Source organism: Spirosoma litoris, assembly GCF_054776755.1.
The window spans coordinates 1-424433 of record NZ_BAAHBI010000075.1; the positions used below are offsets into that span (position 1 = coordinate 1).

Below are 424433 nucleotides of genomic sequence, written 5' to 3' on the forward strand. Positions count from 1 at the left end.
AAGTTCGCACCTCAAAATTCACACAGCTTTGGGGATTTTCCGTAAAGTTTAAACAGCCTCAAGATTAAAAAGATTTACAGGAGTTGGTTTTCGAGAGAAATCTTGATAATCTTTTCAATCTTATTAAAATCCTGGTTCAGACAATCCTGGTTACAGTTTAATTCCCACAGCCCATACGCTGGTATCGGGACCTTGGCCTGAGCGGAAAGGGCTATTGGGTTCGTAGCGGAAGAACAGCTTGGCATCACCCCGGAAACCGAGTTCGGTTGTCAGGCCCCAGCGAATCGGGTTCAGGTTGTAGGAATTGTGGTTCCGAACGGCTGCTTCACCTTCAGGTTTCACTTTCGTGTAGCTGTCTAATCGCATACCTGCATAAGCACCCAAGCTCCAGCTAAAACCCGACCGAAGTGACAGGTTAAGCATAACGGGCAGATTAAGCTGGGTTGTCACCAGTTTTGATCGGTGAAGATCCACGGAAGCCGTTTCGACGCCAACCTGCCCATTCTGCGCCACAAACATGTTTCGATCTACAAACATAAAGTTGTTCCAGGCTACTTCGGGACCTGTAATCAGCCGGAGTTTGGTCGACCCATTCACGGCAATCGGAATACGTTTCTGCCAGGAGAGTGCCACAAAGCGTGAGCCGATTGGGCTAAGTTCATAATTCGCAGGGAGCGAACTGCCGAAGTTATTCAAGCCAATGTAGATACCTAAGTCAGACGTAACACGAGAGTAGTGCCGGCTTCTTGTCCGTGTGATCTGAGTCGACGAGGTCGATGATGTCGAATCGGTCGTGATGGTAACGGTAGTTGATTGTGCGAATGAAGCCGTTGTGGCAGCAATCATAGCGGTGGTGAGGAGGTGTTTGAACGTGTTCATAGCTGTTGTTATTTTAAGGTTGAGGGTTTAGGCTATTGCCAGTTTCATGAAGTATTTGTTGTGTTATTTGACAGGAAGATGTCAGAACCCACAGGGCAGGTTGCACGAGGTTGAAAAAAATTTTAGATTTTTTTGATGGGTAGCTGGCGCGGGTAAATACCCGCGCCAGATCTGATTCTAGCTAATTCATACGCGGGCTGATTGACTTGAAGAAATTAATCGTCGAAAAGCCTAGCTATCAGCCCACCGATTTAGCAGTGGGTTAATAGGGGTTACATAGTCAATTTGACGCTTATTTCATTCAACTCAATTAGCCCGTGGGTACATTGGGTACCTTACGCAATAGGGAAGTAAATGGTGAAGGTAGCGCCCTGGCCGGGCTTGCTGTAAGCCGTAATAGCTCCGCCGTGATTGGCAACTACTTTCTCACAAATGGCCAGACCAATGCCTGTACCGGCATACTCATTCCGGGTGTGCAGCCGTTGAAAAACCTGGAAAATACGGTCTACATATTTTTCGTCGAAGCCGATTCCGTTATCCGAAACGTTGATCTGATGGTAAGCCATTGCCTGCCGGGAAGGCTGCACCAGAGCCGGTATGCTGCTGGCTAAAATTTGTTCAACCTGTACGCGAATAACCGGGGCAATACCGGGTTGCTGAAACTTCAGGGCATTGCTCAGTAAATTCTGAAACAACTGCCGTAGTTGCGACTCATCGCCCGATACAACGGGTAATAAATCGATTTGTAGTTGCGCATCTACCTGCAGAATCGAGACTTCCAGATCATCAATCACCTCTTCGATAACCTGATTCAGCGACACCGACGTGGTAGATTCCTGACGCGTGGATATACGCGAAAACGTTAGTAAGTCTTTAATAAGCAACGACATCCGACTGGCCGCACTTTGCATCCGTTCCAGATAATCGAGCCCTTCTCCTAACTCAACTGCATATTGATTTTTTAGCAGATCGCCGAATGACTGAACTTTTCGCAAGGGCTCCTGTAAGTCGTGACTGGCGATATAAGCAAATTTTTCCAGGTTTTCATTCGACCGGCGAAGGTCCTGGTTCGACGCAACTAACTGCTCTGTTCGAACCTGGACCTGCTGCTCCAACTGGGTAGCCCACAACTTCTGTTCATGAATATCGGTAGCTGTACCTACCCAAAGTACAATCTCACCCGACTCATCCCGAATGGGTAGTGCCCGGTTCAAATGCCATCGATACATACCGTCAGTTCCACGCCGATACCGGTTTTCGACAACAAAGGTGGTTCCGTCAGCAAGCGCCTTTTTATACATCTCGAGCGTGTGCGGCAAGTCGGCCGGATGAAGCAGCGACTGCCATCCCCAGGCTTTGATTTGGTCGAAATCCAGGCCCGCATAATCGTACCATCGTTGATTGTAGAAGTTGACTTCGCCTTCTGGGGTGTTGGTCCAGGTCATTTGGGCAATGGCTTCCAGCAATGTTCGGAAACGTTGTTCACTCTCTTGCAGAGCCACTTTCGCTTTCATTTGCGTGGTAACCTCAGTAGCGATCACCATCACACTACTGATCTTCCCTTTATCATCGCGCACAGGTGCATAAACGAAGTTAAAGTAAGCATCTTCTAAATCTCCCCTACGATACAGGCGGGCGAGCGTTTCGACACCATAGTGCGAAATACCTGAATCATATACGCCCTCTAGTAATTCAATAAACCCTTGTCCTTCCAACTCAGGCAGGGCCTGAATGAGTGGCTTGCCAATAATCGAAGCATCTTTTCCCCATATTTCCAGCATCGATGTATTGGCCGTTTCAATAATCAGCCTGCGACTATTCAGGACACTAATCGCCACCGGAGCCTGAATAATCATGTTGCGAAACCGCTCTTCACTCGCTCGTATTTTACTATTGGCTTCAACTTGCTCGCTAATATCCTGAGCAATGATAATCATGCTATGCTCCTCATCCTGCGCATCAGTCACGCTGGTCACATTCAATTGCACCCAACGGACTGACTTATCTTTGTGTATGTAGCGCTTAATCAGATTGAAGAAAGGCCGATTACCCGCTACGACTTCTTCAAACAACTGACGGTTATAGGCCCGATCGTCCGGGTGGGTGATGTCGAAGTTGTTCAGTGTATATAATTCTGAAACCGAATAGCCCAATAATTGCGTATAGGCATCATTGACTAACGTAAAATTGGCTTTCTGGTCTGTAAAACCCATCGCCATCGATGTATTGTTGAAGGCAATGGAAAAACGTTCTTCAGCCTCTCGCAAGGCACCCTCCCGCTCTTTCTGTTCGGTAACATCCAGGGCTATACCCGTAACCGAAACCGGTTTTCCACTGACATCGAATAAGTATTGGCCAACTACTTTGATCCAATGAATCGTTTTATCAACCCAAACAAAACGCGCTTCATAGTTAATGTTTCCCGTCAGAACGGCCAGGCTATGTGCCTGGTTTCTGATTTTCAGATCGTCAGGATGTAAATGCTCGACAAACACCTCCCAGTTAAGATTGGGCGACTCCTGGCCGGTTAAAATCCGGGAAAATGAAGGCGAATAAAGGATATTACTATCTCCGTCAGTGTCGCTCCCGATTTTAATAAAAAAAGACCCAGAGCCCGATCCTTCCAATGCTATTCGAGCCTGTTGCTCCGATAAAGCAGCTTTTTCTTTCGCGAGTACTTCTTCGGTAATATCTTCTGCAACGCCCGAAAAACGGTAAGCTTCGCCTGTTTCGGAGAAGTGCGTCTTGCCGATGAACCGCACCCATCGCAAACGCCGATCAGTTACACCAATGGTTCGGAAGCTTGTTTCATAATGACCTCCCGACAGAGGGTTGAGCGCCCATTGGACGGCCTCTTCAACCCGACTTCGATCATCAGGATGGATGTAATCTACGGTTTGTGCGTACGATTGGCTGTCGGCATTTGTCAGCCCACACAACTCTTGGCAGCGACTGTCCCAGTTAACAACACCGCGCACCGGGTCTAGCTCCCAGGTACCTAGCTGAGCCGATTGCAATGCAAACCGTAACCGCTCTTCGCTCTCCTCGTGGGCTTTTTGCAAGGCAACGCGGTCGGTAATATCCTGTATAGCGCCCACCATTCGCAGTGGTTTGCCTTCCCGATACAAAATATAGCCCCGATCTAAAACCGTTGCATAACGCCCATCGGCCCGCTGAAATTGATACTCGTCCGACCAGTTCGTGCCACCCGAATCAAGAACCTGATGGATACTGAATAAAACGCGATCTTTATCTTGGGGGTGAATATGGCCGACCCAGGATTCCAGAGCATCTTCGGAAACCTCCTGCGTATTGTAGCCAAACAGGGTTGTATACCCTTCATTCCACCAAATCGTATTGGTTTCCAGATCCCAATTCCAGACAGCATCTCTTGTAGCCTTGGTTAGCAGCTCAAATAGCTCGCCCGTTGTTACTACATCTGTATTCAATGGTATTTCGATTCCAAAGGTGATACGTATCCACAACTCAAAACTAACACAAGGTTAGTCCAAAGCGCAACCTGATAACAAGGGCTGCTTTTCCAATCTGCACAGTACGTTGATCGTATGCCTGACCTCCCCAATCCGTTAAAACCAAAGGTAATTGATCGGCCTTTTAGGCTACAAATCTAACTCGTTATACCCGGATACACGCAACAGTATTGGTAGTAATACAAAGGTATTTTTTCATGGTCACCGGGTTAAAACCCGGCGCAAAAACACAGAATAGATGAGCTGCACCGGGTTTTAACCCGGTGACCATGAAAAGAAAGGAGTAATTAATAAGACGAATTCCCTTGTTGAGCGTAGTCCAAAACACTACTAATCAATAAATTGAAGCAATTCAATTCGATTATCGAATGGGTCACGGAAGAAGCACCGTTCCCGTCCATCAATCTCAGATGAGTATTCGATAGCAAGACCTTTGCTGATCAGACTCTTCTTTGCGTCAGTAAGATTAGCGACTTCAAAGGCCGGATGCCGTTTGGAATAATTTCCGCCAGCTTCCTCCCGAAGGTGAATCTGAATATCAGCAATTTTGAACCAGATGGCACCACTTGGATGATCCCCAGGGATTTCTTCGAGTCCCAGTACATCGCGGTAAAATTCGCGGGCCTGGGCCGTTGTTCCCTCTGGAATGCAAATCAACACATGGTCGAGTCGTATGAACTGTATCATCCTGATCGCTTAATAAAATTTCGGTGGGGGATTCAACGTCAGATTTTGGCGTTGGTGCCAATAGGGATAAATAGTCGGCACATCGCTAGCTGCATCTAGCCTCTTCACCTGTTCTGTTGTGAGGTTCCAGCCAACGGCGTCAAGATTCTGTTTCAGTTGTTCTTCATTCCGAGCCCCAATGACGATTGTTGATACCGTTGGTCGCTGTAAGAGCCAGTTGAGCGCCACCTGGGCTACTGATTTACCCGTTTCGGCAGCCAACTCATCCAGTACATCGATGATGGTATAAAACAACTCATCGGAAATGGCAAATGCCGGAACGGGACTACCTCCCTGCGCAACCCGGCTATCGGGCGGAGCTGGTTGATTCCGGCGATATTTGCCCCCTAGCCGACCAGCGGCCAACGGACTCCAAATGATCCCTCCTACTCGCTGATCAATACCCAATGGCATCAGTTCCCATTCATACTCCCGATTCACCAGGGAGTAATAAACCTGATGCGCTACATACCGATTCCAGCCATACTTTTCTGAAATCGCCAGCGATTTCATCAGGTGCCAGCCCGAAAAATTGGAACAGGCAATATAGCGCACTTTGCCACTCTGAACCAGATCGTCTAGCGTACGAAGGGTTTCCTCAATGGGCGTTACTCCATCGAAACCATGCATGTGGTAGATGTCGATATAATCTGTTTTCAGACGTTTTAGACTACTTTCGCATTGTTTCAACAAGTGAAAGCGCGACGAGCCCTGGTTATTAGGTCCTTCGCCAAACGTGAACGTCGCTTTGGTCGAGATGAGCACTTTGTCGCGAATACCCGTCAGCGTTTTTCCTAAAATAGTCTCCGATAAACCATCTGAATACACGTCGGCTGTATCGAACAGATTAACACCAGCCTCTAAACAGAGATTGACCAATCGAGTAGCCTCATCGACCTGCGTGCTCCCCCACGCTTTAAAGAATTCGTTGCCTCCGCCAAAGGTGGCCGTACCAAAACTCAATACAGGAACATGTAGTCCCGATGCACCTAATTGTCTGTATTCCATAGTGACTAACTGTTTCTATTGCCTTTTCAGCGAATAGGATTATTGTACGATTCAGGCGTTTAGCCGCTGACACACAATGTGACGCTTTCTTTTGAACACAGTCGATGGGGGGAGAAGTTTGGTGAAATCGGAATTTGATTCCTCTTCCCTCCACTTGACGCAGCTTACCAGTCCGAACAAATTTATACTATTCGTTCAATTCATGTAATCATTTCCAGCCGTTTACTGCCTTCGTAAATCTTTATAGCCTATACAATCATATTACTTCCTAAAGAATAGCTTGTACAATTCTGATTTTCGCTGAAAGATAGAAAGCACTTATGGTACTTTATCAATATCCCTAAACCAATCAACACCTCTATTTAGTTAATTAGTTGAAAAGTTATCCGCTCCAAATTCATCTATTTAAGATTGATTATAAATAACTTACACCAAACGAAACGTTATCTTAACCATCAAAAATAGGAAGTAGGGAGGAAAGCTTATGGATAACTAATTGTACTTTTTTACGTTTATTTAAATCTAGTAATTGAAGCTTAAACGCTTTTGTATTTTGAAGACCAAAAACTTTAGAGGCATCTGGACATCCGGAAATTACTAAATGAGAATCGATTACTGGAGAGAGAGCTCCTCCATTTTTCTGTTTTAACAAAACTAAATTTAACCAACTACCTGATCGTCACCATCTACTAACCGGTAATTGAATGCCAGAAAAACAGCGCATTTACTTACTCATCTATTGCCCAAACGCACGATTGGCTTAAAAAGCCTTTCCATGCACTTGACGATCAATTCAGTACCTGCGGCTCCCGCCGTGGCATAGTACACCGGCCTCGTTGCGTAATTCGCTACTAGCCGACATCAGGCACCGAACCTGTGGTTCAACAGCCGCCGTTACAATCAAACTTCACAACACATGAGCCGTTTTTCAGTCATTTATCTGCTTCATAAGCAGTATCACCATATTTACAGTGACACACACGAAGAAGCCAATGCAATTTTAGCAAAGTTGCTTACGCAGGAAGATTACAAACCGATTGGTATTTACGACGCCAAGACCGAACTCTTCTTCTGGGAACCAACCCGACAGCATCGGTACGATAAGGCAAGCATTGGTAAACAAGGCAAACTGGGCGATCAGATCACGAACATCGCTCAGAACCTTCGCCATCACGATGAGATCAACCAGACTCGCCCGAATTCAATAGCACAACTTCTGCAACCGGATCAGACCGAATTCGTTTAATCAGGATTCAATCTGGTGCTGTAATAGGCTAAACTGCTATAGACAGAACTTAAGCAATTAGGCAGATTGAGATTGAATTGCCTATAGCCAGTGTGACCGATGGGGTCAGATATTTATAGTAGATGTGTCTTTCTATAAACATTTGACCCCATCGGGGTCACACAAAAATATAACTCAGATCTATTCTGCTCTATTAACTTAGACGACATGGACTATAGGCAGCTAACAGTCTGCCAGTTCGAGAGCGTCCATACAAACACTCGTTACAACTCATTCATCATGAAAAACAATAATCAAGATATTTTAATGATGCTGGCTTACCCGGCATTTCTGGCTGGCTATCGAACGGTAGAGGAAGCCTTGAATGACCACTTATTCAGCAACTACCTCAATGTGTTTATCGAACAGGATGTTATGCCCTTTGCAGAAGCACAGGATGCCATCGATCTAAACGATAATAGGCAGCAATGGCTCAGCCAATTTTGCCAACCAACCAGCGATCCGTTGGCCAACTTATGTGTCGACGGTGCGTCGAAGTTACCGGCCTTAATCTTGCCAACTCTGCGTGATCTGTTAGCTCAGAATCGGGATGTTCAGCGCATGGCATTCCTACTAGCAGCATACGGCCATTACCTCTGTGCGGGCACCGATGATAAGGGGGTTTCTTATGAATTAAACGACGCTCACTTTCATCAACACGATTGGGCAAAAGTCAACAGCGATGATGTAGCAGCCTTGCTGGAAATCTCCACCATAGCCACAGCTCGCTTGCATACCTACTCTCATTTTGTGGCCATGTACAAATCATACCGGACTCAAATTGCGAAATACGGTGTCGTTTTTCTGCTCAAGCAAATGGCTTATAATCGCTTAGCTATGCAGCAAGCTTAAAAAAGAAAATGGGTATCGAGATGGCTCGATACCCATTTTTACTACAACCGAATAGACCACTAATTTCAGCAGCAGTCCATTTCGGTATTAATCCACGTTTATCATAGGTTACTGTATTCGCTCTTTCGGGTAGATTTAAACGCACCAAATCAACTGACGTTCACTCATCTAAGTTAGAGCAGGGAGTCGGTCGGGTACTATAACCGCCCCCTGCCATAAGCCATATTACCAACCTAAATCAGTTGTCAGAATGTCCATTTTCGTGCTGTCTATTGATGAAAATGGACGTGTATAGAACTAAGTTACGATAAGTACGCAAAGTGATCAGAATTACCGGAACAGGTTATACAACTGCCGCCCGGCGAACTTTTTTCATGATAAGCAACTCTGAAATAATGGGTGTGGCACCAGGCTGGGTAGCCACGTAGGCTCCTGTAGCGCAGGCAAATTCCAGTGTTTTCTTAGGTGTCTCTCCCTGCAATGTTTTATAGAGGAAAGCTGCCAGAAAGGAGTCGCTACTTCCGACTGTATCCGCTACGTTCACCGGAAAGCCGGGATGCTCTTCGAAACCATCGTTACCGAGCATGATGGCCCCATTTTCAGCCCGCGTTACACAGATTGTCTTTAGTTTGAATCGGTTGCGCAGATACTGCATCGCATCTCGTTCGGTAAGTGGCGATGTATACCAGCCAACAATTTCAGCCAGTTCGCTCTGGTTGACCTTCAGAATATCTGCTTTTTGCAACAAATACGTAACCTCCAGGGGTGTGTAGTGCGGAGCACGCAGGTTAACATCAAATACTTTTAGAGCCGCCTGATCCAGAAGTTGGTGCAACGTATTTCGAGACTCCTGACTACGAGCCGCCAAACTTCCATACACGAGAATCGACTTTTGATAAAGCGGAGCCAGCGTTGCGTCGTACTGAATGTAATCCCAGGCTACCGGTTGCAGAATTTTATAAATAACTTCATTGCGTTCCGTCACGTTAGCTTTGGCAATACCGGTCAGATGAGTAGCTCCCAATTGCACATAGGCCGTTGGCAGGTGTTTCTCGCGCAAAAATTTCAGTAGTTCGCGCCCCAGTTCATCGTTACCTACCCGGCTTATTAACTGAGCATTTAGTCCAAAATTCCGCAAGTGAACGGCTACATTCATTGGTGCCCCACCTGGTTGTTTGCTATCTGGTAAGATGTCCCAGAGAATTTCGCCAAAGCAGATAATAGTTTTCGATGTCATTGCTGAAGCCGATTAATGAACCAGGAATGTTTTTTCGATTTGCTCCAAACTGGTGCCTTTCGTTTCGGGCATCAGGCGAACAACAAACAGGAGTTGTAACACCATCATGACGGTAAAAAACAGGAAGGTATTTCCACCCCCAACGTGTTCGGCGAAGTAGGGAAAAGTAAACGTGATAATAGCCGCCATTAGCCAGTGGGTAAAACTGCCCAACGACTGGCCACTAGCACGCACCTCGTTGGGGAATATTTCGGAAATGAACACCCAGATGACCGCTCCCTGCGAGAACCCAAAAAAGGCGATATAGCCAAAGAGCAACAAGGGCACACTCATGCCGCTAAAATCCTGTAGGTAGAATGCCCGAGCCACTAAGCCCAGGGTGATGATTAAGCCAACCGACCCAATTTTCATGAGTGTCCGGCGACCAAACCGATCAATAAGGTTCATCGAAATCATCGTAAAGATCAGATTGACCAATCCAACGCCTGCCGATGACAGCAAAGCCGAACTCTTACCCAGACCCGTCATTTCAAAAATCCGGGGCGCATAGTAAATGATGGCATTGATTCCCGAAACCTGATTGAATACCGCAAACAATACGGCCAGCATAATGGGCGTTTTATGGCTTGCTGAAAACAGTCGGGTAGAGCCTTCGATATGGTGGTTGCTTTGCTGAATGGCCACCAGCGTTTCTTTGGCGGTGATTGGGTCGATCATATTCAGTACCTGAAGGGCCTCGGCTACCTGCCCTTTCTTGAGCAGTAGCCAACGAGGACTTTCGGGAATAGTAAGAACGGCAATCAGAAAAATCAGAGAGGGTATTGCCTGGACGCCCAGCATCCAGCGCCACGATTCAGCCCCAACACCTTCCAGTAAGTAGTTGGACAGATAAGCAATCAGAATGCCCAATACAACATTGAACTGGAAGAGGGCTACCAGTCGCCCACGGGAGTTGGCGGGCGAAATTTCGGTGATGTACATAGGGGCCGCCACCGAAGAAGCGCCTACACCTAACCCGCCCAGAAAACGAAAAATCAAAAAGATGTTCCAATCGGTAGCCAGTGCCGTTCCGATAGAAGCTGCTAAGTACAAAACGGCAATCCAGAGTAGTGTTTTTTTACGGCCAAAGGTTTCGGCAGGAATACCACCCAGCATGGAACCGATGACCGTACCGATGAGCGCAATGGAAACAGTCAGGCCATGTTCCCAGACATTAAGGCTCCATAGAGATTGTAAGGATTGCTCAACTCCAGAGATAACGGCGGTATCGAAACCGAAGAGAAAACCACCCAGAGCGGCTGTGATTGACCAAGCAAAAATGCGCTGTTTCTGACTCATACATTGATTCAGCAATCAGGCTATCACCCGATTGCTGAATCAAACTTACAGCTCGTCCTGGTTAAGAGACTTTCAGATATTGTTCAACTAACTACAAATTAAGATCAGAGCTCAATGTGCTATTATTCAATATATTACCAGATAAATATTGAGTATTTTTTCGATTTTGTTACGTTGATTTTCAATTTTGTTACGAAGCCTTTTTTTCCAGATTCAACACCTCTACGCGGTAGCCTACGCCATGCACCGCAACAATCCGAATAGTCGGATCATCCTGAAGCATTTTTCGTAAACGCGAGACAAATACGTCGACGCTGCGCCCTACAATTATACCTTCATCTTCCCAAACCGACTTGAGAATGAAGTCTCGCTCGACTACCTGATTGAGATGGCCCATAAAAAACGTGAGCAACTTCGCTTCGCGATAGGTTAAATTGTATTGACTACTACCCGAATGCAGAAGCTGCCTGGCTGGCTCGAAGCTCGAGTGGCCAAACGGGATTCGGTCGGTTGTTGTCGGTATAGGATCAGCCGTGGGTGTTTCAGTTTGATCAAAAGTTGGTCGTCGTTTCCAGACTACGTACCCAAGCCCTACCAGCAGACTACCCAATACTACAACCCACCAGCCCATAAATGGAGGAGAAGCGGGTGAGGGAGTCGCAAAAGTCACTTGCAGTGTGTAGCATCCGTGTAGTTGCTGGCGGCCTACACAAGGCACTTCATTATTTTTCGTTAAGTCTCGAAAATTATACCCCAGTTGCAATTCTCCTTGCGCACAGTCGAGTACTACAACGTCGTAATTTACCTGAATGTCGTGCACATTAAACGACTCTTGTAACAAAGGTGGCAACCGACTGTAGTCGAATGCATGATTGATCCGTATCTGAAACGTTTGTTCCGTTGGTTGCTGAACAGGCTGAATTCGGGAGGTAGAATCGCCAGATTTCAGTAGTAAATGATGCACAGTGCGTCGGAGAGCCAGATTTACTTTCTGAGAAAATCGCTGTTTATCTGTCGCCGTCTGAGCAGGTGTCAGCCACGCAAACTGCGTACAGAGCAACCCAGCCAATATGAGGCTTGCCATCCCGATTATCCTTACCCATTTATGCATAATCTACTAAACACTTAAAACCGATCAGGGCTTTAGTACCTGACCGGTTTGTCATTGAAACAATTTAAATTTCTTTCAGGAAGACTATTTTTTGTCATTCCTCCTGGCGTCGGACCGGGTGGCCGGAGCCAGGAGGAATGACAAAAAACAAGTTACTAATTCCTAGCATCCGGGGCGCCCGTTTACCGAAAAATAAAGCCAGTTAACCGGCAAGCATGTATTGGACGCTTTCACTTTGATAACACGTCTGGCTACCGAGTCCGTTTTTCTGGCCGGTTCAATAATCAGATCGTCTCCTGGGTGGGCGAATGCCAACACATCAGCCACCTCAATACGGTAATATACAGACTGAGCACTCTCTAGCACACTTTGTTCAGCCACTGTGCCCAACCGTCGAATATAGACCCGAAACGGAACCTTTGTGGCGTCTTTCGATTCGGGGTCGCCTTCCACCAGGGCTAGTTCTCCCCGACTGGCCTTGGTGAATGTACTATAATCCAGCGGTTTATCATTCAGCACAATTGGATTACCATAAAAGTTAACTTTTTTAGCGGGTTCACTTCCCCGGACTTCGTTATGCCCAGACATTATTCGTGCCTTTTTAACCTTTGCGTTTATCAGCAATGGTATCAACGCCAATGAGACTAGTACAAAAAGTTGCTTGATCATCAGAAGAGAGCGATTAAAGGTGAGCGCTTAATTACACGATTATTGAACCAGAATTTCATTATGCGGTAATGCATACGACTTATCTAATGTCAGTAGAACAATATGATCGCCTTTGTGACATTTTGCCAATACCTTCTGAACAGGCACCTGTTTAAATGCTTCTTTTGAATAAAGCACCAGCGTTTGAGTTGCTTTGTCGCGTATCGCAATTTTAAACGAAATCGGATCAACAGCTTTGCTTTCTGTCGATGATAGTTCTACTGTATTTACGGTTAGTTTACCCGTCGCCGTAGCGGGGAGTTTGCAGGTTCCCTTCGGGGAGTATTCATTCACGACCATTTTGTTTCCGACAAAAGCAGCCGCACAGTCTTTGAAAGTCTGCTGGCCAAAGGAAAGATTGGCCAGGGTACACCCACCAACGATGAGCGCAAGTCTCATTACATTTCGCATGATTTTCCGTGTTTAATTCGTGATCAAACAAATGTATGAGGCCCCTATAAATCAGTCGGTAAAAGGCTGTAAAACCTTGTAAAGGAATTGTAAAACCTTCCTATTTGCCTTTTTGACAGGATTTAATATGACTCTTTTTGCCGGGATGACAAAAAGAAATTAGGTTTTAAATGAAGCTGTCTGAACTTTCCAATTGTAAAAAAAACGGGGTATTTTTTGTCATCCCGACGCAGGAGGGATCTTCGGTAGCGTCCATAAAATAATCCTCCACCGAAGATCCCTCCTGCGTCGGGATGACAAAAAAACTCAATTATGGTCCGACTATAGTAAGGTAAAACAGGTTCAATAAAAACACCGAGCCCCGATTTACTGTGACGAGTAAATCGGGGCTCGGTGTTTTCAAAAAACGTATAAAACTACACTTGATGAGGGATTCCGGCTTTGTGCTCTGGTTTTGGAGCAATGAATAAGGTTAACCATGTCCGGCGGGCCATCCGAAAGAAATAGGGAGTCAGCAGAACCAGAGTTGGAATGAGGCCAATCAGGTAATAATTCACATCAACATTCAGCCATTGAACAAAGATGAAAAACGTAGTCAGGGTATAAATGGTGTAAAACGCATAGCTCACAAACATAGAGGCCCAGTAAAAACCAGGTTCAGGCATGAAGTTCTCGCCACAATGCGGGCAATGCTCATGCATTTTGTCGAAATTTTTGCTGAAGGCACTCTTGGCTACAAAGAAATCGCCTTCATGACAACGGGGACATTTATTGAAAACAACGCTATATAATCGGCTATCGGTTAACATGGCTTGGGAGCTATGGGCAGACGACTTTGTCTGAAAATCAACTGTTGCTCAGGCAGTTTTTACTTGACAAAGGTAACGGACTGCAAATCTCCCTGAAAAGACAAACCAAGCCATGTATGGTACAAATCACCGATGGGCTCCCAATAATTGCCTGAATTCGGCGGGAGTCTGCCCCACTGTTTTCTTGAAAAACCGCACAAAGTAAGATGGGTCCTCGAAGCCCAGTTGAAATCCTATTTCCTTTACCGACTGAGTCGTGTGTGTTAGTAGTCGTTGCGCTTCAATCGCAATGCGTTCATACAGAAGCTGACTGGCGGTTTTACCCAGCACTTTTTTGCAGATATGATTCAGGTAATTTGGCGTCAGGTTCATCTGGTCGGCATAAGCGCTCACCTCTCTAACTGTCAGGAATTGGCTTTCGATCAACTCTTCATAATCGCGAATCCGATCATAGAAATGGGTATCCGTTCCCACCCACTGTTGATTATAAATCCGGTTAGCGGTCTCTAACAGAATATGCACAAACGATAGAAATACATCGGCCCGATTAGGTTGTTGATTTTCATATTCCTTGTACGCATACCGAAACAAGTCGCTAAACAAGGGTTGCTGGTCGGTAACTTCCAACAAGGGTTGGTGCTGGTGCGAATGAAAAAACGGATACTGATACAGCCGATTCCCAAAGCGCGCCCGAAAGAAATTAGCGTCGAAAAACAGATTATATCCCTGAACATCAGCAGACAGCTCCCAGCTGTGTACCTGACCGGGCGTAAGAAAGTAAAGTTGAGAAGGCCCGATTGGATACGTTCTAAAATCGATGGTATGTGTACCGCTCCCCTGCACAATCCACATCAGCAAATAGAACGTATGCGAATGCGGATTGTCGATCCCTTTAAACTCTTGCACCAGTTTCTCCAGGCGAGTCATGTAAAAGAGCGCATCGGGTTCATGACGCGGAAACGACTGAAGCTTATAAACAGGGACAGCCAGGGACATATTGAACTTTTTGAGGCAAAATACACGAAAAACGGGTAGGTATTCAGCAGTAGTGTCAGTTTCTCAAAACTGACACTACTGCTAACAGTAATGCCTCATGCAATCAACCAGCTTGTTAGCCAGTAACGTACTCTAGCCATTCATAGCTGCCAGAGCACTAGCGGGTGAAGAAAGCGACAAGGCATAAATCTGAGCGGTGTCGCCCACATGAATTTCGTACTCGTCGTTTTCCAACGCGTCGAGTAAATCGTCGGCAACTACCGAGGGAGCAATTCCATTCGCTCCGCCAATTGCCTGCGAGAAATCGGTATTGACCAGCGGAGGCATCAACTCAAACACCTTCGTCGTTGAGCTTCTTTCCAGCGTGATGCGCAACGATTGGGTGTAAGAGTGCAGAGCAGCTTTGCTGGCAGCATAAGTTGGTAAGGTGTGATTAGGAGCAAAGGCAACAATCGATGATACATTCACGATGGCCGAACTTTCCTGTTTATTTAGTAAAGGAATCAGTTTTTCGGTGAGCCGGATAATTGAGAGATAATTAGTGAGCATTTCTTCACGCGCCTTATCAAATGCATTCGCTTCTGCTTCCAGCTTATAATAGAATGCATTCCCGGCGTTGTTGATCAGCATATTCAGATTAGGGAAGTCTGCATATAATCTGTCCACCAACCCATTTATCTCGTCTTCATTCGTTACGTCGCAGACAATAGCCGTTACGTTTTTCAGTTGGGCAGCCGCTTTTTTCAAGCGTTCTTCACTTCTGCCAGTAATAATTACATGATTCCCTTTTTGGTCGAATTGCTTGGCAATTTCAAATCCGATGCCTGCGCTTCCGCCGGTAATTAAGATGGTATTCTGAGTCGTTTTCATTTCTACGAACAATCTAAGCGAATGAGTTGATACTAGGCCGACGTTTCCAATGTAGTGAATAGTAACTGTCGACTAGTGGCAATAAAATACCAATCGGTATATTTTAGTTCAAAAATTTTCAATCTTTTTTTGGCCGCGATACCCCATTAACTATTTTCCCTCTTCTCTCAAAGAGTTTAGGTAAGGTCAATTATGATTATAAAGGGGCCATACTGATGGAACGAAGTCTTTCTATCAAACTGTTATCCGCATACTGAGCGAATCAGTCTCGTTGTTTTGAGAAAAACAGTACGCAAATAAAATATACCTTTCGGTACAATATTCAATATCTTTGCCTGCTTTTTACTCAGATCGATGAACTGTTCATTGGTTTACCAACTAGCTCAGTTCTTATTTTAGCATCAACGAAAATGTTACACCGAGTTGTTATTACAGGTATTGGCGCATTAACTCCTGTGGGCAATGACATTCCAACTTTCTGGGAAAATGTTGTTGCCGGGCGCAGTGGAGCCGCTACAATTACTCACTTCGATGCGTCTTTATTCCGGACGCATTTCGCGGCTGAACTCAAAAACTATGCGGCTTCGCAGTTTTTAAGCCACGCCGACATCAAACGAACCGACCCCTTTACGCAGTACGCGCTCATTGCCTCCGATCAGGCCATCAAGGATTCCGGTTTTGATTTTGCCCAAATGGACCCATTCGATGTGGGCGTAATCTGGGGTTCAGGCCAGGGTGGTATGGAAACGTTTGAGCAACAAGTAACCGAGTATGTTCAGGGAACTGGTCAACCTCGATTCAGTCCGTTCTTTGTTCCAAAGCTCATCGTCAATATGGCATCGGGCATGATTTCGATTCGTAATGGCTATATGGGCATTAATTATACAACGGTTTCGGCTTGTGCCACGTCGAACACCGCGATTATGGATGCGTTCAACTACATCCGGCTTGGGAAGGCTAAAATAATCATTACTGGCGGCTCTGAAGCCCCAATTACGCCAGCCTCGTTCGGTGGTTTTAGCGCCCTAAAAGCCATGTCAACCCGCAATGATGATCCCGTTGCAGCCTCGCGGCCATTCGATGTTCATCGGGATGGGTTCGTGATGGCCGAAGGCGCTGGTGCCCTGGTTTTGGAGGAGTATGAACATGCGGTGAAACGGGGCGCAACGATTTACGGCGAAATTACGGGAGCCGCCATGACGGCCGATGCGTACCACATGACCGCCACTCATCCAGAAGGTTTAGGCGCAGCCAAAGCCATGCAACTTGCTTTAGATGAGGCAGGATTGACAATTGCCGACGTAGATTACCTGAACACCCACGCTACCTCAACCCCTCTCGGCGATATATCAGAAATAAAAGCGGTAGCTAAGCTCACTGGTCCCGATAAAACCAAACTTAAAATCAGCGCCACCAAGTCGATAACCGGTCATTTGCTGGGAGCTGCTGGGGCCATCGAAGCCATTATCTGCCTGCTTTCGATGCGCGACAACGTCATTCCCCCTACGATCAACACCAGTGAATTAGACCCCGAAATCCCCAAAAATCTATCGATTGTTTTGCAGGAAACCATTCCTTCCGATGTCCGAACGACGATGAGCAACACCTTTGGATTTGGTGGTCATAATGGTACGGTTATTTTTCAGAAAGTGTCTTAATGCCCCCCTCTCCCGTTTTGGGAGAGGGGCCGGGGGTGAGGGTAAAGTAGTCTACTAATGTGATTCACCTAACGGCAGCAATTCACCTCACCCCAACCCCTCTCCTTGAAATAAGGAGAGGGGCTAAGCCTGTCCACTAGGGATTTTTACAAGTATCCTCGGTCTGTAAGAGAACAGACTGTTGTGATGTCAGTTTCTCAAAACTGACAAGCGAGGTTTCTCAAAACCTAATTAAGCTGACAGTCTATCCGACAGGTTTCTTAAAAGCTATCGCGTCAGTTTCTCAAAACTGACATCACAATCATCGAACGATAATAGATTCTTTTCAAGTTTCATTGAATTTTAGCTTAGTGGCAAGTAGAAAGAGCAAGTAGGTCAGATCGAAAAAAGGATTTTACCAAAAAGAAACCTCACCTATGCATAGGCCGAAATCTGTTCGACAAGTAGCCCTTATTAACTGCCTATTAGCCATTGCGATACTTGCCGGACCGATGGCTCAGGCCCGTATTATTCGAATCGAGATCACCAGCCGGCAGGCGCCAACGTTTGAGGGTAAGGTATTTGGGCAAGTAGGTGCTTATGAAAAACTTCGGGGAAAAGCTTATGGTGAACTTGACCCAGCCAGTCCCCAAAACGCGCTTATTACCGACATCCAACTAGCCCCTCGCAATGCAAAAGGGATGGTTGAGTATGCAATGGATATTTACATTCTCAAACCCATTGATCTGACTAAAGGCAATCACAAGCTTTTTCTGGAAGTAAATAATCGGGGAGGTAAACTCTTTGGCGGGTTCAATAAAAGCAGTGGCGGCAATGACCCTTCAACAGCAGCACAGGCAGGTGACGCCTTTCTGATGAATCGAGGGTACAGCATTGTCTGGAACGGATGGGACCCATCGGCAAACCCCACAAATAACAACCTGACTATCAACGTCCCCATCGCTAAAAACGCGGATGACTCACCCATTACAGGCCCCTCCTACGAATATATAGTTTATGACAATGCAACGTCGACGAATTACACGCTAGCCTACCCTGCCGCGACAGTAAACAAAAGTCAGGCAACGCTTACCGTACGCAATCATTTACAGGATACCCCCACCGTTATTCCGGCCGATGGCTGGGAATACGTCAATGAGCGCACGATTCGACTACTACCGGCTGGAACTCCGTTTCGACAAAGTGCTATTTACGAGTTTGCATATACCGCCAGTAATCCGATAGTGGCGGGTATTGGACTGGCAGCAACACGAGATTTCGTTTCGTTCCTACGGTATGCAACCAGCGATAATTTCGGCACCCCAAACCCATTGGCCAACGATATCAAGTTTACCTTTTCTTTTGCCGTTTCTCAACCGGCTCGTTACCTCAATGATTTTCAAACATTGGGTTTTAATGCCGATGAGACAGGGAAACGAGTTCTTGATGGAATTGAAAACTGGCTGGGTGGCGGAAGTGGTATCGGCCTGAATGTTCGGTTTGCCCAACCGTCCCGCACCGAGCGAAATCGCCAGAATCACCTTTATCCTGAAGCTATTTTCCCGTTTGCGTATCCCATTATGACCGATCCGTTTACGGGGAAAACAGCAGGTCGTATGGCAGCCTGTTTGTCGAGTAACACCTGCCCCAAGGTGTTTGAGGTTAATTCAGCAAACGAGTATTGGGTCAAAGCCGCTTCGCTCCTGCATACCGATCCCAAAGGAAACGATCTGCCCGACCCCGAGAATGTCCGCTTCTTCCTCGTGGCTGGTGCTCAGCATGGTACTGGCAATGCAACTTCACGCGGAATGTGTCAACAATTTCAGAACCCTACTAACGCTGACCCAGTTTTGCGGGCGCTATTTATGGCACTGGACGATTGGGTAACGAAAGGCATTGAGCCGCCTAAGAGCGCTGTACCCCGGAAGTCAGCTGGGAACGCTATAGTAGCAATCCCACAACCGGGCTTGCAAACAGGAGTTGTGCCTCAAGAAAAACTTGGCTGGCCGACTATTCCAGGTGTAACGTATACGGGACTTATCACAACGCGTTATCAGCTTGATTTTGGCCCCACTTTTAACCAGGGGGCTCTAACCAATTATCCACCCGCTATAGCCAATCGACCGACGTATGTGAATTTTGTGTCTAAAGTTGACCATGATGGCAACGAGATAGCAGGCATTCGTTTACCCATTGTTGCCGTTCCGACAGCCACCACCACAGGCTGGGCTTTACGAAGTACCGATTTTGGCCAAAATGAAGGTTGCGAAGGCGCTGGCCAATTCATACCGTTCAAAAAAACTAAAGCCGAACGGATAGCAAGTAACGATCCGCGCTTATCGGTAGAGGAACGTTATCGTACCCATGACAATTATGTAAAAGCGATTACAAAGTCTGTCAATGAATTAGTTACACAACGCATGCTACTTCCCGACGATGCGAAAGATTATATTAAAAACGCCGAAGCTAGTGATGTGTTGAAATAATTTTATTACCTGACACTTAAGCCCCCTGTGGCGATTTCCGGTATTCGGATGGCGTCTTTTTTGTATGTTGCTTAAAGAATGTAGTGAAATAAGCCGCCGAATTAAAGCCTGTTTCATCGGCAATTTCAGCCATAGGCTTATTGGTCTCTTTCAGAAGATACTTGGCGCGTTTTAACCGGATTTCGGTCAGGTAATCCATCACATTCATATTGAGCAGCGCCTGCACTTTACGATATAACTGCACCCGCGAAAGCCCCATTTCGCGACTCAGCTTTTCAACCCCAAAGGCCGGATCGGTCAGGTTCTGCTCGATCAATACCGTAAGCTCATTCAGGAATTTTTTCTCCTCCCGATTACCGGATTGTGGAGCAAAATCAGACGCAAATCGCTGTTGCCATTTCTGTCGATTGGCCAACGTTGTGCGAAGCGTTTCCAGTAGATGTGTCGTGTTAAAGGGTTTTGTCAGGTAGATATCAGCTCCGGCGCGGGTACCCTCAATGCGATTTTCCACCTGCCCATTGGCCGTTAGCAACACTACCGGAATATGCGAGGTTCGCAAATCGGTTTTTATTCGCTGCGTCAATTCTAAGCCGTCCATAGCATCGGCAACCTGCCCCGACAGCATAACATCGCTGATGATCAGGTCAGGAATAATTTCCAATGCTCGCTCCCATCCTTTTTCTCCAGTACTTTCAGCAACAATGTCGAATTCTGTACCCAGGCGAGTTGTCAGGAATGTCCGGAGATCGTCGTTATCTTCGATGATCAACAGTGTACCAGCCTGTTTGGTCGGGAACGAAACAGGTATTGGCTCCACGTCATCGGTAAACTCTGTTAGCTGGTGTTGTTGAAATAGCGGATTGCGACTCGTCGATCTAACCATTTCGTCCGCCGTCAGGTGCTGATTACCGAGTGGTAACAACATTGTAAACGTGGTACCTTTATCCTTAATAGATTGCACACAAATAGTACCCCGGTGCAGTTGAATGAACTCCATCGATAGTGCCAGCCCTATTCCTTTAGACAGATTAAATGACTTGGCTCCGCTATAAAATAAATCGAACGCGTGAGCCTGTTCATCTGGGGTCATGCCCTGGCCATTGTCCTGAACCTGAATTTGAATTTGTGTATCCAGCCGATCCAGCCGAACATGGATCAAGCCACCTTTGGGTGTATATTTAAACGCATTCGATAGCAGATTGAACAACACCTTGTCGAGTTTCTCAGCGTCGAACCAGACAAGTTCGTTCGAGAGGTTTGTGATCAACTGTAAATCAATCCGCTGTTTTTCAGCCTTGCGCCGAAAGTCCAGAACGATGTCACGCACAAACGCAACAATATCCTGTTCCGCCGTACGCAATTGCAGTTTCCCGGCATCGGTTTTACGTAAGTCCAACATTTGATCGACTAGCCGTAGGAGTCGATACGCATTTTTCTGCACCATCGACAGGTTACTTCGGAGATCGTAGGAACTAACGTTTTTCTTTCCCAGCAAATCTTCCGTGGGTGTCAGAATCAGACTTAGGGGTGTATTGAATTCGTGCGATATGTAGGAATAGAACCTGAGCTTTTCTTCGGTGGCCAAACGAGCCTGCTGCGATACCCGTTCAATTTCATCCTTTTGTTCCCGGATCGCTCGATTCTGTTTTTCCAGTAATTGGTAAGCTCCCTGTTTCGTCCGAAATAAATACAAAGCCCATCCGCCCAATGCAATAGCAATAATCAGACTACCGAGAATGAAATAAAGCGTGTTTTTCTGGGATGTATACGTCCGATTTAAGGCATCGATGCGGTCACTTTGCTTTTCAATATCAGCCTGTTGCTCGGCTATTTTAGCATTCTGAAGTTTCATTATCCGCACATTCGACGAATCGACCAGCGTGATGGGCAACCGGTTCTCACGCTTAAATGCTTGTTTTTGCAGGATCGCCAACGCCGTCCGAATCGCTTCCTTTCCGCCGGTAGGATAAAGCACTGTCGCCTTCAGAATACCTCGTTCTACGAGATCAATGCCTTCATTTTTGCCGGGCAAACCATCCACGCCAATAATTTTCACTCGCTGGTCGAGCCCCAATTGCCTACATATTGCATGAGCTTTTAGGGCCGTACGGTCGTTCTGCGCGAAAATAAGTTGAACGGTTGGCTCAGCTTTCAGCAATTGAGTCAGTTCATCGGCAAACGAATGTTTATCCCAGTCGCCTTCCAGCTTTTTCACCAACCGGATTCCGGGATGATGACTGATCGCTTCAACAAAACCACGGTGCCGATCAATATCAGCCGACGACCCCGGCGACTCCCCGATCTCGATTACCTCCCCTACTCCGTCCAGGAGTGTATTGGCATAAGCTCCGGCAGTACGCCCAACTTCCACATTGTCGGCACCGACATAAGCAATGTACTGATCGGATACGGTTCGTCGATCCAATATGATTACCGGAATTCCCTGTTGGTAAGCTTTTTCAACAATAGGGGTAATAGGCCGGGCGGCATTCGGCGACACAATGAGCAGGTCGACATGTTGATTGATAAGTTCCTGAATTTGTTCAACCTGCTTATCGCTTTGCCCACCTGCGTCTTTCACCAAAAAATCGATATCGGGATAAAACGACAATTCTCGGTTCATATCCTCCAGCATGGTTTTACGCCAGCTGTCGGTCTCCGTTCGCTGCGAAAAGCCAATCCTGTAAGTCTTCGTTTGGGAAGACGTCTGACAACTGGAAAGGCATAATCCGATTAGGCCAAGTAAGAGCCAGCCTGTCCTAAAAATATACTTTCTGCCTACTGGTGGTTGTACAGTTAGTAGCCAACAAAAAAAAATAGTCATGAGCGAAGTTGGCCCAAATTTTCAACATTGTTTAATCACAATATATGAGGATTTAAACAAAAAGTCTAAAACCAATAATTTCGCTATGTTAACGCAAGGTTGCCAATAGGATAATCAGTGCCATTAGTGCAGCATAATATCTAAGTTACACATCAAAATCCCTAAAAAAAGTATACTATTTTCGGTTTCTTTTAATACCTTACTGACCCGTTTAGGATCAATTTGTACATGGAGTCTAAGCGAGTCAGTCATATATTATACCAATAGGTATACAAATAAAATCCACCTGTCAATCTTCGTGAAGCGCTTATTATCTTTTCTCATTTTTAGCTTTTTTCTGAATTCAGCCCAATCTCAAATCCTATTAAAGGGTGCATTCTATAATCTAAGTTTAGGGTCATTAGGCTCCGCCATTAATTCACCTACTAATCGAGACCTAGCCGAAGTACTTAAGTCCAGTTGCATTTCTCCTACCCCTACCGTATCTGCGACGCCTTCATCCAGCATTTGTGCAGGCCAAAGTCTAACGATTACTGCAACAGAGTGTTTAGGAACAATTAACTGGAATACAGGAGCTTCAACAAGCAGCATTATCGTTTCGCCAACTAACTCCACTACCTATGCGGCTACCTGCACCCAATTTGGGTGTATGACGAGTTTGCCAGCCAAGCTTAGCCTAACGGTTCATAATCAGCCAGTTGCCCCAACAATAAACGCGTTTCTCTGCAGCAATGATGGCATCCAGAAAGTATGGGATAAACGATTGGGCGGAACAGATAACGATTATAATCTCACTAGCCAGGTAGCCACATCAGACGGCGGCTATTTGCTGGGAGGTACTTCTAGATCAGGACAAAGTGGCGACAAGTCACAATCTTCTCAAGGGTACGACGACTATTGGATTATAAAGATCGATGCTAATGGCAACAAACTCTGGGATAAGCGATTTGGCGGGAACGATGCTGATGTCCTTAATGGTATAGTCAAAACTTCTGACGGCGGCTATCTGCTTGCTGGCTATTCCTATTCTGGTCAATCTGGCGATAAATCGCAACCTTCTCAAGGTAACAACGACTATTGGGTCGTGAAAATCGATGCTAATGGGAATAAACTCTGGGACAAACGTTTTGGTGGAACAGACGATGATTATCTCTTCAGTACAATTGCGACTTCGGATGGCGGCTATCTGCTGGGAGGCACTTCTTCATCTGGTCAGAATGGCGATAAATCGCAATCGTCACAAGGCAATATTGATTATTGGGTGATAAAAATTGATGCCAATGGCAACAAAGTCTGGGATAAACGTTTTGGTGGCACAGACTACGATTATCTCTTCAGCTTAACAGCCGGTTTGGATGGTGGTTATTTATTGGGAGGCCGTTCTTCATCCGGTCAGAACGGGGATAAATCACAACCTTCTCAAGGTAGCTATGACTATTGGGTCGTAAAAATTGATGCCAATGGCAACAAAGTCTGGGACAAACGTTTTGGTGGAACAGACTACGATTATCTCTTTAGTACAATCACAACCTCGGATGGAGGCTATTTGCTGGGAGGAACTTCTGCTTCCAACCAAAATGGAGATAAATCACAACCTTCTCAAGGGTACGATGATTACTGGGTCGTAAAAGTCGATGCTAATGGTAACAAACTCTGGGATAAACGTTTTGGTGGAAATGGTTATGAAAATCTTTCCAGTCTAATAGCCACACCAGATGGTGGTTATTTGCTAGCAGGCTCTTCTTCATCATATCAAAATGGAGATAAATCACAACCTTCTCAAGGTACCTATGATTATTGGGTGATAAAAATTGATGCCAATGGCAACAAAGTCTGGGATAAACGTTTTGGTGGAAATGATAATGATGCCCTGAATAGTTTGATCGGTACGTCAGATGGTGGGTATCTATTGGGAGGCACTTCTCAATCGGGTCAGAATGGCGATAAGTCACAGCCTTCTCAAGGCAGTAATGATTATTGGATAGTGAAGGTAACCGAGTGTACAGTCCTCAACGACGCAATCTGTCTAGGAACTTCTGTGACATTGCAGGCTGCTGGCTGCTCAGGCGCTGTAGCATGGTCGAGTGGAGCGACAGGCAGTTACCTCAATATAACTCCCACTCAAAGTACAACCTATACAGCTTCCTGCACGGTCAATGGCTGTATAAGTCCAATTAGCAATTTGCTTAGTATTACGGTCAATCTGCCAACGGCTATTACACAACAACCGCCCATGTCTAGTACTTTAACAGCAGGGAAGGCTGTTATAGTAAATGTTGCGGCTACTGGCAGTAACCTGACTTACCAATGGTACCTTAACAGCCCTACTACCAACCAACCCTTACCAAGCCAAACAAGCGCTACCCTTTCGCTGGGCAATGTCCAGGTGGATCAAAGCCAATCTTATTATTGCTTGATAACAGGTAGTTGCGGTAGTGTCTGGTCTACTGCTTTTTCCTTAACTGTACGGCCGTTAGTGACAACTAATATGTACACGCTCAAAGTTGGAACTTGGGATGATCCTTCTATCTGGTCAGAGAATAGAGTTCCAGTTCACACCGATGTACTACAAATTAAACACGCAGTAAGTATACCTACAGGATACGTAGCGAATGCACAAAAAATCAACTATGATCCTGGTCAAACCCTAAGCATTGGGATGTCTAGCCAATTAGTATTAGACCTCTAATCTCGGGCTAACACACTTTTCTATCGATACCTAGTTTGATGAAAAATCATGTATCGATAGAAAGTGATAGCAGTAATGAGTTATTACCCCAACTTATAAAACTCACTATATGCTTTCCTACAAAGCCGGTAAACTTTCAAAAAATTTAATAGAGATCGGTTGTATCACTTGTGCTCTAATAGGGCATGGCTCCAGCCTTATGCCTATTATTAACCGGCCTCTGGCCGATTAAGCCACACAGGTTTTTATAATTCCACTGTATTCTGATTGATAGTTGGTACAAGGCCAGATCCATTCTCTATCAGCGCCAAAAATCATATTACTTCCTAAAGAATCACTTGTATAATTAGCCTTTTCGATGAAAAATCAAAGGCACTTTTTGTACTATACCAACAAAACCAAACTATTCTAGCACTCATTCCTGTTATATAGCTGAGAGGAATAAGTTTTCGACAGGGCTCTACCTCTATTGATTATTAACAAATTACTATAGTTATGAAATTCTCACACGCGCTAAAACACGAAAACAAAGCAAGGGCGACGTGGATCAGTATTTGTACTTTTTCCCGTTTATTCATCCTAGGCTTTATTGACCGAAACGCCCAAGGATTCGAAAGTCTGTCCCGACTTTCAATGCCCTTTGGTGGCAATATTCGCCCCCGAATTTAATTGGCTTTCCATCTTCCTGCTTTAGGGAAACTTCCCTGAAGAGGCTAAACATACTAAAATACCATCATTATGAATTCCTTAGAAAAACGTCTTATTTCATTACAACAAAAGCTGGAACATCTGAATGCTGAGATGGCTACCTTAATTGCCTTGGCAGCTTCCGAAAAAACTATTGATTCGGTTACTGATGTTCAGGCAAACCCATCGATTGGCGCAATAACCTCAACTGGTAAACGGTCTTCGGTCGGTCTCAATCGATACCATCAGTTGCGTGCCCATGAAGGCGCACTATAGTCATAAACTTTGACAAAAAGCCGTTGCGATGGCAACGGCTTTTTGTCAACATCATGGTCCAGTAAGCACTGATATCGTAATCTTAAATCTTGTGGTAACCATGCCTGGTGGGCATGACGGTAGCCAGCTAAAACTTACTGAGAATTAGTGATAGATGATCCCGTACAGTCCCTACAACAGTCGATAAACTTTCAGGAAATTTATCAAGTCGGTCGTGTCGCTCATGCCCATTTTCCGAATCATTTTCTGCCGGTGAGTATTAACCGTGTTGGGACTAATGAACAATCTTTCGGCAATTTGATCGCTGGTCAGGCTCAAATTCAACAACTTCAATATTTCTAACTCACGCTTAGTTAAAAGGTCGACCGGTTTACATTGATTCGAATCATCGACTTCAAAAAGTAAATGTTCTTTTCCGTCAGTTAAATGAAGGTGCTGTTTTTGAATGCGTTTAACGTAGGATATGTCGGACACCAGGGCAAGCAGGAAAAGAATATTACCCTTCGAGTCGGTTTTAAGAACGATACTTTCCTGACATATCCGGGCAACACGGCCATCTTTACGCATCAGGCGATAATCAAAAATAGCCCGAAACGACTTTAGTTTTTCCGGAGGCAATGCAGCAACATAGGCATTAATCACTTTTGTCATTTCTTCAACCCCGGGCCGGTCGGCGAGAGGAATTCGGGCAATGAGGGCCTCTACGCCTTCTTTAAAAAACAGTTCCTTAGACCAACCACATACATTTTCGACATCGCCTAAAATCAATGGATAGTGCATTCTGGTAATGTCTTTTACCGCCAATGCCGATCCTTGTAATAATAGGGTCTGGTTTAACAGAGGGTTATGCGCAAGCATTTCGCTGATCTCACTGATATCGGCAGCTTCAACACCCTTATTCCATGCTTTTTGAAATGATCCGAAACTAAACCGATTCTGATTAACAGTGCTCATATGGGTTACAGTAGCTAGTGGATAAAAGAAGCGCACAACTCGCAGCTGGAGTCAATTGGCAATAAATAATGGATAATGTAAAATGGATAGTGAGTATCACACAGCCTGCTAACAATTAGGCCATTATCCATTGATTAAATGAGCCGATATATTTTCAGAAAATTCAGAAGATCGGTTGTATTACTCAAGCCCATTTTTCGAATCATTTTCTGACGATGCGTATTAACAGTATGCGTACTAATAAATAATTGTTCGGCAATTTGTTCACTGGTCAGGTTCTGACTCAGCAATTGAGCAATTTGGACTTCCCGTCGACTAAGTACATCGATCTGGCGGTATTGATCGGTTGTATTATCAATGGCATATAATTGTCGTTCAGACCCATTTAGAAAACAGAGGTGTTGCGTACTTTCTTTGTTCAAATGTGAAATGTCGGATGCTAAAGCCAGCGAGTAAAGCGTCCGTCCTTCAGAATCGGCTTTTAAAATGACACTTTCCTGCCCTATTCGTACTGGCTGTCCATCTTTTCGCATGATGCTATAATCATATATTGTGCGCAATTTTGAAAGTTCAGCAGGGCTAAGCTTTCCGACGTAATCATTGATGAGTTGTGATATGATTGTAAAACCTGCCTGATCGGCGGGTAAGAATTTAGAGATGTAAAATGCGGCTCCACCCTCAAAAAGCTCTTCTTTACTCCAGCCCACCAGGTTTTCCAAATCTCCCCAGATACCCACGTATTGAAAGGTACTGATGTCGAGTATCGCCAACACTGTCCCCTGGAGCAATAACGTTTCGTGCAACAGTGGATTCACCTGGATCAATTCCTCAATTTCTGCAATGTTCGGTTCAAGTAAATCGGAACGCCATATCTTTCTAATCAGCGAAAAGCTATAATCATGGGTGGGCATCTCAATTGGCTTTCGGTGTGAATAATCACCAAAAATACTGAATGATCAGTATTGAACGCATGGCCACTTAATGCGTTTCTTTGTGAATGTAAAGGAATTATATATAGTACCTATTAAGCAATTAGGGTGCAGAGATGGCGATTGTAGCTTGCTTTTTTTACAGATTCAGGTAACAAGATTTGTCAGGCGAATCCTACTCAATGAACAGAATACCTATTTTATTAATGTATAATTTCTATCCACACCTCTCTTAATTTACTGATAGCGAAACGTACTGGTCAGTAATAAAATACGCTTGTACGCCGTTCGCTAACGACTAACTGCCGTTCACTCAAAGGTTTTTCCTTTTGGTTGAGCGGCAGTTTAGTTTACGGCCTCAAACCAACAACTACGCTAGTTTATGGGCCGCTTCTTCTTTTTAATAACGTTGATTACCCTTCTTGGAACTGCTTTTCGTCCAATATTTTCACCTGCCTTCGATACAGTCACCGGCACTTGGAAACGTACATCTATGCTGCTGGTAGACGGTGACGGAAAAACTACCGATATGAATAAGATGATGGAAAAGAATATGCCTTGTACAAAGGATATAACCTACACCTTCAGTGCCGACGGGACACTGAAAACCAACGTTCCGGATGCTTGCGGAGCCTTAAAGAAAACCATCGAATCTATGAATGCATCGGGCCGATGGACAATGAGTGGGAATAAGGTACTTGTCACAACCACGATGAAAGACATTCCACAAGCTACTTATGAGGTGAATCTTCAGGGTAATACCATGACCTGGATTTTCAACTACGCAGAAAACCCTAAAATGCCCAACCCGACCAAAGCGAAACGTATGACGATCATTTATCAACGGATCTGATTCCCTGGAATTATAGCTATCTTGAAGGCCTAATTTTATATTCTAAATCCCTGAAAGTAAGCACGATTACGCTAACTGATCTACCACCATGAAAACGCCCGCTCGCACAATTGTCAAGGCCGGATTGGTAGCTGGTATTTTGGATGCGATTGCCGCCATGGGCATGACAATAATCAGAGGAGGTAAAGACCCCTCGGTCGTTTGGCGGTACGTAGCCAGTGGCGTTTTCGGACCAGAAGCGTTAACAGGTGGTGTGTCGATGGTTCTTTGGGGGTTGGCTTTTCACTTTCTCATCGCGTTACTATTCGCAGCGTTTTACTTTCTGATTTACCCACAACTACAACGGTTTATCACGAGTCCGGTTGCTATCGGCCTACTCTATGGTGTATTGATTTGGTTGGTAATGAACCGAGTAGTATTGCCATTGAGTAGGGTCCCCTCTGCACCATTCGATCTTTCTAAAGCTGCCATTGGTATGGCAATTATCATGATCATGGTCGGACTGCCTATCTCACTTATTGTGAACAGGCATTACTCTAGTTGAGGGCCAATGTCTCTGTTGACTTATATATTTTCGTATAAGCCATTGCTTTCAGTAGCCTCTACTTGGGCTCGGCTTACTCCTCGGAGCCAATGATTCTCTAGCGCCACATGGCTCCTGCCCGACGGGAATCGAGTTTGAGGAAGATAAACAGTAGTATGGAAAACGACCAGAGCGAGGAACCGCCAGAGCTAAAAAACGGTAAGGGAATCCCGATTACAGGCATTAAGCCAATAGTCATACCAATATTGACCATGACGTGGAAGAAGATAATCCCAGCCACGCAGTAGCCGTATACGCGGGCAAATTTAGTGCGTTGTTTTTCGGCCAGAATAACAATGCGAGTGAGTAGCCCGACAAACATGGCTATAACAATGAGACTACCAATAAAGCCATGCTCTTCGCCAATTGTACAGAAGATAAAGTCGGTACTTTGTTCGGGTACAAAGTCAAATTTAGTTTGTGTTCCCTCCAGAAAACCCTTTCCCTGAAGCCGCCCAGACCCAATCGCAATTTTTGCCTGTGTTACATTCCAGCCCACACCGAGTGGGTCGATCGTTGGATCGACTAAGACTTTAATTCGGTTACGCTGGTGTTTTTGCAGAACACTGTTCACAAAGAAATCAACCCCTGCCACATAGCCCATCATCATCAATCCAACCAAGCCAATCCCCAGCAGATTAGGCATCGTTCGATTATAGCGTGGCATTAATAGAATGACTAGTAGTAACAACACAACGATACCCAGAAAAATATATAATTTGGGGAATACCAGTGCTAAAATAAACAAAGCTGCTGCCCCCAGCCCAACCGCCGGAATCCAACCCGGCAATCCCTCCCGGTAAAGCATTATCACAAATGATGCAAATACAAGTGTAGAGCCAGTTTCGTTAGAGGCCAGAATCAGAATACAAGGCAACACGATGATGCCGGCAATAAAGAGCAGATCTTTCTGTTTAGACAGATTTATTCCTGGCACATCCAGATATTTAGCCAATGCCAAGGCTGTTGCCACTTTGGTAAACTCAGCTGGTTGAATGGTAAATGAGCCAAACTTGAACCACGACCTTGACCCATTTATGTTGGTTCCGAGAAAAAGTACCAGAATCAACATTAGAATCATAAAGCCATAGAACACAAAGGCAAACGTATCGAAAAACGTGTGATTGATAACCAGAATACAAATAATCAGAATCACAGTTGTACCAATCCACATTAACTGTTTGCCAGCATTGTTCGACAAGTCGAACAGGCTGGTGTGATCTTCGGGGCTGTATACAGCAGCATAGACATTGAGCCAGCCCATCGTAACGCAAGCGAAATACAACAGGAGCGTGAGCCAGTCAATGTTTTGTGAGAAGGGGTCGTTTTGGCGAGCCAAGGTGCATTATGATTTACGATGTGCGAGTTACGAATTACGATGTAAGATTTCAGTAAATCACCGATTTGATATAAATCGTACATCGTAATTCGCAACTCGTAATTCAGTTAGTTTCCGCTAACAGCCATTGTTGAAATTGATTGGGGCTTGGTAACCGTCATCAATGGTTTGGCAATAGGCGTTTTCTGAGTTGTGTCTTTTTTAGGAGCAACAGGCTTCTTCGCTCCAGGAAGGAACTGGGCGGGTGGCAGGTAATTCGATGCTTTTACCTGTTCATCCAATTTCAGGGCTTCGGTTTTGCGTTTCAAATACCGCTCGGCAACCAGAGCCGCTACTGAAGCGGCTGCTTTACCTCCCCAACCTGCGTTTTCAACAAACACCGCAACCGCAATTTTAGGGTTGTTCATGGGGGCAAAACCAATGAAAATAGAGTGGTCAAATTTGTGGCCAAACTTAGCGTTCTGGGAGGTACCACTCTTGCCACATAGTTCAATGTTGGTTGTATTTACTAAAGGCGTCACTGTTCCGGCAAGAACAGCCCGACGCATTCCGTCAATCACGGGGAGGTAATATTGATAGTCGATGCCTGTTTGGTGCTTTTCGAGATATTCTGCCGGTACCCCTGCGCCTGCTTTTCCAAATCCTTTGATATAGTGCGGGGTAATGTACCAGCCCCGGTTGGCAATGGTTGCGGCCAGATTAGCCAGTTTCAGCGGGCTGATGAGTAATTCGCCCTCCCCAATACTTAATGAATAGACGTTGGAAAACTTCCACCGCAATTGACCACGATAGGCTTTATCGTAATATTCCGGTGTAGGCAGGTTGCCTTTTAGTTCACTCGGTAAATCAATACCGAGCCGAGCGCCCATCCCAAACTTCTCGGCCATGTCGTGCCATTGCTTCAACCCAATTGCCGATGCCTTAAATGTATTGTGCTCTCCGTTGAAATAGAGAAACTTACGAAATACATAGTAAAAATAAGGGTTACAGGAATTTTGAATCGCCCCACGCAGGTTGTTCCCTCCACGACAGTGGCATCGCATCGGCGATCCGCTGTGTCCATAAACGGTATTGGGAAACAGAGAACCTTGTTGCTGAGCAATTAAAGCCTGAATCAATTTGAACGTAGAACCGGGCCGATAACTGGCCATAATGGGCCGATTAATGAGCGGTTTATAGGGATTCTTAATCAATGCGCGGTAATTCTTCGAAAAGAAACGGCTCGATAGCAGATTCGGGTCATAAGTCGGGGCCGACACGGAGACTAGTATTTCGCCTGATGAGGGTTCGATTGCCAATACAGAGCCTACTTTATTCTGCATTAAACTATCAGCGTATTTCTGCACCTCTACGTCAATCCCCGTAATCAAATTCTGTCCGGCTACAGCCAGTGTATCGAACTCTCCATTTTTCCAGGAGCCTTTATTTACCCCCCGGACGTTCTGCATCATAAACTTAACGCCCCGCTTACCTCTCAGTTGCTCTTCGTATTGTTCCTCCAGACCGTTATGTCCAATATAATCGCCTTGCCGATAGTATACGATGTCCTGATTTTCGAGTTGTTTCTTGCTGATTTCACTCACATACCCAAGCGCATTCGCCATCGTATGAGCCGGATACGTGCGCATAGAACTAATCACCGGTTCAAAGCCCCGATAATCGACCAACGCATCCTGAATTCGGGCAAAATCTTCTTTGGAGAGTTGCCGCAAGAAAAGCGACGGTTTTACGGTCGAATAGTTCTTGGCCAACCCCATGATACTATCGAAATCGGCAGGGGTGATGGCCATCATCCGGCAGAACGCAGCCGTATCAGGAATCCGCACCTGCTTTGGCGTGACATACAGATCGTAAACGGGTGTATTATAGACGATTAATTGATTATTCCGGTCATAAATCTGACCTCTATACGGTATTTCGACAACCCGCTTAATGGAGTTTTTCGATGCACCCAGCGAGTAGGTATCATCTAAAACCTGTAAATAAAACAACCGAGCCAGATACGTTAATCCGACTATGCAAAAAAGGCCGATAATGACCCACTTCCGATTCTCTAACATGAGAATAAATTCCGTTCAATCAAGCGATGTACTCTCTACAAAGTTAGGATATTAATGATGAATTATGAATGATAAATGATGAGTAAAGCAGTCGGAAATTTTTCTACCTCAACATTCATCATTCATAATTCATCATTAACTATCACCACCCCTTAGCAAACGTTCGAATCCGGCAGAGATACATGTCGGCGGTAATATAAAGTGTAGATCCGTCGTCACCCCAGGCGCAGTTGGCCGTAGCACCGCCAATTTTGAGGTGTCCCAGAAAATCATAGGGGCCACCTCCCTGCGTTGGAGCCAGAACCAGAACACCGCCCCCACCTGTCACCCAGAGGTTACCGTCACGATCTACTTTCATACCATCGAAACCACCTTCAAGATTTTGCTTTTTCATCTGCTCCGGCCCAAATACGATGCGTCCTTTACCTACCGAACCATCAGGTTGGATCGGATAGGCCATTACAACTGGCCGCAATGGGTCTGACTGAGCTACAAAAAGTATTTTCTCATCGGGCGAGAGCGCAATTCCGTTAGGTCGGGTCAGATCACCGACAACAATAGAAACCGTCCCCGGTACACCAGCCCGTTCGGGAGCAATGCGATAAACGCCCCAACCGTCTGTCTCGCGACCCGGATCTTTTTCTTTCTTCGGCATACCGTACGGTGGATCGGTGAAGTAATAGCTGCCGTTCGAGTGAGCCACCACATCATTAGGGCTGTTGAACCGCTTGCCGTTATAATTATCGGCTAAGGTCCGTTTGCCCCCAGCACCGGTCATCGACATAGCCGTAACCCGCCGATCGCCATGTTCGCAGGCAATTAGCCGTCCTTGTTTGTCAATGGTCAACCCATTGGAACCGGGTTCATCGCTGTAGGGACCAAGACCTGTATAGCCGGAGGGTTTCAGAAATGGAGTCACTCCTTCTTTGTCGGTCCACTTGAAAATGGTATTCTTAGGCACATCGGAAAAGAGAAGAAAGGCTTCATTTTTCACCCAAATCGGCCCTTCGGTCCAATCGAAGCCACTCGCCAGTACCTCAATTTTGGCATCTGCGGATACAAGTTTGTCTAATCGGGGGTCAGCCTTCACAATCTGACCGATGGTAGGAAATGGCGTTGTTTGGGCACTGGCTGAACTAAGAACAAGGCCCAGCCAGCCTATTAGCAGTAACGGTTTTGATTTCATGGTTAATATCAGGAATTTATATCAATGGTACGATGAATTTGGGGTACAGCCACTAGAAAAGAGCAGGAAAGGTTACTTTCTAATGATCCTTTTTACTGGGACGATGGAGTTGCCCAATAAGACACAGAAATAGCTTCTTTTTCGACACAGATAGTATCTTTTTCTCTATTTTGCGTAGTTAAATAATGCGTAAACCAGATTGCGTATAAAATCAGTTAGTCCGGTTCTATTCCTGAAAACATACCGTATTTTTAAAGGCATTTTCTAAATTCTCAACAGTATCTCATGATAAAGAATAACAAAGGGGCCTCTTCCTCAGCTAATGAAGAAAACAACTCTCGACGGACGTTTCTGAAAACCCTTGGTATTGCCGGTACAGCTGCTGCCGCTGCACCCGCTGCACTTGCCGAAACCCCAATTGCCGCTCCCCAGTATTTAAATCTGGTTCGTAGTCACTCCAGCACCTCAGCCAATGACAAAGTGCGGATTGCGCTCATTGGTACGGGAGGCATGGGCATTGGCGATATGCAAACGGCACTCATGGTCGATGGTGTTGAGATGGTTGCTGCCTGCGATTTGTATGATGGTCGACTACGTCGGGCAAAGGAGCTTTGGGGCGACCAACTGCCTGTAACGAAGGACTACCGCCAGATTCTGGAACGCAAAGACGTTGATGCCGTAATTAATGCGACAACGGACCACTGGCACGAAAAAATTTCCTCGGATGCGATGCGCAAAGGCAAGCACGTGTATTGCGAAAAACCGATGGTCCAGAAAGTTGAGGATGGCCACACGTTGATAAAAGTATCCAAAGAAACCGGTAAGGTTTTTCAGGTGGGTAGCCAGTTTGCCAGTTCGTTGCTGATTGCCAAAGCTCGTGAACTGATGAAAGCCGGAGACATTGGGGAACTCGTATTTGCCGAAGCCATCTACGATCGCCACAGTGCGATGGGTGCCTGGCAATACTCGGTTCCACCTGATGCATCGCCCCAAACCGTTGACTGGGATACGTATCTGGGCAGTGCCCCCAAGCGCCCCTGGGACCCGCTCCGTTTTTTCCGGTGGCGGAATTATCAGGACTATGGTACTGGCATTGCGGGTGACCTGTACGTTCACTTATTAACCTCATTACACTGCATTACAGGCTCAAAAGGTCCAAACCGGGTGTATTCAACGGGAGGAACACGCTATTGGAAAGATGGTCGTGATGTACCCGATATTCAGTTAAGTATTTATGATTACGGCAAAACAGCCGAACATCCCGAGTTTAACTTAACTACTCGCTCCAATTTCGTTGATGGTGGTGGTGGTAATTATCTGGTTCGGATTGTGGGTACCGAAGGGGATCTATCACTCGGTTTCGACTCGTTGACCGTTCACCGGAACAAGTTCCCGAAGGCACCCGGCATGTCGATCGACAATTTCCCGAAAGACCAAAAAGAACTTTATATCGCTGAATACAACAAGTTATACCCACAAGTGCCAGAATTGGTTGGTCCGAAGGAGTTTAAATACAGCTTCCCGAAAGAATATAAAGGCGACCGTTACGAACACTTTGCCAATTTCTTCAACTCGATCCGTACAGGTGCACCAAACATCGAAGATGCTACGTTTGGTCTGCGGGCTTGTGGGCCAACTCAGTGCGGCAACATCAGTTACTTCCAGAAAAAAGTAATGAACTGGGACCCAATTAATATGAAGATCCTAAACGCCTAAGCGACTTTATCGACGTTTATTAGTTGAGTTGTTTATGTGGGGGCAGGTTTAAGAACCTGCCCCTTTTTTAATCGACTTTGACAACCGTTTTCCCAACGCCCGGCATTCCACCGACCGTTACCCCCTCTGCTTGCAATCGAATGGTCGTTTTAGCATCCGACGTAAAGAAAGACACCGTTGCTTTTCCTTCTGCATCGGTCTGAATCATGGGGTTCCAGAATAAAGTAGTGCGATAGTCGGGCCTTACGTGTTCTGGTTTCTTAACGTCATAGCGGGGTGCGTAAAACTCCCGAAGCGGGGCATATCCAGGCAGTTTAGCTACCAATGTGCCTGGAGCGGCCTCTTTCATCAGATCATAATTGGGGCCACCTCGTTTTGTCAGAATTGAAATGACACCCCCTGCTGACCGTGAGCCATAAATAGCGGCCGATGCTCCTTTTAGTACATCGACCCTTTCGACGTCCTGTACCGAAATACCCAGTATTGCCTGTAAATCCATTGGCATACCATCCAGAACAAACAATGGCTCGATCGGGCCACTAAAATTAGCGGCTCCCCGAATCTGCACCCGTGCGTTAAATCCAGAACCCGTTACATTCACTCCCGCAACCTGTCCCTGAATAACATCCAGAATCGTCATTCGCCCAGCGGTATTCTGCGATGTAAATTTAACGCTGGCGTCTGGCGTCCCATAAATCACCCTGGAATCGGCTTCCTGATATTTCTTTGCTTTTACCGTAACCGTCTGCAACAATACCTCACCATTTCGTCGAATCTGTCGTTCTATTTCCTGATATTCTTTCGTTCGTCGGATAAATTCTGCTAACTCGTCGCGTCGGAATTCCAATGGGTTATACGGAATCTTTGTGATGGTTACCGTTGGCATTAGCAGTTGATCGAGCGAAATCGCCAATGTCCGATTCGCTTTACCTTTAACACCTTGAATCAGTACGGTAGTGGTATCCGTAAAATCGAGGTCATACGCCCCGAAATTTCCAGATTCATCCGTTTCGCCAAATAAAAACTCGCGTGTACTGTCTCGCTTGGCCAGTAAAAAAGTGAGCTTCACCTTACTATCAATATCTTTTTGATTAGGTCGAACAACCCGGCCCGTTAGCGACAAGCCACGCTCAACGAAATGCTTGATTGGCGGAATGGTCCCGGCTAATACATCGGTCCAAACGAACCGTCGCCAGCCTTGGGTCATCAGCAAGAGATCCAGCTTCATCCAGCGTTCTAAATGAAGGGGATTAAAATAGGAATCAGGTTTTTCAATCGTCCCCGTCAGATCGGACGAGAGCAATAAATGGGATACAATCGTAGCGCTGCCGGAGTCGGCTTCGGATGATAGATGTGCATCGACTGCTGCCAGCGACACGTTAGCCGAAACGGGCTTGCCCTGTGCATTCGTCGTGCTAATGGTCAGGTCTACTTTCTCTCGATTTTTGTACGTCTTTTTATCAGGAGCAAGCGTAATCGAAAGCTGCTCGTTCTTATTGATAAAAACTAGTCGTTCACTCACCGGCTTCTGCGTCTCATCGAATACAGTAAGTTGAGAAATACCTTCGGGAAAGTTATTTCTTGGAAGTTGAATCAATGATGTTTTTTTGGCAATGGGTATGTTCACTACATGAATAACCTGCCCACGGGTTTGTGCTAAAAGGGTCAGTTTGGCGGTGGCATCCGTACTGGTTTTATTATGGCGAACATAAACTTTTATGTTATCCTTATGGCTCAAATTATCGACCAGCATCACGACTCCCTGTGTTTGCACAACAGGCAACGGATACGATACGACCGTACCATCGCTGAGCCTCAAAGAGGCCGTATAGGTCTGACCAGCTTCGGGGTTAATTGTAAAATAGCCCATGCCCAGATGAGTACTGGTAAATCCGATAATAGTATCCTTTTTCGCACTCAGGACAAAACCTTCTACAGGTATGCCCAGGCCGAGCGCATCGATCGCTTTAAACGCCACTCGACTTTCAATACCTTCTACTAGTTGGCCACCTTCGGGCAAGAATTGAACATCCGGCCGACTCGGCACACTTTTTTGTTGCCCGGTGTTAGCTCCAGCCCCTTTGTTCTGTTCGGAGTTAACCCCGTCTGCGCCAAGAATCGTTATGGTTTTAGAGAAGAAATAGGCATCGGGATAATTACGCATGAAGTTCGTATAGCCCCGGAGCTGGTAAGTCCCGGCAGCTACCGAATCGGGCAAAAAGAGTTGCCCAGGTGCGTAACCAGCAGTTGCCCGGAGCTGCATTCGTAAACGAACACGCTGGGCAACAGGGTCTACCAGATCAATATATAACACCCGGCTGACACTATCGGCTTCGTGCGTTGCCCCATTCATCAGGTAGCCTTTCAACCAAATGGTTTCACCAACAAGGTATGCATCACGATCCGTATGGACATACACCTTCTCTGTGGGGCGATGCTGGTTATATGTCTGAAAGCGCTCAACCAGCAGTTTACCAAAATCACCATCATCGATAAAGCAAACCGCCGACAGTGACACAACAACAAGCGAAATACCAAGTTTGACTCGATTTAAAAAAGTAACACGCATAGAATAGATTTTGGAGTGAATAGACTTCGTTAACAAATCAAGCAACTAAATTAGCGGAAATACCCTCTTTTAACCATGACTAACCCTACTCATAAGACAGCATTAGTGATTGGCGCTACGGGACTCATTGGTGATCTGCTCACTCATCGACTTGTCGACTCCCCATTTTATCACAACGTAAAAGTACTGGTTCGCAAATCATTAGGCTGGCAGCATCCGCGCTTACAGGAAGTGCTGTTCGATTTCGATCACCCAAATGGTCTTCTTACGCAAGCGGATGATGTTTATTGCTGTTTGGGAACAACGATTAAAAAAGCGGGTTCAAAAGAGGCTTTCCGAAAAGTAGACTACCAGTATCCAATGGATATTGCCCGATTAAGTCTGGCTAATGGCGCCAAACAATTTGCTGTCGTTACCGCTATGGGAGCAAATTCTGGCTCTTCTTTTTTCTACAACCGGGTCAAAGGCGACGTAGAACGCGATCTGGCAGCGCTGAACTATCCGACTTTACTTATTTTTCGGCCCTCGCTCCTACTTGGCAACCGCTCCGAATCGCGCTTTGGTGAGCGACTTGCTGCCGGGGCTATGCGCCTGTTCAGTCCATTCATTCCAGCCAAATACAAAGGGGTTGATGCGGGTAAAGTAGTCAATGCCATGCTGGCAACAGCCCAACAGGGTCTGATTGGCCAGCATGTTTTTGAGTCCGATGTGTTGCAGGATTTTTAATAGCAATACCCTGTTTTTTAGTTTCTTATCCGCTGGCTAAGGTTCATTTTATCGACGATAAGTTGGTATGCAGTAGTCGCTGTGCGAGTTGATTCAATAACTGTTCCGAGCCTTGAAGGTGAAACGTTGTGTGTCGATGCTGGCGTTTCGAGCCGGGAGCCAGATTAGCCGCTGGCGATGAGGATTCTAGCTCGTAAAAATGCCCCATCTGTGGTTGCCCTGGCTTCATAGGGCCATCGTTATAGGCGTTAAGTACATCGCCAGAATAGGGATCTTTTTGGTGTTCCCAGGCAGAGTTGACATACTGTCGATCGGTCGGGTCAAAATCGTAGGTGACCAGTGTCAATGTTTTCGTGGCGGAGTCATAGCTACCAATCCAATTCGTAGCCCGCACAGGCGAAACACCAATTTTACTACGGTATTTTGCATCGGCTTTAAACAGCGCAGCCGTTTTCCCCATCTGTAATCGATCAGCAGGTACTTTCCCGAAATAAGCATCATTAACGGGTTGCCCATCTCCTTCCCGATAGGGCACGATAATCATGGACTCGGGCGACGCATTCATCATCCCCAAAATCCAGATTGACGGCATTCCAGTTTGAGCTTCCCAAGCCTTTTTCCCTTTGTTTGTAATAACATTGTCCGACTGAATCCCAACCGCCTTTAACGAATCGGTAGCAATGGCCAATTGCCGTTCAATTTCCGACTTGTCTAAGAGCTTGATCGTTCGTTCAATACCGATATTGAATTGCGTTCCCGAATAATTAACCAGCGATACATTTTTGGAAAATGTGGCTGTTGTTTTGGTAGTGCTAGCGATTTCGAACGGTTCGGAGTCAATGGCTGCTGGTGTTTGCCAGTGGTCGCCATCAAATGGATCACCTTTTTTGAAGTAAAGCGCAAATTGTCCACCTTCAGGCCCCAACCAGAAACGGTCTTCGCCCCCGAACGCATTCATGTGCGGCAGAAGCTTACCAGATTTAATCAAATCATAATTGATCCATCCATAACTGGCTTGCCCATCGGCCGTCGTCGTCATTACCCGCCCCTGGTAGGCTGGGCAAATTAGGGCGCGGGCTTCTCCTAACGCTAATTCAACTAAATCGGAATGGTGCTCTTGTAAAAACTGTCGGTCGTTAGCGTACATATTCGTTGTAGGAACTTGGGAAATTGAATCGGCAGAGGTGACTTGTTCGCTGGTCGATGCGGTTTTGCGAGTAGAACAGGCAACCAGCAAACCGCTAAAAATGAGTGCGATGATTTTGTTCATAAGAAATTCAATGTACAATCTGAAAAATGCTGAACTTGAACAGCCATTTTCGTAGCCACATGCATCTCTATAAATTACAGTGACGCCCCAATCTACTTTCACAAATTTGATACAAATCAGAGCCGCTGCCTCAACCGATGAGCCAATCGTTTATAGTTTTATATGCGATTTAGAAGAAACGGTACTGGAGCAGGCAACTTTCGGAATGGTTTACCAACAAAATCTGGCGAATCCATCTATACATTACCTAGTAGCAGAACAGCAAGGCGATGTGTTTGGCTTCATTAGTTGTCATGTCCAGTATTTACTTCATCATTGTGGAAAAGTGGGCGAAATTCAGGAATTATACGTTCGGCCCGATGTTCGGAATCAGCGTATCGGCCATCAGCTTGTCGCGGCATTAGATGCGTTAGCAATTCGCGAGAACCTCGTTAACCTGGAAGTAACCACTAATCAAAAACGGCTGGATACCGTTCGATTTTATGAACGTGAATCTTTTCAAAAAACGCACTTTAAATTGGTTAAACCCATTCAACGCTAATGCGCTTTATCGTTCTCTATCTATTATTTGCTCTACATACGCTTATTGCCAACTGCCAGCCATCAGCACGAAACGATGTCGCTCTGGAACGAAAACTTATGGCTGCTCTCACCAATTTTCGGGGCGATGTAGGCGTATATGTGCGGAATCTTCGCACAGGGAAAACTGTCGCTATTAATGCTGATACGCTATTTCCCACGGCCAGCATGATCAAAGTTCCGATCCAATGCGGCCTATTCGACAAAATTCACAAAGGTGAGTTAGCGTACGATCAGGAATTAATCTACAAAGACTCGCTACACTACGACGACGGCATTGTGGGTTCCCTAAAAGACGGTACTAAAATTAGCCTGAGCAAAGTGGTCATGCTGATGGAAACCGTTAGCGATAATACCGGAAGTTTGTGGTGCCAGGCACTAGCTGGTGGAGGAACGGCAATCAATAACTGGCTCGAAACGAGTGGTTTTCATCAAACTCGTGTTAACTCTCGAACGCCAGGCCGGGAAGGTAACCGCACGCAGTATGGCTGGGGGCAAACCACTCCACGAGAAATGGCCGAATTACTCACTTACATTCGTCAGGGGAAAGCCATAAGTCAGGATGCCAGTGAAGAAATGTATCGGAATTTAGGACGTCAATTTTGGGATAACGATGGGCTGTCGCAGATTCCACCCGACATAAAAACAGCCTGTAAAAACGGGGCTGTTAATCAATCTCGGTCAGAGGTGGTGTTCGTTCACGCTCCGCATGGGGAATATGTGTATTGCGTTATAACGAAGAATCAAAAAGACGAAAGCTGGGGACGCACCAACGAAGGGTATACCTTATTGCGTACGATATCGTCAATACTCTGGCATTATTTTGAACCTAAATCGAGCTGGAAACCAGCCGAAGGATATGAAAAATGGTGGTAAACAAAAGCGCCGATTCTTCTAAAGAGTCGGCGCTTTTACGTAGGCAATGAATTTATCCTTTAGTTCAGGAACTGCAACCGTAGTTCGTTCAACTGACTGCGAATAGACCCATCAATCTGTTGGTCGCCAACGCGTAAAACGTAGCCACCAATTAGTCGAGGATCGATTTTCTCTTCTAGTTCTACCGATTTACTACCCGTTGTTTTCGTTACCATTGCCTTGAACTTAGTCCGTAGTTCTTCGGTAAGGGGAACAGTGGTAATAACGGTTGCCCGATCAACACCTTTTAGCCGATCGTATTGGTTGATGAACTCATCAGCTATCGCGTCCATGATAGGCTCACGATTTTTCTTCGCGATGATTTCAAAAAACGACATGGTCACCGGATCAACACGGCTGGCGAAAACGGCTTTCAAAACAGCGTTTTTCTTTTCAGCCCGAACAATCGGGTTCTTCAACATGAGCAACAATGGCCGACTACCCGCCACTGTGTTCTTAAAGAACAGCATGTCTTTATACATGGTCTCAATCAAGCCCTTTTCCCGCGCCAAATCCAACAACGATTTGGCATAACGAGCGGCTACGGTAGCAACTGCCATAATCGAATTAGTTTAAGCGTGAATTGGCAACCAGATCGTTCACCAGTTTTTCCTGTGCCGATTTATCACTAAGTTCTTTCCGAAGAACTTTCTCAGCAATATCGAGCGACAGCGTAACAACTTCTTTTTTCATTTGCATCACCAACGCCTGACGTTCGTTCTGCATCGATTCACGAGCTTGCTCCAGAATCCGTTTTCCTTCCGACTCAGCTTTATCACGAGAATCGGCCAGCATTTTATCGGCAGTTTCTTTAGCACCACGCAGAATTGCTTCCCGCTCCGAGCGAGCCTGTGCTAACAACTTCTCGTTGTCGGCTTTCAGTGCTGTCATTTCCAGACGAGTTTTTTCGGCCAGATCAAGCGCACTTTGAATGTTGTTTTCGCGCTCGTTCAGGCTTTCCGTAATGGGTTTCCAGGCAAATGCACGAAGAATCAAAAACAGGCCGAGGAACACTACCACCTGCCAGAATAAAAGACCGAGATCGGGAGTAAGCAAATCCATAGATTTACGTTTTACGATGTGTGATTTACGATATTTTTACGGTCACGACTACCCTTACTCTCTACCTATCTCGTAAATTGTAAATTGTAAATCGTAACTAAATTCAATCTTTTGTTAGAAAATGCTCGCCCGTCGGCAAGCCCAAACGGGCGAACATTCTCTGAGAATTTGGTGAGTAGTGGAGCCAGTGCCTAATGCAACCAGCCTACTCAAACTTAGCGTCTGTGGCGCTCAGCCCAATTAAGCTGTAGCAACCAGAAGACAAATAACGGCTGCGAACAGAGCAACGGCCTCGATCAGAGCTGCGATGATCAGCATGGCAGTTTGAATACGACCAGCAGCTTCTGGCTGACGAGCGATACCTTCCATTGCGCTACCACCAATTTTACCGATACCCAAACCAGCACCGATAGCGGCCAGACCAGCGCCAATAGCAGCACCCATAACTGAAACACTACCCGTAGCTTCTAACAGCATTGAAAACAACATTGCGAACATAACCTTCAAACAGATTTATTAGTGAAACAAAAGATTGCGTATTGATTTACGATTTACGAGGGATGAATTACGATTTACCAACACATCGTAATTCATCCCTCGTAAATCAGTGCGCTTCTGCGCCTTCGTAACCGATACCGTGGTCAGCTTCATGATGTTCTTCTACCGCACTACCGATGTACATAGCCGTCAGCAGTGTGAAGATGAACGCTTGTAGAAACGCCACCAATAATTCGATTAAATTCAAAAACAGGGTAAAAAACAGGACAACTGGGCTGATAGCAATGCTGGTTCCCATACCACCCATGTGGTTAGCCATGAAAATCAGCCCTAACAAACTCAGGATGATGATGTGACCAGCTGTGATGTTGGCGAACAACCGGATCATGAGCGACAATGGCTTCATGAATACACCCACAATCTCAACCGGAATCATGATGGGCAGCAAGGCAACCGGTACACCCGTTGGCTTCAGAATGTGCAACCAGTAGTGTTTGTTACCGCTAAATGTAACGATCAGGAACGTGATGACGGCCAGTACCAGCGTAACAGCAATGTTACCGGTCAGGTTAGCCGCACCAGGCAGCAGACCCAGCAGGTTATTGATCAGAATAAAGAAGAACAACGTCAGCAGATAAGGCAGAAACTTGGTATACTTAGGCCCAATGCTTGGTTTAGCGATTTCGTCCCGAACGAACAAAATAATAGGTTCCAGAAACGACTGAATGCCTTTTGGCGCCTTGCCTTTATTCTTTTTGTAGCCACTGCTAACTGCCGAAAATACCAGTATCATGATAACGGCACTCAGCATTAAAGAAGCTACATTTTTGGTGATCGAGAAGTTGTAGAATTTCGCTTCGTGATCAACCTTGCCCTCTGCATCTACGCGGTGAATTTTACCATGCTCATTCTTGTAACCTTCGTATACTTCGCCATGAGCCAGACGTGATGATGAGAAAATTTCCAGACCCCGATCTTTCGAATACAGAATTACGGGTAAATGCAGGGTAACACCGTGAGCGAACTCCCAACCATGATCGTCTTTAATGTGGTGCATAATCATTTCACCTACATTAAATTTCTCTTTATGTTCGGCGGCTGCGCCTTCGTGCTGGGCATGTGCTTCGCCCTCCTGACTATGCTCCTGCGCCTGAGCGCCTACTAACGAACTCAAAATGAGAGCCGTTGCTAACAATAACTTCTTAATTGACGAACGCATCATATGATGTGACAGATCCTTTTTACGAATCGCGTCGCAAGTTACGAGTAAGCGTCCAAATCTCAAAGCCCGTGTAACATATATATAGTACAAGAAAGTCCAAAACGAAGGCTCGGCGTTGCTCAATATGGCGGAATAGAAAAAAACCAACAAAGGCTAGTCCTAGTATTAAACGGGCAACCGTTGCAGCAAGATAAAGTGGGATAAGTCGCTCCCGATTGTCTTGTAAACCAGTCTCTACCAGCCGTTGAGTTAGAATTGAGACGCTTAGAAAAAAGCCAAGTATAATTTTCCAATCAGGGTGCAACCAAAGAGAAACCGAATATCGTTCGGCTATGAAAAATACAATTGCTAATATGATGGTAAATAAGAATGTACGAAGCATGAAAAAGTGTCGATAGTCACAAGTTGATAGTCATCAATCGGTAGTGGGTGAGAGAAACCTCCTAGACTATCGACTAAACGCTATCAACTGATTGACTATCTTTTTGTCAACTGGCGGATAAATAAATAAAGTGAAGCGCCAATAGCCGTTAGAGATAATGCAATGGTCCAGATAGGCCGACGGTTTTGCTGCCAGGCATCTAGTTTCATACCTGCCCATACGCCGAGGCCAATCGTTCCTAACATTTGAAAGGCGATGCCACTGAACTGAACAAACGACGTAGTTTTTTCGGTCGCTTTCTTCAGCGGATCACTACTTCCAGCAGGCTTAAGGTTGGGTTGTTCAGGTTCGTTTTCCATAGAATTCACGCTGAAATACAATATGCCGTACAAAATTCGTTAATTTGGCCTAACGTTCCATATTGCCTAACCACTATGAAACGTTTTAATACGAGTGACCACGTGTTATTTTCGAATGTCCCGCTATTTTCGTCATCACCTCTTCCTGTTTTATACGGTCCTTACTGCACTGACCGTTGGGCTGAATTCATGTTCGCAATATAGCACCAAGCCCGTCAGTAAAGGGTATCATAACCTGACAGCTCATTTTAATGCCTATGTAATTGCCCGCGATGAAATTGCCCAGGCAGAACAGGAACTCTTTAAAAAGAGACAGGAAAACTACAGCCAGTTATTACCTATTCTGTTACCGATCGATTCTATGCAGACGCTATCGGTAAAACCACAGTTAGACGATGCGATAAAAAAGGCTTCGCTTATTCCCGAACGTCATCAAAATAGCAAATGGCTTGATAACGCGTATATACTCATTGGCCGGGCGCGGTTATTGAAACAAGACTTGCCGAACGCGATAGAGGTATTCAAATATGTAAATACCAAAGGAACCAATGAGGATGATAAGCACACGGCCCTAGTTGGTTTAATGCGAGCCTATACCGAAGCGAGCGACTATACGAATGCGTTGAACGTAGCCGAGTATTTGCGAAATCAGCCCCTCAATAAAATCAACACCCGCGACTTTTATCTAACAAAAGCCTACTTACACGAACGACAAGGAGAATATGCAACCGCAGTTGGTATTCTGGATGCTACCTTTCCAGTCTTGAAAAAAGGGGAAGTTACCGCCCGATTACATTTGATTGCAGGGCAATTGTATGATCTGATTGGCCAGCCTGCTAAAGCCGTTGACCACTATAGACAGGTGCTCAAATCAAGACCAACCTACGATCAGTCGTTTTATGCAAACCTTTATGCCATTCAAAGTAATGGCCTGACAGGCGACCAAAAACGAATGGCTCAGTCAAACGAGACATTTGAGGAATTGCTTAAGGATCATAAAAATGCAGATCTGAAAGATAAAATTTATTTCACAATGGGTTTGCTCGAAGCCCGCAGCGGCCGAACCGATAAAGCGATCAAACTCTATAGTCAGTCTATTCAGGCAGCCGGTTCAAATACCCAGCAGGTACCTTACACGTATCTGGAAATTGGCAAACTATATTTTGAAAAGAAAGCCGACTATACTCACGCAAAAATGTACTACGATAGTGCATTGGCCCTGTTACCCAAACAATCGCCAGATTATGCTACACTCCTGAATCGTAAAAAGACATTGGATGAGTTTGTTCTCTATCAAACAACTATCCGAACCGACGACAGTCTGCTCCACTTAGCCCAACTCGATCCTGCAGCACTTGATAAACAGCTGAATGACGTAATTGCAAAGCAAGAAAAAGCAGACAAAGCACAGGCTGATCTGGCCAAGCAAATTATCGATAAGGCTACCAACGGCAATATTAATTCTGTACCCGGCGCTACAAACTCTAATTTACAGCCTGGCGAACGCTGGATTTTATATAATCCGGTTAACTTAAGTCAGGGAAGGCAGGAATTTACATCTCGTTGGGGCAATCGTCCCTTAGAAGACAACTGGCGACGTAGTAATAAAGAGTCATCCGAAGCTGTAGCGGGCGTTAATAGTCCAGTTTCGGGCGCTTCACCGGCTAACTCCATAAATCCGAATGCTACCTTATCGACTGCGGATGTATCAGGTCCTGTTGCTGATTTAACCAGTCCAGCCGCTGGCCGGAAGGCGAAGAAGGATGCCATGATGGCCAAAATTCCGTTTACTAAAGAAGCACAGACGGCGGCTAATCAACGAATTGAAAATGCACTTTACAAATTAGGAAAGCTTTACAAATTTCAATTAAACCAGCCTGCCGATGCTATTCCGACATTTGAGCAGCTGTTAACTCGTTATCCAAACACCTTACAAAAACCTGAGGTCTATTATCTACTTTATCTTTCAAATGAGCAGCTAGGGAAAACTTCCTCCTGGAAAGATAAATTGCTGGCCGAGTATCCGAATACCTCTTATGCGCGTCTAACGGGTAAAGCGGCTGCTCACACAACCGATTCAGAAGCACAGGCCCTTAAGACCTATACAGCTATTTATGAATTGTATAAGACGAATCCAACGGAAGCTTTAGCACGTGCCGAAACAGCCATGAGCGGCATGGCCGGTACGCAGTTAGAAGACAAATTGGCTTTGTTACGAGTTATGCTAATTGGCAAGGTTCAGACTGTAGACGCTTACCGTCAGGCCTTAAATGAATTCGTGCGTGATTACCCAGGCAGTCCGTTGCTCCCCCGCGTAAAAGAAATGCAAACTGCTGCTAATCAGGCAACAGCGAAACGAAAATAAAGTAGGTTTTCGGTTTATAGTTTTTGGCATACAATTATCACAACCACACTAGCGAAAACTGTAAACCGAAAATCATAAATCTAGGAATCTAACAATGATTGAATTTGCCCCCGGAACCTACCGAACTATAATTCGAAACCTTTGGCGATACTCATTGCTCAGCATCGTTCTGCTGATTTTATATGTTTTAGCGGTTAGTTATAACTTTCTATGGCTCTTTGGTGGTATGCCAAGCTTGAAAGCGCTTGAAAACCCAAAAAGCGAAGAGGCCTCTGAAGTTTACACAGCCGATCATCAATTGCTGGGTAAATACTATGTTGAGAACCGGACGCTTATTGAAATTTCTCAAGTATCCCCAAACGTTACATCGGCGCTGCTAGCCACAGAAGATGCCCGCTTTATCAAGCATTCAGGCATTGACCCTCGTTCGCTTTTTCGGGCAATAGGTGGATTTCTTACGTTCAAAGACGCATCTAGTTCAGGTGGTGGCAGTACACTCACGCAACAGACAGCGAAAAACCTTTTCGATACCCGACAGGAAGAACTTCGTGGGGTATTGGGGAATGTGCCAATTATTGGTCTTATCATTGCGAAAACCAAGGAATGGATTCTGGCAGTTCGGTTGGAACGCAATTACACCAAACAAGAGGTCATGATGATGTACCTCAATACGGTGTCGTTTGGGAATAACACCTATGGAATCAAGACGGCGGCTAAAACCTATTTCAGTAAAGAGCCCTGGAATCTTAACGTCGAAGAAGCGGCAATGCTGGTTGGTATGCTTAAAAACCCAACATTTTATAACCCGCGTCTGTCTGAAGAGCGCACGAGAGATCGTCGAAATGTTGTGTTAAGCCAGATGAAAAAATACAAGTTTCTAAGCGATGAGCAGTATTTTACTTACAAAAATAAACCGCTGAAACTCGATTTTAGTGTTGAGAATCAGAACACGGGTATGGCGGCTTATTTCCGGTCGGTCATTAAGGACGACATTAAACGATGGATTCGCCAGTATAATGAAGAGAATCCCGGCGCAGAACTTGACCTTTATACAAGCGGCTTAAAAATTTTCACAACTATCGATTCGCGTATGCAGGCTTACGCTGAAGAAGCCGTGATGACCAACATGCGTGACCAGCAGAAGAAGTTTTATGAACACTGGCGCGGTCGAAACCCTTGGGTAAAAAAAGACGATCGTACAAAAAAATACATTGAGATACCGGGTTTCATTGAAGATCGGGCTAAACGAACAACACGCTATAAACAGCTTAAAGCGCTTTATGGAACAGATGAGCAGGCTATTTGGCGAGATATGCGGAAGCCCATCAAGATGAAAGTGTTTGTGTATGGAGGTAAACGGAATGAGAAAGATACGACCATGAGTCCGCTCGATTCCATTCGCTATTACAAACGGCTACTCAATACAGGATTCATGTCGATGGACCCTCGTAATGGCTATGTGAAGGCGTGGGTAGGTGGAGTGAGTTTCAAACATATGAAGTTCGATCACGTTCGCCAGAGTCGTCGTCAGCCTGGCTCTACGTTCAAGCCGTTTATTTACCTAACCGCTATGGATCAGGGTTTTGTTACACCCTGTAGCCATTTAGTTGACCAGCCAACTACATTCGCTCATGGCGAAGACAACAACAATGGCCCAGCCTGGACGCCTAAAAACTCCAACGGTCGATACAGTTACCAGAGTTTATCGCTACGGGAAGCACTAGGTCAGTCGATTAATACCGTTAGCGCTCAGCTAATTAAGAAAACCAGGTCGGAAGAGGTCATAAAATATGCGCACGAAATGGGCATTGAAAGTAAAGATTTACGAGCCGACCCAACGCTTTGTCTGGGTACCAGCGACGTATCTGTTTACGAGATGGTGTCAGCTTACTGCGCCTTCGCCAATGGAGGTATGCGTGTTCGACCAATGATGCTGATACAGATTCAAGACAAGAATGGCAATGTGTTAAAAGACTTTACGCCTGATGCCAAACAAGTTATTAGTGCAAATAGAGCTTACGAAATGCTGCACCTGATGCGGGGAGCCGTTGAAGAGCCTAATGGCACGGCTAAACGCTTAGAAACTCAGTATAAGTTATTGGAAGGTGGCAACGAAATTGCCGCAAAAACGGGAACGACCTCCAATTATTCAGATGGCTGGTTTATGGGTATGACACAACATCTGGTATCTGGATTATGGGTAGGTGGCGATGATCGGTCTATTCACTTTCGCAATATTGAGCTAGGCCAGGGTGGTCGGGTAGCTATGCCAGCCTGGGCAGTATACATGCAGAAAATTTATAAAGACCCCACGCTGACCAACTATCGACCAGAGCCATTTCGCAAACCTAATAACTTCAAAATTGATTGCGGTGGGTATCAAATAGACTCTGCTCAACGGTATATTCCACCCAAGGTTGTGCCGGAAGATGAAGATGAAATTCTACAGTGATACCAATTAGGCCAGCCCATTGCTGGCCTTTTTAGTAGATAAATTTGAAGCAACCTTTCACTGATTTTGATTGTTTTGTAATACCGGCCATCTCGGTCGAAGATGCCATAAGATTAACACTTGACCCGCCTGGTCTACCTGCAATATGCCCGATTTTGACTATAAGAAAGAATTGACAAAAGTGCCTCACGAACCTGGGGTTTATCGCTATTTTGATGCGACGGGCGAGGTGATTTATGTAGGCAAAGCTAAAGACCTGAAAAATCGTGTAAGTAGCTATTTCACGAACTCAAAAGGGCATGATCGTAAAACCTTGCGATTGGTTAGCCAAATCCGTAAGATCGAATTCACAATAGTCCATACTGAATTTGACGCGCTCTTACTCGAAAATCAGCTCATTAAACGATATCAGCCGAAGTTCAACATCTTACTCCGAGACGATAAAACGTATCCTTTTGTTTGTGTCACGAACGAGCATTTCCCACGGGTTATGACCACTCGGCGTATTGACCGCAAATTAGGGACCTTTTATGGGCCATTTGCCAACCTGAAGCCGATGTATACGGTGCTGGACATGTTCAGCCAGTTATTTACGATTCGTACCTGCAATTTCAATCTTGCCCAGGAAAACATCGAAGCAGGTAAATACAAAGTCTGCCTGGAATATCATATTGGCAACTGCAAAGGGCCTTGTGAGGGCAAACAAAGTGAAGCCGATTATAATAGTGATATTGAGCAGGTTCATCATATTTTAAAAGGAAATCTGAAACCGGCTCAGGAGTATTTCAAAGGCCGCATGGTTGAAGCGGCCAACGAGTTAGCGTTTGAGCAAGCTCAGAAATACAAGGAGAAAATGGACGTTCTGCAACGATTCCAGAGCAAATCAACTGTTGTAAACCCCAAGATTGCTGACGCCGATGTGTTTTCAATTGCTTCTGATGAAGTGTCGGCTTATATCAATTTCATGAAGGTGGTCAACGGTACTATTGTCCAGACTCATACGGTTGAAGTCAAAAAGAAACTCGACGAAACTGACCCTGATCTATTGGCCATGATGATCATCGAGTTTCGAGAGCAGTATGGCAGTCAGGCAAAAGAGATTATCTCAAACATTCCGCTCGATGTAGATTTGAAAGCAGAAGTGACTGTCCCTCAAATTGGCGATAAGAAGAAGTTGCTGGACATGTCCCTAAAAAACGTGCTATACTTCCGGCGTGAACGTCAGGAACGGGCTGCAGCTGAAGCAACAGCAAGCGCTAGTAAGAAAGATCGTGTACTGATTCGTTTGAAGCAAGATTTGCAGTTAAAAACGTTGCCTAATCGCATCGAGTGTTTCGATAACTCCAATATTCAAGGAACCAATCCGGTTTCGGCTATGGTGTGTTTCATAGGTGGCAAACCAGCTAACCGGGAATACAGGCATTTTTCTATTCAAACTGTTGTCGGCCCTAATGACTTTGCCAGTATGTATGAAGTTGTTACCCGTCGATATACTCGTGTACTGACCGAAGGCACTGACATGCCGGACCTTATCGTAATTGATGGTGGTAAAGGACAATTGAGTGCAGCTTGTGATGCGTTGAAAGCCCTAGATTTGTATGGAAAGGTGCCCATTATTGGTATCGCGAAACGGTTAGAGGAAATCTACTTTCCCGAAGATAACCTACCGCTTTACATTGATAAGAAATCGGAGTCACTCAAGCTCATACAGCGCATTCGTGATGAAGCCCACCGTTTTGCCATTACGTATCACCGGGATAAACGCAGCCGAAATAGTTTAATTAGTGAACTGGAAAATGTAGAAGGAGTTGGCAAAAAAACAGCGGCTAAACTCCTGAAACACTTTAAAGGCGTGACTAAAATTCGAGAAGCATCCTTTGACGAAGTGGCCGAAGTGGTTGGAAAAGACAGGGCGACAAAGCTCAAAGAATACTTTGATACCATTCAGAATGGCTAGCAATTGCGCGAACGAACTAATAAGGCATAAAAAAAGCGGCTTAAAAGCCGCTTTTTTTATGCCTTATTAGTATTCCCAGAGACTATGCTCAGTTTCCATCAATTCGTATTCGGTTTGATACGATTTCAGCAAACCTTCCCGATCACCATACATACCGACTAAATCAGTATCACCTGGGTTAGCCACTTTCGTAATCCGACCATAGAATAACCGGAGATCAAATGCATCGGCAAGATTTTTATGCTGTGCCTGATTTTGTGGGTTATACCAGATAAACTTCTTAGGGTCACTACGGAACAACTTGTCTAAATCCTTGTACTTGAACGAAGCAATAGGCTTCTCGTAACCAGCCGTATTCTTATCAGCAGGAAGCAAAAGCGTTACAGTCTGAATATCGTAATACAGGCGAGAACGTTTCCGGTCAAAAATCCAGTCTTCTTTAATTTCCAGGATGTTCAATTCTTTTGGGAAATATTCATCCCCAGAAAGAACGGGTGCTTGGGCAACTGCTACCGTATCTTTCTTCGGTTCTACAACAGGAGCTGGAACAGTAGTTTTACCTTTCTTTCCTTTTCCTTTAGCTATCGCTGATTTTTTCTTAGGAGCACCCCAGCCGTCATCGGCTGGCTCAGCAGTGGCAGCGGCTTTTTTAGGAGTGCCCCAACCGTCGTCAGCTTTTTTCTTATCGTCTTTCTTTGGAGTATCCCAGCCGTCGTTCTTAGCCCCATTTTTACCATCTTCGGTAAAACCTGCTGCTATTTCTTCCTTCGATAGACCACCACCTGTATTAGGAATCAAAAGATTTTCATGAAATTTCTCAGGCGATATTTTCGTCGTACACGAGTCAGACGTGTAGGCGTCGATAAGACCAGCTTTCACGGCTTCCATCAAATATTTCGAGATTTCGTTATTCTTCGAGAACATCGACTGATTCTGTTTCTCCTTTAGGTCAATCCGACGCCAAAGGGTCTTCTTCATCATAATGTCGTTCTCGTTAATTCCACGAACCGAATTTGCATTTACAGCACTGTTCGCCTTTTCCTGAGCCAAGGCATTCTCCCCTGCCAACGCCAGCGCTGCTACCGCCAGCACACCAGCAAATCGTATCGTTTTAATTTGTGTCATGGCTTTATTTATTGTCCAACTTATAAATGTAACGACCAGTAAACCACTTTAGTACGTTAATAAAGAGAAACCTGTGACAACAGACTTCCCATTGGGACATCACTGATTTCACCCCGGAAATTTCGACGCTGAACACCATCAATTTCAATAATCAGGCGGTCACCAGGCTGAGCTTCAGCAGCTAGATCACTGATTGATCCACCACCTGCTCCTGTTTTGGTAAACTTAACCCGTTTTGTACCACGCACCAGTGATATTGTTGCTCCTGTAGTACGGAAGTTAGCATCGTCTGGTGAGAAAGCGGCAAAACTCGGATCGGAAACAGCTTGAATTTTTACGCTGCGGGCCGACGATACAGGAACGCCACGTGGGTCCGTTGCAGGAGTACCACCAACAGATACTTGTATGCTCGGACGTGGTACTTTCGTAACCTTGAAATGTTCAGTTCCTAGCAGACTACCGCTATTGCTAATATTTAACGCAACGTTTGCCGAGCTTGGCACTACAGTTACCTTGCCTTTTTCACCGGATGCAATAACAGACGCACCATCTGCACTTATATTGGGGTTCCATAGAGCGCCTAATTGAGGGCTTTGGATACTCAATTTATTGGCGCAACCAAGATATAAAGGAGGCAATGTACCGGTTTCGATTTGGTAGGAAGGTTTCGCTACAAAATATTCCGCCGACAAAGGAACCGTTTTCAATCCAGCTGGAGTCTGGTAAGCAATTGAGCCCGTTAAAACACGACGTGCCAGACCGTTCTTATCATAAGAACCACCCTGCGCGGTAAATTCAACGATACCCTGACCGTCCTGCATACGAACAGAACCACCATTAAGGCTCATACGAGGTTGAATACCCGATGACGAAGCTGCTAAAAACATTTGGCCTTTAAACTTCGTACCCGCTACAACTACTTTCGAATCCATGCTAAGCATAGCAATGATTTTGTCGAATTTAACATCCTGCGCACCAACTTTACTGGCCAGTGCATCAAGTACTTCACCTTCAATTCGACGCACATCAGCTTGTTTTTGACTTAAGACGGCCAACGCTGCCGGTACCGGTGTTTGAGCAAAGTTCAATTCCGCAAAATCTTTCCGTTTTTGATCGGGTGAGTTAGCAGCAATAGGGTCATCTTTTCCATCAAGCGCCATTGGGCTATACTTTGTACCAGAATATTTAGAGAGATTTTCAACGTAGCCATTCAACTGATCTTTCAGTTTGAAAGCTGCTCCATTCCGGTTCGTACCGATCATGAGCTGGGCTACTTTTTCCTCTTCACTCAGGTTTTTAATATTACCCGATTCGTCACGGCCACCGCCAGCTTCGACTAATTGTTCTTTGATCTTGTCAATTTCAGAAATTACGTCTGCTGTTAACTTCCGCACTTCGTCAGCTTGTTTAACAATAACAAGATCAGTCGCGCGATTACCTGATTTTTCAACAGTAGCACGAATATTATCAAATGTACCCTGGTTAATTTTACCAACGGCACCTGTAGACTGCTCTAAGCTGTTATTAATTAAAACGAATTTTTCCAGAATGGCCGACGTGACTTGGAGAGCCAATAAAGCGGTCAAAACCAGATACATCATCCCGATCATCTTCTGACGGGGTGTCTCTTTTGTGCCTGCCATAAACTATGGTAGTGAGAATAAAAAAATGTGGAACAGTCCGCTTTAGCGGTTATCGTGTAAGAAGAGAAAAGTCTACATTACTATTATTTACAAGCCACAACTGGCTTGTAAATAATAGCGTAAACCAATTTATTTGCCATTGCCACGCATAGCTGTCAACATGCTACCGTACACATTGTTAAGAGATGCTAAGTTACCGGTCAGCTTAGCCAGTTCGTTTTTAAACTGCTGTGTGTCACGGCTGGCATCACTCATATTTTCCATGGCTGCGGTTAGGCTACCATAGAAGGCGTTCATTGCTTTCAAGTGCTTGTTTGTATCCTGCAACTCCAGTTCATAAACTGCATTCAAGGCACCCATATTTTTGGTTACCTTCTGGAATTGATCACGATAATCTTTCGCATCGGTAGTGGCATCAGCCATTGAGTTCATAGCAGTGATGGCTGTACCGTATGACTTGTTCATTTCAGAAATCGAAGTCGATGCTGATTTAACGCTCTTAGCGTAATCGTTTGTAGCAACAGTTGCATCGGTAAGGTCCTTGATCTTCGATACTGTTTCGTTAAGGCTCCGGAAGCCTGTACCTAAACGTTCGAATACGTCAGGCGTTACTTTGGCTTGAGCCAACATCTGATCCATGTTACCGGTTAAGCCATTTGCTTGTGGAGCAGGTTTGCGGGCTTCACCTTTATAATCATCTGCCAGTTCAGGATAAACCTTTTCCCAGGCATATCCATCGCCCGAGGTAGCTGGCATTGTAAAACTCTGTACTGCGTATAAGGCAAAAATAACTACTTCGGTTAGCAGACCGAGCGTAAGCATAAAGCCGAACTGCTCGTTGTGCGTAATTTTAGCCCAGGCTCCGAAAATAACGACGGCTGCCCCAGCACTATAAATAGTTGGTACTAAACGATCCCAAAAGAAACTCGTGGATTTTTCTGCTGCCATGATAAGCGATTATTGGATGGAATAGGTAATTGACTTAGTTATACTTTTTTAGCTGACTTTTTGCTGCTTTTACTCTTGCTGCTTCCTCCTACTTTACCGCCACGAGCCGATGCAGTACGTCCTTCCAAGTTATCCATTACACAACGGAAACCAATGTAAGAACGCTTCTGGTCTTCATATTCATAATAACGAGTACCTGTTTCCAGATAGTAGGCAATATCTTTCCAGGAACCACCACGAACTACTTTACGAGGCTCATCGGCATTCTGGTTGTCTGGGTTCATATCCCATACGATAGCGTTTGTATTTTCGGCATAGGCATCACGACACCATTCCGCAACGTTACCAGCCATATTATACAGACCGTAATCATTTGGACTATAGGCATTTGCTGGAGCGGTGTAAGGATAGCCATCGGCATCAAAGTTACCACGCTGTGGTTTAAAGTTAGCCAGGTAACAACCTTTGCCATTAGCTACGTATGGGTTACCCCAAGGATACTTAGCGCCATTTTTACCGCCACGAGCTGCCCACTCCCACTCCGCTTCTGATGGAAGACGGAATCCAAATGAACGGTACCCACCTTCTTTATTACGGAAGTCGTCGAGGGTGTTGGTACGCCATTTACAGAAATGCTTAGCGGCAATCCAGCTCACACCCACAACTGGGTAGGTATCAAAAGCTGGGTGAGCATAGTAGTGCTCCAGCATAGGATCACCATTGTGGTAAGTAAAGTCGTTTTTCCAAACAGTTGTATCTGGATAATACTTAGCCATAATTTCTTCTTCGCCTAAAGTCGATACAGAATCGGCTAACAATGCATTGACATACTGACGATATTCATGGTTTGATATTTCAGCATCATCCATGTAGAAAGAACTGATCGTTACCTGACGGTTCATGTTAATTTGGGTAGCTGCCACGTCCTCGTCGGCTTGACCCATTATAAACGAACCTGATGGAATGAGAACCATACCATAGGGAGTAGGTTGTTTCCAGCCTTTACGTCCTGTGGCTGTAATTTCCCCATTTGTAACGCCTACCTCTCCTCCTTTGCCGCCGTTGCCGCCAAATTTTGACTTCAGAAAGCCACAACCTTGCATTAGCAGTACCACTGCTGCGACCATCACTACCCGGGTTGCGTTGACTGTTAACCAGTTATACTTCATCATCGTAGACCTTTTCTTCTTCTTCTTGTGCGAGACCAGACTAAAAACGAAAATCTGTTTGGTTATTGTATGTTAAACCGGGTTCAGAATTATTTTCTATCAGTATTCTTACTCAATTCCGGTTCTATTTGGAAAAACTCGTTTGACCTCAAATCAACCTATTCCCCAAAAATAAGCGACCAGTTGCAAACAGCCTAACAAGAATATTGCCAAAATGGTCTTAATGGCAAAAATTAAGCTAGCGATTGGTCTAAAATTAATAGCGAAAACGCGGAGTTCTCACAATAGGTTTTTTGCGGGCATCAGGTGCTGGCAGGGCATAACCCAATATAATTTCATGCGACGTTGGACTTTTTATCTGAGCACCACTGGTTATAATATCCAGCGAATAACCAACACGTAGCGCGTTATTACGCATTAAATTAATACCAACGGTAGCCATCAAAGCATCTCTCAGTCGATAACCCACGCCAGCCCAAATACGATTGTCATATGTGCCAACTAAATTCAGGGTAGCTACCGATCCACGGACTCCTTGAAGTGTACTGTATTGGACTAACACGGATGGCTGTATATCAATGTTATACCCTAATCCAAGTCGATAACCCGCCGATAGGTAAGCTTTAGGTTCAGACGCATCAATCGAGCGGTCAGTCACATAGCTATAGGTAGCTTTATTCAGGTGAGAAACGCTGACACCTAACCAATAGTCAGTTGTGTTGTAATAAACGCCCGCGCTAATATCAGGTTTAAACTGGTTAATTCGTCCAGTTGGAATTAATGGATCATTGGGGTCTGTAGCTCGAAATTGACCAAAGTCAAACCCCCGGTTAAACATGCCCGCTTGTACTCCTAATGCCAATGTACCGTTTTTCAGGGCTAAGCGATACGCATAGGATACTTGCACAGCCTGGTTGATTGATGGCCCGTATTTATCGTTCAGCGCATAAATACCGATACCGCTCTTAATGCTTGCCAGCGGCATATTAAACGATAGTAACTGAGTACTTTGTGCGGCACTACCATCACCATTACCGATCGTCTGATAACCCAGGTATTGCGTTCGCTGTGTGATTTGCAATCGTGACACGCCCTCCGATCCTGCCGCTGCCGGATTGTAATACAGCGGATTATACATGTATAAACTAAACTGGGGGTCTTGTTGCGCCCGGGCAGTTTGAGCAGCAATGGCCAGTAGTAATAAGGCGTAAACGTAAAATGTGCGAATCATACAGCCTAAGCGAAATTCAGAACGGCAATTGATCAACAATCACAGCGTTCTGTTAAACAATATCACAGTTTACAACTAAACGCGTGTAAAGACAAATTATTGGCCCGTAAATAACGGCTAAATGCCGGAAATGAGGTTATTTCTCGGTTCCGGCATTTAGTTTTATATAACAACAATCGTTTATCAATTGTTAGCCTTTTTCAGATACAAATCTAAGGCACCTGTCATAGAGGGTGCGTTCGGCAATGGAGCCTCAATATCGAGGGTCAATCCGGCGTCTGTAATCGCTTTGGCAGTGGTTGGGCCAAAAGCCGCCAACCGTGTTCCATTTTGATTAAAATCGGGAAAATTGCTTAATAACGAGCTAACTCCCGATGGACTAAAGAAGGCAATGATATCGTAACTCTTGATATCCAGATCCGATAAATCAGTTGGAACTGTCTCATACATAACAGCTTCTGTGAAATGTAGGCTACTGGTATCCATGAATTCGGGAATATCATTCCGCCGAATGTTTGAGCACGGGAACAGGAACTTCTCGTTCTTGTGCTTTTTAATCAGATCGAACAGTTCGGTAGCCGTTTTAGTCCCGTTAAAGATTTTACGCTTTCGAATGACAATGTATTTCTGCAAATAATTGGCCGTCTGTTCCGAAATACAGAAGTATTTCATATCGGCGGGAACTTCAATCCGACCTTCCTGGCAAATCCGAAAGAAGTGGTCGATGGCGTTACGGCTCGTGAAAATAATTGCCGTATGGGCAAGAATATTAATTTTCTGACGCCGAAAATCCTTAAACGACACGCCCTCAATTTGAATAAAGGGTCTGAAGTCAATTTGAAGATTATACTTGCTAACTAAATCAAAATACGGAGATTTTTCGTCGGCGGGTCTGGATTGGGTTACTAACATCCGGTTTACTTTCGTAAGCCGGGCCTCTGTGGATTGCATACTAGTCTCGTTCATTGAATCTCTACTCGGGTCAATAGTCAGTGCAGTCAACAGTTTCTGTCAACAGTTATAAAACTCACTTAGTAACTGTCAATAGCTTCTTGATGACTGAAAACTCATCCATCACAGTGCAAAACGCAAACCGATGATGAGTGGAATCAATTCAACGATACAAAGGTACGAAAATAAATAAAGATTCTTGATAGGATCAACACTACGTATGACGAAGTATAAGAGGGCTAAACGGGCAGCATAGAAGACAATCAATGGCAACAAGATAGCATTTTGTGCCCAAGTCGTTGCCGATGTGTTATATGCAATGATAGCCAGCAAAAGAGTCAACGTGGTGAAAAATAGCAGAGATGACTGTAGAATTTTGAAATAATGAACATTCACCACCTCCTGTAATTTGTAAAGCCCCCCCATTATCTCTAAAGCCACGTATTTACCAATCAGGCTTAAAAAAGCGACGCCACTCAGCAAAAAAAACTCGCCCACCAACCAACCCAATTGCTGTTCTCCTGGTAATAGAGCCCGGGATGCAAAAACATCCAGGTTACGGCTTTGTACAAAAACAATCAGGTAAGCAATGACAAAGCTTAAATTAAGGGCAAATAATGTATTCGTACTGCTCAATGGTCGATTAATGAGGAATGAATCATCTTGTGACCGCATTGAGACTAGATCGCGCAAACTATAAAACCGGTAAAAGGCCCGACTATTGAAACTAAACAAAAACGCATGGGTAGCCAATAAGAACAGCAGACCCAAGCTAAGGAAATTGTCATAGATCGTACGAACACGGGGCCGTACGCTCAGATTAGTATCGTTTAATACGACTGGCTTCTGCGTTGCTGACTTAGGGTAACCAATAAACAACTGCTTATTATCGAGCCCAGGCGCACCGTAAATCGTCAGGAAAATTTCTGGTTGACGATAGACCCGGTATAGACTATCAATACTCAAGACCTGCCACTGATCGGCCTGGAGTTTTCGTTTGAGAGCCGCGTTGATAAACAGAAAGCCATCTTGTCGGGTAGACATCACCAAACTATAATGCCGGTTGCTTTCCAGGTCTACGTAAACACTCAATGCCGTTTGATCGGCGTGTAATTCGTTGATATACGGCACGTAGGCTTTCGCACGCTCGTCGTATATCTGAAAATCATTATGAAAATCGTGAACGGGATAATACTTACCACCCGGACCAATACCGCTGGTACGAGGCTGTGCCGCAGCAGCTAAAAAAAAGAGCGAAAGAGCCAAAGAGTGAATGAGCGTTATTACAGCTATAGCTGCCTGACTCATTACATATCTTTCGCTCTTTCGCTCTTTCACTCTCTAACTCTTTTATTTGCCCAACGCTTTCAGCATCGTGTCGCCAATGAGGGCTGGAGACTCAACTACATGGATGCCACATTCCTGCATAATCGCCATTTTAGCAGCAGCTGTGTCATCTGCACCACCAACAATAGCACCAGCGTGACCCATACGACGGCCTTTAGGTGCAGTTTGTCCAGCAATAAACCCAACAACGGGTTTCCGGTTGCCATCGGCCTTAATCCAGCGAGCAGCTTCGGCTTCCATACCACCACCAATCTCACCAATCATAACAATCGCATCGGTGTCAGGATCATTCATGAGCAGTTCAACAGCCTGTTTCGTAGTTGTACCAATGATTGGATCTCCCCCGATACCAATAGCTGTTGATTGTCCGAGGCCAGCTTTGGTCAACTGATCGACGGCTTCATACGTCAGCGTACCAGACTTAGAAACGATCCCAATCCGACCTTTCTTAAAGATGAAGCCGGGCATGATACCTACTTTACATTCTTCGGCAGTCATAACACCGGGGCAGTTTGGCCCAATGAGTCGTACATCTTTATCGGCCAGGTAGTTTTTTACGGCTACCATATCTTCCGTCGGGATACCTTCAGTAATGCAAATGATTACCTTGATACCAGCTTCGGCAGCTTCCATAATAGCATCGGCAGCAAAAGCGGGCGGTACGAAAATAATGGAAACGTTGGCCCCTGCCTGCTCAACAGCCTGTTGAACGGTGTTGAATACAGGGCGGTCGAGGTGAGTCTGGCCACCTTTGCCGGGTGTTACGCCCCCAACAACGTTAGTACCATATTCGATCATCTGCTGGGCATGAAAACTGCCTTCCGAGCCAGTAAAGCCCTGGACGATAACTTTAGAATCTTTGTTGACTAAAACAGACATAACAGGTTTTAGAAATCGTTGGCGATACGGTTATGAAGAGGAAAGAGAAATAGACAAAAGAAAAAGGATTCTGTGGCCGACCACTTCTTATTCTTAGGTTTACTCGTCTTACGTCTTTAAAAGTTGGGCAAAAGTAGCCGAAACTTCGTAAATTACGTGATGATTTTTTCGCACATCCTTTCCGGTTGTATTCTGGCCGGAGCGGGCGTCGTGGTGTTTTTGCACTTTTTCGGACGCATTTCTCTCTTCAATCGCCTGTTATGGGGGGTATTTTTGTTAACAACATCGCTGGCTGCCCTAATTGGGGTACTTTATTATACAGGCAATGAATCCATCCGGCCACTCCATCAGTCTATGATTTTACTGGCTGATACACTGGGAGTTGCCTGCCTTATAACTGCCGTTTATGCCTTATTGAACCGCCAAACTCTTTCCTTAATTACATTCGTAGCCACTGTTTTTTTTGGGTTGCTACTGTTCATCGGGTTACTATTTCCTAATGCGCGTGTTTTTACACCGATCGTGCCCTCAATGGGCATTTTAGTATTGATGTTGCTAGCGGTTTTTTCATTAATGCAGCGAAATAAACGGGGTCTCTGGGTGGTATTGGCAGCTATGATGATGGGATTGGCCACGAAAGCCGAAGCCTTTGACTCGCTAGTTCACCCAACCGATTTTTACCATTATACCACAGCCATTGCGTTATGGCTTTTCGGAAAATCCGCAGACTGGCGCGTTGGCATGGTCTGAAAATTATTTATCAGGAAAAAAGCAAGCCGCTTAACCAATCCCTATCACGACGAGTTACCTTCTCAATTCTTTCCATATCGGAAAGGATAAACTAGATCAAACGACTCAACGAACGTGAATTTATTGGAGTTAGCGCATAGTCCAGCTCTGGTCGCTAAGGCCGCCCGGCTGGTGTATATGAATGATACCATGCCGGGCATTCATCGCCAGCGAACTGGCAGTCAGTTTTCGTATGTTGATCCTACTGGCAAAAAACTGGAGGATGAAGAAACCCTGGCCCGAATTCGTAGCATGACTCTGCCCCCTGCCTGGGAGGATGTCTGGATAAGTCCCAAAGCGAATGGCCATTTACAGGCAACTGGTATCGATACTAAAAATCGAAAGCAGTACCGCTATCATACAAAATGGAATGCGATTCGAAGCGAAACAAAATTTTTTCGGATGGTTGCTTTTGGGCAAGCACTGCCTTTGCTGCGGGCACGTTTAGCCAAGGATTTAAAAATGAAGACACTTTCCCGCGAAAAAGTAATTGCGATTGCGCTCAGTGTCATGGAACAAACCCTAATTAGGGTAGGTAATGCAGCTTATGAAAAAGAGTACGGTTCTTATGGTCTGACAACGCTAAAAAACCGGCATGTTAAGCTTGAAGGCAACGAAGTACACTTTAGTTTTAAAGGCAAAAAAGGCATTTATCACGACATTACGCTACACGACAAGCGGCTATCGCGCTTAGTCAAAGCTTGCCGCGATATTCCTGGAAAAGAATTATTTCAATATTTCGATCAGGATGGCAATCGCCATTCCATTGACTCAGGCATGGTGAATGAGTATCTGCACGAAACAATGGGCGACGATTTTTCGGCAAAAGATTTTCGCACCTGGGCAGGCACCGCCAATGCCCTACGACTTTTAGTTGAACTGGAGCCTTGCGATACGGAAAAAGAATTGAAGAAAAATGTAAATACGGTCCTTGATGAAGTGGCACACCAATTAGGTAATACCCGTACTGTTTGCCGAAAGCACTATGTCCATCCGCAAATTCTGGAGGCTTATGAATGCCAGGATCTAAATATATATATCAAACAAAAAGCCCGATTTCGCCAAACCAGTCCTTTTGGCCTCGATGGTATTGAGAAGCTACTGCTGAAATTTCTCAAAGATCAGGTAAAGTTGGTGAAGTGAATGCCGTAATGGGCCTTATTCTTTTCACCAACTTTACCTGATCTTTATCTAGGTATTTGCTTTCCGAATTTTAATCCCTCTGTTCGAAGCCCACTCTTCTGCTTTGGCGGTTGCAATAGCAATAGCGCGCTGTTCTTCAGTCCCCTCAGCTAGCAAGGCATTAGCGATATCAATGGCTTTGTTCCGTACTGGAGCCATGAAATTCTTCAACGAATTTGGATATTCTTTCTTTGTCCAGGGCATATCCGTAAATCAGTTTTGTTAGTCTAATAGGAAATTAACCTCTTAGCTAACTAACTGTTTACTGCTGACGGCCAAGCTCTTGAGTAATCGTACTACTTAAGCGAAGAAGTTCGATCTCGGCAGTTTTGGCATTATATTCAGCATCGATTAACCGAAGTTGCGCATCCAGCAAGTTGCGTTGTACATCCCGAAAACCAACAGCCGTCAACGTTCCCAATCGGTAGCGGTCATAGGCAATGTCTACGTTCTGGGTCGTAATTTTATAATTCTGCACTTCGAGTGATAGCAATTGCAAGTTGGTTCTGTACTGCTGGAATGTCTGGTTAAGGGCTAGCTCTAGCTGTACACGCTGGTTATTCGTTTGGTACTCAGCATTAAGTGCGTTAGCAGTAGCTACCTGTTTTTGGCGACGCAGGTTAAATCCATTAAAAATAGGTAGCGATGCCTGAATCCCGTAGGTAAGCCCGTTGTTTCGGGCTGTTGCTAAAATTGAGGTTCCACCCGCCTGGTTATTAATAGCCGTGTACGAATAGCCTGATAATAAGTTTACTGTTGGATACTGTTGAGCCTCAGCCAGTTTTATATTTAAATCTGCCACTTTACGATTTAAGACAGCAGCAGCCAGCAAGGGGTTATTAGAAAGCAACGACTCACGTAACTGCTCAAGCACTAAATTAGAGCGAACTATAATTGTATCCTGTACAGCAAATTCAGTAGTAGGGTCGCGCACAAGAAGCGTATTCAGTAAAATTTTAGCGTTCGACAGGGCCAATTGCTGACCTATCAGCGAGGCACTATCGACATTGTAATCTACCTGAGCCGTCAGATAATCTACCTTCGAAAAACTACCCACTTCGAAGTTAGTTTTGGCCAGATCAAGTCGATATTGTGAAATATCAAGTGCCTGTCTTACAGCAAGTAAACGCTGTAATTGTCGCACAACATTATAATACCCCGTTGCAACGCTGGCTAACGTTCCTTCAATATTGGCTCTGGTATTTACTTCGCTAATTCGGACTAGCTCTTTTAGCTGATCAAGCACGTAAAACGTAGCAAAACCATTAAAGATGTTCCAGTTTAAGTTAACACTAGCAGTTGTATTTTTACTGATAACACCTGGCAGATCGGTAGGCTGGGTGGTTTGTATTAAATAAGACTGTCGTATATGCTGGTTCGAGTTGTTATTGGTTAGGTTACCACTCAAAACAGGTAAGAAACCAGCGTTACCCAGGGTATTATTATAGGCAGCTATTTGTTGCTGCGTCTGGGTTATTTTAATCTGATAGTTTTGGGCAAGTGCCGTTTGAATGGCATTAGCCAAGGTAACTACTTCACCTTGCTGGACAATTGTAGCATTGCGCAGAGCACGTTGAATAGGGGTTTGAGCGGGTTGAGCGGGTTGCTGCGCAAGAGCCAGTGTAGGAATACAGGTAAAAAAAAGCCAACTGCTGAGTTTCATTGATTCGAGGTTGATAAGAACAAGTAAGACAAAAATAAGAGAATCTTCAATTAGCCCGTTAGCTTATTCACCTTTCGCCTATCTTGCATCTTTCCTTTTAATCCTCATGAAACGTCATCTACTGCTATTTTCTACTCTTGCAGCTCTGGTTACGGGTTGTTCTTTCAAAAAAAAGGCTGATTTACTGGTCAAAAATGCACAGATCTATACCGCAGATTCCAGTTTTTCGATGGCGGATGCGTTTGTCGTTCAGGATGGAAAATTTCTGGCGATAGGCACAGAACAAGCCCTAGCCGATCAATATGAAGCCACCACTACGCTAGATCTGAAAGGCCAGCCCGTTTATCCTGGTTTCTATGATCCTCATGCCCATTTCTTAGGATTAGGCCAGGTATTGGATCAGGCCGATCTGGTTGGCGCAGAATCGTACGATGAAGTCATTGAACGGCTGAAAACATTTTACAAAGCCCACCCGAATGTTTTATGGCTTAGCGGTCGAGGATGGGACCAAAATGACTGGCCTGAAAAAGTTTTCCCAACAAAGGAGAAACTGGATGCTGCCTTTCCAAATGTACCCGTCGCCTTGATGCGTGTGGATGGCCATGCCTTGCTTATTAACTCAAAAGCGCTTCGGCTGGCCAATATAACGGCTGGCTCGAAACTCCCCGGTGGCGAAGTTGTTCTCGAAAACGGTCAGCCCACAGGTGTATTGGTAGACAATGCCATGCAGTTCATCAGACGGGTGATTCCGCGCCCCAGCAACGCCGATAAAACCCGAATGTTATTGAATGCCCAAACGGCCTGTTTTGCCTTAGGCCTCACTACGGTATCTGATGCAGGCATCAGCCCCGATGAGATTAATCTGATCGATAGTTTGCAGCAAGCTGGCAAACTCAAGATACGCGATTATGCCATGATTAGCCTAGGCGAACCCAATCTGGATTATTTTCTCAAACGTGGCCCATTTCAGACCGATCGGCTAACCGTTCGTTCCTTCAAGCTTTATGCCGATGGAGCCTTAGGTTCACGGGGCGCCTGTTTACGCCAACCCTACAGCGATCGTCCCGAAACAAGTGGGTTTCTTTTACTGGCTCCAGCAGAGCTAGAGCGGGTCACCAAACTTCTCTACGCATCTAAATTCCAGGCAAATACCCACTGCATTGGCGATTCGGCGAATCACTTGATGCTCGATTTATATGGCAAGTTATTAAAAGAGAAAAATGACCGTCGCTGGCGGATCGAACATGCACAGGTAGTATCACCAGAAGATTTTGTGAAGTTTGGCCAATATTCGATTATTCCATCCGTACAACCTACCCATGCAACCTCAGACATGTACTGGGCTGGCGATCGATTGGGGGCAATTCGGGTTAAAGGAGCCTATGCCTTTAATGATCTGATGAAACAGAATAGTTTAATTTCTTTTGGCAGCGATTTTCCGGTTGAAGCTCCTAATCCGCTATTTGGCTTTCATGCCGCAGTTGCTCGCCAAGACGCTAAAAACTTCCCGGCAGGTGGCTATCAGATGGAGAACGCTGTCGACCGCAAATCGGCCCTATTAGCTATGACTCGCTGGGCCGCCTACGCCAATTTTGAAGACCAATTACGAGGATGCATTGCTCCTGGCAAACAAGCCGACTTTGTGGTTCTTGATCAGGATATTATGACCGCTCCGAACCCGAAACTACGGCAGACCAAAGTACGTCAGACCTGGGTCGGTGGCGAGCGGGTTTATTAAAGTCACCTATGGTCAGGAGTTATCAAGAGTGGTGAAGTAATAGTCAGGTGTAGCTATCAGTCCTGTACTCAACTATTTACTAACCATTCTTGACAACTTCGGACAATTTTAATATACTTCCAGAATCTGATAAGTCATTTTATTGAACACGACCGAATCGCCCGCCTTTCGTCCTGACAAAGCAATTCCAATTGGCGATGCTGCTGAAACGGCGAAGTAATCCGTTCCGTCGAGTGTTAGTTTACCGGCGCCAATACTGATAAAAAACTTCCCCCGACTTGTCATGATCAGGCTTCCGGGTTGGCCGATAGTATAACTTTTGTCGATGTTAATCTGCTTCAGGTCCCGCTCCACCTTCTGAGCTTCGGCTAAAAGCTGGGCATTTCGATCACGCTCAAGTTGGGCCATAGCTCTCCCTGTTTCGTATTTATCGCCCGCGCTACTTTTCGATTCCGAATTAGCTGCTTCCTGCGCGGCTTCCATTGCCTGCTTTGCGGTACTAACCCGTAGTTGCACGTAGACTTCGCACTGTGCAAAAAGGGCCGCCTTAATTTGTTGTTGATTCGACACGTTACTGATTTCTAGGACGCGAAGTTAGCTCATCTAAAAATCTAATCTATACAAGCTCATTTTCCATATAAGAGGCATCGTATCGTTCCAGCCCTTCATGCCAATGGTGGAGAGGTAATGAATTCATAGCAATTCTGTCAGGTCAATCTTATCTTTATAACCTTTCTGAAAATGCTTTTTCATTGATGGAAACCACAGCCCCTCCTACCCTTCCTGTGCCTTTGCATCCGGGCTTGCCCATGCTAGGCAACACACTGGCTTTTCTGCGCAATCCGCTGGGCACTTTACATACCCTGCAACGGCAACACGATCGTCTGGTGCACTTACGCATTGGTGGAAGGCATCAGTATTTGGTGCTTCGGCCTGAAGACGTCAAGTATGTGATACAGGAAAATCACCGCAATTACGGGCGTTCGCCAGCCTTTGAAATCCTGAAGATTTTTCTGGGAAATGGGTTATTGACTAGCGATGGTGATTTCTGGCGACGTCAACGGCGATTGGCTCAACCCGCCTTCCACCGGCAACGGTTAGCTGCCTTAACAACGACCATGATTGCCGAAACGGCCAGTTGGATTGATGAACTGGAACAGCAGCGAAACAAACAGCCCATTAACATGTCGCAGTCATTTATGGACGTAACGATGCGCATCGTTTGCAAAACACTGTTTAGCTCTGATACAACGGGGAAACTGGATGGCCTGTCGAGTGCACTCGATACACTTAATTATCTGGCCAATAAGAAGATGCTCAATCCGCTTCGGTTTCCCTATAGCTGGCCAACTCCCGATAATATACGATCCAAACGAGCCCGAGCACAGGTCGATTCATTTATTTACGGTGTTATCGACCAACGGCGGCACCATCATGACGATAAAGATGATTTATTGGGCATGTTGCTGAGTGCCGAAGATGAAGACACGGGCGAAAAAATGTCGGACCAACAACTGCGCGATGAATGTGTAACTCTTTTTTCGGCAGGTCACGAAACGACGGCTGTTTCTATGGCCTGGACAATCTATCTGTTAAGCCAACACCCCGACGTGCTAGCTCGACTCCAGACCGAAAGCAGAGAGGTTTTAGGCAATGAACCTATGCCTTCGCCTGACAAGTTTCGGTCATTAACGTACACATTGCAAGTCGTGCAGGAATCACTACGCTTGTACCCTCCTGCCTGGATTATGAGTCGACGGGCGCATAACCCTGACCATATTGGCCCCTATACGATTCCAGCAGGTGACACTGCCCTGATCTCACCTTATCTGCTCCATAGAGACCCAGCCAACTGGCCCGATCCTGACCGATTTGATCCTGATCGGTTTGCAGTGGGCGGCCTTAAAGATCAACTCCATTCGTATGCGTATCTGCCCTTTGGTGGAGGGCCTCGCTTGTGTATTGGGAATCAGTTTGCCTTGATGGAGATGCAAATCTTATTAGGCATGTTGGTGCGTTCATTTGATTTCAAATCCGTCGCCGATCAGCGTATTATTCCTAAGCCATTAATCACATTACGACCCAATCAAGCGGTTTACATTAATTTATTGTAAATTTTCATTTATACTTTTTAAAGAATTTCACTAATAAGCCGTTCCACGTTTTGCTTAAAAAGCCGTTCTTTCAAGTGGTTAGACGATAATAAAACAAAAGTCCGTGAAACGCACTTGTATCTTTCGTAGGTAGTATTGACTTTGTGGTTCACATAGTCAAACTTAGATAGTCCATTGATGTTCTAATTTCAGTTCACTTTAAATGCGACACAATGAGACTACAAATGCACGCCGTTAGATTCACGGCAGATCAGAGCCTGTTAGATTTTATCCAGGCTAAGCTTGATAAGCTAGACACTTTTCATGATCGTATCATCAGCGGAGAAGTGTTCTTAAGACTAGAGGGGGCTGACTCCAACAAAGTCAAAGAGAAAATTATCGAAGTTCGACTAATGATTCCCGGAAAGGAAATCTTCGTTAAAGAACACGATAAAAGCTTCGAAAGCGCCACCGATCGGGTTATGGATGTCCTGAAAGACAAACTCGTCCGATTTAAGCAAAAGCGGAGTGATATCTCCAGCCCAGCTATTGCTAAGGCCACATCCGATGTAGAAGATGAAGACGAGGTTTTCGAACCTGACGAGTTATAAAAGTAAATTAACAAACAGAAAAGCCACCCCAAACGGAGTGGCTTTTTGATTTTATTGATTTTGTCATTCCGACGCCAGGAGGAATCTCAAAGTCCCTTATAAGTCAAGTTTGAGATTCCTCCTGGCGTCGGAATGACAAAAAATTACAAACTGAATGCAGTTTTGACTTTATCAACAAAATCAAGCTTTTCCCAGGTAAACAGCTCAACTTCAACTTCTTTCGTATTTCCGTTCGAACCAAAGGTTTTCTTAACGATTTCGTTCTTACGACCCATGTGACCATAGGCCGCAGTCTCGGAGTAAATTGGATTGCGAAGTTTAAGCCGTTGTTCGATAGCATATGGGCGCATATCGAAAATCTCGCTCACTTTTTCAGCGATAACTCCATCATGCAAATCTACTTTAGCCGTGCCATATGTATTCACATACAAACCACAAGGCTTAGCTACCCCAATAGCATAAGAAACTTGTACTAGCACCTGATCGCAAAGACCAGCTGCTACCAGGTTTTTAGCAATGTGACGCGTAGCATACGCTGCCGAACGGTCTACTTTAGAGGGATCTTTACCCGAGAAAGCTCCACCACCATGTGCGCCTTTACCGCCATAGGTATCAACGATAATTTTACGGCCTGTCAGACCTGTATCACCGTGAGGGCCACCAATTACAAATTTTCCCGTTGGGTTGATGTAATAGGTAATGTTGTCAGTAAACAAACCGTGTAATTCGGCTTTTTGAGCCGCTTTCACACGTGGAATTACAATATTGATGATATCCTCTTTGATTTTGGCCAACATTGTCTCATCATCGGCAAAATCGTCGTGCTGAGTTGAAACTACAATCGTATCAATCCGGATGGGCTGATGATCGTCTGAGTATTCAATCGTCACCTGCGACTTAGCATCAGGGCGCAGATAAGGCATAAGCTCGAGTTCATTGTTCCGAATCACCGACATTTCACGCAGGATAGCATGAGCCAGATCTAGCGGCAATGGCATGTAGTTGTCAGTTTCGTTGGTGGCATAACCGAACATCATCCCCTGATCACCAGCTCCCTGCGCGTTTGCTTTTGACTCAAAATCGTTGTTATCAACCAAACGATCAACACCTTGGTTAATATCGGCTGATTGGTCGTGCAAAGCCGAGAAAATGCCACACGAATTAGCCTCAAACATATATTCGCTCTTCGTGTAACCGATTTTACGGATTACCTCGCGCGTGATTTTTTGAACGTCTAAGTAGGTATCGGTCTTAATTTCGCCAGCTAGAACAACCTGACCAGTTGTAACGAGTGTTTCGCAGGCTACTTTGCTGGACGGATCAAACGCCAGAAAATTATCAATCAGTGCGTCAGAAATTTGATCGGCGACTTTATCGGGATGTCCCTCAGAAACAGACTCGGAAGTGAAAAGATAAGGCATTGAATTATCCGTAGACTTGGTTTAAGCTACAAATCTACGAGTTTCTGAGTAGGGGGCAAGACATCAGTAGACCCCTACCTTACTATCCGGCTATTTTTCGACGCAATACACTAAAGAAGGCCGACAAAAATGGCCAGAATGGCATGGTAGCAAATAACTGAATTTCCTCAAAAAAATGAGTTTCTTCGTCTAAAAACTTAAAAACACGGCGAGGGTTTTCGGTGTATACACGGGTAAAAATATCATCGGCAGGGTGCCGGTTTTGCTCTAGAACGTTTAGAAAAATACTATCGTAAAGTTTAAATCGTCGCTTAAACCAAGGTATAGTTCGATTTGGCTTACCCGTTGTGGCCAAATTGTGAACAATTTCCTGCAGGTAACGCTGCGTTCGGTGAAATGTATAACCTGTTGAGGCTTTGGTAAAACCTCCCGCCGTGCCTATTCTAACGATGTGTTCAGAAGGATTCTCCTGTGTTGGCTCATCAGACATTGGGATAACTCCGTACTCGGTTTCGCAGATTTTATAACCTCCTGTTGGTAAAAAACGGTCTATATATTGCTGTAATTCAACGTCGTACTCTTCGTTAGCTAACAAGGTAGAATTGAAAATCGTAAACTCAACCAGAGCTGTTTTTTCATTGAACGGCAATACATATATGAATCGGCAGTCCCCCCCTTGCCCGATTCGAAAATCCATGATCTCTGCACATTCAGAGTCAAAGCAAGGCGTTGAGGTTGTAATTACCCAGCCTTTAAAATGCTGCAAAAGGTTATGATTCTCTGGCTGATCTAATTTTAGGGCAAACGTGCTGTCAAATACATAATCAGCAATATAGGGTTCGTCGTCAGCAATAACGAAGCCACCTTGCGGAGTATCTTTGATACGTTGAATCGTTGCTTGTTTTCGCTCAACATTAGGCCGTTTAGCCAGTTCTGTGTCTATAAACCCATAGAAGTCAATGCCTCGTAACATTTTATACTGGTAACCCCACATATCCAACTTACCGGCATAGGTAGTTCCATGAAAGGAGATTGCGTTCCAGGTACGAAATAAAATCGACTCAAATGGATGCAATAATGCGCTGGAGTCAGCAGACCCCGTTTTGTGCGGCTCTCGTTCCCAAAAGCACCACGTTCGATCATTACGATTTTTCTGTTCATGATCCAGAATCAGAATACGTCGATCACGCAATGGAGACTGGAGTAAGTAATAAGCCAGGCTTAAGCCCGCCATGCCTCCTCCAGCAATGATGAAGTCGTATTTTTTCATGCAGCAAAGAAAAAGTCCGGGCCGTTGGTCCGGACTCTTTCTTATAAAATGACGAAGGTGCCTAAAATGTTTAGCCTTCGGTAACTTCTTTTACACATTTACATGCTTCTCGGCATGATAACTGGACCGAACTAATGGTCCTGACTCAACGTACTTCAGCCCACGTTTCAGCCCTTCTTCACGATACATAGCGAATGTATCAGGATGAATCCATTCAATTACTTCGTGGTGCATTTTGGTCGGCTGTAGGTATTGGCCTAAGGTCAAGATATCTAACCCATTAACAGCCAGATCATCCATTGCCTTAAATACTTCATCGTGGGTTTCGCCTAAACCAAGCATAATACCCGATTTTGTTCGCTGTCCATATTCTTTAGTACGGCGAATTTGTTCGAGACTACGCTCATACCGAGCCTGTGGCCGCACCCGCCGATAAAGTCGTTCTACGGTTTCCATGTTATGCGAAACCACTTCCTGACCGGCCGAAATCATTCGCTCGAGTGCTTCCCAATTCCCTTTTGTATCAGGAATAAGGGTCTCTATAGTTGTAGAGGGCGATGCTTCTTTAATGAGTTTCACCGTTTGGTACCAGATTTCGGCACCCCGATCCTTCAGTTCGTCGCGATTTACTGACGTCAGTACAGCGTGCTTAACTTTCATCAGCACAATGGCTTCAGCTACACGCCGGGGCTCATCGGTATCATATTCGTTAGGGCGCCCGGTTGCCACTGCGCAGAATGTACAGCTTCGTGTGCAAACATTGCCCAGAATCATAAATGTAGCCGTACCTGCGCCCCAACACTCGCCCATATTGGGACAATTGCCACTTTCGCAGATGGTGTGAAGCTTGTGCTCGTCTACTAACTTACGAACTTTAGCATATTCAGGGCCAATAGGCAGTTTTACGCGCAGCCAATCGGGGCGTTTCGGAGCGCCCGCCCGGTTGCGTTGTTGTTCAGAGGGTATTACGGGTAGTTCGATCATGTCACCTCAATCCTTTCCAGCAAAATTCGTTTTCACAGCGGAAAGTTCACTCTATAAGCAAGGAGCAGGGAGCATGGCGCACGGTTTTACCAGCCCAACTCCGCGCTCCCTGCTCCTTGCTATCTATTTCTTACCCCCAAAAAATAAAGTAAGATAGGCCGACGTGAAGAAGTTACGATTGCCATCTTCCCGATTACCCGTTGCGCTTTGGTTGGGAATAATGACAATTTTATTGGGGAACACTTCGGCTAAGAAACCAATTTCAATACCTGTTGTATTGGCCCTGAAAGAACTCAGTTCAAAACTCAAAGCTGCTTTTACGTTCAATCCGACGGTGAGCTTCGACTGATCGAGGCCTTGAAAAAAGCCGCCAGCACCTACTACCGTTTCGCCAGTGGGCGTCATATAGCCATTTACTTGTGAAGCAGGTACAGTTCGGGACGAGTTGCCATAGGATACTTCCAGATAATAAGGCTTAATAATACCGAGCGAAGGCCCCCCGGCCAATATGCCACTTACGGCAATTCCTTCATCGCTATTGCGCTGAAACAGTTTCACTTCCCGGCCGTAAGAAGGGCGCAGGACGAACAGATAGTTTTCTTTTCCGCTGATATAGCGAGAGCTAATCGAATTGACAGAGGATTGGATCTCTTTCGGATGTTTTACATTGACAAGCTCAACACTAAGATAACTATACTGCGGCATGCCGTACAGTTTATTCGACAATAAACGAGATTGCCGGAAGGCAAAGCCACCGATAATACCCGAATTCGTGTTGGTAGTCAACCCAAATGTTGTTATGGTATGGTAGCTATCCTCTTCGCTGTCGACATTTTGCGCATTAGAAACCTGGCCCGACAAGAGGAGACAGCTTAACGCAAGTCCAAATACTGTGTATAGTGTTCGCATTTCGGTAAAATCCTGAATTAAAGCTACTCATTTTACTGATTATTCACAAAATCAGAGACCACAATTAGCGTAACTACATCGTTCTTTTTATGTTTAGGCTTAAACAGAGTCCGAAGCCATCGCAGATAGGCGATTTAGGTAACGGAGGCTGCTTACCATTAGCTGTTACCAATGTAAGCAGCGAGATTTGTGATTTACTCTAAACGATATACGTTTTTTATATGGCAACGATTCACATTGATTACCTGGGTGGCCTGCGTACCGATTGTGTCCATCTTCAATCGGGTACGCATATTAACACCGATGCTCCTACCGATAACCAGGGCATGGGTGAAGCGTTCTCACCAACTGATCTGGTGGCTAACGCACTGGGCTCCTGCATTATTACAACGATGGCCATTTTTGCCCGTCGCGATGGCATCGATTTAACCGGGAGCGAACTCGATGTAACGAAAGTGATGACCACGCAACCTCCCCGTCGTATTGCCCGCATCGAAGTTAACTTAACGCTCCGCGCGAATCGGGAAGGTGACGCTTTTTTACCCGACGATGAAACTCGTGCCCGGCTTGAAAAAATTGCCCATACCTGCCCCGTTGCTATTAGCTTACACCCTGATCTTGAGCAAGCCGTGAGTATTCGGTGGGAAACAGGAGTAGAAGTTTAATGTATGATATAGGATGTATGATGTATTTAACGCATAGGGATATATCATACATCCTATATCATCTTATTTCTTTTTCCGTTTTTGTCGCCAATACTTAATATCCGCAGTCAGATTTTCGAGGAAGAACGACGGCCCCACGGATATATATAAACCGGTATAATTGATTTGGCTATCTGGAATATCTTTTTTTAAGATAAATCGGTAGCCAGCCAAAAAGTTAATACCAAACCAGTGTAAGGGCCTCAACCAACGTACAGTTGGGAAATGATAAGCAGCATCTACTCCTACACCAAGCGGCAGAAAAACCCCTCTTGCCACCTCATGCCGATTTGCCTGATCATCATCAAGTTCATAGCGTGAGTGCCCATAGCCAAATTCAATCGGCATACTTATTTCGAAAGCTTTCCGGCGATACAGGTAACGCTCATAATACACCGTAGCGATACGCAAATGGCGCGTAACTGATTCGGATGTATTCGGCAATAATCCAGGTTCATCAAGCCTTTGGTTTATGAAATAAAAGCCAGCCCCAGCCTTGAAACTAGCCAATCGACCTCCTCGTAAAGCTGGCCGATCATGCTGAGCGGGAAATAAAAAGCCCGCCCTGACTCCATACATGCTAACCGGCATCCGTCGACCATTATCATTACGTGTATCATTAAAGAAAAAAAAACGCTGGTCGGTCGAAGCTGTAAATGTCAACGATTTAGGACGAGCACTGTGTAATGTATCTGGTTTAGTAACGCTCTGTAAGTGAGTAGGCTTGTCGATAACAGCGGTTGGCTGGGCCCAAACTGCCGTACCGATATAAAGCCAAAGTAGACAAGGTAAAGTTAGAATCCATCCTAATCGCATAGTTTTCACACAGTTGGTTAGCTAATAACTGTGCCCGGTCACAATGGTTCTGATAAGACCCGCCCCTATCTACAACTTACACTCACTACAGTCTGGATTTCTGTCGAAAAACTGCTGGCAGCCCCTCTTTAAATCGATCATAAGAGTTGCCAAAGTAGACACAAAAACAAGTCTATTCTTTTTGTGGGATATTATAAGTGACAGATAAAAGTAAATAGAAGCCAATTAACACACTAGCCATTTCTTAGCTAAGTACAAAAATCAGCAAATTATCCCCGATTACGGGCTCGTTCAAAAAATCGTTAATCTGGTCTTAATCTCTCCCTAAGCGACAAAAAAATCTTGCTGTTTTCCTATCCGGGAACGTTCCCGGTAACGCTTGCGTAAAAAAAGTGCGATAAATTATTCTTTATGTCCGATTTTTTTCAGAATATCATACTAGAATTTTTTCAAAGAATAATAGTACATAACAAAGCCATATCGAAGAATAATCCATAATTAATCCCATTGTATCTGGCGATTACTCCGCCCTTAGGTGATGTTTTTAATAAGTAGAAACCCTTATATCTGACGCTTTGGCCTACACGAAACAGCTATATACCGTGTCCCATAAGCCCTACTCTGCTTATACCATTGAGGAGCTCGCCCTTGATGACCTGTTCGTGCGTTGGGTGCAACATCCCGACGACGATGAGGTAGCAGCGTATTGGCAAAACTGGCTTTCGCAGAATCCAGACTGTACTGAAACCGTTGAATCAGCTCGTAACCTGATTCAGGAAGCCAGTCAGCCTCGATTGCCAGCTTTATCAACCGATGAGATTTCGTCGGTATGGGGGCGAATCCGGGAATCGCTTCAAACGATGGAAGATCTCCGTCCGCTTCAGCCTGATGTACGGGCAGTTGTTGGGTGGTGGTATTTTATGCGAACGGTAGCGGCCCTAATGGGTGTCATGCTTTTAATTGGCTGGGCACTATGGATGCAGTATGGTCCTAATCAATGCGTATCAACGATTAGTACACCTGCCAACCAAACCCGCCTAATCCGATTACCCGATAACTCAACCATGACCCTGCAACCGAATAGTTCAGTACGGTATGCACGTCAATGGAACGAAGAAACCCCCAGGGCAGTCTGGCTGAAAGGTGAAGCCGATTTTTCGGTTACGCACCGGAATGATACATCATCAGCCCGATTGTTCCGAGTTCATTTGCCCGACTTTACAATAGAAGCAGTTGGCACCATTTTTCGCGTAAGACAACGCTCTACTGGAACCTGTGTAGCCCTGACTTCCGGGAACATGAACTTACTTCTGAAAGAACAGCAATCCATTCAGCTTCAACCCGGCGATTCGATCCAGATAATCGCGGGTTTAGCCAAGTCTTTACCTTAACAATTAACTCTTACTTGAACCTACAATGCAGACAACAATTACCCAACCGCCACGGCGAGCGTGGCTTCCTTTGCTCGGCCTAACAGCGCTCGCGCTGGTTAGCCAACCGGCGTTCAGCGCGCCACCCTCCTCCCGGTTTCTGATCGAAAACCCAGCGCAGGAGCGCACAGTGACGGGTAAAGTCGTATCGTCCGACGATAATAGTCCGCTACCAGGTGTTAACGTAGCCGTAAAAGGTAGTTCACGGGGTACCACTACCGATGCCAGCGGTACGTATAAAATTGCAATTCCAACTGGTGCAGTAACGCTCGTATTTTCGTCGGTTGGTTTCCGGGCCGAGGAAGTGGTTGTCGGTAACAAATCAACGGTTGATATTCGACTAAACTCCGATGATAAGACGTTGAACGAAGTTGTCGTAGTTGGTTATGGTACGCAGAAGAAGAGTCAGCTAACTGGTGCTATTTCTTCGGTAAGCTCCAAGCAAATTACTGAGATGCCGATCACTAACATTGGTCAGGCATTGCAAGGCCGGGTAGCTGGGGTCGACGTAGCGCAATCGGGTAGTAAACCAGGCACCACTCCGAAAATTCTGATCCGGGGTCGTCGTTCATTTAATGCTAGTAATAACCCGCTTTATGTAGTAGACGGTATCCCACTGACTGGCGATCGAAACGAGTTATCATCGAGCCGTCCATTCGATTTTGTATCAGGTGGTTACGAAGATTTCAACCCGAACGATGTGGCTTCTACCGAAATTCTGAAAGATGCTACCTCAACTGCTATTTATGGGGCGAGGGGTGCTAACGGCGTGGTCCTGATCACGACCAAACGGGGTGCTCCCAAGGGTAAAACAGTCGTTAGCTACGACAATTATGTCGGCTTTACCAATGCTCTCGACAAAGTTCACCTGTATGATGGAGCTGGATATGCTGAGTTGAAGCGCGAATCGCGCCGGACAGTTGGTACTTACAAAGATGCCAATGGCAATGTTGTACCAACAGGAACAACTGATGCCTATGCCGACTCGAAATTATTCGAGCCAATCGAACTGGATGGGATTGCTAACAATCGCACAACCGATTATCAGGATATGATGATTCGGCAAGGCTTCCAGCAAAACCACTCGCTGGGCGTTCAGGGGGGTAATGAAAAGACGCAGTTTTATGTGTCCGGTAGTTTTTTCAAGGATAAAGGGATCATTCCAGGCCTGGATTATACCCGAACATCGCTTCGGGTCAATATTGATCACCAGATCAATAAAGTTCTTAAAATTGGTATTTCTTCGAATTTAGTCTATAGCCTCCGAAATGGTGCCAACCGAAACCCATATGGTTATACACTAAGTCAGAACCCACTTGCCAAAGCGTACGATGACAACGGGAACCTGATCTTTGCCCAAACAAGCGACGCTTTGCTGACCAATCCAATGGCCGAATTGGTGCCAGGTGCTCAGGTTGACGAAACCAAAAAATACCGAATTTTTAACGCGATCTATGCGGAAGCCAACATCCTGGATGGCTTGAAATACCGGATCAATTTCGGACCGGACTTTAGTGTACAACGGGCTGGTCGTTTCACGGGTGCTCAAACGAATGATATCAAAGGAGGAAACCCAACGGCATCGGTCAACAACCAATACGGCTTTAACTACGTAATCGAGAACATCTTAACGTACAACAAGGAGTTCGGAAAACACTCGTTGGGTGTAACAGCTTTGCAATCTATCCAGCGCGACAATTTTGAATTCAACAACAGCTCGGTTCAAGGTGTGCCTGTAGAAACGCAGCAATTTTTCAACGAAAAAAGCGCAAGTCTTGTAACAGGCGTTGGTAGTGGACTTACGCAGTGGACGATTAACTCGTACATGGCTAGGGTTAACTATGCTTACAACGATAAATATCTGTTGACAGCCACCATTCGTCGCGATGGTTCAAGCCGCTTTGGTGAAAATACCAAGTATGGTAACTTCCCTGGTCTGGCTCTTGCCTGGAATATGAGCAACGAAGACTTCCTGAAAAATGTAAGCTGGCTCGACCAACTTAAGCTCCGCGTTAGTTATGGTGCAACAGGTAACCAAGGGGTTTCTCCTTACCAAACCCAGGGATTATTAGGTCGTACGGTTTACGCATGGAATGCCGTTGGCGCTTTTGGATATCGTCCTAACAGCATTGGTAACCCTGATTTGAAATGGGAAACATCGACCACCAAAAACTTCGGGGTTGACTTTTCGCTCTGGCGTGGACGGGTAGCGGGTTCGGCTGAGATTTATCAAACAAATACAACCGATCTGCTGCTCTCCGATTATCTGCCATCTTCTACAGGCTTTAATGCCGTTACGCGTAACGTAGGCGAAACCCGCAACCGGGGTATCGAATTAACCGTGTCAACGGTGAACGTAAATACCAAAAGTGGTTTCAAATGGTCAACAGACTTAACCTACTATAAAAACACCGAAGCCATTTTGTCTTTGTACAATGGTAAAATAGATGATACCGGTAACCGATGGTTCATTGGTCAGCCACTCAACTCTTACTTCGATTATAAGAAAATTGGTATCTGGCAAACCTCCGAAGCCGATCAGGCCAAATCATTCGGGTTTACACCTGGACAAGTTAAATTACAGGATACCGACGGCGATGGAAAAATTACGGCAAACGACCGGGTACTTGTTGGAAACGATATTCCAAAATGGCAGGGTGGTATCACGAACCGGTTCAGTTATAAAGGTTTCGACTTGTCGTTCTTTATTTTTGCCCGGATCGGTCAAACTATTGTTAGTAAGTTCCACCAGAACAATCTGACATTACAGGGTCGTTATAACCAGATCGTTGTCGATTACTGGACTCCAAACAACCCAACGAACGCGTTCCCACGACCTAACTTCAACCAGGAGTTCCCAATTTACAACACCTCGTTCATCTACTTCGATGGCTCGTTTGTGAAAGTTCGGAACATCAATTTCGGATACACATTCCCATCGCACATTGCACAGAAACTGGGCATGCAATCGCTCCGCATTTATAGCAGCATACAGCAGCCATTCATTTTCTCAAGCTACCGCTCGAAATATAACGGTATCGACCCTGAGTCGGCAGATGGTAACGTAAACAGTGATGTTACACCAGCTACCCGCGTAACGACTTTCGGCCTGAACATCAAATTTTAATAATGGGCTTTTGCGCCAGTTAAAATCTAAAAAAATGAACTATAAATTGTCAATAAAATCACTGCGAGTACTAGGGGTTGCTGCCCTAATGCTCGTTGGTCAGTCAGGGTGTAAAGACACCTTAAAAGAGGTAGTTGTTTCGAACATTGGGACTGACTATATCAGCACCACAGCCGGTTTTCAGGCCGCTGTTAATGCCGCCTACTCCTCAATCCGAACTTTCTATGGTCAGGAACGGGGACTCACAATGACCGAGTATGGCACGGATCTTTATCAAACAGGCGCTGATGGAAGTTATAAAGGATTTCACCTTTATGATTCTCAGCTCATTGGTACGGTAGATATTATCCAGCAGGTTTGGGAAGAACTCTATAAAGGAATTAATACCTGTAATGCTGTTATTGGCCGGGCTGCAACTGTACCCGGCCTGACCGATGCCGTTAAAAAACAACGGGTAGCCGAAGCCAAATACTTGCGCGGTCTTTATTATTTTATTTTGGTTCAGCAGTTTGGCCCCTTGGATCTGCGCCTGACCGAAACGCTGGTCCCAACGAAAGCAGCTGTGCGTTCTTCTGAAGCCGATGTATATAAATCCATCATCGCCGACGTAGAAGCTTCTTTGCCCGATTTGGAAAATAAAGCGCAATCATCTGATTATGGCCGGGCGACCAAAGCTGCCGCCGAAAACTTACTGGCTAAAGTATACCTGACTAAGGCAACCTCATCGGCCAAAGCGGCTGACGATTATGCTAAATCAGCTACCTATGCACAGAATGTGATCAATAACTATGGTTTCAAACTCTTGCCCGATTTTTCCAGCGTATTTGCCCAGGGAGCCGGTGAAATCAGCAGCGAAGTGATCTGGTCGGTCCAGTATACCTCCGATCCGTTAACGAACGTAAACTCAGACAATACCGTAAACGGTAATGGCAACAACCTCCATTTACTGTTTGGGATGCAGTATGACGTTCAGGCTGGTATGCAACGCGACATTGCCTATGATCGCCCCTTTAAACGGCTGCGTCCAACAACTTATTTATTGGAAACCGTATTCAAGGATCGGGTAAACGATTCGCGCTATAAGAAAACGTTCCGGGATACCTGGTTATGCAATACATCTGGTGGCACCTTTACCAACGTGTTCGACACATCTAAAAAATCCGTCACCTTCAAGGCTGGCGATACCACGATTTACATTCCAGGTGTAGAATGGACATTGGCTCAACGGGCTGCCAAGCCTTATCAGGTACTGGTTCCAAGTTTGTACAGCAACTCGTTGTTCCCGACGCTAGTCAAATTCATGGACCCACTTCGCCCTGATAAAACCTATGAGCCTGGCAGCCGCGATTATCTCGTGTTTCGACTAGCTGATACTTACTTGATGCTGGCCGAAGCCCTGATTCAGCAAGGGAAAGCGGCCGATGCCGCTACCGCTATCAACATGGTTCGTCGTCGGGCTGCTGTAACAGGTAAAGAATCGGCGATGGAAATTACTGCTGCTCAAGCCACAATGGACTTCCTGATGGAAGAACGCGCTCGTGAATTATTAGGCGAACAGACTCGTTGGCTCGACCTGAAACGCTGGGGCAATTTGGTGGCACGGGTAAAACTGTACAATCCAGATGCGGCTCCAGCCATTAAGGAGACTCATAATTTACGGCCTGTTCCACAAACGCAAATTGACCGTAGCGATAAAGCCGCTGATGGTAGCCCAGGTTTCCCACAGAACCCAGGATACTAAAAATTGACTAACCAAAGGGTGATTAGGGAATAAATGGCGAAAGCAACTGTTTCTTGATCACCCTTTTTAGTAGTAGAATAGAATTGGGCAACGCTTATTTCTACGAATCTTCGATTTACCGTTTAAACAGTCAATAGTAATTACAACAACCTGAATAGATTAATAGCCCCTTATTATGCACGAGTTAGAAAACAGACGACAGTTTCTCTCAAAAGCTGGGTTATCAGCGTTAGCCATGTTCGCTGGCGTTGACAGCCTATTGGCTCGACCAACCCTTTCTGGTGAACAGGCACTGGCTAAAGTACCTGGCCTCAAAATCGCTTACTCCGCCATCACCTGGGGCGGCAATGATGCACAAGCGATTTCCGATCTGGCTTCTTTGGGTTATCATGGAATCCAGCTTCGGGCTAATGCCTTTGGCCCTTATAAAGCCAAACCGTCTGAATTAAAAGCATTGCTCGAGCAAAACCACCTGGCACTAGCTATGTTCTCAAGTGGGAATGTAGAGATAGACCCGGCTAAAGAACAAAGTACGATTGACATGCACGTAGCCCATGCGAGTTTTGTAAAAGCACTTGGTGGCTCGGCCATTCAGTTAACGAACTCAGCTCGCCCAAAAGACCGACTTCCAACGACCGAAGAATTGAAGCGGCTGGCAACTGTCATGAATGAGATTGGCAAACAAACAGCCGATTTAGGTATTCAGGCAACTTATCATAATCACATGCACCAACTGGGCGAAACGCCAGAAGAGGTGGAGGTGATTGTACAGGCAATGAATCCGAAATACGTGAAATTAGAGCTCGACATTGCCCACTACAAACAAGGTGGTGGCCAACCTGAAAAGGCGGTCAAGCAATATAAAGATATTATTTATGCCTTGCATTTAAAAGACACAATGTCTCCCCTACCCGACAAACCGGGCGATTCTAAAGCCTACAAATTCGTTGAACTGGGTCGAGGCAATGTAAATGTTCCGGCGGTGTTTAAAGCCCTGGACGAAATCAAGTTTAAAGGCTGGGGTATTGTTGAACTAGATGGTGTACCCGAAAAAGACAAAACACCTATCCAGTGCGCTCAAATCAATAAAGACTACATTACCAAAACCTTAAATCAGCCGTTGTGAATGGCCGAATGAATGACAAAGTGAATAGTTTTGCGAAATGCCTACTGGCTACTGTAGTACACGTTATTCATGATACAACCAATCACCTTTAAAAAATGAAATACTTTATTTTAACAGGATTACTCCTTGTAACAGGTTTACTCGCCAAAGCTCAACAGGCACCTAATACGCTCACAGCACAGGAGAAAAAAGATGGCTGGAAGTTGCTGTTCGATGGCAAAACCACCAATGGCTGGCGGGGCGCTTACAAAGATAAATTCCCCGCAAAAGGTTGGGATGTTACCGATGGTATGCTGACCATCCAACAATCGAATGGGTCAGAATCTGAAAGCTTCGGTGATATTGTTACAGATGGCGAATACAGTGATTTCGACCTTGTCTTTGACTTTAAATTAACGGAAGGCGCTAATAGTGGCGTTAAATATTTTGTGGCTGAACAAAGCCCAAAACCAAAAGGATCAGCTTTTGGTCTGGAGTTTCAGGTATTGGACGATGATAAACATCCTGATGCCAAACTCGGTCGGAACGGGAACCGCACGGTAGGCTCGTTGTACGATCTGATTCCGGCAAGTGGTAAAAAAGCCAATCCAATTGGCGAGTGGAACACAGGCCGCGTCATTTCGAAAGGCAAACACGTTGAACACTGGCTCAATGGCAAAAAAGTCGTTGAATACGAACGCGGTAGCGAACAGTTCCGCGAATTGGTTGCCATGAGCAAGTATAAAGCTCCCGAATACAATGCCAATGGCCGTTTTGGCGAAGCGCCTAAAGGGCATATCCTGCTTCAGGATCACGGCAATCGGGTATACTTCCGAAATATGAAGATTAAAACGCTCTAAGTAGCTTCAGGACGAATAGCCTTTTTATCATTGTCTATAGTATCTTTTAAAAACACGTTAACTTCTATGGAAAATCGCCGTGAGTTTATAAAAAAATCGGCTTTGGCTGGTCTGGGGATGAGTTTCTCGGCTAGTAGCTACGCCCGAATCATTGGCTCAAACGACCGCGTTCGTGTAGGTATCATTGGTTTCTCGGATCGCTTCCGGCAATCGCTGGCCCCTGCTTTTGCCGAACACGCTAAAGCCCAGAATTTTGCTTTCGTAGGCGTTTCCGATCTATGGAATCGCCGTCGCGACGAAGCCGAAGCCTTTCTGAAAGGGAAAGCTCATACAGACGGTAACTTTTTCAAGGCTCGTAATAACGATGAACTCCTTGATCGTAAGGATGTCGATGCCGTTATTATTAGCACCGCCGATTTCCAACATGCGTTACATTGTACCGCAGCGGTAGAATCGGGTCGGGATGTGTATTGCGAAAAGCCATTTGCCGAATCACTCGATGATGCCCGCCGAGCGGTCAAAGCAGTAGAAGCATCAAAAAAAATTGTACAGGTTGGTTCGCAGCGTCGGTCGGCCCCAAACTACCACTCGGCCAATGAATTCATCAAGTCTGGTAAGTTTGGCGATATTACCATGGTAGAAATGACCTGGAACGTTAATCAGCCTGGTCGCTGGCGTCGGCCTAAGTTAGTGTCTGAAATTCGGAAAGAAGATACTGACTGGGATCGCTACCAACTCAATCGCCCCAAAACAGCCTGGGATCCACGTAAATATTTGGAGTTCCGGTTGTTCTATCCGTACTCGTCAGGTATTCCTGGTCAGTGGATGTCGCACCAGATTGATACCGTACACTGGTTCAGTGGTTTAGACCATCCTCGTTCGGTAGTGGCCAATGGCGGCATTTATAGCTGGAAAGATGGTCGTGTGAATGCAGATACGTTTACGGCGGTCTTCGATTACGGCCCAGACAATGATAAAACCAAGGGCTTCCAGGTGTTGTACTCCTCTCGGATGAACAACGAAGCTGGTGGTGTAAAAGAATACTACTTCTCGAACGGTGGTATGATTAACCTCGACACGAACAAAATTTCGCCCGAGGGTGGTCTGGAAGCGAAATATGCCAAAGACATGAACATGCAGGCGAATCTTCTGCCAACCATGTCACTTGGCGAAGCGGCCAAAATGGAAACATCGGCTAACACCGGGGGCGATCCAATGACCTCGCTACACATGCTGAACTGGATGGAATGTATTCGTAGCCGGAAAGAGACAAATGCACCAGCTCGGGTGGGCTTCAATCACTCAGTTGCCAACATCATGGCTACAACGGCTCTGCATACCGGCAAGCGCGTAACCTGGGATTCAACCAAGCATGACATGGTGATAAGCTAGTTTTTTATGTATGATGTAGGCTATATGATGTATACAGTAAAAACACATCATATAGCCTACATCATTTCAACAGTGCTGCGCCGATCTGGCAACTCAGGCACTTTTTTAGTGCACAAAACTCATTATAGAGTTCAATGGCCGCCTGTGAATCGAAAGCCGTGCGAATACCTAGTCCAAGGGTGTCCCAGTTTTCGGTCAGGTGGTTTTTTTCTGCCGAAAGCTTTTCCAGCAATTCAATCGCCCGATCAATATACGCTGGCTGATCCCGATGATGAGCATACGCAGCCAACAAGGGTACTGCTGTATTAATTACAATATTCTCGGCTGAGGTTAATCCTAAGGCAGGAGCCCCTTTGTCTGTTTCTTTCCCAAAACGATAGTGCGTCAGCCAATAATCAGAAGGTATTATCTGTAGGGCTTTAAGCAATCGTTCAACATCGGGTGTACCTACAAAGAGCGAAAATAAACTAGCATGGTGCGTTACCAAACGAGCGAACTGGGCCAATCGTAGTGTAGGAAAATTAGCTGGTCGCAGCCTCCCCCACTTCCATATATGAGCTGGCATCTCTTTATCAGCTAGCGCATATTTGGCGGCCATAAACCGGTATTCGCGCTGAAGCATTTTCGTGTATTCCTCCGGTTCATCAACCTCCAATAATCCAGCCACCCCAAATAATATTGCCTCAACTTGTGCCAGTACGTCCCGATGTTTCAGTATTGCCTTTAAAGGGATAGTACGGCTGAGTTGCGCCATCGGGTCAGCATTGATTTTGAAACCCATGTTTATGGCCAGCAATCGATAGGCTGTTTCCTCCCAATCGCCACCTGTCTGCTCAACTATCTTCTGAACGTCTGAGGCTTTACGCTCCAAGCGTTGCATCATAGCCTTATCTAGCATAGATGTGATGCGTAAAGGCGTTATGTTGCGAAATTGCCCAGCACATGGAATAGCCTCTACCGAATTACTTAATAACTTATATCGATCCAGCAAGGTAGGATCGATGAGGGATTGGAGTTCAAGGGTGGGTAGCGGAGTACCATTAGCACGATCAACCTGAGCGCCATTGGTTGCCCGGTCATCTTGCCAGACGACATGTAGGATAACATTATCGTAGGCACGATCGTATTGATGCCGATGCACAAGCCAATCCGATGTTCGGGTATGCATTTCAACGGTACCCACCCACTCTACGTCATTGATTAATAACCGGGCATTGGTAAAATCTGGTCCCGCGTTATTATTCCGAAACCCAGGATGGAGAACCTGAATAAATTCGCCATCAGTAGTTATCAGTTTATTTTTAGTGAAATACTGGAACTGCCAAATAAAATAAAGGAAAATTTCAGGCACGGGTCAGCAGTTAATTAGTAATAGATAGGTCTCCATTGAAACGCCAAGTACAGCCCAATGTAAACATAATTATCCAACTAATATACCTGCTAATATCCTACAGCTTAATTCTTAATGACATCAGCCAAATACTTGGCCATTTCTTTCTGTAAACTACTGGCTTCAGCTCGTGCCTTATCGGCAAAATCTACTCCATTAGAAGCATATAAGATACTTCTCGACGCATTCACTAACAGCCCACCGGCAGCGGTTAAACCTCGCCGGGATACATCTTCCAGGCTCCCTCCCTGGGCACCTACACCAGGTACAAGCAGGAAATTATCAGGAGCGAGTTCTCGAATACGGCTTAATTCATTTGCTTGAGTAGCTCCAACAACAAACATTAACTTATCTGCTCCAGCCCAGTTATGGGCAGCTTCCATAACCAATTCAAATAGCTCCTGATCACCCACTTGTTGGCGCTGAAAATCGGCGCTTCCGGGATTGGATGTAAGCGCCAGAAGAATGACCCACTTGTTTTCATAGGCTAGAAAGGGCAAGACCGAATCATGACCCATATAAGGGGCTACTGTTACAGAATCAAAAGACAGCCCAGCCGCTTCGGGATCAAAGAAAGTACGGGCATACAAATCTGATGTGTTACCGATATCTCCCCGTTTGGCATCAGCAATTGTAAAGCAATCGGCCGGAATATAATCCAGTGTTTTCTGAAGACTCTCCCAGCCTCGTGGTCCCTGTGCTTCGTAAAAAGCAATGTTGGGTTTATAGGCTACAGCAAAATCGGCAGTAGCATCAATAATTGCTTTGTTGAAGGCAAAAACCGGATCAGGTTCGGTTAGCAGATGATGCGGGAGCTTACGAGGATCGGTATCTAAACCAACACACAAATAAGACTGCTTTTGAAAAATCAGATTACTTAACTCCGAATAAGTCATGCTGAAGTGGGAATCACGAACGAAAAGATTATGCTCAAAATTACAACTTACAGTGTCGGTTTCATAAATTTGTCCCTTATAGACCTTCGAAATTAGAAATTCCACTTACTATGCAAGTTCGGCAAACTGCCATTGAGGGCCTGATTGAATTGATTCCACGCGTATTTGAAGATGAACGCGGCCATTTTTTCGAGTCTTACAATAAACCTCTTTTCGTATCACTGGGCCTGCCTATGGAGTTTGTGCAGGACAATCAGTCATTCTCTGTAAAAGGCGTTCTACGTGGGTTACATATGCAAAATGCACCCTTCGCTCAGGGAAAATTAGTTCGGGTAATTACAGGTCAGGTCTTGGATGTAGCCGTTGACTTACGGCCGGACTCGCCAACATTTGGCCAATACGAAACATTCTTGCTAGATGCTAAGCTGGCTAATATGGCCTATATTCCAGAAGGCTTTGCCCATGGCTTTGTAGCACTAGAAGACAGCATATTCAGTTATAAATGCACGAACGTTTATAACAAAGCCTCCGAATCAGGTATTATTTGGAATGATCCAGACTTGAATATCAATTGGGGAGTAGAAAATCCTATTGTTTCGGAAAAAGATCAGGAGTTAAAAACCCTACGTGAGGTTTTACCGGAAGCATAGTCTGATTCAGTCTATGATATAGGATGTATGGTATAGTTAGACGGAAGAATACATTATACATTCTATATCATAGACCTTACATCATCACTCACTTCTCATACATTTCTTCCAATACCTTCCGGCCAACTTTCCGAGCCGACAACGGGTTTTGCCCCGTTACCAATCGTTCGTCGACTTCAATGTAAGGTAGAAAGGGAATAAGGCCCTTGCTGTATAGCGCTTTTCGCTGTTTTAAAGCATCTTCAAGAGAAAATGGGACTTCTTCGTCAAGTCGCACAAGCTTTTCTTCCATATTCGAAAAACCCGTTACTTGCCGATTATCTATTAGAAGCGAGCCATCCGACAAAGTAACATTCAGCAGTGCACTTACACCGTGGCAAACAGCAGCTACCATACCACCACCCTCATAAATCTGCTGGGTTATTCGTTGAAGCGCCTGATTATTCGGAAAATCCCACATGGTACCATGACCTCCCGTGAAATAAACGATCTGGTAATTAGCCGGATCAACATCATCTAGTTTTAGGGAGTTTTCTAGTTTCGAACGAAATGTTGGATCATGCGACCATTTTTCGTTGATCGTATCACGTCGCTCAATACTCTTCTCATCAATTGGTATAGTGCCACCTACAGGACTCGCAATATCATAAGGTAGGTTCCGTCCGGCTAACTCATCATAAAAGTGGGTTGCCTCACTTAACCACAAGCCCGTTTTATGAGGTTTTGTCGGATAATCCGTATGATTTGTGCAGACAATTAGCGCGCGGTAAATAGGGTCCATGAGCAGATAAGCAATGGCAGATTATGGTAACTAACCGACACTTCGGGACGAAGATAAACGGTTTATAGTAAAACCATCTATGGTGAGTGACTTACTCTGAATTGATTAGCCAATCTTTTTACTTTTTATAGACTTCCTTTATTGTTATCCTGAGACGTATATTTCGTATAAGCCTGGATTAGCCAATAAAAATTTGCCTGAGTAAAGTTTTGACCTATTAAATAAATTATCATTTTATTATATTTGTTGATAAACCGTATTGTACTGATCCTCATGCCAAACTTAACTTACGAATCTCTTCAAGCTGAGTATGCCTGGATGCTTGTATCCGATCAACTTCAGCAACGTAATAATGTCTTAGCTAAAAGTATATCGCACATGGAACGCAATCCTAAGGAGTTGCCCATGGCCAGTCGGTTGATTATCCTTCGCTATCATCTTAAAATGAGCTTACGCCAATTAACGCAGTCAGCTCGTCAGCATAAGTCTGAGTCTGTAAACGTTAATCAGTTGGCAGAGCAGTGGCAACATGTTCATCAATTATTCTTCCTGCTCCGTCAGATTGATAACGAGCTTGGCCGTGCTACAACAGAAAGTCAGACTCTACGCTCGTGGATGAAATCGCTCGATGGGCGCGTTTATCGCTCATCGTTAGTTCATTTGAACTAAACAGGCATCTTATACAACAGAAAAAGGGTTAATTAACAGGGAGGCCTCCCTGTTAATTAACCCTTTTTCTGTTGTATAACGAATAGCTTTCTATTTGCCAGAATTCGCTTATCGTTTCCGATTTGAAGGGATATATTGGATTTTCTTTACGCCAACCAACGCACAGCCTGGTACACAGGGTGCAGGTGGATCAGTTGCTTCTACGGTAGGGCCATCGATGGTTGAAGCAACCCAGGCAAACTCAGCCCAGGCATTCGGTTGTGCTTTATCCGAAACTGGTTCAAAAGCAATTTGCCCAATATTGGCATTGAGCCAATCATCATTTGAACTCAAATCAATTGTATAGATATGATATTTCCCATCGTTAATGACCGGGAACTCCATTATTCGATCGCCTGTGCCATAGAGTGTTACATCATCGCTTCGGCGCCATTTGAGCCGGAATTTATCGCTTTGGGTGTTAAACGCGGCCTTCAAATAAATTTTCGGATTGTTGCGCCCTTTCCAGAAAACGAATGGAGACAAAACGCGCGCATTTGTTGCATCATCAAGCAGCATATGCAATTTTCCCGCAATCGGCCAGCCTGTATCTGTTACATGATAATAAGTCCAACCTTTTCTTGATGTATCAAAAAGAAAATTAGGGCCTGCAGGTGAGTGGGTCTTGTTATAAACGTAGGAACGAATATCATTTAAATGTCCTAAGATCAATTCGTAATCCCATTCATGTACTAGATTATAATCAAATATGACCTTATTCGTAGCGGCAATATAGGAAGCTACGGTACTCGTTTCATCGCCCCCTAAATCAGATCCGAAATACCCTCTTTTAAATTCATAATTACCTGGTGAATATAGGCCAACTCCATAGCCATTATCATTGGTAGATGCCATCCAGGGCTCGGTAGGAAAAACATCCCCAAAAAGCATGGTACTTGGAGGCTGTATCCGCTCTAATGAAAGTGAGCCGTTAGTATAGGGGCTTGCACCCTTATAGAGCCACATATTATGATAGTCTCCCGTCAAATACACACAGGGAAATTCTTGCTGACGAGCCTCGTATTGTGTTTTATCAGATCGAGATAATTCGACTTTTACGTGCACCTTTACCACATTCCCATCTAAACGAACCCAGTGTTCTATAGTAGCTTCGCCAGGCTCATTGTTAAAGGCAAACTGCTTAGGGACGGTTTTAGTATGTAGTAGATTATCTTGCTTTTCAACCAGCAATACCTGCGAGGGATTAAAATTTACATCACCCGCCTGAATTGGATTCCAGCCAAGACCAGTCCAGGCGGGGTTCCCATTTTGTGAGTAATCATAGGGCCCTCCGTAGAGCCCTACCTGTATTTGCCGACCAAGATCAGTGCGCCCACCAATGACAGGGTTGCTAACCATGTTCTGCGTCTTAACAAGCCCACCATGATCATTTACGAAGGTAAGGTATGTAATGGCACCACCAGCATTTGTATTAATACCTACTTTAATCTGCGAATTCTCAATCGTTAGTAATCCATCGGCAAAGGCTCCTATGCGCGTTGATGACGATGTACGTAGGCTAGAAGATGAGCTACGAAGTTGAGCCTTTAGTAGTATTGGTGACCCCAGAAAGATTACCAAGAATAAAAAACGCCAATGCAAGAACTTACTAAGTGACATGTGGGTCATATAAACCAGCACGATTTGGTATACTAATTTGGTGTTTACAAATAATATGCCAAATGATTTTCGCACAAATAAATTAACATTTTTCGTTATTGGTTAACTATTTATTTAATCGACTCAAATCAGCATCTACAAGTTTGCCAGATTGAATTAACAGCCGATGACGGAACGTAACGCTCTGACCTGCTGGCAATGAGTAATTCAGAGCTGGCGCCTTACCGCTGCTCATCACTGAAACTCCTAATGGGTTAGCGGCAAACAAACCATATCCCCGAGCATGCCAATACGTTGGGTAGCCTACATTTTTGGCATGGTCAAATAAAACAACAGAAAGGTCTTCTCCATTTATGGTACCCGTTAATTTCACCCATTGCGCCCGTGTTCCCCAGACGGCGTCGCCCTCTATACCTTCGCTGCTATGATATAAACCTGTTACGCCTTTATTATTCAATATAGGCACTTTGGTCTCCACACCTTGCGCATCAGTAAAAACCTCCGGCTTAGTAGAGGGCTGCTCAAGTTGGCGGGCAACGCGCAAAGCAATCATTCCTTCTTTATTGTCTTTAAAAACAACCTCTTTGTCGGTCGCTTTCAGGGTTGTAATTCGTTCAATTGTACGATTAGCTGCGGTAGCCAGGAATTCATAGGTAGTTGTTTCCTGAAGCATTGCTTTGCCATCTTTATCGAGCCAATCGGCAGTGACTACTAAAGTAGCTTTCCCTTTCCCACTTTTCATGGATTTTACGCCAGTATGAACAATGGTGCCAAATGGACCTTTATGATCGGCGCCAACCTGAATGGAGTTATTCCAGAAATCGTGGCCATTCACATCACCATAGTTAAACCACATACCCACATGGTGAGGGTGATCGACTCGCTCATCAGGTCGGGGATCGAGTGGCCAGCCTCGCGTAATAAAGTTTCCTCCTGCCGACAGAATGGGATACAGAACCGGCTTTTTCAACACTGTCGGTCCTGGATAAATGTAGGCGGTAAATGGCTTTCCATCGACTATTACAGAAATACGTTTCTGGGCTTCGTCGTGAGTCAGTTGAATCTGATTCGATTGGGCTCGGCTGGCAAGGATCGTACTGAAAAGGAAGAACGCAATGAAATAGTAACGCATCAGCTAATTAGTTAGTCAAAAGTAGGAATCGAAAGGATAAAGGAAACGCAAACAAATCGCCCCAAACTAAGAAGCTGGGGCGATTTGTTTGCTACTGAATACAAAGATATAAAGCCGCTTAATTACCTAATAAAATTTTATTTGTTACATCCTGATCAATCGTGATATACCCTGGATAATTCACCTGCTTACCCAGCAAATCCAACGTTGGTTTAATCTTAATCGTCAGTTTAGAAGGCTGGGTTCCACTTGCACCCGATAGGTTTTGTACCAATTGCGTAAAAGCATCACGCGTCTTACTGTCTGTAAGCAACTGATACGCGTTGGTGTTCAACTGAACCGGAACGCGCGTACGGCCACCACCGGGTTGCACTTCGATACGCTGATTCAAAAAACCGTTGAACAACTCTTGTCCAGCTAACAGAATCCGGTATTCCAGTTGATTGATTCCAGCCAGTTTGTTGGTTGGGTTGGTAATATCAATATTCAGCCGGGCATTCAGAGGAACATTCCTTGTAAGTAAGCCTGCTGCCAAACGAGGATACTGAGCGGGGTTAATATCCTCTACCTTCCGTAGTTGCCGAACATCAATGCCTGCCAGATAAATGCTATCGGCAGAAGCAATCGTATAACGGCAAGCGCCAAGCGTTTTGGCCTGAGAAATCTGGTTATTGACACTACATTGGCTGAACAATAGGGGCAATGCTGCCAGTAGTATAACAAGTGCTTTTTTCATAGTTGACTTAGTCCTTTTTGTATAAACATTCGACAGTACGAAAAGGGTTTGGTTTAATTGTTTTTAACGAATACCATTTGTGTCCGGTCTGCTTTAGCTACCTTCTTCCGGAAATCAACCCATTCGGCATAAGCGGTGGCCGGAAATTTTCCACCATGCATAGTTATATGACGGACATACGTGATCTGGTCACCGTTAATTGTTAACTCTGCAGTATATCGCCCAAATTTGGATTCTATCGCTACCGGAGCTAATTTGAATTCAGGCGTATAGCCTTTAGGAAGCTGATAGGAAATAGTATCACTATCATCAAAATCGTAGTTCGTTCCTAAATCAACGGGTGTTTTGCGCGCCTGCGTTAGTGGCGTTGCGGGCGAGAGAGCCGACATCAGGTTAAGCGGTAGAAACAGCCGACTACCGCTGATCGTTGCCCATTGACGAACATCTAGTGCAAGGCTCTCGGTGACTGCCGGAATGATTCCAGGCTCTTCTTTATAGCCAAATGTGTTTAACTCAAAAGCGGGTATACGAATGCGTTTGAGTAGCCAGCTACGCTGATCATCACGATTAAGGTGATGAAGCGCGTCGACATAAGCATCTTGCTGGAGGCCCGTATATCGGGTTTGAACATCGGCAGTGGCATCGCCCTGTTCAGTAACCTTGACCGTAATATGCCGTTGCTGCCGGTTATCGGTCGATTTATAGGAAGGCGTTTTTACTAACCGACTGCCATCGGGCATAATAAGCAATGCGTGTCGGTTACCCGTAAAATCACTAACATAACCTGCTGGACTGTTTCCGCTTGTGCACTCCAGAAAAAGCGTATCACGCCCGTCAGGTACGCACAGGATAACGTGATTAAACTGGAAGCTTGGAAAATCGGCTAACGCATCCGGTTCATCACCCCCGGCCCGAACCAGCGCTGGATAGGCGGTCACGCCAACAGCTTTTAACAATGCCTTAGTATAATTGGTCAGCGCTTTGCAATCACCGTATTTACTGGCAGCTACCTTATCGGCTTCAATGGTTTGCCAGCCTCCAATACCTAGCTGAACACTAACGTAACGGGTATGATCCTGTAAAAACTTATACAGTTTCTGTACTTTTTCACGTGTAGTTGATTCCGTTTTCGTCAACTCCAGTACCCGTTGCCGTAAATCATCAGGAATTTGATCTCGGCCTTCATTCAGGGTATGGTAAAATTTCCCTAAATCATTCCAGGTCGTTATTTTTCCTTTGTAACTCTGCACCTCAAAATCCGTAGGAGCCGTATAAACAATTGGCACCTGTTCTCGCGCAGGAGGAGACAAAGGTTCAAACTCAAGAGCTGGTTGGTTTGCCAACGTCCAGGTATAGGTTTTCCCGCCATCGGGAGACGACGAAACGACTCCAGGTGCTGGCAGATTCATTTCTTTATAGCGCAACGCCATCGTTGGCGGCAATGTTACTGTATACGTTGCCTGTTCAACAGACAAGTGCTGCCCAGATTGTGGTACCCAGGTTGGGTAAAACATCAGGTTCCGCTCAGTTGTCTCGACCAGAAATTCTACGGTGTAGGGATAACTGGGTTGCTTCGGGAAAGCCGCGGCTTTCATCCGCTGATCATCGAAAAGATTATAATCGGAATAGGTGCTGTAATCGCTAATGTCGGCTTTCTTCAGCTTCTTAATCAGCTTCCCGTCGGCGTCATAAAGCGCCCCTTCCATATTGGTTATTTTCGAAAGCTTATCATAGCCTACCACTTTCGTTGCCTGCCCATCGCCTTCTTTATCCAGTACAGTAACCACCGTATATTCCCGTTGAGCAGCTTCTCCTGGTGATTTTACGGCAAATACCGTTTCGTGCCGACGAACCACCGCGTGCGCATTTTCTTTCAATGTGGCGGGAATAGACGCTGCTTTATAATCGATTTGTGCCCAAGCCACCTGACTTGTTAGCAGCAAAGCCAGAAAAAAGTTCTTCATACCTATTTTTTATCCGCAATTACTCCCCGTTTCAAGACAACCTGCTCAGCATGCTTCGCTACAATTCGGCTGAACAGTTCCCGTAACGGTCCATATTCGCCAGCATAGAACATCGGTTTGCGGAGTAGAATCCGACTGATAACCTGAAGTTTGTTCGCGTCGTTAACCGAAACCTGATAAATAAATCGACCGCCATTTTCGGGCAAAACCATAGAAACAGGCTTGGGCATTTCTTCGACTGTAAACCCCTGGGGCAGTGTATAGGTGGCGATAAAAGTCTCTTCGTTCTGCACGCCAAAATCGACCGGATAAACTCGCTCCGACTCTTTAAACGGATTGATAGTGTGCGCCTGCGTAATCATAGGCCGGAAATAAAGGCGATCCCCAGCCCGTCCGCAAGCTTCCGGAATAGTTAATGTGTAATCTTCGTTGAAGGCGCTGCTTTTAACGTCGGTTCCCGAAAATTCGGCCTTTTCAATTTGCCACGCAGGCTGTTTTTTACGAATACCGTCCAAGTACTTCGTTTTCCCGTCAGTTGTAAACGATTTTCGAGCGCTTAGTGCATCGTACCCACCATGCGAATGCCGGAGAGTCCCGGATAGCTCCCCTTCCTCATCCAGGGTAAATGTTCCCGTATAGGCTTCAATATCACGCTCTACCGGAACGAGCGATACAAAACGAGCTTTTTTTACATGCACAAGCCGACCAGTCTGGTTCAGGCTATGCAGGGGTAACATACCCGGCACCAGGAAATCGTCGGTTGCATCCAAGAGCATATCTTTGCCGCCAACCCAAACCTGCGCCACCACATAGTTGAATTTCTTAATCAACGCATAAGCCTCATTAATACGGCCGTGATCTCGGGTACTCAAAATCACCGGATTGGCGTCAATATCCATCTCCCTAAGGAGGGCAACGAGCATCAGATTGATATCGGCCGCATCGCCTTTTTTGTTATCGAATACTCTCTTCAAATCCTGTGAGGCTACCAATCCGGCCTCATTATTCCACTTGATATTTTTCTGAATGAACTCATACGCGGCCGTGATTCGCCCGAGTGTATCGGCATGCTGACTGAGCAATGTTTTAGCCGTTTCTCGAAGAAAACCAGCTCGTTTAATCTGACCACCAAAATTGGAATGCTCCAGTAATGTCCGGTCCAGATCAGGCCAGTTCACCGAAAAATCCTGCGTTTGCTGCCCTGGTCGTTGGTATCGGGCTAATTCAAATTCGATTTTTGCCAGGTAATCTTCATCATTGATTACGTAAGCTTCATCGCGGAAAGCGGGAATATCCTTCATGGCAAACCGATAAACAGAGGCTGAAGCCCCATTCTCGCCCGGAAACAGATCTACATACGCTGTGTTGCGTTCATTTACCAACAAGGGTATATAGCCGCTCTGAAGCATTTTGTAATAAAAATAATCGGGTATGGTAATCCGATACTCGCTCCATTTAACAGGTACATTTTGCTGAAATCGCCACGTTTGTGGATTGTAATTTATACTGAAGGGCGTATGTCGTGTGTATCGATATTCGATAATGGAACCTTCATGAACATTTGGAAGCGTATATTTTTCCATCCAAAAGTCATTAGACGCTTTTTCGGTGAAATGACCTGATTTGGCTAGCTGGTCAATCGAAATATCGCCGTTGTTATTGTTGTAGGTATAGCCATCAAAATCAGAGATAAATTCGTGTTGGCCCGAGTTGCCCCGTCGTGTAGACAGTTGAATGGTAGCTCGGCCATAAGCTGATTTCTTAGCGATTTTTGTTCGCACATGGCAAGTGACCTTCAACCATATATGGCCTGACTCCGTCTCAAAAGATGCTTCGCCATAATCATACAGGACTACGGCCTCTGCGGTTGAATCAGCGACGGCATTTACAAACTGATCAGGAGTCACAACTCCGAATTTGACGCGTGGAGCCGGATCAGGGGCTTTCTGGGCAAACGTTAGTGGTGCGACGGCAAGCAAAAAGACAATAGTTAGCCCCGAAAAACGGCGGCATAATTGGAGTGAAAACATGAGTGGTGGATATATAGTAAATCACTGAAAATGCGATTGCTAAACGATTACTTTTTATCAGCAATCGTTCCTCGTTTCAAGACAACCTGTTCGGCATGTTTAGCGACAATTTGGCTAAATAGCTCTCGTAAAGTTTCATACTCTTCAGCAAGATATACCGAACGACGCAGTTGAATACGACTGATAACCTGAAGCTGATTTTCAGCATTCGTAGACACCTGATATAAAAATCGCCCCCCATCGTTAGGTAGTGCCATAGAAATAGGTTTAGGCATTTCTTCAACCTGAAAGCCAGTAGGTAAGGTGTAAGTGGCTGTGAAGGTCTCTTCAATTGGCACAGCAAAATCGACAGGATAAAGTCGCTTGAGTTCCTTAAACGGATTCGCCATATGCGCTTCTGTCAGCATAGGCCGGAAATAAAGTCGATCCTCAGTTTTGGTACATGCTTCAGGGACAGCAATTGTATAAACTACGTTGAAAGCGCTCGTTTTTACGTCCGTTTTTGCAAAATCGGCTTGTTCTATTAGCCAGCTAGGGCGATTTTTTTGAATACTTTCCAAGTATTTCGCTTTTCCTTCACTGGCAAACTTTCTACGAGCACTCCATCCACTATAGCCGCCTTGTGAACGATTAAGTTTTCCTGTCACTTCACCATTAGCATTGAGCGTAAATGCACCTGTATAGACTTCAATATCACGTTCTGATGGATAGAGTGATATAAAGCGAGCTTTAGTTGGATGAATTAGTCGGCCCTTTCCATTCAGGCAATGAATGGGCAACATACCCGGTACCAAAAGATCGTCGGTTGCATCTAAAAGCACATCTTTTCCACCTAGCCAGACATGAGCTACCACATAGTTGAATTTCTTAATCAATGGATAATTATCGTCCATTCGGCCATGTGATCGTGTACTTAAAATCACAGGATTTGCATCAATATTCATTTCCCGAAGGAGGGCAATCAATAGTAGATTGATATCAGCCGCATCGCCTTTTTTGTCATCCAATACTTTTTTAATGTTTCGAGACCAAATTGCTGATTCATTATTCCATTTTACAGTATGACGAATAAAATCATAAGCCGCTCGTATGCGTCCTAGTGTGTCAGCATGTTCAGTAAGCAGCAATTTTGCCTTATCTCTCAGGAAGCTCGCATGTTTAATTTGCCCACCAAAACTGGCATCATCGAGCAATGTTTTATCAAACGCGGGCCAGCCAACCAAAAAATTATGTAACATTCCACCAGGTAATTGATAACTGGCTAGTTCAAAATCTACCTTAGCCAAATAGTCTTCAGCAGTTGTAGAATAAACCTCATTTTTAAAAGCAGGAACATCTTTTGCAGCAAATCGATAGGTTACTAATGAAGACGATTTATATTCATTAGCCATCACGTCAAAATAGCCACTTTGCACTATCTGATAGTAAAAAAAATCAGGAATAGCGACACGATACTCGCTCCAATTCACGGGTATATCTTGCTGAAATCGCCAGGTCTGAGGATTGTGGCTTACATTGAAAGGTGTACGAGTTGTGTATTGATAATCAATAATAGACCCTTCTCGAATGTTAGGGAAAGTATATTTTTCCACAAAAACCTGTTCTGATACTTTTTCAGTAAAATGTCCTGCCTTATTCAGCCTATCAGTCGTTACGTTTCCATCTGTGAGATTAAATGTATAGCCATCAAAGGCCGAGATATGTTCGTGCTGACCAGCTAAACCACGACGCACGGGTAATTGAATAATTGCCCGATCATAAGCTGATTTTTTACGAATCTGTAACCTGACGTGATATTGGCATACTATCCATAAATCGCTCACATTAACGTCAAAATACGATTCACCATATTGATATAGCACTACAGCCTCAGCTGTCGAATCAGCGGATTTACTGGCAAATTGATCTGGGGTTATTTTCCCAAATTTGATATCAGGAGGTGTATCAACGGGTTTCTGAGCAATACCTAAACCACTCCAAAGCAGAAAACAGGCCGTAGCAAACACGGCCAAACGGTGGCGGGACAGGAAAGTGAACATCAATGGTGGGTAAATTAAAAATCAATTAACGCGGCAAGATAATCGTTTCGTCAGATACCGCCAACGCTCAAAATGAAGTTGGGTAGGTTATCTGCTATACGATACTATTCCCACGAAAATTTCAGCAGCGAGACACCCTGGCGAGGCAATTCCATTTTCAGATTTACGACACCATCTTTCACTGTAATCCACTCGGGTGATGTAAGCAATTGCAATTGGCCTGCCTTTTCTAATTCAGTTATCTGCTCAGGCGTCGGGCTTTTGGGCGAGCCCATCTTTTTCCAGGCCTCGTAGGAGTTACTAAACTGCTTATCGATTCGGTAATGCTGCAGCAGGACTTTGGATACCGGAACGCCTTTTACCTGAACGGATACAGGGGCATCAGGAGCGGGTAAATTATCATCATGGTAATTCCAGACCATAACCGAGGCTGTTTTCGCATCTTTCGTTGCAAAAGCATTGATATCGTCTTCAGCTCGGACACTCTGATCCCGAATTCGGGCATAATCGTACGCGAGGCCGCCTTTTACCGCTACCCGATTGCCCTGCATCATACCAAACATTCGAAATACATTCAGCACGGGCTTATCGACGCCATTGGTCGCCAGATCCCGAAACCCCCGAAACCAGGCTTGATCTTCAAATTCGAAAGCCCAGGTAACAGCCCCTTCCAGATTGACACCACGAGCCTGCGCCAGATCATATTTTCGGGCAAAGGACGCTGCGGTGTAGCTTGAATACATAGTTCCATTCCGATAGGCATTCTGCGGATGCAAATCCTCCGAACAGGCCGCACAGCCTTCGGGATCAGATTCGCCAATGATAATCGGCAAGTGTTTCAGAGTCGGATAAGAGGCCACAATTTCAAAGCCTTTGTCGATGTCGCGAAGTTGCGTGCCCATATTCATCTGAACGGCTCCATTCACCAGCTTTGGTGCACCTTTGGCGTGAAACGTGATGAAATCAATGGGGGTGCCCGTTTTACCTGTTACGTAGTTTTTACCACTTACGACATGATCCATGAAGGCTCTAAAAAACTTGGCTGATACATCCCAATTGGGGCCAGTCACTTCAGGGCCACCTACTTTAGCCGTTGGCAAGGCGCGTTTTACGGCATCGGCTGTGTAATCATAGAGTTTGATGTATTCTTCGCTAGTGCCTTTCCAGTAACTAATATTGGGTTCATTCCATAGCTCCCAATACCAGCTTTCTACTTCTTTCTGGCCGTACCGGCTAACGGAATGCTTTACCCATTGATACACCAGTTCTCCCCATTTGGCGTAATCCTTCGGTGGATACGCCCAGCCTGTATAAATATCGTTGTAGTTATCGCCAGGTTTCCAGTAGTGCCGATAAGGCTGTGGATGCGTTGAGAGTGCTTCTGGCATGAAACCAATCTGGGCAATGGGCTTCATACCGCGTTCTATATACGTATCAAAGATTTTATCGACAATCGTCCAATCGTAAACTGGGTTTCCTTTTTTGTCCTCAGTATAGGCATTGGTCGATCCCCATTTTAGGGCTGCCTTTCCATCACCCGTAACCAGCAGACTATGCGCCCGAACATTGACCGGCACCTTGCTCAACTGTGAAATTTCGGTAAGCAATTTCTTACCATCTTTCATGTAGGTGTAGTTCGGTTCGTCGTAGCCAAACCACGCCCAGATAGGTTTAATCGGCCCTTTATCGACAGACAAATCGACCTCGATGGCAACGGGTTTTTGCGGGGCAACTTGCGCCCAACTGGCGTTGAGTACGCATGCACTTAGGAATGTAAATACTAATCGGGCAGTCCGTTTCCGTTGCATCATGTAGTAGATAAGCTCTTGTTAAGGGTATAGAACGCAGATTTTTATGATTGGTAAGATCAAGCCTGATAGCTATAATCATCTACTGCTCATTTTTAAAATCATAATAAACCAGACGGATCGTAAGAATCAGCGGGTTATTGTTTCTGATAAACCCGTACATAATCAATCTCGTACCGGCTGGGAAATGGAGTTGTCGATGGATCGCCCCCATTATCGCCACCAATGGCCAGGTTGACTAGTAGATAATGAGGCTGGCGAAACGGATTTATACTCGTCCCATCTTTATTGATGGTTTCCGAAAGCATAACCTCAGTTAACAAGGTATCATCGACATAGAGTCGAATGGCGGTCTCGTCCCAATCCATACGCCATACATGAAATTTCGTCGACCAGTCAGGATCGTTAAAAAAAGACATTGGCCTTTTAGTACTGCGCCATTCAGCGGTGTAGCGTTTACCGGTTGCCCAGGCAACATTGGCCAGAAGCATATTCCGATAATACTCCATAATGTCGATTTCGCCGTTGGAAGGCCATTCCCCTTTCACGCCTAATGTCCAGAAAGCGGGCCATAGACCCGACTTGGTTTCAATTCGTCCTCGTATCTCAAACCGACCATATTGCCAACTGTGCAATCCATTGGTATGCAAGCTGGAAGACGTATAGTCAATAGTTGGCCTGTTGGTTTGCCAGTTGGAGCTATTGGCCTGATACGTTGGATTGGGCTTTTGCTCGCGACGTCCTTCAATGATCAAAAAACCATTTTCGCAGTGGGCATTGTCTGGCTGATACCACTGAATTTCATGATTCCGTACAAAACCCGTTTCGAATTTCCAGTTCTCCGGATTGGGCGGTCCAGCCGTTTCAAATTCATCAGCCCAAACTAATTTCCAGTCTTTATCTGAGTGAGTAGATGATTGAGCAGATTGGCCGAAGCCGTTAAGTGTAGCTATTGTAAGAACAGTCAAAAGAAGAGTTAATCGGGTCATAAGCAATCACGCAGAATTAGATTGGATAGCATTTGGTATGACCCCGATGGGACGGTCGGCCGCTGCCGTCAAATGTTTATAGAAAGACTCTATTTGCTATAAACATTTGACGGCAGCGGCCGACCGTCCCATCGGGGTCACACAGGCAGTATAAAAATGATTGAGTCTAAATTTGCTTGATTGCTTATGTTCTAAACACAGAGGTACAGAGAACACAGAGTTTTTTACATTAGTAATGATAAGATTCTGTGCTCTCTGTATTTTAATACTCTTTTACGCATTCACGCGTTTTCCGTCGACCAGGCGCCAGATGTTCAGCGGATTGGCCGCTTTCAACTCGTCGGGGAGCAGCGCATCAGGGAAGTTCTGGTAGCAGACTGGCCGGGCGAAGCGTAAGATAGCATTTGTACCGACTGACGTAGAGCGGGAATCCGTGGTTGCCGGATATGGGCCGCCATGTTGCATAGCATGACTGACTTCAACACCCGTTGGGAAACCGTTAATCAACAACCGCCCTACTTTCTGTTCCAGAATTTCGAGGAGGTCGGCATACTCCAGCAATTCGGCATCAGTGCCCCACACCGTAGCCGTCAAGTGGCCTTCCAGCCCCCGCGCTACAGCCAGTAGTTGCTCACGGCCAGTTGCTTCGACCAGAACGCTGCTTGGTCCAAACACCTCTTCGGCAAGAACCGGGTTGGCCAGCAAGGCTTCGGCAGAGGTTTTCAGCAGTGTTGGCGTACCATTGGCAAAGCTCTCGGTAGACGTAGCCTGTCCAACGATTTCCACCCCTTCGGCAGCCGTTAATTTATCAATACCTGTTGTAAACGCTTTTTGAATACCTTGCGTGAGCATCGTTGCGGGTTGACTATTAGTTATACCCTGAGCCGTTGCTTGTATAAACGAATCGGCCTCTGGCGATTGCTCAACCACAGCCAGACCCGGATTCGTACAGAATTGTCCAACACCCAGGGTAATCGACCCCACAAAGCTCTGTGCCAGCGCTCCGCCTTTTTCTTTAAGTAATTGAGGCAGAAAGAAAACGGGATTCGTACTGCCCATTTCGGCATAGACAGGAATCGGTTCGGGACGGCGGGATGCCGCATCGAACAAGGCTTTCCCCCCCCGGAATGAACCCGTAAATCCAATAGCCTTAATAGCCGGATGCTCGACAATGGCCATCCCTACAGCTATCGTTCGTCCCTGCACCAGTGAAAATGTGCCAGCGGGCAATCCACAGGCAACAACCGCCCGACTAATAGCATCGCCAACCAGTTGCGATGTACCCGGATGAGCTGGATGACCTTTTACAACAACTGGGCAACCAGCTGCCAGCGCCGACGCGGTATCGCCACCCGCGACTGAAAACGCCAATGGAAAATTACTGGCTCCAAATACGCCAACAGGTCCCAACGGACGCAGCATCTGCCGCAAATCTGGCCGAGGCAAAGGCTGGCGGTCGGGCAAAGCGGTATCAATACGGGCCTCCACCCAAGAACCTTCGCGTAGATATTCAGCAAACAGGCGAAGCTGGCCAGTTGTACGGCCACGCTCACCAGTCAGGCGAGCCAATGGCAGCCCCGATTCTGCTTGTGCTCTCGTTAATAATTCATCGCCCAGCGCTTCGATTTCGGAAGCAATTTTTTCCAGAAAAGCGGCTTTCTCTGCGCCCGATTTCTTACGGTACTCTGTAAACGCTTCGGCAGCTCGCTCACAGGCCTGTGCCACTTCGTTCGTGGTTGCTTCGTTAAATTGGCCTGGCAATGACTCGCCAGTAGCTGGATTAATGCCTTGAAATAATTCGGTAACGGGAGTTGTAAGGGAGTTTGTCATAACGACAGGCAGGTGAATGTTATAAATAATCGGGACAAAAATAGCCCGTTTTTCAGGAACACTTTATCAAGCGAAACGTTCCGGTTTAAAAGCGGTAATATCCATGCTTCTAACCGAATCGGTCAACAGTTCGCTTACTAATTTGCCGGTAGCTGGCCCTAAACTCAATCCCATCATGCCATGTCCTGTGGCTAGCACAACATTGTCATAGCGCTCTGTCCGGCCAATGTACGGCAACCCATCGGGTGAGCAGGGACGTAAGCCACGCCAAACCGTATCGACTGCTGGCATACCAACTGCTATATCTGGGTAATAATTGTTAATCGACTGAACGATACCACGTACCCGATTCATATTTACCGTCATATCGGTGCCAGCCACTTCGAGGGTTCCCGCGAAACGAAGATCGGCTCCCATAGGCGTCGCTGTAGCACGGGCTTCGAGCATGATAGCCGGTACCCGAACATTATTCATTACGTTCCGAATCATAAAGCTGTATCCTTTTCCGCCCTGTAAGGATAGGTTTATATCTAGCTGACGAGCGATTGTGGGAGACCACGCTCCACCTGCCACAACAACCGCATCGACAGCATAATCACCCTGCGATGTGTGCACAGCTGTTACCTGTGAACCTGTTTTTACGAAGCCGGTAACAGTATGATTTTCCAGAATGGCAACGCCAGCCTGACGTAGATAAGCTACTAATGACCGAATCAATTCGTTCGGATTCAGATGTGCATCGCCGGGATATAAAATACCTCCCCGTACATCGACCCGCGTATTGGGCTCCAGATCCTGTACCTGCTGGCCGTTGAGTACGCGTGCTTCGATACCCGCATGATTGGCTACTTCAGCTTCTTCGGCCATTTCATGCTCGGCCGACGCGGTTTTGTAAAGCATGAGCAAACCCCGCTCCTGCCACTCAAAAGCTAAATCGCCATTGGCGGCCAAATCCTGATAAAGTGTTTTGCTCAACAAGCTGAGATCGCGTAAGACAGGAATTGAACGCTCTACGTGTTCGGGTGTCGAATGGCGATAGAAGAGCCAGCCCCAACGCAGTAAATCGGCGTTCAGGCGTGGTTTGACATAAAATGGGCTGGTCGATTTCAACATCCAGCGCATTCCTTTGGCAATCATACCCGGCTGGGCCAGTGGAATAATGTGACTAGGTACAATCATGCCCGCATTACCAAACGAGCAACCATCGGCAATAGGCCCCTGATCGAACAGCGTTACTCGATGCCCCGCTTTGTGCAGGTAATAAGCAGAGCACAGCCCAACAATTCCTCCCCCTACAATACCAATATGTGACATTTTTAAAGAGTGAAAGAGCGAAAGAGTGAATGAGTGCTGTCCAGAGCAATCGCTCTTTCACTCTTTCGCTCTTTCACTCATTTTTAAATAACCTGAAAACCAAACACGTACGGATCGTCTTCGTCGAGGATAATGTGATTGTAACCGTGAATCCGGGCCCAGCCTTCAATGCTTGGCACAATGGCGGGCCGATTGGCCAATTCAGTTTCCTGCTCGATACGTCCGTTGAAAATTGACCCGATGATACTTTCGTGTACAAACGTATCGCCCGGTTTCAGTCGCCCCTGCGCATACCACTGTGCCATTCGGGCCGATGTACCGGTTCCACAAGGCGAACGATCGATGGCTTTGTCACCATAGAAAACGGCATTTCGGGCGGTAGACGTTTCTTTCAGTGGTTTACCCGTCCAGAGGATATGACTCAGCCCGTTGATGGTTGGATTTTCGGGGTGAACAAATGTGTATTGCTCATTCATTCGCTCACGCATCGTACGCGCCCAGCCGATAAGCTGCTCCGCTTTGTAATGCTCCAGACCGGGGAAATTGGGCTGTGGGTCGACAATCGCATAGAAGTTTCCTCCGTACGCCACATCGACAGTGAGCGGACCCAGATCAGGGCATTCGACCGTCAGTTTTTCAGCCGCCAGATACGATTTGATGTTCGTGATCTTCACCGAAGTGACCTTCCGCCCCTCCTGCTTGTATTCTGCCCGAACCAATCCGGCGGGTACTTCGAGATTAAGGACTCCGGGTGTTTTGGGCGTAATCAGGTTTTGCTCGATGGCCACCGTTACGGTACCGATAGTCCCATGTCCACACATCGGCAAACACCCCGAAGTCTCAATAAACAACACACCCGCGTCATTGGCAGGATCAGTAGGCGGATACAGAATACTCCCCGACATCATATCGTGGCCACGGGGTTCAAACATGAGTCCCTTCCGAATCCAGTCGTAGTCGCGCAGAAAATGCTGACGTTTTTCGCTCATGTTTCCGCCCTGCAAAAACGGAATACTCCCCCCCGTAACAACCCGCACCGGATTGCCACAGGTATGGGCGTCAATACAGAAAAAATGAAATTCAGCCATGTTTTCAGTGAAGAATGAAGAATGAAAAGTGAAGAATAATTGATATCGCCTTTATTCTTCACTTTTCATTCTTCACTCTACATTAATAATTGGTCGCTTCGCCAAAGCCGTTTGAATCACCTCAAGTACTTGCTCACGCTCGGCACCGATGAGTGGCAGGCGTGGTGCACGTACATATTCTGAACCCAGGCCAGTTGCTGTAGCAGCCAGCTTGATATATTGGACTAGTTTTGGATGAATGTCCAGTTCGAGCAAGGGCATAAACCAGCGGTAGATTTCCAAGGCTTCGGCTACCTGACCCGCTTTGGCTAATTCATAAATAGCAACGGTTTCTACAGGAAACGCATCGACCAGACCACCAACCCAGCCATCGCAGCCGAGCAGCAGTGCTTCCAGCGCCAGCGTATCAACACCGCCCAGCAGTTTGTAGCGATCACCAAAGGCATTCCGCATCCGCGTTACATTAGTCAGATCGCGCGTCGATTCTTTTACGGCCTGAATGTTAGGCAGTTCAGCCAATTCGTGAAACATGGCTACGGTTGTCATGATCTTATAATCGTAGGGATTATTGTAGATCATGATCGGTAACGACGTTTCCTGCGCTACTGATTTAAAATACGTAACCGTCTCACGGGAATCAGCAGGGTAACGCATCGGGGGCAGGAGCATAAGTCCGTCTGCTCCATTGGCTTCCGCTTCGTGGGCTCGGGCAATGGCTTGTTTCGTAGCCTGTTCCGCGATATTCACCAAGACTGGCACTTTTCCATCACTAACCGCCAAGCCCGATTTCAGTAATTCGATTCGCTCCTCGTTCAGCAGCGTACTGGCTTCTCCCAAAGAGCCGCCAATGATAAACCCATGTACACCTGCATCGAGCTGAGCCTGCAGATTTTTTTCAAAAAGAGGCAGATCGAGTTGATCATCGGCCGTAAATGGAGTCAATAAAGCGGGATACACACCTTCCCATTGCACAGAGACGTTCATGCGGTATAGTCGGTTGATTAAATTCAGTCGATCAAAGTTCTGTATTTCAGGTAAAATGCAAATACCGAGAATTAGTATATTGTGGTACTATTTTCACCTTTTCTATATTTGTATACGACACATTTACAGTTTTCATGAATAAGCTAACCGCTGATGACCTGATTTACGGGTACATAAACGGGATTTTCCCAATGGCCGACGCCGACGGTACGCTTTATTGGTATGCCCCTGATCCTCGGGCTATTATTCCTATCCATAGTTATAAACCGGCTAAATCACTTCGCCCAGTTCTGAACCGAAATCAGTTCGAAATCCGTATCAATACAGCCTTTTCTGACGTCATGCGCGCCTGCTCGAAGCCTCGTTCGGAAGATGATAGCGTCTGGATTTCCGACGAAATTATTGACGCCTACACCGAACTACACCACATGGGGTTGGCTCATAGCGTTGAGACGTATATAGACAATCGGCTAGTAGGTGGTTTATACGGCGTGGCGCTAGGCTCGGCTTTTTTCGGTGAATCGATGTTTAGTGCCGTTAGTAATTCCTCTAAAGTAGCCTTCCATAATTTAATCCTGATCCTACGCCAACAAAAGTTTACGTTGCTTGACACGCAGTTCATTAACGACAATGTTCGGCGATACGGCGCTATTGAAATTCCCAAAGCCGACTACCTCCGGCAATTGAAGACGGCCCTCAAACAAAAAGTCCGTTTTGCCGCTCTGATCTCTGAAAAGGTTTAGGTAAATCACGGTTTTTGGTTGCTGTAAGTTGGACTTACCCAGCCCACCGAAAACCAAAAACCGTATACCCAAAACGGTAAATCCCTATCTTTGCCCGCATGTCAAAACCAGTTCTTGTCCTGAAGTTTGGGACTGCTTCGATTACAAAACCTACCGGCGAGCCCAATGAACCCGTTATGGTCGATATTGCCCGACAGGTGGCTGCGTTGCATCCTCACTATCGTATTGTGCTTGTTTCGTCGGGAGCAGTGGGTGCCGGAAAGTCTTTAATCCGGGATTATAAAGGCGATATTACCCAGCGTAAAGCCGCTGCGGCAGTTGGTAATCTTTTATTACTCAATCAATACTCTCGTTTCTTTTCCATATATGGCATTTCCATTGCGCAAAGCCTTTGCGAGCGTCATCACTTTGCCAGTCGCGACCAGTTTCTGCAATTAAAGCAGACGTATGAAGAGCTGTGGGCCAATGACCTGATTCCGATTGCCAACGAGAACGATGTAGTTAGTAATCGTGAATTGAAGTTTTCCGATAATGATGAATTAGCAACACTGATCGCTGTGGGCTTCGGAGCTGAAGCGCTAATGCTTTGCACATCGGTAGGTGGTTTATTGGATGCCGATGGAAAAATTATCCGTCAGGTTGTTGAGTTCGACGAAAGTGTCTTTGGCGTTGTCCGGACCGATAAGTCATCATTAGGTTTGGGCGGAATGGCCTCTAAGTTAACGTTCGCCAAACTCGCTACCCGAATGGGCGTTCGTGTCGTTATTTTCGGACTAAACGAACCAGATGGCATCGGTCGGGCCTTACGAGGAGAGATAGGTACCGAGTTTACACCCCATCCAATAGCCCCCTCTGCGCGAAATCGATGGTTAGCCAGCGGTAGTTTAGCCGTTGGGCGTGTCCAGATTGATACCGGTGCTGTACGCGCGTTGAAACAACGTAAGAGTTTATTGGCAGTGGGTGTACGAACAGTGCTCGATGAATTTACAGCTGGCGAAATGGTGGATATTCTAGATGAAGACCAGGAAACGATAGCTGTAGCCCGAGCGCGAATTTCATCGGAAGAATTATCGCAACAGCTTAATCAGCAAAATGTTGAGGTTGCCAATGCGAATGATATTGTACTTTTGTAATTATGACTCCAATTACGCCACTTCTCCAGGCTACTCAGCAAGCTGCAGCAGCCGTTCGGCGGCTTAGCCCCGCTGAAAAAACTGATTTACTCAATCGGCTTGCCGATATTTTAGCAGAACATACTGCCGAAATCGTCGCTGAAAATCAGAAAGACCTCGATCGAATGCCGGCAACCGATCCTAAATACGACCGGCTTAAACTGACAGAAGCCCGCGTAGCTGATCTTTCGAAAAGCTTACGCGAAGTAGCCGTATTGCCCGATCCGGCAGGAGAAGTTATTCTGGAGCGTACCATTGAACAGGGCTTGCAGCTTAAGAAAATTGCTGTACCACTAGGCGTAGTAGGTGTTATTTACGAAGCTCGACCAAACGTAACCGTCGATGTGGCCTCCTTGTGCCTACGTTCAGGTAATGCCTGCGTGCTAAAAGGTGGCAAGGAAGCCGACTTCTCGAACCGATATCTTATTAGCCTGATTCAAAGCGTACTCGTTGAGTTTGGGGTACCCAAAGCCGCCGTGACCTTGCTCCCACCCGACCGGGCGGTTGTTAATGAGTTACTCACTGCAACACGTTATGTAGACATCATTATCCCACGTGGTTCGGAATCACTGATTCAGTTTGTGCGTAAAAACTCACTGGTACCCACTATCGAAACGGGTGCTGGCGTTTGCCACGCTTATGTTGAACAAACTGCGGATTTAGATAAAGCAGCCGCTATTGTTGTGAATGCCCGTGTTTCGCGCCCATCGGTTTGCAACTCCCTCGACTGTGTGCTGGTTGATGAGGCCATTGCTGAACGTTTTCTGCCTATGCTAACCGCTGATTTCAATAAATGGAACGTAGAAGTTTTTGCTGATGAGCCGTCTTATGCCATTTTTGAGAAAGCGGGCTATACAAACCTGCAACACGCACAGCCAGAAGATTTCGGTCGCGAGTTTCTGGACTATAAATGTGCCGTAAAAGTTGTGGCTGGTCTGGACGAAGCCTTGTCGCATATACAGGCCTATTCGTCTCGCCACTCCGAAGCGATTGTCTCTCAGGATCAATCGCTTATTGAGCAATTCCTACGCGAAGTCGATGCAGCCGCCGTCTATGCGAACGCGTCGACCCGCTTCACCGATGGTGGTGTATTTGGCTTAGGTGCTGAAATCGGCATTTCAACGCAAAAGCTCCACGCTCGTGGCCCATTCGCGCTAGAGAAATTAGTTACTGAGAAGTGGATTGTTGTGGGTGACGGGCAGGTGCGTTGGTAAGCGGAGACGCCGTATTAAACTACGCGATATTTTGTGTGACCCCGATGGGGTCAGATGTTTATAGAAAGGTTCTAACTACTATATACATTTGACCCCATCTGGGTCACACAGAAAGTAAGCACTTGGAAATGTTCTTGCTTGATAGCTACATAAAAACAATACAGCCAATAGTCATTCAGCGATACTTCTCGTTTGACGCCAACGTACAAAAGGAACGGCATTGATATTTTCAATACCCATACCAGTCTCCCCACCACTTCTGTAAACTCCGACGGATTTCGGCTTCGCGAGCGTTGTGGCCGGGTTCGTAGAGCTTATGGCCTTTAAGGTCGTCGGGGAGGAAGTTTTGTTGAGCAAAGTTGCCTTCGTGGGCATGTGAATACTGATAGTCTTTCCCGTAGCCAATCTGCTTCATCAGCTTAGTAGGCGCATTACGCAGATGCAAAGGCACTGGCAAATGAGCCGTTTGCTCTGCCAGAGCGATGGCCTCATCGATAGCAACATAACTCGCGTTGCTCTTAGGCGATGTTGCCAGATAGACCGCTACCTGCGACAAAATAATCCGTCCTTCGGGCATACCGATCGCACGAATTGCCTGTACCGCTTCTGAGGCCATAATCATCGCCGTTGGGTTGGCATTGCCTATATCTTCCGAGGCCATAATCAGCATACGTCGGGCAATGAAAATCGGGTCTTCACCGGCTACAATCATCCGGGCCATCCAGTACAAAGCCGCGTTTGGATCGGAACCACGCAACGATTTGATAAAAGCTGAAATAATGTCGTAATGCTGCTCACCTGACTTATCATAGCGGGCAATATTTTGCTGCGCTACGGTCGTCACGCCTTCGTCGGTAATCACTAACGGATCGGCCGATACGTGAGCCGATGCAACCAGTTCCAGAAGGTTTAGTAGCTTTCTCCCATCGCCACCTGATAGCCGAAGCAACGCGTCGTACGAGTCAACTGTAATTTTTTTTGATTGCAAAAAGGCATCCTGAGCAATCGCCCGGTCAATTACCTGAATCAGTTCTTCTCGATCAAGCCCTTCCAGAATATAGACCTGACAGCGCGATAGTAACGCACTGTTTACCTCAAACGATGGATTTTCGGTAGTAGCCCCAATGAGCGTAATCTGTCCTTTCTCAACAGCTCCAAGCAGAGCGTCTTGCTGACTTTTATTGAATCGGTGAATTTCGTCGATGAAAACCACGGGAGGGAACATTCCACTTGGGCGACTCAGCACATCGCGAATTTCTTTCACGCCCGAATTGATTGCGCTCAGAGCAATAAAAGGCCGTTTAACCGCTTCGGCTAATAATAGTGCCAGGGTAGTTTTGCCAACTCCTGGAGGTCCCCATAAAATCATGGAGGGTAACCGACCAGAATCTACCGCCCGCCGAAGCGCTCCATTAGGTCCAATAAGTTTACGCTGACCAATAACGTCATTTAGTGTTCGAGGACGTACCCGCTCGGGTAAAGGCGTTGAGTCTGTATTCATTCAACGAAGTTACGAAAGTAACGTGGATGGAAATCCGCGTAGTCGAAGGCTAACATGTAGCTATCAATTTTACCAGACAAATTAGCCTTCGGCTACGCGAACTGGAAGTCCACGCTACTGACCAAAGAAAAACCCGATAGTTCATAAAGAGCTACCGGGTTGGAGAATAGGTTAAGAATAGTCAGCGTCAGAGCGACACATTTTCGAGCGTAACATAACGCTTTAGGTTGCTCATGGCTCCGAAAATCAAATTGTAAACAGACTGAATGTTAATGTGCATGAGGGCCGAAATTTCTTCGTTACTCATATTTTGAAAATACCGCAGGTGAACGGCTTCACGCTGACGGCGGGGGAGTTTTTCGAGGGCCTGATGCAGGCAATCGTTCATAAACGAATCTTCCTCGTGGGCAATAAGTAAATTTTCGTGGGATGGATCAGCGCCGGGAAGCGTGTCGCCAACGCGTCGACCATTTACCATATCATCCTGACTCACTAATTTCTGTTCAGCCGTTAGGTGGCGAACCAGCTTACGTTTAATCGAAGCCATCAGGTAAAACCGTACGGAAGTCGTTGGTCCGATGGTGGCACGGTGCTTCCAGAGCTCAACAAATAGGTCGTGGATGCAGTCTTTAATCAGAGCCCGGTCAGTAGCAAAGTGGGCGCAATAATGGTAAAGGGTTTGAACATAATTTTGGTACAGTCGGGCAAACGCATTTTCATCACCGCTACGAAACAAATTCCAGAGAGTTTCGTCGTCGGGTCCGATTTGAGTACGGGAGCGAGCCATGATAGAGAGGGTAAAGGTTAGGAATAGCCTTGGAGTGTGTAAACTTACCCATAAAAAATAGAATTTAAAAAAGTACTTAAAAAAAAATTTTATGGTTACTGATTTCCCACTTGAATAGATACAAAAGTGAACCTTTTCCCATCAAACAGTCCCTTATCGCTTAATTTGAGGACTGGGATAACCAACAGAGCCATAAAGGATAAAGTCATAAATGGAGCCGCCAGTGTACTTCCTAATTCTTCCTTCGCAAATTGGTCCAGCAATGTATATTGACCTGCTACATCATACCCATCTACATCCGTCATCAGACCAGCTACCGGTAACGGAAGCAAGTACGACTCCGGTGTAGTCGTTAAATGCAAAAACTCACGGCGGCTCATCACTTCATCATCATGTTCGTGCGGTTTCGTACCAGCAACGGCCGATAGGCCACCCCGAGATTCGATCACCAGATTTACCGCCTTGCAAATACTTTCATCATCACAACCCACCACTGTAATGTTGTGCGAATCGTGACCAACCGACGAGGCAATAGCGCCGTGTTGTAAGCCAAAGTTTTTGATAAAGGCAATAGCAGGTGGCGCATCCTGATACCGATTGACAACCGCCATTTTCAGAATATCCCGTTCTAAATCTGGTACGATTTGATCGTTCTCTAGTTTAGGTTCAAGATGAAGTTCATTGGTGATCAGCTGGCCGTCGAGAGCTTCAATGACACGGATTGCACCTGAAGACACTGCGTTCACCACAAAATCCTCTGGCTTCTTCGGCGAACAACTAAACTGATTAACATGATCACTCCGCAAATCTGGAATGTTCGACTTACCATTTTCGGCTACGATATCCCCATTAATAACCGTTTGTTGAACCGTGAATGATTGTAAACTATCAACCACAATATAATCGGCAGGGTCACCTTCACGCAAAAGACCAACTGGTAATCGATAATGCAGGACGGGATTCAAACAAGCAGCCCGAAGTACATTCCAAAGCGAATGGCCTTTTGCCAAAGCCCGTATAACGAGCTGATTGATATGCCCTTCCGCCAATGTGTCTGGATGCTTATCGTCGGAGCAGAACATAATTTGCTGCGGAAACTCAGCCAGTAAGGGAATCAGAGCCTCGAAATTACGAGCGGCACTACCTTCTCGAATAAGAATGTTCATACCCCGTTGCGCCTTATCAAGACCCTCTTCGTAGGTAAAGCATTCATGGTCGGTAGTGATACCCGCATCAATGTATTGCTGGGCATCCTCGCCTATTAATCCGGGGGCGTGTCCATCAACGGGCTTATTAAATGCATTGGCCAAGGCGATTTTAGCCATTACATCAGGGTCCTGGTTCAGTACGCCGGGGAAATTCATCATTTCAGCTAAATAGCCTATTTCCTTTAATGCCAGCAGTTTTCGAACATCCTTAACACTAATGGTAGCACCCGCTGTTTCGAACGTGGTAGCCGGAACACAGGAAGGTGCCCCAAACATAAATTTGAAGGGAACGCGACTAGCCTCCTCAATCATATAATGCACCCCGGCAACGCCAAGCACGTTCCCAATCTCGTGTGGGTCCGAGACGGTAGCAACTGTTCCGTGAACAACGGCTAATCGGGCAAACTGCGGGGGAGTTAATAGCGAGCTTTCTATATGAACATGGGCATCTATAAAACCGGGCAATACATAAGGTTCGCCTGAGCGTTCAGGCCCAAGGCGCTGAATCTCGTTAATCCGCCCATTTTCGACGATGATCGAACCATAAAAAATCGTTTGGTCAAAGAGATTCAGGATATTAGCCGTGATCATAAATTAGATTCGGATAAATAGGTTACGGCGGTACATCCACCAGAGAATAAGATAAAAAATAGCCAGTGTAGCGAAGCCAATTAGCAATGGCTCATAAGTGGCCCCAAACACCAGAAAAGGTCCATGCCCCAGGTGCGTATAGAAGGATTTGATAATAAACTTGTCAATGAGGTGCACCAGGCAGTAAATCGCGATGGAGTTCATACCCACCACAACCAGCGGAAACGCCCATCCCCGACGACCGGCCACATCGATAACACCATAAAAGAAAGCAAGCAGCCAAAAGCACCAGCCACCACTAAATAATACCCACGCTGGTGTCCAGATTCGTTTCACAATGGGGCAAATTCCGGTCACATGCAGCAAAACACCACTAGCCAGCCCTATGGCACCGGCAATTAGGAAGTATTTCAGAATGTCGCGCTGTGTCATTCCAGACCGCAGCCATAAACCCGCTTGTAAACCTAGCAACATTGTTCCGAGGGTAGGAATGAAGCTAAGTGTAGCATAACCGCCACCATTGAACAAAAATGGATTTTCGCGAGGGAACAGGTTCAAAAACCAGGTATCAAAAGCCCAGGCCAGGTTACTATTCTTATTAAAATGGGCCATTAATCCAGTATAATGCTCGGGCCAGTCTGCCGGAACACCCACGGCGCTATAATCAAAAGCTATGCCATTCGGGACAGGATAAAGCAAAAATGCTAGCCAATAACCCACTAAAATTACACCTAATGCAATCCAGGCGGTTCGAGCTTTAGAAGCACTTCCAATTAAGAATAGAAATGTATAGCCCATACCGATTTGGGTTAGCGTATCTTCAAACGTAAATCTCGTTTGATCGGCATGGGTAGATCGCAGAAAAATGCCGAGCAAGATCAAAATCAATGATCGCCGAAACGCATGCCACAACTGCACAGAAAACGATTGCCCTTGTTTAACCCGGCTCGCAATTGAATACGGGAGGGCCACACCAACCAGGAATGAAAAAGAAGGTTGAATCAGATCGTGCAAGGAGCAACCAGCCCAGGCAACGTGACTCTGATGGTGAGCCAGAAATGCCCAGAAAGCACTATCTGGAAACGCTTCATGGAGATGATCAAATTGCAGAATTTCGGCGGCCATCAAGGTCATAACAAAACCCCGATAGGCGTCCATAGACATTAGTCGACCAGCCAGAAAGCCGGTTTTGTTTACATCAGAAAGTGGAGGCATCGGTAACGGGTAGGAATTAAGTCTTAAAACTTGGCAATGGCATCCACATTCGCAACAACATGAATAAAGTTTTTGTAGAGAGGTGGTATATTTCGGCTTATTGCGTCTCTTTAATGAATTAGTTAGGTAATGGTCAGGTGTGGTCAAGAATTGTCAGGAGTAGTCAAAGGTTGGTAACAGTCTGATAATTCCTGACCCTACCTGACCACTGCTGACCACCACCTGACCAGCTATTTTAAACCAGTTTTTCTGATGAATGCCCGTGTATTGAAAGTTCATCCCGGCGATAACGTCATTGTGGCACTTCGCAATCTCTCGGCGGGAGAGCACATTGAATTTGAGAACGATACCTACGTTTTGCCTTATGCCGTTGGCGCTAAGCATAAATTCGTGACCGAAGACCGTCAGCCCGGCGATCCGATCACTATGTATGGTGTGCTGGTTGGTAAAGCAACTCAGCCCATTCGGCGGGGAGAACCGATTACTACCTTCAATTTAAAACACGATGCTGATCGGTACGGCCTCGACAAAAAACAACCTTTTTCCTGGGAGCCACTCGATGTCTCGAACTGGCAGGAACGGACGTTCATGGGTTATCATCGCGCGGATGGTAGCGTCGGCACACGCAACTACTGGCTCGTTGTGCCGCTGGTTTTCTGCGAGAACCGGAATGTGCTGATTCTGAAAGATGCGTTCGAACGTGAACTGGGCTATGCTCAACCCGAAATCTATCGCGAAAACGTTCATGAGTTGTTGAGCCTTTACAAAGCGGGCGAAATGGATGTCATTAAAAAGATGCAGCCATTTATTGAGCCTAATCAGGTGAGCAATCAGGCTAAAAAACGTCCTTTTCAGCACGTCGATGGGATTAAATTCCTGACCCACGAAATGGGCTGCGGAGGCACTCGGCAGGATTCTGGGTATTTGTGTTCGCTATTGGCAGGGTTTATTAACAACCCTAATGTAGCGGGAGCAACTGTGCTTAGCCTGGGTTGTCAGCATTTGCAAACTGATATGATTTCCGCTGAAATTAAACGGCAGAATCCGAAGTTCGATAAGCCTCTTCTTTTATTTGAGCAACAGGCTGGTACCGAATACGCGCTCATGTCGGAGGCTATCAAGGAAACGTTTCTAGGCCTGATCGAAATCAATAAAATCGAACGAAAACCGGCCCCATTGAGTGCTTTGACTGTTGGTCTGAAATGTGGTGGCTCCGATGGTTTTTCGGGCATTTCAGCGAATCCAGTACTCGGTCATCTGTCGGATACCATCGTGTCGCTGGGCGGTAAAACCGTGCTGGCTGAGTTTCCTGAACTAAACGGCGTAGAACAGGAACTCATCAATCGTACTGAAGACACAGCTAAAGCCCAGAAATTTATCACCTTGATGAGCGAGTACTCGGCTCAGGCAGAAGCCGTTGGGTCAGGATTCGACATGAATCCGTCACCAGGAAATATCAAGGATGGCCTCATCACCGATGCAATTAAGTCGGCAGGTGCAGCCAAAAAAGGCGGAACGGCCCCGGTAGCCGATGTACTGGATTATGCAGAACCAGCCACAACGCCCGGCCTTAGCCTCCTATGTACACCCGGAAACGATGTTGAAGCAACCACAGGCATGGCGGGTTCAGGTACAAACGTCATTCTGTTTACCACTGGTCTCGGTACCCCGACAGGCAATCCCGTTTGCCCAGTTGTTAAGGTTTCAACAAATACGGTCCTTAAAAACCGGATGCCCGATGTGATTGATTTCGATAGCGGCCCCATCATCGACGGCGAACAAAGCATTGCTCAAAATGCCGATTCTCTGCTGGAATACATTATCCAACTGGCGTCGGGCGAGACAATCACCCAAGCCGAACGATTAGGCCAAGACGACTTTATCCCCTGGAAACGGGGTGTTTCACTTTAACAATTGCGAAAGAGTGAATGAGTGAAAGAGCGAACCCCATCCGGCGGACTATTTCGCGCCAGCTATTCACTCTTGCGCTCATTCACTCTTTCACTCATTCAACTATGTTCTCACTTAAAAACAAAACCGCCCTCGTTACGGGGGGAGCTAGTGGTATTGGGCTGGCTATTTCAAAGACGTTTGCCCAGGCAGGTGCTTCTGTTCATATCCTTGATCTTAATAAAGATCAGGCAGAGCAGGCCGTTGACGAGATAAAACAGGCAGGTGGTCAGGCCGTTAGCCATGCGATTGATGTCTCGAATCAGCAACAGGCAGTGGAGCTTGTCAATCAGATAGCCGAACTGGGACCAATTCATATTCTGGTCAATAATGCAGGTGTCTCACACATAGGCACCGTAGAAACGACGACCGAAGCCGATTTCGACCGGATTTACCGCATTAACATTAAAGGTGTGTACAATTGCCTTCATGCGACCATTCCGCATCTGAAAGCCAATGGTGGCGGTGTAGTTCTGAATATGGCGTCGATAGCTGCTACAGTCGGTATTCCTGACCGTTTCGCTTATGCCATGAGTAAGGGTGCCGTCTTGACTATGACCTTATCCATTGCCAAGGATTACCTGAAAGATAATATTCGCTGCAACTGTATCTCGCCTGCGCGGGTGCACACGCCCTTTGTAGATGGGTTCATTGCCAGAACATATCCGGGTCGGGAAGCGGAGATGTTCGAAAAACTCTCGAAAACGCAACCCATCGGCCGAATGGCTGAGCCCGAAGAAATTGGTGCCCTGGCTTTATACCTCTGTTCCGACGAGGCCGGTTTCATAACCGGATGCGATTATCCAATTGATGGTGGCTTTACTAGATTGAATAATTAGTAGGTTCTAGATTTTTTGAAATCCTGACTGCCATCGCTGAGTTGTTTTAAACTGCTCACGCTACAGAAAAATGTGATCACTTTTTGTCATCCCGACTTCAGGAGGGATCTCAAGCTGCATAATAGTCAAGTTTGAGATCCCTCCTGAAGTCGGGATGATAAAAATAAGAACCTAATACTTTCCATCAAGCCTCCCTTCCATAATCAAATAATACAGAATTCACCGGCCAACCAATAACGTTTATAGGCTGAAATAGGTTACTAATAGAATCGGGATTCATCGGGTCTCTGATGATCGAACAGGGTATGAATTTGCAGGTGATTATAACAAGACTGTCCTTGCAATCCACCCCAAATCTTCGTAAATTAGCCAGATTCTAAACGCAACTAATGAACTTCAAATTAACTTCTGAATTTCAACCCACCGGCGACCAACCGAAAGCGATTGAGAAGCTGGTCAAGGGTATAAATGAAGGCGAACCAGCGCAGGTATTACTTGGGGTCACTGGATCGGGCAAGACCTTTACCGTAGCCAATCTCATTGCGCAAACCAACCGCCCAACACTCGTACTGAGCCACAACAAAACACTGGCGGCTCAGCTTTACGGCGAATTCAAGCAGTTTTTCCCCGAAAATGCGGTTGAGTACTTCATCTCTTACTACGACTATTATCAGCCGGAAGCGTTCATTGCTACCACAAATACCTACATCGAGAAAGACCTTGCCATCAATGAAGAAATCGACAAACTGCGACTCGCGGCAACGTCGGCACTGATGAGCGGCCGACGCGATGTAATTGTGGTAGCATCGGTTTCGTGTATCTACGGCATGGGAAATCCTGAAGAATTTAAGCGGAACGTAGTAAGGATTGGGGTGGGCGAGCAAATGAGCCGCAATCAGTTTCTGCATCAGTTGGTTAGTATCCTGTATAGTCGCACGGAAGGCGATTTTCAACGAGGTAACTTCCGCGTTAAAGGCGATACGGTCGATCTCTATGTTGCCTACGCCGACTTTGCTTACCGGGTCATTTTCTTCGGCGACGAGATCGAAACGATCCAGCAGATTGACCCCAGCACTGGCCGCAAGATCTCGAACGAGACTATGGTTACGATCTTCCCCGCCAATCTGTTCGTCACGGGTCGGGATACGCTAAACAATGCCATCCACGAAATTCAGGACGACATGGTGGCGCAGGTACGGTACTTCGAATCGGAGATGCGGGAACAGGAAGCTACGCGTATTCAGGAACGTACTGAGTTCGATCTTGAAATGATGCGGGAGTTGGGCTACTGTTCAGGTATTGAAAACTATTCCCGCTATTTCGACCGACGCCAACCCGGTCAACGCCCCTTCTGTTTGCTGGATTATTTCCCGGATGATTACCTGATGGTAATTGACGAAAGCCACGTGACAATTCCGCAAATCAGAGCGATGTGGGGTGGCGACCGCTCTCGTAAAACCGCGCTTGTCGACTACGGTTTCCGGCTCCCATCGGCAATGGACAACCGACCGCTAACGTTCCAGGAGTTTGAAGATCTATCGGGGCAATCGATTTATGTGTCAGCAACTCCTTCCGACTACGAACTTCGTAAAAGCGATGGCGTTATCGTAGAGCAGCTTATACGACCAACTGGCTTGCTAGATCCTGAAATTGAGGTTCGCCCAAGCCTTAACCAGATTGATGATCTGCTCGAATCCATCGATAGCCGTATAAAAAATGGAGAGCGTGTTTTAGTGACGACCCTCACCAAACGGATGGCCGAAGAGTTGACCAAATACCTCGACCGGGTTGGCATTAAAACCCGTTACATTCACTCGGAAGTAAAAACCCTGGATCGGGTTGAAATTCTGCGCGACTTGCGATTGGGTAACTTCGATGTATTAGTCGGTGTCAACCTATTGCGCGAAGGGCTTGATTTGCCCGAAGTATCGCTGGTAGCCATCATGGATGCCGATAAAGAAGGCTTTCTGCGCGACATTCGGTCACTCATTCAGACCATTGGTCGGGCAGCCCGAAACTCGAACGGAAAAGTAATTATGTATGCCGACCGGATTACGGGTTCAATGGAGAAAGCGATTGATGAAACCAACCGTCGGCGGGCCATCCAGATGGAGTATAACGCTGATAATGGTATCACCCCAATGACCGTGTTGAAATCCAAAGAAGCCATCATAGGCCAAACCAAAGTGGCCGATTCGAAAGCGAAACATTTCTACGTCGAACCCGAAGAAATCCGCATTGCTGCCGATCCTGTGGTTCGTTACATGGGCAAAGGCGATCTGGAAAAAATGATTAACGAAACCCAATCGAAAATGGAACGAGCCGCCAAAGACCTCGACTTCCTGGAGGCCGCTCGTTTACGCGATGAGTTGTTTCAGTTGCGGGATAAGTTGAAGAAGGAAACGGTGTGAGTTATCTGGATTACTTAAGGGCGTAGCTGACCCGTAGCCCCCGTGCTCCGTTGGGCAGGAGGTCAGGGCTAAGTGATAACCGGTTATTTCGACGAGTGAGTTTATGAAGTTCCGGAATCCCAATACCGCATGTAGCTCCAATAATAAAGCCAGTGATCACATCGGTTCGGAAATGTTTACCCGCTTCCATTCGATTGACGCCAACCAGAATAGGCGGAATTGCGGCCCCGGTAAAGATGGCTAACCGCTTCCAGCCTTTGATGTGGTAATAATCGGTCAGCACTTTAGCTGCAAAGAAAGTAGCCGTGGTACTAAACGAAACGTGGCCACTATAAAATGAATTACTTTTAGCTTCACCCGTCTTAAGCTCTAGTGGCAGTGCTGGGTTATAGGTCAGCGGTCGGGCTCGCCGAATTGGAAATGCTGAGGCAAAATAAATAATGTTGTTTACTGCATGTGCCGTTGTATACAAGCCTAACAAATCTAACGCATCTTTTCGCATCCTGGAACTTAACATGAGCAGAACCGGACTGGCGATGGATAGATTCAGAAACAGGTCGGATCGCGTCTGGGCTGCCTCAAAGCGGGCGGGGTCGAAGTAGGCGACAGGTCGATCAAATGCATTAATCTGGCTGGGGTCAAGTTTTGCTATATCATCACTGGTTAGGGTCGCCGTCCGGTCTAACGCTCGAAATCCCAGAATCGAGGCACCCAGAAAAGCAACTGAACCCGGTAGTTCATAGGCCGTGTAAACCCGATACGGAGAATTTTTGCTCGTGTCCGATTGACCATGTCCCCTAAGCGTATACGTTAAAAAAAATGCTAGTGTCAGGCAAAACTTTATTATCGGGTATGTCATAACTTTATGCTATAAAAAATGAGATCTACAAAGTTAGTCAATTGGCTATTGTGGCCGGATTGCCTGTCCTGGATTCGGACCGGGTAGCATGTGCCCAGTTTGGTCGATGAAGTGGGCGATTGACTTTTGTCAGCCACACATGGAAGCCTGCAACTTACAAATTATCCTTACCTTGCAGGCCGTCAGGTCAAACCACGAAACCTCTATGAAACGTCTACTAATTATCCTCGGCATTATTGCTGCCGTTGTACTTATTGGGTTCTTCTCACTGCGCAGCTGGACCAAATCCAGTAGCCCCGAAGCTGTTGCTCAGGTCGACCAGAATGGTCTGAAAATAAAAGTAGATTATTGCCAGCCTTACAAGAAAGGACGCAAGATTTTCGGCGGTCTGGTTCCTTACGGAAAAGTCTGGCGGACAGGAGCCAACGAGGCTACGGTCATTGAATTCGATCAAAATGTGGTTATAGCCGGACAACCTTTAGACAAAGGCGAGTACACACTTTGGACGATTCCATCCGCTGATGGCTGGATTGCTATTTTTAATAGCGAAACTGGCCAATGGGGTACCAGTTATGATCAAACAAAAGACGTGCTTCGTGTGCCCGTAGCATCACGGAAACATAGCCCAATGGCTGAACAGTTTTACATCAGCTTTTCGCCGTCGGCAACAGGTACCGATATGATTCTGGCATGGGACGAAACCGAAGCCATTATACCCGTTCAGAAACGAACAAATAATGATTAAACATACTTCAAGTAAATAAAAAAGCCGCGTAGTGGATAAACTACGCGGCTTTTCATTGTCAACCTATAAGGTTTCTAAAACCTTAGGTTTGGAAATTTAATGGTGAAAGCTTTCCCCTATAAACTTTAACGCATCAGGCAATCCACTACGCCAATACGACCAGGTATGTGCGCCATCACGGGCACGATACTCGTGCGGAATTTTTCGTTCCAACAAGGCAATATGGAGCATCGCATTGCCAACTGTCAGTGCATCATCATCCCCACAGTCGATGTACCAGCGCACTTTCGTCAGATCGCTTTCAGGAGCTGATTTTGCCAACGTAATAGGACTATTCCGTTTCCAGGCAAGTGTCAGTCGCTCCTGACCTTTAACGGGACCGCTAAATATGGGCGCATAAACAGTATTATAACGCTCATCAGGTACACTAGCGAATGTTTCGTCGGTTCGGACGGCGGCACTGAGAGCCGCACAGGCACTAAATAATTCGGGATGGTGCATGGCTAATGTCAATGAACCGAACCCTCCCATCGATAACCCTGAAATAGCCCGATACGTACGTTCGGTACGGGTCCGGAACATGGAATCGATGTGGGGAATCAATTCCTGTACAAACATGTCTTCATACCGAACTTTGTTCTGATAATCATTTACATAAAAGGTAGCCCAGGCATTGGGCATGACAATAATCATTGGCGGCAATTGGCCTGATTTAATACCTTCGTCGACAATTCGATCGGCTTCACCAAACTGCACCCAGCCGGTTTCGTTGTCGCCTAAGCCGTGTAACAGGTAAACGACTGGATACCGCCGATTCGACACATAGTAATCAGGGGGCAGATAAATCGAGAATTTAACAGCCTGGTTCATCAGCGAACTATTCATAACCAGGCTTTCTAACAGCCGAACTTGCGGGGCAGCTACTACCGGAACAGGGCCATTACTTTGTGGGGTTGTTAGCTGAGCACGTCGGCGAGATTGGGCCGAAGCGGTTAATGTCAGCACGACCAGGTACGAACAAATTAGTAAACTACGTATCGACATGGGCTTATAGACAGTGAAAGGCGGTTAATTTATGCGAAATTTACGCCGTATAAGCCATTGATCGCGAATTAGTGAATTCTTTATCCGACGCTCGCTGGCCCAAACAGCTCGCTTGTGTTATTCCTTAAACGAACCCATAATGCACAAACGCTTACTCCTCCCTATCTTTTTAACAATTTTACGGCTCACCAGCAGCCAAGCCCAAACCCTACCCGACTGGGAAGATCCCCAAGTAATTAGTCAACATACCGAGAAGCCTCATGCAAACTTAATTCCGTTTGCCACCGAGCAACAAGCGCTGAATGCCTCCGACTGGCGCACCTCTCCTCATGTTAAACTTCTCAATGGCAGCTGGAAATTTCGCTGGGTCAAACATCCCAAACTAATTCCGGTCGATTTCTACCAACCCACAACCAACGATCAAAACTGGGATAACCTGCCTGTACCCTCGAATTGGCAAGTAGTAGGCGCTCGGGAAGGACGACCTTATGATCGCCCGATTTTTACGAACATTAAGCACCCATTTCCGGTCACTCCTCCACGCATTACAGCTGACACGAACGCGGTTGGTTTATACCGGATGCGGTTTACGATTCCAGCATCCTTTCAGGACCGCGAGATATTTTTACACTTCGCCGGGGTGCAATCAACCTGCCGGGTTTATCTGAACGGGCAACCGGTTGGTTATCACGAAGACAGCATGACACCTGCTGAATTTCTAATTACAGACAAGCTCAAAGCAGGCGAGAACTTACTAGCCGTTGAAGTCATCAACTGGTCGGATGGAAGCTATCTGGAAGATCAGGACTTCTGGCGTCTTTCGGGCATTTTTCGTGATGTTTTTCTAGTCGCTACTCCTAAAACCTATCTTCGGGATTTAACTGTTGTTACCGACCTGGACGATCAATACCGCGATGCCAGCTTAAGACTCACAGCTAATGTTCGCCATCTGACTACGGGCACACAAGCCCCATATAGGATTCGGTTTACCTTATATGATCCTAAACGAACCGTTATTTTTTCGGAGACAATCAGTTCCGAAAATGCCACCGATGCGGGCCAGGAAGCCCTTTTTCGACTAAAAAAAGACATTAAAGCACCGTTGCTCTGGAGTGCCGAAACGCCCGCTCTTTATACGCTTATAACTCAGTTGATTGGGGCAGATGGGCAAGCGTCGGAAGCAGTTAGTCAACGAATAGGTTTTCGCGAGATGACATTAACTGACGGTCAGCTTTTAGTTAATGGAAAGGCCGTTACGTATAAGGGTGTCAATCGCCACGAATTTGACCCTAACACGGGCCGGGTCATTAGTCGGGAATCAATGATTCAAGACATAAAGCTGATGAAGCAATACAACATCAACGCCGTCCGCACATCGCATTATCCGAACGTAACAGACTGGTATGATCTCTGCGACGAATATGGCCTGTATGTCATTGATGAAGCTAATATCGAGAGTCATGATTTGTGGGGCAAAGGCCAGACACCAGCCGCCAAACCCGAATGGCGCGATGCCTTTGTAGCACGTGGTCGGGCGATGGTCGAGCGCGACAAAAATCACCCCTCTATTGTCATCTGGTCGCTGGGTAATGAAACGGGCATGGGTCAGAATTTTAAAGACATGGCCGACATTATGCGGCTCATTGACCCTACACGTCCCATTCATTACGAAGGTCGGCAACCCTATAACAATACCTCGCTGACCAACTTTGATATTATCTCAACCATGTATCCATCTGTCGATGACATGGTGAAACTCATGGAAAAAGATCCTCATCGGCCCGTTATCGTTTGCGAATATGCGCACGCGATGGGAAATAGCGTCGGTAATTTGAAAGACTATTGGGCGGCTATCGACAAATATCCACGCATGCAGGGCGCCTTCATTTGGGACTGGGTCGATCAGGGTTTGCGGTTGAAAAATAAAGCGGGTAAAGAGTTCACCGACCATATTAATTACATCGATGGAGCGAATGCCTGCGATGGCCTGGTTAACCCAGATCGGACACCCCAACCTGAAATTAACGAAGTAAAACTAGTTTATCAATACGTAAAATTAAATACGACAGCTCCCTTAGTGCCTGGCCAACCCGTTAAGCTTAACGTCCGGAATACCTATGATTTCCAATCACTCGAGCCCTTCCGATTAGAATGGGAGTTGATTCGAAATGGGGAAGTGATTCAACGGGGTGGCGAAAGTAATCTGGTGGCCAAACCAGGACAAACGCAGGTATTGACACTTCCCGTTAAGCTTAACGCCACCATTGATACCCGGCAGATTGATGGGAATGCACGCCCTTCTGCGGCTGCACTAGCGGAGCGAAGCGCGCAATCGGGTGAGTATTTTCTTAACGTAAGTGTTCGGCTAAAGCAGGCAACCAGTTGGGCACCTGCTGGTCATGAAGTCGCTTCCGGGCAATTCCCAATTAAAACCGATTCGCCAACGCCCATCGTTATGGGTATGAACCGAATTCCAGCGGTTAAGATGACAGCCACACCAGCGGTAGTCACGATCCGCGGAAAAGAATTCGCCGTTGTTTTTGATAAAGGTACAGGAACACTGAGCCAATGGATCTATAAAGGCAAAAACCTGCTGGCACAAGCCTCCACGGCAGAGCGGAGTGCAGAGCCTGGTCTTCAGCCAAGTTTCTGGCGGGTACCTACCGACAATGATGAAGGCGGTGGACAGGCTTCTTATGCAACTCGTTGGCGGAAGGCTGGAGTAGACACCATCAAAGCGCGCCCTGTTGAATTTAAACTAGACCCTCGGCCGCAAATGGTGCGGATTAGCTGCACAAACGACCTGGTGGCTGCTGGTGGCAACCTACGTCAGCAAACGGACTACATTGTATATGGCACCGGCGATATACAGGTTACAACAACCTACACGCCTTCAGGCACCTTGCCGCCACTAGCCCGAGTTGGGATGCAGGTTCAGTTACCAACAAATTTTACCAATTTCACCTGGTACGGGCGCGGCCCATTTGAGAGTTACGCCGATCGGAAAGACGCGGCCAAAGTTGGACTCTACGAATCGAAAGTAGCGAACCAGTTTTTCCCCTATACAATGGCGCAGGAAAATGGCAATAAAACCGATGTACGCTGGGCTAAACTTACCGACGAACAGGGATTTGGAATTCTATTTATGAGCGATATGAGTAACAATTCGCTACTCAATATCAACGCACGCGATTATACCGATACGGCTTTACTCAAAGCCAAGCAACCCAATACGCAAGACCTTGAACGCGGAAACGTAACTGTTTTAAACATCGACATGGCGCAGATGGGTCTTGGGGGCGACGATAGCTGGTCACCGCGCGTTCATCCCGACTATTTGCTTCCAGCCAACAAGCCTTACACATACTCGTTCCGAATGCGGCCGGTAGATGTTCGCACAAAGATTACAGAAGAGGTTAACTTATCTTTACCGCGTTAGCCACTCGGATCAAGTATCAAAATCAGCAATTAGGTTAATTTATAGCACCTGATTCTCACCGCACTAGGCTCTATTGAATAAATAGAAATTGTACGGTATTCTGGGGTAAATGACCTTATTTCATTAAAAAAGACAGGGTTTTTATCAAATTTAGTCACCAAAATAACGGATGCCGATAGAAAATACCCTATTTTCGGGCTGTGCATAATCTATATGTTTAAATTTATCCCTTTTGTATGGCCAAACTGATTATCGTGGACGACGAACAGAAAATTCGTGCGGCTCTACGCGATATTTTAGAATATGAAGGCTACGATGTTGACGAAGCGAAAGATGGTGAAGAAGGGCTGGATATGATTCTGCGCGGAAGTTACGACGTAGCTTTGTGCGATATTAAAATGCCCAAAATGAACGGCCTTGAGGTACTGGCAAAGGTTAGCGAAGCCGAGAAAAGTACCCAGGTTGTCATGATCTCAGCCTTTGGCAACGTTGAAAATGCCGTTGAAGCGACCAAACGCGGAGCCTTTGATTTCATTACCAAACCACCCGATCTTAACCGCCTTTTAATTACCGTCCGCAACGCCATTGAGCGGGCCAAGCTGGTTCAGGAAACCAAAACCCTGAAGAAGCGTATCTATAAACTGAATGAAATTGTTGGCGAGTCGGAGCCTATCAAGAAAGTTAAAGATACGATCAATCGAGTTGCTGCTACTGAAGCGCGTGTGCTGGTAACAGGAGCTAATGGCTCCGGTAAAGAGATGGTGGCCAAGCAGATTCATGAGAAAGGTAGCCGCGCTAACCAGCCTTTAGTGGAAGTAAACTGCGCTGCCATACCAAGCGAACTCATTGAAAGTGAGCTATTTGGCCACGAAAAAGGGTCATTTACGGGGGCTGCTGCCCGCCGGGTCGGTAAGTTTGAGCAAGCCGATGGTGGCACGTTGTTCCTTGATGAGATTGGCGATATGAGTTTGTCGGCACAGGCAAAAGTGCTACGGGCTTTGCAGGAAAACAAGATTACACGCGTTGGTGGCGATAAGGAAATTAAAGTCAACGTGCGGGTAATTGCCGCTACGAACAAAGACCTTCGGCAGGAAATTATTAACGGCAACTTCCGGGAAGACTTATTCCACCGCCTGAGTGTTATCATGATTCATGTCCCCCCCTTAGCTGAACGGCGGGTCGATATCCCTCTCCTGGCCGATAAGTTTTTACACGATATCGCTACAGAATACGGCGCTCCCCCTAAAGATCTTACACCCGACGCCATGAATTTCCTGCAATCGCTTCCCTGGACAGGAAATGTTCGGGAGTTGCGGAACGTCATCGAACGCCTAGTCATCATGTGTGGTGATGATATTACGCTGGAAGATGTGAAGCTTTATGCGTGATAATGATTGAATGAGTGAGTGATAGAATGATTGAATAGTTTATCATAGCTATTCAATCATTCTATCACTCACTCATTCAATCATTAAGTTGCAGCCCCTTACGTCAGAATTATCGAAGCGGCCAATCACCCGAAAATCGCCTTCCTCCCCTACGTATTGTCCCAAGTCCTGGGTTTCGATAAATGAACAGGAATCCAGATTGGCTAAATCGACAACGTTTATTCCTCCCGTTTGGCGCGAGCCGACGTCTGTCTGTTTGTCTGGATGAAGTGCAAATGGATCGTTGATGTCCCGCAAGAAAATTCGGAGCGTTGCGCTAGGGCGAAATACACCATTCCCCATTGAATAAGCCTGCGATAGCAATTCGGTCATGCCATATTCGGAATGAACGGCTTGTATCCCTAATTGCTCCATCAGAATCTCATGCACTTCTTCGCGTAGTAGCTCCTTCCGGCGGCCTTTCATTCCACCCGTTTCCATGACAATAAGCTTAGGAAGCTTTCCCAGGAATGACAAATCCGATTCTGATTCAGCCCAATCCAGCAAGCCAAATGTAACCCCAATGAGCAAAATCTTTTTCTGATCAGGCTGTTGGGCGAGTTGTCGTAAGCGCTGCGTCAGTTCAGCATAGTTGTTGAGAAAAAACCCGGACGTAGGGTTATGAGCTTGCACACCTCCACTCTGCGCCATAAATTGCTGAACCATATACACGAGCGAGGAGTTATTTCGTTCAAGGTAAGACGGCAGCAACGCCAGAATATGGAAGTCGCGGAGTAGGCCATACGTCTGCTCAAAAATTTGCGTACTGACAGCGTCGTAAAGAGCTAAATCAGGTACAAAATGGCGGCTGGTCTGTTCGCCCGTAGTACCGCTACTGGCAAAGGTGAGCGTATCTGTTTTATCTGGATTGCAACTTGAGTCAATGCCTGTTAAAACCGAATGAGTTTTAAAAAAGCCAATCGGCATAAACGGCACCTGATGCAACCTGGTTATCTCGTTAGGCTGGCAGTTCAGGTGGTGCAAATAAGCACGATATAAAGGATTGTGAGCTGCCTGATACCGAAAAACGGCCAGAGCCAGCGTTTCGAAGGCCGCTCGATCCGGAAAGTTCGACACAAGTTCCAGAACTTGCTGTCGGAGTGATTGCCGAAGCGGGGCCGCAGCGGCTGAAAGTGTTAATGAAAAAGACAAAATAACAAAAGCGTTTATTGCACAACGAGTACAACAGTATGCGACGGCAACAAATTCAAACCTACTTATTCGTTTTCGGCATTGTCCTAACCGTATCGGCCTGCTTTACCGAACCAAATTACTCAAATACTCCAGCCATCGACTTTAAGGGCCTATTTAAATACTCAATTGCAGCAAGTAGCGGAGTAGGCCAAGCCAAGCGGGATTCAATTGTAATTACCATCGGCTTCAAAGATGGTGATGGCAACCTCGGTGTCGACAATCCGTCCGCAGCAACAATTACCAGTTATACCAGCAACGGCGGTTGGGGAAATTATGAAATCAGAACATTTCGACTCATCAACAAGCAATATGTCGAGTACAGGCAAACAGATCTCACATCCTTGTTTTTCCCGGATCTGACAAAGAACAAACCCAAAGGCCCTATTGAGGGAACACTGGATTTCAATCAAACTTTTACGTACGGTACATCAAATGTATTCTACCCAACCAAGTTTCAAATTCGCATTCGAGATCGGGACCTGAATGTCAGTAATGTCATCGAGACGGATACGATAACATTGCCTTACTTGCCCCAGTAATAATATTCTGAATACGGATCAGAGCAACTTAATCCGCATTCAGAATAATCCGGAACGTTGTTCCTTTCCCGACTTCCGAGCTTTTGACAAAAAGTCGACCACTGTGGTATTCCTCTACAATGCGTTTGGCTAGTGTCAGCCCTAGTCCCCAACCTCGTTTTTTGGTACTAAAACCTGGCGAAAATACTTTTTGCATATTGGCTTTAGAAATCCCCTTGCCGGTATCCGTAATGTCGATCGCGACCTGCTGCTGTGACAAAGGCACAATATTGAGCCGCAATTCGCCAACTCCTTTCATGGCATCGACTGCGTTTTTGCATATATTTTCGATGACCCACTCAAAGAGTAGCTTATTGATTTTGACCATCTGATCGGACGGCAGTTGGCTAGCCAGGCTCATTTTCACTTTCGTCGAAATACGTCTCGCCAGATAATCCGTAAATTGCTTAACTACCTCATTTAGATTTTCTTCTTTCAAAGTAGGCACAGAGCCAATACTCGAAAAACGAGCAGTAATAGTCTCCAGTCGCTGAACGTCTTTTTCAATTTCATCGGTTATCGATCCGTCATACTGGTCAGGATCGGAGCGCATATACTCGACCCAGGCCATCAACGACGACATAGGCGTTCCTAACTGGTGGGCCGTTTCTTTGGCTAACCCAACCCATACACGGTTCTGCTCCGCCCGTCGCGACGAACTAAACGAGAGGTAAGCCAATACCCCAAGGGCTGTCAGAATTGCCAGTAGCGCATACGGCAGGTACGTAATTTGTCGCAATACATCTGAGTTAGAATAGTAAACCTTACCATGTTTACCATCATTCATCACCACAGGTATAGGCGGGTGATTTTTACTCATTTCAATCATTTTATTGCGAAGCAAAGCTTGCTCCTCCGCCTGCGTAAGCCCTTTCGTTAAGCCATCTATATTCAGCTTGGCCAATACTTGATTATTATGATCGACATAAATAACTGGTATGGTCTTGTTAGCCTGCAAAATTTCACTTGTAACAAACGTTAAATCACCACTATCGGCATCAGGGCGACTTGAGCTATACAAATACTCTACGGCCTTTACATAGAGCTGTACATATTGTTCCTCACGGGCTTCGAGTTTTAAAATAAGGCGATTGGTATAAAGCAACGATCCTGTTCCAACTAACAATAGGTTCAGCGCCAGAATAATTTTCAGAATATTATTCTGATTATAAATATCGAATGACTTTAACATGTGATCTTATAAGCTGCCATCACTGAAATAGGTTTGACTTAAAAGCAGCTTTTTGAGAATAAAATGTGGAGGTATTACAAAACTAAACAGATTGTTGACCTATTACGTCGCCCAGTAGATACGTTCTGTACGTTAAACGATAAAAAGCAGGCAAACTATCTAAATCGGAACGACTGAGCTACGCTTACTGTTACAAACTCGAATAGGATTGAACAAAGAACCCATCTCTTTGTTTGGATGTATTCTAAATAACACACCACTTAGATGGTGCCTATTTATATCCGATAAATATGCCGTAATTTTGTAAAGGCCTAAGGCCAATAAAGGTGATTTGTTACCATGTTAGATACCTTCAAAGCAATTAGTTTATCTTACAAGATGGCCCCGTTGCAGGTGCGGGAACTAATTGCACTAAACGAAGAAGAAGCCAAGCGGCTGATGATTCGGTTGCGTGACTTTTTTGGGTTAACCGATTTGCTTGTTATCTCAACCTGCAATCGTACAGAAGTATATTACGCCTTCGAACAGGACCTCAATAGTGATATTGCCCGTTTATTACTGATCGAAAAAGGGCTGACAGATACCGCTAATTATTTGCCTTATTTCCAGTTTTTCGAGGCAAATGATCAGGCTGTTCGGCACTTGTTCGAAGTATGCGTTGGCTTACACTCGCAGGTAGTGGGCGATATGCAGATTCCGAATCAGGTGAAACAATCGTATCAATGGTCGGCAGATCTGGAAATGGCGGGGCCGTTTCTGCACCGACTCATGCACACGATTTTCTTTACCAACAAGCGGGTTGCTCAGGAAACACCTTTTCGTGACGGAGCGGCTTCGGTCTCTTATGCTGCCGTTGAGCTGATTGATGAGCTGGTTGGCGAACATAAGAACCCCAATGTCCTGGTTATTGGCCTCGGAGAGATTGGAACCGACGTTTGTAAAAATCTCGAAGACCGCAAGTTGACCAACATTACCCTTTGTAACCGTACGCAAACGAAAGCCGAAGCCCTGGCTGAGCAATATGGTTTCCGGGTTGCTGACTTTGACAATCTTACGGACGAAATTCGCCGGGCCGACGTAATCATCTCGTCGATCATGCGCGACGATCCGCTCATTACTCCTGAACTACTTCAGGAAATCAATGTGCTAACGTTCAAATATTTCATTGATTTATCGGTTCCTCGTAGCGTAGATACTGCTGTTGAGCAGATTCCGGGAGTACTGGTATACAACATTGACCATATCCGTAATCGTACCGATGAAGCCTTAAATCAGCGATTGGCTGCTATTCCTCAGGTCGAAGCCATTATCACACAAGCGGTGGCTGAGTTTGGCGACTGGTCGAAGGAAATGGTTGTATCGCCAACAATCAATAAACTTAAAAATGCCCTGGAGCAGATTCGTCGTGACGAAATTGCCCGGCATTTGAAACATCTGACTCCTGATGAGTCGGAAAAAGTGGACAAAATTACGCGCGGCATTATGCAGAAGATCATTAAGCTGCCTGTGTTGCAACTGAAAGCTGCCTGCAAACGTGGAGAAGCCGAAACCCTGATCGATGTCTTAAATGATCTGTTCGACCTGGAAAAACAAGCGGCAGGTGATCCAAAACATTCTTATTAATACAGAACTTCCAACAAAAAAGCTCCTCAATCAGACTGATTGAGGAGCTTTTTTGTTGGAGTAGCTTTTTGTCATTCCTCCTGACGTCGGAATGACAAAAACAGGCCATTATTTTCTATAAAAGGGAATGCCAACAATAGGGCGACTTATCTAGATTACTCCAGTTTTCATGTCTGCCGATTACTTCTTTTTAGGCGCAGCCTTCTTAACGGGTGCTTTGGCAGTAGACGCAGCGGGTGTTGTTGTAGCTGGTTTCTCATCATTCTGCCCCGGCGTAATTCCCAATCGCTTAAGAACTAGCTCTGTGATGTTGTTTTCTTCAGGTGCGTACAGGATATCGGTCGAATTACCAGTATTCAGAATGTGTGTATAGCCATTTTCTTTAGCTACCGAATCAATCGCCTGCTGAATTTTTGTAAGCGTAGGGCTAACTAACTGCTTGTACTTACTCTGAATCGATTCATCGGCATCACGGCTAAACACCTGAATACGGTTTTGTAAAGTCTGCAACTCGGTCTCTCTATCTTTCCGAATCACATCCGTCATTTGAGCCCCCTCTTTTTGATAAGCGGTGTACTTCGTCTGAAACTCTGACTGCAATCGTTTAAGTTCTTCCTGCGCCTTATTTTGCTGAACCATCAACAAGTCAGTGATTACCTTATTTTCAGGGGTTTGAGACAAGATATAATCTATCCGTGTGTGGCCTACTTTTACCGTCTGGGCTTGCAGTCCCAAAGCAGTCAGGGATAAAGCCACCACAAGCACGTAATTAAAAATCTTCTTCATTTTAACGGTTAGTTTAATCTAAATTAGGTAGGTACACCTCTTGTTTGAGTTCTATATACACAAACAAGGAGGAGTTAACATGTAAAATTATGGACGATAAGCATTAGTCAACCTTACAACTCGAAAGACAACGGTCAGCCTGCCATCGATTCAGCTATAACTCTCAAATTTAGCAATAAGGGCTCGGCTTTAATAAGTTAAATATTGTTAAGTTCAGCTAAGTTTGATGAAATGATCTTATCGATCTCATCGAATCTGTGTTTGTAGACGAATAAGTGACTCTCCACTACAAATGACCCGACTGATTAACGCCCTGTTTCGTTTGTTTCTTATTGCGGTGCTGGTTGCCGGTCTTATTGCCATTTGGGAGCAGATTCGTGGGAATAGCCTGCTCAGCCGTTTCCGACGAGGTGATAACACGGCCCAACACATTGTCCTGAAAGAAATTACGACCCTGGGAAAGCTGGAACTCGTAAAATACACTTTCAAAGACATTGTTGAACACGAGCAGGTAAATACGTTTTTGCCCAATGCAAACGCCATATTAATTGTAGAAGGCGAAGCCACTGGCTGCATTGACCTGACCAGGATTTCGGCAACTGATATTATAACCGAAGGCGATTCAATAACCGTCCAACTACCGAAACCGGAACTCTGTAGTTGGAAAATCAATCACGACCGGTCGAGGGTGTACGATACTCACTTTTCGTTTCTGGACCAATCCCAGCTAGTGAGCGACGCCTATCGGAAAGCCGAACGGCAGGTTCGCCAATCGGCGCTTGACGGCGGCATCCTCAATCAAACCCGCCAAAATGCTAACCAGATTCTCCGCCCCATGCTCGAACGGATTTCGGGCAAAAAAATAGGGTTGGTCTTTCGGGAATAGTAAATTATGTTTCAGGTTCCATGTTCGTGAAGAGCAAAGCATGGAACTTGGAACATTGAACAATTTTAATCTAGTTTATACCACTTCACATCTTTCAATGGAGCACGGCGAAAAGCGGCCTTAGTATCTCCCGTTGATGGTCCGTAGTATTTTTCGAGGTAATCTAAAACAATCTTTTCCGATTCGCCCAAGTCCCAAAGTTTGTGGTATTTCTGCATCCATCGAATGCGCTCCGTCCAGCCTGCCCGCGTAAAGCGATGCTGCAAGATAAGTTTCGAGGAATGACAAGCCGTACATTGTGCTTTTACCATCATCAGGCTCGGCGAATCAATTAATCCGCTTTCGGCATCAATTTTCAGCGTATCGGCCATCCTTCCGCTAACTTCTGCCGTCGATCGCGGAGATATAGTAACTGTTTGGAAGCTAGCCAATCCAATCACCGTAGCCCCAATAAGAAATAAACCTATTACTGTTTTCATGTTCTTCTAGACCTAAAAACTAATACTAGTACTCTTCCAATTTAGATTCTAGCGCTTCTTTTGATTCTACTTGATGGGTTAGCTATTGATTATCAGCAGAATATCATCAATAGAATCCGATAGAATCACCAGAATCTATTTTGGTAAAGCACTAGGTTGCTTTTACGGCGATTCGATGACAGGCATTATTAAGATAGCCACCCGGATTCCACTGTGGAATGACCATTGGCTGCGTAACGCCACTACTATCGGTAGCACGCACCCATATTTCATAATAACCTACTTCTGGAAATGTTATTTCCGACGACCATTGCTGCCACGCTAGTCGATTTTTGGCTGGCTCTAGTTTACTTTTTTGCCAGGTTGCCCCGTAATCGATGGATGTATGTACCTCTGCAACAGCGCGGTCTCCGGCCCAGGCATGTCCTCGTAAAGCCAGCGACTTCTTCTTATCGAACATGGCTCCCGTTTTTGGGTACGTAATTATTGACTTTACGGGCATCGACTCGATAATACGGAAATTCTCGGGCGTCTCAGCAATTTTTTCACCTGGTTGTACTGGGCGAATTGGCATTCGATAACTATGCCCTTCCATCTTGGCACCATCATGCTCTTTATTGCGAACAGCAATCGTATGCAGCCATTTCCCGGATACCGAAGCGGGCCAGCCACCAATAACCAGCCGCAATGGATACCCATGCACTAACGGAATGTCCTCACCATTAACAGCCCAGGCAAGTAATACCTCATTTTCAAGGGCTTTTTTAATAGGCACCCCACGCGAAATAGACACTTTGGTAGGGTCTTGACTCAGGTGTGGGTCTTTACCGTAATAGCCAATGTACACAGCATCGTCTTTCAATCCGACATCCGCCAGAATATCCTTTAACCGAACACCCGTCCAGGCAGCGCAGCTTACCGCTCCCTGATCCCAGGGGTTACCCGTTGTTTGGGGTTCATATCCCGATCGACCATTGCCTCCGCATTCCAGCACGAGTTGGTAGGTATGCGTTGTGAACCGTTTCTTGAGTTCGTCCAGCGTATAGGTTTTCGTTGTTTTTACCGATTCTCCTTTAATTGTGAGTGTCCAGGTCTTTGGGTCGATGGGTTCCGAAGGAATCAGGCCATTATTCCGAATAAACATTTTATCGACGGGTGTAACGGCGTCATCTAACAGATGAATAGGCGGTTCAACATTCCAGGGTTTATCGCCTAACACCTTCATCTCAGCACTTTTACCCTTAAGAGGATCATAGTCAAACGCCAATGGCGTATAACCTGCCGGAATTTTATCGGCGAAAACGACATCCGTCCCTATCAAAGCGGTTAGCGTTGCCAACGCACTTTTTTGAAGAAACCCACGCCGGTCATGAAGCTGATTCTGCATAGCTTTAACGTTCTTATAGCAGGCAAATTAGCGCCTTTATTTACCGATTACTTGTTCAATTTTGTTTCTATGGTTTCTTTGGATTCTATTGTACTGATAACCAGCGATAATAAAATCTATCGCAAAGGCGTCCCCGAGAATCCTCCAGAATTCATTTTCGTCAATGCCCTAGATTATACTCAAAGCATATTTTCGGGCAAAAGTAATGTTCCCTATGCCGAAATTATGCAATTTGCCTCTACCCAAACTTTACCCTCCTAATTGGCCCGTACAAACATTATACTGTTGCAGAGTAGTGTATTTAACAGTTTTTAATGAATATAGCATCTGAAAAAGCGTTTTGGCTATACTATGAATTAATTGCCTGATGTGCTATGAATACGATCCCGCCAACCGTTACAAATGGTGACCTTCTGATTGCCGAACCATTCATGGGCGACACTAATTTTGAGCGTAGTGTAGTTTTAGTTTGCGAACATAGCCATGCCGGCACCTTTGGGCTGGTATTGAATCAGCTTACCGATATTCACCTGAGCGATGTAATCGAAGAAATTCACCCTGATTTACCCTTATTTGTAGGTGGGCCAGTCCAACAAAATACATTGCATTTTATCCATCGTCGCCCCGATCTGATTGACGGGTCGATACGGGTTGTTGACGGTTTGTACTGGAGTGGCGATTTTGAGCAGATCAAACGAGCGGTCAATTTGGGAACACTTACCGAACGCGACATTCGCTTTTTTATTGGCTATTCCGGTTGGAGCGAAGGGCAGTTAGATGACGAACTTAGCCAGAAAGCCTGGATCATTAGCCGTATCACTGCCGATTTCCTATTTGATACCCCAACGAAAGAATTTTGGCGGGGAGTTCTCAAGCGAATGGGGGGCGAATACAAATCAATAGCCCATTATCCGGTCGACCCACGACTTAATTAACAATTTTAAACATTTCCCGCACCGGACGAACGGCGGCTTCTTAACTTTTTTTCGCCAATTTTGTGGCGGTCGGAAGGCCGCATCCCCGACGTTTCGGAGAAAAAACGTTATCGAAGGGTTAACTTCCTTTTTGCAGTTCTGTATGTACATGTACCGATTACTACTTCTTATTACTATAGTAACCTCGCCTTTCATCTCGAAGGCACAAAGCGATAAACCAATTGGCGGCCATTTTGGACTAAAAGTCGGAGCATCGTTCACCCAAATAGCCATATCCGGATCTACAGTCAATATCCCTCACCGGGCATTGCAGCCTCATCTGGGGGCAATTTATCGGTATCGGTATAATCGTTGGGTAGTTCAGCCAGAAGCCATCCTATCGATCCGGGGAGGCACCTTTCAGCAGGAGCAATCTAATGGTAGCCGAACTACAACAGGGGTTTCTTACTATTATGCCAGCCTTCCTTTTATGTTGGGCTATATTCCAACCGAGGGGTTGACTGTTCAGGCTGGCCCAGAGTTCAGCTATGCTCTTAATGCCGGCCAAACAGGTGGTCCTAGTGCCAATAACGATCTGGGACTTGCCGTAGGGGTTCACTACGACTTCTTAGACATGCTGAACAAGTTCAGTCTAAACGTCCGCTACATTTACGGCTTTACCAACGTATCGCCCGAAGCAACAGCTGCCTATTATAACCGAAATCTTCAGGTATCGATGGTGTACAACCTGTTCCCGAAGAAGAAGAAAAAATAAATTCTTACTAGGAGTGAGGAGTGCGTAGTAGAATACTGTTCAAAACATCCTACTACGCACTCCTCACTCCTGGTACTGTTCAAATTATGCTCTCCGACTTCGGCATTCTCCTGCTCTTTATTGTAGGTGCGTTTGCGTTTATCGCAATCGTACTTTTTATAGCGCGCTTACTACGCCCGAACAAACCGAATGTCGAGAAAAATAGCACTTATGAATCGGGAGAAGAGCCCGTTGGCAACGCGAATATTCAGTTTAACATCCGCTTTTACGTTGTAGCACTTGTATTTGTTCTGTTCGATGTTGAATTAGTTTTTTTGTTTCCGTGGGCAACTGTATTTGGCCAGGCACAACTTATTAAAGAAACTGGAGGCCTTTGGGGTTGGTTTGCATTAGGAGAAGTAACCCTGTTTGTCATTATATTGTCGTTAGGGCTTGCCTATGTTTGGGTGAAAGGTTACCTTGATTGGGTAAAACCCCAACCGAAAGTACCAACAGTGGAAACGAAGGTTCCTGCGGAGTTGTACAGGAAAGTAAATGAGAAATATCAGCGGTGACAGGACTTTATTAAAGCTCATTCTTCTCCTTACCTTATTATCCTCTCCTATCAGAGGACTAGCTCAACGCTACGAAATAGGAACCTACAAAATCCGTGTTCTTCTGGATTCGGGCGAACGAATCAACGGAGTTTTATCGGGTGTGAGCGAATCCACCTTGTATTTTGAAGATAAACGACGGGACATCATTAAAATACCGTTAACTTCGATTCGAAAGGTGAAGCTCATTGATGTCAATAATGTACGCTCCCGAATTATTACGGGTGCGATTTTGGGGGCGTTGGCAGGCGGATATGCTTCTTATCAGGGAAATAACCACAGCCCCGGTAATAGTAGAAGTCCTATTTTATTAGGTGTTACGATTGCCTTTGGTGCGGCAGGAGGAGCAGGTTTCGGCGCCCTTATAGGAAAATTTAGTGCGAGTATAGGGCGCGCCCGCTTCACCTTTCGCTCTGTAGGCGATCCAGAATCCGTAACTCGTTTATACCATCTTTTAGAACCTTTCAGCGAAACGTTTCAAAAAGACGTTATTAAGCAATATCCTTAACGTATATGACTCCTCAACCAACAACTGATAAATCAGGCGAAGCCAGCGTTATGCTGATGCACTCTGAAGATCTGTTAAACTGGTCGCGAGAGAAATCGCTGTGGCCGCTTACATTTGGCCTAGCCTGTTGCGCCATTGAAATGATGGGAGCTATGACTGCCAGTTATGATCTCGAGCGATTCGGGATTTTTCCGCGCCCCTCCCCTCGCCAATCCGATATTATGATTGTATCAGGTACGGTTACCTATAAAATGGCCGATCGTATCCGGCGACTTTATGAGCAAATGGCCGAACCCCGCTATGTCATTTCGATGGGGTCGTGCTCCAACTGCGGGGGGCCGTACTGGCAACACGGTTATCATGTGGTGAAAGGAGTTGATCGCATTATCCCAGTTGATGTGTACGTACCTGGCTGCCCACCGCGTCCCGAAGCGCTAATCGACGGTTTCCTGAAATTGCAGGAAAAAATACGAACCGAGCATCCGTTGTCCAGAGGTTAAATGTTTAATGTTTCAGGCTTCAGGTTGTGAGCCGGAGGCTAAACTTGGAACATTAAACCTGGAACGTTGAACATTTCACCTATCTAACGCAGCAACTATGAGCCCCCTCTCCGTTTCCCTTCGCCAAACATTTGGGTCAATCCGGCTTCTGTGGCTGATCTATAGCATCAATCTGGTACTAGGCTTAGTGGCTGCTCTCCCCTTCTACAACACCCTTAAGCTAGAAGATCAGAATTCGCTTGCCTTTATGAATCTGCTCGATGGATTCGACTATACCATTTACTCCGACTTTATGCATCGCAGCGAGCGAGTAATTGCCCCGCTTTTAAGTGTCGGACGCTGGTTGGGCTTAGTGTATATTTTTCTGAGTGTTTTTTTCTCGGGAGGAATTTTACTTCGCTTCGCTCAACCCAACGCTCGCTTCAGTGCTGGTTTATTTTGGCAAGGCTGTAGTCATTATGTAGCCCGGTTTCTACGACTTTTTGCCGTTGTGCTCCTGTTTGTTGTGGTGGGTGCCGGCTTCTGGCTCGTTGCAGGTTCGTTAGTAGGTGTGGCGCTAAATAATACATTAACTGAACGAGGTGAATTCTGGATTGGCGCGGTGTTTTTTGTACTCTTCGCCTTTACCGCTACACTCCTGTTCTGCATTGGCGATTACGCCAAAGTTTTGATGTTTCGGGAAGATGAACAGAATGCCTTTCGCGCATTTGGGCAGGCCGGTCGATTAGTCCTTCGCAATCCCATGCGAACCTATGGTTTATACGGAATGATGATTGTGATTGGAACCGGTTTATTCGGAATTTATTTCCTTCTGGACGAAGCCATTTTAATGAGTAACTGGCTCACTATTTTGCTGATGGTTGTTATTCAGCAAATGCTGATTTTCGCTCGTGTTGGTCTGAAAGTATGGTCATTAGGAACCGCTTACAACCAGTATGAAAAGTTACCTAAACCCATCTTCATTCCACAGCCTGTTCAGATAAGCCAGCCTGCCAGCGAACCTGATTCTACAGATGAAACGCCTTTAAACGTAGTAGAGTCGTAGGTCAACAGAGAATCTACTTCTAGTCGATCCTGTTTATTCTTGCATAGTCCACGAAAAAACCTCCTGGTCTTCTCTGTTACCCAAATAAGCCGTAGCGAATAATACAGTAAATCGCCCGGAAGCCATCCTGCCAGTTAACTTTCTTCCCTTCTCCATAGGTTCGGCCATAATAGGATATGCCAACTTCGTAAATACGAATACCTGAAATTTTCGAAATCTTCGCCGTCACTTCTGGCTCAAAGCCAAACCTTTTTTCTTTTAACTCAATTCCTTTTATGATATCGGCCCGAAACAATTTGTAGCATGTTTCCATGTCCGTTAGATTCAGGTTCGTGAACATATTGCTCAGGAAGGTCAGAAACTTATTTCCGATCGTATGCCAGAAAAATAGAATACGGTGAGCATTTCCGCCTATAAACCTCGACCCATAGACAACGTCGGCAAAACCGTCGAGAATGGGTTTCAAGAGGATATTAAATTCATCAGGGTCATATTCAAGATCAGCATCCTGAACAATTACATAGTCGCCCGTTGCACTTCGGATTCCCGTGTGTAAAGCGGCTCCTTTTCCCTGGTTAACAGCATGGGCAACATATTGCATTTCGGCCGCAGGATGTAGCCTAATAAAGTTCCGCACAACGGCTTCGGTATTATCCTTCGAGCAATCGTTGACAATAATTATTTCTTTATGAACAGAGTCGGGAAGTTTTATATCGACGAGCTTAGTCAGTATTTTCTCAATGGTCTTACCCTCGTTGTAAGCGGGTACTATAATGGATAGTTTCATGGTTTTTGGTAACTTAATCAGAGCGATCCATACAACTGGTACGCAATGGAAAAGAGGACAAAAAAGCTGCACATCACTAAAATGAGCGGTTGCTGCTGCTTTTCATTCTTTTGGAGACTACACCAGGCCAGGCATGGCGCAATAATGGCAAAGACAGAAATCCGTTCGTAGAGATAAGGGAGCGTTACTAATAGCACAGCAGAGCCAAGTAGACCAAAAAATAATGCGTAATGATCCCGGTGAAGTCGTAGCCAGCCCAAGCCAATAATTACATAACCAACAACCCACCCGATCTGGTAATAGTGACCGAACACGCGATGGCTAGCCTCACGGGCAATAGCAACAATGTCGGCAATAAAATAAAGGACAAGAGCGCCTACAACCAGGCTACCAATAACGGCTAATGAATATGTCTTGTGCGTCTTAATATCACCAATCGTCCTGTTTCCAACCAACCACAGTACGCTACCAGCCAACATTAATACCGTAAATAAATAACCAAATGACGGCTTCCCGTTAACATGAAACTCCTGGAAGAACACATGGTTGACAAATTTTGGCGGGTACATACCGCCCCAGGTAAGCCAGGTAATCAAAACACCCGAAACGGCTAATAATCCAAGGCCAACTACCCGAGCCACTTCTTTTAGCTGAAGCGGGAATTTTGGCATGAACAAGCCAATAGCCCCGCCTATAAAAACCTGAAACGTGACAGTCAAGGGTAAAAACAACAAGCCAATTTTCTTATTCTGGCGGGTTAAGCTCCAGAAAATATAGAAGAGCAAAAGTCCCGGCAGAAACGGGTGCGCCCTTACACAATAGATTAAGACATAAGGGTTGAAAAGAACGGCTAAAGCTTTATAGAAACCAGATCGCAGCGTTACAACCACTAAACTGAGCCAGCACACCAAGGAAAGAACACGGCCAATTAGCAAGAACTGAGCACCGGCAAAATCACCGATCAACGCTTGCAGAGCTGCAATAAGCCACAAATAAAATGATGAGATAGACCAGTAAGGCGATAAATCTAGTGCAGGGAATACTGAATAAGCCTGCTCAAAAGAAGGCAGGTAAGCACCTCCTTCATCTCCTCTTGCTTGTTGGGTTACGACAAAATAGACTAATACAAATAGAGTAATACTTACTAATCCATAGCGAACTAATGGTAGTTTTTCTTCTGCCATACAAAAACACAGCAACTATAAGCTACTTAACATAGCGTTTTAAATCTAAGCCACTGCGAAAGTAAGACTATTTTTAACTATTACTACCTACAGCCACATCCCACATTTACATATAGTATCCAATAAAAATATTTTAGTTACATCAAATAAAAAGTATCAGCTTTTACATCCTAACTAGCCCCACTTGAGCAGAATCAAAACCGAGAAGATTGTATAGGCAATTAAGAGCAGGTAGTTTTTACTCTTAAAAAAATCAGGCGTTAACTGTACTAATATATAGCCTAGGAAAGGCCAGGGATGAATAAGGTATCGCTCAAAAAATGGATGGTTACCCCCAATAAAGACCTGAGAAACAATAAAGAAAATGACAAAAGTGAGCGAAAACAGAAACCCTTTATCCGTAAAACCGTGCACCTTAACATAGGAAACAAGTTCCCCTATAAATACGTACAGGCTAACCAGGCTAATGCTGTATAGAGCAAATAAGCCCAGAGGAAGCCCCCAACGTCCTCTCGACTCTACCCAGCCTACGCCATGCTCAACAGGGCCACTGAATACATCACTAACTGACAACGAATCGTGGAAGAGATTGATACGAAACACACCCAACATTAATGCTAGGGGTAACGCAATGGCGAGTATACGGGCTAACGGTTTAACTCCACGTAATAAATTAGCCAGAACAAACGGAGCAATATAAAGACCTGTTATTAAGAGTGCTGAAATAGGTCGTAGTTGATTGAAACTAACCCCCGAACGAAGCTTTGACCATTGATGAAATAAAGGGGGGGTAAATCCTCCCCAAAGTAAGACCAGCCCTGCCAATGGCAGTAAACCGATACCTATCGATAGGTATAATAACCCTCGATTAACGACGCCTTCTTTAAGGCCGTACTGTTTAAAGTATTCCCAATCAGAAGTTACCAACAGGATAAACAACGCAGGCAATAGAGGCAGGTAATAAAATCGGGCAATGGTCGTAAATCCGAGCAGAAGGCAACCTAGAAAGAACGGGAAGAAATGCTTTAGTCCCGAGGTAGAAAGTAGTAGCAGACCCGAAAACAAAAATATCAGCGCTGGTCCCTCGGTTTGTATCGTCGAAACAGTCACAAAAAAATAAGGGCAAACCAGCATAAACCAGCTAGCGCCTAATACCTTATGCTGTGAAATGACCGAACGATTATGAAGATGTCTATAAGCAAAACCTGCTACTACTAATAGTCCTGCACAGGTAATTAATCGAAGGCCTATATAATCGATACCAGGAAATAACTTCATCCATAGCGCAAACCAAATATGACTGGCTACGCCGGTTGGTGGCAGGTGGTTATATAGGGTTGTCAGGTTTATTCCACCTTTAGCAAAGGCCTCGCTGGCCGCCAGATGAAAATCTTCGTCCATAACACCATATCGGGCTTGCAGCGCCAGTACGCCAGCAGCGAGTGTATATAAGACGCATATTCCCAGAAAATAGGTTCGGTAAGCTGTAGGGGTAGTAGGTTCTTCAGAAATATCGGATAAAGACGTGTTCACTGTAGGCAATTTCATGAAGCTATTGGGGATTAATGAGGAGCGGCAACATACATTCGTAAAATTATGGGCATTGCACTTTGCTGCTATTGCCAACTCGGCTTCCTGTTCAGTTTGGAAGTTTTCTTCTGGGCGGCCTCCAGAATAATGCAAAATTAAGAATATCTTGGTCACTTAGTCTCCGTTGAAGGATATGCAATCCGCTACATGAGCCAATTCAGCCATAATGTTCCTTAATGGTCCGACTATAGGTTTCCAGTCATTCCCAAAAATCACCTTTAAATGCTGACTGTTTAGCCGAGTATATAGGTACTCGAAACGCAGAAGCAAGGTTATTAAAATGTAAAGTTTGATAAGTAGTAACCCTATTTACAAGCTTTTATCCCCAATAACTGGCCAGACAAATGCATACAGTTCCCAAGCTCTTCTTCGTAAGCCTTATTCTTTCTCTTATGCTTGCTTTTAAGCAGGACGTGCCGCCCCGATTGCAATTATTTTTGCTCATTGGCCAATCGAATATGGCTGGCCGAGGTATTCCCGAAGCCGAAGATCAGCAGACTCATCCACGCATCTGGATGCTGACGAAACAGCTAAGCTGGATACCTGCTCGCGATCCGATGCACTTCGATAAACCCGATGTTATAGGTGTTGGCCCTGGATTTTCGTTTGCGAAACGACTGGCCGAAGCTTACCCAGAAATGAATATCGGATTAATTCCCTGCGCCGTTGGCGGTTCGGGTATCGATGTCTGGAAACCAGGCGCTTATTATGAACCTACCAAATCACATCCTTACGATGATGCTTTACGACGGGCAAAAAAAGCACTTGACAATGGGCAGTTAGCCGGTTTTATCTGGCATCAGGGCGAATCAGATTCGGAGCCAGAGAAAGCCATCGTTTATGAAGAAAAACTTACCGAACTAGTCCAGCGATTCCGAAAAGATCTGAATGCGCCCAATGTACCATTTGTAGTAGGAACACTGGGCGATTTTGTCGTAAGTCGAGACCCAGAGGCTAAAATCGTCAATGAAGCACTTCAACAGGCGGTCCAACACATCCCAAATTCTTACTGCGTTCTGTCAGAAGGATTAACCGACAAAGGAGATTCAACTCATTTCGACACCCACTCAGCCCGAATTCTAGGACAGCGGTATGCTGATGTATTTATTCATAAGAAGTTAATAACAAGCAAGCCGTAAGTCGGTGCTAGTTAAAAAATCTGCGCAAAATCAACATATCAGCAGTATCAGCCATCGGGTAGGCCTAATCTTCTTTGGCCATTTCGTATTATTGCAAAACTATTTCCCTTTCATAACTATTGATTGTGCCGCATGGCTAATCCTACTGTTTCTTCTAAACCGTCCGACGAGGCTAAGTCGACTCAGGCGGGACTATTTGGCTTGCCAGTCATTGTAGCCGCACTGGGCTACTTCGTTGACATTTACGACCTTCTTCTGTTTGGCATAGTTCGCGTACCCAGCTTAAAAGATCTCGGTCTTGCTCCCGATCAAATCTCCAGCGTTGGAGCCAGCATTATCAACTGGCAAATGGGTGGTTTACTGCTCGGCGGTATTCTCTGGGGTGTTATTGGCGACAAACGTGGGCGTTTATCCGTTTTGTTTGGCAGCATCATTACCTATTCCATTGCCAACATTGCCTGCGGTCTTGTAAAGGACATCACGTTTATGGACCCAACGATGTATTACGCTCTCATGCGTTTTATAGCGGGCATTGGGTTAGCGGGTGAACTTGGAGCCGGTATTACTCTTGTTAGTGAGGTCTTGCCTAAAGAAAAAAGGGCTATTGGCACATCTCTCGTAGCAGGCATTGGCCTCTTTGGCGCCGTAGTGGCTTATTTTACTGTTAAGCTATTCGACTGGCAAATGGCCTTTTTTGTTGGTGGAGGCTTAGGATTCGGCCTGTTGTTGCTACGGGTTGGTGTAGTTGAATCAGGTATGTTCAAAGATGTATCTGACCAGAAACACATCAGTCGGGGTAATTTTCTGTCCTTCTTTACAAACGCAGACCGATTGTCGCGCTATCTCAAGTGCATTGGCATCGGACTGCCAACCTGGTTCGTCATTGGCATTCTGGCTACATTTAGTAACGAGTTTGGTAAAGCATTAGGCATTGCTGAAGAAATCCAGCCAGGCCTGGCCATTATGTGGTGCTATGTTGGGCTGGCCGTAGGCGATCTGGCCAGCGGATTCATCAGCCAATCCTTATCCTCTCGTAAAAAAGCAGTGGCATTACTCATGGCTGTTGCCCTCGTGTTTGGCTTAGTTTATTTATACCTCGGGGTTAAAAGCGCAACTGTTTTGTACAGCTTATGTCTGGCAATGGGCTTCGGAATTGGTTACTGGGCCATGTTTGTCACCATCGGGGCTGAACAATTCGGAACGAATATTCGCGCTACGGCGGCTACTACAATTCCCAATATGGTACGCGGCCTAGTCATCCCAATGACTATTGGCTATCAGGCATTGAAGCCCTCGTTGGATATCATTAATGCCGGGGCAGTTATAGGGCTGATTAGTTTTCTGCTTGGTTTCTACTCCATCCTGAGCATTCCCGAAACACACGGCAAGGATTTAAATTATCTGGAAGAGTAAGTCTGAACAGGGATTTTCATGATTTAAATGATTTCCCAGATTGATAACGATGTGTGAAATTGAAAATCATGGAAACCAGTAAAATCAAAGAAATCCAGCGGGGCCGCCCGGCGGTTCAGACCATCTCCTTCCGTCCCTTATTTGCCCTGCCCGTCATTGTGTCGGCGTTGGGCTTTTTCGTGGATGTGTATGATATGCTCATTTTCAGCATTGTACGCGTTCCAAGTTTGCAGTCGCTGGGATTATCGGAAGAAGAAGTATCAAAAGCAGGGACGTTTATTATCAATTTCCAGCAAGCGGGCCTGGTTGTTGGCGGTTTCCTGTGGGGGGCGTTGGGCGATAAACGCGGGCGGATGTCGGTGCTGTTCGGGAGCATTATTACGTATTCGCTTACAAACATTGCCTGTGGCTTTGTACAGGATGTGAATACGTACGCCTTTCTGCGTTTTCTGGCTGGCGTTGGTCTCTCTGGCGAAATTGGGGCGGCTATTGTGTTAGTGTCCGAAACCCTGCCCAAAGCAATTCGAAGCTATGGTTCTGCTGTCGTAGCGGGCATTGGCTATCTGGGAGCTGGTGCGGCTTATTTCACCGTTGAATACTTCAACTGGCGAACCGCCTTTTGGGTGGGTGGTGGCATGGGAATTGCCCTGCTGTTGCTTCGCGTCAGCGTATTCGAATCAGGCTTGTTCAGCCGAATGAAGACAGAGCATAAAGAGGTTAGTCGGGGGAATGTCCTGCATTTTTTTCGAAGTTGGCCAGAAGCCATCAAATACTTACGCTGTGTAACGGTGGGTATGCCAACCTGGTTTGTGGTCGGTATTCTGGCTACGTTTGCCAATGAACTTGGGCAGGCATTGGGTATCGACGAGGTGGTAAAACCGGGTCGATGTGTTATGATGATTTATGTGGGTATGGCCGTAGGCGATCTGCTGAGTGGGCCACTTAGTCATTGGTTGAAGTCACGCCTAAAAACAATTACAGGTTTGTTGATTCTAGGCACTTTGATGAGTGGTATTTATCTCTTTGGTGGCATTCATACCGCGAGTGGTATCTATACCGTATGTTTAATTTTAGGGTTCTGTACAGGCTACATCGCTATGTTCCTGACGATGGTTGCTGAACTCTACGGAACAAACCTCCGAAACACAGCCACAACGTCGGTGCCGAGTGTAGTTCGGGGTACACTGATCCCAATGACCTTATTTTTTCAGGCGTTGAAGCCCTCAATGGGCGCGTTAATGACCGCAGGACTTCTGGGTGTAATCGTTTACGGCCTCAGTTTCTGGTCACTTAGCCGAATGGAAGAGACCTTTGGCAAAGACCTGGATTTTGTAGAGTAAGCACCTAATACTTGATGAAAAATGTACAATGAATAATGGTTTCTGTTAATCAGAGGCTTACCCTAATTTATTGTACATTGGCTATTAAGAATTGTACTTAACCACAACCATTCATCATTTATTTAAACCGTTTCTCCAGATTGCCAGCGTTCAGCGGGCAGATCAGCATCATTGAGTTGACAGCTAAAGGTTCAAAACTTAAAACATTCAACTCAATGAAAACGACCATCAAATTACTCGCTAGCGCTTTTGCATTTGCTTTAACTATCTCAACATCAATCTCTTCATTCGCTACCGATGGCAGCCCAAAGCAAAAAGCATTTGCAGCCGTTGTGTTCCCCTCTGCCAATGCATCCAAAATTTGGGTGTGTCTGGAGAAATATCAATCCGAAAATAAAATCACCCTTCAGTTAGTCAATCAAAAGGGTGATGTATTATTCGATGAAGTAATTTGCACCAAAAACAGCAAAGACCGTGCAGTTCGTCAGCAGTTTGATGTGAACGAGCTTGGCGATGGCAATTACACATTCCGGATCACGGCTGGCGATCAGAAAGAAGAGATTTCTGTTAAACTGGCCACGCCATCGGTAGAAGCTCCAACCCGGCTTATTGCTATCAAATAAAGTAACTGCATAGTAAAGCTTTTTAATAGTACCCATCAGCTTCCCGAAAGTTTAGAACTTTCGGGAAGTTTTGTTTTATACCTCTTCCCGTTGCTTATTGAATAGAAAATCAGTAGATCTGGCTTATAAGGCAGGTTCCTAGCACCGATTCATAAATTTACGATCAATGGCCAAGGTATTTTTTCTGCTTGTTACGTTCGTCATTTCTCTGTCCAGTACATTGGCAATAGCCCAAACTAAAATCGACAGTCTGTTGCCCATTCGTGGGTTTTGTATTGCAGCACCACAGCCCAAACAGCTCGACACATTTATCAAATTCATCAATGAGGAACTGGCAACTCGTCAAGTAAATACGCTAATTCTGCGCGTCGATTTCAACTACGAATTCAGCAGTCATCCTGAGTTGCGCGATAGTATCGCTTTATCGAAGCGGGAGGTAAAGAAACTGGTTAAAGCCTGTCAGAAACATAACATCCGCCTGATTCCTCAGATCAATTTGCTGGGTCATCAGTCCTGGGCGAGCAAAACCACTAATTTACTCCGCGTTTATCCCGATTTCGATGAAACACCCCAGGTTAAAATGCCGGAGAAATACGTCTGGCCTAATCCTGATGGCTTATATTGTAAAAGCTATTGTCCACTCCATCCAGGTGTCCATGCGGTGGTGTTTTCGTTGGTCGATGAAATTTGTGATGCGTTTGAAACCGACGCCTTTCACGCGGGCATGGATGAGGTATTCTACATCGGCCATGAGAAATGTCCACGTTGTTCGGGCCTTGACAAAGCCGAATTATTTGCGGGCGAGGTAAACCTCATACGTAACCATCTGGCCGAGAAAAATCGTAAACTCTGGATTTGGGGCGACCGACTTATCGACGGAAAAACGACGGGTATTGGCCTTTGGGAAGGTAGTTTCAACAATACCTATCGCGCTATTGACCTGATTGCCAAAGACGTGATGATTTGCGACTGGCACTACGAACGGCCCGACCAGACCGCCGTCTATTTTGCCACAAAGGGTCTCAGCGTGATCACCTGCCCGTGGCGGAAACCGGGTTTTGCCGTTATTCAAACACAGGATATGGTTAAGTTCCGAAAATCGGTCACGCCTGTTATGAAAGACCGATTTCAGGGCATGATGCAAACCGTATGGTCGGGTGCCGGTCCCTTTCTGGACGAATTTTATGGCGTAAAAGTAAATCCAGAGTCGGGTGAAGATACAGCCAGTAACTGCTTTAAAGCCCTGTTTGGCGAAATCAAACGACTCAGCGAGACCAATTAACCTGTCATACCATGGTATCAACTCCAGCGAAACCCACTAACGCCGTTTTACCCGCCAAGCGCGTCTTTTCCATTGATGTTTTCCGGGCACTGACGATGCTCACCATGATTTTCGTGAATGATTTCGGGACATTATCCGGCATTCCGGGCTGGCTCGAACACTCGAAAGCCGATCAGGATTTTCTGGGCTTTTCCGACGTTGTTTTTCCCTGCTTTCTGGTCATTGTGGGCATGTCGATTCCTTTCGCCATTCGCCAGCGACTCGATAAAGGCGATTCGTACGGTCAGATCATCTGGCATATCGTTCTTCGTTCAGTTGCCCTGATCGTCATGGGCGTCTTTACAGTCAACATTCCCGATTTGAATGCGAAAGCGACTGGATTGAGTTCAGACTGGTTTCAAATTATCATGGTTGTGGCCTTTTTCCTCATCTGGAATCAATACCCCAAACGCGACGGAACCACGAAAGCTATTTTTACCGGGTTGCAACTGCTTGGTGTAGGGATTTTGGCTTATCTGGCATTTATTTTCAGAGGTGGTAGCGATGGTCATCTGGTTGGCATGACATCGCAATGGTGGGGAATTTTAGGGCTCATTGGCTGGACGTACCTCACCTGTGCTATTCTCTACTTATTTCTACGTAAACAACCAGAATTGTTAATCGTCTCCTGGGTGGCTTTTACAATCATGAACATCGCAGGGCATTCCGGTTGGCTACATGCGTTATGGCCTACCGGACCACATGCCTGGATTCCCGACAATGGGGCATTTCATGCACTGACGTTTGCAGGTATCCTGGCCACTCTGCTCATGACCCGTCTGCAACGAGCCGACAAAGCACATCAATTACCAATTCTGTTTATCGGCATTGGTATCCTGTTTCTTCTGGCAGGTTTGTTGTCCCGAAATTTCTTCATTATCTCAAAAATTCACGCAACACCTACCTGGATTTCGCTCTGTTGCGGCATTGCCTTTATCCTCTACGCAGGTATTTACTGGCTGGTTGATCTGAACGGCAAAGCCAACTGGTTCGACCTCATAAAAACTGCGGGAACCAGTACGTTAACCTGTTATCTGATTCCCTATATCTATTACAGTGTTGCCAATTTATCCGGCATTTCGCTTCCTCAATCATTAACAACAGGTGGTGTAGGCTTGCTAAAATCACTCTTATTTGCCCTGCTGATTATTGGAATTACGGCAGTGCTGGGGCGGTTGAGAATTAAGTTAAAGTTGTAGACTAACAGAATCTGCCTGCATAAGCTTCATCAAAAGCAGCGGCTGAGCTAGATTTTTATCCGTCTCTAACCACGCAGGTTTACCAGGGCGTTTCGCCTTCTTCTTCGCCGAAGAACCGTCCTGTAGGCCCATCGGCATCCAGAATGGCAAAGCTGGCAACAAACCGGCCCGCCTGATCGACAGGTTTTACACCTCGATTGTGATTGAAATCGGTGGCGGTATAGCCCGGATTGACACTATTGACTTTGAAGGGCGTGCCGTTCAATTCCTTCGCCAGCATGAGCGTGTAGGCATTTAAGGCCGACTTCGAGGGCGTATAAGCCGCTGGACTTAACCCATAATACTGCCAGTTTGGATTCTGATGAAACGTTAACGACCCCAGATCACTACTTACATTCACAATACGGGGAGCGTCAGATTTTCGCAGCAAGGGTAAGAACGCTTGTGTCACCTGAATTACCCCAAAGACGTTTGTTTCAAAAACAGACCGGATAACGTCGATGGGTGTTGAGGAAGGAGCCTGAGGAACCTCTCCCAGAATACCGGCATTATTAATCAACACATCCAGCGACGGACTTTTTCTGGCCAGTTCTTCAGCCGCTTTTTTAATCGACTCAGGCTTCGTTACGTCAATCTCAAGGAGAGCCGTATTCGTTAAGCCCCGTTCGTTAAGGCCTTGTTGCGCTTGCTGACCCAGCGTCATATTTCGGCAACCGAGGTAAACAAAATAGCCTAATCGGACTAATTCAGCAGCAGTTTCCAGGCCGATGCCTTTATTGGCACCGGTAATCAATACAGTTTTCATAAAATAAGTTATTTGTTAATCTTGTGTGAGTTGTCGCAGCACGGAGTGCGTGTCGCGAATGCCCCAGTGTTCAACGTATTTCCCATCGCGCAGGCGCACAATGTCGATCACTGGAAATACAATGGTTTTACCCGTTGCAGGAATGCCCATAAACGCACCTGTATGCGTGGCATGAAAGGCTTTGCGCGTCACCACTTTATCGTCCTCGGCGATCTGATCGTAAATCTCCACCCGTAAATCTGAAAAAGCGGAGCGCAGTACGTCGATAATGAAGCGTACCATACCCTCTTTGCCCGGTGGCATACCGGCGGGGGCGGTGTGGTTGATAAACGACGAATCGAGCAGTTCGTCGAAAACAGTTAGGTTTCCCTGCTCGATAGCCTCCTTGTTGAACCGGGTAACAGCGGCCTTATTTCTCGCTACTTCTGAGGTCATATAATCTGTTGCTTTTTGTTGGCACAAAACTACAGGCTGGCTCAGGCGTACCGATTGACCGTATGTCGGTTTCAATGGTACATTTCGCGGATTGTGGTTCGGAACGTGGTTGGCGTCTCCCCCGTTAGGCGCTTGAAAAACCGGTGGAAATAAGCGCCATCCTCAAATCCCAGTTGCCAGGCAATCTCTTTGGCCGAAAAATCGGTATGTAGCAATCGACGTTTGGCTTCCAGTATCAATCGCTCGTGGATATGTTCGATGGCCGTTTTTCCACTCTGTTGCTTAATACGATCATTCAGGTGACCGGGGGTCAGATTCAGCAAATCGGCATAGTCGGCAACTTGGTGTAGCGTGTTGTAATGCCTATCGATATAGGATCGGAATCGGTTTAATAACCCCCGATCAGGTGAGCCATGATCTGCCAGGAACTGCTCGGAGTACAAACGGCTCAGATAAATGAGCAATATGTTGACATAGGATTGGAGCATCCCGTTTCGCCAGCTACGCTCAGTATTGAACTCGACCAGCATTTTGCCCAGCACATCTTCCAGAAATTGCAGGTTGTCGGGCGTCAGACTCAATTCATGTCCATTATCTGGATTCAGAATAATGGGTAATTCCCGTAGCGAGCGATTTTCTTCAAGTTGTAGATACTCTTCAGTAAACGAAAGCATAATTCCATCCATCGGTTCGGTCTGCTCTTTGACCTGTATCTGATGGGGAGACGAAAAGTAAAATCGGTTCGACTGGAGGGTATACGGCACAAAATCAACCCAATGTCGGCTACTGCCTTTCCGAACCAGACACAGGAAATAGAAGTCTTTGCGGTGTGGAACCAGAAAGTTGGATCTATACCGACGTAGCTCCCCTTTGGTTTCAACAATATCGAACACCGGGCTACCCGTGCTACTGCTTTGCGCTAATGAGTAGGTAGGGATTATCTCTTTTTCCTGTTCAACAATCATGACATTAGGTTGATCAATGCGTATTAGTTGTCGGTTATAGGGACTTTTTTACCCAACACCTCTCTTATTTGCTAACCGACTAGCCTTTCAATTAGTTAAAATTACGTACTTGTCTGCCAGAATATATAGAACGCGGATTTTTAGCTAACCTTCTTTATTCATGCAACCTCTGATTCAAGCGCTTGTTGGCACCTGGTTTATCTGTAGTACGAGTTTCCCCATGTGGCTGAAGGGAGACAAAACCAGCCCCACTTTCACTTATTCCGTTACGGATAAAAAAGGCGCAACCAACGTATTGCTGGATTCGGTGAAGTACCAGCAAAAGGGCGAATTGCAAACCCTCATCGGTTTCGATTATCAGAATCCTACTGATTCGTCAGCCTTTGTCTGGCGCGGGAAAGGGCTATTGAGTCTGGTACGAAGCCATTGGAAAGTTGTCTTACAAGATCCTGATGGCCAATGGGCAGTGATCTGGTTTTCCAAAACGCTGTTTACACCTGAGGGCGTTGATATTATCAGCCGCACTCCGCAACTTCCCGAGAAGACCCTCAACCATATCAAGTCGTTAATGGCCGACAATCCGCAGCTCGCCAAACACCTAGCCAACGTGCGCGACTTGCCAATTCGTTAGCAAGGGTCGGTTGATCTGGCGCGAGTATTCACTCGTGCTTTTTAATATAGCGAGCATACGCTCGCATTCATGTTTAGGCACGAGTGAATACTCGCGCCAGAAAGCACCTGTACCATGAACTACACCCGAATGCCGATTGAAATCGAATCGCCGGAAGAGATTGGCTATTCGACTATCCAGTACAACCTGGCCGAAAGTTCGGTGCGTGATATTTATGTAAAAGACCTGAATATCAAGCTGGACGATCTGTTACTCTATTACGGCCATCACCGGGGACATCCTGATTTACTAGCCTGCATTGCCAGCGAGAGTTCGGCTTTAAAGCCGGAAGACGTGCTGGTTTGTGGGGGTGCCGCTACTGCTTTGTTTATCGTCGCCACTACGCTGCTCAGTGAGGACGATCATCTGGTTGTGGTGCGACCCAATTATGGAACCAACCTCGAAACACCACGCGCCATCAACTGCGAAATGAGCATTATCGATTTAACATTCGATGAACGCTTTACGCTAAACGTTGATGAAGTTCAGAAAGCTATTCGGCCTACTACACGGCTCATCAGCATTACCAATCCGCATAACCCCACCGGAACCATTATTGCGGAGGATGTTCTCAATGAATTAATCGAGCTAGCTGAAGTGAATAACTGCTACTTACTTGTCGATGAAACCTACCGCTATCTGAATTTCCAGACACCGCTTCTTCCCTATTTGGCGGAGAAAAGTAAGCGTGTTATTTCCGTCAGCTCGCTCTCGAAAGCGTTTGGTGTACCAGGTATCCGTATCGGCTGGATCATCAGTCAGGACGCAGGGCTGATGCACAAGTTTCTGGCTGCCAAGGAGCAAATCATGATTACAAACTCGGTGGTGGATGAACACATTGCCCTACATATTTTACAAAACCAAGCGCGTCTTTTAGAGGAAGCCCATCGGCACATACGAACCAATTTTGCCATTATCAAGCAGTTTTTCGCACAAACGGCCTACCTCGACTGGGTGGAGCCAACTGCGGGTGTTGTCTGCTTCCCACGTCTAAAAGTGGGATACTCTCTCAATGCCGAAGCCTTTTATCAATCCCTATACTCAAGCTACCACACCCTCGTCGGGCCGGGCCACTGGTTCGAGCAGGACAAAATCTATATGCGGATTGGCTTTGGCTATCCCACTACAGAAGAGTTGACAACCGGTCTGCAAAATCTGGAGCGCTGTTTGGGGGAACATTTGCGAAATGAGAATGAATAATGGACAATGTATAATGGATATACGTACAACCCATTATACATTGTTCATTATCAATTATTCATTTCCCCTGAGTTTCATACTGATAAATCCACTCAGAAACCGTAGCCATGACGCCCGACGTCAGCTTATCGTCTTTGATATCTTTCGACAACAGAACCAGCACATACTGACGACCATCGGGTAAAATAACAATGCCCGAATCGTGCCGGACACCCACAATTGATCCCGTTTTATGCGCCACTTTTACATCTTTCGGGAGCTTGGCGGGAATAGCATCGTTAAATTTCTGCTCCAGCAAGGTAGCAATCATGGCTTTCGAAGCTTCGGGACTCACGGCCTGACCAGTCGCAATCTTGTCAAAAATCAGCATCAGGTCGTAAGCGGTAGTTGAGTTGTTCAATCCTTTAGCGAAAGCTTTTGAATCCTCTACCCCCCGCCGAACCTGAATGTCTTTAGCACCCAGGTCGCGCATGGTTTGCAATACATTGGGGGCACCCACGCGTTCGATAATCAGGTTCGTTGCCAGATTACTACTGACGGTGATCATGTCGTAAACCAGAGACGCCAGCGTTCGTTTCGTACCAATCTGTTTATAGGTAACGGAATCACTGTCCGATGAAACCGGCAGCGTATACGGACTACCATCGACAATACTTTTGAACTCGGTTTTGATCAGAATCGAATCCGAGAGCGACAGTTTACCCTGCGCCTGCTGTTTATACACCTCAATCATAACCGGCGTTTTCATGGTACTGGCCGCATGAAACACCTCCCGTTCCCGAATCAGCAACTCGTTCCCGGTTGCGATATCCTTGAACGCAACGGCAAATACGCCGGGGTATTTACCAAGTTCCTGCTCAATCTTCTGACGCAGTTCCGGGATTGTCAGACGAGATTGTGCCTTAAGGGGCATCCAGCTTATTGATAAGCAGGCAACTAGTATTCGTAAGTAGTTGGCTTTGTAATTCTGACGCTTCATTTGTTTCAGGTTGTATAAAGGATACTGGTAAAGGCCAAAATTTAGTCAATTAGCCGCATTTCATCATAGCTCCCGCATGTCCCTTTCCGCCTTTTTTGTGTATTATTAGGAGTTCAATACGGAAACCACGGAAGTGAACACGGAGAACACAGAAAAAAAAACTCCGCTTTCTCCGTGTTAATCTCCGTGTTCTCCGTGTTTAGCGAAAACTACAACCTGAAAATCAATACATTACAATGGATTTCTCGAAGTACAAGAAAAGTACCTCATCTGTATGGGCAGGTGAAACCGAACCAACCGCCGATGGTGCCGTAACAACCCCAATTATCCGAAGTGTTGCATTTGCCTATGATGATCTGGACGAGTGGCACAACGTCGCAACGGGTAAAGCCGAGGGATACATTTACAGCCGCAATACAAACCCAACGGTACATGTACTCGAAGAAAAGATCCGCATTCTGGAAGGTGCCGAAGCCGCTACATCCTTTGCAACAGGTATGGGTGCCATCAGCAATACCTTATTTGCATTGCTGGGGCCAGGAAAACGGGTTGTTTCGCTCAATGATACCTACGGTGGCTCCAGTCGAATCTTCCTCGACTTTTTACCCCGCTATCAGGTAAACGTCACGCTCTGCGACACAACCGATTTTGATCTACTCGAAACTGAAATCGCGAAAGGCTGCGACGTTCTCTATCTCGAAACGCCCACCAACCCAACGCTGAAAATTGTCGATATAGCCCGGCTGGCAGCGGCTGCTAAAAAAGTGGGCGCTATTACGGTTGTCGATAACACATTTGCGACCCCTATTAATCAAAACCCGCTCGCCTTAGGTGCCGACCTGGTCGTTCATAGTGCCACTAAGTTCCTCGGTGGCCACTCCGATGCAATGGGCGGTGTGTTGTGCGGGAAGAAAGAATTGGTCGAGAAAGTGTTCCAATTCCGGGAAATCAACGGAGCCAGCCTGCAAGCCGATCCGGCGTATATGATTGCCCGTGGCATGAAAACGCTCGAACTTCGAATTGAGCGACAAAATGCATCCGCACTGACTATCGCGAAGTATCTGAAGGCCCACCCTAAGGTCAGCGAGGTATTTTATCCCGGTCTCGAAACCCATCCCGGCCACGACATTGCTAAGGCACAAATGTCAGGGTTTGGCGGTATTCTAAGTTTTTCATTGAATGGCGGATACGACCACGTAAAGAAATGCCTGCCGAAACTTCAGTTTGTGCATCTGGCTGCTAGTCTTGGTTCTGTAAGCACCTTAGCAGGCCCACCCCGAACAACGAGCCATGTTGAACTGACCGAGGCCCAACGGAAACAACTAGGCATTCCCGAAAGCCTGATCCGCTACTCGGTCGGGATTGAAAACGTAGAAGATTTGCTAGCCGATTTGGAAAATGCACTGGCTACCTTATAGCCCGCTGCGCTACGCATGGAACATTTCTACAAATCACTGATTGGCTGTTTACTGGCAGGTCTTTCACTACCGTTTGCCAGCCTTGGGCAAACTAAGCTGGCCCAGCAGGCAAGCACGTCAAACGCAACGGCATTACTGGCACGGATGGATAAAGCAGCTGATGGCCTGACGGGAAAGGTCGTCGACTGGCGCCGAGATATTCACCAGAACCCTGAATTGGGAAATCGGGAGATTCGGACAGCAGCTAAAATAGCAGCTCATTTGCAAGCGCTGGGCATTGAGGTAAAAACGGGTGTCGGTAAAACTGGCGTTGTTGGCTTGCTGAAAGGAGGGAAACCTGGCGGACCAGTCGTTGCTTTGCGGGCCGATATGGATGCGCTGCCGATTACCGAGCGCAATGACTTATCATTTAAATCTACGGTCTCAACCGAATATAATGGGAAACCGACGGGCGTTATGCATGCCTGCGGGCACGATTCGCACGTAGCGATGCTGATGGGTGCTGCCGAAATACTGGCCTCGGTTCGGAGTGAGTTACGGGGCACTGTCAAGTTCATTTTTCAGCCTTGCGAAGAAGGGCCACCTACTGGCGAAGAAGGAGGAGCCAAATTGATGGTGAAAGAAGGTGTGCTCGATAACCCGAAAGTAGATGTCATTTTTGGCCAGCACATTGCTTCTGGAACGAACGTGGGCACCTTCACCTATCGCCCCGGAAGCGTTAGCGCCGAGAACGACATCTTCAAAATAACAGTGCGGGGCAAACAAACGCATGGAGCTGCTCCCTGGTCGGGCGTTGACCCTATTGCTACGGGTGCCCAGATCATTCTGGGATTACAAACCATTGTGAGCCGAAACATGCCTCTTACCGAGCAGGCAGCCGTCTTAACAATTGGGGCATTTCATAGTGGTATTCGGGAAAACATCATCCCCGAAGAAGCTACGATGATCGGTACCATCCGTACCCTCGACACCACCATGCGGAATACGATGTACCGGCGTATAAAAGAAGTCGTTACAAACATTGCCGAAAGCGCGGGAGCTAGCGCCGAAGTTGATATCAGCATGGAAGATGCGATGCTGGTCAACAACAAAGAGTTAACGGCAAAAATGGTCCCTACCCTACAGGCATTGGCCGGTGTATCGAATGTACTATTGGTTCCATCGGGCATGGGTTCCGAAGATTTTGCCTATTTCGCCCAGAACGTACCCGGCTTCTTTTTCAGTACAGGTGCCCGACCGAAAGACAAAAAACCGGGTCAGGTTCCGCACCACAGCCCCGACTTCCAGATCGATGAAAGTGGCTTTACTTACGGTGTAAAAGCCCTTTGCCACCTGACCGTGAATTATATGAATCAGTATACAAAGTAGCGCGGACTGGAAGTCCATGCGACACAAAACCTCTATAACCAATGAAAATACTTTCCTCACTTTTACTCAGTCTATTACTCATCACTGGTCTGCAGAGTAATGCACAAACTAACTCGAAAAAAACCGTCGATCTGGCGGCCCAACGCCTGGAGCAGGAATTGGACAACATCGCAAAACTGGCCAAGGGCAAAGTGGGAATTTGTGCACTCCACCTCGAATCGGGCAAGCAGGTTAGCCTGAACTTACAGGAACGGTTTCCGATGGCCAGTACGGTTAAAGTCGCTATTGCGGTGCAACTTTTTACACTGATCGAACAAGGTAAACTTTCCTTGATGACAATGACCGATCTGCAACCGTCTGACCTTCATCCAGGTAGTGGCACACTGGACGTCCTTTTTGCCAAACCCGGCGTTCAATTATCTGTCCAGAACTTGCTCGAACTGATGATGGTCATTAGTGATAACTCGGCAACGGATATTCTCCTTCGTTTAGTAGGTGGCACCGAAGCGGTTCAGAATCGGGTGAAAGCGCTAGGCATTACTGGCATGTCGGTAGACCGCACCATTATTCAGTTGTTGGCTGATCTTGACGGCATTACCCTCCCGCCCAGCAGTCAGTGGACGCTTGGTTTTTATGCCAAACTAGACAGCGCCACGACGCCAGCCATGAAACGGGAAGCGACCGCTAAACTTAACGCTGACCCGCGCGACACTTCTACCCCCGAAGCAATGGTCAACTTACTGGCCCAAATCTATCGGGGAACGGCCCTCAAACCCGAAAGCCGGGCGTTGCTGCTGGGCGTTATGGAACGTTGCCGGGGCGGTGCCGCCCGACTCAAAGGGTATTTGCCACCCAATACGGTCATTGCGCATAAAACAGGTTCGCTGGATGGCGCTGCTACCGACGATGTGGGCATTATCACCTTACCTGGCGATGCGGGCCATATCGCGATTGCTGTCTTTGTGGGTAATTCACCTATGCCATTGGCTGAACGGGAGCAGGTAATTGCCCACAGCGCCCGCTCGATTTACGATTACTTTTTGTACCAGCCACCTGCCTCAACTACAGCAACTCGTTGATCCACAGAATAAAACATACGCCATATCTACAAGATATGGCGTATGTTCTCTAGCCTATCTATCAACCCTCACCAAATTCGGCTGGCGATTAGATTGATAATACTGTTGACTACGAAGGCAATACCAAACGACAGGGCAATTGAAAACGAAGGCAGCAGAAAGGCTTGAAGAAATAGAAAGGTCGTGAACCCCAAAAGACCAATCACCAGCCCTCGCAGCGTTGTAATGGCCGCATTACTCCCCATGAGGGTATGGGAAAAAATAGCCAGCACCGACGTCATGATTGGAAATGGGGTTAAAATACCACTCCAGCTCGGTCCCAGAATATTGGCTAATCCCGTAATAACCAGCACAAACAGAGTAGCAACGCCCATTCGAATCGGAATGTCGAACGGCAAGCGACGAACCTGAACGACGTGATCAGTTGGCTTTGGGAAAAAATAGAGCGCCAATAGAACCGAAGTAATCACCAGCCCGTAACTCAGGACTACATTCAACTGTAAATAATTGAACAGCAGAGCAATAGCCGTAAACGTCATATACGAAAGCACTAGCGTTGGCAACCAGGCTAATTTTCGGGAAAACGACGAGTAGCTCAGGCAAAAGCCGATTAGTGCCAGAATACCCGTCATTGCTCCCTGAATCGACTGAATCCCGAAGGTTTTGCCCTGCTCAAGAATGAAGAATAGCAGAATCGGACCGGCCGTCCAGGGCATACTCCCGATCAATCCCCCAATTTTGTTGCCCCATTTCCGAATGGCCAACGTGACCAAGGCTATGACCGTTGGAATTAGGGTTACTTTAAGCAGGAGAAGGTTCATAGGCCGCGTCTGATTGTAAACGTAGTTTCTGGTAATTGGGCAGGTTTCTATTACTTTGCTACTAGGTTAAATCCTGAACCGGTTAATACTGAAGCTGTTTAAACTTTTGTTTATCAGTGTTTTTGTCATCCCGACGCAGGAGGGATCTTCGGATGAGCCGATACAACATCCATCTACCGAAGATCCCTCCTGCGTCGGGATGACAAAAACACACTGATCCATACTTGATTTTAGAAAGTTAAAACAGCTTCATTAAATAGTTTTTTTGTCATTTCGACGCAGGAGAAATCCGCTCCAGTGGCCTAGTCAAGCTTGACTAATGCGAAACTTTAAGATTTCTCCTGCGTCGAAATGACAAAAAACTAATTAGCCGCAATGGCAAGTCGTTTGCCAAATTTATATTGGCTATCGTAGGCCAATCCAAGACCAACGCTGGACAGTTTGTTTTCATCCGCAATGGACGCGTTTGGGAAGAGTCGCTTAAATTCGGCTTGAACAGAATGGACTTCGGTAGAACCGCCCGTCAGAATGACCAGCTCAATCGCTTCGGCTTTCACCCCCGCTTCCTGAAGGCACTGCCGGGCCGAAGCTGATATTTTCTCGACTTCATCCTCAATAGAGGCTTCAAACAAGCTGCGTTTGATTGGTACAGAAAAATCAGCCTCAATAAAATCAAGCAGGGTTTTGTACTCATCCTGATCGCTCAGGGCAATTTTGGCCCCCTCGGCAGCGGCCAGGAGTGTATGACCCGTTTCGTCTTCAAGAACTTTCAGGAGCCGTTTGTAGCGCGTCTTATCATGCGACTGGTGGAGCAGTTGCCGTACCTGCATAATCGTTTTGGGCGTGTACAGAAAGTTAACTTTACTCCATTCGGCCAGATCATAAAACGGCTTTAGCGGGACTTCCAGGCTCTTCTCGCCGTAGGTACTGCGATAACCGATTTCAGGCATGATAGCCGCTAAACTCAGTTCTTTATCAAAGTCATTCCCGCCAACCCGAACGCCCGTATTAGCCAGAATATCCGACGCCCGATCGGGTTTATTGATGTATTTATTTGATAATCTAATGACCGTGAAATCGGAGGTACCACCGCCCAAATCGGCAACAATGGCCAGTTTTTCACCACTTAACCGGGCTTCGTGCGCGAAAGCGGCTGCGATAGGTTCGAACTGAAAGTCGATGTATTTGAAGCCAATACGCTGCGCAATCAGCTGCAACTCTGCCTGCGCCCGAACATCGGCATCGGGGTCATTATCAACAAAGTGAACGGGACGCCCCATCACCACATGCTCGATTTCCTGGCCAGCAACTGAGTCGGCCTTATCTTTCACATGCTTCAGAAAAGCGGTAATGATCGACGAAAAATTCATGGATGCCCCATTCACCAGCGTACCCTGTTTCATCAGCGATGTTCCCAAAACTCGCTTTAAACTCCGCATGAACCGCCCTTCCTGCCGATCGAAGAACAAATTAACCGCCGTTCGCCCATAGAACGCCTTGTTGTTGCTGCGTTGAAAGAAGATAGCACTCGGGATCGTTACCGATGCGTTTTCAACAGGTACCAGATTGATTTCACCGTCATTGGCAATAGCTACGCTTGTATTTGATGTACCGAAGTCGATTCCGCAAGAAAGTGTTGTCATCCTTAAACGCCCGTTTTAGTAGAAAAAGGGCGCAAATTTACGATTAAAAACGGTTTATAGACCGCTGATTTTTATGATTATTCTGATTAATCTTGATTGTTTGACTAATCCTCCTTTCTGGTATGCAGTGATGTCAGCTACTCATAGCTGACATCACAACAATCAAATCTTAACGATCATAAAAATCAGCGTTCTATTGTTATCATAAAATCCATAACTTAAGGCAAACAACCTGCTATTCATGAAAAAGTCTTTAGGTCGCTGTTTATGCTCCGTTGGGGCACTGTTGGGTCTGTTTACCTCAGCGTTGGCGCAGACTCCGGCGTATGATCTTCCTAAAAGTAAATACGGCCTTCCGGTAGTTAATGATGTAAACATCTACAAGAAGATTGTAGCGACTGACCCTGATAATGAGCTGGTCGATATGCGTACTATTTTACCACAGGCGCAGTTTGACGTTACCTATGCCGACACGACCAATTTTCTGAAGCGTAAGTTGTACCCAACGGCCGATGTCTTCATGCGAAAACCGGCAGCCCTGGCGCTTCGGCAGGCCAGCGAAAATTTAAAAAAGCAGGGATTTGGGCTGCTTCTCTTCGATGGCTACCGACCGTATGCCATTACGGTACTTTTCTATGAAGAACATGGCGACACCACCTTCGTTGCCGATCCACGGAAAGGATCAAAACACAACCGGGGCATGGCCATTGATTTATCACTTTTCGATCTTAAAACGGGCAAACGCCTGTCTATGCCGTCGGGTTATGATGAATCGACGCCCCGCGCTTATCATAACTACATGGATTCTGACAGTGCCTCACTAGCGCACCGCGCCATTTTGCGCTCAGCAATGGAAAAGGTAGGCTTTTCTATTTTTCCGTGGGAATGGTGGCACTACGATTTTAAAGGTTGGGAAAGCTGTTTCACTTATGATTTATCACACGAAACGATTCGAAAGGCCAATAAAATGCTGCCTAAGGTTAAGACCAAATGAGTTTTAGTTTTTGTCATGCTGACGAAGGAAGCATCTTAAAATGTCCTTACTCATCTATTGGGATACATTAAGATGCTTCCTTCGTCAGCATGACAAAAATGACGTTCAAACAAAAGTTTAAACAGGTTCATAATAAAAAAGCAGCCCGACGGCTTGCCGGGCTGCTGCGAATAACAGAACGCTCCTCAATTACTCTTTCAGGCTTTTCAAATACGCGATGCTTTTGGGCATTTGTTCGTATTCTTTGTTGCTCTCGTCTTCGATGTAATAGTGCTTAACACCGGCTTTTTTCGCTAAGCGTAAAATTTCAGGAATGTTTACCTGACCATCGCCAAGGACAACGTCATTTTCGGGAGGAGTGCCGCCAGTCAAATCACCCTTAACACCTTTCTTTAGGTCTTTCAGGTGCATCAATTTGTAACGGCTGCCATATTTTTTCAACAAGGCAACTGGATCAGCACCACCATGTTGTGCCCACAAAATGTCCATTTCGAACGAAACATATTGTGGGTTGGTATTTTTAACGATGTAGTCGTACAGCGTACCATCTTCGTACGGATGGAATTCGTAGCCGTGATTGTGGTAGCAGAACGTTATTCCGTTCTCCTTCATCGTTTTGCCGATCCGGTTAAAATCCTCGACGGCTTTCTTGGCATTCTCCAGGTTAAAATTCGCCTTTTGATGAGGAATCCAGGCGCACATAATAAACGAAGCGCCTAGTGCTTTGGCTTTATTAATGGCAGGCATAGGGTCTTTCGCCAGTTCTTCGTATCCGCCACCTGTCGCCGAAATTTTAATACCCCGCTCGTCGCATAATTTTTTGAATTCGGCTTCGGTATATCCTTTAGGCGCTCCACCCTCCATATCGGTGATGCCTAGCGCTTTGATTGTATCCAGCGTGGCAATGACATTTTTAGGGAAGCTGGCCCGGTAAGTGTACGACTCGACCCCGATGGGGAAGGTATACAGCTTGCCTTTTTGAGCGAAGCTGTCTGTTAAATTGAGTAAGGAAACGGTTGCCAAACACAACGAGAAAAAGGTTTTTTTCATGGTTATCGGTTTTCTTTTTAAATGCATTTATAGCCTAATGAGTAACCCGGATCATACATGAAACTAACGTGGCGAATACTCATCCAGCAATAAGTTGGCCTTACTAGCTTTCGCGTATTTCACGACTTTAGTTGAAACGCAAGCCTGGTCTATAAGACAAGATTGGCCTTGTTTTTACTTATATTGGTGTCAAGAGCTGATTCAGCTGCAAGTAGATTTTGATTTTATGCCTCTCTCTGTTGCATGCAACGAAGGACGTTTATTCAGAACACGGGTTTACTCACGGCAGCCCTGAGCACAGCCGGAACGGAGCTTCTGGCCGTTTCGCCATCACAGAACGTAGTCAAAAACAAGCTGCCGAAATGGAAAGGCTTTAACATGCTGGATTTCTTCTCACCCGATCCTGCCAACAGCCGACCCGCTTCGCAGGAAAACTACTTCAAATGGATGCAGGATTGGGGATTTGATTTCGTCCGGATTCCGATGGCCTATCCAGCTTATCTCAAATTCGACCGAAGTCGCAATATCACCCCAGACGAAGTCTATCAAATTGATCAGCAAGCTGTTGATCGGATCGATGCGCTGGTTGCCATGGCGCATAAGTATAACCTACACGTAAGTCTGAATTTGCATCGGGCACCAGGCTATTGCGTCAATGCGGGCTTTCATGAGCCTTACAATCTGTGGGCCGATCAGGCGGCACTCGATGCATTCTGCTTTCACTGGAACATGTGGGCAAAACGGTACAAGAACGTATCGTCGAAGAAAATCAGCTTCGATCTGTTGAATGAACCCAGCCTGCGAGCCGATATGAACGATCAGCATGCTAAACACAGTACCGTACCGGGCGAAGTTTATCGGAAAGTGGCTCTGGCTGCCTCAGAAGCTATCTGGAAAGAAAATAAAAACCACCTCATTATTGCTGATGGGAACGATACAGGTTCATCGGTCATACCGGCCATTGCCGATCTGAACATTGCGCAAAGTTGCCGGGGTTATAATCCGGGCATTATTTCGCATTACAAAGCCCCTTGGGCGAATAAGGACCCAGATCATTTACCCGAACCGAAATGGCCGGGCCAAGTGGGCGATAAATACCTGAGTCGCGCTATGCTCGAAACCTTCTACCAGCCCTGGATTGAGCTGGTCAATAAGGGCGTTGGTGTCCATTGTGGTGAGTGCGGTTGCTGGAACAAAACCCCACATGATGTGTTTCTGGCGTGGTTTAAAGATGTGCTCGATATTCTGTCGAGCAATGGAATTGGCTTTGCGCTCTGGGAATTTGTAGGCTCATTCGGCATTCTTGATTCCGGCCGTACCGATGTTGCCTACGAAGATTGGTACGGTCACAAGCTGGATAGGAAGTTGTTGAATTTGATGCTGAAAGCGTAAAGTACTTTAAAGGTAACTCTTCGTCAATGTAGATACGTATGACCCCTTCAGGGTCACATGTTTATAGAGATGCCGGTTTCCCTATAAACATGTGACCCTGAAGGGGTCATACGCTTACGGCATAAGTTTACATCAAACCAAATAGTAAATCGTCGTTACTTTATTAATGGGTTTCTGTCAGGATGGAAATGCCTCATAAGGGGACATACAAAAAATGTGAATTTGAATCCATCACTCATTTAGGCATGCCTGGTACGTTTTCCCAAATCTATATCCATGTTGTTTTTGCAGTGAAAGGTAGAAATAGCTTGATCGCTCCAACATGGGAAGAAAACCTTTACAAATACATAACTGGTATTGTACAGCAGAAAGGACAAAAAATGCTGGCGATCAGCGGAATGCCAGATCACGTGCATTTTCTGATTGGCATGAAGCCGTCCTGTTGCCTGTCTGATTTGATTCGAGAAATCAAGAAATCATCGAACGCCTTCATTCAGGAAAGCCAATATTGCAAATTCAAGTTTGAGTGGCAGGAAGGTTATGGGGCTTTTTCTTATAGCCATTCTGCCCTAGACTCCGTCATTGCTTATATCACCAACCAAAAGGATCATCATCGAAACAGGACATTCCAAGAGGAATACACCACATTCTTACGAAAATTTCAAATCGAATTTAAACAAGAATATCTGTTTGAGTGGATTGACGGATGAATCCGAAGGATTCCCATGTTTATAGTAAAGCAAGTCCACATGACGTTCGACCCCGACGGGGTCGTATAACTCTATTGTAGCTTCGTGTGCTATAAACATGGTATCCCTTCGGGATAGGTTACCACTCAGACCAACTCAGCCGCAGGTTGCCCTTTGCGAGTCGTTTGCCGATGTAGGCGACGATTATATAAATCCGAACTGAGATTTGACTGGTCGAGAGAAACAGCGGTCGCTCGGTCGCCGATTGTTGCTACCTGGACTTCGAAGGCCATTTCCTGCCGCAGATAGTCGGTGGTTTGGTTGTGTTTCGCGGCTTCTTCTACTAACTGAATAGTGAGATGCCGCGTATATTCTTCATCGCCCGACGCTTCCAACAGCTTATTGAATTGAGCTAAAAATTCACCGTGTAAATAAGGCCGGGTTCCTTTATCTACCGACAACTGAACCTGACGGTATGACTGCGATACGAAATACTGAAGTTGGTTTGAATTACTCATAACTATAAATATCTGTGGTTTTGTTGACGTCAATTTGGGAATAATGTTACGATAAATAACAAAAAATAGTTTTAACTAATTTTATAGTAGCTAAAATTAAGCCCGGATGATATATGGCGTAAAAAATTCATTTAATAGAATTTCCCATTTAAAATTTTTCAATTTTCTTATTTATCACTACTAAATGAAAGTGATGTTCTCTAGCTCTCAAATTATGATTTGTTGCGACATTCATTATTTTTTTCGTTTAGACTTACTCATTAACACCTTCTGGGGAAGCCCATTTTCTCAATAACAGCTATAAGTCAGACAAGTAGATAAATCAGGCATTCCTGTTTGCCCACTAGATTCGTTTTGTTCGATCATGCCCTTAACCATTACGCTTCTTGGCATCCTGGTCCTGATTGCCCTCATTTCGGTTGCCCGATTGCACACATTTCTGGCATTTCTCGCTGTCTCTATTGGCGTCGGCCTGGCACTTGGCTTGAAACCGCTGGCCATTGTCGAAGCCATCCAGAAAGGGATTGGCGGCACATTAGGCTCAATTACGGCCATCATTGCATTGGGTGCCATGCTCGGTAAACTGGTTGCTCAAAGTGGTGCCGCTCAGCGAATTGCCGTCAACATGATGGAGCTGGTAGGAACCCGACACGCCCGCTGGGCTTTTCTGGTAACGGGCTTCATTGTCGGCTTGCCCCTCTTCTATTCGGTGGGATTTATGTTGCTGGCGCCTTTGGTGATTACGGTAGCTTATCGGTATAAGCTCCCTGCGCTGTACATTGGTTTGCCCATGCTGGCTTCCTTGTCTGTCACGCAGGGTTATCTGCCACCTCACCCGGCTCCGTTGGCCATCCTGAAACAGTTTAATGCCAACATGGGTCTGACCTTATTTTATGGCATTATTGTATCGATTCCGGCCATTTTGATTTCGGGTGCACTATTTGGGTCAACGCTGAAACGCTACACAACCTTACCCAATCCTGCGTTCATTGCTCCCGATTTGCAGGAAGACCAGATGCCTTCGACCAGCGTGAGCTTTCTCACGGTCTTGCTCCCGATTCTGCTCATTGGCGTAAGTACAGTAGTCAGTCCGTTCCTACCCGCGAACTCAGTAAGTCAACAAATTCTTTTGTTTGTGGGTGAGCCCATTGTAAGTATGTTCATTGCGGTTCTGGTTGCGCTATTTACGCTTGGCATCTGGCGGGGAAAAACCATGCCCGAGGTGACTACTCTCCTGGGCGATGCCATTAAGGACGTAGCCATGCTTTTTCTGGTTTTTGGCGGAGCAGGTGCCCTAAAACAAGTATTGACCGATGGGGGCGTCAACCAATCCATTGCCGACATGATGCAGAACTCGTCGGTTCATCCTTATGTACTGGCCTGGGGAATGGCCGCGCTCATTCGGGTCTGCGTGGGTTCATCAACAGTATCGGGTATTACAACGGCCGGATTTGTATCACCCTTGTTAGCATCCACCGGCGTAGAGCCTAACTTAATGGTGCTGAGTATCGGAGCCGGGAGCATGATGTTTTCGCACGTCAACGATACAGGTTTCTGGCTGTTCAGGGAATATTTTCAGCTCTCGATGGTCGATACACTCAAAACCTGGTCCATCATGGAAACGCTGGTTTCGGTATCGGGTCTGGCTGGCGTAATGGTGTTGAGTTGGTTGATTAGCTGATGCCCAATCAGCCAATGTGTGATATCAGATGCTTACATCTGACATAATAAGGTTTCTCAAAACCTACTGTCATTCGTTAGGTTTTAAGAATCGCAACGGCGAACCGTCCTAGCTGTGTCGGTTATTAGTAACCGACACCATGATGCCATTACACCCTATAGACAGCATTAGGACTTCACCAAATCCTCCATCCGCACAGGTAATCTTCGAATTCGTTTACCGGTAGCGGCAGCAAGGGCATTCGCTACGGCTGGGGCAATCGGGGCAACGCCCGGTTCACCAGCTCCCCCCATTTTCTCGGTGCTAGGTACAATGTAGACCTCTATCTCAGGGGTTTCGTTGATCCGCAGCATCCGATAGTCGTGAAAATTACTTTGTTTGACTTGTCCTTTTTCTAGCGTAATCTCGCCATATAAAGCTGCCGTAAGTCCGTAAACAATACCGCTTTCCATTTGAGCGCGAACACCATCAGGATTCACCGACAGTCCACAATCAATGGCACATACGACACGATGCATCCGAACCTGCCGATCAACAATAGATAGCTCAACAATCTGGCAAACATAACTACCCATCGCTTCGCAAACAGCTACTCCCCTGAACTGGCCTGTGGGCAACGGCTTTCCCCATTCTGCTTTTTCGGCAGCCAGATTAAGCGCGGCCAGATGCCGAGGGTGATTTTTAAAAAACGAACGTCGATAGTCAACGGGATCTTTTTGGGCTAGCGTCGCCAGTTCATCAATCAAGGCTTCCACAACGAAAACCGTATGCGTACTCCCTACCGATCGCCAGGGCAGAACGGGCACTCCCACGGATGTTGTGTGCAGCTCAAAGGAATAATCAGGTACAGAATCCGAATAAGGAGCACCTCCCGTAACAGAACTATAATCAATTCCTTTCTGAACAATCATATCGGCTAAGGGAGTGCCCGTGAACAGCGATTGCCCAACAATCCGGTGTTGCCATGCCAGTGGAAGTCCATCCGTGCCGACGCCGATCTGAACACCATGCACATAAACGGGTCGGTAATACCCACCTTTAATATCATCTTCCCGAGACCAGACCAGCTTGATAAACTTGCCGCTTACTTTAGCAATGTGTACCGCTTCCATGACCCAATCGGAGCTAAAGGAGCCGCGCCGACCAAAACTGCCACCCAGAAAAGGCGTATAAAATTGAACCTGTTCAGGCTTAAAACCCAAAAACGCAGCCACTTCGGCCTGATGCAATAAGTGCGATTGTGTCCCCGTCCAGACTTCACACGTGTCCGGGAGAATCTTCACCGTGCAGTTCAGAGGTTCCATTGGGGCATGGGCGAGGTAGGGAAAACTGAAGGTAGCGTCGATGGTCTTTACAGCCTTAGTCAGAGCAGCAGTCACATCTCCTTTTTTTCGGATCGTTAACCCTCCCGTTTTGGTAATTTGCTTGTATTCTTCCAGTTGCGTCGTACTGTCAAGATTGGCAGTTGGCCCCAAATCCCAGTCTATTTTCAGCGCATCGCGGCCCACTTTAGCCGCCCAGAAGTTATCAGCCAGCACCGCAACGCCCGTCGGGATTTGCACGATCTGTCGAACCCCTTTTATAGCTTTTGCCTTAGTTGCATCGACGGATTTTACCGTTCCACCAAAAACGGGCGCGTGGGCCACAACGGCTGTCAATAAACCGGGGAAGTCAATATCCAGGCCGTAAATCGCCTTACCATTAATCTTTTCAGGTGCATCCAGCCGCTTTTGCGATTTCCCAATGTACTTCCAGTCTTTAGGTTCGCGAAGTTTTACTGACGGAATGGGGAGTGATGAGGCTTCGGTAGCCACTTCACCATAGCTAATCCGTTTATCGCCAGCAATGATATAGCCGTTTTCCGTTCGGCACGCTTCTGGTTTTACGCCCAGACGGCGGGCTGCAACAGCAACCAGCATTTCTCGGGCTGTAGCACCCGCTATTCGACAGCGATCAAACTCCTGCACGGTCGACTCTGATCCTCCCGTAGATCGATAAACAGGATTCTCCAGAAAATCACTGGCCTTTCCCGGTGGACTGGCTTCTACTTTTATCTTCTTCCAATCGCAATCCAGTTCTTCGGCAATCAACATCGGCAAGGTAGTCCAGATCCCCTGCCCCATTTCCACCTTCGAGAGAATAATATGAATACTGTTGTCTTCGCCAATGCGCAGGTATGTATTGAGCGTAGCCCCTGTGTTCGAGGTGGTTGACAATAGCGCCTGTCTGGCTTCGGCAGGGGTGGCAAAAGCCATTAAAAGTCCGCCACTGGCAAGTGTGCCAATTTTCAGAAAATCCCGGCGATTTATCTTGTCTGCTTTGTTCATTTTACGGCGTCTTCTTTAATGGTATTGCCTACATTAGTGACTAATAGACTACAAGAAACAATCAGGCCAAACAGCTAAAAAATAGGATTGATAACCGGGGTGATCTAATTGACCAACGACTTAGAATCAGACAAAAGTTGATAGAAGCAAGTAGACTTAGCCTGTCGTACAGGCAAAAATGTATTTCATCAATCGAGCGATGTCGTTTGTCGATCAACGATGAGAACCCGGTTGTATTTTTGTACTTTCGAGCAAACAACTGCCTTTTGTTCAGCGTGTTTAGAAAAACTAGCGAGCCTCTCACGAAATGAACGTTCTGCCAACTCTTCCGTCAAACCAGAACTGGTTCTTCAAATACAAAATCTATCACCTGCCCTTCTGGTTCGTGTATCATTACCTTTGGTGGGTTGTCACGCTGGGAAATCCCATCAAAGTTTTCCAGTCGTTAGTTGTTCTGCCCTATGCGCTTAAGTACAGCTTCTACGTCATTTTTCAGGCGCTGGCGGTTTATTTCAATCTCTACTTTCTAATTCCGAAGTATCTGGAGAAAAGTAAGTTTGCCCCTTACATTGCCTATTTATTGCTGACAATCGTATGCGCAACCTTATGTATTGTAGGCGGATATTACTTTAGCGCTTATGTCAGTGGCAGAACCACCGCCGATTTGTATGGCGAATCGTCCTGCTTCAATACATTTCTGAGCAATGCCTTGCCATCAACCGTTGCCAGTATGACCCTGGCCATGAGTATTAAACTGACCAAAAACTGGATTCAAACCCGGCAACGCCAGCAGTTACTCGAAAAAGAAAAACTGGAAACCGAACTGAAGTTTCTAAAAAATCAGTTCAACCCGCATTTCCTGTTTAATACCATCAATTCTATCTTTTTTCTGATTCATAAAAACCCCAATATGGCCTCCGATTCGCTGGCCAAATTTTCGGAATTGTTGCGGTATCAGCTCTACGACTGCAATGACCAGCAGATTCCACTGGGAAAAGAAATTACGTATCTGGAAAACTTCATTGGCCTGGAAAAGCTCCGCCAAAACAGCAACATAAACGTCACCTTTGACCGAAAGCCACTCTTTGCAGCGCATCTGGAAATAGCTCCGTTTATTCTGATGACGTTCGTGGAAAATGCGTTCAAGCACGTTTCCCGACATAGCGGCCAGTCAAACTGGATTACGATCCGGCTAGACCTGTACGAACACCAGTTGGATTTCTTTGTGGCCAACAGCACCTCACCCAATGCTGCTGGAGAGGCCATTAAATCGGGGGGAATTGGCTTACAAAATGTGCAACGACGGCTCGATTTATTGTATCCGGGGCAACATGATCTGGCGATACAACATAACTCAAATCAGTTTGAGGTAAAGCTGCGACTCATGCTGACAGAATCGGTGGTTTCAACCTCGTTACAACTCGCCTGATACAACGATGAGCCTTACCTGTGTAATCATTGATGATGAACCGTTAGCCAGAGAAGGGCTAGCCGACTATGTACACGAAGTTGATTTCCTGCACCTGACCGGAACGTGTGATAATCCGCTTGAACTCATGAGCTTGCTGGATCGGCAACCCGTCGATCTGATCTTTCTGGACATCCAGATGCCAAAAATGACTGGCATCGATTTCCTGAAGATTGTGCAAAATCCGCCAATGGTGATTATCACGACGGCCTATTCTAATTTCGCGCTCGAAGGCTTTCAGCTGAACGTACTGGATTATTTGCTCAAGCCCATCACCTTTGATCGTTTTGTTAAATCGGCCAACAAGGCCAGAGATTACCATAGGCTCCTGACGAACGTAATGCCCGCAAGCCCGCAAAACGTAGAAACCGAACAGGATTATATCTTCATCAAATGCGGCAACAAGTATGAAAAACTTTATTTCGATGATATTTTATTCATCGAGGGCATGCAGAATTACGTGACTTTTTTCACTACCAAAGGAAAATACGTAACCCTCCTGAATCTGAAAACCTTAGAGCAAAATTTAGCGGATCTGGCATTTATTCGGGTGCATAAATCCTATCTGGTATCGATTAACAAAATCAACAGTATTGAAGGAAACGAGATTTTCATTCAGGCTCACCGAATCCCGATCAGTCGAAATTATCGCGAACAGGTCATTGATCAGGTAGTCAACTCGAAGCTCTGGATAAAGTGAAGGTTTCGTAGTTTACGAAGCGCTATCAGAGGCCAATACTGCCACCATCTCTCTACTTTTTATACACTCTTCTAACCGAAGGAAGCAGCGCACAAAAGATAAGAACAACGGCCAGCAACAGGTAAAAACTATGCAGCCAGTGCGCGGCCTGAAGAAACATCTGTTGAATTTGTATCCAGAAGATGAGCGTAAACGCACAGTACACGGCATAAGTCCACGACCAATGCATATCACGGAAACAATTCATTCGCTCGGCCAACAAACTGGGCGTTTTTTTCAATAACGCGTAGGCAACCAGACAAGGCCACACACCAAGCAGCAAAAACAGAATAATTCCGGGAATCAGAAAACTGCCGAATGGTGAGTGCGCCAGCATCGACAACGGCATATGCATCAGCTCACCACTCGGAGAAACAACAAGCGCACCTCCTCCACCAAGAGCCCCAATTCCAAGAAAAACCAGTAATGAGGGAAGGATTTTTCGGGCTGATTTTGTCTCCATTAATTTAAGCAGTTAGCAAGCGATATATCAGTATGCTTAAAGCGATAACGAACAAGGTCGTGTATATCAATTTGGTGTATTTCGCTAACCAGTTGGGCAGGTAAATATCAAAATTATCACTTGTCGATGCCGAGTATTTACGCGCCATCAACGTCAGCGGGCAAACAAATCGGAAGCAAACCAGAACAAGCCCTTCCAGGCTTACGAAACCTACACAAATCCAGGCTCGTTCATCAACCGTGTTGCTGATACCAGCGTAGAACAGGTAGAAAATGACCAGATTGAAAAATACCCAAATAGCCGTATGAATAAGTTTAATGAGGGTAAGCTTTGTCATATCGGAAGCGATTAACCATGGACCAAAAGTACGGTCGGTTCGATAACCCATTCATGACCAGGAACAGGCATAACGCATGACTTGCCTGATTAAAAACAGGTTGCATGTTGATTTTGGGTAAATCTGCCAGTCAGTTTCTTTATAGGCTGTCAACTCATTGCATCAAAATTCTCGAAGTCATTCTTACCCCTATGAATCGGACCCATGTCGGTTATTATTTCTGCCTGTTTTACCTGCTTTCATCTACCCTATTCGGTCAGGTATCGGATAAAGGCGATCGGATTACAGGGCCAAACTTTGCGACCCGCAGTCCCATTCTGGCAAAGCACGGCATGGTGGCCACTAGTCATCCGCTGGCTACACAAATTGGGCTGGATATTCTAAAGCAAGGTGGTACTGCTGTCGATGCGGCTATTGCGGCCAATGCCGCTCTGGGCGTTATTGAACCGAATAACGGCGGTATTGGTGGCGATTTGTTTGCCATCGTCTGGTCGGCGAAAGACCGCAAATTGTATGGCCTGAACGCCAGCGGACGCTCGCCCAAAGGATTAACGTATGACGTGCTGAAGACGGCTTTGGGTCAACAGAAGCAGATTCCGCTTTACGGTCCCTTGTCGGTTTCGGTGCCGGGTGCCGTAGATGGCTGGTTTCAGTTGCATAAGCGCTTTGGCAAAATCCCTATGCGTAGTCTGCTGTTACCGAGCATACGATATGCCCGCGAAGGCGTTCCGGTTCCACAGGTCATTACTTATTCCTGGCAGGTAGCCGCGAATCGGCTGGCAGCAAACGAGTCCATCATTCACGAGTTCAACAATTTCCAAAAAACGTTTCTGATCAATGGTAAAGCACCCGTTCAGGGGCAGGTCTTTCGAAATTCAGATTTAGCGACTACCTATGAGAAAATCGCCACAGGCGGCCGGGATGCTTTTTACAAAGGGGCTATAGCCGATGCCATTGATCAGTACGCGCGTAAAGCGGGTTTGCATTTGCGCAAGGCAGACCTGGTAGCCCATCAGAGCACATGGGTAGAGCCAGTATCGGTCAACTATCGAGGGTACGATGTGTATGAATTACCCCCAAATGGCCAGGGTATTTCGGTACTACAAATGCTGAATATTGTTGAAGGATTCGATCTGAAAAGCATGGGCCATAACAGCGCCGATTACTTGCACATATTAGTCGAAGCTAAGAAATTAGCCTTCGAAGATCGTGCCCGGTACTATGCCGATCCCGATTTTGCCAAAGCGTCAATACGCTGGCTTCTTAACAAAGACTACGCGGCTACACGTCGCAAATTAATCGACCCCAAAAAAGCATCTGACCATCTCGATGCCGGTGATCCAGCGCTCCAGTCGGGCGATACGGTTTACCTAACCGTAGCGGATGATCAGGGGAATATAGTGTCGCTTATTCAAAGCAATATGCTGGAGTTTGGTAGTGGCATGGTTCCTGATGGCCTCGGGTTCGTTTTTCACAACCGGGGTACCAGTTTTAACATGCAACCCGATCACGCTAATGTATATGCACCGGGTAAACGGCCATTCAACACGATCATCCCCGGTTTCGTCACGAAAAATGGAGAGCCGTTTTTAAGCTTTGGTGTCATGGGAGGAGCCATGCAGCCCCAGGGCCATTTGCAAGTGTTGTGTAACATAATCGACTTCGGTATGAATGTGCAGGAAGCAGGCGATGCGGCTCGGTTTAGCCATTCAGGAAGTAGTGAACCTATCGGTACAATCATGGCCGATGGCGGTCGATTAGCCCTCGAAAGCGGTATTTCACCTGAGGTTCGAGCGGCTCTGGAAGCTCGCGGGCATCACCTGTCTCCAACTGACTTTTTTGGCGGCTATCAGGCTATTCAGTGGGATGCCATCAATAAGATTTACTGGGGTGCTACCGAGATGCGTAAAGATGGGCAAGCCGCGGGTTATTAAGCCACCAATTAGGCAGCCCGAATTTGCAACACTCCTGCGCTAAAACGCGTTAAAGAGAGTATACTCTACAAAACTTGTGGAGAAACATAACCATACTATCGTTCCTAAACCCATAATATACTCGTAGTCAGCATTTGGCACAGATTTGGCAACCCGTATTAGGTGTATTAGACATGAATAGTTTATTTAAATGCTCAACATATCATGGCAGCTTTGGCAGATCGAATTGCAAGTTTTTTTAGTGGCAATGATTCCACAACCGACGAAGGGTTAAGAGACCTGTTTATCAGCGAATTGAAAAGTGTGTATTACACGGAAAATCAGGCCGTCGATGCACTAGGTAAACAGGCCAAAGCCAGCACAACCGACGAAGTACGAAATGTCTTTCTGCAGCATCAGGAGGAGAGTCGTATACATGTAGAACGGCTGGAAGAAATATTTAAAATTATTGGCGTACGAACCGAAGAACGAGTTTCGGAAAGCATTAATGGCCTTATTGACGATGTGGAGCGGATTATTGCATCAACCGAATCGGGTTCATTAACGCGCGATGCCGGGCTGATTATCGGCGCTCAGGCAATTGAACATTACGAAATTGCCATTTATGGGTCGTTGCTAACGTTGGCCCATGTGCTGGACTTTACACAGTCGGCAGAATTATTAGAAAAAACGCTGGCTGAAGAAAAGACGACAGATCATACGCTGACTGCCCTAGCCGAATCATTTGTGAATAAACGTTCAAAAGAAGAAGAAGATCATCATCCCGGTAGCCACCACGCGAGTCGTCATCCGATCGTGAATCAGGACGTTACCGCAGGTGGCCCTTTAGGAATCTGATCTGACTAGTCCTCTTCCAATTTAGATTCTCGAGATTCTTTTGATTCTAATTGATAGCGGATTCTATTGATTATCACTATAATATCATCAATAGAATCCGCTAAAACCAACACCTACTACATCATTACTAGTAGGCTTCTTCATAAAATCGACTGATACGTCTGTAAAAGAACCGTGTCAGTCGATTTTTCATTTTAAGGAATACTGCTTCAGTCAATCCTTACACAACCAAATAGGAAGCATGTATTTCCCAGGTTGAACGCATCTAAAAATACTATTTCAGCTTTTTGACGCATGTAAAAATACAATTAATGCCTTTGGGTGGCTTTAAGTAATCTATCACTCTACTCATTAGCTAAGAATTAGCTTGACGTCAGCAAAAAAATGGCCGTTAAAGTACTAGAAAGAGGCTCTAACTAGCCAGACATTGTACTTTACTAAGCTAAATCGTTGTACTCTTTTATGCGTTCAACCTGTGTATTTCCCCATTTTGCCAAATAAATGATAACTTTACTCGATATTCAGCGCTTTTTTGAGACACAAACAGCCTCAACACTGAATAATCTAATTTGATATTTTTTTCAGCACGTTTTCTGGCTTCATCATCTTCCATGCGTCAAATTTCTTCGCTAGCTGCGGCAGTACTCGTAACTATTTTAGGCACAGCCCAACATCTCCAGGCCCAGCAAATTACTCCCGATAAACAGTATGTGGATCAAGTGAAAACACTAGCCGATCAGCCTGCTGTAAAAAAAGCATTTCAGATCTTCATTGACCTGGAGCCTCAAACGAAACAGGATCACCTTACGCTGACCGAGATTCCATCGCCACCGTTCAAGGAAAGCGTTCGGGCAAAAAAATACGCAGCTATGCTCAAAGAAGCCGGTGCCGACTCGGTCTGGATCGATGAGGTGAGCAACGTAATTGCTAAGCGGAAAGGTCGTTCGGGTAAGAAGACGGTAGTAGTTGAGTCGCACCTGGATACCGTTTTCCCGGAAGGAACCGATGTCAAGGTAAAACCACATGGTGATACCCTTTACGCACCCGGTATTGGCGATGATACGCGCGGTCTGACCGCCATACTGGCTGTTCTGAAAGGTATGGAAAAAGCCTCTATTGAAACAGATGCAGATGTACTGTTTGTAGGGGCCGTGGGGGAAGAAGGACTAGGTGACCTCCGTGGCGTAAAGCATTTACTTCGACCAGGCAGCCCCAAAGTTGATTCATACATTGCCGTTGATGGCGATGGGATTAGCAGTATCGTGCATCGGGGTCTGGGTTCGCACCGGTATCGGGTTACGTTCAAAGGACCAGGCGGCCACTCTTACGGTTCGTTTGGGATTGTCAACCCACACAGTGCCACCGGAAAAGCTATTTATTACTTCACAACAGCAGCCGATAAAGTCACCCGGCAAGGCGTTAAAACGACCTATAGCGTGAGTGTTATGGGTGGAGGTACATCGGTAAATGCCATTCCTTACGAGTCGTGGATGGAAATTGACATGCGCTCCGAAAGCCCCGAAAAACTAAACGAAGTCGATCAATTGCTTCAGACGGCCATCCAGCGGGCACTAAAAGAGGAAAACAGCATCAAACGTCAAGGCCCCGATTTGACCGTAGACGTCAAAAAGATCGGCGATCGCCCGTCGGGTAAAACAGAGGCTACTGCTCCGATCGTGCAGCGAGCCATGGCCGCAACGAAATACTTCAACGCTGAACCACAATTAGACGTAGCCTCCACAAATGCCAACACGCCCATTGCCTTAGGTATACCGGCCATTACTATTGGCAGTGGTGGTATTGGCGGGGGCGAACATGCCCTGAACGAGTGGTGGCTAAACGATAAAGGCTATCTGGGCATGCAACGGATTTTGCTTGTTTTGTTAGCAGAAGCCGGTTTAAATAAAGGCGGCAAGAAATAAGTTTAACCTCACCCCAACCCCTCTCCTGTTGCAGGAGAGGGGCTTTTTGTATCCGTGGTGTCAGGTTTGAGAACCTGACACCACCGTAACTGGTATCACTAGACTATTTACCGTTCTTCCAAGTCGTGACTCTGACTTATGGCTTTTTTAGTAGCTTGCGACGACTCAACTAATTACCTTTTAGTCGACAAACGCTCCATCTACCATGAGATTACTTGTTTTAGTTTGCCTACTCGCCTTCGGGACTGCCCAGGCGCAGAGTTTATACATGCCTCGTAATGTAAAAAAAGCCTATCAGAAAGGAACACGTTCAATGGATGGGAAGCCGGGGGCAAAGTATTGGCAGAATTTCGCACGCTATAACATCACCGTTAACGCCACGCCCCCTAATCGTACCATCCGGGGTACTGAAGAGATTACCTACATCAACAACAGCCCGGATACGCTAACGACGCTGATCTACAAACTGATTCTCAACAGCCACAAAGCAGGTGCTATCCGACAAGCACCAGCCTCAGAAGAATACCTCACCTCGGGGATTCACATCGACAAATACAGCGAGAATGGCACCCCGAAAACCTGGCGCGATGCTGGTGTTGCCACCTCAAAACAGGTTTTGTTGAACAAGCCCCTGATGCCCAAAGATTCCGTCAAACTTGCGTTCGATTGGCATTACGATGTTTCGATCGAGAGCGGGCGAGAAGGGTCGCTTGATTCTACTACGTTCTTCCTGGCCTATTTTTACCCACGTGTAGCTGTTTATGATGACTATTACGGTTGGGACCGAACTACGTTTACTGAGGCTCAGGAGTTTTATAATGACTTCAACGATTACACTCTCACGGTAAATGTTCCCAAAGATTATGTAGTCTGGGCAACTGGCGATTTACAGAATGCCAACGACGTACTGCAACCAACCTATGCCAAACGGTTGAGCGAATCCCTACAAACCGATGAATTAATTCACGTAGCTACCCTCGCTGAGTTGACCGCCAAACAGGTGACAGCTCAACAACCCGTCAATTCCTGGAAATGGAAGGCGAATAACGTTTCTGACATGGCATTGTGCATCAGTAATCACTACGTATGGGATGCGTCGAGCGTTGTCGTCGACAAGAAAACGAACCGTCGGGCCAGTGTTCAGGCTGCTTTTCTAGACAATGCTGCTGATTTCCATCAGATGGTTAGCTTCGGGCGTCATTCACTGGATTGGTTTTCGAATAACTTACCCGGCATTCCATACCCCTATTCTAAAACGACTATCGTTCAGGGGTTTGCCGATATGGAATACCCCATGATGGTGAACGATGGCACAACGACAGATCTGAATTTTTCACGCTTCGTGGCCGAGCATGAAATTGCGCATACGTGGTTCCCGTTTTACATGGGCATCAATGAAACCCGCTATGGCTTTATGGACGAAGGCTGGACAACGGCTTTTGAGTACCTAATTAGTCAGGCCGATTTGGGAAACGAAAAGGCCACCAAAAACTTCCAGCAATTCCGGGTTACCAGTTGGAGTAAAGACCCATCGGCCGAGCAGGATTTACCGATCATTACCCCCGCCAATGTGTTGAGTGGGGCCGCAATGGGTAATAATGAATATGGGAAGGCCGCCATTGGGTATCTGGCGCTTAAAGAGTTATTGGGCGAAGCTGGGTTTAAGAAATGCCTGCACGAATTCATCAACCGTTGGCACGGCAAACATCCCAACCCATGGGATATGTTTTACAGCTTCAACAGTGCGTCGGGCAAAGACCTGAACTGGTTCTGGAACAACTGGTTCTTCAGTAATAACTACATTGATTTCGCCATCCAAAAGGTAGAGCCCTCGCCTACCCAATGCACTATTACGATCCAGAATATCGGTGGGTATGTAGCACCAATGGATATTGTCGTAAAGTTGGCAGATGGTACTACTGAAACCTTCCACCAGACACCCGCCATCTGGCAAGCGAATCAGAAACAGGCCATTGTAAAACTACCTGTCAAAAAGAAAATTCAGTCAATAACGCTGGAAGGCGGCATTTTCATGGACGCCGACGAAAGCAATAATAGCTGGAAGGCGAAGTGAAGCCCCAGCTTTCACTCAATTCAGAAAACAAGTAAAAAAGGCTTACTGCGGCTAAATTATATCCATTGTAAGCCTTTTTTATTAGCTATCAGGCCTAAAAATACTTACTACCATATGTATCCTAATTTGCAATACATTTGCAAAATGGAGACAAGTGTATACATTCCCATCATTTCTGATTACGGTTTTAAGGCGACATTTGGCAACGAGTCTGACGATTTATTTTTGCGTACTGCTTTGCAGGCACTTATCAAATCAGAAGTACCCATTCGTCAAATTAAATTCGACAAGAATGCCTTTGAAGCACTGACAATCGATAGTCGAAGTGGAATTTTCGATTTATCATGCACCGACGAAAATGGAACGCAATTTATTGTTGAGATGCAATTGGCGCATGCTTCTTACTTTGTGCAACGCATGAAGTTCTATGCTCTGCACAAATTCAATACGCTGGTCGAACGGGGCGAGTTTGATTATGCATATCTCCCTAAGCTTTACGCTATTGCCTTTCTGGCCAAAAGTATCTTACCAACGACTCATTTCCACACCATTGCCAATTTACGAAGTGAGCAAGGTGAAATCATTGATCACCAAATGACGTTTATTACTGTAGAATTGGCTAAATTTGATAAGCAAGTAGCTGATATTGAGACCGACCTGGAAAAGTTGGTTTATACTATGAAGACGCTCCATACAACCGAACCTACTCAGTATCCTGACTTCTGGAACGAAGAATGGCTTAAGCGAGCGATTGAAGAACTGGACACCCGAAAAATGACGCCTGAAGAGCGGGCTTATTTTGCTCGCGTAACAGCAGCTAATGCCGAAGCCGTCAAAGCTGAAAAACAGAAAATTAAGGAAGCAGAAATAGTTATTAAAAAAGAAACTGTAAAGAATGCTCTTCAGATGGGTTTGACTCCAGAACAAGCAGCTATACTAGTATCTGTATCGCTTGAATTTGTGGAAAGTATCCAGCATAATTTTCCCACTGATCAGCAATTGCTTATGTAAAGAAGTTATACGGCCCAAAGATCTAAACGAAAAGGTCTTCGAAAGAAAACTACTCCCCAACCTGGTGGCACAGTAGCACTCTTCGTTACTCAAAAATCAGTATCGGTCAGCTCGAAATTCTGTTTGACCCGAATACTGCCATTCTCCTCACTACCCGGCGCATAAATAATTCGTTCGGGCTGGATACCCTTCTGAACATTGCCAATATCGCGCTTTCGGTTGCCGTTGGCATCGATAATTAATCGAACGCGGTAAAGACCGGGTTTAAGTCGACCAAAGCTGTAAGCCGCCGTTCCGTAGGAGGTTCGGATTACTTTGTACTTATCGTCCAGCAATTCCACAATGAAATTCTTACCTGCCGAGCCAATCGTTGCGGGACTTACTCGCCCGGCAATTAACCCGTAACTATCCTCCTCCGCTATCCTATATCGGGCAGAATATTTGGCCATTGTATCGCCCTGCACACTAACAAACGAGCCTTTTTGTAATCGAAAGAGCAGCGTATCCTTCAGATTGGTAGCTTGCTTGATGACTAGGCGAGAGTTATTGTTACTCCACGTCAGGTTGGCGGGTGTAAGCGGCAGCGGTTTCGTACTATCCGGGCCAATAATGATCAACTTCGTGTCGTACCGAAACACCGGCTTGTTGAACACCAGCGTAAATTCCAGATTTTTGTCAATTGGCTCACCCGATGGCGGATTGATCTGTACCGTCAGTGGCGACCGATTTTTAGCTTTTGTTTTCAGGGGAGAAAAGTAAATTCGCTCCCGCATCTCTGTAACGTTACCCACCGAATCTTCGGCAACAATCGTTAAATGTAGAGTGTCATCAGCAGCCCGATTAGCGGGCCGGAAAAGCCGAATCATTTTAGGATTTTCCAGAAACGACACCAGCGTATCACCCGTATAAGGGGCTTCTGCAACAGTTGTCGATACGGCCGATGTAGAAATGCCAGTCGTCGATGTAGCAGTTGAGGATGCGGCCGACGTGGACACGGGCCTTCCGTAACGCAGTTTATAGCTGGCAATACCGCTGCTGAGTTCTAATCCCAGCGTCTCGTCGGTGCGTTCACGTCGACTGATACGCGGCTTACCATAGCCACGAAAAGCCACCATATTGATATCCGTGTAATTCCGGTTAAGATTTAGCACACTATCCCGAAAGGCCACTCGTTCACCCGGCGTGTTGTTTACCAGATTCAAATCCTTATCATCGAACCCATACACTTTATACAGGCCAGCCTTCACGTTTTCGATCCGAAAATTCCCACTACTGTCTGTCCGGGCAAAATATTGAGGGCGTTTTCGATTAATAGGTAATGTATCGGTCGAAGCAAAAAGGCCCACTACAAAGCCTAGTAAGGGTGTACGACTTTCGTCGTCAACCACGTTTCCGGTCAGAAAAAGCGAGTCAATAGTCGGCCCGGTACTGAATACCACTTTGGTGTTTTTGGCAATGTTTCGTTCTGTGACGTCTTTGATCCCGTCTGCAAAATCAATGGTATAGGTCGTGTTGGGTAAAAACTGCTTATTGAAGTTCAACCGGATACCAAACGGAAGCGACTTCACCACGAATGTATTGCTATCCTGAGGTGTAATCGTGATTTTTTGCTGGAGGTTTTCGCTGTTTACATACTCGTCGAATTCCAGTTCAACGGTCTTGCCTTTATAATTCAGCTGCCGGTTGGCAGGCAGGCTACTCACTAGTTTTGGCGCAAGGGTATCCTTCTTGCCACCGGGCGGTTGGGCCACCTGCGCGCAGTTTTGGAGCAAGAACGGCAGTGTCAGAAAGAAGGCAAAAAAGAAATAGCGAAACCATTTACTCACCGAATGAATCACCTCTAAACAACTTACTTTAGGACCCTGCAACGGATAATCGCTCTTTCGCTCTTTCACGCTTTCACTCATTAAATTTAGCTACAAAGGTAAACGTCCGTTCATCGTTAATCTGTACCGATTGACATAAAATGGCCCGCTGGTTCGTTACGTTCTATAGAAATTTAAGAAAATTTAAAGTTCTACTTCGTAAAACAAAGGTAGCGCCTACAGGATTAAATACATTTGCCAACAATCCCCGACTTTCTAATCACTCATAATTCATTCATGACCCACCCTCGCTTTTATGTATTGATGCTGCTTCTTGTCTCGGCAGGATGGTTATCGGGCTGCTCCAGCTCGGCCGATCATCTCGACGAACAAATTAGTGATGCCCTGGACGACAACACCATCGACGTAACCGAAGCCGACGCCCTCCGGGTGTTTGTGGCGCAGGAAAGTAAAGAGCTTAGTAAAGACAAAAAGACGACAGCTTTGCTCACGCCCGATGGAAAAATCGACGAATCGGCGCTGCTGGCTTACATTAAGCGCAACCGAGTGTACCGGAAACTCGCCAAAGAGGGCAAAACGCCCACCGTCAATTTGTCGGGGGGAGCCGTATCGGGAAAACCATTACGGCTGAAACTGTATCTGGAAGCCAGCGGTAGCATGTTTCCGTATGATGCGCCCGGCGGTAACGGCGCCTTCAAGCGTACCCTCAACGATGTACTGACCGAATTCGATGCGGTCAATCCCGGTCAGGGCAAGTTATTCGTCGTTAATACCGAAGTCAATGATCTGGGTTTATCGTTGCCGCAATTCTTCAAAGAGAAAAACATATTCACGGTCGCCAAAACAAAGGGCAAGACAACCAGCACCGATTTTGAAAAGATCTTCACCGATATTCTCAGCAATACCTCCGGCGACGATCTTAGTATTCTAGTCTCTGATCTGATTTATTCGGATGCAAATCTGGCCGGTATGAGTGCCCAGAAAACGCTCGATGCAGCCAGTTCCCTACTGACAACCGTATTCAATCCATACGCCAGCACGCATTCGATGCTAGTTCTGAAATTCAACGCTGACTTCGACGGAACCTACTATAGCTGGAATAACGCCAAGAAAAAATATGCTGGCGAACGGCCTTATTACCTCTGTCTGATTGGCCGTAACGAAACGATTCAGCGGCTTTATCAGGATCAAACATATCAGACTATTCGCCGATTCGACCAACTGCCAGGCTTCGCCGATTCGTGGTTCTTTGGTCGCGATGAAAAGGTAACGACACCATTTTACAGCATACTAGTAACTGATCCGGCTCGTAAAGGTCGTTTTAAACGGTCGGACGAAGAAGTTCGGAGCCATGCCAAAGCCGTTCATGCACTGACCGATGTGCAACCCGACGTGACCGATAAAAGTCTGACCATTCCAGTAGCCGTCGATTTATCAGCTTTGCGTGTACCCGCATCGCTATTAACCGACGCCAGCCAATATGTAGTGGATGGAAAAGACCATTTCAAGGTTTCGACTGTGCAGACCTATTCGGGAGCCAACGGAACCACCCACAAACTCCTGCTCACCACCGACAAACCGGCTCGTGGTGAACGCACGGCGACAATTCGGCTACGTCGGCAGTTTCCCCCCCGGTGGATTGCCAATTCCAATACAACCAACGATGTCGAACCCGATGCCAATACAACCTTCGGTATTCAAAACCTCTTACAAGGCGTCGAACGCGCCTACAACCCCAATAACCAAACCGAATATTTCACGTTAACTATCAATTTAGAATGAGTGAATGATAGAATGAATGAATACCTCCGGCTAATTTATTTGCGATAGCTATTCACTCATTCTATCATTCACTCAATCACTCATTGCACTATGGAAGAATCACTCTATAACTTTTACAACCTGTTCGTCAACGGTGCGTTGCTCGAAGATTTATATCAGGAAGAATTGCTTTCGCCCATCACCTGGACAGCCATCGGCATTGCCCTCGTGGTAGCGTTTGCGTTCTATATATGGCCATTTAACAAAGTGAGTTTCAGTGGGATGGGCAGTTGGCTACTCATGACAGGTGTCAGTTCTCTATTTCTGTTCATCATTACACTCGTCACCTGCTACCAAAAAGCCAATCAGGATATTCCTCGTGATGAAGCAGATCCCAATCAGGGAACACTATTCGATCAGGGAATCAGCGTATTCCTGAGTTATGCCTTCGAAATGGCGCTACTCACTGCACTCATCTTCTTCATCATTTCAATGGTGATGAAAAATTTCAGTAAAAACGCGAAACATCGGCCCATGCTGTGGCCATCGAAATAATTTTCTGTTTCAGGTTCCATGTTTCAGGTTCAAAGTTCCTTCGGCATCAATCAACCGTTTTGATAGCCTATATGGAACATGAAACCTGAAACTTTAAACAAGAATTCATGGCTAAACTATTTGTCTTCGCCATTGGCGGAACGGGTTCGCGGGTGCTGAAAGCCCTGACGTTTTTGCTGGCCTCTGGCGTTAAACTCAACAATACCGACGAGGTGATCCCCATAGTGCTGGACCCTCACGCAACCAACGACGATCTGCTGCGAACAAAAGATTTGCTGCGCGAATACGGCAACATCCGGGCGGGTATGCAGACTAAACCAACCTCCGGTTTTTTTAGTACCGAAATCAAAACCCTGAACCGCTCCATAGGTGGCAATGCAACCATTGCCGACACCTACGTTTTTGAATTACAGGGTGTTCAGCAGGAGAAGTTTCGGGATTATATCAATTACGAAGGACTGGATGGGCCAAGTAAAGCCTTTGCGGGCCTTCTATTTTCAGATGAAAATCTGGAAACCAAAATGGACATTGGTTTCGTTGGCAATCCGAATATTGGCAGTACAGTTCTGAATCAATTCCGGTACTCCGATGTGTTTCAGGCGTTTGCCGAGAACTTTGGTGCCAACGATCGGATCTTTATCGTTAGTTCGATTTTTGGGGGAACGGGCGCGGCTGGTTTCCCGATCCTGCTCAAAAATATTCGGGGCGCGCAGGCCATCGGGCAGATTCCGAATCCAGCCTTCCTGACCAATGCCAAAATTGGGGCGGTGTCGGTAATGCCCTATTTCAGTTTGACCACAAACGACAACAAGCTGATTGACCCGGCTTCGTTTATTGCCAAAACCAAAGCGGCTCTGAATTACTACCAGAAGGGTGTGAATCCGTCCGTAAATGCGCTTTATTACATCGGCGACGATCAGACGAAAGCCTACACTTACGATCCCGGCGCAGGTGGTCAGAAAAACGAAGCACACTTTGTAGAAATGGCGTCAGCATTAGCCATTGTCGATTTCATGAACATGGACGACAGTAGTCTGGCCGTTACAAACGGACGCCCGGCGAATCCAGTTTATAAGGAATTTGGCATCGAACAAGATGGCATCAGCATCCAGTTGGGGAATCTTGCCGCTGCCACGAAGCAACTCATTAGCTTACCGCTGTCGAAAATGGCGCTGTTCAGTACCTACTTAAGCCAGCGACTTCGGCAGGCGGCTGGTACTGTACAATGGTCAAAAGCCAACCCAACCATTTCGACTTCGTTTCTGAATTCGGGCTTTTTCAACAGCGTCAAAAATTTCGATGCGGCTTTCCGGCAGTGGCTTTCCGAAATGCGGGAGAACAAGCGGTCGTTTGAACCGTTCCTGCTCGATGCGGGAAATCTGGGCCACACCGTGCGCGGATTCGAGCCGAAGAAGAAAGGGATTTTCGGCGGTGAGTCGGATGTGAAGCTAGACATCGTGGACGACTTCGACCAGACGCTCAACAAAACGGCTGAAGGCAAAGCCTACGGCAGCGAAGCCGATAAATTCATACAACTGTTCTCAGAAGGCACCGACCGATTCGTCCGCGAACGGCTGCCGAAAGTTTTAGACTATTAATTGTTCAACGTTTCAGGTTCAATGTTTCAGGTTGACTGCGCGCTAGAGAAAACACTCATCTTCGGCAAACCTGAAACATTGAACCTGGAACCTGAAACAGAAAATACATGCCTACAACATTCAGTCTACATAACCCTACTCCCGGCCTGCACTGGTATGTCAGCAAACCGCTTGGCACCGACCAGATTGCAGCCATTCGTGACCCACAGGGGGGGCAAACCGTAAAACAGCCAACGTCTATTCCAAGCCCGTTTGCCCGGATGGATTTAGTGCGTTCGGCCTTCCTCAATCTGGCGCTTCGTCCTGACCTCAGCGGCACGATGAACGACCAGCGTATCGTGTCCGACGCGCTGGACGTAGGCGAGCTGTTTTTCAACTACGACAAGCTCAAAACCTACATCACCATCACGCCATTCGATGTTCATACCGATCTTAACCGGCTTCGGCAGTCGACCAATCAGGGACATAAACGATTGGGCGACGCGCTGAAACTGTTTCTGGATCAGGATGCACCGGAATACAATTTTGCCGATATCAATCGGCTGTTTGTGCTCAGTTATCGCGGACGAGTCGTAGGTGGAACTTCACCTAAAACGCTGTTTTTCAGTTCGGGGAATGATCTGAGCTGGGTCGACGTGTCGATGGGAAACGATCGGCTATTCGATGCATCGGTCTGCCCGCTGCACCAGCGCGACATTGAGTACCAGAAATTCTGGTACGCCATCAAGCAATTCATGCCCAACTTCCGCGACCGTTTCCGCGAAGTGGACGACTACCTGAACCGAAGCCGGAGTCTGTTGCAACAGCAAAACCCGGCTATGTTCTACGAACATATCGAGTCGCACAACGGGCAGCCACTGTTAACGCGTGAAAAATTCGATCAGGATTTCGATGAGCTAACAACAGGACCGGGTGATATTGTGGAAGTGCTGGGCTTCCCACTTCGCAAGAAAAAATCCGATGCCCGCGCCATTGATAAGGTTAGCGATTTCATCATCAAATCAGATAAGTACGCCCGGTTGAATCCGAATCAGCCCCGCCCAATGGCATTGCAGAATCGCTTTTTCCGGCAGTTTATGTACGTGCCACAGGCGCAGTGGAATTCGAATACACCCGTGCCCTACTACGCCCGCGAATCGTGGCGCGATAACCAGCGACCGTTACCGGGTCAGCCGGGCAATTACCCCTGGCTCACGGTCAGCGACTTGCTGGAGCCTTATCTGATCCGGCTTCCGTTCCCAACCGACCGGGGCCGATTCTTCGATGGGAACCTGCAAACACCTGCCACGGATAAAGGATTTTTGCTCCCGCTCAAAAAGGATTTCTTTGATTTCTTCGATGTCGACGACTTGCTCATGGGCCGTGTTCGGCTCAAGATGACTCCACAGGCGGGGGGCATTAATGTTACGCTCGACATTCCCGTTACAGCACCCAACCAGCCCGGTAATCAGTTCGTCACCTTCGAGCGATTATACAGCCAAACAGCTGGCAGTTCGGGGACGCCGAATGAGATTGCTAACGAAGGGATTATTATCGAGAACTCGTTCACGGTCAACATCTACCCGTTTGTGCGGTCGGGAGCCGTTACCGTTCCTGCAGACTACCGGGTTCAGCTCATTGAATCGGGTTTCGATAGTCAGAATCAGTATGAGCTGACGTATTTCGGCCAGAAGGAAAACACCGAAGTGCAAGTTGAATCGAAGCATAACCGAACGGTTCGTCAGCAAAATACCGACGGATCGAGCGTGTACTATGTGCTGCGCCAAGAGTTCGATTATTTACAGACAAATATTCGTGGTGACGGTCGCGAGATGAACGGGATTCTGATTCCACGCTGGCAATTGTACAACGGCGGTAGCAAGCAGTTTGAGTTCTCGGTGGATTTTGGGACGACCAACACACACGTTGAATACAAAGTGGATGGTGGATCACCTCGCCCGTTCGATGTGGCCGAACTGACTCCGCAAGTAGCAACCTTAGTGGCTCCGGCTCAGTACAACCCAGCCCTATTCGAGCTGTTTTTGCTGTACGATCTAGAGTTTGTACCGCCCACCATCGGCCCCAGCCGACCCGACAACTTCCCGACGCGCACAGCTATTGCCGAGCCAATGAACCTGAGTTTCAATCAGCAAACGCAGGCACTGGCCGACTTTAATATTCCGTTCTATGTTGAGCGTCAACCGGCTGGTTCTAACCGAATCACCACCAACCTGAAATGGGCTAAAACCAGTGATCAGACCGAACGCCGGGTTGAGGCTTTTCTGGAAGAGTTGCTGATGCTGATCAAAAACAAGGTGCTGACCGAAGGTGGGAATCTCTTACAAACGACCGTCTACTGGTTCTTCCCGGCCAGTATGACGCCCGGTCGCGTAAGCCAGCTCCGCGCCGATTGGCAGTTGCTGTACGACCGCTACATTGGTGGTGCACAAGGTCGGTTGCGCGAGGTGTCAGAATCGGTAGCACCATTCTATTATTACAAGCAAAATCCAACGCTGAGTGCGTCGGCCCGGCCTGTTATCAACGTGGACATTGGTGGTGGCACCTCCGATGTCGTGGTCTATGAACGCAACGAACCCAAGCTGCTGACCTCCTTCCGATTTGCGGGAAATGCTATTTATGGGGATGCTTTCAGTGAATACGGTGCCGCCAGCCATAACGGTTTTGTGCGCAAATATGCCGACCGGATTCAGACGCTACTAGACAGTCAGAGCCTCGGAAATCTGAGCGATAACAACCGCCGGATTCTGGACACGAACCGCTCGGAAGACATCATGGCGTTCTGGTTTTCGATCGAGAAAAGCAACGATGTGAAGGCCAAAAGCATGCTGTCGTTCAATGGCATACTGGCCAAAGACGAAGATTTGAAAATCGTGTTTGTCCTGTTCTATTCGGCGCTGCTTTACCACGTTGCGCGGTTGATGAAACATAAAAATATTAGTTTGCCCGGAGCCATCACTTTCAGTGGAACGGGTTCTAAATTACTCACGATCATCAGCTCCGACGACCAGATGCTAGGCAAGCTGGCAAAGGCTATCTTCGAGAAAGTGTATGAGCAAACGTACGACACGAGTGGACTAACGCTGTTTTATGAGCGTAAAGGGCCAAAAGAAGTGACCTGTAAAGGTGCCCTCATGCAACCCGCTAACAGCCGTCCGGTCGATACTGAAGCGATCAACTATGTATATCCGGCAACTTTCAACGATGAGTTCCCCGCACTTACTTATGCTGACTTACGTAAGCCCGAAGTAATTGATTCGCTGCTGAAAGAAACCAATGCGTTTATTGATTTCTTCTTCGCCATCAATCAGCAGTTTAGTTTCGTTCGGAATTTGAACGTATCGGCGCGGTCGTTGGTGATTGCCCAGCAGGAATTACGAACGCATCTGGATACATCGCTCATGGATGGCATTCAACGAAAAGAGGGCGATGTAGCGGCCGAATATAGTGGAATGACCGATGCACTTGGTGCTCCCATCGAGGAAACCTTGTTTTTCTACCCACTCATTGGCGCTATTAACAAACTAGCCAACGCACTGGTGTAGGTTAGTTTGTTGATTGCTTTGTGCTTTCTGTGATGTCAGATTTAAGAATCTGACACCTGAGGTTTCTCAAAACCTAACGCGTGAAAATAGGTTTTGAGAAACCTTACTTGTCGGTTATTAGTAACCGACATCACGGGATAGCACTCAATGTATTAGTGACTTTGGTGACCAGCTACTTAACCTTCTTTTATGCTAAGACTATCTTGTATAAGCCTCTTCGCTTTACTCACATCAACCTCCTTCGCCCAGAACATCAACCAGTCGGCGGTTGATACGATGACGAAAGATGTAGCGATTGCTGTATTTGCCAAGATCAATCAGCCGAAGGCTCAGGAAATTTATACTCAACTGCGCAACTGTGGCGATGGGTGTGACCCACAAACGATTATTCGTACGGTGGGCAGCTGGGATCAGGTTGGCGCTAAAATGCAGGAGTTGAGTGAGTTGAAAAATACCGCTGCTTTTGCCGCCATGTCGCCCGAGGATGCCAATGCAGCCATTCGGAAACAACTGGCCACGTTCTATACTCGTTACAAAACAGATAACAATTATGGCAAGCCGCTCAGCTCAGCCATTCAGGCTCAGATTCTAGTTAAAATTGATCGGATGCTGCCGCCAGCCATAGCAACTGAACCCGCACCAACGGTTTCGGATAGTTCGGCTGATGCGCAGACCACACCAGTAGAGGAGACAGATATAGACCCCGCAGCGTTTCACCAAAGTCAATTGGAAAGTCGGGCTAAAGAAGCTGAAGCAAAACAACTCTGGATGATGATCGTAGGGGGTATTATTGGATTGCTGGTTGGCGCGGGAGCCATTTATTTATTGCTCTATCGGGCAGTACAGGCAGAAATCAAAGCGTTACTGGATGAAAACAATCAGCTAACAAATTCGCTAGAATCAGCTCGTCGAGCGGCTAAACCCGGAAATGAAGCCAATTCTGTACGAGTCGATTATCGGCAAAAGGCGGATGCCTACGATAAGATTGTTACCGAACTGGATACTGATAATCCATTGCTGGCCATCCGGCAGTTAAAACAGCAACTGACTAAACCAACGCCGAAATCGGCGCCAATTTCTCGATCTGGCGAGCCACAAATTGAGCCTACTATAACACCTGAACCTATACAGATTCAGCAGCAAATACCTGCTATTCAGGCGCCCGAACCAGCACCAATGCCAGCTCGTTCGGAGGTATTTTACTTTCCCCCACCCGATCCAAACGGGCAGTTCGATTTATCGCAGAAATCAGACATGCTCTCGCCCGAGTCTGCTTACCGATTCAGCGTCAGCGCCAATAATCCATCAGTCGCTTCGTTCCGGTTCGAGGCCGAGCCGGGTCGGGTGGCTCGGTTTCTGACGTATCGTAACTACATGATTGAAACAGCCTGCGAGAGCGAGAATAGCTATACAACCACCCACACGCGAATTGCAATGCGTAGGGACGGTCAGGCTGTGCTCGAAAATGGCGTCTGGCGCGTGAAAACGAAGGCATTAATTCGGTACGAGTAGATTGACGTTCAAATCGAAAACAACCGACTGCAACAGTATTTTTTTGACAGGATTAACAGGATAAAACAGGATTAGAGAGCCAACATCCTGTTTTATCCTGTTAATCCTGTCAAAAAAATATAACACAAGGCGTCGTGTCCAGCCCTGTCATTCGTTAGATAGTCATGAAAATCACACATGCTCGCACAATCGCCGTTCGGCTCGCTATATCCTTATGCCTTTTCGCCATCGTACTTTATCTCTCAGGGTGCTCGGGCTGCTCCCGATCGGGTAGTCACCAACCGCGAAAGAAAAAAGGTACGAAGACAGAACAGCCGACGAGCCAAACGGCTCAAGCCGAAACACCAGTCCCTAAACCAACGTTAACCCAGATAGGAAGCGGGCCAACGGAAGTGGCGATGGAAAAAGAAAAGGGCGTTTACAAGGTACCGGTAATTATCAACGGGCATCCCATGAAATTCATTCTGGACACAGGTGCCAGCCTGATTTCGATTTCGTCTACAGAAGCCGAATTCATGATGAAGCAGGGCACCATTACCGAAGCCGATATTGTAGGGCAATCGCGTTTTGAAGACGCCAACGGCGACCTATCTCCCGGTGATATCATTCGGCTAAAGTCCGTGCAAATTGGCGATCGGGTTCTTGAAAACGTGAATGCTAACGTCGTGCGGAGTAACAAAGCCCCTTTGTTGCTTGGTCAGTCGGCCTTGTCGAAATTTGGTAAAATCTCTGTGGATTATCGACGAAATGTAGTAACATTCGACTGAAACCAGGCCGTTTGACAGCTATGAGCAAAAAACTAGTCGATTATGTAAAGTCGGTGTTTTCATCGTTCGGGTTGTTTGTTGCCCGGCGGTATCCCAATGCCATAACTGGTCATGAACTACCGTATGATTTGAAAGTCATTGTTCGGAACGAAAATCCGGTCTGTTTCGATATTGGCGCCAATCGTGGGCAAACGATTCAACTATTTCAGGGCTGTTTTCGTGATCCGATTATTCACTCATTTGAGCCGTCATCTGCTACCTTTGCAACACTGGCGAGTCAATCGTTCGGGCCAAGGGTACAACTTCATCAGCTCGCCCTGGGCGAACAGGTTGGGGTTGCCGAGTTTCGCAATTACGCCCAATCGGAACTGAGTTCATTTCTGCCCGTAAACCCCGACCGATCGGAAAATATATTTGCGGAAGAAAAGCTGATGCTGACCGAATCAGTTCAGGTAAGCACGCTGGATAATTTCTGTTCGGCGCGGGGTTTCGAACAGATTGACTTACTAAAAATTGATACGCAGGGCTTCGAGCTTCCCGTACTCCGTGGAGGAGCTAATTTGTTTCGAAACAAACAAATCGGGGCCGTTATGCTGGAACTGAACTTTGCATCTTTATATGAAGGACAGTCTGATCCATTGGAGATTTTGGCGCTCATGCGCGACCACAACATGCGGTTAGTTGATTATTATGAAAAAGAACGGGCGCATGGCCTAGAACTTTCCTGGACAACTGCCCTGTTTATGCGTTATCCTTAAAACATTGACTTCACTCGTAAACCCTGACGCGCTACCTAATGACTGAAACCGAACTGACCGACCGACTTCGTGAAGCCATTGTTCTCGACGGGCCCGACGTTTGGCGAACCAACGGCTATCTTCAGGATGCACAACAGGCAGGCCTTTCCTTGACTGACGCACTCAAACGAGCGACCGAAATAAGCCAGGAAGTTGCCAATAACAGCTTACTGTTTCAAAATATACAGGCCCGGATTGCCCGGTTAGCGCAGCCTTCACGCGCCCACCTGATCGAGCAGGATTTAAGTCAGATTATTAATGCTGCCACCTCGCTAAAACTCTCTCCCGACTTCGTCCGAAATCGGTGGGTACCGCTTGTATTACAACGAATTACTTCCAGTGCTACCCCAAAAGCACCCGAAGTACCCGTTGTTGTGCCACCTCAACCAGTAGCCCCTTCGGTTGAAATCCCTGACAAGTTTGAGGAATTAATCGAAAGCGAACCCGAACCACCTCAACCAGAGCCTCAAAAAATTACAGTCCGGGAGCCAGAGCCAGTTTTACCTCCACCAGTAGTTGTTGAGCAGCCTATTGCGGAACCCGTTTCTACACTATATGAGCCCCCACCGCTTGTGCGGTCTTTTACAGCTACCCCAGCGCGCATATACAAGGGGCAATCAGTAACGCTAGCCTGGGATGTTGAGAATTTGCTAGCCGTTACGATCGATGATTTGGGCGAAGGGTTATCACCAAACAATCGGGGCTGGGTAAAACCATCCAAAAGCACCGATTATACCCTGTTCGACGCCAATAACAATCCCCTCAGCACCGTACGCGTGGAGGTCATGTCGCGCGACCGAAGTGGTGTGTATGGGGTACTGTTTGCGATGGCGTTACTCGCGCTTATTTACTGGTTTATTAAAAGCAGTAACGCAAAGACTAACGAACCAAAACCAAGGCAAAAAACGGAGCAGACAACGGGCTCACTTCAGACTGATCAGCCGGTAGAGGTCTCAACGGTAAGCCATCAGAAACCGGATAAAGAACCCGAAACGACGGAAGCAACAGATACGCCAGCCAAAGCGCCCAACGATGCCCCAGTTGCTTCAGTTACGGTTCCGAAAAGCGACGAAAAAACAAGTAGTAAGACTAAGGATGATACCCCTCCTGCATCTGAACCCGAACCAAAGCCGACTACTCCAGCCGATGCCCGCCAAGGAAAATATGAGGAGGCTTTTGGCAATAAACCTTACGACAAAGTGGAGCTGGGTATGGACGAACACGGCTGGCGACGCGCTCGAAGTCGTGGTCGCTGGGGCTACGTCAATGAGTTTGACGAATGGGTAATTCCACCCGAATACGAAGCCGTTACGCCATTTCGCGGTAATACGGCCTCTGTATTTCGGAATGGCCAACTCATGACCATCAACCGAAGTGGCGAGCAGGTGAGGAATTAATTTTGAGTGATTGAGTGATAGAAATGATTGAGTGATTGAATGAGTGGATGATAGAATGGCTTTCAGACTGTATTTATTCAATCACTCAATCACTCAATCATTCAAAATTCAAAATCACGGCCCCAGCGTGACGCTTAGCTTCTGGAAAGAGGTCCAATAGCCGGATGCCAACAGGCCAATGCCATTACCGGGAAACACTTTGAGGCTATACGGACTCGTGCGAATTTCCTGGGCATTGATATAAAATCGAAGTATTTCTCCGTTTCGTTTGATCATAAGCCGATTACGGTTTTTCTCAACGGCTACGCCCGGTACGATATAACGCCCCGCTAGGTAATCGCTGGTTGTTTGCCCATTAATCACCCGGCTCACCGATACTTCGCCTTTTGCGTTCAACGTAAAAGCACAATAATTGAGCGAATCCTTCACGCCAAACAGTAGTCCGCCCGTTGGAACCTGGCCTGAATCGGCCAGCACATCGACCTTTATCGTGAATATATCCGCCCTGTTCAGGTTAATATCCGTAGGCAATTCAACAGCACTAAACGCGACTTGCGAGGTATTTACATTCAATTTACGAATGCTGTAGCGCCCTAGGCTTATCTGGTAATTGTAATCCCCTTTGTTACCAGACCGCCAACCGTTTCGGCTTGTGGCAAAATCGCCGATAAATGCCGGACGAAAGTCAGGACTGGCCGGAGCAGACGAGTTGGCAACGGTCGGTTCCAGGCGATCGACCGGCTGAGCTATAGGCGGCACAGTTGCCGTCGACGGGCTAACGACAGATGAATTCGTAGTCAACCGGGACGTTGGCCTAAGGGTTACTCGCTGCCACTCACTGGAAGCCGAATAAACGGCGGATTTCACCCGTCGTTCTGTCGACTGTGCAAAGCTTATGACCGATGTCAGGGCTACTAAGCAAATTGTCAGAAATAAACGCATAATTAATGAGCGAAAGAGTGAGAGAGTGAATGAGTGAACATCTGCTTCAGAATTTTCACCGCATGGGCGGCCCTATCTTTCGCTCATTCACTCATTCACTCATTAAAACGAGTACCGTACCATTGCTGTCATTTGTCCTGCCTGGAAGCCAGGCCGAAGCGTAACTGATTGAAACCGTTTGGCTTCTTTTTGAATTTGACTATTCCGCAATCCTTTGATAAATGTCAGAATTACATCCGCAGCCGCCACAACAACAGCCCCCCGTGTAGCCATGAAATAACGATGATGATGGTCGTTGGCAGTTTGGTAATAAGGCTCGCCAGCAGTACTATTTTTCTGCTCTTCATAAACAGCATAGACATCCTGCGCTTTTGTTCGCTCCGATAAGCCATAGGCAATCAGTCCGTAGCACCCTATAGTCAATAACGGCCGGAAACCCACTTTAGGCTTAGGCATCTGTACAAAAATATTCCCGATTCCTGGCGCCACAGCCGACAGTAACGCCCAGGCTGGCCCAGCATACCGTGTTTTTGGCCGACGAACCGAATCAGTTACAACAGCCAGCGGAGCCTCACTGACTGACTGAACGGCTGGTACAGTTTGCGAGACTGGTGGTTGAGGACTTGGTGTTGAAACCGCCACCGAAGCTGGTGGTTGCGTAGATGTTGGTGATGTAGTCGTAACAGGCGGTGTCGTAGCAACTGGGGCGATTTTAGCAGGCTCTTTGTTTACGCTATCTGAAGCAAAAATAGAGGGTTTCGGATGTGTTACCTGAGTTGAGCGCTCTACTTTTGCAGGACGTGAAGCAACTAACGGAACGCTCGCCCGTACGAGAACTTTTGCCTGAATCTCTTCATTGAGCGAGTACCCGTTAGCCAATGCATCCCAGATAATCCGTCGATCCGAACCCGCCGTAATGCGTATGCCAATATCACCTCGCACAAATTCGGGTAGAATATGCAAGGTACCTCGTAACCGACTCTGCACCTCAAAATAAAGGGAATCGCCAGGGCGGGCAACAATCAGATCATAGCGAATTTCGAGTTGCGAGGAATCGACAACATGAATCCGAACATTACGGACGCGCTCCTGTGCCTGGCCTGGCAAAACCAGAAAGAGACAAAAAATGGAAAGGAGAACTAGACGCATCATGAGTTAATTGCTGACAGTAATTTGGCGGGTCGTCGTGAATTTATCATCGCACGAATTGGCAATCGTGAGCGTGATGGTGTAGGTGCCGGGTTGATCGTACGTATACGTTACGCGGGTTCCAACGCGGGTCTTGCCTTTATTATCGCCAGGGTCCCAGCCAACAACGCCGATGTCGCCCTGCGGATTATCCAAGAAAAAGGTAACATCTAAATGCCCAATCGCGTACCCAACCGAGGCCGACGGTTTGGCACAGACGGGAAAGTTTTTTTTCGTTAAATCAAAGGGTTCACAAGCCATTGTGGCCAGCAATACCAACAAATAAATAAAATACCTTCCCATAGTTATTCACTGACACACACCAATGTAAGCAATACTTCCGCAACGACATACAGTCTAATGTGCAAATCCGTTTCCTAAACCAATAGACCACTGATTTTATGATCATTGAGATAAATTATGATTTTTGAACTGACAGGTATTAATCATAGTCAAATCATAACCTGATCTTAATACATCATAAAAATCAGCGGGCCATCTTCAATTATCTATACAGTCGTTAACGGAACCCAACATTTTCGTAAATTTATACAATACATTGCCTAACGCTATGCGCTGGTCTGCCAAAACAAAAGATGAACTAGTGGCCGAAATTCAACGACTCCACCATGAACGCGACGGACAATCACCGTCTGACGCGCAACCTATATTCGACGTTCGCCAAACAGTTGATCAACTCAACTTAGTGGGTCTGACAATTGAACGCGACGGAACATTGAGTTATGCCAATCCGTATACGTACCGGGTAACAGCCTGGCAACCGAGCGAGATTATTGGCAAAAATTTCTTCGAAATTTTTATTCCTCCAACTGATCGGGCCAAGCTTGAAATTGAATTCGAAGAGGCTTTAGTAAGAGGTGGCTTTCCTGAGCAAAAAGAAATTACGTTACTTGCCCGTTCGGGTGCCTTCCGCAATGTGCAGCTCAACTCGGTCATTGTCAATAGTATTGATGATCATGTTGCTTCATTTACCGTCATTGGCGAAGACGTCACCAATAAACGTCGCGTTGCTTCAGCCCTGTCGAACACCAATGCTCAACTACAGGATTTGGTCGATAACACGTCCGATCTGATTCAGTTGCTCACGCTCGATGGCAAATTTATCTTCGTGAACCGCGCCTGGCGTGAAGCCCTCGGCTACAACTCCGAAGAGATTTCGGCGCTCAACCTAAGCGATGTCCTCCATCCCGACTATGCCGCCAGCACGCTCGGTATGCTCAAACGCATTCAGGAAGGCGATAAGCTTCCCTATGTCGAGACTGTTTTCCGGAGCAAAACAGGGAAAACCCTGTTTTTGTCGGGCAGCGTCAACTGCCGGTTCGATAACGGTCGCCCTACTGCCTTCCGTTGTATCCTGCACGATACGACTGGCAAAATTCGGGCCGAAAAATCGCAGAAGCTCTACTACAGTATCGCCAACTGGACAATCAATACGCCTAACCTGGGCGAGCTGTATCATAAGATTCACGAAGAGTTAGGACACATTATCGACGCCCGTAACTTCTTCATTGCGCTCTATGATTCTACTAAAACGTTTCTGTCATTCCCGTACTATGTCGATGAATATTTCGGGAGTACCATGCGGTTTACCAAACGGAAATTAGGGAATGGCATTATCGAATACACCATTCTGGCCAACAAGCCTTTATTTCTGTACGAGCGGGATATTCGCCAGTTAGAAGAACACCATGATATTGATCTGTATGGCCAGCGGCAGCCACAGGTCATGCTAACGGCTCCGCTCCGTATTGGCGATGAAATTACCGGAATCATCGGCGTTAAGTCATACGACGATGCGCAAACGTATGGTCCGCGTGATCTGGAGCTGTTGGAATTCATCTCAGGTCAGGTAGCGCTGGCCATTGCCCGAAAACAATCGGAGGCTCGTCTGGACAAACAAAATGCTCGTCTGAACGCCATTTTCGATAGTAGTACCTATTTGATCTGGTCGGTCAATAAAGCACTTCAACTAACCTCTTTCAATAAAAACTACGCTCGACTTATTGAGTATCAGACTCATGAAACGCCTTCTGTTCAGGCCCATGCGCCCGAACTCGGCTGGCGTATGATTGGCGATGAAAATCGAGACCGGCTCGAAGAACGTTACCGACAGGCTTTTCGGGGATTGCCGCAAAATTTTGAGCTGCATTTCATGACCACAGCTGGGGAAACGTATTATGAGTTTCACCTCAACCCGATTTTGCTGGCCAGTGGCGCCATTGATGAAGTGTCGGGAATTGCTCGGAATATTACCAACCGCCGACGTGCAGAGATTGCTACCCGCCAGAGTGAAGAAAAATTCCGGGGTATTTTCGAAAACCTACAGGACATCTACGCCCGTGTTGATCGGAAAGGCCGAATTACGATGATTAGTCCATCTATTTTTAAACGGATGGGCTATACGCCGGAAGAAGTATTGGGTCAAGAGATTACCAAATTCTTCATTGACGAAAATGCGATTCGCCATGCCATGTTTAAGCTGGCTCGTAATCGCAGTCTGCGCAATTTCGAAGCCAGCATGCGCCGAAAAGACGGTAGTGAACGGCAGTACATGTTTAACATGCTGATGCTGAACGACGAACCGGGCAATAGCTCAGTGGTGGCAGTACTAGCTCGCGACATTACTGAATTGAAAAAGCAATCGGCAGAATTAGTTAAAGCCAAAGATGAAGCCGAACGATCATTGAAAGTAAAAGAGCAGTTTCTGGCTAATATGAGCCACGAAATTCGAACGCCGATGAACGGGGTTATCGGCATGATCGATCTGTTGAACGATACGCAACTGGACGAGGAACAACGTAGTTACGTCAAAACCGTTAAACGCTCATCGGAAACGCTGTTGAACATTCTGAACGACATCCTGGACCTCTCGAAAATTGAGGCAGGAAAGATGGTTCTGCACGAGTCGCCAGTTGCCTTCAAGGAGATTTTCGAAAAACTAATCGCCCTTTTCGGACAACAAGCTAATTCTAAAGACAATACCCTGACGTATCATCTCGGGCCAGACTTACCTACGTTTGTTATTGCCGATCAGACACGGCTGCTCCAAATTCTGTCGAACCTAACCAGCAATGCCATTAAATTCACGGAACATGGTAGCATTCGGGTCGAAGCGTCGCTCATTAGTAAGCGTGGCAAATTCAACCGAATTCGGGTGGCCGTTACCGATTCCGGCATCGGTATTTCTCCACAAAATATTAACCTGTTATTCAACTCGTTTAGCCAGGTAGATACCTCTTCTCGAAAATCGTTTGGAGGTACGGGCTTAGGCTTAGCCATCTCGAAAGAACTGGCGCATTTAATGAAAGGCGAAGTTGGCGTAGAATCGACTGTCGGATCGGGCAGTACCTTCTGGTTCACGATCGAACTGAAAGAAACCGCCATCAGTCCAACGCAGCAAACAACCGAAGTTGCTGAAATTGCCCTGGCCAACTTCTTCAGCACCTACCATCCAAATGTGCTTCTGGTTGACGACAATGCCGTAAACCGGAAAGTGGCGAGTGAAATCCTTCGGAAATCGGGCTGCGTTGTCACTACCGCCGACAGCGGTCCAGCTGCTATTCGGGAAGTAGAATCCAGCGCCACTGGTGAAGCAGAGGGTTTCGATGTCATTTTTATGGACATTCAGATGCCGGATATGGACGGCGTTGAAACCACTCGGCGACTGCGCGAACAGTTTGGCAAATCTTTACCAACCATTGTTGCGATGACGGCCTATTCGATGAAGGAAGACCGGGAGCGTTTCATTAGTCAGGGATTGGATGACTACATTGCCAAACCCATTCGAGCGCAGAGTCTGGTGGCTAAGGTCAAAGAACTGACGGATGCCAATCGGGCCAAACGCGCTGCCACTGAGTCAAGTGCGGCCCCTGCTCCCAAACCTATTGCTAAGGTGGCGGAACCAGCTCTGCCCATTATTGATCCTGAGATTGTTGGGCAACTCCGTGATATTGGCGGTCAGGATCTGGTAGACAGTATTATGGAAGAGTTTGTAACCGAGGCCACAGACCTGGTCGGTAGCTCTCTGTCAGCGTATTCGCTGGGTGATATTCCAACGGTAAAAAGCCACTTGCATACGCTCAAAGGCAGCGCCGGAACCATCGGCGTGTCTCGCGTAGCCGAGATTGCCCGCGTAGCCGAAGGGAAACTAAAAGTCAACGATACCAGCGGATTAGCCGAAGCGCTACAAGCGCTGGAGCAGGCATTTGAGGAGTTTTTGGTGGAATTGAAGAAGTAGTTTTTCCTGTCATTCCTCCTAAGGTCGGAATGACAGGAAAGTCCATAAAAAAATGGAGCTATAATAGCTCCATTTTTTTATGAGGATGTGCATATACCTATTACAAATTAGCGTCTTCGCGACTGTTGAAGGTATCGCCCTGATTCAGATCACCGGTTCTGAGTCCTTTTTTGAACCAGTATACTCGTTGCGCTGAGGTACCATGTGTAAACGCATCGGGAACCACTCGGCCCTGTGTTTCTTCCTGAATTTTGTCGTCGCCAATCGCATTGGCTGCTGTCAAGGCCGATTCAACGTCATTCTCATCGATCGAAATGCTTTGTCCTTGTGCATGGTGTGCCCAAACACCGGCAAAGAAATCGGCCTGTAGTTCCAGCCGAACCGATACCCGATTGTATTCTCGCTCACTCATTCGTTGCCGTAGGGCATCTGTTTTATCCATAATTCCCAATAGCTTCTGAACATGGTGGCCTATCTCATGAGCAACCACGTACGACATCGCAAATTCGCCGGGAGCCTGAAACCGTTGAGCCAGCTCGTCGTAAAACGACAGATCGATATAGACTTTCTGATCTACAGGGCAATAGAATGGACCCATAGCATCCTGTGCAGTACCACAACCCGATGAGGTTACTCCCCGAAACATCACCAGAACCGGTTTACGGTACTGGCTTCCCTGTTCAGCAAATAGTTTCGTCCAGACATCTTCGGTACTGGCCAGCACTTTTCTCGTGAAATGGGCCGCTTCATCGTCGGCCTGTGGGTCTGATGGCGCTTGCGAGGTGGCCTGGTTAGCTGAGCGCTGGTTTAGTACTTCCGAAGGGTCGCCCCCCAGGAGCATGACAATAACAGCTATCACAACGGTGCCAATTCCACCGCCCACAACAAGCCCTCCTCCACCGCTTCCCCGGCGGTCGTCGACATTATCGCTTTCTCGTCCTCCTAACCAACGCATAAAATTTTCTCAGTTAATAAATGGTGATTACTCAAGTAGTTCATTACTCTTAGTTGGCAAGATTACTGTTTCTGCCGGTAAAATGTTTAGTTCTAGCGCAATTATTCATCGGGGTCGAGCCCGTTCATACTGAATTGGCCAACTGATGGCATTTTCCATCGCATGAGCCGCATGCAACGGGAAATAGGGATCGCGCAGAAATTCACGCGCGAGTAGTACTAAATCAGCCTGACCAGCAGCCAGAATGGCATCGGCCTGTTTAGCCGACGTGATCAACCCTACGGCCGCCGTCATGATGCCCGTTTCTCGTTTGATACGCTCCGCAAAAGGCACCTGATAACCGGGTTTCAGCGGAATTTTCGCACTTGCCACGTTTCCTCCTGTTGAACAGTCAACCACATCGACTCCTTTTGTTTTCAGAATAGCGCTTAACGCCACCGAATCCTCGATTGTCCAGCCTCCGTCGGTCCAGTCCGTTGCCGAAATCCGTACAAAAATGGGTAACTCGGCTGGCCATACAGTTTGGACGCGCTCGATTACTTCCAGTAACAATCGAATGCGATTTTCAAATACTCCTCCGTAGTCATCAGTTCGCTGATTGCTCAATGGCGACAGAAACTGGTGCAACAAATAGCCATGTGCCGCATGAATTTCGACAACTTGAAAACCGGCTGCAAGCGCACGCTGAGCAGCCGCCTGAAAGTCAGCCAGCACCTGGTTAATACCATCAACGGTTAAGGCCAGCGGTGCCGGTTCTGACTCCTGAAACGGAATAGCACTGGGAGCCAGGGTTTGCCAGCCCCGTTCGGCGGTGGGTAAAATGAGTGTGCCGCCTTCCCAGGGTCGGCGGTGGCTCGCTTTCCGACCAGCATGAGCCAGTTGAATACCCGCCACCGTGCCATTCTGCCGAAGAAATTGGGTAATTCGTTTTAGGCCAGGAATCTGGTCATCTTTCCAAATACCCAGATCATCGGGTGAAATTCGTCCCTCGGGCGAAATGGCCGTTGCTTCGGTAAAAATCAGCCCGGCTCCTCCTACGGCCCGACTCCCCAGGTGCACCAGATGCCAGTCATTGGCAAAACCATCCTCGCTCGAATACTGGCACATGGGCGAGACAACAATGCGATTTTTAAGCTGAATGCTACGGATAGATAGCGGAGAAAAAAGAATTGACATACGCTTTTAGTGAGGTCATGGCCCATAAATAAACATTCGATTCTCGTTTATCGTTGAGCAAGAAATTATTTGAGTAGGCCGTTCTGCGAAAGTCCTACTCAAATAATCGAAACGGCTTTTAAATCTAATCAAACAACTCAACGATCATGGCAAACGACCCAAAAATTGATCGACGCGACGATGTTACGCCAACGGAAGGCGAACACAAATATGGTGATGTTGAATTCGCCGATCGGACGAACAAAAAATACCCCATCGATACACCCGAGCACGTTCGGGCTGCATGGAGTTATATCAATCACAAGGACAATGCGGCCAAGTATGACACGGATGAAGTAAGTACCATTAAAGAGCGCATCAAAAAGGCAGCCAAGAAGCACGATGTAGCTATTCAGGATGCATAATCTACGGCATCTTTTCTTACTTAAACACAAAACCGCCCGACTCAAAAATCGGGCGGTTTTGTGTTTAAGCTAGAGAGCCAGCTTATAACTTCTCTTTCACTACTTTAACATCTTTCTTGGCCTGGTCTTTCACCAATTCACCTTCCTGTTTCATTCGCTGTTTACGATGCGCTTTCAGGGATTCCTGATCACCCGTTGCTTTATCGATTTTACGAGCCTCTTTATTCGCTTTTAAAGCTGCTTTGTCGCCTGCTACTTCGGCTTTTGCTTCAACAACTTCAGCTTTTTTCTTCATTTTGTTATCCTGGGCCTGCGCCATGCTCAAGGTGAGAGCAAGGGCGGCAACAACTGCAATTACTTTTTTCATAACGTTTTTGGGATAATCCCGTTAGTGCGTGTTTAGTCTCATAAAGATCGACTCACCAGAAAGTGAATCTACTTATGGACACTTAACAAGCAGTGCCTACGCTTGTTTGTCATTGAGCCGGTCATTAAAAAACTTTAATGTTCGACACCCGCACAGTTTATAGTAATTAATCTGATTGCCTTATAGTTAACATGAATCATAACCGATTTACGGATAGCATTATACTAGTTTTTTTGTCATCCCGACGTCAGGAGGGATCTTCGGCAACTGGTTATTTACCGAAGATCCCTCCTGACGTCGGGATGACAAAAAATAACATTATAAATAACTGACAATCAATTGACAAACCCAGGCTTTACCCATAGTTAGTTAGGAACATCGTTACAAACAAGTCGGGCTAACACGTACTACCCGGCTTTAACGATTACCTCACCTCGCGGGGCAGATTCAAGGTATTCATAAACGAGATCAATTCCTGTATATCAAGGACATAATCAATGGGTGCACTCAGAATGGCCTGTTGGGGCATAAAAGCAACCTGGGCCGTTTCGGGCTGTTGAACGATGCTTACGCCACCAGCTCGTTTGATAGCCACCAGACCATTGGTCCCATCGGAGTTAGCCCCCGAGAGTAAAACACCCACCAAAGACGATCCGTATACATCGGCCGCTGATTCAAACGTGACATCGATTGAAGGGCGGCTGTAGTTTACTTTTTCGGAATCATCCAGCGAAAAGGTACCATCCTTCTCGATCAATAGATGGTAATCGGCGGGGGCCAGGTAGATGGTGCCGGGTACTATTACGTCTTTATCATCGACTTCTTTAAGCGGCAGACTCGTTTTAAGCGAGAACAAATTCGCCAATGTCGAATCGGCGGTGTTCTTTCGGTGCAACACAATGATCAGCGTAAACAATAGCGGTGATCGTAACGCTGGCAATAGTTTTAATAAAACATCAATACTGCCGGTTGATCCACCAATGACGACCACCTGACAGGAGTTGATTACCCTATTTTCCGCCATATTTTTTCATTGTTCTCTAACTGTTTGAACTTAGGTTGTAGGGTAGAAAACTTCAAGGTTTCTTTTGCACCCAGCGCTAGATAACTGAGCGGCCCCAGGCTCTCGTTGAAAAGCGTTAGTACGCGTTCCTGCAAGGCCTTATCAAAATAAATCAGCACGTTCCGACACAGGATGAGATCGAACTCGTTGAACGACCGATCCGACACGAGGTTATGTGTCGAGAAAACCATTTTCCCGGCCAATTCTTCATTGAATTTCACGTGGCCATACTGCGCGGTGTAGTAGCTCGAAAAATCTTTTTTCCCACCCGACAATATGTAATTCTCCGAGTACTGTTTCATGGGAGCCAACGCAAAAATGCCTTTGCGAGCCACTTCCAGCACTTCCGAATTAAGGTCGGTGGCATATAACAACGATTTGTGCAGCAAATTGGCCTCTTTCAGCAAGATAGCCATCGAGAATACTTCCTCGCCCGTTGAGCAACCTGCGTGCCAGATCCGAATAAAGGGCTTGGCCGCCAGGGTGCTGATTACTTCGGTTCGGAGTGTTTTGTAGAATAGTGGATCACGGAACATTTCGGTCACGTTCACGGTCAACTCTTCCACAAATCGCTTCAGGTAATTTGGGTCTGTGCGGACCCGATAACGCATTTCGGCAAAGCTAGGAAACTTATCTAAGGACCATAACCGGTTAATCCGTCGCTTCAACGACGCTCTTGCATAGTGGGTGAAATCGTACCCATATACCTCAAGCAGGTCATTTAGTAAAAGATCAACTTCTCTTTCCTCAATCATTTTTAACAGGCACTAGTAACTCAAATTTAACAACAGTCTATACTCGACTCAATAGCTTTCCAACGAATTATCGCCTGAGTAACTTTAGATTCTGGTGATTCTCTGGATTCTATTGTATCAAGTGGTTGACAATCCGGTTGTTATTTATCAGCACGATAGAATCACTAGAATCTAAAGTTGCTTAACTCTTCGATAATAGCTGTAACAATCGGTCAACATCAATTGGTTTGGCAATATAATCGGTTGCCCCTGCACGCAGACATTTTTCCCGATCACCGACCATGGCCTGCGCTGTAACCGAAAAAATGGGCGTATTCTCCCGATTAGGTAAATTTTTGATACGCGGAATCGCTTCGTAGCCGTCCATATCCGGCATCATCATGTCAATCAGAATAAAGTCGATCACAGCATCTGTTTTGAGGATTTCCAATGCCTCCCGAGCACTTAAGCAAGACAAACAGTCAAACGATTTGGCTTTGAGTGTAGCCGTCAGCGCAAAAATATTTCTCGGATCATCATCGATAATAAGGACTCGTTTTTTAGGCATGGGGTTCAGGTTTTTAATTTAAGGTTTACGGTTTGAGATTTACGGGAGAACTAGCCACTTGCTATATTCCCTAACTGTAAACCAAAACCAGTAAACCTATCTATGATCTATCGTACAGCCAAACGCGAAGTAAGGACACCAGTTGGTCAATATCTACAGGTTTGGTGATATAATCGGATGCGCCCGCCTGAATACATTTTTCCCGATCGCCGGTCATGGCTTTGGCTGTAACCGCAATAACGGGCAGGTTCTTCCACTGGTAATGTTCCCGAATCTTCTGCGCGGTTTCGTACCCATCCATCTGCGGCATCATCATATCCAGAAGAACAATATCGATGGCCGGATTTTCGGTTAACTTTTGAAGGGCTTCTTTCCCATCCAGCGCGGCTATCACCGTCATATTATACTGCTCCAGTGCTTTTGATAACGAGAAGATATTCCGTACATCGTCATCGGCCACCAGAACGGTCTTTTTGTCGAGTACCTGACTCAGCCCCAGCATCTTTTTCGAGCTTCCGCTAGCATCGCTCTGTTTATTTTCCTCAACCAGATGCAAAAAGAGCGACACCTCATCGAGCATGCGCTGGTACGAATGGGCGGTTTTGACAATAATTGAGTCGGCGTATTTTTTAATTTTCAACTCTTCCGACATCGACAGGCTCTTACCGGTAAAGATGATGATCGGCAGGTTTTCGAGGCCCGGATTTTTCTTCGCTTCCTCCAGCGTTTCGTAAGCTTTATGATCGGGAATTCCCATATCCAGAATGACACAATCGACTTCTTTCAACGCAGTAATCCCCTCCGCAATGTTACTTTTCAGTTCCGATTTAATATTGAAGGTCTCCAGGAAGTAAGCCAGCGCTTTGGCGTGTTTGGGGTTATCTTCAATAATCAGCACTTTCTTATGATTGCGATCCAGCACGTATTCGATCTTTTTGAAGATGTCCTGCATCTGCTCAAAGGCCATCGGCTTGTCGACAAAATCGATAGCTCCTTTCAATAAGCTCTCGTTTTTGAGCTTATGCGACGACATAATATGCACCGGAATTGGTCGGGTTTGCGGATTGGCTTTCAGCGCGTCCATCACTTCCCAACCGCTCATAACGGGTAACTGAATATCGAGCAGGATACCAATTGGATTATAAATAGCGGCTAATCGTAGCCCTTCGTCGCCCCGCACCGATACCACTCCTTTGTAGCCTTTTTTGCGGGCATACTCTAGTAGTGATTTCGCGAAATTGGTGTCGTCCTCAACAATCAGGATGGTTTTATCCTCTTTCGTAATAGTGTTTCGGTCATCGGGAATAGCCTCTGGAATAGTGGCGCTGATGTATTTGTTAGGAACGGCCGTTGCACTTGGCAGGACTTGTTCAGGTAGCGGTGGCGTGACTAATGGTTCGGTAGTGCCAGTTACATCGACGCCTGACACTGGCAAATGAACCGTGAACTCACTGCCTTCATTTACCTCACTTTTCAGTTTAATTTCACCCCCAAGCAGTTTAGCCAGCTCACGGCTAATGGACAAGCCTAAGCCAGTTCCGCCGTATTTCCGTTTCGTAGAGCCATCGGCCTGCTGGAACGCTTCAAAAACCAGTGGCTGCTTCTGGATCGGAATACCAATACCCGTATCCCTCACCACAAAGCAGAGCGTTGGGGCTGCGGCCCCCTGGCCCGCGCGACCAGACTTGGCTTTATTTAACTTGATCGTTAACGTGACGCTACCTGTAGAGGTAAATTTGATGGCGTTCGATAATAAATTCTTGAGGATTTGTCCCAACCGCATTTTATCGGTTTCGATAATCGCGGGTACGTCTGGCTCAACCGTGATGCCGAAGTCGAGTCCTTTTTCTTTGGCCAATAGAGCAAAGAGCGATTGCAGTTCGTCGGTTATATCCTGAATGGCCACGTCCTGATAATCCAGGTTCATCTGACCGGCTTCAATTTTGGACAGATCGAGAATTTCATCGATCAACCCCAGCAGGCCATTACCCGACGACTGAATGACTTTGGCATATTCAATCTGATCGCCATTCAGGTTTTCGTCGGTGTTCTCGGCCAGTAATCGGCTCAACAGCAAAATCGAGTTGAGTGGCGTCCGGAGTTCATGCGACATATTGGCCAGAAACTCCGATTTATAGCGGGTTGCCAGTTCCAGTTCATCAGCCTTTTTCTGAATCTCACTGGTTTTCTCTTCCAGCAACAGGCCCCGTTCTTCGAGTTCGGTATTCGTTTGCTGAAGTTCTTCCTGCTGAACGCGCAGCTCTTCTTCCGATGCCTGGAGCTTCTGCGCCTGCATTTCCAACTCGGCATTCAGATTTTCCATCTCCGTATGCTGCGCCTGAAGCTCTTCTGATTGAGCCTGCGTTTCTTCCAGGAAGTTTTGCAGCTTGATGTAATCCAGAGCCGCGTTGACCCCAATGGCCGTGGCTTCCAGATTTCGCTCGATAAAATCGATAATTAATGGACTAGGTTTATGCAGAAAACCAAGTTCCAGCGCCCCAACGCAGGTGTTGCCATAAAGCAAGGGCGCAATGACTAAAGCGGTAGGGTGTGTGTCGCCCAGAGAAGAGGTTATCCGGCTATAATCGTAAGGAACATTCTCAACAATAATCATTTTCTTCTGCTCAATTACCTGCCCAATCAGCCCTTCCCCAGGATTGACCGTGGCAGGCACCTGATGAGCCGCATAACTACCCGACAGTTTAAAACTGGCCTCGGTATCGATCAGATAAACGGTTCCCAACGGAGCGTTTACGTAACTGGCCATGGTATCGATCAGGTGGGTGGCGAGTTTCTTCAAATCTTTCTGCCCCCGAATTGCATCGCTTAAAGCCACCGAACCCGCCTGTAGCCAATTTCGATCGTTTAAATCGGTAAACGTCTGTTCCAGTGAAGAGGCCATCTGATTCAAGGCCTTCGAGATACGACCAAGTTCATCGTCTCGTTCGTCCATACTTCGCACCGAATAATCGCCCCCGGCAATATCCTGCGTAATGTCTTCCATGACGGCAATGCGCCCGGCGGTTTCAATATACTTCGCTTCTTCCTGTTTCTGTCGGGCAATCCGGTCGTCCAGATCCTGCTTGATGCGCACATACGTTAAAACCGTAATCAGGATCGATACAATGGCCGCAATAACCAGCAGAAAAGGAGTATAAGTGATGTAAATCTGCTGCTGTTCGACTCGTTCTTTCAGCAGATTTTCTTCCTCGACTTTCATCCGGGTAATTACGATTCGTAATCTATCCATCACCTCCTTCCCTTTCATCATCTCGCGGTGCCGCTCGATGGTATCGCGGAGAAAAGCCCTATTCTGTTTAACAAGATTAACAACCCGCTGCATTTGCGCGAACTTGGCATCGTACAGATTTTTGACCTCAGCCAAATTCTTTTGCTGGTCTGGGTTATCGTTTGTCAGTTCCTGTAGATGCGTATAGCTGGTCTCGACTTTTTCAAAACTGCCATTATAAGGCTGCAAAAAGCGCTGATCCAGCGTGACCAGATACCCGCGCTGGCCGGTTTCGGCGTCCTTAATAAAGGAGATAATGTTCTCCGCTTCGATAAGTACCTGGTTGGTATGGTTAACGAGTTTCGAGTTACTAATCAGTTGCTGAATGCTGTAGAACGACGCCAGAAGACTGATGAGCAGTAAGAAGGTAGAAATACTAAAAACAATCTGTAGTTGTCGGATTACGGAATTCGACGTTGAATATTTAGGCATAAGTTAAGTAGTGAGTAGCTAGGCTAATGCTGTTCAATTTAGGTTCTGGGGATTCTATTATATTGATAAACAAGGGAAAAAGCATCCAAGAATCCATAGAATCTATTTAGCCGACGCAAGCTTATACAGTTTCGTTAACCATGAGTTGACTGGCTTGCTGTACGGGTAAAACGAGGATAAATCGAGTGCCTTCATCAACGCGGCTCTGCGCCCAAATCAGGCCGTGGTGCTTATCGATATTCTTTTTCGCGATAGCCAGACCGATACCAGTGCCTTCATACGTAGTCCGGTTATGCAATCGCTGAAAAATGACGAAGATGCGGTCCAGGAATTTTTCGTCAAATCCAATGCCGTTGTCCTGCACCACAATCCGACAATAAGCTCCATCCGTCGCAGGCGCGGCCTCAATATCTTTCGATTCAATTAAATCAGCACCGATGCGGATGATAGGTGGTACGTTTTGCTTTGAGAATTTCAGCGCATTACTGATCAGATTCTGAAAGATTTGCCGCATCCGGCTCGGCATTGTTTCAATAATGGGCAGTTTATCGATAACAATCGTAGCTCTGGTCCGGCTGATAGCCTCGTCGAAGTCCAACAGTAATTCATCCAGCATGCCGTTCAGGTCCGTTTGTTCAAACGACTCAGGATTGGATAACCGGGAATAAGCCAGTAAATCATTGATCAACGACGACATACGCGCCGACGACCGAATCGATCGATCGAGGTAGGAAACGGCCTCATCATTGCCTTTAAGGTATTTCTCTTTAATGGTATCGTTGAGCAGTTGAATCTTCCGAAGCGGTTCTTTCAGGTCGTGCGAAACCACCCAGGTAAATTGCTGTAGTTCGTGATTCGTCCGCTCGAGTTCTATATTTTTAAGCTGTAGCTCGTTGGTTCGTACTTTTACCTGTTGTTCAAGCAGTTCGGCGGCCTGTTTTTGCGGATGAATATCGGTAAACGTGCCAATCCAGCGAATCAATACATCCTGTTGCCGAATGGGCAGGATACGCAGCAAGTGATACCGATACTCGCCGGTTACCAGGTCTTTCAGGCGTACTTCGCGGGTAAAATCATCTTCCTGCGTAAAGATGGTCGTCCAGCCGTCGTAAAGTCGATCCTGCTCGTGCGTTTCGGGAAACGATTTTGCACTGGTGGCATACCGAAACCAGTGCTGGTTTACATACTCGATCTGCCCGTCGGGTGCTACAGCAAACGCCATCTGCGGTAAGCTCGACAACACGGTCTGTAACTCCTGAAATCGGACAGCTAACTCTTCCTGGGCCCGTTTACGAATATCTACTTCTTTCCGCAACGAATCCTGCGTAGCTCGTAGCTCCTGTTGCTGGTCGTAAAGCCGATGTAATATTTTAACTTTTAAAACCAGGATATCGGGATCAACGGGTTTGGTGAGATAATCGATTCCACCAGAGGTATAGCCCTGCGTAATGAATTTTTTTTCGGTATTAACTGCCGACAGAAAAATAATGGAGGTATCGCGGGATTTACTAAATCCGGAAATGGCATTGGCCACTTCGAAGCCATCCATTCCGGGCATTTGTACATCAAGAATGATGACTGCATAATCCGTTTTCAGGATTTTTTTCAGGGCTTCTTCCCCTGATTCGGCAGTATCCACTGAAAATCGATGCAGTTCAAGAATCTTCTTTAACGGGAGAATATTTTCCTGTCTGTCATCAACAATAAGAATCATGTCAGGCTATTAATTAGAACGTTGAATAAAAGGCTGGGTGGTTTCCTGAAAACCGGGACAACGATACCCTCTATTAATAACGCGCATTCCGCTAGTCTTTGTTTCGATAGTGTACCGCCCAAAACCCATTTTATACGATACGGCAAAGCCATCTTACTGAAACAAGTGCCTAAGGGCAAAACCTTGTAACAACCAGATGGCAACTAAAGCGTATAAAAACCTAAAATTAATGAGTTACACGGAAATTCAATTAAAAGGTTAGTTAGAAGGCTAATGAATTAACTTTAAGGAGAATATAGTCACTTGTTTCGAAGTAAGTATAACCTTATTAGCCTTTTATAATTTCAGAAAATCACGGTACTGCTTACTGGCAAGCGTAATAGCCTGTTGCTGTTCGTCGGAAAGCGCGAAAAACAAATGAGTGTCAATCGTAACAGTATCTTTTTTTATTGTTCGTTTCCAGGTACCCACTACGCGCCCATCGACGACAATGACCGGGCTAAAGATGCCGTTACCAGCACTCACGATCTGGCTAAAGTCCAACGGCCCCAGGGCTGCACTCCGATCTTTATAGGCCACCAGATACTCATCGAACGAGGGTACTAAATGAACTGTTGGTGGTATGATGCTCGGTGTAGAAATTACCGAAGCCATCCAGTAGATCTGGCCATTTAGTTCCTCGGCCATCAACGCCGATTTAGCCAGCTCAAGGCCCTCTCTGGCTTCGGTAATTGTCAGACCAGACCACCACACAAAATCGGGTAGCGTAGCCGGACCGTGACTTGTAAAATAACGGATCGTGAGAGTAGCCAACGCTTCATCCCGTTCCAGCCGCTTCACTCCCGGCGACCACTCGTCTAGTAACGTAAATGTAAATTCTTTCCCTCTCCGATTCCCACAGCAAATGAGTCCATCGTAAGCGGCATTGTTCAACAGAAAATTCAAGCGTAAGTCGTGGATAAGGATACCCGCCTGCGAAAGCGCCAGCTTCAATTCGGGGCGGGTTAATTGCTGGCCACCTTCCAGTACCCGAATCATGGCTGCGTGGCTTTTGGCGAATATGGACTCGTTTAACTCCAGTTTCCGGTAATAGGAACGGCTAATCGACTCGAGCCGATGCCTGACCAGCGCCAGCATCCAGCGCAGATCGTCGGCCGCAATCAGGTGCAGCGTTCCCCGAAAAGCCCAGGTGCGAATAATGAATTTATCGGCAATAGCTTGCTCAATGAAAGCATCGGTCGTGTTAGGCAACCGAAGCCCCAGTGCCCATTTGGATGCGGCATAATCTTGTGCCTGCACCGCACCAAACCAGGCCACCAAATCGGACGGTTTGGTAAACATCGGCTGCACTAGTTGCTGATTAACAAGACGATGCTGAACAAGAATTGAATCTGGCATTGGACAATGATTTTATGAACTTAAACTAGAACACTGATTTTTAGGATAGTTAAGATGCGATATGGTTTTCGTTCGTTTCGCCTGAAATCATAGTCCATCTTACACTCTCCTAAAAATCAGCGCCTATACCTATTACCCGATAAGGCGATAGAAATTATAATCGGTCATGGGCGCGTCGGTTAGGCCAACATTTCGCCCGATGGTTACCACCTGTCCACGATGATACGTACTATGATTCATACAATGATGAATAAACGAAATTCGGGTTTCAGCGCCACTAAACCACGGCGTTGTCAAATAAATTTCCTCCTCCAGATCAGCTTCCGTTAGCGACTGTACATACGTTGCCACCCGCTCCGATTGCTCCACAATTCCCGTAAACACTTCTTCCAGCGTCCCGAAAAATCCTACCTGTCGAAACGAGACCGGTAGAGGTACCTGCTGCACAATCGCCAGCCAGAAGCGTTGCGTATCCCAGATATGCACCAGTGTTTCTTTCAAACTCGGGAAACTCGATGGCACGTCCTGCTCCATCAGAGCGGCTGGTTTTGTTTGTAACCACTCAACTAATCGGCGGTTGGCCCATGCATTATACACGGCATAATCACTGATAAGAGATACTACGGTCAGAGCTGGTTTTACTTCGATTGTCGGGGTCATAATTCGTTTAGTTTTGTTAGTATAAAGGTACTCGGCCCCTATGACAGCCCTATGTCAGCAGTGATTTCCAGCTTTTGATAGTTTCTCAATTCAGCTCGTTTTCAGGGTTTTTCACAGACTTACCAGTAGCCTTGTAAACAACCCGGCTTATGATTTTAAAGCCTTTATCTGTCATGCTAGTACGCATTCTATCCTTCGCTATTTTTGGTTTGCTGATGCAACAAACAATTGCTCAGTCTCTTGAGTCTAAAACCTATGTTTGGGCCGAAGCACCCGTAACTAAAAAAGCTAATTCGGAGCAGAGAGCCATTCTGGAAGGCACCACTACTGATTTCCGCCATCTCGAAGTTCATGCCACTACGTTGCTACCGCATCAGGCTCCGCACCCGGCCCATAAGCACGACGACGAAGAGCTGATTATCATCAAAGAAGGCAAACTGACCGTAACCATTAAAGGAAAGACGAAAACGCTGGGTGCTGGTAGCGTGGCGCTTATGATGCCAGGCGATGAGCATGGTTTTGAAAACAAGGAAGATGCACCCGCTACCTACTACGTGATGCGGTACGCATCAAAAGAGCCGAAAGATCTGGAGCGAGGCCGAAAAGCGGGTGGCTCTTTCTGGATCGACTGGAACGACGTTCCTTTTCAACCACACGACAAAGGTGGAATCCGCCGTATGTTCGACCGGGCTACAGCCATGACGAAACGCTTTGAAATGCACGTAACTACGCTGAATCAGGGATTATGGAGCCATCCGCCACACACCCATCGGGCCGCTGAATTCCTCCTCATGGTCGACAAGTCGTCTCAGGAAAGTATCAATGGCAAACTCTACCCAGCAACAGTGGGCGACTTGATTTTTCTGGAATCCAACGTGCCGCACGCGTTGCAAAACACAAGCCAGGGCAGTTGTATGTACTTCGCGTTTCAATTTGAGTAGGCGAATGCAACAGCCACTCTTCTGATATAGAGCGACAATTAATTCAACGACAAGACCAGAACAGTTGGTTTCTGAGCGACAAAACCAGGCATGGGTTTATCGGCATTATCGAAGGCATCCCACTGACTATTGGCGATGTAATAAAACTGATTTCCTACTACAACACCCGATGACCCAGTATCTTTATACAACAAGATGAGGTGAATTTAGGTCTTTACAAACCCAAATTCACCTCACATTAAAATAACTTTTTACTGAAACCTACGCATTTTTATCCAGCCACGCCAGAATATAATCGGCGTCTTCTTTCCAGGTTGGTTGACCGACAACGAAGTGATTACGCCCAGCAAACTCCTTGTAGTCCAGCACAGAACCGTTTGGTTTATAAGCTTCGTAATTCCGATTATTAAGATGAGCCGGTATAATATTGTCGATGCTTCCTGAGGTGAGTAATAACGGAGCGTGTGGTTTCTCAAAATCAACATGAGCGGCACTGGTCAGACCACCTCGGGCTACTTTTTTCGATTCAGGGATAGTATTGGCTTCGTAAGCTGCTTTTTGTTCAGCCAATGGCATCTCATTCACAAACGCATACTGCCAGTCTTCAAACGACATCAGATAGGTTTCTTCCAGATCGGTAAATATCCCGAGTGCTTTCCAGCCCGCTTTTAGAAACGAGAATTCGTAAGGAAAAACGCCTTGTGGCGGCACCGAGTGAATAGCTACCCCGGCGGCTGCCAGGTCGCGGTTCACAATGATTTGGGTAATAAGCCCACCTAATGAGTGGCCAATAACGATTGGTTTTTCAGCGTACGACGATACAATGTTTGCGTAGTGGTCTACTAGTTCAGCTAAAGTCAAATTAGCTAGATCAGTGTCATTCGGCTGGCGGGCCCGAAGTTCGGCGGCTGTGCCATCTTTAAATGGCCATGCCGGCGCTACGGTATTATATCCTTTACTTTCAAAATAGGCTTTCCATTCGTCCCATCCGCTGTTACTAACAAAGGCTCCGGTCACAAATACGACATCTTTCGTTTTACTGGCTTTCATGATTACGTTGTTTTTAAGTGTATAGTAAGGAAAGTAAACTGCTCAGGAACAGGCGAATTACCTATAGCCTATTCATCGTGTGCGTTGAACAGAACAAAGGTCAGCAGATGGTTGGACAAGAATATTAACCCAGGTTAAAATCAACTAGCGATTAGCCATTCTTTTTCGGATACGGCTCAATGAAGGTCCCTGAATGCCCAGGTACGACGAGATATGATAGAGCGGAATGGTATTGTAAATGTCAGGGTGTTCCTTCATCAAGTCCAGATAACGCTGTTCGGGCGTTTGAATCAGAAAGCTCTCCGCCCGACTCATGGCCACCGTGAAAGCCCACTCGGCCATTAATCGACCAAATCGCTCCCATTGGTGCGACTGTTGATAAAGCTCCGTAAGATGATCATAATAAATGTACAAAATGGTCGAATCAACCATCGACTCCGTGAAGTAATTACAGGGCGATTGCTCAATGAAGCTCTTGTAGGAAACAACGACCTGATGTTTCGAGAAAAAGAACACATTCTTTTCTTCACCTGTATCTTCTTTGACGTGATACGCCCTAAAAACGCCGTCCAGAATGAATCCGAAGTGTCGGCAAACGCTCTTGTACTCGTTGTAGAATTCCCCTTTCTGGTAGTGTTTCTTTTGCCAATACGGTTTCGAAAGTGCGAACGAAAGTTCATCGATTCCCTCAAAAGCCTGCAAGGCATGTCCCAGTAAGTCAATGCAGTCATAAGTTCAGCGAGCTTGCTGTGGGGTCTACCGTAAAGATAGAAATCCGATATAAAGCAAAAACATGTTTGACGCTTTAAACCGGATCAGACTATTTTTGGCGAAATAGCCCTACTAACTGATTGTAACTTAAGCCATCACATAGAACCCTTTATCATTTACACGGATACGACCCCTTCAGGGCCGCATGTTTATAGAGGCCCCATTGTGCTATAAACATGCGACCCTGAAGGGGTCGTACCACATATTGTTAAATTATGCGACCATAAACTCAAGCCCTCCTAGCTCAACGCATTTCGGCAGAAAGCCACGCATTTTTTCACTTCGGCAACTGCATTTGAGCCTTCAGGTATTTTGTATTCCAGCTCTACGGTGGCGGGGAAGTTATATTTCTGATCTCGCATCAGCTTCAGAACGGGCAATAAAGGCGTATCGCCCTGGCCCCAGGGGAGGTTTCCTTTACCGTGATCGGCGGTTTGGCGATCCTTGATGTGCATACTGGCAATGCGATCATGCTTCTGTTTCAGGAAAATCAGCGGATCGGGGTTACCAGCGGCAACATAATGACCTAAATCGAAATTGATGGCGTTACCCGGCGATTGCGCCAGAGCGGTATCCCAGAAGGTTGGCGTCTGTTGTTCATGACCGTGATAACCAACGCGTAAACCGTGTTTGTGCGCCAGCGTACCCAATCTGAGTGTCTGGGCGTCATTAGACGGGTGCTCTACCGTAACCTGATTAGCTCCCAGCAGTTTGGCCGCTTTCAGCCCGTATTCAATCTCAGCATCTGAACTTTGAATGCCAAACGTGTCGGGCTTAAATCCGTAGATTTTCACACCGGCCTGATTGTACATTTTCCGCACCTGCTCGAACTTAGCAATAGGCGCCGATAGTCGCCATTTGGTCATTTCGGCGCGGTAGGCTTTCATCTGTTCGTCGAATTCAGCCAGTTGCTTTTTCTCGTCTTCGGTTAGTTCCTGCTTCTCGAATCGCTTCCGCATCAAGGGGAAAACCGACTTCATATCAACTGTATTTTTAGGTGCACCGACAAATGATTCGGCAGGGCCACCCATCAATTCAATGGCGCTGATCCCAGAATCCAGAACGTATTGCAGGGTTGCTTCAGCACTCTGGTCAGGCATATCCCGAAACGAGTAGGTAATGACCCCAATCTGTACACCATCGATCAAGGAATTGGGTTTGTCGCCCAGACTACGAATAATGGCGGGTGCTCCGAAGAGCTTACCGCTACCCAAAATAGCCCCCGAAACAAGAGCGGCTGTGGTGCCTAAAAACTGACGGCGTGTTGGCTGGTTTTCCATGATTTACATGCGGTTGGTTTAATTCGATTATTGGAATAGTTCTGGCTGAGTTTATTGGGCAAACAGTTTCAATTGTCCCATCGACCAGGGAATCTCGTCGGGGTCGTTGGTGAGGCTTTCGCTTAGTTGCATCCTCAAAAATTTGGCTTTAACACCATTCAGAGAGATAACATTGTCTCCCTGAACACCTTTTGTTTCGGTCGGAATTTCCTTCCAGTTTTTCCCATCGTCCGATACTGAAAACGTAAAGGCACGGGGATGCTGGTGAATAAACGGAATGACCATCGTTGCAAATGATTGGCCCGGCTTAGGTTTCCAGCCTTTTTTGATGGACTGTGGTGATGTAAAGCGAATTTCGGCTAAGCTAGCTTCTTTCGGCAATTCAATTTGATACCACATACCTTTTTCCTGCACCGCACCCGTCGACCAGCCTTCATAGGTAAAGGCGCTTGCAGGCGACACATTGCCCCCAATCCGGGTCGATGCCGTATGGCTGGCCGTCACGTGTAAGGTCTGCGGTTGTAGTTCATACGGAATCGACTTCGAAAGTTGCGCGTACTGGTAAGGCCCTTTCTGATCTGCCGTTTTCTGACGAGCCCTGGCCACCTGTTGAGGAGAAATAAACGACGCATCGTTCGATAACCCATTCCGAACGTACGACAGCACATCGGCGATCCAGTCGTCAGATTGTTCTTTCATGCTGGCCATCATACCACCGGCATATGTTTTGCCTTCGATAGCCCCCTCCATGCCATGCAACACGACCCGGATGGCATAATCGGGGTGGGCTTGCATATGTTGCGAACCGGCCAGCGCAGGAGCCAGCAAACGCCCGTTCCCGGCAGGGGTTCCCATTCCATTGTTACCGTGGCACTGCGAACATAATTCATTGTAGATCAAAGCACCTCGCTCTACCTGCGCTTTCTGATTGGCACTCAACTCGGGCGCACCAAAGGGGCCCATGTTTCGCTGTTTGGGTGGCGTTAGAATCTGCTCACCAATTAGCTTCACGCCAGCGGCTTTACTGCTGGCCATCGCCGTTTTGATGTTATTATCCAGGTCGGGCAGTTTCACAAACTTAGCCGTTAGCATAGCCTGAATCCGAACATCGGTATTGGCATCGGTCAACGCCCGTTTATAATCCGCTTCCAGTGTTTTGTCGCCCGCTTTGTATAGGCTTTCGCTAGCCCGAAGCGCCTGGATACGTATGCGAGGATTAGCATCTTTCAGCAGTTTCTGTGCGACAGGCGCTTTTAGCGCGTCCAGTCCTTCTAACGTCCAGATAGCATGAATGCGAGCCACGATGTTTTTGCTGGTGAGCGCCATTGTGGTTAACTGCGGCACAACAGAGCGATCTTTACGCTGCACTAATTGCTGCTGGGCGGCATCTCGCCACCATCCGTTGGGATGCTCCAGATGTTTGACCAGATCGGCCGTCTTTTCGGCGTATAGGTTGGGGCGGGTTTTATCCCGCTCTTTCCCATCATAGGTAATCCGCCAGATTCGGCCTAAACCTACTACTTTATCTAACTGATATTGCTCGATTTTGGCCCGGAGATAAGTCCCTTTCTGCGTCCATTGCCCTTCCTGAATAATGCCGTGGTACATGTCCGTAATGTACAGCGTACCATCAGGCGCGGTAGTCATATCGACAGGCCTGAACAACGGGTCCGTCGTGCGAAGAAACTCTGATTTCTGGTCCTGATAAACATTGTGCAAAGTCGTCAGTCCTTCAGTTACAACAGGGTTGATCTGCCGAACAATTCGGGCGACGGGTTCCCCGTAAAAATATTGGCCTTTCAATTCGGCAGGTAGTCGGTCACCACGATACACGTCATTACCAGCCGAGCCGGTTACGTGATTCAGCGAGCCATCGGGTTGGCGAACTTCGTCCATTCCGCCCTGCATATCGGCCAGCTTTACAGGCGCTCCCCAGGGCACATCGAAACCCTGAGCCAACTCATTGGGTACATCGAAATTGCCGTACTGGATAGGAAACTGAAAATGCGAAGGAACCCCTGTAGCCCCACCCTGAAACCATAATTTGCCGTCGTCGTCGTGCGTAATCCCCCATTGGGCCCGATTGGCGCCCGTTTTTTCGCGGATAATCCCATTGGGTGTTTCCCGAATACGGAACGCGTTGACAGTGCTATACAGCCAGTTATCCATGCCCCAATACATGAAAGCCTGCTGATGTTCTACATTGCCCGAACGGCCATATTTATTGGTGAATAACTCTTTCTTATCGGCCTTACCGTCGCCGTTGGTATCGGTGTATTTATAGACATTATCGGCATCGGACTCCATCGTCAGGATGCAATCTTTTCCGTAAGGCAGCACGAAACGGGGAAAAATCAGATTATCGACAAAAGCCGTTCCGGTTTCATAGATGCCATCGTTGTTTTTGTCTTCCCATCTGGAAATCCGGCTGGTCGGTTTTAGCTCGTCTTTCGAATCGGCGGTGAGCATGTACGTTCGTAGCTCCAATACATACATTCGCCCGTTACCATCGAACGAAATGGCTGCGGGTTGCTGAATCGCGGGCTCGGTCAGAACGGGCTGGATTTTATAGCCCGGTGGCAGCAAAAAGAGCTTCGCTTCCTCCGCTGGCGTCAACGGTTGAACGGGCTCTTTGGGCGACAGGTCAATGCCTTTCCAATCTGGATCGTTGGGATCAGCGCCTTCGGGCAGTGACACTTTGGGCAGGGTATCGCCCACAACAAACGTCGATTGCAGGCGAATCTGCTGGATTGGATCAAATCCAATAAATGACGACAAAGCCACTGCAGCCACAGCGGTTGTCAGACCGAAAGTAAAGAACTGTTTCATCGTTTTATCATAAATCCCAACCTATCGGCATCGACCAGGCTGCAATCTGGCTTAGGTAGGCTGTTTTGGGAAAACTCCATGTTGACTAAAAGCACATAGTCGTCGTCTTGTACTATCCCCAAAGCACTATTTTTTCGAGTAAATGTACAAGCGTAATAGACTGGAAGGGAGAAGACATCGGCAGATAGCCGATATTGACCGATAAAAGAGTACACAACCCATCGTTCATACATTGCTATCGGGGCGATAATTTGGCCTATTCTCTATGTTATTTATGGCAGAAGTTCTGGTTGTGCAGCGAAAGAGGCCTTTTTTTGCGGTTAATTTCATCAGGCAGACCTACTGCAAACCCAACGAATGATTCCATTACTTACTCAACCAGTAACTAAAAAGCGCGTTTTACTTCGACTTAGCACTCTCATTATCACATTCCTGGCCTTACTCGTCGCCCTTTACGCAGTGACTTATTTACTAGGATTTCCTTTCCAACTAAATTCTATACTAAACACGCGTCCTCTTGATTTTTTAGCTGTAAAAGGGACACTAGCCCACCAGCTACTTTGGAAAACAGCCTTCACTATTCATCTCGTAGGTGGCTCGCTGGGACTTGTTCTGGGTGCCTTTTTATTTTTCTCCGGCCTCTACCAAGCTAGTAGCCACCGCTTGTTAGGGATTATCTACACGGTGGCCATATTAGGCAGTAGCATGGCGGGTTTATACCTCAGTTATTATGCCTCAGTTAGTCTAATGGGCATTACTGGCTTTTTCCTGACCGATATTGGCTGGTTTGTCTGTACGTGGCTAGGATTACGGGCAATTAGCAGAAAAGAGTTTCTTAATCATAAGCGATGGTTTCTGCGCAGTTATGCGTTCACGCTCATTGTTGTCTCGTTCCGGATTCTATTCCAACTGTTTTTCAATGGGTTCCACTGGAATTTCGATATAGCCTATGTAACGAGTATCTGGCTCAGTTTAGGGCTGAATAGTAGCGTAGGTGAGCTAATCATTTGGAAAACGTACCGCTATGAAGATTCGGCCCCGACAAACTTCAGCAGATCGCGATAGATGACGTTGTTCTTCCAGAATAATTGCGTGACCATCGGGATATGTTTCTTGCCCGGCAACACGGTAAACTCATGCTTTATTCCTAATTCCTGAAGTCGCTTATCATACTTGCGCGTACTACTGGCAATACCCGGATAGGTATTTTCGCCCGCATACATCAATACCGGTGGGCTATCGGCCCGGAGGTAATACAAGGCCGATACAGTGCGCCAAACATCGGGTTTCTTTCCAAATGCCCCCAAATACGATTCATCGCCAGGGTACTGCATTTTGGTTAAGTAATCGAACATGTCCAGTCCTCCGGGGTCGTCAAGAATGGCTCCTTTCACCGGATTTTTAGCCATTCCAAACTTGGTAAACAACTGGTCATCATTGGCGACCAGAGCGGCCAATCCACCACCCGCCGAGTGGCCCATCACGAAAATCCGGTTTGGATCGCCACCGTAGTCGGCAATGTGCTGGGCTGTCCAGATCACAGCGCGAGCGCAGTCGTCGGCCATAGCGGGCACTTCGACCGCAGGTGCGAGCCGGTAATTGATCACAACAGCCACCACACCCTGCTTAGCCAACCGCCGACCAATAATGAAGTACAAATTTTTGCTGCCACTATTCCAGGCACCGCCATGCATAAACACCACAACAGGCCGACCTTTGGCTGATGTTGAACGAGGAGTGTAGATATCCAGCAAGTGGCGCTCTGGACTAAAATCGGGTGATGTTGACGAGACGTAAGCCACATCTTTCGTTCGGCGACTATTGAACGAAATCGCGTAGCCGCTTATCGAAAATAGGAATATTGATAGGATGAGTAGAGCAACCGGAATTTGCCAGAGCAATCGAAGAAAATGCAGGTTGGTAAAATTCATTAGGAGAATCGCGGATAAACTGGAATCGCTCAATATATACCCCAAAAGTAAGTTTCTGGATTGAGCGAACAGGAAACACTATTCAGGTTTTCCATCTACAGTAAGGCAATAGCTTAATTAAAATGGCTGCGCTTCCCATTTGTAGCAGGCGTCTTTTTAAAGCGTTTCACAAATTGATTATCGCGTAGACCAGGCCCTCTCTCTACGCCTTCACAGTAAGCATTAACAGCAATGTAAAATTTCTGGTTGTCTTTTAGTAGAGAATCTGGTATCGTTATTTGGCTTTGACCTATTTTGTCAATTGTAATATCAGTATGATCAAAGTATTCACGACCAGAAGAGTCTGCAAAAATAAAGACATCCCATTTGAATCGAGTCATTGAATCTAATTTGCTCAGTCCCACCGCTCGTACAGTCACTCCTTCACTTGGCTTATAACAAGTCGCATCTACTATAAGGCTATCTGGAGCTGGACAAAGGGGGGGCATGTCTTGACGTGGGCAACCAAAAAAAAGTAGGGGCCCTTGTATTAAGATAAATACCTGAATGAGTTTCATAACGTAATTAGGTAATGGACAAACATTTTCAAATAAGTATCGGCCGAAAGACAGTAGATATGTAAATGAATTGATAGAGCTAAAAATCGCATTCTTGGCTTGTATATACATACAAACCAAGAATGCGATTTACGAATACGCGTCCTCGGTCTGTGTCTTCACCTAGAGTATATACACATCTCGGACATAGTCTAATCAGCCCTGTAAGGGCGTCCGGTCAATAGGTATTGTCGCTTAGTAGAAGTCTTAAGCGCCGTAGGTGCGACCTAATTCCATCCATATGGGTCGCACCTACGGCGCTTGGGGTTATGTCCAATCCCTCTTTTTCTATTAACAGGTCACTCCTAACGGAGTTTAAGACATGCCAAAAAGATGTGTAAATACCGTAGGTGTCCTCACAGAACGCTTTGGAGCAGGCAGTCCACGAGCGTTCTGTGAGGACACAGACCGAGGATACGAATGACGGACAAGTTAGCCTAAAGGGTAATATGTATTTAGGCGCTTAGTTGATACAAATCCATAAGCTCCTAGGTACACTCAAGAATCCAAACGCCAAAAGGCTCGATCAAGAGTCGCTGTGAATCCTCTAATTCCAATGGCGTTTTTGTCGAAGGCAGGGAAGTGATCCGGTATCCCTCCCGAACCGGCTCGGGCAATTGAACAGGCAACGGCTGATCGGTGTGGTTAGCCACGAGCCACCGCCGTCGATCACCATCTACCAGCAGTAACGTGCTGCACGACAATGGGTTGCTGGTATGCGTACGAATCACCTGCCCGCCCTGAAATTCCAGTACCTGAGCGAAGACCACCGCTATCGGATACAAGTGAGCCTCTTCCGAGAGGATTCCCTGATAGCCAGCTGTCTGGTAATAGGTTGCTGCCTTAGCGCCCGTTTCGGCCAGTTGTTTAATACTGCCCACTGTCCAGCCAGCAGCCCAGCGCGTAGGGTGACGCGGGTCGGTTTTCTGAGCGTTACTCAACAAACGGTCGGCCGGGTTACGAGCATCGGGGTTAAGGCGATGGCAAATTGTAATGGGCGATACATACACCGAAGCTTTTCCGGAGAAGGTCTTCGCCGTTCGCACCGTATCGGCCAGCCCGCCCAGATTTTCAACGATGGTTCGGTTGTCGAACGCGTGTACCTGCGGCTGAGCCGTATAGCTTATAAAGTCGAGACCCACTGTCGAAATGCGATTTCGGTTCAAGTCGACAAAATAATAGTTGGTTCCCGCTCCTACCCGTGTCTGGGGCAACTCCGTCCGTATTGTTTCGAGTGCTACAGCAAGCATGTCGGCATCGGTAGCAGGCCCTTCAGTCGACAGCAGTAAAAGTTCGGCCAGTGTGACTTGCTGTTGACTCACCACATCCAGAAAGGCACGTAATTCGACAATATGATTGGTCGATAAATGAAGCGCTACCAGCAACGGCCAGCCTAACCGCTGACCAGTAGCAACTTCCTGTAAAAAATCAGGCATCCAGCCAGGTTGTCCAGGGGTCACATCAACCCGGTAATGATCGAATGCGTACTCCTGCAACGCACGGACAACGGATACACCGAGTACCGGAATTTCAGTCGACGCACCCAGCCCCAACGCGGGTAAATCTGTTCGTTGGTCTTCCTCAACCCGGATAAATATAGCCTCTGGTCCACTCTCCGCTAAGGGCAGCAAGGGTTGTTCAGGTCGGAAATGAATACGCTGATAAACGGACTCACCTGCGTGAAGCGTAACCGGGAATGGGCGGTCCTGCGGAGTACAAAAGGTTTTAAACGATGCATCGCTCCAGTTGCGCTGATCTTCGGTTTCAAAAATATCGCCCGTCATTTCCAGCTTAAACCACTGGCCACCCGCCTGTAGCCAGCGCATTCCGGCTAGCTGTTTAAACGGGTTGGCTGGACTAATAGCCTCTGGAAACCGAGCTAACTCCACAGATCCATCGGCATGGATTAACTCGCAAGGTTGGCCAGCCGTCCCCTGAATTGGGTGGAGAATACAAAAGCCCGCGCGATTTTTCAGAAATGTCTGGTGAGCAATTCCATCGATCGTTATCGAGAATTCGCCCGTAGCATTGCCTTCGGCCACTACCTTCCAGACAAATGGAGTTGTTCCATCTGATTCATAATGGCAAGTATAACTAAGCCGGAATCCATTCGGCTCAATTATCCACTGTTCATCAGAGATAATCGGCGTCCAGGTTGCCCAGTTTTGATCCCGAATCGCGAAATAAATCATCCGCAAAATCTCATGCCCCCCCCATCGGAAATAACGAAACGATCCGTTTTCATAACAGACGGTCATTGGTCCCATCTGTAATTCGGTGAGTGGAGGCAGGGGGGTGTCGGCGCCGTATGGCTGTTGAGTCGTGGTCATAAGGAATACACTAGAATCTGTCTTACAAAGGCAGTTCTCAAACAGATTCTAACTTACCCCACTATTGATACTTTCAGTTTAAGCCGTTGTTTAACCTTTTATAGTTCACTTTTTTCTGTCATTCCGACGTCAGGAGGAATCTCAAGCCTGACTAATAGGGGTGCCTGACTAATAGGGGTGTTGAGATTCCTCCTGACGTCGGAATGACAGAAAAAAACACTCAAATCAACTTTCTCAATTTCATAGTCAACGAATCTTGTTTGTAGCGGCCCTGCATTGTCAGGGTGCTGTCGTTCAGGAGCGTGTAATTGACCCGGAGCGAATCGCCAGGTTCGCCATTTTCTTTTGGGAAGTTGACGCTAAGCACCTTGGCTTTTTCGTCTAGCTTATACTTCCCATGCAAATCCTGCTTCTGGAATTTATCGGGATTGTACTTGAACAAACAGCCATAGCGCCACTCGAAATAAAGCTTCGACCAGGCCGAATCCTGGGGTGTCGCGACTGAAACCGCTTTATTATTACGAGTCATGGTTTCCACCTGCCAAACCCCGTTGAGTTTCGTCTTGGGTTCGAACGAATCTCGTAAGGAAGCGATTCGCCAGAACGCGAATCCGATCACCACAATCCGGACAACGTTCAACAAAACAGTCTTCCCGTTCAGATTAACTTTTTCCTGATAGGCCATAAAAAGTGCCTTCAGCTTATCGTATTCCAGTGCCAGCAGAAAAAACAGCAGGAACGTGTAATGCAGCGCGTTGTAATAGGCCAGTGGCGATATCGCGTAAAAATGATCGATTAGGTCGATGTTGATCATCACGGGCAACAAGACAAAAACGCCAAGCAGACGCGTGCGCCGGAAGAGGAGCAAAATACAGCCGCCTATCTGGGTCCAGCCCAGGATATAGGCCATCGTTTGCGAATAGCCATAATAGGTCCAGGTGAGCCAGAACCCACTCAGATCTTTAATCGGCGTTTCGAGCACGTAGTTGGGCGGCTGGAACTGCGTTTTCAGAATCTTGGCCGCGCCATAACCTGTGATTGCATAAGCGACATAAAAGGCAATGATAGTTTGAAACAGCCCATGAAGTTGTTCGCCTTTTCCGCTACGTTCCCAGACATAGGCAATTCCGAAACTAATTAGCAGTATACCGGCCAGCATCAGCAACGATTTCGCCCAATCATCGACGACTTCAAACTGCCAGCGCGACAGCGATTCAACGATTTGCATTAACCCAATCAGCACAACGATCAGGCACAGCACTTCAAAAAACTTAAGCCAAAAGCTACGGGTCGTTAGCATAGAGAAGAAGGTTGTTTGATGAGTACAATCAGATTGAACGATTACCTATATGACCCCTTCAGGGTCAAATGTTTATAGGAGAAAAATCGTCTATAAACATTTGACCCTGAAGGGGTCATACTAACACTAGCGACCTACTTAATTCCCTCCACTCGATTTCGTCGACGTGGTCGCTTTCGCTTCGGCGGTGGTAGCCGGAGCGGGGGTATCGAGATGATTCCAGTTGATCAGTACATTCCAGAGTAGGGGCGCGTCGTGGTGATTCAGGTATCGGTGTAAGGGATCGAAGGTGAAGGCAATGACACGCCCCGCACCAACCGGCACGTTGAAAATACCGCCATGTCCGATAATCGTTTGCTCATTACGTACCATGCCTGATAGCACATAGGGCTCTTCTTTTTTCGGCGTAGCTGCTTTGGGTGATTCTTTCGCAGGCTTTTTATCCGGCATACCCATGATCAAGCCTTTGTATTCCTCTTCGTCCTTAAGCGGTTTGGTGCCATATTGCATCAGCATCATATCGTGGTTATGGCGCTTCGTTTGCAAGAGCGGAGCGATACCCCGGAAAATCGGGAAGGTTTCGGGGAAACCGTACATAACCGGACTATCAGGACGCCGGTTTTTTACGGTCACAATCGAACCGGGGTGGAACAAGGTTGGTGCGCTGACGGCATCCAGATCGCGGGTGATGCCCGTTTCGGCAATGATCTGCGACGAATTATCCAGCGTAACCAGCACACCGCCTGCTTCCACAAACTGCTTTAGATTCTCAACACCTTCAAAGCCAGGACCACCCGTAATGTCATTGGTGGCATCGGGGAAACCATGCGACGGAAATTCAGGCGTTTTGGTATACGGCAGCGGGCCAAATCGCTTGTCGATTTCGTGGATGAAATTCGTTGCCGAACCACGCATCCGGGGAATCAGAATGACATCGAATTTCTTCCGCAATTCACCCGTTTTTAGATGATCTTTATTGATCGATGTGTACAGAATACCGCGCTGCTCGAACGTAAAGCGAGCCCAGCCTTCGTCCTGCGTGTTGTACCAGCTATGGTAAATGGCCACGCGGGGTAAACTCACATCGTGCTGTCTTAAAGACGCTCCAAGGGCTACGGGTTCGGCTTTGGCAGCCTGTAAATCAAGTCCGAACTGGGTGGCCAGTTTTTTCGATTGATCGGCGGTTAAGCCTTTGAAGACCACTGCTCCAGCCGCCAGGGTATCTTTGATTCCGGCGATGGTTGTCTTCGTATCCAGTACCACCGCTTTGGCCGTTTTACTTCCCTGCGATTTCATCCAGAGAAGGGCAGGCAGCAAGTTATTCTGGCCTTTGTAATTCAGAACATAGTTCGTTCCATCACCATTGATTGCGCCCGCATACTGCACATCGTCGCTGATCATTTTCAGATCACCAGCCGCGTATTTGACACTATCTTCGGCTTTCACATCTACACCATACAGGTAGCCCAGAGTCCAGGCGATGTCGTCGTACGGTGGAAACTTAGCTTCTTTCGGATAGTTCTGCTTGGTTAATAGCGACACCGCCAGATTGCGATAGGGCTGATTGAGCAACACCACATAATCGCCCTGGTTCTTACCCGACTCGGCCTTGTGGACTTCAATAGCCTGCGCCCGTAACTGGTTCACCAGATAAGCCGCCATAGCGGGATCGCGCTGATCTTTCGGGATAACGAATGCCTTGGGCTTTTCTTCGTTGCCTTTGCGGATGTTGTTCAGCCCTTTCTGGTAAAAATTCTTCAGCATCATCCGGCTGTTCGTAGCGCCGTAGGAAAGCGAAGCCAGCACACCAGCCTGCATGTAGTTGATGCCATTCCGGTACGACCAGTAGACTTTTTCGGTAGCTGGATCGGGGCGATACCACTCTTTCGAGGTCACTTCATCGCCCGCATATTTCTGGTTGGCCAGATCGCGTAGGTAGGTATTCGCGCCCGCATTGCCAAAGGTTTCGTAAAAACGGCCGACAGCATTGTGGTTGTTCGAAATCCAGAGCGCATAACCGGGATACCAACCATCGTAAAAGGCCCAGGTAAATACGCCGGGAATGCCCTGCGCAGCCAGCGATGTAATGTCGTGGTTGGCCATGATCTGCCATTCGCCAATGGTAATTGGGTCGATGGTTTCGTTGTAAGGGCCGGTTCCGGTTGAGATGTAGAGCAGGGGCACCGACTCGTGTAAATCCAGGCTTGCCGTTGGGTGCCACTCGTAAAAGATTTTGTAGAGTGCTTTGGTCAGCGCCTGCGAAATCTGTAAGCCATCGCGGTTGTTGTCGTGGTAGGTATACTTGCCCCAATACGGTGGTGATTTCGGGAAACCGTCCTCGTACTCCTTCCGAACTTTGGTGTATCGATTATACCAATCAACCTGTTTATCCCAGCCATCGGGTTCCGAGACGGGGTTGATAATCACAATGATATTCTCCCGAATGGTTTTAATCTCAGGTGCCTGACTGGTAATCAGCCGGTACGCCAGTTCCATCAGCATCTCCGGCGACCCCATTTCCGGCGAATGCAACCCGCCGTTCAGGTAGTACACCAGCTTGGTATCGCCCAGCACTTTCTCGATGTCCTGATTACCCATTTTACGGGGGTCGGCCAGAAGTGCGAGCTGCTTTTTGTAGTGATCGAGCCGTTTCATAGCATCCTCACTACCAATTACCACCAGCTGAATCGGGCGCCCTTCCTCTGTCTTGCTCACCTCCTGCACGGTGATGTTGGGCGAGGTTTGCGCTAGTTTCTGGTAATAGCCATAAATCTCAGGCGTCCGGTGAATAATCCCTGGCGTCCCGATAATCTGCCCAAAATGTTTGCGGGGCGATGGTACTTTCGGATCGTCGGGCAGGTCCAGAACTGTAGCGGGCAGGAACCGCTTATCGGTCGTGTACTCCTTAATTTTCTCGTTATAGGTTGCGTCGATCTGTTGCGCCCGAAGCGACACGCTACCTAGTGTCAATCCGATCATAAACAGCGACTTAATTCGTCTGTTGGTAAAGAGTTGCATGAAGTTAGTTGATTGGTTAAGAAAGTGGTTGAGAGGAGGGCGTGGTGTCGGGTTCTTAAAACTGACACCACGCAAAGGGAACAGAACAAGGATACAGTACATGAAACTTTAACACTACAAACGTTACTGCTTAGGCTTCATCAATTTCCGCTTAAAATACTCGGCGGTGGCGTTCCCCATTTTGAGGGCGTTGGTATGCTTCATCCAATGGTGAGTATCGTCTACAATGACGAGCGTTTCCATCGGAACTCCCCGTTTTTCAAGACGCCGAACGAGATCGGTGCTTTGGTTGAACCGAACGTTGCGGTCGTCGTCGCCGTGGATGATAAGGACGGGCGATGTCCAACTGCTGATCGATGAAATTGGCGAGGATTGATACACGATTTTGGTGGCCGCTTCCTGATCGGGAATTTTCTCAAATCGTCCGGTCGAGGCTTCGATTCCATACCGTTGCTGACTCCAGTCGTGTACGCCGTGAATGTCCACGCCAGCCGCAAACAGTTTAGAATCGCGGGCGAGTGCCAACGCCGTCAGATAACCTCCGTACGACCCACCGTAAATGCCAATTTTAGCCGGATCGACCTGCGATTGTTCGGACAACCAAATCGCAGCGGCTTTGACATCCTGGTATTCCGAAGCGCCCAATGCTCCACCGTCGGCAGGCTGATGGAAATTATAGCCATAGCCAATACCCAACCGATAGTTAACCGACAAAACCACGAACCCCTGACTAGCCAGATATTGGTTTAGCGCGTATGAATTGGCGTAATAATCCGAGTAGTTCCAGCCCAGCAACATCTGCCGTGGAGGACCACCGTGTACATAAATCAACGCGGGCTTTTTACCCGACGCTCCACCAGCAGGTTCAAAAAGCTGACCATGTACGGTCATGCCATCAGGAGCTTTAAAGACAACCTGTTTGGGCGTAACCAATTGATTTTGCGGGAAATTAGCGGGTATCAGATTCTGAGCCAGCACTTTAGGCGTACCTTTCGTAAAGGCCATAACAGTTGGCAGCGGTGGCCGCTGAGCCGTAGCGCTGATCATAGCAATGGTGGTACCATCACCCGTTACAACAGGCATCCATTCGAGGCCGCTACCGGGCGTAACAACCTCCATCGTGGCTTTATCGACAGGAACCCGCACAACGTGCCGACGGTCGAGGTCTAGCTTATCGGGACCCGTATTCCCGCTGAACAACAACCATTTACGGTCATGACTCAATGTAATGTGTTCGGCCATGAATGGGGCATTCGTCAGCAACAGCGGTGTGCCACCCGATGCCGCAATGGAATACAGATGTGGCCAGCCGTCTTCGTAGGATAGATACACAATTCGGTCTCCAGCGGCCCAATGCAGGTTAAAACCGCCATGCGTAGTTGGAACAGAACCGGCCAACGTTTTAGGGGCCTGCCAGATTTGCGAGGCCGTTCCGGAAGCGACATCCGCCGTCCAGATCGACCAGGGGCGATGTCTGCGCACCAAAATAGAGTCGGGTGCCCCTCCGCTTCCAGGGGTACGAACGAATACAATACGCTTCCCATCCGGCGACCAGCTTGGCGCGTCATCTTTCGAGAACGAAGGAGCTAACCAGGTAATCGGCGTTGTTTCATTGGTAAATACTCCGACAAACGAATGGTCTTTCCGGTCGCAGACAAAGGCCAGCTGCGATCCGTCCGGCGACCATTGAATAGAGCTGTTGGTACCCCGCGCATTGAACAGCGCTTTAGCTGGCGACGACCCATCGGTTGGTGAAATCCAAACCTGACCGCCTTTAATAAAGGCAATTCGATCACTTTTCGGCGAAATAACTGGCATGTCGCCTTCAGCAATAGCCTTCGGTTCACCACCTGCAAACGGCACACTCCAGATCTGTACTTTGGGCGAAACTGGCGATGAGGTCGTGTTGACCGGCAGTTCATCGTCCCAGTTGGAACCATGATCGCCACCGCGCACGTACACAACCCACTTACCATCGTCGGATACCGACAGGCTAGTGATTTCCTGTCCGTCATCATTGGTGTAGTTGGTCAGTTTTCGAGGGCTAAAATCTGGTCCTTCGGCTACGTATACATTTCGTTTGCCTTGTTCAGCGAATGCCCAGGCAATGCGCGATCCCGTTGCCGCACTGGTCAATTCGTTTGGGAACGGGTAACTTTTAATGGCTTCCAGCGAGAAGGTCTGCGCCTGTAACCGAGGTGTTTGAGTGAGTAAAATGCCTAGTGTCAGGCAGAGGAAAGTAAGCGTTTTCATGGACTGCTGAATGAAGAATTCGATGCTTGAGTGAGCCTGTTAACGGAAAGACTCAAACTACGCATATTATTTCCTATTCTGCTCAATCGGAGAAATAAAATTCTAGATTTCAGCCCAATTGTACTATAATCCAGTCAAGAAAGCACTCAATGTTGTGGTGGTGTCAGTTTTGAGAAACTGACACCACGGAATATCATAGACTACCTCGTATGATTCTCGGCATACAGCGCCAACAACTTTTCAAAATGCCCGACGTAGGCATGCACATTCACCAGCATATCGCTGGATTTCTGGGTTCGTTTCTGCAACTCCTTATAGCTCATTTCTTCATCAGACTGTATACCCGCATGAATTCCATAAGCCAGCAGTTTTCGAAGCAGTAGAAAAATCCGGTTCCATTCCAGAAACTCCAGTTGCGCGTCCTGCAATTGCGTTCGGGTTTCTCCAGCCTCAATCTGGTTAAAATAACGTCGCATGTCGTCTATCTCCGGCTGACTGAACTGTATGGTCATGGCTATTCCGTTTTAGTAGGCCGAAGATGCGCGTTCACCATCGTAGTTTATACAGGCTCTTCGCTCTTTATCCTGAAAATTGCTCCTTCCAACGTATCATCGACGCGAATCTGACAGGCCAGCCGACTGTCGGAGTCTGCATCGGGTAAGGTATCGAGCATATCCAGCTCGGCATCCTGGGGTGTGGGCAAGGTGTCTAACCCATTCAGTACCTGAACATGACAGGTGGCGCAAAGTGCCATTCCCCCACAGGTTGCCAGAATGTTGTAATCTGAGGCTTTCAGGACTTCCATCAAACTCAGGTTGATGCCTTCGGGAATTTCGATTGGCTGCCGCTCGCCGTTGCGGTCTTCTATCGTGAATTGGATCATGGGAAAAGTGTCGATAGCTGGTAATTTGATGGACGGATTAGCTTGTATCACGGGCTTATTGATTTGTATTAAATAAGATTCTCGCCGGGTTAAAACCCGGCGCAAAAACACAGAATAGATCAGATGCGCCGGGTTTTAACCCGGCGAGAATCAAAAAATATCGGCGGTTAATTTCTTCAAGTCAATCAGCCCGTATACATGTTAGATTAAAATACGGGCTTCAGCCCGTGGTACATGGCTTAAAACGTAGGCACTCCGTTAACGGTCGTGTATTTGAAGCTCAATTTCTGATCGGGATGAACGTACCGGAAGGCGCTTTGGCACATGAGCGCAGCTTCGTGGAAACCGCACAGAATCAGCTTCAACTTGCCGGGGTAGGTGTTGATATCGCCAATGGCGTAAATACGTTCGACGTTGGTGGAATAATCCACCGTATTGACATGGATTGCCGATTTATCGATGGTAAGCCCCCAGTCGGTGATGGGTCCAAGTTTTGGGGTCAAGCCAAAGAGGGGAATCAGGTGATCGGCAGCCAGTGTCGTTACGGTTTTGTCTTTGGCCGTAACGCTGACCTCCTGTAAATGGCCGTTGCCGTTAATACTCGTAATAGTCGACTGGAGTACCAGATTTATTCGACCCTGACTAGCCAGATTGAATACTTTTTCGGCGGAATCAGGTGCCCCACGAAAGGTATCACTCCGGTGAACCAGCGTTACTTCACTAGCCACCTCGGCTAGAAAAACCGTCCAGTCAAGCGCCGAATCGCCCCCACCGGCTAACACCACCCGGCGGTCGCGCAGTTGTTCGGGGTTCTTTACCATGTAGGCCACGCCCTTACCTTCAAAGCGCTCCAGGTTGATAATTTCGGGCTTACGAGGTTCAAAGCAGCCAAGACCGCCCGCAATAACGACCACCTGACAATGGACAGTGGTTCCTTCATTGGTAGTAACAATGTACGATCCATCCGTTTGCCGATCTAATCCTTCAACCCGCTCGCCCAAGGTAAAGCCGGGATTAAATGACGAAATCTGCTCCATCAGGTTATCGACCAAATCCTGCGCGTTGATGGATGGATAACCGGGAATATCGTAAATCGGCTTCTGCGGATAAATTTCCGAAAGCTGCCCGCCCACTTGCGGCAGGGCATCAATTAGATGACACCGCATTTTCAGTAAACCCGCTTCAAAAACGGCAAACAGACCCACCGGACCCGCGCCTATAATGCAAATATCTGTCGTTATCATATCACTGGAAGCCAATCCCTTACGCGATCAATATCGACCAGACTGGCTCGTTAAAGTACGTCGTAAAGGTAGACGCATACGGCCCCTCGGAGGCTATCATAAATCGGAATGACGGATAAGCAAATGGAATAGACCGAAAAATTGACGAGCTTACCTATCAAACAACCTGAAACGATAAACTATGCTACCTCTCACAAACGTCATCGACAAAATACTAGGTCGATCATCAGTTCTCCATTGGCTAATTCTGCCAATTTCATTGATCAATACCTGCGTAACCTTTGGGCAAAATCCGCCCGACGCCGATATTTTTCTGGTTGAGTTGACGGGCACAAAAGAGGCTAGACAAGTCAGTAAACCGATCAATATTACCCAGCGCAAGGGCTATGATAATCAGCCATCATTCACACCAGACGGGCAGAAGATTTTGTTCACAGCGATGCATGAAGATGGCCAAACTGACATCTATCGTTACGATCTTCTGACAAAGACAACTACACAGCTCACCAAAACGCCCGAAGGTGAGTATTCGCCCACGGTCATGCCCGACCGGGCTTATTTCTCGGTGATCCGAATGGAGATGGATAAAACGCAGCGCCTGTGGAAATTCCCAATCGCTGGTAACGGCGAACCAACGCTTATTTTCCAAAACATCAAGCCTGTTGGCTACCATTGCTGGCTTACTCCCGATTTGCTGGCACTCTTCATTTTGGGCAAACCCAATTCGCTGCAACTAGCTCGTGTCAGTACGGGCGATACAACCCGAATTGAAGGCAGCATTGGTCGGTCGCTTCATAAAATTCCGGGTAAAAACGCACTGAGTTTTGTTCATAAACGCACCGAAACCGAGTGGGAGATAAAACAGCTCGACCTGAAAACAAACCAGATGACAACTATTGCCCCAACCCTACCCGGCAGCGAAGATTTCGTCTGGACACCCGATGGAACTGTATTAATGGGTAAAGGCTCTATTTTGTATCAACTCAATCCGAAAAATGGCCAAACCTGGACACCACTAACCGATTTAAGTTCGGCAGGCATCAAGCAATTAACCCGACTAGCCATTGACGCCAAAGGCACGAAATTAGCGCTGGTAGGGCAGTGAGTATTTTTTTGACAGGATTAACAAGATTTACAGGATTTCTAGGAGTCTATAAAATCCTGTAAATCTTGTTAATCCTGTCAAAAAAGCGCTATTTGAATTGCATAACTTTGCTTCATGAAGCAAGCGGAAAGTGCCAGCGATTTTCACCATCGACTCGTTCAGGACAATTCGGAGCCGGGGCAGTTTACAATATACAGAACGGAAGATCGTCGGGGTGCAACTTCATTGCCCCACACCCGGCGGGATTTCTATAAAATATCGCTCGTCACCAGAGCCGAGGGCATTCTATCGTATGCTGATAAGTCATTCCATATTCGGGATAATGTGATCGCTTTTTTCAACCCGATGATCCCCTATTCCTGGGAACCTATCTCGCAGGATGATTCGGGTTATTCCTGTCTGTTTACGGAAGATTTTATTGGGAATCACCTTCGTTCGGACAGCCTGTCAACATCTCCCCTATTCAAAGTCAGTGGTAACCGTGTGCTGGTTCTCGAACAGAAATCGATGGTATTTCTGAGAAGGATCTTCGAGCAGATGATCGCTGAAATGCAGTCTACTTACACCCACAAGTATGATTTACTGCGTAGTTACGTACAAATCATACTTCATGAAGCACTTAAGCTAGAGCCTCTCGAAAAGGAACAACAACCGGGTAGTTCGTCGGCCCGGATCAGTGCTTTGTTTTTAGATTTACTGGAGAGGCAATTCCCGGTTATTTCGCCACAGCATACCGTCCGACTGAAAAATGCCAACGAATTTGCCAGCCAGCTACCCGTCCATACGAACCATTTGAACCGGGCACTCAAGGAAACGACTGGCAAAACAACAACGGAACATATAAGTGCCCGATTGCTGAAAGAAGCTAAGGCTCTGCTCCTACACAGCAATTGGGATATTGCCGAAATTGGCTATTGTCTGGGTTTTGAACACGCATCTAATTTCAATATCTTTTTCAAGAAGCAAACCGGACAAACGCCCAATCATTTCCGAAAAGAAGCCGTTTCAATTTCATAAGTATACGTTTGATTCGCATAATTTCTCCTCGCAAGTCTCGCCTAATTTTGTCCAGGAAATAATAAGTTATTTGACAGGATTAACAGGACAAAACAGGATTTTATACACGACGAGAAATCCTGTCTTATCCTGTTAATCCTGTCAGAGAAGAATTCAATGAAACACAATGGACAACATCAAAGACAAAGTCATCGTCATTACCGGTGCCAGTAGTGGTATGGGTGCCGCTACAGCCCGAAAACTAGCATCACTTGGGGCCAAGGTAGTCTTAGCGGCCCGCCGTGAAGATCAATTGAAAGTCTTAGTCAATGAACTGGGTGAAAACGCGATGTATGTATTAACCGATGTGAGCAAACGGGCCGACCTGGATAATCTCGTTCAACAGGCAATCGAACGGTTTGGACAGGTTGACGTTTTCTGGAATAATGCGGGTATTATGCCGATTTCGTTTTTTGACGAAGGGCTGGTAGAAGAATGGGACAGGATGATCGACATTAATATCAAAGGCGTGCTGTATGGTATTAATGCCGTTTTGCCACATATGCTGAAACGCGGCCAGGGGCATATTCTGGCCACATCGTCAGTAGGTGGCTTGAAAACATCGCCTGGGATTGGCGTTTATTCCGGGACCAAATTTGCCGTGCGGGCGATTATGGATACACTCCGCGAAGAGGTTGCCCAGACGATAAAAGTGACGACCATTTTTCCGGGCGCTACCCAGTCGGAATTAGGGCATGATATTACCAGCCCAAAAATTAAAGCCATTTACGGAAACCTAACAAACATGCCCAAAATGGATGAAGAGGCCATCGCCGACGCGGTGATCTACGCCATAAGCCAACCCGGCAACGTTGTTATAAACGATCTGGTACTCAGACCCCTTGGGCAAACGCGGTAATTAAGTTTGAGATTAGCTTTGGCCCGTAGGGCCTTTACAGCCGAAGGCGTTGGTAGACTATGGTTAATGAAATACCCTGTACCGTCAGGTACAGAATATGTTACGTACCTGACGGCACGAATACGTACAAAATGAACTTTATCTACCAACGCTACGCTATAGAGACCCTACGGGCCAATAGCTAAAAAACTCGTTGCATCCTGCCTAAAATAAGTCGTTGTTGCGACAGAAGAAATACCAACACAATGATTTTATCACTAAGGCTGTTTAAACTTTTGTTTTAATAGCGTTTTGTCATCCCGACGCAGGAGGGATCTTCGGTAAAGGATAATGTTAGGGGATCACCCGAAGATCCCTCCTGCCGCACCGGCGGACCGGTCGGGATGACAGAAACACACCGATTAGTACTTGATTTTAGAAAGTTTAAACAGCTTCACTATTTACTTCCTTCCAGAAAAGGCCGTGGATCAAAAAGAACTTTAAGCGAATGGACTTTACCATCCACAACTTGATACCAGCCACAACCAACTATCGTTTTTCCAGACATGGTAAGGTCGTAAAGCAGACAAACGTCATCGCCCTCAACGAATGCCTTTTGAATGGCGTATTTTAATTTCATTTTCTCCATATCCTGAATGTAGGCATCACCGCCATCCCGCGATCCAAGTACCCCCTTGAACGTCATGTCATCGCTCGCCAAAGATCGGGCGGTCTTAAAATCTTCCTCATTGATTGCCTGCACAAAAGCAAGTACAACTTCTTTCGCGTCGGTTTCTGTGTTCGTTGACATCTTCCGTCGAATTTGTTGTTAGATAAAGTACTGGTAATGAAACTCCGTGCCGTATTGAAAGTTTTGAGATTGGTAAAAGCCAGCAGTCCCACTTTGGCGATTAACCCGTAGCATGTCATATTTGCGCTATCTGGTTTATAAAAAACGACAGGGCAATGACAGGTAAAGGAATTAAATGGAACAGATGGGCTATTCGGTTTACCTGCTTTGTCAGCATTCTAGCTGGTTTTACAGCTTGTCGAGCCATAAAGCAAAGCCAGGAGGAGACAACGGCTCAAAGCAACTATTGCCACCCAACCATCGACTACAGCTACGATTCAACCTATTCGCCCCAAGCCAATATCGATGCAGTACTGAAAGTCGATACCGCGCTGACCAGGCACTATTCCCGTCATGATTTGCTGATGGCCAACGCAATAGGTGTTATTCCTTTACTCCAAGAGTTAATTGCGCTAGAAAAAAGTACCAAAGCGGATGCCCGTTTGGAAAGCGTTATAAAACACCAGCAGATTCTTAACCGGCTTCTGGTGGCTTCTACGCAGATTTCCAGTGTGGCTGCCGAACTTGACTGCGAAGGCGAACGAGCTGAGCGACTCGCCACTTACCTCGATCAATACGATACCCAGCGCATCCGACGATTAACGCTCCTATCTATTGTTATTGGGGCAGCCACCACTGTAGCTACCACTTTGATACAGTCTAATGATGCCAGCAAAGCGGTGGGCATTGGCGGTGGAGTTATTGGTGCGGGGTTCGGTGGATTAGCGGCTTTTTCCACCAATCGAACAATTCACCTGACTCACCAGCGTAACTTACTGACAGACGTCTGGCAGCAAAATCAGCAATCTAAAATTTATCCACCGTTCGTATGGTATGTGCTTAATGAGAAGGTATTTAGCAACAGCAACCAATATTCGGTTATTCATAATATCCGTCAGCGCTGGATGAATTTCGTTCTGAACGACAGTTCGCCCGAGGAACAGGCGCTGTATTTTGGGCAGGGTGGAAATTATAAAGCGGATGATTTTCACGCCCGAGCCAATATGCTCAATCAACTTCAATCATCCGTCCGTTCTATCAACCAGGACCTGCATAGTCTGGCGCTGGCGCTGGCCCGTTGAAGTTGAGCAATCCACAGGATAAGATAGTTACTGAAAAGATAGAATTGGTAGTTTATCATGTACCCACGGGCTAAAGCCCGCGGGTACATGATAAACACTATGGACGAGTTTGTTGTACGAAAAACAATCAGCCTCAAAGCGGAGCCTTCAGAGGTCTGGAATGCGCTGACCAATCCCGAAAAAACGAAGCAATACTTCTTCAACTGCGAAGTCTTTTCGGATTGGGAAGTTGGAAGCACGATACTTTTTACCGGCAGACTATTTCTGATCAAAAAGATCGAACTAAAAGGGCAGATCGTGCAATTCGAGCCGAATAAGCTACTCAAATACACGCTGCAAAATGAAGATGACCCGGATAATTTCTCTACCGTGACGGATGAATTGATCTATGAAGACGGCGAAACCATTCTGTCGATCACCGATGATGTGGGTCAGGGAAAAGGTGCTGAAGACCGTTATAAACGGTCTGAGAAGGGTTGGGACAGTATTTTGAAAGGCTTGAAAGAGGTAGTCGAAGGTGTTTAATTAAACACAGAGCCACAGAGAACACAGAGATTTTTTTACGCTATGTTCTCTGTGGCTCTGTGTTCAAACCCCTATCTACTTCCCAATCGTAATTTCTTTCTCTTTATACCCACCGCGTGTGGAAAGCAGTTTCACTTTCGCTTTCACGGAGCCAGCCTGATTCAGTTTTACGTGGAATATGGCTTCTTTTTTCTCACCAACACTTGTGTAACCTGCGTAGATTGTCTTGTCGAACAGGGCCGGTTGTGTGATCACGACTTTGGCGTCTGCATCACCTTTCAACAGCGCCTTGTCGAAGTCCAACATCACCCGATCTTCCTGAACCATCTTCACGCGTTTCGCCTGCTCTAATGCAACGGGCAACTGCCCCGAGTTTGTCCAGGTTGCTTTTATCTCGTACTCATTAGTTGCCAGCGCTTTCACCGTTACGTCGGTTAGCTCAATCTGCGGCAACTCTTTAGCCATCGCCAGGTTAAACTTCGACTGCTTCGAAATCCAGTTATCTAACTGCCAGGCCGGACCATTTTGTGAGAAAAACTTAGGGTTGAAACCACCAATTTCCACTTCGCCCAACTGCGGGTGCGTCATCTTGGTCCAGACTTTGAAGCCTCGTTTACCATTGGCCTCATCGTCCCACATTAGCGCATCGTAGTCGTCGTAATCACCATCTTTGTCATAATCCTTCATGGCTCCGTTGTTCCAGAGTTCATCGCCATACCACACCGCACCATACTGGAAATAACCAAAATCTGGACCGTGACCGAACAACGGCGTTGGCTTGGTTGGATCGCCGGTTAATCGATTGGTCTTGTTGCGCGTGTTGTAGGTTTCATACACATCGCCCGCCCAAGGGTAGCCCGTAAACGAAAGCCCAAGGCTATCCATGTGTTTGTAGATAGCTAAGTCAGATGGGAACATGCTTTCAATGCTACTCGATGTGGAGGGCGGACGCAGGTGCATGGGTACGCTCGTATCCATCGAGTTTACAACGGTAATATTTGGATGGCCCATGAGCCAGACATAGGTAGCGCGGGTTTCGGGCTCACTCAATGGGTATTGGCTGGCTCCTCCCTGTGTGTAACCCCGGCCGGTGAAATCGCCATCCTGATCGGGACGCCAGTTTTCAGGATAGTTCCGGTGGTTATCCAACCCGCCAATGCCATCTTCATTATATTTTCCATCGCCGTCATTATCAATACCTTCTGTATAAACAAGGTGCGTTCCTTTTCCGGCATGAACCCGCTTCATCAACCGGCCCGATTTATCTTTCGGATCGATGACATAGTCGGCTTTTTCCAGCTCTTCTTTCGTAACGGCCTTTTTCCGAAGCTGATAAATTACGCCATCGCCATCGAGATCATCTTCGGCATCTTCATCGAACAAACCATCGCGGTCGTTATCGTAAGGGCGCATAGAACTCCGGTTCCGTTGAGCCGTGTACAAATACATGGTTGCGCCATCGGGGTTGTTTTCGGGGCGCAGGTAAATCGCCTTGGTATCAAGCAGTTTCGTAATGGACGGATCTTTTCCGTAATTATCCAGCAAGTGCTTCGTCAACCACAGAACGGCTTCGCTACTGGTTACCTCACCGCTATGACGACCACCTTCGAAATAAGCAGCGGGTTTATCGGTGTGTTTGCCCGTTTTCTTGTTGGTCAGCGTCATTTGCAGAATCGGGCGACCTTCGTAACTCTTCGCTACTTCGTACAGCTCTACCAGATTCGGGTATTGTTCGGCCCATTTCCGGCACCAGCTATACATGACATCGGGCGTATGATAGGTATCAAACGTGAGCGTTGGTCCTGCAACGTACTGAACATCTTTGAACTTATGTTTTTTAAAGTAGCTGACGCCGTGCCGCTCCCCTTTCACGGTGTAGAACTTACGGGCAGTGTCCTGTTCCGGCCATTTTTCTTCGACACCGTAATAGGATTTCTGGGCATAGCTGGCTGATGAAATGGCAAGACAAACTAGTAATGTACTGAAGTGTTTCATAGATAATTGGTTGCAAGGAAGACTAGAGTCAGCTGAGCTTCGCCCAGCGACTAATTTTAAACAGCCAATTTATCAATGATTTCGCGTATAGAGAAGAATAACAAAGAGTCTATTTCAAAATAAGACAATTGCCAATTTTGATTAGGATATTCTAGGACTTTATTAGTATTTATTATAAATACATTCCCTAGCCGTGTGTTATCAGGTTCTTAAACCTGACAAGTAATGTTTCTTTAAACCTTGTCTTAGTACTATAAATTAGGTTTCTCAAAACCTAATTGTGTCGAGTTAAAGAACTCGACACCACAAAAAAGAGGACAGCGCCCCTAAATAGGAGCAGTCAAACTGTACGATATAACTCCCACCAATCCACACGAATGATGCAGAAGGCAAACCGACAAGTTTTTATTGAGATTTTATGGCTGACTCTTTCCCTGGGATTGACAATACTGATAGCACGATTTCTTTTTGGGCAGTACTTTCTAACCAGTTTAGATATCCAGTTGTACGACACTTATTTTGTCGTTGAACCCTGGTACATTCTGGTGCCTATGTTCCTTCTGGTGACGTTTATGCTTTACTTCGTCAAAGAGTTTCGGAACTCCTTCAGGCGCACCTATCCAAATTGGATACTCATCATAACGGGTTTGGCGCTAGTTGTTTCATTAACATCATTTGCTAACATCTTTTCTCAATTTAGCGGTGGTGGCTGGGCTATGTATCCGCCTTTATCAGCCTCAGGATCAGACAAAGTACCCGGACTAACCCAAAACCCGATGGCAAAAATTATAACGAACTTTTTCATTACTATACAACTACTGATTGTCAGCATGTTGCTATTTATATCGTATCGCTGGGGGGTACAAAAACAAAATAGTTCGTATTAAAGACATACTCCTTCCTAACAACAGCCCCGCACCAGCAGACTCGCTGATTAGCAGGGCAATTAAGAGGAGCATGATTTTTATTGTCATTAATTCAATCCAGTGTGCTTATTTAGTTGTCATTTCCTACCCTAACATCCCTTATCTATGAAACCTTACCTTCTAGCCCTCACCGCCTGTCTGTTTACTCACTTGGCTTGGGCGCAGGCCGATGTCCAGAAACGGTATCAGACCAAACTCATCATGGCCGACAACGGCAGCACCGTTGACCTCGATGCCGGAACCTTCACCTTCACAGGAACACTCTCACTGGAAGACAAAAAACGCATCGTTATTCGGGGCAAAGGCATCGATAAAACGGTCCTGAGTTTCAAAGGACAAACCGACGGGGCTGAAGGGTTAAGGGTGTCCAATGCCGAAGAAATTGTCATCGAAAATCTGACTGTTCAGGATTCGAAAGGCGACGGCATCAAAACCATGAACGTGAAAGGCATCACCTTCCGAAACGTGAAGGTTGAATGGACAGGCCCGCCAAAGGCCGAAAACGGAGGCTATGGTCTCTATCCCGTCCAGTGCGACAACGTCGTAATTGATGGCTGTACGGCAATTGGCGCTTCTGATGCCGGAATTTACGTCGGGCAGTCGCGGGGTATTGTTGTTAAAAACAGCAAAGCCTACCATAATGTGGCTGGTATCGAGATTGAAAATTCGCGCAATGCTGATGTGTTTGATAACGAAGCCTACGACAATACGGGCGGCATCCTGATTTTCGATCTGCCCGATCTGGTGCAGAAACAAGGTGGCAATGTGCGCGTATTTAACAACTATGTTCACGACAACAACCTGCCCAATTTTGCCCCAGCAGGCAACATCGTGGCGAGTGTATCCGACGGAACAGGATTAATGATTCTGGCGGCCAACGGCGTGGAAGTTTTCAAAAATCGGTTCATCCGAAACCAAACATTGGGAACAGGCATCATCAGCTACCTGCTCACCGAACGCCCGATTACCGATAAAACTTATTACCCATTTTCGACGGCGGTTTCCATTCACGATAACATCTACGAACGCAATCCCGGCCCGGCCAGCTCGCGCGGTCGCTACAACCAGATTTTCGACAAAATTTTGAAGTCAGGTCAGTCTATTCCCCATATCATCTACGACGGCATCGCTGATCCGGCGACCTTCGATAAAGACGGGAAACCACTTACTAGCAAGCGCATCTGCATCCGAAACAACAAAAACCAGAGCCTTGTAAACCTCGATGCCGGACGGCAATTTCAAAACGTTTCATTTAGCCCAGCTCCGTTCGATTGCCAGCTGGAGCCGCTGAAAACCACAACGAGTGTCCGCTAATCATGATGCGTTCTTATCTGTTTTGGGCTTTGCTTTTAACCACTTTCTGGCTTACTCTCGGTAGCTGGCAAACGGTGACTATACCCGAAAAATTATCCGATTATGGCTTCTTCAAGGGAAAGCCCGCCAATCAGGAGCCAGCAGCTGGCGTTGTCCCCTACGCGCTCAATACGCCTTTGTTTTCGGATTATGCCGAGAAACTTCGATTCATAAAACTACCTTCGGGTCAGTCGGTTGCTTACAACGATTCAGCTGTACTTAACTTTCCGATCGGCACTACGCTGATCAAAACGTTTTATTATCCAAACGATTTTCGTGATCCAGCCAAAGGCCGTCGATTAATGGAAACCCGTTTACTGGTTCATCAGCCCGAAGGTTGGAAAGCGTTCGATTATGTGTGGAATGATGAGCAGACAGATGCTTTTCTGGAGGTTGCAGGCGATACGAAAGCAGTCAACTACATTGACAGTAAGGGAGTTACTCACCAGCAGAACTACACCATCCCAAATCTGAACCAATGCAAAGGGTGCCACAATCGAAGTGAAACCATGACGCCGATTGGTCCGTCGGTGCGTCAACTCAACGGTGATTTGGCCTATGGTGCAACGAACGAAAACCAATTGCTGTACTGGAAAAAGGCAGGGATGCTGACGGGCTTACCGGCCTTGGCCAACTGCCCAAAAACTCCCATTTGGAATAAACCAGAAACCGGCTCGCTCAACGACCGGGCCCGCGCCTGGCTCGACATCAATTGTGCACATTGCCATAACCCTAAAGGTCCCGCCATGACATCAGGCTTAAATCTGAGCATTTCCGAAACGGACCCAACAGCCCTTGGAATCCTGAAAACGCCCGTTGCCGCCGGACGTGGATCGGGCGGTCATCCATTCGATATTGTACCGGGCAAACCCGATGAATCCATCCTAATCTATCGCCTGAACTCAACCGATCCCGGAGAAATGATGCCTGAATTAGGTCGAAAGGTCGTTCACATTGAAAGTGTCGAATTGATGCGAGAATGGATAAAAACAATGAAGTAGTTATTTTTCGGCAGGATTTACAGGATGAACAGGCCTTTCTTTGATAGAATCAATCCTGTTCATCCTGTAAATCCTGTCAGAAAACCCTTACCCAAAACTCTATGACAAAAAACGCGTCCACACCCCTATCCATCTCTCGTCGGCAATTTACAGCCGGAGTAATTGCAGCCGGATTACTCCAAACGACCCTGGCAGAAGCTGCCGATAAACTCCTGAATCCTGCTGTTTCCAAATCCGACAAACTCATTATTTACCAGATTTTCACCCGATTATTTGGCAACCAGAAAACGACCAACAAACCCTGGGGAACCCGCAACGAAAATGGCGTGGGTAAATTCAACGACATCACCGACAAGGCATTACAGGAATTAAAAAAATTCGGCATTTCGCACGTTTGGTACACGGGTGTTCTTGAACATGCGCTCATGACCGATTATTCGTCGAAGGGCATTCCAAAAGATAATCCACAGGTTGTGAAAGGGCGTGCGGGATCGCCTTATGCCATCAAGGATTATTACGATGTTAATCCGGATCTGGCCGTTGATGTACGCAATCGGATGCAGGAATTTGAGAGCCTGATCAAGCGATCGCACACCAATGGTTTGAAAGTCATTATTGATTTTGTACCGAATCACCTCGCTCGTCAATACCATTCCAATGCAAAACCGGCGGGTGTTGAGGACATGGGCCAAGCCGACGACAAAACGAAAGCATTTGATCCCCAAAACAACTTTTATTACCTGCCTAAAGAACTGTTTCATGTGCCCGACGGCGTTCATACGCCAGAAGACATATCGGCAGGGCCATACATTGAACTCCCGGCGAAAGCCACTGGAAACGATGTTTTTAATTCTAGGCCCAGCCTCGATGATTGGTACGAAACTGTCAAACTAAACTACGGCGTCGACTACCAAAACAACCGGCAGACCCACTTCAATCCAGTCCCCTCAACCTGGTTTAAGATGCGGGATATTCTGTTATTCTGGGCCCAAAAAGGTGTCGATGGATTCCGTTGCGACATGGCCGAAATGGTGCCTGTCGAATTCTGGGGCTGGGCCATTCCACAGGTAAAAGCATTCCGGTCTAGCCTCGTGTTTATTGCCGAGATTTATAATCCTCAGCAATACAAAAACTACATCCAGGCGGGCAAATTTGATTATCTCTACGACAAAATTGGGCTTTACGATTCGCTCCGACGATTGATCGAGGATAAAGACAAAGCCACCGTAGAAGACATCACCAAAGTCTGGCAAACGGAATCGGGCGATATTTCGGAGCACATGGTTCGGTTTCTGGAAAACCACGACGAACAGCGTATTGCCTCCAAATTCTTCGCGGGCGATCCATGGGCAGCCGTTCCGGCCATGACATTGTCGGCAACGCTTCACACGGGCCCGGTGATGCTTTATTTTGGTCAGGAGGTAGGCGTCAATCCCACCCAGGCCGAAGGATTTCAGGGCGACGATGGCCGCACGACCATTTTCGATTATTGGGGCATTCCCGAATACCAGGCCTGGACCAACGGTAAAAAATTCGATGGGGGTAAACTAACCGCCGATCAGAAAAAGCTGCGGCAGTTTTATCAGCAACTCAACCAGTTGGTCAACACCAGCGACGCTATCCGAACGGGCAGTTTCTACGATTTGCAGGCCAGCAACGGCCAAAACGCCGACTATAATCAGAAGCGACTCTATAGCTTTCTACGATACTCCAACAAACAAAAACTGCTGATTATCTGCAATTTCGACAAAACGAAATCGGCTTCTACCTTAGTTAGTATTCCAGACGATGCCTGGCAGAAGATGAATCTAAAAGGGGCTGACATCCACTCGTTCCGGGATATTTTCCGAACAAAAACAAACCTGCAAGCCCCCAACAATGTGCCTATTGATTTACCACCGTTGGGGGTGTTGGTGCTGGAAATAGCCTAATTTTTTTTGACAGGATTAACAGGATAAAACAGGATTCATAAGCCTAAAATCCTGTTTTATCCTGTTAATCCTGTCAAAAAAAACAATTTGCCTGATAGAAGCCAACGAGTGTTATAAGTCCAGATGTGATTATTTGGTAAGTTAGCCGACTTGAAAACAACCTGAACATGAAACGACTTCTCCCGGCACTCCTCTTCCTGGCTTCCTCTGCCTTGGCGCAGACAGGCACTACGCGAACAGTACCACACGTAACAACGTACCAGCCCCCCGTTTTTACCGATGCAGATCGGCTGAAACGGTTGGAAGCGGCCTTTCCCATTGTCGAAAAAATATATAAGGATGCGGCCGAGAAACGGCATCTTCCGGGTATCGCGTTCGGGGTTGTTCTGGATGGCAAGCTTGTATATTCGGGAGGGGTTGGCTATACCGATGTGGCGAAGAAAATACCTGCAAATGCCAAATCGCTGTTTCGGATTGCGTCGATGACCAAGAGCCTGACCTCGATGGCGATTCTGAAACTACGGGATGAAGGCAAACTGCAACTCGATGATCCGGCTGAAAAATACATTCCCGAACTAAAATCGCACAAATACCTGACTGCCGACGCGCCCAAAATTACGGTTCGCAACCTGATGACCCACTCGGCAGGCTTTCCTGAAGACAACCCCTGGGGCGACCGGCAACTGGATGATTCTGACGCCGATCTGCTGAAACTAATCAAAGACGGCATCTCGAATTCGAACGTACCGGGCTTTACTTACGAATACAGCAATCTGGGTTTCGCGATGCTGGGGCACATCATCAATGTGGTGTCGGGTAAGCCTTATCAGCAGTATATCACCGAGACCATTCTGAAGCCGCTGGGCATGAACGATACGCAGTGGGAATACACCAAAATCCCCGCCGAAAAATTAGCCCTTGGTTATCGCTGGCAGGACGACAAATGGCTCGAAGAACCACTTCTGCACGATGGTTCGTACGGTGCAATGGGTGGCCTGATTACCTCCATCGATGATTTCAGTAAGTACGTGGCGCTCCATCAAAGTGCCTGGCCACCCAGCAATGCGCCTGATAATGGACCAATAAAACGGAGTTCGCTACGCGAAATGCAAAAACCCTGGACATTATCGGGATTGAATTCGCAAGCCAAAACCTCGTCGGGCCAACTATGCCCTGAGGTGACAGGTTACGGCTACGGACTCCGATGGGGGCAGAACTGCAAAGGACAGGTCGGCATTGGGCACACGGGCGGCTTACCCGGCTTCGGTAGTCAGTGGCGCATCCTGACCGATTACGGTGTTGGCATCATTTCGTACGCTAACCTGACCTACGCGGGTATGGGAGCCGTAAACGCCATTGTACTCGACACACTGGTAGGTATCGGGAAATTATCACCTCGCCAATTGCCCGTTTCGCCTATCCTCGCCCAACGCAAAGCCGAACTCGTAAAACTACTCCCCGACTGGACAAAGGCCGAACAAAGTGGCATTTTTGCTGAGAATTTCTTTCCCGATAAATCGGTTGCTATTCGTCGGAAAGTGGTGCAGGACTTGTACGCCAAGGTCGGGAAAATTGAGCGCGTTGGCGAACTCATCCCCGAAAATCAGTTGCGGGGCCATTTCTTGCTAGAAGGCTCAACAGCTAACATCGACGTATTCTTCACCCTAACCCCCGAAAACCCGGCCCTTATTCAGCAGCTGGATTTTCGGGAAGTCAGTAAATAGTTTGAATTCTGGCGCGGGTATTTACCCGTGCCGTTAATTTAGCCAGTATTTACTGGCGTTCGAATGGAATAATTAGCGCCCCAGCGAATGCTGGCCAAATTAACGGCACGAGTAAATACTCGCGCCAGAAACTAATGACTAAAATCTCAATTTCCCCTGCCACCGAGCAGGATATTCCCGCTTTAGATAAACTTGTCAATAGTGCCTATCGGGGCGAAAGCTCGAAGAAAGGCTGGACAACCGAGGCTGATTTAATTGATGGACAGCGTACCAATGAGTACGGGCTACGCGAGATGCTACAGACGCCCCATGCGACCATTCTGAAATATGAAGAGTCGGGAAAACTTCTTGGGTGCGTTTACCTGGAAAAGAAAGGCACAGAATTGTACCTGGGTATGCTAACCGTTTCGCCCGACGCACAAACGGGTGGCATTGGCAAACAGCTGATGGCAGCTGCCGAAAAGCATGCTATAGAATTGCATTGCACAGCCATTACTATGACAGTTATTACGGTTCGTCATGAACTAATTGCCTGGTACAAACGGCGGGGATACCAACCTACAGGCGAACGGATACCTTTTCCGAATAACCCAAATCTGGGTATTCTTAAACAACCGCTTGAATTCATGGTCATGAAAAAGGGGCTGGCCTAGTCTAGCTTATTCTGTAATAACTCTTGAACGAATGAGGCTCCAAAAGTCGAATCCAATAGCTTGATGTAGGGATCGATATCGATTAATGGCCAATCTGTTCCGAAAAGAATATGATGCGTACCAATTTGTTTAATTCGTTTATGTAAGGCGAGAACCTTGTCCCAACTTTCGTTGCTTTTTGCCCGTTGATGCCCTTCGTTTTTAGCAGATATCACTGCACTCAGATCGAAATATAGATTCTTAGCTCGAAGGGGAAACTGATGCATATAAGTGACCAGCACCTGAAGCGCATCATCCGTAGGCTTATCGTAATTGCCCCAACCGCCCAAATGGGCCAGTACGATTTTGGTCGCTTTGGCAAACGGAAGCACCTGCTTTACCAGAATTTCGGCATTCGCTTTTCCATTCCAGTTTTTCTCACTTCTGAAATGCAGGAGTATGAGTAACTGATTTTTGTTGGCCAATGCGAAAACTTTCTGAAGCTGTGCCACCTGAGCTTTATCAGAAAGGTTGATCTTGCTGTTGGCAAAATGAAGTTTAAGCCCGGCAAAGTGCTTGCTATCTACACAACGTTGAATTTCTGTCAATGCATAGGATTTTAACGGATTAACGCTCATCAAAGCAGTTAACCTTCCGGGGTAGCGTGCTGCCTGTTCGGCAATCCAGTCATTTTGTTTTTTTACAGCTTCATATTCATGTTCGATCGGCGTAAAAGGAGACCCAAACCAATAGGCATTTGATATGATCCAGGCCTTTTTGAATTTCGCTCGATCTAATCGATTGATAACCGTATCGGCATCAAGTACAAGCGAATCAATGCTGGTTGGAGTTTCGCCAAAGGCTTTCAGCATACGATACCCTAGCTGCACAGTAGCCGAATCCTGAACATGGACATGGTAATCGATGTAATCACCGTTGACCACCTGCGCTTTCAAACTAGTAGTCAACAGTGCCAAAAGCAGAGCCAACACAATCGGTGTCCGATACAAAATCATAATTTATAAGCGTACGCCTTATCTGACGCCTGTTTTTAGTAATTTAACGAAGTCGTAGCCAACTACATGACTGCACCAATAGATCAGAAAAAAGAGGTATGGACTCGCTCGGGTATAAAAGCCTTTTGCGTTTGCCGATTTAACTCTATAATTTCACCACGTTAAACCGAACCAACGATACCACAAGACTTATGTCAGCTTCCAAACGCGTCCTGATTGCCGAAGATAGCTCTGTTATCCAGAATCTGGCCCGCAAAATACTTGAGTTCCAGAACTACGATATCACAGCCGTTAAAAATGGTGAGCAAGTATTGCAGATTCTGGAGAAAGAAGATTTCAGCATTCTCCTGTTAGATATCAACATGCCGTTGATGGATGGTATGGAGTGTGTTCGGCGGGTACGGGCTTTACCTGAAAAAGAAAAAGCCAGTGTACCCATTGTTGCCATCACCGGTAACGCCAAAAACTACACCGAAGAAGAGTTTAAAACAGCCGGTTTCAACGACGTTCTCGTGAAACCCCTCAACTTCGACCGCCTGGTTGAAGTTGTTAATCAACTGACAGATAAATAATGAGTGAAAGGGCGAAAGAGTGAAAGAGTGGTTAACGCGCTGGTTTTCACTCTTTCGCCCTTTCACTCTTTCACTCATTATGCTCATCACTCTGCTGGGAACAGGAACATCGTCGGGCGTGCCGCTGATCGGGTGCCAGTGCGATGTATGTCGCTCAGTCGATTTTCGGGATAAACGGCTCCGTACATCGGTTCATATTTCGGTGGACGGGCGCAGCTTTGTGATCGATACCGGTCCCGATTTCCGCCAGCAGGTACTTAGGCTGAATTTGCTGCAACTCGACGCGGTCTTGTTCACCCATGAGCATAAAGACCATACGGCAGGCCTGGATGAGGTTCGAGCGTATAATTTTCGGTCGGGACAGGATATGCCTGTGTATGGACGTCCAACAGTACTGGCGCAATTACAGCGCGAATTCGCCTACATTTTTGCCGAACATAAGTACCCCGGTACTCCTCACGTTCTGTTGAACGAAATCGGAAACGAGCCCTTCGAGGTTAGTGGAATTCCGATTACCCCCATTGAGGTAATGCACCACAAACTCCCCGTTTTCGGCTATCGCATTGGTGATTTCAGCTACCTCACCGACCTTAATTACATTTCCGACGACGAGCTGGAAAAGGTAAAAGGCTCCAGAGTGTTAGTGGTCGATGCGCTTCAGCGTCAGGCTCATATCTCGCACTTCACGCTTGATCAAGCTATCGACCTCGCCCAACGCGTCAATGCCAACCAAACATACTTCGTTCATATCAGCCATAAGCTCGGCCTGCATAACGAAGTCGAGAAAGAGTTGCCCGCGGGGATTCGGTTAGGTTACGATGGCTTGCAGATTCAGCTGTAACCAATGCGAACTGGCTGCTGGAAACGAAGTAAGGTCTCCAGCAATGCCAGAGACCTTAGCCAAACCAACCTATGATAAATTCATGTAGCTTATCCGAGCGCCAGTGACCTTATCTATACTGTAAGAGTCAACTCAGTACACTTTGGCCTCTTTTTAGTCATTATTTTTTAGCGATCTGATCCTGTATTCGCTTTTTCCACTACGTTACCAGCCTCACAAAATCGATTTCAGCCTTGACTTCTCCTGACGTTTTTACGACCTATCGCCCGACCTTATTGTCAATTGCCTATCGCATGACGGGTGAGGTAATGGTTAGTGAAGACATTGTACAGGAAACGTTTCTGAAGTGGATGAACCGATCTGATGAAGTGATTCAGGACGATAAAGCTTACCTCGCCAAGAGCGTTATAAACGCATCACTCAATCATTTGGCAAAAGTGAAACGCGAGCGGGAAGCGTACAAAGGGCCCTGGTTACCAGAGCCAATTTTGGCCGATAGCTATGCTATCGATGCTAAACTGGACATATCTTATGGGTTCATGCTTCTGCTGGAAAAGCTGGCCCCGCTCGAACGGGCCGTCTTCGTGTTAAAAGAAAGCTTCGATTTTGAGTATGCTGAATTAGCTCAGCTTTTCGACACCACCGAAGCTAATGGCCGACAGCTTTACCACCGGGCAAAGGAAAAAATTTCGGGCGTCCGTCGACGCTTTACAATCGATCCATCCCAACAACAACTGCTTCTGGAGGCCTTTGCCCAAGCCAGCGAGACAGGAAACATCGATTTGTTAATTCAACGATTCAAAACCGATATTGAGCTGTATTCCGATGGTGGAGGAAAAGTTATTGCCGCGCTCAAACCATTGTTCGGGTCGGCTATTGCTGCGCAGTTTATGCGCTCAGTCGTTAGCCAGCAACGAGGTTTGTTAGATGCCAGGCCTGCTCTGGTAAATGGTGAACTGGCGGTATTATTTACCCAGAAAGATAATCAGATGCTGAATACGGTCATGATTATTGAACTCGATGAAACTGGTATCAGTCGGATTTATTTCGTCCGAAATCCGGATAAACTAGCGCATATACAATAATTTTTTGCAAGTCTGTCACAATCGGCGGCTCTGATTTGTCTTGTGTGAGATTTTTCAAAATTTCATACACATGCAAATCATACAAGTTCGCTGGGTGCAGGCTATCCTGCTCTATTTAGGCTTAACAAATGCTTTTCCGGGAACCTGGGCGTTGTTTATTCCCCGTAGTTTTTATACTTCATTTCCTGGTTTTGGCCGGGTTTGGGTGGCAGTCGATGGGCCGTATAATGAACACTTGATTCGGGATGTTGGCGGCTTCTTTCTGGCCCTTGCCACCCTTTGTTTTCTTACCTTGCTGGTTCCTCGTCTGGTGTCGGTTCGAGCAACGGCAATCTGTTTATTGATCTTCAATGTCCCTCACCTCCTGTACCATTTGCAACATCTGCACATGCTTCCAGCTATCGATCAAGCCGGGAATGCTATAGCCTTAGGGGCTGCGGTTTTGCTTCCCCTCCTACTGCTATTTCACAAGCCTATTCACCAGAAATCAAACCAGTGCATTTAACCTAATTAACTCGTAATCATGAACAAAGCCTTAATTATCGGCGGATCGGGCGTATTAGGTTCGACCGTTGTAAATGAACTACAAAAAAATCAGGTGAGCTTCCAGGTCGGAAGTCGATATCAAATCAAAACAGATGCGTACAGTCGTGTTAATCAAGGCTCCAATTTGCCGTGGACAAAAGTTGATCTATTAACGGGCCAAGGTCTCAAAGAAGCACTCGCTGGTGTTGATACGGTTTTTCACCTCGCCAGTGGTCAAGGGAAAATCGGGAGCGAATCTGTTGAGGTAGTGATTACCCGGAATCTATTGGAAGTTGTCAAACGGTCGGAGGTAAAGCATTTGATTTACAGCTCTATTGTGGGTGTCGATCAAATTCCGTACAGTTATTATCAGGCCAAGTTCGCTGCCGAAAAAATGATTCAGGAAAGCAAAGTGCCTTTCACCATTTTGCGAGCTACCCAGTTCCATAACTTCGTCGATTACGTACTAAGCAAGTTGTTAAGTCTACCCGTTGGCTTCGTTCCTAAAAAGTTACGAATCCAACCCATTCAGGTTGAGGCTGTCGCGCAGGAATTGTATCGGCTTGCGCAGGCAGGTGGTCAGCAGACGATAGTCAATTTAGGTGGTCCACAGGTCTATGACGCAGGGACGTTGACTAAGCTCTGGATGAAGTCTCAGAATATTTCCAAACCTATCCTACCAATTCCCATTATTGGTTCAATATTCACGGGTATTTCACAGGGGAATGCAACCTGCCGGGAAGTCGCGACTGACTCTCAGACCTGGGAAGACTATCTGGTTGAACGGTATGGCTGAAATACCGAAAAAAAAACAGTAAAGCGGGTGATAAACGACGAAGGCGGGTATTAACAAGAAACAAACCATTTATCTCTTATGAAATCTCGCACGAAGTACGTTCTTATTATCGCTGCTCTTTTGATGACCACCTGCTGTCTGTATATGCTCTTTGGCCGGGCCTAGCTAAACACGAAACGCTATGAATATCTGGAACATTCAGGAATACGAGGGCGACGGCGTTAGTTGCCCAATTACGCCCATTAACCTGCCTTGGTACAAAAAAGTAGGGTTGTTCTTCTTTCGGTTTGGCATCTGCCCAATTTGTGTAACAACGAGTGTAGGCTATAGCATTTTTCGACTAATTCGACCAATTTCGAAAGTGGTTTAAATACAGAGTCACAGAGAAAAAGAGTTTAAATGCTGCATTCTCTGTGACTCTATGTTTAAATTTAATTTTCATCATCCCCATGCTAACTGACTCTCCGGATATACAACTGCTCAATCTGTTACGGGCGGGCGATAATCAAGGTTTCGGCAAACTCTATCGACAGTGTTATCCGTCGATAGAGCATTTTGTCGTTCAAAATAGCGGGAATCAGGATGAGGCAAAAGACTTGTTTCAGGAGACGTTGCTGGTTCTGCTAACTAATCTGCAAAGTCCTGACTTCCAGATGACGTCCTCCTTAAAAACGTATGTGTTTTCCATTAGCAAAAATCTATGGCTCAAACAGTTAAAAAAATCAGCTCGCTGGACAAGTCTTGACGCTGCCGATAACGTAAGCTGTTTCGTACCGCCAGTTGAGCTAGAAACACCACCCACGATCTACGAGAGCGTAATGGCGATTCTCAAGAAACTCACCATTCGTTGTCAAACGTTACTCTCGGCCATTTTTTTCAATAGCAAACAGCTCCCCGACATTGTAAAGGACCACAGTTATTCAAATCTGCACTCGGCCCGGAACCAGAAATACAAGTGCCTTCAGCAAGCCCGGAAAGCGAGCAAAAAGTGACGTCCGGTTTCCCGTGATGGCGCGAACGAGGAAGTTCGCGCCATCACGGCAACATCATACTCCAAACGGAGTCAGGTGGTGATCCAGGTGCTTGTAAAACAGATTATTCCATTCAGTTATGCTCAATGGACCGAACGAGAGCGATGGCTTATTGTTGAAATGTTCCTTACCGAGTTGCTGCGTTTTTAGAATGTAATCAATTAACCGCCGTTTTTCAGCGTCAAAATCTCTCGTGTCTTTAATAACAAAAGCAGGGGTTGTCTGGGTATTTCGTAAGGTGTTTCGCCTGTAACAGCCTTTTTTACGAACGCTTTCAGAATCAACTTCATAAAAAAATTAGGCTCGGGATATTTATTATCGTACGGAGCTATATCTACGCTAACTTTACGGAGTTGACAGTCCTATAAGTTACAGCATTCACTTCCTCTTCACGCTCTATGGCATTCTTCACTTCTCCAGCTTACCGTACCCATCTGCTTTTATTCGTCGCGTTTTTACTGTTTCAGCATGGGAGCTGGGCACAGGTTGCGCAAGTTTCTACGGATAGTGTCGATGCTATTATCAAAACGCACATGACCAGCAAGCATATCCAGGGCGTCTCGATTGCTGTGGTCCGGCAGGGAAAGGTGACGTTGGCCAAAGGTTATGGACTGGCAAATGTCGAACTCAATGTGCCAGCAACACCGCAAAGTGTCTTTGCCATTGCTTCGGTCAGTAAACAGTTTATTGCGACGGGTATTCTGATGCTTGCGCAGGAAGGCAAACTTGGCCTCGACGATGATATTCATAAATTCTACCCCGACGCTCCCCAAACCTGGCAAGGCATAACGTTACGCCATTTGCTGTCGCATACGTCCGGGATTGTTCGGGAAGCGCCCGCATTTGATCCGGCCAAAATCCAGCCCGATTCGGTGGTAGTTAAGTCGGCCTTTCCGCTTCCCTTGCAGTTCCCAATTGGTACGAAATGGCAATATTGCAACGTAGGGTATTTTGCACTGGCCGATATTATCCGTAAGGTGTCGGGTCAACCTTGGGCTACTTTTTTGAAACAACGGGTCTTTACACCGCTGGCCATGACGGCTACCCGTACTACAACCCTGAGCGAAATTGTGCCCAACCGGGTCGATGGCTATGAATGGGATAAAGATCATCTCCACCGCGCAATCCCTTATCGGGCCCTACGCCCCAGCGGTGCCTTTCTGTCGACGGTACTGGATCTGGCCAAATGGGACGGGGCATTATACACCACCAACTATCTGACCGAAGCCAGCCAGAAACAGATGTTAACGCCCTTCGTCCTGAAAGATGGGACACCATATCCGTACGGCTTGGGCTGGCGAATTGATTCATTTCAGGGTACACAATGGGTTCATCACGGTGGTTCGCTACCCGGTTTCCGAACAGAATATGCCCGCTTCCCGCAGGCGGGTTTGTCGGTTATTGTCCTGACCAATGGCGAAGAGGCCAATCCCGAAACTATCGCCAAAGAAATTGCTTCGCTTTATCTTCGTGCTGGGACAGGGAAGCCAGTTAGCGGGAAATAACATAATTTCACAACCATAGCCGTCGGTCAATCTTCGTGGTGTCGGATGCTTACATCTGACATCACAAAATCGAGAGCTCAGCTACACATCCTCCAGACTAAACGGCAACGTACGGATACGCTTGCCGGTGAGGTCGAAAATCGCATTACACAAAGCGGGCGCAAAGGGAGGTAATCCAGGCTCGCCAACGCCCCCGGCAGGTTCGTCGTTTTCCATGATATGTACCTCAATATCTGGCGTGTCGGTTATGCGGGGCATTTCGTAGGTATTGAAGTTTTGCTGCACGGCTTTTCCGTCTTTAAACGTAGTGGCATGCTTGATGGCGGCCCCCAGGCCCATAATGATGCTGCCTTCTACCTGAGCCCGTATAATATCGGGGTTCACGTACCAGCCGCAATCGATCAGGGCAATTACTTTATTGATTTTCAGTTTGCCATCGGCTTTGCGCGACACCTGAACAATGTGTCCACAGATACCGCCAAAGCATTCCGTAATAGCCACACCCCAACCGGCATTTTTACCTCTTGATTTCCAATGGCTAACGGCTTCCAATTGATCGACAAACGCTTCATAGCGTTTATTGGGCAGGTGGTTTCGGCGGAAGGTCAGTGGGTCGGCTCCGGCTACATGAGCGAGTTCATCGATGAAGCTTTCGGCCGCAAAGCCGTTGGTAGAGGCATATACAGAGCGCCACCATAAAACCGGTATGGGAGCGCGGGTTCCCACACCACCAAAGCTGTAATGCGGAATCGCTTTCAGATAAGGAGGCAGCATTCCGTCTGTATGGCCGTTATTGTAGGAAGGCGATTCTGGATCAGGATAGGGGTTAGGGCTCCATTCCTGCCCAATCCATTGAGCCGCCGTTATCATCTGAAAAGCAAGAATCTGGCCGTTGCTGTCGATTCCACCCTTGCAGGCATACGAAGCTCCGGTTCGAAATGGACCAGTACGCATATCATCTTCTCTCGTCCAGACCACCTGAACAGGCGCTTTTATGGTTTTCGAGATCAGGGCTGCTTCATGCGGATAGTCGGTAAATCCTTTGCGGCCAAAACCTCCACCCAGAAAGGTCATATTGACCGTGATATTTTCCTTAGGAATGCCCATCCGTTCACTCAAATCGGCTTGTATCCAGTTCGCTTCCTGAATTGGTCCCCAAATGTCAATGCGATTTTCCTGCACATGAGCAATGCAGTTGAGGGGCTCCATGCAGCTATGCGATTGATAAGGTGTTTCGTAAATCGCGTCAATTTTTTTAGCGGAGCTTTGCCAGGCAGTTTCAAATTTCTCGGAAGGGCCGGGTTTCCCAAGATTTTCTCGCATCTGTGCAGAAAGTTGCTCGGAATCCAGGTGATCGAAGCCCGAATCGTCCCACTCTACAGTGAGTAGTTTGCGCCCCTGCATGGCCGCCCAGAGCGAATTGGCGACTACGGCAACACCTTCCGTCAGATTACCGAAAACAGCGCGTTGCACCGTAAAAACACTTTTCACGCCCGGAAGAGCTTTCGTTTTTGAGGCATCGAATCGGATTACTTTTCCGCGAAACCGAGGACTTCGCTCAACCACCGCATACAACATACCCGGTACTTTTTTGTCCAACCCGAACTGCGCAGTGCCGTTGGTTTTCAGTGGGGTATCCTGACGGCGCATCGGTTTCCCGATGATTTTATAATCCTTCCGGGGCTTTAGTTGTACGTTCTGCGGAGGTGTCAATTTCGAAGCCTCTTCAACAAGTAAGCCATAACCCAATTTTTTACCAGAAGGCCGATGAATTACTTGGCCGTTCTCTGCATAACAATCCGATCCTTCTGCATTCCATTGTTTAGCGGCTGTGGTAATGAGCATTTCCCGAGCCGAAGCGCCAATTTGTAACAGTTGTTTGTACCAGCCACGCACCGAAAAACTGCCTTCCTGCGGTTGAGGGCCAAACTTTTTCGGGTTGGCAGCCGCGAACACAACCGTAACCTGATCAAGATTGACTTCCAGTTCTTCGGCAATCATCTGGGGAATCGCCTGAAACGTACCCTGTCCCATTTCGGAGCGATGATTGCGTAGTGTCACCTTACCAGACGTATCTATAGAAATCCAGGAAAGCAGTTCGATACCTATCTTGTCAGTCGTTTGGACGTTAATGATTTCTGGTACACCCGAAGCAACGCCATAAGCCCCGATAGTTAACGCAACCCCCGAAAGGCCAGTCTGTTGGATAAACTTCCGACGAGACATTTCACTCTTGTTTTTCATTGGCCAGTGATTTACTACGTTCTAAAATCTGAGCACGCTGTTATGTCAGTTGCTACTTTTTTGTCATTCCGACCTTAGGAGGAATCTCAAGCTTACCTATTGACGGAATTTAAGATTCCTCCTAAGGTCAGAATGACAAAAAATAAATGCATTATTGGGCGTTAAGACTTAGCACCAGCAGCCAGTTTAATGGCTTTTCGGATTCGGGGATAGGTACCACACCGGCAAATGTTCCCCTGCATGGCAGCATCAATGTCGGCGTCGGTGGGGTGCGGGTTAGCCTTCAGCAGCGCAACGGCCGACATAATCTGGCCGCTTTGGCAATAGCCGCATTGTGGTACCTGCTCGGCAATCCATGCTTTTTGTACAGGGTGGTTGTTATCTTTCGAAATTCCCTCAATAGTCGTAACTGGTTGATTTAGCACGGCCGATACGGGAAAAGAGCAGGAACGGATAGGAGAACCGTTAAGGTGCACGGTACAGGCTCCACACTGCGCCATCCCGCATCCATATTTTGTTCCGGTAAGGCCAACTAATTCACGAATAACCCACAGTAAAGGCATCTGGGCATCGGCATTGACGGTGTATTTCTTTCCATTGATGGCTAACGTGTACGAAGGCATAAAGGCTATTTTACTAGAATGGAGTACGAATCCGACTCTAGTAAAAATAGCCCTTGCTTATGCTCACAGGAAATTAGTTTGATAACCTGTATAGCAAAGGGTATCAAATGCAATCGTTGATTGATTAGTGGTAAGTGGATCAACGGCAATTAGATCAGCGATTTTACCAACCTCAATACTCCCCAGATCGTTGCCAACCCTAGCCGCCAAAATACTCTGTTGCGTATGCATCTCCCAAAGACCGGGCATAACGGTGAGTTTCGACGCATCGACCAGTTTGCCTTTACGGCCAGCCTCGTGTGGTTCGATAGCCTGAATGCGGTTGCCAGCCAGAATAATACCTACGTTTTACCTGACCTGAGTCCTAGCACCATTCTTCCATCGCCAAGTAAGGCGATATATAGCTTTTTTATTCTTTACTGGTTTAGCCTGGAGGCTTAATTAGTTATAACAAACTAGCTCTATAACGCTTAGGTAGTTCACTGAAAATACATTAGGTTATTTTTTGTCATCCCGAGGCACGAGGGATCTTCGGAGGCAGGAAAAGAGGTCATCTCCGAAGATCCCTCGTGCCTCGGAATGACAAAAACGACCCTCTCGCATACTATAAACCATTTATGCTTGAGTACTTATATTAACTGGCTTAATAGTTTAAAAATACTATACGAGCAGAAAATACAATGCGCTTATTATCAAGCACTTATTCACCTGAACTAACTTGAATGCATTTGAACAGAAATGAATGGGTTTATACATACCAATGCTTCTAGATTTGCTTTGTCATTCAATAAACCTGACGACAAATAGTATGTACAAACTCCTTTCACTCCTAATCTTATTTAGCGTAGTTCGGTCTGCTTACGCGCAAAAAGCCACCCTTCCCAATATCCGGGAAATACATATCCCCATGACAGAACAATATTGGACATATGAACCAGGACAGGTTGAATTTGTGACCGATAAAATCGGACCTGTTATGAAAATCCTCAAAGGCGCCGGTAACGTGCTATTGAAAGAAGTTAATTTTAGTAATGGTACTATTGAATTTGATATTGAATTAAAGGGAACAGGCTTTCCAGGTATCAATTTCAGAATGTCGTCGGATCATAAAAACGGAGAAAATTTTTATCTCCGTTCGTTCGGTAAGGTAACACCAGATGTAAGAACCACTTTACAATATGCCCCCATAATAAATGGCATGAGTATGTGGGATTTAACGGATGAATACCAGGCTGGAGCTACCATCTTTCAAAATGGCTGGAATCACGTAAAACTGGTTATTTCGGGTAAACAAATGAAGGCGTACGTAAATGATATGAGTAAACCTGCCTTGATTGTTCCCGAATTGGAAAGCACCGAAACATCTGGAAAGTTATCGTTAAGTGGTTTGGTAAACTACGCTAATTTACTGATCAAACCTGATGCAACAGAAGGCATAAGTCCCGAAGCAGGTTATGCATCTATTTATAATGATACCCGCTATCTGAGAAACTGGATGGTCAGTGCGCCAATCGTTTTCCCCTTTGGTAAAGAATTAATACTGGGTCTCTCCAGCACGTATGGGAAAGGTGTTGCTTCGGAATTGCCCGATAGCACCACACAATGGCAGCCCCTTAAAGCCGGAAGTCGAGGAGTTGTTAATTTGAGCAGACTCTATTCGCATAAAGACAAGGAGCCTCGCCTGTTAGCATGGCTTAAGACAACCATCCAATCCGACAAAGCTCAGGAACGAGTTCTAAACTTAGGCTTCAGTGATGAAGTATGGGTATTCATCAATGGGCAAGCTTTATACGTCGACAAAAACTATTTTGGTACTGCTCAGCAGAAAACGCCAAGAGGCCGATGTACAATCGAGAATGCAGCCATCAAACTGCCTCTGAAAGAAGGTAAGAACGAACTAATGATTGGTCTTGCTAATTACTTTTACGGATGGGGTATCATTGCCCGTCTGGATGACACGGAGGGTATTCAGGTAGCAAAATAAATATCGCTCAGGTGGCGCGAGTGAAGACGCTTGCACCACCTTAATTTCACTGCTCCGATTCGTCTTTATCTTCTTTATTTTTTCCTAGCTTGACTTTCGGATTGGTTTGCGTACCGGTAATGGTCATTGGGATGCCCAGAATGCCCAGGGGCGGCAGGCCCAGTCGGAAGTTCAGGTTTAGTTTCCCATCTAAGCCAACTTTGCCTTCCAATCGGGGCCGGAAACCAGCCACACGCAGTTTGGTGCGGGCAAGCGTCATGGTATTTTTAGCAATCGTGGTCTTAATAGCCACTTCCGATATATCAGGATTGCTGATATCGTGTCCGGTTTTCTTGCTCACAGCCCCAAACAAACGGAATCCGTTCATTTTAACTTTACGAACCGATAACACACCACCACCCATCAACGACGGCAAAATCGGGTCCATATTGGCGTCCAGTTTACCGCCCAGTTGATAGTCCAGCGAAACAAGTCCTTCAGCTTTGGCCGCTGATGTCGCTAACGTTCTAAATAGCGTAATCTCACGATAGGCCCGTTTGATGTCAAAATCAATGGCATTAATGTGGTAATCAAAAGCAGCTCGTTTGGGGGATAAACTCTGGTAAGTGGCATCCATCGTAACAGGCGTACCAATCACCGTAAAACCAGTTTGCTGCAATTTAATTCGACCGCTATCGATGGTCATTTGGCCATGTGCATCCTGCAAGGCCAGACCGTTATAAATCACGCGTTTAGCCGTTGCTTTCACCTCAACCGCCAGATTGGGCGGCACAACAACCACTCCCGATGACTGCGAGGAGGCTTTACCCGATGACGTCGGTTTACTGGCAAAGGCCATGAATTCGTCAACGTTGATCGAGTTGCTGTTCAGGGTGAAGTTACCACGAAGGGGTGACAATGGCTTGGTCAGGTAGTCGATAACATTTGTTAGGTAGCCGTTCATGTCTACCGTAGACGAGCCATAGTTAGCCCTAAACTTGTCGAACCAAACCTTGTCCTGATCGAACCGAAACAGGCCCGTTTTGATCAGAAAAGGCAGTGGGAACATATCCGACGACAGTAGTAGATCGTTCACCTGTACGGTTCCTTTATTAAAAAGCTGATCATATCGGCCGGCCGTGGCATCGCTCTGATTCCCACGAAGCGAGAAATCCGTTTTTATCTTACCCTTTACATCGTAACCCTGTTGTGCCACAACCTGGTAGAGTTTACCCACATCGACCATGCCTTGTGAGGTAATGGCGTAGGTCAGGTTATCGAAATTTTTCAGATCGGCCTGAACCTTAAATGGTTGCCCCTCAAATGAGAACGATATAGGACTAAAGCCAACCTTGAGCGTGTTCAGCGAAGGCGATGTACTGAGAATGTTGGCGTTAATATGGATGCGTTCAATAGGACGCGGGTAGTACTTCGTCTGAACAGTGCCGTCGGTCAGTTGAATGATGGCTTTGGTGATCGGAAACTGACGTTTTTCGGGTACATATTTCCCTTCTGTCTCAGCCTCAACGGTAAGTTTACCCGCCAGTTGCAGGCTATCATTGAGCGGATAAAATGATTTCAGTTCGTCCAGACGTAGAATAGCATCTAATCGTCCGGTCACGGCTAGTTGCTTGGGATTACTCACCTGAACAAATCCGCGAACCACATTTTGCAGGGCTTTGACCTGGAGATTTCGTAACGTGACTTGCGTGTGCTGATAATCCTGATCGGGGCAGGATGCGTCGAGATTAAACCGGACATCCCTGATCGGCTGTGGCAGTGAATCGTATTTAAAGTAGCCATTTTCTAACGAGGACGTTAGCGTAAATCGTGGAATACTCGAAATAGTCTGCTCCACTTTGTGCGCGCTGATACGTTTCTGGGTAACAACATAATCACCATCGGCCTGAAGATTCAGACGATACCGGCCTTTTATATCAATCAACGGAATACCAAAGGCTTTGTCCCATTTTTCCAGATCAAGGTCTGTACTGACCAACGCGTGAACGTTCGGTTTGCTGAACCCTTTTACCCGCAGCCGTGAGCTAAAAAAGTCTTTATTGATCGTGAAATAGAGCGAATCCATGGCCAGGTCCAGTTCTTCAGGATTCAGATTAGGAAGTTTGACCGCCAAATCAAGACGCAGGTTTCGAACAGGATCGGGTGCTTTTTCATAGGCAATTGACCCATCACGCAAGGCAACATTGAGTTGCAGCTCCGGCTTGGTTTTATTGACCGCGCTGTATTCACCCGCCAGCGATACGCCAAATGCCCCGAAGCCATTAATATCCGTTTTAGCAGCCCAGCGTACCAGATCGGGCGGCAGGGCCGTAATGATATTGTGCAAATCCGTTTCAACAGAGTACGCTTTGAAATCCATGGTGTACCCATCGCGCAAAAAGGCAAACCGCCCCTTAAATTGAACAGGCAGCTTATTGATTTTCAGATCGTTTTTGGTAAACACAAACGCCAGCGAAGTCGTATTTACCTGGGTAATTAAATCGGCATTGACCTGTTTTCCAAGCGCATAGGGCTGATTATCGTAATAAAGATCAACCGAGTCGATGTGTGTGTGTGTATAGAGGTCAAAGATGTCTTTACTCAAATCGCCTTTGCCTTCATAGAACACGCCCTTTGCACGAACCAAAATCGGGATCGACAAGTCGTTATAGAGAATATTAGTCCGCTCGACCTGTATTTTTTCGATGGTCAGTGCGGTGCTGCTAGTGTCTTTTGGAGCCGCCACCGAATCGGTAGAGGCTGCATAAACATTGTAGTTGGCACGTCCCTCTTTGTCTACCTGAACATTGATTCGCCCATCGGCCAGAAACACCTTGTCGATTTGAATTCGCTTTTCGAGCAGACTGGATAGATCGACCCCCAAACTGATTTCTCGGGCCGCTATGAGCGTATCCCGTTCAAACGGAGCCGAGCCGTTGAGCGTAACGTCGTGCAGGGTGAGTGTCAGGTTGGGGAAGCGTGCGAAAAATGAGAGTGTCGCGTCGGAGAACACCAGTTTACCTTTCAGGTGACTGGCTGTCCACTCGTTCAGCTTTTCCGTAATAAAGCCGGGAAACAAGTAAGGCAAACCGCCAATGGTCAGGCCAACCAGCAGAATAACAGCGCCTATACCAAGGCTCAATCGTTTAAGCCCTGTTGCAACAGATTTTAACGTACGTTTCATGTCGGTGGGTGGTGGCGCACGAGAGGAATCGTGCTTACCAAACAAATCGCTTGATGCCAGCCAACCACAAAGTTAGTACAGCGCACTGATAACTATTATACCGGATGGTTAATAGTGTAGCACCATAAACTGACAATTCGGTGACTGCTAGTCTACTAACTGATCAGGCAAGAATCCTGCCATGGATGGTTGTTTTCGGGAAATAGGCGCTGAATAGCATGCGGATTATAAAAGTAAAAAGGAATCAGGATTAACCCGATTCCTTTTCAGACAACGAGTAGGTGCATTTCCGAAGAACCTCCCCTCTCACGCCCAAAGCGTCTTTGTCCGGTGACAAGACAATTATAGCCTGCAAAAAAGTTCCTTTTCTTGCCTGGCTAGCAGTTGAATCAACTCCCCAAAGACCGTTAGGCAGGAAATTGCCTATCCATCGAATTATCTAGCCCTTTTTAGCGCTATTTTGTACCAAAAATGACTTCCAACATTCTGTGAAAACACTAGTCGCTCTTATTCTGCTGCTGCCCGCGCTCGCTGTCGCCCAGTCGACTCCACCCGCCAACCCTTACCCATATACTCCCGTACAAGACACGGCTTATGTGCGCGAGAATTACCAGAAATCTGAATTTATGGTGCCCATGCGCGACGGCACCAAACTGTTCACGCAGGTATATGCACCCAAAGACCAATCGGTGAAGCATCCGATCATCATGCAACGAACGCCTTACAGTTGCCAGCCTTATGGCGTTGGCCTGTTTCGTCGACGTTTAGGGCCTAATCCATTTATGTTACGCGAGAATTACATCGTTGTTTATCAGGATGTTCGTGGACGATGGGCTTCTGAAGGCAAGTTTGTCGAAATGACACCCCATGTTGATAACAAGAAAGGGAATGCCGATCACGACGAAGCTTCCGATACTTACGATACCATCGAGTGGCTCTTGAAAAATATTCCCAACCACAACGGCAACGTGGGCCAATGGGGCATCAGTTATCCCGGTTTCTTCACCTCGGCAGGATCAGTGTCTGGCCACCCTGCTCTGAAAGCATCATCACCTCAGGCACCGATGGCCGACCTCTGGCGTGATGATGCGTTTCATAACGGGGCCTTTCAAATTGCTGCGAACTTTGGCTTTTACACAGGTTTTCAGGAACAAACTGGCCCAACGAAAGAACGCCCCAAACGCTTATTTTCGATCGACGATCCCGATGGCTATCATTTTTACCTGAACATGGGGCCAACGGCAAATTCGGAAAGTCAATACTATAAAGGTCGGAATGTGTACTACCACGAAAATTTCGAACATCCTGACTACGATGAGCACTGGAAAAAGCGGAACATTCTGCCACACCTTAAGGGCATCAAACACGCCGTTATGGTTGTCGGTGGCTGGTACGATGAGCAGGATTTGTATGGCACCTTCAACACCTACAAAGCCATTGAAAAGCAGAATCCAGGTATTCAGAGCATTTTTGTGGTAGGTCCCTGGGTACACGGGGGCTGGGCGGGTCCATCAGGCCAAACACTTGCCGATGTCGATTTTGGCTCGAAAACATCGCCTTATTATCAGGAGAATATCGAAGCTAAATTTTTCAAGCACTACCTATTTAACGAAACAACTCCGTTGACATTACCCGAAGCCACCCTCTTCGAAACGGGCACCAATCGCTGGCGGAGCTTCGATACGTATCCACCAAAGGGAACCGTGGAGAAACAATTGCATTTAGGGGGTAGTGGAAAACTCAGTTTTTCGCCCATAACCACGGGTGCAGCATTCTCCGAATTTCCTTCCGACCCGGCGCATCCGGTGCCGTTTGCCAGCAAAATCAACGATGGTTTTTCGGCGGAGTACATGGTCGACGATCAGCGGTTTGCCTCCGCTCGACCCGATGTATTGACGTTTCAAACCGACGCTCTTACGGAAGATGTAACGCTGGCTGGGCCTATTCTGGCGCAACTCACCGTATCGACCACCGGTACCGATGCCGACTGGATGGTGAAAGTCATTGATGTCTATCCGCCAGATGCACCGGAAAATCCTCAGCATAAAGACGTTGTGTATGGTAATTACCAGCAACTGATTCGGAGCGAGATTATTCGGGGACGTTACCGGAACAACGTCAGCAAACCTGAAGCCTTCAAACCCAATCAGCCAACGCAGGTGGCTGTCGAGTTACAGGATGTTCTGCATACCTTCAAAAAAGGACACCGACTCATGGTGCAGGTGCAAAGTTCGTGCTTCCCCCTCGCCGACCGGAATCCACAAACATTCGTACCCGTTTTCTCGGCTAAAGAATCGGATTATCAGAAAGCCACGCACCGAGTGTATCATGGCAAATCGGGCGCAAGTTTTCTGAAAGTTGGGGTTTTAACGAATCCATAATGCTACAGTAAGAGCTTCTCAGGACAGATAGAGCTTTACAGCTTACAACGTTTGGGGAAGCTCGAATAGCCTAAGTGGCTAATGCAATAATGAATTACAGGATTTTTTTGTCATCCCGACGCAGGAGGGATCTTAAAGCATCCTTGTTTGAGAGTCAAGAAACCTTAAGATCCCTCCTGCGTCGGGATGACAAAAACAAGTAGCCATACCCCACGTGCACAGGAAACTATTACTACCGATCTTATTAATTGTCAGTCTATCGACCTATGCCCAGCCAACGGCGCCCATTCCGGTTAAGGTAGTGGTCGTGACTATGTTCGAAATTGGGGCCGATACCGGCGATCGACCCGGCGAATTTCAGTATTGGGTCGAACGGCTTCCGCTTTCGCAAACCATTCCGTTTCCGCAAGGCTATCGCAACCTTCGGTATAATCCAGACAAACAGATTCTGGGCATTTGTACCGGTATGGGAACGGCTCGGTCTGCGGCCTCTATTATGGCACTGGGTATGGACCCTCGCTTTGATCTATCTCATGCCTACTGGATGGTGGCGGGCATTGCCGGAATTGACCCCGAAGATGGTAGCGCAGGCTCAGCCGTCTGGGCCGAATGGTTGGTAGATGGCGATCTGGCTCACGAGATTGATCCGCGCGAAATTCCAAAAGAATGGCCAACGGGCTATCTGCCGTTACGTCGGGCAAAACCCTATGAAGAACCCGCTCAGGATAACGATTTCACGGTTTCGATCCACCTGAATCCTGAACTGGCCAAGTGGGCGTATGGGCTAACGAAAGACACGAAGCTAGCGGATAATGAAACCCTTCAGAAAATGCGATCCCGTTATAAGGGTTTCCCCGAAGCCCAAAAACCACCGCGTGTTATGATGGGCGACCATATTGCCGCCATGACCTTCTGGCACGGCAAATACCTGAATGACTGGGCTAACAAATGGGTCAGTTACTGGACGGGAGGCAAAGGAAATTTTGTAACTTCAGCTATGGAGGATACCGGAACCGGGCAGTCTCTACAATGGCTGACGAATGCGGGAAAAGCGGATATCAATCGGTATATGGTTTTACGAACGGCCAGTAACTACACCATGCAACCCGCTGGCGTAACAGCCGCCGAAAATTTGACCAATGGTGGTAAAGAAGTTGGTGAACGTTACACGGCCTACGTGCCAGCACTGGAAGCTGCTTACCAAACGGGCGTTGTAGTCATTGATAAACTGATTGGGAACTGGGCTGTTTATAAAGACAAGACGCCGGGTAAATGATGATAGTGTCTGGCGCGGGTATTCACCCGTGCCTTTTCAGTCAGCATTCGCTGACGCCTTAATCCAGAACGCCAGTGAATACTGGCTAAATGTATAGGCACGGGTGAATACCCGCGCCAGAATTAGCCCAACTCATGCGTATCTTACTTCTGCTTTTCTTCTTTATTCCTTTCCAGCATCTTACCCTGGCTCAATCTGCGCAAAAGCCAAAATTGACCGTTACCCCCTTGAACGATCAGGTGTATGCCCATATCACCTATGGCTTATACCGTGGCACACCTGTAGGCTCTAACGGACTGATTGTAAACACAAAAGATGGAGTTGTATTGGTTGATACAGGTTGGGATACCGACACCAATACCGATAATACCCGAGATATAATACAATGGGTTGCCGATAATCTGCACCAACCGATTCGGCTCTGCATTGTTACCCATGCGCATGAAGATCGTGTAGGTGGTATTCATGAACTCCGTAAAGCGGGCATCCGGGTTGTAAGTACGCCCTTAACCGCACAGAAATCGGTGAAACTCGGCTATGAATCGCCCGATGGTATTTTACCGAACGATACTACATTCACAATTGGGCAAGAGCCGATCCGATGCTACTTTGCGGGCGAAGGACACACCAGCGATAACATTGTGGTCTGGCTACCCAACCAGAAGATTTTGCATGGTGGGTGTCTGGTAAAAAGCGTGGCCGCCTTCGGAATGGGGAACCTTGCCGATGCGAACCTAAATGCCTGGGCAGGTACCATTCAGAATGTGATGAAGCAATTTGGCGATGCTCGAATTGTGGTTCCCGGTCATGAGGAATGGGGTGATACAAAATCACTGGAACACACCTTAACGCTCCTCAAAAAGCACGCAGCCGCTAAAAAATGAGTGGTTTGCGGGCATGGCTAACCCTGATTTTTAATCAACACAGCACAGCTTTTTTCCCAAAACATTATCTCTGAACCCGCTTTTTATTGATAAAATAGAGCGGCCGATTTCCACAGATGTCAAGGAAGTTATTGCTGAATGTGGCTAAGCTCTCGTAGCCAACCAGACTGGCAATCTCCGAAACATTATCGTTTCCCTGCTCCATCAACTCCAGCGCTTTCATCATTCTAGCCAGTTTACAATAGCTGGAAAAAGACACCCCAAGTTGTTGCCTACACAAGCGACTCAATGTTCGAACCGAAAACCCAAACTGGCGAGCCAACGTCTCGATACTAATTTTTTCGGCTAAGTGCTTTTTCAGGTAGTCCAGCAGTTGAGCGAGTTTTTCATGACTGGTCGAAGGAAGACAGACATGTATGGATTTTGTCATTTCCTCCGGTAATAGATCCTGAATAGCTTGTAGAAACGTAACTTCCCGAAAATCTGCCGGTTCTACTTCATTCCATTTTTCGGTGTACCGAATCATTTCCTTCAGTAAAGGGGAAACGGGGAAGACCGTAAGTTCAGACTTAAGCCTATTCGTTGATGAATCGGCCGGAAAACAGATCGCCCGCATGTGCAGCGATGGACTGTCTGACCAAATTTCATGCAGTGTACTAGGTGGAATCCAGGCCCCATACCAACTGGGCAACAACACTTTTTTACCCGCTACGTGCAGATGAACGAACCCATTTTCGGCGTAGACAAACTCCCCCCACGGATGCTGGTGCCAATCGGTGTAAAAGCGCCCTAACTCCTGATGATAGACAAACGTGGGTTTCTCGGCTGCAACCGACGCACAGCTTACTGGTTTTCGGGCGGTGGCCGATGCGAACAAATCATTGTCTTTTTCTAACATATGGGCCAAGTTAGAAAAATCTACTTTTGCCAGCACATTATTTGTGGGCTTTGCATGACCCCGAATTGATTTTCATAAAATGAGCAATCATCCCGTAGTTATAAAACAGCTTGGCCATTTTATAAAAATCAATCCGGGGTCACACAACCTCTAACAAAGTTTCAATCTACACAATGAATCAGCGAGCCTACGCTCCTATAAAACAATCACTTATGAATCCTCCAACGCTAAAACCATTCCCGGCAGCTTACGAATTTATTGAAAAAGCAACACAGGAAGCGGGCTTTTCCATGGCCTCCGATCCGCTCACCTGTGCTTTACTCAGTACGCTGGCAGCCAGTAAACCGGGAGGCCATTTTCTGGAACTAGGAACTGGCACGGGGCTGGCAACGGCCTGGATACTAGCCGGAATGGACACGGCTTCAACCTTGATTTCGCTGGACAACGATCCCGCTTGTCTGGCCATTGCCCAACAGTATTTGAGCGCCGATAGTAGACTAAAACTTATAGAAGCCGACGGCGGTGAATGGCTTCAAACAGCCGGGGGGCTGAAATTCGACTATATTTTCGCAGACACCTGGCCGGGGAAATACTTCTTCCTGGATGAAACGTTGGCTTTATTAAAACCGGGTGGTTTTTACCTGATTGACGACATGCTTCCCCAACCCAATTGGCCAGCCGGGCACGATCAAAAAGCTACGGATTTGCTGGCCCACCTGCAAATCCGCCCCGATCTACGCATCAGTCAGTTAGACTGGGCCACTGGCATTGTGGTAGCCGTCAAGCAATAAACCAACCTATTTGTAGTCCATTGCTTATGCAAACAGCTCACCCAAATATCACCCTTGTTCATCGGTTTTTCCAGGCCTATGCCGAGCAGGATCTGTTAGCAATCCATCAACTTCTTGCCCCCAATATTCGCTGGGTTATTCCCGGAAAGCATCCGTTGAGTGGCGTTAAATCTGGTCCCGATGAAGTGCTTGCCTATTTGAATCAATTGGGCAAGGCCGCTTTCCAGGCCCAACCAATTGTGGCGGGCGTTACTGATGACTACGTAATTGATTGTCATCATAATTGGAGTAATCTTCCCGAAGGTGCCCCGTTTATGGGCATGTCCTGTCTGCTCTGGAAATTTGCGGATGGTCAAATTAGCGAAGTCTACAACTTCCCGCAGGATCAACATCAGGTTGATTCATTTTTCCAGAATCTCTACGGGTAGAACGCTTGCTTCTCCCGAAAGGAGGGCGTATACTGCCACGGAATTCAGTGGTCTGGCTGATCAGCAACCATTGCCGATCAGTCAGGCTATCCTAAATGACTACGCCCAATGCCCAAACTTATCTTAATGGATCACGACGGCGCAATTGATGATTTGTTGTCGCAATTGCTCGTACTCACCATGCCCGATACCGACCTGATCGGAGTGACGGTTACCCCTGCCGATTGTTACATCGAACCCGCCCTCGAATCGACATACAAGCTGCTCCAGTTGATGGGAAAGGAACAGGTTGCCCTGGGCCGGGGAGATTATTATGGCATCAACGCATTTCCGAACGAGTGGCGCGCCCGGCCGGAGATCATCAATGCGTTGCCCATGTTGATCAACCTGCCCAAATCGCCCGATCCATATCTGTACCCAAGCGCCCCCGACCTGATCATCGATAAGTTATCCTCAGCCACGCAAAAGGTAACGATTCTGATGACGGGGCCGTGCTCCAATCTCGTGCTGGCTCTGGAGAAAGCGCCTGAACTAAAAGCGAAAATCGATGAGATTGTCTGGATGGCGGGAGCATTCAGAACGAACGGAAATGTGCAGACCTTCCAGCACGACGGTAGCGCCGAATGGAATGTATTCTGGGACCCCATTAGTTCGCAGAAACTGGTTTCCTATGAACTTCCATTGACGCTGATTCCGCTGGACGTGACGAACCATGTGCCTGTTACGAAGAAGTTTCTGTCAACCCTGGCCACGCAAATTGATTATAAACTATCGAACCTGACGGGGCAACTTTGGGCGCTTACACTCGATACGATTCCGAGTTACCACTACACCTATTTCATGTGGGATCTCTTGGCAACGAGTTATTTAGCCATGCCAGAGCAGTTTACTACGGAAATCGTAAGAGCAAACGTAAGTACTCGCCCACCCAACGCCGGCCAAACCTATCTGGACTCGAACGGCTACGAACTCAAGATCGCGACCGACGTGAATGTTGATTATTTCTACGAGTATATCTTAAAACAGTACAAGCAGTAGCTGTTCAGGTCTTTCTCAGGAAATCGTGCCATAACCTGCATTAGGCAGTGGCACGATTTTTTAGTTACCCTCCTGCTCTGGTACTCAGCAGTAAATTCTTTCAGAAAACTACTTGATAATCTATCTCAAACAGTAAGTAACTAATCAAATCAGAAAAACACAAAAAGCTTAGTATCAAGATTTTCAGGGCAATACCGAAGTAGATATTTACTAATATTACCAACAAAACAAGAAAATATCATAAATAGCCGTATCCCTTTTATTACTGGATAACTATATGGCTTAAATTAGTGCCTGATTATCCTCCCTCTTCCATGCTAATTTTAGCTAAACGCTTCGTTTATCTTATAACTTGGTTAGCCCCCTGCATTGTATTGGCTCAGCAGGAACAGCCAACTATCGAATCCAGTGCTCCCGATTCCGTTAAGATAAAACAGCTTTGGAAGCTAAGTGACTCTTTGTTGAACACTAGCCAGTTTGCACCCGTCAAGAAACTATTGGAGCAGGCATTGACCATTGCACAGACTGGTGAAGATACCCATCGAATAGCTATTGGTTACCGGAAGCTTGCTGGTTTTTACCAATCAACCGGCGACTTTGCTACAGCCATATCCTTCTATTTAAAAGCACAGGTGGCTTTTAAAGCCAGTGATGATCAACGGAATTACATCCGAATGTTTAATTATGTCGGCTTCTGTTACAATCGACTTGACAAGACCAAAGAAGCCCGTCAGCATGTAGAGCGGGGTATGGCCTTGGCGCAACAATTTGGCTATGACCAGCTCCTGCCTGAGTTTTATAGTGAGCTAATCAATATAGACAGCAACAGTAAGCAGTACGCATCGGCGATTGCGTATACCAATAAGGTGTTGGCGTATTACAAGCAGAAAAAAGATTGGGATACCTACTATGGTACCCTGTTTAACGCCGGGTTGCTTTACAAAAATATGGGTCAGTACGTTCGGTCAGAGCAGGCGTTTCGGCAGTCGATGGCATATGCAATCAAAACGAACGACGAATTCTTGCAAGGCTATATCAACACAAGCATTCCTTACGCACTGATTCCGCAGAATAAATTAGACGAAGCGGAAGAAGCTTGCCACAAGGCCCTTATCTGGGCTGAAAAAAAGGGACTGGAGAAACATTCCATCTTAGCCGATGTAAACGAACATTTGAGTCGAATTTATGAGAAACGAGGAGACTTCCATCAGGCATTACTCTTTTATAAACGCCATATAGCCAGTCGTGATAGCGTATTTAACGCCACAAAAAACCGACAGGTAGCCGAATTGGAAGCTCGTTATCAAACGCGGGAAAAAGAAGAAAACATCCGGGAGTTAGCAGCTACCAATGCACACCAAACCCGCCAGATTTGGGCGGGTGTAGGCGGCTTAATTGTACTGACCATTCTGCTCGGAACACTGTACTGGCTGTATGCACGTGTACAACAAAGCCGCAGAAAAATTACCCAACAATCAAATCAGTTAACCCTGATGATGAGGGAATTACATCATCGCGTAAAAAATAATCTGGCCATTGTATCCAGTCTGCTTAAGCTACAATCGAATCGTCTGGATGATGAAAAAGCGATACAGGCGGTTCGCGTAGGGCAGCAACGTGTTGAAGCCATGTCGCTTATTCACCAACGGCTTTATCAAACAGACGAAGTAACGACCGTGAACATGCGTGCTTATCTGGCCGATTTGTCGGAGAGCCTAATGCGGGCTTACGATTATTCGGCTGACGAATTTGACCTACAACTCAATATCGAGCTCGAGGAATTGGACGTCGACATGGCTATGCCCCTGGGATTGATCGTTAACGAACTGATTACCAATTCGTTTAAATACGCCTATAACAAGGCCGATAGGAAACGCCCCTTGCTCCGAATCGACTTACGGCAACAAACCGATCAAGCACAAGCTGGTATTACGTTAGAAGTTCAGGATAACGGGCCTGGTATCGACATATCAGACTGGCAACAAAAGGGCAATAAATCTTCGTTCGGGAAACGATTAATAGCCTCACTTAGCGAGCAACTGGACGGGCATTTTGAACTACTCAAACAGAATGGGACTTTATTCCGACTCCACATGCCCAACATCCGGACTCAAGCATAAGCCTAAGCACCGTCAATTCCCGAATTTTATTAACTGCAATGTATGAATCCCGATGAACGAGTAAAAATTCTGATTGTCGAAGATGAGCCTATTCTGGCAATGGAATTGAGCGATAGCCTGGAAGATGAAGGATATGATATAGTTGGTATAGCCAATAATGGGCGTAAAGCGTTGGATATCTTCAAACGGCAGCCCGTTGATCTATTGTTGTGCGATATTACGATTAAAGGCGATTGGGATGGTATTGAAACAGTGCAACATATTACGAACGAGCGGCCCGTACCAATTATTTACCTAACTGCTCTGACCGACCGCGAAACGCTGGAACGAGCGAAACAAACTTACCCGGCAGCCTACGTCAACAAGCCCTATCAATTACACAGTCTTCGAACAGCCATTGAGTTAGCGATTCATAACTTTATTGCCCGAACCAATTCAGCACCAGCCAATCAACCCGAAACTACCTTATCGGATCGGGACATACTTGGCCGGGAAACAATTCTGCAAATCAACGATCACTTGTTCATCAAACAGAATTATCAGTTCGTAAAAGTGAGTTTAAGCGACCTGCTTTATCTGGAAGCCGATAATATTTATACTACGCTGTTTACCTCAGGCCGTAAATATGTACTCCGGCTTACCCTGAGTGGTATTCTGGAACGCATCAATTTACCGGAGCTCGTTCGCATTCATCGCTCCTATGCGGTTAATATCAACAAAGTAGATTCGTTTAATGAGGCTGAAATAAGTATTGGCTCCTATTTAATACCGATCAGTCGAAGCTACAAAGACGATTTCTTACGGCACTTTTTACATCGATAAAATTCAAGATCGGGCCGATACATATATAGGGAATAGATTGAAGGAGAAAATTCTTTTTGCGCAGTCGATAATTGTTGTAGCGAAAAGCCGTTTGAATTTTCCACTAACAAGAGAAGTTTGAGCGACTTTTTTGTCATTCCGACGCAAGGAGGAATCTCAAGTTTCCCAATAGTCAAGCTTGAGATTCCTCCTTGCGTCGGAATGACAAAAAAGAAAAATTCATTCTCCGTGCTTCTGTGTAAAAAATACATTTAAACAAGCATTTCTTTGTTGTATTTATTCCTGTAGTCAACAGGTGCTAAGCCAGTAATTTTTTTAAATATAGTCCGAAATGCTTTTGTATCCGAATAGCCAACATCATACATAATTTCATTCACTGTTTTCCGGCCTGTTTCGAGGCTTTTTTTAGCGGCTTCCATTTTTACGCGCTGCATATATTCAGCAACCGTATTAGACGTAGCTTTTTTGAACCGGCGTTCCAGATTTCGTCTTCCTAACGCAAATTTTGATGCTAAATCATCGACCGATATTTTATCCTGAAAATTTCTCTCTATAAATTCCTGTGCTTTTTTAATAGGCTCATCTTCATGATCTTTTTGACCCTGAAAAATCGTAAATGAAGACTGATTTTCCCGCTCTATTTCTATCGCAAACACTTTGGCTGCCAGAATCGCAATATCACGACCAGCATATTTCTCAATTAGATACAGAATAAGATTCAAATACGAAAATGCTCCCCCACTCGAATAGATGCCGTGTTCGTCAGTGATAATTTTTTCGGTTACCAGATCAACATCCGGGAAGAGTTGTTTGAATTGATTCGCAGCGAGCCAATGTGTCGCACATTTCCGACCTTTCAATAATCCAGTTGAGGCTAATAAAAAAGCACCTAAACAGAGGCTGGCAACTTCAGCTCCGTTTTCATATTGTTTAATAATCCAGGGAATAAAATCCCGGTTATTTTCTATCGAAGTTTTCAGGTCGCCATCAAGAGCCGGAATGATAATTAAATCTGCTTTTTCTAGCTCGTCGATTAACAAATCGGCATGAACAGTAAATAAGCCTCCGCTTATCGGTGTTTCTTTCGAAAGGCCAACTAGCTGCACCTTAAATAAAGGCCCTTCGCCCCTTGCTTTAAAAAAATTGTTTACTTCTGAAAATAATTGGCGGGTGCCTTCCAGACTACCTAAAATAGCACCTTTTGGGATTAGGATTGATATCTGCTTCATAGTTCAAAAATAGCGAAAATCACTGTCGGAATCAACCCTTACTTTGCCGTATTTACCCCCTATTGGCGTTACTAAATCGCGCTACATTTGTCTATAGCAAAATCGGAAATAGAACAACTAATACGTACCATGAGAAAGGTAATTTTATTCATGCATATGTCGCTCGATGGCTTCGTATGCGGCCCCAATGGCGAACAGGACTGGATGACCATGAGCGATGATGAAATGGGCAAATACCTCGCAGCAGATTTCCAGTCAACGGTTGATACGATCCTGACTGGGCGTGTCTTGTACCAGGGTTTCGCTAGTTTCTGGCCTTCCGTTCCCTCCAGTCCGGGTATCCCGGCAGAACTAATCGATTTTGCGAATTGGATGAATAATACCCGCAAGATTGTTTTCTCCAAGACCCTACAAGCTGTCGACTGGACCAACTCAGTCTTAGCCGAACAGAACATTGTCGACGAAATCAATCATTTAAAACAGCAGCCGGGTGGCGACATGGTGGTCTTCGGTGGGGCAGCCTTCGTTGCAGCTCTGGCCGAACAGAACCTGATTGATGAATACCGGATCAAACTGGAGCCAATCATTCTGGGCGACGGCAAAGCTTTATTCAAGGATGTTCATGACCGGACCAAACTAACGCTTGCCAAAGCCAAAGCGTTTGACTCAGGTGTGGTTGGACTTTATTATCAGGTCAACAGAAATACCCCATAGAACGCAGACTTTCAAGATCATATAAGATTAACAATGATTCTTTGAGACAAGAACGTAAAGAATGAGAAAGCTGATTTTTTTCATGCACACATCCCTGGATGGTTTTGTGGCAGGCCCTAATGGAGAAATGGATTGGATTAATCTGGACGACTCCCTGTTCGACTTCGTTGGCTCCATGACTGAGCAGGCCGACGCAGCCCTCTATGGCCGAGTAACTTATGAAATGATGCAGGCCTACTGGCCGACCGCAGCTGAGCAACCCGATGCCTCTAAACACGATATTGAGCATGGCAACTGGTACAACAGCGTCGCAAAAATTGTCTTATCCAAAACGATCAGTGGCGCTGGCTTAACGAACACAACCGTCATTGGCGATCAGCTTTCGGAGCATATCAATCGGTTAAAACAGCAGGAAGGCCAAAACATATTGATTTTCGGAAGTCCCGGCGCTTCGCAATCGTTATTAAATCTGGGGCTTATCGATGAGTTCTGGCTATTCGTCAATCCAATAATTTTAGGGCAAGGGCTATCCTTATTTGATCATGTAACAGGAACAACCAAACTAAAACTCCTGGAGACGAAATCGTTTGACTGTGGGGTAATCGCCATTCATTATGGGAAGCAGTAGTACTAGTATTATCAACAATTGAGTACACATAAACTTAGGATTTTCGTAGAGAATCGTGCCATCGTAGCAGCAGACCGTGGGTCAATTGACTTACCTGGATACCCTTGTCATAGCTCCCTGCGAAAGTCCTAATATGCTTGAAATTCTCCCAGAAACCACCAGTCACCTGCTACGCGAAAATTCTTCGGCCGTTTGTATGAAAAGGCTTGGCACTATCCAGCCTTTTTTAGAACTTGATAGCATACCATTCATTACCCTTGTAGTAAAGAATTTTAAATGAATCTATCCGGCTATTTCGCTCAACTATCATGCAACAATCACGCTCTAACAATTACAAAAGACATAACAATCAGCCAGTCCAACCCCCAAAGAATTACCATAGTCAGAAACGAGCACCGAACTCTCCGCCTATTAAAACCAAGAGCGGACAGGCCGGAGCATTCGCTCCTGTTAGTTTTAAGCCTAAAGTTGGTATTAGCAATCGGCCAGGGTTTGGTTACGATAGTAAGGCTCTAAGCGACAACGAAGGTGCCCCTATTCTGACATTTTCCTTACCACCTAAACACTTCGCGTTGGACAGGGAGGCCACCGAAATCCAAAAACAACAGGAGGTAAAAAGCGTACAGAAAGACCGTATTGTAGAGAATGTCAATGAGCATCTAGCTGGCGTCCACGGCTTGTATATCCCAGGCGGTCAGGATAACCTAGATCGAGAAAAAAACGGTCATATTGAGAAAGAGAACCGTGAAAACTATGAACAGGCTTTAATCAAAAGGGCGCGAAATTTAGGCATGCCCATATTGGCAGTATGCGGTGGGTCCAGAAGTCTGGCGCGTGGATTTGGAGGAATGGAACAAACGTTAACCGGTGAACAAATTAATATCCATAATCAAAGAGGTACTAGTACCATAGCTCACCCATTGCATTTTAGTAATGTTCCTACCGATAGAGATTCTTTTTCATCGAATCAGTTTTTTGGGCTTTTAGGTGGAGCGGCTCAGCCCAAAGGCCAAGTCAAAGAAATCGTGGCAAAAATCAATGCGATGAATTCCACCCACCAAAAAGTAGTAGCCTTCGGTAAGGATGGAGAAATGACTATCCGGGAAGACGTCGGATCAGATATTCTAAGAGTGAAAGGCAAGAATGTATCTGAAAAACGAATGCTAATTAATGGCAAGCCAGAAGTGGAGTTTACAGTCTGGGATGGAACTGGTGAAACTAAGACCCCAGAGGGTTTTGAAACACGATATGGAGCTCCCGTTATGGGAATTACCTCACACCCAGAGGCTATATCAGGAACCTCGGGAGCGAGAAAGGCATTTGACGGTCATCAAGACGCTATCAGGTGGTCAGATAATATCTTCAAAGGCTTTGCGCAGTCAATGCAAACTTACGCAGCCAAGCAGCAAGTACTTTCCGACCTGAAGTCTGGTAAGCCAATTAAATTAAAGCGTGTTACTCCAGTAGTAAAATCGGCCGCAGCCGTAGTACAGATTGAAGCCAAAAATCGATTACCGGGCAGACTGAAATGGGAATATAACACGGAATTGGTACCATTTGAGCCCGTATCTACAAAACTAGTAGCTCCCAAGACGGTAAATAGGCCCAGATTAACCGATATACAACTAGGAGAAATGCACAAGCAAACACCCAACTACAATCCATGGCATAGAATCAAATGGATAGAACAATATAAAAAAGATCATCCAGAAAATGACTATGTGTAGTTGTGCTAGGTCTATCAGCTACGCAATCGTGATTAATTGAACAAGGCTCATTTGTAAGTATAAGCTTACAAATGAGCCTTGTTCAATTAAATGAATATACTAAAGTTATTGGACAACAGCGTAGTCAGACAGCCTTCGGAAACAGACGGATGTAGAATGTATAAACATAACAACCCGCACAGAAACCAAAAACAGATTCGAGCGTGGCGAAAATTACCAATACCACTGTCGGGATAAGCGTGGAAATAGCCGCTAGTTGAAGGGCCGAGATAAGCAATACAAAGGCCAGCCCGATACGAGCCGCAAACCGCTTGGGAGCCTGATCGGTTCCTTTGTAAGGCAAACGAAACGCTTTGACCAACCACTCGGCCAAGTTACCAAGCGGGCTGTATTTCCCAAAGTCAAAACTCCGCAAGCTAAAATCGATCACCAGAAACAACGGTAGGGCTAACCAGTTCGTGGCCAGATAGACCAGTCCGGTAATCAATACCAAACCAGCCACCAGTCGAACCTTCGTTTCGTTAATCTGAACCCCATCAACAGGGCAGTCAAGGTTTGTATTCATATTCATAAGGCGGTTGACTATTCTCAAACCACTAGTGCTTTAACAAAATAGATTCTAGATGTTTCTATAGCTTCTCGGGGCCGCCCGCGCGGTCGGCCCCGAGAAGCTATAGAATCTAAATTGGAACAGCACTAACCTAATGCTTCAAGGACTTCAGCTTGTTGCGTAAAACCTTCAAAATTCTCGTCCAGAAAATGGTACTGAATCTGCCGGGAACGATCGACAACATACACAGCAGGAACAAACACATCTTCCGAAATACCCGACACCCGATCCCAGATTGGGTCTGTTTCCGAGTAAACGCCAAACTGACGAGCTACCGATTTGTCAGCGTCGTAGGCCAGCAACATAGACGATAAATCGATGTGTTTGGATAAATACTTAGGGTTTTCGTTGGTAAAGACAACCATCTGGCCTCCTTTCTCCCGCACTTCAGCGGCCATTTTTGTCAGTGCAGTTAAGAACGGGCGGGCATAACCTCCCCAGCAAGGGCAATAGAAACTAATCACAATTGGCCCGCGGGTTAGTAGCTCAGGCAGGCTCACCGTCTGATGCGATACGCCAGCTGTAATAAGAGACGCCTGCCAATAATCGGCGGTGTCGACCAACGAGAAGAAAGGAACTGATTCACCCGTTAACAAGGGACGAACTCGTTCAATCGGCTGCCGGTCTTTAACAACTACACTCCGTATCTCTCCCAATTCATTAACCATTTCCAGTGTCATAATCTGTATTGCTTAATTTAAGACTCTTAATCTATATATTAACTAGATTTTTCTTGAAAAGAAAGAAGCCAGTTCCAAACTGACTTGAATTTCCCGGACTAAGCGCTGCGCTCAACCAGAATCGATAGCAAAGGTGATAAGTATTTTTTAATTCTACAAGAAAAATCAACAAAATGATTATCAATTAGTTACCCAATAGTCTATCTACTTTACGGATTTATTCTATTATCTCTACTACTTATAAAGACAAATCATAAATAATCGAATAGAATTCGACTTATTTAATGGGCAAGTGTGACCCCTTCAGGGTCAAATATTTATAGTTGTTATAGTTTCCTATAGACATTTGACCCTGAAGGGGTCACACTAAAGCCATCGCCTAATTAACCTAATTCCAACAATTTTCTCAAGTCGATTTCTATATTTTACCCCTGCTTACTCAAAGAAGTCAAGCTAGACTAAGACTATTCGCAAAACTAGAATACGAACTACAACTAAAGTCAGTAACCATTCAGTAACGTAAGGCCAAAAATGTCTTTAAGACACATAATCGCTTCACACAACGCTGGTCAATAGTTGGTAGCTGGAGATAAGATGTGTTAACTAAAGCTTAGAATGAAAAAAGGGAACATGAGTTTAGTGAAAAACAAGAAAGTTATCTGGCTCTGCGCGCTGGCTCCGATGCTTTTTTTAGTGGGCTACCAGAAGGAGAAAGACCCGATCGATCGCCGGATTAAGCGCATGGCTCCCGAAAAAGCAGCCCAGCTAGCCAAAACCATCGAAGCTACCGTAACGCCCGAATTAGCCGAGGGGCTTACCCTTCGTTTGTGGGGTGTCGATTCACTGGTTGCCGATCCCATTGCCATTGATATTGATGATAACGGCAAGCTGTATTACACACGAACTAATCGGCAGAAAAACTCGGAATTTGATATCCGAAGCCATCAGGATTGGGAGATTGAATCGAACCGCCTGCAAAGTATTGAAGATAAACGAGCCTTCCTGCACCGGGTTCTGTCGCCCGAAAACAGCAAGAAAAACGAATGGCTCAAAGACCTGAACGGCGATGGCTCGCACGATTGGCGGGACATGACGGTCGAGAAGGAAAACGTGTACCGAATTGAAGATACCAACGGCGATGGTGTTGCTGATTTATCGCAACTGGTGGTCGATGATTTCCATGACGAAGTTACCGACGTGGCCGGGGGTGTTATGACCAATGGCGATGATTTGTACGTAGCCGTTGCCCCCGATCTGTGGCGCATGCAGGATAAAGACGGCGATGGTATTGCCGAAACAAAAACGTCTATTTCGCATGGCTACGGTATTCACGTAGGCTTTGGCGGTCACGGCATGTCGGGGATTGAAATGGGGCCCGATGGCAAAATTTATTGGCAGATTGGCGACATTGGTTTCAACGGAAAAGGCCCCGATGGCAAAAAATGGGAGCATCCGAACAGTGGCGTCGTGGTGCGCTCCAACCCCGACGGCAGCGATTTCGAAGTCTTTGCCTACGGAGTTCGGAACACCCACGAGTTTGTGTTTGACGAATACGGCAACCTGATCAGCGAAGACAACGACGGCGACCATCCGGGCGAGAAAGAGCGTCTGGTGTACATCGTCAACGGGTCAGATACGGGCTGGCGCAGCAACTGGCAGTACGGCAAATACCGCGACCCAAACAATAACACGTATAAAGTCTGGATGGACGAACAGATGTTCAAACCGCGTTTCGAAGGGCAGGCTGCGTACATCACACCCACGATTGCCAACTTCGTGAGTGGTCCGGCTGGCATGCGTTATAATCCAGGCACGGCGTTAAGTCCGGCTTACAAAAACATGTTTTTCCTCGCCGAATTCGTTGGAAACCCCGCCCGTTCGGGTATTCATGCCTTTAAGCTAAAACCAAAGGGAGCCACCTTTGAACTCGGCGAACAGAAGAAAGTCCTGGGCAATGTGCTTGCTACTGGCATTGATTTCGGGCCAGATGGCGCCTTGTATGTGGCCGACTGGATCAACGGTTGGGACACCAAAGACTATGGTCGCATCTGGAAACTGGATGATAAAGCGGGGGCAAATTCGGCAGACCGCCAGCGCACGAAAGCCTTACTGGCCGAAAAATTTGCGGCCCGTTCTGAAGCCGATTTAGGCGAATTGCTTAAGAATCCAGACATGCGGGTTCGGCAGAAAGCCCAGTTCGAACTGGTTAAACGGGGTGCTAAAGGCGCGACGGTTTTAGCGGCATCCACCAAGCAAACCGATAACCAACTGGCGCGGGTACACGGCATCTGGGGCATTAGCCAACTAACGCGTCAGGATAAGCAATATGGTCAGTTGTTGATGCCCTTGCTCCAGGACAGCGACCCAGAAATTCGGGCGCAGGCGGCCAAATGGCTGGGCGATGTTCGGTACAAAGAAGCGGGCGCAGCCTTGATTCCGTTGTTGAAAGATTCATACAGCCGCGCCCGATTCTTCGCGGCCGAAGCGTTGGGACGCATAGAGTACGAGCCTGCCATTCAGCCTATTATCCAACTTCTCGAAGCCAACAACGACGAAGACACCTACATTCGTCATGCGGGTAGCTTGGCGCTGGCTCGTATTGGTAAATCGGCTCCCGTTGTGGCTTTAGCCAGCCATCCATCAAAGGCCGTTCGGATTGCCGCTGTGGTTGCCCTTCGTCGTATGAGCAATCCGGGTATTGCCGCTTTCCTGGCTGATAAAGACGAGTTTGTGGTTACCGAAGCCGCTCGTGGCATCAACGATGACCTGTCGATTCCCGATGCTTTACCCGCCCTAGGAAAGGTATTGCCCAGCACACGGTTTACCAACGAAGCCTTAATTCGGCGGGCCATCAACGCCAATTTGCGCGTAGGCACACCGGAAGCCATGCAGGCACTGATTGATTACGCACAGAAAGAAGGGAATCCGATAGCCATGCGCGGTGAAGCGCTGGAAGCACTCAGTACCTGGGCGAAACCATCGGTACTGGACCGGGTCGATGGGCGTTACCGGGGTGTGATCGAACGTGACCCAGCAGTGCTAAAAACGAAAACGGCTGATCTGTACATCAAGCTATTAACCCATTCGGATTTAGCTTTGCGATTGAGTGCCATCAAAGCTATAGCAAAACTCAACCTAACCGAAGCGTCTGAACCTTTGTTCAGCCGGTTGGCGAGCGATAAAGAAGCAACCGTACGCATTGCCGCCTTGCGGGCATTGGCTTCCATGAACGATAAAGAAGTCAGTAAGGCCATTGAAACCGCTCTGGCCGACAACGAAAAAAGCGTTCGGGTAGCCGGGCTGGATTTACTGGCGAAATCGAGCATGCCGAAAGATCGGATGGTAAGCCTGTTATCGGATGTAATCAACACCCGCACGACGGAGGAAAAACAAGCCGCGCTGCTCACGCTGGGCAAACTTCCGATTGCTAATTCGCAGAAGACCTTCGATCAATTACTGGCCAAAATGACCGCTGGCACCATGCCTACCGAACTTCAGCTGGAACTGGAAGAAGCCATCGAAAGCAGCCATTCTCCTCAACTGTCAGCTAAATACAAAGCGATCACCTCAAAACTATCGCCCGATGCACTGGCGGTTACCTACAAGGGAAGCTTATTAGGTGGAGAGCCCGATCTGGGTCGACGGATTTTCTTCCGTCACCAAACGGCTCAGTGCATCCGCTGCCATGCCTACGACGATCTTGGAGGCAATGCCGGTCCTCGTTTGAATGGCGTCGCTAGCCGACTCACCCGTGAACAGTTGTTGGAAGCGTTAATTAACCCAAGCGCCCGTTTAGCGCCGGGCTTTGGCACAGTTAACCTGAAGCTGAAAAATGGCAAAACCGTTAGCGGTATTTTGCAGGGCGAAACCAGTACCGAAATCAAGGTAAAAGTGGGCGATCAGCCCGATGTAGCAATCCGAAAAGATCAGGTTGCCAAGCGAACAACTGCTCCATCGAGCATGCCCGAAATGAAGTATTTGTTGACCAAACGAGAAATTCGGGATGTAGTTAGCTTCCTGTCGACGTTGAAGGATGACAAGTAAAGTATCTGATATTGTGTAATGTGTTTTTTGTCATCCCGACAAAGGAGGGATCTTCGGTAAGTAATTAGTTGCCGAAGATCCCTCCTTTGTCGGGATGACAAAAAAGATCAACATCGAATTCGTCAACGTACCTCCCACTCATGCGCACCTGCGCCAACGCCAGTAATCTTCCAGAAGCTACCTTCGGCAACGGCTTTTACAACCGCCCCGTTTTGCCATACCTGGCTTTTCGCTTTCTTACGGGGCAAATAAATCACGCCGGTACTATTGGCTGGTAAGGTAGCACGCAATTGAAACCGCTCGGGCGTGTTGTCGAATGCGACCGAAATTGGTCCGCGCAAGGTAGCCAGTTGTAACGATGCCTGCCGTAAGGTATCGGGCTGGGGTTTGATCTGAACCGTTTCAAAAGCGGGTGTCAAGGCCTCGACGCCCATTAATTTCCGCACAATGATGTTGGCCGGAGCCGCTCCCCAGGCATGATTCCAGTCCTGATTGGGTTTGTATTTCGTGTCCCAGGCTTCGGTGGTCATTGTCGAGCCAGTGCGGATCATGTTGTACCAGCTACGCTCATCGGTCGAGGTCATCAGCTTCAGGGCATAGGCACTTTCGTTGGCGTTATAGAGCGCATCCAGCAAAAACTGCGACCCGTATACGCTACAAGCCATTCCACGAGATCGGATATGCGCCAGCACGTTTGCCTGGTGCTTTTCGGGAACCAGTCCAAACGCCAGTGCCATCATGTTGGCGTGAAGCGACGCGTGGTCTGTGCTATCACCATCCCGAACCAGCCCCGTTTTGGGGTTAATAAAGGTGGTCTGAAACGCTTTCTTAACCTGATTGGAACGGCTGGTGTAAAAAGCGGCATCGTCCGCCTTTCCTAAACGATTCGCCAATTGTGCCATAAACAGCAGTCCCTGGTAGTGAAAGGCATTCACGACCGAATTGTAATTCCGAAAAACGAAACCGTCCGTTTCCCCAACTTCTTTTTTGCCCAATCCTAAAACGCCCTGTTGCGGCCAATCGACAATATCCTGAATCGTAGGTCGGCCATCGAACGTGTCGTAGTGAATCGACTTTTTGAATTCGGCCGTTTGAAGTCCCGTTCGGGTGCTGATCAGTCCATCCGGGCGAGCCAGCGGGAGCAGAAGTTTGGCTTTCAGCTCGGGATAAAGGGCCTCTACTGTGCGCGGATCGCCGGAGTTCAGATAATCATACCAGGCAATCAGCACGTTTTGCAAGGACCATTCGGTAGGCCAGGTCGCGTGAAAAACCAGGTAATTCAACGACCGTTTGGCAATGGTATACTCCGAATCGGTAGCGTAGTGAGACAGTTGATTAATCAAAGCATCGGCCTCGTACGGAATCCGCTCCCGATCTCCATCCACATAATAGCCGCTGAAGGTCGTGGCTTTAATCGTGTGTTTGCAGATTTCCCAAACGCGGTTCAGCGTCGTATCGGAACTGGTAAATGTCGTAGCCGCGTCATCAAACGGATAGGTAACCATCTGACGAACAAGCTGCTCAACGCGGGCGCTATTAGCAGGCAATTCAACTTCTACATAGCGAAAGGGCAACACTTCGCCAATGTAATCCGGCATCAGGATGGCTTTTGGTCCCGTGTTCCGTTTGTCGGGTTTGAACTGAATGGTGTATCGATGCGAGCCTCGTTGCAACACAACTGGTATCCGACGGTACCGAAGTACACCCATTGGTTTGGTATTCACGTGCCCATCGGGCGTAACGGCTTCGCCGACGTGCAGCACAAGCGTATCCTGTTCGGCGGGGCTGGTTACGGTCAGATAAATCTGTCCGAAAGCATCTTTCCCGAAGTAATAAACCGTGCGTTTTGCGGCAAGCGTCTTTTGTGAAACGGGCGCTTCTTCGGTTTTCACAACAGGGTAATAAGGCGTTTCATAGTCCGCTAATTGGGGAGCCGTACGGAACGCTTTTGCCTGCGAAAAATCACTCTCGCTGTTCTGTTCATTCCAGACTTTTACCTTCCAGAAATAAATTCGATTGGCCTCCAGTCGATGATCAGCAGGTAGTAGATTACCCACACTTTGGGTGCTCATACGTTTACCCGAATCCCATACATCGCCCACATTGCTCTGGCTATTTTTGCGGGAGGAGCTTATAATCAGGCGATAGGCCGTCTGGCGGCTGTTCGCATCGGTTGTGGGCAACACCCAGCTAAACGAAGGTCGGGCACTACGAATCAGCGCTAGTTGACCAGCAAACCGGGACGAGTCGGCGGCATCGAGGGTTAGATTCGTTAAAAAGCCATTGCTCCACACCTGATCAGTATGGAGCAATAAATCGGTGCGTAGTGAGGTGGGGACTTGCGCGGAAGCAGTTAGGCTAACCGAAAGAAGTAGCCAAAAGAAACAATGTCGCATGAAGAGTCTTGTTAGAAAATGGAGCCGTATTTCATTCTGGATTCTTTCAAAGCCATGATCACAGTAGTTTTTTTGTCATCTCGACGTAAGGAGAGATCTCAAAATTGCCGCCTTGAGATCTCTCCTTACGTCGAGATGACAAAAAAATAGTTTAAGTAACAATCAACAGCTTCATCTAACATACCACGCCATTATTGGTTATCGTAAATCCACACTATGATCGTGCGGAAAATCTTCGCCACTCCATATTTTCTGCGCGCTCCATTTTTCGGGTGCACCGGCCCAGAACGGATCAGAATCGGGCAAACCGAGCGGCAGGAAAATATTGGTGGCAATGTACAGGCTACCCTGATTGTTGTAAAAGTCGGCCAGATCGGGTTGCGAACCATACAGGCCGATGGTCAGCCAGCCATTCTGATAGGTAGAAGGACTTTCGAGCGTTTTTTTAATCACAGCCGTCAGCGCGCAACGCACCTGAGCGGGTTTCAACTGCTCGGGTAACGCTTTCCGCCACGCCATATCGGCCAGATGCTGAAACACCGCGCCCCGGTACACAATCGAGCGGCCCGTAGCTGGGTAAGTACCATCGGTATTAATCAGTCGTTCCTGAATGATGGCATACCGTTCGTTGCGCTTCTTGATTTTGGCAATCATGCCGTTGTACGCGTTCGTTTTTTTGCCAATAATTTCTGTGATAGCGGCCAGATACGGATGCATCACGTAACTGTTGTAGTAATCATAGGCATAGGAAACCCCATCCGAGTACATGCCATCGCCAACATACCATTGCTCCAATTGTTGAAGGGCATAATCGACCCGCATCGGGTCCCATTCGTAGCCGTATTTACAGAAAAAGGCTTCGGTCATGGCCGAGAATAGCAGCCAGTTCGAAAATACGGGTTTAAACTGGCGGGTAGTTTTCAAGGCTTTAACCAGTCGTTGCTGATCAGTTTTGTTCAGGTTTTCCCACAGCCAGGGGGCTCGTACAAACGCATACGCGATGTACGACGCATCGACCAGTTGCTGGCCACCAATGTTGAAATACATGTAATCTTTGGCCGTTGAATCGAGCGCGTTCGACAGCCCTTTCAGCACCCATTTCCGGTACTGATTCCGCAAAGTCACTTCCTCTGCACTTCCACCTTCGCCCTGCAACCAGGGAGCAATGCCACTCAGCACACGACCCAGTACTTCAACGTACTGTACCTGTATGCGGTGGTCTTTGTTATCAATTCGTTTGGAGACCACCTTCGGCATTACAATACGCAGACTGTCCTGAGCCAAACTATAGATAACGGGTCTGACCATCTTATCCATCTCGGCCAACCAAAACTGACGATCGCTAACCGTCGGGGCATTTTTTACCGATTTGGCCGTTGGTTTTTTCTGGGCATATAAAGCGCTGTAGGTCGCAAGGGCGATCAGACAGGCAATAAAAAAGCGAGTGTTGAACTTCTTCATTCTTGAATGTTCTTTACTATAACACAGAGTTATGTAATCACGCAGAGTTAAATCTAAATCTGTTTTGTATGACCCCTTCGGGGTCAGATGTTTATAGCATCAATAATCTTTCTATAAACATTTGACCCCAACGGGGTCACACATCTTGCATCCTCGGTCTGTATCCTTACAATACGAGGATGCAGGTCGAGATTGGCTTGGCCCCTTAGGGCCTTCACAGCGTATCGTTGGTAGTATAATTTAGTTCCCAAAGAGGTCAATGTGCCGTTAGGTACATAACCGTTGTGTACCTAACGGCACACGTAACTATGCAAGAGGCTTTTTCTACCGACGCTACGCTGTGAAGGCCCTAACGGGCCAAAACTTGATTAGCTACATTTAATCCCCTTGGTCCTGAGTATATAGGCCAAGATAGCAATTCAATAAAATCCTGTTTTATCGGCAGTTCGGCTGTAAATCCTGTCAAAATGAATCTCTATTTTTTGCTTAAAAACCGATGCATCTCGCAACCGGCTAGTAGAAAAGCGCCGACACCGAAGTTGGTGGTTGAGTTGGCATCGACTACCTGACCGGGAATGGCTTTTTCGCCAATGGGTTGCACATAGCCAATCTTGCCGTCGGGTTGCAGGGCTACCGTCGAGAGGTAGTTCCAGCCTTTTAGGGCGGTTGGCAGGTACGTTTTTTCGTTGAGATAGCCGTTGTTGATGCCCCACAGGAAGCCGTACGTAAAGAAGGCCGTTCCGCTGGTTTCGGGACCGGGTGCGTGGTCTTTGTCCAGAATGCTCCGGGTCCAGTAGCCTTCGGGTTGTTGCGCTTTGCGGATAGCTTCGGCTAACCCTTTGTATTTCGCGATGTATTCATTTCGGTGCGGATCGTTCTTTGGCAGGTCTTTCAGAACTTTGGCTAATGCTGCAAACACCCAGCCATCGCCCCTCGCCCAGAAATCCTTCTTGCCGTTTACGCTCTTATGCTTCGGATACACATACTTCGCATCGCGGTAGTACAGCTTTTCGTCGGCGTCGTACATGATGCTGTTGGCATACGTGAAATACTCGTACAGCTTCTTCAGATAGTGTTTATCGCCCGTCACTTTGTAAAGCTTCGTCATCACGGGCATCACCATGTACAGACCATCGGCCCACCACCAATAGTCGTTATTGGGTGTACTCATTTCGTAGGTCATTACCTCCTTGGCGCGGGCAATTTTCTGTGATTCGGGCTTGAGATTATACAAGTCGATGTACGTCTGGAAGCAGATTTGCCAATCACCGAACAGCACGTAGTCGTCGGTTTCGCCATAGGAATATTTCCATGTCGATTTATCGTCCGACTTCGCTCCCATCCACTTATTCTGCTCCGACCAGGCTTCCGAATACTGTCGGTACGCTTCATTTTTGGTCATGAAATAAGCTTCCATATTGCCGGTATGGTAGGCCGCATTGTCCCAGAACGCCCGTCCGTGGGTTGGGTGTGTCGATTGCCAGTGGTCGTTTGCCAGTTGAATAGCCTTCAGAACGTCGGGGGCCAATGGCTTTTGCTGGGCCCTGATGCTAACGCTAATCAACAGTAGCAACGCCAGTATATACGTATGTTTCGTCATGCAAATCAGTTTGCTTTTGCCGATTTCCAAATGGACAAATCCCATTCGTTTGTCCATTCGATTACGGGCTGGCTATTCTCAAATTTGATGGGCAGCCACAGGTACCGACTGTCTTTCAAATCGTTCGGATTCCATCTGTCAGCCATAAAAATGAACGCGTCTTTCTTGCCCTGAACTGGCTGAATGTAGGTCGATTGCCCATCGAATGTCTTGTCGGCCAGGGGACCTTTCATCGGATCGCCAACGAGTTTCCAGGGACCAAACAAGTCCGTAGCGGTATGCAAGCTGGCCTGATTCGGGGCCCAGCCCGTGCAGCCGCTCGTGATCAGATAATACTGGTTATCTTTCTTGAAAATGGCCGGTGCTTCCCGGTGATTACTGAATAACAGCGTGTCCTGCGTGGTCGCCGAGAGGTAGTCATCGCTCAGTTTCACAATCCGCAAATCGTAATTTTCGCGGGCCGAATAGATGTGGTAGGCCGAGCCATCTTCATCGACAAATAGGGTCATATCGCGCGACATATGCCCATTCGGCCGGAAGCTTTTCACGTACTGGTACGGCCCTGTCACGTTATCGCTGATAGCAACCCCAGCCCTAGCGGCTTTATAGCCCTGCCCCGGCAATTCGAGGTGAAACCACATCACGTATTTCTTCGTCGTCGGGTTATAAACGACTTTGGGTCGCTCGATCAGTCCACCTACGGCAATCTCACTCTGCGGATCGGTTGATTTGGGCAGGACTAACCCCTCGTTTTTCCAGTTGTAAAGATCTTTCGACGAGTAAGCCGTAACGCCTTCGGAGGCCGATTGGCCCCGCTTTTCGCCGAACCAATAGTACGTTTTGTTGGTGTATAGCAACCCGCCACCATGCGCGTTGATCAGTTCGCCTTTGTCATCGTACCAGCGTTCGCCGGGTTTAAAGTCGGTTTGTTTTTGTGGAAGTGTAGGTTGAGCTTGACAAAGAAAAGTGGAAGCCGTTAAACTGAGCAGGAGAAAAGCGGAGGCAAGGATTCGCATTGAGTAAGAAGTTAAAGTAGTGCGGACATCCTGTCCGCTTAGCTAATAGTCGCAGTGATAAACTAACAACTGATGGCTAAGCGGACAGGATGTCCGCGCTACTCAATTAATAACCAGGATTTTGCGCCAGAACAGCGTCTTTGTTCAACTGAATTTCTGTCAGCGGAATTGGCAGTAGCAAATGCGTGGTAGTCAAGCCGCGCAACGGGTTAACAGCGCTATTCGAGTTAAGCCGCGTGGCCCGATCGACCAGCGTTTTGGTCCGCATCAGGGTCATTCGGCGGTTTTCTTCGCCAATCAGTTCACGAACGCGCTCGTCCAGAATGAAGTCCAGATTGATGTCGGCCGAGGTCACTTTACCTACGTTCGGATAACCAGCGAAAGACCGCTCACGTAGAACGTTGATACTGGTTGCCGCAGCATCCAGCTTACCCTGTTTGAACTGAGCTTCGGCCAGCAACAGGTAGGTTTCGCCCAGACGCATCAGGATAAAATCCTTAATCATAGCGTATCCGAAGGTATCGTTCGGATCGAACTGGTACCATTTGGTGGTATGCGGAGCAATGTTATACAACGTATCGGTACCGGTATAGGGAACCAGTTTGCCGTAGGTAGCAGGCTTGGTCGCGTCGTTGTACACGTACCGGCGACGGATATTATACTGCGAATTGCGGATGTCGCCCGTTTGATATAAGCTATACAGCACCCAGTTGCTGAGCCGTAAGCGCCCCAACGCCCGGCCACCCGTTGAATCTGACAGAGCCATGCCGGCTACGTTGTGGTAAGCCGCGCCCCACACGCGACGTTGTTGCGGGTTATCGGTAATACCGCCCACAACGGTCGTTGGGTTTTCCTGTTCCAGTACCCAGATGGCTTCGGTATTGCCCTGTACCCGACGTTGGTTACCGTAAATAAACATGTCGTGGTAATAGTCGCCAGCCTCAGTTGCCTTAAGTCCATAGCGTTTTTTGATCAGGCTGAACCGGCCACTACTGATAATTGCCTGGAGTTGTGCTTCGGCTAGATCGGGTTTATCCATCCGCAGATAGGCTTCGGCGAGCAGCTGCATAGCCATAAATTTATTGGCCCGTCCGTAAAGCTTCCCTTTCGAGTTAGATTTAACGCTTTCGATATCCGGTAAATTGGTTACGGCAAACGTCAGATCGTCCACAATCAGTTTGTTCACCTCATCGAGCGTAGCTCGAACGAAGTCCGTTTTAGGGCCTGTGAGTGCCTGCGTCAGAATGGGTACCCCCCCGAAACAGGTAGCCAGGTTATTGTAGGCATACGCCCGGAAAAACTTAGCTTCGGCACTAATTTTTGCCTTACCTCCGGTGCTGATAGCGGTCAATGTAGGCGCTTCGGCTCCGTTGATAATGGTGTTCGCCAGGTTGATCATTATGAAATTCCGGTTCCAGGTACGCGCGGCAGCATTGTCCGTAGACGTCAACTGTGCGTAGTTGTAATACGGAATCTCAACGCCCTGCTGGTTAGCGGTCGCATTGGCTACGTCGGTTCCAACCTGCCATACGCTTGGCCAGCCCTGCTGATCGGACCAGGAGAAAATGGTGCTGGTATGGTTGTAAAGGCCCACCAGCGACGCTTCGAAACCCAGCGAGTCGTTCAGCGTAACGGGGGTGTAAGACGAGTACGGTTTTTCTGTCAGGAAATCATCCTTACAGGCCGACGCCAGTACCAGCATCGACAGGGCAACTATCTTGATATATGGTTTCATGAGACTATAAAAGCGAAAGAGTGAAAGGCCAGGCGAAAGAGCGAAAAACGCCTTTCGCCAATGCTCGATTAACGCAGGCTGATGTTCAGGCCAAGCACAAACGAGCGGGTCAATGGGTAGTTGTTCGTCCAGCTCGTGTTTGGATCGCTGGAGTTGCCCTGCGTTCCGCGCGACTGTTGTACCGCTTCGGGGTCCCAGCCGATCCAGTTGGTAAAGGTGTACAGGTTCCGACCGCTCACATAGGCTGTCAGATTACCCAGGTGCAGTTTATCAAGGGCTTTTTGCGGGAATACATAGCTCAGCGTTACGTCTTTGATACGAGTGAAGCTGGCATCCGATGCGTAGCCATAACCTCGTGGGTTTTTAAACGCCAGCGATGGGCGGGTCTGACTCATGTTGTCGGCAGTCCAGTAGCCCACGTCAATTGGCGTGTTCCGTTTGCCTGTTTCATCCGCGTAGGTCAGGTCGGCATTATTACGCGTAACACCCTGTACCGTCTGGACAAATACGTTCAGGTTGAAGTTTTTGTAGTGGAATGTGTTCGTTAAACCACCCGTCCATTTCGGAGCCGTTTGACCCAGAATCATGCGGTCGCCATCAGCCGTAATCTTTTTATCCCCGTTCAGATCGGCAAATTTTAGATCACCAGCGACAGCACCGGGGTCCTGCGATGAAGCATCTTCGCCCTTCTGCCAAACACCAATCATTTTGTAGTCATACACGACGCTAATGGGTTGCCCAATAAACCAGCGGTTACCCAAATCGTCTTTCTTGTCGCCGTAGAGGTCAACAATGCGGTTGCGGTTCGAGGCAAATACGACGGTAGTTTCCCACTTGAGAGCACCCTGCGTTACGTTGCGGGTATTCAGGGTCAGTTCTATACCTGTGTTAGAGGTCTTACCCAGGTTGTCATACACGCTCGAATAGCCCGTGATAATAGGCAAGCTACGCAGCAGCAACAGTCCGTCGGTGGTGTTTTTATAAACATCAATGCTACCGTTGATGCGGTTATTGAGAAAACCGAAGTCTAAACCCAGGTTACGGCTAACGGTGCTTTCCCATTGCAGGTTGGCGTTTCCTAAGTTACCCGGCTGTGCGCCGATGGTGCTCACGCCATTGAAGGGCGACCGAACGGTATTGTCGGTCGTGATGGTCCGGTAAACGCTGATCGCTTCGTTACCCGATTTACCATACGAGAAGCGCAGTTTCAAATTGCTCACGGCCCGAATATCTTTCATAAACGATTCGTTGCTGATGTTCCAGCCAATAGCGCCTGAAGGGAACAAACCGTACTTGGTCGTGTTCGCTCCGAATACCGACGAACCATCACGACGGGCTGTCAGGGTGAATAAGTAGCGACTGTCGTAGGTATAGTTGATCCGGCCCATCTGTGAGTTCAGACCATACCGATCAGCATACGAGCTACTGGACTGCGTGGCCCCAGCGCCTAAGTTATTGTAAGACAGCTCATCGTTAACAAAACCAACTGCCGTAGCCGTGGTGGTATTGTACTTCCTTTGTTGTGCGCTGTACAGACCCGTGAAATCAAGATGGCTTTTACCGAAGTCTCTGGTGTAGGTCAGGATGTTTTCGATGGTATAGCTACTGGTTTCGGTGTTGTATTTCTGCGCCGTTCCCAGCAGATCATTCGCAGCCCGACCAACGTACGAGGCTGTGTTGGATGGCAAATACGAATAGCCTACGTTCAACCGATATTTTAGCCCCGTTAATACGCCCGGCAGTTTCAATTCTGCATACCCATTGCCGTTGAAGTTTGAATTACGGTCGAGTCGCTGGGTTTTCAGGCCGATCATCGGGTTAGTATAGAGCTGCTCCGGGAACATGGAATAGATCATATAACTGCCATCAGCATTGTACTCCTGACCATATGGACTCATCGCCGTAGCGTTCAGCAGGTTAGCCCGACCACCATCGCGATTGTTGTTGGTCAGGAATAGCGACGTTCCCACTGTCAGGTAATCGGTCAGGTTAATGTCCAGGTTCGACCGGAAGCTAACCCGTTTGTACTGGTAGCCTTTGATCGCTCCTTTCTGATCCAGAAATTCGCCCGAAATGAAGTAGCGCACATTGGAGGTTCCACCCGAAATACTTAGGTTATGATCCTGCAACACACCCGTTTGGGTCGCTTCTTTAAGCCAGTCGGTGGTAATACCCGCGTTATAATTCGTTAACTCCGTATAGTTCGGAACAGGGCTGGTTAGGGTTTGCCCCGTTTGAGCCATGTAATCAGCATACTTCTGAAGATACTCGGCGCCGTTACGCGGCTTCAGCACGTGCGCAAAATTTTCAATACCGGCATAGGTGCTGTACCGGATGGTCGGCTTACCCGTGGTTCCCCGCTTGGTGGTTACCAGAATAACGCCATTGGCCCCGTTGGTTCCGTAGATGGCCACAGCCGACGCGTCTTTCAGGATTTCGATGGATTCGATGTCATTTGGGTTGATGTCGCTGAGCGAACCACCTGCCTTGCTCAACGGAATACCATCAACGACAACATAAGGACCCGAGTTGGCATTGATCGAGTTCTGACCCCGGATCGTTGTTGACGGAGCGGCACCCGGAACCGACGACGACTGCGAAATATTCACCCCCGCTACCGATCCCTGAATGGCCTGCAACACGTTGGTAACGGGCAGTTGCGACAAGCGCGATTTGGGAACCGAAGCAACAGCGCCCGTAATATCTGAACGTTTCTGCGTACCGTAACCTACCACCACCACTTCATTGAGCGACTTTGCATCGCCAACGAGTTGTACGTTCACTACAGTCTGGTTACCGACGGGCACTTCCTGCGGTGTATAGCCAATAAATGAGAAGACAAGTACGGGATTGGCGGTACCATCGGGAATACGTACGGTGTAGTTTCCCTGCGCGTCGGTATTAGCCCCAATCGAACCACCTTTCAGGGAGACGGTAGCGCCCGGTAAAGCATCTCCTTTTTCGTCGGTCACTTTCCCCGTAACCGTAATAACTGCTACCTCTGACGAATGCACACTGGCATCCATCAATCGGGCCGAGGCAAAAATGGGGCTGCTATTACTGACAATCTGCTGGGCGAATACACCCCTCACAGGAAGCATCGCACCACAAACAAGTAGCCATTTAATATTCATAAAGCGGATTTTTAGGTTTCTTCAGTTATTGGAGATTTACTTGACGATGCACAGACAACAGGCAAATAAACTATTTGAATAGTGCAAAATTAGAGCCGCTCACGCGAACAGAAAGGGGGGTATTTCGCCAAAAAGAGGGGGATATTTCAGCAATCGAAACTTAATTATCAGTACGTTACAGATTGTATCAGTCAGACTAACGTAGGAGTCTACAAAGAGAGAAGTGCAATTTCTCTGGAATGCAAAAATGACTCTCTCCAAGGCAGGATACTGGATTTATTTAAGCCTTGCCAATAAGAGGCAGTATACGTGATTGGCGTAACAAAGCAGTGTGTCGACAGATCGTGTATCGGTTGAAATAGCTGTGTATATACAGCAGGTATCTTCACAAATCGAGGACGCGGTGAAAGTTGCCGAAGACAGGAAAATAGCTTTAACGAAGATCAGATAGCAACAAAACAATCTAACAATATTATTTCAGATGAGTTAATAAGTAGTCAGGTTTGAAACTTTTCAGTTTATAAAGTATAGCCTAGTAATGATAATTGCAGCGGGAAGTGGCTCAATAGAGTAGATAAAAGAGCCGATTTCTTGCCGAACTTAATCGGAAAACGCTATGAAAACGAACATGAAAATTTTGGCATTAGCGGGCTTATTAGCAACCGCGTTCTGTACAATCGATTCAGATAGTGCCACTGCACAATCACCCCGAAGAGTCATTGTCATTCCTAATACCCCACCTATGCATCAAGCACCAATAGAGCAGGTATGGGTTCCGGGTCATTATGTTCAACGAGGACGGGATCGTATCTGGATCGATGGCCACTATCAAACAGCAGCCCCTCAGTACGCCACCTACTCAAAACCAGCCCGGTATAAAACCTGGAACCCTGGTTATTGGCGGCCAACCCCGCGTGGGCGGGTCTGGGTAGAAGGATACTGGAGTTATTAGATATGCGTAAAAGGCCCTGAGTTAGCGCTCAGGGCCTTTTTTTAATAGCTATTTGCAATATATTCTGGCGTTCTCATACAGCTCCGATATAGACGGCACTGTGAATGCCAGAGCAGAATGCCTGTTGAATGGATTTATTGATTACAGGTTATTCACAGCAACTTTAGTCTCTTTGGTGAATGTTAGCGATCGTTTGGTCACTTGTTCCTGAACAATAGGTGTTTGCACGGTAAACGTTTTTTCAACGGTTTCGGTACCGGTAGTCACGCGAATGGTGTATGTACCATCGGCAACTTCGTTTAAATCGAAGAGTTGATTGACTCGTTGCTCCTTCTTAGAAAGAGTACTCATGTATAAAGCCTGATTGTCTTGATTAACCAATTCAATACGGGCAGCATTAGTGGTTGCTAGCTTTACCAGAACAAACCACAGTTTTAAGGGAGCTTTGGCAGGATAAACAGCCATTTCAAGTGTTCCGGGAACTACCTGTGCGCTTGATGAAAACAGACTATTTACTGAAAAGAAAAGAACGAGAAGACTTTTTTGAAGTATGTTGAAAGACATCGTAATCGATTATTTGTTGACGAGGCAAAAGTAGCGGGAGCCTTCTTTACGCTCATTATCAATCAAATAATCATTATGTAAAGCCTATAACAACATTGATAGAAATAATTTCAATAACAATGAGACTACCTAACCAAATAAAATTTGGCTCATCAAAATTGTATTTTGTTTTTTGACGTGACAGGCGAATTGTTGGCTCGTGTACGCGATTTTCGTCTTCCATGAATTCTACCAAATTGGATAGAACACTATATTATGGAATTGTAAAGCAAGACATTTGCATACTAGCTCTGTGTATGTTTTTTTGTCATCTCGACGTCAGGAGAGATCCGCTCCGGTAGCCCGGTCAAGCTTGACTAATTAGAACATTGAGATCTCTCCTGACGTCGAGATGACAAAAAATAGGCTTCAGGGACTTAAGTAGACCTCATTAAAAATAACAAACTCAGCTATTTTCGAGCTACAATTTAACCTTCAGCGTGCGGACAGGATGTCCGCGTTACTTATTCCCGAGTCTGCAACTGCTTCAAAATGGCAGCTAATTGTTTGGGTCTGTTCATATAAGGCGACAGATCGAACAAGGCAACTTTGCGAAATTCAACAGGGTGACTTTCACTTTGCAGGGAGATGTAGCCTTTATTGAGCAGTTGACCGTCTTTCTTAACAGCTGGATCATAGTGAATAACGTTGCCCCCTCCTATCTGTGGCTTTGAATACGTCAGCACGGTATCGCCTTCAACGATGTGTTTTATCAGAGAATCACCCAGAACCAGCGCTTCGGCATGCACCCACTGATCGCCGGGGTACGTTTTTGAGTTCGAATCAATGCAGTGGGGTGTAAACAGCTTACCATCCAGCACAACGTTGGTACCGGGCGTACACAGATTGGCGGTGTGCCGTTCGTGCTGGCCATCGCCCCCGAGCAGTTGCATTTCCATCGAAATCGGGAAATCCTGTTTCAGGCCCATCGTTTCGGGCGCTTGTCCGTGCAACATAGCCCCACTGTTACGAATTGCCCAGCCGGGACCACCTTTCACCTGATCGCCTACGAATCGATACTCCATTACCAGCAGATAAGCCGAAAAAGGTTTATTGTAAAAGATGTGGCCGTATTGCTCATCAAATTCCTTGTACTGATCGTATCGGACAACCATCTTACCATCCTCGACTCGGAAAGTATTTCCGTAGTTATCGTTGAGCGGGTGTCCTGTTATCTTCACCGACCAATCCTTTAGGTCTTTGCCGTTGAAGAGTTGAATCCAGTTATCGGATTTTGATTTGGCTTTTTTCGATTTGGACTGACCCGGTCTGGACTGACCAATGCAGAGGCCGGTGATTAGCAGAAAGCTAAGGAGTAAGGAGATATTTCGCATAATGAGCGTGAAGTTAAAGCGCATTTTTGGAAGCCAAATGGTGATTTAAAGAAAAGAGACGAGACAAAGTCTCGTCCTTTCTAAACCAATCCTAATCTAAAATAAAGGTCTTTAATTAACGTGAATTATGGAGAATTTACGAATAGAATTACGCTAGTTTTTTGTCATCCCGACATCAGGAGGGATCTTCGGCAACTAGTTATTTACCGAAGATCCCTCCTGGCGTCGGGATGACAAAAAATAATATTATAAATAATTGACAATCAGTTTATTACTTCAAAACCTATCCATTATTCATGTTAATTACTTTTTCGTAGTGTCAGGTGCTTTCACCTGACACTACGAAGTCAACTAATTTTACAAGCCTATTTTCATTTCCCGGTCGTTGCGGAACCAAACAACACCCAATCCAGACTGAAAAGATCTTTGTTTGGCGTTTCGGGCTTAACAAACACGAAATACAGATCATGCTGACCGCCAGGATCTTTAATGGGCGTACTTACGGTCATGTATTTGTCCCAATTGCCCGTTGCGGTGTAGGCCAATGTACTGATTACCTGTCCCGTCGGCGAATCGGTATGCACCTCAACTGTCGCGTTTTTGTCTTTGGATGAGTACAGATACGTAAGCTGGCTAATCCCTTTCAGATCGATATTTTTCAGCACGAAGTACGATTGGTTGTGAATGCTGCCCAGCCGTTTGCCTTGCCGGCTAACCACGTGCAGTTCGTCGGCTTCGCTCCCTAAAATTTTTGTTGGCCGTAGCACAAGCACGTCGGTTTTGGTTAACGCTAACTGCGTTTTAGGTTTTCCGGGCGGAGGTGCCAGTGAGCCTTTGTCTGTATACGAAGCAGTCAGCACATAACGGCCTAGTTGTTCTTTGCCAACGTGCTGATTCAGCGTCAGGCTACCCTGTTGTGGCAGTCGATTTTCCGAGGGTTCGTTGCCCAGCGACAGAATGTATTTCACCATTTCGGTGGCTTCCTCACGGGCCAGTTGTGGGTGCGCACTCATGGCATGCTCTCCCCAGACGCCCCCACCGCCAATGATAATCTTGTTCGCCAGTTTGGCCGTAGCCGTTTTATCGTCGCGGTATCGTTTGGCAACTTCCGTAAACGCGGGCCCTACCGACTTAGCCGCCAATTGGTGACAGGCTTTACAATCGGACCCAGCAATCAGGTTTTTCCCTAAACTAAACGAAGCCGTTAACTGCTGGTGGCCCATTTGTGGCTCAGGGTTTACTTTCGGAATATAATTAAGCACCACTTTCACCCGCTTTGGGTCGATCAGTTTATCCTCTTTATCGCTCACCTTCACTGCATAGGCCAATGGCGTTTGTGTTGCGGGAAAGAACGTGCGGTTCTGAGCTGTCTGAATTTCTACCTGTGGCGTTGTGTTACCCACTTTAATCGTCAGGGTATCCGTACTGGATTTACCCTGCTGATCGCTAACGGTTAATACGGCTTTGTAAATGCCATTTTTACGGAAGGTGTAGGTTGGATTTGCTTCGGTCGATGCCACCGTTTTACCCTCAAACCGCCAGGCATACGTCAATTGGTCGCCTTTGTCGAAATCATGACTTTTATCGCCCGTGAAAGCAACCGTTAGTGGAGCCAGACCAATGGTATCTTTGGCGACGATCTGCGCTACGGGCGCGCGGTTGCCACCATTGAAATCGACTTTCACCAGACGGGCATCTTCATTGTCAATGCCATAGACCGAACCGTATTCCAGCATATAGACACTACCATCGGGCCCGATTTCCATATCGACCGGCCGACGAAAATCCCCCGTCTTGGGCATAAAGGGTTCCATTGATACGAAATTCTGCTGGTCATCCAACCGAACGGCGTACACCCAGTTCCGCATCCAGTCGTACATAAACAGGGCTTTGTCGTAGTAAGCGGGCAGTTTTGTGCTCGATTTCAGGGATGGGTCATAATGATACACCGGGCCACCCATGGCACAACGTCCGCCCACGCCTAGTTCAGGAAACTCATCGGACTTGTTGTACGGATACCAAACCATCGCTTTCTGAGCGGGTGGCAGATTTTTTATCCCCGTATTGTTGGGCGAATTATTGACGGGAGCCTTTGTATCGAAAAGAGGACCAACAGCTTTCGTCGCAAAATCATACTGATAATACGGCTTATTATCGCCCACGAAGTAAGGCCAGCCGTAGTTACCCGCTTTTTTGGCCTGATTAAACTCGTCGTAACCCCGCGGTCCCTGCTGGCTATCGGTTCCCGCATCAGGACCAATTTCGCCCCAATACACAATGGACGTCGCCGGATCGACCGAAATGCGGTACGGGTTCCGACAACCCATCACGTAGATTTCAGGACGGGTTCCTTCCATACCTTTCGGGAATAAATTTCCTTCGGGAATGGTATAGGAACCATCTTTTTCAACATGAATCCGCAGGATTTTACCCCGCAAGTCATTCGGATTTCCCGCCGAGCGCTGGGCGTCAAACGTTAAGCGGCCAGCGCGTTCATCAATCGGTGCGTGTCCGTTCGATTCAAAGGGCACGGTATTATCGCCCGTCGATATAAACAGATTGCCGTGTGTATCCCAAGCCATCGAGCCGCCCGTATGCGCACTAACTTCGAGGTCTATGGGGAATTCGATGATTGGTTTTTCACTGGCAACATCCAGCGTATTATTGTCATTCATGATAAAGCGGGCAATACGCTGTTTGGTCTGCTCCTTATCCTGAACGGTGTAGAAAAAATAGAGGTAATGATTCTGGCTGAAATGCGGATCAATGGTCATTCCCAATAAGCCGTTGAGGTACTTATCGACCGCTTTCGCCGGAAAATCGTACAGCAAGCGTGTTTTTTTCGAAACGGGATCGTAGAGGTAAAACTTACCCGCCCGCTCCACAAAGAATACCCGGCCATCGGGCGCAACGGCCAATTCCATCGGCTCGTTCAGGTCGTTCGACAGAACCGTTTTCGTAAATCGATTTTCCTCCGGGCGACTTAAGGTATCGGCCTGTACGTGAACTTTCGTGGCAGGCAGTTGTGGAGTGTTCATCCACGTATTGGGCAAGGCAGTTAGCCCAAGTAGCATTCCAAGCGATAAGCTGTAGTTAATAAACGGTAAAAACATGGACTATAAACGATACGATCGATACGAATTTGCGCACATAGGTTGCCACCTTTCCAGCAAAACTGGCGTTAACTAATAATGGATGCTGGGTTCTATGATTTTGTTGATTCTAGCAGTTTTATTGATTTTCCAGAATCCATTGCACACAAAACCCTGATTCACATCTTACTAAAATCAACAGAGTGAAGCTGTTTAGGATTTTAGTTGGAGAGCATTTTTGTCATCCCGACAAAGGACCGGGCCGCCGGAGCGGGGATCTTCTGTAGCCGGGAGTTTTTCGGCCGCACCCGAAGATCCCTCCTGGCGTCGGGATGACAAAAATCACTCAACTCTTATCCCTTTTTCAAAATCCTAAACAGGTTCGTTATCAGATTATAAATCGTACAAAAGTAACCCGCCGAAAACTGCCAATGGGGTTAGTTTTCGTCAAAAGTAGGGGGTAAATTAGTCCTTAATGAAGAAGTGGTTTTTAATCTGTAGTTATTGCTTTTTAAGCGCTGTTCTGGTGCCCTTGGCTGGTATTGCTCAGCGTGAATCAGATCAGTTTCGATTTGAACATATTACCGTTAATGAGGGTCTTTCGCACAGCGATGCCATGTGCGTTACGCAGGACAAAGCGGGGTTTATCTGGGTAGGTACGAATAAAGGCATTGACCGCTACGACGGGTACGGCTTAAAGCAATACGATTTGCCCCTCAACGATGAAGATGGTATAGCGAGTAATCGAATCCGAGCATTACACATTGACCAGAATGGCCGACTCTGGGTTGGCGTCGAACGGGCGGGGTTGTTCTGGTACGACGCCAGCAGGGATCGATTCGTCAGTGTTCGGGAATTGCCGGGGACCACCGACTTTGCCCTGTTTATTCAACAACTGTCACACACGAATGTCCACGCTGTTACCACCGATGGACAAAATCGACTCTGGGTGGCTACGCAGCACTTTGGCGCATTTATGATACAACTAGATGCCAAAGGAAAACTCGTTGGAATCAAACAGGTAGGACTAACAAACCACCCAACTCAGGAACCGAACATTAATAAACTGGCTGTTGATCATCAGGGCACAATCTGGATTGGCACGCTGGGGAACGGACTTTGGTGTTTTGACAGCAACAAAAATCTAGCACAGGCAACCACGTTACAGGCCACCAAAGTAACGTCGCCCGATGCCATCAACATCCGATCGCTGCATCTGGACCGACGGGGTGATTTATGGATTGGCACCGATGACCAGATTTTCTGGATAAGTAAGCAGAAATTAAATCAGGTACCGAATCTGGCTGCCCAACCGTTACAACGAGCCTTTGCCGATATCGAAAGTCTCTATTTGGATTCATCGGATCGACTCTGGATCAGCACGAATTATGGATTGTTGCTCATGAATGCCGGTCCCGTAACAGGCTCAACACCTCCGGTCAATGAACAAAGTGTCCACACTTTTCTGCCGCTAGATACCGATCCATTCAGTATAAATTCCGTACGAGTGCACGATATTCTGGAAGATCGATTTCACAATCTCTGGCTGGCTACCTCAGCCGGAGGACTAAATCAACTGAAACTCCGCGCAAAGCCATTTGGCCTGATTCGACGGCAGATGGTTGGGCAAACGACCCCGGCAAACAACTACATCAACACCATTTGCAAAGACGAAGCAGGCAATCGGCTCTGGATGGGCACACGAAACGGCTTTGCCAGCTATGATCTGCGCACGAAAACCTATCAGAATTACCTGAACCGCTCTCTATCTGGCGATCTGAACGGCATTGATGTGTCCACAATTTTTCAGGCGACGAACGGTACACTCTGGATCGGCACCCGCTATTACGGACTTTATACGTTAAATGGGCAAACCGGCTCTACCTTAAAGCAATTACCCCATAACCCGGATGAGGTTGATTGGGGCGGTATTAGTATAGAAAGTATTACCGAAGATCAGTTTGGGTCGATTTGGGTGGCTACGTTCAACGGGGGTATTCATCAGTTTAATCGGCAGGGTCAACACCTGAAAACGTACAAACAACCGATCTTACCAACCCATCAGTTCACGGCGCTCTTTTACGATAAACCTCAGCAGATTTTATGGGCGAGCACACGGGATGCAGGAGTCCTGAAGTTACAGGTATCGCCCGATGGTCTGCGCCTGCTCAAGCAATTCAAACATGAACCCAATAACCCTAACAGTCTGAATACCAATTACGCCTGGCCACTACTGAAAGATCGGCAAGACAACTTATGGATTGGTACCATTGGCGGTGGTTTGCACCGATTGTCTACCCAAAACGGTCAGGAAACGATTGAACGATACAGCAAATGGGTGCCCGAAACCGACATAGAAAGTCTGCTGACCGATGAATTGGGTAATCTCTGGATTGGCGGGGCGGGTTTGTATCAATTCAACCCATCGACCAAACGGTTGTTTCATTATGATGTATCGGACGGTTTGCAAAGCAACTCCTTTAAAGTGGGGGCTGCTTACCGGGCGTCGGACGGAACGCTCTATTTTGGTGGCACAAACGGCATTACCTATTTCCAGCCCCGTACGCTGTTGCCCAACCCCTACCCGCCCCTGGTGCAGATTACCGAATTGCGCATTCTAAATCAGCCTGTGGGAATCGGCGATACACTCAACGGCAGGGTTTTATTGAATAAACCCTTTTACGAGCCTCAATCTATACGCCTGAAAGCGTCGGAAAATGATTTCTCGATTGAATTTGTCGGGCTGAATTACGCGAATCCTCAAAAACAACAGTATGCCTATCAATTGGAGGGATATCAATCAGGCTGGATGCAAGCGGCTCCTGGCCAGCGGATAGTTAGTTTTGCCAATCTCTCGGCTGGCGATTATACATTTCTGGTCAAAGCCAGCAACGATGATGGCGTTTGGTCGAAGGAGCCAGCCGTCCTGCATTTCACCATCCTGCCGCCCTGGTGGAAAACCTGGTGGGCCTACCTGATCTACGCGGCCATTTTGGGCGGAGCTTTGATACTCTATCGGCGCATTGAACTGGCACAGCAGACCTTGAAAAATAAGCTGGCGCTCGAACAGTTTAAAGTCGAAAAGGAAAAGGAAGTAACCGACACCAAACTTCGGTTTTTCACTAATGTCTCGCATGAGCTTCGTACACCCCTCACGTTGATTCTGGGGCCGATGGAAGAACTGGCTTCGGCAGGCACTGGGCTCCACAATGTGAAAGACAAAATTATGCTGATGCACCAGCAGACGCGCAAATTGCTGGATTTGGTGAATCAGTTAATGGATTTCCGAAAGGTCGAATCAGGTCATATAGCGCTACGAGCCAGCCAGGGGAATATTATAGCTTTTTTGACTGAAATTTTCCTGATTTTCAAACTGAAGGCAGAAGAGTTGCGGCTGGACTACGCGATGGAAGCACCTACGGAAGCCATTCCACTGTATTTTGATCGGAGTAAACTGGAAATCATCTTAACCAATCTGTTATCTAACTCCTTCAAATTTACGCCGGAGGGCGGCAAAATCAGATTACTGGTTTCGGTCGTTGGTTCACCCGACTCGCCCGCTGTTTTTCAGCAAGATACACTCCAGAACAACTACCTTCAATTGATTGTACGGGACTGGGGTGTTGGCATGAATCCCGACGTATTGGAAAAAATCTTTGACCCCTATTATCAGGCATCGCATACCGAAACTATGCGGATGACAGGCACCGGCATTGGGCTTTCGCTGGTGAAGCAGTTTATGGAAGTTCATTCGGGAGAGGTGTCGGTACAGAGTGCGCAGGGTGTTGGAACAACGTTCACACTACGATTACCATTTGGGAAAGAGCATCTTTCGCCCGAATCCATTCGAGAGGAGCCCGCTCAAACGGAAGTTTTACCAAACCTACTATCCGAACCGATTGAGGCCGAAATAGCTGACGAACGGGATGTATCGACCTCGCCTGTTCGATCGACGCGCATTCTGTTGGTAGAAGACAATGACGAACTTCGGCAGTATTTACAACAACTCTTTGCCCCAACGTTCGATGTATTTATGGCGTCGGATGGCATAGAAGGCTGGGAGAAAACCCTTGAATTATTGCCCGATCTGGTGGTTAGCGATGTGATGATGCCACGCAGTAATGGTCTGGAACTCTGTAGGAAAATCAAGCAGCATCCAAAAACGATGCAAATTCCGGTGGTGTTGCTGACCGCCCGAGCGGCTGCGGTGCACGAACTGGAAGGCCTGGAAACGGGTGCCGACGAGTACATGGCCAAACCATTCAATCCCAAGATTTTATACACCAAAATAGCGGTGATACTCCAAAGTCGATTCCGACTGAAGGAGTATTATCAGCGCCAGATTTTGTTAGAGCCAACCGACATTGTTATTCCCGATGAAGAAAAACGACTTCTGGAAAAGGCGATGATCATTGTCGAAGCCCACCTGTCCGACCCCGACTTTACCGTTCCCGTTTTAGTACGCGAAATGGGCATGAGCCAATCCGCTTTTTACCGACAAATCAAAGCCATTACGGGGCAATCGGTGGTTGAATTTATTCGAGATGTCCGGATGAAACGAGCGGCTCAGCTGCTTACAACGACCTCGCTTCGCGTTTCCGAAATTGCCAATCAGGTTGGCTTTGAAGACTTGAAACATTTCCGAAAAACATTCCAGAGTTTGTACACCCTATCGCCATCCGATTACGCGAAGCAGTATCGGGATGCAGTTAAAGTGGAGGGGTAACCGGGGCGCATCTGGCGCGGGTATTTACCCGTGCCCACAATTTCGCCAGTATTCACTGGCGTGTTAAATTGATTATGCACCAGTGAATACTGGCGAAATTGAAAGGCACGAGCAAATGCTCGCGTCAGAACACTATCACATCTACTTTCTAATCTTATTCTCAAACAGAAACACGCCATTCTTATTGGCAATCACGATGTCTGGTTTCCTGTCTCCGTTCATGTCGTGCGTCACGATGTTGAGGCCCGCCCCCGAATCATTGTCGATCACGTGCTCTTTATAATAAGGCGCTTTGCCGGGCGTGAACTCAAACCAGAGCAAAATACCCGGATCGCTATCGCCGGGGTCACGACCGTGGTGAGCCAGAAACCGCTTTCCGGTAATGTAATCCTTCCGACCATCGCCATTTAAGTCGGTCATGATCGAGGAATGAGTTTGCGCCGTGGTGTTGCTCATCAAGTGGGTTTTGAAATTGATTTTACCCTGTTCATCCATCACCTGCTCGTGCCACCAAATGCCCAACGCGTGTGCCGACGCACTGACTACATCATTTTTTCCGTCGCCATTCACATCCATTATCTGCATGTGTGAACAGGGTTCGCCGATATCAGCCGGATGAAACACCCAGTTCGCGGATTTTTTATCGGCCGTACCTTCAAACCACCCTTCCCGAACGACAACATCGTTGAAGCCATCCTTATTGATATCGCCATAGCCGATTCCGTGGGAGAACGTCTCGGTACCCGGCACATTTTCCTTACTTAAGGCAAACCGTTGCCATTCGGCGTCGCCGGGTTTTACTGGGGCTTTTAACCAGACAATCTGTTTCTTAGCCTTATCGCCACAAAGAATATCCAACCGCCCATCACCATCGATGTCAATAAATCCTGGCGATTCATTCGCAATGCCCATCGAATCGGACAGGATATGTTTTTTCCAGGGTCCGTCAGCACTGGTTTTAGGATTCTCAAACCAGAAACCGGGCTTTCCGGGAAAGTCAATAATCACGACATCATCCCAACCATCCTGATTGACGTCCATTCCCAGATTGAGGAACGATTCACTGTATTCCTTCCGTGGGTCAAACACGCGCGAGGGGGCCATCTCGTGGCGTGTCCAGTTGGGGGCTTCGAACCAGTAATAACCAGCCACGATATCCATCTTGCCGTCTTTATTCAGATCGGCTACGGCTACACCTTCCGAGATAAAGTCTCGTGTAATCGTTGTCTTTTTAAAGTCTCCATCCGGGACAACCGGTTTTGTTGGCTTGGCCACGTTCGCAGCGGCATTCGTTGCCTGTTGCTGACGTACATTGAATAGTGATTTTTCCTGCCCGTACACAATGGTCATGGAGAAGCAGAAAATCAGTAGCAAGCCCAACGTATGCGTGCTATCTGGTTGACACGTTGTATTCATGTAGTCTATTCAGTTTAATGGTTTAAAAATCTCCCAATGATGACCAAATGGATCTACGAGGTGGCCTAATCTGTAGCCGTAATCCTGATCAGCTACTGGATAGATAACCCGAGCACCTGCTAGTACGGCTCGTTCAAAAACAAAATCTGGATCACTAACTTGTAATCCAATCCGCACAGGCGTCCCTCCTAGTTCATCCGGACTAAGATTACCATGTTCTGGTGATTCATCGGCGACAACAAACCTCGCATTTTGCATGACCATTTCTGCAACGACAGAGCCATCCGAATCGGTATTAGCCATGAGGACAGTAGCCCCAAAAGCCATTTTGTAAAATTCGATCGCCAATGCTCCATTTTTGACCGTTAATGTTGGGACAATGGCGATGTGATGGTTTTCCATAAATACAGTTAATAATTGCTTATTCTTCCAGCGTCTTGGCAATCAACATCTGAAGTTCGTGCGTTTCGTGCGAATGTTCCAGTTTACCGACGCGGTCATTCAACTCTTTGAGCAGTTTTTTCGAATCTTCCGTACCGAGGGCACCTATGCGTTGAATCGTATAAGGCAGCATTTTAGGCAGTTTCGCTTTCTCGGCCATCTGGAGGGCGCGTTTCGCATCGACTGCCGACAACGGTTCGGCGGCATACCATACTAGCAGGGGCAGGTTATGATCCTCTTTATCTTCCGATTTCTGAACAAGCGCATCCAGCACATCCCAACGCTGATTGGGGTCCAGACGGAGCATGGCCGAAGTTAGATAAAGCCGCACAAGGGCAGAATTATCTGTTTTGGCCAAATCTGCAAAGCGTTTCAGTGTTTCGGGAGAAACGCTTTTGTTCTCTGCCAATAACTGAATCGCCCAGCTTCGGACGTAGTCACTTTCATTCGACAGTAAGTCCACCAGTTCTTTTTCGGTCAATCCTTTTGTGACATGAAGCGTCCAAAGTGCCCGAAGTTTACGGGTTGCATCGGGGTTTTTCGCCAGAATCTCCTTCAATGCTTTATGGACCTTTTTATTGGGGCCATGCTCCTGCAATAGTAGCCGGGCCTGCCGAACATACCATTCGTTCGGATGCAGTTGATAATTCACCAGCTCCATATCCGACGCCTTCGCCAGATCGACCTGCACCCATTTATCGTTATCGTGCGTGATCTTGAAAATCCGGCCCATCGTTTTGTTATGCACATCGGGGTTCGGGCTGTGGCATTGGTTCTTATCGTACCAGTCGATGGCAAATACCGATCCGCTTGGGTCGTATTTCATGTTCAGCCACTGCGACCAGGAGTCGTTCATGACCAAAAAATCAGGCTGGTGCGTCACCAGATAGCCCGATCCTTCGCGAACGGGATGGTCATGATTTAACCGGGCCCCGTTGATGTTGTTCATGAAAATATCGTTGCGGTATTCTTTCGGCCAGGAATCACCACCCAGGTAAATCATAGCTCCTGAGTGAGCATGTCCCCCACCTGCCGAAGCTGACCGGAAATTACCCGCATGTGGCCCCCGTTCGCCCAGCCAGTGCACGTGATCGGCGTGTGTTTTGATGTCGTCGTAGGTGTAGGGATTGAAATGTTTACCCGCCTGCCGGAAATAGCGTCCACCCTGAATCATCTGATACATATGCGGAATCACACAAGCCGTCACGAAGGCATGACCATAATCGTTGAAATCCAGTCCCCAGGGATTGCTGGTTCCTTCGGCAAACAGTTCGAATTTCTGCGTAGTTGGGTGAAACCGCCAGACGCCCGCGTTCAGCTTCGTCCGTTCCGAATCGGGGGCACCCGGCTTGCCCACATTCGAGTGGGTAAACACGCCATGTGTACCGTATAGCCAGCCATCGGGCCCCCAACGAAAGCTATTCAGCACTTCGTGCGTGTCCTGTGTTCCCCAGCCATCGAGCAGTTTTTGGGGTGCCCCAGTAGGCGTATCGGTTTTAAAATCCGTCGGAATGAATAACAGATACGGAGCCGCGCCGAGCCACACACCACCCATACCGACCTCAATACCACTGACCAGATTCAAGCCTTCGGCAAAGACTTTCTTCTTATCCAGGGTTCCGTCGCCATTGGTGTCTTCAAAAATCAGGATGCGGTCTCTCCCCTGCCCTTCCGGTGCCGGAACAGGGTACGTATGCCCCTCAACCACCCAAAGACGGCCGCGCCAGTCGATGGTAAAACAAATGGGTTTCACAATGTCGGGTTCAGCAGCCGCCAGCGAAATCTTAAAACCGTTTGGCAGTGTCATAACCTTAGCCGCTTCGGTACCCGAAAGGCCCGCATGAAGAACAGGATCAAGTGGTGGCAGGATGATAATATCCTTCTGTTTTAGCTCATTCGGAAAGTTCGGGCGTGTAGGGTAAAATAGAAATTCATCGAAGTTGATGTGCGCCCATTTATCATTGGCGATGTATGGAATCTGCGAAATCCCTGTCTCGTTATCGACAATCCGAATAAAGATCTCCTGATTCAAATACGGTTGTAGATCGACAACAACGGGTTGAAGTGTGGCACGGCCTTGTCCGGTGCTATGAAAAATGACTTTATCTGTACTTGCCTGAACGATTTCTACCCGCGTGTCCTGCAAGGCTCCTCCCGAAACCCGAAAAGCAGCAAACGGCTGCGTGACTGTGAACGGCACAGACGTTAATGTTCCGGTCAGTTTATAGTTGGCCGTACCGCCACTGCTCAGGAAGTACTTTCCGGCAAAGCCAATGGTCATGTCTTTTTCGTGAACGGGCGAAGGGTCCTGATCAACAAGCGGATTGGCAAACGCATCACCAGTGGCCGTCCAGTCTTTCAGCGTCCCCGTCTCGAAATTCAGGTTCAGTGGCTGTCCGTTTTTTGCGGGAATCTGACCAGCAATAGCAACGTCATTAACATTGCCTTCCACTACCTCGAAGTTGCCAACCATACCGGCAGCCCGGTGGCCGGGAACCGTACAATAATAGGTGTCGTTTTTATCGGCGGTGAATGTAATGCTGGTACTGGCTCCCTTATCATTGATCGACTTACTTTTCAGGCCGAGTTTTTCCAGCGCGATATCGTGCGTCATCTGCTCGGCATCGGTAATGGTAATCCGCACCCGGTCGCCTTTATTGGCTTTTAGGGTTGGGTTGCGAGCCCCATCTTTCGAAAAGTACCCCAGCATAGATGCCTCCAGCGCATACTCCCGGTCGACCTTTTCGGTGGCCGGAACTGCTGCGGCTGGTTTAGCTTTGGGTGCCTGAGCCTTGCTGTAAGGGTTGGGTAACGCAAGACCAACAAAAATGACAGACATGAGCAAACGGAATTTGTTCATAGGAATAAGGGATTTTTAACTTCTTCGGTATTGGGCGATCTCTATTGAGTTACGCTTTTGTACGACCCCGATGGGGTCGAATGTTTATAGAAAATCACGCTAACTATAAACATCTGACCCCATCGGGGTCATACCAGAAAACATAATATCCAGCTAGCAACCAAATACTTACCATCACATCGTTATCAAATTCATATTTACTCATAACTCAGAAATAGTCAAGTCTCTGAATTCAACCTGAGCCACTCCTCCGCTGTGAATCTGAACGGCAATTACGCCTTTCGACGGAATTTTGCTATCCTGCTCTATATAGTCGCAGGTTTTAACGCCGTTGATATACAACTCATGGTGGTTACCCTTGCAGCGAATGATGTAGCTATTCCAGCCATCTTCTTTCAGGATTCGTTTGAGGATGCTCAAATCACCGCTCACCAGTTTTTCGCGTCGGTGTTCGTCATATAAATCACCCCAATAACCATTGCCAATGTCGGCCTGATAGCCAACTATTTTTCCGCCTTCCAGAATTGACCGATACTGTATCCCGCTGTTGATCATACCTGTTTTGGGATCGCCAGATAAGCGAAACAGGCAACGAAACTCAAAATCGCCGTATTCTTTAATCGTATGTAAGTAAGTATTTTCGGGTATCTTTTTAACGCCGTCTCCGCTTCGAATCACGCTATCTTTTACAAACCAAAGCGATGCGTGTGCCGGATCGACTGTCTTCCAGCCCGTCAGCGTTTTTCCGTCAAACAGCGATTGCGCTTTTACAGTTGACTGGGCTAAAAGCGGCTGTCCATGACCACTATAAATAGCTAGTATGAACAGTAGGATCAAAAATCGCCAGTATAGATCTGGTCTTTGCCGATGATGAGTCCAGGTTGATTTCATCCATTTAGTAATTTCGCAGGTTTACATACTATAAAGTGTCTGTAAACCTTCTTATTACTCATCCCGCCTTTTGATAAAACGTCATCTGCGCTTTTGTGATGCCAATGAGTCCGTCTGTATAATGCTTCCAACCTTATAGGCATTACTCAATTAGCTTCTTCCAAGCCAAAAAGAACACTGCTCATTCAAGCTATAGCGCCACAATTTCGCTATTATTTAATCCAGTTAAGCGAAAAATAATCCTGCCAATATACTAATAATGAGCAATTTAAAGACGAGTTTAGAGTAAAAAATGAACGGTCACCAAGGTTTACTATATACGTTTCAATTTATTTGTTACCATATTTTCATATCCCTATCGATGAAAGCATATTACCTAACCCAAACTTCATCCAGATCAATAGCTTGTGTAACGCTAAGTATCTTACTTTCTTTACTTGCAACCCAATTATCGGCCCAAATCATTACCACCGTAGCAGGGTCTACTCTGAAAGGCGATGGAGGCCCAGCTATTAGTGCGGCCCTGAGTACACCAACGGGTGTAGCCATTGACGGAAATGGCAATCTCTTCATTGCCGATCAGGATAATCACCGTATTCGTAAAGTAACGCCCGATGGGACCATCTCTACGGTGGCAGGCACTGGAGCCTATGGCTATAGTGGCGATAATGGCCCAGCCATCAATGCTACGTTGGGTAGTCCTTCTGGCATCGCGGTTGACGCGACAGGGAATCTGTTCATTGCCGATCAGAATACCCATAGCATCCGGAAAGTGGCTACCGATGGAACAATCACGACCGTAGCGGGCAATGGTATAGCTGGCTTTAGTGGCGATACTGGACCAGCTGTCAATGCCAATTTACACACGCCATACGCAGTAGCGGTCGATGCAACCGGCAATCTCTTTATTGCCGATCAGGCCAATCATCGGATTCGGAAGGTCGCTGCCGATGGTAAAATCACGACTGTGGCGGGTACGGGTACACAAGGTTATAACAGTGATAACATTCAGGCAACCGCGGCTAATTTAAATACACCTTCTGGCATAACGGTCGATGCAACTGGAAATCTGTTTATTGCTGATGCGCTTAATCACCGCATTCGTAAAGTAGCGACCGACGGCACCATTTCCACCGTAGCCGGCACGGGTATTCAGTCTTTTGGTGGCGATGCGGGTCCAGCTACTAATGCACAGCTAGCGAACCCTACGGGTGTGGCGGTCGATGCGAGTGGTCAGCTTTTCATCGCCGATTTGGCCAATCACCGTATTCGCAAAGTAGCGACCGATGGCACCATTTCCACCGTAGCGGGCACGAATACACAAGGATTTAGTGGCGATAATGGCCCCGCTACCAGTGCTTACCTGAATAACCCTTCTGGTATAACCGTGGATGCGGCAGGCCAGCTTTTCATCGCCGATAAGACTAATTACCGGATTCGGAAGGTGGCTACTGATGGGACTATTTCTACTGTGGCAGGCAATGGCACACCTGATTTCAGTGGCGATAACGGCCCCGCTATCAATGCGGCCCTGGGCAGTCCTTCCGGTGTGACAATCGATGGAAGTGGCAATCTCTACATTGCTGATAAGACCAATTATCGCATTCGAAAAGTGGCTACGAATGGCACAATTACCACCATAGCAGGCAATGGCTTATTCGGTTTTAGCGGAGATACTGGTCCGGCCATCAATGCACAGTTGGCTGGGCCCACAGGCGTGGCGGTGGATGCGAATGGCAATCTGTTCATTGCCGATCCAGATAATAATCGGATTCGGAAGGTCACTACCGATAGTAAAATTACAACTGTGGCGGGCAATGGCACCGCCGGTTTTAGTGGTGATAATAACCCCGCAATCAATGCGGCACTCAACAATCCGACAAGTGTAGCGCTCGATGGCAGCGGGAATCTGTACATTGCCGATCGCACGAATCATCGTATCCGTAAAGTAACCCCCGGCGGTACCATTTCTACCGTAGCGGGTACGGGCACCGCTGGTTTTAGTGGCAATAATAGTCCAGCTGTTAATGCAGTACTCAATAATCCTACAGGAGTGGCGGTCGATGAGAGTGGTAATCTGTATATCGCTGATCGGGATAATCATCGCATCCGAAAAGTAACCCCCGACGGGACCATTTCTACTGTAGCGGGCAATGGAACTCAGGGATCAGGTGGCGACAATGGGCCCGCTATCAACGCCAACTTAAATACACCTTCCGGAATAGCAGTAGACGGGAACGGGAACCTCTTTATCGACGACACGTTTAATCATCGCATTCGGAAGGTAACTTCGGATGGTACAATCTCTACGGTTGCGGGAAACGGGGCACCGGGTAAAGATGGTGATAATGGGCCAGCTACTAGTGCCCAACTCAATGCACCGTTTGGTGTAGCGTTGGATGGCTCTGGCAACCTATTCATCGCCGATCAGGCCAACAACCTTATTCGCCGGGTCAGTGCGCCGGCCAGTGTGCGTATAAACCCCTCTACATCGATAAGCGCCTGTGTTGGAAGCAGTTTCAGTCTCACAGCTACAGCCATCAATTTCACTCCTACTTCGTATACCTGGACTAGCCAGCCTAGTGGGTTGTCGGCAAGTGGTGCTTCGCCTGTTTTCACCGCCCCTTCCGTCAGTACGGCGACGACCTACACGTTAACCGTCACCGCTACCGATGGAACAACGAATGTAACAGCAAGTGTAAACGTAAGCGTCAATCCATTGCCCGTTCCTACGCTAACGGCGAGTAACCCATTAAATGGCACACTCACCAGTGCCACGCTGACTGCCAGCGGAGGTACTTCTTATTTGTTTAGCGGACCCGGTGTCGTAAGTCAGAATTCGATATCCGGTACAGCAGTCGCCAATGTTTCGGGGACTTATTCAGTAACGGTTACGAGTATCGCTGGCTGCTCCAGTACAACCAGCGTGGCATTGCCCGGTACCGATTTAAGTCCGACTATAGATTTGCCACAAGCTAATTTCCCGATTGGTAGTACAAGCAATTTTTTGGTGAATGTTTTCGAAGTAAACGGCTTGCCGACGTCCATGAACAATGTAGTCATCACGATTACTGCCCCTACAGGTTATACGCTTTCGTTTGCTAATTCGCTGACGAGCATTATCGTATCGGGGGGTAGCTCCACTCCTGTGGAGGTTGATAATACCAAATGGACAGTCACGTCGATGACGTCTGGCGTTCAGTTGACCTTAACCATTAATAGTGGGCAATTTATAGCGGCTAAAGGCAAAGCTACCCTGGGTTTCAGCCTCAGCCGAACAACGGCTAATTCAGGAAGCACTTCCAGTATAACGGTGAATGTCAAAAACGATGCTGCCAAAACCTATGACGGCAACAGCACCAATAACGTCTACGCCCGAATCATTAATGGCCTTTAGAAGCTAACGTAGTTCAAAAATAGGGTTTTTGATTCTATAGATTCTTTGGGATCGATTCGAATCTATAGAATCAACTGAAGAGTTACCCCTTCTTTGGGTCGAGCACGACATGCCGAATACGCTGACGCTTCCAGGTATACGTTACGTGGATAAGCCCATCGGCAGTTTGAATGACAGCCGGGTACGAATATTCTCCTGGCTCATTTTCGAGTACGGCCAGTGTTTTCCAGGTTTTTCCATCGTTAGAAATGGCAATATCGAGCGGTGTTCTTGGTCCACCAGATTTACCCGGCGTAGGCGCCACAGGGTTATATACCAATACCTGACGACCATCTTTCAGCGTAACCGCATCGGTGCCTGAGTTCGGGTTGGGAAGTGTTGTCTTTTGCAAAGGCGACCAGGTTTTTCCGTCATCCTTCGACCAGGTTTCGAGAATAAATCCACTTTTCTGGCTACGACAAAGGGCCTGCAACTGGCCATTAGGATAGAACAGAACACTAGGCTGAATAGCTCCGTCGTTAATCCCATCATTAATAGCCTCTGTTTTCTGCCAGGTTTTACCCCAATCGCTGGTTCGCTCGAAATGCACTCGCCAGTTGTGATCTTCTGAACTGGTCGGGCAAAGTAACACACCCGATGCCAGCAAAACCGGTTTGTTTTTAATCGGCCCCAAAATTCCCTCTGGCAGTCGCTCGGCTGCCGACCAGGTTTTGCCATTATCTGTCGATCGCTTCAGCATGCCCCACCAGGTCGACGGGCTTGGCCCAACCTTGTAGAATAGAATTAATTCGGCACCAGGTCTCTGAAACAAAACTGGATTCCAGCAAGGCAACCGCTTGCCATCGGGTTGCACGCCTATGGCTACTTCAACGGGTGTTGTCCAGTTACCATTAGTTTGGCTGCTCACCCAAATTCCAACGTCGGGATGGCGCTCACGTGTACCACCAAACCAGGCCGTCACTAATCCTTTCGGGGTTTCGGCTATCGTTGAGGCATGACATTCTGGAAAAGGGGCTTTTTCATAAATCCACTCCTGGCGAAGGATCGCCGGATTAGTTGACTGCGCTAAAACAGAAGGGGCAGTTAACAGACATAAAACAACAAGGTATAGGTAGGGAGTTTTCATGCCCCAACAATACGAAAAGCTGTAAATATTAGCTAGTCGGCCAATAAACCAATGCGCTAAGTAGGCTAAATAAGCAGGGGTTTACGGCAAAAATATTTTCAAAAAAGCACCTGCTCCCATCGGCACATTTCTTGTATTATGTCCTAGTAGTCACCTTTTATTTATATATGCTTAGTAAGACTACTTTCAGTATAAAGCACAAAACAATACATAAATAGCACAAAAATGAATCTATACTATCTATCTAAAAACTCATTTTTCTCGCTAATTAATTAAGAGAAGAGTGAATAATCCGGCAAAATTTCGGATTCGATTAGTCCCCAAAAGTGGACACCAGCCAAGCCAAATACCGTGCCAAACCTAGTGTTTAACAGAATTGGCCATCAACTGGCTCTGCGCTGTTTTTATCAAAAACTACCTCCCCTCCACACTTAAAATAGGCGTCTATGATTAACTACTACAGGCTAGTACATAAAGCTCACCAATTACGACTAATTGTCTGCTTATTGCTCCTTATCCCGACTATTACTTCTGGTCAACTTCAACTTAATTTTCCCGTATCACGAATCGTTTTTCAACGAGATAACTCGAATCAGGCAGCGGTTCCTTTTCATGCTGTAGTCACAGCCTCAGTTACGCAGGTTAAGGTACGGTTAGTCGTTCGTCAGGGAGGAACCACCACGGCCTGGTCGACCTTTACACCTTCCAATGGTGCTGTTTCAGGTAGTGTACTCTCGGTACAGGGAGGCTGGTATGATCTGGAAGCCGAGTCCTTTAATGAAGCTGTGAGCCTGGGTGTTCAGCGTATTGATCGAGTGGGTGTAGGTGAAGTTCTAATTGCTTCGGGCCAGTCCAATGCGCAGGGCTTTCCGTACACAACAGGCGCTTCCGACGATCGGGTATCCTGTCTGAATTATTATGATGGTCAGATTACGGAGTCGCGCTTTCCGCTCACGTTTAGTCATTTATCGATTCCCACGAATGTTGGTCCAACCAATTCGTCCTATATCTATGGCCTACTAGGCGACAAGCTTGTTCAGAAATTGGGCGTACCCGTTCTGATTTACGGAGCGGCTATTGGCGGCACCTCCTCTCTTCAATGGCGCCAAACCGCAGAGGGCCAGGTCATTCCTGAGAGTAGTCAATGGGATGGCGCCGACGATTTACGGCCCTATCGAGCTATTAAGGCAACGTTGACGCATTATGTTCAACGAACCGGTTTGCGCGCTATCCTGTGGCATCAGGGCGAATCCGACAAGGGAAAGTCTTCATCCGACTACATCACGAATATTCAGAAAGTTATTGAAGCAAGCCGTCAGGATTTAGGCGTTACAACCTTGCCCTGGATGATTGCCCGAGCCTCCTGGAATGAAGGCAGTAACGACCCTAATATTGTTGCGGCTCAGAATACATTGATTTCGCAGGTTCCTTATTGCTACGCTGGTCCCAATACCGACGATTATGGTAACACCTATCGGCAGGACGGCACCCATTTCCTGCAATCATTTTACCCTCAATTAGCCGACCTCTGGAATCAGGCACTCACGACCAGTTTTTTTCAGCAATCGACGCCTTATGTTCTTCCGCAGGATGCACCCCGACTTACAGTTGGTATGCCTCAACCTTTTTATCAGTATCAGGGTGGGCATCTCGTTATTCCGTTTTTAGACGAAGCCCCAGATGGACCCGAATCGGGTGTTGCGTATACCGCCCAGTTAGTTTCTTCGACTGGTCAGTTCATAACAAACCTCGGCATCAACAATACCCGGCCTTTACGCGTAACGCTACCTGATAACCTAGCGGCTGGAACTTACAAAACCCGAATCGTCTCGTCGGCATCCTCGTCGACGCTAAGTGCACCAATTACCGTTTTTGCGCCAACTTATGCCAAGAAAACAGGCACAGGGTTAACGGGAAAGTATTTCAGTGGTTCGGATACGAACGGTCCTGTTTTATACTCACAACTGGATGGGCCGTTGGATATGACCTGGTATGATAGTGGCCCTACGCCCTATATGCCCATCCGCGACTGGCTCATTAGCTGGACTGGCCAGATCGAAGCCCCAGTTACAGGTACCTACATTATAAAAAGCAGTTACGATGATGCAACCCGAATCTGGATCAATGGCCAGCTAATTATTGATGAATTGGGTGCTCACGCTTACCCGTTCACAGTAAAAGGCCAGATTACGTTGCAGGCAAATCAGCGGTACGACATCCGGGTTGAGTTATATCAATACTGGTACAATGCCCAGATACGCTTACAATGGGTAGTACCGGGCACTACCCAAGCCGTTTATATTCCGAAAGATCGTCTTTTCCCAGCCTCGGCGCCCGTTGCTACAGCAGGCACGTCGCTCAATGTAGTTTTTCCTACACCCCGAACGGTTTTACAAAGAGATAATAACAACACTGCCCAGATCAATATCAGGGGCCTTTGCCCTACTCAAACCGAACGGGTCGAAATTCGGGTTTCGCCAACAGTATCAGGTTATGGGCAAAACAACGATTCCTATGTCGTACTGGATAGTCAACCAACTAATGGGACTTTTTCGGGATCAGTTACGGCTACCAGCGGCTGGTATAATCTGGATATACAGGCCATTGCGCAAAGCCGCGTGATTAGTCATATACGAGTTACGCCCGTTGGTGTAGGCGAAGTTTTCGTGATTGCCGGAGAAGGCAATGCACAGGGGATTACCCCCAACCAATCGGTTGTATCGGCGGCTGACGAGCGTGTAATTAGTGTTCCTCAGTATAATTATACCGATACGACCCGCTTACCTTTACCTCCCACATTCAGTAAGATAACGGCAAAGGAAGCAATAGGGCCGCACGGCAATACGGCCTGGTGCTGGGGCGAATTAGGCGATTTACTAACCAATCGGCTCAATGTTCCTGTTCTGTTTTACAACGTAGCCTGGACGGGCACAACCGTTCGGAACTGGCGGGAAAGTATGGAACAGGGCGCTACAAATACCATAGATAATACCCCAATGCCAGCCGGTATGCCCTACAGCAATCTTAAACGGGTACTGAAAGATTATGTTTCTTTGACAGGCTTGCGAGCAGTACTTTGGCAGCAGGGAGAAAGTGAATATTACTCCACTACGCCCCAAGCTACCAATTATGCGACGGACTTAAAGGCAGTGATTAATCGAAGCCGGGTGGATGCCGGTTTTGCTCAGCTTCCGTGGATAATCGCCCGGGCCTCAGTCGATAATACAACTAGTTCATTGTATCCATCTGGAAGCTACGAGCCAGTAACCAACCGCCAGAACGAGGTAATCCAGACAACAGCCCAGGTTATAGCTGGGCCTATTACCGATACGATTCAAGTGCCCAGGCCCAATGGCACGTATTTTCTGGGAAGTGGTCTTACCCGACTAGCCAGAGCCTGGAACATGGCCCTAACAAGTTCTGTCTGGTCGACAACAGCGCTATTGGCGCAGGCTCCAACTGTAAGTGATCTACGGCTAACGGCTGAGTCAAACACTCGAACAGCCGCAGTCAATCAGGACATACCTTTCACGATCAACGTTATAAATGAGAGTAGTTTGCCAGCTACGAATGTGCAGGTACGCTGCCAATTACCCGATCAATTGCAGTTCACGAGTAGTGGAACGATGAGTTACCAACAGGGTTCCCTGTTAGCGTCAATCCCCAGTCTGGACATTGGTCAACAAATTGCACTCGGGTTCATCGCTCGTCCCAAGCAAGCAGGTATCTATCGAATAGCCAGCGAAATTATTCGGGCAGATCAACTTGACCAGGATTCACGACCTAATACTAGCATTGCCAATGGTGAAGATGATGTTGCCTGGATAGATTTTCGAACAACAGAGAGTTCATCATCCATATTTTCAACTACAGCTTCGCAAAATGCACCGATACTGCCTCCGGTCATCAGCAATCAGCCCTTTGGTGACCCTAATAAAGCTGATCTGAGTTTGCAAATAGCCTCGAGCAGTATGGCTCCGGCAACGAATTCGCCCGTTTCAGTAAGTTTGATTGTCAGAAATAGCGGTGCGCTAACCGCTCAAAGTGTGCAGGTTGGCTGTGTCTTGCCCACTGGCTTATCATTCGCCAGTAGTTCTACAATGGCGTTGGTGGGCAATATCGTCCGTGGTACGATAGCTAGTGTTGCTTCGGGTGGCCAGGCGGTACTTACCTTTACCATGACGCCCACAACGACCGGCAATAAAGTGTTACAGGCGCAAATCGAAGCATCTTCCTTAGCAGACCCGGACTCAACTCCGAACAACGGCTTTACAAACGGCGAAGACGATACCGCAACTGTAACTCTTCGGGCTGGGCAAGTCACGCCTTAACAATAGACCGCTGATTTTCACTATTTAAGCAGTTTAAACTTCTCTCTACTAAAAAGTGCATCCTATTTTCCCATTAGAGAGAAGTTTAAACCAAATCGCTATTGAACCCGGATTAGCTGAACACCCAGCACCGGACGGCCATCGGCCGTAATTCCTTGTACCACCACGCGTACCGTTCGCACTACGTCCGATAGCGGAAATCGTAGCTGGCTGTGCCCCTTGCTATCGGTCTGCATGAGTGGTTTCCAATACAGAACATCCCGGTAATCGACGGCGCCAGTAATGGAGTCGGTGGCTACTTCTGTATTATAACGTGGAACGTAGAACTCACGCTGTACCGATGGGTAACCAATAAATTGAATGGGCTTCATACTCTCTTTTGGTTTCGCGTTTGCCTGCATAGAGCGTGCGCTTTTTGTATAAAAAGCAATGACTCCGTTGCCCCCCCTAGCCCCGTATATGCCCGTCGTACTGGCACTTTTCAAGACTTCAATACGCTCAATATCAGTTGAACTGAAGAAAAACAAAGCCGTTCCATATGGGTCTTCGATGGGCATACCGTCCATCAAGTATAATGGTTGTGAACCCATGTTAAAACTAGTTGTTCCTCGTATCGATACATTATAGGAAAGCGGTACAGCGGCCCCTATTCGTTTAACCGTTACGCCGGTTAATCGTCCCTGAAGCATTTCGTATAAATTCTGGAAAACTGGCGATTTCTCATCGACCACAATAACAGCATCAGCCTCATTGTGCAAACTACGCATTTGAATGTCCTCAGGTCTTTTATCGATTTTTTGCGCCCGAACCGACACTTCTTGCAGCACTTTCGCCGTTTTGTCGCGGTAAAAATCAGTATTGGCTTCTTGCCGGGTTCGAGAGGCTTCTAATTGGGCCCGCAACGTCGACCAGTTGGGCGCACCCATCAGTCGACCGGACTCCCATCCTTTGCCGATGGCTTCCTGAACCAGAAAAGCTTCTTTGCTAGAAAGGTTTCTTAACTGACGGTCAGTGATTCGCGTCAGTAGTTGTGTCGTATCGGCAATGGCCAGCCCCGCCAGCCGAAAGCGTCCCTGCTCGTCAGCACCAGCCGATTTTGCGAACGATTGTCCGAGGCCAATCGATGCTACAATAATCTGCGCACCAGGGATGGGTTGACTCTTCGCATTCACAAGCCGGCCCCGCAGCGATATCCCACCCAGCGAATCGGTTTCGGGCGTGCCACTGACCCGTCGCCAACCCTGCGTCAGCAGCAGGTCGTCCAGCGCTCGACGGCTTTCGGCAGACGGCTTCAGGACGTATTGGTTGGGGTTTTCAATACGCCCCCGAAGCTCTCCCGTTAACAACAAATGGGCGGACAAGGTGGCCTCGGCGGTGTCAGCAGGTACGCTGCCCGCATCGGTAATTGAGGTCGATAAAGCGGCTAACGTCGGTAAGCCGTTATCACTCAAATTAAGACTCAGGGTTACGGACTCACGGGGCTGATAGTTGGTTTTGTTGACTCCCATCAGCACACGTACTGGCGCCGTGAATTCGGGCACAAAAATCAATCGTTCGGCTTGAGGGCTAGCACTGGCATCGTAAAGGGTGACTTGCGTCAGGCCCGGCAACCAGCTCATCATGGGCAAGCTGACTTTCGCCACCCCATTCTGCAACAGAATTTTTCGCTGATCGATCACCCGTCCGTGTTGTTGAATCAGAACATATGCAGAGTCGATAGCAGCCCGATTAGTACTCAGGATGGTCAGCGCCAGCCGACTGGTATCACTGATCGCATCGGCTGAAAGCAACAGCCCTTCCGTTTCGGGTTTGGGCAACGAAACATGTTGCAGTTGGTTAGTATACGTTACGTCGGCGTAATAGGTCCGCAGCGGCTTTGGTTCCATCAACACGCTGCCCATCCCCTGCGGATTGGTTTTGAAACTAGCCACTTCAGCACCCAGGTCGTCGACAATACGTCCCGAGATGGGCAAACCCTGACCCGTGGGCTGGACAATTTTCACCCCCAGACGCGCTGGCAATCCAGCAATCCAGCGGCCACCTTCCGGCAATAGCTGAATATCCAGGGGCTGAGCAACCGAATCAGTGCGTACAGCTCCCTCATTGCGCACTAGATTATAAATCGTCACTGATCGCTCGAAAGCTGGGCGTCGTTGAGCGTCATCCTCATCGGTATAAGCCCGCAGGCGATAGGTGCCCGTCAGGAGCGTATCCGACAGACGGAAATTGCCTTCGCCCCGTCCGTCAACGATCCGCACCCACTGGTGTTGCACGAGTTTACCGGTTGCCGTCAGCAAATCTACATGCAGGGCCTTTTCGCCAGTGGCTCGCTGGTAACTAGCCGCGTCGAGGCAGTACGTGCTCATCCAGAGTCGATCACCCGTGGCGTAAAAGGGTTTATCGATGTGTACAAACAAGGTGGGAGCCAGCAACTTGAATCGTTCGTTGAAAGCCTTCGTGATCCGTTCCAGGCGAGCGTCGGGTGGCACGATTTTTCCCTGCGTAACCAACTGATTGGTTAGCAATGATTCCTTCTCATTACTTCCTGGTTTCCAGTCGGCAGGCAGCATTGTCGATAGGCGGTCATTGCCCATCGAGCCTTTCGCTTCCATGCCCTCCGGCATGGTAATAAGCCCATCCACAGTCATTTGCAACTGCCCACTAGGCAGTCTCATTTCCGTATAGGCGTACCGAGCATCGGGATAGGGTGAGAAACCCGAGGTCGCATTCGTATAGAATACGATCAGTTTGCTGGGTGAAACCAATTTACGCTCAGAGGGTAATCGACCGGGTTGAATCAACGTAGCTGGCTTCACGGAAACCAGCCGCTTGTAGTCGTTAACCATAGCGGACAGGGTAATGGCCCGCTGTTCGATGGAGATCGCTTTGGTCAGATCTTCCTGATAAACCATGAAGCCAGCCTGCTCGAACGTGTTGTCAATCAGGCTGGCCATCAAATGCCGGATTGAGCCTTTGTAAGCCATTAGCCGGTTCCGCTGAAACCGGCTGGCTTGCCGCTCGTTCTCGGGCTTTAATTCTTCGAAACGGGCACTACCCGCCGAATACACATTTCCTGACGCCGTGGCATCGAAATGCTGCAACGCATAGATTAGCCGATACCCTAGCGCCTGATTTTCAGTAATTAATGGCTCACTCGCCGTGGCATACAGATGATCTTTATCTTCTTTAAAATTTAGTACTTCGCTGTTGACCAGCAGGCACTGTGAGCCAAATGGTTCGCCGAAGAGTTGCTTTTTAAACTGCCGCAGGTGCCGTTCCCATTGTTTGGGATTGCCCCGCACAGTTACGGCATCCAGCGTTTGTTCACTGGGTTTGAGGGCAAAAATGGCTTTCTGAGCTGCCGTATTATCGAATCGAATTTTTTGCGTAGCTGGTTGATAGCCAACAAATGAAGCGGCTATTTCGACTGTACCCAATGGAATTCCAGCAAGGGTATACGCTCCTTTTTCGTCAGTAACCGCCCCTCGCATTGATCCATTTACATAGACGTTGGCAAAGGGCATGGGCTTGCCCGTTATGGCATCGGTTATATAGCCGGTCAGAACAGCTGTCGTTTGTCCATGAGCGAGCTGGGACGCCATTAGCAGCAGAAGAGCCGTTATACAGCGGATGAAGAACGCGCAACGCATAGAGATTAAATTATTCTCTATAAAAAAGAACTCCTCTATGTAATTATACCTATGGTTGTACTATGTAACGAGCTGTCAATAAAGAGTATGGGCACCATCAACTACGCGGCCTAGCAAGCTAATTAGATGCTCAGAAAGCAGCGGATATAGGCCACGGATTTTTAGGATTAAGCTGATTTACATGGATTCAACTAAAATCATACCTGATCTTAATCACCCGGCGACCTGGTATCCTAAAAATCTGCGGTCTATAGCTTTGGGCTAGCTAAAACGCGCTCCACGATTTCTTTATCGTTCCGCCCAATAGGAATTTGATTCCCACCACAGCCATAAAAAGATTATAGCTGCTCGCTAACTCAGAAGCTGCCTCAATTCAACGTCCTCTTCACTCAGAAAATCGATGGCTTTTGCCCCTTCTTTATTTGGAATGGCTTTGTCGGACCCAGCTTCCAGCAACAAGCGTACGCAGTCGATTTGATGGTATCGGTTTTCAGGCCCGCCGAATTTGAATCCATGAACCGCCCATAAGAGTGGCGTACCCCAAAAGGTCGTACACCGTTTATGGATATCAGAACCTTCCTGAATCAGCCGCTGGACTAATTTATCCCGCCCTGTCCAGGCCGCCCAATGCAAAGCCGTTCCGCCATGACACCCCGCATGGTGAATAGTAGCTCCTTTTTCAATATACAAAAGGCCCACCTGATCAGCATGTAGACTAGCAGCTGCCAGTAATGGTGTATCCTGATTCTCCACTAGTTCATATCCATCTACCCGTGCACCATATTTCAACAGGAGGCTCGCCATCTCAACTGCCTCCTCATCCGAGTATGTATTGTTGAATACACCATCGCAAATTCGGTGAAGGGGGTGCGCTTTGGTGGTATTGTGCTCGTCATACGGCATGCCTTCGTTGGCCAGATCAGGATTTTGATCAAGTGCTTGCCGGATGGCAGCAAGGTCTTTTTGCGCGATTAATTTTTGTAAAGACATTGTATTGGTTGTTGTTCAGGGATACATCCTATTGTCGCTCACCGTAGCAATAACAAAGTCCATCGGGAGCGACGACAAAAAAGACTTCCCATTCGGTCGTTCCGTGGGTTTGACGTTGAAACTCCGATAGGCCTTCTTCCAAGCCATTGGCCTTTAATTCCGCAAACGCCTTTTCGAGATCATCGACCTCGAAGAAACAGCCGTCCTGGGTTGGGTCGCCCCCATTTTCGGCAAGTCCCATCTGAAATTCACCCTTAGACAACGTAGCCGACTTATAAGGGGTATCATCCCTGACGACAACTTGAAAGCCCATGATGGTTTCGTAAAAAGGGATAGCCGTTTCCAGATTGTGAACGGGTAAATTCATTTTATCCTCCTGATAAGGCCAGGCATTTTTAATAAGTACTTCTGTTGCTTCCATTCGTCTTACTGTTTCGTTAACGGATCATTTTTACTCCGTCTCAAGTATCATCTGCTTTTGAGAACGTTCATTCGTCTATCGATGCAAGTTTATAACTAGTAGACCGTAACCTTTTTACGCTCTGTAAGCCGATTAAAAAAAAGAGCAGTCGCATTGTTTGCTTCCATAACTAGCTTCTGCTTTTAATAGATGAAGCTGTATTCCAGATAGCAAACGGTCTTTATCCTGTAAAACTACCGCTGGTGTATTTTGAAAGTGATTAATGTATTCCACTACTGTATATTGCATAGTTCCTTGTAAAACATTAATCCTAATGAAACATCTATCAAGAATATCCGGCCTTCTTTTTATCAGTGCTCTACTGACTTGTTGTGAGGGAAATGAGCATAAAATTTCGGTCAAGGACTCAGATGACACCTATGAGTTCTTCGCCAAATTCGATAAAAGCAAAACCCAACAGGTTCAGGACTTTATCAATGCCGAAGTAGCGCCTACCAGTTCATTTTCAGGCGACAACGTGGATATTACAACCACCCTGGACGATCACACTAAATTCAAATTGGAAGAATCGCCGGGTCGCGTGCGGATCGAACTGGATAAAGGGGATAATTCCGAAGCATCGTACCGGCGAATCAAGAAAATGTGCGAGGGGATTAAAAAAGAGCTTGGTGAGTTGTAGTGCGAAAAAAAGTGAAAAATAGTCGCGGCTTCGAAAACAATTCTTCGTGGCGCTAGTTATGTACTCGTAATTCGCTGATAAATGGGGATACTGTGAAAGGTACCTGATTGAAAAAATAACCATCTATTGAGCGAAACAAAAGCCAGGTGACTTTACGTCGTCTGGCTTTCTTTTTAGGGCATCAATTCATCAGGCTTCTATTCACTCCGTAAGCTTTTAACTGGATTCATCAAAGCCGCCTTGATACTCTGATAACTCACTGTCAGCAAGGCAATCCCAATCGCCAGCAATCCGGCCAGCGCGAAAATCCACCAGGAGATATCTGTTTTATAGGCAAAATTCTGAAGCCATTGATTCGTAACCCACCAGGCCAATGGACTGGCAATGACAATGGCAATGATCACCAGTTTTAGGAAGTCCTGCGAGAGCAATGTAACAAGGCTTGCGACGGTGGCCCCCAATACTTTACGCACGCCAATTTCTTTGGTACGTTGCTCGGCTGTGAACGTAGCCAACCCAAATAAGCCAAGACAGGAGATAACAACGGCCAGAATGCCAAAGTAATTAATGAGTGCACTGAGCTGTTGTTCGCTCTGATAGAGCCGTCCATACACTTCGTCGATAAACTGATAAGCAAAAGGATAATTCGGGTTGAACTCTGCCGTGATTCGTTTGATGTCAGCAAGCGCCTGCGTTGTTTGCCCAGCCCGTAACTTAACCAGAAAATAGCTGGCATTCTTATCATCGAACGCCAGAATGAGTGGTGCAATTGGTTGATGAAGCGACTGGATATGAAAATCACTGATTAAGCCTATGATCGGGCCTTTGCCATGCCAGAACTCAATTTCCTTCCCAATTGGGTTTTTCATGCCCATGAGTTTAGCAGCCGCTTCGTTGACGATGTAACTTGACGAATCGGCCGAACCGTTTGTACCAAATTCGCGGCCGGTCAGTAGCCTGATGTTCATGGTTTTCAGAAAATCCGGGCCGACATAATTCCCAGAGATTTCGGGATGGAAATTCGGGGCGCGACCGGGCCAGTTTACGGTGCTTGATGTCGATAGAATGTTGACAGGTAATTCGTTGGTAGCTGCCACCGATGCCACCAACGGGCTTCGCGATAATGCCTGCCGAAAAGCTTCTTTCCGATTAAATAGCAATTCGCCTTCGAGCGGAATAGCCACTACATTTTCCCGATCGATACCAAGCGACTTCGTTCGGACGTAGTTCAGTTGCTTACTAACCGACAACATTGCCACAATCAGAAAGATGGATAGCGCAAACTGAAACACAACCAATCCTTGTCGAAACAATACTGAACCAGAACCAAACCGCTGCTGCACCGCCGAACTGGCTCCTTTCAGCATCCGAATTGGTACGAGTGACGACAGATAAAAAGCGGGATAACTACCTGCGATCACACCTGTTACCAAGACCAACGCCAGTAGGCTTAGCCAAAGCAATGGATCAGTAAAGGTGAGTGTAATCTGCTTATCGAAGATTGAGTTAAAGATTGGCAGAAATAGCCATACAATGCCCAACGCCAGCACAACCGCGAGTAAACTTGTCAAGAGGGATTCACTCAGAAACTGGCCAAGCAGTGATCGACGTAACGCGCCCACTACTTTTCGAACGCCAATTTCTTTGGCTCGCAAGACCGAACGAGCCGTCGATAAATTCATAAAATTGACGCAGGCAATCAGCAGGATGAACAGCGCCACAACAGAGAAAATGCGTACATACTCGATTCGCCCGCTCACAGCCTTTCCATTCTGGAAGATCCCGTAGAGGTAAACGTCGGCGATCGGTTGCAGGGCTAGCGCAATGGGTATGTCGAACTGGGTATACCGGGCGTAAAGCCCCCGCATAGTGTGCTCGGCCTTGTCGGTTGAGGTATTGGCCTGAAGACGAACGTAGGTTCGGAACGCGTTGTTGCCCCATTCTCTCATCCAGGGCTGCTCGAATAGACTGAAATTGGCCACCCAGTCGAAACGTAGTGTTGAGTTGGTCGGGATATTTTCGACGACAGCCCCAACCGTATAATAACGGGTGTTGTCGAGCTGAAGTTGTTTGCCCAGCGCCTGTTTGTAGCTTCCAGGACTAGCTGAAAAATAAGCTTCAGCCATTTTTCGCGAAATAACAATCTGGTTTGGATTGGCTAATGCCGTTCGCGGATCGCCCGCTAGTGCTGGTAGCTGAAATACATCAAAAAAACCGCTGGTAGCGTAATACCCTACTTCTTTAGCGGCCTTTTCACCGACTTTTACCAACTGATTCGGCCAGCTGGCGAACTTGGTAACGTACTGGACTTCCGGTATGTCTTTCTGAATAGTCGCAGCCAGCGGACCTGGCGTGTTATCATTCGTGAAAATTTCGCCATTATAAGTCGAATTGAGCCGAACGAAATATACGTTTTCGGCACCCGGCAAGAAGCGGTTATAGCTCCATTCATCGTTCACCCAGAGACCAATAAGCAGGCTACAGGCCATGCCTAACGCCAGTCCGAAGATGTTGATTCCCCCGTACAACTTGTGTTTCCACAGATTTCGCCAGGCGATTTTGATATAGTTACGCAGCATAGTTGGGTTGAGGCTAGAACTTGTCTGATAATAATTTTCCTTCCGTTTTCGTCGTCGTACAAACGGCGGCAACACCGATAGTACATTCAGCACATAGCGTAGACTGGCCTGTGTGCGGCCCGCCCGCTGATACCAGTGGGCGTATAGCTCATCCAGATCGCCTTCAACTTCCTCCAGCGTTTCTTCTGGATGAAGCTGGGTGAGGAGCCAGTGTACCCAGCGGGGCGGATTAGCATTGGGTCGCATCTGGCAATTATTAATTAGGGGTGACTACCAGGTTCGTAAAATGGGCGTCGGTTCCAGGACCGATCCATAAAGCAATGGCTCCTTCCTGTGCTGGACCATGTTTCAGATCATTGACGATCAGGGATGGCTGTGAAGCGCCGTGCACATACAATCTGGCTTTATTTCCCTGAATCTCAATCTTTACTTTTGTCCATTCGCCCACTAACAGATCCACATACGACTCATACTTTTCTGGTGTTTCTTTTCGACTTTTCTCCCAGGGGAAATCAGGGTATGAAATATACTGCACCGAGTGATTCCGGCGCACCTGATCCTCAGCTCGACCATTGGTAGGCCGGAGGTAGATACATTCAAATTTGGAATCATCGTCAGCAACGCGGAAAGCGATGCCCACAAACCCTCGTGCCCCCTCGCCGGCAGTAGCGAGTGGCTTACCGGCCAGTTCCAGCTCGATGGTGCCGTTCTGAAAGCGTAGATTTTTGATTTTGGCATAGGTTACCTGCGAAAAGTTGCTATTACCTGGATCGACCAACCGAACACTAGCTTTCCCGAGATACGTTTCTGTCGATACCTCCACATGAACCGGCGTAAACTCGTCTACGCTGGAAAGAGATAGCTTCTTTATCTGGGCTACACTGATATGCCAACACAGAATAGCCAATAAAACAAAAACTGATTTTCTCATTTTCATTGATTTATATTTATTGAACTTGTTTAAACTTTTATTTCGATGGCTTTTTTGTCATCCCGAGGAATGAGGGATCTTCGGGTGATGTGATCAAATAGGCCTCATCCGAAGATCCCTCGTTCCTCGGGATGACAAAAAAGCACTCATTATTTCTCGATTATAGAAAGTTTAAATGGGTTACTCTCATTCGCTACGTAAGCTTTTCACGGGATTCACCAACGCGGCTTTTATACTCTGATAACTCACCGTCAGCAAGGCAATTCCAATCGCCAGCAATCCGGCCAACGCGAAAATCCACCAGTCGATCGTAACCTTATAGGCAAACTCCTTTAGCCATTGATTCATGCCCCACCAGGCAATAGGGGAAGCAATCACCAGCGCAATCAGAATGAGTTTGAGAAAGTCTTTGGAAAGTAAGGCCACCACACTGCCGACGGATGCGCCCAGCACTTTCCGAACACCAATCTCCTTGGTGCGTTGCTCGGCCGTGTAGGTGGCCAATCCGAATAACCCTAAGCAGGCAATGAAAATGGTCAGGCTTGAGAAGAGGGTTAATACCTGTTCTATTTTTTGCTCGCTGACATAAACCTTTGCAAATCGATCATCTAGAAACGAATAGCTAAACGGAGCCGTGGGTGCAAATGACTCCCATTGCTGCTTCAAGGAAGCGAGAAACTCCGGAAGTTTATCTGTACGGGTTTTGACAAGGATATTGCCTGAATTTCTTCCCAAAAACATGGCCAACGGCCCGATTTTCTGTCGCAGGGATTCGAAATGGAAATCACTTACAACACCAACAACCCGGTACATTATATTTACGCCATTATCATCCGTATGGCCAATCAACTCTCTTCCAATCGGGTTCTTCTGCCAGCCCAAGGCTTTTACAGCCGTTTCATTCAGAATAACAGCGGAGGCATCCGTCGGGAAACGTTTTGAAAAATTACGCCCCTGCACCATACGCATCCCCAGAGTAGGAATGTATTCAGGATCAACGAAATAAAATCGGGTCATAACGCCCTGATCAGGGTTTTCTTTAGTCCTTACGGTGGTGTTATCCATGTTTGTCCGCCCAACGGGTACTTGCCCTGAAATGCTCCCCATGACGACTTGCGGAGATTGGATGATCTTGTCGCGAAATACAGTCTCGTTGTTTCCGAGCATTTGCGTATCATGAATTACCAGCACTTGTTCGTGATCAAAACCTACTTTCTGCACCTGCATGTAACGCAGTTGCCGATCTGCCGTAACGGTGGCGATGATTAGTGAGATGGTAACAAAAAATTGAAAGACCACCAAACCGCTTCGCAGGTTAAAACTTCCTCGTCTGGCTGTAGCCCGTCCTTTCAATACTAAAACAGGCTTAAAGGAAGACAGGTAAAAAGCCGGGTAACTACCGGCCAGCAGCCCCACTAACACAGTACCCGCTACTAAACCAGCGGCTACAGATGAGTTGGTCAATAAACTCATGGTAAGAGCCTTGCCCGTCAACTGATTAAAAAACGGCAGCGCCAAACCTACCAGCAGTAATCCAACCATCAATGCCACCATCGCCAGCAAAACCGATTCAATCAGAAACTGTTGCTGCAATTGACCTTTCACCGAGCCAAGCACTTTACGCACTCCTACCTCCCGCGAACGCCGAACGGCTGTAGCCGTAGCCAGGTTCATGAAATTCACGCACGCAATCAGCAACATAAAGGCAGCAATGGCCATCAGTACGTATACGTACATGATATTTCCACCTGAACTTGACTCGCTCCTGGAATACAAGTGAATATCGGTGAGTGGTTGCAGAAAAACCCCGAAATCATCCCCCCGCTCGCGAAACTGTTTCGGGCTAATTTTCAGCCATTTCTGTATTTCGCTCCCCATCTGCTTTTCAGCGAGTTGGGGAATTTTGGCTTCCAATTGTTTATAATCGTACTGCTCGGGCAGCAGCAGATAGGTCTGATAGTTTATATTATACAGCCACCCCGGCCAATCTATAATTTGATCATGACCAACTAACGTAGCTAGCATATCGAACTGAAAATGAGAATTCGCCGGTACATTCCGAACCACGCCTGTAATGCGATAGGGCCTCTTGTCGCTACCAAATAACAAGGCTTTCCCAAGTGGGTCCTTGTTGCCAAAGTATTTTCGGGCGGTTTCTTCGGTCAATACCACCGTGTTTGGCTCGGCTAGTGCCCGCTTCGGATTCCCTTTAAGAAATGGAATCGTGAATACGTCGAAGAAGGAGGAATCAGCAAACAGCAGATTATCTTCACGGAAGGCGGTTGCTCCATAACTGACGAAATCACTTCCGCCCCAAATACGCGTTGCTTTTAGCACTTCAGGAAACTCCTGTTTCAAGTCTCGGGCGGCATTCTGTCCTAAACTGGTTCCGCCAACGTCTTTTCCGTTCAACTGCAATTTAAGGTTGACCCGGAAAATGCGGTCCGCTTTCTCGTTATACCGGTCGTAGGATAATTCATCCTGTACGTACAGCATAATCAGGATGCAGGTAGCCAAGCCGATGGCCAGCCCAATCACATTAATACTGGTGGAGACTTTTTGTCGTTTCAGGTTGCGAAATGCAATTTTCAGATAATTACGAATCATGTCAGGGTGTAGGTTTGAGGTGGTTCGATAATCTTGTTGTTTACTAGGCCTTCGTCGTCGCACAAAGGGTGGCAACACCGATACTACATTCAGCACATAGCGTAGGCTAGCCTGCGTTCGGCCTGCCCGATCATACCAGTAGGTGTACAGTTCATCCAGATCGCCCTCAACTTCTTCCAGGGTTTCAGGCGGGTGAAGCGTAGTTAAAAGCCAGTTCACCCAACGCGGTGGGGTTTTGTCAGGCGAGTTCATAGGCCACTTAACTGTACTATTTTAGGTGGAATCATTCCCCAAAGCTCCTGACGAAGCTGCTGAATCTCCTGAAGAGCCTTACTCCCCAAAGCCGTTACCCGAAACAACCGCTTGCGCCGTCCGCCCCGCTCTGTGGTACCTCCGCCCAATTCCGAGGTCACGAAGCCTTTCTCCTCCAGGCGAATGAGCGTGTTATGGACAGTACCAAATGTTACAATTCGGCCCGTATGCTCCTCCAGTGCCTGACTAACGGTAACACCATAACCTTCCCCATCCAGAATGGCCACCATTAACAGAACAACCTCTTCAAACTCGCCTAAATACGTACGTCGCATGGCTCTTACCGATTAGTTTATATTTTATCGTACAAATCTCTGGCCAACTTTCGGAATAGCGGTAAATCGAACAAAAAGGGCCATTTTCTGCGTATAAGTGGCTTGGTACTGTCCGTAAATGGACAAAATTTGTCCCGCAATGGACATGGGAAATAGGACTTTCCCTAAAACCAACCGTTTATGTTTGCCAGAGAGCAACCGTACGAGAATTCCCTCACCGTCAGATAAGCGCGATTTTAGTAACAACGACTCTCTATTTGGGTTATTCCTATAGCTGAAATGACTCAGCAACTATCATCAGCGTTAAACAGCCAGCGTTTGGCATACCTACGATGACGACTTCCCTAACAAATTTACTGGCGCGCTTCTACCGGAAACTCTTCGCCGATTCAATACCACTACCTATGGCAACTACCAAGAAGAAAACCAAAACAGACCAGGGCTTCTTTTCCAATGCCTGGACCGTATTACACGATTCGTTCAATGGCTTCATGGACGACCGGTGTTTGAAATTAAGTGCCGCTCTGGCTTATTACACCATTTTTTCACTGGCTCCTCTGCTGGTACTGGTCATTTCGCTGACCAGCATCTTTTTTGGACAGGAAGCGATTCAGGGGCAGATCTTTGGCCAGATCAATGGTCTGGTGGGCAATGAAGCGGCCAAGCAAATTCAGGACATGATTAAAAGTGTGGGATTGTCTGGTAAAACCAGCACCGCGCTGGCAATTGGTATTGTTACGCTGGTGATGGGTGCTACCAGTATCTTCGTCGAAATTCAGGATTCGGTCAACCTGATCTGGCGAGTCAAACCGAAACCAAAAAAAGGTTGGGTCAAGCTTCTCAAAGATCGACTATTATCGTCTTCGTTGGTCGTTAGTCTGGGGTTTCTGTTGCTGGTTTCACTGATCATCAACGGGCTTGTGTTAGCCTTGAGCAGTACACTCACCCGTTACCTGCCAGGTCTGGGTGTATATGTTATCAGTGCCTTCAATTTTCTGATTAGTACGAGTGTCGTTACGGTGTTATTCGGCGTTATTTTTAAGGTTCTGCCCGACGCCAAAATCGCCTGGAAAGACGTGCGGGGTGGGGCTATTTTTACTGCCCTTCTCTTCATGCTGGGGCGTTATCTGATTGGGGTATACATCGAAACCACCAGTACCAGCTCAACTTATGGAGCGGCTGGGTCATTGATCGTTATTCTGACCTGGATTTACTACACGGCAGCTATTCTGTATTTCGGTGCTGAGTTCACACAAGCCTACGCGAATCATTTCGGCATCAAAATAGAACCCGCCGACTATGCTGTGTATGTAGAACAAACCGAACGCGAGCGTGATGTTGCTAAAATACCAATCCAGAAAAAAGTAGAGCAGGCAAACAGCTAAGCAATAAATACAAAAGCCTCTTGAGAGGGAATGAACTGCGTAGAGTTTCATTCCCTCTCAAGAGGCTTTTGTACCATTCCCTCAGAAGATCGGTTCGCCACAGGCAACTCCTATTAACTTGTTCAGGATCAACCCAGAAAATCGAACAAGGGATTTGTTATACAACGAATTGAATGTGTCTCAATCGGTAGGTTGATCGTAAAGTCAAATCAAATTCCACGAATTGACAGGTCGCTTCTTACTGATATTCTTCATGAAAAAGATCATACTTCTGCTCATTTTCATTACGTTGCTTCAAGACTGCAGGCAGAAATCGAACGCTCCATCAACCGAACAGATTAATGACCTGAACCTAAAGAGAGGGCAGCTTATTTTGTGTGGTGCGCCCACGATGCAATTGGGTTCTGCCGAATTCAAAACGTCCTGTAGTCCATCGACTCAAAAAGATTTCGATCTGGCCATAAATCTGTTGCATTCGTTTGAATACGACGAAGCCGAGAAATCATTTGCCAAAGTAATTGATCAGGACCCACAATGCGCGATGGGCTATTGGGGAATAGCTATGGCCAACTTCCATCCGCTCTGGACTCCTCCCACCGAGGCCGAACTCCAAAAAGGTTCTAAAGCCATTCAGATCGCCAAATCTCTTGAAACGTCGGCCAGAGAAGCGGATTATCTGGAGGCTATCGGTGCTTTCTATCAGAATTGGGAAACGGTCGACCATCCAACTCGCTGCCTTCATTTTGAAAAGGGCATGGAAAAGGTTTACAAGAATTACTCTGAGGATAAAGAGGCTGCTATTTTTTATGCCTTGGCGCTCGATGCAGCCGTTAAACCCGACGACCAGTCGTTTCAGAAACAAAAGAAAGCAGGGCAAATTTTACAGGCCCTTTACCCTGGTCAGCCTAATCATCCGGGTATTGTTCATTACCTGATTCATACGTATGATTATCCAGAACTGGCCCAGCTAGGTTTGCCAGCAGCCCGAAAATACGCATCGGTAGCACCCTCATCGGCCCATGCATTGCATATGCCCTCGCACATTTTTACCCGATTGGGGTTTTGGGACGAATGTATTCAATCAAACCTAGCGTCGGTGAATGCAGCCCAATGTTATGCAAAAGCCGCCAGGATAAAGGGGCATTGGGATGAAGAACTCCACGGCCTCGACTATCTGGTTTATGCCTACCTACAAAAAGGAGACACTAGTTCGGCAAAAAAGCAATGGGATTACCTGAAAACGATGACAGAAGTCCATCCGGCCAATTTCAAAGTAGCTTATGCGTTTGCCGCTATCCCGGCCCGTTACGTACTGGAAAACAAACAGTGGGCCGAAGCCGCCACGCTACAGGTAACGCCCGTTGATTTTCCCTGGAAAAACTTCCCGTGGCAGGCAGCCATTATCCATTTTACCCGCTCACTAGGAGCCTCACATATAGGCAATCTTCAGGCAGCCCAGGCGGAACTGAATCAATTGGTTGCGATTCAGCAACGCTTAGTCGAAATGAAAGACGATTACAAAGCCAATCAGGTAGCGATTCAGATACATGCCGCTGAAGCCTGGGTTCAATTGAAAGAAGGAAAGAGTGCACAGGCCTTACAACTGATGCAACAGGCAGCCGACATGGAAGACAAGATGCCAAAACACCCTGTCACACCAGGAGAGGTGTTACCCGCCCGCGAATTGTTAGGCGACATGCTGTTACAACTTGGTAAACCCGCCGATGCCTTAACCGCCTACGAGCTGGATTTACAAAAACACCCCAAACGGTTGAATGCTCTTCACGGAGCCGGTTTGGCCGCGCAAACGCTAGGTGATAGTCAAAAGGCTAAGGGTTATTTCAGCCAATTGGCTACTCTCCCATCTACAAGAACCGAAGTACGACAAAGTCAGCAGTTTCGGCAAACACAAGCAGTTCAATAGATTTTCGTCATCAGAAGGCTTAGGGATTTGGCTGAGTGGCTTCCTCAAACATCCGCATCGCCATCAGCCCATTGCCCACCGCACCACCTGCCCGAAGCGCAGCCGCAATGAAGACGGTTTCGGCAATCTCTTCACGAGTGGCCCCTGCCTGAACCGCATTGGCAATGTGGGCTTCAATGCAATAGGCGCATTGCGTGGTCAGGGCCACCGCTACCGACATCAGTTCCCGATATTTAACAGGAATTGCTCCATCTTTTCGTTCGGCCGTATACTTGAGATTCAGAAAAGCCGCAGCCTCTTTTTTAGCTGAATTAATGAGCGTTTCGGTATACGCACGGTCTTTGGGAGATTGATAGTCGTCCATAGGAATCGATGAATAGGTTCACCACTCAAAGTGCAGCCAGTCAAAATACTAATGATACGCTTCACTTCATACACTCCTTTAGGTAAGGTACTTATCTGCTCATTCTCTGCCCTCCCGACGGCCCCGTGGGCAAAAAATAATACTGGATTAGCCAATCTTTAAATGATTTTAGCCTATACTAAGCCAATTTGAAGAAATAATTGCTTTTTTACAGGCTGATTTCAAAACCTATTTTTCGTACTGCTCCAATGAACCAACTTGCCTTAACCGATTACATTATCTTTTTCCTCTACTTTATCGGTGTTTCTTCGTACGGTTACTGGATTTACCGACGAAATCAAAAAACCAAACAAGACACTAAAGATTTCTTTCTGGCCGAGGGGTCGTTGACCTGGTGGGCCATCGGGGCATCTCTAATTGCCTCTAATATCTCCGCCGAACAGTTCATTGGTATGTCGGGCGATGGTTTCCGCTTCGGGGTTGCTATTGCGGTATATGAATGGCTGGCGGCTATCTCATTGATTATTGTAGCGGTGTGGTTCATTCCCATTTATCTCAAGAATCACATCTACACGATGCCACAATTCCTGAGTACGCGCTATAATGAAACCGTAAGCCTGATCATGGCCGTTTTCTGGCTGTTTTTGTATGTATTTGTCAACCTTACTTCCATTTTATTCCTTGGTGCGCTGGCCATCAGCAGCCTGGTAGGGGGCGACAGTTTTCATACCATCATTATTTGCCTGAGTCTGTTCGCCGTTTTCATCACTTTAGGAGGTATGAATGTCATTGGGTATACAGATGTTATTCAGGTTTTAGTACTTATCATTGGTGGTCTGGTTACTACTTACCTGGCCCTGCAACAGGTTAGCCTGACCTTAGGGCTGGATGGTGGTATTATTTCAGGACTGGGTGCCATGATCAAAGATGCCGACGACCATTTCCACATGATTTTCGAAAAGCCGGGTATTGGTGCGTCCCAACCCGAAATCAAACGTTACCTAACATTGCCGGGTATCGTTATGTATCTTGGTGGCATGTGGGTTGTTAATCTTAACTACTGGGGTTGTAATCAGTACATTACCCAGCGTGCCCTGGGAGCCAACCTCAAAACGGCCCGTACCGGTATTCTCTTCGCAGCCTTACTCAAGATTTTCATGCCGATCATTGTGATGCTGCCCGGCATTGCCGCTTATGTGATTCACAAGAATGGCGGACTTCAGAGCGAAATGCTCCGCAACGGGGTTGTATCGGGCGATAATGCGTACTCAGCAGTACTGACGTTCCTGCCAACCGGTCTGAAAGGCTTGTCGGTAGCTGCTCTGACGGCCGCTATTGTGGCTTCGCTGGCGGGTAAAGCCAACTCGATTTCGACCATTTTCACACTCGATATTTACCAGAAATACATCAACAAAAACGCGAGCGAATCCCGTTCGCTCTGGATCGGGCGAGCCACTATTCTGGTGGCGGTAGCGCTATCCATCGCGCTTGCCTGGGAGGATGCGCTGGGTATTGGTGGCGAAGGTGGCTTTACGTTCATTCAAAAATATACCGGCTACATCAGTCCCGGCATTTTCGCAGTGTTTTTGCTGGGTTTCTTCTGGAAACGTACCACTGGTATCGCAGCTGTTGCAGGGATTTTGGGGGGCTTTGGTTTTGCGGTTCTGTTCAACAACTTCGCTCCTAGGCTATTTGGCCCAGAAACGATCATGTACTCAGCATTTCTGAACAGCGATGGCGTGTACGAGATCCCGTTCCTGGTTGCGATGGGCTGGGCGTTCTTTTTGACCGTCGGTCTGATGATACTTATTAGTCTGGCCGGACCAAAAATAAACCCCAAAGGACTGGCCATCGACTCCTCCATGTTCAAACTGGCACCGGTCAATCTGGCAATGGTTGTTATTATTGTGATGCTGGTTTCAATGCTTTACATTCGATTCTGGTAGTTTTCAAGCACGACAACGTGTAGATACGGCACAAAGAATACCGAGAAATCAACTAAAATCTCTGTGTTCTTTGTGCCTCTGTGTTTATTAATTTTACCTCATGACAAGCCCCTCCTCTTCTCCCTCACTACGCCCGCTATTTGCCCTCCCTGTCATTGTAGCTGCACTCGGCTATTTTGTGGACGTATACGATCTGTTGCTCTTCAATATCGTTCGGGTGCCTAGTTTGAAAGATCTTGGTTTATCCGAAGCCGACATCTCGCTGATAGGCGGTAAGATTATCAATTATCAGCAAACAGGGTTGCTGGCTGGTGGCATTCTGTGGGGTATTCTGGGCGATAAACGAGGGCGGTTATCCGTCCTGTTTGGGAGCATCATTACCTACTCACTAGCGAACATTTTCTGCGGCTTTGTCCACGATCCCCAAGTTTACGCCTGGCTCCGGTTTGTGGCCGGATTGGGTCTGGCGGGTGAGCTGGGGGCAGGTATTACACTCGTCAGTGAGATTTTACCCCCACGCCTGCGGGGCTACGGGTCATCATTAGTGGCTGGTGTAGGACTGTTAGGTGCCGTAGTTGCTTATTTCACAGTTAGTCTGTTCGACTGGCGAACAACGTACTTTGTTGGAGGTGGACTGGGCTTAGGCTTATTACTACTTCGGGTGAGTATTCTCGAATCAGGCATGTTTAAGCGTGCTCAGCAGACAGGCGTATCGAGAGGGAACTTCTGGGCCTTGTTTCGGGGTAAAAATCAGGTTTTACGGTATTTTCGGTGTATGGGTATCGCTCTGCCAACCTATCTGGTTATCGGCATTCTAACTACCTTCGGAAATGAATTTGGGAAAGCGTTAGGCATCGAAGAAGCCATCCAACCGGGACGTTGTGTGATGTTTACGTACATCGGCATGGCTGTTGGCGACTTGTTCAGTGGTCCGTTAAGTCAGTGGCTTAAGTCACGAAAGAAAGCCATCGGGCTCATGATGGGCATGGCGTTCTTGTTTATGGTGATCTATCTGTTTGGTGGCATTAGCTCAACGAATGTGTTTTACGCCACCTGCGTAGCGATGGGCTTTAGTATCGGCTATATTGCTATGTTCCTGACCATCACGGCCGAGAGTTTCGGTACCAACCTGCGAGCTACGGCCACAACGTCTGTAGCCAATAATGTTCGGGCTACAACGTTGCTCACCATTCCGGCTTTTCAGGCCATGAAACCGTCGCTGGGGGTAATCCAGTCAGCCGCTATAGTCGCCATTGTCTGCTTCGGACTTGGTGTCTGGTCGCTGCTTACGATGGAAGAAACGTATGGGAAGGAGCTGGATTATAGTGAGTAAGTTGGGGGCTTTGGCATGGGTTAGCAAAAGACGCTTATAAAATAACAACCTCATGTTAGAATCTGCTTATAGATCAGTCATTGACAGTTATCTAAACCATCGATTGACTGTAGATGAGTTCATTGATTCGTTTATGACGCAGTGGAAAAATGACCGAGAATATAACTCTTTTGATCCCAGATTTCGCAGATTGATTGACCGATTATTTACAAGTTGCGACTGCTATCATGAAGATCCCAAAGGCGAATTTGAAATATCCGAAATAGAATTAAAAAACGAAATCGAGCTTTTGAATTATATATGGTGGGGGTAACAAGATCAAGACTCTTCAATTGAACAATTTCAATCTAGCTCCGCAGTTAGGAGAATAGACTTTATTAAAATAATCTCTTTACATAATCCGGATTTATAACGGCCCGTTAGGGCCATCACAGTGTAGCGTCGGTAGAGAAATTCCTACGTGTAGACAACGTGTGCCGTCAGGTACACAATAGTTATGTACCTGACGGCACATCCATCCCATGAAATTCAATAATTTCTACCGACGCTGCGCTGTGAAGACCCTGACGGGCCAAACGAATGCAATCAAATCCCGAACTCACGTTACTTTTCGAACACTTGATTCCAAACAGAATAATTTCACCCACCTTTATTACTATTTAATCTAGTTTGAACCGCGCTGAACCACATGCAATCCGCTGTTGTTCAGGAAACAAGTCAGATAACTTTTTGTAAAGGTTTCTGCCCCTTCGTCTACATCCTAGACGATACAAGGTTACAGGAACGCCTGCAAACGCCAATAATTAAGTTGGTGTACAAGCCGTCCGCAAGATTAACTAGCTATGGAAACAGCATTTACCTTCCCGAAAATAAACGATTTACCCCTTCAATTTCAGTTATCGTTTCGCCCGTTTGTTGCCTTTCTAAAAGCGCAGCAACAACAATGCACGTCGTCCGACGGTCTGTACGAATTATATACGTACCTTATTAACCAGTTCAGTGCCGCCGTTGCGCTTCAGGATGCTCATGATGGTCAACTTGACCCAGCACATCTGAAAGAACTTTTTCAGCTGGCAACCATAGCGGTGTTGCCCTTAGACCACGCAAGACAAAAAATTGCCTATTCGTTTGGCCTACCGGTTCCGTTAACGATTTACCATCATTCAAACGCATTTGAGCAGTTGATGGATCAATCGCCGGATTTCCTGCTCACACTACCCAATCAAATTCGGGTTCAGGAGCGGCAACGGTTTGTTTATCAGCTTGTTCTAAACAAATGTTATGGCTTTCAGATCAGTAAAGACAATGGCCCATCGTTTCGTTTTCAGAATAAGCGGGATGGCCTGGTGAAATATTATCAGCTCGATATTAACCAGTCGTTTATGGAACCCCATTTCGATCGGGAGCTACCGCCCTTACAGCAAGCCTGGGTCGATTTTGTTAAACATGCCACACCATTGCCTGCCGATGTCCCCCCTCTACCGTTAGATGAATTCAGGTTCGAAGGCTTTTCGTTTTTCATGATGGAAGACGTAACGGAGAGCGAAACGATTCAGCAGTTGCAGGATGTGTTTGCCCACTTACATTCCGACACCGAACCCATTATTTATCAGCGTTTTGAATCGGCATTACGAAATCTGTGTGGTCAGCCAGACTTACAGATTGGCCTTGTTTCGCTGCCGCAGGTAAATGGTAAGTTTGTGTATCATCCTGATGCCAAAACCCGGAGTGTATTTCTTCGGAACACCGATATGCATCTGGACGGCGTTGAGGACCCCAGAGCGCAACAAATGATCACGCAGTTGTTTAGCAATCCTGTTCCTCACATTTTCTCTAATTTGAATGGACTACCTGAAGTAAAACGGCAAGTTTTCCATAAACAGGGAATTCGGAGCTTTATGATGTACCCGATTTCGGTAGCCAATGAAGTGTTGGGATTACTGGAAATGGGAAGTCCGCATGAAAATGGCTTAAATGAAACTGTACTGGCCCGAGTCGAACAGATTATTCCACTCATTCAGGAATTTCTGCGGTATCAGCTCAATCAGTTCAATAACAACCTGGAAAAACTTATTCGGCAGAAATTTACCTCCTTGCAACCTTCCGTAGAATGGAAGTTTTACGAAGCCGCCTGGCGCCAACTGAGCCGGGGTCAAAACGAATCGGCTGGGAGCGAAACCATCCCCGTTCGCTTTCCGCAAGTGTATCCACTTTATGGGGCCGTTGATATTCGAAACTCGTCTGTTGAACGCCACAAGGCCGTTCATCAGGATTTAGCCAATCAGCTAGCAGCTATTGACGAAATCTTTTCTGATGCCAATTTCCCGTCGAGTTGGGATAGGCCCGAACAGCTTCGGGAAGAGAGTTACCAATGCCAACACAAACTGATAGCGGGGTTATCGCCAGAAGATGAGCCAGAAATGGCGCTGTTTCTGGAACAGGAAGTAAATCCTTATTTTCGGTCGCTATTGACCCGTCATCCTTCGCTGGAAGTGCTTATCCAACGTTATTTTGCTCAAGTCGATCCAGCCACGGGTTTATTCAATCAGGCGCTGAAACGCTATGAGCGAAGCATGGATTGGCTCAACGTGACGGTAAACGAGTATATTGATGCAGAAGAGAAAAAGCTGCAAACGGTTTTTCCGCATTATTTTGAACGATATCGCACCGATGGAACTGAGTATACCATCTTTGTCGGCCAATCGATTGCGCCCAGTTTTGAATTTACGCAAGAGGTAAATCGGCGGTTGTTCCATTGGCAGTTGACATCCATGCTGGAAATGGCTCACCTGACTCATCGGTTACTGCCTAATTTACCACTACCCTTGCAGACAACTCAGCTTATTTTGGCGCATAGTCAGCCCGTTGACATTAGTTTCCGGCACGATGAGCGTCGGTTCGATGTAGAAGGCTCCTACAGTATTCGGTACGAAGTGCTGAAAAAACGGATTGATAAGGCGCTCATCGAAGGCACGCAAGAACGATTGACCCAGCCCGACACCATTGCGTTGGTCTATAGTCACTCCTCTGAAATAGCTGGTTATTTGCCTTTTATTACCCAAATGCAGGAAAGTGGGCAATTGAAATCTAACGTAGACTATCTTGATCTGGAGCCAATGCAGGGCGTTGTTCACCTCAAAGCATTACGCATTCACATAAACTATACTGACTCAACGCAGGCATGAAACTAGTAAGTAAACCAGGTGCGTGGCTTGTGGGGTTGGTGAGTAGCTTTTTCATCTTTACTGTTGCTGTGGGTCAGTCGGTTCCGGCCGATTCAATCCGGCATCGGGTCATTTTGATTGGCGATGCAGGAAAGTTACGAAACGGTAAAAATCCGGTTGTCGACGCCGTAAGCGCCCGTTACGATTTTAATAATTCGCGCACGACGTTACTCTACCTCGGCGACAATGTCTATCCACATGGATTATCGGACGAGAGTAGCCCCGATCATGAATCGCTCGCGGCTGTACTACGCTATCAGGCCCGGCCTGGATTGGCTAACCCTGGACTAACCAGTTCAGGCCAAGGGAAACAATCGCAGGTCCTATTTATTCCCGGCAATCACGATTGGGCGAAAAGTCATGCCGATGGTTGGGAGCGAATAAAGCGGCAAGGTGCGTGGCTGGATAGTTTGAAGGCTCCCAACATTCGGCTTTTACCGGCTAATGGCTGCCCTGGCCCGGAAGAAATTCATCTGAGCGATAATCTGGTACTGGTTATTATCGACACCCAATGGTGGTTGCATCAGTTCAGCAAACCCGGCCTAGATTCGGATTGTGCCTGTAAGAGTGAAGATGAAGTGATAGCCCGGCTGACCGATATTACCAACCGGAACAAAGGCAAAGGCATTATTCTGGCTACCCACCATCCGTTTCGCAGTTACGGTATTCACGGCGGATACTACACGATTAAACAGCATATTTTCCCGCTGACCGAGTTTTCAGAAAAACTTTACATTCCGCTGCCGGTCATTGGCTCAATCTATCCGCTGGTTCGGGGGGTGTTCGGGAATATTCAGGATTTGCCCAACCCAACCTATAAACAGATGGTTTGGGCAATGGAAAAAGCTACATCGGCAGCCCCTAATGTGGTTTATGTCTCGGGCCACGATCATGCCATACAACATATCGTAGAGGGTACTCGCAATTACATTGTCAGTGGATCGGGCATTAATCGCGAGCGGGTAAAGAATGGCAAACTAGCCAAGTTTGTGAGTGGTGAATGGGGCTACGTTGTACTGGACGAGTTGACCAATGGCAAGGTAAAAGCCGCCTTCTACACTGTCGATGAAGCGGCCAACGCCACCGAAGCGCACGACGCTACGCTCTTTACAATTCCACCGGTAACGGATTCTCGACAGGGTAGTTTGCAACACCCCCATTGGCCCGACAGTGTTCGGCTAGCCATCGTGCCCGCCTACGATAGCGTAGGCCGAACACAGCGCTGGCTGCTCGGCAATAACTACCGCACCGAATGGGCTACGCCGGTCAACCTGCCGGTGTTCGACCTGACTCGTGGCGGGTTTAAAATTCTCCAGCGAGGTGGTGGGCAACAGACCAAGTCGTTGCGACTCGAAGATGCCAACGGTCGGGAATGGGTGTTACGCAGTATTCAGAAAGACCCAGCCAATGCGTTGCCAGCGGCCTTACGCGAAACCATCGCTAAAGATGTCTTACAGGACGAGATCTCGGCGGGTTACCCATTCGCGCCTTTAGTAGTACCCACGCTGGCACAGGTAGCAGGTGTGCCCCACGCCAACCCAAAACTCGTGTACGTTCCCGATGATCCGGCGCTAGGCATTTATCAGGCCGATTTCGGGAAAACGGTTTGCCTCTTCGAGGAGCGCAGTCCGGGTGATGGGAAATCGATTAGCACCCCGAAAGTCCTTGAGGCTCTGGAAAAAGACAACGACAATCAGGTTGACCAGAAGGCTTTTTTGCGCGCCCGAATGCTCGACCTGTTCATCGGCGACTGGGACCGTCACGAAGATCAGTGGCGTTGGGGAAGTCATAAAACGGCAACAGGAAAAGAGTTTTTCCCCATTCCACGCGACCGCGATCAGGTATTTTTTCGTACGGATGGTCTATTGCCGAGCATTGCTTCTCTGCCCTGGTTACAGCCTAAATTTCAAGGCTTTACAACCAAATTGGCTAATGTAGACGGCTTTATGTTCAATGGTCGTTACGTTGACCGGATGTTCCTGAACGGCCTGGATGTGCAGGATTGGATGAACGGGATTACCACCCTGCGCGATTCATTGACGGATGCTGTTCTGGAGCGCGCCATCAGCCAACTGCCCGATACCATTCGGAAAGAATCGGGAAATAAACTGCTGGAAACGCTCAAAGTTAGGCGGGGTTGGTTATTGGAAAAAGGGCTCGAATACTATCGGTTCATTTCCAAAGCGGTCGATATTCCCGGTTCCGACAAGACTGACTTATTCCGTATTCAAAATCTGGATGATGATCATGTAGAAGTTTCGGTATTTAAGGTTGCCAAAGACGGCTCGTTGGCTCAACGCTACTATCACCGGGTATTTGACGCCGAAGTCACCAACGAAATTCGGCTCTATGGCCAGAAAGGTGATGATCGATTTGAGGTCACGGGTGCTCAAAATGGTCATATCAAAGTCCGGCTCATTGGTGGTAAGGGCGAAGATGTATTCAAGGTTGACGGCCATCCGGGCAAGCCGATTATCTACGATTTAAGCACCGAAGCCAATGTATTACCCGGTCGAAATCTGGCCAGCTTGCGTCTGTCAACTGATAAGGCTGTGAATGAGTATGATCCACACGCCTTCAAATACGACATCGTCGCTCCGTTGGCAACGGCAGGTTATAACTTGGATGATGGCGTTTTGTTGGGCGCAGGAGTTCAGTGGACCAAGCAGGGATTCCGAAAATCGCCTTATGCTTCCATGAACCGCCTGCTGGTTACCCGTTCGCTGGCAACCGACGCCATGTCGATCAAGTATGACGGAATTTTCACACATTTCATCGGCAAGAATGATTTGTGGATCAACGCCCTATCGAAAGCCCCCGACAACGTCACAAACTTTTTCGGGCCGGGAAATGAAACCGTTTACGATAAAGACAACCGCATTCGCTATTACCGAACCCGCTACAATTTGATTAACATCTCGGCTTTACTCAAACGGAAAGTGGGCGAGCGTATGTCTATGTCAATCGGCCCTGTTTTTCAACGATTTACGCTTGACCTGGACGATAATCATGGGCGGTTCATTGAAGATTATCTGGCTCAACTTCCCAATCCGAGCCAGTTCAAGCTTCGGGAAAGTTACGGTGGCCTACAGGCAGGGCTGGTGGTCGACAATCGGAATAAGCCCATTCAGCCATCCCGTGGTTTCTACTGGAATACAACGTTGGTGGGGCTTCAGGGATTTAGTCAACGCACCAGTCATTTCACGCAGCTCCGCTCCGACATGGCTATCTATACCAGCTTCAGCCAGTCGGCTCGCTTTGTGATGGTTAATCGCATTGGTGGCGGAGTAACGTTCGGCAATCCGGCGTTTTACCAGTTGTTATATTTGGGTGGTCAGGACAATCTGCGAGGGTATCGCACCTATCGTTTCGCGGGGAATCAGTTATTTTATTATAACTTGGAAGCCCGACTGAAACTGCTCGATTTTCGTTCATTCCTGTTTCCAGGGAGCGTAGGTCTGGTAGCTTTCAACGATCTGGGGCGTGTATGGCTGAAGGGCGAAAACTCTAAAAAATGGCATGATGGCTATGGCGGTGGTTTGTACGTAACGCCCGCCAGTTTGCTCGTTGTGGCCGCTACAGTTGGTTTTTCGGACGAAGGAGCGTTGCCTTACATATCACTTGGTTTCCGGTTTTGATTAAAAAAGGTTAGGCCACAGAGCTTTTTATAATTCTTTTACGATCCAGTACTGCCAAAGCCTAATCCCTCTTAACGACTATGCCTACTAGCCTTTTACCTCAAATTGAAGCCCACGTTATTCATTATTTCGAGAAACATGCGCGGCCCGAGCTGACATTTCATAATCTGGCGCACACGCAGGAGGTGGTTCAGGCCACGGATCAGATTGCCCGTAATTATCAGCTTTCCGAAGCCGATTATCTGGCCGTGATGGCTGCGGCCTGGTTTCATGACACGGGGTATTTAGACGGATCGCCAGAAGGACATGAAGAACGTAGCGCCGATATAGCCGCTAAGTTCCTGGAGCATCAGGATCAGCCCAAAAACCTCATCAAGTCGGTGAAGCACTGCATTCGGGCAACCAAAATGCCGCAATCGCCACAAAGCCTGCTCGAAGAAATCATTTGCGATGCCGATCTCTTTCATCTGGGCAGCGACGAGTACAACAGCAAGCAGAAACAACTCCGCAAAGAACTGGAAAAACTGACCGGAACCGATATTTCGGGCAGCAACTGGCGGCAGCAGAATATTGATCTGCTCACAACTCACACGTATTTTACTACGTATGCGCAGACGCTCTTAGCCAAAAATCAGGCCGAGAACCTCCGTCGTCTACGGGAAAAGCAAGCCGAGAAATCGGGAACGCCCATTCCTGAAGCAACAGCTACCACTCAACCAATTGAACAGCTTACAAACGAGCCCGTCCAGCAGTTTGTAACGCCCGAAACTCCGCCAAACGATAAGAAGAAAAATAAAGACAGCAAGTCCGAAAAGGGTATCGAAACCATGTTTCGAACGACTTCTACGAATCATTTGCGCCTGAGCGAAATTGCCGATAGTAAAGCCAACATCATGATTTCGGTGAACTCAATTACGGTGTCGGTACTGGTATCTATCCTGCCCCGCCGAATTGAAGAAAATCCGGCCCTGATCATCCCAACGGCCATGTTTCTGACAACCTCGCTGTTGACAATCATTTTTGCCATTTTAGCCACTCGGCCTAATATAACGCAGGGCACATTTAGCCATGAAGATATCCAGCAGAAAAAGGGGAATCTGCTCTTCTTCGGTAATTTTCACCGAATGAGTCTGGGTGAATTTGAGTGGGGTATTCAGGAATTGATGCAGGATAGCAACTACCTATACAGCAGCATGACCCGCGATATTTATTACCTGGGGCTTGTGCTGGCCAAGAAGTACAAATTGCTACGAATCGCCTATAGCATTTTCATGTTCGGCTTTGTCACGTCAATTCTGGCCTTTCTTGTCGTTTTCCTGGCGTATAAGAAATAGAGGTTTCACAAAGCAGGGCGCTTATTAAACCACGGCTTTTCCTGTTCCAACTGTCCAGCGAGCCGGAATAAGGTGGCTTCGTCGCCGAGTTTAGCAGCAAACATAACCCCAATCGGAAGTCCCTCAGGTGACCAATGCATCGGTACCGACATTGATGGCTGCCCCGTCATGTTGGTGATAACGGTAAATGAAATATACCCTAACGACCGTTCGGCCAGATCATTGACAATTTTAGTCCCATTCAGGTATTTCAGGCCACCCAACGAATCGACTAACTTAAGCAGACGCTCTTCGGACGCTTTATTTTGAAACGTGCCAATAGCAATTGGCGGACGGGGTAAGGTTGGGGTCAAAAACAGATCATAAGTCTCGTGAAGCTGACCCATGCTTCGATTCAGCGAATTCCAGCGACGTTTCTGAAAAGCGGCATCGGCCGCCGAGAAACCCTCGGCCAATCGTGCCTGCGCCCAGGTGTTCAATTCCACATCGTCCCGTCGGACAGGGCGACCCAAGTATTCGCCCAGCTCGCGAAGAACTGCCGCCGTTTCACTGAGGACATTGACAAAGAAGGCTTCCGTCACAATCGTTTTCTCGTAGGGTAGCGGAATTTCCTCAACCGTATGGCCCAGTCGCTCAAGCAATTTGGCCGTTTCCTGAACGGCTTTTACACATTCCGGATCGGTGGTTTGCGAAGGCATCAGTGCTTTTGTCGAGAAGGCAATGCGTAACTTACCCGTCTCCCGACTCACCTCCTGCAAAAATGGGCGTTCGGACGGAGCAATCGTGTACGGATCGCCCGCCATTGGGCCAGCAATCGCATCCAGGAAACCCGCACTATCCCGAACACTACGGGTCAAAACATGTCCCGCAACGGCCCCATTCCACAACTCACCGAATTTAGGCCCCAGTGTAACACGACCCCGAGACGGTTTCAGACCAAACAATCCACAGCACGAAGCTGGAATCCGAATTGAACCTCCGCCATCCGTTGCGGTCGCTGCCGGAACAATGCCAGCCGCCACGGCCACAGCCGAGCCACCACTCGATCCACCTGGCGAGTGCGTGAGTTTCCAGGGATTATGCGCAGGCCCGTAGAGCTTCGATTCGGTATAGGGCGTGAGACCAAATTCAGGCGTATTCGTCTTCCCAAATAAAGTCACCCCTGCGGTTTTCAGGCGTTTGACAATTTCGCTATCGATCGTCGAGACATAATTAGCATACCCGCGGCAACCCGACTTTAAAGGCGTTCCGGCCCATTCAAGCTCCAGATCTTTCAACAGAAACGGTACACCTCGAAAAGGGCCTGTAGCGGGCAATTGCTTCGCCATTTCGCGCCCTTTATCGTACAAAGGTGTGACAATAGCGTTCAACGTTGGGTTGACCGCATCGGCACGGGCAATAGCCGTTTCTAATAATTCGGCAGGCGTAACTTCTCCTTTTTGAACGAGTCCGGCCAGGGCCGTTGCGTCGTGTTTGACGTATTCTTCGAAAGACAAGGTTTGCATGGAAGTAGGGAGTTTATGACGCAAGGCCAGAGCCTTGCACCATCACGACCATCTTACTGTTTCGCTGTGGCCACACCAATTTTTGAATCGGCGGTACCGTAATATAAAAACCAACGGCCCTTAAACGGCACCATGCCTTCCAGAAAAACAACCTGATTCACCTGGCCCTGCGTTTCGTAGGGTTGATCGGGCTTAATAAAATGAGCTTCGGTTCGGTCGATTAGTTTGGTTGGATCTTGCGCATCGAATAACAATTGGCCGCCTGCATAAGCTCCTTCGGGCAAGTTCACATCGCCGTTTTTAGCATCATTCATTCCATTGTAAATCAACAAAATGCCATCTTTTGTCAGCATCGCATAGGGACCAGGTTCAATTAATCGATAGTCGTGTTTACCCTTTCGCGACTCGGCCGCTACAGTAGGCTTCCCGCTCTCACTTTCGAGCGGTGACCAATGCAGTAGATCATCAGAAGTAGCGAGTCGAAGCTGGGGTTGGTCGCCCCAATACATCCAGTATTTACCGTTGATTTTCTGCGCGACAAACCGACTACCAACACGCTTGCAAACAATAGCCCCCGATTTCGACCAGCTATTACGATACTTGCCGTTGTCAAAGTCCCCAAAAGCCAATCCCTGCTTGTTCCAGTCTGTTAGGTTTTTCGACGTGGCGACACAAAGTCGGGCTTTATCACCGTCATACGCTGTGTAGGTCATAATATACACGCCATTCGGGCTTTCTACGATGCGCGGGTCTTCGCAACCTCCCTCCCATTCATAGGTTTTCATGGCATCGTTATTAGGATAAAAAACCGGTTTCGGCATTCGTTTAAAATGAACGCCATCGGTGCTGATCGCCAGCCCTAGCCGAGATGTGCCACCCACCCGCCGAACGGTATCCTCGGCCCGGTACACCATATACACTTTATTATTCCGTACTACTGCGGTTGGATTGTACACGTCTTTCTCCTCCCAGTGAATGGTTTGGCGTCGAACCGGACAATCAAACGTTGTGCTGGTTTTGGCCGCTAAAATTGGGTTATCGGCATTTAATTTCTGAAACGGACCCAGCATCCAGGGCTTTTCAGATTTGGATTGAGCCAGAAGCAGGCTCGGCAAAAGAAGAAATACTACTAATCGCTTTATCATTAATAGGCTTGCTAAAGATTTGGTTAGTAAAGGCAGGAACTGGCAACGAGCTACTAGTTTAAAGGCGTAAGACTTTAGGCGAATGCCATCGTTCGTTATTTCGCCACTACTTTTTTGCCCAGCTTATGCTCCGAAATCAGCTCATGGCCTTCATGTGGTGGTTCGGTCAATCGTCCGCCAAACCATTGTGCCCGATGCTGACGGCTCATCGGTCCATCCATCCGAGCGGCATCCAGTTCCAATAGGCGAATCCCTCCCGGATGATCCATCGTTGGTTCTTCATAAACGATCTGCAACCCAACCCAAGCCAGGTATTCGTTCAGTTTGGTTTCGAGTGGTTGATTCCCAAAGATGCAAAGATCATAATACCAATCCAGCGACTCACCAGAAACCGTTTCGGTGGCAGCCCGATAGTCCTCCAGCGTATAACCAACAAATGGTTTACCAAATTGCTGCCACATAATGCGCATCACATCGTCCAGCGAGCGGGCATGGTTCGTGAGTTTACGAATGTGTAAATCTAAAATAAGCGCAGCAATCGACCCTTTATGATAAACAGATACTTTACGGTCAGGAACGCCTTTATCGTATCCATCTAACCACAAATCCCAGGACGATTCTGTGAGTGACTGGAACGCCCGACCATTGTTTTCGAAATGACGCTTAAACAAAACCTGCAACTCTTTCAAATAGGCTTCATCGGAAAAAACGCCGGATTGGCGAAGCATTAAATCCCCGTAATAAGTTGTAACCCCCTCGGCCACAAAGCAGGTTGAAAAGTAGTTCTCCTGTGTAAAATCGTACGGAAGCAGTTCAATAGGCCGAATGCGGATAATATTCCAGGCGTGAAATAATTCGTGCGACGATACGCCAAGTAAATCCTGATAAAGCCCTTCACCTTCGTCATTTGGTCCTAGTACCAACACGGTGGAGTTCCGATGTTCAACACCATGATAATAGGGTACGGGTAAAATCAGGGTCAGAAAATGATACGCCTTTTCAGGAAATTCGCCGTAGAGATCAAGTTGCGTTTGCGAAAACCGGCTGAAATCATGGATGATTCGGTCAGCATCAAAGGTCGGATCACCATCCGTCCGACGGCCACCCTGAATCCAGACATGAAACGATGTTTCACCTACTTCGTACTGAATGTGCTGAATAACAGGCGCGGCTATAAGTGGGCAATCGACCAGTTCATAGAAATCAGCTGCCTGAAGCGTTTTGGCATTGAGTTGCTCTAGCCCACAGGCAATTGTCCAGCCATCCGGAATGGCCAACTCCAATGTGCAGGGATCATTTATCCGCCCTTCGGCATAGACACACAGGTTTACCGGGTTAACATAGAGCAGCGTTTCGCTGATAAAGCTACTGCCCGCATTGAGCTGATTCGGGGTAGGCAACAGCGCATAATAGTTATAGTGAACAGTCAGTTCCGTTGCTCCATTCATCTGCACACGCCAGCGATCTTTCGTAATCTTTCGAAATGGAAGTGGATTCCCCAATCCATCAACAACTGTAAATCGCTGAATATTTTTGGCAAATTGCTGCAACTCATATCGTCCTGGCCGCCAGGCGGGCAATTGCAGTTCTACCTGTTCACCAACAATGCTGGTCAGGTTGGCTTCAACAGCTATATAATGAGGAATCTGAGGATCAGGCGCTAAGCGATAGTTCATAGGTTGGTAAAAAAGAGCTGTTACTTAAAGTAAGATAGAACGCAGACTTTTAGGATGGGCAAGATTATTCATGACTCCCATTCATCTAATTCAATTATTGCCAATGAATTACAATTATTGGTAGTTGTAAAACCAGTATGAATCATCAGAATCATAAAATCGGCGCTCTATTTTAAAGTAACGCTCAATATATCAAATCGTTTTTACAAAAATCGACTTGTTAAACTGCACACTTTTCCCTATCTTTGCGGACTCATTTCGAAAACTAAGAGTTTTTAGGCAAGATAGATCATGAAAAGAACGTTCCAACCATCGAACCGGAAGCGTAAAAACAAACACGGCTTCCGTGAGCGGATGGCTACTGCCAATGGCCGCCAGGTTTTGGCTCGCCGTCGGGCAAAAGGCCGCCATAAACTGACCGTCTCGGACGAGAAAAAAGGCGACCGCTTTAAAATCTAGTCAATAGTCGATAGCGATGCGTCAATAGTGACTGCTATCTATCGACTGACGACTACTCACTGACGACTTTATGCCGCAAACCTTCACAAAATCAGAACGGCTTTGCAGCAAAAAAATTCTCGCTGAATTATTTAAAAAGGGTAGTGCGACCGGGTCACGTCAGACCGTTGGGACGTTCTACCTTTTTCCATTTAGGGTACTCCACCTCCCTGCTCCAGAATCTTCTCCTGAAAGCAACGTTTTGTTGCCTGCCATTGTCATTACCGTACCGAAGCGAATTTTCAAACGCGCCGTTGACCGAAACCTGATTCGTCGGCGTGTACGGGAAGCGTATCGGCTCAATAAGCATCTATTCGATCAGCAAAAAACGTTACCCGGTCAATCCAGACCGGGCTATATTGCCTTTCTTTATACCGCAAAACAGATAATTTCGTTTGAAGAGATAGAAAAAGGTATGAAATTAGCTATTGCAAAAATGTAAAGTGAAAAATGAAGAGTGAAGAATATTTCTAACCGGAATTTCACTCTATATTCTTCACTCTTCACTCTTCACTCTTCACTCTTCATTATTCATTTAAGATGCGCTTTCCTAAACGTTTCACTCTGTTAGCCTCGTCAGCGCTTGTAGCGGGTGGCATTGGTTTCTTTTCGTTTAAAAACGACGATCGTTTCTTCGAAATCGCGCGGAACCTCGACATCTACGCTACGCTGTTCAAAGAACTGAACCTGTATTACGTGGATGAGATCAATCCGAACCGGATGGTCAAAACCAGTATCGACGGTATGCTGAAAGCGCTCGATCCGTATACGAACTTCTTCGCAGAAGATGAAATTGAGGATTACATGACCATGACCACGGGTCGCTACAATGGCATTGGCGCACTTATTGGTCAGCGTCAGGGCAAGAGTATTGTGCTGATGGTTTATGAAGGAACCCCTGCCGAAAAATCAGGCCTTCGGATTGGTGATGAAGTCATTAAGATTGATGGCGTCGATATAAAAGCGCGCAAAGAAGCTGATCCAGGCAAGCTGCTGAAAGGTCAGAATAATACAGCGGTAAAACTGACGGTTCAGCGTTATGGCGAGAAAAGCCCGGTTGAACTCAGCGTTATTCGTGATGTGGTTAAAATGACCAACGTGCCTTACTACGGCATGATTAACGACGAGGTTGGCTACATCGATCTGAAGGATTTTACGGCAACGGCTTCTCGAGAAGTTCGTACCGCCTTCCAGGAATTGAAGGGCAAAGGAATGAAAAAGCTCATTCTCGACGTTCGTGAAAATCCAGGTGGCTTGCTCAACATGGCTATCGACATCTGCAACACCTTCATCCCGAAAGATTCAGAAGTTGTTACGACCAAGGGCAAAGTGACGGAGTGGAACAAAACCTACACGGCCCTGAATCCACCGCTGGATCTGGAAATGCCCATTATTGTGCTGACCAACAACCACAGTGCGTCGGCTGCCGAAATCGTTTCAGGCGTAATTCAGGATTATGACCGGGGGGTGTTGATTGGCCAGCGGACATATGGCAAAGGATTGGTCCAGACCACGCGCGAGTTGTCGTTCAATACTAAACTGAAAATCACAACGGCTAAATACTACATTCCCAGCGGACGTTGTATTCAGGCAATCGACTATAGCCATCGCAATCCAGATGGCAGCGTTGGTAAGATTCCGGATTCACTCAAAACAGCCTTTAAAACCAAAGCCGGACGCGTGGTTTATGATGGAGGTGGCGTTCTGCCCGATGTTGTGATCGAAGCCCAAACGCCAACACCAATCGCTTTAAGTCTGACGAACAAAGGGCTGATTTTCGATTATGCCGTGAAATATCGTCAGGAGCACCCAACCATTAAGCCTGCCCGCGAATTCCATCTGACGGATGCTGAGTATGCTGACTTCGCCAAGTGGGTTGCCGATAAAGAATACGATTATACCACGCAGGTTGAAAAAGATCTGGGCACGCTCGAAGCGTCGGCTAAGAAAGAAAAATATTTCGATCAGATTCAGGATCAGCTCAAGTCGCTTAAGACCAAGATGTCGCACAGCAAAGATGCCGACCTGAACACGTTCAAACCTGAAATCCGAACGCTGCTTGAGCAGGAAATTGCCGGACATTATTACCTCCAAAAAGGCCTCAAAGAAGCGTCGTTTGCTACTGATCCCGAAATGAAAGCCGCCCTCGATTTATTCAAAGACATGGGCCGCTACTCGACTATTTTAAAAGGAAAATAAGAATAAGGGAGAAAGGGACGAATGGGAGAAAAGGAGACATCATGGGTTTCTTGTTCCTTTCCTCCTTTCTCCCTTTCCTCCCTCCTATGCTCATTCTCTCTCTTGATACGTCTACCGCTTCCTGTTCAGTTTCGCTCCATCGCGATGGTCTACTGTTAGGCTGTTATGAACTCTTTACGGAGCGTACATCGGCAGCTATGCTCACAACGCTCATTCATGACGTTGTGCAGCATGCAGGCTATGAATTAGCCCAGGTAGATGCTGTGGCTGTGGCTAAAGGTCCAGGCTCTTATACCGGCCTACGCATTGCTATCTCAACCGCCAAAGGCCTGTGCTTTGCTTTAGACAAACCGCTCCTTGCCATCAATACACTGGCCGGCATGGCCGAACAAGTTCGTGCTTACTATCCAGATACACATACCCTGTGCCCAATGATCGATGCCCGACGGATGGAGGTTTATTGTGCTCTTTATAATTCCAGTGGAGAAGAGATACAAGCTACTTCGGCTCAAATTATTGACGAGAACTCGTTTGCTTCCTGGCTCTCTTTGGGGCCAGTTATTTTCTTTGGCGATGGGGCTGCTAAATGTCAGGTGGTGTTAGGTGAACAGTCCAATGCTATTTTTCCGGAGGCAACCATCATCCCTTCGGCACGCACCATTGGGCAGTTGGCAACAGCCGCTTTTGCCGAAGGACAGTTCGAGGATTTGGCCACATTTGAGCCATTCTATCTGAAAGATTTCATGACTACACAGCCCAAAAAGCTAGTGGTTTAATCCTGGCAATCCTGTTAAAAAGGTAAAGACTGTCGAAAACATAACTTCTCATAAAGCGGGAATCTGGCGTTTTTCCCCTTATTTCGCCCCGACAACCGTCTAGTTCCCGCTCCTGTGCAGATTATCGTTGATATTGGCAATACCGATGCCGTTTTCGGCCTTTACGACCAAACTACCTGGCAATACATTTGGCGTACGCCTGCCCGTCTCGATGAACCAGCAGACTCCTACGAGCGTCGGTTACGGCTCTGGTTGCTCGAAGCCAGCATTCCGTTGAGCGCAATTAAAAGCACCGTTCTGAGTAGCGTTGTTCCTGATTTAACGCCAACTATGCGGGCTATGCTTACCAAATTGTTTGGTTTCGATCCAATCGTGGTAGGTCCAGGCGTGTATCCACTACTGCCCATTGAGATTCTTCGTCCGCACGAAATCGGAACAGACCTTGTCGCGAATGCCCTGGCAGCTTATACACGCTACAAAAAAACCTGTGTTGTTGTCGATTTTGGTACGGCACTCACGTTTACAACGGTTTCAGGCGAAGGTAAAATTCTGGGAGTAGCCATTGCTCCAGGACTAAAAACCGCCATTCGATCTCTATTTTCCAACACGGCTCAACTACCAGAAGTACCTATTGAAGTTCCGGCATCGGCCCTGGGCACCAATACGACACACGCAATCCAGGCGGGTATAGTACTTGGCTACGAGGGATTAGTCCGTTCGTTAGTGGGGCGGATTCAAGCTGAACTAAACGGCGATTGCATTGCTGTAGCGACAGGCGGTTTATCGGGTCGAATTCCCTCGCTGCAGGATGTTTTTACCGACATTGTTCCGTCGCTTACCTTAGAAGGCGTTCGTCTGATTGGTGAATTCGTTACCAACTCGACAGACAGGCAGTAAATTCTTTCTATTTCTGCTAACTACTAAAGGCTAGGTACCAAACCTGGCCTTTGCTGACTTTGGCATGGCTTCCTGCGGAATGTCCGTTATCAATAGTTTTCCCAATTCACAATATTTTATTTCTCAAAATAAACATTACAGTAACTTATATTATTGTATTATATCCATACAACCAAAAAAGATCGAATTATTTACCGACCATATAATAAATCTCTTAGTTGTCGCTTCTTTAATCAAAAAATAGAAAAATAGTACATTCTTTATCTTTTCTTCTGTCAGTTCTATTCAATCAACAGATAGTTAAATTACCAGAAATAGAACTATTTATTAGCTGATAACAAGCAGTTTATCTGTTTCATAAATTGATGTAGGCGTCGTGCTCTACTCGTAAAACCTTTGGGCGAGTTAGACATGCTGAAATTCTTTTTTTCACCAAACATCAACAGCGATGAAACTAGTCTACAAGCTTATTTTATCTACTCTAATTGTACTTTTTCATGTTTTTTCTGTCCAGGCAAGTTTACCGAAGCCAACCTGGAAATCAGGCCAGCTTATTCTTCTAAACCACACCCTTCTGGAAGGTGATTTATCGTACAACTGGCTCATGGAAACGGTATTATTTCGCCATACTGACGGACGAGTTCAGACATTTTCAGCAAACCAGGTGGATCAGTTTGGCTGGTTTGATTTTTCCGTTCACCAATACCGCAAATTCAAAGCCCTCGCTAGTGATGATAAAACCAAGCCGTACACCAGACATGCATTTTTCGAAATTTGTATGGATGGCTCGTTAACTGTGGTCAGAAACTTACGGCAACCACATGGTCTTTTCAAACGTGTATTCTCGCACCCGGCATATTTTGTGGATCAGCCAATAATGGCGCAGAATACCGACTATTTCAATTATTACGTCTATGATTCGGGGCGTTTACTAGCGCTGGATCGGTTTTACACCGACATCTATGATCCGATCATGACGGCTTACGATAAAGTTTTGAAACGCTACATCTACGATCACAACATCAACGACCGACACTTATTAGGTCGTTTAGTTCTCATCGAACGCTACAACCTACTCGTTCAACAGGAGGCCAAGACCGCTTCGGCCAAGGGTATAGTTGTTGCGCCCGAATAGGAAAACGCTATAATTCTGCCTAGTTGCTCATTCGTCGGAAGCAGGTGGCGACTCATTGGTAGAGGTCTGGCCGCGCTTTTTTCGTTTGCGAAGTGCATCATTGAGCAAAAATTCAATTTGCCCATTTACGCTCCGAAACTCGTCCTGCGCCCAGCGCTCCAGTTCTTTCAGCGTCTCGGGCTGAATTCGTAAGACAAAGGCTTTTTTTTCAGCAGCCATTTTTTTGAGGAGCGAGGAGCGAGGAGTTAGGAGCGAGGAGTTGCTGACGCATGAACCAAACGCGTCAATAACTCCTCGCTCCTAACTCCTCGCTCCTATTACTATTTAATTATACAACGTCCCGGCATTAACAACTGGGCTAACTGATTTTTCACCACATAAGACAACCAGCAGGTTACTAACCATAGCGGCTTTTCGTTCTTCGTCCAGCGAAACAACTCCTTTATTTTCAAGGCGTTCGAGCGCCATTTCGACCATACCAACCGCACCTTCAACAATCAGACGACGGGCTGCAATCATGGCCGATGCCTGCTGACGTTGCAGCATGGCGCCTGCAATTTCGGATGCATACGCCAAATGGCTAACACGCGCTTCAAGAATATCGACTCCAGCCCGTTCGAGCCGTTCGTTTAGTTCCTGCTCCAAAAATACGTTGATCTGGCCCGTACTATCCCGAAGCGTCACATCCGACGTTTCATCCTCCATATGGTCGTATGGGTACGAATTAGCCAGTTTTCGAACGGCTGCTTCTGATTGAATCTGTACGAAATTTACGTAGTTATCAACCGAGAACAGGGCTTTGGCCGTGTCTTTTACTTGCCAGACAACTACGGCTGCAATCTCAACCGGATTTCCCATTTTATCATTCACTTTCAGGGTCTGCCCATTCAGATTTCGCGCCCGAAGGCTAATTTTCTTTTTGTTATACAATGGGTTTACCCACCGTAAACCACCCTGTTTCATGGTCCCTACATAATCGCCGAAAAAAGTACAAACCGCTGCTTCATTCGGGTTGATGACAGTTATACCCATGAACAAGACAATAGAGGCAAGTACCAGAATGATGGGCAAAACAAATCCAAGTTTTGCAATCAATGCCAAAGGCGCAGCAATTAAGCAAACTACAGCTATGAGCAAAAGTACATAGCCTGAGATCGATGTGAGTGGTTTCTCCTGCATTATCGTAAGGTTTTAGATCGTTAGAATAATATCGTTTTGATATCACAATGATACAAAGCATTCCTAACAATCTGTGAGAATCTATAGGAACGGTCAGGCAAATCCACTAGTGGTATTAAATTGATAGATTCTATTGTGAAGGCAGCTTTGAGAAGCTGCCTTCACAATAGAATTAAAGACGATTACGATACGATCGCTGATAACTTAACGGGCTTTGCCCGGTAACAACTTTAAATTTCTCGAAGAAGCAGGTCGCGTTTTGAAAGCCACTTTCGTAGCAGATCTGCTGAATGCTCATCCGGTTGTCGATCAGTTGCCGACAAGCATGCCCAACCCGGATTTCAGTTAGAAACTGGGAATAGGTCTTACCCGTGCGTGATTTGAAATACCGGCAAAACGAATTGGAAGACAGGCCCGCGACAGAGGCCACCTCATCCAATCGAATTTTCTGTTTGAACTCCCTGAAGGTGAAGTCATAAATAGCATTGATGCGCTCATTTTCAGCATCAGCGAAATTACATTCGAAGCCCAGGGATGATAACAGCGTAGCTTCTTTTACATGAGCAATAGCGACCAGACAATCCAGCAAGGCAATCAGCTGGTAAGGGCCACTAGACTGATACACAGTGTTAATCTTCGACCCAATCAGTTCGCAGGCAGCTCCGGTCAGCAAAATACCTCGTTGCGCTTTATCCAGCACCTGCCTGATTGGTTTCATTTCGGGAAGCGCCAGAAAATGATCTCCCCAAAAGTCCTTACTAAAGTGAATAACGGTAGCATAGGGCTGAGTAGGTTGATTATCAGCGGCCTCCTGTTCATCGTATCGCCAATAATGAGGGAGGTTAGCACCCACCAGCACCACATCGCCCGGCCCAAACCGCATGATATTATCGCCCACAAATTGGGTTCCAGTACCTTTATGAAACTGAATTAGCTCGACCTCGGGATGAAAGTGCCAGCGGTTATTGATATTGGGCAATTGATCTTGCCGGACGCTAAATGAGTGGGCAGGACCAGTAGTAACTTTTAATAACTGGGGTTTCATAAAAATATTCTCCAATAGCAGCACCATTTCCGATGCTATGCCAATATAGCTTAGTATCTGGGTAAATTCCTACAAAATATGACTTACGAAATAGAGTTACTTTGTAGCGTAATCTTACCGGATTTACACCTAAACCCGAAAAAGTCCTGTGTCCAAGTCAGACAATCGTTTCGCCATTGCTTTAATTACGGTTTTATTTTTCCTGTGGGGCTTTGCATTGAATCTGAATCCCATTCTGATTCCACACCTCAAAAAAGCCTGCCAACTTACTGATTTGCAGTCGGCTCTGATCGATTCAGCGTCTTATTTTGCGTATTTCCTGATTGCCCTGCCAGCCGGGCTGTTCATGAAACGTTACGGCTATAAAGCAGGCATTACGTTGGGGTTATTACTATTTGCAGGAGGTACGTTTCTGTTTTACCCAGCCGCTGAGCTTCGGCAGTTTAGCCTTTTCCTCGTGGCTTTGTTTGTCATTGCCACTGGGTTGACGTTACTCGAAACAGCCGCCAATCCATACATCACGGTATTAGGTGATTCCGAAACAAGCACCCAGCGACTCAATTTCGCCCAATCGTTCAATGGGCTTGCCGCCTTTCTGGCACCGCTTGCCGGTGGCGCCTTTATTTTGTCGGGTAAAAATGTATCGGCTTCAGAGCAACAAGCTATGGGTTCTACGCAATTCGAAGCCTACCTAAAAGAAGAAGCCTCGTCGGTACAGGTTCCGTTTCTGGTCATTGGCGGCATTGTGTTACTAGTAGCGTTGCTGATTAGCCGTACGTCGCTCCCCGTCATTGAGGAAGTAGACGATTCACCAACAGCTAGTCAGGGTTCTATTTTATCCGAAAAAAATCTGGTAATGGGTGTTATTGCTCAGTTTTTCTACGTGGGCGCGCAGGTTTGCATTAGCAGTTTTTTTATTCGGTTTGTGGGCCAGGTAGCCAATATCGGCGAAAAAGAAGCCGCCACGTTATTGTCCTTTGCGCTACTCGGTTTTATGATTGGTCGTTTCTTCGGTACGTTCCTGATGCGGTATATTACCCCTCCCCGTTTACTGGCACTCTATAGTTTACTCAACATTGGTTTATTGGCCATTGCGGTATTTGGTCATGGGATGGTACCAGTTTATACGCTGGTTGGCGTTGAATTTTTCATGTCAATTATGTTCCCAACCATTTTCTCGCTGAGTATTCGGGGATTGGGATCAAAAACCAAATTGGGGTCATCGTTGGTCATTATGGCTATTGCGGGTGGGGCTGTGTTCCCGGTTATCATGGGCCGCGTATCCGACATGACCACCATGCAAACGGCTTACCTGGTACCGGCTATCTGTTTTTTACCCATTCTGTATTTTGCAATAAAAAACCTTTCGGTGAAACATGTAGCCTTAACTACGTCACATTAGTTAGAGGGTGAAGGGTACGAATCGAGGAAAACCTCGTATACACAATAGACAATACATTCCTGAATCGGATTTAGTCCGTTCACGACAACAGCAATAACACTCTTCGAAGGAGTTTATTTTCATAGGTTGGTTTCAGAAAGCCCCCACCGGCTTGAGTGAGGGCTTTCTTTTTTCATCGAATGTTCATTCAGTACTTATATATATGGATTTACAATTGCAAAACAAGGTGATCATCGTTACGGGCGGAGCCAAAGGCATTGGCGAAGGCATTGTGAACGTGCTAGCTGGCGAAGGCGCCATTCCCGTTATTATTGGTCGAAATGAAAGCGATAATCAGAAAGTCGTGGCGGAAATAGAAGCCGCTGGCCAACAGGCATTTCAGGTTGTAGCCGAACTAACTCAGCCCGAGGAATCGGCGAAAGCAGTACAGGCAGTTCTGGCCAAATTTGGTCGAATTGACGGCGTTGTCAACAATGCTGGCGTAAACGACGGCGTTGGTCTCGAACATGGTAATTACGAGGCATTCATCGCTTCGCTGCATAAGAATCTGGTCCATTATTACCTGATCGTTCATCATGCGTTACCTGCCTTAAAAGAGTCAAAAGGAGCGATCGTTAATATTACCTCGAAAACCGCCGACACAGGTCAGGGAGGTACTTCGGCCTACGCAGCTGCCAATGGTGGACGCAACGCGCTAACGCGTGAGTGGGCGGTTGAACTCCTGAAATACGGTATTCGGGTAAATGCCATTGTGGTGGCCGAATGCTGGACTCCGCTGTACGAGCGCTGGATTAACACCCTGCCTAATCCAGAAGAAAAACTGGCCTCAATCGTTTCGCATATTCCTCTCGAAAACCGAATGACGACTGCCGAAGAAATTGCTAACACAACGGCGTTTTTACTCTCAAACCGTTCCAGCCATACAACAGGTCAGCTTCTGTACGTCGATGGCGGCTACGTACACCTTGATCGGGCTTTAGCGAATGCGTCCTAGTCAATTTATTGTTTCAAGTTTAATGTTTCAGGTTAGCTGACGCGTCAGCAATGTTCGTGCTTCAGCCAGCTTGAAACCTTAAACCTTGAACTTGAAACTTCTTTTACAGAACGACAAACCATAATGCAAACCTTAGTCTGTACAACGCCGGGGGAATTAACCTACCAAGCCGGTGTAAAGCCCGAATTAACTCCTGATAATGCTATTATTCGGATTCGCCGGATTGGTATCTGCGGCACTGATCTTCACGCGTTTGAAGGCACTCAGCCGTTTTTCAACTACCCGCGTATTCTTGGTCACGAACTGGCGGGCGAGTTGGTCGAAGCTGATAATGCACCTGATTTTGAACCCGGCGAAGCCGTTACATTCCTTCCGTATTTCAACTGCGGGCATTGTATTGCCTGCCGGTCCGGAAAGCCTAATTGCTGTGCGAGTCTTAATGTATGTGGGGTTCATTCAGATGGCGGCATGGTTGAATACCTATCCGTGCCCGCTTACTCGCTGGTACATGGCAATGGCCTGAGTTTCGATGAACTGGCTTTAGTTGAACCGCTGGCTATTGGCGCACACGGTATTCGTCGGGCCAATGTACAACCGGGCGAGTGGGTGCTGGTTATTGGCGCAGGACCTATTGGACTGGGTGTCATGGAGTTTGCTCGTATTGCTGGTGGCAAGGTAATCGCGCTCGACATTAATGAATCGCGACTGGATTTCTGCCGAAACCGACTAAACGTAGAACATACGGTGCTAGCGACTGCCCCGGACGTGTTCGACCAGATAGCCAAAATCACGAATGGAGATATGCCAACCGTTGTCATCGACGCAACCGGCAATCTTAAGGCCATTAACAATTCGTTTCAGTATATGGCCCATAGTGCCCGTTATGTGCTGGTGGGCTTGCAGAAAGGCGAAATTTCGGTCAGTCACCCGGAGTTTCATAAACGGGAAGGCACGCTTATGAGCAGCCGTAACGCAACCCGGCAGGATTTCGAACATGTGATTGCGTCCATGAAAAATGGGCAGGTTGACCCAACAACCTACATCACGCATCGAGTGACGTTTGGGCAGGTACGCGACGAATTTGCCAGCTGGCTCAATCCAGCGAATGGGGTGATAAAAGCAATGGTTTCTCTGAATGATTAGTTTGTTTTCTGACAGGATTTACAGGATAAAGCAGTATTTTCTCTAGCCTTCAATCCTGTTTTATCCTGTAAATCCTGTCAGAAAAAACTAGTCTTATATCTCCAACTCTGCAAACGCCAATCCTTTTCACTATTTTTGCGGCCTTAATTACTGGTCAACCTGCTGATTGACCAACTTATTGACAATCATGCAACTGAGTGAACAAGAAATAAATCGCCGACAAAAACGCGAAGAATTAATGCGGATGGGGATCGACCCCTACCCTGCTGAGCTATTTGACGTAACGGCCACCATCGCCGACATCCGTGAGGCTTTTCAAACTGTTGAACCTGAACAGGATTTTTCGGGCGACGAACGCTGGGGTAATATTCAACTAGCAGGCCGATTGATGGTATTCCGCATTAGCGGTAGTGCCTCATTCGTCGAAATACAGGACTCCACTGGCCGGATGCAATTTTACTTCCGCCGTGACGACATCTGTCCCGGCGAAGATAAAACTCTGTACAACACGGTTTTCAAGAAACTATTGGACATTGGCGACATCATTGGTGTTCGGGGTCATGTCTTCACCACCAAAACCGGTGAACTGTCCGTTTATGTGAAGGAATTTAAGATTCTGAACAAAGCGTTGCGTCCATTGCCAGTTGTGAAGGAGGTCGTTAATGAGCGGGGAGAGAAAGAAATCTTCGATGCGTTTACCGATCCTGAGCAACGCTACCGTCAGCGGTATGTGGATTTAATCGTGAACCCACAGGTACGTGACGTATTCGTAAAACGGACCAAGCTGGTCAATTCGATTCGGCAATTCCTGAGTCAGAAGGGCTATCTGGAAGTCGAAACACCCATTTTGCAGCCTATTCACGGCGGAGCAACGGCACGCCCATTCCGTACGCACCACAATTCGCTCGACATGACGCTCTATATGCGGATTGCCAATGAGTTGTACCTGAAACGCCTGATTGTGGGCGGCTACGATGGCGTGTTTGAGTTTGCCAAAGATTTCCGCAACGAAGGTATGGACCGGACGCACAATCCGGAATTTACGCAGGTGGAGTTCTACGTTGCCTATAAAGATTATCTCTGGATGATGGACACCATCGAGGAGATGGTTGAAAAAGTAGCGCTGGACGTAGCTGGCACCACGAAAGTGACTGTTGGCGAAAACGTTATTGATTTCAAACGCCCCTGGAAACGCCTGACGATGTTCGAGGCTATTCAGGAGTATACGGGTGTTGATGTATCGGCAATGGAAGAAGACGAATTGCGTCAGGTTGCCGAAAGTCGGGGAATTAAAGTAGATAGCACCATGGGCAAATCGAAACTGATCGATGAGCTGTTTGGTGATGCCTGCGAACCCAACCTTATCCAGCCGACATTCATTACCGATTACCCTGTCGAAATGTCGCCGTTGACCAAAAAGCATCGAAGCAAACCGGGTCTGGTTGAGCGATTTGAGGCTATTTGTAACGGAAAAGAAATTGCCAACGCCTACTCTGAGCTAAACGATCCGCTCGATCAGCGTGAGCGTTTTGAAGAGCAGTTGCGCCTGGCCGAACGGGGTGATGAGGAAGCAATGGCGTTGGATGAAGACTTCCTACGCGCTCTCGAATATGGTATGCCCCCAACGGCAGGCGTTGGTCTGGGTATTGATCGTTTAACGATGATCATGACCAACCAGCCTTCGATCCAGGATGTTCTGTTTTTCCCACAGATGCGCCCTGAAAAGAAATTAGAAGTCTCAGAGGATAGTGATTTTATAGCCGCTGGCGTTCCCGCCGAATGGATTCCAGCCGTACAGAAGCTGGGCTTTCAAACCGTAGAACAACTTCGTGCTGGCAATCCCAACAAGCTCTTCAATGATCTTGGCGGTGTGCGCAAAAAACTAAAAATGGACGTACCAATGCCTACGCTGGATCAGGTACGTAGTTGGACTGGAAATTAAACAAGGAAACCCCCACCTGAAAACCGGGTGGGGTTTCTATTTCGTAAGTCGATGCTGAGGAGTAAATCTAATTAGCTAATTTTTTGCACCTTTACGGCATTGAGCCCTTTCTTGCCGTCTACCACTTCAAACTGCACCCGATCTTTTTCCCGAATGGTAATCCCATTCAAGCCCGTGATGTGCACAAAAATGTCTCTGTTGGTACCATCTTCAACAATGAATCCGTAACCTTTACTTTCGTTAAAGAATTTTACTTCACCTGTTTGCATAAAACGTAAACAATTAAACTAATTAAACATTTAAGGGGTCAGTCATTAACAAAGATTCCGAAAACAGAAAACTAAATATCCGGTTCATTAGGATATGAGGTTGAAGATCAACGAACTTTGTTAAATGTAATGGCGAAAACGGCACGTGAAAGCCCTTAGCCCCGTTACAACACAAAGAAAACGAAAATGTTCTGACTTCAATGAGTTTACGCGCATTTTTTAGCTAATTTCATTAAGTTTATATTGGCTTTCTTCGTAAACGGCAAACATTCTATCAAATACAGCCGTTAGTTTTGTATAGGATTGATGACAGGGCATAATCCACTTCATGGACAATCAAAATGAATAAGATTCGCTATTTTGTTGAAAGTCAGGCGTTCGGTGTCTGCTCCCGTTTGGGGGAGAAGATGAATATTTCGGCCAGTAGCATTCGTTTATATTTTATTTATACCTCGTTTCTGACACTCGGCTCTCCCGTTGTTCTTTATCTAATACTCGCTTTCTGGATGGAGATGAACAAACACCTGCGCCGACATGCTCACCCTACTATTTGGGAACTGTGAGAATATATAGGATATAGGATGTATTATATAAGATGTATTGCTTTCGAGTCAGCTATATCATACATTATATATCCTACATTTAATACATCCTACATCTCACCAAACGTCTTCTTTCCTTCGGCAAAGTACTGCCAGACAACGCTTTTGGGGTATAATTTAACTTCGGTGGTTTGCTGATTTTTTAGTTCACGCCGTTGGCGCTGGAGCCTGGGCAGCGCTCCATAAAAGGCAAAGTGGGCTCGTACAATTGCCCAGACATCTGGCCACTGGCCTTCGCGCATAAAGAGTAACGACGATAAGCCATCCATCACTAACCTAAGCAGGATTTTGGGCCATAACCAGCCATCAGCAGGCCAGTTTTTATAGAGCATAAAGAGGCTATTGCGGTAATTCAGGAAGGTTTTGTGGGGATTGGATTTATGAAGCGTACCCCCACCTACGTGATAGACCGTCGATTGCCCGCACGCCCATACTTCATAGCCTAATCGCTGCACACGCCAGCACCAGTCAATTTCTTCCATATGGGCAAAAAACGACCCATCGAAACCTCCTACTTGATGAAATATCTCCGCCTTGACAAATAGACAGGCTCCAGTTGCCCAAAAGATCTGTCGGTTATCGTCATATTGGCCATGATCTTTCTCGAAGGTAGCAAATACACGTCCTCGACAAAATACATAACCCAACCAATCGACAAAGCCACCGGCAGCTCCTGCATGTTCAAAAAACTCGCGATCGCTATATGACCGGATTTTAGGCTGACAGGCGGCAATTTTCGGGTTTGCTTCCAATAGAGCCAACGCGGGCGACAGCCAGCCGGGTGTTACTTCAATATCGGAGTTTGGCAAGACGTAGTAAGTAGCCCCTCCGTATTGCGTTCGAACTTGTTCTAAAGCTGCGTTATAACCGCCGGCATAGCCCTCATTACGAGGAAGTTCAATAACACGAACAGTTGGAAACGTAGATCGTAGGAAAGCTACAGAATCATCGGTAGAAGCACTATCGGCAACATACACTGGATGCCCATTGGCGGTGGCCAGTACTGCGGGTAGGAATTTGGCTAAAAACGGTTTTCCGTTGTAATTAAGAATAACAATGGCAAGGGTATCCAAATCAATTTGTGCCGGGCCGCCGGAGCGGTTTGACGTCTGTAGTTGGCTATAGTTTATAGATCATGAGCCAGCGTCAAACGTCAAACCGCTCCGGCGGCCCGGTACAAACTTACAAACTATTAAGACATCAATCCATCCAGATTTAGACCAGGAATATTGGGCAGCAGCCCTTCGGTAGCCTGACGAAGGTGCTCACGAGATTTTGTTTCAATATTAGCCATCGCTTTATTGGTGGCTGCTACAATAAGATCCTGAAGCATTTCGCGATCGTCGGGGCGAATCAGATCGGGATCGATTTCAATTTTCAGGACGTTTTTCAGGCCATTCACCGTTACTTTCACTAAGCCGGCACCCGATTCGCCCGTTTCGGTAATGGTACTAAGGGTCTCCTGAGCATCTTTCATTCGGGATTGAACTTCTTTCATCTTCCCGAACATATCCATCATATTCATAATTTTACGTCAATAGTGGTTAGTTCGTAATTATCAGCCAAAGTTATTCAGCAATTGAGCCACTACCGACTATTAGCTGATCACTAAGGATTACGTCATCGTACCAATAACACCGCGCCCGTACGAACAGTTTTCATACCAGTCAGGTCAATGACCTCAATGTGGTACATATATTGGCCAGTTGCCGCATCCTGCCCTCTGACTTTTCCATCCCATCCCTGCGTTTTATCGGTAGTGCTATAAATTACCTCCCCCCATCGATCAAAAATGCTCATCCTGAACTGATCAAAATAAGTACCTCTCACAACAAAGGTATCATTTTGGGTATCATTGTTAGGCGTAAAAGCATCGGGAACCCAGATCTTAGCCTCACGACGGAATGTATAAAAATTCGAGTAGCTGACGGCCCCGTTATCCGAAACAGCAATGATCCGATACTTCTGCGATTGTATATCCAGATCAGTAGCACTCAAATCGTAGTGCGTATTAACTCCAATATTGGTAATCTCACGCCGGGTATTATTCACCGAGTCAATCACTTCAATGATATAATTCCCGATTATTTCTGGTGTAAAAGGCGACTCGGCCGTCCAGTCGATACCTGTTGGTGACTTGGATGTCAAATACACCGAACAAACGGGTGCTGATGGTTCCGACGCAACTCCACAATTCGTGAGGTACGTAATCTGGTAGCAGTAGGAACCGGTCGATGCGTCGGCGGTTTCATCCGTGAACGCATTTTTATTTGCTATGGTCCCTATTGGCGTATACGTATTCGAACCATCACTAGCCCGGCTGACAGCCAGCGTATAGCTGGACGAGGCTCCTGTAGTGGGCAAGGAAACGACTAAATGAGGGTGGTTATTTTCAATGGATACAACTGTACTACCCAGATCACCGGGCAACTCGCCATTGATACCCAGCACACAAACGGGAGCCGACGTAACAATAGTCTGCGCTGTTCCGGAAATAGTCGCTTCAATACTATAACAATATTGTACACCGCAGGCTATATTCGTATTATCAATATAGCTACTGATGGCCTGGGACGGCAATACACCAGCAGGCAGATTGCCTTTATAGATTCTATATGATCGAAATTGCGTTGTTGACGATATCGTTCCGGCATAGGGTTGCCAGCTTAGGGTATTTTGTTTATTGGACGCTTTTACATCTAATACCAGACTACACACCTCATCCGATTTCAATGGGGTACTATTGCAGGCATCCTGAGTCTGTACCTGAAAACACTGCACTTGTTTGGCATCCGTTTGAACGGTAAATGAACCACCTCCCGTACCAGTCTGGCCTGTTGCCGCATAGGCTCCATTTATTTTCTGAAACAATTGTACGGATGAACTCGCACCGGCCATATAGGTAATATCAATCGAATTGTCGCTGGTTGTTTTTAAGGCTGTGATGGTTGGTTGAGCTGCAGTAGCCGCAACTGTAATAGGAGGTGCCGTCGTTAGCGTTGATCGGCAACTGGCTGGAGCATTGTAAATACCCTGAACCGTCAATGTATAGTTACCCGCGTTTGTGTAGGTATGCGACAGTTCAAGCGCCATTTGAGCACGTGTTTTTAGTTCGCGAACGCCATCCCCCCAATACACTTCATACTGATCATATTGGCCTAGTGTTGAGGCATCTGGAACGATCATTGCCCGCCGGCCCGAACACGACTTTGCAGTAAATTTCACCTGATCGACGGGCAGTACGGTAACTTCTTTACACAAGACGGTGCCCCCGCCCGAACCACCCCCAGAACCGTTCTGGATAATTGTATAAGAACCTGGTTGCGTGTAGGTAAACGTTGTACTTGCCCCAAGCGTTACCTGACTAAGCGGGCTCTTACCATCATATTGAAAGTTATAACGGACATTAATGATATTGGGGCCCGTCTTCACTTCAACCGGTGTCCCTACACAAACTTTATCTTTAGTAAGCGAAAAATCACCGGGAAATAGTGGGTTTATGCAGGCGTTCTGGGCCTGTGTACTAGGCGATTTACAGAGAAGCAGTAGACCCAACAGAGCCATTACTTTCCAATAAGCCAACACATTAGCTTTCGCCCCAACATCAATCAGCCACAATCGTAAAATTCGCACAGAGGGTCTTTTTTTATTGTTCTTTAATCTATCGTTCCTATGCTTGAAAACGGCCCAACGGACATTTTCGCGTCCAGCGAAACGTATCTTTCTTAAAATCAGTTTTCAGGTCAAACTGAGTGTAGGTAAAACGTATTGACTGGTCATCTGGACAGCCAATGAATCAACTACCAAATATACTTTCACCGACACGCATAGACCAAAAAAGATGAGCAATAATAGTACCAACTCTGAAACCACTGGACCTCAAGCTACTGCTGGCGATGAGTTAACCCAAGCTGATATAGCCCCTATTCGACTCGACCGTATTGAAGAGGCTGTTGCCGATATTAAGGCGGGGAAAATTGTGATTGTAGTTGACGACGAAGACCGCGAAAATGAGGGCGACATGATCTGCGCAGCCGAAATGGTAACGCCCGAAATGGTCAATTTCATGGTTCGTGAAGCCCGTGGTCTTATGTGTGTGCCCCTTACCCAGGAGCGTTGCGATGAGTTAGGGCTTGAGATGATGGTCACGAGTAATACATCTGTACATACAACGCCCTTTACGGTTTCGGTCGATTTATTAGGCCACGGCTGTACAACAGGAATCTCAGCTTCTGACCGGGCAAAAACGATTCAGGCGCTGGTTGATCCAACAACGGTTCCTGATGATCTTGGTCGTCCTGGTCACATTTTCCCATTACGCGCTGCCGAAGGTGGCGTTATCCGTCGAGCCGGACACACCGAAGCAGCTATTGATCTGGCACGGATGGCAGGGCTATCGCCTGCTGGTGTACTCATCGAAGTATTGAACGAAGATGGTACCATGGCCCGACTCCCCCAGTTGCGCGTAATGGCCGACCGTTTCGGTATGAAACTCGTTAGCATTCAGGATTTGATCGAATATCGGCTCCGTACCGAAACGTTGATTCATCGGGAAATTGGTGTCGATATGCCCACTCAATGGGGGCATTTCGACCTGATTGCCTATAAGCAAAGCAACACGGGCGATACGCATCTGGCGCTTATCAAAGGCAGTTGGGAGCCGAACGAACCCGTTCTGGTGCGCGTCCACTCGTCCTGTATTACGGGCGATATTTTTGGTTCCTGCCGTTGCGATTGCGGCCCCCAACTTCATGCCTCCATGAAAATGGTTGAAGAAGAAGGTAAGGGAGTAATTGTGTATATGTTCCAGGAAGGACGTGGCATTGGTTTGATGAACAAACTGAAGGCCTACAAACTTCAGGAGATGGGTCGGGATACGGTTGAAGCAAACCTCGAACTTGGTTTACCGATGGACGCTCGTGATTACGGTGTTGGTGCCCAAATTCTGCGGGATCTGGGTATTCGCAAACTGAGGCTCATTTCGAACAATCCCAAAAAGCGGGCTGGTTTGATGGGCTATGGACTGGAAATCATCGACACGATACCCATTGAGATTCCATCCAATCCGCACAATATCCGCTATTTACAAACCAAGCGCGATAAAATGGGCCATACAATTATGAATGAGCCTGTTAACGAAGAACAATAAATCAAGTTTGAGGTTTGGAGTTTAAAGTCTGAAGTCATTCGAATCGCAAACCTCAAACTTTAAACCTCGAACTTTAAACAACCCCCTTATGAGCAAGCAATCATTTAAAGACCTTATTCAGGGCGATAAACCTGTATTGGTCGATTTCTACGCAGACTGGTGTGGTCCCTGTAAGCAACAGGCGCCCATTCTGAAACAACTTACCGAGCGTGCTGGCGACAAGGTTCGGGTCATTAAAATTGATGTGGATAGGGCACAGGAAGCCGCTCAGCAATATCAGATTCGGAGCATTCCGACCATGATTATGTTTAAAGAGGGTAAGATCGTCTGGCGTCAGTCGGGCGTTCAACCGCTACACACGCTGGAAGGACTGGTAAAACAGTTTAGTGCTTAAATCAGCCCTGATGAAGGTGAACCAAAACGTTTTTTTGTCATTCCGACAAAGGAGGAATCTTCGGATGAGTATAGTTTTTTTCCACTTAGCGCAGATTCCTCCTTTGTCGGAATGACAAAAAAACATTGCTCAAATCTAACTTTAGAGTAATTCAATAGATTTGACACAAAAACGGGCTGGATTCATCATCCAGCCCGTTTTTGTTGTTACACCTACTTTTTCGCGAAGTTCTGCAGGTTCGTCAGCGCGATCACATTAATTATTTTCCACTCGCCGTTTAACTTTTCTACCACGCGAGTTTCCTTCGACGTTGTTTTCCCGTGGCTGTCTACGAGGGTTTGATCGTAGCTAACAAACGCCATATTTCCATTCTGATGGATCGTATAGTTGGTGTTTTGCACCATCACCTTATCCAGCACTTTCGAGCTTTTGAACTGACTGGCAAATTGTTTTTCCAGATCATTCCAGCCTTTTATGAGCCTGAAATCTCCGCCATACAGATTAGCGGCAAAGTTTACGTAAGGGGTATGCGCCCAGGCATTGGCCCACCTCGCTTTATCTCGTGTAAAAAAACCTTCGGTCTCATTAAACAGCACACGTTTAATGGCATCGTTGTCGGCCTGAGCCAGACCACGCAGAACGGTACTCAGCAAAAGGGTAACTACCAAAAGTGAGGTTTTCATGACCGTAAAAGGGTTGATTTACTGGTCAAGCTATAGAATAAAATTAAAATATACAAATATTATTTTGTACTTATTCGCCATAAATTAACTTATCTAATCTTCGAATTGACTGAACTACCGCCCGAACGGTGTGGTAGTTAATTTTCCAGGAATGGCTCATGTGCGTCCAGATAGGAACACCCTGCCGGGTCATTAATGGCCACCACTCCCCTACCGAATGGTTAACCATTTTGTCCAGCACAAATCGATGGACATTTACGTAGGCATTCCAATATTTTTCATCGCCCAGAATTCGGTAGGCGTCCAGAAAGCCGATCAATACCTCAGCCTGTTGCCAGAATTCTTTTTCCCGATCGTATACGGCGCCACTATGCGAGCCTTCTACAAAAACGCCCCCCTGTTCCCAGTCAACCCCATAGTCGACAGCATGAGAAAACGATTTTTGTAGCTGATCGCGGTATGTATCGTACGGAATTTGTAATACATCGAGCGCGTGAATCAATAGCCACGCAAACTCAGCATTATGGCCATAACTCGTATTGTCTTCGGCTTCCCGCTTTACGCCATCTTCCGTAAAGCGATCCCAGCCCCAAATCACATCAAACTTAATTTGCGGAGCCACCTGCCAATTGGCCCAAAATTGGGGCACGCCCGTTCCATAGGCTGGGTGCATGATTTTCGTAACCAGTAGTTCGATAATTTCCAGCAGTTTACGCCGGTGAATCGGCTCCTGGGTGCATTCATACAAGGTGGTGAATGCTTCCATCAAGTGCATATGCGCATCGAGTGTTTTACGATCTCCACCAGCAGCACCCGGACCTTTCAGCGTCCAGTCGCGATGAAACATCTCGAAATAGCCACCGTGACAGGTATCTACGACATATTTCTGCAACAGATCAAATACCTTTCGGGCATAATCAACACCGCGTGTATCGCCTGTGGCCAGTGTGTACTCACTCAGGCAATAAATGGCAAAGCTCTGCCCATACACGATTTTCTGGTCGATCAATATCTCTCCTTTCCGATTGGTCATCCAGTAAAAACCGCCGTACTCCTGATCCCACATGTTGGTTAACAGGTAATCGACGCCGTGACGAGCCATATCGGCCAATTCGCCATTGCCGTAGCCAGCCCGGTGGGCCGACGCATAGGTATAAATGGAGCGGGTCTGGGCAATAAGCGATTTCTCGTCTTCGCCCGAATCATTGCCGTGTTGATCGAAATGAGTGATAAAGCCCCCGTTTTCGCGATCGACGGCCCGTTTCATCCAGAAAGGCAATAACTCATCCGTCAGGTGATCATGCATTTCCTGACGATACTGTTGTACGATTTCGTTAGTCATTAGAATGGTAAGTAGTATGCAAGGCAAGAATTTCGGTCAGGCTGGCTGTACCGGTTTGATGTAGTTTTTGGACGGTAACACCAGCCGCCAGATTGGCCACCGTCAGGGCTTCCTGGGGCGAAGCACCAGCACCTATACAAGCTGCCCAGGTAGCCACAACCGTATCACCGGCCCCAACCGTGTCGAGTTCACCCTGTAAGGGAAGGCCTTCTACGAGCTTCGTTTCCTGATCATCCAGATACAGAATACCAGCCTGACCACGCGTAATTAGCAACGGGCCTTGACTTTGTTCCCGGAATAAATTCCCCTGTTGAACGCACCAGTCCAATTCAGGATGTTCGGGAGCGTCGATACCCAGAAATTTAGCCAGCTCGGCCGTATTTACTTTCAGTGTGGCTCGTTGAGTCAGCTTGCCCACATCGCGCATATCGACCAGAAATCTCACGTTCGGAAACCGGGGCATTAACTCATTGAGCATCTTCACTCGCGCTTCGGTGAGTAACGGATTGGCAAACTGCTGATTGATGATCAGCACATCCAGATTTTCCAGCGCCTGCTCCAGACCGTTGATCACATTGGCGAAAACAGCCTCATCCAATTTGTTAGCGATACCAAAATCGATTCGATTAGCCTCTTTCCCAGCCTGGTTCGGCTTGGTATACAGGCATGTATCCCAATCGCTATCAATCACATGCAGGTACTGCGTTTTTACGCCCATCGATTGAAACAAATGCTGCATTTCTCGCCCATACAGGTCGTTGCCCACGCAGCCAATAGCCTGAATATCTGAAACTCCCAGCGCAACCAAATTCTGAACGACATTTCCGGCGGCTCCGAGAAAGGCACGGGGTTTACTTCCCCAAAATACATCCAGCCCCGTTTCGAGTGACGTCTCACCGGTCTGGGTTTGCAGTGTAAAATAAAGATCAATGGCAAAATCGCCGATAACGCCCACTTTCAGGCCGGCAAATCGTTGGAAAAGGGTTTGAATAGCTGTGCTTGTCATTAACTCGTTAGTGGATTCATCTCTATATGACCTAAAACCCGTTACTATGGGCTAGCTACTCACTGGTTTATTTTAATAAATACGCCATATCGCTGAAGATATAGCGTATTTATAGTCCCGTTTGACGCCTGCTCTCTATATTTGGAACCCAACTTTGTAAACCTGAATCTACAATGCCCGCTCTGCCTCAACTCGACCTTGCTCCTATCACGCGCCATCTACGAGCTATGTTTGGCTCCCGTTTATTACTGGCTGCGGTTCATCATTTGCACGTATTCGAGGAATTAAAAGGCGGGCCACTTTCCATAACCGAGCTCCGTAATCGGCTCCAATTAGGCGAGCGTCCGGCTATGGTCTTATTTCCTGCCTTATGCGCTATGGAACTGCTTCGGTTTAAGGAGTCAGGACAACTTGCTATCACGGAATTAGGTCACTATTTGACGCAAACGCAAACGCCCAATTTAACGGGCTATACAGGTTTGGAGAAAGACGATCCAGGTGCCCTCGAAATGGCGGTTCGACTTCGAAACGATGGACCGCTTCAGGCCCCTGAGGGCATTTCATTTGTGAAAGAAGGCGAAGGACCCTCGCCTATGGATGACCCAGAGCTATCCCGAAAATTTACGCTGGGTTTAGCCGGGCGCGCCCGTCATCTTTCCCCTATAGTAGCCGCAAATCTCTCAAAGCGAGAAGGGCATTTGTTAGATGTTGCAGGCGGTACAGGCTTCTATACCTACGAATGGTTGTTAGCAAATCCGACCTCAACGGCGACCCTATTTGATCGGCCAGCGGTACTCGTGGTAGCTGCCGAGTTGCTGGAGGAATTCGTTCAAAGTGGCCGGCCGGGAGCGATAGGCGTTAAAGAGCGGGTAACGTTCATGGCTGGCGATATGCTAACCGATGATATCCCTGAAACAGATATTCTACTGGCAGCCAGCCTATTCCACGATTGGCCAACATCTACCTGCCAAAATCTGGCCCATCGCTTTGCCGCAGCCTTGCGCCCTGGTGGCGAATTATGGGTACACGACGCTTTTCTGGATGATGATCTAAGTGGTCCATTAGCTGTTACGGATTATTCCGCACAACTTTTCTGGAATACACTTGGGCGTTGCTACAGCCGTGCCGAATATCGGAGCTGGCTGGCGGAAGTGGGATTAGAACCAACCGAAACGAACATTCCGACACAGATGGACTATGGCTTGATCTGGGCCGTAAAACCAGCTACTCGTTGACACAGAAAGCGCGCTAATGGGTTACGTGAGCAAATAAACGCTTTGCACCAAAATTCTGCACCACTCGACCAAAAGGTGGTTTTCGTTCTTTGAACGGGTTAGTCGACAGGCGCCCGGCGCACCCGACATGGGTATATAAAGGATTCAGCAAGTTATCCCGGTGGTGGGGTGAGTTAAGCCACTGCTTTACAGTGTACCGGGCATAACTTGCATATGTATATGGCTGAAAAATCTGGCTGGTTTGCGAATCCATATATTCATATTGATGTGTTCGCTTGTTCAAACGGGCGCAGAACCAGTCAGGCGTATCAATGGTCTGATACTGACCAATATTTTCGGCAAATCGCTCAAACTGGTTTGTCTGCTTTCCAATACGTTTTTGGGCCGTTAACTCGCTAAGATTATAAAAATCTTCGTGACCATAGTAGTTATGGTCGATCATGGATTGGGCATGGTTTCGGGCAGCCAGATACAAAGCCCGATCATACTGTAGCAAGTTTAAGCCTGCCTGCCGCCGAGCTTCATTGGTAGCCTGAAATAACGCGATATCTAATAAAAGTGTATCGGGCTTATCCAGCGCTATAGGTTGCTGGCTTATCGACTGAGCAAAAAATGCCTGATCACTCATCCGATACTCGTCTGGCGTGGTCGTTATATTTGCCACCCATTGACCTATTTGCAACAGCAGCCACCAGTTCATAGGCTTAGCTCCGTTTTAGACTATAAAAGACGGGTATTAAACGTTTCCTGCATATGTTGATCGATTACAGCCATTACTAATCGCCCGGCCTGATCAGAATCTATCCTGTACTCAACGGTTAACGCATTTTGCAACGAATGAAGCAGAAATACTCGGCCGCGTTCATATTTGTTACCTACAATACATTCGGTCATTAATTCATCGTAAGTAAGAAAATCGAACTGCGTTTGTACAATAAGCCCAGAACCCTGATTGCTGCTCTGCATCATCGTGTTCCTGTCATTATATAATTTGGCGAGGCTAACAAATTCGCTCCGGAAACCAGAATTAATATACGTTTTGTGAATTAATTCCTGGTGTCGTTTCAATAGGTTCTGTACAACCTCGTTGCTCGACAAATCCCAATACCACCAATTGGTTGAGCCACTCGCTTCGAATGCCAGGCGCTGTTGATAAGCTATTTTGAATACATGTAATAACAGTTTATAGGCTTTGGTCCTATCGTCTCCCGAAAGATTTATCAGTGCAGACAAATTGGCCATACTGGTGGCACCAGGCTTCAATAGATAGGTCATTAAAGCTACACAAGCCGTATCCGTAGAAGTTAACAAGCTATCTGTAATTGCCTGCCCAATGTCAGAGTACGTAAGTTTTAGTCGCCTTAGCAGCGCAAGAGGGCCAAAGAACCATTTTTCTTTTTCCTTCTCACTCAGTTGACTAAATTGATCAAGCAAGTCCTTATCCAGATAGACTCCCTGCGCGAATTGAACGATTGCGATTTCCTCTTCCAGACTCATATCTATAAGCATGTAATCTACTAACTGTCAATCTAATGACAAAGAAAGACTACGCTTACAAATACTTATCCTCTTCCGGGTAAAATATCCAGCAAGCTGCGTCCTTTGGTAGCAACAGCTTCGTGAAACTGGTTGCTGATCACGTTTTTAATAATCTCACTCCGGTCGCGCTCCCCACGCACGAGAGCTTTGGCAAATTCGATGGCCTGATCGGTCGTTATTTTACCTGGCATGGGTGGTTCATTCTGATCAACAATGGCATCAACAACTACCGGACCATCATGCGCCAGTGCTTCCCGAATAACGGCATCAGCCTGCTTAGGGTCATCGATCGTAAACCCTTTTGCTCCGCAGGCATTGGCATAGGCAGCAAAATCAATGGGCTGTAAATCCACGGCAAATTCGGGATTACCCTCCATCACAATCTGCTCCCATTTAATTTGACCAAACGAATTGTTGTGGAAAATAAACACCTTAATCGGTAGTTTATATTTCACTGCTGTAGCCAGCTCGCCCATAAGCATCGTGAAACCGCCATCGCCCACCAACGCCACCACTTGCTGTCCTGGGTGCGAAACCGATGCGGCAATCGCATAGGGCAATCCCGATGCCATCGTGGCCAATAATCCGGACGTAGAGAATTTCATGGAACCCCGAATCTGAATATGTCGGGCAGCCCAGGTTGTGTTGTTGCCACAATCGCAGGTAATGATAGCGTCGTCGTTGAGGAGTGGACTAAGCGTATGCGGAATTACCTGCGGCTTCATGGGTATAGCTTCCTGCGTACCGCGCTCGGTTAGAAGTTCGCTCCAGTGAGCCATTCGTTTCTGCGCTTTCTCCAAAAAACTGCGATCTTTTTTGCGTTGAATCAGGGGCAGTAAGGCTTGTAAAACAGCTTTACTATCGCCCATCAGACCAACCTCTACAGGAGTTCGCAGGCCGATGTGCGATGGATCAAGGTCAATCTGAACCGTTCGCGCCTGACCTGCTTTGGGGTAAAACTCGAGATAAGGGAATCGTGTACCAATCATAATCAACGTATCACACTCCTGCATGGCATCTTGCGAAGGAGCCGTTCCCAGCAAGCCTAAGCCACCCGTTGTAAAGGGATCATTATCGGGCACTACGCCTTTTCCCAATAAGGCTTTAATAATAGGCCCACCTACGGCATCGGCCAGAGCTATCACTTCCTCACGAGCACTCAGGCAACCACGTCCAGCAAAAATGGCTACCTTTTCGCCAGCGTTAATCAGATCGGCAGCTCGTTGTAACTGCCGGGCATCGGGCACTACTGTTTGATTAACCTGCGTTGCACTGCTATGATCGGGAACGTTAGTTGAGGAGCGTTTATCGTCACTTACGGTCCAGTCCTGATAGTCTTTAGGGAACGAAATGTGGGTTACGGTACGTTGCCCCAACGCTGTCCGAACGGCCTGATCCAGCACGTTAACCACATGATCTGGCCCCATAACCCGCTCGTTATAAACAGCCACATCGGTAAAGACTTTAACCAGATCGACATCCTGCTGAAAAAACGTACCGCTGATATCATGGGCTGTGTGGCCTGTAATGGCCAGTACAGGTTGCGCGTCGTACTTGGCGTCATAGAGTCCATTGAGCAGGTGAATGCCTCCACAACCCGAAGTTGCGATACAAACCCCCAATTTACCCGTGAATTTGGCATATCCGCAGGCCATAAAGGCTGCTGCTTCCTCATGGCGCACCTGAATCAGTTGAATCTTATCCTGCCGCTTACGCAACGATTCGTAAATACCATTGATACCGTCGCCGGGTAAACTAAATACGGTATCAACACCCCACTCCAATAACCGTTCGACCAATAGGTCGGCTCCTGTCTTTGCCATAGTCCCAGATAAAAAACGAATAGAATCAGTGGGAGTTTAACTACCGATATGTCATTCGTGTTTGGCAGGCATCGAGCAGATTAAAGAATCTTAATTGCAGGGTAGGAAAGAACGAGGCTATGTAAGATTGAGTGCAACAGTTCGACCCCTTCAGGGTCGCATGTTTATAGATGGGCCATTGAGCTATAAATATGCGACCCTGAAGGGGTCGAACTGTTGTACGATACGAGAAAGTTAAGCAACAAAAAAGCCCGGCTGATGAAGCCAGACTTCTTTTACGTTATTTATTCCTTACTGGTTACCGATGATCCTTTTTCCGTTTAATCGACGTCCGTCCAGCTACTTCGGCCTGAAACTTAATTTTTAGCTGGCGATCAAGATCTCTGTCCCTCGGTACATATATACTGGTTTTACCATCCGAAGATTTCAACATCCAGTAAACACTATCAGTGGTAGGAGGAATAGAGGTGTAAGTCGGCTTACTCATAAATATAGGAGATAAGGATGAGCCAGGTATTCGCATAACACCTGGTCTACAAGCACAACTCCATTTATGCAGGATTAGTGTCCATCGGCCAAAGATGGTTTATAAATAGTAAGCCTATACGGCTTTTTTCACCGAAACGGCATTGAGTCCTTTAGGGGTTCTTGTCACCTCAAAGGTTACCTTATCATTTTCGTTAACGGGATCTACCAGTCCGTTCATATGTACGAAAATACTCTCCTGGGTTTGTAAGTCCCGTATAAAGCCGTATCCTTTCGATGCATTAAAGAAGCTCACAATACCTTTTCTGACGGTGTCCTGGGGTGCAATATCTTCCTGTTTCGACACGCCGATCTGAACATCTTCCTGATCGATCGCTCTCTTCTTTCTTGGGTCTGGTGGCGTTGAGGTTATATTCCCATTCTCATCCACATAGGCCAACATTTCGTCCAGCCCCTGCCCTTTCTGGGCATTTGCTTTCCGTTCTTCGCGCTTTTCTTCTTTGTCTTTTCTCTTTTTCTGTCTTGCTTTTTCTTTTTCTTTTTTACTAAATGTCTCCATTCTTTAGTTATTATGTGAGATCAGCCTGCGTGCGTTCGTCAGGATGTACTTCAGAGAGGTGGGTTACTGCGACCACAATCCGCCAATCCGTGCGGGTTTATATGACCCACTATTTAATCAACCCTATATCAGCAGAATAAGTTGTTTCTTTGAAATAATATTCAGAAATCATAAATGAGTGAGTACAATGGAGGGCCAATTATAGCCTATTATAAGCCCATACGGCCCTAAATCAACTGATTTTCAAGACATTTAATGTCCCTTCAGTTCATACAGAAGCACGGCGTGAACCTAAACGATACCGTAGTATATACCCGTTAATGAGCTTTTCCGTACGCTTTTTCGCCAACGGGTACGGCTACGGACAGTTGGTTCTGTTTGGGTGGAATTGGGCACGGATAGCCCTCATGAAAGGCACAGTACGGGTTGTAAGCTTTATTGAAATCAATAATCAGTTGTCCGTTCTGAACATCTCCCGTACGAAAGTCGATGTAACGCCCACCGCCGTAAGTTTCCTGGCCCGATGTAGCATCTTTGAACGGAAGGAATAAATAGTCGCGGTACTCGGGCATTCGAATCACGTTTAGATTACGATACAAGGTCAGTTGTTGAGGCTTGCCATCAAGCACAAACGACAGGATTGCGTAGGACACATGCGGGCGGGTCATACCGTTATACGTTGGCATCTCGAACGGTTCGGCTTTGGGCGTTAGCTGCACCGTAGCCGTTACGCGATAAGTCGAGTCAGGTGCGTAAAACTGGACAAACGCTAACTCTTCTTCCGACGCCAACGGTCCACCGGCCGATTTAAGCAAATCCTTTTTGTATTTCTCCCGGTGTTTGGCAAGCTGGTCAGAAAAAGACGATTGAGCAATGGCAGCCGTAGTTAATAGAGTCGTAAGCAGAAGGATCAGGGTTTTCATAGTTGTCAAATATAGTTTTTGTCATTCCGACGAAAGGAGGAATCTCAAGCTTGACTAATATAGAAGTTGAGATTCCTCCTTTCGTCGGAATGACAAACGTACTATCAATGATGGCTACGGCAATGGGGTCGTCAGAATAGCCAGACAGGTTTTGATTCCTGTTCGCAGATTTCCCAAGCGCAGGTTTTCATTCGGGCTATGCTGGTTGTTATCCATGTTGACTAGTGGTACAATTACGGCCGGAACTTTCAACGCCTGAATAAACGGTACGACGGGCACTGTACCGCCCATAATCCGAATAATAACGGGGTCTTTCCCGAATCCACTCGTCACCGCTTTTCGCAGCCAATTTCCCATCGGGGCATTGATGTCCGTCCGAAAGGCAGGTGTGCCGGGGCTTCCCTCAAAGAAAACGATTTGAGAATACTTCAGCCGCTCTTCGGTTGTCGGTACGTGGTCCAGCACGGTGAAGCCCTGTTTTTCAATGTGTTTCCGAACCAGATCCACCATTCGTTTGCCATCCGTTTCGGGCACCAACCGGATATCGAAACTCGCGACGGCTTCTTCGGGAATAATGGTACCGGAGCCTTTACCAACCACAGCAGCTTTCATACCCCGGATATTCAAAGACGGGTACTGGAGCGACTCCTGATAATTCGCGCCCACTTTTTCTTCGTCAGCAATCTGCAGGGTCTTGTTGATATCCCGTTTATTATCGGGTACGGCAGCCATGATTTTTTTAGTGGCTTCATCAAAGGCAATTCCGTCGTAGAAACCCGGAATCAATACCCTACCCTGCTCATCTTTCATGGACGTAATAAGTCGGGCCAGCCGAAAGGCCGGATTGGGTGAATAATTCCCAAAATGACCACTGTGCTGTTGTGTAATAGCACCATAGGTTGTCATGGTGAAACCGGCATTACCCCGGCAACCAAACGTTAGCGTGGGGATATTGGATGAGTGCATGGGGCCATCCATCACAATCATGTAATCGGCTTTCAATTTCTCTTTATAGGAATCCAAAGCACTTTTTAGTCCCGACGAGCCCTTCTCTTCCTCCGTATCAATGATAATCTTGACATTAAAAGGCGGAGTTTGTTTTTCCATCTGAGCGATATCCAATGCTTTCAACATCATGATAATCGGCCCCTTATCGTCCGATGTTGATCGACCAAACAAACGCCATTCATCGTTTACAGTTGTTTTAGGTATACCGCCACCCAAATCTTTATAAGCAGCGCCGGTTTTCTCCTTGAGGACCGTCACCCAAGGGTCTTTCTGACTCCACTCAGCAGGCCGCACTGGTTGGCCATCCAGATGGAAATAGAACAAAACGGTTTGGGTTGCTTTGGGTACTATTTTTTCGGCCAGAACCAACGGCAAACTGCTTGTTTTAAGAACCGTTGTCTGAAAGCCCCGTTTGGCAAACGCCTTTTCAGTCCAAGCGATATTTTTGGCGATATCTTCAGCACTCACCGCATCGTTAGGGTACGACACATACTCACTCAGTTCATCGATGGCGGGCCAGAGCTGCTTTTCAACCAGTGCGTCCATTTGGGCAACGCTCAGTTTCTGGGCCGACGCCTGTTTAGCCAGGGTCATGATTATCAGCCAGCAAACAGCCCTAACAAGCGTCTTTGTATGTTGTAGGTTTCGTTCTAATCGATTTATCTGTTGGGTAGTCATGGTCAGAGTGAAGTCGATGCGTGTTATATCGAAATACGGCAAGAGGACCGACAATACCAACTAATCTATCCCGAATCCCTATTTATTCAATATTATCTAGTAGATTATCCAAAAAAGGCAAACTACAACAAAATCAGTATGGTCTCTTCGTCTGGTCGTCCGTTGTGCATCATGGGAAACATGGTTGATGCACAGGGCCGCGAATCAGTTAAAACGATACTTGTCCAAAATGGCAAAATCAGCGCGATTCAGGCGGGTAAAGTACCCTTATCGCTCCCGGATTTAATCCTGATTGAGATAGCCGACAATGAGGTTGTTTTTCCCGGTTTAATCAATTTACACGTCCATTCAGAATACAATGTTTTTCCGCTCTGGCAAAGTCCGGCCGTATGGAGCAACCGGTATCAGTGGCGGATAAACGACCAGTACATTCGGGAGATAAAAAATTTCAAAGAGTATATTGAAGCCCGTTGGGTGAAAGACTATCCCGGCTTCATCAATCTTAGTGGGCAATCGCTCACAGCCGAAAATCAGCGAGCATCTCCAACCGTTTCGGCGAGGTCAGCCATCAGCGAAGTCCAAAAAATGCACGGGGTCATCACGGAATTACAAGCCGTGGCAGGTGGTACAACGCTCATGCAGCAAACGATCAAACTAGAGAATAATGGCAGCTTACCCAGCTTCATTGTTCGGAATACGGGCGCCCCCGACGAACTGGGTCTTCCTGGCACGAAGAAAGTGTTCTCCGTCGTCGATTTTGTGAAGCCGGGACCGGATTTCGATCCGCCCAGCAGCCCACTCCACGCCAATGACGATACATCGGCCTGGCCCATGATGCGGCATCCCAGTTTCGACGATTTTCTGACATCAGTCCAAAACGGCAATAACCGCTATTATGCTTCCATTGCCCACATTGCCGAAGGGCGAGCAGGTTACCTCCAGCGAGGAAAACCCGATGGCTTTAGTCGACGAGAGTTTGTTGAGTTTCGGAAAGCGCTTTCCCAGCTTCCAAATCCGGAATTTCTAAAAACCGCCAATTTAACCCTGACTCATGCCTGTGGTTTGGATTATTCCGACTCCACCACGCTCGATTTCCTGCGCGACAATCACATCAGCATCGTTTGGTCGCCGGTCTCCAATTTAATTCTATATCGCGACACTATTCCTGTAAAAACCCTGCTGGATCATGGCATCAACGTTTGCCTCGGTTCCGACTGGGCGCCAAGCGGCAGCAAACATGTCTGGGATGAGCTGAAGTTTGCCCGCCATTTCTGCGATGCGTTATCGCTCGATGTTAGCAATGCCCAACTACTGGCGATGATTACCCAGAATCCAGCAACTGCGTTAGGCAACGTAAAGGCGGGCGTTATTGAAACGGGCCACAATGCCGATTTCTTTATTTTACGCAAACAATCAGCCCGGCAATCGGCCTTAACGGCTTTGCAAACGCAGAATGATTCGGATGTGCGTTGTACGATTGTGAATGGACGAGTACTTTATGGCGACGAGAATTTATTTACCAATACCTTATCCGTCGACTACCAGCGTATTCCGGCAACGGAGGGTATAGCCGCCAGCAAGAAAGTGGTGAGCATCAATTCGGCCCTGAACTTTGATTTACGCCAATCCTTAACTCAGGTTGATGCATTGATGGATTGGTACGCTGCGGAGACTTTACGCTTACCGAACCTGCGCCGAACCCGTTTGCTTTCGTCCGACGATCATCTTTACCTGGCACGTATTAATCTGGTGAAGTCGCAATTGGCGGAGTTGTTGAAGTGAGTTTAGTTGTAGTCTGGTATTAATGCCCTTACTTATGGGCTTCCCGCACACTATCCGCATAAGCCTTCGAGTGTGCTTTAGCCAGCAACTCATACCCCTGATCAATTAACTCCCGATAGGTAAAGCCGTCATTTTTCACCCCCCGTTTGGTATTGTCAGCAACTGCCTGATTACACAGTTCATGATTCAGCGAGTCATTCTTGGGCTTTGATCCCTCCCGAATATCAAACCACATAGTTGTGCTATTATATTTTCTGTCAAGTGGCTGCTGACCGCACGCAAACAGGCTTAGGATAGTCAGGGGGATTATCAGTAATTGGAAGGTTTTTCTCATAGCAGCCGATTATTATATAATGAGACTATTGAGTGGCGAATTCCACACCTAAGCCTATGAATTAAATAAAAACCCGCAAAACCTGCTGAATAGGCTTTTGCGGGTTATATTACATGCTTATAACTTCTTATTAAGCAGGCCGTTTTTTCTGTTCTGCATTAGCAATCTCTTCCGCCAGCTCGTCTTTCAACCGATTGACCTGATGGCGCAAGGTAGCTGTTTTAGCCAGCAGACTGTCGGCCTTCGCCAATGCATTCGCAGTAATAGCTTCGCCTTTCTTAGCTACTGCTTCAACTCTATCTTGGTTATTGCCCGTCATCTGAATTTCGGCTTAAATTCTCTATCATAAATTTAGCGTGAGAAATATCTAATTCCAAGTCTTCAATTTCGTGTGCTAAGATTTCATGTTTCTTTCGCAACCGCCCAAGACCCGATTTCAAGTCATCTAACCTCGGATTGTCATATTCATCTATTTCCCGCATTTCTTGTAGTAACTTCCGTATATCGTATATCGCTAACTCTATTTGTAACAGTTCACCAACAGCTTCTAGTTGTGTATATTCTAAATGACGTAGCAAGTTTTGATAATACGCTTTGTCCCAACTCATTATGACTAAATTTTATAGCATGTAATATAAGGAATAAAAAATATAATTAATATACCAATATGTAATCTTTATTGCTTTTACAAAACACAAATTTAGGTATAAGACCGTTAACTAAATGATAAATGCCCCCGGAAAACTTCTGAATTTTCAACAAGAATAGTTTATGTACCAACACGGGTTAGGTAATAGCTAATGGCAAACGTAGCTTGGATTACGCCCGACAAAGGCCAAAACACAACTCCCGGCCATGTTAACCACAGCCGGGAGTTTGAAACTTGAAACCTTAAACTTGGAACCAAACTAGCTTCCACACATCTCGCAACCTTCTGGGTCGTCGAGTGAGCAGGTCATGGCGGCATATTGTTGTTCCAGATCCGTTACCATGGGTACAGGCTGTGGAGCTGCGTTTTGCGCGTGCTCCTTGGCGTACTGTACGTAATCGAGCGGTTTCTCAACGGGAGCGGCTTCGGTCATAACGGCTTCCAGTTGTGGTTCGGCTTGCGGCTGAACAACGGTGAACTTCACAGCATCGGCAGCGGCTTTCGTACGGAGGTAGTACATACCCGTTTTCAGACCCGCTTTCCACGCATAGAAGTGCATCGATGTCAGTTTACCGAAGTTCGAATCCTGAATGTGGATGTTCAGCGACTGCGACTGACAAATGTACGCGCCCCGGTCGGCGGCCATGTCGATGATGTGCTTCTGCTTAATCTCCCAAACCGTTTTGTACAGATCTTTGATGTTCTGCGGAATATTCGGAATCTGCTGAATCGAGCCGTTGGCCAGAATCAGGTTATTCTTCATCGCATCGTTCCACAAGCCCAGTTTCACAAGGTCTTTTAACAGATGCTTGTTCACAACTACGAACTCGCCCGATAATACGCGACGGGTGTAGATGTTGCTCGTGTACGGCTCAAAACACTCGTTGTTACCCAGAATCTGCGAGGTCGACGCGGTTGGCATTGGGGCCAGCAACAGCGAGTTCCGAACGCCATGCTCTACAACGTCTTTCCGCAGGCTTTCCCAATCCCAGCGACCCGATTTTGGTTTTACCCCCCACATATCAAACTGGAACTTGCCTTCCGAAATCGGTGAGCCTTTCCAGGTTTCGTATGGGCCGTATTCTTTCGCCTGCTCCATCGACGAAGTCATGGCGCCAAAATAGATCGTCTCGAAAATATCTTCGTTCAACCGACGCGCTTCTTCCGATTCAAACGGCATCCGCAGCATGATGAAGGCATCTGCTAAGCCCTGCACGCCCAGACCAATTGGCCGATGGCGCATGTTGCTTCGACGAGCTTCTTCAACTGGGTAGTAGTTGATGTCGATGATCTTGTTGAGGTTGCGGGTGGCCGTTTTGGTCACTTCGTACAACTTCTGGTGATCGAAGCGCATGATGCCGTCTGGATCACGCTTGATGAACTTCGGCAGGGCAATCGAAGCCAGGTTACACACCGCAATTTCGTCAGGAGCCGTGTACTCGATGATCTCGGTACACAGGTTCGAAGACTTGATAGTACCCAGGTTCTTCTGGTTCGACTTCTTGTTCGCGGCATCCTTGTACAGCATGTAAGGCGTACCGGTTTCCGTTTGCGATTCCAGAATTTTGAACCACAATTCCTGCGCTTTTATCGTCCGACGAGCACGACCTTCGCGTTCGTAACGCTCATATAGGGCTTCGAACTCGTCGCCATAGCAATCGGCCAGACCGGGGCACTCATGTGGGCAGAACAACGACCAAACGTCATCGGCTTCTACCCGCTTCATAAACAGATCGGGCGTCCAAAGCGCGTAGAACAAATCCCGGGCGCGAACTTCTTCTTTACCCGAGTTCTTTTTCAGATCGAGGAAATCAAAGATATCGGCATGCCAGGGTTCCAGATAAATCGCAAACGAACCTTTGCGTTTACCACCACCCTGATCTACGTAACGAGCCGTGTCGTTGAACACGCGCAGCATTGGTACAATCCCGTTGCTGGTTCCATTGGTGCCTTTGATGTAGGTTCCCGTAGCCCGAACGTTGTGAATGCTCAGCCCAATACCACCTGCCGACTGTGAAATTTTGGCAGTTTGTTTCAGTGTATCATAAATTCCGTCGATAGAGTCGTCCTTCATCGTCAGCAGGAAGCAACTCGACATCTGTGGTTTCGGCGTTCCGGCGTTGAACAACGTCGGGGTTGCGTGCGTAAACCATTTTTCGGAAAGCAAATTATAGGTTTCGATAGCCGCATCAACGTCTTCCATATGGATTCCGACGGCCACACGCATCAGCATGTGCTGCGGACGTTCGGCAATCCGACCATCGAGTTTTAGCAGATATGATTTTTCGAGGGTTTTATAGCCAAAATAATCATAGCCATAATCCCGATCGTAAATGATCGTTGAATCCAGCAACGCTGCATGTTGCCGTACTACATCATATACCTCTTTAGAAATCAGTGATGCGTTTTCGCCGGTTTTGGGGTCTTCGTACTGATATAATTTCTTGATCGTTCCAGAGAACGATTTGTTGGTCTCTTTGTGCAGGTTCGAGATCGCAATCCGAGCGGCCAGAATGGCATAATCTGGATGCTTGGTCGTCATCGAAGCAGCTGTTTCAGCGGCCAGATTGTCGAGTTCGGTGGTTTTTACACCATCGTACAGACCACTTACAACTTTTACGGCTACTTCAACGGGTTGTACATAGGCGGGGTCAAGGCCATAGCACAGCTTCTCGATGCGAGCGGTGATTTTGTCGAACTTGACGGACTCCCGGCGACCGTCGCGTTTGATAACGTACATACGTAGTTTGGCTAGTTAAGTATGGAAAAATGTTGACTGTAGGACATGTTACGGTTGAGATGTAGGTTATACGATGGTTAATTATAGAGGCAGTTTATTTTTAGTTGTTCAGGTACGAAGACCCTTGAAAAAGTAACCAAAAAACCGAACTTCAGGCGTTAGGCTGAAGCGTGGCAGGATGGCGTTCTAAAGTTCTTTTGAAAAAGACGGAAAAGCAACCCGGAAGGTTCGGGCATTTTTGCAAATCCTTGAAACGTTCAACTCTGTGGGCAGGTTAAGAAATTGTTAAGTCGTCAGCATTAGCGACTTAACAATACCCCACCCGAGAGATATTCTAAGAAATTAAAAAAAGCGTTTTTATAGATTGGAAGAGAGGCCAAACGTTGGCAGCACCATTCCGTGGAAGAAGCGTATTGCATCGGAAAGCTAAAAAGAAACAGGCACAGGACAAGCGTATATTACCGAATTATTAGGCAACGGTTCTCCTTTAATCGGTTCGTTATCAACCCACAAAAGAACCCATAAAAAGGCTTGGCAATCCTGATAAAACACCGTACCTTTGCAATCCTTTTCGGTCGGAAACCGAGAAGATGATAAGAAACAGAAGATAATCATGAAAAAGGGCATTCACCCGGATTACCGCGAAGTGGTATTCCACGACCTGTCAAGCGACTATAAATTTCTGACGCGCTCAACAGTTCAAACCAGAGACAGCATCGAGTTCGAAGGAAAGACCTATCCGCTCGTTAAGATCGAAGTTAGCTCGCAGTCGCACCCATTCTACACGGGCAAAAACGTACTGCTTGATACAGCTGGTCGTGTGGACAAGTTCCGCAAACGGTACGGTACGAAGTAAGACATTTCCAGTTGATACAGAACTCCCCTGTTGCGGTAACCGTAGCAGGGGAGTTCTTTTTTAAACCTATAAGGTTTTTGAAACCTTATAGGTTTGTAATCTCGTCAATTTAAACGCGCCCTTAGCGTTTAGTTTTCTCAACCCTACAGGCATGAAAAAAATCCTGATCATTGAAGACGACCGACGCATTGCCCAGAATATAAGCCGAGGCCTTCAGGAAGAAGGTTATGCAACCGAAGTAGTGTATGAGGGATTGAATGGTCGCCAGATTGCGTTACAAACAGGAATAGACCTATTGATTTTAGACATCAACCTACCTGGGTTGAGTGGGTTTGAAGTGTGTCGAAGCGTTCGGGCGGAGAAACCCCAACTCCCGATCATCATGCTTACGGCTCTCGGTGAAATTGAAGACAAAGTTGAGGGGTTAGCGCTGGGTGCCGACGATTACCTGGTCAAACCGTTCGATTTTCGTGAATTACTGGCTCGGGTAGCAACCTGTTTTCGGCGATCGGCCTTACTTACCGACGCCGTTGCCGAAGACATCTGCCAGGTGGCTAACTTAACCGTTAATCTGACCCTCAAAGAAGTTCGCCGGGACAATGTACTGATTGACTTGACAGCGCGTGAATTTGCCTTACTGGAATACCTGATTCGGAACAAAGGCCGGGTGCTATCGAAATTGGATATTGCCGAAACCGTGTGGAATCTTAATTTCGACCCAGGTACCAATGTCGTAGAAGTATACGTCAATTATCTGCGCAAGAAAATCGATCGAGATTTTGAGCCTAAGCTAATTCATACCCGCCCTGGTATGGGTTATGTATTGAAAGAGGAGTAATTGCGTGGAGCGGGGAGCGCGGGGCAGGGAGTAAAATGGTCCGTAGCCTTTTCCCTGCCCCGCGCTCCACGCTCCACGCCAACCCCCACCCCCATGACCATTCGTAATCGCATCGCCCTTCAGTTCTCGCTCATTGTTGCTTCTATTCTGATTGTGTTTTCGGTACTGATATACCTGGTGTCGGCAACCTATCGGCGAGAGGAATTTTATGATCGCCTAAAAAATAAAGCCCGAACGACTGTTCGTTTTTTGATTGAGGTGAAAGAAGTCGATCGGGAGTTACTTAAAATCATTGACCGCAATACCCTTACGGCGCTTATCGATGAGAAGGTATTGATTTTTGATGCCAAGAATCGCCTGATCTATTCAAGTGTCGATGATCAGGTGATTTATTTCAAAGCCACCTTACTGGATGAGGTCCGACAAAAAAAGGAAATTGAAACCTTTAGTGGGCACAATGAACTGATCGGATTGCTGTACCGACAGAATGGCCGCGATTTGGTTGTGCTGGCTTCTGCTTATGATCAGTTCGGAAAAAGCAAACTAGAAAACCTTCGCCTTACATTAGGTTGGGGATTATTAGCAGGTATAGGCATCACCATCGGCCTGGGTATTTTCTTTGCCGGGCAGTCTTTACAGCCGATCAGTCAGATCAATCAGCAGGTATCAACCATTACAGCCTCCAATCTGCAGCAGCGATTAGACGAGGGCAATCGGCAGGATGAGATTGCCCGGCTGGCAATGAATTTCAACGATGTACTGCATCGGCTGTATCAGGCGTTTGAACAACAACGGAGTTTTGTATCCCATGCTTCACACGAACTCCGAACACCGCTGGCCGCATTGAAATCAGAAATTCAACTGGGTTTACGGCGGCCACTCACCGCACCAGAATCGGAAGAAATATTAACCAACCTTCTGTCGGATACTGACCGACTCATTGGCCTGACCAATAGCTTACTGTTGCTGGCCCGAACGCTGGAAACAAGTAATCAGGTTTCGTTTCAATCCATTCGGGTCGACGACGTTGTTTTTCTAGCCAAAGATGAACTTGTAAGCGCGAAGCCCAATTACCGAATCGCTATTGATTATAGTAATATCCCCGAAACCGAAACCGAAACACTCGTCAAGGCAAATGAAAGCCTGCTCAAACAGGTTATGCTCAATTTGTTTGACAATGCCTGCAAATACTCGTCCGATCACACTGCTCAGGTTCGGATCAGTACTGATAGTCAATATTGCCGAATTGCCATTCAGGACAAGGGGATTGGCATGTCAGAACATGACCAGGCGCATATTTTTGAGCCATTCTACCGATCGACCAACGCGCTGAATTATCAGGGATTTGGCATTGGGCTATCCATTTGCGCGAAGCTGATTGAGCTTCATCACGGTACAATGACCGTTAACAGCCAATTAGGCGAGGGTAGTACATTTACGGTTTCACTTCCTCATTTGTAATTCCTGGTACTGCCTTCACACCTCAGCTAACTACCTCACAACGAATTGTATTTACGAATAAGTAGAAGCCACATAAGTATGCGTTTTAGGGCGGATAGCAACTTTCTATGTGCGTTTATTACGACGACATGGAAACTAGTGATAACCTAAAACCTGTACGTCATGAGAAAATTTGTTGTGACAAAAGCCACTAATGATCAGTTCTATTTCAACTTAAAAGCCGACAATGGCCAGGTCATTCTTACCAGCGAAGGCTATACCAGCAAAGCTGGCTGCATGAACGGTATTGAGTCTGTCAAAAATAACGCGCCGAACGATGGCCAATTCGCCCGAAAAGAGTCGACCAACGGTAAATACTATTTCAATTTAAAAGCCACCAATGGGCAAATCATCGGAACAAGTCAGATGTACGAAAGTGCAACTGGGCGCGATAATGGTATTGAATCCGTGAAAAATAACGCGCCCTCAGCCACAATTGACGATAATTACTAGCTGCGCATAATGTCAGCACGTTGACGCGATTTAAGTGTTTCTTTTCATTTTTTGTGTGACCCCGATGGGGTCAAATGTCTATAGAAAGGGCTCATTTACTATAAACATCTGACCCCATCGGGGTCACACAGGCCGAGATTAGTCAATCTAAATTTGCTTATTTGATTGAGATTCTTCCTTCGTCAGAATGACAAAAAATAGGTAGCTCTAGATCAACCCAAGGCAAGCTTCTAATAATTTTCTAATCTTTTTATAAATTCCCTTTAATACGGTTTTAAGCTTTGATTAATATAAGTTGAGGAAATTTGTAGCCCTACTTATGAAACCAATGCGGCTACTGCTGATTCTGTTCGTTTGTTCTCTGTCTTTTCTGTGTACCAAGCCTCTTCGAGCACAGGACTCCCTCTTCATCACGCTTCGACAGGCCGACAGTCTGTTTCTCAAAAACAATTTATTGCTACTAGCAGAACGGTTTCGAATCGATGCCAGTCAGGCGCAGGTGTTGCAGACCAGCTTATACGACAATCCAAACGTCTCGTTAGAGGTCAGCACGTTCAATAACGAGACCCGGCGAGTATTGGACATTGGTAAGCAAGGGGAGAAAATCGTTTCGGTGCAACAGCTACTCTACACGGCTGGTAAACGCAACAAACGGATCGCACTGGCATCCGAAGCTGCTCGTCTGACTGAATTGGAATTACGGGATTTACTACGTGGTCTGCGTTTTGATCTGCGGAGCCGGTTTTACTCTGTCTATTTTCAGCAACTGACACTGAATCGGTTCAATCAGCAGATTTCAATGCTTGAAACAATCGTATCGGCCTACGAAACACAGTACCAACGAAACAACATTTCGCTTCGGGAATTGCTTCGGCTTAAAGCCTTGCTCTTTCAGCTCAACAACGACCGAACCGAAATTATCTTCCAACTGGCCGACGATCAGCGGGCATTACGCACGCTTCTATCGGTCGATCAGCCCATCCGGCCACGGGTTCGGGATGCAACGATACCGCGCTATCATTTGCCAACCCAATCCGATGACACGCTCCAGCAAATGGCTCTCCGAAGTCGCCCCGATCTGAAAGGGTCGGAATCACTTATTCGGCAAGCCGAATTGAATTACAATCTGCAGAAAGCACTAGCTGTTCCAGACTTGCGCGTAGGTGGCACCTATGATCAGGCAGGCAGTTATATTCAAAACTACGTCGGTCTTTCGGTTTCGGCCGATATTCCGGTTTTTAACCGAAACCAGGGGGCCATTCGGGCGGCTCGTAGCCAGATTAGTTACCAGAGTCAGTTACAACACCAGAAAGTCGTTCAGGTCAGGAATGAAATAGCTACCTCACTGGAAAAAGTCCGGGAAGTTGAACGACGCGTGCAATCTGTCGAGCGGTCATTCACCGATCAATTCGACGAACTGAACCGGGGCGTTATTACCAGTTTTCAAAAAGGGAATCTGACCCTTCTCGAATTCGTCGACCTGATTGAATCCTACAATGACAGCGTTCGCCAACTCAACCGTCTGAAAGCCGACCGAATCAGCGCTTATGAAGAACTAAATTATCTGGTTGGCGACGATCTATTTCGCTATAATTAACCTGCCAGCCTGACACGCCCAAAATAAAAGCGATGCCTTTGTACCTTTACGGCATGGCCTTTATCCAAACAGACACCTTTACAGTACGCGGTTACGAATGCGACGCGTTCGGCCGGATGAGTATTCCAGCCCTCATGAACCTGATGCAGGAGTCCGCGAATCGGAACGCTATCGACTATGGCATCGGCATTTCCGATTTGGCCGAACGCGGTTTTGGCTGGATGCTTATGCGCTTTCGACTACGGATGCACGAGTACCCACGCTATGGCCAGACAATTCGGGTAATGACCTACCCTACTGAGGTCGAGAAATATTTTATCTATCGTGATTTCCAGGTACTGGCCGAAGATGGAACACTGCTCGCCGATGCCGCCAGCACGTGGCTCGTGTTTAGTATGGAAAAACGATCGATGGTAACGCTCCCCGATTTTATCCGTAGGTTAAGTCCGCCGACAGACCTTCCTAAAACGACTGTTGCTCCGATAGGGAAATTATCTTCCAGACCCATTTTCCAATCGGCAGATTTTAACCCAACTCACACCAAAGACATAGAAGTAGGCTGGCTAAGCATCGACCAGAATCAACATGTCAATAATGTGGCTTATGTTGAATGGCTACTCGAAGCAATGAGTACAGAAACGTTAAAAACGCGGAAATTAGCCGAAATTGATTTAGTTTACCGAACCGAAAGTCACTGGCAGGATCAATTGCAGATTCAATCAGTTATTGAAAGCCCACAGGCATTTCTGCATCGGATTTTACACCCCGAATCGGGAAAAGATGTGCTACTGGCCAGAAGTCTTTGGGCAGATAATTAGGCATTTACGGTATTCGGTTTGGGGTGTACGGTGAATTGACGTATCACTATTCTCGCGTCAACCAACCATATACTGCAAACCAAATACCGTAAACCTTATACCTGAAACCAAAAATTCAAACCTCAATTATGACCACTTCATCCAAAAAAACGCTTGACGGTGTGCTTGGCGGGCTGATGCGCCGATACAGTGAGCGCGTTCCTGATGTACAGAACGTTATTAACGCCATGCTCGACGCGGGTATTATTCAATCGCCAAACGAGATCGAGAATGACCACATTGCGTTCCGAACAATGGGTGTACCCAATCTCGGCATTGCCTCATTCGAGAAGATTTTTCTTCATTACGGCTACGAGAAACGCGACGAGTTCAACTTCACGGGTAAGAAATTAACGGCCTACTGGTACAGTCCGCCCGAACCCCATTATCCGCGCATTTTTGCGAGTGAACTCCGCGTTCACGAACTTTCCGAAGAAGCCCAACAGATCATTCACCGCTATACCGACACGGTCACTAGCGACCCGGTTGATTCGCTGGATCTGGACGATGCCAATGCTGTCGATCAGTTTCTGCACCAGCCGCTTTGGGAAACGCCCACACTAAGTGATTATCAAACTCTGTTGGCCGAGAGCGAATATGCCGCCTGGGTAATTTATAACCGTTATTACCTGAACCACTTCACCATCAGCGTTCATAATCTGAAACAGGGTTATAACACCATCGATGAGTACGTTGCCTTTCTGGAAAGCCGGGGTTTCCGACTCAACTCGGCAGGGGGCACCATCAAAGTTAGTCCGGACGGCGATTTGCGACAGGCATCAACGGTAGCGCAACTAATCGACGCTGAATTTGCCGGGGGCGATGTGTTCCGCATTGCAGGTTCTTACGTGGAATTTGCCGAACGGCGTGTGCTCCCTCCGTTTCGCGACTTACCCGCTGATCAGATCACTCGGCAGCACCGGCGCGAAGGTTTCGAAACAGGCAATGCCGACAAGATTTTCGAAAGTACGTTCACAACCCAAACGGGTAGATAGTTGATTGTGAACAACTTTGAACTTGAAACCTTGAACAACTAAAACAATTCCAAATCCTCCATCCATGAAAGCTCCCTCTACCCTTCTATTGACTGGCCTGCTTTTGTGGGGCCTAGCTGCTCAGGCTCAGAAACCGGCTCCAGTCGGTCTGCAATTGTACAGTTTTCGTACTCAGTTTGCTAAAGATGTTCCGGGTACGATGGCCAAAGTGAAAGAAATGGGCTTTCGGGAAGCCGAAATTGCAGGCACTTACGGGCTTAGCTTACCCGATTTCCGTCAATTACTGGATCAGAATGGTATAAAAGCGATTAGCACGGGAGCAAGTTTCGAGGATTTGGATTCAAATGTACCGAAGATTATTGCCGAAGCGAAGGCGCTGGGCGTAAAATACATTGTCTGTACCTGGATTCCTCACGCTGGCGATAAATTTACAGTACAGGATGCCGATCGGGCCATTGATGTATTCAACACCGCCGGAAAGCTATTGGCTGATAACGACTTAACCTTCTGCTACCACAATCACGGCTACGAATTTCAGATTTACCAGGATGGCACTTTTTTCGATTATCTGGCCGAAAATCTCGATCCGAAAGCCGTTCATTTCGAAATGGATGTGTTCTGGGTGAAATCGCCAGGCTATGACCCGGTCGCGCTGTTACAGAAGTATCCCAAACGCTTCCTACTGATGCACCTCAAAGACCGGAAACCCGGCACTCCTGATAGCCAAACAGGTCATTCGGATGTAGAATCGAATGTTGTGCTTGGCCAGGGCGATGTGGGCATTGCCGCTATTATGAAACAAGCCAAAAAATCGGGAGTCAAACACTTTTTCATCGAAGACGAATCCTCCCGTTCGATGGAGCAGATGCCCGCTAGTTTGAAATTTTTGGAGGGATTGAAGTAACGCGGGTGGAAACCCGCGCTACGACCGCGTAACAAACTCTCCAACTCGCTCGGCCAGTTCCTGAATATCTTCAGCAGTATGAAAAGCGCTGATAACAATTCGCGTATTGGCCCGATCATTGGCCGTGGGGTAGGCAAATGAATAAATCAGAATGTCATGATCGAGCAGATAGGCATATAGATCATCCTGCTCAGTGAAGAAAACCGGATAGCCTGTTGCATGCCGAAATAAACCGGTTGGCAGCAAGAGCTTCTCGGCAAGAAGAATGTTTTGCTGTAGGCGTTCATACCCCTCAGCATAGAGCGCATCGGCCTGTAAGTAGGCTGCTAAATTCGCGGGGGGCATAGGCGAGCAAGCCCCGAAAAAAGCGGTACGACGCAGGTTGGCCAATAAATCAGCATCCCCGAAAATAACGCCACCTGGCATGCCCATTGCCTTCGCTAAAGACGCTGTACCTAGCAAACGAACGTTCGGTTTATGGCTGATTTGCGGCCAAATGCCCCGTCTCTGATTAAGCACACCCAACCCATGCGAATCGTCCACAACCAGTATGATAGGTCGGTCATCAGGCAGCTCACTAACCCAATTAAAATCATAATAGTCTGAACGAACGGCCTCAATCGAATTGGTCAAAATGGCCACTGGGCCAACCGGAAGTGTTTGCAGTTGATCCAAGAGTTGCGACGTCCATTCATCGAAAGACATTGACGGCAACTTAACCACAGGTTCGTGCCAGAGGGCCGGATGCGCGTTGGGGGCATACACGAACGTAACGCTCTGTCCACGTAGCCAGTTTATAACAACCTGCCCCGCCATCATACCCGACGATACAGTCAACGCAGCCTCAGCGCCAATATCAGATGCCAATTTAGTCTCAGCTTCTTCGTAAATACCGAGCCGTAAATTGCCATTCCGTGAACTGCCGAAAACGGTTCCGTATTGGCTAATGGCCGCCAGCATTAGCTGATGGTAAGATGGATTTTGGGGCAACCCCAGGTAAGCTGTGCCGCTAAAAAAGCGATACTTCTTTTCGTTGTGGGTAATCGTTCGGTTGGGAAGGTGACTGATTTCGAAATTTTCAATCGTTCGTCCTGTTACGCTCTTACTCATTCTGTTGCTAATAATCGTACGCCGGTGCCGTTCTCGTTGGGGTAAACAACCTTTCCATTCGCAAAGGTAACGCCGGTAGCCGGATCGTTCGCAATCAACATAGCGCCATCTAAATCGGCATAATCGAGCAAAGGCAGCAATTGAGCTATGGCCGAAATACCTACACTCGACTCGGTCATGCAACCTACCATGACCTGTAAGCCCAACGCACGGGCACGGGCAATCATTCGTCGGGCGGGCGTTATGCCTCCGCACTTGGTTAGTTTGATATTTACCCCGTGAAAATAACCCGCGCATCGGTCAACATCGGCCTCGACAATGCAGCTTTCATCGGCAATAATCGGTAGGACGCTCTGTTCATAAACCTGCTTCGCCCCTTCCCAATCATTGGCAGGCAGCGGCTGTTCAATAAATTCAACATTCAGGTTACGCAATAACTTCGACTTGGCAATGGCCTCATCTGCCGACCAGCCGCAGTTAGCATCTACCCGAAAGAGGGCATCGGTGTGCTGCCGTAACGACTGAACCAGGTTTATATCTTCATCAGGACGACCAAGTTTAATTTTATACAGCGGCCAGGGGCGCTCCTGCATTTTCTCGACCATCTTCTGGGGCGTATCCAATCCAATCGTATAATCGGTTGGGGGACAATTAACGGGGTCGAGATTCCAGATTTTGTAAAGCGGCTGACCTTTTCGCTTAGCCCATACATCCCAGGCCGCCTGATCAAGCGCACAGAGAGCAAACGGATTTTCGGCCAGATGTGGCTGCATATCCGCCCAAAATTGTTCTGGGTCCTTTAAGCTATGCGCTTCAATTTGGGACCTGATGGCTTCGAGCGCAGCGACCATACCCTCTATGGTGACACCATAGTAATGAGTAGCCGTAGCCTCACCAAAACCCTGGTAAGCCCCATCGCGCAGTTCGACAATGAGCGTTGGCTGAACGTCGCGACTATCGTGGGCAATCGTAAATGTATGATTCAGGCGGAGATCAATCCGGTGAAAAAGCAATTGCATGACGCTAAAGATTTCTACAAAGATAGGTGGAGTAGGAAGGATCAAAAAGTGACCAATCCATGACGCACAGCCTCAATGACCATTCCGACGCGCGTTTTCACATTCATTTTCTGAAAAACCACTTCCCGATACCCATCTACGGTTCGGGTAGCTACGCACATTTGATCAGCGATCTCGGCGTAGGTCAGTTCGCTACAGGCTATTTTCAAAAATTCGTATTCACGATCATTCAGGTTGAAACTGGCAACTGCGCTCTGCCCATTGGGCGTATTAAGATTATGAATCAGTTTGGTTGTCAGAAAGTCGGAATAATAGTAGCCTTTGGTCATGACATCATTCAACGCCTGACGGAATTCGGAAGGGCGACAATCTTTCAGTAAATAACCGCGGGCACCATTACGCACCATCCGAACAATATGATCTTCTCGGTCGGTCATTGACAAAGCCAGTACGCGTACAGTTGGGTAAAGCTGTCGAAGCTGCAACGCCGTCTCGAAACCATCCATAATGGGCATACTTAGGTCGAGCAGGGCAATATCAGGAACTTGATCATTCCGGCTTAATTGATCGAGCAGGTCACGGCCATTTTCAGCGACCAATAGAACACTATATTCGTCAATTTTTTGGATCAGGTTGGATAGCCCTTCGGCTACCAGACGATGATCGTCGACAATGGCAATGGATACAGACATAGAGGGAAGGCACGTGGTTGCTACCTGAAAAGTATAGTCCTAAACCAATGAATGCAAAAAATACATCTAATTATTTTAATGTATTTTCTGGTATTGGTTAACTGGGTTGATTACCAGGCATCCGAATTTCAATGCAGGTGCCAACGCCGGGTTGACTCGTAATGGTACAAGTGCCGCCAAGTAGGCCTGCTCTATGCTGAAGATTACCCAAACCAGACCCTGCCTGATCGATTGTTCGATTCATCGCTTCTGATACAACAAACCCCCGGCCATCGTCGGAAATCGATAATGTGAATGGGTTGGCGCTATAATCTAGTTTAACGGTCAGGGTTTTAGCCTGGGCATGTTTAATGGCATTATTGAGCGCTTCCTGCGTCATCCGTAACAAGACCATTTCGGTTTGCTTCTCCAATGAATAGGGTTCGCCAACGGTATTTAACTGCGTTTTTAGGCGGCCTGCCCGTTCAATTCGCTCCAGTTCAAGCGTCAAACTAGGTAGCAAACCAAACCGCTTAACGGTGTCATAATCAAGCGTTTTCGACATCATCCGAACGTCTGTAATAACGGTTCGAACTAAGTCGCGCGTTTGCTGAACAGATTGTTCCGTAGCGGCTTCAGTCGTTTCGTCTTCTATCGTATTCAGACGCATGACAACTACGCTCAGCAGTTGTCCAATATTATCGTGAAGCTCGTGCGCAATCTGCTGAAGGGTCTGATTTTGCGTATCGAGTTCCGACTGAAGAAGTTTGCGTCGATTGATTTCCTCAATCGTAATTAATTCCTGTTGATGTGTTTTGTACCGTTGCTTATACAGGAAGAGTAATAATGTAATAAAGCCTCCTAATAAAAGAAAAACCAACGTGCCTATTGAGATAATTAGGATAACATCAGGTGCATTATTAGACATATTGCTTACGGCCTGTTACTGTTCTGCGAATATCGCAAGTAGACATATAAAGCCCGTAAAAAAAAGGCAAACAATAAACAATCCATTAACTCATGAATCCAATAAACCGTTAATGCGTAAGGGCCCGAGCTGCTAATCAAATGTTGCATTAAACCCTGTACAAAAAAATTACCCAGTGATGTAAAAAATAAACCTGCAGCAATCCAGAACATAGCATCTCGCTCTAACGCCAGAACTTTTATATCCATAAAAACTCGAAAAAGGTAATGACCTGACAATAAAGCCATTAATACATTAAAAATCGTAATTGCATACGAATTATATTGGGTCCAGGGCTGGATTGTGAGCGATAAAAGTAAAGCTCCAATATCAAACAAAATGATTGACAACCAAATGAGTCGTTTACGAGAAGACGACTCATCTAGCTGCCCAAACTGTAGGCCGTATAAAGAATATTGTACTATTGTAAGAATATGATACAGATAGATGTTATCGTCTTTGGTTGCTTTTATTATATATATCGCGTACAAAGTAGTAGCGAATGTTAGGGTTATATTAATCGTTAATAAGCGGAGTGGGGGCGTAAGTACCCGATAGTTTATACTATACAAATAAGTACTTACACCCATCAATCCAACATACAAAAGCGTATCCCACATACTACGTGTTAAATTATCTATTGATCTGCGTATCGATCGCTAAGTTCCAGCGGACACGGAGGGCGCTGGCAGCAGCATTCCGCTTCAGTCAGGTCCGTATCTTCCCGAGCGCGGCCATCTGGCTGTGTAGGAGCAATAAACAAAAAATGTCGATCTTTTTCGTCAATGCCATAATATACTTTGATGTGGTCTGACTGGTTTTCGGCCAGTATTTTTTGAATTCCTGTTACATCAAAGTAGCCCGTTTGAAAAAATTTAGTTAAGCCCGATTCGGCCAGCAGTTTTTCGTAGCGTTCACAAGCTTCCTTCAGTTTTATGGGATCTGTAGGATATGGGTCATTCTGTACAGTTTCAGCCATGTTGAATAAGTAGTTAAAAGGTTCACTCAAACCTAATTGCTTATGTATGTTAAAACAATATACACTATATCCTATATACGTTTTGGCATGATTCAGCGACCCTTTATATACCTAAAAATCAAACACTTAACTACAAGATAGTAGACTATTACTAGTCATTTGCCGAGTAAATACGGGAGATTTCCCGTATTTGATACGGGAAATCTCCCGTATACGAATTGGGTAATCTCCCCTACTAATTTTATAATTCATCAGCCACATTTGTAGAGGCTTTCATTCTCATCCACGCCATAAGGATATCCTCACCTAATTAAAAGCTTAGTTCCGCCAGACATATGTCTGGCGGTCTTCGTTTATAGCTATCTGGGCAGTTATAGAAAAATATAATTACTTCAAAATCAATATATTATAAAAAAGTTATAGAACATTCCAATCCAAAGCCTACTGCTCTCCCGTAAGTCTTCCCGTTGATCGACACAGTTCAGTATAATTCTAACACATTCTAAAATAACGACGATGAAGACGTTCAAATTCACGTTGGCTATACTCAGCTTACTGTCTATCAGCCAATTTTCATTTGCCCAGGAGAAGACCGTGACGGTTGGTGGTGCGCCCATGTATCCGTCAAAAAATATCATTGAAAATGCCGTAAACTCGAAAGATCACACTACGCTTGTAGCGGCAGTTAAGGCTGCTGGTCTTGTCGAAACGTTGTCGGGTCCTGGTCCATTTACCGTGTTTGCTCCTACGAATAAAGCATTCGACAAACTGCCTAAAGGCACGGTTGAAACACTAGTAAAACCAGAGAATAAAGAAACGCTGACCAAAATACTGACGTATCACGTAGTACCTGGTAAAATGAGCGCAGCCGATCTGATGAAAGCAATCATGGACGGTGGTGGTAAAGCCACGCTGAAAACGGCTTCGGGTGGTACGTTGACAGCCATGATGAAAGGCAAAAAAATCGAACTGATGGATGCGAAAGGCGGCACATCGACCGTAACAATCGCCGATGTGAACCAGTCTAACGGCGTGATTCACGTGATTGATACAGTGCTGATGCCCTAACGAGTTTTCTTACTTATTTCCGACACAATCAAAATTCCCAGAGAGCTTTCTCTGGGAATTTTTTGTATTACGAATTGCCCACTAAACGTTCTGTTTCTTGAATAAGCCATTCTGTATCTGCAGTATATGGATTGGCTTTTAGATAAGCAATCCAAAAGGAGAAAATCATCCAATAAGGCGACTCTTTCCGTTGGATTTCTTTGAATAGCTGTTGAAAATTAGCCGAATAGGGATCATCATTCTCGCTTTTCGACGTTTTAGTAATCTTACTCAGTTTATCAAAATCGTGCGGTAGACCAAAATCTGTAAGCGATATACCAGCATCTTCAGCAGCAGCTATCATCCATTTCTCAGGTGCAGGGCAGATAAAAATTAAATAGTGATGCCGATATGGGTGTTTAAGAAGTTCTAGTTTATCGGGTATAAGAATAACATTCTCAAACTCCGCCACATACTTCATGATTACCTTGTCTTTATCAATTATTCCTAAAGCGAAATCACTATGCAGTTTTTCCTGCATTAGCTTCACTACATTCGGGCAACCTTTCTGATGATTATATCGACCTTTGGGTGGGGCAGCTATTTTGAGAAGTTTGGTGTCGATATAGCACTCAGGAATTACGTGTAGGTCCATTAGGTTAAGTAGGCTTCATTATTGAAAAATAAATCGACACCGTACTTATGTACCTCGTTCAGTTCATCTCTTGTTAATGGTTTTGCTACCGTCTGGCCGTCTTTAAAATCAACCATAAAAATGGCTAAATCATCAATAGCACCTTCAAGAAAATCATTGACAATCAACGGACTATGCGTAACAATAAAGAACTGGTTCGTTTCTGATCTGATTACCTCCTGAGTAAATTCAACGATGTATGGAGGATAAGCGTGAGCTTCAGGTTCTTCAAAAAGCAATACAGAGTTTTCATTAGAAGCAACCGCTGTTTTGTAAAAAATAATACGTTGTAAGGTATCAGCTACGGATGAGTATGGCAATTGAAATACCTCATCTTCCCCTTTATCTTTTTGTACTTTAAGAGATTGGCTTGCAGTATCCAATACTAGGCGTAAACCGTATTGTCGAAACCATTGAGCGTAAAGCTTTCGTAATTCAGGCATTAGCTCTAGGACATACAAGATATTATTTCCAAAGGGTGGGTTTAAAAAAGACAAACGCTTCTCAAAGAATCTTACGTCAGACTTAAAGGTATATTTCCTTATTTCTTCGATAAAAATATTGTAAAATCCGTCAGGCTTAGATACCTCAAATTCATTATCAATTTGATAAGCAGATTTATCATTGACATGAACGTTATCTGGCTGGGAAATACTTTTTCTTGATAAACCAACTAATGTCGTTCCCATTGATTTTAGAAACGTCAATTTGCAGGTTTCGATAAAATCTCGGCTTCGTTGTCTTTGTATACTTATTACAGCGCTATTATCCACATCTCCATTATAGTGAAGTTCCCGCAAATTTTCTACACGAACAATATCCGTTAGCTTATTCCATGAAAGACTAAAAAGCGACAAAGCTTCCAGAATATTTGACTTTCCAACATTCGGCCTACCAATGAATATATTGATGCGCTTGAATCCACTTACATCCAAATGCCGGATGGATTTAAAATTACTGATTTCAATATGGTCGATAAAGTGGTCCATGTATGGCTAACGATTACGCTCTAAAGTTAATAACAAAAAAGACGGTCGTTTACACAACCGTCTTTTTCTATAGTATAAAGCCGGAATGGCTACGCATCATAACTCAACACCGGACTCAGCCACTTTTCAATCTCCTCAACGGGCATATCTTTCCGATGAGCATAGTCTAAAATCTGATCTTTGTTGATCTTGCCCAACGCGAAGTATTTCGACTCGGGATTTGAGAAGTAAAAACCGCTCACCGACGAAGCTGGATACATGGCATAACTTTCTGTGAGTTCAATACCAATCTTGTTGGCATCCAGCAAATTAAACAACGTACCTTTTTCGGTATGATCGGGGCAAGCCGGATAACCCGGTGCAGGTCGAATACCCTGATACGCTTCCTTAATCAGCTGGTCGTTGGTCAGCGTTTCATCGGCAGCATACGGCCAGAACTCCTTCCGAACCCGCTCGTGCATCCGCTCAGCAAAGGCTTCGGCCAAACGGTCGGCCAGGGCTTTCACCATGATGCTGTTGTAATCGTCGTGCTCGCGGTCGTATTTTTCCAGCAAGGTTTCGATACCAATGCCTGCTGTTACGGCAAACCCACCAATGTAATCTTCCCGTCCGCTTTCCAACGGAGCAATAAAATCCGACAAACAGAAGTTTGGCAATCCCGGCGCTTTCTGATTCTGCTGACGCAGGAAGTGCAACACGGTTTTAGTGTCGTAAATCAACTCGCCTGCCGGGCTAACTGCCGTTTGCGACTGTGCCTTGCTGATTTTGTACTCGATGTGCTGATGAGAACCGTGCCGTTCGCAGGGGATATCCCGAACGTGTTCTTCAAAATCGTGTAACAGCACATCATCGTCAGCCGAATTAGCGGGGAAGAATCCAACAACAGCCTTTGCTTTCAGCAGTTTGTTGTCGATGATTTCCTGTAGAAGCTGCTTCGCATCGTCGAATAGTTTCTTCGCTTCCTGACCAACAACCGCATCATCAAAAATAGCTGGGTATTTTCCGTGCAATTGCCAGGTTTGGAAAAAGGGCGTCCAGTCGATGTAATCGGCTAATTCGGCAATATCATAATCCTCGAAGTAGCGATTACCCAGGAAAGTCGGCTTCGTTGGGTTGAAAGCGCTCCAGTCGATTTTTGTGCGATTTTCACGCGCCTTTGAAATCGTCAGGCTAGCCTTTTCTTTCTGGCGTTTGGCATGGTCGTCCCGAAGCTTGACGTACTCAGCTTTAATTTCGGTAAAGATTTGCTCCCGTGTACCGTCTGTTTCGCTCACTAATCGCCCAGCTACAGGAACACTTCGGCTAGCATCCAGCACATGAACAACCGGACCCGTATAATGCGGATCAATCTTAACGGCCGTGTGCATGCGGGAAGTAGTTGCCCCACCAATCAATAACGGCAGGGTAAAGCCCTGACGCTGCATTTCTTTGGCAACCCCAACCATTTCATCAAGCGATGGGGTAATCAGGCCACTCAGACCAATAATATCTACGTTATGCTCACGGGCAGCGTCCAGAATTTTCTGGGTCGGCACCATCACACCGAGATCAATTATCTCGTAGTTATTACAGCCCAAAACAACGCCAACGATGTTTTTGCCAATGTCATGCACATCGCCCTTGACAGTTGCCAGCAGAATTTTCCCTGCCGATGAAGAGCCAGTACCTGATTTCTCCGCTTCGATAAACGGGGTCAGATAAGCCACCGCTTTTTTCATTACCCGCGCCGATTTTACAACCTGCGGCAAAAACATCTTTCCGGCACCGAACAGATCCCCTACCACGTTCATCCCGTCCATCAAGGGACCTTCGATAACGTGCAAGGGACGCTCTACCTGAAGTCGAATCTCTTCGACGTCCTGATCAATATAGTCGGTAATGCCTTTTATAAGTGCGTGTTTAAGCCGCTCCCGAACGGGTTCCAGACGCCAGCTTTCGTCCTGAACAATCGCTTTGCCTTTGGCTTTTACGGTTTCGGCAAAATCGACCAGGCGCTCGGTAGCATCGTCACGGCGGTTCAGCAACACATCTTCACAATACTCCAATAAATCTTTCGGAATGCTATCGTAGACTTCAAGCTGACCCGCGTTTACGATACCCATATCCATACCCGCGCGAATAGCGTGGTATAAAAATGCGGAGTGCATCGCTTCGCGCACGACATCGTTGCCCCGGAAGCTAAACGAAATATTCGACACCCCACCGCTCACTTTGGCCAACGGCAGGTTTTCCTTGATCCAGCGGGTGGCGTTGATGAAGTCAACAGCGTAATTATTATGTTCCTCGATACCCGTAGCAACGGTCAGAATATTCGGGTCGAAAATAATATCCTGGGGAGCAAAATTGACTTTATCGACCAGAATTCGGTAAGCTCGTTCGCAGATCTGAATGCGTCGTTCATACGAATCGGCCTGTCCCATTTCGTCAAACGCCATCACAACCGCAGCGGCACCATAGCGTTTCACTAATTGAGCCCGCTCAATAAAGGCGTCTTCGCCTTCTTTGAGTGAGATCGAGTTGACAATCGCTTTACCTTGTACGCATTTTAGGCCCTCTTCAATCACTTCCCACTTGGAGGAATCGACCATAATAGGAACGCGGGCAATGTCAGGCTCGGCGGCTATCAGATTCAGAAAGGTTTTCATGGCCTCTACCGAATCCAGCATGCCTTCGTCCATGTTGATGTCGATCACCTGGGCCCCACCTTCAACCTGTCCACGGGCAATACTCAGCGCTTCATCGAAATTCCCTTCTTTAATAAGCCGGGCAAATTTCTTTGATCCCGTTACGTTTGTCCGTTCACCAACGTTCAGGAAGTTCGTTTGCTCTGTTATTTTCAGAGGTTCCAGTCCGCTCAGCTTCTGATAAGGCTCAGCATCTGGTAGTTGCCGAGGGGGATATTTAGCGGCTACATCGGCAATAGCCTGAATATGATCGGGGGTAGAGCCGCAGCATCCGCCAACAATATTGACGAAGTTGCTTTTAATAAAATCTTCAATTTGTAACGCCATCATCTCCGGCGTTTCGTCGTACTCACCAAACTCGTTTGGCAAGCCCGCATTCGGATAGGCCGATGTGAAGAATGGAGCTTCTTTGGCCAGCGTTTGAATATACGGGCGCATTAATGCCGCCCCTAATGCACAGTTCAGTCCCACACTCAACAGCGGCAAGTGCGAAACCGAATACAAAAATGCCTCGGTTGTTTGCCCTGATAGTGTTCGTCCACTGGCATCCGTAATGGTGCCCGAAATCATGATCGGCAGAACTGTTTTCTGTGGATTCAGATTGAAATACTTATCGATAGCGAACATCGCTGCTTTCGCATTGAGCGTATCGAAAATCGTTTCAACCAGCAGTAAATCAGAACCACCATCCACTAACCCACTCACCTGCTCATAATAGGCATTAACCAGTTCATCGAACGTGATGGCTCGGTAAGCCGGGTTGTTTACGTCGGGCGATAGCGAAGCGGTACGGTTAGTTGGTCCCATAGCCCCGGCAACAAAGCGCGGCTTATCTGGATTTTGTTTTGTGATCTCAACAGCAACCTCTTTCGCAATCCGGGCCGATTCGTAGTTGAGTTCATAAGCCAACTCCTCCATATGGTAATCGGCCATGGCAATGGTTGTGGCGCTGAAGGTATTGGTTTCAATAATATCGGCACCAGCCTCTAAATACTGCTTATGAATTGTCTGAATTATATCCGGCTTTGTCAATGACAGCAAATCATTGTTACCCTTAAGATCGTGTGGCCAATCCTTGAATCGTTCCCCTCGATAATCCGCGTCGGTCAGGTTATACCGTTGAATCATGGTACCCATCGCGCCATCGAGGACAAGGATGCGTTCGTGCAGGAGTTCGTGTATCGTTTTCACTGGCAAGTTATACAAGGCATTATTCTTAGAGCTACCAACAAGGAGCGCCCTTAAAAAAATCCAAACTAGTAAAAAGACTTACCGACAGAAAGACAGGTAGCAGGAAGCTAATCTTATCTATCCCGCTATAAAGCGGGAGGAAATTGGCACCATCTCCTGGAGTTGGCTGGTTGCCAAGACATCATTGGGTCCGTTCCCTCCGTCTTTCTGGATAAGCTAAGGCAAAAGTAACCAAAAATAGACTATGTCGGCATACTCTGCAGGCTATTTTCGGCTATTGATTCTGCTGCTTTTAAGGGCACTGGAGATTCAACCAACACCGATTTTTGCTGTCATTAGGACTAATAAGGCAGAGCTGACAGCATTTTCGGCTTAGGTGACTTAGCGTATGGGCAGGCAAAAGGTGGCGAAAAAGTAGGCTGTACAGCCCCAAAAAAGAGTATCTTTGGCCTTTATTAAGGAGTGAAAAACTGAAAGAGTGAAAGAGCAAAATGACGTGCGTCAGCCTTTCATTCTTTCAGTTTTTCACTCTTTCACTCTTTTGACTCTATGAAACTGGCAGCCATTGATATCGGTTCCAACGCAGCCCGTCTGCAAATCTCAACAATACTTCACAACGACGACCTGGTTAGTTTTAAACGGGTTGAGTATGTCCGCTTCCCGCTTCGCTTAGGCCACGATGTGTTTAATTATGGCGCCCTGACCTCCGAAAGTGAAGCCCGAACCATGAAACTCATGCAGGCCTACAAACTGCTCATGGAGTTACATGAGGTAGAGGATTACATGGCCTGTGCTACCTCGGCCATGCGCGAATCTGAAAATGGGCATGAGGTTGCCAAGCGGATTGAAGCCCAAACGGGGATCAAGATCCATATCATTGATGGTAGCAAAGAAGCCGAGCTCATTAATAATGTAGTGGTGCAAGCGCTGGACGACCGTCAGTATTTACACATTGATGTTGGCGGAGGGAGTACAGAGTTAAACGTGTATGAGAATCGTCAAAAGATAAACTCCAAATCCTTTAAAATTGGCTCGGTTCGTTTGCTGGAAGGCAAGGAAACTAAAGGGGCCTGGCGTAAGATTGAAGATTGGGTGGAGGATAATGTTGATGGAACACGCGAGATTACGGCCGTTGGTACAGGAGGTAACATTAGTAAGCTATTTAATCTGGCCTCCAAAACCTCGGAACTGGAAACGACACGTTCCGAAATCGAACGGATTCGCGATTATATAGCCAGCTTTGGTCTGGAAGATCGGGTTAATAAGCTCCGTCTGAATGCCGACCGGGCCGATGTGATTGTCCCCGCAGCCGACATCTATATTTCAGTTATGAAGTGGGCAGGTGCCAACAAAATTATTGTGCCTGATCTGGGACTGAAAGATGGCATTATTCAATTAGTCTACTCACAATTGGGCAAACGGAAGTCTCTCTCCTAGTCCAACATTCATCAACTTAGCTACACAGTATCGCGGCCAAGCAGTCGCTAAACTCAAAAAAGGTTTACACGGTGTTACTGCTTGGCCGTTTAAAAAAATAAATCAGACATGCGGTAGGTTTTTTAATGAGTACGTTAAATTTGGTTAATCTTTTGCTTATCGCTTCTGCATAAGGAATAGCCGACTTGTCTGAACCAAGAAGTACTCATTAACTACCGTAACATGGACGTACTGCCAACTGCTCATTTACAGCAGCGGATCGACGCTCTGACACTTGAAAATCGTCAATTAAAATCTCAGCTAAACCAGCAAGGAGTTGACCAGCGGTTTCTGCTGGAATTTTCCGATCGATTTGCTACCTATAAAGTTGGTGATGAGTTTTTTCACTCGCTGGTCAACTATATTACTGAGCAAACCAAGCTGGACTATGTATTCTTGGGCGAATTAATTGAACCATCGCCGGGCGCATTTGCTATCCGTACGTACGCGCTCACCGCCAATGGCCAGACGGTTGGCAATATTCAATACGATCTGCCCGATGGCCCCTGCGAACAGGTTATTCAGGGTAAACTCTCGACATACCCCAGTCAGTGCCGTCGACTTTTCCCAAAAAATCAGACCCTGGTTCAGTTTAATGTAGAAGGCTACATCGGTTATCCCTTGTACGACGCAAAAGGGCGTGCCTTTGGCATCATCGTCGCCATGCACCAATCGGCCATCGATGAACCAGAGTATATTTCGTCGCTTTTAAAAATTGTAGCCAAACGGGCTGAATTTGAGCTTGAGCGGTTTCATTATGAAACAGAGCTTAAAGAAATCAACAGGGAATTGACGGAAAAGAATCAGGAGCTGGTCAACCGAAATGCCGAATTAGCTTCATTTAGCTATGTCGCTTCGCACGATTTGCAGGAACCTTTGCGTAAAATCCAGGCATTTGGCGACCGATTACAAACAAGCTATGCGCCAAAGTTAGATCAGGAAGGAGCTGATATTGTGGAACGAATGGTGGTGGCCGCCCGGCGTATGTCGATGCTTATCAAAGATTTACTCGACTACTCCCGATTGACCCTACGCCCGGATAGCTGGCGCCCTCAGCCCTTGGGCGAACTAGTCGAGACGGTATTGAGTGAATTGGAAATTGCCATTCAGGATACGGGGGCGTTAGTTCAGGTGGGCGAACTGGATACGATACCCGGCGACTCTCGTCAACTCGTACAACTGTTTCAGAACCTGATCTCCAATGCAGTCAAGTTTATAAAGCCAGGCGTAACTCCTCACATCCAGATAGAAAGCAGACGAGTCTGTAGTTCAGCGCTTCCTTCGTCCTTTGTTCCGCTATCGCCCAGTCTGGAGTACTGTCTTATCGAGGTTACCGATAATGGCATTGGTTTCGATGCTCATCAGGCAGAACGTATTTTTGGGACATTCCAGCGATTGCACGGCCCCGATAAATATCCAGGCACTGGTATTGGATTGGCCATTGCCAAAAAGATTGTCGAAAATCACCGGGGCTATATTATGGCGCAGAGTCAATCGGGTCAGGGCGCTACGTTCAGTGTGTACTTACCCACGCAAGATTTTCTTAGCTAAAAGCGAAAGGCTCAAAAACATAGAATCACGACTTCTACTTACTTAATACGGTTACTTCCAGCATGCCAGGATCGTCACAGGACCGACGTATCCAACAGCATGACCCTATATCGTATTCTGGTTCAGCAGAACCCATCTCCGCTTGATGTTCCTTTATTCTATCAGGATGGTTTTCTGTTTAATGAAACCGCTCACCTTTGGCAGCAAAACGGTGGTCAGTTTTATTTGGTTTTGGCCATAAATCTGGCTACCAAGCTAGTAGAAGCCCGTTGTGCGTTTTTTATTCAAGGCAACGAAGCAATTAGCCCTGCCGCTGCCCCATTCGGCTCTATCGAATTCGTGGAAGCCTTACCCGAATCGGTACTGAATGAATTTCTAAACGCGCTCATTGAGGTAGTTCGCTCGGTTGATGTCGCAACATTACGGTTAGTCAATTATCCCAATTGTTATGCACCAGAACAAGCGTGCTTGCTAATGAATCGCCTGATTAAGCATGGCTTCTATCTTCGGGAAATAAACCCAACCTCCTTTTTAGCAATTGCCGATATTCCGTTTGATCGCACCATTATTCCCGCTGAACGTCGACGATTACGCAAATGCCGGGAAGCGGGTTTTCAGTTTATGCATTGGAAGGAACCGAATCTCCATGAAGTGCTCGACTTTTTGCTGGACACCCATGCGCAGAAAGGCTATTCACTCACGCTACCGCCCAATCGATTGATAAAATTAGTTCAGGGCTTCCCAGAGCAGTTCGCGGTTTTTGTCGTAAGAAATAGAACCGAGCTTGCTGCCTTAACCATAGCTGTGCGTGTTCGCCAGGATATACTGTACAATTTCTTACCCGCATCACACCCCGATTATCAGGCATTTAGTCCGATGGTTATGCTAATCGATGGATTAGTTACGTATTGCCAGAAACAACAAATCAGACTGCTCGATTTGGGGGTATCGCTTGACGAGCAACGCCAGCCGAAACCGAGCTTACTACGCTTCAAACGTAATCTTGGCGCTCAGGAATCGCCCAAACTTATTTTTGAGAAACAGTTCTAGTTTTCGACAGGATTAACAGGATTTTCAGGATTTGTAATAACTTTTTAAATCCTGAAAATCCTGTTAATCCTGTCGAAAAAAGAACTTGTCCTACGCCCATCCAGCCCACCCTTCTCCCGGTCTGCTATTTTCTTCGTTATTTTGTAGAAAAAAAGGCTACCTGTCTGGAGCCGACAGCATGATTGAAGCTGGTTTTAATTCGGTTAGTCAATTCCTGAGTGAGTTGTTTGCATCGCTGGTATCGCTCGTGAAAGTAGCGATTCGTGGACGGCATGCCACTCGTTTGCCCGCCCGGCAACTTCCTGTTTGTTCTGTTTTGGGCAATGGCCCGTCGTTAAAAGAGTCGCTGAGCGAGCAGTTCGATTTTATTCGTCAGACCGAAATTGTCTGCGTGAATAACTTTGCCCACGCCGATATTTTTCCGCGATTACGTCCGCAGGATTACGTCATTTCGGACCCTAACTATTTCGTTTTCACCGAGCAAACTACTGACCGGGAAGATATTCGCCGGACGTTATCCGTTTTTCTGGAGACTGTCGATTGGCCCATGACGTTGTATGTCCCCCACTTTGCCAAAGGCTCCTATTTGCTTGGCAAGATTGAACGGGGAAATCCACGAATCAAGGTCGTTTATTTTAACTACACGGTTGTTCGGGGGTTCCGATGGCTGGTGTATTGGCTGTATGCCAAAGGTCTGGGCATGCCACAGGCACAAACCGTCATTATTGCCGCGCTGGCGCTGATGATCAACCGAAAATTCGAAACGATCTATCTCTTTGGAGCCGATACGTCCTGGCACGAAGAAATTCGCCTGAATGACCAAAATCAGCTCTTAATCAAGCAGATTCACTTCTACGACAAGCCCAAAGATATATCGCACCAGCCGGTTTATTCCGATGTACATCGGCAACGTACCTTTTCAATGGCCTCGCAGTTTTTATCGTTCCACAAAGTATTTCGAGGGTACGAAGTCTTGCGTGATTACGCCGATTATCGGGGCGTTCGAATCGTCAATGCCAGCGCCAAAAGCTACATCGATGCGTTTGAACGGGAATCGATCAACCAGCCAGTTAACCAATCAATACGTACTAGCTAAACCCGTCATGCAAGCAAAGTTTCTTCTCCTGATTCTTGGTAGTTGGCTAGTCGGCGAATCAGCTACGTTCGCGCAACAAAAGCCCAATATTGTTCTGATTTATGCCGATGACCTGGGCTATGGCGACATTAGTTGTAATGGCGCAACCAAAATCCGAACCCCAAATATTGACCGAATTGCCAAAGAGGGATTACAATTCACCAACGCTCACGCTTCCTCTTCGACCTGCACACCTTCCCGCTTTTCGCTCCTGACGGGTACTTATGCCTGGCGAAAAACCGGAACGGGCATTGCTCCCGGCGATGCAGCGCTGCTGATTCCTACCGATCAGATTACGCTACCCGGTGTTCTACAGAAAGCAGGCTACAAAACGGGCGTAGTAGGCAAATGGCATTTGGGGCTGGGACCTAAAGGTGGGCCAAACTGGAATGCCGACATCAAACCCGGTCCGCTCGAGATTGGCTTTACTTACTCATTCCTTTTGCCTGCCACCGGCGACCGTGTGCCCTGCGTGTATGTCGAGAATCACCGTATTGTTGGCTTAGATCCTGCCGATCCGATTCAGGTAAGTTATAAAAATCCAATCGGAAACGACCCAACCGGAAAGGAGCACCCCGAATTGCTCAAAATGAAGTACTCCCACGGGCACGACCAAACCATCGTGAATGGCGTCAGTCGAATTGGCTATATGAGCGGAGGAAAATCAGCACGGTGGGTCGACGAAGAAATGGCCGACGTGCTGACGGGGAAAGTCAATCAGTTTATTGAGTCCAGCAAAAACAACCCATTCTTTGTTTATTTCTCGACCCACGATATTCACGTTCCCCGCTTACCAAATTCTCGTTTTGCGGGTAAAAGTGGCATGGGACCTCGCGGAGATGCTATTCTCCAACTGGACTGGTGCGTAGGCGAAGTTACCAAAACACTAGATCGACTTGGCCTAACAAACAAAACGATTGTCATCATCAGCAGCGACAATGGCCCCGTAGTCGACGATGGCTATCAGGATGAGGCTGTTACCAAACTAAACGGACATAAACCCGCCGGACCACTTCGCGGGGGAAAATACAGTGCTTTCGATGCCGGAACCCGAGTTCCGTTTATTGTACGTTGGCCGGGTAAGGTAAAGCCCGGCACGTCCGATGCGCTGGTTAGTCAGCTTGATCTGCTAGCGTCATTTGCGTCATTAACGGGTCAGTCGCTGGACAAAATGGAGGCACGAGATAGTTTCAACATGATCGATACCTTTCTCGGAAAGTCGAAAAAAAGCCGGGAATATGTCATTGAACATGCGCTTAACGGCACACTTTCGTTGTTACAGGATAACTGGAAATATATTGAACCCAGCAATGGTCAGGCGTTTATGCGCGAGGTTAGCATCGAAACAGGTTACACTCCACAGCCCCAACTGTACGATCTGAAAGCTGATCTGGGTGAAACCAAAAATCTGGCCGGACAAAATCCGCAGATAGTTACTAAACTTGGGGCTTTATTGAACTCCGTTCGGGAAAAAGAAAGCTCAAAATAGACAGTTCTTTACACGGCCTCTGGGCCAACTCAGTACTTATAACATGCTTGATTTAACAAATAAATCCATTTTGATTACGGGCGGCACGGGCTCCTTCGGCAAAAAATTTGTCGAGATGGTTTACCAACGCCACCCGAACGTTAAACGTGTCGTCATTTACTCGCGCGACGAACTAAAGCAGTTCGAAATGGCGCAATATTATCCACAATCGAAATACAAATCCATCCGGTTTTTCATTGGTGATGTGCGCGACGGCGACCGGCTCAAGCGAGCTTGTGAAGGCATCGACATCATTGTACATGCAGCCGCTCTCAAACAGGTTCCGGCAGCTGAGTACAACCCGATGGAATGCATCAAAACCAACGTCTTTGGCGCCGAAAACGTCATTAACGCAGCGCTAGACAATGGCGTTAAGCGTGTAGTTGCCCTTTCGACCGATAAAGCGGCTGCGCCAATCAACCTTTACGGAGCAACCAAACTCTGCTCAGACAAGCTTTTTGTGGCTGCCAACAACATGAAAGGAAGCCGTGATTTACGGTTCTCCGTCGTTCGTTACGGAAACGTAATTGGCTCACGCGGCTCGGTGGTGCCCTTCTTCCTGGAAAAACGGAAAGATGGCGTCCTACCCATTACCCACCCCGACATGACTCGTTTCAACATCTCGCTCGAAGAAGGTGTCGAAATGGTGTTTCATGCGCTCGAACACGCCTGGGGTGGCGAGATTTTCGTCCCAAAAATTCCGTCCTATCGCATCACCGACGTGGCCACAGCTATCGGTCCCGACTGCGAACAGAAGCTGGTGGGTATCCGTCCGGGCGAAAAGCTACACGAGGAAATGATTACCGAAACCGACTCGCTCAACACGGTCGAAACGGATAAATACTACGTCATTACGCCCTCAACGCCCACCTGGAGCGTTGATGATTACATGGAAGCCTTCAACGGTAAGCAGGTTGAGATGGGCTTCAAATACAACTCCGGCACCAATACCGACTGGCTGAACGTGGAGCAACTACGCGACCAGATTCGAGCACATGTTGATCCATCGTTTTCGGTCTAGGGCATAATTTTAGTAATTCAGCCTATGCAGTTTAGCTCTAACTAAACTTTTATGAGTACGTTTGCATTAAGGAAAGTAGAGGCTGTAAAAGCTAAGCAGGAGTTAGATGAGTTAGTAATTGACGGAGTTGGACAGTTGGAAGCATTTGAACAGCTAATCGAAGCAACCGACAAACGTTTTTTAACAGAGTTCAAAACGTTGCTTTCCTATATAGAGTATGCTGCTAATGGAAATTCATTGCCTGATACAAAGTTCAAAGATGTTACTCCCGATGGTACAGTTCACAAAGAATACGAATTCAAATCCAAGCATTTGCGCGTGTATGCGATTAAACAGGCTAATGGCAAGATTATCGTATTAGGTGGCTTTAAGACGACTCAAAAAGCAGACTTTAAACGTTTTCGCTCCCTGAAAGAGCAGTATTTAAACTCGCTTTGACCATGACTAGAGATGAATTGATAAACAGCCGTGAATATTGGATTACTAAGATTCAACTTGATCTATTTAATCAATTAGAGAGCTACCTGACTGATAATAATATTTCACGAACGCAACTTGCAGAAAAGCTTGGTGTTACAAAAGGGTATGTATCACAGATTCTAAATGGTGATTTCGATCATAAAATCAGCAAACTCGTCGACCTAGCTTTGGCGATGGGAAAAGTGCCAGAAATCACATATATAAATCTGGATAAGTATAGAGAAGAAAAACTACCCCAGAATACTTTTAAAAGGGTAATTCATGGGGGACAACTACATACAATAAAGAACTTGGCCCAAGCCAGCTAGTAAAAATGTCTAAGCACGTTCTGTTTAAAATAGATTCTATAGAAGAAACTGATTTTTCAATAGATGATACTGTTTCAAGTCAGCCAGAGGAATTAGACTTCGATATAGAAGGCGGTGTGACAGCGCAACAGATTGACAGAATAATTGACGTTTCTTTTGAGGTAACGTTCTTACTTATTCAAGCCCGCAAGCCTGTCCTTCATTACGCGGCTAGTATCAAATTTTACGTTGATAATTTTGACGAATTTGTCACTTTTATTGACGGCCAGCTACTCATAGATGACTTTTTAAGAGAAAAACTGATTGCTATTTCTTTGAACACTATCCGTGGTATGTTATTTACAAAAACAGCCAATACTGGATTAGCTACCTGTTACTTACCATTGATTGACTGATCTATTGCTTTTATAATGCCAAACCTCATTCCATACGGTCGGCAGCACATTACCGACGAAGATATTGCAGCCGTTGCCGACGTACTACGCGGACCATTCCTGACCCAGGGGCCACATATCGGTGCGTTTGAAACTTCGTTTGCCAGCTATATTGGTTGTAAATACGCCGTCGCGATTGCCAACGGTACAGCAGCCTTGCATCTATGTTGTATGGCGTTGGGTGTGAAAGAAGGGACGCGCGTCATTACCACACCTATTACCTTTTCGGCGTCGGCCAACTGTGTCCGCTATTGCGGGGGTGAAGTTCATTTTGCCGACGTTGATCCCGAAACAGCCCTGCTTGACATCAATGCCGTACGGGCTTTGCTGGAACAGCATCCTAAAGGGTATTTTTCAGGTATTATTCCCGTCGATTTTGCGGGTTACCCGGTCGATCTGGTAGCCTTCCGTGAACTGGCCGATGAATATGGTTTGTGGCTTTTAGAAGATGCTTGCCATGCACCGGGCGGTTCGTTTACCGATGATGCAAATGGTAATCACCGCTGTGGCGACGGATCGCTGGCGGAGTTAGCGATTTTTAGTTTTCACCCAGTTAAGCATATCGCTGCTGGTGAGGGTGGCATGATTACCACAAACGACGAAGCTCTCTATAAACACCTGCTCCGGCTCCGTACCCACGGCATCACCAACAAACCCGCCGAGCTGACAGAGCCGTACGAAGGAGAACCCGAACGCGGAGGCTGGTACATGGAGTTGCAGGAATTGGGCTACAATTACCGCCTGACTGACATGCAGGCAGCCCTTGGAACAAGCCAGTTGCAACGCGCAGATGCCATGCTGGCTCGTCGGCAGGAAATTGCTAAACGCTACGACGAAGCCTTTATCGGCACCAATGTTACGACCATCGTTCCCCCTACCAACGTGAATCATGCTTATCATCTTTACGTAATTCAGGTGGATGACCGGAAAGGATTGTACGATTTCTTACGGACCAAAAACATTATGGCGCAGGTGCATTACATTCCTGTGCACTTAATGCCTTATTACCGTGAGTTTGGCTGGAAGCCCGGCGATTTCCCAAACGCAGAGCGTTATTATGCCCGTTGTTTGAGTCTGCCAATGTTCCCAACATTGACCGACGATGAACAGCAGTACGTAATTAATCAGGTACTAGCTTATTGTCAATAATTTAGCTTGCACAGGCTCTTTATGAATAATATAGCCATCATTCCGGCGCGGGGTGGCAGCAAGCGAATTCCGCGCAAAAACATTCGTCTGTTTCTGGGCAAGCCCATCATTGGCTATGTGATCAATGCCGCTTTACAATCGGGTTTGTTCAGCGAGGTGATGGTTTCGACCGACGATGATGAGATTGCTACAATTGCCCGCCAGTACGGGGCATCTGTTCCGTTTTTACGCACTCCTGAAACAGCGAACGATTATGCATCTACTATCGACGTATTGCTTGAAGTACTAGATGGCTATAACAAATCAGGCCTTAAGTTCCGCTCTCTTTGCTGTTTATATCCAACTGCCCCTTTCATTACATCCGATTTACTGATTTCGGCTTATCAAGTGCTTCTTGAAAAACAAGTTGATATTGTATATCCAATTCAGCAATTCTCCTTCCCAATTCAACGAGCGTTCAAATTTAATCATGGCTTATTGACATGGGCACAGCCTGATGCTTTTTTACTACGCTCACAAGACCTTGAGCCTATGTATCACGATGCAGGACAGTTCTATTGGTTCGATGCTGCTCGCCTAGAGCAGCATCGTCAGTTGGTTGGCCTAACTGCCGGCGGTGTTGTAATTGACGAGATGCACGCACATGATATTGATACCGCTGCTGATTGGAAAATAGCAGAGTTTAAATATCGGCTATTGCATAATTTGCTTTCAAATGAATGATCTTACTACTCCGAGGCTTGTTTTCCGTGCTGATGGCGGTTCTAAAATTGGCTTAGGTCATCTAATGCGCTGCCTGGCCATTGCTGAGATGGTAGGCGACTTATTCAAGATGTCCTTTGCGATTCAGCAGCCTTCCGAGGCAATTCAGCAGCTACTTCGGCAAGCCTCTTTCGACATAATCTGTTTACAGGAAACAACTAATTATGAAATTGATTTCCAGAATTTTAGTCAGCATCTAACTGGTCAGGAATTTATTATTCTGGATGGGTATTCATTTAGAGCTAACTATCAAAAGCAACTTAAACAGCATTGTCGAAAGTTGATAGCGATCGACGACCTGGCGTCTTGGCATCAATATGCAGATGTCGTCATTAACCATAGTGGTAATGCACGAATAATTGATTATCAGGCTGAAGGTTATACTCAGTTCTTGATTGGGTCAAGTTATGCATTATTAAGAAAATCGTTTTTAGAAACAAAAAGACAAGACAGAATCAATCAATTATCAAAATTTCAACCCCAGCATATTCTGGTTAATTTGGGTGGTGCCGATCCCGAAAACATCAGTCAACGAGTTGTGGAAAGTTTGATACAAGATTCATCAATAAGCCAGATTGTTGTCATTCTAGGAGCAGCAAATCCTTACGGCGAATGTTTTACAGCCTATCCTACAGATCGGGTGCAAATTCGGAGAAATTTAAATCCAGAGCAGGTAGTAGATGCCATTGAAAATTGTCATGCAGCCATTGTGTCGTGTAGCACTATTTCATACGAAGTTGCTACTGTTGGCAAACCGTTTATTGGTATTATAACAGCCGATAATCAGGCTGGTTTACGTGATTTTTACGCCGACAATCAAATTGCATTAGCAGTTATAGAAAAGGATTTTAATCCCATCGATTTAAGCTCTAAGCTAGCCTTGCCAGTTGGTGTTGTTAACGCTAGCCTAACTAGTCAACAACGATTCTTTGATGGCCGATCAGGCGAACGAATTGCTGCTTTTTTCCGAACATTACTGGCCAACCATTAAATAAGCCAATGGATATTACACTAACCTTGTTAACAGAAAACGATATTGAGCTGGTACGAATCTGGCGCAATTCACCCGAAGTGGCTCAATATATGTATACGAGCGAACTCATTACATCGGAGCAGCAAATAGCCTGGTTTACACGCGTACAAAACGATCCAACGTCTCGTTATTGGTTAATTGAATACAACGGAAAAAAAATAGGTTTAGCTTCATTAACTGGTATTAGTCAAACGCTTAGCAGTTGCTATTGGGCTTTTTATTTAGGTGACACCAGCATTCGTGGAGGAGGACTAGGCGCTAAAATTGAATTTAACGTACTAGAGTATGTCTTTAAAGAACTTAGACTCAACAAATTGCGCTGCGAGGTCATGACCTTTAACGACAAAGTAATATCGATGCATGAAAAGTTCGGTTTTAGACGGGAAGCCTACTATCGACAACATGTAAAAAAAGACGGTATTTGGCAGGATGTTGTCGGTCTAGCACTTTTAAAGCAAGAGTGGGAGGCTTACAGAGATGTTATGCGTGGCAAAATTTATGGTAGCTAAATCCTATTTTACGTATATTTTTCTAAATTACATTACTTCTCCATAAACATTCTTTTTCAACAGTAAGGAGAAATTACACACCATGAAACGAAGTTCCACTCTATTATTCCTCGCAAGTTTGTGGCTTGGTTCGATTGCCTGTCAGGAGCTTACGCCACTGACTCCACCGACGCTACCGACGCCACCTGCCCCACCGACATCATCTACGTGTGGGCCTATTACTGACGGTTTGATGGCTTGTTATAGTTTTACAAAGGGCATTAAAGACGAGAGTGGTAATAATAACCTTGTCCAAAATCGTGGTGCGACGCCCACCGCAGACCGTTTTGGGAATGAAGAATCGGCTTACGCGTTTGATGGTAACAGCTATATGGAGCTTCCCTCTAATACGTTCAATACGGAGGAGTTCACGTACACTGCTTGGGTTAAGCCTGCATACATTCCCTCCTGGAATGGGAACAATGGTGTGCTAACTATTATTAGCACAGGGAATTCTAATGGTGATCACGTTATGGTTTTAGCCAATACGACGGTACAGGGATGGGGCATGTGGTCGTATACGAAGGACAGAGCTTATAATAATTTTGCCTATTCAGGTGTTCTTCCTACCAGCACAGCCCAATGGTACCATATACTGGCAAGTCGGAGCAAAGATTCACTAAAAATTTATGTAAATGGAACGCTAAGTGCTTCGCAAAAAATGACTGCCCCTCCACTCTACGATGGTAGTGTACGTACTCTGATCGGTCTACGTTTCAATGGAACATTGTACTTTTCGGGTGTTATTGATGAAATCAAAATCTATAATCGTGCTTTATCCGACGGCGAAGCTAAGCTGGTTTACGAGACAAACTAATTGACTGAATAAACCAACTAATTCCTAACGAATAAATGTACCCCAAACTTATAGCCATAGGAATTATCTGGTCAACATGTTATAAAATAACTTTAAACTGAACGCGTCATACCAAGCAGTTCTAAACATACCCACCGATGAAATATTGTATACTCATTTTTATTCTTTTTTCTTCTATATATTCTAATGACAGCATTGGTCAAGCCACGAGTCAATTAATCGCCTGCTATCCATTTACAGGTAATGCCAAGGATGGATTTGGCCCAAATGATGGTACAGTCGTTGGAGCAACTCTTACGAAGACCGATTTGGAAATCCTAATAGTGCTTATTTTTTCAGCAATAACGCTTATATTGATTTACCAGCGGCACCATTTACAAATCCAACCTATACACTGTCGGCCTGGGTAAAGCTCGCTTCGTTTCCTGCTGAAACCGATGCTTACACAATTTTCTCTTTCAGCGAGCCTAATCAGTGTTTAACGTTGAAGCTGTTTAAACTTTCCGTTTTCGATTGATTTTTCGCAGGAAAATGACCGAGAATGC

Annotated in this window: 341 protein-coding genes and 1 riboswitch; of the genes, 166 read left to right on the top strand and 175 right to left on the bottom strand. The window is 46.8% G+C overall.

The features are described 5' to 3' along the window. Positions 1-150 precede the first annotated feature (150 nt). The 5 genes from ACYVGR_RS35260 to ACYVGR_RS35280 all read right to left on the bottom strand — a co-directional run bounded on the left by ACYVGR_RS35260 (position 151) and on the right by ACYVGR_RS35280 (position 6756). Complete coding sequence (locus ACYVGR_RS35260; protein WP_460965250.1) at positions 151-879, bottom strand: porin family protein; 729 nt, start codon at positions 877-879, stop codon at positions 151-153. Positions 880-1214: 335 nt separating this feature from the next. After that, positions 1215-4328, bottom strand: a complete 3114-nt coding sequence (locus ACYVGR_RS35265; RefSeq protein ID WP_460965252.1) for a PAS domain-containing sensor histidine kinase — start codon at positions 4326-4328, stop codon at positions 1215-1217. 372 nt (positions 4329-4700) lie between these two features. Then, on the bottom strand, positions 4701-5057 hold the full coding sequence (locus ACYVGR_RS35270; RefSeq protein ID WP_460965254.1) for a VOC family protein: 357 nt from the start codon (positions 5055-5057) through the stop codon (positions 4701-4703). Positions 5058-5066: 9 nt separating this feature from the next. Further along, complete coding sequence (locus ACYVGR_RS35275; protein WP_460965256.1) at positions 5067-6104, bottom strand: aldo/keto reductase; 1038 nt, start codon at positions 6102-6104, stop codon at positions 5067-5069. Between the two features lie 448 nt (positions 6105-6552). Continuing rightward, on the bottom strand, positions 6553-6756 hold the full coding sequence (locus ACYVGR_RS35280) for a hypothetical protein (protein WP_460965257.1): 204 nt from the start codon (positions 6754-6756) through the stop codon (positions 6553-6555). A 264-nt stretch (positions 6757-7020) separates the two neighbouring features. Here ACYVGR_RS35280 and ACYVGR_RS35285 point away from each other — a divergent pair, with 264 nt between their 5' ends. Together ACYVGR_RS35285 and ACYVGR_RS35290 are read left to right on the top strand one after the other, a co-directional pair. Further along, complete coding sequence (locus tag ACYVGR_RS35285; RefSeq protein ID WP_460965259.1) at positions 7021-7350, top strand: hypothetical protein; 330 nt, start codon at positions 7021-7023, stop codon at positions 7348-7350. Positions 7351-7629: 279 nt separating this feature from the next. Further along, positions 7630-8241 carry a mannitol dehydrogenase family protein gene (locus tag ACYVGR_RS35290; RefSeq protein ID WP_460965261.1) on the top strand — a complete coding sequence of 204 codons (612 nt, stop codon included), beginning with the start codon at positions 7630-7632 and terminating at the stop codon, positions 8239-8241. A 343-nt stretch (positions 8242-8584) separates the two neighbouring features. Here the strand turns inward: ACYVGR_RS35290 and ACYVGR_RS35295 are convergent, their stop codons facing one another. The 8 genes from ACYVGR_RS35295 to ACYVGR_RS35330 all read right to left on the bottom strand — a co-directional run bounded on the left by ACYVGR_RS35295 (position 8585) and on the right by ACYVGR_RS35330 (position 15721). Further along, positions 8585-9478, bottom strand: coding sequence for a carbohydrate kinase family protein (locus ACYVGR_RS35295; RefSeq protein ID WP_460965263.1), 894 nt, complete (start codon positions 9476-9478; stop codon positions 8585-8587). A gap of 12 nt (positions 9479-9490) precedes the next feature. Further along, positions 9491-10816: a sugar porter family MFS transporter gene (locus ACYVGR_RS35300; protein WP_460965265.1), complete on the bottom strand. Its 1326-nt coding sequence runs from the start codon at positions 10814-10816 to the stop codon at positions 9491-9493. Positions 10817-11006: 190 nt separating this feature from the next. Further along, positions 11007-11900, bottom strand: a complete 894-nt coding sequence (locus ACYVGR_RS35305; RefSeq protein WP_460965266.1) for a winged helix-turn-helix domain-containing protein — start codon at positions 11898-11900, stop codon at positions 11007-11009. A 189-nt stretch (positions 11901-12089) separates the two neighbouring features. Further along, positions 12090-12515, bottom strand: coding sequence for a hypothetical protein (locus ACYVGR_RS35310; protein WP_460965267.1), 426 nt, complete (start codon positions 12513-12515; stop codon positions 12090-12092). Positions 12516-12635: 120 nt separating this feature from the next. Then, complete coding sequence (locus tag ACYVGR_RS35315; protein ID WP_460965270.1) at positions 12636-13046, bottom strand: hypothetical protein; 411 nt, start codon at positions 13044-13046, stop codon at positions 12636-12638. A gap of 416 nt (positions 13047-13462) precedes the next feature. Then, positions 13463-13855, bottom strand: coding sequence for a DUF983 domain-containing protein (locus ACYVGR_RS35320; RefSeq protein ID WP_460965271.1), 393 nt, complete (start codon positions 13853-13855; stop codon positions 13463-13465). Positions 13856-13981: 126 nt separating this feature from the next. Then, positions 13982-14851, bottom strand: a complete 870-nt coding sequence (locus tag ACYVGR_RS35325) for an AraC family transcriptional regulator (protein ID WP_460965273.1) — start codon at positions 14849-14851, stop codon at positions 13982-13984. Positions 14852-14983: 132 nt separating this feature from the next. Continuing rightward, entirely contained in the window at positions 14984-15721 is a 738-nt protein-coding gene (locus ACYVGR_RS35330; protein WP_460965275.1) for an SDR family oxidoreductase, read from the bottom strand. A 410-nt stretch (positions 15722-16131) separates the two neighbouring features. On the opposite strand from ACYVGR_RS35330, the gene fabF reads away from it, so the two are divergent. Together fabF and ACYVGR_RS35340 are read left to right on the top strand one after the other, a co-directional pair. Further along, complete coding sequence (gene fabF / locus ACYVGR_RS35335) at positions 16132-17379, top strand: beta-ketoacyl-ACP synthase II (protein ID WP_460965277.1); 1248 nt, start codon at positions 16132-16134, stop codon at positions 17377-17379. A 416-nt stretch (positions 17380-17795) separates the two neighbouring features. Further along, complete coding sequence (locus tag ACYVGR_RS35340; protein WP_460965279.1) at positions 17796-19844, top strand: alpha/beta hydrolase domain-containing protein; 2049 nt, start codon at positions 17796-17798, stop codon at positions 19842-19844. Between the two features lie 16 nt (positions 19845-19860). Here ACYVGR_RS35340 and ACYVGR_RS35345 read toward each other — a convergent pair whose 3' ends face one another. Further along, positions 19861-22467, bottom strand: a complete 2607-nt coding sequence (locus ACYVGR_RS35345; RefSeq protein WP_460965280.1) for a substrate-binding domain-containing protein — start codon at positions 22465-22467, stop codon at positions 19861-19863. A gap of 499 nt (positions 22468-22966) precedes the next feature. Here ACYVGR_RS35345 and ACYVGR_RS35350 point away from each other — a divergent pair, with 499 nt between their 5' ends. Beyond that, complete coding sequence (locus ACYVGR_RS35350; RefSeq protein ID WP_460965282.1) at positions 22967-25357, top strand: hypothetical protein; 2391 nt, start codon at positions 22967-22969, stop codon at positions 25355-25357. Positions 25358-26095: 738 nt separating this feature from the next. After that, the gene (locus ACYVGR_RS35355; protein ID WP_460965283.1) at positions 26096-26320 is read left to right on the top strand and encodes a hypothetical protein; all 225 of its coding nucleotides are present in this window, start codon (positions 26096-26098) and stop codon (positions 26318-26320) included. A gap of 171 nt (positions 26321-26491) precedes the next feature. Here ACYVGR_RS35355 and ACYVGR_RS35360 read toward each other — a convergent pair whose 3' ends face one another. Further along, positions 26492-27274 (bottom strand): helix-turn-helix transcriptional regulator, encoded by a 783-nt coding sequence (locus ACYVGR_RS35360; RefSeq protein ID WP_460965285.1) that lies wholly within the window; start codon positions 27272-27274, stop codon positions 26492-26494. A 134-nt stretch (positions 27275-27408) separates the two neighbouring features. Beyond that, positions 27409-28185 (bottom strand): helix-turn-helix domain-containing protein, encoded by a 777-nt coding sequence (locus ACYVGR_RS35365; RefSeq protein ID WP_460965286.1) that lies wholly within the window; start codon positions 28183-28185, stop codon positions 27409-27411. A gap of 400 nt (positions 28186-28585) precedes the next feature. On the opposite strand from ACYVGR_RS35365, the gene ACYVGR_RS35370 reads away from it, so the two are divergent. Then, positions 28586-29056: a lipocalin-like domain-containing protein gene (locus ACYVGR_RS35370; protein WP_460965288.1), complete on the top strand. Its 471-nt coding sequence runs from the start codon at positions 28586-28588 to the stop codon at positions 29054-29056. A gap of 88 nt (positions 29057-29144) precedes the next feature. Further along, positions 29145-29600, top strand: a complete 456-nt coding sequence (locus ACYVGR_RS35375; protein WP_460965290.1) for a DUF1440 domain-containing protein — start codon at positions 29145-29147, stop codon at positions 29598-29600. 97 nt (positions 29601-29697) lie between these two features. Here ACYVGR_RS35375 and rodA read toward each other — a convergent pair whose 3' ends face one another. The 3 genes from rodA to ACYVGR_RS35390 form a co-directional block, all read right to left on the bottom strand. Further along, entirely contained in the window at positions 29698-30978 is a 1281-nt protein-coding gene (gene rodA, locus ACYVGR_RS35380) for a rod shape-determining protein RodA (protein ID WP_460965292.1), read from the bottom strand. A gap of 107 nt (positions 30979-31085) precedes the next feature. Beyond that, positions 31086-33038, bottom strand: a complete 1953-nt coding sequence (locus ACYVGR_RS35385) for a penicillin-binding transpeptidase domain-containing protein (RefSeq protein WP_460965294.1) — start codon at positions 33036-33038, stop codon at positions 31086-31088. 142 nt (positions 33039-33180) lie between these two features. Beyond that, complete coding sequence (locus ACYVGR_RS35390) at positions 33181-34224, bottom strand: SMP-30/gluconolactonase/LRE family protein (RefSeq protein WP_460965296.1); 1044 nt, start codon at positions 34222-34224, stop codon at positions 33181-33183. A gap of 285 nt (positions 34225-34509) precedes the next feature. Here ACYVGR_RS35390 and ACYVGR_RS35395 point away from each other — a divergent pair, with 285 nt between their 5' ends. After that, positions 34510-35940, top strand: coding sequence for a Gfo/Idh/MocA family protein (locus tag ACYVGR_RS35395; RefSeq protein WP_460965298.1), 1431 nt, complete (start codon positions 34510-34512; stop codon positions 35938-35940). Positions 35941-36007: 67 nt separating this feature from the next. Here ACYVGR_RS35395 and ACYVGR_RS35400 read toward each other — a convergent pair whose 3' ends face one another. Next, complete coding sequence (locus ACYVGR_RS35400) at positions 36008-38509, bottom strand: TonB-dependent receptor plug domain-containing protein (protein ID WP_460965299.1); 2502 nt, start codon at positions 38507-38509, stop codon at positions 36008-36010. 75 nt (positions 38510-38584) lie between these two features. On the opposite strand from ACYVGR_RS35400, the gene ACYVGR_RS35405 reads away from it, so the two are divergent. After that, a complete protein-coding gene (locus ACYVGR_RS35405) occupies positions 38585-39235 on the top strand; it encodes an oxidoreductase (protein ID WP_460965301.1) in 651 nt (216 codons plus the stop codon). Between the two features lie 43 nt (positions 39236-39278). On the opposite strand, the gene ACYVGR_RS35410 is transcribed toward ACYVGR_RS35405, so the two are convergent. Then, the gene (locus tag ACYVGR_RS35410; protein ID WP_460965303.1) at positions 39279-40505 is read right to left on the bottom strand and encodes a DUF6786 family protein; all 1227 of its coding nucleotides are present in this window, start codon (positions 40503-40505) and stop codon (positions 39279-39281) included. A gap of 106 nt (positions 40506-40611) precedes the next feature. Between ACYVGR_RS35410 and ACYVGR_RS35415 the strand changes: the two genes are divergently transcribed. Together ACYVGR_RS35415 and ACYVGR_RS35420 are read left to right on the top strand one after the other, a co-directional pair. Then, positions 40612-41046 carry a GNAT family N-acetyltransferase gene (locus ACYVGR_RS35415; protein WP_460965305.1) on the top strand — a complete coding sequence of 145 codons (435 nt, stop codon included), beginning with the start codon at positions 40612-40614 and terminating at the stop codon, positions 41044-41046. Then, positions 41046-41960 (top strand): serine hydrolase, encoded by a 915-nt coding sequence (locus tag ACYVGR_RS35420; protein ID WP_460965306.1) that lies wholly within the window; start codon positions 41046-41048, stop codon positions 41958-41960. Before ACYVGR_RS35415 ends, ACYVGR_RS35420 begins: the two co-directional genes overlap by 1 nt. A 59-nt stretch (positions 41961-42019) precedes the next feature. Here the strand turns inward: ACYVGR_RS35420 and atpH are convergent, their stop codons facing one another. From atpH to ACYVGR_RS35445, 5 genes are all read right to left on the bottom strand, one after another. After that, on the bottom strand, positions 42020-42559 hold the full coding sequence (gene atpH / locus ACYVGR_RS35425) for an ATP synthase F1 subunit delta (protein ID WP_460965308.1): 540 nt from the start codon (positions 42557-42559) through the stop codon (positions 42020-42022). Positions 42560-42566: 7 nt separating this feature from the next. Beyond that, positions 42567-43061: a F0F1 ATP synthase subunit B gene (atpF, locus tag ACYVGR_RS35430; protein WP_460965309.1), complete on the bottom strand. Its 495-nt coding sequence runs from the start codon at positions 43059-43061 to the stop codon at positions 42567-42569. Positions 43062-43301: 240 nt separating this feature from the next. Next, entirely contained in the window at positions 43302-43559 is a 258-nt protein-coding gene (gene atpE, locus ACYVGR_RS35435) for an ATP synthase F0 subunit C (RefSeq protein WP_082111625.1), read from the bottom strand. 106 nt (positions 43560-43665) lie between these two features. Then, a complete protein-coding gene (atpB, locus tag ACYVGR_RS35440; RefSeq protein WP_460965311.1) occupies positions 43666-44781 on the bottom strand; it encodes a F0F1 ATP synthase subunit A in 1116 nt (371 codons plus the stop codon). A gap of 477 nt (positions 44782-45258) precedes the next feature. After that, positions 45259-45522 (bottom strand): AtpZ/AtpI family protein, encoded by a 264-nt coding sequence (locus ACYVGR_RS35445; protein WP_460965313.1) that lies wholly within the window; start codon positions 45520-45522, stop codon positions 45259-45261. Between the two features lie 115 nt (positions 45523-45637). Here ACYVGR_RS35445 and porW point away from each other — a divergent pair, with 115 nt between their 5' ends. The 3 genes from porW (at position 45638) to uvrC (ending at position 52296) form a co-directional block, all read left to right on the top strand. Further along, positions 45638-47887 carry a type IX secretion system periplasmic lipoprotein PorW/SprE gene (porW, locus tag ACYVGR_RS35450; RefSeq protein WP_460965315.1) on the top strand — a complete coding sequence of 750 codons (2250 nt, stop codon included), beginning with the start codon at positions 45638-45640 and terminating at the stop codon, positions 47885-47887. A 94-nt stretch (positions 47888-47981) separates the two neighbouring features. Then, entirely contained in the window at positions 47982-50339 is a 2358-nt protein-coding gene (locus ACYVGR_RS35455) for a penicillin-binding protein 1A (RefSeq protein ID WP_460965317.1), read from the top strand. Between the two features lie 145 nt (positions 50340-50484). After that, complete coding sequence (gene uvrC, locus ACYVGR_RS35460; protein ID WP_460965319.1) at positions 50485-52296, top strand: excinuclease ABC subunit UvrC; 1812 nt, start codon at positions 50485-50487, stop codon at positions 52294-52296. Between the two features lie 66 nt (positions 52297-52362). Here the strand turns inward: uvrC and porN are convergent, their stop codons facing one another. From porN to sucD, 8 genes are all read right to left on the bottom strand, one after another. Then, complete coding sequence (gene porN, locus ACYVGR_RS35465; RefSeq protein ID WP_460965321.1) at positions 52363-53421, bottom strand: type IX secretion system ring subunit PorN/GldN; 1059 nt, start codon at positions 53419-53421, stop codon at positions 52363-52365. 56 nt (positions 53422-53477) lie between these two features. Further along, positions 53478-55064 (bottom strand): type IX secretion system motor protein PorM/GldM, encoded by a 1587-nt coding sequence (gene porM / locus ACYVGR_RS35470; RefSeq protein WP_460965323.1) that lies wholly within the window; start codon positions 55062-55064, stop codon positions 53478-53480. 129 nt (positions 55065-55193) lie between these two features. Further along, complete coding sequence (porL, locus tag ACYVGR_RS35475) at positions 55194-56012, bottom strand: type IX secretion system motor protein PorL/GldL (RefSeq protein ID WP_460965325.1); 819 nt, start codon at positions 56010-56012, stop codon at positions 55194-55196. A gap of 38 nt (positions 56013-56050) precedes the next feature. Next, a complete protein-coding gene (porK, locus tag ACYVGR_RS35480) occupies positions 56051-57184 on the bottom strand; it encodes a T9SS ring complex lipoprotein PorK/GldK (protein WP_460965326.1) in 1134 nt (377 codons plus the stop codon). A 253-nt stretch (positions 57185-57437) separates the two neighbouring features. Then, positions 57438-58412 carry a PorP/SprF family type IX secretion system membrane protein gene (locus ACYVGR_RS35485; RefSeq protein WP_460965328.1) on the bottom strand — a complete coding sequence of 325 codons (975 nt, stop codon included), beginning with the start codon at positions 58410-58412 and terminating at the stop codon, positions 57438-57440. A gap of 183 nt (positions 58413-58595) precedes the next feature. Then, complete coding sequence (locus ACYVGR_RS35490; protein ID WP_460965330.1) at positions 58596-59378, bottom strand: uroporphyrinogen-III synthase; 783 nt, start codon at positions 59376-59378, stop codon at positions 58596-58598. Positions 59379-59486: 108 nt separating this feature from the next. Next, positions 59487-60629: a DUF4271 domain-containing protein gene (locus ACYVGR_RS35495; protein WP_460965331.1), complete on the bottom strand. Its 1143-nt coding sequence runs from the start codon at positions 60627-60629 to the stop codon at positions 59487-59489. 84 nt (positions 60630-60713) lie between these two features. After that, positions 60714-61589 (bottom strand): succinate--CoA ligase subunit alpha, encoded by an 876-nt coding sequence (gene sucD / locus ACYVGR_RS35500; protein ID WP_182457559.1) that lies wholly within the window; start codon positions 61587-61589, stop codon positions 60714-60716. 159 nt (positions 61590-61748) lie between these two features. Between sucD and ACYVGR_RS35505 the strand changes: the two genes are divergently transcribed. Then, positions 61749-62339, top strand: a complete 591-nt coding sequence (locus tag ACYVGR_RS35505; protein WP_460965333.1) for a hypothetical protein — start codon at positions 61749-61751, stop codon at positions 62337-62339. A gap of 114 nt (positions 62340-62453) precedes the next feature. Beyond that, entirely contained in the window at positions 62454-63521 is a 1068-nt protein-coding gene (locus ACYVGR_RS35510) for a DNA topoisomerase IB (RefSeq protein WP_460965335.1), read from the top strand. Between the two features lie 48 nt (positions 63522-63569). Here ACYVGR_RS35510 and ACYVGR_RS35515 read toward each other — a convergent pair whose 3' ends face one another. Beyond that, positions 63570-63764 carry a DUF2188 domain-containing protein gene (locus ACYVGR_RS35515; protein WP_460965337.1) on the bottom strand — a complete coding sequence of 65 codons (195 nt, stop codon included), beginning with the start codon at positions 63762-63764 and terminating at the stop codon, positions 63570-63572. A gap of 58 nt (positions 63765-63822) precedes the next feature. After that, entirely contained in the window at positions 63823-65223 is a 1401-nt protein-coding gene (locus ACYVGR_RS35520; RefSeq protein WP_460965339.1) for a TolC family protein, read from the bottom strand. A gap of 106 nt (positions 65224-65329) precedes the next feature. On the opposite strand from ACYVGR_RS35520, the gene ACYVGR_RS35525 reads away from it, so the two are divergent. Continuing rightward, positions 65330-66961, top strand: a complete 1632-nt coding sequence (locus ACYVGR_RS35525; protein WP_460965340.1) for an amidohydrolase — start codon at positions 65330-65332, stop codon at positions 66959-66961. A gap of 108 nt (positions 66962-67069) precedes the next feature. Here the strand turns inward: ACYVGR_RS35525 and ACYVGR_RS35530 are convergent, their stop codons facing one another. Continuing rightward, positions 67070-67531 carry a 3-oxoacyl-ACP synthase gene (locus ACYVGR_RS35530; RefSeq protein ID WP_460965342.1) on the bottom strand — a complete coding sequence of 154 codons (462 nt, stop codon included), beginning with the start codon at positions 67529-67531 and terminating at the stop codon, positions 67070-67072. Positions 67532-67716: 185 nt separating this feature from the next. Between ACYVGR_RS35530 and ACYVGR_RS35535 the strand changes: the two genes are divergently transcribed. Next, positions 67717-69075, top strand: coding sequence for a cytochrome P450 (locus ACYVGR_RS35535; protein WP_460965344.1), 1359 nt, complete (start codon positions 67717-67719; stop codon positions 69073-69075). Between the two features lie 212 nt (positions 69076-69287). Beyond that, positions 69288-69665 (top strand): HPF/RaiA family ribosome-associated protein, encoded by a 378-nt coding sequence (locus ACYVGR_RS35540; protein ID WP_460965345.1) that lies wholly within the window; start codon positions 69288-69290, stop codon positions 69663-69665. A 143-nt stretch (positions 69666-69808) separates the two neighbouring features. On the opposite strand, the gene metK is transcribed toward ACYVGR_RS35540, so the two are convergent. The 4 genes from metK to ACYVGR_RS35560 form a co-directional block, all read right to left on the bottom strand. Then, on the bottom strand, positions 69809-71086 hold the full coding sequence (metK, locus tag ACYVGR_RS35545) for a methionine adenosyltransferase (protein ID WP_460965347.1): 1278 nt from the start codon (positions 71084-71086) through the stop codon (positions 69809-69811). 82 nt (positions 71087-71168) lie between these two features. Beyond that, positions 71169-72356 carry a lycopene cyclase family protein gene (locus ACYVGR_RS35550; RefSeq protein WP_460965348.1) on the bottom strand — a complete coding sequence of 396 codons (1188 nt, stop codon included), beginning with the start codon at positions 72354-72356 and terminating at the stop codon, positions 71169-71171. A 90-nt stretch (positions 72357-72446) separates the two neighbouring features. Beyond that, positions 72447-73340 carry a lipoyl synthase gene (gene lipA, locus ACYVGR_RS35555; RefSeq protein ID WP_460965350.1) on the bottom strand — a complete coding sequence of 298 codons (894 nt, stop codon included), beginning with the start codon at positions 73338-73340 and terminating at the stop codon, positions 72447-72449. A 123-nt stretch (positions 73341-73463) separates the two neighbouring features. Then, complete coding sequence (locus ACYVGR_RS35560) at positions 73464-74249, bottom strand: hypothetical protein (RefSeq protein WP_460965352.1); 786 nt, start codon at positions 74247-74249, stop codon at positions 73464-73466. A gap of 221 nt (positions 74250-74470) precedes the next feature. On the opposite strand from ACYVGR_RS35560, the gene ACYVGR_RS35565 reads away from it, so the two are divergent. Further along, positions 74471-74914 carry an OsmC family protein gene (locus tag ACYVGR_RS35565; protein WP_460965353.1) on the top strand — a complete coding sequence of 148 codons (444 nt, stop codon included), beginning with the start codon at positions 74471-74473 and terminating at the stop codon, positions 74912-74914. 63 nt (positions 74915-74977) lie between these two features. On the opposite strand, the gene ACYVGR_RS35570 is transcribed toward ACYVGR_RS35565, so the two are convergent. After that, on the bottom strand, positions 74978-75769 hold the full coding sequence (locus ACYVGR_RS35570) for a hypothetical protein (RefSeq protein ID WP_460965355.1): 792 nt from the start codon (positions 75767-75769) through the stop codon (positions 74978-74980). A gap of 575 nt (positions 75770-76344) precedes the next feature. Here ACYVGR_RS35570 and ACYVGR_RS35575 point away from each other — a divergent pair. The 6 genes from ACYVGR_RS35575 to ACYVGR_RS35600 all read left to right on the top strand — a co-directional run bounded on the left by ACYVGR_RS35575 (position 76345) and on the right by ACYVGR_RS35600 (position 85424). Continuing rightward, positions 76345-77160: a FecR family protein gene (locus tag ACYVGR_RS35575; RefSeq protein WP_460965357.1), complete on the top strand. Its 816-nt coding sequence runs from the start codon at positions 76345-76347 to the stop codon at positions 77158-77160. A 25-nt stretch (positions 77161-77185) separates the two neighbouring features. After that, entirely contained in the window at positions 77186-80326 is a 3141-nt protein-coding gene (locus ACYVGR_RS35580) for a SusC/RagA family TonB-linked outer membrane protein (RefSeq protein ID WP_460965359.1), read from the top strand. Positions 80327-80360: 34 nt separating this feature from the next. After that, entirely contained in the window at positions 80361-82067 is a 1707-nt protein-coding gene (locus ACYVGR_RS35585) for a RagB/SusD family nutrient uptake outer membrane protein (RefSeq protein ID WP_460965361.1), read from the top strand. A 175-nt stretch (positions 82068-82242) separates the two neighbouring features. Then, the gene (locus ACYVGR_RS35590; protein WP_460965363.1) at positions 82243-83193 is read left to right on the top strand and encodes a sugar phosphate isomerase/epimerase family protein; all 951 of its coding nucleotides are present in this window, start codon (positions 82243-82245) and stop codon (positions 83191-83193) included. Between the two features lie 95 nt (positions 83194-83288). Next, positions 83289-84032, top strand: a complete 744-nt coding sequence (locus ACYVGR_RS35595) for a 3-keto-disaccharide hydrolase (RefSeq protein ID WP_460965365.1) — start codon at positions 83289-83291, stop codon at positions 84030-84032. A gap of 66 nt (positions 84033-84098) precedes the next feature. Further along, entirely contained in the window at positions 84099-85424 is a 1326-nt protein-coding gene (locus tag ACYVGR_RS35600; RefSeq protein ID WP_460965367.1) for a Gfo/Idh/MocA family protein, read from the top strand. 61 nt (positions 85425-85485) lie between these two features. Here the strand turns inward: ACYVGR_RS35600 and ACYVGR_RS35605 are convergent, their stop codons facing one another. Then, a complete protein-coding gene (locus tag ACYVGR_RS35605) occupies positions 85486-86775 on the bottom strand; it encodes a DUF2851 family protein (protein ID WP_460965369.1) in 1290 nt (429 codons plus the stop codon). A 104-nt stretch (positions 86776-86879) separates the two neighbouring features. Continuing rightward, on the bottom strand, positions 86880-87710 hold the full coding sequence (pyrF, locus tag ACYVGR_RS35610; protein WP_460965370.1) for an orotidine-5'-phosphate decarboxylase: 831 nt from the start codon (positions 87708-87710) through the stop codon (positions 86880-86882). Positions 87711-87820: 110 nt separating this feature from the next. On the opposite strand from pyrF, the gene rfbC reads away from it, so the two are divergent. Continuing rightward, a complete protein-coding gene (rfbC, locus tag ACYVGR_RS35615; RefSeq protein WP_460965372.1) occupies positions 87821-88360 on the top strand; it encodes a dTDP-4-dehydrorhamnose 3,5-epimerase in 540 nt (179 codons plus the stop codon). Between the two features lie 88 nt (positions 88361-88448). On the opposite strand, the gene ACYVGR_RS35620 is transcribed toward rfbC, so the two are convergent. After that, the gene (locus ACYVGR_RS35620; protein WP_460965374.1) at positions 88449-89141 is read right to left on the bottom strand and encodes a type 1 glutamine amidotransferase domain-containing protein; all 693 of its coding nucleotides are present in this window, start codon (positions 89139-89141) and stop codon (positions 88449-88451) included. 273 nt (positions 89142-89414) lie between these two features. On the opposite strand from ACYVGR_RS35620, the gene ACYVGR_RS35625 reads away from it, so the two are divergent. Next, the gene (locus tag ACYVGR_RS35625; RefSeq protein ID WP_460965376.1) at positions 89415-89810 is read left to right on the top strand and encodes a hypothetical protein; all 396 of its coding nucleotides are present in this window, start codon (positions 89415-89417) and stop codon (positions 89808-89810) included. Positions 89811-89918: 108 nt separating this feature from the next. On the opposite strand, the gene ACYVGR_RS35630 is transcribed toward ACYVGR_RS35625, so the two are convergent. From ACYVGR_RS35630 to ACYVGR_RS35685, 12 genes are all read right to left on the bottom strand, one after another. After that, positions 89919-91430 carry a hypothetical protein gene (locus ACYVGR_RS35630; RefSeq protein ID WP_460965378.1) on the bottom strand — a complete coding sequence of 504 codons (1512 nt, stop codon included), beginning with the start codon at positions 91428-91430 and terminating at the stop codon, positions 89919-89921. 145 nt (positions 91431-91575) lie between these two features. Beyond that, entirely contained in the window at positions 91576-92601 is a 1026-nt protein-coding gene (locus ACYVGR_RS35635) for a DUF6807 domain-containing protein (RefSeq protein ID WP_460965380.1), read from the bottom strand. Positions 92602-92719: 118 nt separating this feature from the next. Further along, positions 92720-93337 carry a hypothetical protein gene (locus ACYVGR_RS35640; protein ID WP_460965382.1) on the bottom strand — a complete coding sequence of 206 codons (618 nt, stop codon included), beginning with the start codon at positions 93335-93337 and terminating at the stop codon, positions 92720-92722. A 53-nt stretch (positions 93338-93390) separates the two neighbouring features. Next, positions 93391-95301, bottom strand: coding sequence for a DUF3857 domain-containing transglutaminase family protein (locus tag ACYVGR_RS35645; RefSeq protein WP_460965383.1), 1911 nt, complete (start codon positions 95299-95301; stop codon positions 93391-93393). A 2-nt stretch (positions 95302-95303) separates the two neighbouring features. Further along, entirely contained in the window at positions 95304-97331 is a 2028-nt protein-coding gene (locus ACYVGR_RS35650) for a transglutaminase domain-containing protein (protein ID WP_460965385.1), read from the bottom strand. A 47-nt stretch (positions 97332-97378) separates the two neighbouring features. Continuing rightward, the gene (locus tag ACYVGR_RS35655; RefSeq protein ID WP_460965387.1) at positions 97379-99370 is read right to left on the bottom strand and encodes a transglutaminase domain-containing protein; all 1992 of its coding nucleotides are present in this window, start codon (positions 99368-99370) and stop codon (positions 97379-97381) included. 104 nt (positions 99371-99474) lie between these two features. Beyond that, positions 99475-101181: a GH39 family glycosyl hydrolase gene (locus tag ACYVGR_RS35660; protein WP_460965389.1), complete on the bottom strand. Its 1707-nt coding sequence runs from the start codon at positions 101179-101181 to the stop codon at positions 99475-99477. 134 nt (positions 101182-101315) lie between these two features. Beyond that, positions 101316-102167, bottom strand: a complete 852-nt coding sequence (locus ACYVGR_RS35665) for a glycoside hydrolase family 16 protein (protein WP_460965391.1) — start codon at positions 102165-102167, stop codon at positions 101316-101318. Between the two features lie 273 nt (positions 102168-102440). After that, positions 102441-103997: an aldehyde dehydrogenase (NADP(+)) gene (locus ACYVGR_RS35670; RefSeq protein ID WP_460965393.1), complete on the bottom strand. Its 1557-nt coding sequence runs from the start codon at positions 103995-103997 to the stop codon at positions 102441-102443. A gap of 66 nt (positions 103998-104063) precedes the next feature. After that, complete coding sequence (locus ACYVGR_RS35675) at positions 104064-105311, bottom strand: NAD(P)/FAD-dependent oxidoreductase (RefSeq protein ID WP_460965395.1); 1248 nt, start codon at positions 105309-105311, stop codon at positions 104064-104066. Between the two features lie 83 nt (positions 105312-105394). Beyond that, positions 105395-106399, bottom strand: coding sequence for a 4-hydroxyproline epimerase (locus ACYVGR_RS35680; protein WP_460965396.1), 1005 nt, complete (start codon positions 106397-106399; stop codon positions 105395-105397). 72 nt (positions 106400-106471) lie between these two features. Beyond that, positions 106472-107383, bottom strand: a complete 912-nt coding sequence (locus ACYVGR_RS35685) for a dihydrodipicolinate synthase family protein (protein WP_460965398.1) — start codon at positions 107381-107383, stop codon at positions 106472-106474. 134 nt (positions 107384-107517) lie between these two features. On the opposite strand from ACYVGR_RS35685, the gene aat reads away from it, so the two are divergent. The 3 genes from aat to ACYVGR_RS35700 all read left to right on the top strand — a co-directional run bounded on the left by aat (position 107518) and on the right by ACYVGR_RS35700 (position 110512). Continuing rightward, positions 107518-108126 carry a leucyl/phenylalanyl-tRNA--protein transferase gene (gene aat / locus ACYVGR_RS35690; RefSeq protein WP_460965400.1) on the top strand — a complete coding sequence of 203 codons (609 nt, stop codon included), beginning with the start codon at positions 107518-107520 and terminating at the stop codon, positions 108124-108126. A gap of 98 nt (positions 108127-108224) precedes the next feature. Next, positions 108225-109259 carry a glutamate 5-kinase gene (gene proB, locus ACYVGR_RS35695; protein WP_460965401.1) on the top strand — a complete coding sequence of 345 codons (1035 nt, stop codon included), beginning with the start codon at positions 108225-108227 and terminating at the stop codon, positions 109257-109259. A gap of 2 nt (positions 109260-109261) precedes the next feature. Beyond that, positions 109262-110512, top strand: coding sequence for a glutamate-5-semialdehyde dehydrogenase (locus tag ACYVGR_RS35700; protein WP_460965403.1), 1251 nt, complete (start codon positions 109262-109264; stop codon positions 110510-110512). 229 nt (positions 110513-110741) lie between these two features. On the opposite strand, the gene ACYVGR_RS35705 is transcribed toward ACYVGR_RS35700, so the two are convergent. From ACYVGR_RS35705 to ACYVGR_RS35720, 4 genes are all read right to left on the bottom strand, one after another. Next, positions 110742-112013 (bottom strand): replication-associated recombination protein A, encoded by a 1272-nt coding sequence (locus tag ACYVGR_RS35705; RefSeq protein ID WP_460965405.1) that lies wholly within the window; start codon positions 112011-112013, stop codon positions 110742-110744. 187 nt (positions 112014-112200) lie between these two features. Beyond that, the gene (locus ACYVGR_RS35710) at positions 112201-112800 is read right to left on the bottom strand and encodes an RNA polymerase sigma factor (RefSeq protein ID WP_460965407.1); all 600 of its coding nucleotides are present in this window, start codon (positions 112798-112800) and stop codon (positions 112201-112203) included. 95 nt (positions 112801-112895) lie between these two features. Continuing rightward, positions 112896-114599: an adenine deaminase gene (gene ade / locus ACYVGR_RS35715; protein ID WP_460965409.1), complete on the bottom strand. Its 1704-nt coding sequence runs from the start codon at positions 114597-114599 to the stop codon at positions 112896-112898. Between the two features lie 3 nt (positions 114600-114602). After that, the gene (locus ACYVGR_RS35720) at positions 114603-115757 is read right to left on the bottom strand and encodes an acyltransferase family protein (protein WP_460965840.1); all 1155 of its coding nucleotides are present in this window, start codon (positions 115755-115757) and stop codon (positions 114603-114605) included. A 309-nt stretch (positions 115758-116066) separates the two neighbouring features. On the opposite strand from ACYVGR_RS35720, the gene ACYVGR_RS35725 reads away from it, so the two are divergent. The 3 genes from ACYVGR_RS35725 to uvrB all read left to right on the top strand — a co-directional run bounded on the left by ACYVGR_RS35725 (position 116067) and on the right by uvrB (position 121014). After that, on the top strand, positions 116067-117725 hold the full coding sequence (locus ACYVGR_RS35725; RefSeq protein WP_460965410.1) for a UxaA family hydrolase: 1659 nt from the start codon (positions 116067-116069) through the stop codon (positions 117723-117725). A gap of 104 nt (positions 117726-117829) precedes the next feature. Beyond that, positions 117830-118603: an SDR family NAD(P)-dependent oxidoreductase gene (locus tag ACYVGR_RS35730; protein WP_460965411.1), complete on the top strand. Its 774-nt coding sequence runs from the start codon at positions 117830-117832 to the stop codon at positions 118601-118603. Positions 118604-118992: 389 nt separating this feature from the next. Further along, on the top strand, positions 118993-121014 hold the full coding sequence (gene uvrB, locus ACYVGR_RS35735) for an excinuclease ABC subunit UvrB (RefSeq protein ID WP_460965413.1): 2022 nt from the start codon (positions 118993-118995) through the stop codon (positions 121012-121014). A gap of 10 nt (positions 121015-121024) precedes the next feature. On the opposite strand, the gene ACYVGR_RS35740 is transcribed toward uvrB, so the two are convergent. Beyond that, positions 121025-121873: a phosphatase PAP2 family protein gene (locus ACYVGR_RS35740; RefSeq protein ID WP_460965415.1), complete on the bottom strand. Its 849-nt coding sequence runs from the start codon at positions 121871-121873 to the stop codon at positions 121025-121027. Between the two features lie 205 nt (positions 121874-122078). On the opposite strand from ACYVGR_RS35740, the gene ACYVGR_RS35745 reads away from it, so the two are divergent. Then, on the top strand, positions 122079-122618 hold the full coding sequence (locus ACYVGR_RS35745; protein WP_460965417.1) for a DUF2911 domain-containing protein: 540 nt from the start codon (positions 122079-122081) through the stop codon (positions 122616-122618). 96 nt (positions 122619-122714) lie between these two features. Here the strand turns inward: ACYVGR_RS35745 and ACYVGR_RS35750 are convergent, their stop codons facing one another. Continuing rightward, positions 122715-123662: an alpha/beta hydrolase gene (locus tag ACYVGR_RS35750; RefSeq protein ID WP_460965419.1), complete on the bottom strand. Its 948-nt coding sequence runs from the start codon at positions 123660-123662 to the stop codon at positions 122715-122717. A gap of 139 nt (positions 123663-123801) precedes the next feature. Here ACYVGR_RS35750 and lacZ point away from each other — a divergent pair, with 139 nt between their 5' ends. Both lacZ and ACYVGR_RS35760 read left to right on the top strand, forming a co-directional pair. Next, positions 123802-127101 carry a beta-galactosidase, LacZ type gene (gene lacZ, locus ACYVGR_RS35755; RefSeq protein ID WP_460965420.1) on the top strand — a complete coding sequence of 1100 codons (3300 nt, stop codon included), beginning with the start codon at positions 123802-123804 and terminating at the stop codon, positions 127099-127101. Positions 127102-127337: 236 nt separating this feature from the next. Further along, positions 127338-128489 carry a sigma-54-dependent transcriptional regulator gene (locus tag ACYVGR_RS35760; RefSeq protein WP_460965422.1) on the top strand — a complete coding sequence of 384 codons (1152 nt, stop codon included), beginning with the start codon at positions 127338-127340 and terminating at the stop codon, positions 128487-128489. 72 nt (positions 128490-128561) lie between these two features. On the opposite strand, the gene ACYVGR_RS35765 is transcribed toward ACYVGR_RS35760, so the two are convergent. Further along, positions 128562-129680, bottom strand: a complete 1119-nt coding sequence (locus ACYVGR_RS35765) for a LuxE/PaaK family acyltransferase (protein WP_460965424.1) — start codon at positions 129678-129680, stop codon at positions 128562-128564. 38 nt (positions 129681-129718) lie between these two features. On the opposite strand from ACYVGR_RS35765, the gene ACYVGR_RS35770 reads away from it, so the two are divergent. Then, a complete protein-coding gene (locus tag ACYVGR_RS35770; RefSeq protein WP_460965426.1) occupies positions 129719-130261 on the top strand; it encodes a hypothetical protein in 543 nt (180 codons plus the stop codon). A 28-nt stretch (positions 130262-130289) separates the two neighbouring features. On the opposite strand, the gene ACYVGR_RS35775 is transcribed toward ACYVGR_RS35770, so the two are convergent. Continuing rightward, on the bottom strand, positions 130290-131492 hold the full coding sequence (locus ACYVGR_RS35775; protein WP_460965428.1) for a sensor histidine kinase: 1203 nt from the start codon (positions 131490-131492) through the stop codon (positions 130290-130292). Positions 131493-131831: 339 nt separating this feature from the next. On the opposite strand from ACYVGR_RS35775, the gene hemA reads away from it, so the two are divergent. Continuing rightward, the gene (hemA, locus tag ACYVGR_RS35780) at positions 131832-133115 is read left to right on the top strand and encodes a glutamyl-tRNA reductase (protein ID WP_460965430.1); all 1284 of its coding nucleotides are present in this window, start codon (positions 131832-131834) and stop codon (positions 133113-133115) included. Between the two features lie 180 nt (positions 133116-133295). Here the strand turns inward: hemA and ACYVGR_RS35785 are convergent, their stop codons facing one another. Then, a complete protein-coding gene (locus ACYVGR_RS35785; protein ID WP_460965432.1) occupies positions 133296-133901 on the bottom strand; it encodes an OmpH/Skp family outer membrane protein in 606 nt (201 codons plus the stop codon). Positions 133902-134193: 292 nt separating this feature from the next. Here ACYVGR_RS35785 and ACYVGR_RS35790 point away from each other — a divergent pair, with 292 nt between their 5' ends. Beyond that, the gene (locus ACYVGR_RS35790; RefSeq protein WP_460965434.1) at positions 134194-134787 is read left to right on the top strand and encodes a DUF4230 domain-containing protein; all 594 of its coding nucleotides are present in this window, start codon (positions 134194-134196) and stop codon (positions 134785-134787) included. Between the two features lie 65 nt (positions 134788-134852). Here ACYVGR_RS35790 and ACYVGR_RS35795 read toward each other — a convergent pair whose 3' ends face one another. Next, positions 134853-135266 carry a hypothetical protein gene (locus tag ACYVGR_RS35795; RefSeq protein ID WP_460965436.1) on the bottom strand — a complete coding sequence of 138 codons (414 nt, stop codon included), beginning with the start codon at positions 135264-135266 and terminating at the stop codon, positions 134853-134855. A gap of 151 nt (positions 135267-135417) precedes the next feature. Further along, positions 135418-136653 carry a sulfite oxidase gene (locus ACYVGR_RS35800; protein ID WP_460965438.1) on the bottom strand — a complete coding sequence of 412 codons (1236 nt, stop codon included), beginning with the start codon at positions 136651-136653 and terminating at the stop codon, positions 135418-135420. On the opposite strand from ACYVGR_RS35800, the gene ACYVGR_RS35805 reads away from it, so the two are divergent. The 7 genes from ACYVGR_RS35805 to ACYVGR_RS35835 all read left to right on the top strand — a co-directional run bounded on the left by ACYVGR_RS35805 (position 136636) and on the right by ACYVGR_RS35835 (position 140988). Further along, positions 136636-136914: a hypothetical protein gene (locus ACYVGR_RS35805; RefSeq protein ID WP_460965440.1), complete on the top strand. Its 279-nt coding sequence runs from the start codon at positions 136636-136638 to the stop codon at positions 136912-136914. The genes ACYVGR_RS35800 and ACYVGR_RS35805 overlap by 18 nt on opposite strands. A gap of 113 nt (positions 136915-137027) precedes the next feature. Further along, on the top strand, positions 137028-137588 hold the full coding sequence (locus ACYVGR_RS35810; protein WP_460965442.1) for a YqgE/AlgH family protein: 561 nt from the start codon (positions 137028-137030) through the stop codon (positions 137586-137588). Positions 137589-137730: 142 nt separating this feature from the next. Then, a complete protein-coding gene (locus ACYVGR_RS35815; protein ID WP_460965444.1) occupies positions 137731-138342 on the top strand; it encodes a porin family protein in 612 nt (203 codons plus the stop codon). A gap of 86 nt (positions 138343-138428) precedes the next feature. Next, on the top strand, positions 138429-138896 hold the full coding sequence (locus ACYVGR_RS35820) for an NADH-quinone oxidoreductase subunit A (protein WP_460965446.1): 468 nt from the start codon (positions 138429-138431) through the stop codon (positions 138894-138896). Beyond that, positions 138877-139443, top strand: a complete 567-nt coding sequence (locus ACYVGR_RS35825; protein ID WP_460965448.1) for an LSm family protein — start codon at positions 138877-138879, stop codon at positions 139441-139443. The genes ACYVGR_RS35820 and ACYVGR_RS35825 overlap by 20 nt, the downstream gene beginning before the upstream one ends. A 5-nt stretch (positions 139444-139448) precedes the next feature. Further along, the gene (locus ACYVGR_RS35830) at positions 139449-139943 is read left to right on the top strand and encodes an NADH-quinone oxidoreductase subunit B (RefSeq protein WP_182457616.1); all 495 of its coding nucleotides are present in this window, start codon (positions 139449-139451) and stop codon (positions 139941-139943) included. Positions 139944-140040: 97 nt separating this feature from the next. Then, positions 140041-140988: a hypothetical protein gene (locus tag ACYVGR_RS35835; RefSeq protein WP_460965451.1), complete on the top strand. Its 948-nt coding sequence runs from the start codon at positions 140041-140043 to the stop codon at positions 140986-140988. 76 nt (positions 140989-141064) lie between these two features. Here the strand turns inward: ACYVGR_RS35835 and ACYVGR_RS35840 are convergent, their stop codons facing one another. The 3 genes from ACYVGR_RS35840 to ACYVGR_RS35850 all read right to left on the bottom strand — a co-directional run bounded on the left by ACYVGR_RS35840 (position 141065) and on the right by ACYVGR_RS35850 (position 144507). Further along, positions 141065-141775, bottom strand: a complete 711-nt coding sequence (locus ACYVGR_RS35840; protein WP_460965453.1) for a glycosyltransferase family 2 protein — start codon at positions 141773-141775, stop codon at positions 141065-141067. 17 nt (positions 141776-141792) lie between these two features. After that, on the bottom strand, positions 141793-142959 hold the full coding sequence (locus ACYVGR_RS35845) for a hypothetical protein (protein ID WP_460965455.1): 1167 nt from the start codon (positions 142957-142959) through the stop codon (positions 141793-141795). Between the two features lie 174 nt (positions 142960-143133). After that, positions 143134-144507: a hypothetical protein gene (locus ACYVGR_RS35850; protein ID WP_460965457.1), complete on the bottom strand. Its 1374-nt coding sequence runs from the start codon at positions 144505-144507 to the stop codon at positions 143134-143136. 434 nt (positions 144508-144941) lie between these two features. On the opposite strand from ACYVGR_RS35850, the gene ACYVGR_RS35855 reads away from it, so the two are divergent. The 6 genes from ACYVGR_RS35855 to ACYVGR_RS35880 all read left to right on the top strand — a co-directional run bounded on the left by ACYVGR_RS35855 (position 144942) and on the right by ACYVGR_RS35880 (position 151584). Then, entirely contained in the window at positions 144942-145688 is a 747-nt protein-coding gene (locus ACYVGR_RS35855; protein ID WP_460965459.1) for a sialate O-acetylesterase, read from the top strand. 132 nt (positions 145689-145820) lie between these two features. Further along, positions 145821-147101: an MFS transporter gene (locus tag ACYVGR_RS35860; protein ID WP_460965461.1), complete on the top strand. Its 1281-nt coding sequence runs from the start codon at positions 145821-145823 to the stop codon at positions 147099-147101. Positions 147102-147169: 68 nt separating this feature from the next. Continuing rightward, the gene (locus tag ACYVGR_RS35865; RefSeq protein ID WP_460965463.1) at positions 147170-148441 is read left to right on the top strand and encodes an MFS transporter; all 1272 of its coding nucleotides are present in this window, start codon (positions 147170-147172) and stop codon (positions 148439-148441) included. Positions 148442-148656: 215 nt separating this feature from the next. Continuing rightward, positions 148657-149064, top strand: coding sequence for a hypothetical protein (locus tag ACYVGR_RS35870; RefSeq protein ID WP_460965465.1), 408 nt, complete (start codon positions 148657-148659; stop codon positions 149062-149064). A 166-nt stretch (positions 149065-149230) separates the two neighbouring features. Further along, positions 149231-150346 carry a family 20 glycosylhydrolase gene (locus tag ACYVGR_RS35875; protein WP_460965467.1) on the top strand — a complete coding sequence of 372 codons (1116 nt, stop codon included), beginning with the start codon at positions 149231-149233 and terminating at the stop codon, positions 150344-150346. 11 nt (positions 150347-150357) lie between these two features. Continuing rightward, positions 150358-151584 carry a DUF5009 domain-containing protein gene (locus tag ACYVGR_RS35880; protein WP_460965469.1) on the top strand — a complete coding sequence of 409 codons (1227 nt, stop codon included), beginning with the start codon at positions 150358-150360 and terminating at the stop codon, positions 151582-151584. A gap of 79 nt (positions 151585-151663) precedes the next feature. On the opposite strand, the gene ACYVGR_RS35885 is transcribed toward ACYVGR_RS35880, so the two are convergent. The 3 genes from ACYVGR_RS35885 to ACYVGR_RS35895 form a co-directional block, all read right to left on the bottom strand. Then, complete coding sequence (locus ACYVGR_RS35885; protein WP_460965471.1) at positions 151664-152389, bottom strand: SDR family oxidoreductase; 726 nt, start codon at positions 152387-152389, stop codon at positions 151664-151666. A gap of 15 nt (positions 152390-152404) precedes the next feature. Further along, positions 152405-152824, bottom strand: coding sequence for an ester cyclase (locus tag ACYVGR_RS35890; RefSeq protein WP_460965473.1), 420 nt, complete (start codon positions 152822-152824; stop codon positions 152405-152407). A gap of 71 nt (positions 152825-152895) precedes the next feature. Continuing rightward, entirely contained in the window at positions 152896-153789 is an 894-nt protein-coding gene (locus tag ACYVGR_RS35895; protein ID WP_460965475.1) for a helix-turn-helix domain-containing protein, read from the bottom strand. A 160-nt stretch (positions 153790-153949) separates the two neighbouring features. Here ACYVGR_RS35895 and ACYVGR_RS35900 point away from each other — a divergent pair, with 160 nt between their 5' ends. Together ACYVGR_RS35900 and ACYVGR_RS35905 are read left to right on the top strand one after the other, a co-directional pair. Further along, on the top strand, positions 153950-154420 hold the full coding sequence (locus ACYVGR_RS35900; RefSeq protein WP_460965477.1) for a lipocalin/fatty acid-binding family protein: 471 nt from the start codon (positions 153950-153952) through the stop codon (positions 154418-154420). Positions 154421-154534: 114 nt separating this feature from the next. Beyond that, positions 154535-155659, top strand: a complete 1125-nt coding sequence (locus tag ACYVGR_RS35905; protein WP_460965479.1) for an aminotransferase class I/II-fold pyridoxal phosphate-dependent enzyme — start codon at positions 154535-154537, stop codon at positions 155657-155659. Between the two features lie 58 nt (positions 155660-155717). Here ACYVGR_RS35905 and ACYVGR_RS35910 read toward each other — a convergent pair whose 3' ends face one another. Then, positions 155718-156638 carry a serine hydrolase gene (locus tag ACYVGR_RS35910; protein ID WP_460965480.1) on the bottom strand — a complete coding sequence of 307 codons (921 nt, stop codon included), beginning with the start codon at positions 156636-156638 and terminating at the stop codon, positions 155718-155720. Between the two features lie 236 nt (positions 156639-156874). Between ACYVGR_RS35910 and ACYVGR_RS35915 the strand changes: the two genes are divergently transcribed. Genes ACYVGR_RS35915 through bla (ACYVGR_RS35925) form a run of 3 tightly spaced genes read left to right on the top strand, consistent with a single transcriptional unit; the run spans position 156875 to position 160503 of the window. Beyond that, positions 156875-158056 (top strand): cystathionine gamma-synthase family protein, encoded by a 1182-nt coding sequence (locus ACYVGR_RS35915; RefSeq protein WP_460965482.1) that lies wholly within the window; start codon positions 156875-156877, stop codon positions 158054-158056. 15 nt (positions 158057-158071) lie between these two features. Beyond that, positions 158072-159424 (top strand): amidohydrolase, encoded by a 1353-nt coding sequence (locus ACYVGR_RS35920; RefSeq protein ID WP_460965484.1) that lies wholly within the window; start codon positions 158072-158074, stop codon positions 159422-159424. Positions 159425-159465: 41 nt separating this feature from the next. After that, on the top strand, positions 159466-160503 hold the full coding sequence (bla, locus tag ACYVGR_RS35925; RefSeq protein ID WP_460965486.1) for a class A beta-lactamase: 1038 nt from the start codon (positions 159466-159468) through the stop codon (positions 160501-160503). 68 nt (positions 160504-160571) lie between these two features. Here bla (ACYVGR_RS35925) and ACYVGR_RS35930 read toward each other — a convergent pair whose 3' ends face one another. Further along, entirely contained in the window at positions 160572-161324 is a 753-nt protein-coding gene (locus ACYVGR_RS35930; RefSeq protein ID WP_460965488.1) for a hypothetical protein, read from the bottom strand. A gap of 362 nt (positions 161325-161686) precedes the next feature. After that, positions 161687-162967, bottom strand: a complete 1281-nt coding sequence (locus ACYVGR_RS35935; protein ID WP_460965490.1) for an Hsp70 family protein — start codon at positions 162965-162967, stop codon at positions 161687-161689. A gap of 241 nt (positions 162968-163208) precedes the next feature. On the opposite strand from ACYVGR_RS35935, the gene ACYVGR_RS35940 reads away from it, so the two are divergent. Next, positions 163209-163961, top strand: coding sequence for a M15 family metallopeptidase (locus tag ACYVGR_RS35940; RefSeq protein ID WP_460965491.1), 753 nt, complete (start codon positions 163209-163211; stop codon positions 163959-163961). 189 nt (positions 163962-164150) lie between these two features. On the opposite strand, the gene ACYVGR_RS35945 is transcribed toward ACYVGR_RS35940, so the two are convergent. Beyond that, positions 164151-165011 (bottom strand): sugar phosphate isomerase/epimerase family protein, encoded by an 861-nt coding sequence (locus ACYVGR_RS35945; protein ID WP_460965493.1) that lies wholly within the window; start codon positions 165009-165011, stop codon positions 164151-164153. 243 nt (positions 165012-165254) lie between these two features. Between ACYVGR_RS35945 and ACYVGR_RS35950 the strand changes: the two genes are divergently transcribed. After that, complete coding sequence (locus ACYVGR_RS35950) at positions 165255-166403, top strand: glycoside hydrolase family 5 protein (RefSeq protein WP_460965495.1); 1149 nt, start codon at positions 165255-165257, stop codon at positions 166401-166403. A 245-nt stretch (positions 166404-166648) separates the two neighbouring features. Next, a complete protein-coding gene (gene tnpA, locus ACYVGR_RS35955; protein WP_460965497.1) occupies positions 166649-167113 on the top strand; it encodes an IS200/IS605 family transposase in 465 nt (154 codons plus the stop codon). Between the two features lie 125 nt (positions 167114-167238). Here tnpA and ACYVGR_RS35960 read toward each other — a convergent pair whose 3' ends face one another. Then, on the bottom strand, positions 167239-167610 hold the full coding sequence (locus ACYVGR_RS35960; RefSeq protein ID WP_460965499.1) for a hypothetical protein: 372 nt from the start codon (positions 167608-167610) through the stop codon (positions 167239-167241). 364 nt (positions 167611-167974) lie between these two features. Between ACYVGR_RS35960 and ACYVGR_RS35965 the strand changes: the two genes are divergently transcribed. Beyond that, the gene (locus tag ACYVGR_RS35965) at positions 167975-169291 is read left to right on the top strand and encodes a gluconate:H+ symporter (RefSeq protein ID WP_460965501.1); all 1317 of its coding nucleotides are present in this window, start codon (positions 167975-167977) and stop codon (positions 169289-169291) included. A 167-nt stretch (positions 169292-169458) separates the two neighbouring features. On the opposite strand, the gene ACYVGR_RS35970 is transcribed toward ACYVGR_RS35965, so the two are convergent. Beyond that, on the bottom strand, positions 169459-171618 hold the full coding sequence (locus ACYVGR_RS35970) for a xanthine dehydrogenase family protein molybdopterin-binding subunit (RefSeq protein WP_460965503.1): 2160 nt from the start codon (positions 171616-171618) through the stop codon (positions 169459-169461). Between the two features lie 307 nt (positions 171619-171925). Between ACYVGR_RS35970 and ACYVGR_RS35975 the strand changes: the two genes are divergently transcribed. Together ACYVGR_RS35975 and ACYVGR_RS35980 are read left to right on the top strand one after the other, a co-directional pair. Continuing rightward, positions 171926-173047: a sensor histidine kinase gene (locus tag ACYVGR_RS35975; protein ID WP_460965505.1), complete on the top strand. Its 1122-nt coding sequence runs from the start codon at positions 171926-171928 to the stop codon at positions 173045-173047. Between the two features lie 7 nt (positions 173048-173054). Further along, positions 173055-173786, top strand: a complete 732-nt coding sequence (locus ACYVGR_RS35980; RefSeq protein WP_460965507.1) for a LytR/AlgR family response regulator transcription factor — start codon at positions 173055-173057, stop codon at positions 173784-173786. A gap of 52 nt (positions 173787-173838) precedes the next feature. On the opposite strand, the gene ACYVGR_RS35985 is transcribed toward ACYVGR_RS35980, so the two are convergent. Both ACYVGR_RS35985 and ACYVGR_RS35990 read right to left on the bottom strand, forming a co-directional pair. After that, positions 173839-174288 (bottom strand): hypothetical protein, encoded by a 450-nt coding sequence (locus ACYVGR_RS35985; RefSeq protein ID WP_460965509.1) that lies wholly within the window; start codon positions 174286-174288, stop codon positions 173839-173841. Positions 174289-174292: 4 nt separating this feature from the next. Then, the gene (locus ACYVGR_RS35990; RefSeq protein WP_460965511.1) at positions 174293-174625 is read right to left on the bottom strand and encodes a hypothetical protein; all 333 of its coding nucleotides are present in this window, start codon (positions 174623-174625) and stop codon (positions 174293-174295) included. 191 nt (positions 174626-174816) lie between these two features. Here ACYVGR_RS35990 and ggt point away from each other — a divergent pair, with 191 nt between their 5' ends. The 5 genes from ggt to ACYVGR_RS36015 all read left to right on the top strand — a co-directional run bounded on the left by ggt (position 174817) and on the right by ACYVGR_RS36015 (position 182403). Continuing rightward, positions 174817-176559, top strand: coding sequence for a gamma-glutamyltransferase (ggt, locus tag ACYVGR_RS35995; RefSeq protein ID WP_460965513.1), 1743 nt, complete (start codon positions 174817-174819; stop codon positions 176557-176559). Between the two features lie 204 nt (positions 176560-176763). Beyond that, positions 176764-177396, top strand: a complete 633-nt coding sequence (locus ACYVGR_RS36000) for a YciE/YciF ferroxidase family protein (protein ID WP_460965515.1) — start codon at positions 176764-176766, stop codon at positions 177394-177396. 611 nt (positions 177397-178007) lie between these two features. After that, complete coding sequence (locus tag ACYVGR_RS36005; protein WP_460965517.1) at positions 178008-179318, top strand: M20/M25/M40 family metallo-hydrolase; 1311 nt, start codon at positions 178008-178010, stop codon at positions 179316-179318. Between the two features lie 205 nt (positions 179319-179523). Beyond that, complete coding sequence (locus ACYVGR_RS36010) at positions 179524-181392, top strand: M1 family metallopeptidase (RefSeq protein ID WP_460965519.1); 1869 nt, start codon at positions 179524-179526, stop codon at positions 181390-181392. Positions 181393-181536: 144 nt separating this feature from the next. After that, positions 181537-182403, top strand: a complete 867-nt coding sequence (locus ACYVGR_RS36015) for an Rpn family recombination-promoting nuclease/putative transposase (protein ID WP_460965520.1) — start codon at positions 181537-181539, stop codon at positions 182401-182403. Positions 182404-182492: 89 nt separating this feature from the next. On the opposite strand, the gene ACYVGR_RS36020 is transcribed toward ACYVGR_RS36015, so the two are convergent. Beyond that, a complete protein-coding gene (locus ACYVGR_RS36020; protein ID WP_460965522.1) occupies positions 182493-184310 on the bottom strand; it encodes an Ig-like domain-containing domain in 1818 nt (605 codons plus the stop codon). 195 nt (positions 184311-184505) lie between these two features. Between ACYVGR_RS36020 and ACYVGR_RS36025 the strand changes: the two genes are divergently transcribed. The 8 genes from ACYVGR_RS36025 to ACYVGR_RS36060 all read left to right on the top strand — a co-directional run bounded on the left by ACYVGR_RS36025 (position 184506) and on the right by ACYVGR_RS36060 (position 196158). Next, a complete protein-coding gene (locus ACYVGR_RS36025) occupies positions 184506-186011 on the top strand; it encodes a hypothetical protein (protein ID WP_460965524.1) in 1506 nt (501 codons plus the stop codon). Positions 186012-186101: 90 nt separating this feature from the next. Then, positions 186102-186545 carry a hypothetical protein gene (locus ACYVGR_RS36030; protein ID WP_460965526.1) on the top strand — a complete coding sequence of 148 codons (444 nt, stop codon included), beginning with the start codon at positions 186102-186104 and terminating at the stop codon, positions 186543-186545. Between the two features lie 107 nt (positions 186546-186652). Next, the gene (locus ACYVGR_RS36035) at positions 186653-188143 is read left to right on the top strand and encodes a hypothetical protein (RefSeq protein ID WP_460965527.1); all 1491 of its coding nucleotides are present in this window, start codon (positions 186653-186655) and stop codon (positions 188141-188143) included. A gap of 107 nt (positions 188144-188250) precedes the next feature. Next, positions 188251-191685, top strand: a complete 3435-nt coding sequence (locus ACYVGR_RS36040; RefSeq protein WP_460965529.1) for a hypothetical protein — start codon at positions 188251-188253, stop codon at positions 191683-191685. A gap of 189 nt (positions 191686-191874) precedes the next feature. Then, positions 191875-193197: a hypothetical protein gene (locus ACYVGR_RS36045; protein ID WP_460965531.1), complete on the top strand. Its 1323-nt coding sequence runs from the start codon at positions 191875-191877 to the stop codon at positions 193195-193197. Between the two features lie 164 nt (positions 193198-193361). Beyond that, a complete protein-coding gene (locus ACYVGR_RS36050; protein ID WP_460965533.1) occupies positions 193362-193964 on the top strand; it encodes a retropepsin-like aspartic protease family protein in 603 nt (200 codons plus the stop codon). A gap of 20 nt (positions 193965-193984) precedes the next feature. Further along, positions 193985-194722: an FkbM family methyltransferase gene (locus ACYVGR_RS36055; RefSeq protein ID WP_460965535.1), complete on the top strand. Its 738-nt coding sequence runs from the start codon at positions 193985-193987 to the stop codon at positions 194720-194722. Between the two features lie 38 nt (positions 194723-194760). Continuing rightward, positions 194761-196158, top strand: coding sequence for a WG repeat-containing protein (locus ACYVGR_RS36060; protein ID WP_460965536.1), 1398 nt, complete (start codon positions 194761-194763; stop codon positions 196156-196158). A 114-nt stretch (positions 196159-196272) separates the two neighbouring features. On the opposite strand, the gene ACYVGR_RS36065 is transcribed toward ACYVGR_RS36060, so the two are convergent. The 3 genes from ACYVGR_RS36065 to ACYVGR_RS36075 all read right to left on the bottom strand — a co-directional run bounded on the left by ACYVGR_RS36065 (position 196273) and on the right by ACYVGR_RS36075 (position 198591). Then, positions 196273-197100 (bottom strand): hypothetical protein, encoded by an 828-nt coding sequence (locus ACYVGR_RS36065; RefSeq protein ID WP_460965538.1) that lies wholly within the window; start codon positions 197098-197100, stop codon positions 196273-196275. Positions 197101-197202: 102 nt separating this feature from the next. Further along, positions 197203-198252 (bottom strand): hypothetical protein, encoded by a 1050-nt coding sequence (locus ACYVGR_RS36070; RefSeq protein ID WP_460965540.1) that lies wholly within the window; start codon positions 198250-198252, stop codon positions 197203-197205. A 3-nt stretch (positions 198253-198255) separates the two neighbouring features. Further along, the gene (locus ACYVGR_RS36075) at positions 198256-198591 is read right to left on the bottom strand and encodes a PKD domain-containing protein (RefSeq protein ID WP_460965542.1); all 336 of its coding nucleotides are present in this window, start codon (positions 198589-198591) and stop codon (positions 198256-198258) included. 268 nt (positions 198592-198859) lie between these two features. Here ACYVGR_RS36075 and ACYVGR_RS36080 point away from each other — a divergent pair, with 268 nt between their 5' ends. Further along, positions 198860-202546 (top strand): PAS domain S-box protein, encoded by a 3687-nt coding sequence (locus ACYVGR_RS36080; RefSeq protein ID WP_460965543.1) that lies wholly within the window; start codon positions 198860-198862, stop codon positions 202544-202546. A gap of 100 nt (positions 202547-202646) precedes the next feature. Here the strand turns inward: ACYVGR_RS36080 and ypfJ are convergent, their stop codons facing one another. Both ypfJ and namA read right to left on the bottom strand, forming a co-directional pair. Then, positions 202647-203501 carry a KPN_02809 family neutral zinc metallopeptidase gene (gene ypfJ / locus ACYVGR_RS36085; protein WP_460965545.1) on the bottom strand — a complete coding sequence of 285 codons (855 nt, stop codon included), beginning with the start codon at positions 203499-203501 and terminating at the stop codon, positions 202647-202649. A gap of 105 nt (positions 203502-203606) precedes the next feature. After that, on the bottom strand, positions 203607-204677 hold the full coding sequence (namA, locus tag ACYVGR_RS36090; protein WP_460965547.1) for an NADPH dehydrogenase NamA: 1071 nt from the start codon (positions 204675-204677) through the stop codon (positions 203607-203609). Positions 204678-204823: 146 nt separating this feature from the next. On the opposite strand from namA, the gene ACYVGR_RS36095 reads away from it, so the two are divergent. Next, positions 204824-205081: a DUF6582 domain-containing protein gene (locus ACYVGR_RS36095; RefSeq protein WP_460965549.1), complete on the top strand. Its 258-nt coding sequence runs from the start codon at positions 204824-204826 to the stop codon at positions 205079-205081. An 82-nt stretch (positions 205082-205163) separates the two neighbouring features. Here ACYVGR_RS36095 and ACYVGR_RS36100 read toward each other — a convergent pair whose 3' ends face one another. The 8 genes from ACYVGR_RS36100 to ACYVGR_RS36135 all read right to left on the bottom strand — a co-directional run bounded on the left by ACYVGR_RS36100 (position 205164) and on the right by ACYVGR_RS36135 (position 215306). Continuing rightward, positions 205164-205448, bottom strand: coding sequence for a hypothetical protein (locus ACYVGR_RS36100; RefSeq protein WP_182457667.1), 285 nt, complete (start codon positions 205446-205448; stop codon positions 205164-205166). Between the two features lie 424 nt (positions 205449-205872). Continuing rightward, complete coding sequence (locus ACYVGR_RS36105) at positions 205873-206472, bottom strand: chemotaxis protein CheB (protein WP_460965550.1); 600 nt, start codon at positions 206470-206472, stop codon at positions 205873-205875. Next, the gene (locus tag ACYVGR_RS36110) at positions 206454-207266 is read right to left on the bottom strand and encodes a CheR family methyltransferase (RefSeq protein WP_460965551.1); all 813 of its coding nucleotides are present in this window, start codon (positions 207264-207266) and stop codon (positions 206454-206456) included. The genes ACYVGR_RS36105 and ACYVGR_RS36110 overlap by 19 nt, the downstream gene beginning before the upstream one ends. A gap of 181 nt (positions 207267-207447) precedes the next feature. Further along, positions 207448-207813, bottom strand: a complete 366-nt coding sequence (locus ACYVGR_RS36115; protein WP_460965552.1) for a response regulator — start codon at positions 207811-207813, stop codon at positions 207448-207450. A gap of 100 nt (positions 207814-207913) precedes the next feature. Then, on the bottom strand, positions 207914-211534 hold the full coding sequence (locus ACYVGR_RS36120; protein ID WP_460965553.1) for a response regulator: 3621 nt from the start codon (positions 211532-211534) through the stop codon (positions 207914-207916). 121 nt (positions 211535-211655) lie between these two features. Further along, the gene (locus ACYVGR_RS36125; RefSeq protein WP_460965555.1) at positions 211656-213248 is read right to left on the bottom strand and encodes a hybrid sensor histidine kinase/response regulator; all 1593 of its coding nucleotides are present in this window, start codon (positions 213246-213248) and stop codon (positions 211656-211658) included. Between the two features lie 336 nt (positions 213249-213584). Next, on the bottom strand, positions 213585-214646 hold the full coding sequence (locus ACYVGR_RS36130) for a winged helix DNA-binding domain-containing protein (protein ID WP_460965556.1): 1062 nt from the start codon (positions 214644-214646) through the stop codon (positions 213585-213587). A 132-nt stretch (positions 214647-214778) separates the two neighbouring features. Next, positions 214779-215306: a DinB family protein gene (locus ACYVGR_RS36135; RefSeq protein ID WP_460965557.1), complete on the bottom strand. Its 528-nt coding sequence runs from the start codon at positions 215304-215306 to the stop codon at positions 214779-214781. Between the two features lie 173 nt (positions 215307-215479). On the opposite strand from ACYVGR_RS36135, the gene ACYVGR_RS36140 reads away from it, so the two are divergent. Further along, entirely contained in the window at positions 215480-216247 is a 768-nt protein-coding gene (locus ACYVGR_RS36140) for a cupin domain-containing protein (RefSeq protein WP_460965559.1), read from the top strand. Between the two features lie 38 nt (positions 216248-216285). Here the strand turns inward: ACYVGR_RS36140 and ACYVGR_RS36145 are convergent, their stop codons facing one another. The 5 genes from ACYVGR_RS36145 to ACYVGR_RS36165 form a co-directional block, all read right to left on the bottom strand. Further along, on the bottom strand, positions 216286-216441 hold the full coding sequence (locus tag ACYVGR_RS36145) for a hypothetical protein (protein WP_460965560.1): 156 nt from the start codon (positions 216439-216441) through the stop codon (positions 216286-216288). Between the two features lie 67 nt (positions 216442-216508). Then, positions 216509-217297: an alpha/beta hydrolase gene (locus ACYVGR_RS36150; RefSeq protein ID WP_460965562.1), complete on the bottom strand. Its 789-nt coding sequence runs from the start codon at positions 217295-217297 to the stop codon at positions 216509-216511. Positions 217298-217441: 144 nt separating this feature from the next. Next, positions 217442-217999, bottom strand: a complete 558-nt coding sequence (locus tag ACYVGR_RS36155; RefSeq protein WP_460965564.1) for a Crp/Fnr family transcriptional regulator — start codon at positions 217997-217999, stop codon at positions 217442-217444. A gap of 308 nt (positions 218000-218307) precedes the next feature. Then, positions 218308-219348, bottom strand: a complete 1041-nt coding sequence (locus ACYVGR_RS36160) for a sugar phosphate isomerase/epimerase family protein (RefSeq protein WP_460965566.1) — start codon at positions 219346-219348, stop codon at positions 218308-218310. Between the two features lie 51 nt (positions 219349-219399). Further along, entirely contained in the window at positions 219400-222177 is a 2778-nt protein-coding gene (locus tag ACYVGR_RS36165; protein WP_460965568.1) for a DUF7133 domain-containing protein, read from the bottom strand. 357 nt (positions 222178-222534) lie between these two features. On the opposite strand from ACYVGR_RS36165, the gene ACYVGR_RS36170 reads away from it, so the two are divergent. Then, entirely contained in the window at positions 222535-223242 is a 708-nt protein-coding gene (locus ACYVGR_RS36170; RefSeq protein ID WP_460965570.1) for a DUF2306 domain-containing protein, read from the top strand. On the opposite strand, the gene ACYVGR_RS36175 is transcribed toward ACYVGR_RS36170, so the two are convergent. The 9 genes from ACYVGR_RS36175 to ACYVGR_RS36215 all read right to left on the bottom strand — a co-directional run bounded on the left by ACYVGR_RS36175 (position 223200) and on the right by ACYVGR_RS36215 (position 235732). Then, on the bottom strand, positions 223200-224108 hold the full coding sequence (locus ACYVGR_RS36175; RefSeq protein ID WP_460965571.1) for an alpha/beta hydrolase: 909 nt from the start codon (positions 224106-224108) through the stop codon (positions 223200-223202). The two genes, ACYVGR_RS36170 and ACYVGR_RS36175, sit on opposite strands and share 43 nt — an antisense overlap. A 113-nt stretch (positions 224109-224221) precedes the next feature. After that, positions 224222-224665: a hypothetical protein gene (locus tag ACYVGR_RS36180; protein WP_460965573.1), complete on the bottom strand. Its 444-nt coding sequence runs from the start codon at positions 224663-224665 to the stop codon at positions 224222-224224. Between the two features lie 527 nt (positions 224666-225192). Next, entirely contained in the window at positions 225193-227034 is a 1842-nt protein-coding gene (locus ACYVGR_RS36185) for a hypothetical protein (protein ID WP_460965574.1), read from the bottom strand. 220 nt (positions 227035-227254) lie between these two features. Continuing rightward, positions 227255-228334 carry a hypothetical protein gene (locus ACYVGR_RS36190; protein ID WP_460965576.1) on the bottom strand — a complete coding sequence of 360 codons (1080 nt, stop codon included), beginning with the start codon at positions 228332-228334 and terminating at the stop codon, positions 227255-227257. Positions 228335-228472: 138 nt separating this feature from the next. Next, the gene (locus ACYVGR_RS36195; RefSeq protein ID WP_460965578.1) at positions 228473-231352 is read right to left on the bottom strand and encodes a M14 family zinc carboxypeptidase; all 2880 of its coding nucleotides are present in this window, start codon (positions 231350-231352) and stop codon (positions 228473-228475) included. Positions 231353-231475: 123 nt separating this feature from the next. After that, positions 231476-233605, bottom strand: coding sequence for a S9 family peptidase (locus tag ACYVGR_RS36200; RefSeq protein WP_460965580.1), 2130 nt, complete (start codon positions 233603-233605; stop codon positions 231476-231478). A 200-nt stretch (positions 233606-233805) separates the two neighbouring features. Continuing rightward, positions 233806-234117 carry a hypothetical protein gene (locus ACYVGR_RS36205; protein ID WP_460965582.1) on the bottom strand — a complete coding sequence of 104 codons (312 nt, stop codon included), beginning with the start codon at positions 234115-234117 and terminating at the stop codon, positions 233806-233808. 47 nt (positions 234118-234164) lie between these two features. After that, positions 234165-234488 (bottom strand): 2Fe-2S iron-sulfur cluster-binding protein, encoded by a 324-nt coding sequence (locus ACYVGR_RS36210; protein ID WP_460965584.1) that lies wholly within the window; start codon positions 234486-234488, stop codon positions 234165-234167. 239 nt (positions 234489-234727) lie between these two features. After that, positions 234728-235732 (bottom strand): NAD(P)/FAD-dependent oxidoreductase, encoded by a 1005-nt coding sequence (locus ACYVGR_RS36215; protein ID WP_460965586.1) that lies wholly within the window; start codon positions 235730-235732, stop codon positions 234728-234730. A 181-nt stretch (positions 235733-235913) separates the two neighbouring features. On the opposite strand from ACYVGR_RS36215, the gene ACYVGR_RS36220 reads away from it, so the two are divergent. The 3 genes from ACYVGR_RS36220 to ACYVGR_RS36230 all read left to right on the top strand — a co-directional run bounded on the left by ACYVGR_RS36220 (position 235914) and on the right by ACYVGR_RS36230 (position 238752). Further along, positions 235914-236837, top strand: a complete 924-nt coding sequence (locus ACYVGR_RS36220) for a TolB family protein (protein ID WP_460965588.1) — start codon at positions 235914-235916, stop codon at positions 236835-236837. Between the two features lie 114 nt (positions 236838-236951). Beyond that, complete coding sequence (locus tag ACYVGR_RS36225; protein ID WP_460965589.1) at positions 236952-237854, top strand: helix-turn-helix domain-containing protein; 903 nt, start codon at positions 236952-236954, stop codon at positions 237852-237854. A 166-nt stretch (positions 237855-238020) separates the two neighbouring features. Then, positions 238021-238752 (top strand): SDR family oxidoreductase, encoded by a 732-nt coding sequence (locus ACYVGR_RS36230; protein WP_460965591.1) that lies wholly within the window; start codon positions 238021-238023, stop codon positions 238750-238752. Positions 238753-239188: 436 nt separating this feature from the next. On the opposite strand, the gene ACYVGR_RS36235 is transcribed toward ACYVGR_RS36230, so the two are convergent. After that, a complete protein-coding gene (locus ACYVGR_RS36235; RefSeq protein ID WP_460965593.1) occupies positions 239189-239542 on the bottom strand; it encodes a nuclear transport factor 2 family protein in 354 nt (117 codons plus the stop codon). Positions 239543-239697: 155 nt separating this feature from the next. Here ACYVGR_RS36235 and ACYVGR_RS36240 point away from each other — a divergent pair, with 155 nt between their 5' ends. Further along, the gene (locus ACYVGR_RS36240) at positions 239698-240663 is read left to right on the top strand and encodes a hypothetical protein (RefSeq protein ID WP_460965595.1); all 966 of its coding nucleotides are present in this window, start codon (positions 239698-239700) and stop codon (positions 240661-240663) included. Positions 240664-240750: 87 nt separating this feature from the next. Further along, positions 240751-241188 (top strand): SRPBCC family protein, encoded by a 438-nt coding sequence (locus ACYVGR_RS36245; protein WP_460965597.1) that lies wholly within the window; start codon positions 240751-240753, stop codon positions 241186-241188. A 75-nt stretch (positions 241189-241263) separates the two neighbouring features. Here ACYVGR_RS36245 and ACYVGR_RS36250 read toward each other — a convergent pair whose 3' ends face one another. Then, the gene (locus tag ACYVGR_RS36250) at positions 241264-243183 is read right to left on the bottom strand and encodes a M14 family metallopeptidase (protein ID WP_460965599.1); all 1920 of its coding nucleotides are present in this window, start codon (positions 243181-243183) and stop codon (positions 241264-241266) included. Between the two features lie 377 nt (positions 243184-243560). Here ACYVGR_RS36250 and ACYVGR_RS36255 point away from each other — a divergent pair, with 377 nt between their 5' ends. The 6 genes from ACYVGR_RS36255 (at position 243561) to ACYVGR_RS36280 (ending at position 250771) form a co-directional block, all read left to right on the top strand. Next, positions 243561-244070 carry a hypothetical protein gene (locus ACYVGR_RS36255; RefSeq protein ID WP_460965601.1) on the top strand — a complete coding sequence of 170 codons (510 nt, stop codon included), beginning with the start codon at positions 243561-243563 and terminating at the stop codon, positions 244068-244070. Positions 244071-244214: 144 nt separating this feature from the next. Then, complete coding sequence (locus ACYVGR_RS36260; RefSeq protein WP_460965603.1) at positions 244215-245423, top strand: parallel beta-helix domain-containing protein; 1209 nt, start codon at positions 244215-244217, stop codon at positions 245421-245423. A gap of 2 nt (positions 245424-245425) precedes the next feature. Continuing rightward, positions 245426-246463, top strand: coding sequence for an SO2930 family diheme c-type cytochrome (locus tag ACYVGR_RS36265; RefSeq protein WP_460965605.1), 1038 nt, complete (start codon positions 245426-245428; stop codon positions 246461-246463). Between the two features lie 101 nt (positions 246464-246564). Beyond that, positions 246565-248394 carry an alpha-amylase family glycosyl hydrolase gene (locus ACYVGR_RS36270; protein ID WP_460965607.1) on the top strand — a complete coding sequence of 610 codons (1830 nt, stop codon included), beginning with the start codon at positions 246565-246567 and terminating at the stop codon, positions 248392-248394. Between the two features lie 167 nt (positions 248395-248561). Beyond that, on the top strand, positions 248562-250118 hold the full coding sequence (locus tag ACYVGR_RS36275) for a serine hydrolase domain-containing protein (RefSeq protein WP_460965608.1): 1557 nt from the start codon (positions 248562-248564) through the stop codon (positions 250116-250118). 134 nt (positions 250119-250252) lie between these two features. Continuing rightward, positions 250253-250771: a GNAT family N-acetyltransferase gene (locus tag ACYVGR_RS36280; protein WP_460965610.1), complete on the top strand. Its 519-nt coding sequence runs from the start codon at positions 250253-250255 to the stop codon at positions 250769-250771. Here the strand turns inward: ACYVGR_RS36280 and ACYVGR_RS36285 are convergent. Further along, a complete protein-coding gene (locus tag ACYVGR_RS36285; protein WP_460965611.1) occupies positions 250768-251766 on the bottom strand; it encodes an amidohydrolase family protein in 999 nt (332 codons plus the stop codon). The two genes, ACYVGR_RS36280 and ACYVGR_RS36285, sit on opposite strands and share 4 nt — an antisense overlap. A 191-nt stretch (positions 251767-251957) precedes the next feature. Here ACYVGR_RS36285 and ACYVGR_RS36290 point away from each other — a divergent pair, with 191 nt between their 5' ends. From ACYVGR_RS36290 to ACYVGR_RS36325, 8 genes are all read left to right on the top strand, one after another. Beyond that, positions 251958-252338 carry a response regulator gene (locus ACYVGR_RS36290; protein WP_046575488.1) on the top strand — a complete coding sequence of 127 codons (381 nt, stop codon included), beginning with the start codon at positions 251958-251960 and terminating at the stop codon, positions 252336-252338. Between the two features lie 79 nt (positions 252339-252417). After that, the gene (locus ACYVGR_RS36295; protein ID WP_460965613.1) at positions 252418-253179 is read left to right on the top strand and encodes an MBL fold metallo-hydrolase; all 762 of its coding nucleotides are present in this window, start codon (positions 252418-252420) and stop codon (positions 253177-253179) included. 233 nt (positions 253180-253412) lie between these two features. Continuing rightward, entirely contained in the window at positions 253413-254264 is an 852-nt protein-coding gene (locus ACYVGR_RS36300) for a sigma-70 family RNA polymerase sigma factor (protein ID WP_460965615.1), read from the top strand. A gap of 70 nt (positions 254265-254334) precedes the next feature. Beyond that, positions 254335-254769 (top strand): hypothetical protein, encoded by a 435-nt coding sequence (locus ACYVGR_RS36305; protein ID WP_460965617.1) that lies wholly within the window; start codon positions 254335-254337, stop codon positions 254767-254769. A gap of 18 nt (positions 254770-254787) precedes the next feature. Next, positions 254788-255585, top strand: coding sequence for an SDR family oxidoreductase (locus tag ACYVGR_RS36310; RefSeq protein WP_460965618.1), 798 nt, complete (start codon positions 254788-254790; stop codon positions 255583-255585). 181 nt (positions 255586-255766) lie between these two features. Then, positions 255767-255955 carry a hypothetical protein gene (locus tag ACYVGR_RS36315; RefSeq protein ID WP_460965620.1) on the top strand — a complete coding sequence of 63 codons (189 nt, stop codon included), beginning with the start codon at positions 255767-255769 and terminating at the stop codon, positions 255953-255955. A gap of 79 nt (positions 255956-256034) precedes the next feature. Beyond that, the gene (locus ACYVGR_RS36320; protein WP_460965622.1) at positions 256035-256577 is read left to right on the top strand and encodes an RNA polymerase sigma factor; all 543 of its coding nucleotides are present in this window, start codon (positions 256035-256037) and stop codon (positions 256575-256577) included. Positions 256578-257014: 437 nt separating this feature from the next. Further along, positions 257015-258121: a serine hydrolase domain-containing protein gene (locus ACYVGR_RS36325; protein ID WP_460965624.1), complete on the top strand. Its 1107-nt coding sequence runs from the start codon at positions 257015-257017 to the stop codon at positions 258119-258121. Positions 258122-258202: 81 nt separating this feature from the next. Here the strand turns inward: ACYVGR_RS36325 and ACYVGR_RS36330 are convergent, their stop codons facing one another. From ACYVGR_RS36330 to ACYVGR_RS36340, 3 genes are all read right to left on the bottom strand, one after another. Then, the gene (locus tag ACYVGR_RS36330; RefSeq protein WP_460965626.1) at positions 258203-260365 is read right to left on the bottom strand and encodes a xanthine dehydrogenase family protein molybdopterin-binding subunit; all 2163 of its coding nucleotides are present in this window, start codon (positions 260363-260365) and stop codon (positions 258203-258205) included. Positions 260366-260526: 161 nt separating this feature from the next. After that, entirely contained in the window at positions 260527-260988 is a 462-nt protein-coding gene (locus tag ACYVGR_RS36335) for a (2Fe-2S)-binding protein (protein ID WP_460965628.1), read from the bottom strand. A gap of 63 nt (positions 260989-261051) precedes the next feature. After that, positions 261052-261219 (bottom strand): hypothetical protein, encoded by a 168-nt coding sequence (locus ACYVGR_RS36340; RefSeq protein WP_460965630.1) that lies wholly within the window; start codon positions 261217-261219, stop codon positions 261052-261054. On the opposite strand from ACYVGR_RS36340, the gene ACYVGR_RS36345 reads away from it, so the two are divergent. Further along, positions 261214-261429 (top strand): hypothetical protein, encoded by a 216-nt coding sequence (locus tag ACYVGR_RS36345; protein WP_460965632.1) that lies wholly within the window; start codon positions 261214-261216, stop codon positions 261427-261429. The two genes, ACYVGR_RS36340 and ACYVGR_RS36345, sit on opposite strands and share 6 nt — an antisense overlap. A 367-nt stretch (positions 261430-261796) precedes the next feature. Continuing rightward, the gene (locus tag ACYVGR_RS36350; protein ID WP_460965634.1) at positions 261797-262972 is read left to right on the top strand and encodes a hypothetical protein; all 1176 of its coding nucleotides are present in this window, start codon (positions 261797-261799) and stop codon (positions 262970-262972) included. A 46-nt stretch (positions 262973-263018) separates the two neighbouring features. On the opposite strand, the gene ACYVGR_RS36355 is transcribed toward ACYVGR_RS36350, so the two are convergent. Continuing rightward, positions 263019-266135: an AsmA family protein gene (locus tag ACYVGR_RS36355; RefSeq protein WP_460965636.1), complete on the bottom strand. Its 3117-nt coding sequence runs from the start codon at positions 266133-266135 to the stop codon at positions 263019-263021. Between the two features lie 488 nt (positions 266136-266623). On the opposite strand from ACYVGR_RS36355, the gene ACYVGR_RS36360 reads away from it, so the two are divergent. The 3 genes from ACYVGR_RS36360 to bla (ACYVGR_RS36370) all read left to right on the top strand — a co-directional run bounded on the left by ACYVGR_RS36360 (position 266624) and on the right by bla (ACYVGR_RS36370) (position 270676). Next, entirely contained in the window at positions 266624-268516 is a 1893-nt protein-coding gene (locus ACYVGR_RS36360) for a CocE/NonD family hydrolase (protein WP_460965638.1), read from the top strand. A 214-nt stretch (positions 268517-268730) separates the two neighbouring features. After that, positions 268731-269792 carry a purine nucleoside permease gene (locus ACYVGR_RS36365; protein WP_460965640.1) on the top strand — a complete coding sequence of 354 codons (1062 nt, stop codon included), beginning with the start codon at positions 268731-268733 and terminating at the stop codon, positions 269790-269792. Positions 269793-269926: 134 nt separating this feature from the next. Beyond that, positions 269927-270676, top strand: coding sequence for a subclass B1 metallo-beta-lactamase (gene bla / locus ACYVGR_RS36370; RefSeq protein WP_460965641.1), 750 nt, complete (start codon positions 269927-269929; stop codon positions 270674-270676). Between the two features lie 64 nt (positions 270677-270740). Here bla (ACYVGR_RS36370) and ACYVGR_RS36375 read toward each other — a convergent pair whose 3' ends face one another. Beyond that, positions 270741-271574 (bottom strand): helix-turn-helix domain-containing protein, encoded by an 834-nt coding sequence (locus ACYVGR_RS36375; RefSeq protein ID WP_460965643.1) that lies wholly within the window; start codon positions 271572-271574, stop codon positions 270741-270743. Positions 271575-271786: 212 nt separating this feature from the next. Here ACYVGR_RS36375 and ACYVGR_RS36380 point away from each other — a divergent pair, with 212 nt between their 5' ends. From ACYVGR_RS36380 to ACYVGR_RS36400, 5 genes are all read left to right on the top strand, one after another. Beyond that, positions 271787-272365, top strand: coding sequence for an O-methyltransferase (locus tag ACYVGR_RS36380; protein ID WP_460965645.1), 579 nt, complete (start codon positions 271787-271789; stop codon positions 272363-272365). A 26-nt stretch (positions 272366-272391) separates the two neighbouring features. Next, a complete protein-coding gene (locus tag ACYVGR_RS36385) occupies positions 272392-272793 on the top strand; it encodes a nuclear transport factor 2 family protein (RefSeq protein WP_460965647.1) in 402 nt (133 codons plus the stop codon). 108 nt (positions 272794-272901) lie between these two features. Beyond that, positions 272902-273831, top strand: coding sequence for a nucleoside hydrolase (locus tag ACYVGR_RS36390; RefSeq protein ID WP_460965649.1), 930 nt, complete (start codon positions 272902-272904; stop codon positions 273829-273831). A gap of 314 nt (positions 273832-274145) precedes the next feature. Then, on the top strand, positions 274146-275951 hold the full coding sequence (locus ACYVGR_RS36395; protein WP_460965651.1) for a tetratricopeptide repeat-containing sensor histidine kinase: 1806 nt from the start codon (positions 274146-274148) through the stop codon (positions 275949-275951). A 42-nt stretch (positions 275952-275993) separates the two neighbouring features. After that, positions 275994-276773: a response regulator gene (locus ACYVGR_RS36400; RefSeq protein WP_460965653.1), complete on the top strand. Its 780-nt coding sequence runs from the start codon at positions 275994-275996 to the stop codon at positions 276771-276773. 251 nt (positions 276774-277024) lie between these two features. Here the strand turns inward: ACYVGR_RS36400 and ACYVGR_RS36405 are convergent, their stop codons facing one another. Further along, a complete protein-coding gene (locus ACYVGR_RS36405) occupies positions 277025-278002 on the bottom strand; it encodes a GlxA family transcriptional regulator (RefSeq protein WP_460965654.1) in 978 nt (325 codons plus the stop codon). 129 nt (positions 278003-278131) lie between these two features. Between ACYVGR_RS36405 and ACYVGR_RS36410 the strand changes: the two genes are divergently transcribed. From ACYVGR_RS36410 to ACYVGR_RS36420, 3 genes are all read left to right on the top strand, one after another. Continuing rightward, positions 278132-278716: a dihydrofolate reductase family protein gene (locus ACYVGR_RS36410; RefSeq protein WP_460965656.1), complete on the top strand. Its 585-nt coding sequence runs from the start codon at positions 278132-278134 to the stop codon at positions 278714-278716. Positions 278717-278777: 61 nt separating this feature from the next. Further along, positions 278778-279344, top strand: coding sequence for a dihydrofolate reductase family protein (locus ACYVGR_RS36415; RefSeq protein WP_460965658.1), 567 nt, complete (start codon positions 278778-278780; stop codon positions 279342-279344). A gap of 308 nt (positions 279345-279652) precedes the next feature. Further along, entirely contained in the window at positions 279653-281071 is a 1419-nt protein-coding gene (locus ACYVGR_RS36420) for a gamma-glutamyl-gamma-aminobutyrate hydrolase family protein (RefSeq protein ID WP_460965660.1), read from the top strand. A gap of 124 nt (positions 281072-281195) precedes the next feature. Here the strand turns inward: ACYVGR_RS36420 and ACYVGR_RS36425 are convergent, their stop codons facing one another. Further along, positions 281196-281636 (bottom strand): DUF4395 domain-containing protein, encoded by a 441-nt coding sequence (locus tag ACYVGR_RS36425; RefSeq protein WP_460965662.1) that lies wholly within the window; start codon positions 281634-281636, stop codon positions 281196-281198. Positions 281637-281767: 131 nt separating this feature from the next. Beyond that, positions 281768-282361, bottom strand: a complete 594-nt coding sequence (locus ACYVGR_RS36430) for a redoxin domain-containing protein (protein ID WP_460965664.1) — start codon at positions 282359-282361, stop codon at positions 281768-281770. Between the two features lie 615 nt (positions 282362-282976). Here ACYVGR_RS36430 and ACYVGR_RS36435 point away from each other — a divergent pair. Beyond that, on the top strand, positions 282977-286405 hold the full coding sequence (locus tag ACYVGR_RS36435) for a HEAT repeat domain-containing protein (RefSeq protein WP_460965666.1): 3429 nt from the start codon (positions 282977-282979) through the stop codon (positions 286403-286405). 122 nt (positions 286406-286527) lie between these two features. On the opposite strand, the gene ACYVGR_RS36440 is transcribed toward ACYVGR_RS36435, so the two are convergent. The 6 genes from ACYVGR_RS36440 to ACYVGR_RS36465 form a co-directional block, all read right to left on the bottom strand. Beyond that, positions 286528-288801: an alpha-L-rhamnosidase-related protein gene (locus ACYVGR_RS36440; RefSeq protein ID WP_460965668.1), complete on the bottom strand. Its 2274-nt coding sequence runs from the start codon at positions 288799-288801 to the stop codon at positions 286528-286530. A gap of 198 nt (positions 288802-288999) precedes the next feature. Then, entirely contained in the window at positions 289000-290262 is a 1263-nt protein-coding gene (locus tag ACYVGR_RS36445; RefSeq protein ID WP_460965670.1) for a DUF2264 domain-containing protein, read from the bottom strand. Positions 290263-290737: 475 nt separating this feature from the next. After that, positions 290738-291919, bottom strand: coding sequence for a glycoside hydrolase family 88/105 protein (locus ACYVGR_RS36450; protein ID WP_460965672.1), 1182 nt, complete (start codon positions 291917-291919; stop codon positions 290738-290740). Then, entirely contained in the window at positions 291868-292878 is a 1011-nt protein-coding gene (locus ACYVGR_RS36455; RefSeq protein WP_460965673.1) for a glycoside hydrolase family 43 protein, read from the bottom strand. The genes ACYVGR_RS36450 and ACYVGR_RS36455 overlap by 52 nt, the downstream gene beginning before the upstream one ends. A gap of 106 nt (positions 292879-292984) precedes the next feature. Further along, positions 292985-294613 carry a RagB/SusD family nutrient uptake outer membrane protein gene (locus ACYVGR_RS36460; RefSeq protein WP_460965674.1) on the bottom strand — a complete coding sequence of 543 codons (1629 nt, stop codon included), beginning with the start codon at positions 294611-294613 and terminating at the stop codon, positions 292985-292987. A gap of 68 nt (positions 294614-294681) precedes the next feature. After that, a complete protein-coding gene (locus ACYVGR_RS36465) occupies positions 294682-297747 on the bottom strand; it encodes a SusC/RagA family TonB-linked outer membrane protein (RefSeq protein WP_460965676.1) in 3066 nt (1021 codons plus the stop codon). Between the two features lie 616 nt (positions 297748-298363). On the opposite strand from ACYVGR_RS36465, the gene ACYVGR_RS36470 reads away from it, so the two are divergent. Continuing rightward, entirely contained in the window at positions 298364-298699 is a 336-nt protein-coding gene (locus ACYVGR_RS36470; RefSeq protein ID WP_460965678.1) for a hypothetical protein, read from the top strand. A 141-nt stretch (positions 298700-298840) separates the two neighbouring features. Here the strand turns inward: ACYVGR_RS36470 and ACYVGR_RS36475 are convergent, their stop codons facing one another. From ACYVGR_RS36475 to ACYVGR_RS36490, 4 genes are all read right to left on the bottom strand, one after another. Further along, a complete protein-coding gene (locus tag ACYVGR_RS36475) occupies positions 298841-299263 on the bottom strand; it encodes a T9SS type A sorting domain-containing protein (protein ID WP_460965679.1) in 423 nt (140 codons plus the stop codon). Between the two features lie 73 nt (positions 299264-299336). After that, positions 299337-299486 carry a hypothetical protein gene (locus ACYVGR_RS36480; RefSeq protein ID WP_460965681.1) on the bottom strand — a complete coding sequence of 50 codons (150 nt, stop codon included), beginning with the start codon at positions 299484-299486 and terminating at the stop codon, positions 299337-299339. A 280-nt stretch (positions 299487-299766) separates the two neighbouring features. Continuing rightward, a complete protein-coding gene (locus ACYVGR_RS36485) occupies positions 299767-300636 on the bottom strand; it encodes a 3-keto-disaccharide hydrolase (RefSeq protein WP_460965682.1) in 870 nt (289 codons plus the stop codon). Positions 300637-301007: 371 nt separating this feature from the next. After that, entirely contained in the window at positions 301008-303674 is a 2667-nt protein-coding gene (locus ACYVGR_RS36490) for a PQQ-dependent sugar dehydrogenase (RefSeq protein ID WP_460965684.1), read from the bottom strand. Positions 303675-304203: 529 nt separating this feature from the next. Between ACYVGR_RS36490 and ACYVGR_RS36495 the strand changes: the two genes are divergently transcribed. After that, the gene (locus ACYVGR_RS36495) at positions 304204-308454 is read left to right on the top strand and encodes a two-component regulator propeller domain-containing protein (RefSeq protein WP_460965686.1); all 4251 of its coding nucleotides are present in this window, start codon (positions 304204-304206) and stop codon (positions 308452-308454) included. Between the two features lie 141 nt (positions 308455-308595). Here the strand turns inward: ACYVGR_RS36495 and ACYVGR_RS36500 are convergent, their stop codons facing one another. The 4 genes from ACYVGR_RS36500 to ACYVGR_RS36515 all read right to left on the bottom strand — a co-directional run bounded on the left by ACYVGR_RS36500 (position 308596) and on the right by ACYVGR_RS36515 (position 314062). Next, positions 308596-309870: an FG-GAP repeat domain-containing protein gene (locus ACYVGR_RS36500; RefSeq protein WP_460965688.1), complete on the bottom strand. Its 1275-nt coding sequence runs from the start codon at positions 309868-309870 to the stop codon at positions 308596-308598. Between the two features lie 9 nt (positions 309871-309879). Continuing rightward, entirely contained in the window at positions 309880-310272 is a 393-nt protein-coding gene (locus tag ACYVGR_RS36505; protein WP_460965690.1) for a VOC family protein, read from the bottom strand. Between the two features lie 19 nt (positions 310273-310291). Then, entirely contained in the window at positions 310292-313171 is a 2880-nt protein-coding gene (locus ACYVGR_RS36510; protein WP_460965692.1) for a PVC-type heme-binding CxxCH protein, read from the bottom strand. Positions 313172-313372: 201 nt separating this feature from the next. Next, positions 313373-314062 carry a 3-keto-disaccharide hydrolase gene (locus ACYVGR_RS36515; protein WP_460965694.1) on the bottom strand — a complete coding sequence of 230 codons (690 nt, stop codon included), beginning with the start codon at positions 314060-314062 and terminating at the stop codon, positions 313373-313375. Positions 314063-314423: 361 nt separating this feature from the next. Here ACYVGR_RS36515 and ACYVGR_RS36520 point away from each other — a divergent pair, with 361 nt between their 5' ends. Next, positions 314424-317459, top strand: coding sequence for an NHL domain-containing protein (locus ACYVGR_RS36520; RefSeq protein ID WP_460965695.1), 3036 nt, complete (start codon positions 314424-314426; stop codon positions 317457-317459). An 82-nt stretch (positions 317460-317541) separates the two neighbouring features. On the opposite strand, the gene ACYVGR_RS36525 is transcribed toward ACYVGR_RS36520, so the two are convergent. Continuing rightward, complete coding sequence (locus ACYVGR_RS36525; protein ID WP_460965697.1) at positions 317542-318585, bottom strand: sialidase family protein; 1044 nt, start codon at positions 318583-318585, stop codon at positions 317542-317544. A 446-nt stretch (positions 318586-319031) separates the two neighbouring features. Here ACYVGR_RS36525 and ACYVGR_RS36530 point away from each other — a divergent pair, with 446 nt between their 5' ends. Further along, entirely contained in the window at positions 319032-322916 is a 3885-nt protein-coding gene (locus tag ACYVGR_RS36530; protein WP_460965699.1) for a sialate O-acetylesterase, read from the top strand. Positions 322917-323014: 98 nt separating this feature from the next. Here the strand turns inward: ACYVGR_RS36530 and ACYVGR_RS36535 are convergent, their stop codons facing one another. From ACYVGR_RS36535 to ACYVGR_RS36545, 3 genes are all read right to left on the bottom strand, one after another. Then, positions 323015-326566 carry a carboxypeptidase-like regulatory domain-containing protein gene (locus tag ACYVGR_RS36535; protein WP_460965700.1) on the bottom strand — a complete coding sequence of 1184 codons (3552 nt, stop codon included), beginning with the start codon at positions 326564-326566 and terminating at the stop codon, positions 323015-323017. Positions 326567-326917: 351 nt separating this feature from the next. Next, positions 326918-327556 (bottom strand): ankyrin repeat domain-containing protein, encoded by a 639-nt coding sequence (locus ACYVGR_RS36540; RefSeq protein WP_460965702.1) that lies wholly within the window; start codon positions 327554-327556, stop codon positions 326918-326920. 28 nt (positions 327557-327584) lie between these two features. Continuing rightward, on the bottom strand, positions 327585-327977 hold the full coding sequence (locus ACYVGR_RS36545) for a VOC family protein (RefSeq protein ID WP_460965704.1): 393 nt from the start codon (positions 327975-327977) through the stop codon (positions 327585-327587). Positions 327978-328290: 313 nt separating this feature from the next. On the opposite strand from ACYVGR_RS36545, the gene ACYVGR_RS36550 reads away from it, so the two are divergent. Then, a complete protein-coding gene (locus ACYVGR_RS36550) occupies positions 328291-328656 on the top strand; it encodes a hypothetical protein (protein ID WP_460965705.1) in 366 nt (121 codons plus the stop codon). Between the two features lie 197 nt (positions 328657-328853). Here ACYVGR_RS36550 and ACYVGR_RS36555 read toward each other — a convergent pair whose 3' ends face one another. The 4 genes from ACYVGR_RS36555 to ACYVGR_RS36570 all read right to left on the bottom strand — a co-directional run bounded on the left by ACYVGR_RS36555 (position 328854) and on the right by ACYVGR_RS36570 (position 335360). After that, the gene (locus tag ACYVGR_RS36555; RefSeq protein WP_460965707.1) at positions 328854-331481 is read right to left on the bottom strand and encodes an ABC transporter permease; all 2628 of its coding nucleotides are present in this window, start codon (positions 331479-331481) and stop codon (positions 328854-328856) included. Positions 331482-331491: 10 nt separating this feature from the next. After that, complete coding sequence (locus ACYVGR_RS36560) at positions 331492-332166, bottom strand: hypothetical protein (RefSeq protein ID WP_460965709.1); 675 nt, start codon at positions 332164-332166, stop codon at positions 331492-331494. Positions 332167-332352: 186 nt separating this feature from the next. Further along, positions 332353-335025, bottom strand: a complete 2673-nt coding sequence (locus ACYVGR_RS36565) for an ABC transporter permease (protein ID WP_460965711.1) — start codon at positions 335023-335025, stop codon at positions 332353-332355. Further along, complete coding sequence (locus tag ACYVGR_RS36570) at positions 335022-335360, bottom strand: PadR family transcriptional regulator (protein WP_460965713.1); 339 nt, start codon at positions 335358-335360, stop codon at positions 335022-335024. The genes ACYVGR_RS36565 and ACYVGR_RS36570 overlap by 4 nt, the downstream gene beginning before the upstream one ends. Before the next feature lie 404 nt (positions 335361-335764). Here ACYVGR_RS36570 and ACYVGR_RS36575 point away from each other — a divergent pair, with 404 nt between their 5' ends. Further along, positions 335765-336745, top strand: coding sequence for a YihY/virulence factor BrkB family protein (locus tag ACYVGR_RS36575; RefSeq protein ID WP_460965715.1), 981 nt, complete (start codon positions 335765-335767; stop codon positions 336743-336745). A 253-nt stretch (positions 336746-336998) separates the two neighbouring features. Next, positions 336999-338669 carry a tetratricopeptide repeat protein gene (locus ACYVGR_RS36580; protein ID WP_460965717.1) on the top strand — a complete coding sequence of 557 codons (1671 nt, stop codon included), beginning with the start codon at positions 336999-337001 and terminating at the stop codon, positions 338667-338669. 19 nt (positions 338670-338688) lie between these two features. Here ACYVGR_RS36580 and ACYVGR_RS36585 read toward each other — a convergent pair whose 3' ends face one another. Beyond that, complete coding sequence (locus ACYVGR_RS36585; protein WP_460965718.1) at positions 338689-339033, bottom strand: carboxymuconolactone decarboxylase family protein; 345 nt, start codon at positions 339031-339033, stop codon at positions 338689-338691. A 248-nt stretch (positions 339034-339281) separates the two neighbouring features. Here ACYVGR_RS36585 and ACYVGR_RS36590 point away from each other — a divergent pair, with 248 nt between their 5' ends. The 6 genes from ACYVGR_RS36590 to ACYVGR_RS36615 all read left to right on the top strand — a co-directional run bounded on the left by ACYVGR_RS36590 (position 339282) and on the right by ACYVGR_RS36615 (position 350508). After that, on the top strand, positions 339282-340979 hold the full coding sequence (locus ACYVGR_RS36590; protein WP_460965720.1) for a sodium:solute symporter family transporter: 1698 nt from the start codon (positions 339282-339284) through the stop codon (positions 340977-340979). Between the two features lie 100 nt (positions 340980-341079). Beyond that, the gene (locus ACYVGR_RS36595) at positions 341080-342312 is read left to right on the top strand and encodes an MFS transporter (protein WP_460965721.1); all 1233 of its coding nucleotides are present in this window, start codon (positions 341080-341082) and stop codon (positions 342310-342312) included. A 52-nt stretch (positions 342313-342364) separates the two neighbouring features. Then, positions 342365-342625: a colicin immunity domain-containing protein gene (locus ACYVGR_RS36600; RefSeq protein WP_460965723.1), complete on the top strand. Its 261-nt coding sequence runs from the start codon at positions 342365-342367 to the stop codon at positions 342623-342625. Positions 342626-343154: 529 nt separating this feature from the next. After that, positions 343155-345497 carry a GAF domain-containing protein gene (locus ACYVGR_RS36605; protein ID WP_460965725.1) on the top strand — a complete coding sequence of 781 codons (2343 nt, stop codon included), beginning with the start codon at positions 343155-343157 and terminating at the stop codon, positions 345495-345497. Continuing rightward, positions 345494-349174, top strand: coding sequence for a BamA/TamA family outer membrane protein (locus ACYVGR_RS36610; RefSeq protein WP_460965726.1), 3681 nt, complete (start codon positions 345494-345496; stop codon positions 349172-349174). Before ACYVGR_RS36605 ends, ACYVGR_RS36610 begins: the two co-directional genes overlap by 4 nt. A gap of 80 nt (positions 349175-349254) precedes the next feature. Further along, a complete protein-coding gene (locus ACYVGR_RS36615; protein ID WP_460965728.1) occupies positions 349255-350508 on the top strand; it encodes a Pycsar system effector family protein in 1254 nt (417 codons plus the stop codon). 5 nt (positions 350509-350513) lie between these two features. Here ACYVGR_RS36615 and ACYVGR_RS36620 read toward each other — a convergent pair whose 3' ends face one another. From ACYVGR_RS36620 to ACYVGR_RS36630, 3 genes are all read right to left on the bottom strand, one after another. Then, positions 350514-352013 (bottom strand): amidase, encoded by a 1500-nt coding sequence (locus ACYVGR_RS36620; RefSeq protein ID WP_460965729.1) that lies wholly within the window; start codon positions 352011-352013, stop codon positions 350514-350516. A gap of 53 nt (positions 352014-352066) precedes the next feature. Beyond that, entirely contained in the window at positions 352067-353158 is a 1092-nt protein-coding gene (locus ACYVGR_RS36625) for a glycoside hydrolase family 130 protein (protein WP_460965731.1), read from the bottom strand. A 95-nt stretch (positions 353159-353253) separates the two neighbouring features. Beyond that, on the bottom strand, positions 353254-354834 hold the full coding sequence (locus ACYVGR_RS36630; RefSeq protein ID WP_460965733.1) for a M61 family metallopeptidase: 1581 nt from the start codon (positions 354832-354834) through the stop codon (positions 353254-353256). 291 nt (positions 354835-355125) lie between these two features. Between ACYVGR_RS36630 and rpmH the strand changes: the two genes are divergently transcribed. The 6 genes from rpmH to ACYVGR_RS36660 all read left to right on the top strand — a co-directional run bounded on the left by rpmH (position 355126) and on the right by ACYVGR_RS36660 (position 360339). After that, entirely contained in the window at positions 355126-355293 is a 168-nt protein-coding gene (gene rpmH, locus ACYVGR_RS36635) for a 50S ribosomal protein L34 (protein ID WP_182457753.1), read from the top strand. Between the two features lie 70 nt (positions 355294-355363). Further along, the gene (locus ACYVGR_RS36640) at positions 355364-355774 is read left to right on the top strand and encodes a ribonuclease P protein component (RefSeq protein WP_460965734.1); all 411 of its coding nucleotides are present in this window, start codon (positions 355364-355366) and stop codon (positions 355772-355774) included. 98 nt (positions 355775-355872) lie between these two features. Continuing rightward, positions 355873-357531 carry a S41 family peptidase gene (locus ACYVGR_RS36645; protein WP_460965736.1) on the top strand — a complete coding sequence of 553 codons (1659 nt, stop codon included), beginning with the start codon at positions 355873-355875 and terminating at the stop codon, positions 357529-357531. Between the two features lie 86 nt (positions 357532-357617). Continuing rightward, positions 357618-358307, top strand: a complete 690-nt coding sequence (tsaB, locus tag ACYVGR_RS36650; RefSeq protein WP_460965737.1) for a tRNA (adenosine(37)-N6)-threonylcarbamoyltransferase complex dimerization subunit type 1 TsaB — start codon at positions 357618-357620, stop codon at positions 358305-358307. Between the two features lie 114 nt (positions 358308-358421). Then, positions 358422-359204 (top strand): type III pantothenate kinase, encoded by a 783-nt coding sequence (locus ACYVGR_RS36655; RefSeq protein WP_460965739.1) that lies wholly within the window; start codon positions 358422-358424, stop codon positions 359202-359204. 448 nt (positions 359205-359652) lie between these two features. Next, entirely contained in the window at positions 359653-360339 is a 687-nt protein-coding gene (locus ACYVGR_RS36660) for a hypothetical protein (RefSeq protein ID WP_460965741.1), read from the top strand. 27 nt (positions 360340-360366) lie between these two features. Here the strand turns inward: ACYVGR_RS36660 and ACYVGR_RS36665 are convergent, their stop codons facing one another. From ACYVGR_RS36665 to ACYVGR_RS36675, 3 genes are all read right to left on the bottom strand, one after another. After that, positions 360367-360558, bottom strand: coding sequence for a type II toxin-antitoxin system antitoxin (locus ACYVGR_RS36665; RefSeq protein ID WP_460965743.1), 192 nt, complete (start codon positions 360556-360558; stop codon positions 360367-360369). 105 nt (positions 360559-360663) lie between these two features. Next, positions 360664-361518, bottom strand: a complete 855-nt coding sequence (locus ACYVGR_RS36670; RefSeq protein ID WP_460965745.1) for an SPFH domain-containing protein — start codon at positions 361516-361518, stop codon at positions 360664-360666. A gap of 172 nt (positions 361519-361690) precedes the next feature. Next, entirely contained in the window at positions 361691-362563 is an 873-nt protein-coding gene (locus ACYVGR_RS36675) for an AraC family transcriptional regulator (RefSeq protein WP_182457761.1), read from the bottom strand. Between the two features lie 148 nt (positions 362564-362711). Here ACYVGR_RS36675 and fucP point away from each other — a divergent pair, with 148 nt between their 5' ends. The 4 genes from fucP to lysS all read left to right on the top strand — a co-directional run bounded on the left by fucP (position 362712) and on the right by lysS (position 368044). Beyond that, a complete protein-coding gene (fucP, locus tag ACYVGR_RS36680; protein ID WP_460965748.1) occupies positions 362712-363965 on the top strand; it encodes an L-fucose:H+ symporter permease in 1254 nt (417 codons plus the stop codon). Between the two features lie 202 nt (positions 363966-364167). After that, positions 364168-364959 (top strand): L-fucose dehydrogenase, encoded by a 792-nt coding sequence (locus tag ACYVGR_RS36685; protein ID WP_460965750.1) that lies wholly within the window; start codon positions 364168-364170, stop codon positions 364957-364959. Between the two features lie 123 nt (positions 364960-365082). Continuing rightward, entirely contained in the window at positions 365083-366102 is a 1020-nt protein-coding gene (locus ACYVGR_RS36690; protein ID WP_460965751.1) for a zinc-binding alcohol dehydrogenase family protein, read from the top strand. 187 nt (positions 366103-366289) lie between these two features. Then, positions 366290-368044 (top strand): lysine--tRNA ligase, encoded by a 1755-nt coding sequence (gene lysS, locus ACYVGR_RS36695; RefSeq protein ID WP_460965753.1) that lies wholly within the window; start codon positions 366290-366292, stop codon positions 368042-368044. Positions 368045-368115: 71 nt separating this feature from the next. Here lysS and ACYVGR_RS36700 read toward each other — a convergent pair whose 3' ends face one another. Further along, positions 368116-368313, bottom strand: a complete 198-nt coding sequence (locus ACYVGR_RS36700; RefSeq protein ID WP_142774807.1) for a cold-shock protein — start codon at positions 368311-368313, stop codon at positions 368116-368118. 341 nt (positions 368314-368654) lie between these two features. On the opposite strand from ACYVGR_RS36700, the gene ACYVGR_RS36705 reads away from it, so the two are divergent. Then, positions 368655-368876: a PspC domain-containing protein gene (locus tag ACYVGR_RS36705; RefSeq protein ID WP_182457766.1), complete on the top strand. Its 222-nt coding sequence runs from the start codon at positions 368655-368657 to the stop codon at positions 368874-368876. A gap of 89 nt (positions 368877-368965) precedes the next feature. On the opposite strand, the gene ACYVGR_RS36710 is transcribed toward ACYVGR_RS36705, so the two are convergent. From ACYVGR_RS36710 to ACYVGR_RS36720, 3 genes are all read right to left on the bottom strand, one after another. Next, positions 368966-369988: a glycosyltransferase family 2 protein gene (locus ACYVGR_RS36710; RefSeq protein ID WP_460965755.1), complete on the bottom strand. Its 1023-nt coding sequence runs from the start codon at positions 369986-369988 to the stop codon at positions 368966-368968. Positions 369989-370107: 119 nt separating this feature from the next. Further along, entirely contained in the window at positions 370108-370440 is a 333-nt protein-coding gene (locus ACYVGR_RS36715) for a YbaB/EbfC family nucleoid-associated protein (protein ID WP_182457768.1), read from the bottom strand. A gap of 95 nt (positions 370441-370535) precedes the next feature. Then, entirely contained in the window at positions 370536-372548 is a 2013-nt protein-coding gene (locus tag ACYVGR_RS36720; RefSeq protein WP_460965757.1) for a T9SS type B sorting domain-containing protein, read from the bottom strand. A gap of 208 nt (positions 372549-372756) precedes the next feature. On the opposite strand from ACYVGR_RS36720, the gene ACYVGR_RS36725 reads away from it, so the two are divergent. Both ACYVGR_RS36725 and trxA read left to right on the top strand, forming a co-directional pair. After that, entirely contained in the window at positions 372757-374064 is a 1308-nt protein-coding gene (locus ACYVGR_RS36725; RefSeq protein WP_460965759.1) for a bifunctional 3,4-dihydroxy-2-butanone-4-phosphate synthase/GTP cyclohydrolase II, read from the top strand. Positions 374065-374152: 88 nt separating this feature from the next. Further along, a complete protein-coding gene (gene trxA, locus ACYVGR_RS36730) occupies positions 374153-374458 on the top strand; it encodes a thioredoxin (RefSeq protein ID WP_460965761.1) in 306 nt (101 codons plus the stop codon). Positions 374459-374670: 212 nt separating this feature from the next. On the opposite strand, the gene ACYVGR_RS36735 is transcribed toward trxA, so the two are convergent. The 3 genes from ACYVGR_RS36735 to ACYVGR_RS36745 all read right to left on the bottom strand — a co-directional run bounded on the left by ACYVGR_RS36735 (position 374671) and on the right by ACYVGR_RS36745 (position 377489). Then, positions 374671-375141: a hypothetical protein gene (locus ACYVGR_RS36735; protein WP_460965763.1), complete on the bottom strand. Its 471-nt coding sequence runs from the start codon at positions 375139-375141 to the stop codon at positions 374671-374673. A gap of 70 nt (positions 375142-375211) precedes the next feature. After that, a complete protein-coding gene (locus ACYVGR_RS36740; protein WP_460965765.1) occupies positions 375212-376483 on the bottom strand; it encodes an AGE family epimerase/isomerase in 1272 nt (423 codons plus the stop codon). Next, positions 376476-377489 carry a bifunctional heptose 7-phosphate kinase/heptose 1-phosphate adenyltransferase gene (locus tag ACYVGR_RS36745; protein ID WP_460965767.1) on the bottom strand — a complete coding sequence of 338 codons (1014 nt, stop codon included), beginning with the start codon at positions 377487-377489 and terminating at the stop codon, positions 376476-376478. Before ACYVGR_RS36745 ends, ACYVGR_RS36740 begins: the two co-directional genes overlap by 8 nt. Before the next feature lie 173 nt (positions 377490-377662). On the opposite strand from ACYVGR_RS36745, the gene ACYVGR_RS36750 reads away from it, so the two are divergent. Then, entirely contained in the window at positions 377663-378724 is a 1062-nt protein-coding gene (locus ACYVGR_RS36750; protein ID WP_460965769.1) for a methyltransferase, read from the top strand. Between the two features lie 13 nt (positions 378725-378737). Here the strand turns inward: ACYVGR_RS36750 and ACYVGR_RS36755 are convergent, their stop codons facing one another. The 6 genes from ACYVGR_RS36755 to ACYVGR_RS36780 form a co-directional block, all read right to left on the bottom strand. Then, positions 378738-379424 (bottom strand): CAP domain-containing protein, encoded by a 687-nt coding sequence (locus ACYVGR_RS36755; RefSeq protein ID WP_460965771.1) that lies wholly within the window; start codon positions 379422-379424, stop codon positions 378738-378740. Positions 379425-379444: 20 nt separating this feature from the next. After that, entirely contained in the window at positions 379445-380233 is a 789-nt protein-coding gene (locus ACYVGR_RS36760) for a DUF5958 family protein (RefSeq protein ID WP_460965773.1), read from the bottom strand. Between the two features lie 53 nt (positions 380234-380286). Beyond that, on the bottom strand, positions 380287-382086 hold the full coding sequence (locus tag ACYVGR_RS36765; RefSeq protein WP_460965774.1) for a thiamine pyrophosphate-dependent enzyme: 1800 nt from the start codon (positions 382084-382086) through the stop codon (positions 380287-380289). 601 nt (positions 382087-382687) lie between these two features. Beyond that, a complete protein-coding gene (locus ACYVGR_RS36770; protein WP_460965776.1) occupies positions 382688-383131 on the bottom strand; it encodes a cold-shock protein in 444 nt (147 codons plus the stop codon). A gap of 317 nt (positions 383132-383448) precedes the next feature. Further along, the gene (locus ACYVGR_RS36775; RefSeq protein WP_460965778.1) at positions 383449-384054 is read right to left on the bottom strand and encodes a DUF1684 domain-containing protein; all 606 of its coding nucleotides are present in this window, start codon (positions 384052-384054) and stop codon (positions 383449-383451) included. A 114-nt stretch (positions 384055-384168) separates the two neighbouring features. After that, positions 384169-385656 carry a M20/M25/M40 family metallo-hydrolase gene (locus ACYVGR_RS36780; RefSeq protein WP_460965779.1) on the bottom strand — a complete coding sequence of 496 codons (1488 nt, stop codon included), beginning with the start codon at positions 385654-385656 and terminating at the stop codon, positions 384169-384171. Between the two features lie 222 nt (positions 385657-385878). Here ACYVGR_RS36780 and ACYVGR_RS36785 point away from each other — a divergent pair, with 222 nt between their 5' ends. Beyond that, positions 385879-387522, top strand: a complete 1644-nt coding sequence (locus tag ACYVGR_RS36785) for an amidohydrolase family protein (RefSeq protein WP_460965781.1) — start codon at positions 385879-385881, stop codon at positions 387520-387522. Between the two features lie 28 nt (positions 387523-387550). Here ACYVGR_RS36785 and ACYVGR_RS36790 read toward each other — a convergent pair whose 3' ends face one another. From ACYVGR_RS36790 to ACYVGR_RS36805, 4 genes are all read right to left on the bottom strand, one after another. Continuing rightward, a complete protein-coding gene (locus ACYVGR_RS36790; protein WP_460965783.1) occupies positions 387551-387856 on the bottom strand; it encodes a hypothetical protein in 306 nt (101 codons plus the stop codon). Positions 387857-387986: 130 nt separating this feature from the next. Further along, positions 387987-388175: a hypothetical protein gene (locus tag ACYVGR_RS36795; protein WP_460965785.1), complete on the bottom strand. Its 189-nt coding sequence runs from the start codon at positions 388173-388175 to the stop codon at positions 387987-387989. Then, positions 388162-388464, bottom strand: a complete 303-nt coding sequence (locus ACYVGR_RS36800; protein ID WP_460965787.1) for a hypothetical protein — start codon at positions 388462-388464, stop codon at positions 388162-388164. The genes ACYVGR_RS36795 and ACYVGR_RS36800 overlap by 14 nt, the downstream gene beginning before the upstream one ends. Before the next feature lie 300 nt (positions 388465-388764). After that, a complete protein-coding gene (locus ACYVGR_RS36805; RefSeq protein ID WP_460965789.1) occupies positions 388765-391245 on the bottom strand; it encodes a ribonucleoside-diphosphate reductase subunit alpha in 2481 nt (826 codons plus the stop codon). A 613-nt stretch (positions 391246-391858) separates the two neighbouring features. Between ACYVGR_RS36805 and ACYVGR_RS36810 the strand changes: the two genes are divergently transcribed. From ACYVGR_RS36810 to ACYVGR_RS36845, 8 genes are all read left to right on the top strand, one after another. Further along, positions 391859-392101, top strand: a complete 243-nt coding sequence (locus ACYVGR_RS36810; protein WP_182457787.1) for a type B 50S ribosomal protein L31 — start codon at positions 391859-391861, stop codon at positions 392099-392101. A gap of 151 nt (positions 392102-392252) precedes the next feature. Continuing rightward, positions 392253-392939, top strand: coding sequence for a response regulator (locus ACYVGR_RS36815; RefSeq protein ID WP_182457788.1), 687 nt, complete (start codon positions 392253-392255; stop codon positions 392937-392939). A 93-nt stretch (positions 392940-393032) separates the two neighbouring features. Next, positions 393033-394400 (top strand): sensor histidine kinase, encoded by a 1368-nt coding sequence (locus tag ACYVGR_RS36820; protein ID WP_460965791.1) that lies wholly within the window; start codon positions 393033-393035, stop codon positions 394398-394400. A 162-nt stretch (positions 394401-394562) separates the two neighbouring features. Beyond that, on the top strand, positions 394563-394892 hold the full coding sequence (locus ACYVGR_RS36825) for a YegP family protein (RefSeq protein WP_460965793.1): 330 nt from the start codon (positions 394563-394565) through the stop codon (positions 394890-394892). Between the two features lie 328 nt (positions 394893-395220). Next, a complete protein-coding gene (locus ACYVGR_RS36830; RefSeq protein ID WP_460965842.1) occupies positions 395221-396489 on the top strand; it encodes a TolC family protein in 1269 nt (422 codons plus the stop codon). Between the two features lie 32 nt (positions 396490-396521). Next, positions 396522-397307 carry an acyl-[acyl-carrier-protein] thioesterase gene (locus tag ACYVGR_RS36835; RefSeq protein WP_460965795.1) on the top strand — a complete coding sequence of 262 codons (786 nt, stop codon included), beginning with the start codon at positions 396522-396524 and terminating at the stop codon, positions 397305-397307. Between the two features lie 128 nt (positions 397308-397435). After that, positions 397436-398341, top strand: a complete 906-nt coding sequence (locus ACYVGR_RS36840) for a 2-oxoadipate dioxygenase/decarboxylase family protein (protein WP_460965797.1) — start codon at positions 397436-397438, stop codon at positions 398339-398341. Positions 398342-398405: 64 nt separating this feature from the next. Next, a complete protein-coding gene (locus ACYVGR_RS36845) occupies positions 398406-399245 on the top strand; it encodes a sugar phosphate isomerase/epimerase family protein (RefSeq protein WP_460965799.1) in 840 nt (279 codons plus the stop codon). An 18-nt stretch (positions 399246-399263) separates the two neighbouring features. On the opposite strand, the gene ACYVGR_RS36850 is transcribed toward ACYVGR_RS36845, so the two are convergent. The 5 genes from ACYVGR_RS36850 to ACYVGR_RS36870 all read right to left on the bottom strand — a co-directional run bounded on the left by ACYVGR_RS36850 (position 399264) and on the right by ACYVGR_RS36870 (position 403991). Continuing rightward, a complete protein-coding gene (locus ACYVGR_RS36850) occupies positions 399264-400355 on the bottom strand; it encodes an aminotransferase class I/II-fold pyridoxal phosphate-dependent enzyme (RefSeq protein ID WP_460965801.1) in 1092 nt (363 codons plus the stop codon). Further along, positions 400352-401374, bottom strand: a complete 1023-nt coding sequence (locus ACYVGR_RS36855; RefSeq protein ID WP_460965803.1) for a dipeptide epimerase — start codon at positions 401372-401374, stop codon at positions 400352-400354. Before ACYVGR_RS36855 ends, ACYVGR_RS36850 begins: the two co-directional genes overlap by 4 nt. Positions 401375-401415: 41 nt before the next feature. Next, entirely contained in the window at positions 401416-402066 is a 651-nt protein-coding gene (locus ACYVGR_RS36860; RefSeq protein ID WP_460965805.1) for a response regulator, read from the bottom strand. 97 nt (positions 402067-402163) lie between these two features. Next, on the bottom strand, positions 402164-402973 hold the full coding sequence (locus tag ACYVGR_RS36865; protein WP_460965807.1) for a sensor histidine kinase: 810 nt from the start codon (positions 402971-402973) through the stop codon (positions 402164-402166). A 676-nt stretch (positions 402974-403649) separates the two neighbouring features. Then, positions 403650-403991 carry a hypothetical protein gene (locus ACYVGR_RS36870; RefSeq protein WP_182457799.1) on the bottom strand — a complete coding sequence of 114 codons (342 nt, stop codon included), beginning with the start codon at positions 403989-403991 and terminating at the stop codon, positions 403650-403652. Between the two features lie 516 nt (positions 403992-404507). Between ACYVGR_RS36870 and ACYVGR_RS36875 the strand changes: the two genes are divergently transcribed. Then, positions 404508-405059: a fasciclin domain-containing protein gene (locus tag ACYVGR_RS36875; RefSeq protein WP_182457800.1), complete on the top strand. Its 552-nt coding sequence runs from the start codon at positions 404508-404510 to the stop codon at positions 405057-405059. Positions 405060-405126: 67 nt separating this feature from the next. Here ACYVGR_RS36875 and ACYVGR_RS36880 read toward each other — a convergent pair whose 3' ends face one another. From ACYVGR_RS36880 to metH, 3 genes are all read right to left on the bottom strand, one after another. Continuing rightward, positions 405127-405693 carry a hypothetical protein gene (locus ACYVGR_RS36880; RefSeq protein ID WP_460965810.1) on the bottom strand — a complete coding sequence of 189 codons (567 nt, stop codon included), beginning with the start codon at positions 405691-405693 and terminating at the stop codon, positions 405127-405129. Further along, entirely contained in the window at positions 405693-406721 is a 1029-nt protein-coding gene (locus ACYVGR_RS36885; protein ID WP_460965811.1) for an AAA family ATPase, read from the bottom strand. Before ACYVGR_RS36885 ends, ACYVGR_RS36880 begins: the two co-directional genes overlap by 1 nt. Positions 406722-406810: 89 nt before the next feature. Then, positions 406811-410596, bottom strand: coding sequence for a methionine synthase (gene metH, locus ACYVGR_RS36890; protein ID WP_460965813.1), 3786 nt, complete (start codon positions 410594-410596; stop codon positions 406811-406813). Between the two features lie 110 nt (positions 410597-410706). Continuing rightward, positions 410707-410814, bottom strand: a riboswitch (SAM riboswitch). A 331-nt stretch (positions 410815-411145) separates the two neighbouring features. Here metH and ACYVGR_RS36895 point away from each other — a divergent pair. The 14 genes from ACYVGR_RS36895 to ACYVGR_RS36960 all read left to right on the top strand — a co-directional run bounded on the left by ACYVGR_RS36895 (position 411146) and on the right by ACYVGR_RS36960 (position 423888). Then, positions 411146-412033 carry a Ppx/GppA phosphatase family protein gene (locus ACYVGR_RS36895; protein WP_460965815.1) on the top strand — a complete coding sequence of 296 codons (888 nt, stop codon included), beginning with the start codon at positions 411146-411148 and terminating at the stop codon, positions 412031-412033. A gap of 222 nt (positions 412034-412255) precedes the next feature. Next, a complete protein-coding gene (locus tag ACYVGR_RS36900) occupies positions 412256-413623 on the top strand; it encodes a sensor histidine kinase (protein ID WP_460965816.1) in 1368 nt (455 codons plus the stop codon). Between the two features lie 99 nt (positions 413624-413722). Next, a complete protein-coding gene (locus ACYVGR_RS36905; RefSeq protein ID WP_460965818.1) occupies positions 413723-414673 on the top strand; it encodes a GNAT family N-acetyltransferase in 951 nt (316 codons plus the stop codon). 178 nt (positions 414674-414851) lie between these two features. After that, complete coding sequence (locus ACYVGR_RS36910) at positions 414852-415769, top strand: motility associated factor glycosyltransferase family protein (RefSeq protein ID WP_460965820.1); 918 nt, start codon at positions 414852-414854, stop codon at positions 415767-415769. Positions 415770-415776: 7 nt separating this feature from the next. Continuing rightward, positions 415777-417297, top strand: a complete 1521-nt coding sequence (locus tag ACYVGR_RS36915; protein ID WP_460965822.1) for a sulfatase family protein — start codon at positions 415777-415779, stop codon at positions 417295-417297. Positions 417298-417340: 43 nt separating this feature from the next. Beyond that, on the top strand, positions 417341-418357 hold the full coding sequence (pseB, locus tag ACYVGR_RS36920) for a UDP-N-acetylglucosamine 4,6-dehydratase (inverting) (RefSeq protein ID WP_460965824.1): 1017 nt from the start codon (positions 417341-417343) through the stop codon (positions 418355-418357). Between the two features lie 51 nt (positions 418358-418408). Then, the gene (locus tag ACYVGR_RS36925) at positions 418409-418795 is read left to right on the top strand and encodes a hypothetical protein (RefSeq protein ID WP_460965827.1); all 387 of its coding nucleotides are present in this window, start codon (positions 418409-418411) and stop codon (positions 418793-418795) included. A 2-nt stretch (positions 418796-418797) separates the two neighbouring features. After that, entirely contained in the window at positions 418798-419145 is a 348-nt protein-coding gene (locus ACYVGR_RS36930; protein WP_460965828.1) for a helix-turn-helix domain-containing protein, read from the top strand. 5 nt (positions 419146-419150) lie between these two features. Beyond that, a complete protein-coding gene (locus ACYVGR_RS36935) occupies positions 419151-419540 on the top strand; it encodes a hypothetical protein (protein ID WP_460965830.1) in 390 nt (129 codons plus the stop codon). A 15-nt stretch (positions 419541-419555) separates the two neighbouring features. Next, positions 419556-420728 (top strand): UDP-4-amino-4,6-dideoxy-N-acetyl-beta-L-altrosamine transaminase, encoded by a 1173-nt coding sequence (pseC, locus tag ACYVGR_RS36940; RefSeq protein ID WP_460965832.1) that lies wholly within the window; start codon positions 419556-419558, stop codon positions 420726-420728. A gap of 21 nt (positions 420729-420749) precedes the next feature. Beyond that, on the top strand, positions 420750-421451 hold the full coding sequence (gene pseF, locus ACYVGR_RS36945) for a pseudaminic acid cytidylyltransferase (protein ID WP_460965833.1): 702 nt from the start codon (positions 420750-420752) through the stop codon (positions 421449-421451). Then, on the top strand, positions 421444-422481 hold the full coding sequence (gene pseG / locus ACYVGR_RS36950; protein WP_460965834.1) for a UDP-2,4-diacetamido-2,4,6-trideoxy-beta-L-altropyranose hydrolase: 1038 nt from the start codon (positions 421444-421446) through the stop codon (positions 422479-422481). Before pseF ends, pseG begins: the two co-directional genes overlap by 8 nt. Before the next feature lie 8 nt (positions 422482-422489). Further along, complete coding sequence (gene pseH / locus ACYVGR_RS36955; RefSeq protein ID WP_460965836.1) at positions 422490-423032, top strand: UDP-4-amino-4,6-dideoxy-N-acetyl-beta-L-altrosamine N-acetyltransferase; 543 nt, start codon at positions 422490-422492, stop codon at positions 423030-423032. 82 nt (positions 423033-423114) lie between these two features. After that, positions 423115-423888, top strand: a complete 774-nt coding sequence (locus ACYVGR_RS36960; protein WP_460965838.1) for a LamG domain-containing protein — start codon at positions 423115-423117, stop codon at positions 423886-423888. Positions 423889-424433 lie beyond the last annotated feature (545 nt).

Excerpts from the sequence above, each read along its gene's own strand:
- ACYVGR_RS35260 (WP_460965250.1), bottom strand. The coding sequence starts at position 879 with ATGAACACGTTCAAACACCTCCTCACCACCGCTATGATTGCTGCCACA.
- ACYVGR_RS35270 (WP_460965254.1), bottom strand. The coding sequence starts at position 5,057 with ATGATACAGTTCATACGACTCGACCATGTGTTGATTTGCATTCCAGAG.
- ACYVGR_RS35275 (WP_460965256.1), bottom strand. The coding sequence starts at position 6,104 with ATGGAATACAGACAATTAGGTGCATCGGGACTACATGTTCCTGTATTG.
- ACYVGR_RS35285 (WP_460965259.1), top strand. The coding sequence starts at position 7,021 with ATGAGCCGTTTTTCAGTCATTTATCTGCTTCATAAGCAGTATCACCAT.
- ACYVGR_RS35290 (WP_460965261.1), top strand. The coding sequence starts at position 7,630 with ATGAAAAACAATAATCAAGATATTTTAATGATGCTGGCTTACCCGGCA.
- ACYVGR_RS35295 (WP_460965263.1), bottom strand. The coding sequence starts at position 9,478 with ATGACATCGAAAACTATTATCTGCTTTGGCGAAATTCTCTGGGACATC.
- ACYVGR_RS35300 (WP_460965265.1), bottom strand. The coding sequence starts at position 10,816 with ATGAGTCAGAAACAGCGCATTTTTGCTTGGTCAATCACAGCCGCTCTG.
- ACYVGR_RS35305 (WP_460965266.1), bottom strand. The coding sequence starts at position 11,900 with ATGGCAAGCCTCATATTGGCTGGGTTGCTCTGTACGCAGTTTGCGTGG.
- ACYVGR_RS35310 (WP_460965267.1), bottom strand. The coding sequence starts at position 12,515 with ATGTCTGGGCATAACGAAGTCCGGGGAAGTGAACCCGCTAAAAAAGTT.
- ACYVGR_RS35315 (WP_460965270.1), bottom strand. The coding sequence starts at position 13,046 with ATGCGAAATGTAATGAGACTTGCGCTCATCGTTGGTGGGTGTACCCTG.
- ACYVGR_RS35320 (WP_460965271.1), bottom strand. The coding sequence starts at position 13,855 with ATGTTAACCGATAGCCGATTATATAGCGTTGTTTTCAATAAATGTCCC.
- ACYVGR_RS35325 (WP_460965273.1), bottom strand. The coding sequence starts at position 14,851 with ATGTCCCTGGCTGTCCCTGTTTATAAGCTTCAGTCGTTTCCGCGTCAT.
- ACYVGR_RS35330 (WP_460965275.1), bottom strand. The coding sequence starts at position 15,721 with ATGAAAACGACTCAGAATACCATCTTAATTACCGGCGGAAGCGCAGGC.
- fabF (WP_460965277.1), top strand. The coding sequence starts at position 16,132 with ATGTTACACCGAGTTGTTATTACAGGTATTGGCGCATTAACTCCTGTG.
- ACYVGR_RS35340 (WP_460965279.1), top strand. The coding sequence starts at position 17,796 with ATGCATAGGCCGAAATCTGTTCGACAAGTAGCCCTTATTAACTGCCTA.
- ACYVGR_RS35345 (WP_460965280.1), bottom strand. The coding sequence starts at position 22,467 with ATGAACCGAGAATTGTCGTTTTATCCCGATATCGATTTTTTGGTGAAA.
- ACYVGR_RS35355 (WP_460965283.1), top strand. The coding sequence starts at position 26,096 with ATGAATTCCTTAGAAAAACGTCTTATTTCATTACAACAAAAGCTGGAA.
- ACYVGR_RS35360 (WP_460965285.1), bottom strand. The coding sequence starts at position 27,274 with ATGAGCACTGTTAATCAGAATCGGTTTAGTTTCGGATCATTTCAAAAA.
- ACYVGR_RS35365 (WP_460965286.1), bottom strand. The coding sequence starts at position 28,185 with ATGCCCACCCATGATTATAGCTTTTCGCTGATTAGAAAGATATGGCGT.
- ACYVGR_RS35370 (WP_460965288.1), top strand. The coding sequence starts at position 28,586 with ATGGGCCGCTTCTTCTTTTTAATAACGTTGATTACCCTTCTTGGAACT.
- ACYVGR_RS35375 (WP_460965290.1), top strand. The coding sequence starts at position 29,145 with ATGAAAACGCCCGCTCGCACAATTGTCAAGGCCGGATTGGTAGCTGGT.
- ACYVGR_RS35385 (WP_460965294.1), bottom strand. The coding sequence starts at position 33,038 with ATGTTAGAGAATCGGAAGTGGGTCATTATCGGCCTTTTTTGCATAGTC.
- ACYVGR_RS35390 (WP_460965296.1), bottom strand. The coding sequence starts at position 34,224 with ATGAAATCAAAACCGTTACTGCTAATAGGCTGGCTGGGCCTTGTTCTT.
- ACYVGR_RS35395 (WP_460965298.1), top strand. The coding sequence starts at position 34,510 with ATGATAAAGAATAACAAAGGGGCCTCTTCCTCAGCTAATGAAGAAAAC.
- ACYVGR_RS35400 (WP_460965299.1), bottom strand. The coding sequence starts at position 38,509 with ATGCGTGTTACTTTTTTAAATCGAGTCAAACTTGGTATTTCGCTTGTT.
- ACYVGR_RS35405 (WP_460965301.1), top strand. The coding sequence starts at position 38,585 with ATGACTAACCCTACTCATAAGACAGCATTAGTGATTGGCGCTACGGGA.
- ACYVGR_RS35410 (WP_460965303.1), bottom strand. The coding sequence starts at position 40,505 with ATGAACAAAATCATCGCACTCATTTTTAGCGGTTTGCTGGTTGCCTGT.
- ACYVGR_RS35420 (WP_460965306.1), top strand. The coding sequence starts at position 41,046 with ATGCGCTTTATCGTTCTCTATCTATTATTTGCTCTACATACGCTTATT.
- atpH (WP_460965308.1), bottom strand. The coding sequence starts at position 42,559 with ATGGCAGTTGCTACCGTAGCCGCTCGTTATGCCAAATCGTTGTTGGAT.
- atpF (WP_460965309.1), bottom strand. The coding sequence starts at position 43,061 with ATGGATTTGCTTACTCCCGATCTCGGTCTTTTATTCTGGCAGGTGGTA.
- atpE (WP_082111625.1), bottom strand. The coding sequence starts at position 43,559 with ATGTTCGCAATGTTGTTTTCAATGCTGTTAGAAGCTACGGGTAGTGTT.
- atpB (WP_460965311.1), bottom strand. The coding sequence starts at position 44,781 with ATGATGCGTTCGTCAATTAAGAAGTTATTGTTAGCAACGGCTCTCATT.
- ACYVGR_RS35445 (WP_460965313.1), bottom strand. The coding sequence starts at position 45,522 with ATGGAAAACGAACCTGAACAACCCAACCTTAAGCCTGCTGGAAGTAGT.
- porW (WP_460965315.1), top strand. The coding sequence starts at position 45,638 with ATGTCCCGCTATTTTCGTCATCACCTCTTCCTGTTTTATACGGTCCTT.
- ACYVGR_RS35455 (WP_460965317.1), top strand. The coding sequence starts at position 47,982 with ATGATTGAATTTGCCCCCGGAACCTACCGAACTATAATTCGAAACCTT.
- uvrC (WP_460965319.1), top strand. The coding sequence starts at position 50,485 with ATGCCCGATTTTGACTATAAGAAAGAATTGACAAAAGTGCCTCACGAA.
- porN (WP_460965321.1), bottom strand. The coding sequence starts at position 53,421 with ATGACACAAATTAAAACGATACGATTTGCTGGTGTGCTGGCGGTAGCA.
- porM (WP_460965323.1), bottom strand. The coding sequence starts at position 55,064 with ATGGCAGGCACAAAAGAGACACCCCGTCAGAAGATGATCGGGATGATG.
- porL (WP_460965325.1), bottom strand. The coding sequence starts at position 56,012 with ATGGCAGCAGAAAAATCCACGAGTTTCTTTTGGGATCGTTTAGTACCA.
- porK (WP_460965326.1), bottom strand. The coding sequence starts at position 57,184 with ATGATGAAGTATAACTGGTTAACAGTCAACGCAACCCGGGTAGTGATG.
- ACYVGR_RS35485 (WP_460965328.1), bottom strand. The coding sequence starts at position 58,412 with ATGATTCGCACATTTTACGTTTACGCCTTATTACTACTGGCCATTGCT.
- ACYVGR_RS35490 (WP_460965330.1), bottom strand. The coding sequence starts at position 59,378 with ATGAACGAGACTAGTATGCAATCCACAGAGGCCCGGCTTACGAAAGTA.
- sucD (WP_182457559.1), bottom strand. The coding sequence starts at position 61,589 with ATGTCTGTTTTAGTCAACAAAGATTCTAAAGTTATCGTCCAGGGCTTT.
- ACYVGR_RS35505 (WP_460965333.1), top strand. The coding sequence starts at position 61,749 with ATGATTTTTTCGCACATCCTTTCCGGTTGTATTCTGGCCGGAGCGGGC.
- ACYVGR_RS35515 (WP_460965337.1), bottom strand. The coding sequence starts at position 63,764 with ATGCCCTGGACAAAGAAAGAATATCCAAATTCGTTGAAGAATTTCATG.
- ACYVGR_RS35520 (WP_460965339.1), bottom strand. The coding sequence starts at position 65,223 with ATGAAACTCAGCAGTTGGCTTTTTTTTACCTGTATTCCTACACTGGCT.
- ACYVGR_RS35525 (WP_460965340.1), top strand. The coding sequence starts at position 65,330 with ATGAAACGTCATCTACTGCTATTTTCTACTCTTGCAGCTCTGGTTACG.
- ACYVGR_RS35535 (WP_460965344.1), top strand. The coding sequence starts at position 67,717 with ATGGAAACCACAGCCCCTCCTACCCTTCCTGTGCCTTTGCATCCGGGC.
- ACYVGR_RS35540 (WP_460965345.1), top strand. The coding sequence starts at position 69,288 with ATGAGACTACAAATGCACGCCGTTAGATTCACGGCAGATCAGAGCCTG.
- metK (WP_460965347.1), bottom strand. The coding sequence starts at position 71,086 with ATGCCTTATCTTTTCACTTCCGAGTCTGTTTCTGAGGGACATCCCGAT.
- ACYVGR_RS35550 (WP_460965348.1), bottom strand. The coding sequence starts at position 72,356 with ATGAAAAAATACGACTTCATCATTGCTGGAGGAGGCATGGCGGGCTTA.
- lipA (WP_460965350.1), bottom strand. The coding sequence starts at position 73,340 with ATGATCGAACTACCCGTAATACCCTCTGAACAACAACGCAACCGGGCG.
- ACYVGR_RS35560 (WP_460965352.1), bottom strand. The coding sequence starts at position 74,249 with ATGCGAACACTATACACAGTATTTGGACTTGCGTTAAGCTGTCTCCTC.
- ACYVGR_RS35565 (WP_460965353.1), top strand. The coding sequence starts at position 74,471 with ATGGCAACGATTCACATTGATTACCTGGGTGGCCTGCGTACCGATTGT.
- ACYVGR_RS35570 (WP_460965355.1), bottom strand. The coding sequence starts at position 75,769 with ATGCGATTAGGATGGATTCTAACTTTACCTTGTCTACTTTGGCTTTAT.
- ACYVGR_RS35580 (WP_460965359.1), top strand. The coding sequence starts at position 77,186 with ATGCAGACAACAATTACCCAACCGCCACGGCGAGCGTGGCTTCCTTTG.
- ACYVGR_RS35585 (WP_460965361.1), top strand. The coding sequence starts at position 80,361 with ATGAACTATAAATTGTCAATAAAATCACTGCGAGTACTAGGGGTTGCT.
- ACYVGR_RS35590 (WP_460965363.1), top strand. The coding sequence starts at position 82,243 with ATGCACGAGTTAGAAAACAGACGACAGTTTCTCTCAAAAGCTGGGTTA.
- ACYVGR_RS35595 (WP_460965365.1), top strand. The coding sequence starts at position 83,289 with ATGAAATACTTTATTTTAACAGGATTACTCCTTGTAACAGGTTTACTC.
- ACYVGR_RS35600 (WP_460965367.1), top strand. The coding sequence starts at position 84,099 with ATGGAAAATCGCCGTGAGTTTATAAAAAAATCGGCTTTGGCTGGTCTG.
- pyrF (WP_460965370.1), bottom strand. The coding sequence starts at position 87,710 with ATGACTTATTCGGAGTTAAGTAATCTGATTTTTCAAAAGCAGTCTTAT.
- rfbC (WP_460965372.1), top strand. The coding sequence starts at position 87,821 with ATGCAAGTTCGGCAAACTGCCATTGAGGGCCTGATTGAATTGATTCCA.
- ACYVGR_RS35620 (WP_460965374.1), bottom strand. The coding sequence starts at position 89,141 with ATGGACCCTATTTACCGCGCGCTAATTGTCTGCACAAATCATACGGAT.
- ACYVGR_RS35625 (WP_460965376.1), top strand. The coding sequence starts at position 89,415 with ATGCCAAACTTAACTTACGAATCTCTTCAAGCTGAGTATGCCTGGATG.
- ACYVGR_RS35635 (WP_460965380.1), bottom strand. The coding sequence starts at position 92,601 with ATGCGTTACTATTTCATTGCGTTCTTCCTTTTCAGTACGATCCTTGCC.
- ACYVGR_RS35640 (WP_460965382.1), bottom strand. The coding sequence starts at position 93,337 with ATGAAAAAAGCACTTGTTATACTACTGGCAGCATTGCCCCTATTGTTC.
- ACYVGR_RS35645 (WP_460965383.1), bottom strand. The coding sequence starts at position 95,301 with ATGAAGAACTTTTTTCTGGCTTTGCTGCTAACAAGTCAGGTGGCTTGG.
- ACYVGR_RS35650 (WP_460965385.1), bottom strand. The coding sequence starts at position 97,331 with ATGTTTTCACTCCAATTATGCCGCCGTTTTTCGGGGCTAACTATTGTC.
- ACYVGR_RS35655 (WP_460965387.1), bottom strand. The coding sequence starts at position 99,370 with ATGTTCACTTTCCTGTCCCGCCACCGTTTGGCCGTGTTTGCTACGGCC.
- ACYVGR_RS35660 (WP_460965389.1), bottom strand. The coding sequence starts at position 101,181 with ATGATGCAACGGAAACGGACTGCCCGATTAGTATTTACATTCCTAAGT.
- ACYVGR_RS35665 (WP_460965391.1), bottom strand. The coding sequence starts at position 102,167 with ATGACCCGATTAACTCTTCTTTTGACTGTTCTTACAATAGCTACACTT.
- ACYVGR_RS35670 (WP_460965393.1), bottom strand. The coding sequence starts at position 103,997 with ATGACAAACTCCCTTACAACTCCCGTTACCGAATTATTTCAAGGCATT.
- ACYVGR_RS35675 (WP_460965395.1), bottom strand. The coding sequence starts at position 105,311 with ATGTCACATATTGGTATTGTAGGGGGAGGAATTGTTGGGCTGTGCTCT.
- ACYVGR_RS35680 (WP_460965396.1), bottom strand. The coding sequence starts at position 106,399 with ATGGCTGAATTTCATTTTTTCTGTATTGACGCCCATACCTGTGGCAAT.
- ACYVGR_RS35685 (WP_460965398.1), bottom strand. The coding sequence starts at position 107,383 with ATGAACGTCTCTGTGCAATGGGAAGGTGTGTATCCCGCTTTATTGACT.
- aat (WP_460965400.1), top strand. The coding sequence starts at position 107,518 with ATGAATAAGCTAACCGCTGATGACCTGATTTACGGGTACATAAACGGG.
- proB (WP_460965401.1), top strand. The coding sequence starts at position 108,225 with ATGTCAAAACCAGTTCTTGTCCTGAAGTTTGGGACTGCTTCGATTACA.
- ACYVGR_RS35700 (WP_460965403.1), top strand. The coding sequence starts at position 109,262 with ATGACTCCAATTACGCCACTTCTCCAGGCTACTCAGCAAGCTGCAGCA.
- ACYVGR_RS35705 (WP_460965405.1), bottom strand. The coding sequence starts at position 112,013 with ATGAATACAGACTCAACGCCTTTACCCGAGCGGGTACGTCCTCGAACA.
- ACYVGR_RS35710 (WP_460965407.1), bottom strand. The coding sequence starts at position 112,800 with ATGGCTCGCTCCCGTACTCAAATCGGACCCGACGACGAAACTCTCTGG.
- ade (WP_460965409.1), bottom strand. The coding sequence starts at position 114,599 with ATGATCACGGCTAATATCCTGAATCTCTTTGACCAAACGATTTTTTAT.
- ACYVGR_RS35720 (WP_460965840.1), bottom strand. The coding sequence starts at position 115,757 with ATGGACGCCTATCGGGGTTTTGTTATGACCTTGATGGCCGCCGAAATT.
- ACYVGR_RS35725 (WP_460965410.1), top strand. The coding sequence starts at position 116,067 with ATGAATGCCCGTGTATTGAAAGTTCATCCCGGCGATAACGTCATTGTG.
- ACYVGR_RS35730 (WP_460965411.1), top strand. The coding sequence starts at position 117,830 with ATGTTCTCACTTAAAAACAAAACCGCCCTCGTTACGGGGGGAGCTAGT.
- uvrB (WP_460965413.1), top strand. The coding sequence starts at position 118,993 with ATGAACTTCAAATTAACTTCTGAATTTCAACCCACCGGCGACCAACCG.
- ACYVGR_RS35740 (WP_460965415.1), bottom strand. The coding sequence starts at position 121,873 with ATGACATACCCGATAATAAAGTTTTGCCTGACACTAGCATTTTTTTTA.
- ACYVGR_RS35745 (WP_460965417.1), top strand. The coding sequence starts at position 122,079 with ATGAAACGTCTACTAATTATCCTCGGCATTATTGCTGCCGTTGTACTT.
- ACYVGR_RS35750 (WP_460965419.1), bottom strand. The coding sequence starts at position 123,662 with ATGTCGATACGTAGTTTACTAATTTGTTCGTACCTGGTCGTGCTGACA.
- lacZ (WP_460965420.1), top strand. The coding sequence starts at position 123,802 with ATGCACAAACGCTTACTCCTCCCTATCTTTTTAACAATTTTACGGCTC.
- ACYVGR_RS35760 (WP_460965422.1), top strand. The coding sequence starts at position 127,338 with ATGGCCAAACTGATTATCGTGGACGACGAACAGAAAATTCGTGCGGCT.
- ACYVGR_RS35770 (WP_460965426.1), top strand. The coding sequence starts at position 129,719 with ATGCGACGGCAACAAATTCAAACCTACTTATTCGTTTTCGGCATTGTC.
- ACYVGR_RS35775 (WP_460965428.1), bottom strand. The coding sequence starts at position 131,492 with ATGTTAAAGTCATTCGATATTTATAATCAGAATAATATTCTGAAAATT.
- hemA (WP_460965430.1), top strand. The coding sequence starts at position 131,832 with ATGTTAGATACCTTCAAAGCAATTAGTTTATCTTACAAGATGGCCCCG.
- ACYVGR_RS35785 (WP_460965432.1), bottom strand. The coding sequence starts at position 133,901 with ATGAAGAAGATTTTTAATTACGTGCTTGTGGTGGCTTTATCCCTGACT.
- ACYVGR_RS35790 (WP_460965434.1), top strand. The coding sequence starts at position 134,194 with ATGACCCGACTGATTAACGCCCTGTTTCGTTTGTTTCTTATTGCGGTG.
- ACYVGR_RS35795 (WP_460965436.1), bottom strand. The coding sequence starts at position 135,266 with ATGAAAACAGTAATAGGTTTATTTCTTATTGGGGCTACGGTGATTGGA.
- ACYVGR_RS35805 (WP_460965440.1), top strand. The coding sequence starts at position 136,636 with ATGAAGCTGATTCTGCATAGCTTTAACGTTCTTATAGCAGGCAAATTA.
- ACYVGR_RS35800 (WP_460965438.1), bottom strand. The coding sequence starts at position 136,653 with ATGCAGAATCAGCTTCATGACCGGCGTGGGTTTCTTCAAAAAAGTGCG.
- ACYVGR_RS35810 (WP_460965442.1), top strand. The coding sequence starts at position 137,028 with ATGAATACGATCCCGCCAACCGTTACAAATGGTGACCTTCTGATTGCC.
- ACYVGR_RS35815 (WP_460965444.1), top strand. The coding sequence starts at position 137,731 with ATGTACATGTACCGATTACTACTTCTTATTACTATAGTAACCTCGCCT.
- ACYVGR_RS35820 (WP_460965446.1), top strand. The coding sequence starts at position 138,429 with ATGCTCTCCGACTTCGGCATTCTCCTGCTCTTTATTGTAGGTGCGTTT.
- ACYVGR_RS35825 (WP_460965448.1), top strand. The coding sequence starts at position 138,877 with ATGAGAAATATCAGCGGTGACAGGACTTTATTAAAGCTCATTCTTCTC.
- ACYVGR_RS35830 (WP_182457616.1), top strand. The coding sequence starts at position 139,449 with ATGACTCCTCAACCAACAACTGATAAATCAGGCGAAGCCAGCGTTATG.
- ACYVGR_RS35835 (WP_460965451.1), top strand. The coding sequence starts at position 140,041 with ATGAGCCCCCTCTCCGTTTCCCTTCGCCAAACATTTGGGTCAATCCGG.
- ACYVGR_RS35840 (WP_460965453.1), bottom strand. The coding sequence starts at position 141,775 with ATGAAACTATCCATTATAGTACCCGCTTACAACGAGGGTAAGACCATT.
- ACYVGR_RS35845 (WP_460965455.1), bottom strand. The coding sequence starts at position 142,959 with ATGGCAGAAGAAAAACTACCATTAGTTCGCTATGGATTAGTAAGTATT.
- ACYVGR_RS35850 (WP_460965457.1), bottom strand. The coding sequence starts at position 144,507 with ATGAAATTGCCTACAGTGAACACGTCTTTATCCGATATTTCTGAAGAA.
- ACYVGR_RS35855 (WP_460965459.1), top strand. The coding sequence starts at position 144,942 with ATGCTTGCTTTTAAGCAGGACGTGCCGCCCCGATTGCAATTATTTTTG.
- ACYVGR_RS35860 (WP_460965461.1), top strand. The coding sequence starts at position 145,821 with ATGGCTAATCCTACTGTTTCTTCTAAACCGTCCGACGAGGCTAAGTCG.
- ACYVGR_RS35865 (WP_460965463.1), top strand. The coding sequence starts at position 147,170 with ATGGAAACCAGTAAAATCAAAGAAATCCAGCGGGGCCGCCCGGCGGTT.
- ACYVGR_RS35870 (WP_460965465.1), top strand. The coding sequence starts at position 148,657 with ATGAAAACGACCATCAAATTACTCGCTAGCGCTTTTGCATTTGCTTTA.
- ACYVGR_RS35875 (WP_460965467.1), top strand. The coding sequence starts at position 149,231 with ATGGCCAAGGTATTTTTTCTGCTTGTTACGTTCGTCATTTCTCTGTCC.
- ACYVGR_RS35880 (WP_460965469.1), top strand. The coding sequence starts at position 150,358 with ATGGTATCAACTCCAGCGAAACCCACTAACGCCGTTTTACCCGCCAAG.
- ACYVGR_RS35885 (WP_460965471.1), bottom strand. The coding sequence starts at position 152,389 with ATGAAAACTGTATTGATTACCGGTGCCAATAAAGGCATCGGCCTGGAA.
- ACYVGR_RS35890 (WP_460965473.1), bottom strand. The coding sequence starts at position 152,824 with ATGACCTCAGAAGTAGCGAGAAATAAGGCCGCTGTTACCCGGTTCAAC.
- ACYVGR_RS35895 (WP_460965475.1), bottom strand. The coding sequence starts at position 153,789 with ATGATTGTTGAACAGGAAAAAGAGATAATCCCTACCTACTCATTAGCG.
- ACYVGR_RS35900 (WP_460965477.1), top strand. The coding sequence starts at position 153,950 with ATGCAACCTCTGATTCAAGCGCTTGTTGGCACCTGGTTTATCTGTAGT.
- ACYVGR_RS35905 (WP_460965479.1), top strand. The coding sequence starts at position 154,535 with ATGAACTACACCCGAATGCCGATTGAAATCGAATCGCCGGAAGAGATT.
- ACYVGR_RS35910 (WP_460965480.1), bottom strand. The coding sequence starts at position 156,638 with ATGAAGCGTCAGAATTACAAAGCCAACTACTTACGAATACTAGTTGCC.
- ACYVGR_RS35915 (WP_460965482.1), top strand. The coding sequence starts at position 156,875 with ATGGATTTCTCGAAGTACAAGAAAAGTACCTCATCTGTATGGGCAGGT.
- ACYVGR_RS35920 (WP_460965484.1), top strand. The coding sequence starts at position 158,072 with ATGGAACATTTCTACAAATCACTGATTGGCTGTTTACTGGCAGGTCTT.
- bla (WP_460965486.1), top strand. The coding sequence starts at position 159,466 with ATGAAAATACTTTCCTCACTTTTACTCAGTCTATTACTCATCACTGGT.
- ACYVGR_RS35930 (WP_460965488.1), bottom strand. The coding sequence starts at position 161,324 with ATGAACCTTCTCCTGCTTAAAGTAACCCTAATTCCAACGGTCATAGCC.
- ACYVGR_RS35935 (WP_460965490.1), bottom strand. The coding sequence starts at position 162,967 with ATGACAACACTTTCTTGCGGAATCGACTTCGGTACATCAAATACAAGC.
- ACYVGR_RS35940 (WP_460965491.1), top strand. The coding sequence starts at position 163,209 with ATGAAAAAGTCTTTAGGTCGCTGTTTATGCTCCGTTGGGGCACTGTTG.
- ACYVGR_RS35945 (WP_460965493.1), bottom strand. The coding sequence starts at position 165,011 with ATGAAAAAAACCTTTTTCTCGTTGTGTTTGGCAACCGTTTCCTTACTC.
- ACYVGR_RS35950 (WP_460965495.1), top strand. The coding sequence starts at position 165,255 with ATGCAACGAAGGACGTTTATTCAGAACACGGGTTTACTCACGGCAGCC.
- tnpA (WP_460965497.1), top strand. The coding sequence starts at position 166,649 with ATGCCTGGTACGTTTTCCCAAATCTATATCCATGTTGTTTTTGCAGTG.
- ACYVGR_RS35960 (WP_460965499.1), bottom strand. The coding sequence starts at position 167,610 with ATGAGTAATTCAAACCAACTTCAGTATTTCGTATCGCAGTCATACCGT.
- ACYVGR_RS35965 (WP_460965501.1), top strand. The coding sequence starts at position 167,975 with ATGCCCTTAACCATTACGCTTCTTGGCATCCTGGTCCTGATTGCCCTC.
- ACYVGR_RS35970 (WP_460965503.1), bottom strand. The coding sequence starts at position 171,618 with ATGAACAAAGCAGACAAGATAAATCGCCGGGATTTTCTGAAAATTGGC.
- ACYVGR_RS35975 (WP_460965505.1), top strand. The coding sequence starts at position 171,926 with ATGAACGTTCTGCCAACTCTTCCGTCAAACCAGAACTGGTTCTTCAAA.
- ACYVGR_RS35980 (WP_460965507.1), top strand. The coding sequence starts at position 173,055 with ATGAGCCTTACCTGTGTAATCATTGATGATGAACCGTTAGCCAGAGAA.
- ACYVGR_RS35985 (WP_460965509.1), bottom strand. The coding sequence starts at position 174,288 with ATGGAGACAAAATCAGCCCGAAAAATCCTTCCCTCATTACTGGTTTTT.
- ACYVGR_RS35990 (WP_460965511.1), bottom strand. The coding sequence starts at position 174,625 with ATGACAAAGCTTACCCTCATTAAACTTATTCATACGGCTATTTGGGTA.
- ggt (WP_460965513.1), top strand. The coding sequence starts at position 174,817 with ATGAATCGGACCCATGTCGGTTATTATTTCTGCCTGTTTTACCTGCTT.
- ACYVGR_RS36000 (WP_460965515.1), top strand. The coding sequence starts at position 176,764 with ATGGCAGCTTTGGCAGATCGAATTGCAAGTTTTTTTAGTGGCAATGAT.
- ACYVGR_RS36005 (WP_460965517.1), top strand. The coding sequence starts at position 178,008 with ATGCGTCAAATTTCTTCGCTAGCTGCGGCAGTACTCGTAACTATTTTA.
- ACYVGR_RS36010 (WP_460965519.1), top strand. The coding sequence starts at position 179,524 with ATGAGATTACTTGTTTTAGTTTGCCTACTCGCCTTCGGGACTGCCCAG.
- ACYVGR_RS36015 (WP_460965520.1), top strand. The coding sequence starts at position 181,537 with ATGGAGACAAGTGTATACATTCCCATCATTTCTGATTACGGTTTTAAG.
- ACYVGR_RS36020 (WP_460965522.1), bottom strand. The coding sequence starts at position 184,310 with ATGAGTGAAAGCGTGAAAGAGCGAAAGAGCGATTATCCGTTGCAGGGT.
- ACYVGR_RS36025 (WP_460965524.1), top strand. The coding sequence starts at position 184,506 with ATGACCCACCCTCGCTTTTATGTATTGATGCTGCTTCTTGTCTCGGCA.
- ACYVGR_RS36030 (WP_460965526.1), top strand. The coding sequence starts at position 186,102 with ATGGAAGAATCACTCTATAACTTTTACAACCTGTTCGTCAACGGTGCG.
- ACYVGR_RS36035 (WP_460965527.1), top strand. The coding sequence starts at position 186,653 with ATGGCTAAACTATTTGTCTTCGCCATTGGCGGAACGGGTTCGCGGGTG.
- ACYVGR_RS36040 (WP_460965529.1), top strand. The coding sequence starts at position 188,251 with ATGCCTACAACATTCAGTCTACATAACCCTACTCCCGGCCTGCACTGG.
- ACYVGR_RS36045 (WP_460965531.1), top strand. The coding sequence starts at position 191,875 with ATGCTAAGACTATCTTGTATAAGCCTCTTCGCTTTACTCACATCAACC.
- ACYVGR_RS36050 (WP_460965533.1), top strand. The coding sequence starts at position 193,362 with ATGAAAATCACACATGCTCGCACAATCGCCGTTCGGCTCGCTATATCC.
- ACYVGR_RS36055 (WP_460965535.1), top strand. The coding sequence starts at position 193,985 with ATGAGCAAAAAACTAGTCGATTATGTAAAGTCGGTGTTTTCATCGTTC.
- ACYVGR_RS36060 (WP_460965536.1), top strand. The coding sequence starts at position 194,761 with ATGACTGAAACCGAACTGACCGACCGACTTCGTGAAGCCATTGTTCTC.
- ACYVGR_RS36065 (WP_460965538.1), bottom strand. The coding sequence starts at position 197,100 with ATGCGTTTATTTCTGACAATTTGCTTAGTAGCCCTGACATCGGTCATA.
- ACYVGR_RS36070 (WP_460965540.1), bottom strand. The coding sequence starts at position 198,252 with ATGATGCGTCTAGTTCTCCTTTCCATTTTTTGTCTCTTTCTGGTTTTG.
- ACYVGR_RS36075 (WP_460965542.1), bottom strand. The coding sequence starts at position 198,591 with ATGGGAAGGTATTTTATTTATTTGTTGGTATTGCTGGCCACAATGGCT.
- ACYVGR_RS36080 (WP_460965543.1), top strand. The coding sequence starts at position 198,860 with ATGCGCTGGTCTGCCAAAACAAAAGATGAACTAGTGGCCGAAATTCAA.
- ypfJ (WP_460965545.1), bottom strand. The coding sequence starts at position 203,501 with ATGCGTTGGTTAGGAGGACGAGAAAGCGATAATGTCGACGACCGCCGG.
- namA (WP_460965547.1), bottom strand. The coding sequence starts at position 204,677 with ATGTCAATTCTTTTTTCTCCGCTATCTATCCGTAGCATTCAGCTTAAA.
- ACYVGR_RS36095 (WP_460965549.1), top strand. The coding sequence starts at position 204,824 with ATGGCAAACGACCCAAAAATTGATCGACGCGACGATGTTACGCCAACG.
- ACYVGR_RS36100 (WP_182457667.1), bottom strand. The coding sequence starts at position 205,448 with ATGAAAAAAGTAATTGCAGTTGTTGCCGCCCTTGCTCTCACCTTGAGC.
- ACYVGR_RS36105 (WP_460965550.1), bottom strand. The coding sequence starts at position 206,472 with ATGGCGGAAAATAGGGTAATCAACTCCTGTCAGGTGGTCGTCATTGGT.
- ACYVGR_RS36110 (WP_460965551.1), bottom strand. The coding sequence starts at position 207,266 with ATGATTGAGGAAAGAGAAGTTGATCTTTTACTAAATGACCTGCTTGAG.
- ACYVGR_RS36115 (WP_460965552.1), bottom strand. The coding sequence starts at position 207,813 with ATGCCTAAAAAACGAGTCCTTATTATCGATGATGATCCGAGAAATATT.
- ACYVGR_RS36120 (WP_460965553.1), bottom strand. The coding sequence starts at position 211,534 with ATGCCTAAATATTCAACGTCGAATTCCGTAATCCGACAACTACAGATT.
- ACYVGR_RS36125 (WP_460965555.1), bottom strand. The coding sequence starts at position 213,248 with ATGATTCTTATTGTTGATGACAGACAGGAAAATATTCTCCCGTTAAAG.
- ACYVGR_RS36130 (WP_460965556.1), bottom strand. The coding sequence starts at position 214,646 with ATGCCAGATTCAATTCTTGTTCAGCATCGTCTTGTTAATCAGCAACTA.
- ACYVGR_RS36135 (WP_460965557.1), bottom strand. The coding sequence starts at position 215,306 with ATGACCCCGACAATCGAAGTAAAACCAGCTCTGACCGTAGTATCTCTT.
- ACYVGR_RS36140 (WP_460965559.1), top strand. The coding sequence starts at position 215,480 with ATGCTAGTACGCATTCTATCCTTCGCTATTTTTGGTTTGCTGATGCAA.
- ACYVGR_RS36150 (WP_460965562.1), bottom strand. The coding sequence starts at position 217,297 with ATGAAAGCCAGTAAAACGAAAGATGTCGTATTTGTGACCGGAGCCTTT.
- ACYVGR_RS36160 (WP_460965566.1), bottom strand. The coding sequence starts at position 219,348 with ATGGAAAACCAGCCAACACGCCGTCAGTTTTTAGGCACCACAGCCGCT.
- ACYVGR_RS36165 (WP_460965568.1), bottom strand. The coding sequence starts at position 222,177 with ATGAAACAGTTCTTTACTTTCGGTCTGACAACCGCTGTGGCTGCAGTG.
- ACYVGR_RS36170 (WP_460965570.1), top strand. The coding sequence starts at position 222,535 with ATGATTCCATTACTTACTCAACCAGTAACTAAAAAGCGCGTTTTACTT.
- ACYVGR_RS36175 (WP_460965571.1), bottom strand. The coding sequence starts at position 224,108 with ATGAATTTTACCAACCTGCATTTTCTTCGATTGCTCTGGCAAATTCCG.
- ACYVGR_RS36180 (WP_460965573.1), bottom strand. The coding sequence starts at position 224,665 with ATGAAACTCATTCAGGTATTTATCTTAATACAAGGGCCCCTACTTTTT.
- ACYVGR_RS36185 (WP_460965574.1), bottom strand. The coding sequence starts at position 227,034 with ATGACCACGACTCAACAGCCATACGGCGCCGACACCCCCCTGCCTCCA.
- ACYVGR_RS36190 (WP_460965576.1), bottom strand. The coding sequence starts at position 228,334 with ATGCTAACGACCCGTAGCTTTTGGCTTAAGTTTTTTGAAGTGCTGTGC.
- ACYVGR_RS36195 (WP_460965578.1), bottom strand. The coding sequence starts at position 231,352 with ATGCAACTCTTTACCAACAGACGAATTAAGTCGCTGTTTATGATCGGA.
- ACYVGR_RS36200 (WP_460965580.1), bottom strand. The coding sequence starts at position 233,605 with ATGAAAACGCTTACTTTCCTCTGCCTGACACTAGGCATTTTACTCACT.
- ACYVGR_RS36205 (WP_460965582.1), bottom strand. The coding sequence starts at position 234,117 with ATGACCATACAGTTCAGTCAGCCGGAGATAGACGACATGCGACGTTAT.
- ACYVGR_RS36210 (WP_460965584.1), bottom strand. The coding sequence starts at position 234,488 with ATGATCCAATTCACGATAGAAGACCGCAACGGCGAGCGGCAGCCAATC.
- ACYVGR_RS36215 (WP_460965586.1), bottom strand. The coding sequence starts at position 235,732 with ATGATAACGACAGATATTTGCATTATAGGCGCGGGTCCGGTGGGTCTG.
- ACYVGR_RS36220 (WP_460965588.1), top strand. The coding sequence starts at position 235,914 with ATGCTACCTCTCACAAACGTCATCGACAAAATACTAGGTCGATCATCA.
- ACYVGR_RS36225 (WP_460965589.1), top strand. The coding sequence starts at position 236,952 with ATGAAGCAAGCGGAAAGTGCCAGCGATTTTCACCATCGACTCGTTCAG.
- ACYVGR_RS36230 (WP_460965591.1), top strand. The coding sequence starts at position 238,021 with ATGGACAACATCAAAGACAAAGTCATCGTCATTACCGGTGCCAGTAGT.
- ACYVGR_RS36235 (WP_460965593.1), bottom strand. The coding sequence starts at position 239,542 with ATGTCAACGAACACAGAAACCGACGCGAAAGAAGTTGTACTTGCTTTT.
- ACYVGR_RS36240 (WP_460965595.1), top strand. The coding sequence starts at position 239,698 with ATGACAGGTAAAGGAATTAAATGGAACAGATGGGCTATTCGGTTTACC.
- ACYVGR_RS36245 (WP_460965597.1), top strand. The coding sequence starts at position 240,751 with ATGATAAACACTATGGACGAGTTTGTTGTACGAAAAACAATCAGCCTC.
- ACYVGR_RS36250 (WP_460965599.1), bottom strand. The coding sequence starts at position 243,183 with ATGAAACACTTCAGTACATTACTAGTTTGTCTTGCCATTTCATCAGCC.
- ACYVGR_RS36255 (WP_460965601.1), top strand. The coding sequence starts at position 243,561 with ATGATGCAGAAGGCAAACCGACAAGTTTTTATTGAGATTTTATGGCTG.
- ACYVGR_RS36260 (WP_460965603.1), top strand. The coding sequence starts at position 244,215 with ATGAAACCTTACCTTCTAGCCCTCACCGCCTGTCTGTTTACTCACTTG.
- ACYVGR_RS36265 (WP_460965605.1), top strand. The coding sequence starts at position 245,426 with ATGATGCGTTCTTATCTGTTTTGGGCTTTGCTTTTAACCACTTTCTGG.
- ACYVGR_RS36270 (WP_460965607.1), top strand. The coding sequence starts at position 246,565 with ATGACAAAAAACGCGTCCACACCCCTATCCATCTCTCGTCGGCAATTT.
- ACYVGR_RS36275 (WP_460965608.1), top strand. The coding sequence starts at position 248,562 with ATGAAACGACTTCTCCCGGCACTCCTCTTCCTGGCTTCCTCTGCCTTG.
- ACYVGR_RS36280 (WP_460965610.1), top strand. The coding sequence starts at position 250,253 with ATGACTAAAATCTCAATTTCCCCTGCCACCGAGCAGGATATTCCCGCT.
- ACYVGR_RS36285 (WP_460965611.1), bottom strand. The coding sequence starts at position 251,766 with ATGATTTTGTATCGGACACCGATTGTGTTGGCTCTGCTTTTGGCACTG.
- ACYVGR_RS36290 (WP_046575488.1), top strand. The coding sequence starts at position 251,958 with ATGTCAGCTTCCAAACGCGTCCTGATTGCCGAAGATAGCTCTGTTATC.
- ACYVGR_RS36295 (WP_460965613.1), top strand. The coding sequence starts at position 252,418 with ATGCTCATCACTCTGCTGGGAACAGGAACATCGTCGGGCGTGCCGCTG.
- ACYVGR_RS36305 (WP_460965617.1), top strand. The coding sequence starts at position 254,335 with ATGCAAATCATACAAGTTCGCTGGGTGCAGGCTATCCTGCTCTATTTA.
- ACYVGR_RS36310 (WP_460965618.1), top strand. The coding sequence starts at position 254,788 with ATGAACAAAGCCTTAATTATCGGCGGATCGGGCGTATTAGGTTCGACC.
- ACYVGR_RS36315 (WP_460965620.1), top strand. The coding sequence starts at position 255,767 with ATGAATATCTGGAACATTCAGGAATACGAGGGCGACGGCGTTAGTTGC.
- ACYVGR_RS36320 (WP_460965622.1), top strand. The coding sequence starts at position 256,035 with ATGCTAACTGACTCTCCGGATATACAACTGCTCAATCTGTTACGGGCG.
- ACYVGR_RS36325 (WP_460965624.1), top strand. The coding sequence starts at position 257,015 with ATGGCATTCTTCACTTCTCCAGCTTACCGTACCCATCTGCTTTTATTC.
- ACYVGR_RS36330 (WP_460965626.1), bottom strand. The coding sequence starts at position 260,365 with ATGAAAAACAAGAGTGAAATGTCTCGTCGGAAGTTTATCCAACAGACT.
- ACYVGR_RS36335 (WP_460965628.1), bottom strand. The coding sequence starts at position 260,988 with ATGCCTTCGTACACGTTAGCCATCAATGGAAAGAAATACACCGTCAAT.
- ACYVGR_RS36345 (WP_460965632.1), top strand. The coding sequence starts at position 261,214 with ATGCATCTCCCAAAGACCGGGCATAACGGTGAGTTTCGACGCATCGAC.
- ACYVGR_RS36340 (WP_460965630.1), bottom strand. The coding sequence starts at position 261,219 with ATGCATACGCAACAGAGTATTTTGGCGGCTAGGGTTGGCAACGATCTG.
- ACYVGR_RS36350 (WP_460965634.1), top strand. The coding sequence starts at position 261,797 with ATGTACAAACTCCTTTCACTCCTAATCTTATTTAGCGTAGTTCGGTCT.
- ACYVGR_RS36355 (WP_460965636.1), bottom strand. The coding sequence starts at position 266,135 with ATGAAACGTACGTTAAAATCTGTTGCAACAGGGCTTAAACGATTGAGC.
- bla (WP_460965641.1), top strand. The coding sequence starts at position 269,927 with ATGCGTATCTTACTTCTGCTTTTCTTCTTTATTCCTTTCCAGCATCTT.
- ACYVGR_RS36375 (WP_460965643.1), bottom strand. The coding sequence starts at position 271,574 with ATGTTAGAAAAAGACAATGATTTGTTCGCATCGGCCACCGCCCGAAAA.
- ACYVGR_RS36380 (WP_460965645.1), top strand. The coding sequence starts at position 271,787 with ATGAATCCTCCAACGCTAAAACCATTCCCGGCAGCTTACGAATTTATT.
- ACYVGR_RS36385 (WP_460965647.1), top strand. The coding sequence starts at position 272,392 with ATGCAAACAGCTCACCCAAATATCACCCTTGTTCATCGGTTTTTCCAG.
- ACYVGR_RS36390 (WP_460965649.1), top strand. The coding sequence starts at position 272,902 with ATGCCCAAACTTATCTTAATGGATCACGACGGCGCAATTGATGATTTG.
- ACYVGR_RS36395 (WP_460965651.1), top strand. The coding sequence starts at position 274,146 with ATGCTAATTTTAGCTAAACGCTTCGTTTATCTTATAACTTGGTTAGCC.
- ACYVGR_RS36400 (WP_460965653.1), top strand. The coding sequence starts at position 275,994 with ATGAATCCCGATGAACGAGTAAAAATTCTGATTGTCGAAGATGAGCCT.
- ACYVGR_RS36405 (WP_460965654.1), bottom strand. The coding sequence starts at position 278,002 with ATGAAGCAGATATCAATCCTAATCCCAAAAGGTGCTATTTTAGGTAGT.
- ACYVGR_RS36410 (WP_460965656.1), top strand. The coding sequence starts at position 278,132 with ATGAGAAAGGTAATTTTATTCATGCATATGTCGCTCGATGGCTTCGTA.
- ACYVGR_RS36415 (WP_460965658.1), top strand. The coding sequence starts at position 278,778 with ATGAGAAAGCTGATTTTTTTCATGCACACATCCCTGGATGGTTTTGTG.
- ACYVGR_RS36420 (WP_460965660.1), top strand. The coding sequence starts at position 279,653 with ATGCAACAATCACGCTCTAACAATTACAAAAGACATAACAATCAGCCA.
- ACYVGR_RS36425 (WP_460965662.1), bottom strand. The coding sequence starts at position 281,636 with ATGAATACAAACCTTGACTGCCCTGTTGATGGGGTTCAGATTAACGAA.
- ACYVGR_RS36430 (WP_460965664.1), bottom strand. The coding sequence starts at position 282,361 with ATGACACTGGAAATGGTTAATGAATTGGGAGAGATACGGAGTGTAGTT.
- ACYVGR_RS36435 (WP_460965666.1), top strand. The coding sequence starts at position 282,977 with ATGAAAAAAGGGAACATGAGTTTAGTGAAAAACAAGAAAGTTATCTGG.
- ACYVGR_RS36440 (WP_460965668.1), bottom strand. The coding sequence starts at position 288,801 with ATGCGACATTGTTTCTTTTGGCTACTTCTTTCGGTTAGCCTAACTGCT.
- ACYVGR_RS36445 (WP_460965670.1), bottom strand. The coding sequence starts at position 290,262 with ATGAAGAAGTTCAACACTCGCTTTTTTATTGCCTGTCTGATCGCCCTT.
- ACYVGR_RS36450 (WP_460965672.1), bottom strand. The coding sequence starts at position 291,919 with ATGGACAAACGAATGGGATTTGTCCATTTGGAAATCGGCAAAAGCAAA.
- ACYVGR_RS36455 (WP_460965673.1), bottom strand. The coding sequence starts at position 292,878 with ATGCGAATCCTTGCCTCCGCTTTTCTCCTGCTCAGTTTAACGGCTTCC.
- ACYVGR_RS36460 (WP_460965674.1), bottom strand. The coding sequence starts at position 294,613 with ATGAAACCATATATCAAGATAGTTGCCCTGTCGATGCTGGTACTGGCG.
- ACYVGR_RS36465 (WP_460965676.1), bottom strand. The coding sequence starts at position 297,747 with ATGAATATTAAATGGCTACTTGTTTGTGGTGCGATGCTTCCTGTGAGG.
- ACYVGR_RS36470 (WP_460965678.1), top strand. The coding sequence starts at position 298,364 with ATGAAAACGAACATGAAAATTTTGGCATTAGCGGGCTTATTAGCAACC.
- ACYVGR_RS36475 (WP_460965679.1), bottom strand. The coding sequence starts at position 299,263 with ATGTCTTTCAACATACTTCAAAAAAGTCTTCTCGTTCTTTTCTTTTCA.
- ACYVGR_RS36480 (WP_460965681.1), bottom strand. The coding sequence starts at position 299,486 with ATGGAAGACGAAAATCGCGTACACGAGCCAACAATTCGCCTGTCACGT.
- ACYVGR_RS36485 (WP_460965682.1), bottom strand. The coding sequence starts at position 300,636 with ATGCGAAATATCTCCTTACTCCTTAGCTTTCTGCTAATCACCGGCCTC.
- ACYVGR_RS36490 (WP_460965684.1), bottom strand. The coding sequence starts at position 303,674 with ATGAACACTCCACAACTGCCTGCCACGAAAGTTCACGTACAGGCCGAT.
- ACYVGR_RS36495 (WP_460965686.1), top strand. The coding sequence starts at position 304,204 with ATGAAGAAGTGGTTTTTAATCTGTAGTTATTGCTTTTTAAGCGCTGTT.
- ACYVGR_RS36500 (WP_460965688.1), bottom strand. The coding sequence starts at position 309,870 with ATGAATACAACGTGTCAACCAGATAGCACGCATACGTTGGGCTTGCTA.
- ACYVGR_RS36505 (WP_460965690.1), bottom strand. The coding sequence starts at position 310,272 with ATGGAAAACCATCACATCGCCATTGTCCCAACATTAACGGTCAAAAAT.
- ACYVGR_RS36510 (WP_460965692.1), bottom strand. The coding sequence starts at position 313,171 with ATGAACAAATTCCGTTTGCTCATGTCTGTCATTTTTGTTGGTCTTGCG.
- ACYVGR_RS36515 (WP_460965694.1), bottom strand. The coding sequence starts at position 314,062 with ATGAAATCAACCTGGACTCATCATCGGCAAAGACCAGATCTATACTGG.
- ACYVGR_RS36520 (WP_460965695.1), top strand. The coding sequence starts at position 314,424 with ATGAAAGCATATTACCTAACCCAAACTTCATCCAGATCAATAGCTTGT.
- ACYVGR_RS36525 (WP_460965697.1), bottom strand. The coding sequence starts at position 318,585 with ATGAAAACTCCCTACCTATACCTTGTTGTTTTATGTCTGTTAACTGCC.
- ACYVGR_RS36530 (WP_460965699.1), top strand. The coding sequence starts at position 319,032 with ATGATTAACTACTACAGGCTAGTACATAAAGCTCACCAATTACGACTA.
- ACYVGR_RS36535 (WP_460965700.1), bottom strand. The coding sequence starts at position 326,566 with ATGCGTTGCGCGTTCTTCATCCGCTGTATAACGGCTCTTCTGCTGCTA.
- ACYVGR_RS36540 (WP_460965702.1), bottom strand. The coding sequence starts at position 327,556 with ATGTCTTTACAAAAATTAATCGCGCAAAAAGACCTTGCTGCCATCCGG.
- ACYVGR_RS36545 (WP_460965704.1), bottom strand. The coding sequence starts at position 327,977 with ATGGAAGCAACAGAAGTACTTATTAAAAATGCCTGGCCTTATCAGGAG.
- ACYVGR_RS36550 (WP_460965705.1), top strand. The coding sequence starts at position 328,291 with ATGAAACATCTATCAAGAATATCCGGCCTTCTTTTTATCAGTGCTCTA.
- ACYVGR_RS36555 (WP_460965707.1), bottom strand. The coding sequence starts at position 331,481 with ATGCGACCCAATGCTAATCCGCCCCGCTGGGTACACTGGCTCCTCACC.
- ACYVGR_RS36560 (WP_460965709.1), bottom strand. The coding sequence starts at position 332,166 with ATGAGAAAATCAGTTTTTGTTTTATTGGCTATTCTGTGTTGGCATATC.
- ACYVGR_RS36565 (WP_460965711.1), bottom strand. The coding sequence starts at position 335,025 with ATGAACTCGCCTGACAAAACCCCACCGCGTTGGGTGAACTGGCTTTTA.
- ACYVGR_RS36570 (WP_460965713.1), bottom strand. The coding sequence starts at position 335,360 with ATGCGACGTACGTATTTAGGCGAGTTTGAAGAGGTTGTTCTGTTAATG.
- ACYVGR_RS36575 (WP_460965715.1), top strand. The coding sequence starts at position 335,765 with ATGGCAACTACCAAGAAGAAAACCAAAACAGACCAGGGCTTCTTTTCC.
- ACYVGR_RS36580 (WP_460965717.1), top strand. The coding sequence starts at position 336,999 with ATGAAAAAGATCATACTTCTGCTCATTTTCATTACGTTGCTTCAAGAC.
- ACYVGR_RS36585 (WP_460965718.1), bottom strand. The coding sequence starts at position 339,033 with ATGGACGACTATCAATCTCCCAAAGACCGTGCGTATACCGAAACGCTC.
- ACYVGR_RS36590 (WP_460965720.1), top strand. The coding sequence starts at position 339,282 with ATGAACCAACTTGCCTTAACCGATTACATTATCTTTTTCCTCTACTTT.
- ACYVGR_RS36595 (WP_460965721.1), top strand. The coding sequence starts at position 341,080 with ATGACAAGCCCCTCCTCTTCTCCCTCACTACGCCCGCTATTTGCCCTC.
- ACYVGR_RS36600 (WP_460965723.1), top strand. The coding sequence starts at position 342,365 with ATGTTAGAATCTGCTTATAGATCAGTCATTGACAGTTATCTAAACCAT.
- ACYVGR_RS36605 (WP_460965725.1), top strand. The coding sequence starts at position 343,155 with ATGGAAACAGCATTTACCTTCCCGAAAATAAACGATTTACCCCTTCAA.
- ACYVGR_RS36610 (WP_460965726.1), top strand. The coding sequence starts at position 345,494 with ATGAAACTAGTAAGTAAACCAGGTGCGTGGCTTGTGGGGTTGGTGAGT.
- ACYVGR_RS36615 (WP_460965728.1), top strand. The coding sequence starts at position 349,255 with ATGCCTACTAGCCTTTTACCTCAAATTGAAGCCCACGTTATTCATTAT.
- ACYVGR_RS36620 (WP_460965729.1), bottom strand. The coding sequence starts at position 352,013 with ATGCAAACCTTGTCTTTCGAAGAATACGTCAAACACGACGCAACGGCC.
- ACYVGR_RS36625 (WP_460965731.1), bottom strand. The coding sequence starts at position 353,158 with ATGATAAAGCGATTAGTAGTATTTCTTCTTTTGCCGAGCCTGCTTCTG.
- ACYVGR_RS36630 (WP_460965733.1), bottom strand. The coding sequence starts at position 354,834 with ATGAACTATCGCTTAGCGCCTGATCCTCAGATTCCTCATTATATAGCT.
- rpmH (WP_182457753.1), top strand. The coding sequence starts at position 355,126 with ATGAAAAGAACGTTCCAACCATCGAACCGGAAGCGTAAAAACAAACAC.
- ACYVGR_RS36640 (WP_460965734.1), top strand. The coding sequence starts at position 355,364 with ATGCCGCAAACCTTCACAAAATCAGAACGGCTTTGCAGCAAAAAAATT.
- ACYVGR_RS36645 (WP_460965736.1), top strand. The coding sequence starts at position 355,873 with ATGCGCTTTCCTAAACGTTTCACTCTGTTAGCCTCGTCAGCGCTTGTA.
- tsaB (WP_460965737.1), top strand. The coding sequence starts at position 357,618 with ATGCTCATTCTCTCTCTTGATACGTCTACCGCTTCCTGTTCAGTTTCG.
- ACYVGR_RS36660 (WP_460965741.1), top strand. The coding sequence starts at position 359,653 with ATGAAACTAGTCTACAAGCTTATTTTATCTACTCTAATTGTACTTTTT.
- ACYVGR_RS36665 (WP_460965743.1), bottom strand. The coding sequence starts at position 360,558 with ATGGCTGCTGAAAAAAAAGCCTTTGTCTTACGAATTCAGCCCGAGACG.
- ACYVGR_RS36670 (WP_460965745.1), bottom strand. The coding sequence starts at position 361,518 with ATGCAGGAGAAACCACTCACATCGATCTCAGGCTATGTACTTTTGCTC.
- ACYVGR_RS36675 (WP_182457761.1), bottom strand. The coding sequence starts at position 362,563 with ATGAAACCCCAGTTATTAAAAGTTACTACTGGTCCTGCCCACTCATTT.
- ACYVGR_RS36685 (WP_460965750.1), top strand. The coding sequence starts at position 364,168 with ATGGATTTACAATTGCAAAACAAGGTGATCATCGTTACGGGCGGAGCC.
- ACYVGR_RS36690 (WP_460965751.1), top strand. The coding sequence starts at position 365,083 with ATGCAAACCTTAGTCTGTACAACGCCGGGGGAATTAACCTACCAAGCC.
- lysS (WP_460965753.1), top strand. The coding sequence starts at position 366,290 with ATGCAACTGAGTGAACAAGAAATAAATCGCCGACAAAAACGCGAAGAA.
- ACYVGR_RS36700 (WP_142774807.1), bottom strand. The coding sequence starts at position 368,313 with ATGCAAACAGGTGAAGTAAAATTCTTTAACGAAAGTAAAGGTTACGGA.
- ACYVGR_RS36705 (WP_182457766.1), top strand. The coding sequence starts at position 368,655 with ATGAATAAGATTCGCTATTTTGTTGAAAGTCAGGCGTTCGGTGTCTGC.
- ACYVGR_RS36715 (WP_182457768.1), bottom strand. The coding sequence starts at position 370,440 with ATGAATATGATGGATATGTTCGGGAAGATGAAAGAAGTTCAATCCCGA.
- ACYVGR_RS36725 (WP_460965759.1), top strand. The coding sequence starts at position 372,757 with ATGAGCAATAATAGTACCAACTCTGAAACCACTGGACCTCAAGCTACT.
- trxA (WP_460965761.1), top strand. The coding sequence starts at position 374,153 with ATGAGCAAGCAATCATTTAAAGACCTTATTCAGGGCGATAAACCTGTA.
- ACYVGR_RS36735 (WP_460965763.1), bottom strand. The coding sequence starts at position 375,141 with ATGAAAACCTCACTTTTGGTAGTTACCCTTTTGCTGAGTACCGTTCTG.
- ACYVGR_RS36740 (WP_460965765.1), bottom strand. The coding sequence starts at position 376,483 with ATGACTAACGAAATCGTACAACAGTATCGTCAGGAAATGCATGATCAC.
- ACYVGR_RS36745 (WP_460965767.1), bottom strand. The coding sequence starts at position 377,489 with ATGACAAGCACAGCTATTCAAACCCTTTTCCAACGATTTGCCGGCCTG.
- ACYVGR_RS36750 (WP_460965769.1), top strand. The coding sequence starts at position 377,663 with ATGCCCGCTCTGCCTCAACTCGACCTTGCTCCTATCACGCGCCATCTA.
- ACYVGR_RS36755 (WP_460965771.1), bottom strand. The coding sequence starts at position 379,424 with ATGAACTGGTGGCTGCTGTTGCAAATAGGTCAATGGGTGGCAAATATA.
- ACYVGR_RS36760 (WP_460965773.1), bottom strand. The coding sequence starts at position 380,233 with ATGCTTATAGATATGAGTCTGGAAGAGGAAATCGCAATCGTTCAATTC.
- ACYVGR_RS36765 (WP_460965774.1), bottom strand. The coding sequence starts at position 382,086 with ATGGCAAAGACAGGAGCCGACCTATTGGTCGAACGGTTATTGGAGTGG.
- ACYVGR_RS36770 (WP_460965776.1), bottom strand. The coding sequence starts at position 383,131 with ATGGAGACATTTAGTAAAAAAGAAAAAGAAAAAGCAAGACAGAAAAAG.
- ACYVGR_RS36775 (WP_460965778.1), bottom strand. The coding sequence starts at position 384,054 with ATGAAAACCCTGATCCTTCTGCTTACGACTCTATTAACTACGGCTGCC.
- ACYVGR_RS36780 (WP_460965779.1), bottom strand. The coding sequence starts at position 385,656 with ATGACCCTGGCTAAACAGGCGTCGGCCCAGAAACTGAGCGTTGCCCAA.
- ACYVGR_RS36785 (WP_460965781.1), top strand. The coding sequence starts at position 385,879 with ATGGTCTCTTCGTCTGGTCGTCCGTTGTGCATCATGGGAAACATGGTT.
- ACYVGR_RS36790 (WP_460965783.1), bottom strand. The coding sequence starts at position 387,856 with ATGAGAAAAACCTTCCAATTACTGATAATCCCCCTGACTATCCTAAGC.
- ACYVGR_RS36795 (WP_460965785.1), bottom strand. The coding sequence starts at position 388,175 with ATGACGGGCAATAACCAAGATAGAGTTGAAGCAGTAGCTAAGAAAGGC.
- ACYVGR_RS36800 (WP_460965787.1), bottom strand. The coding sequence starts at position 388,464 with ATGAGTTGGGACAAAGCGTATTATCAAAACTTGCTACGTCATTTAGAA.
- ACYVGR_RS36805 (WP_460965789.1), bottom strand. The coding sequence starts at position 391,245 with ATGTACGTTATCAAACGCGACGGTCGCCGGGAGTCCGTCAAGTTCGAC.
- ACYVGR_RS36810 (WP_182457787.1), top strand. The coding sequence starts at position 391,859 with ATGAAAAAGGGCATTCACCCGGATTACCGCGAAGTGGTATTCCACGAC.
- ACYVGR_RS36815 (WP_182457788.1), top strand. The coding sequence starts at position 392,253 with ATGAAAAAAATCCTGATCATTGAAGACGACCGACGCATTGCCCAGAAT.
- ACYVGR_RS36820 (WP_460965791.1), top strand. The coding sequence starts at position 393,033 with ATGACCATTCGTAATCGCATCGCCCTTCAGTTCTCGCTCATTGTTGCT.
- ACYVGR_RS36825 (WP_460965793.1), top strand. The coding sequence starts at position 394,563 with ATGAGAAAATTTGTTGTGACAAAAGCCACTAATGATCAGTTCTATTTC.
- ACYVGR_RS36830 (WP_460965842.1), top strand. The coding sequence starts at position 395,221 with ATGCGGCTACTGCTGATTCTGTTCGTTTGTTCTCTGTCTTTTCTGTGT.
- ACYVGR_RS36835 (WP_460965795.1), top strand. The coding sequence starts at position 396,522 with ATGCCTTTGTACCTTTACGGCATGGCCTTTATCCAAACAGACACCTTT.
- ACYVGR_RS36840 (WP_460965797.1), top strand. The coding sequence starts at position 397,436 with ATGACCACTTCATCCAAAAAAACGCTTGACGGTGTGCTTGGCGGGCTG.
- ACYVGR_RS36845 (WP_460965799.1), top strand. The coding sequence starts at position 398,406 with ATGAAAGCTCCCTCTACCCTTCTATTGACTGGCCTGCTTTTGTGGGGC.
- ACYVGR_RS36850 (WP_460965801.1), bottom strand. The coding sequence starts at position 400,355 with ATGAGTAAGAGCGTAACAGGACGAACGATTGAAAATTTCGAAATCAGT.
- ACYVGR_RS36855 (WP_460965803.1), bottom strand. The coding sequence starts at position 401,374 with ATGCAATTGCTTTTTCACCGGATTGATCTCCGCCTGAATCATACATTT.
- ACYVGR_RS36860 (WP_460965805.1), bottom strand. The coding sequence starts at position 402,066 with ATGTCTGTATCCATTGCCATTGTCGACGATCATCGTCTGGTAGCCGAA.
- ACYVGR_RS36865 (WP_460965807.1), bottom strand. The coding sequence starts at position 402,973 with ATGTCTAATAATGCACCTGATGTTATCCTAATTATCTCAATAGGCACG.
- ACYVGR_RS36870 (WP_182457799.1), bottom strand. The coding sequence starts at position 403,991 with ATGGCTGAAACTGTACAGAATGACCCATATCCTACAGATCCCATAAAA.
- ACYVGR_RS36875 (WP_182457800.1), top strand. The coding sequence starts at position 404,508 with ATGAAGACGTTCAAATTCACGTTGGCTATACTCAGCTTACTGTCTATC.
- ACYVGR_RS36880 (WP_460965810.1), bottom strand. The coding sequence starts at position 405,693 with ATGGACCTACACGTAATTCCTGAGTGCTATATCGACACCAAACTTCTC.
- ACYVGR_RS36885 (WP_460965811.1), bottom strand. The coding sequence starts at position 406,721 with ATGGACCACTTTATCGACCATATTGAAATCAGTAATTTTAAATCCATC.
- ACYVGR_RS36895 (WP_460965815.1), top strand. The coding sequence starts at position 411,146 with ATGAAACTGGCAGCCATTGATATCGGTTCCAACGCAGCCCGTCTGCAA.
- ACYVGR_RS36900 (WP_460965816.1), top strand. The coding sequence starts at position 412,256 with ATGGACGTACTGCCAACTGCTCATTTACAGCAGCGGATCGACGCTCTG.
- ACYVGR_RS36905 (WP_460965818.1), top strand. The coding sequence starts at position 413,723 with ATGACCCTATATCGTATTCTGGTTCAGCAGAACCCATCTCCGCTTGAT.
- ACYVGR_RS36910 (WP_460965820.1), top strand. The coding sequence starts at position 414,852 with ATGATTGAAGCTGGTTTTAATTCGGTTAGTCAATTCCTGAGTGAGTTG.
- ACYVGR_RS36915 (WP_460965822.1), top strand. The coding sequence starts at position 415,777 with ATGCAAGCAAAGTTTCTTCTCCTGATTCTTGGTAGTTGGCTAGTCGGC.
- pseB (WP_460965824.1), top strand. The coding sequence starts at position 417,341 with ATGCTTGATTTAACAAATAAATCCATTTTGATTACGGGCGGCACGGGC.
- ACYVGR_RS36925 (WP_460965827.1), top strand. The coding sequence starts at position 418,409 with ATGAGTACGTTTGCATTAAGGAAAGTAGAGGCTGTAAAAGCTAAGCAG.
- ACYVGR_RS36930 (WP_460965828.1), top strand. The coding sequence starts at position 418,798 with ATGACTAGAGATGAATTGATAAACAGCCGTGAATATTGGATTACTAAG.
- ACYVGR_RS36935 (WP_460965830.1), top strand. The coding sequence starts at position 419,151 with ATGTCTAAGCACGTTCTGTTTAAAATAGATTCTATAGAAGAAACTGAT.
- pseC (WP_460965832.1), top strand. The coding sequence starts at position 419,556 with ATGCCAAACCTCATTCCATACGGTCGGCAGCACATTACCGACGAAGAT.
- pseF (WP_460965833.1), top strand. The coding sequence starts at position 420,750 with ATGAATAATATAGCCATCATTCCGGCGCGGGGTGGCAGCAAGCGAATT.
- pseG (WP_460965834.1), top strand. The coding sequence starts at position 421,444 with ATGAATGATCTTACTACTCCGAGGCTTGTTTTCCGTGCTGATGGCGGT.
- pseH (WP_460965836.1), top strand. The coding sequence starts at position 422,490 with ATGGATATTACACTAACCTTGTTAACAGAAAACGATATTGAGCTGGTA.
- ACYVGR_RS36960 (WP_460965838.1), top strand. The coding sequence starts at position 423,115 with ATGAAACGAAGTTCCACTCTATTATTCCTCGCAAGTTTGTGGCTTGGT.